The sequence below is a fragment of the Clostridium gelidum genome, from assembly GCF_019977655.1.
GTDB lineage: Bacteria > Bacillota > Clostridia > Clostridiales > Clostridiaceae > Clostridium > Clostridium gelidum.
Genome location: NZ_AP024849.1, coordinates 3295833 through 3757205, shown reverse-complemented (window position 1 = coordinate 3757205; position 461373 = coordinate 3295833). Strand labels below are relative to the sequence as shown.

Sequence of the window (461373 nt, the reverse complement as noted above, 5' to 3'; positions counted from 1 at the left end):
AGATGAGATAATAGGACTTGGATTATCTGATGAATCTTATTTGAAACAGATAGCAGGAAAATTAAAAAATGAAAAGGAGCCTTTTTATGCATTTATGACTACATTAACTAGTCATGGACCTTTTGATATGCCAGAAAATAAGAAATATTTAAATCTACCAAAAGAACTTGATGAAAATATGCTAGGTGGATATTTTCAAAGTGTAAGATATACTGATGAAGCTATAGGAAAGTTTATAGGAGAATTAGAAAAAAATAATCAATTAGATAACACTGTTATTATGATTTATGGAGATCATTGTGGTGTTCATAAATTTTATGAAGATGATATAAAAAATTCTCCTCTAGACGGAGATTGGTGGAAAGATAATCATAAAAAGATACCATATATAATATACTCCAAAGATGTGCAGCCAGGAATAATATCAAAAGCTGGTGGTCAGTCAGATTTCTTGCCAACAATATCTTATTTACTTGGAATGGATAGAAATGAATTTGACAATAGTTCTATGGGAAGAGTATTAGTAAACACGGACAGAGATGCTACTATTATAAATTCTGGTGATATTATGGGTACCCCAAAGGACGAAAAGGAAGTTGATCATTTAAAAGATACATTTAAAATTGCTGATTCTATTATTGAAAAGAATTATTTTGGAAATAACTAAATATTAAAAAGTATTGAATAATTCAAAAATAGTTATTATTAGTTGAAAGAGAGGACACTAGAAAATAGTTATCCTCTCTTTTGTGTTGTATTAAAGAAAGTTATATGAATAAAAAATATTCATGGCAACTTTGGACTTGTTATTTATTTTCATGTGCCTAACAATTAGAAATTAATTATGAGTATAACTCACCGAAATTGAATAAATGTTTATTCCAGCGGACTAAGAAAATTTCGCTGGAAGCCACTAAGTGGCTTCAACAGCTTATTTTCTAATGCCGCTTTCACAAACATTTATCCAATTTCTCTGTTTTTGTATACTCCTAAGTATAGTAAATGTTGAATATAATACCAAGCATAAGTAAAATTTCAGTTGTAGGTATCTATATAAGTTGTAGAACAAAATAAAAGGAATGCTTTATTTATTGAATAATTAAGAACTATTAATAGCATTTTATAAAAAGTATTATTTACGAGGATAAAAAAGTAGAAGTTGCACAAAATAAAATTATAAAGGAGATGTTTTATAATGCAAATAACGTTAAGCCAAAAAGAAAGAATGTTACTAGAGGATCAAAAAAGTCATGAACAAATTTGTATCGAAAAGTATTCTAATTATGCAAATCAGGCGCAAGAAAATCAATTAAAACAAATATGCAAGGCTAATGAACAAGCGGAAAGAAATCATCTTGACACTATTAATCAATTGTTAAGTGGTAATATTCCTCAAATGAATCAAAAGCAAAATCAAAATGCTACGCAAAATATGAATACTACTGTGGCAGCAGTAAGTAATATATCTGATAAGGATATGTGTTCAGATTTATTAATGACAGAAAAATATGTTTCTGGGACTTACGATACCACAATTTTTGAATTTAGAGATACTCAAGTCCGTGATGTATTAAATCATATACAAAAGGAAGAGCAAAAACATGGAGAAGCTATATTTCAGTATATGGAGAGTAAGGGAATGTATAATGTTCAATAGTCATTAAAAAGTTTAGTGAAAGCACAAAAAGAGTATGCAATTAAAAAGCAAACATCTTTTTGTGCTTTTATTTAGTGATAATATATATAGTTATTCAATTTAGATGTATTTGATGTAAATATTTCAGTAGATCTTTTGTAAGCAATTTTATAATAGAAATAATATGAAAAATAATATTGACTTTGACGTAGCGTCAAACAATAAAATGACATTTAAGGAGATGATCAAATGTCAATATTAAAAATGGAAGAGATGACTTGGAAAGAGGTTGAAAGTCTTGATAAAAAGAAATCTATTATTTTTGTTGCATTAAGTCCGATTGAAGAGCATGGGCCTCATTTACCATTGGGTACTGATTATATTTGTGCAAAGGATTTATTAAAGGAAACAGTAAATAGTCTTGAAAAACAAAATAAAGAATATAATTACATTATTCATCCATCTTTTCCTATGGGGTACAATGAGTGTGTAATGAATTATCCAGGAACTATTTCTTTTAGGTCAAGAACAATAGAAAATGTAATTGTTGATTTTGGCGAGTCAATAAGTAGGTCTGGATTTAGCAAAGTGGTAATAGTAAATCATCATCTAGATTTAGGTCATGTAAAGGCAATTGAAAATGCAAAGATTATATTAAATACAAATTATTCCCTTAAAGTTTTAGAGGTGGCAAGTAGTTTAATATATTCTGAAAGTGAAAAAAATAATAAGCAAATTTTAAATGATAGTTTAGATATGGAAAAAGAGATTCATGCTGATTTTAGAGAAACTTGCTCTATGTTATATAATCATCCTCGATTGGTTAAAGAGTGTTATAAAAATTTACAACCTGTATATATGGATATTGTAGAATTTATAAAAGGTGGTGGGAAATGTTGGAGAAAATATGGAATCAAGGAAGGATATATAGGTACTCCTGCAGAATCAAGTAAAGAACAAGGCGAAATACAATTCAAAGATATGGTTCAAAATTCAAGTGAATTAATACTAAATTTTATTATAACTAATCATATACCAGAACTCTCTAAAGAAATAAAATCTGCCATGAATTATATGGTTTTGAGGTGATTAAATATGTATTCAATTGGTCAATTAGCTTTAATATTAAAGGTATCTACAAGAACTCTTAGACACTATGATGATATAGATTTATTAAAGCCTTATAATGTTAATGAAGAAAATGGTTATAGATATTATACAAAAGAGCAAATCAGTTTAGCTAAAAACATAATAAAGCTTAAAGAATATGGACTAACTCTTGAAGAGATAAAAGAGATAATAGTTAATGGGTATGAAAATAATAATGAAATTATAAAAAAGAGATTAAATATTATTGAAGGTGAAATAACAAGATTATCAGCAATGAAGGATAATTTATGCAAAGTATTAAAAGAGAATATAATAATTAAAAATAAAGAATTTAATTGTAAAAAATATGAGGTTCAAACTGTTGAATTAGATATTATAAATGTCATAAGTAAAAGATGTACAATTAATATTAAAGATGTTGGAAATATTGTAGGTTCACTTTATGAAGATATTAATAAGAATGGGCTAAGGATAAAGAATGGACATATTGTAAAATATTTTGAAAATGAATATGATCCTGAAAATGCAGATGTTGAGGTATGTATTCCAGTAGAAAGCAGAAAAGAGGGGAAACTAAAAATTAATACCATACAAAAAGGACTATATGTAACAGCAACAGCTAATTCCATAAGTGAAAAGGGAGATGTTTATGAGAATATAATAAACTGGGTCCAATTAAATCATTACGAAATTAATGGAAATCCCCTTGAACAATATAATGTAAATTATGAAAATGGATTATTTAAAATAGATATATATTATCCTATTACTGAAACTGTGAAATAATTATGTAGAAACCATCAATTACAAAATAATATTATGTTATTTGCATAAATAAAGTCCGAAATTTAAATTCAGTTTAAAATAAAATGGTAAAATATACTTAAGAGGTGGTTCTTTTGAGTAAAATATTAGTAGTAGATGATGATAAAAATATAAATATATTAATACAGTCACTACTTAAAAATGAAAATTATGAAGTAGTTGTAGCATTTGATGGGGTAGATGCTTTGGAAAAAATAGAACACGAAAAAGTGGACATGCTTATTACAGATGTTATGATGCCAAATATGGATGGATGGGAACTTTGCAAAGAGGTACGTTCATTTAGCAATATGCCTATTTTAATGCTGACTGTATTAGGTGAAACAATTCAGAAGGTCAAAGGTTTTGGAATTGGTGCTGATGATTATTTAACTAAACCTTTTGAACCAATGGAGCTTATAGCTAGAGTAAAGGCACTTTTAAAGCGTTATCGTATAAATGAATCACAAACTATAAGTATCGGGAATATTATTATAGACAAAAATCGGTTTATTGTTGAAACAAATTCAGAAAATATTACTTTACCATTAAAGGAATTTGAACTACTATTTACCCTTGCAAGTACATCCGGAAAGACTTTCTCTAGAGAATTATTAATAGAAAATATTTGGGGATATGATTTTGATGGTAATGAGAGAACTTTAGATGTACATATTGGGAGATTACGTGATAAATTTTCTAAGGATGAGTTTGGAATTAAAATAACAACTATAAGAGGTTTGGGATATAGGCTGGAGGAAATAAATGAGGAAAATTGATATTAAAAGATTTGCTCATCATACTATAAATTTAATTGGAATAATTTCATCTATTATTATTGGATTTTTTATAATATATAAAGTTTTTAATATTAACATTAATTATTTTATTATGACATTAAATATAATAAGCTGTTTTTTAGGAATTGCAATATATTTAGTTGTTGTTTTAATCATTCATAAAGATGGTGGACATTTATCACAAAGATTTAAAATGATATTTAATGCAATTGATAAAATAGGTAATGGAGATTTTAATGTTTCTATAGAAAGTAATGGGTCTAGGCATGATCATTTAATGAGTGAATTATCAGTGAAAGTAAATAATATGGCAAAACAATTAAGCAGTATGGAAAGCATGCGTCAAGACTTTGTTTCTAATGTATCTCATGAAATACAATCTCCTCTTACTTCTATAAGGGGATTTGCTGCATTATTACAAAATGAAAATTTATCTTATGAAGAAAAGAAATCTTATTTAGAAATTATTGAAACAGAGACTAAAAGGCTCTCTAAATTAAGCGATAATTTATTAAAGCTATCATCTTTAGATTGTGGAACTAAGGAATTGCAAATTGAAACATATGATTTAGACAAGCAACTTAAAAATGTTATTTTGTCTTTAGAACCTCAATGGTCAAAAAAGAATATTGAATTTGAAATAGAATGTCCACATACCATTGTAAATGCGGATAAAGAACTTATGAGTGAAGTTTGGATTAATCTATTAAATAATGGAATTAAATTTACACCTTATGGTAGCAAAATCTATGTAACTATTGAAAATCATGATTCTAATATTGAAGTAACAATTAAAGATAGTGGTGTTGGTGTTAATGAAGAAGAACAAAAACGTATATTTGAACGCTTTTATATGGTTGATAAATCAAGAAAAAGAGAACTTGGAGGAAATGGATTAGGTCTTGCTATTACTAAGAAAATCGTTAATTTACATGGTGGAAGTATTAGAGTAGAAAGTGAAATAAATAAAGGAGCATCATTTATTGTATCAATTCAAATAGAAAAGTAAATTGAAATTATATCAAAACTGTATTTTAAGCTTATAAATTATAAGGTTAGAATACAGTTTTTTTGTTCAAATGTTTTATGTTAAAAGTATTATATTAATAAAAATTTAGGTTTCTAATTTAAATTCAGTTTACATTAGAAGATTAGAATAATTTTAAGGAAATGGTTCAAACCATTAAAATAATCAATAATTTTAAAATGACTATAAATTAGGAGGAATTTTTTATGAAAACAAATACCAAAAACATGAAACTTATGGAGGATGAAAAAGTATCTAAGGCATTACTAACACTTAGCATACCGATGATTATATGTCTGCTTGTAAATGCTTCGTATAATATTATAGATGCATATTTTGCTGGAATACTTGGAATAAACCAAATTGGTGCTATATCAATTACTTTTCCTATTACACAAGGAATTGTTGGGGTAGGTGTAGGGATTGGAGCTGGTGCTGGATCGTATATTTCACGTCTATTAGGAAACAAAGATATTGATAAAGCTAATAAAACTGCTTCTACAGCAGTATTTAGCAGTATAACAGCTGGAATAATTATTACTATTTTTACAATTATGTTTTTAGATAAAGTGTTACTAGCATTAGGTGCAACAGAAACTATTATGCCTTTTGCCAAAGAATATGGTGTTATTTGTATATCTTTTTGCATATTACCTCTTTTTAATGTAACTATGAATAATATAATGGCAGCTCAAGGAGAAGGTAAAATATCCATGACAGCAATGATAATTGGAGCAATTTCCAATATAATATTAGCTCCAATATTAATTTTTGAATTGAATTTAGGAATAAGAGGAGCTGCAATAGCTACAGTAATAGCACAAGCAATAACTTCAAGTTTTTATATTTGGTACACATTTTCAAAAAGTTATTTAAAAATATCTATTCATAATGTAAGTTTTCATAAGAATATTTTCACAGAGATCCTTAAAGTTGGAATTCCAACGATTCTATTCAACTTATTAGCAAGTGTTTCAATGGGATTAATAACTTTAAAGGCTAGTATTTATGGAACAGAGCAAGTAGCAGCTATGGGAATTGTAACACGTGTATTTGCAGTAGCAACTTATGTTATATTTGGCTATTCAAAAGGAGTGCAACCAATTGCCGGATACAACTATGGTGCAAAGAATTTTAAGCGGTTAAAAGAAATAATGAAGGTATCTACAATTCAAGCAACAGTATTTTGTATTATTGCAGCAATATTAATGTATACATACTCAAGTCAAATTATGTCTATATTTAGTAATGATTATTTGGTAAAAACTACAGGTAGCACAGCGCTTAAAGTCAATGCAATTGTATTTATAACCTTTGGTTTTCAAATGGTAATTGCAACATTTTTCCTAGCTTTTGGTAAAGGCAGAGAGGGCGGAATTCTTAGTATTTGCAGACAAGGAATTATGTTTATTCCTATAATACTCATTTTACCTAATTTAATTGGATTTAACGGAATTATATATTCACAAGCTATTGCAGATATATTAACTACTATACTAACAGTAATTTTGGCCGTAGATTTAATTAAAGAATTTAAAATTATTCCAGATGATGAAAATACATTAGATGAAGTTCAAGTTGATATTTTATGATGTTAAACAATTTTTAGAAATTAAAATAAGAGAATGTTGATAGAAGTTAAACAATAAATAGAATATGGTAGAGGGGAGGACTTTTATTATTATTAATATTATATGCAAGTCACCAGCCTATATTTGCAATATACTTGCTACACAATTGTTATCATAATTGCCTTGTGCTATTCTTTAATTGAAAGGAGGAAAATTATGAGAATTGAAATAATTGAAGAGCCTTTAGTTGATGAGATAGAAATACAAATTAAATGCAAAGAAAAAAACGAATATGTTAAGCAATTAGCTGCAACCATTTTTGAAGAACAGTTAATTATTAATGGAAGAATAGAAAATGAATTTACACAGATTTATTCAAGGGATATTTATTATTTTGAATCTGTTGATAACAAAACGTATATTTATTGTAGGGATAATGTTTATGAAAGCGATATGAAGTTATATGAGCTAGAAGAAAAATTAGAAGGAACAAAATTTACTCGTATAAATAAAGCTTGCATTATGAATATAGCTAAATTAAAGAAGGTTAAAGGTCAGATTAATGGCAGATTACTTGCAACCTTGTCCAATGGAGAAAAGCTGATTATTAATAGAAGTTATGTACAAGAAGTAAAACGCAAATTAAATATATAAGGCAAATATAGATTGGAGGAAATTATGAAAAGAAAGGATCAGTATTTTTTTGGAAGTTGCACGGCATTTACTACAGCAAATATAATAACTATTATTATGCATTTTATGGATAAACAAAGTACTATTAATGTAAATTCGGAAATCTTTCTGATTTTAATTATTATATTAATAAACATAATTCTTTATTTTATGGAAGATTTGCGAATTAAATCCCAAGTTATTCATATAACTTTTGAATTTATTATAACTTCTATAATTACTTTTTTAATTGGAATACCACTGAAAGTAATAGAAATTGCATCAATATATGATTTAGTTGAGAGTACTTTAATAATAGCACTGGTTTATGGAATAACCATATTAAGTATTTATATTTCTACTCAAAATGATGCAGAAGACATAAATAAAAAATTATTAGAAAAATAGAAAGAAGGCATTTATATGTATTTGTTTGGAGATTCATATTTTGAGACGGCTATATTTAAAGAAGTGTTTCAAATAGCATTTATATTTTATATTATGGCAGAAGTATTTATATTCAGTTTCACTTCAAAGAACAATAGAGAAAATTCACAAAAGAAAAAAAGAGATAAAGGGTCTTGTCTGATGATAATATCTGGCAGCATAGCTATAATAACATTTAATCTTCTTTGTAGAAAAAATAATTTGTTCATATTACCAATATGGATATTTTGGTTAGGCGTTATATTTATTATTACTGGAATTATATTGAGGCTATACTCAGTAGTCACACTAGGAAAATATTTTACTGTTACAGTACAAGTGAATTCAAATCAAAAAATAATTCAGACTGGCCCCTATAAATATATTAGACATCCAGCATATAGTGGAAGTATATTATCTTTAATCGGAATAGCTCTAGCATTAAGGAGCATAATTGGAATTATTGGAACTTTAATTATTATTGCAGTAATATATGGATATCGAATTAAAATTGAAGAGAAAATATTAGAAAATAACTTCAAGACAAGCTATAAGGAGTATAAGCAACATACTAAAAGAATTATCCCGTTTATATGGTGAAGCATAGTCAAATAATAATATATTAATAGAAAAAATTAATAAGAGAATAATTTACTTAATTAGAGTAAATTATTTTTTTTAGATTAAAGTAAGTTTATATTTGATTAAAAGTTTTATATTTTTGTGTATATTATAATTTCTATTAAATAAATGTTTAACTGTAATAAATCAACCTTTCGGTTGATTACACCCAATAAGACTAGAGAGTATTATAGTCCTTGAGGTGATAATTAATGGAAGCAATATTAGAAGTAAAAGATTTAAAAAAGTATTATAAGGAAAGTAAGGCTGTGGATGGACTGAGTTTTAATTTATATAAAGGAGAGATACTAGGATTTTTAGGACCTAATGGTGCAGGTAAAAGTACTACTATAAATATTCTTTCAACTATATTAAAGCATGATGATGGAGAAATTAAATTCTTTGACAGAGAAATGAAAGATAATGCTAAATGGATTAAACAGCAACTAGGAATTGTGCCACAAGAGCTTGCTATATTTGAAGAAATATCAGCATATAAAAATGTTGAATTTTTTACATCTTTATATGGAATAAGTGGTAAAAATCTAAAAAATGCTGTACTGGAAGCGTTAAAAATGGTAGGGCTAGAAGATAAAAAGGATAGTAAACCAATAACTTTTTCAGGAGGAATGAAAAGAAGACTTAACATTGCTTGTGCGATTGCCCATAAGCCTAAGATTTTAATACTGGATGAACCAACTGTAGGTATTGATCCACAATCTAGAAATCATATTTTAGAGTCAATTAAGAAATTAAGAGATAATGGAACAACTATAATTTATACAACTCATTATATGGAGGAAGTTGAAGAAATAGCTGACAGGGTAGTTATAATGGACAAAGGAACTAAAATAGCAGAGGGAACAATTATGCAACTTATGGAAAGCTATAAGAATACAAGAATTTATAAAATATCAATAGACATTTCAAAGAGACAGGAATTTAAATATGACTTTTTATATGAAATAGAAGGAATACAAAAGGTAGAGCTTAATGAGAATTGCTTAAGTGTAACAACAATTAAGGAAATAGAAAATTTAGACAAAATAATTTTAAGCTTAGTTCACAGAAATATAAAAATAAGTCATATGACTAGTGAAGAAGGAAATTTAGAAATGGTCTTCCTTAAGTTAACTGGAAGAAAATTAAGGGATTAGAGGTGTGAAAAAATGATTTTATGGAAGCTTATTAAGCAAGATTTTAGAAATCTAATTACAACACCAGTTGTTGTAACAATATGTACAATTTATCCTTGGTTATTAATTGGATTATTCGGATTTATTTTTTCAAGCCTTTATGGTAGTGAGGGGATTACAGCATATGATTATTATGGAGTTACTATGATGATATATTTGATAATTACTTCATTGACTATAACTCCAAATACTTTTATGGAAAAGAAGTTAAGACAGGGAAATGTAAGAATAGCTTATGCACCAATATCAAAAGTCACAATTTACATGTCAAAAATAATAAGCTCTTATCTTTTTATGGGAATAAGCTTTTCTCTAAATATGGTTATAATGAATTATTTTAAAATCGTTAATTTTGGAGGAGAGAATTTTATATATGTTCTTGGATTAATGATGACATTCTTATTTTTCACCGTGACAATTGGAGGTGCGGCTTGTGTCCTTATAAAAACTGAAGAATTGACTAATACAATACTTTCTAATGTAGCAAGCATATTAGCCTTTGTTTCAGGCATGTTTTTCCCAGTAGATAATTTAGGGAAAACAGTTAGCAGCATAGCTAATTTATCTCCAATAAAGTGGATATTAGATTTATCCTTTAGTGTAATATATGATAATAATTTTCAGAATTATAGCGTTATAGTTATGGGATTACTTTTATTATCAATAGCAGCTTTAATTGTTATGCATTTTAATTATAAACCTGAAGATTATATATAATTTTGGTGACTGTCACCAAACAATGGAGGAGAAAAAATATGATAAATGTTATAAAAGGAATTTTATATAGAATGGTAAATAACAAAGGTTATTTAATGATGCCAGTATTAATAACACCTATAGTTATAGCAACTGCAATATATTTTTCAAGCAGTTTTATGGTTAAAGCTAATATTGGAGTTGTAGGAGATACCGACATCAATTTTAATAGTGATGAAATTAATATTGTAAAGCTTGAAAATAAGGTACCACTTTCAGATTTAGTAAAAAATAAATATGAAGCTATCATATCTTTTGAAAATGGAAAAGCAGTTGTAGAAACAATTAAAGATGAGGAATTTAAAAATAAATTAGAAAGAATAGCAAATGGAGAAAAAGTAGCACTTGAAGCTGGTGAAAAGAGAGGGGTAGCTGCAAACATAGTTGGATATATAACCATGTTTGTAATAATACTCGGAGTAATGCTTTATAAATTCTTTTTTGATGATCAAAAAGGTATAGCTAAAAGGGTAATAAGTGCCAATATATCTTATGAACAATATGTATTTAGTCATTTTGTTTCAGTATTTTTAATGATTTTTGTTCCAACAGGAATAATTACAGTCTTATCTAAAGAAGTACTTAATTTAAATACAAGTGTAACAGCTTTAGAATTAATCTTTATTATAATGATTTTATCCTTTTTAGGTTCAGCTTTTGGATTATTAATGTCTTCAGTTACAAGAAGCGAAGAAAGTGCGACTATGCTTGGAAATATGATAAATATAATAACAACTTTACTTGCAGGAAGCTTTTTCACCATATCAAATAATTGGTTTATAAACGTAATTGGAAATATAATGCCTCAAAGACATATTTTGAATTTTACAATTGCATTAGAAAATGGCAAGGGTATCAGTTATGCAGATATAGGAATTGTAATTGTAGTCTCTTTCTTAATGATAATTTCATCCTTTTTAATCAATAAAAATAAAATAAGAAGCTATTCTTAAAGAATATGGTAAAATATACACAATAGAAAAATATTAAGGGTGATTAAATGAAAAATATTCTTTATACAAGGTTAATAAGACCAAAAAGTAAAAATGTTCTTCATAGAAATAAAAAGATACAAGACAAGCTTGAGTGTATTTTAGAAAATAAGCTAACAGTAGTAAAAGGCGGTGCTGCTGTTGGTAAAAGTACTCTTATTTCTAGTTATATTGGAGAACAGAATAATTACATGTGGCTTTCATTAGATGAAAATAGTGATGATTTATCTTATTTTTGGACTTATGTTTTGCAGGGATTGAAAAATAATATAGAAAATTTAAATTTTTATATTGATATGGTAAATCCATTAGTAAAGAGAGAGGATATTTTTGAATTAATATCATCTTTAATTAATGAACTTATTAGTGAAGAAGAATTATTTATAGTACTGGATGATTTTCATTATATAGTAGATGAGTTTCTTTTAGAAACTATTGAATATTTTATATCTAATTCATCAAGTAATATACATTTTGTTCTAATTTCAAGACATGATATTAAGATTTATTTAGGAAATATTCTTATGAAAGGGGGAGTAATTAATATAACTTCAGAGGATTTTAATCTTACTTTAGATGAGACAGAAGAGTTTATAAAAAATGCTACTAATAAGATTATTGATGGTGAAGTAATTAAAGAAATATATCAAATTACAGAAGGTTGGATAGGAGCGATTAAACTTTTATTAACAGTACTTGGCAGCAACAAAACTATAAATAATATACCAAAGGGTAATAAGCTGTTCATTGATTATATGAATAATGAAATTATAAGTAGTTTATCAAAAGAGGAAATAGATTTTCTAGTTAAAACTTCACCCTTAAGTTATGTAAATCCAAGTATTTATAGAGATATAGATAATAAAGATGGATTTGAAATAATAGATAATTTAATAGAAAAAAATATTTTAATTATTACAATAGATGAAGATAAAAAGATATTTAGATATCATAATGTATTAAGACAGCATCTTATAGAACTTTTTGATAAATACGAACCAAGTGTTAAGAATGAAATTATAGATAAACTTACATTTTCATTAATTAAGGAGAAAAGCTTTGATGAGGCAGTAAGTATTTTTATGAATTACAATAGATATGATGATGCAATAAATGTATTAGAAAAAAATGCACATAATATTGTAGCAACTAAAATTTTGAATGGATTCCCATTAGAATATTATAGTAAAAGTGTAGATTTGGCGTTTATATCTATTTTCTATAATTATTTAAATTTGGATTATGAAAGATGCGGTTTAATAATTAATTCAATAGATTATAGTAGTGGCAACAATATTGTAAATTCTATTAAATTATTTGGACTTATATTAAATAATAATTATGTAGAAGAGTGTTATTTTATCTTTCCTAAAGAAATTGATGGTAATTTAAATATACTTACTAAAACAATTTATTATATTTTAGCCTCATGGGCACTAGGCTTTGCAGGTGAATTTGTAAAATCTTTTGAAATGATGGATTTAATGAAGAAATCTAATAAAGAATTAAATAACAGTTATGTAGATTTAATTTATAAATATAATAAAGTATCTTTACTAGAGGACATGGGAAAGTTAAATGAAAGTTTAATTGGCTATAAAGAATTAAATGAGCGTGTTAGCAAGAAAAATTATAAATCGTGTTTTACAATTTTTAAGAATGTGGGATTGCCAGGAGTTTATATAAAGAAACTTATGGATAAAGAAGCGGAAGAACTTTTACTTGAAGCGCAAAAAACACTTAAAGAATACAAAGGAAGCGCTGCTTTTAATGCATTAGAGGTGAGTATTGATTATAATTTAGCAGAAGTTAAATATATTCAAGGTAATATTTATGAATGCGAAAAAATATTAAATCATATAGACAAAGAAAATAAAGATAATTATGTATATATTCAAATATTAGCACTTAAGATTAGATTGTTATTTTTTGAAAATAGGATAAAAACAGAAGAGTATGATGAATTTATAGAGATTTATAAAAGGCAGTATGAGAAATCAACTTATTCTGACATTCTAGGGATAACATATGGAATGGTTCTTTTTAAGAAAGGGAAATATGAAGAGAGTTTAAATGAATTTAATAGAATTGCATTTATATCTAGAAAGAATGGGATAGGATATTTGCTTGTATATTCTCTAGTATGGAAAGTGATACTGCTAAATAAACTTACGCCTGATAATACAAGGGAATGTTTAAATATTTTAAAGGAAGTTATATTTTATTCTAGAGATGAAGATATATTGTTTCCATATTTCAAAACCAGGGAATACCTAAAAGAAATAATACAAAAGTTTAAAGTGCAGTTATTAGAAGATAAAGATAATAAAGAATTTGTGAAGAAGCTTAGTGAAGTAGTTGGTATAAAGGATGAAAATGAAGTGTTAAGTCCTAGAGAAATAGAAGTTCTTAAAACTTTAATAGATGGATTGAGTAATAAAGAAATTGGGGAGAAACTTTTTATATCTGTTTCAACAGTAAAAACTCATATTATAAATATATATTCTAAGCTTGGAGTGAAAAATAGAGTAGAAGCAGTAAATGAGGGAAGAAAAATACTTTAACTTTTATTGATATGTGTAATTGGCTCAATAATAACAGCTTTTAGAGTATATAGTAATAAACTAAATTTAATAGAGGAGTAATAATTAGCAATGAAAATACTGACTTTAGTAATATAAAAGTCAGTATTTTTATTTTTAATGAAGTGTTTGACAATAAACTTAGGATATGATAATGTTGAAATTGAATATGAATTCAATTTCAATTTTAAAAATATGGAGGTTAGGTATGGATAAAATAGATTTACGCAAGAATATTAAAAGAAAAAAGTTATTACAAGCTGCTGCAAAAGTAATTTCAACTAAAGGATATAATGATAGCTCTATAAAAGACATTACTGAAGAAGCAAAAGTTTCAGTAGGAAGTTTTTATTCCTATTTTTCAAATAAAGAAGAAATTTTACTAGCTTTATATGATGAAATTGCTGATATGCATTTTCAAATGGCTAAGATAGTTGGTAATGATTGTGAAGTGACAGGTGCTAAAAGATTAGCATGTATTATTTCATCACTTGTTTATGTCCAAGATAAAAATCCAGAACTAGTATTAATATTATTATTAAAAACTATAAGCATTAATGAAACATTTGAAAATAAGCATAAAGAAATTATAAATTCTATAAAGAATGTTGTTATGCCTATATTTGAAATCATGAAAAAAAATAATCTAGTTGAAATTATTGATGTTGAAATAGCGACTATTTCATTTATATATTCTATTAATGGAGTTATGTTATCTTACATTATGGATGAAAATAAAAAGGATATTGAAGATGTTGCTTTTAATTTAGCAATTTATAATCTAAATGCATTTAAGATGGACTTTGATATAAAAGAAATTGAAACATATATAAGAAATTTATTTAAAGAGAATTATTTTGAAAACTTTATAAATGAGGGGAATGAATAATATGATCTTTTTAATTTCGTGGATTATAGGAATCTCTGTTGGAATAATTACAACTATATTAAATAGAGATTTAAGAACTCTGAGTGCTATTGCAGAAAACTTTCTTTTTTATCAATTAACAATAACTCTGACTTTAACAAGTTTTATAGGATTTTTAGGACATGTATTTAAATCGGATATGATTGCAGATTTTATTGGATGGCAAAAAGGAAGCTTCTTTCAAAAAGAATTAGGATATGCTGAATTAGGACAGGGAATTGCAGGACTTCTCTGTATATGGATGGGTAGAGAATTTTATTTAGCTACAATTGTTATTGTAAGTCCATTATATTTGGGAGCAACTATTGTCCATATTCAGGAAATCATAAGATCAAAGAATTTTAAACCTGGAAATGCATTTCAGGTTATTCCAGATTTACTTATTCCAGTTTCATTAATTGTACTTTATTATATGTCGAGTTTTTAAGGCACATGAAAATAAATAATAAGTCCAAAACTGCCATGGATATTTTTCATCAGGCAAGGAAGTAAAGTGCCATCATAGCGAGCCTATTATGGCATTTTGCTGACGCAGGATGATGGAAAATAGGCTGGCAGATGGACTTGTTATTTTTTTGATTGTGCCTAATATATTAAATTTAAGGAGATGTTATTATGCAAGAATATCGAACAAGAGAAATTTATGGTGATTTTTATGAAAATGAGGGCAAGCCACTAGTTGTTATTATAGGAGGGAGCAGACCCGGGCTTCCAGCTCCTTTAAGTGAAGATTTAATAAATTATTTAAAATCAAATTATAATGTTTTACTACTAGCATATTTTGGGGTGTTAGATCTTCCTAAATCTTTAGAAATGGTTCCAATGGAATACTTTATAAATGCTATTGGTTTTATCAAAGAAAAGCATAAAATAGCAGATAATCAAGTAGTTGTTATTGGTCAATCTAAAGGAGGAGAAGCTGCTTTACTGTTATCAAATTACATGGAATCAGCAATTACTATTGTTTGTGTTTCTACTTGCTATGTATTCCAAGGGTTACCAGAAAATCTTTTTAGTATGGGTATAGCAGAGCCTAAATCTTCATGGTCATTTAATAATAAGGAATTACCATATATTAAATTTGACTTTGATAAAGAAGATATAGAAGATGCAAAGAACAAACATTTTTGCAAAATTCATGAAAAGTCCATAGAAAAAAATTACAATAAAGATGCAGTAATTAATTTGGACAACTATAAAGGTAAAATATTCTTGCTTTCTGCTGAAAATGACAAGTTCTGGCCTAGCAAAAAAATGAGTAATATTCTAGTTGAAAATTGCAAGAATAAAAATAATATAAGTCATATTTCCTTAGATTTAGAGGGACATTACTTTTTGAATTATGAGCAATCAGTTAATGAAATAATTAATTATTTAAAGGAAAATGTACCATCCTTGGCTTAACATTTAAGCTGATTTCTATGCTCATAATTTGTGTATTAACAGGTAGTTCAAATTGAACTACCTGTTTTAGCGTATTAATATGTGACTTAATCACATAAAAATATGTATAAATAATTTATAATATAAAGTAGAAAAATAATTATGTTGCAAACTTGCAAATGAAATTATTAAACACATTTTAAGGGGACTGATAAAGTATGGAATATTTTCTGTTGTTTTTAGAAGGAATAATAACCTTTATATCACCTTGTATTTTGCCGCTATTACCTTTATATGTATCATATTTTGTAGGTGGAAATGAAAATGGTGCTAAAAGTAAATATAATGCATTAGTAAATTCTTTAGGTTTTGTATTAGGGTTTACAATAATATTTACACTATTAGGTACACTTGCTGGAACTTTTGGAAGTTTTATAAAAGAGCAAAGTGTTATTATCAATATTTTAGGTGGATTTATAGTAGTTTTGTTCGGCGCTAATTATATGGGAATATTTAAAATTCCATTTTTAGGAAGAAGTCTAAAGATGAATGCTGAAATAAAAACATTTAAATTTTTATCTTCAATTTTGTTTGGGATGATTTTTGCAATAGGATGGACACCCTGTGTTGGTACATTTTTAGGAACTGCGTTGATGATTGCAGTCAATTCACAAGATATTATAAAAGGTGCTTTAATGCTTTTAGTTTATAGCATAGGACTTGGCATACCCTTTGTAATATGTGCTATTTTAATAGATAAACTAAAGGAAACATTCAATTTTATAAAAAGGAATTACAAAGTTATAAATAGAATATCTGGGATAATTCTTGTGATTATAGGTATTTCAATTATGACTGGTTATTTAAATAAAGTACTTTCATTTTTAACATTTTAGGAGGTTTATATGAATAATAAAAAATCAATTTTAGCAATATTATTAATAGTAGGATTTGTAGGATTTTTAACTATTTCATACTTTGGATATAATTCTTTAAAATCAAAATATATTGAGAAAAATATAAGTAAGGAAATTGAGAAAAATGATAATGTGAAAATTGAATTTAAAGATTCTACTAAGGAATCAGATAAGCTTAAAGCAAAGGATTTTGTTGTATATGATGAAAATCTAAAGGAAGTAAACTTATCAGATTATAAAGGAACTCCTGTAGTATTAAATTTTTGGGCTAGCTGGTGTCCACCTTGTAAATCAGAAATGATTTCATTTAATGAAATGTCAAAGAAGTATAGCAAAGATAAAGTGGCCATATTAATGATAAACTTAACTGATGGTCAAAGAGAAACAATGAGCATTGCGAGTAAATATATAAAAGACAATAATTATAATATGCAGGTTTTATTTGATAATAAAATGAATGCAGCAAATATATATAATATTTCAGCTATACCAAGAACCATTTTTATTGATAAAGATGGATATATTGTTAAAGATGAGTCTGGAGCAATAACTAAAGAAGAATTAGAAAGTCAAATAAAATTGTTACTTTAATTTTCTTTTTAAATCAAATAATGAAATGTTTGCAAAATATGTTACAATTAATCCATAATAGCAATTTATTATGGATTAATTGTATTTTTAAATATTATATAAAAGAAAGGATTGCTGATTTATGGATAATTTTATAACACTTGAAAATTATTTTGGATTTAAAGCAAAAAAACAATTGAAGAAATTAAAGGAATAATTACATGAGAGAAAGGATTATGATAACAAACATTGGTACTATGCAAATTGAAACAGAGAAATTAATAGTAAAGAATTTTGATATAGGCGGGGTTGTCATGCTAAAAACAAAAAGATTATCTTTAGTTCCATTAAGCAAAGAATACTCAGAAGATTTAATTAAGCTATGGGGTGACTATGATGTAATTAAATACACTTATAGCACACTAATGAACACACAAGAGGAATGTCTTGGAAATTTAATTATGTGGCTTACATTACAGAGAGATAATTCAGGTCCTAATAAATTTGCAATCTTTTTAAATAATAATTTTATTGGGATAGCAGGATTCCCTGTAATTCATAATGATAATTTTAAATGTGGCTTCTTTTATCAGATAATTCGAGAATATTGGAATAATGGATATGGCTTTGAAGCTGCAAATGCATTACTTAATTATATTTTTGAAAAGCATCCTCAAGCAACAATTAATGCAGATGCAGTAGTTAACAATCCTGCAAGCATAAAAATATTAGCTAAACTTGGATTTTCTCAAATATGCATTGAGGAAAAAGGATTTAAAAATAATGGTATGGAATTAGATATAGTTCATTTTGGATTTAAATCAAAAAAATAATTGGAAAAATTAAATTAAGCTCGAAGGAAATTAATGATGATTTTAATATTTGTGATTTTGTAAGTTCAATTAGCAAAAATTTAGCTAAAGTAACAATAGTGGGAAGATATAAAAAAGGATGTGCTATAATGTATTTACTTCTAGCACAGCATTTTAGTTTCCGTATAATCCGCTCGTAAATTTACAATAAAATGATTTGATATTATAATAAAAATTATAATTGGAAATAATATAAGAATACAAATTACTTTTATAATGGTAAAGAGGTTACTATGGCAATAATAGCAATAGAGAATGGAGTAAGAGTTATTTCAAAAATACAATAAATGGAGGAAGAAATATGAAATTAGGTATTATGGGATCTGGAATGATTGTAAAGGATTTTTTAACAACCATTCCATATTTAAAGGATTTAGAATTAGTAGCTATTTGTGGTAGAAAAAATAGTGAAGACACAATGAATGAGTTGAAGAATAAATATAATATTAAGAATATTTTCTATAACTATGATGAATTATTAAATAGTGATTTAGATGCTATTTATATTGCATTGCCTAATAATTTACATTTTGAATTTGCAAAAAAAGCATTAGAAGCAAATAAAAATGTTATTATTGAAAAGCCAATTACATCAACATACAAAGAAGCATTAATCTTAAGCGATTTAGCTAAAGAAAAACAGTTATTTATATTTGAAGCAATTACGAATCAATATTTTCCTAATTATAAAAAAATTAAAGAGTTACTTCCGACTTTAGGGAATATTAGAATTGTTCAGTGTAACTATTCTCAATATTCTAGTAGATATAATAGTTTTAAAGAAGGGAATGTGCTACCTGCCTTTGATCCTAAATTTTCAGGTGGTGCATTAATGGATTTAAATATTTATAACATCCATTATGTAGTAGGTTTATTTGGAAAACCTAAAAATATTGAATACTACCCTAATATTGAGAGAGGGATAGATACATCTGGAATATTATTATTAGATTATGGAACATTTAAATGTATTTGTATTGGTGCAAAAGACTGCAAGGCACCTATTGCAAATAATATTCAAGGGGATGCTGGATGCATATATCAAGATACTCCAGCCAATGTTTGTAAAAGATTTGAAATATTAATGAATGATGGCACAAGTTCCAGAGTAAATGAAAATAATTATGACCATCGTATGGTTAATGAATTTATTGAATTTGCAGATATGATTAAAAATAATAATATAGAAAAATGTTATCAAATGTTAGAACATAGCTTAATAGTTAGTGAAGTCCAAACAATTGCAAGAAGCAAAAGCGGAATCATATTCCCAGCAGATATTGATGTAAAATAAATTTAATTAAAACAAATCCAAGGTTTAATGACCTTGGATTTTGTGCGTGTATTCAATTTTATCAATATACAATCATATTATTTTTATCTAAACCATTCGCTGCAAGAATAGCATTTAGTGTACCATCTGTTTTCATATCATTAAATAATTCAGTTGTACTTTCTAAAATTAAAACCTCCGTTATTAACTTCAAGCCGCCTTGCAATTTCAGTTATGATATCGGCGTCAATTCCACTGAGATCATTTGTTTTGGAATTTACAGAAAAAAATGGGGTTTCCTTTGGTGGTCCAGCAACAGTTATTGCTCCTTTTTCTTTTATTATTTCCAATCTATCTTTTTCGATTGAGTTATTTATTACTGTAGTTTCCCTAGTGCCTGCGCCGCATCCAATTATTATTCCAATAATATTTATAATAACAAATAAAGTGAATATTTTTTTCATAAATAGAAATCTCCTTCTAAATCATAAACATTGCTTATAGCTATTGCTTGGAATTGAAATATAAATTATTCGCGTTTGAAAAAAAGTTTAAACTTTAAAGAATAATATTTTACCTTTATTGAAAACGTGCATTTTTTAGAGAAATTGACCTAAGTAAAGTAGAAGTGATATAAAAACTGGCATAGATTTTAGGGACTTGCATTATGAAGATGAATATAAGAACATTTTTAAAACCTAAAACATATTATAAATTTGAAATATTATGGTCAGCAACCTTTCGTAGTTAATATTAATGAAGCCACCAAGCAAAACAATAATTGTATAGTATTTACAATAAAAAGATTAAAGAGTATTATGTTAAAAATAAAATAGAAGTTAAGTGTGATTTAAAATCATTTTTTTCTTCTAAATTTTGTTTCAAAATAGGAATAACTTTGATTTATTGAAATTTTACCTGCAGAATACAGTGTAAAAGGCACAAAACATTTTTTGAAATTGAAATGTTTTGTGCCTTTAAATTTATCATTATATAATAGAATGTTTGTTTGCATAAGAAAGGAAGAATAAGTAAATACTATAAAGGAGATAATAAAAGGAAGAAGGTATAGTTGTGACTAAAGTATTAGACCCTAAAAATGATGTTGTTTTCCAAAAGTTATTTGGAATGAAAATAAATAAAAACATATTGATTAGTTTCTTGAATTCAATATTGAATCTAAGTGGAGAGAATTCAATTAAAGAGGTGGATTTTGAAGAAAAACATCTTGATGTATCGTTGATTGCGAGTGAAAAACTCAGTATATTAGATTTACATGTAATTACTGAAAATGATATGCATGTAAATGTAGAAATACAATTAGTAAATCAGTATAATATGATTAAGAGAACAATATTTTATATGTCAAAAATGTTAATTAGTCAGCTTGAAAAAGGTGAAGATTATTCAGATTTAAATAGAACTGTAACTATTAATATACTTAATTTTAACTACTTAGAAGACGAGAATTTTATTAAGTGTTATGGATTATTTGAAAAGTATACTAAAAAACCACTAACAGATTTGATGGAGTTTATTTTTATTGAGTTGCCTAAATTTAATAGGTTAAAACAACCACATAAACTTGTGGAACCCAATAAAGAGTCTAATGAAAAACTATATAAGTGGTTAACATTTTTATCAAATCCTACTGGGAAGGAGATTGAGAACTTTATGAAAACTGATGGAGAAATTAAAGAAGCTATGGATGTACTTTATAAAATTAGTGGAGATAAAGAAGCTGTGATGCTTGCGGAGATGAGAGAGAAAGCAATGATGGATGAGCAGAGTAGATTGAATGGTGCTAGAAAAGAAGGGGTGAAAAAAGGGGTAAAAGAAGGAAAAATTGAAGTGGCAAAAAACTTTTTAAAAATGGGAATGAGTATAGAACAAATATCTATGGGTACTGGCCTTACAATAGAAGAAGTTGAAAAGTTGAAAAATAATGAAGCCATTTAACATATGAGGATGAGGTAATGTTGTTAGATTTTATAAAATATTATTAAAAGAAGAAGAGAGATTAAAGAAATTATAGCAAAGTATAATCTAGAAAAATATGATGCATTTGATTTATTAAAAAAGAGTGTAAAAATCTATGTGAAGAATGCATAAAGGTTAAGTTAACAAGCCTTTCAGAAATATATTATTTAAAATAAATGAAAGTTAGAGAAAGATGTTTAAAATTTAATATTTTATAGCAAAATAGAAGTAGGAATAATAAAACTACTGCTTTATTATTTGTGAGAAAGCAGTACATTCTAAGAAAATTAAATAATGAGAACTTACAAATTAAAATAGTAAATTTTATAGGAGATTTATATGAAAAAGATACTAAAGAAATTATTGATATTTATTGTTGTAGTAAATTTTCTTACAATAATACTTGAATGTACTATTGTAAGAGGTAATAGTAAAACTATAATAACTAATGCCTCGATTGCAAAAGATAGATTGCAGACAATAAAAGAAAAAGGAGTAATAACTGTTGCTTCTCCATTAAGCGATATCTCATATTTCTATATTGATAATAATACAAATAAGATAGCTGGTATTGAAGCTGATATAATAACTGAAATTGCAAAACGGCTTGGAATTGATAAAATAGAAACTAAGAATGTACCATTCTCAAATCTATTAGAAAAATTAAATATTGATGATAGTATAGACATTGCAGCAGGTGGAATATTTATAACTCCAGAACGTGAAAAGGTAGTAGATTTTACGGAGCCTTTGTATAAAGCTTCAGAATCTGTTGTGGTTCAAACATTTTCAAATCTTAATTTTAAGGATGATTTAAAAAATGGAGTGGTTGGAGTTGAAAAAGGAACAGTATATGTGAATTTAGCAGAAAGATGGAAGAATGATAATTTAATAAAAGATGTAGTAATTTTCGAAAATACACCTGAATTATTGGATGCTATAAATAGTAATAAGATTCAGGCAGGCTTAGTTGATTCTATTATCATAAAATATTCTTTAATAAAAGAAAAGAATATCCATTTAAGAACACTAAAAGGCTATACTCCAGAAATAACTGAAAATGTAGGAATAGCAGTGAGAAAAAATGATACAACATTATTAAATGCATTAAATGAGAAAATTAACGAGATGAAAGCAGATGGTACATTGTATGCTATTCTTATAGAGAATGGGTTAGATAAAACTAATATGGCTTAAAATCAATAATGCAAGTATATTATTTTAAATAAAAATGACTAGTTACATTGATTCAGATGGATATGCAAGAATCGATATTTGGATTAGAAATAACGGAAAGTGGTATTATCTAGATTAAAGCTGTAAAATGGTTAAAAATTGTTAAAAGTGGATTGATGGTTAATGTTATTGATTTAATTCAACTGGTACATTGTATTTTAATTGTATAACACTAGATGGATATAAAATAGATAAAACTGGTACATTGATAAAATAGAATATATTTGATTTTTTAGGGCATAGGAATAATCATATGCCCTTATTTTATGCTTGATTTGAGTTTGTACAGATTTGGTGCCGCAACTGGGATAGGGCTTGAATCCACAAATTAAATATTTTTACATTTTTTCAAATGTGACTGGATGCATTAATTTCCCTAGTAAGAGTGGACGTGAACTGTTGTTATAATTATCCCAAAGGCTTACACTTGTAATCTGACTATTGTCATAAGTTTTAAAGAAATATTCACAAGTATTTGTATTTATAAAGGCAATATATTTCGTATAATCATAAGTGTCTCGATTTGTTGTGACAACCCCTTTTGATATAGAAACACTTTCCATAATATGAAAGCATGTAATTATTGCCTCTGTCCTGTCTTTAGGTGTTTGAATATGCGTTTTTTGATATGCAGTTCTTACAAATCGTTCAGGGGACGTGTAACCTCCTGGCAACTGCATAGTTCCTCCTGCTTGACCGAAGGGTTTTAAATGAAATTTTCCCCAGTAGGCCTCACTAGTCTGTGTTGGAGATACATTCATGTAATTTCTTAAATTAGTCATATGCCAGTGAAAGTCAGGACTGTTGGCCATAATTCCGATTGGATTTTGGAATATCTCCAGGCCTTTTTCTGTTTGTTCAATGACAACACATTCTCCGCTTTTATCTGTGGCAATCCAATGTAAAGGTGCGACTGTTTGTGTTACGGGATCCGGCAGACCTATGATGTATATGTCATGCAGTATTTCTTTTAGTTCTTCTACTGATCCACACATTCCTAAAATATAATGGAGAAAATCTAAAGATGAAACAGGTTCCTTATCAGTAGATTTTATCTGCATTTCGTATTTGGCATAACCTGCAAAATATAATGTTGCTGCGGCAAATCCTCTTTCATTTACTCCATCAAAAAAACCAAGTATTCCATCACTTTTCTGTCCAATTCCTATAAAACTATAGCAATTATAAAATTTATGCAGGTTGAAAATATTATTCCATACATAATATTTGGGAACCACATAAAGCTGTGGTTCAATATTATAAGAAAAATCCATGGTCCGGCCAAAAAAGTTTTCCATCTGTTCGGATTGTAGTGTTATTGCTGTGCACATGTTAATTTCATTCCTCCTATACTTTATGAAATTTGGTTTTAATAAAAACATATCTAATACCAAGACTTAGAGATGACGGTATGTTATATACGACATCTAAGCATATGTATTTATACTATAAAAATAATTTATTTTCTAAGAAAAGAGCTATATGTTTATCAATATGCTTGGATGGGGGAGAAAATTCGATTTTTTTTATAAACTACAAAGGCAAATGGCATTACTTAAAATTAAAGCATTATTAATTACATTAAAAATAGGCTAGTTAATTCTAGCCTAATCAAACATATTATTAATTTTTTCATATTCCGTCTTATTCTTATTTTTATTACTTATATATCAATAGAATTAAAGTCTATTTCAAGATTATCATATATATTTACGTTAACTTTATCCTGGAATGTATAAGAGGTTGGGGCATCATATCAATTATCAGTTAATGTATAGACGAAGATGTTTTTCTTCATAGGATTAACAATCCAATATTCTTTTACTTTGAACTGATCATTTAATCCCACAGGAAAATCACCACTTGATACTATAATAAATATTATTCTACAAAAACGCAATATAAAAAGGAGGTTCAACCAGCCTTGACTAAGGAATAAAATTTTTAAAATAGCAAAGGATAAGTTATAGAGTAATTTATGTTAATAATGCAAGTCTATTAACCTAATATGGAGGGATAATAATGCCAAGAAAAGTAATTCGTTTAATAATATTTGTAATATTTATAACCGTATCTATGAATAATATAGCATATGCACAAATACAAACTAAATCTCAACCTTATGGACCAAAAGTATCAGAGTTACAGAACAAAGAAGACATTATTAATAGCTTAGAGCAAATTAAAACGATACGAGCAAATTTAACTATAATTAATGTAAAACCTACCACACCAGCTGAAGAATTAAAAACCATAGATACTAATTTAGAGAAATATATTGAGCAACTTAGAATTATTAGAGCAAATTTAGTAAAGCATGCTGATACATATGAAAATTCAATTTCTGATGTATTCTTTTCAGAACAAATTGTGGCTATAACTGATTGTTATATTATAAGTCTAAAACATCAACAAATCTTAGTAAGATTAATAGTAAACAATCCAGAAGAAGCATCTACGCTATTTTATTCAACTTATATGATACCAATATATTACTACATTACACAAGGTGATCAACTGGTAGCTTATACTCAAACATATATGGTGATTTCTTGATGAGTTTAGAGTGGAAATTTAATAGTATGAGCAAAAATAAATTATATCATTCATTTCTATATAGATAACCACAGTGGAACTCATACTTATGCGTATAACTCACCGAAATTGAATAAATGTTTATTCCAGCGGACTAATAAAATTTCGCTGGAAGCCACTAAATGGCAGGTTGCACCCATTACAGTTTGCTCCAAATATAAAATTTGGACAAACTATAATAGAACAACTCACCATTAAGTGGCTTCAACAGCTTATTTTCTAATGCCGCTTTCACAAACATTTATCCAATTTCTCTGTTTTTGTATACTCCTAAGTATAGTAAGTATTGAATATAATACCATGTATAAATACAACTTATGATGTATTTATCTATATTTAAATTTTCTCTTTGAGCAAATTTATTTGAATAGTTATTATTAAGATCCTCTTAATAAAGATATATGTTTAAATATGAAAAATTGTAAAGTTCTAAAAAATTTTAGAATTTAACAATTTAAGAACTTAAGAATTTCAGAATTTTAGAATTTGCTTGTAAAATGGGGGCTAAGGAGTTTTTTTGATTAGAAAAGTTAGTTGTTTTATGAGTGATATAACTATAAAAGCATTAATAGAAACAATAAAAGACCTTCCGGAAGATGATAAAGAAACCATATTATATTTAACACAAATATTCAAAGGTGAAGAAAATATTATTATTGATTATGTTAAAAATGAATTAAATAGATAAAAATTTAGAGGTAGTAAATTAATACTACCTCTTTCTTAAATATTTAGGAGCTATAGGAATAACAACTATACTGAACTTAAAAAAAAGCAATAAAAGAATAAATATATATGATATTTATTTTGCCACTTCTAGAGGTAAATAAGCGACTTTGTTTGTGAAATTTTATGTTATATAATACAGATGTAAACGATAAAAGAGAAAGGAGGAGAGACTAATATGGATAAAAAAAATGACATAAAACCTAAGTACCATATTGCACCTAAAGCAGGTTTCTTAAATGATCCTAATGGATTAGTACAATTTAAAGGAATATATCATGCTTTCTATCAATGGTTAGAAGAAGTTACGCCACAAGGAGCAAAATGCTGGAGACATTGTATTTCTAAAGACTTAGTTCACTGGGAAGACAAAGGAATAGCATTAAAGCCAGATATGTGGTATGACAAAAATGGGTGCTATTCTGGAAATGCTATTGTATTCAGTGAAAAAATTTATCTGTTTTATACTGGAAATGTTAGAAAAGAAAATGGAGATAGAGAAACTTATCAATGTTTAGCAACTTCAGAAGATGGAATTACGTTTAAAAAACATGGACCAGTTGTTTATTTACCAGAAGGATATACAGCACATTTTAGAGATCCAAAAGTTTGGAAAGATGAAGAAGAAAATATATGGTGGATGATAGTAGGAGCGCAGACAATTGAAAAGAAAGGAAATGTAGCACTTTTTTGGTCAGAAGATTTATATAATTGGAATTATAAAGGCAACTTGCTTCCAGACACGATGAACTGGGGATATATGTGTGAATGTCCAGACATGATTCGTTTGGGAGAAAAGTATATTTTAATTGTAAGCATGCAAGAGAAGAAGATAGAAAATAGCATAGAAAAAGATAGCTGTCATGCAGTATGGATGAGTGGTGAATTTTCAAAAGAAAAAGGAACATTTACACCATATAAAGAAGGAATTAGAGTAGATGAAGGCTTCGATTTTTATGCACCTCAATCATTTGTAGATGAAAATAATAGAACATTATATATGTCTTGGATGGGGGGCGGTGAATATGATTATCAAATGTCACAGCCAGCTGGAAAAGATGGATGGCTTCATAGTTTTACGTATCCAAGAGAATTTGTTTATAAAAATAATTGGTTGTATCAAAAACCAATTAAAGAATTAGAATTTCTAAGAGATGATAAAGTTGAAAAAAGTATAGAAGATGAAGAAGTAAGTTTAGAGGTTAAAGATTACTATAAGGAAATGGAATTCATGTTGAATGATCAAAATGAATTTAAATGCACTATATTAGGATCATTAAAACTATCTTATAATTCCAGTCAAAAGATATTAAACATTAAAAGATTTAATTGGCTTACAAAAGAGTTTGATGAGAAATATTTAAACATTAATGAGGATTTAAAAACGTTCAAAATATTTATTGACAATTCTTCAGTGGAAATATTTATAAACGAAGGGAAAAGAGTTATTTCTAGCAGAGTATATTTTCAAAATAATAGTATTCAAATAAAAGCCAATGGAAAATTAAAATTAAATTTATGGAGTTACAAGGGGGACAATACAAATGAGTGATAATTATGAAAAAATTGCAAAAGAAGTAATTGAAGCAGTAGGAGGAGCAGATAATATTATTTCAGCTGCTCACTGTGCTACAAGATTAAGACTTATTCTTAAAGATAGAAAGAAAGCTGATGATAAGGTAGTTGAAGGAATTGATAAAGTAAAAGGATTTTTCTTCACTTCAGGACAATATCAAATTATTTTCGGAACAGGAACTGTAAATAAAGTATTTGAACAAGTAAGTGTTCTTGGTATATCTGGTACATCAAAATCAGAGCAAAGCCAAATGGTAGCTGAACAAGGTGATAATAAATTTAAAAGAGGAATTCGTATATTTTCTGATATATTTATACCAATTATACCAGCAATGGTTGCCACAGGATTGTTTATGGGACTTAGAGGAGTTTTATTACAAGAACAAATATTATCATTATTTGGACTAACAGTAGAAAGCATTCCTAGCTCACTATTAGCATTTACTCAAATATTAACAGATACTGCTTTTGCATTCTTACCAGTTCTTATTTGCTGGTCAGCATTTAAGAAATTTGGAGGAACACCAATACTTGGAATTATGGTTGGACTTATGCTTGTAAGCCCATCGCTTCCTAATGGATGGGCAGTAGCTCAAGGAACAGCTGAACCACTTATATTATTTGGAATTAAAATGGCAGGATATCAGGCATCAGTATTACCAGCTTTTTTTGCAGGACTAATTGGTGCAAAATTAGAGATTTGGCTTAGAAAAAGAATTTCGGATACATTTGATTTAATACTTACGCCATTTTTGACATTACTTATTACCTTAATTTGTGGGTTATTAATTATTGGACCTATTGCTCATCAAATTGAAATTTCTCTTGTATACGTTGTAACATTATTATTTACTTTACCTTTTGGAATAGGTGGATTAATTTGGGGAGGGATATCTCAATTAATAGTAGTTACAGGTGTTCACCAAGCATTAAGTGTTGTTGAAATACAGATGTTAGCGCAAACAAAATGGAATCTTGTAAATCCTATTGGTTCTTGTGCAATAGCTGCACAGGCCGGAGCAGCATTTGCAGTAGGGATGAAAACTAAGTCTAAAAAAATTAAAGCTTTATCTTTTCCATCAGTAATAGCAGCACTTTTAGGAATTACAGAACCAGCTATATTTGGGGTCAATTTAAGATTTGTAAAACCTTTTATAATGGGACTTGTTGGTGGAGGCGTAGGTGGATTCTTAGCTTCATTATTTAAACTTAAGGCGACTGGCATGGGTATATCTGCCTTGCCAGGAATGCTTCTTTATTTAAATAATCAATTTCCATTATATATATTAGTAATAGTAATTTCTTTTGGAGTTGCATTTGCACTTACATTCTTATTTGGATATAAAGACAAAGAAGAAAATAAGGGAGAATAAAGAATGAAAAAAGAGGACATAAAAGAGTTATTATCTAAGATGACATTAGAAGAAAAAATAGGACAATTAACACAAATCAGAACAAGTTATTATTATAATTCTAATACTTCAGCAACAGGAACAGCTTCTAAACTTAAAATTACAAAAGATCAAAAATGGATGATAGGAACTGTTTTAGGTAAATTAGATGCAGAGATGATGTCTAAAATTCAAAAAGAATATTTAAGTAATAATCGTTTTGGAATTCCATTACTCTTTATGCAGGATATTATACATGGATTTAAGACCATATTCCCTATTCCACTAGCACTTTCATGTTCGTGGGATGAGGAATTAATAGAAAAAACTGCAAGAGTCGCAGCAAAAGAAGGAAGTTCGTCTGGATATCAAGTAACATTTTCTCCTATGGTAGATGTAGTTAGAGATCCGAGGTGGGGAAGAGTTATTGAAAGTTTTGGAGAAGATACGCTTCTTAATAGTTTATTTGGAGCAGCTATGGTTAGGGGATATCAAAATAATGATTTAAAGAATCCGGATACTCTGATTTCTTGTGTAAAACATTTTGCTGCTTATGGAGCTGCAGAAGGTGGAAGAGATTATAATACAGTGGATATTTCAGAATGTAGACTTAGAAATGAATATTTTCCACCTTATTATGAGGCTATAAAAGCTGGGGCAAAATTAATTATGTCTTCCTTTAATGTATTAAATGGGATACCAGCCACTGCTAATACATGGCTTTTACGTAAAATATTAAGAGAAGAATGGAAATATGAAGGTGTTGTTATTTCAGATTGGGGTGGAGTAAAAGAATTAATACCTCATGGTACAGCAGAAAATAGCATAGATGCAGCAAAATTATCATTAAAAGCCGGTATAGATATTGAAATGGCTACTACTGCATATTTTGAAGCCTTACCTAAACTCTGTAAAGACAAAAATATAGAAAAATTATTAGATGATGCAGTGGAAAGAGTTCTTTTATTGAAAAATGAATGTGGATTATTTGAAGATCCATATAGAGGAATTTCTTCTGAAAAAGAAAAACAAACATTGTTATGTGGTGATTTTAGAAAGATAGCAAGAGAAGCTTCTTGTAAATCTATGGTGTTATTAAAAAATTCAAAAGTACTGCCTTTATCAGAGAATAAAAATATAGCATTAATTGGGCCATATGCTAATAATCCTTCAATATTAGGACCGTGGTCTTTAGATGGAGATATTAATGATGTAATTACAATTGAACAAGGATTAAGAAATAAAAATATTAACCTTCAATCTGTAGAAACAACATCATTTAATGAAATCTCTAGAGAAAAAGTAGATGAAATAATAGAAAAAACACAAAGCGCTGATATTATTGTATTGGCTTTAGGTGAAGAAGAAGAAAAGAGTGGAGAAGCAGGAAGTGTGAGCAACATAACTCTTCCACCAGCTCAAATAAAGCTGCTGAGTTATATGAAAAAGTTGAACAAGCCTATTATAGTTATTCTTATTAATGGGCGCCCATTAGACCTTACTAATATAATAGAAGAAGCCGATGCGGTTTTAGAATGCTGGTTCCCAGGAACAGAAGGGGGAAATGCAATTGCAGATATTCTATATGGCGCTTATAATCCAAGTGGAAGACTTACTATGAGTTTCCCAAGGGCAGTAGGTCAAATACCAGTTTATTATAACAGTTTAGCTACAGGAAGACCAAAAGAATTGCTTAAGATTGAAAAAAGATATAAATCTCAATATTTAGATATTCCAAATGAGCCGTTATTCCCATTTGGATACGGGTTAGGATATTCTCAGTTTAAATATGATAATTTTAAGATAAGCAAAAATGAACTGAGCAGAAAAGAAAAAATATCATGTAGTATTGATGTTACTAATAATGGAAAATATACCGGTATAGAAACAGTACAATTGTATATGAGAGATAAGGTTGCAGATATTTCAAGACCAGTTAAACAGCTAATTAAATACAAACAAATTATAATTAATCCGAGTGAAACAAAAACAGTAGAATTTACCGTTAATGAAAAAGATCTTCGTTATTGGAATGGTGAGAATCAATATAAAAGTGACGAAGGACTATTTGAATTTACTATAGGCAAAGATTCTTCAGATGGAATTTCTTTTGAAGTAAGATTAGTTAGTTAGACTTTTAGAATTTCCCTCATTGTTATAGTGAGGGAAATTCTTTAAAAATATAATTTGGAGAATTAACAAAACTTATATTTTTAAAGTTTTATAAAAGATTTTAAGAGAAGCATAGCTAACTTATCATAGATTTGAAATTTCATTAAATGATTTAGATTCATTTATTTATCTTTAGTATATAATATATTTATGAGATTTGCGCAACAAACATGGGGACTAAGAAAAGTAATTTAAATGGAATTACAAAAAACCTATTATGTAATATTTTTGCAAAAGAATATAATAATATTATAAAAATGGAGGATTTATGAAATCAAGACAAGTAATTATGCTTAGAGACTTATTAAATCACGAATATGTACGTCCAAATGAATTTGTGGAAAAATTAAACATTGGTTTAAGGACAGTTAGAATGGAGATACATGAAATAAATGATATATTGAAACCTAAAAACATAAGAATAAACTCATCCTCAGCTAGAGGGTATTTTGTTGTTAAGGAAGAAAGAAAGCAATTTAATGAATTTCTAAATAATATGATTGTAAGTTTAAAGAAGCTGGAATTGCCAGAGACGCCAGGGGAAAGATTTTTATTTACATTTATGTACTTAACATTTATAAAGGAGCCTATTTCAGTTCAAAATATAGCGGATATTATGTATGTGTCAAAAACAGTAATGATCAAAACTATAAATGAAATTGAGGAATATTTACATAGTTTTAATGGACTTAATATTGAAAGAACAAAGAAAGGTCTTTATTTTCTTGGGAAAGAAAATAATATAAGACATATATTATCTGAAACATTAAATTATAAAACATATGGATCTATTTTAATGTACAAGGTTTTAAAATTTCAGTTTGGAGAATCTTATATCAAATTATATGAACTTTTGCAAAAGGAATTACCAACTATCTTATATAAAAATAATTTAATTCTAATTGATAAATCTGTAGAAGGATTTTTGTTGGACATATTTATACTGATATATCGTAATAAAGCTGGATTGTTCTTAAAATCAGAAGACAACAGAAAATATCCTAAAGTATTTGAAGAAATTATAAAGGAAATTGAGGAACTTCTAATTAAAAATGATATTCGAATTTCTGAGGATGATAGAAATTTTTTGAAAGAATGTCTTTTAACTAAAAGGGTATTATATGAAAATTGTGTTAAATTAGAACCAAGAAAAGAATCAGTAGAGTTAACGGAACAATTTTTATCAATAGTGGATGCAAAATATAGCAGTAATTATTTAAAAAATATAGAGTTAAAAGAAATGTTAAGTATACATATAGATAAAATGCTTTATCGTTTAGAACAAGGACATTTTGAACATAATGCTTCAGTGAGAAATGTAAAAGAATTATATAAAATACAAACAGAAATGACAACTATTTTATATAAACTAATATTTGATAAGTATGGTTATAAGATTCAAGAGGAAGAATTAGGATTTATTATACTTTATATGGGAGCTTTTGCCCAAACAAAAATAAAAGCAATAATAATAAGTGATATTGGGCAAAGTGTAGCTGCGAGTATGACAAAACAAATTAATAATTATTGTGGTGATAAAATCGAAATTATAGGAAGTTTTTCTTTGAATTATATAAGACAATTTTTTATAGATGTAGATGTGATTCTTACACCAATACGATTATTTAATGTTACACTCCCAAGCAAAACTAAAGTTATTTATATTAATTATGTATTGCAAGAGGAAAATATTAAAAGAATACAGGAATTTTTGATTAATTATGATGGAGGTGGAAATGAAGGTTAAACTCATAGCATTAGATTTAGATGGAACATTATTAAACAGCTGCGGTTATATAAGTGATAAAACTCTTCTGGTAATTAAAATGGCTATTGAAAAAGGAATACAAGTAGTTCCAGCAACTGGGAGAAGTGTTGGGCTAATATGCGAAGAAATAAAATCAATAGAGGGAATTACATATGTAATATCGTCTAATGGGGCAGCTGTAGTAAATTTAAGAGAAAATAAAGTTGTTTTTTCTAACTTTATTACTATAGACATTTTAAAGAAAATAACTGAAATAATCAAGGGGTATCCAATTGTTGTTGAATTTTATTCAGGCGGGGATGCCTATATAGATGAAGATGTTTTTGTAAATCCTACAAAATATGGGTTGACAGAAAAATGTTTAAGTCTTATGTCAAATAACCATAATCTAGTCAAGAATATTTTTTCAATAGTTGAGGACAGAGAAGAATGTGAATGGTTAGATTGTGTAGAGAAAGTAAATATTCCGTTTTTAAAAGAAGACATGAAAACTCAAGTGTTTAATAGTTTATTATGTATAAGTAATCAGATTAAAATAACATCATCTGTAGAAGACAATCTTGAGATTAATACTCATAGTGCAAACAAGGGAAATAGTTTAGAAAAATTAGCTAAATTACTTGGAATAAATTTAAAAGAAACAGCTGCTATTGGAGATAATAATAATGATATAGAAATGATCCAAATGGCTGGGATTGGTATTGCAATGGGAAATGCAAGTGAAGGCATTAAAATGAAATCGGATTTTATTACACTAGACAATGATAAAAATGGAGCTGCAGAGGCAATTTTACAAATTTTAAATGAAAATTTGTAATTCATTTTGTTTATAGATATTAAATTTATCATTGTTTAAATAATATAAAAGATCGGGAAATAAGAATTAAAGCTGTAATAGATGCGGGAAAATAGCCTTTTACAAAGGAAGGATGAAAAATATGTTTAATTTTTTAAATAAAGAAAAGTTTAAAATAGTGTCGCCAGCAGATGGAAAACTTAAATCAATAACATCTGTAATTGATGAGGTATTTTCTTCTAAAGCTTTAGGAGATGGTTTCGCAATTGAGCCAACACAAGGAATATTGTATTCACCTATAGTTGGTGAAGTATCAATGGTTTTTCCAACTTTACATGCAATAGGATTAAAAACTAAGGATGGAGTTGAAATTTTAATTCATATTGGTATTGATACAGTTAAACTTGATGGTGAAGGATTCGAAACATTTATTAGACAAGGACAAAAAGTCAAAATAGGTGATATGCTTATTAAGTTTGATATAGAAGAAATAAAAAACAAGGTTCCATCAACTGATATAATGGTTATATTTACTAATGGTGAAATCTGTGAAATCATTAATAGTGACATACAGGTTAGTGCGGGACAAGCTAACATAGTTAATATTATTAAACAAAGGAAGAACAACTAAAAATTACAATCAGAAATTATGATAAAGTTAAGGTTAATTAAGCATGGGAACTTAAGGAGTGTAAAAGATGAGTAGTAACATATTTTGTATAGGAGAACTTTTAATTGACATGGTTTGTGTTGATAATAAAGGGTTGAAAAATGGAGAAAAGTTTGAAAAAAAAGCTGGTGGAGCGCCAGCAAATGTAGCAGCCTGTATTTCTAAATTAGAAGGCAATGCTTATTTTTTAGGTCAAGTAGGTAATGATTTCTTTGGGAAGCATCTAATTGAATTACTAAAAGATTTAAATATAAATATTGAGATGGTTGTAGAGAAAGGCAGCACAACTATAGCCTTAGTTGGAATTGATGAAAATGGTGAACGTAATTTTGATTTCTTAAGAGGAAGTGATGGAGATTATTCATTTGGCAATATAAATTTATCAAAAATAATTAGTTCAGATATAATTCACTTTGGTTCAGCTACAGGATTCCTAGAAGGTGAATTAAAAAAGACATATTTTAAGTTATTAGAATATGCAAAAGCAAATAATATTTATGTATCATTTGATCCAAACTATCGTGATGCTTTAATTACTCCAGATAAACTAGAATTATTTATTGAAGATTGTATTGAATTCTTAAGGAAAAGTGATTTTACTAAATTAAGTGATGAAGAATTGTTTTTAATAACTAAAGAAAAGGATATAACAAAAGGAGTTAATAAATTACACGAATTTGGTGTTAAATTTATTGCTATTACTTTAGGCTCCAAAGGAACATATTTAAGTGTTAGTGGAGAAAATACAGTAATCCAATCTATAAAGATCAAGCAACTAGATTCAACAGGTGCTGGAGATGCATTTGTTGGAGCTGTATTAAAACAAGTAGCTGATGTTGAAGACAAACAAAATATTAGCTTTGAAGAATGGAAGAATATAATTGCATTTGCAAATAAAGTAGGAGCAATTACATGTACAAATTATGGTGCTATAGAATCAATGCCTGCGTTGAGTTATATAAGAAAATTACACAATTGAATATAAAATTTTAGAAGACAGTTTTGAATTGAACAAGTGAACATTATATAAAGATTAACACGTGTATCTGTTATTAAATATTTACATTAAGATCCCTTGATAAAAAGCTTTTTGCAGCTTAATTATTAAGGGATTTTTATATCCATTTAAAAAATCAAATAATTGCAATTTAAAAAATGTCGTACGAATTTTAAAGCTTTTTAATTATTTACCTAAAAGTAGCCAATCTAAAGAAACTTCTGAAGCTTTGGCAAGAGCTACATCTTCGTAATCAGATACAAATCTATCCCTTGATTCAATTCTTGATATGGATATTCTATCAAGTTTAAATTACTAACAATATTTGAGGAGGCGCGATATTTTAAGAAAATAATTAACTCCTATATGATGTATATAATTATCAGTGAATCAATCAGTTTCTTTATATATTGATTTATAGTAATGCATGTCGTATTATAAATACGAAATGTGTTCCATAGATTTTTTTATTTTAACGAGAGAATATGACGAGTATTAGATATGTAGCACCAACAACTAGGTTAAAAATAGAACAAGTAAGTAATAATTGTTGAACTACCAGAAGAAAGAAAAGGTAAAATAATTTTAATGGGTGAGGTATTATGCTATGGGAATATTGAAGGAGATTCGGAAATCAGAAGGGTTTACAGAAAGAGAATTAAGCATTTGTTCTTTTATTTTAAAGAATCCAGAAAAGATTGCAAATATGTCTACAAGGGAGTTGGGAATGTCAACATATACAAGTGCAGCAACCATTAGTCGTTTTGTCAAAAAGATAGGATGCGATGGATACCATGACTTTAAAATTAAATTTGTTAGTGAAATAAAATCAACCAATATAAATGATTTCGAAGAAGATAGTGATATTTCAAAAAGAGATACTATTATTTCTATTGTAAATAAGGTAAGTGAAATTCAAAGAAAAGTAATAGAAGAGACAAGGCAAGAGTTTTCTTTAGAACAAATGGTACGTATAGGAAATATATTGGAGCAGACAGAGTACATTGATTTTTATGTATATGATATAAATGTACATCTTGCGAATTATGGATGCAATCAGTTGTTTCATTGTGGAAAGATTGCAAATACGTATATTGCTACAAATGTACAACAGTTATTAGCACTCAGAAAGTCAGAAAAACATTTGGCGATTATTATAAGTCATACTGGAGAAAATTCTAGATTGATTGAATTTGCTAAATCCTTAAAAAAAAATAAAGTAAAGACAATTGTTATTACCAGTGATAAGAAGCATACTTTAGCACAGTTAGGCGATGAATTTTTGTATGTTGCGGCTACAAAAAATGTAGAAGGTTTGGAAATCATTACTTTCTCAACTTCCGTAAAATATATTTTAGATGTATTGTTTTGCATTGTTTTTATAAAGCAATTTGAAAACAATCAACAATTAAATAGAAGCTATGAAAAAATAGGAAAGAATAAATTGTGGGCATTACTACATGATATATAAAACTGGTTTAATGGCTAAAAGTTAACATAACAATCCGGCAAGAGATTTGTATAAGATATCTTGTTGGATTTTTTTTTAAAATTACAAGTTTTGTATAAGATACCTTTCAAAAGTGTTAGTGTGAAACCTTGTTTCATAAAATTATAAACTTAGAGAACTAATTATGAAACAACCAACCAATGTAAGGGGAAAGTATTTAACTAAAATGTATAATTGCTATAATGAACTTAGTTAGATGACAGCTACACTGCTGAATGCTTTTATGCCTTTTATTCTTATGGCAGGTATGCATTTATTTTTAAAACTATCAAAGATAATAATTTCTAAAATGTATGAATAATAAATTTATTTTTATTATTAAACTACAAATTTAATTTTAGGAGGAAAACAAAATGAATGAAGAGCAAATTGTAATGGATATCATTATAAATGCAGGTGAAGCTAAGGGGTATGCTTATGAAGCACTTAGTAAAGCAAAAGAAGGTAAGTTCGATGAAATTGATGATCTGTTTGAAAAAGCAGAAGAAGCACTTGGAAGGGCGCATGATATTCAGACCTCATTACTAGCAAGAGAAGCAAATGGTGAAAAGATAAATGTATCGATACTGTTTGTACATTCACAAGATCACTTAATGACATGTATGTCAGAAAAGAACTTAATTAGAGAAATAATTGAAATGAGAAGAGAAAGACAAGCGTAGTATGAGATTTGTCTTTGTGGAGAATCTGAAAACGTATAGAATTTTTTAAAATTATTAAGAGATAATAATTAATAATTATTATAGAGTAAATATATTATTTCAAGGAGGAATTATATTATGGAAGAATCAGTAAAATTTAGTGAAAAACTTATAACGATAGTAATGAAGTTCGTTAACATGAAAGGTGTTATAGCACTGAAAGATGGTATTATGTATACGCTGCCGTTAACGTTAGTAGGTTCAATTTTCTTACTATTAGCACAAATACCTTATAAACCATTTAATGATTGGGTAACTAGTTTTCTAGGAGAAAGTTGGACAGACCCCCTATGGCAAGTATTTGGATCAACTTTTTCAATAATAGCAATTATAGCATGTATGGGCATGGCATATATATATGCCAGAAATGATGGACATGAGCCATTCGCAGCAAGTGTTATGTCATTTGTAGCTTTTTTAATTATAAACAAGTCATCTCTTGTTACTGCAAAGGGAGAAACGGTGTCAGGTATTATAGACAAGAACTGGACTGGTGGGCAAGGCATGGTTACAGCTATAATTGTAGGATTAATAGTTGGTGCAATTTATTCTTGGTTCTTAGAAAAGAAATTTGTAATCAATATGCCAGCAGGTGTTCCACAAGGGGTTGCTAACCAATTTACAGCATTAATTCCAGCAGCAGTAATTTTTACTGGATCAATGATAATATATACATTCTTTAAATTTGTAATGAATACTACATTTATTGAAGTTATTTTTAAAGTTTTACAAACTCCGTTGCAAGGTGCAACAGATTCATTACCAGGTGCAATAATGGCAGGTGCATTGATACCTTTCTTCTGGTGGTTTGGTGTTCATGGTGGGGCTATAGTTGGTGGAGTTATGGGACCTTTATGGGGTGCTAATGGTCTTGCTAACCAGGCAATCCTTGATAAAGGGCAAGAATTAACAATCGCTAATGGTGCACATATCGTTACACAACAATTTGTAGATCAATTTTTAACAGTAACAGGTTCAGGATTAACAATAGGTCTTGTTATAGCAATGATATTAGTAGGAAAATCAGCACAATCAAAAACATTAGGAAAAATAGCTTTAACACCAACTCTATTTAATATTAATGAACCAGTAATATTTGGTTTTCCAATAGTTATGAATCCATTTATGTTTATCCCTTTTGTAGCTGTTCCAACAATTTCATCAATTATAACTTACTTTGCTTTTAAAATTGGTTTCTTACATCCATTCTCAGCTGTAAGTGTACCTTGGACAACGCCACCAATAATTTCTGGTTTTATTCTTCAAGGTTGGCAAGGTGCATTATGGCAACTAATTATAATTGTAATATCAGTTATTGTATATGTCCCATTCCTTAAGAAACAAGATTCAATTAACTTAAAACAAGAACAAGAAGTTGTATAGATAATAAATTATTATTAGACAGCATAATTAGAATATTATTAAAAGTATTACTCCAATCTTCAATTGAAGGTTAGAGTAATACTAAAAAACTAGTACTGTATAGTGTAAATATTATAGAAATGTTGAATATAATAAAATTTTCCCAAAATAGTTTTTTGAGTATTTTGATGATAATTTTAATAATTATAATATGAAAATTAAAAAAATAATTTAAATAGTGTAATTTAAAGGCGAGGAGAATAGATTATGAAAATTTATAAATTAACAGTAGTAGGTACAGAAGAGGATTTTTCAATCAATTATACTAGCACAAGCGATTTTATGAATTATAAAAGCTTTGAATTTGAAGGATCAGAAGAAGAAAAGTATGTACATTTTTTGGAGGATTTAAAAAAGAATGGAGGGCCTCAGCCTATAAATATTAAAGTGAAAATGAGAACTAAAACTGTTGATAGAGCACTTTCAAAAAATGAAGTTTTAAACTTGAAAAGTGCTAATGATTTTGTAAACAAATTATAAGAAAATAAGTTTCAACAACTAATTTCACTACAATTATAATAAAGTTTAATATATAGGAGGGAAATATATGATAAAGGATAGACTTAAAATTGCAACAATTGGTGGGGGGTCTAGTTATACACCAGAATTAATAGAAGGTTATATAAAAAGAAAGGATGAGCTTCCAATAAAGGAAATTTGGCTTGTTGATATTGAAGAAGGAAAAGAAAAATTAGAGATAGTTGGCAATTTAGCTAAGCGTATGGTTGAAAACGCAGGTTTAGATTGGGAAGTACATTTAACTTTAGATAGAAGAGAAGCTTTAAAGGAGGCAGATTTCGTATCAACTCAATTCCGTGTTGGATTATTGGATGCTAGAATTAAAGACGAACGTATTCCACTTAGTCATGGAATATTAGGACAAGAAACTAACGGTGCTGGTGGTATGTTTAAAGCATTTAGAACTATTCCAGTAATACTGGATATAGTTAAAGATATGAAAGAACTATGTCCAAACGCATGGCTTGTAAACTTTACAAACCCAGCAGGTATGGTAACAGAAGCTGTTCTTAAATACGGTGACTTTGAAAAGGTAGTTGGTTTATGTAATGTTCCAATAAATCATAATATGCTTGAATCTAAACTAATTGGTAAAGACGTTAATGAATTAGTTTTTCAATATGCAGGGTTAAATCATCATCACTGGCATAAAGTATTTGATAAAGAAGGAAATGAAGTGACTTCTTTAATAATGGAAGAGATGTTTAAATCAAATGAGCAAGTACTAGAAAATATTCATGAAATTCCTTTCTTTGAAGAACAAATTCGTGATTTAGGAATGTTACCATGTGGTTATCATAGATACTATTACCTAACAGATGATATGCTTAAAAATGAAATTGAAGAATTTCAAAAAAATGCAACTCGTGCGGAAACAGTTAAAAAATTAGAAACGGAGTTATTTGAATTATATAAAGATCCAAACTTAAAAGTCAAACCAGAACAATTAACTAAACGTGGTGGTACTTATTATTCAGATGCAGCTTGTGAGCTTATTGCTTCAATTTATAATGATAAGAGAACTGATATGGTAGTTACTACTAGAAATAATGGTGCGTTAGATGATCTTCCATATGATTGTGCAGTTGAAGTTAGTTCTATTATTACAGGGGCTGGTCCAATGCCCATTAACTTTGGTAAGTTTGCTCCAGCTGAGCGTGGAATGGTTCAAATAATGAAAGCTATGGAAGAAGTGACAATTGAAGCTGCTATAACTGGTGATTATGGTAAGGCACTACAAGCCTTTACGATTAATCCATTAGTACCAAGTGGAAAAATTGCAAGAACAGTACTAAATGAAATGTTAGTAGCACATAAAAAACACTTACCACAATTTGCAGAAGTAATAGAAAAAATTGAAAATGGTGAAATAAAATAGTAAATAATAAAAGGCTTCAGATGTTTAAATGATGAGTAGTTTAAAATGATACCTATAGACTGGACACATGAAAAAAAGTGTTTAGTCTGTGAACTGCACCCTGTCAAGTAGACAGATGAAAAAATAAAAAAATTATGAAGCTAAGGTCTGATTTCGATATTCAATTGGAGTCAGACCTTTTAAATTTTTCTGTAGTCTTTTTGTATTATAAAAAACTATGTATTCATCAATTGCTTGTCTCAATTCTTCATATGTATAAAATTTTTGCAAATAGTACATCTCACATTTCAGAGTTCCCCCAAAACCTTCCATTGGTCCGTTGTGGGTAGCTATATTTAAATTTTCTCTTTGAGCAAATTTATTTGAATAGTTATTATTAAGATCCTCTTAATAAAGATATATGTTTAAATATGAAAAATTGTAAAGTTCTAAAAAATTTTAGAATTTAACAATTTAAGAATTTAAGAACTTTAGAATTTGCTTGTAAAATGCGGGATAAGGGGTTTTTTGATTTGTTAGAAAATTTGTTTCATAATCTGTGAAATACCATCTTCAATATATTCCTCTTCCACATTTGAGATATTAAGTTTTAATATAGAGTCTTTTGCAATGAAGGAACGTAAATAATTATTAGTTGTTCCATCAACAATAATTGATTTGCTTTTCAGTCGCTGAATAACCTTTTCACATGATATTTGTTCATTCAATTCAATATAAGTATGGAAAGCAATATTTTTTATGGGAGTATACTGAAAGAAAGTCTGATTACACTCTTTTTGATTTTTTCCCAATGCTGATATTAAACAGTTTGCTCTTGAATAATAAGTTGCTTTCATTTTTTCCTTATGTCTTTCAAACATGCCGTTTTTAATATAGATTTCTAATGCTGCCTGAGAAAGCATAGAGCTGTCTATATCAAGAATCCGTTTGTATTGACTGAATGTTTCAATCAATTTTTCAGGGATTACGGCAATACCGATTCTTAATCCAGGGAATATGATTTTTGAATAACTCTTTAAATAGATGACATGTGTAAAATCATCATAAGAATAGATTGGATCAGATTTTGAATTTTGTTCAAAATCAGCTAAATAATCATCTTCTACAATAAATACATTATATTTTTGTGCTAGTTCTAAAATCCCCTTTTTCTCTTCTTGAGAATAGGACGTTCCCAGAGGGCTATGATACCTTGGCATGGTATAAAAAAATTTAATATTTTCTTCTCTAAATAACCTCTCTAATTCTACTAAATCGATTCCCTTACTGGTTCTTTTGATACCAATTACCGGTACTTTCAGTGTTTGTAAGGATTCGATGAATAAATGATAACCGGGTTGTTCTATAAAATGTACCCTTTGTAAAGGACATTGTTAAAAATACTGTGTAGAATCAATGAGATGATTTCTGTATTCAACAGGAGTCATCCTTTTTAAATTCCATTGATATCTATAGTTGTTATAATAAATCATGTACTGGTCTATCTCATTTTTTAGGTCTTCTAATGTTTGGCATTGTTTTATGTTTACTTCATCTTTGAAATGCCCAAAGAATGATTCCTGCGGGGCGTTGTCCCAACAGTTTCCTCGTCTAGACATAGATTGACCAAACCCACATTCTTTTACTAACTTCTGAAATTTAGGACTTGTGTAGTGTGATCCTTGATCTGAATGAATGAAAGCTTCAGGATGAAATTTTACACTTTTTGATTTCTTAAGATTGGTGATAGTATCGATAACTATATCTAATGTGAGACTATCAGATACATTATAAGCCATTATTTCATTAGTTGATGCATCTTTAATGGTCGACAAATAAGCCTTTTTGCTTTTATTTTTATAGAACAAATAGGTAATATCCGTAAGCAATACTTTGCCAGGGGTATTCTGTTTGAAATTCCTATTAAGCACATTAGGTAAGACTTTATGTTCTTTAGTTGCTTTTACCATTCGTCTATATGGATTTGCTTTTCTATAAGGACAAACTATGTCATATTTTTTCATAAGTCTGCGAATACGTTTTAGATTATATACAACTCCATATTGAGATTTCAATACCATCTTTATTTGTCTTGCACCTTTTTTATGTTTTTTGAAGTTGAATGCCTTTAAAATTATATCTTTAACTTCCAAATCATTATCGTTGCGCTTGCTGCGCAAGCATTCGGATTTTGCTGAAAAATAATTATAATATCCAGAACGTGATACACCAGCTAATGTGCATAAATAGCTTGTCATATTCTTTAATTTATATTTTTTAATTACTGATTTAATAAGAATGAAATTTTCTTTTGTTAATGAACCTATTTTCGTTTTATCACTCTCCTTTCTATCAAATCGAGTTTTTTTAATAATTCATTCTCAGCTTTCAGTAGAGTAGTTTGTACTTTAAGACGTTCATATTTTTCGTCTATAGAAAGTTCCTTATCACGAGGTCGCCCAGCTTTGCCTTTTCTTGTATCATCTAAACCATGTATACCGTTTTCCTTATAGGCAGCACGCCATTTTTTACTTATCGATTCAATTCGTCCAATCTCTAAGATACTTATCACGAAATCAGATTCTTCAAATATCTTTCGTGGAAACTTTCCTTTTTCGTATTCTGATATAAAAATTCGTCTGAATTCATCTGTATATGTAATTGATCTTTCACTAACATTTTTTACATATTTATTTCTAGATATCAATTCTATTTCTTCTTTTGTAAATAACTTATTACTCATAAAATCTACTCCTATCTCTTTGTTTTATTATACATAAAAACCCTATAAGATAGATATTTTATTTACTGTCTATCTTATAGGGTACATTTTACTATTAATATCGTTTTTTTATTATTTGGGAAAGGAATTGCAGCTAAGATGGATAATGCTTGCTGAATACCAGAGGTTATAAAAATATTTTGTTTCTTGGCAAACACCTGGTAATTGGTTAACTGTTTTTGCACCACATCGATTAAGGAAGGCAATCCCCTAGGAGTGCCATAGATAAATAAATCATTCTTATAGATGTCAATTGCTTGATTTATGCAGTGCTGAAAATCCAAATATGGAAACACCGCAGGATCGGGTGCAGAAGAGGAAAAGTCAAATACAAGTTTTTTGCCTTGTTTTAATTCATTTTTTGATATTACAACATAATATCCGCTTTTGGGAAGTGAATAAAGTACGTGTTTTCTTTCCAATTCAGTCAACGTACGAATAACAGTACTTTTATTGCAATTATAAGACTCAGATAAGCTGCGGATAGAAGGAATTCTCTCCCCTTGTTTATATTTACCGCTTTTCACCATGTTTTCAATTTCGTTTAATAATGTTAAATATTTATACATAGCACACACCTCTATTTCTGTACCGGTACACATTGAGTTTGTTTACATTGTAACATAGCACTATATAAATTAAAATAGAGATATGAAAACTATGAATATAAAAACAATTGGAGAATAATTAAGGGAGGTATATGGAAATGAAAATGCGCTATGAAAAACCGAAAGCAGAAGATTATGTTAGCTTGAGGCTTCGTTCAGGAATGGGAAAAAAGGATTTGGAAAGAAGCAGAAAAGCAATAACAAATTCTTTATTTACAGTATCTCTTTATGACAAAGAAAAATTGATAGGATTTGGAAGAATTGTAGGTGATGGAGGAATCACTTATGTGGTAAGTGATATTATGGTGGATGAACATTATAGAAGAAAAGGCTTTGCAGATCAAATAATGAAAGAAATCAATAACTACTTTGAAGAAAGTACTTTTGAAGATAGTTATATATGTTTGATAGCGAACAGTCCTGCTGATTTATTATATCATAAGTATCAATTTGAGTATTTGTCACCAAATAAGTGTGGCATGTTACGTAAACAAAGCTAAATGAGGTGAATATTAAAATGGAAAATAGCAATAAAACAAAAGCATATCTTGCGGCAGTACTGTATGCCTTTATTATAGGCTTATCCTTTTTGTTTACAAAGATGGCCTTAACTGTGACCGATCCACTTAATATTTTGGCGCATAGGTTTACAATTTCATTTTTTGCAATATTGATTCCAGTATTGTTTGGATGGATAAAATTGAAAATTACTGCAAGAGATGTGCTTTCTATTTTGCCGCTTTCCTTGTTTTATCCCGCACTATTTTTTGCTTTTCAAGTCTTTGGATTAGTCTATGTTTCTTCCTCTGAGGCGGGCATCATTCAAGCGACCCTTCCCGTTTTCACCATGATTCTGGCGGCGCTTTTTTTAAAAGAAAATATTAACCTGCTACAAAAAATATCCTTAGGGGCATCTGTATGCGGCGTGATTTATATATTTGCAATGAAAGGCATTCATTTAAAATCTGCCAGTTTTCTTGGTATTGTATTAATTATGTTATCAGCACTTGTAGCAGCATGTTATAACGTAATGGCAAAGAAAATAACCCGAAAATATAAAGTAGTGGAGATAACTTATATCATGACTGCAATTGGCTTTTTAAGCTTTAACGTATTATCAGTCGCAGATCATATTGTTAAAAACACGCTTATTACTTATTTTAAGCCGTTTTCAAGTTCAGTGTTTTTGATTTCTATATTCTATTTAGGAATACTATCGTCATTGATAACATCTCTGCTATCAAATTATACATTGTCTAAAATTGATGCATCTAAAATGAGCGTATTTAGCAATTTATCCACGCTAATAACCATATTTGCTGGGAGTATCTTCCAGCATGAAGGAATCAGATATTATCATATAATAGGAGCAATTATGATTCTTTTTGGAATCATTGGTATGAACTTTTTAGGCAGAAAGAGTAGTATTGATAATTAACATATATAAATAACTTAATTTTCTTACCGAAATGTAGGAACAAATTCTTTATAAATGTTGTATGACCATCAATCCACAGCTGGATATGAACTGTAATTAAAAGCAAATAAAAATCATGGAGGAAAAATAGATGAAAAAGGCACTTAAAATAATCGGTAAGGTATTACTATGGATTTTTGGGATTATAGTTGGATTAGTGATAATATCAGCAGTAACGCATAATATTCTGAAACCAATTGAAAAGAACAAATATAAAATAGGTCAGACGATAAATGTAGATGGTAAAAATATGCAGGCTTATGTGACTGGCACAGGAGAAAAAACAATCGTGTTACTAAGCGGCTTAGGAACCGCTTCACCAATTACAGATTTTATGCCTTTGGCAGAAAGATTAAGTGCGGATTATAAAGTTGTAATTCTTGAATATTATGGGTATGGCTTTAGCGACACGACAAAGGTGGAGCGTTCTAATGAAAATATTGTAAATGAAATAAGATCAGCACTGAAAAAATTAGAAATTAGTGGACCATATATATTGATGCCTCACTCGATATCGGGCGTATATGCTATGGACTATGCAATAAATTACCCAAATGAAGTGGAAGCAATTATTGGAATTGACGAGTCTATACCGAATCAAACAAAAATCAATAAAGATGCGTACATGTCACCCAATTTGACGTTATTTAACACATTGGGAATTCTAAGGGATATCACATACATTTCGCCAAGTGCTGATGATGGGATGAACAAAAATAATTATTATTCTGCTGAACAAGTTAAATTGAAAAAAATGGCAACAGTTTGGAATAGTGTAAATATATCTGTGATAAATGAAATGAATATGGTAGATACAAATACAAAAGAACTATATGACGTGAAATATCCCAATGATTTACCTGTTCTATCATTTTTATCACAAGATTCAGTGGACACTGATAATGAGTGGCTACCGCTTCATGAAGAAATAATTTCAAACGCTACTATACAAAAGATTGAAACTCTTAATGGAGGACACTATTTACATTGGACAAATGCTGATAAAATTGCCGAAATGACAAAAGAGTTTATTTCCACACATCTAAAATAAGCAATCTTATAGATTTCAGCTTGGTGCCGCTAGCCGGATTCAGAAATGGCATGTTCACAAATCTTGCTAGAGGCAAATGATAGATAAAAATAGGATCTGTTAACATGCAAGACCTCCTTTATATTTTAATTATTTTTTTAAGCTTCTATAAAAAATAATTAACTCTCATTTTTTTATACATTTCTATATTATGAAGCATCTTTTCATCAATTGTTATTAAATCATTTAATCCCACAGGAAAATCACTGCCTGATACTATAATAAATATTATTCTACAAAAACGCAACATAAAAAGGAGGTTCAACCAGCCTTGACTAAGGAATAAAATTTTTTAAATAGCAAAGGATAAGTTATAGAGTGAATTTATTTGAATGGTTATTAAGATCCTCTTAATAAAGATATATGTTTAAATATGAAAAATTGTAAAGTTCTAAAAAATTTTAGAATTTAACAATTTCAGAACTTTAGAACTTCAGAATTTTAGAATTTGCTTGTAAAATGGGGGCTAAGGGTGCATTACAAGAAAAAGGATATTCAAGAGAAGATTCTTTAATTTGGATTGGTAAGATCAGAGAGTTTGGTATGCAGTCAAGTTTTATTTTGGATAATAATACAGAGGATATTGAAGGCGATATAGATAATATTTTAAAAGAATTAAAGAAAATATAAATTTATATATTCAATCAAACATACTATTAATCTTCTAGTATTCCTTCTTATGTACGCATGATTTACCGTGTACAACAATATGAAACATAATGAAAATATTTAAGTAATTTAAAATGTAGCAGCATAGATGATGTTGTTGCATTTATTTTTTTGTATATTTATGATTTGAGCAGCTGGTTCATATTAGTATATATTACTTAAAATGATTTGTTTGTAAAAAAAAACCGAAATAGATTGAATAAGTAAATTTCATACATTATAATTTAAAGGGTTAGTTAAAAATGGTAAAAGATGAAGTTTCAAGGATGCAGAATCAATGAAGTAAATACTCAAAGGGGATTTTAATTGACAAGAAGATTTAGATTGAAAACATATACTAATTTTAACTTGGTCAATTCTATATATAAATTATAAGAATATGGGAGGATGAGGAATTTGGAAAAAAGTAATGAAACGGAAAAAAGTGAACCTATAACTTACAGAGAGTTAAAGATATCTACTTTTGAATTACTATACATTAAGGAGCTTAAAGTGACTGGAAATATTAATAATCACAGCACTTTAAATTTAGTTGGGATATTGCCAGAAGACAAGAAGGATGAGGATATTCATACCAGTTATAATACTCCTATTAAGGTATATGCCGTAACAGATAAGGGAGAGGAACCCATTTACTATGGAATAATTACTAAGATAAAAGTTAAAAAAAATGCAGATTATTATGAGTTACATATTGAGGCACAAAGTTATACTTATTTGATGGATATTCAAAGAAGAAATCGTTCTTTTCAAGATAAGAATATGAATATTAATGAACTCATTTATGGAATTACGAGAGCTTATGGGAAAGGGGGTTGTAATTCATATATTAGTGATGGAGCTACAGAGAGATTATGGGTGCAATATGATGAAACAGATTGGGAATTTGTTAAGCGAGTAGCATCCTATTATAATGTAGGACTTATTGTAAGTATTACGTTAGAAGGTGTTCATTATTTTGTAGATACACCAGAGTTACAAACTAAAAATATAGAAATTAATGAATATACAGCTACTAAGTTAATTCAAGATTATGATGTAATTAGGGAAAATGATTTACCTGATTCAAATGAGATAGATTATATTACGTATACAGTACAAAGTTACGAACTTTTAGATCTAGGAGATAATATTAGTTTTAAGAGTCGATCATTTTATGTATCAGAATTAACTTATGAAATAGAAGATAGTATATTACAGAATACCTATGTGCTAAAGCTTAAAGGTGGACAAAAGCAAGGCAGGTTATATGCTCAGCAGCTATGTGGAATTTCGTTGGAAGGAAATGTTATAGAAGTAACAGGAGATAAAATTAAAGTCAAGTTAGATATAGATAAAGAACAAGATCAAAGTACAGCTTATTGGTTTAACTATTCAACTTTGGCAGCATCACCAGATGGTAGCGGATGGTACTTTATGCCAGAGATTAACGATAGAGTACGAATTTATTTTCCAACCCATGATGAAAAGGATGCTTATTCTATAAGTTGCATACAACAAATTAAGGGTGATCCGGATGTAAAATATATAGCAACCATTTATGGTAAAAAAGTTATCTTTACTAAAGATAGGGTGACAATTACAGCTAATAATAATGCAACTATTGTACTTGGAAAAAGCGGAACTATCAGTATAACAGGAGATAATAGTATAAATTTGAATGCAAGTGAAACTATTACCCTTAGAGCTGAAGATAGCATTATTATATCAGGAAAAAACAATGTAGATATAAGCTGTGATAAAGGTGGAAAAGCACTTTTTGAAGGTAGTGGAAATATAGTGTTAGATGGTACAAAGGTAAGAATTAATTAGAGGTGATATTTTATGGCAATGACATATGTAGTAGATGGAGCAAAAACATTGTGTTCAAAAGGAATAGGAACAAGCATAGTAAATAAAGGCTGTGAATGGAATTTAGAGTTACATGATAAAAAAATGTTAACAATAGCAGACAATGTACCTAATAAAAATATTAAGCCTTTTCCATTATGTACAAGTCCTAAAAATCCAGCAGTTATAGCAGCTGGTATGAAGCCAGCAGCATGTAATCCAGTTATATGCAACAAATGGATAAATGGAAAAATAGATGTTATTTTAAAGGGAGAATTAGCTTTGAATAGTGAATGTTTATTAGGTTGCATATATGGTGGAATAATAAAAATTGTAGATGATGGACAAAGAAAATTATAGTGGAGGTAGTAAAAAATGACTATTAATTATGAAAATGTACAAGTAGAACTACCTTATGAAATCTTGTATATTGAAGATTTACATTTAGTAGCAGAAGTAAATGAACATCATAAAGTAAGTTTAGAGGCTCTGATAGAAGAAGAAAATGCAGAAAAGTATTTAGAGGAAAGTGTAGAAGGCAAGGAAATTAAATTATTTATTGATGAGAAAGTTATTTATGTTGGAAAAATAATAAAACTTGAAATCTCTTATAAAGGACAAGTTGCTCATTTAAAATTAAACACTATTTCCTATTCTTATGATTTAGATATTAAAAAGCATAAACAATCTTTCGTTAATTTACAAAGTACATATGAGGATGTAATTAGAGATGTTTTAAAGAAATATACTAAAACAGATTTTAAGGACAATATAACTTATGGGAAGTGCATAAAAAATTTACTTGTTCAATATGAAGAAACAGACTTTGAATTTTTAAGGCGACTAGCTACACATTTTGAGACAGTACTAGTGGTAGATGCAACTAGTGATTCAAGTAGGTTCCATTTTGGAGTAGAAGCAATTTATAAAGATGTAGAATTAGGATCTACTTTTAGGGAGATTAAAACAAGCTTTGAGAATTTTAATAAGATAAGCAGTAGTACAAAAGATGATTTATTTCAGCAAAACTTTATAGGTTGGCAAGTGAAAAGCAATGAATACATTCCATTTTGTAGTGAAATTGTTTATGAAGGTCAAAGAGTTTTTGTATCAAAAGTAGATATGAAAATTATTAAAGGAGAAATAAGTTATAACTATGAACTTAAGTTTTTAAAAGGAATAAAAACAATATATCAAATAAATTCTAAACTTAAAGGAATTAGTTTAGAAGGCATTGTTAAAAAAAGTAGAAATAATGAAATGCAGCTACATTTTTGTATTAATGATTCTTATGATGAAGCAGAAGGTAATAAGTGGTTTGCATATGGAAGAGAAGTTTCAAACTTTTATTGCATGCCAGTATTAGAAAGTAAAGTTCATATTACTTTTTTAACAGGGGATGAAAAAGATACTATTGTTACAAATGCAGTGCGTATTGCAGGATCAAATGCTAAGTATTATGGAAAAATATCAGAGCATAATAATAAATCTTATTCAACAGTAGATGGACAAGAGTTATTAATGACACCAGATATGATTCAAATTGCAGAAGATGATGGAAAAAGTATTCAAATTACCTTGCAAAAAGATGGAAATGTTAGTGTAACAGCTAAAAATATAAGTTTATCTTCAGGTGTGAATATCGAAATAGGAACAAAAGCACCTTCTGATCCTAAGAAAAATCCAATGAAGCCTTCAAGTATTAATATATCAGCTAAAAATAGTGTAATAATTACAAAAAGCGCAAATAAAAGTGTAAATACTGGGCATAGTATGCAGCTTACAGAAGAAAATCATTTAAGAGGAATTGTTAAAATGCTTTGATATGACAAGTTCATTTAAAATATAGATAAGGATAATGTTAAAAGCTACTTAAAATTAGGGATAAGCAGGGAGAATTAAATGAAATATTTTGAAATGTTAGAGGATCCAAGAATACAGTACAGATATAGAATAGAGAGTTTAGAATGGGAAGAAAAAGAAGGAAAAACTTTTGGTATAGGATATTTCAAAGGAGATGAAGAAAGTTTACCTGATTTTATAATTTATAAAAAGCATTTTTTAGCTTCATTAGAGTTGAAAAATGTAATGGAGATGTATACTGATGAATTAAAGTTTAGTTTAGTGATTTTTAATAATATAGAATTGCAGATGCAAAAAGAATATTACAGTATAGAAGCGCCATTAGTAGAAGGATTAGGAGAACAAACTACATACCATAAAGATGATTCTGTAGATAAAAAAGTACTAAGTCATAAAAAATTACAGGATTATAAAGTATTTAGATTAAAAGAACTTGAACCTACTCAGTTTTCAAGACCTCATGTTTTTGTTGATTTAGATATTGTAGAAAGTGCTTTAAGAAGAGAGTTATGGGGAATAGCTTTTGAAAAAACGCTGGTGGAGGAATAGAAATGGAATTTATGGACGAAAAAATTGCAAGTCTACAAAAGCAAGCACAAATGGCAAGGAAATATAATCAATTGAAAAAAGATGAATATGAAGAAGTAATTGAAGAGGAAGAGATAAAGGAATTAACGCAAGAAGAAGTTACTTTAGCTATAAAGGATGGAGCATTAGAGCAAAATGGAGAGAATTTAATCTTTGAAAGTAAGTCATGTTTTGAAGGAAAAGTGATTATTCCTATGCTTAAAGATTTTTTTGATGAATATGAAGAAAATGATATAAGTTATTGTTGGAATAAAAAGCAAGTATTAAGTGTTTTATTAAGTAAAACAGAATTTCAAGAGGATATTGATAATATTGATAACTTCAAAGAAAAAGCTAAAAACTTTCTCAAAGAAAAGAGTATGTACATAGAATTTTCAGATGAAGAAAAACAGGAATATAAAAATTATACAAAATATATAATTACCTCAAGAATGCCAACTGCATTAGATTATATATATCAATATATAGTGTATATTGATTTAGAAACTGAGTGTATTTCAATGTTATTTACATGCTTAGAAAAGGATAAAAAGCAATGGGAAAAAATTATTATAGGAATATCAGATCTTATTGAGATTAATGAGGGAGATAAGGAAAATAATGAATGAAGTTGAAGAAAAGTTTTTAAAAGAAGAGGCAGAACCGATTTTTAATAAATATAAAAAGGAAGTTCTCTTAAAGATTTTAGAAAATGAAGAAAGATTTAAAGGGCAAGTGTTAGAAGTTATAGAGAATATAGCTAAGAAATCAAAAGAAAAAGAAGAGTATAAAGTTAAGTACATAGATTTTTCAGTACTTCAAATTGGTATATTAGATGAAACTTATGAAGTAACAGCAATTGCTTATGATAAAAATTGGTATGCAGATGAAGGGATATGGGAAGTATTTAGCCTTGATTATATTTTTGAAGGCTTAAAAGAAATTAAAGATAAGCTATATAAAGATATTAAAAAGTATGTGTGGAAAATAAGACCTTGTAGTATTGACCAATATATTTTAAGGCAAATTCCTATATTTAATATTTATTTCACCTATTTTATTATTAATTGGTTAAAACAGTGGGATGAAGAAATAAGTTTTAGAGAAATGCCAAAATTAGAAGTATTTCAAATAACATGGGGAGATTATAAAAATTATTCACAGAAGGTGTACAACTATGATAGCACAATAAAAACTGAAGAAATGTTTAAGGAAAAAATGCAAAATGGAAAATCAGAGGATATAGTATTTTCAACATGGCCAAGCTTAAAAGCAGATAAAGCTAGAATTCAAGATAAAGATATAAGTTGCATGTCTTTAAAAGAATCAGAACTTAAAAATATCCTTTTCTCATCATGTGTAGCCTTAGGATTAAATTTTAAAAAAGCACATTTAGAAAGATGTCATTTTAGAAACTGTGATTTAGGATCAAGCGATTTTACAGAGAGCATATTAGATGAAGTCATTTTTGAAAATTGTGTTTTAAGAAATATAAGTTTTAAGGATACACAGTTCAAAAAAGTATATTTAGTTAATGGTAAAAAAGTAACCAATGTACTAAAGGAAGAAGACTTGCAATGCTCAATATGATAATATAGAAAGGAGATGAGAGATTATGCCAGTAGTACTAGTATTTATGGGCGTAGCAGCACTTGTCACTGGAATATCTGCATTAGTAGTGCATAATAGTATTTCAAAATCTACTTCAAGCTCAAATATATTAAGTGAAATTGGAGAAGCTAAAGAAAATTTAGATAAAGAAATTAAAACAAAGTTATTTTTAGGAACTGTAACTATAATAGCTTATATTGCAGAGCGAGAACAAATGAAGAAGAAGCAACAGGAAGAAATGTTACAAAGTATAGGAGGCGGAGTAGCAGCATCTACAGAATTAAGTACTGCAGCTACGATTAAAGTTGCACAAGATACTATTGCAGAGTTACAAACGGAACAAGGACAGGGAATTGGATCAACAACAAGTCAAACAACAGAAGTAAGTGGTTCAGTTGCAATAACCAATGATGGTTCAATTATTCCACCATTAATTCCGCCAGCAATAGATGATGGTCCGATTACTCCACCATTAAATCCACCAGCAATACCAGATGCAGGTCAAATTACTCCACCATTGATTCCGCCAGTAATAGATGCAGGTCAAATTACTAAGCCATTAATTCCACCACCAGATGATGGCCCAATTATTCCACCATTAATTCCGCCAGCGCTGAAGGAATTGGAGGATTATATACTTTGGGCAACATATAATGATTTACCTAATGATGGAGTATGGCCAAAATGGAATGAAGGAACAGATACTGTAGGAGAGTTTAAGAATGAGTTAGATAAACTTTTTGGACAAGAGGGGCATTTTAAAAAAGATGGTCCAAATTCAAAAGGAAGAAAGCGATATGAGTGGGTTTTACCGGATGGGACTATAGTCTGGTGGGAACGTCATCCATATGATAGAAAAAATGGTGCACCAACTAGTCATACGGAGCCACATTATCATGTTAATACAAGTTCAAACCCTCATGGGACAGGTTTTGAGGGAACAGATTAATATATGAGGAGTAATAGATATGAAAGTAGTATTTGAAGATAAACAATTTGAAGATGATGTAAGAAAAAGTATAAATAATTTAGAAGGGGATATTACTAAAGAAGAGCTAATTAACCTTACTGAACTAAGTATTGGTCATTATAGTGATGAGCCATGGGTTAGAAGTTTAGAAGGTATACAATACTGTGAGAATTTGAAAAAAATAGAGCTGATAGAAATTGGTATAAGCGATATTTCCATGCTTAAAAATCTCAAGAATTTGGAGTATCTTGACTTGACTGGCAATTATATAAAAGACATTGATGATATTAGTAATCTTAAATCAATAGAATATTTAAATCTATCATATAACCCTATTGAAAATGTAGATATAGTTGAAAGTTTACCCAATTTGAAATGTTTGAATTTATTTGAAACACCTACAAAGTTTCCTAAATTGATGTATCCTATGAAGATATTATCTATAGGTATTCCTAATAATTGTATGGATTTGAAATTTCTAATTAAGTATGAAAATGTTAAAGAGATTTTTTTACCAAAATGGATAGAAGATTTCAATATTGCTAAAAGGTATATAAAAAAAATTGATGAGATAGAGAAAATAGATTTACTCAATAGTAAAATAAAGACTTTAAATTCTTTAGAAGGGTTTACAAATTTAAAAACATTATGTTTAGTTGGAAATAGTATTGAGGATATTACAGGACTAAAATATTTAAAGGATTTAGTTGAACTTGATTTAGGTATAAATGAAATTAGGGATATTTCGTGTATTAGCCAGTTGGAAAAACTTGAAAGCTTATCATTAGATTCAAATTCAATTGAAGATATTGGTGTTTTAGAAAATCTCAAAAATTTAAAGAAATTGAGTTTAATGGAATGTAGAGTAAAAGATATTTCAGTATTGAAATACCTAGTAAATTTGGAGGAATTATATTTAGACTATAATCAAATTACAGATATAAGTAGCATTGAAAATTTATCTAAATTGAAAGTATTGTGGCTATATGGCAACAAAATAAATAATAAAGAAATTCTTAAAAAACTAAATTTGGAAGATCTTATTTATTAAAAAATATATAGTTGTATGTTGAATTGTATATATAATTAATCAGGAAATTTAGCAGTGATTTAGGATTAATATTATAGTAGACTTGAATCAATTTATATTTAGTCTTATAAATTGATTCTTTTTTGTAGAGTAATTTTAGAATTATGTTAATAAGCTGGGTTAGTATGAAAATATATGGTTATGTAGCAGTAGAGTAGCAAGAGGTTATAGTGTAAATGATCAAGTTGTTGTAGATAATGCACATTTGAATACGGATGTGGGAAATGTTCATCATTGGTTTAATGATAAGCCAAAGAAAAATAAAAAGAAAAAATAGAAAGAGGTATATATTATGTATAACATTAGACACTTTGGACTATTAGACCAAGAAAGTCAATTAGAAATTTTAGAATGTTTTATAAAGGATGATGAAGATTTATTATTTCAACATAATGGAAGAGATCCAATAAAAGAAGAAGATATAACATACGAGTATATAATATCTGAAAGAGATGATAATTTTGAGTATTTTTGCCAAGATGCATTTTTTTATTATGATAAAACAGTGAAGGAAAACATAGAAAAAATGGTGAAGAAAATATTGTTTGAAAGTATATATGGTAGAAATGATATTTATGATTTAGAGAAACGAAATGAAATAGAAGAAAAACTCTATAAAGAGTTAAAAGAAGATGATTTAGATATAGATGATGAAGTATTAGAAAAAATTAAAAATATAATATACATAGAAAATTATAATAATAACTATGATAAAGTGGAAGAAGAATTTGTATCTCAAAGAGAAGTATTTATCAATAATTCGTATGTAAATGAAGAAGGGAAAAAAAGTATTGAAGGAACAATGAAATGGTATAAACCACAAAATAAAGAAGAATATTTACATGCAATGAAGCAGGAAATTTTCTATGGATGTATAGCATTAAAAAGAGGTTCAAATTTTGAAGAACATTCATATGCTTTAGCCTATTATGAAACAGCTGAAGATTATGATTTAATGGTTTTTGAAAATAATGAGGATGACTTTAAAAATGTAGTGCTTAATAAAATAAAAGCTAAGAATTTAGAAGTTCTAAAAAATATACATAGAGTAGAGCCGTAAGATAAAGGATATGCTTGACTTATAAAGTAATTAATTATGTATTAATATCAATAAAAGACAAAACATAAGTTTATGAATAATTCTGTAGTAACTTTAAGGTACAAAGCTAATAACCAATGTTAAAACGGTAGTAATAGTTTCAAAATGAGCTGTTACTACCATTATTTTAGATCTTAAAGGGTAGAATATGATAGCAAAGTTAACAGCAAGTAAATTAGACAACAGAAGTAAATCCCAAGAAGGCGAGCTAGTACATGAGTGTATTTAACGAAAATAAGATAGTAGCAAAAGCCGCATTTAATGCGTTTGGGGGGAAAACCATCAGTTTTAAAATATTGGGACGATAAAAAAGAAAGTTCAATCAAAACTTTTAGAAAATTAGGGAAGATTAAATTTGAAAAAAGCACATTTATAAAGATGCCATTTTAGAAACTGTGATTTAGGAGCAAGTGATTTTACTGAAAGTATAGTAGATGAAGTTATTTTTGAAAACTGTGTTTTAAGAAATATAAATTTTAAGGATACACAGTTCAATCCTGGGGGACAGATGGAAGGACTATTAATATATATTTTGATTTGCTCTAATAAAAGTTAGACATGAAATAAAACGAGTATGTAAAAATAGTAGCATCATTGATTTTGTTTAATTACATGAAAAATACGATTAGTACATTATGTATTTTGTAAATGTACACTATAAATATATGAAGTATTCTTATGGTGATGCATTGAATTACATAATATACGTTTTGTGTATCAATACACATTTTATGGTATAATTATATGGTGGAAAATATACAAGGGGGAAAGATAATAGTAATCCAAAAGAAAATGAAGGTAATACAGTTGAAAATGTAAATATATCATAAAACTTAAAAAATTGTATTATCAAAATTGTAATTTATGAAAAATAAATTTGAGGGGAAAATATAATGACTAAAAAAATAACAGCGGCTTTATATATTGCAGCAACTTTAATGATGGTGTGGACTATATGGGGATTAGTGAATTTGGGACATAGAGATGCTACTGGAGTAACTATGACGGAAAAGTCTCACCCTATTACTGGTTGGAATCAAAAAGATAGTATGTGGTACTATTTGGGGAATGATGGAAAAGAGGTAACTGGATGGATAAGAGATGGAGAAAATTATTACTATCTTAAAGATGATGGAAGCATGGCAGTTGGAAAAGAAGAAATTAAGAATTCTATGTATGAATTTGATCAAAATGGTGTATTATTATGTAACTCTATTGTAGACGACGAATTATTGCCTAACAGCATTTTACCTTCAAGAGAAAAATTTGAAGAAGCTCCTAAATGCACTTGGTTTGAAGACAATGGGAATACTTATTTTAGAATGGATAAAAGTGTTGCTTCTGGACCATTGGACATAGATGGAGAGTCATATTCCTTTGATAAAAATGGAGTGATGTTAAAATGTGTTGCAGTTACTTCAACTTATGGAGCAAAGTTCCTATATGGCAATGATGGAAAGTATATAAAAGTAAATTATGGTAATTTGATGAATATGGTGCCTTATGGTGTAATTATAACAAAATCAAGTATTGATAATCGGAAAGTGTTATTAGATGATAGTAACATGATGGAAATAAGTCAAGTGAGCTCAAAAGGTGAAATAGTTGACGGGAAAGGAATTAAGGCAACAGAAGATATAACAAAACTACAAGCAGAAACAAAAGGAAAAACTTTATATTGTAAACCTAAGCAAATTGTTCAATTAGGAAATATTAAGGTAAGTGGGACTGATGCTAATGGATTATTGTTTCCGAGGCTTGTAATAATGTCTAAATCTTCTGATGAAAGCATTGCATATGCAGGTGTTGATGCAAGTTTAAAGGATGGTTATATCAATGAACTTCATCCTGAAATTCTAGTATATAAACCAGGAAATACTACTGTTACTATAGATGTTAATGGAACACAAACCACATTTGAAATTGTCGTAAGCCAATAGAAAAAAGCAACTTCAACACTTTGTATCTCAGAAGTACCCCGGGGAGAACAAAAATTTCCAAGTTCAAGTATACCATTAAATGCAGATTTAGTCGGAGCAAGTAAATCACTTTGTTCTTCACTACGGGCACAGACCCTTGTGTAATATAAAAATGAATCTATAATGATTCAAAAATTTTAAATATAGTTAAATATGTCTTATAATTAAAACTAGGGCTAATGTTTCAAATAAAAATGGAACATTAGCCCTAATTTTAGTTAAAGAAAAGTTTTTAAAAGAAGAGGCGGAACCAATTTTTAATGAATATAAAAAGGAAGTTCTCTTAAAGATTTTAGAAAATAAAGAAAGATTTAAAGGGCAAGTGTTAAAAGTTCTAGAGAATATCGGGAGTAAAGGAAAGAGAAGATGACTATAAAGTTGAACACATAGATTTTTCAGTACTTCAAATTGGAATGTTAGATGAAACTTATGAAGTAACAGCTATTGGTTATGATAAAGATTGGTATGTAAATGAAGGTATATGGGAAGTATATTTAGCATTGACTATATTTTTGAAGGCTTAAAAGAAATTAAAGATAAGCTCTATAAAGATATTAAAAAGTATGTGTGGAAAATAAGACCATGTAGTATTGACCAATATATTTTAAGACAAATTCCTATATTTAATAATTATTTCACTTATTTTCTTATTAACTGGTTAAAGCAGTGGGATGAAGAAATAAGTTTCAAAGAAATGCCGAAATCCGAAGTACTTCAAGTAACCTGGGGAGATTATAAAAATTATTCACAGAAGGTGTATTACTATGATAGTGCTGTAAAAACAGAAGAAATGTTTAAAGAAATTATGAAAAACAGGAAGATACAGTTTTCTCGATGTGGACAGGCTTAAAAGTAGATAGAGTTAAAATTGAGAATAAAGATATAAGCTGCATGGAGTTAAAGGAAAGTGAACTAAAAAACATATTTTTTTCATCTTCTATGGCAGTAGGATTGAATTTAAAAAAAGCAAATTTAAAGAATTGCTATTTCAGAAACTGTGATTTAGGAGCTAGTGATTTCACAGAAAGTAATTTAGAAGAAGTTGTTTTTGAAAACTGTATATTAAGAAATATAAGCTTTAAGGATGCACAGTTTAAAAATGTATATTTGAGTAATGGTACAAAAGTAAAAATTGTACTTAAGGAAGAAGATTTACAATGCTCAATATGATAATATAGAAAGGAGATGAGGCATTATGCCAGCAGTACTATTATTTATAGGTGTAGCAGCACTTGTAACTGGAATATCTGCATTAGCAATGCATAATAGTGTTTCAAAATCTAATAGTAAATCTACTTCAAGCATAAATATATTAAGTGAAATTAAAGAAACTAAAGAAAATTTAGATCAAGAAATTAAAACAAAGTTATTTCTTGGAACTGTAACTATAATAGCTTATATTCAATATAAAGAACAAATGAAAAAGCATCAACAGGAAGAAATATTACAAAGTATAGGCGGTGGAGTAGCAGCATCTACAGAATTAAGTACTGCAGTTACGATGAAAGTTGCACAAGATACTATTGCAGAGTTACAAACGGAACAAGGACAGGGAATTGGAACAACAACAAGTAACATCTTACTCGACGATAGGTATTTCAGGATATTCTATTAGTTATGCAACAGAGAATATACCTTTGCGTGTTGAAATAGTAGGCTCATGTGCTTCTAGTTTTGATTGCTTTGCGAATATATTGGCAAGTTGTGCCTTTAATATAATCAATACTAAATTTACATGTTATCCAGGTGCTATATTTCAAAATGTAATAAAGTTTTATATGCCTAATAGTTCAATGAAACATATTTTGTTTATGTCACCTTTTCTTTGGGAGAATAGCCTAAAAACTCTAAATCTTGAAGATAAAAAAGTAGCATGGTTACTTGCAGTTCCAATTTCTGAAGAAGAGTTCAAGTATGCAAATGATAAAGGCATTGATGTATTAGAAGAACTTTTTGAAGAAGAACAAATAGACATTTTTAATTTAAATAGGAAATCAGTACAATAATAAAAGTGATTGCAAAATATTAAAATATCGTACTGTAAAAATGATACAATGTTTAATATTGGAGGATGTTCTGCAGAAGTGGGAAAAGAAGAGGTAAAGACATAAAAATGGCTGTATTACAAGGTATCAAAACCAAGTAATACAGCCATTCTTTATTAGTTAAATATCAATAGAATTAAAGTCTATTTCAAGATTATCATATATATTTACTTTAACTTTATCTTGGAATGTATAAGAGTTTGGAGCATCATATCCATTATCAGTTAATGTATAAACGAAGATATTTTTCTTCATAGGATTAACAATCCAATATTCTTTTACTTTGAACTGCTCATATAGGTTCAACTTCTTAATGTAATCATTCCTTGGGTTAAAAGCGGATACTACTTCAACAATCATATCTGGTGAACCAGTGCAGCCCTTATCAGTTAATTTATTTTTATCGCATATAACTGATATATCAGGTTGTGATTAATAAGTTCCTTATTGTGCTTTGCACTCTTTTTATATGTGTATATTTTTACTATTTTCTATCTCTTCGTTATCATTATTTAGTATTACATCAAATGGTGCTGGGTAAACTTCACATGGACCATTATTATTTTCGATATACTGTCTTATTTTATAAGAAATATCCATTATTATTTTACAAAAACGCAACACTTAATAAAGGGGTGGCAATAAAACTTTAAGAAAGCAAAAGGAAAATTTTGCATTATGTGATTGTTGTTAAGAAATTATTCTTTTCATATTGTTTAGTATTACAAGAAACAATTTTTTCATTGTCATTAATTACATTTCTTTCGTGAGACTTAAAGGTTACAAATCTATAAAATAAAATGGATAATTCCTGTAAGTCTTCTTCTGTAAAATTATTAAATTCATCTAAAGGACATAAAGATAAAACAAACTTAAAATACTCATGGGGTTTCATTTTTATTGTTTTCCAGTTAAATGAATCAAAAAAGTATTTGTTATATATTTCATTCATTTCAAATTCATATTGATTACTTTTCTCGCCTTCAACATCAATAGTATTCTTAATATCTTTATCTATGGCTTTAAGAAGTCCTAATTTATTTGCATAAGGATTTACGCTATCACTAGTATCTAATAAGTCAGAGGCTGACATATCTAAAGCTTCTGCTATTTTTAGTAGAATATCTATTGTTGGAGTTCGCTTATTATTCTCATAATTGTAAATAGCATTTCTAGATAAATTGCACTTAATTCCAAACTCTTCTTGAGATAAATTCAATTTCTTTCTATAAAACTTTATTTTCTCTCCTAGTACCATTTATATCATCTCCTAATAATATTCTATTAGAAATTCATACAAATGTAAACAGTAAAGTTAAAAAATATTCGTTGTGGTATTGACTTCATACGGATGTATTCATATAATAAAAATATGGAAAAATAATACAAATGTGTGAAAGAGGTAAGAATGAATATTAATGTAAACAAAATGAGAATTGCTCAGGCAAGTGAATGTTTATCAGTTAATGAATTGGTCAAGAAATCAGGTCTCGGAAGATCTACGGTATCTAAGATAATTAATGGATCTTCAAATCCATCCATGAAAAGTCTTGGACTAATAGCAAAGGCATTAAATATTGAAGTAGTAGAATTATTAGTTGAAGAATAATAAAGGATAATAGTTAGGAAATATTATTAAAAACATTAGAAAGAAGGGATTTAAATGATAAGAAAATTTGTAGGGATGACAGCTAATGATCTAATAGAAATATTAAGAGAAGTACCAAGAGACACAAAAGTATGCATTGAAATGCTAGGGGAAAACTTTCCAATAAAGCAAGTTGAGTTATGTATTTATTATGATTGGAATAAGGGAAAGAAGCTGCAAGAGCATAGAGGGATTCTAATTAAATAATGAAAGAGAGGAGTAATGGTGAATTTTAAAGTTTTAAAATACTATGTGTTTACCTGTAGATTAATAGAAGTTACTCCATCTTTTGATGGTCTTGAAAAATTCAAAAAATTTTATGTGTGGGAGAGTAATAAGTATGGCAGAGGCTAAATGGGTTAAATTTGAAGTTAATATGTTTGAGGATACAAAGCTTAAGATAATTGATAGTATGGATAAACGAGATTTGATCATCTATATTTGGACAAGACTTCTTGTTTTAGCTGGGAAAGCAAATCGTGGTGGTCATTTATACGTTACTTATAATATAGCGTATACCATTAAAACTCTTGCAATAGAATTTAATAGAAGTATAGATGATGTGAAATTTGCGATTAAAGTATTAAAAAAATTAGAAATGATTGAAGTTACAGAAGATAAGACTTTCAAAATTAAGAATTGGGAAAAGCATCAAAATGTTGAGGGGATGGAAAGGCTTAGAAGTGAAAATAGCAGAAGAGTTGCAAAACATAGAGCTAAAAATAAAGAAATTAAAGTAACAAATTATAAAGAAGATAATGATAAGGTTATTCCAGTTGAAGAAGATAAAGAAAATACTTATGTTTTTAATGAAGAAGTTGTTTACGTTAACCATAATAGTATAGCTGAGACTGATAATAAAGAAATAAAAACAAAAGAATATGATGGTTCCAGTGATAATAGTAATTGTAATGTTACATGTAATGATAATAATTCAAGTTGTAACATTACTGTAATGGAACAGAAGAAGAAAGAGAATAAGAAGAAGATGGAGAAGAAGATAGAGAATGAGAGTGATTTTAATAGGGAGGATGAAGAGGAGAATAATTTAATTGAGGTTTCTGATTCATCACATTCAGCAGAGACCAATGAAAATATTGATAATCAAGCTATAGCTAATTTATTAAAGCATTATGAAAATATAACTGGAATTTGTGGTGGCCTTAATTTAGGGTCTGTTAAATTGGCTATTTCTATGCATGGATATGAAAGTGTAAAGATGGCTGTAAATAAGGCTATAGAAGTAAATAAACCTAACATGACATACATTAATGGGATACTAAAGAATTGGAGAAAAGAAGGGTATCCAAATAAAAGAGAGGAGATTAAAAATGGGTCTAGAAGCGCTGGAAAGAATAACGCAGCAGATAAAAACGAATTTACAGGATTCAAACCAAAGGAATCACGAAAACTCACAGAAGCTGAACGAAAAGGTGCAGAAGATAAGCTCATATAAGTGCGATGAATGCCAAGATACTGGTTGGATTTTAATAAGGCAGGAGCATGCTCAACCTCTTGCTGTAACTTGTGAGTGTAGAAAAATGGAAAAGTTAAAGAATGAGTGGAAGTCATGTGGAATTAATACAGAGATGTGCAAACATAAATTTTCTAATTTTGAAGTATGGAATGCAGCTTCAGAGAGAGCAAAAGATACTGCAATAGCTTATTATCAAGATTTTGCTAAAGTAAGAAGTGAACGGCGCAATAGTATTCTATTTTGTGGCCAAGTTGGAAGTGGTAAAACCCACCTCTCAGTTGCACTTGCAATAAACTTTTTGAAAAAGAAAACTAGAGTTGTATATATGCCTTATCGTGATGTAATTACTAAGATAAAGCAAAATATGCTAGATGCTGAATATTACTGTAAATTGATTTCAAACTATCAAACATGTGAGGTTCTACTTATTGATGATCTCTTCAAAGGCAAAATTAATGAGAGTGATATAAATATAGTTTTTGAAATAATTAATTACAGATATCTTAATTTTCTGCCTATCATAATAAGTAGTGAATTTTCTATTGATAGATTATTAGCCTTTGATGAAGGTGTAGGGTCACGAATATATGAAATGTCAAAAGATTATGTGGTAGAGATAAAGACGCATATTAACAATAATTATAGACTTAAATAAATGAATAATTTAGGAGGCATTTGAAATATGAAAGAATCAGGAAAACTAGATTTAAGACTGTAGAAACAAAGTTAACTATGAGATGGAAAAGAGATTTTAAATTTAATATAAACCTGTAAAAAGGAGATAATAAATGGATGGTTTGCAAATTTTTAAAGATAATCGATTTGGGGAAATAAGATGGGTAAAAGTTAATAATAAAGATTATGCCATTGGAAAAGATGTTGCAAAATGTTTAGGCTATATTAATCCAAGAGATGCAATTATAAGACATTGCAAGGGTATCGTGAAACACGACAGCTTTAAAGAAGGTGGACAATGTGTTGCATTAATACCTGAAGGTGATGTCTATAGACTAATTACTAAATCTGAATTGCTAGGTGCAGAAAAATTTGAAGCATGGATTTTTGATGAGGTATTGCCTTGTATAAGAAAAACAGGAATGTATGCAACAGATGAATTATTAGATAATCCTGATTTACTTATTGCTGCAGCTACAAAGTTAAAAGAAGAGAGAAAAGCAAGGTTAGAAGCTGAAAATAAAGTAAAAGTATTAGAACCCAAAGGGCAATTTTATGATGATGTTGCAGGGGTTAAAGGCAGCGTTGAAATGGGGCAGGTTGCAAAAGTTCTTGGAATTAGAGGGATGGGAAGAAATAATCTATTTTCATTATTAAGAGAGAAAAAGGTCTTGGATAAAAACAATATTCCTTATCAGCAATATGTAGACTTAGGGTATTTTAGAATATTGGAGCAAAAATATACAGTTCCAAGTGGAGAAATAAAGATAAATATTAAAACAATGGTTTTTCAGAATGGCATAGATTTCATAAGGAAAAGTATTAAAGAGTTGTAGTTTTAGTACATTCAAAAAAATAGAAGCTTGTCTCTTATAAATTTGAGACAAGCTTCTATATTGAAAAATTTAATACTAAGCTACATCATATTTAGTAACTTTTCTTTCAGCCAATTGAGCGCTTTCTTTTTTAGCAAGAGCACCAGTAGTTGTTATGAAAATATTCTTAGCAATGATTAAGTCCATTAAAGCATTTGCTTCATTTTTACTAATAGTAGATTTAATACCACTTACACTTAAAGTTGACTTAACACCCATTGCAGTTAAAAAAGTCATTGATAAAGTATATTCCATATAGATTCACCTCCCTTCGTTCAGTTAAGAGTTAAGAGTTAATGCCCTTTAGGGTATCCTGTGGACAAGTAACAGTTAATGAAGAGATTACTGCGTAATCTCTTTGATTTTGAGAAAATTTTTGGTTGGATGTTGTGAATTGACTAGGCTTTTACTAAGTTAGAGGATACAGTTAAAGAAGCATTTCTAGTACTTGCTTCTAAAACAGCTTTAATAGCTTCTGCAACATCATAAGCATTTTGTTCTGATACGTCATTTCTTACATTGGCAAAAGATTTCTTTGTGTATAAAGGATCCCCCGACTTATCTACCCCTTTTTGAACTTCAATACTAAGAGTAGTTCCATTTACAACTTTACTTACAGCCATGTGATTCATCTCCTTTCATTTTGTTTTCATATAGGATATATGTGTGATTTTCAATTATTACATTAATAATAAAAAAAAATTAAAAATAATTTTTTACTCAAAAAGTATAGTTCAATAAGTTGAAAGAGGTAGATATGAGAAATGAGGGTATTATTGAAGGGCAAAAGAATATAGGAGTTTGAGCGGCATGAAAATGTGGGGATTATGTCTGGAGAAGAAATTCGTATTGGGATTATTGCTTAAGAAATAAAGTGAAACTTTTTAGGTGGAGTTTTATACTCCAGCTGAAGGTAGTTGAACATGCAGTCGTTATCTATAGATTGAAGAAGAGGGAGTTTTACGGATGATAGCTATGGGATAAATGATTTGCAAAAAGAGAATATTTAAGTGATTGAAATGTAGTAACATAGATGAATGTTGTTGCATTTATTTTTTTGTGGAAGTTTGTATATTTACTAGAAATAGATAATTATTCCATAATTAAAAAATAAGGATTATAATGGGTTATATGATCTGATAAAGGATGGGAAAAGTTTATTCTTATAATGACTATAATGGAAGTAGTTCAGTCTGATTAATTATAAAAACTTAAGATATAAAGGAAGTGCAATAAATGGATAAATGTGATAATAATCAAAACGATGGCAATAAAACTATTGAAATTGAAGTAGAAGATAGGATAATTTCAAACGTAGAAAATTATGATTTAGAGATTATACAAAAGATAGTTGCAGGTATGTTTAAGAAATATAAAGAAGATTTGCCAAATAAAAAGCGTCAAAATGAGAACTTTGCGGATGAACAAAAAGAGATTATATCGAAGTTTGAAAAAGTAATAAGATGTATAAGATATCAAGTTGTAGATATGAAAGAGTTTTACAAAAACTTTGATGATAATCTAGAATTACTAGTTGAGATAAGTGAGGTCAGTTCAATTAGACAAGCTTTAAATAATTTACTGGAAGAATATTTAAAGATTTATAAAATCGAAATACTTAAAATTAAATGTATAGGAAAGAAAAATGATTCTTCTAAAGAAGAAAAGATTAGCAAATATTTCAATAGCAAAAAAATAGAAATAGATTTCAAGGGGGAATTAATAGACAATGAAAATTCTTAAGATAACTAAAGATTGTGTATATAAAATTAAAATAGAAAAATTAGATGAATTTGAGGAGTCGTTTTTTGCCGATGTATATTTTAAATCTTCAAAATCCTTAATTAATATAATAGATAGTAACAATGAAAAGAACTTGTCAGATGATGAGTTTAATAATATTATTTCTTTTGTAGGAGAAAGAGGAACTGGTAAAACCTCATCAATGATTAGTTTTAAAAATAGTTTGCAGCAATTATGTGATATAAACAGACTAAGTGAAAATCAAGAATTAAAGAAAAACTATAAAAAAATAGCTGAAAATAAATTTTATGATTTAGATACAATAGATCCTTCTGTATTTAATGGTACTGATTCTATTATTGAAATTGTTGTAGCAGAAATGTTTAAAAAGTTCAAAGCAAAAAATGAAAAACAAGATTATATAAATAAACAAGAACTTGTTAAAAAATTTGAAATAGTATATAAAGATTTAAGAACACTAAATAAAGATAAAAATACTATATATACTGAAAATCTAGATAATCTTGAAGTATTGATAGATTTATCATCAGCAATAGCATTAAGAAATGATATAGAGAAATTAGTAGATTCATATCTCAAATATATGAAAGAAGATAAAAATTTTAATGGCAAGAGTTTCTTGACTATAACAATAGATGATTTGGATATGAATATAGCTGCTGGTGAAAAAATGATTGAAGACATAAGAAAATACTTAATTATTCCTCAAGTTATAATAATGATGGCAATAAAATTTGAACAGTTGGAAGAAGTAATAAAACAAAAAAATATAAAAGATTTAGATGGTTTATCTAACTATTATAGAAATACTGATGAACTTATTAAAAATAGTAAACGAGAATATATGACAAAAGCGTTAGATGAAGAATTGAACAATAAAACAAATAAGTATTTAGAGAAGGTTATTCCATATAACAAGAGAATATATATGCCTGAGGTATATGGTAGCGATGCAGAAATAGAAGTTCACTTAGAAAATTTAGATTATAAAGAAGAGGAGTCTATTGAAATATTTGTAGGAAAAATTTTTTATGAATATTTAAGATATACTATAGTAACTAAAAGCCATTACAATGTAATAATACCAAATAATTTAAGGGAACTTGTAGATTTAATATTACTATTTTCAACGTTGGAAAAGTTGGAACCTTATAATATTGATAATAATGAAATTATAAACAAGAAAAAGATTATAAATAATTTAACATCCATGAAACAATATTTTAATAAAGTTATTGCTAATAAAATTAGTACTTTATATATCAGAGACTTTTTAAACGACCTATTACAATGCCCAATTCAAAGTATTAACAAAAAAATATTGTTATATTTAAACACAAAATTATATCTATTAAAAGAAATTGCTGATACAGAGATAGCAAAGTGCTTAGAAGAATTATACAAAATGGAAAGAAGAGTAGTTGAGGAGAGTGTTACTCTTGGGGATGTAATAACATGGATGAAATTATATGAAGATATGGGACTTTCACCTGAAGAAAAGGTATTTATTGAAATGTTAAAGACAGTATATTCAATTAGATTAATAAATGAAATATATATTGGTTCTGAGGAAATTGTACATATTATAGGAAAAGATGTAGTTGGTAAATACTTTGAGTTTACAAGTAATAAACATGACCAAAAAATTGAGATTGAAGTTAAAGTTGAAAATGGTGAAATTTTTAGAGATGTCGGGATTAAGAGACTAACTTCGCGGCAATCCTCAATACTACCAAAGCAATGGGTAGAATTTTCAAAAATAAATGAATCTTACTATTCATTATTAGAACCTCGATACAAAAATGAGGATAGATATATTTTATCTAAGCTTTACAGAGATATACATAATACTGTAGAAGAAAAGAAATTTTTAAAATTTTTCTACTTTAAACCTTTTAATATTTTAGGTGTAAAAGATAAGATTTATAAAGAGATTAATAAAGACATTGATAAAAAAGCAAATTTATCAATTTATAACGACATACTATATGTAGGTGATAGAGAATTAAAAGATTATTTATCAATAAATGATTATATTTTATTCTTAAATATGGATTTTTATATGCTGGCTTTAAATTGTATAGATAAAGTTTTAGATAAGCGAAGGTTTCGGTTAAATTACAGCTATAATCCTAAAGCAATTATAGAATTAATGTATAATACTACAGAAACAGTTTTTTCTGTAATATGTGATAAATGTAGTTATTTAAAGATAAGCAATCCAATAAAAAATATATTTGAAGATAAAGATTTTGATTTTGAATTTATAGAGGACAATATTATTACCAAAGAAGAAAATAGTAAACAAACGGAAGTAGATAAAAATATTGAAACAGATACAATTAGTCAGATGTATAAGCTACTTAATAGACTAAAAAAATACCTAAGAGAATTACAAAAAAAATATCTTGATAATAATGGAATCAAGGGAACCATATCTAGCAAATTTGAGACTACTATTAAAGAAAATTATCGTGAAGAAATTACAGAATTAAATAATAAAGTTTCTAAATTAAATGTTAGTGATAGTAATAATTTATTTGAGAATATATTGAGCTTAATAGATGAAAAGAAACAGGATAGTGATTTGGATAAAGAAAAGATAAGGGTTGATAACATAATTGACGTAAGTATAAAACAAATAGATATTATGTTAGAAAAGATAAAAGAATAGGCGGTGTAAAATGGATATATTAAAAACACCTCTAATTGCAATATTTAAAGAACAAGACCCATATAGAATACTTGAAAACTATTTTAAATTTGATGATTTTAAGGATAATAACTATACAACCTTGAATCATAATGTGTTTAAGGATTTATGTCAGCAAATAGAAGCTCAGTATTCAAAAGACGATGTGGAAAATCTTTACTACATTGTTAAAGATAATATGCAAAAAGAAGTTCAAGGACATGATTTCAATAAATCTGTATTTAATTTACTTATAAATTATTCAGAAAAGATGCTTGAAAATCAAGGAAATAATGTAAAATGTCGATATAAAGATTTGCTAAAGTGGAGAATGGTTGTCCTTAAACTAGATCAAGATTTATTTATAACTTCTTTCTTGGCTTTTAAAGATTTGTTAATACATGTGGAAAGAGAATACTTTGATTGGGACACCATAATTAAAAGCAATAATATTAGACTACATAATATGCTTTCTAAGGGAATGGCAGAAAATCATTTTCACCTTAAGGGGTCAGCTCCAAATTTTAAGCTTAGCTGGGTATCATTAATGAATGATATTAACAATAGGAAATTATGCAAGCTTGATGGTAAAAGTAATCGTCTCGAAAAAGATTTAGAAGGTACTATAATCATAGAAGATTATATAGCTATAGCAGCACTTATCAGAGCCATTTTATTTATTGAAATTAATAAGGAAGGCTATTCATCACAAAGAAAAACGATGGATATACTAAAATCTATTATAAGTTCAATGGGAGACGAGAATAAAGAGTTAATTTCATTTTATTCAAGTGATATTCAGACCGAAATAAAAACATTGAAATTTATATTTGGGTCGGATTTACGATATAAGAATAATAATGTTAAAGTAGACTATGCTCTTACAAATGATATAAAAACACAGGATGAGGCTACAATATTATTTCAAGGTGAGCGGGCTTTTATGTATAAGTGTTTTCAGAAAATTTATAAGGGTGATAAAGAATTTATGGAGAAAGCTGACTTATTTTATGCCTATATCATAATAAAAAATAAAGTAAGAGGTGAACTTATTCAGCAAAATAATAGAGTAGGGTTTGCTAACTTTGCAGATTATCACGACAGAAAAACAGGGTATTTAAAGAAAAATACTATATTAAAAGATGCAGTTGAACCATTAGCTATTTTGACATCTATAAAAAATCAAAACATTTTATCAATTGAAGCTAGAGTTATTCCATCAGAAAGCAAACAGGAAAATATAAATCTTATTAAAAATACAGACAAGCTGATATGCAATAAGATTTATAATGATAGAGATAATTTTTGGAGAAAAGAATATGAAGATTTAAATAAACCCAAAAAAGAATATTCAATATCTGAGCGCGAAATATTTGCTAGTGAAGAAGAGAAAAAAGAAGTAAAAAAATTAATTGATAATTATTTTTATGTATTTCATTTTCCTAAAATTAAGGATCCTTTAGAAAGAAAAACAGAAGAGGAATTTTACTTTTTAAACAGATGCAGACATTATAAATCTAGAAAGCAATTAAAGAAGTTTGGCACAGCTATTTATAAAATGAGAGAAGAAAATCAGGAAATAGCGAGTAGAGTACTTGGAATAGATGCATGTTCCAATGAAATGTATACTAGACCAGAGGTTTATGGACAAGTATTTAGGTTTTTAAAAGGACATTTAGCTATTAATGATTATCAAAGGCAATTTGGCAAGGGAAAAAGTATTTCTAAACTTAGGGCCACATACCATGTAGGAGAAGATTTTTTAGATGTAATTGACGGGCTGAGAGCTATAGATGAGGCTAAAACATTTTTGAATTTAACTCATGGGGATAGATTAGGTCATGCTATTGCTTTAGGAATTGATGTAGAAGGATGGTACAGAAAAAAGAGTTTTAGAATTTACTTGAGTAAGCAGGAGATATTAGACAATGTTGCTTGGTTAATAATGAAGATAAAAAGTTTTAATATTCAAAAATGCTCTGATATAATTGATAAGCTTATGGCAATTTATAATAAATACTATATAGAGATTTATACGAATAAGAGAGAAGGCATATTTAGTTATAATATTAAAGAATCTAATACTTTAGAAACTGACAAAACAGTGATACCTGTAGATACTTATATGGAAGCATGGAAATTAAGAGGTGATAATCCTGAATACTATATTGATAAGACTGTACAGTTAGGAATAAGCTATTGGGATAGATGTGCTCAAAGAAAGAGTGACAATATTATTGGTGATAACAAGGTAATAGTTGAATTATATATGAGATATCATTACGATGCAAAAGTAAAAGCTAATGGCTATAAGAATGCTGTTTTTAAAATCGAACCGTATATGATATATGCAATTAAAGAAGTTCAAAAGTGCATGCAAGTAAGCATTAGAGAATGCGGTATAGGAATTGAATGTAATCCATCATCTAATGTTTTAATAAGTAATTTTAAAAGATATGATAAGCATCCAATTTTGAATATGTATAACCTTGGATTAACAATTGATGAAAATAAAGCAGAAAAGTTGCCTCAAATGTTTGTATCAATAAATACAGATGATCAAGGTGTCTTTGATACATTACTAGAAAATGAATATGCTTTAATGGGAATTGCTTTAGAAAAAGCAAAAGATAAGGATGGTAATCCTTTATACAATCAATCTATGATTTATGATTGGCTTGATAGAGTTAGAGGAATGGGATTAGAGCAAAGTTTTAGAATAATGAATAATAGTAAAAGTAGATATTAGTACAGTCAGTTAAATAACGCATATTCCAACTATTCATATACCAAATAGGCTAATAATTAGAAGGAAAGAGTATTATATTAAATTGGAATATGCTGTGTTCATTATGGTAAGCTGATGTAACTAGATGAAAGATACTTAAATACTAAATAAGGTTTAGGATAATTAAGGGTGAACCGTATCATAAGTGAGTGATAAATTTACCCAAATTGAATTAAACAGTGGTAGAGTAGATGCATCTTGTACTACCATAAAAGTATGAGATTTATATGTTCATTTTATATTAAATTGAATTTTAGATGTATAATTATTTGATAAAAAAATTCATTATAAGAAGCAAATTTTTATAATGAATTTCTTTCATTTAAAATATATTAATTATAATAAGTGAGAATAGTAAAAAACAATAATTAATGTTGGTTATTGTTTTTAACAACTAAGGATCTAGATTCTGTAGATAAGTCTACAGCGAAATAGTCTGGAATAATTAGGTAAAGTGGGCATAGCGGCCATTTGATTATTTTCACATATTTGAATTTCATTTTTTATGTTATAAGTTTACTGAAGCGGATGCGTCAAAAGAAATATTTCTTTCGAAAGTTTTATTTCTCTCGGCTTTATAGATAAATAGAGGAAATAAAATTGTAATAGTTACAAACAGCATAAGACAGATTAAAGATATTGATATAAAGTTGGTAGTTATTTTGTTATTTATCTGCCTTAAGATAGACATGTTTAAGTTTTTAAAATATATTTTTTTATTTTTTTGTATTATATATAATAAGAAATTAGATAAACTTTGATTTTTTATTATGAATCTGTATATAAATTATAAAAGTATCATGAAATATGAATTGAAGTGTTTTTTATTTTTAAATATATATTTTAATTATAGGATTACCTTAAAGACAGCTCCTTTATGAAGATTACCAGCAGTTAACTTTCCTTTGTGGATGTCTATAATCTCTTTCGTCAATGCTAATCCTATCCCTGTATTACCATTTTTACCTTTATAGAATCGCTCAAAAACATGAGAAAGATCTTTTTCATTAATCCCATCACCATCATCACAAAAAAATATTTCTATATATTTCTTATGCTTATTACATTTTATGCTTACTTCAGATTTTGCATATTTCACTGCATTAATAAGTATATTGGTGAAAGCCTTTGATAGTTGCTTTTCATCTCCATAAATAATGGGAGATATTTCATCAAAATTAAAATTAATTTCTATACCTTTATTTTTTGCTATCATTTCAATTGACTTTGAACAATCGTATAATAATTCATTTATCGCTATAGGCTCTTTTTTGACAGTAAGCTGTCCACTATCAATCTTTGATATATATAATAATTCTTCAACTAAATCAGACATTTTATCGCTTTCATTGATAATGATTTCAATAGCTTTACTTTGGTCTTCTATTACTTTAGTTTGAATTCCTTCTGCATAGCCCTGTATAGACATAATAGGGGTTTTAAGTTCATGGGAAACGTTTTGAAAAAACTCCTTTAATTTTTTTTGAGAATTTTCTATTTGCTTTCCTATCCTGATTCCCAAAAATCCTGATAAAATAGTAAACACTAAAAGTATCACTAGAAAAACTATATTTATTGATTTAGAAAGTATACTTAATGGAGTTACTCTTGAATATAATATTAGTATATCTTCTTCTTCTTCTTTTTTAAGACCTGCATTTTCTGTTTCCTCAATATTGATTGCATTTTCATTAATGTTTGCTTCTGTACTATTATAATAAATAGTTTTTAAATGTGTTTGTGCTATATAAAAATCCTCATTATTGATAGATACAAATTGAATTTCTTCATCAGTGCGAGGATTTTGTTTACAATATTCTATTATTTTGTCTTCCATTATTTTATTTTCTGAATAAAAAGAAATGATTTTAACAAATGGCTCATAATTAAGAGTTAAAAGTATATTATTTACTGGAACTGAATCTTTAATAGATTCAGTTGTATCAAATGTTACATTACCACTCTCACTCTTATAAACGTTCATTTTTTTAGTAATTGTCTTGATAGCTTCACTTTTAATATAATTTTGCATAACTAAATTAAAAGAACTCATTAATATGACAGAGGAAAGAACTATAATTGAAATAGTAAAAATAAAGATTTGCTTCTTGGTATTTTTCATATTAAGCATCCTCCTTTCGAAGTATAAGTTTATATCCGAAGCCCCAGACAGTTTGTATTTGTACATTACTGCCTGCCACTAACATTTTTTTACGAATTCGTCGAATTGTTTCATCTGTTACACGAGTTTCTACTTCAGTATCAATTCCCCAAACTTCAGACAATAAATCGTCTCTTGAAATAGCTTTTGATGCATTTTTAATAAGATAGGACAATAGATACAGTTCAGTAAGAGTAAGTTCAAGATTTTTATCATAACAATAAATAATTTTTTCGTAATTTGAATATTTAAGATCACCGTATTCAATATTATTCTCATGTGCATCTATAGCTTCTATAGCTGCACGCTCCATTTCTACCCTTCGGAGCAAGGCTTTCACTTTCATCATTAGAATTGTTGGACGAAATGGCTTTATCAAATAATCATCACTACCCATAGAAATTCCTTTAACATAATCCATTTCACTATCTCGAGCAGTTAATACAATAATAGGTACGTTAGAAATATCCCGCAATTTTGAACAAATAGTAATTCCATCAGTTCCAGGCATCATAACATCCAAAATAATCAAGTCACATTTTGTCTCTAAAAATGTACTATAAAGTAAATCCCCATTTTCAAAATCCTTTACTTCATAGCCTGTATCTTTAAGAAATGATTTGATTAAATTACGTATATTTTCATCATCTTCTGCTATATAAATTACCTTTTGCATTATATTCTCTCCAATCAACTTAAACACAAGCTAGTCTTATTTTTTTTAGCTTGTATTTTTTATGCATATAGCTTAATCTTTGTATTGTTAAAAATTTATTTTCAATGTTATATACCTAATTTATAAGTATTAATTTAATTATAACAGCATTGTAGTGGGGGAAGCAATGTTATATAGTTTTACTTAAAAGTCCTAAATTCATAACCTTGGTTCTTTAAATATGCTATTATTCCAGGTAATGCTTTTGCTGTTTCTTCTTTACCGTATGTATCATGCATTAGCAATACTACTTTTATTTTGTTTCCAACAGTTTTTTTTACTTCTTCTGTTAATTGTGCTGCATTTTTATGTGGTCCTTCTGCATCTTTTGATAATGCATTCCAATCTATACAGTGGTAATCTTTTTCCTTCATTATTTTATCTATTTGATCAGTATTTTTCCACGACATATGTCCTCCAGGAAATCTAATGGCTCTTGTAGAAAAATCTTCTCCTAAAACCTTCTTTAAAGAAGCATTAGTTTTATTAATGTCTAACATAAAGTTATTTGTGTTAACGCTGTTATTAGGATATAAGTATTTATAATCATGCGAATATGTATGATTTCCTATAGCATGTCCTTCTGTTACTTCTTGCTTCAGTAGCTTTTTATTAGTTTCACTTTCGTCTATTGATTTTCCAAGAACAAAAAAAGTTGCTTGTACATTTTCTTTTTTAAGTGTATTTAATATTGAGGGAGTAACAGTTTCAGATGGGCCATCATCAAAAGTTAAGTAAACAACTTTTTTATTGTCAGTATCATTAGGTTTCGGTTCCTTTATCTGTTGATTTATATACTTTTCTATAGCTGCAACGTCATCAGCATTGGAAGCATTTTTTGATATATTCTTTATAGATTTTTTCTTTGAATTATCAGATTCATTAGATGCAAGTGCTTGTACAGTTTCATCCTTCGTTAAAAAACTTTTAGGTATTATAAATTGGATTAAGACTCCAATTGTAATAATTAAAATACTTAAAATGAATATTTTCTTTCTTTTTATACGAGCTCTTTTGTTTTTGTTATACCTGTAATTATTTTTCATTTTCTCATCCCCTAGTATGTTTATAGCTGTTATTATATACTAATCAATAAGTTGTACTAAATTATCCTCAGCAAATACGTTTGCTGAGGATAAGAATAAAATTTATTTATTTGATTTTGGAAATTCAGATACACTTTTATCATAATATCTCAAACAAATCACATAACCTTTATTTGAGATATTATGATAAAAATAGTATTACTAATTGGATCAACTGCTTTATCAGTGGAAGATAGTTTATTTTAAGACATAGTATAATTATTGGGTATTACCCAATGCTTTTTGTTTCTGAATTGACAATTTTTGCTTTTGTTTCTATATTGCTAACTTTTTGGCATAATTCATCAAGCTGCTTTGTCAAACTATCTACCTTTTTTTGCTCTGAATCATTTAGAGTGCTTTTCTCTGCAACAATATTATCTATTTCTACCATAATTTTATATCTAGCTTTATAGTTTTCAATTAATAATGCTTTTTCTTCTTTTGTAATTGCCTTAGGATCTTTTATAAAATCTCCATTGTTAATGCTATCAACTATAGATACATCAGTTGAAGGCACATCGTAAAGGACATAATTATTAGTGCTGCCAAATGCTTTTATTTCTATGTCACTAACTTTTTTACATAATTCATAAAGTTCCTTTGTTAAACTATCTGACTTTTTTTGTTCTGAATCATTTAATTGACTTTTACCTTTACGAATAGCATATATTTGGTCTGAAAGTTTATCTCTAGCGTTATAGTTGTCAAGTAATAATGTTTTTTCTTCTTTTGTAATTCCCTTAGCATCTTTTATCAAGTCTTCATTACTAATTAGAATTCCCTCTTCATGAGTTGAAGTTGCAATAGTAGTATCAGCGGTTGCTGTTGCTGCAAAAGCTGAATTAGCTATACCTCCAAATGCAATTAGTGCTGTTAATGCTAGTGCTGTTAATTTTGTCTTTTTCATAATTTTTCGCTCCTTTAAATTTATTTATTGAACCATTTCCTTGGTACAACTTTATTATATAGGAGCATCCATATGGAAATCCCCACAAAAGTGAACTAAAAGTGTCACAAAAGTGTCAAAAGTATTACTTTAATGAACTAACTATTACCAATAGGGAATATAATGTTAACCTTAGTACCTTTTCCAGCTTTTGAAGTTAAACTCAATCCTAATCCAAGTTTATCACAAAGACTTTTGCATAAATAAAGTCCTATGCCAGTAGACTTGCCAAATATTCTTCCGTTTTCTCCTGTAAAGCCTTTTTCAAAAACTCTATTTATATCTTTATTTATAATACCTATACCATTGTCCTCTATAGCGAGTATTATATTATTTTCATTTTTAGTAGAATATACTGTTAGCTTTCCTTTTTTTTCTTCACAGTATTTAATTGAATTTCCTATTATTTGGTTTAAGATAAATTCTATCCATTTAGCATCACTGTATACTGAATCTTGAATACCGTCTATATCGACGGATATTTTTTTGTTTATAAAATCTCTAGAGTTTTTCTTTATTGTGTTTATTACAGCAGTAGATAAAGAAATTTCTTTTATAATATAATCCTTGTTTGCATTATCAATTTTTGAATAGTAAAGAACTTGTTCTATATAGTCATCAATTTTCTTTATTTCGTAATCAATGCTATATGCATTTGCAGACAAATTTTTGGACGTAAAAGATTTGGAAAAAGTAAATGAGGAGATAAGTATGACAAAGCTTGGAGAAATGCTAGTTGAAGATGGAAGAAAAAAAGGGATACAAGAAGGAATTAAAAAAATTCATTGGATACAGCAATAAGGGCAATAGAAATAGGATTAGATAATGAAGCAATAAAAAAACTTACAGGATTAACGGAGGAAGAAATAGAAGTCCTCAGAATAACAAAGACTCATTAAAGTAATTAGATAAATTTTAAAGGATATCGTAAAAGGTATCCTTTTTCGATAAAAAAGGGTTATCACTTACAAATGATACGGTGAACCGTATCACAAATAAAGGATAGTATGTTAAACTAAGTAATTATGCTATGGCTATCAAGCATACTTCAAGGGAACAACAAAAGAAACTGTTGCATATGCTAATATCAAAAATAACTATAAGCCAAACTAGGGAAATTGAATCAATAGAGCTTAATATAAATGATAACTTAATAATGTATCTAAGTAATAGAGGAGAACCAATTCTAGATGATAATGGAGGAGGTTCTCCTTCTTATTTTGTTTATAGAAGAAAGCTGATGATAAATCCTGTGAATATAAAAATTTGCATATAATAATGAAGAAAAATACAAAAAATTCTTGACATGTGCATTAGTGTGCACATATAATAAAGGTGGTGATAAAATGGGAAACGAACATAACGCATTAGCATGTGGTAATTTTATTGAAGATAGTATTGATTTTGATTTTTATAAGGCTTTGTTTGACCCAGTAAGAAGCAAAATACTGGTGTATATTGCTAGTAGTGGAAAAAAAAGCGTTAATGAAATTGCTGAAAATTTTACACAAGACAGGTCAGTAATTTCAAGACACTTGGATTTAATGAGCCGTTATGGAATTATTAGTAAAACCAAAATAAACAGGTATGTATTTTATGAAGTGAATAGTACATTTATCCTTGATAAATTTGCAGAAACAACAGAAAACTTAAAAAGGCTTATGGAAATTACAAAATCTAAGTAGGCAATAAAAACGGCAGAAATGCCCTTTTTGTTAATCATATATGTGCATTTGTGCGCACATAAACAAAATAAAAAAATGAGGTGCTAAACTATGAGTAAAAACATTGTATTTTATTTTTCAGGTACTGGAAACAGTTTAAAAGTGGCAAAAGATATTGCAAAGGAAATGGAAAATTGCGAAATTATTTCAATGGGTAACAGTAAGCATTATGACTTACAATCAGGATACGAAACAATAGGATTTGTTTACCCAACTTATTTTAGAGGAGAACCACAAAAAGTTCGTGAATTTATATTAAACCTCAATCTAAAAAACAATCCTAATACATATTATTACGCAGTTACAACCTGCGGTAAGTATGAAGGCAACGCACTTATTCATATAAAGCATTTGTTAAAAAGAAAAAATATAACCCTACATTATGCCAAAATGCTTGATATGTTTTCTAATTATGTTGTAGCATATGATATGCGTGATACTCTTGAAGAAGAAACTAAACAATCACAAAAAGATTTTGTTCAGATTATTCAATCAATAAAGAACAAAGAAACTAATAAATTGTCTATCACAGAGCCGTTTCAAGAAATAGTTTACAGGATTTTAATTAAATTCACTCCTAATATGGATAAAAATTATAATGTTTCTCAAGACTGCATTGGCTGTGGTATCTGTAAAAAAGTATGCCCTGTAGGCAATATTGATTTAGATGATAATAATAGACCATATTTTAAACATCATTGCGAGCAATGTGTTGCATGTATTCAATATTGTCCCAATAAGGCAATAAACTACAAAAACAAGACACAAAGTAGAAGAAGATATACTCATCCAGGTATAAAATACACAGAATTAGCGAAAATGAACAAGAATGATTAGTATTTTTATGAATAAACAATGTCCATACATAGTTGAGTATAAGAATTTAGAACAGGCTGTAATTAAAGATATCTAATTCTAAATCAAAGAAATACTATAAGTTTATTTTATCCCTAGTAAGTAATTTTCTTCTCATATGGTGTAACAGTTAAAAGTGTTATCACTTACTACTGATACGGTGAATCATATCATAAGTAAGGTGATTTAAAATTCAATATTTTAGTATTTACTTTGACGCGGCGTAATGTATTATATTAGTACTTGAAGGGAGATTTGATATGGAACTGCAGACCATTAGTCAGGTATCTAAGATATTCAAAATTTCAACAAGAACATTACGATATTATGAAGAGATTGGATTAATTGAGAGCTTAAAAAAAGAAGGTTATGCATATAGAACATATGATGATGAAGTTATAAAAAGACTTAAGCAAATTATGATTTTGAGAAAGCTTAGATTATCATTAAAGGAAATTGAGCAGATACTCAAAAATAATGAAATATCATATGCTATAGAAGCCTTAAATGATAAATTGGAAGAAGTGAACTATGATATTAAAGCTCTTGATGATGTTAAGAATGCTATTTTAATGTTTATTGGTAAATTGAATGATATAAATGAAAAGAATATGCTTGAAAAGGTATTAGATGATGGAACCTTTCTTCATACTATTTCAGATATAGCAGATATAAACAAATCGTTTAATGCGAAAAAAATAGAAATGGAGGATTTGAGAATGGCTAATAATGTATTAGATGCGTTAAAAAATGTAAGAATAGTATGTTTACCACCTATGAATGTAGCTTCAATTCACGCATATGGTAAAGAACCAGAAGATATGGCAATGAGAATGTTAATTGAATTTGTAGAGGAAAGCGAATTATTAAAATATAAACCAGATGCAAAGGTTTATGGATTTAATAATCCTGGAGAACCAGATTCAGAAGGAAAATATGGGTATGAGTATTGGATTACAATACCAAAAGATTTTGAAGTACCAGTTCCATTAGAAAAAAAGAGTTTTGCTGGAGGGAAGTATGGTGCTCACTGTATTAAAATTGGAAATTTCAACGAATGGAAACAGTTAGAAAGATGGGTAAACAATAATGATGAATATGTACTTGATTATAATAGAGAACCAAGAGGAATGTGCGGATATATTGAAGAGCATATGAATGTATATGAGTATTTTACTAAAATGGATTCAAAAGAAAAAAAGTTTGAACAGATTGATTTATTAATACCATTGAAAAGAAAAAATTAAATAGAGGTTTTATATGATTTTGTAAAAGAGAGACTAGCACAATTTGGAACAATGCTATAAAACTGAACTTTAATGGAGCAACAAAAGAAACTGTTGCATATGTTAATCTCAAAATAAATATACGCAAAACTAGGGAGATTGAATCAATAGAACTTAAGTAGAGAACTCAAATCTATGATTTGATGTGAATCACTTACTCAGAGAGTGTATACGAGTCGAGTTTCCTTTATAAATGATAATTTAATAATGTACCTAAGGAGTGAAGGAGAACCAAGTCCAGATGGAGGAGGTTCTCCTTCTTATTTTTTTACAGAAGAAGGTTGTTGATAAATTCTATAAATATAAAAATTAGTATATGATAATGCTGATTATGTGGGGACTTTATATAGAAATTAAAAAAATGCTGTTTTTTGAAGATTGAATGATATTATATCACTTGAATATTCGTTGAGTTGTAAACAGTACAACACCCTTGATGGACTGTCACCAGCCTCATTCACAATTAACATAATTCCTTGGAGTTTTTAATATTTAGTAATCCAATGCCTGCGTTAAAAACTACTGTGAAAAAAGCTATCATGCCCATAGAAGCATATATTTCGGTATGTTCAACATGTGTAAATCCGTCTATAACAACACCTAGACCCATAGCCAAATAGATTATGCAAGGCTGAACCCAATACATCTTTTTTGAAGTTAAACTATTCTTGCTAAAATCTAAGTTTTTATTGGAAATAAATAGTGTGAATATTTGTGAGAAAAAATACACAACAAAAACCCATCCTATAAAATTGGATATTGGTACACCAAAATAGTTTCCTCCGTCTTTCCAAATCCAGCTAGAACTTACAGTAGAAGCTTGAGGATCAGTTACAAGATCCCACATAGTCATCAGTAAGGCTGAAGTTATTGGAATAATGAATTTGTAAATCCCTTCAATCTTTTTATTGAAGTGACTTGTTACTACGTGCGTTACTGTCCAAGATGTGTAGGAAATAGCAAAATAAGCAACCATGATAAATATAGGAACATTCCAAATACGAGGGCCCATTTCTCCTGCATAATAGTAATGTCCAAAAGGAAATCCAGTCATAATGCTTAAGCCTTCAAAGAGATTACTTACAATCCATGTAAGTATAAACCATATGCCCATGTTTTTTAGTCCATAACGTTGAGTTCCGTGAATCCATGCAAAAATAAACATAGGAATAAATATACGACCTGTTACGTTAGTAATTATATTAAACTTCATCAACAATGTTATAATTACAATTAGAGTAACAGCACACCAATTAATGTAATCTAACTTTTTATTTCCACCAATCTTAACAGCAACATTTTCATTAGTATTTAAATTTATATTTGCCATAATTATCATCTCCTTGTCCGATATTTTTAATAATCAAATTCTAAAATTTAGTTAACTTTTTTCTGAACCGATAAGCTAGGCCATTTTCTGAAATTCTTTTTATTTAATATAAGTTCACCTCCTTCAGTAATACGAAAAAACACACTAAGCAAAAATAAACAATGTGTTGAAATATAGGCTTGCATTTATTATAATTTAGGAAATAAAAAAATACACTAAGCAATAATTTAATTTATGTTCTATATTGAACATAAAAATTAAAAATGTTCAATATTATTGTTTTTTTTTGAAAGGATTAAGTATATGGATAAACGAATCCAAGACAGAAGAATTAGAAAAACCAAGAAAATATTAAGGGATACTCTCATTGAATTGATGCACGAAAAAAAATTAGAAAAAATTACAGTGAAAGATTTAACTGAACGGGCAGATCTCAATCGTGGCACTTTTTATTTGCATTATAGTGATATATATGATCTAATGGAAAAAAGTGAAAATGAAGCACTTAAAGAAATTACTCAAATTTTAAGTAAAATTAATCCAAAGGAATTTGATAAATATAATTTTGCCAATAAACAATATACTCCTCTTGTTGAACTGTTTGAATGGTTTAAAGACAATATAAGTTTTGGTAAAGCATTAATGGGTGGACATGGAAATATTTCATTTTTAGATAAAATAAACATTACTGTAAAAAGTAAACTTTGTATAAAACAAAATAAATCAGAAAAAAATACAGTAATTAATAATTATTTTGATTCCTATATTATATTTGGTTTTCTAGGAATAATTAAGCAGTGGTTTGATAGTGATGCATCAACTCCGCCGGAAGAAATGGCAACAATATTTTTGAAGATTTTCTTAAAGGAATTAAAAACATTCGAATAAAAATTGAAAATATATTTATAAGAAGTATCTAAAGGGGACTTGTTATTTCGCACAAAAGAATTTGCTATATAAGTGATAGAAAAGTGTTATCACTTTCTATTGATATGGTGAACCGTATCAGTTGTAAATGAGGTTTGTAGCCTTAGGCATTGACATGACTTACTTAAGGCTATTTTTGTCAGTGGAAATACAGTATCATAAGTAGTGAAATGTTTACAAAATGTGGTATAATTAAATGATAAATAAAATTTAATTGAATGATAATTTAGAATTTATAGAGGAAATATTATGAAGAAATGGTTTGTGAATAATATTATTAAGATATCTATCATATTTATTATAAGTTTAATAATATTTGATTATATGAATTTACCTTCTGTTTTGGGATTTGATATGCATAATATAAATTGGGGATTCTGCATGGCAATATTAAATGTTATTGTTGTTATTATTTTATATGTAATGACTTACAAAACACTAAATGAAAGAACAATTGAAAGAAGAAAGAATAAAAATGAAATTTCTATTCTTCTAATAAAGCAATGTTACCAAGAATGTATAAAGTATATGGAACTTCTAAATCAAGAAACAGTTGAAAAATATATTGTACCTAAGATAGACTTTGATAGTACTGATAATAAAATTATTAGTAATTTAAAAGATAGTCCATTTACTAATGAAAATATAATTATGGATTTAGTTAAGGATGGAGAAATAACTAAACAACGAATAGAAAAGTATTTCGAGATAAAAGGATTATTTGGTCAATATATTACTATATGAATAACTTTTTTTGATAAATCAGATTTTTACGAGCCATTAAAAAGTTGTTTGTTTGACGAGATAAATATAGAAATTAAGAACTTAACATAAATGTGAGTATAGTTGATTATATAAGAATAAAAGAAGGAGTAGTTGTGAAGTATGTTCCTTCTTCTTTTATGTTAAGAATTTGAATTAGAATACCTAAGCAAAATAAATTAACTTTTGTTGGAGATAAAGTATTTGTAAGGCAAGGTAATAACACTAAATAATTAACGAATGAAAAGAAATAGTAGCTATGAATGGATATGTTTAAATAATGAAAAAACCTCACTTAGGACAGTTACGGTGAACCATATCATAAGTGAGTGATAAATTCACTAAAATTGGATAATGTCTTGCTAAAAAAGACTTACCGGATAAAAATGTGGTAAGTCTTTTCTTAGTTGAATATAGGCAAATTAAAATTGTTTATTATTAATAGTATTTTACTTTACTATTTTTTTAATTCCTTGATATGCCCAGTAGATCACTATGATACCTATTATATATGAAATATTTACAGATAAGATAACTATATTACCTGTTAACTTCGGCAAGAATGCAAGAAATATACTGAATGTAGCAAAACCAGCTCCCAATACAAACTTTGAAAGTTTTGAAAAGTGTTTTCTTGAAAGTTCAAAACTACTCCTTCCAATGTAATCGAAAATGGCAGAAGCCACAACAATAATAATGATGAATTTTATTATTGTAACTAATTCAATTGGGTATTGATAATTAAAATTAAAACCCTCTTTTATTATTTTAGGTAAATATTCAAAAACAAAGTCTATGGTTAGAAGTATGCAAAATCCCATTATAGCAATCTTAGAGTATTCTTTAATTTTATTTATAATAGAAACTTTAGGATTCATGGCTGATATTATATTATCTGTAAATTGTTTATAATCTTCACCAATGATACTCTCTATAGGTTTATCATTTTCTTGACAATCTAAAAACATTCTTAAAATGTCGCTAATAATTTCTTCTTGACTTTCTTCAGCTATATTACTAACTCTCAAATAACAAACTATATCTGTAAATACTTCATTATCTTTGTGTGTAAGATTTTGGCTGAATTTTAAATTTTCATTTCTAAGCATTTTCAAACTATTCATAATTTTAATCTCCTTTATAATCTTGAAATATTTTATCTATACTATTTCTAAGTTCTTGCCAGTTATTATAAAAATCATTTAACTCTTCTCTGCCTAAATTGGAAAGCGTATAATATTTCCTTTTTGGACCAAATGAAGACTCCTTTTTTATAGAATCTACAAAACCATTTTTCTCGAGCCTCAAGAGAAGAGGATATATAGTACCTTCACTAACTTCATTAAGACCGTATTTTTTTAATCTTTCCGCGATTTCATATCCATAAACTTCATCATCATTTATAATTTTAAGGATACAGCCTTCTAATGTTCCCCTATAAAATTGAGATTTATCTCCCAAAATATCACCTCCTAACTATCTTGTTGAACAAGTTACCATGGCTATATTGTACTACAAGATAGTGTGAGTGTAAATAAATTCTTATTATTTTTTTAAAATCAACAAAAAGTGTGCGGAAATATATAAGATATTAAGCTAATTGACCATATAATAAGAAGCAACAATTTATATTACAGATAAAAGGAAAACGAAGAAAAAAATATAAGTAAATAATGTTTAAATTGAAGTAACAAAACAGGATTTAGTTGTATTAACATTTATACCAATAATGAGTAATAAATTAACTAAACTAGATAAAATAATTAAATCAATAAGAATCGTAAAGAAAAAAAGACAATGAATATAGATATGATATTGAATTCATGCTATATGCATTTGCAGATCAGTTTTTAGATGGTAAGGATTTAGAGAAAGTAAAGGAGGCGATAAGTATGACTAAGCTTGGAGAAATGCTAGTTGAAGATGGAATAAAAAGTGAAGAGAAATTGTAAAATAATGTTTATATATATGATATAATTGATACAGAAATATAAATTAGACAGAAATAATCTAAATGAATCATTGCATATATTAAAGGGGTATATTATGGAGGTTATTAAAGAAATCATTTCGCAAGACAAACAATATAATGCAGTAATAATAAGAAGAATTGATGGATTATTTAGCTTTGTGAGGTGAGGATGTTGCCTAAATATGTTTTTAAATATTGGTTTGAACATGGTGGTACTTGTATATGGTCAATGAATGACTATGCCAGAAATAAGTTTGGATACGCTATCGATAATGAGAAATTGCCCATTTCAAAGGCTTTAGTTGACGAACTGTACGCACTTGAAGCAGAATATCATGGTTATCTCGATTGGGATTACCCACCTTCACCATCTCCGTGGACATTAAATGAAAAGAATGATTTTAAAAATCGAGCAAATGAATTGTATCTTAAATTGAAATTAGAATTGGGTAGTGATTTTGAAATTATTAATGAAATAGATAGATGCGTAGAATAAGCACGATTTTTATTAGGAGTATTTCATTTAGAGAAGCAGCAGTTTTAAACTGTGGAGGTTTTAAATATGAGCATACCTGACGAACTTTCACTACTATCACTATTTGAATGTGAACCTAAATTTTCAGATAATAATGTACCTTATTTTTATAACGAAGCAACTTATGAGTTTAGTAATTATGCTAATGAAAGGTTTGTGGTAAGCATTTGTCCATCATATTCTGATATAAAGATACAGGTTTATTCTTCTGATAATAATGAACTTTTAACATTATTAGAATTTAAGAGTATAGATAAAATTGAAATACTTTCTGATAAAAGAGAAGAATCATAGATAATTATAAAAATTGAAAGTGGTGTAATTAAGATTAGCTTCAAACCAAGGTTTAAAGTATTTCTTAACCTTACAAATTATCCTTAATTAATAAGTTATAATAGTTTATAACATTTTTAGTATTATGTAACAGTTAAAAGTAGAATGACAAGAAGTATCTAAGGGTACTTCTTATTTATAATAAAGGGACTTGTTAGATAAGTCAGAAGGCGAAATTGTTATCATTATTATAAAAAGGGATGTGCTTGATTGCGAATCAAAAAGGTTCATTTGTAGTAGAGAGAAAGTTTTGGGTACTATAACAGGTGAATACTCATTCCACCAACCATTATGTACATTAGTCTAATAATAAGATAAAAGTTATATGGAGAAAATAAATGAAAAAGAAAACTATTAAAAGAGTGAGTGCAATAATTATATTATCCTTTATTACATTTCTAGTTAGGCCTACATACACACCAAGTATAAATGGCAATAAAAGTATTAGTAAATTAGTAGATATTAAAGTTGGTGGGCAGAGTCAAACACTATCTATAAGAGGAACTAATAAAGATAATCCTATTGTCTTGTTTTTACATGGTGGTCCAGGTTTAGCGCAAATATGTTATGCGAGAAAGTATCAGTCGAAGCTTGAAGATAATTTTTTGGTTGTAAATTGGGATCAGAGGGGTTCTGGAAAGTCATATTCTTTTTTTATGGATAAAGAGAATTTTACAAAAAATCAATTAGTAGAAGATGGTAAGGAAGTAATTGAATATTTATGTAAGACTTATGGAAAAGATAAATTGATTTTGGTAGGTCATTCATGGGGAACTGAATTGGGAATGGATGTAATAAAGAGTGATTCATCTAGAATTTCAGCATATGTAGGAGTCGGACAGGTTGTTAGTCAGAAAGAAGGAGAGAGTGTATCCTATGAATACGCTATAGATTTAGCTAAACAGAATCAAGATAGAAGTGCAGCAAATAATTTGGAAAGTATGAAGGATGCGGCGAGCAAAGATAAGATAAAGGCCACATTAGAAAAAGAGAATACTATAAAGAAATATTCACCATTTAAAAATGATATAAATATTACAAAAGAGGTCATTAAAGGATGCTTATTTTCACCAGAATCAAATGGATTAGATGCAATAAAATATGGTTGTGGAAATAAACTTTCAGCTGAAAAGTTATGGGGAACTAATAATGAGTTTAATTTATTTAATGATGTAAAAAAAGTTGATATCCCAGTTTACTTTTGTGCAGGAAGATATGATTATACTACTCCATCAGTTTTGGTAGAAAAGTATTATGAAATGCTGCAAGCACCATATAAAGAATTAATTTGGTTTGATAATTCAGCACATTTTCCTCAGTATACTGAAAATGATAAGTTTTGTGATTTATTATTGAATATGAAAAATAATTAACTGAGAAGTGATAAGTATGTTATTTTGAAAATATGTTGAATTAAAAGATAAATTATAATTTGAAAGGAAGTATAAATAATGGATTTCAGAAAGACATTTGACCGAATACCAGAAACATTTGATAAATATAGACCCCGATATTGTGATGAACTCTTTACAGAAATTATCACTGTATCTGACTTGAATTCAAGTAAAGATGTACTTGAAATTGGTCCAGGGACAGGACAAGCAACAGAGCCTATTTTAAAAACTGGCTGTAATTATAAGGCGATTGAACTTGGGGAGAACTTTACAGAATATTTGAAAAACAAATATGAAACTTATAGTAATTTTGATATTGTAAATGCTGATTTTGAAACATACAATTTTGGAAATCAAACATTTGATTTAATATATTCAGCAGCTACAATTCAATGGATACCTGAAGAAATAGCATTCTCAAAAGCATACAATATACTAAAACCTGGTGGCATTCTTGCAATGTTTATGACCCGTTCAGATGAGAAAAGTGCAAATGAAGAACTTTACAATAGAATAGACGAGGTATATAAAGAACACTTTTCTGTTAAGCAGAAATATAATTGTAAAATGAAATATGATAATGTTGTAAGTTATGGTTTTGTTAATTACAAATATCAAGACTGGAAAAAGGTAAGAACACTTAATGCTGATGAATATATTTCATATATTAGTACACATTGTGAGCATATAACTTTAGAAGAGCCTTATAAGTCTAAATATTATATGGGAGTAAGAAAGGCTATTATAGATGCTGGCAATAAAATCATTATTAATGATACTATTGCATTATATCTTGCACAAAAACCGCTATAAATTCCAATTTATATGGTAATTTTAATGAACAATTGTAACTTTTTACGTAATGAATTACATTTTGTAAGTTAATGAAATTAGAGGTGTTATACGAAAATGACTATAATAAAGGGAAGTATAGAATATATAAATGATTGTGAAGATGCATTAGTAAATTCTGAATTAGGAAAAAGATATTTTTCACAAAAAGGAAGTGCTAGAAAGGCGTTGCAGGAGGGCTTTGCTAAAGGAGAAATATATATTGCCATTGATGCTTGTGAAAGTTGTAAGGGATTTATATGGTTTATTTTAGATGGAATATTTCATTCATTCCCATATCTACATATAATTGCAGTAAAGCAAGAAAGTCGTAATGAAGGAATAGGTAAAAAACTCTTAAAGTTCTTTGAGGATAGTTGCTTTAAAGATTATAGTAAACTATTTTTAGTAGTTGCAGATTTTAATCCAGATGCAAAAATACTGTATGAAAAAATTGGGTACATTCAAGTAGGTACTATACCTAGTTTATATAGGGAAGGAATAACAGAACATTTAATGATGAAATCAAGATAAGAGAACTGATAACAATATTTTTTGCTTCAAATAAAAAAAACATTACAAAATGAATTTATAAGTAAAGGTGCTAAAATTGTTCGTCCACTCCATATGACAGATTATAATAATATGGAATTTGTGTTAGAAGATATAGACGGACGGTGGATTTCTTTTGGAATTAAACAATATGCTATTATTAACTGAAAGATAAATAGTAATTTATAGATGAGTTGGAGGTGATAACTTATGAAGAGTTTAGTTAGGCTAAGAGAATATAGTAGAGATGATGTTCAAGGAATATTCCATATTGCTGATGAATTACAAAGTGGAAAGTATAAGGACTTTTTAAATGGTAAGACAATAGTTATGTTCTTTCCAGATTCAAGCATAAGAACAAGAATTACGTTTGAAAAAGGAATATATTTATTGGGGGGGCAAACTATACTATTTCCACCTTCAGCATTGGATAAGAAAGAAAAAATTGAAGATGTCATAGGATATTTAAATAATTGGACTGATGGTTTAATTATACGCTACAAAGATATTTCTGTTATTGATGAAATAACAAGGTATGCTAATTTTTCAGTAATCAATGCTATGACAGATATAAATCATCCTTGTGAGATGTTAGCTGATATGTATGGTTTATCTAAAATAAGGGAGGACTTTACCAAAGAAAAGTATCTATTTGTAGGAGCAAACGGAAATGTTGGATTAGCATGGAAAGAAGCATCTGAACTAATGGATTTTTCATTAACACAAAGTAGTCCAAGTGGATATAAAATATCTGGTGTTAATCATATAATTGACTTAAAAAGTGCTATTGTTGGTAAAGATATTATTTGCACGGATTCGTTAGGCTCTGACATATTAAAAGATTTCTCTGAGCACCAAGTTACATTAGAAATAATGGAGAATGCAAATAAAAATGCAATATTAAATCCTTGCCCTCCCTTTTATAGAGGAGAAGAAGTTTCTAAGGATGTAATAGAAAGTAAGTATTTTGTTGGATATTCTTTCAAAAAATATCTATTAGAGATACAACAAGCAATAATAATATATAGTATGTTAAGCTAAACAAATTACAATTTGTTGATCAAATATATGTGTTATATTTATCTTAAGAAGAGCACCAATTAGTGATGAATCAGATGCTCCCATTATTCATATCATGATTGAATAATGGGAGTTTTTATTATGAAAGTTTTGCAACCAAAATCATATTGGGTTATAAAAAATAGGATATGTTTAGCGTAGTTTGTAGATATTATGTATTAAACTAATACATAATAAAATAACCATTAATAAAGTCTATAATAATATATATAGTTTTTATTAAAACACTAATGTATTGTGGTGAGAATACTTTAAGACATCTTTAACTTGAAGTTATAATATTAAGAGTTAAGTGCTAAAATGTAAGACCTAAATGGATTGTTAATTATGCAATTGAAGTTTTTACTTACAACTTCAATTGAATTAACCTTTATATCAGGAGTTTGTGGGCACAAAACTATAATAATTTTACAAAAAGAATGTGATTTTATATTAGCAATATTATAAAAAATCTTACAGTGATAATGTTTATATTTTCCATTTTCTACGTAGGTAGAAATGAATTTTACACCTTTTGGTAGAATATCTTTTAAGTGTATGTTAGTTATATCGCAATTAAGGTTATTTATAATATAAACACTATAAACTAAGTTATTTCCGCATTTAGAAACAGACTGAGTGAGTACTAAACATGGTACTTCTATTGAAATCATTGAACAGATAGACTGATATGAATGAGTATTGCTTGGCTTAACAGTTACATGATTCTTTATTAATGATAACTTTAAATAACATCTTGAATTTGCCATAAGTACCTACCTTTTAACCAATAGTAATATGGAGTTTTGTGAAGCTGTTACAAAATGTTTTTATAAAGTTGTAATGTAACAGCTTTTTATTTTAAGATAAATTTATATTAAATAGAGTTCATATATTAATATTATCCAACAACTGTTGCAACAATGGTAACGACAACAGTTGCAGAAGTTGCAATAGTACCAAGGTTACCAGAAATAAGCCTTGTTGTAGAATTATAAGAAAGTGTTGAGCCATTATCAGATGTTGCTGAAACATAGGTAAGGTTAGGGCTAAGTGTATCAGAGAATTGTACTGCTGTAGCAGATGCAGTACCGGTATTCTGAATTGTTATTGTATAAGTTATATTATTACCGATTAGTACTGTAGTAGCATCTGGTACTTTAGTAAGACTTAAGGTGGTTTCAGCAGTGTTTATACTTGTTATACTGGCATTTCCAGTGACAGCAGCTGTATTGGAACCATTAATTTTCGCCGTATTTATTATAGTAGACATTATTTTATCGCTCCTATCTTATCTAAATTTTTAGTAAAAGATATATTTTAGAATTATTATATGAAATTAATTATAAAATGTTCTATTTGTTAAACGAATTAACGTTATTTTATATAACATAATAAATAAAAATTCGGGGAGAACATAATTAAAAAAGAGTTATAAAAATCATATGAGATTATTATAAAAGATCAAATAGCCATTAGATTGTTCGCCATACTATTTAAGGAAGCAGTTACATCCTATGAAAATTGAAAGGGTTATACTTACAAAATATGTTATAATACTACTGGAAGACAAATAGTAATTTGCAGGATGTATTAGCATAATGTCTGTTGAGTTGATGCACAATGGTAATACGAAATAAGGATAAACTATAAATATTCTAAAAGGAGACTATAATGGAAATTAATTCAGTTAAAACTATTATTTCTACAAACTTCAATCAAACTGAAGATGTTATAAGAAAAGACATAGAAAATTTGCTTAAAAACTATAAAATGGAACTGAAATCTTTGAGTAAGATGATAGGAGTAGATTATGTTTGGTTGAAAGATTATATGGATGGGAAAAATAAATTATATGATTTTTTTACCAATATCGTAAATTCTGGTGAGAATAATGGAGATAGTTTGAAAAATTCCAATATTCCGAACCCTTCGCATTTATGCAACATGATTTTTATGCTATCTGAGGGGATAGTGATGGTAAATAAAGATGACCGAGTTAAAGCAGTAATAGATGTGCTAATAGATGAGTTTGAAATTAGCTATGAAACCTTAGCTATATATTCCGGACTTGAGCTAGGAGATTTGCAAAGTTTTATGAATGATACTAATTCTGTTTCTTGTGAGAAAAAATATAAGTTAGCAGTAGCAAGTCTATTTTTGCATTATTTATTTAAAAAATAGACAATTACAGATTATTTATATAATCAGCGTCTTAGCGGTATAAAGTAAAATAGACCTGAAAACTATAAATTGCTTTTCTTCACAATGAAGTAGAAAACTTTATTTGTGAAATTTTGTTATGGTTAAGTCTATGAATTATAAGAAAGCTATGATGGTAAAATTAAGAAAGGAAGTGGATTATGCTTACTATTTATGATTGGTTTGGCTATGAATTGACGAAAAAGGAGCGTTATCGGTTGATAAAAGAAGCCGGATTTGATGGCATTTTATTATGGTGGAGTGATGGTTTTGGTCGTGATTGCTTTGGTCTAGGTGATTACAAAAGTGGACCTCAAATTGTGCGAGAAGCAGGGCTTTTTATAGAAAATATCCACACACCATTCCACGCAGAAAACAACCTCTGGCTTGACAATCTTGACGGTGAAGATTTAACGAATTGCTATTTGCAATGTGTTGCAGATTGCGCCGAATTTGAAATTCCAACAATGGTGGTGCACCTGCCAAACGAAGACCATCCATATAACGCATTGGGGCTTGATAGAATCAAGAGAATCGCTGAAAAAGCAGAACAGTTTGGCGTCAATGTTGCGATGGAGAATATACGGAATTTTTCCAATTTGTCATATGTATTGGAGCAAGTAGATTCCCCTCGTATTGGATTCTGTTATGACTGTGCCCATCATTACCGCTACTACTTTGGCAATGATTTATTATCAATGTATGGTTCTCGGTTGATGGCACTACATCTACATGATAATTATGAAAACGTCGGACACCTGTTACCTTTTGACGGCACAATTGATTGGTCTATTGCAATGAAAAAAATTGCGAAAACAGATTATTCAGGTGCGACTGCAATAGAGGCCATGAATTGGAATTATAATGATTTATCGGCAGAAGAATTTTTAAAAGAAGCGTTTGAGCGAGCAAAAAGGCTGGAGGCATTACGAATCTATAATCCATAAAAAAATTAACTTACTTTAGCAGAAAAGATTTATAATATATTTTTTAATTCCGCATTATTCAGAAATGAATTTGCGGTATTTTTTATGTTTTAAATACTGTGCAATACTACAAATACGGTAAGGAGGAAATTAAATTTAAGAATAATTATGAATGCAGTTACATCCTATAAAATTGAATGGTAGTAACTATTCAGCTGTAGTCATTTAAAATTTTAATAGATATACTTTTAGGTATGGCAAATAGGGGTATCAACTTATTCTCAATACCCCTAGAAATATCTTAGTTAAACTAAGGTCGGATCGATTATATTTGAAGTAAATACTGATTTTATACAATCCAAAGTATTCAAGCTATTTTTTCGAACCGTGGATACATATCCACGAATTCTAGTAAATGCTTTTGCGCCATCTTTACTTCTAAATGTTCCAGAGATTTTTTGTTTAACCTTAGTCATTCGTAGATCACGCTCTGCAAGATTATTATCAAAAGGTATTTCAAAATCATACATAAAAGCAAGTATTTGATTTTTATAACCGCTTAATCTATTTAATAGATTAAGACTAGTACTTTTCTTTACTTTCTTTTTACTGTATGCTTTACTATTTGCTATATAATCTTCTTTGAAGCCATCTTCTAATATTTGATCATATCTTTTTTCAAAGGCTTCAATTTTATCTAAAGTTAAGGCATTGGCAGTATTCCAAGATAAATCTACTTCTTTTTTTATTTCTACTAATAGATTTTTCAAAGGCTCTGCCCATTTTTGTTTTTCTAGCTCTGATATAGCATTTAACTCTCTTAATATGTGAGCATTGCATAAAGCGTGCTCACAAGAGTATTGATGATATGTCTTCCAGCAGTCATGTACTGCTGTTCCGGTAAATTTAGGTAATATATTTATATCATCAATAGCTTCTTTACCTCGTTTTTCATGTGCTTCATAATAAGTATATTTATCATTTGAAGCAACATGTAGCCATTGGCGTTTTTTATCTATATATATTCCAGTTTCGTCATAATGTACAGCACCTTGATAATTAGTTATTGCATTTTTTATATTTTCTTCAACAAGTTCTAATTTTTCATGACAGTTATTATTAAAATTGACTATTGTACCTTGACTTAAACTTATATTAAACATATCAGAAATCAATTCAGCACCACGTTTAAACGGAATTAATTGATATTGAGTTAAATAAACAGCTATCGCTTTTACTTTATCGCCATATTGAACTGTGTTTGTTATTCCCTCAGGGAATTTACCGGTGTTTTTTCTTCTACACTTTGGACATTTTTTAACTTCTGATCTATGTTCAGTAACTTTTACTTTAGTCTCTGGTAGATCAACCACTTGTCGTACAATTATACTGTCCGGAGCTACATCCTGTAAGGATTCTCCGCAAATATCACATTTATCTACAGTGTGTACAATTATTTCATCTGGATTTTCAGTAAGCTCAAGTGTCTTTCCATCATGACCTTCTTGACCACCAGGTTTTTTGCCTGATTTAGTTCTTAAAGTTTTAGTTTTCTTTTTAAAACCATCTGTCGATGGTGGTTTGCTACTGTTATTACTATTCTTTTGAGTTTGTTTTTCTAAAGATTGAACACGCTCACCGAGAGCTTTATTTTCTTTTGAAATTTTTTCTACTTGAGAATTTAGACCTTTTATTTCATTTGTAAGTTCTTTTATAACACTCATAACTTGCGTTAATCCTTGATTATAGATTTCTATAATTTTGCCTTCGCTCACGATAGTCACCACCTTATCATTAGTTTTTTAAAAGACAATATTTATAATACCAAAAGCTAAGAATAATAGGAATAATTTTTTGAAAAATTATTTAATATATAATAAATTTATTCAATAGCTGAATAGTTACGAATGGTATTATATTTACAAAATATGTTATGATTTACTAAAAGATGAATTGTAATTTGTCTTTTAGTAGATTATTTATAAACAATGAGAAAACAAATTTTAAGTTGGAGGTTATTATGAAAAAATGGTATGATGAAGAGTACGAATGGGAAATTGAGGTAACAGGGTTTCTTCAAAGTGACCACACAGAGCGGTATTGCCGAAATGGAGAAGAAGTTGGAGATAAGTATACCTGCACCTATGGCTGTCCTGTAAATAAGGATGGACAGGGTATTTGCTCCAAAGTAATGATGATGATGTTCCCAATCATGGAGGCTGTCAGAAGTGGTGGAGATTTAGGAAATATTGGTGGCAATGGCAAATATAGCAAGGATATTGTATGTCCAGATGGTTGCGTTATGTTTAGGATGACGGCAAAGAAACTTGGAAATGAGAACTTTTATAATGGGAAGTTTTTCGATTAGCTTAAATTTTTATTGTGTTCAGTTTGGTAATAAAATGAAAATACAATTTTGGCTTTTTCCGGTTGATTATTAGGACTGTTTTTTAAACAATAGATTGAACACTTGTTAGCCAACTTGAAATAACAGATGATATTATTGGAGATAGTTGGCTTTATGAGGAAGTGCATTTGTCAGATAGTGGGAAATTTGATTTTCAAGTTCTACTTTACTCTCCTAAAGGCTTTTTAACTTCACATGAGTTTAGAGTTATTGCAGATGATATCTTGATTGAAGTCAAAAGATATTAGTTAATATTTGAAATGGCTGCTGATAATAATTTTGACTTAGACAAGGAATGGCAAAAGGAAGAAAAAGAAAGCAAGAAAAATATTTTAAATTAAAAAAATAAATTTCAATTTACGGTTGAGTAATAAAAAATAGTAATTTGTCAGGTGAATTTAATTATATAATCAGAGAGGGGTAGTAAAGTGAATATGCATTTCGAATTTTCTTGGGTAGGATTAATTATTTTTTTGTTGCCTATGATAATAAATGTATTTTATGTAATCTTTCCACCAAGGAGCAATGGTGGTGAAGGAGATACTAAAAATAAAAAATTTCCTATATTAGAGGCAATAGAACAAGGTACAAGAATTGCCTATGCAGTTATTTTGTGTATTTTAATAAGCAACAAGAGTTTGAATTATACGAATCCCTTATTGTATATAAGTAGTGTGTTTTTAATTTTATATTATATCGTATGGATTAGGTATTTCATAGGTGGACGAGACACAAAAATGCTAGGAACAAAATTTTTGTTTATTCCTATGCCTTTAGCAGTTTTTCCTGTACTATACTTCATTTTTGCATCTTTGTGGATGAACAACTATATAGCCACAGGAGTTATGTTTGTATTCGGCATTGTTCATAATATTATTTCATATCAAAATTTGTTCTCAAATTATTAGTCCTATTGTAGATTTTAATTAGTACATTGAATAAAATGAGTATAATCTTTGCTCGCTAAATTCCAATTTAGTGATCAAATATATGTGTTATATTTATCTTAAGAAGAGCACCAATTAGTGATGAATCAGATGCTCCCATTATTCATATCATGATTGAATAATGGGAGTTTTTATTATGAAAGTTTTGCAACCAAAATCATATTGGGTTATAAAAAATAGGATATGTTTAGCGTAGTTTGTAGATTTGACGTAATAAACGAAAATTCGTTCTTTGAAAATAAAATAGCGTGATATTTTATAAAATATGGTATAATTAGTCTTATGTGGATAGTAATTTGAAATATAGATTGAAAAATAGTGTTTCACGAAAAATTATTATTTATATATCTTATTGTTAAGGAAGGAGATGATATATATGAAATTGTATAAATTTGCAAATCTTAAAAACATGAGAAGGGCGGTTATGTTTTAGCCTTTCTACGGACAGGAGGATATGATGAATAATATTAAAAATGAAGTATTGGTTGTGTTGACAGAACGATGGAATGATTGGGAAGCAAGTTATGCCATTGCAGTTATTAATTCTTTTACAGATTATGAGGTGAAAACTATTGCAGTTGATGATATTCCAAAGAAATCAATGGGGGGCATTAAAGCATCTGTTGACTACAGTATAAATGATTATCAGAATTTTAATAATCTTGCTATGGTTATTCTCCCAGGTGGTTTTTCTTGGGAGGAAAATGATTATGACGAGATTGCAGAATTTGTTAAGAAGATAATGAAATTACAGACTCCTGTAGCTGCCATTTGTGGTGCAACCACTTTTTTATGTAAGCATGGGCTACTTAATAATATTAAGCATACAGGTGATAGCTTAGAATTATTTAAAAATCAAGAAGGATATACGGGAGAAGAATTTTATATTCCAGCACAATTAGTTATTGACAATGAAGTTATCACTGCAAATGAAACTGCAGCTGTTCAGTTTGCTTATGAAATTTTTAAAATATTAGAGACTGACAGTGAAGAAGAAATAGAGCAGTGGTATGATAACTTTAAAAATGGAGCAATTCGTTAGAATCAAAGTATAATCATATATACAAATTAATTTGAATATATGTCATTATTATATCACAAAATTTAATGATACATTAGAATATCGCACTATTCTTAAATCAGAATGGTGTGATATTTTTTGTTTAAAATACTGCACAATACTAATTATGGATGCAGCTGCAGATCCAGTAACTGCATTCATTGTAAAAATTACGTAGTAAATTAAAAAATGCTCTTTGAAAATTAAATAATGTTATATTTACCCAAATATGATATAATTAATGTATAAGAAGAGAATATTGGAATAGGAGTGGTATGAATTGAAATTTACATGTCCATTAATTGCAGTTAGTGATTTAGAAGCTTCCAAGAAATTTTATAAGGAAGTACTTGGTCAAGAGATTTTATTGGATCTTGGCTGGAATGTTACATTTAGTGGTATATTTGCAATACAGCTTAATTTTGCTGATATTGTATCAATAGACAAAAAAACAGTTATGAAAAGGTCACATAATTTTGAATTGTATTTTGAGGAAGATGATTTTGATGCCTTTATTGAACATTTAAAGAAATTTGAAGAAATTGAATATGTTCATCAACCTAAAAAGTATGAGTGGCAGCAGCGAGTAGTTAGAATATATGACCCTGACAAGCATATTATTGAAATTGGAGAATCAATGGCAGTCATTGCAAAACGTTATTTAAATCAAGGTTTATCCATTGAGGAAACTGCTAATATTATTCAACATCCAATTGAATTTGTAAAGAACTGTAAATAGATATGTATTGGACAAAATACACGTAAAGTCACAATAATTATTATATTAGGTATAAGCAGAAATAAAGAACAAGTTGGGATATCACATTATTCAGAATGAAAGTGTGATATTTTTTTCTGTGCAATTCTAAAAAAATGTAAGGTAATAAATCTAAGAATGAGGTTAGAATACACCAAACACAAAAGCCAGTTAATCTATATAAATGGATATTAATGAATTACGCAAAGTAAGGAGATAAAATTTTAGATACTCATGTAGGTAATGCATCAAGTTTGGTTGCGTGTCATGAAATGGGATTTGATTTTCTAGGATTTGAGTTAGATAGAAATATGTTTGTTCTGGCCAGTAAAAGATTATCTGATTCGATGAATCAATTAAATATGTTTTGTGTGATGTAGACATTATGTAGAAGATATACAAATTGCTAAATATCTATGCAGAAAGCTTAAACTAAAAAAGCAAATATTATTTAATCTTTCGTAAAGGTAATGGCGAGTTCTCCCTTACCAACTATTGCTATCATATCAGCATTATTAATAGGACCTATGTTTACAACTTCGGTTTGAGCATCAAATCTGTTATAGAATTTTTGATTACCATTTGAATCAACTATGCTTAAACTTGTAGGAATATTTGGGTTAACAAGCTTAACAGTAGCATTAAATTGGTTGATTTCAGAGATACTATAGATACCTTGAGTATAAACATTTGATGATGAGGATACTGTAAACATAATCGTAGCTATTAAAAATTTCTTGATTTTAATTTGATACACCTACTTTATTGTATATTGTGTAGATTTGACGTAGTAAATTAAAAAATGTTATTTGAAAATTGAATAGTACGGTATTTAACGTGGAAAATACAAATTTTATAAAGAATCTAAAATTTGGTATTGAGTTTAATTACTTAATATGGTATAAAAACCATGTAGTGCAATAAATCAGTTTTGAAAGGGATGATTTTATGTCATTATTTTGGGCACATACACCTGCGTTTAAAGATGATTCAGGGAATGAAATACCAAATAGTATTTCAGAAATGAGAATGGTCACAATCGAGAAGACTAAACAGTTTGTATTGATTCGTGGGGAAAGTATATCTAATCCTGTTTTACTTCTATTACATGGTGGGCCAGGCTCACCTGAAACAGGACTTTTCAGGTATTATAATTATTCGTTAGAGAAGAAATTTGTTGTTGTTTATTGGGATCAACGAGTATGCGGAAAATCTTATACAAAAAAATCTGTTGGAGAGCCTTTGTCAGTCAATATGTTTGTTGATGATGTTTGTGAGTTAGCTCAATATTTAAGATCGAACTTAAAGAAAGAAAAAATATTTTTATTAGGCCATTCATGGGGAACTCTTATAGGAACCATGGCAGCCCATAGGGTCCCAGAACTTTTCTATGCCTATGTTGGAACAGGACAAGTATCCAGCATGCCAGCTGGTGAGTTGGAATCTTATAGATTTGCAATAAATGCTGCTAAGGAGAGCAATAATAAAAAAGCGCTTAAGGAGTTAAAAGAAATAGGCGAACCAGAAAATGGGATATATAAATGTGGTATTTCAGGAATTAAAAGAGAAAGAAAATGGCTTACTTATTTTGGAGGCGCAATTTACGGAGAAAAAAGCTTTTTACCACTTTTAAAAAAATTACTCATTACTAATGAATATAACATTATTGATTTTTATCATTTTTTTAAAGGAATGAACGCTCCATCGAGAAATAAAATGTCGCAAGGTGAATTTTTAAAAATAAATCTTTTTGAAACTGTTAAAGAGTTGGAGATTCCGGTTTATTTTTTCCTTGGAAGACACGATTATCAGATTCCTTCCAGTGTAGCAGAAAAATATTTTAATTATTTGAAGGCTCCAAAGAAAACTCTTGAATGGTTTGAAGAGTCAGCACATTGCTCTTGCTTTGAAGAATCCAGCAAATTCAATAAGCTTATGGTTGAAAAGGTGCTAAAAGAAAATATAAAAAACTTAGTTTAACTAATAAATTTGCTTTTTATATAGAAATTTAACAATGAAAAGGATAATAACTTTAAATACCGTAATATTCATAAACGTTGATTTTACGTAGCAACTAATAAAATGATGTTCTTTGAAAATTGAATAATGAGGTGCTTATAAAATATGTTATAATTAATAAGAAAAAGGTAATTACAGTTAGCAGAAAGGGTGAACTTGATGAATGGATTCGACTCTAATTTTTAATATTTTAAGAAATTGAGGAGAAGAGTATGATTAAAAATTTTGATTTAAGTAAATTAAATTCAGTAATGAAAATTTGGATTGACACTAATATAGATGCCCATAATTTTATACAAAAGGAATACTGGATTAATAATTATGATTTGGTTAAACAAATGTTACCATTAGCTGATATTTATATATTTGAAGAAAATAATGTTATAAAGGGTTTTATAGGGGTTATAGAAGAAAATTATATAGCAGGACTTTTTGTGAAAAAAGAATATCAAGGAAAAGGCATAGGTCAGAAGTTAATAGATTATTGTAAGTCTAAATATTTGCTTCTTAAATTAGATGTGTTTATAAAAAACAAAAATGCAGTGAATTTTTATTATAAAAACGGTTTTAAAGTTTTGGATGAACATTTTAGTGAAGAAACGAATGAGATTGAATATACTATGTCTTTTGGTAATAAATAATTTAGATTATAACAAAATATGAAATTAAGAAAATACCGCATTATTCAGAAGAAATTAAAATGTACCCTATAAGATAGACAGTAAATAAAATATCTATCTTATAGGGTTTTTATGTATAATAAAACAAAGAGATAGGAGTAGATTTTATGAGTAATAAGTTATTTACAAAAGAAGAAATAGAATTGATATCTAGAAATAAATATGTAAAAAATGTTAGTGAAAGATCAATTACATATACAGATGAATTCAGACGAATTTTTATATCAGAATACGAAAAAGGAAAGTTTCCACGAAAGATATTTGAAGAATCTGATTTCGTGATAAGTATCTTAGAGATTGGACGAATTGAATCGATAAGTAAAAAATGGCGTGCTGCCTATAAGGAAAACGGTATACATGGTTTAGATGATACAAGAAAAGGCAAAGCTGGGCGACCTCGTGATAAGGAACTTTCTATAGACGAAAAATATGAACGTCTTAAAGTACAAACTACTCTACTGAAAGCTGAGAATGAATTATTAAAAAAACTCGATTTGATAGAAAGGAGAGTGATAAAACGAAAATAGGTTCATTAACAAAAGAAAATTTCATTCTTATTAAATCAGTAATTAAAAAATATAAATTAAAGAATATGACAAGCTATTTATGCACATTAGCTGGTGTATCACGTTCTGGATATTATAATTATTTTTCAGCAAAATCCGAATGCTTGCGCAGCAAGCGCAACGATAATGATTTGGAAGTTAAAGATATAATTTTAAAGGCATTCAACTTCAAAAAACATAAAAAAGGTGCAAGACAAATAAAGATGGTATTGAAATCTCAATATGGAGTTGTATATAATCTAAAACGTATTCGCAGACTTATGAAAAAATATGACATAGTTTGTCCTTATAGAAAAGCAAATCCATATAGACGAATGGTAAAAGCAACTAAAGAACATAAAGTCTTACCTAATGTGCTTAATAGGAATTTCAAACAGAATACCCCTGGCAAAGTATTGCTTACGGATATTACCTATTTGTTCTATAAAAATAAAAGCAAAAAGGCTTATTTGTCGACCATTAAAGATGCATCAACTAATGAAATAATGGCTTATAATGTATCTGATAGTCTCACATTAGATATAGTTATCGATACTATCACCAATCTTAAGAAATCAAAAAGTGTAAAATTTCATCCTGAAGCTTTCATTCATTCAGATCAAGGATCACACTACACAAGTCCTAAATTTCAGAAGTTAGTAAAAGAATGTGGGTTTGGTCAATCTATGTCTAGACGAGGAAACTGTTGGGACAACGCCCCGCAGGAATCATTCTTTGGGCATTTCAAAGATGAAGTAAACATAAAACAATGCCAAACATTAGAAGACCTAAAAAATGAGATAGACCAGTACATGATTTATTATAACAACTATAGATATCAATGGAATTTAAAAAGGATGACTCCTGTTGAATACAGAAATCATCTCATTGATTCTACACAGTATTTTTAACAATGTCCTTTACAAAGGGTACATTTTAAATGAATTTGCGGTATTTTTTTGTACGCAATACTAATAAGGGATGCAGATATAAATAATGTAATAGAATATATTCATTAAAAAGAAAATTTCATATTATCCATATACCCATTAGGCTAATAACTGGAAGTTGATATAGTCATTATAATTTTAGGTTGTACTAAATTACGTGAATTCCATAGTCATACGAAATCTAGCTAATAATAGTACTTTTATTGAGGAGGTAAATTATATGTAGATAGACTCAGTAAATTAAAAAATGATCTTTGATAATTGAATAATGTGATATTTACAATTTATGTTATAATTAATTCAGAATAGTAGATTAATGTAACATATGAAACATGCAAACAATTCAATAAATAGTAATTTGATGTATAGGTTATTTAATAATCTTTACGGCAAGACAAAACATAACACAAAAAGTCGGGAATAACCGCTTGAAAAGAGATAAGATATATGTACAGACAGGGGTGATGATTATGGGATGGATTGAAGGAATCGGTGAAGCTATCAACTATATTGAGGAGAATATTACTGAAGAAATCACAATAAAAAATATTGCAAAAAAAACATTTATATCGACCTTCTATTTCCAAAAAGGCTTTGCAATGCTTTGTGGTTTTACGGTCGGAGAGTATATCAGGCAACGCAGGCTTACCCTTGCCGGCAGTGAGCTTGTTTCTACTGATGAAAAAATTATTGATATTGCACTGAAATATGGCTATGCCTCACCAGATAGTTTCACAAAAGCTTTTACTCGATTTCATGGTGTGACACCTACTGCTGTTAGAAAAGATGGAGCAATGATTAAATCGTTTGCTCCGCTGAAAATTAAATTTTTATTGGAAGGCGGTTATATTATGGATTACAAAATTGTTAAAAAAGATTCATTTACTGTCATGGGCGTATCAAAGGTGTTTAAATATGATAGTGCAACTACAGAAATTCCACCGTTTTGGACAGAGCATTATCAAACAGGAAAAGGGAAAATTGTATGTGGAATGTACGGAATAAGCATAGATGAGAGCATGGGTTCAGATGAGTTTGAATATTTGATTGCAGACAATTATAATCCATCCATAGAAATACCTAATGGTTTTGTTACAAAGATTATTCCTAAATTCACGTGGGCTGTTTTTGCTTGCAAGGGCGCAATGCCGAAATCTCTGCAAGATGTAAACAAAAAGATTTTCTCAGAATGGCTGCCTAATTGCAAGGATTATGAAATTGCTGCAGGTTATAATATTGAAATGTACTCTGATATAGCTGATTATCCTCAAGGTGTTCAAGATGAAAACTACTACAGCGAAATTTGGATTCCTGTTAAGAAAAAATAACTATGTAAAAGAGCATAATTCGGAGTTCATCAAATTCCAAACTTGTAAAGTTGAGGCAGAATAATTTTAAATTCAGTTCTGTCGTATCTTTGATAAATTAGGAATTACTAAAAATAAATAGAAAATTGTAAAATCGTATTATTCAAGAGATTGAATTTGCGATTTTTTTAATGCGTCATATGTAGATAGAACTAACTCGCTAAAAGCGACGGCTGTTTTTTCTCATACTACTAATTTGAAATTTATAGTTTCATATTTAAATAAAATATGGCAAAATAAAAAGATGTTGTTGACAGCAACATCTTTTTATTTTGTAACACATCCTCTTTATATGTAAGCGTAAAAAAATTAACGGATAGATAAATGTAAGTCTCTATTGTTAAAATTAACATAGATTTTAACAATGGAGGTTTATTTACATGAATAATAATGAGAAGATAAATTGGAGAGAAATTGTTGCTACCTTTTCTTCTTACGAAGGAACGTTAGGAACTTTCTGCAATGCAAATCACATTACTAAAAGTCAATTTCATTACTATAAAAAGAAATTCAAGAATGAAGATAATAATTTACAGTTTCATGCAATTTCAATGAGAGAAGAAAAAGTAACAACTGAAGTCACCGTAGTTCCAGCTGATAGACCTAATATAATAATAGAAATAGGAGCCGCTAAAATATATGTACCGGCTAATGAAATAGCTATTTTGAGTAAGTTGCTTAAGGATTTGATTACAAATGTTTAATCTTAATAAAGTTAATACAGTTTATCTTGCATGTGGAATAACAGATTTGAGAAAAAGTATTGATGGACTAGTAGTGATTGTGCAAACGCAGCTAAAGTTGGATCCGTTTGAAAAAGCCTTGTTTGTTTTTTGCAATAGGCAAATGAATAAAATTAAGATACTTCACTTTGATGAAGGATTCTGGCTGTACTATTTCCGACTTGAAAATAGTAAATTGAAATGGTTGCTTATGGGATATGAAGTTAGAACTAAGTCTAAATTTAAGCCAATTGAAGTAAGAAATAGCTTTTAAAACAAATATCGCTGTAAACCCTTAATTTTGAACTTTTACAAGTTTCGGAATTGAGGGTTTTGTGGTAAAATACCCCTATATTTGTTGTGAGGTATAGGGATGGATATTTTAGATTTAGAAGATCAACTTGATAAAAAAACAAAATTATTGATTTCTAAAATGGAAAAAGACATTGAATCAAAAGATAAGGAAATTGATGATTTAAAAAAGGAATTGGCTTTTCTTAAAGGACAGCTCCTTAATAAAAACAGAAAAATTTTTGGACAATCTAGTGAACAAGTTGATTCAAGACAGCTCTCACTTTTTAATGATGCTGAAAAAAACAGTGATATTAAAATAGATGAGCCTTCCATTGAAGAAATTACATATACAAGAAAAAAATCATCTTCTCATTTAGGAAAGAAAGATAATCTATCCGGCCTAGATAGAGTTACAATTGAGCATAAACTTGCTGACTCTGAAACATTTTGCGATAAATGTGGGAATGATTTAATTATAATCGGTAAAAAATCAAAAGAAATTTTAAAATATAAGCCAGCAGAACTTTACATAGAAGAACATATTTCATATACATATGCTTGCAAAAATTGCGAAGCGGATGCTGATAAAGCCAATATAATTTCTGCAAAAATTCCAAATACTTTCTTATATAAAAGTATGGCTTCAAATGAATTATTAGCTCATGTTGTGAGCATGAAATATCAATATGCAATGCCATTATATAGAATGGAATCATATTTTAAGATGATGAATGTTAATCTTTCAAGACAGACATTATCCAACTGGATAATAAGTTGTGCAAATGAACTTCAGCCTGTTTTTCATTATATGAAAGAGGAACTCTTAAGAAGAAATTATATCCACGCCGATGAAACTTATGTGAAGGTTATTGAGGAAAATGGAAAAGACTCCAACTCAAAAAGGTTCATGTGGCTATATCGCTCCGGAGGCATAGAGAACCATATAATTTTATATGATTATCAGAAAACAAGATCTGGTTCTTGTGCTGAAGAATTTCTTGAAGGTTTCTCTGGATATCTTCAAACAGATGGATATGATGGCTATAATAAAGTTAAGAATATAAAAAGACTATATTGTATGGCCCATATTCGAAGAAAATTCTTTGATATAATATCAACCTTAAACCCCGAAGCTCTAAAGCAGTCTCACGCAATAGAAGGGTTTAATTATTGTGAGCGACTTTATAAAGTTGAAAAAGATCTAAGGGAACAATATATATGTAGTGATGATTATTATGGTGATCGACATGCAATAAGGCTCAAGAGATCTGCACCCATTCTTAATAAATTTCAAGAATATGTAGATAATGAAATTGTTAATGCTCTTCCTAAAAGTCCTTTAGGTAAAGCTCTTGCATATGCTCAAAAGTTGTTGCCATATATGAGAACTTTCTTGACAAATGGATGTCTTGAAATTGATAATAATGCAGCTGAAAGAGCTATAAAACCATTTGTAATTGGCAGAAAAAACTGGATGTTCTCCAAGACAGTAAAAGGCGCAAAATCAAGTGCATTACTTTATAGTATTACTGAAACGGCTAAAGCCAATGGCTTAGCAGTGGAAAAGTATTTAGTATATTTATTTGAAATGTTTGCAAATTCAGAAGTTAAGGAAATGGACATACTAGAAAAATGTATGCCATGGTCTGAAAGCATTCCAGATGAACTGCGCGTTAAGACTACCAAATAATTATTTCTATATAAAATTATACCCAACAGAGAATATAAGTTTTTCTGTTGGGTTTATTTTATCACTTAAATTATACTACCGCTACGCGTCGATTCTTTGACGCTTACCTTTATATACTTCGAAAGGAGTGTTAATGAAAATGACTGAATTACAAGTCAATTTTCATAAAGATTTAGTAATACGTGGATTTACAGAATCCACTATTAAAAATTACCTACTAGTTGTGGGTGAATTTGAAAACTTTGTAGCATTATCACCCGAGCTTTTCGAAGAAAAGCATGCGGTAAATTTTCTATATGATTGTATCACAAATAGAAAGTTAAAAGAAGATACTGTTAACTATAAAAATTCAATAATAAAATTCCTTTTTGTTGTTACATTAAATAAGGAATGGAATAATTTAAAAGTCCCACGAATGAAGAAGAGAAAAACTCTTCCGGTAGTACTTTCTAAAAGTGAGGTTAAAGAGTTTCTTGATTCTATTGATAATCTGCGTTATAAAACAATTTTCTCAGTAATTTATTCTGGTGGTTTAAGATTAAGTGAAGTTGCAAAATTAAAAGTTACGGATATCGATAGTAACGACATGAAAATAATTGTTAGAGATGGTAAAGGAAAAAAGGATAGACATACTTTATTAGCACAAAGTAATCTTATACTTTTAAGAGAATATTGGAAAATGTACAAGCCTAACAATTATTTATTTCTTGGAAGAGATGGTGTAAATCACTTAAAAAATAGAGCAATTCAACTTGCTTTTACAAAATATCTAAATAAAACTAATATTAAGAAGAAGGCTCATATTCATACTTTACGCCATTCTTTCGCTACGCATCTTTTAGATGCAGGTACGGATATAATTTATATCCAAAGATTACTGGGACATTCTAGCATAACTACAACAACAGTATATCTTCATTTAAGAGATTATAGAGTCTTAAAAATACAAAGTCCGGCTGATTTATTAGATGAATAGAAACAATCAACTACAGGATATATTAAAACTTTATGGTGAAGAGTATTTCAAAACCCATAGTGTTCCTATCTATATTAGAAAAACTTTAGCAAAAGAGAAATGGATTTTTAATCAAGAAAAACATCTTCTTCCGGTTGGGTATTTTCATATGGTTTTCACTATTCCAAATGAATTCAATACTTTAATGCTACTAAATCAAAAAGTTATGTATAATGTACTATTTAAAGCTGTTTCTGAAACTTTGCTAGAATTAGCAAAGGATAAAAAATATTTAGATGCTGACATAGGAATAACAACTATTTTACATACATGGGGACAAAATCTAATGTATCATCCACATATTCATTGTATAGTTCCTTCGGGCGGTTTAAGTAACTTAGGAAATAAGTGGACTAGTTCTAAGGATAAATTTTTTATTCCAGTAAAAGTTTTGTCTAGAAAATTTAGAGGAAAATTCTTGTTCTATTTTAAAGAAGAATTTAAAGATAAACAATTTAAGTTGAATAAAAATACAATGCAATTTAACAATAATTTGCTATATAAAGATTTTATAAATGAAATGTATTTAAAAGAATGGGTAGTTTATTCAAAAGCTCCATATAAAAATGCTTCACATGTACTGCAATATTTAGGAAGATATACTCATAGAGTTGCAATATCTAATAATAGAATAATTAATATTAAAGATACTGTAGTTACTTTTGAATGGAGAGACTATAAAGATAACAATAAGAAAAAGATTATGTCACTATCATCAAATGAATTTATTCGCAGGTTTATTACTCACATATTACCATCTGGATTTGTTAAAATACGTCATTATGGATTAAACAGCAATAGAAATTTAAATGCAAAATTAAAAAAATGTAAAATATTATTAAAAGTATATACGCAGAATGAAAATAAAGAGGTGCTGTCGACAGCGGAGCTATTTTTTAAAATTACAGGTATTAACATATGTAAATGTAAAAATTGTGATAATGGTAATTATATAAGAAAAAATAAGATTGAGCCTCGGAGCACATCGCCACCTTTAATAAAAGGAGCAATTAAATAATGTGCTTAATTATGGGGAGGGGGAATTTATACACTTTTTAAAGATATTTAATATATTTTTCATCAAAAAGTTTTAAAAATTATAAAAAAACAAAAATTCTAAGGATATGAAAATTAATGATTCTCCATAGCAAATCGCTACGCGGTTCGGCGCTTTTATCGACTTCGTTCTAGGATAGATTGCAAACCTGAGCAGTAAAATAAAGAAATTTATGCTATATTTAAAATTAACATAAATTTCTTAGTTTACTGCTATTTTTTAGTTGCTCAGCTTCGCAATCAATGCTATTCATTGGACGTAGTAACTTAGTAAGAGCTAGTTCTTTGAAAATCGAATAGTGTGATATTGACATTATAGTGTATAATTGGTATGCTATAATAAATTAATAATGTTTAATTTAAAATGAGGTGAATTACTTGAATAAGTTTTCTGTATTTGCAATTCTTAATATATTATTAATTATTATTGGAACAGGTTTGCTATTAAAAGATTTATATACATTATATAATAATGGGAAAATTATTATAAAAGTAAAAGGAAGCAAAGGCTTAACTATTTTTTGGTTGGTGTCATTAATATTTTGGTGCTTATTATCATGGTCTTACATAAAACTCTATATTCACTATGAGGAAAATAGTATTATTAATAATATTATAATAAATATATTTTGGATAGAATTATCAATCTCAAATATATTAAGGTCATTGAGAAGTTCAGAAATAAGAGAAAATGGAATATATAAATCTGGTTATTTTTACAAATGGTCTAAAATTCGGAGTTATAGTTGGGTGTTGCCAAATACAATTGAATTTAAAGTTAATACAGTTTTCAAAACTAATTCAACTCTTGAGTTTACAATAAACGAAGAATTTAAATTAAAAGTAGACGAAGTAATACAAAGAAATCTTGCTTTATAAGTATCTTATATTAATTAGCAAAAATAAATATGAAATTGAAATGTCACATTATTCAGAAGTGAAAGTGTGGCATTTTTAATGCATCATACTAATTAACGAAGCAGTTACATCCTATAAAAATTGAAAGGGTTATACTTACAAAATATGTTATAATACTACTGGAAAATAAATAGTAATTTGAAGGGTATATTAGCCATAATGTCTGTTGAGTTGATGCACAATGGTAATTATGAATCACTAAAAATAGATAGCAAATTGTAAAATCGTATTATTAAAGAAATTGAATTTACGATTTTTTTAATGCGCAATTCTTGAAAAATGAATGATTTACAAAATATGTTATAATTGAATGAAGAGATTAACACTAAGTTACTTGCTAAAAAAGTAAAAGAAGTAGTTGGTTTCGATAATAATAAATTTCTTTTAGGTGAAGCAAATATATGATGTAGAATTGAATTTTACAGGAGGAGCCAATAAAGATATAGTTAAAAATTGGAGAGCGAGATTGGAAAGAATGTTTTTCAAGGCAAGCGATAACTGGTCTTCTTTTTTTGATTATGCCTATATATTATTTCTTTTAATAATATGTGAAATTGGATATAATAGAAATAGTGTATAGTAAAAGTGAATTAATAATGAGAGAAGGTGTGCTTAAATGAAGAAGCGTATACAAATAGGAATATCTGATTTTAAAGACTTAATAGAAGGTAGTAATTACTTTGTAGATAAGAGTTTATTAATAAAAGAATTCATAGAAAATGGAGCGAAAATTATATTAACACCTAGACCTAGAAGATTTGGAAAGACTTTGAATTTGAGTATGCTTAGATACTTTTTTGATATAAGACAAAAAGAAGAAACTAAAGACTTATTTAAAGGCTTAAAAATAGAAAATGAAAGAAATATAATGAAGCTTCAAGGGGAATATCCTGTTATTTTTATTACATTTAAGAATGAAAAGTATACATCTTATGAGGATTTTAAAGATGGAATAACCTTTCTTATGTCTAGATTGTATACGGATCATGATTATCTTCTTGAAAGTGATAATTTATCTTCAATAGATAAAAAGGAATGCATAAATATAATGGAAAGAAAAGTTTCTATTGCTTCTTTGTGTAATGGTATTAGTACACTTATGGGATATATGAATAAGCATTATGGGAGAAAAGTAATGTTATTTATAGATGAATATGATGTTCCAATTCAAGAAGGATATTTACATGGATACTATGATGACATGATTGCAGTAATAAGAAATTTATTAACTTCAGCTCTCAAAGATAATCAATATGTTGAAAAATCATTTCTAACAGGTATTCTTAGAGTAGCGAAAGAAAGTATTTTCTCAGGATTAAATAATTTAGAAGTAAATACTATTTTAAAATATAATTTTAATGATAAATTTGGTTTTACAGAAAATGAAGTTCAGGAATTGGTTAATTATTACAATGCCGCAGAAAATATTGAAAGTATAAAGCATTGGTATAATGGTTATGTTTTTGGTGGTCAAGTAATATACAATCCATGGTCTTTATTAAATTATTTAAAAAACATAAGAGAAGGCTTCATGCCTTATTGGATTAATAGTAGCAGCAATGATTTGATTAAGAGATTACTAATTAAAGGCGATAAAGAAATAAAGCTTGAACTTCAAGAACTTATTTGTGGCAATTCTATAAATAAGGTTATTGATGATACTATAGTAATGTCAGAAGTTGAAGATTCAAATCAAAATATTTGGAGCTTTTTGACTATGAACGGGTATTTAAAGGCTGTGAATACAGAACTTATAAAAGGGAGATTACACTGTGAACTTAAAATTCCTAATGAAGAAGTTCATATATTTTATGAAAATCTAATTGAAAAATGGTTTCAAGATACTATGACAAATCAAAAATATGAATTGATGTTAACCATGCTTACAACTGGAGAAATAGAGATATTTTCTGGAATATTTGAGCAGTTTGTAATAAACAATTTAAGTTACTTTGATGTGTCAGGAACAGAACCAGAAAGGGTTTATCATGCTTTTGTCCTTGGAATGCTTATATCACTTTCAGAGAAATATGAGGTTAAGTCTAACAAAGAAAGTGGCTATGGAAGGTACGATGTTATGTTGATTCCAAAAGATACGTCTAAAATAGGAATTATTATGGAATTTAAAAAAATAGATGATTTTTTAAAAACTACAATAGAAGAAGCAACTATAGCTGCTTTAAAGCAAATGGAAGATATGAAATATTCTATGGAACTTGAAAGCCGCGGAATAAAACATATAATAAAGCTTGCTATTGTATTTAAGGGAAAAGAAATTAAGATTACTCAAGGAAATGTATAAAAAAGTGTGATTTGCAAACTTTTATAATTATAATTAATTATTTTTTAAAGTCTTCTATAGCTTGTATAGAAGACTTATTTAATTTTATACATTATATTGAAATTAATGATATAATTATCGCACAAATAAACTATAATTTAGTACATACTTGTAAATTATGACTACTTAACTATAGTTAGTATTAGTTTATATATATTAAAAATCTAGGGAAGTGGGGTGCATTATGCCAAAAAATGATAATATGCTAGCAATTTTATGGATGCTGAATTCAGGTACAAAAATAACTGCAAAGCAAATATCCGAAAGGTTAGAAATAAACATACGATCAGTTTATCGTTATATGGATGCATTGTGTGTTAGTGGAGTGCCAATAATATCGGAGCCTGGTCATAACGGCGGATATAGTTTGCTTAACAATTTTATCCAAGCACCTCTGTTTTTTGACCTTGAAGAGAAAAAATCACTTTTGCATGCTGCCACTTTTGCAATGGAAGCAGGATATCCTTTTATGGAAGCGCTAAATAGTGCAACATCAAAGTTAAAGATGTTCTCGAATCAAGAACAAGAAAAAGTTCTCAATCGACATTTAGTCGGATTTGAAGTAGTGAGCCGTATTTGTGATCCAGCTGTCAAACCTATATTAATGGAAATTGAGCAAGCTGCTTTTAATGAATGCTCTGTGGAAATTGAATACTGCACAGGTTATGAAGGGCATCCGAGGCTTAGGGTTGTTGACCCCTATGGAATGCTTTACTGGAACGATAAATGGTATGCTGTTGCATTTTGCCATCTTAGGAATGAAATTCGCAGCTTTAGGGTAGATAGAGTAGTAAATATTATAAGCACTAAAAATACGTTTAAGCGTCCTGAAGCTTTTTCCGCACGTGAGTTTTTTACAAAAAACTTATTATCGAATGTGGAAAGTAAAGTAGGACTTTGCACTTTAGTAATTGAGGGCAAGTCAGAAGCATTGAATGACCTTTGTGCACATTGGTTTTTAGGATATCATCTCATAGAACGAACTGAATGCAGAGCTAATTTTTTAATGGATGAAAACTCAATCCATACCTATGTTCCTCATATTCTACTTCAATATGGTAAATCAATAAATGTGCTTGAACCAAATAGTTTTAAAGATGCTATGGCAGCAATTCTTAGAGATTTGATTGTCCATTATCTTCACTGACTGAATTTGTCAGTGAAGATAATATATAATAGATCGAGATGGAGTTTGAGACCATCCTGTAACAAATAGCAACAATCAAATGAATTTGGAGGAATAGAAAATGAAGAATACAGTATATCTTTATGTATTTGATACAATGGCAGACTGGGAAATAGGTTATTTAAGCACTGAAATCAATTCGGGAAGGTACTACAAAAAGGGATTAATGCCGCTAAAAGTAGTAACTGTAGGAATTACCAAGACTCCTATTACTACAATGGGAGGCCTTACAATATTGCCAGAAATTGAACTTAAGGAGTGTAGTGATAAAGATGCTGCTGCTTTGATTCTACCTGGTGGGAATACATGGACAGAAGCAATTCATGCTCCCATTATAAGAATGGCTGAAAAATATTTAGAGAAAGGTATTGCTGTAGGAGCAATTTGTGGTGCTACAATAGGACTTGCTATGGGGGGAGTATTGAATAAGCGAGCTCATACAAGCAATGACCTAGGGTATCTTAAAATGGTCTGTCCTAGTTATGATGGAGAGAAGTATTATAAGCAGGAATGTGTAGTAACTGATGGAAGTTTGATTACTGCTTCTGGAATAGCGCCTCTTGAATTTACTTTGCATGTATTGAAAATTCTAGAGATATTCTTACCTGAAACCTTAGATGCCTGGTACAATCTTTATAAAACCCAAGAGTCAAAATATTTCTTTAAGCTTATGAACTCAATTCAATAAAAGGTGGCTTGAAGTGCGTAAGTTGGCGACTTTAGATTGTGAACTGGGCTGCTCTTTAATAGAAGATGAAATTGTAAATGACTGCTGTGTGTGTAGTCTGAAATTTATTTGTGATAAGATTGATAAGTGTTTTTGAGGCGTATATAGAAGAAACTAGGTCGGTTGTTAGCACTTTTAGATGTGAGTAGACAGGATATAAATATAGATAAGATAAATAGGGAGGAAAGAAAAGCCAAGGCTGAAAATATTTAGCCTTGGCTTTTTTGTGTCCATTCAATTTCACTATAATGTAGATTGATGTGATTATAGATTTTCTTTAAAGTAACTTTCTTTCTCTGACAGGCTGTGGAATAGCACATATTTTTATAGTAAGCATAAGTTTGAACTGTATTATTTTTATAAAATACAAAATCAATAAGCTCCTTTTCCTCATCAGTTAAATTATGAAGAGCTAATCTTAAATCGTCATAATCACACTTATCACAAAGAAAATCTTCTAAACTAATATCTGGAGAAGGCAAGTCTTTTTCAACATCGTCATGTAAACTAAGAGCATCATTTCCTTCTGTGGCACTTCTAATTTTAATTCTTTTTATTAAGTCATTCATATTATTTTTAATAGAATTAGTAGCATAAGCAACAAATCTATGTTTTTCTAAATTGTATAAGGTAATGCATTTAAATAGTGTTTCATAACATTGATTTTGAATATCGTGAATTTCATATCCATCAATAAAAGTTCTTTTAGAAATATTAAAGATTAAAGGTCTAAATTCCTCGGCTAATTTTTCTTTTGAGAATGGATCACCATTTTTAGAGTTAGTAACTAAAGACTCAATGTATTCAAAATTCATATGGACCTCCTTTAATTCAGTTAAGAGTTACACCTTATATAAAGAGCAGCTATGTACTTATAAAAAGAGTAGCTTTTCTACAATACGGAACTTTTCTGCAATTAGGAACTTAAAATTAATTTAGAGTTAAAAGTTATAGAGAGAATAAAAATAACCTCTATATATAGTATATATGTTGAAAGTACATATATCACATATGGAGGTGTATAAAAAATGAGTAATTTTATAATAGCAGTTTTGGACATACCGCTAGTGGAAATATTGGGTGTGGACCATGTAAGATGTTAGCTACAGTAGAAAATCTGGCAGTTTTTATGCCAGAACAAAATATAAGAGATTTCAGTGCCGTGATTTAAATCACATTAAAAATATAGAACAATGGTTATAATATTATCAGCTAATAAAATTTGATTAAGTAAGGAATTTATTCCTACTTAAAAGAATGTATAAGGAGGAATTAATTATGCCAAATTTTGCTACAAGTTTAGATATTAGAATCTATGAAAAAGGACATAAGAAGGATATCATTTTTAAAGCTTTTGAGGAGTTAACATTAGGTGAAACAATGGAACTTATAAATGATCATGATCCTCGTCCACTTTATCAACAGTTTATATTGAATTTTCCAGAACATTTTGAGTGGGAATACTTAGAGCAAGGGCCTGAAATGTGGAGAATTGCAATTACGAAAAAATAAGAAGCTCATCGATTTCGGATTTAGATTATATTTAAAAAGAAAAGAGGTAGTTATATGGCGGTTATAAATAAGGATTTACACCAATTTAGTAGTTATATTCAGCAGATTAATCTTACATTTCATCAATATTTGTTATTAGGTGATGAACCATTATTAGTACATACAGGTAATGTAATGCAGGCAGAAGCTTTGCTGCCACAACTTAAAGCAGCACTCAACGGCAAAGATTTAAAGTATATTTTTATTTCACATTTTGAAGCAGATGAATGTGGTGGGTTGTCAGTAATATTAGAACATTTTCCTGAGGCTTTGACAATTTGTTCTGAAGTTACAGCGCGTCAATTAAATGGTTTTGGAATTAAGGCAAAAACTATTACTAAAAAAGATGGAGAAAAGTTAACTACAGATAGTTATGAATTGGAATTCATTGATTATCCTTCAGAAATGCATCTTTGGGATGGATTATTAATAATGGAAAATAGACGTGGAATATTCTTTAGTAGTGATTTAATGTTTGCTATGGGAAAAGAAATAGATACAGTAAAAGAATCAAACTGGAGTATGGAAGTAAATAGTATTCTGCCAGAACAGGTTCCAGATTCTGATAAGTTGGAACAGTTACAACAAACTTTGCGACAATTAAAACCTAATTTTATAGCTACGGGTCATGGACCTTGTCTTAAACTACAATAGATAAAAGGATGTCTTAAAAATTTGAGGCATCCTTTTTATTTTCATGTGCCTTACCTTGAAATTATACGCCTATAACCGGTGAATGTATAATATTGGCCAACAGTCTTCTTCGAGTCTACCAAAACTCATTAACAAGAGCAGCAGCGCTATAAAATTTAACCCTTGCTGCCGGCAAGCAACGACAGATCAAGGTAGTATACATGCTAAATAAAGGGAATACCACCATTTTTGAATAAAATATAGTAACATATTTAAATTTTATTGATTGGTACTTAAATATTAGCTTGTCTATGCCTGCATTTGATGAGGGAGACATTAACTTATATAGACAGAAAAACATCATAGTAATGGAGCGGAAACTGGGAAAAGAAATATGGTAACTTAATGATTACTACATAATTTGAATAGCATTGATTGCGAAGCTGAGCAACTAAAAAACAGCAGTAAACTAAGAAATTTATGTTAATTTAAGATATAGCATAAATTTCTTTATTTTACTGCTCAGGTTTGCAATCTGTAGATATGGTGTAGTAACCAATGAAAAATGTTCTTTGAAAGTTAGAGTATAATTTTAGTAGGCAGAAACAGTAATAAAAACTGTATAAATAGTAAAAGGAGATGCGAAAGCATCTCCCAAATACATAAATTATCCATTATAATTAAGTTGCTAAGACTAAATAGAATGGAGTTATATTTATGTATGAATTAAGTTTAAATGATAAAGGAATGACTTTCAAGGAGTTAGAGAAAAGAATTTATAAATATGCTTGTGACGAAGCTTGTAATGCTTTAAAAAGTATATTAGAATTTTTAGATGAAAAACTACTTAATGAAAGAGATAGCAAGGTTTACCGTAATAAAGGTCGTAAGCAAACTTGTTTGAGGACTATTATGGGGAACGTAGAGTATTCTAGGCGCATTTATGAATTTAAACTTGAAGATGGTAAGAAAGCAACTAAGTACCTTTTGGATGAGTATTTAGGGATGGACACTTTAGGAAATGTGTCTATAAATCTCGTAGAAACTATTTTAACTAACGTGACGGAGGTTTCTTTTAGAAAGACATCTGAGAATATTAAAACTATGTGTAATCAAGATATTAGTGCTCAAGGCGTTTGGAACATAGTTCAAACACTTGGGGAAAAGATTAAAGAAATAGAAAATCGTAAAATTGAGTTAAATGACAAAGGTGCATTAAAAGGCGAAAAGGAAGTACCAGTATTGTTTCAGGAGCAAGATGGAGTTTGGCTCTATCTTCAAGGTAATGATAGACCAAAAGGGAAAAATAAAAAGAAAGAGTTAAAACTAGCAGTATCATATACTGGCTGGACTTTACGCCCAGGGAGCAAAAAAGAATATGTGGTTGTTGATAAAACTGTTTGTGCAAGCTTTAGCAATTCCAATCACTTTAAAAAGCTTGCTAGCGCAACAATTTCAGAAAAATACAATGTAGATGAAATTCAAACTAGAATATTAAACGGTGATGGAGCAAATTGGATTAAAGCAACTTGTGAGGATGAAGACATTCATTTTCAGCTAGATCCATTTCATGTAGGCCAAGCGATTATACGTAAGGTAAGTGATAAAAGAGCTCAAAAGCAATTACTAAAACTATTTAGAGAAGGTAAAATTGATGAAGGTCTAGAAACTATTGTAAATATGATGATACTTACAAACGAAAAAGATATTGCATTTAAGAAGCTTACTGAATTATATGATTACTTTGTTCACAATAGAGATGGATTAATACCGTATAAATTAAGAAGTGACATAAACATGCCTACGGCGCCGGAAGGCATGGAATACAAGAATCTAGGCACAATGGAACATAATATTTGTGATGTATTAGCTCAAAGAATGAAGGGCAGAAAAATGAGCTGGTCTATTAATGGTGCAGATAATTTATCTAAAATATTATCTGAAAAATTTAGTAATAGGTTGTTTGATACTGTAGATAAAATCTACAGAAATATTATTTCTGATGATGTTATTGATACAGTAGTTGCAAAACTACCATTAACAGTATTTCAAGCGAATAAAGAATCTAATAAGTGTAAGGCATATAAGTGCAATAGTGCACAAATTCCGTATAGCGGAGCTGCCGCAACGTTAGGTAGAAAAATAGTACGTGATTTATGTGGATTAAAATCATTTAGTGATATTAGTTATAGTTAAATATACAGTATGGGTAGGGAAATTTTAAAAATGCAATGTAAAATAATGGATAATAATTTAAATAAAATTCTTGCCAACTTTTACTTGACTCAACCTCTTTGAAAAGTGAATAATACGATTTTTACAAAATATGCTAGAATTAATGCAGAATAGTAAAATATTATGCATGGTTTTTTGTGCATTTTCTTTTCAATTTCTATGATAGATTGAATAACAATGAAGATATCACCTCTGTCGTTCCATTAGCAATAGACTCCAATTCCTTTTCTTTTTTTAAAATTAAAAGAAAGAAGAGAACGCATAGCATTATTAATTATTATAATCTTCCATCATCATTGACATGGTAAATTGGTAGGAATAAAAGTAAATAACAAAATATATACCAATATGCTTAAAAGGAGGGAAAAATACATTGTCTAAAAAGTACAAGAAGAAACCAAAAGTAAAGGAAGAACTTGATCCGATTTCTAGAATGCTGGTATTACAAGTTCATCCATATCATGTATCACCCTAGATCTCAATTGTGCAATCACTTAATATTATTTTCAATTATATCGAGTGGACTTTTAAGCACAGTGTAGCTTATTAAGTCTGCCAATTCTTCTGGAGAAAGGTTAATATCTGATTGAATCCAGTGTATTATCATGGCAAGATTACCATTAATAACACTCTCAATGATATATTCTTTTTTTAACAATTCTTTACCTTTTGCTGTCATAAGAACAGAATGAAACCTCTGGGTAAAATTATTCCTCATCGCCCTTTGGAAAGACTCTCTAAAATTGGGATGACTATGAGGACTCATAAGAATTTTGAACAATTTTTTATTTTCAACAATATAATTAAATATAGGTTTAAAATATTGAGCAAATTCGTTATCTTTTCGCGAATAATAAAAATAATTAACTTCTTTATCAAGTTTAGCAAGGGCGTCTAATTGCTCATTTTCAATTGATGTGACAAGATCCTCCAAATCCATATAGTGAAGATAAAAGGTGCCACGGTTTATTCCAGCAGATTCAGTCAAAGACTTGATGTAAATCTGTTCAAGTTGCTTTTTAGCATATAAATCCAGAAAGGCCTTTATAATTTTCTGACGAGTGCGATGCATTTTTGTAGAATCAATATTTGTATTCATTGGTACCTCCATAAATATTTTTTCGTTAATTCAACATATTCAAATTTTGTGTTCATTGATTATGAAGAATTTCGTAATATAATATAAGTATAAAACAACATAGTGTTGCTTTCAATTTAGTTTATAATAAATGGAGGTAGAAAGTTATGAATACTACAAAAAATTCACCCTATTCAGCTACTGCTTATATTGGCGAGGAATGCCTGACTGATCAAGATATTCAGAATATAGAATTGGTGAGGGCTCGCAGATCACTTGCTTTTTTGAAGAACAAAATTGGTAATGATGCAATGGTAACACTAATAGAGGAAGAACTTAACGCAGCTACCATTCAAACTGAAAAATGGGCTAACGAGTCAAATGGAGAATGGAAGTCCGGATTTGTCGTGATGGAAATGCCAGGAGTGAGTGCAGAACAATTCCATTCCTGGTTCATTGGTATGATGGAAAGAAATGAAGGGAGTGCATTAGGTGTCGCCCATCCCGATCACTATCTCAATCGCATGTTGCCAGATGGACGAGGAGAGGTGATTGAAAACTTAGGAGAATTCGAATATCCGTGGCATATGTTCTTGAATTTTACTGATATCGATTCTACAATACCAGTTCTAGCAGATAAAGACTACCCAATTGGTTTTGCTGCAATTGTAAAAAGCACAAACGGAAAAATAATTGCTTACGCATTACATGAACTGCGCGACCACAAAGACGGAATGCAGGCAAAATTAGCTATAATTTTACCTAAAGCCGCACCAGACACCCTTATACGTGGGCATTTAAATCACTTCTCTATTGAATTTAGAAATTGGTATAATGCCATGTCCGCAAAATAGAAAATAGTTGCATATTATTCATAAATTATGAATCAATAAAAATAAATAGCAAATTGTAAAATCGTATTATTCAATAGATTGAATTTGCGATTTTTTTTAATGCGTCATACTAATAAAGGACTATTTAAAGCAGAGAAAGTCCTTAAATAAAAAAGGACTCTCAAAGTTTAATAAGGGAATATTAGCTCACCTTTACCTAATATTATAACTCTATCAGTACTTCTAATAGTTTTAAGAGGATGTTGTATTGAATGTGGTTCTAGTGATATTGCTTGTTGTATTTTCTGATCAGAATCAAAGACAATAATAAATCCGTTATAATCAGATACGTTTTGAACTTTATAAGAAACATTTTCCAATAGACCTAGATTAGTTGTGCTGTAGAATCCCTCTTTAAATCTTTTCTCCTGTGCCATAGTAGTTGTTGTATTTATATTAAATGATAGAAACAAAAAAATAGAGAGTATAGAAATAAATTTTTTCATGAGCCTAACCACCTTTAAATTTATTTTTACCTAAATAAATATATTGTTATTATGTGAACTTAGAAAATAAATATTCAAATGTAGAAAGCGAGGCGTAACAATGAATATAGGATTGATGATTGCCACAGAAAGAACTAAGAATAATTTATCTACAAAAAAATTAGCAGAAGCGGTTGGTTGTAGTTCAAGAGCTATAGAATATTGGGAAAGTGGTAAAAGAAAAATAAGTCTAGAGAATGCAGATAAGATTTTTAAAGCATTAGGAAAAACACTTATTATCGGTGTTAAAAATAACGAACAATAGTGCGTAATTCTAATTCAATATGTAGATTGGATTAAGAGATAATAGTTCATAGCATGTAGATTTGGCATAGTAACTAATTAAAAAGTGTTCTTTGAAAATTGAATAATGGGATATTTACAAAATATGCTGTAGTCAATACTTAATTGTAATATTAAGGGATAAGTGGTACCATTTATAATGAGATAATGTAAGATTTCAATATATTTTAGGGGGTAATTCTATGAGTATCAATTTTAGTCCAACTGTAAATACAAATGAAATATATAAATCTACAGTTGGGAATGCACGAAAAACAGTTACAACAAACACCGGAGAAATTAAAGATTCAACATATTATGTTAGTCAAATAAAAGAGAACATACCAAACGCAGATGTTACAATTAAGTCAATGACATCAGCAGATGTTGCAGATTATTACGAAAAGTGGAAAGACGAACCAGTTTGTACAAATGCCCGAATTCCTAAAATCACAGTATCTCCAAAGGTGCTTGAAAAAATGAAAAATGATCCCAAATATGCTGAGAATATGATGGCAAAGATAAAAGATGCAGCTACACCTCAAGGATTTGAGAACGCTCAATTATATGAATATAAAGTCATTGTTAAAGATGATGGTGAAATTGAAATATTAGCATGTGCAGATTTTATGAGTGGAAAAAAGAATACTGTATCAGATGATAATGATGAAAAGAAAAAAGAAGCTAAGAAGAAACTTAAGCAATTGCAATTTAGCAGATATTTATTCGACAATAACAAGCTGGAATCAATTTCAGAAGAGAAAATTGATAAGAATGTGATTCCTTATGATAATTATCTTTCACAAAATGCTATGATATTGAAGCTTAAGAATAACTTACTATAATTGTTTATAGAAAAAAACAGAGTAAAAATAGATTATTTATATTATTTACGATGGAATATAAAGAAATATGGAGGTAAAACATGCGAGTTATTATGATTAGACATGGTCAATACGATTCCTCATTTTGCGAGGAACAAAATATAAATGGACATGGTATAGATTTAGCGCCACTTTCTTCAAACGGCATTATGCAAGCAAAATCGGTAGCAAAAAATCCAATTTTGAAAGATGCCCAAATCATTTTATCATCGCCACTTACCAGAGCTTTGCAAACAGCTTCTTATGTTGCTACTGAAACAAAGCTTGATATACTTGTCGAAGTGGAACTAAGAGAATGGCAACCTGACTTAACTTATCAAAAAGCAACAAAGTCAAATGTACATATTGCTTATGAAGATTATTTGGCTCATAGTGGGATTTATCCTCAAAATGAGCAAAAAAATTGGGAAACGGCAAAAATGGTTTTTTGCAGAGCATACAACTGCTTAAAAAATTACAATGATAAGTATAGCAAAATAATTGTTGTAGCGCATGGGGAGTTAATGCGACAATTCAAATCAACTGAATTAATGCCATATTGTGGGATGATTGAGTTTGAGTTTAACGAAATTTCACTTAAAGAATGATGTAAAAAGGAGGATGAGCGTTTGAAGAAAAAAGAATTACTAGAAAAAATAGCTCCATGTTCTTTAATGTGCCATACCTGTAGCGCTTATGAACAGGGAGTGATTTCGGTAGCAGCAAAACAATTATCAAAATATACGGAAGGTATCTGTGAATTTTATGAAAAGCATTCTCCAAATGAGGTTGAGCGATTTAAAATCTTTCAAGAAGAGCTCACAAAGTACAGTGCAGGTAAGTGTTCGGGATGTCGCGACAGAGAACATCATGGATGTAGTATAAAGGGATGCTTTATTCTTGAATGTACAAAAGAACGTGATATTGATTATTGCGGTGAATGTGCTGAATTTCCTTGTGATAAAACACAGAAAATTTTTGAAGAAGAAGTATATCTGCAATGGCTTAAAGGCAATCGGGAAATTAAAAAATGGGGGATAGAAGGTTTTTGGGAAAAAAATTGTGAAAAGCCACATTATAAGGTATATAAAGAATAATAGACAATTTCCAATTTTATAAAAAAATAAGCATAATGCTTGTTGAGCGATTGCGTAGTGTGTAGATTGGATATAATTACAAATTTTAGGAGGCAAGTCGTGAAAAGGTATATATTATTAGCAAGTATTGTAACATCAGTTTTAGTTATTAGCGGATGTACAAATAATAAGAATAGTATTGAAACTATTAATAATAAGTCCATAGTTTCTACTGAAACTACTCCAACTCAAGAAAAAGATGATTTAGAGAAGGCTAAAATAGAAGAAGAAGCTAAGAAATTAGAAGCATCATTTCAAGAAATAATTGATTTAAAGAAGCCTGATATAGAAGAAGCTAGAAATTTCGAGAAATCCATTAAAAATGGCAGTGTAATAATGATTAATAGAGATAATAGCAAAGAGCTGGAAGTATATAATATAGCGTCATTAGATAAATTTATTGATTCATTTAATAATGGTAAAGAAGGTTATGTACGTGTAATTAAAGGAGGAATCGAAAAGGATGGTACATTATTAGTTAATAAACTTGAAGAGTATGAAACTGACGGTAAAGTAATAAAAGATTTAGTATATGATGCTTATGCAGATAAAAATAAATTCGTACAAGGAAAGCCACGTTATTACCCTAAAATGGCAAAGGTAAGTACAGATGATGCAATTAGATATGCTATTCTTGAAAGTAAAGATACTCCAGACAATATGGGGGGAACTGTGATTAGTTTTTATAAAAGTAGCATAAAAAATTAACTATTAGTATGCAAATTGGTTAGTAATAAAATTAAATATGAAAAATAACAAATTAAGATGCCACATTATGAATTTGTGGTATTTTTTGCGTAATACTATTAAAGCGTGCAGGGTTAAGTGATGTAAGATTATTTTTTTCATTATAAAGAAAACTATCCATTATCCATATAATCTACGCAAAATGTAGATTTGACGCAGTAAATTTAGAAAATGTTCTTTGAAAATTGAATAATGTGGTACTAGAAAATAAATGATTATATAAGATGAAAAGTTAGAACATTTGTACAGAAATTAACATAATATATATTATAATAAAATTAGTTTATTGGGAGGGATTCAATATGATACGTTCAGGAAGTGTAGCTTTTAATCCTGGTATACCTGGATATCATCTTAATAATGGAGATGGAACTTTAAGGGCAGTAGAACAATATGTGAAATTTAAAAAGGAGTTCACAGAAGTTCCAGAAGTTGTTGCTGGAATACGAGAAGTTCAAGCTACTATTACACCAACCCTTTATTATAGAATTTATGTTCATTCAATAACAAAATCTGGATTTGTTTTAAGAGCTGAAACTTGGGATAGATCTAAGATTGATGGAATTGTGGCTGATTGGTTAGCATACGATAATGAATAAATAAAAAGCTATTTAAAAATGAATAATTAATATAGTACCGCATTATTCAGTAAAATGTACCCTTTGTAAAGGACATTGTTAAAAATACTGTGTAGAATCAATGAGATGATTTCTGTATTCAACAGGAGTCATCCTTTTTAAATTCCATTGATATCTATAGTTGTTATAATAAATCATGTACTGGTCTATCTCATTTTTTAGGTCTTCTAATGTTTGGCATTGTTTTATGTTTACTTCATCTTTGAAATGCCCAAAGAATGATTCCTGCGGGGCGTTGTCCCAACAGTTTCCTCGTCTAGACATAGATTGACCAAACCCACATTCTTTTACTAACTTCTGAAATTTAGGACTTGTGTAGTGTGATCCTTGATCTGAATGAATGAAAGCTTCAGGATGAAATTTTACACTTTTTGATTTCTTAAGATTGGTGATAGTATCGATAACTATATCTAATGTGAGACTATCAGATACATTATAAGCCATTATTTCATTAGTTGATGCATCTTTAATGGTCGACAAATAAGCCTTTTTGCTTTTATTTTTATAGAACAAATAGGTAATATCCGTAAGCAATACTTTGCCAGGGGTATTCTGTTTGAAATTCCTATTAAGCACATTAGGTAAGACTTTATGTTCTTTAGTTGCTTTTACCATTCGTCTATATGGATTTGCTTTTCTATAAGGACAAACTATGTCATATTTTTTCATAAGTCTGCGAATACGTTTTAGATTATATACAACTCCATATTGAGATTTCAATACCATCTTTATTTGTCTTGCACCTTTTTTATGTTTTTTGAAGTTGAATGCCTTTAAAATTATATCTTTAACTTCCAAATCATTATCGTTGCGCTTGCTGCGCAAGCATTCGGATTTTGCTGAAAAATAATTATAATATCCAGAACGTGATACACCAGCTAATGTGCATAAATAGCTTGTCATATTCTTTAATTTATATTTTTTAATTACTGATTTAATAAGAATGAAATTTTCTTTTGTTAATGAACCTATTTTCGTTTTATCACTCTCCTTTCTATCAAATCGAGTTTTTTTAATAATTCATTCTCAGCTTTCAGTAGAGTAGTTTGTACTTTAAGACGTTCATATTTTTCGTCTATAGAAAGTTCCTTATCACGAGGTCGCCCAGCTTTGCCTTTTCTTGTATCATCTAAACCATGTATACCGTTTTCCTTATAGGCAGCACGCCATTTTTTACTTATCGATTCAATTCGTCCAATCTCTAAGATACTTATCACGAAATCAGATTCTTCAAATATCTTTCGTGGAAACTTTCCTTTTTCGTATTCTGATATAAAAATTCGTCTGAATTCATCTGTATATGTAATTGATCTTTCACTAACATTTTTTACATATTTATTTCTAGATATCAATTCTATTTCTTCTTTTGTAAATAACTTATTACTCATAAAATCTACTCCTATCTCTTTGTTTTATTATACATAAAAACCCTATAAGATAGATATTTTATTTACTGTCTATCTTATAGGGTACATTTTACAGAAATGAATTTGCGGTATTTTTTTATATTTAAGTACTGCGCAATTCTAATATAGCAAGTAGTTTGTAGATATGACATAGCAAATTATAAAAATGTTCTTTGAAAGTTAGAGTATAATTTTAGTAGGCAGAAACAGTAATAAAAACTGTATAAATAGTAAAAGGAGATGCGAAAGCATCTCCCAAATACATAAATTATCCATTATAATTAAGTTGCTAAGACTAAATAGAATGGAGTTATATTTATGTATGAATTAAGTTTAAATGATAAAGGAATGACTTTCAAGGAGTTAGAGAAAAGAATTTATAAATATGCTTGTGACGAAGCTTGTAATGCTTTAAAAAGTATATTAGAATTTTTAGATGAAAAACTACTTAATGAAAGAGATAGCAAGGTTTACCGTAATAAAGGTCGTAAGCAAACTTGTTTGAGGACTATTATGGGGAACGTAGAGTATTCTAGGCGCATTTATGAATTTAAACTTGAAGATGGTAAGAAAGCAACTAAGTACCTTTTGGATGAGTATTTAGGGATGGACACTTTAGGAAATGTGTCTATAAATCTCGTAGAAACTATTTTAACTAACGTGACGGAGGTTTCTTTTAGAAAGACATCTGAGAATATTAAAACTATGTGTAATCAAGATATTAGTGCTCAAGGCGTTTGGAACATAGTTCAAACACTTGGGGAAAAGATTAAAGAAATAGAAAATCGTAAAATTGAGTTAAATGACAAAGGTGCATTAAAAGGCGAAAAGGAAGTACCAGTATTGTTTCAGGAGCAAGATGGAGTTTGGCTCTATCTTCAAGGTAATGATAGACCAAAAGGGAAAAATAAAAAGAAAGAGTTAAAACTAGCAGTATCATATACTGGCTGGACTTTACGCCCAGGGAGCAAAAAAGAATATGTGGTTGTTGATAAAACTGTTTGTGCAAGCTTTAGCAATTCCAATCACTTTAAAAAGCTTGCTAGCGCAACAATTTCAGAAAAATACAATGTAGATGAAATTCAAACTAGAATATTAAACGGTGATGGAGCAAATTGGATTAAAGCAACTTGTGAGGATGAAGACATTCATTTTCAGCTAGATCCATTTCATGTAGGCCAAGCGATTATACGTAAGGTAAGTGATAAAAGAGCTCAAAAGCAATTACTAAAACTATTTAGAGAAGGTAAAATTGATGAAGGTCTAGAAACTATTGTAAATATGATGATACTTACAAACGAAAAAGATATTGCATTTAAGAAGCTTACTGAATTATATGATTACTTTGTTCACAATAGAGATGGATTAATACCGTATAAATTAAGAAGTGACATAAACATGCCTACGGCGCCGGAAGGCATGGAATACAAGAATCTAGGCACAATGGAACATAATATTTGTGATGTATTAGCTCAAAGAATGAAGGGCAGAAAAATGAGCTGGTCTATTAATGGTGCAGATAATTTATCTAAAATATTATCTGAAAAATTTAGTAATAGGTTGTTTGATACTGTAGATAAAATCTACAGAAATATTATTTCTGATGATGTTATTGATACAGTAGTTGCAAAACTACCATTAACAGTATTTCAAGCGAATAAAGAATCTAATAAGTGTAAGGCATATAAGTGCAATAGTGCACAAATTCCGTATAGCGGAGCTGCCGCAACGTTAGGTAGAAAAATAGTACGTGATTTATGTGGATTAAAATCATTTAGTGATATTAGTTATAGTTAAATATACAGTATGGGTAGGGAAATTTTAAAAATGCAATGTAAAATAATGGATAATAATTTAAATAAAATTCTTGCCAACTTTTACTTGACTCAACCTCTTTGAAAACTGAATAATACGATTTTTACAAACTGTGCTATAATTAATACAGAATAGTAAATTATTGTGAAGTAACAATCGCTTATTTACAAATTGATAAACAGACGTTTTATAGTATTATATTCATAATAAAAATACAAAAGGGGGATATATGCGATGGCACGCGTAAATGCAAATGGAATACAAATTGAATATGAAATTTTTGGGGAGAAGACAAATCCCACTATAGTACTTATTGCAGGAAATGGTGCTCAGCTAAATTTTTGGGAACCAGATTTTTGTGAAATGCTTGCAAAGGAAAATTTACAAGTTATACGCTTTGACAACCGCGATGTGGGATTGTCTACAAAATTCGATGCGGCGGGTATTCCTGATATGGTAAGAATATACCAGGCAGCACAAGAGGGAAAACCAATTAAGACACCATATACATTGGAAGATATGGCTGATGATGTGGCTGGCTTATTAGATGCGTTGGATATAAAGAAGGCTTACATCTGTGGTGCTTCTATGGGAGGCATGATTGCTCAGGTTTTTGCCTATAGTCACCCTTCACGTATATATAGTTTAATTTCTATTATGTCATCTACAGGTAATCCCAATAATCCACAAATATCACCAGAAACATTGGAGATTGTTACAGCAACGCCCCCAAATGGACGAGATGCATATATTGATTATACTTTACGTATGTGGAAAAGTCTTTGGAGTAGAGGGTTTCCTTTTGAAGAAGAACGTGCAATACGGTATACTGAAGAAAGCTATGATCGTTCTTATTATCCACAAGGAGCTGTACGCCAAAATGCGGCGTTGGTCGCTAATGGAGATAGGAGACAACACCTTTCATTATTAACAGTTCCAACACTGGTGATTCATGGAACTGCAGATCCATTGTTTCCTGTTGAAGCAGGAAAAGATACAGCACGCACAATACCTAATGCTAAATTACTTTTGATTGAAGGAATGGGACATGATATGCCTAAGGGAACGTGGAAATGCATAGTTGAAGCTATTGCTAGTTTGGTAAACGACACGTCTCATTAATGTTAATGAGAAAAGATGCAACCATGTCTATTATGTGCGCAGAAAGTGGATTGATTATTATCGCAAATTCCAAGTTGTAGTTAAATTATTTCACATTATTCTTTAATGATGAATTAATAAAATTAAAGACTAAATTGTAAAATCGTATTATTCAAGAGATTGGATTTACGATTTTTTTAACACACAATACTAAGCATAAATGCACTAAATCTATATTTCTTGCAAATAATATGGTTAATATTACCTAAGTGGTAATATGAGGTATTATAATTCATAAATTATCTGTAATTTAAAAGGCAATAAACATTAAATCAAAATGTTTATCGCCTTTTCTCATGCCACTTTATTAGAATCATCACTAGATCCAGCTGCATCTATAACAACCCCAAGCTTTGTTGATATTATGGTATTGAGTTTATTAATTGATGTAGATAAGTTATTAATTTGTTTCTCTAAGCGTATTAGCAAATATGCAGCAACAGCTATAGCAAACCCATTATTGACTATAAGATTAATTAATTCATTAACTTCCATGATCATCACCTCCTAATTAGGATATATGTGAGGAAGTATATTATTTCATATTAAGGGATAAATAAATCTTTGCAATCAATAATAATATTAAAAATAAATTATTGTGTGCCACCTTGATTGATTATATGCTCATAATAATGAGCTATAGCTAAATCAACCAAAGTACTGACATAAGTATTTAAATTAGGGTGAATGCTCTTAAGTTCATTAAGTTTTCTAACAGTAGATGAACGGAGCATATAGGTTCTTTTGATAATCTAATATTATATTGGAATATAGGCAATATTATATTAGATTATCAAAATAAAGATGAATGGGGAGCAAAAGTAATCGATAATATTGCAAAAGAAATTAAATCAGAATTCCAAGATTTAAAAGGCTTTTCTCCAAGAAACTTAAAATATATGAGAAAATTTGCATTAGAGTATAAAAGTCTAGAATTTGTGCAACAGGTTGTTGCACAAATTACTTGGTCACATAATGTAGTATTAATGGATAGAATAGAAAAGCCAGATTATGCAGAAAGAGCCGTATTTGAAGCAGTTGTAAATCCTCTATTAGAAAATGGCAAGTTAAAGCGGACTTTGCCAGATAAGCCTAATAGCAAAAATCAAAAGTATATTAAATAAGATTAGGGGCTGTTGCAATATTGTAACGGCCCTTTAATCAAACATACAATTAATCTTCTCATACTCCTTCCCATTTTTCAAAGGTGGAATCTTTTAATGATGGCCTCTTAATATTCCATAACCAATCATAGTAGAAGCTACCTAAGGTTGAATTGTCACTTTTGTTAGCAAAGTTATCTTCATAAACCTTTAATTTAGATTTAGCTTCTTTTTGAGTTTTTCAATTAATATCATCTTAAAAATATGAATTTATTAGACAATAGTATCAATATAAACATATGAAAAACTTGTAAATAAATACAATTATAATATAATAGTTATATTGTATCATACAGAATAGTAATTAAAAGCGAATTGCATAGAAATCAAAGTAACATGATTAAATGGGGGCATGGTAATGGCAAAGTTAATATTATATAGTGACCAATTGATTAAAGAAAATAGGAAAATTGATGATGAACTTTTAAAAATGCTTAATAAGAAAAATCCATCGATAGCATATATACCTTCATGTTCAGACATTTCAAGAAAGTATTTTAAGCCTAAGGTGAAATATTATAATACTTTAGGAATTGAAAACATACAGTATTTTGATTTAGATTTAGAATATGATGAATTAAAAATAAAGGACATATTTAAATTTGATGCAATACATCTTTCAGGTGGTAATACGTTTTACTTCCTTCATCTTTTGAGGAAAAGAGGTCTTGTAGAACAATTACAATCGTATGTAAATAATGGTGGAATTTTGATAGGTATTAGTGCTGGAAGTATTCTCATGACTAAAACAATTGAAATAGCGGGTTATGGTGAGGACGGTGATGAAAATTTTATAGGTATTGATGATAAGTGTGCTTTAGGTTTTGTAGAATTTGAATTTATGCCTCACTGGAATGGAACAGAAGAATCATTGGATTCAGTTAGAACTTATGCAAGACTTAAGAATACGGTAGTTTATGTTTGTAAAGATGGTGATGGAATAATAGTTTATAATGATAGTGTAAGAGTAATTGGGAATGTGATTAAAATTGAATAAAACAATATATGATTTAAACTTAATATTCATAAAAGATGCAGAAGTTGCTGTAAAAAAGAAATAAAATATATTTTTATAAAAGGAAGATTTAATGATATGAATTATACACCTTTTATAGATAAAATTTATAACTTTATAGTGAAACATGTTGTTTTAACGTTGTTAATACTAGTAGTGATAGGTCTAGTCGAGTTTGAAAAATGTGGTAAAGCTATAGGCAGGTGTATTTATTATGCTACACACTAGTAAATTTTGATGTAGTAATTAATAAAAATGAATAATGCGATATTTACCAAATATTCTATAAGTGATTTACAATAGTTAAATCATGTTGATGTTTTTTGTGTAAGAATTATTGCATACTTTATAATATATATAGAACAAAATATTCAAAATATGATTGGAGAAAAGCATTGACTAGTGTATACGATGATTATGTTAACCGATTGAAAAATTATAACAACTTAATTAAAGAAGAAAACAAATCAATAAAAGTTATAGCATATTTAAGATTTTTTACCTTAATTATTGGTTTAAGTGTTACATTCTATACTTTTAGAATTAAAAGTTATTACATAAGCATAGGAGTTTTTATTCTTCAATTACTTATTTTTATTTATTTAGTCATTGAACATGATAAGGAAATTAAAAAAAGAAAATATTCTATAGCATTAAAAAATATAAATGAAAAGGAGATAAAGAAACTAAATGGACAATGGAAAAGCTTTGAGGATGATGGTAGCGAATTTAAAAATGAAGAGCATAGTTATTCTAATGATTTAGATATATTTGGAAAAGGCTCATTGTTTCAGTGGATTAATAGTAGTAAAACATTTATGGGAAGGCAAAATTTAAAAAGTAGACTTACAAATCCATTAAAAACTCCTTTGGATATAAATACAATGCAACAATCTTTGCAGGAGTTAGCTGCTGATTTAGAATGGAGACAACTATTTGAGGCAGAAGGAATGATTATTTCTAATGAGTGTATTAATCCAGAAGAGTTATATAAATGGTCGAAAGATAGAAATGAGTTATATGCTAAGACTTGGCTTATTTTATTAGTTAGATTATTGCCAGGTATAACACTTTTATTAATTATTTTGGCCTATTTTACTTCTTTAGTAAACTTTAAATTACTATGCTTTATGTCATTTGCCCAATTAGCAATTTTATTTATCGGTGCAAAAAAAAGAAGTGCAACATTTAATAATATTTATAAATATAAAAATAGTATAAATATATATTTAAGATTGTTAAGTTTAATTATAGAAAAGGATTTTAAAAGTGATTATTTAAAACAGCTAAAAAATAATTTAGTGATTTCTAAAGATGAAGATGCAGCAGCCGCAATAAAAAAATTAGCTAATATATATGATAAAATATCTGAAAGAAATAATGCATTCTTTATAATAATTAATATATTGCTGTTATGGGATTATCAATGTATGATACTATTTGAAAAATGGAGAATTAAATCAGGCAAAGACTTGAAAAAGTGGTTTGATGTTATAGGAGAATTTGAAGCACTAAATAGCATTTCAAATATTATTTATGAGAATCCAGAGTGGGTTATGCCTTTGATTTCAGATAATGATTATATAATAAAAGCTGAAAAAATCGGTCATCCACTTTTAGGTGAAAAAATGGTGTGTAACAATACTACAATTGACAAAACAAAAAATATTTTACTAATAACTGGTTCAAATATGTCTGGTAAAAGTACATTTTTAAGAACTGTAGGCATAAATTTAATATTAAGTTATATTGGAGCACCTGTATGTGCCAAAAAGTTTGAATGTTCATTAATGCAGATTTTTACTTGTATGCGAACAAGTGATAACTTAGAAAATAATATATCTTCTTTTTACGCTGAAATATTAAGAATAAAGATGATAGTCGAAGAGGTACAGGAGAATAAAAAAGTATTTTTCCTCTTAGATGAATTATTTAAGGGAACTAATTCTCTTGATAGACATGATGGTGCTATAGCATTAATAAAGCAATTAGGAGATGAAGAGGCATCAGGACTTATTTCTACCCATGACTTAGAATTGTGCGATTTACAGTACAAATACTCTAAGATTAAAAATTATCATTTTAAAGAGTATTATTTAAATAATGAATTAAAATTTGACTACAAAATTCGAGAAGGAGTATCAACTACTAGAAATGCTATACATTTACTTAAGTTAGCAGGTATAAGGATAAAATAACTGTTTAAATATGCATATGTTTATTAATTAAAACCTAATAAAATTTTCTACGTAATCTTCTTTATTGGTGTATTAATAGATGATTTAAATTCAAATTGAACTATTCATATATCAATAATTTAATCTAACAGAACCCCAAATATAAACAAAATTAAAGGCAATAAACATTAAAATAAAAATGTTTATTGCCTTTTCTCATGCCACTTTATTAGAATCATCACTAGATCCAGCTGCATCTAGAACAACCCCAAGCTTTGTTGATATTATGGTATTGAGTTTATTAATTGATGTAGATAAGTTATTAATTTGTTTCTCTAAGCGTATTAGCAAATATGCGGCAACAGCTATAGGAAACCCATTATTGACTATCAGATTAATTAATTCATTAACTTCCATGATCATCACCTCCTAATTAGGATATATGTGAGGAAGTATATTATTTCATATTAAAGGATAAATAAATTCTTGGAATCAATAATAATATTCAAAATAAATTATTGTGTGCCACCTTGATTGATTATGTGCTCATAATAATCAGCTATAGCTAAATCAACCAAAGTACTGACATAAGTATTTAAATTAGGGTGAATGCTCTTAAGTTCATTAAGTTTTCTAACAGTAGATGAACGGAGCATATAGGTTCTTTTGATATCTAAGTATTCTCCATCGATAGGTGGTGCACATCCATTAACTATTGGTGATTTTCTATTGTCTGTTAAGGTATTATTCTCATTATTTGAGAGAGTTTTTAATTGAGACATTGATGAAGTAGAAATATTGGAACTGTTTCTATCCCTTTTAGTAATATTAGCAATGTCACTATTAAAATTATCAATATCATTAGTATTAGTATCAGCATGAGCAATGGTATTATTATTGATACTAGAATTATTAAAATCTAGAGTTTTAGTAGAAGCTAATTCAGAAGCATGAATATTATTATTTGATAGAGTAATAGCTGGTTCATTAATCTTATCTGCTTTATCATCACTGAATGAAAAAAATGCAATGCACTTTCCTGTTATAATTGGTTCTTCGCTAAAAGAACATACATCAAGATCCTCTTCACAAGCGAAATCATTTTTGGGTTCTGGTGGTTTTTTCTTACCCATAAATTTATCTCCTTTACTTAGTATTCTTAAATAGGATATATGGTTTAAATTGAAATATTCTAATATTCTTCTCCATAAATATGGTGAAGAATATTTATTCTGAACAATATTTATTCTTCAGAATATGCGCCAAAAATGAGGGCTCAGAGATTATGAGTATAAAAAAGTTAGTTGCTTTTATGTGATTTTTGAGATTGAAACATATATCCATAGTAGCAGCAAGAATTTTTTAAGTTGCAAATAAATTTTGGAGTGTGTTGTTAAATGGATGAAGAAGAAAAAGGAAACCCGACTCCTATTCAGTCGCTGGGGAAGTTCGAAGAACCAAATGCAAGATGCTCACAGAGAAAGTTCATGTATCCAAATATAAAATTTGGACATTCACTTTTGGATTCTCACTTCAAATGACTACAGAATACGATGAATACTATGACAAAAAAGATATTGCCATAATGATTAGAGATTCTACTTTAGATTGTGAACTGGGTTGCTCTTTATTAGAGGAAGGGTTGTGAATGATTGTAGTAATTGTAGCCTTAAATTTATTTGTGATCAGATTGATAAGGTTGCTGAGGCGTATATAGAAGAAACTACGAATATTGTTTGTAATTTTAGTGTTGATTAGACAGAATAAATATAGACACGATAAATATGGATAAAAGAAAATCCAAGGCTACAATTAGCCTTGGAATTTTTTTAAGTTCTTGGTTGCAGGAAAGTTCCGTATTGTGGCAAAGCCAGTCTTTTTATAGGTGCATAGCTACCTTTTTTAGAAGTGAAAAGTTCTTATATGTAGCATAGCTATTTTTTTTATAGGTGAAAAGTTCTTAATTGTGCTAGCGCACTTTTTTCAGAAGTGTATATCCTATATGAGAAAACAAGAAATTTGAAAGGGAAGGTGTATAAATGAGTAATTTTATAATAGCAGTAGGACATACTGCTAGTGGGAATGTTGGTTGTGGTGTTATTGATAGGCTGGATGAGAGTAATTGCAATAGGGCTATTGGAGCTTTAGTTGCAGAATATTTACAGCAAAAAGGTCATGGTGCTTATTTGCTTAGGATTGATGAAAATAATAAATATGACTGTGAAGACTGCTACTTAAGAGCAATTCAAGCTAATCAAATAGCACAAAGTTTAGAGGTAGACCTTTATGTGGAAATTCATATTAATGCAGGGGGAGGGATAGGACCTGAGGTATGTGTTGCTGGAAAATCAGAAGTGGCTAATCAATATGCCATAAAGGTAAGTAACGCTTTAGCCAGTTCTGTAAATTTACCTAATAGAGGAGTGAAAACAAGAAGTCTTATTGTTCTTAATAAAACTGTTATGCCTGCAATTTTAGTTGAGTGTTTATTTGCTGATAGTTCTGATGCCGATGTGTATGATCCAGAAGTTATTGCAAGAGCTATTGTTTGTGGGTTAGTTGGTGCTGATGGTTCAAGTAATAATGTTTGGAAGTTTGGGTGGAATAAAAATAATATTGGATGGTGGTATTGCACAAACGAGGTTGATAAATATTATTATAATGCTGATAATGGATGGAAAGAAATTGATGGGGAGTGGTATATCTTTGATAATAGGGGATATGCACTGCAGGAGGCTTGGTATTATGATAATAGTGATGGATTTTGGTATTACTTAGATGAAAGTTGCAAGATGGTTAAGGGGAGTAAGGATAAACCTTTATGGGTTTGGATTGATGGGGATTGTTATTGCTTTAATGAGCATGGGATGATGTATTGTGATTGTGTTACGCCTGATGGTTGGACATTCGATAGGAGTGGGGCTTGGGTAAGGTGATTGCATTATTAAATTATAGTATGATAAAACACTAAGAAAATGAAAGAAAACATAATAAAACTTACCTAAAATTGACATTATCTTTATCTTACAGTGTATCATTGAATTCGAATAGTTTAATGATACATATTAAGATAAAGATAATTTTATTATAAGGGATGATATATTATGATTTATAAATATGAAAGAGTTAGTACTAAGAAACAGAGTGTAGGCAGACAAGAAATGATTCTTGATAAACTAGGAATTGTTTTTAATAAGGCCTATACAGATAAAATAAGTGGAAAAAGTATTGATAGGCCTGAATTAAACAAATTAAAATTAGAGGTCAAAGAGGGCGATATAGTATAATGTGAAAGCATAAGTAGATTAGGAAGAAATGTCGATGATCTTAGGGGCACAGGTGACTATTTCAAGAATAAAGGTGTTACAGTTTATTTTATTAAAGAGGGTATAAATACAGATGGTGACGGTTATAAATTTATATTGACTATCCTAGGGGCCGTTGCAGAAATGGAAAGAGAAAATACAGTGGAGAGAGTGCAGCAAGGTGTCGCAAGATGTATCGAGAATGGAACAACTAAAACCGGTAGATGGTTTGGGAGAGAGGAAAAGAAAGCTGAGGATTTACCAAAAGACTTTAAGAAATACTATATAAAAATGATTAATAATGAATTGAGTAAGGTAGAAAGGGCTAAGTTATTAGGAGTGGGAAGAGCAACTTTATATAGGTGGATAAAATTATATGAAGGACAATAGATTTTATTAAGGACTTTTATTTAAAGTAGATACAAAAGAGGTTTGGGATAATGAAGGGTGAACCGTATCACAAATAAAGGATAGAAAGTAAAATTGAGTAAAGTTGATATAAGTTATAAATTAATAAGAAATAAATTATGATTTAATAATTTATATAAATAATTGAGGGGAACCAAGTCCAGCGGAGGAGGCTCTCCTTTTTCTGTTTTTTTAAAAGAATGTTTAGGATAAATCCTGTGAATATAAAAATTTGTATATAATAATGTTTAAAGGATAGTATATAAGTCGATTAAGGATTTCAATTCAATATCAGATTTAAAGGGTAAGACTTCTTTTTTATTATTAAAGCGATTTATCCAACATACATTAAAGCCAAAACTTTTAGCACCAGCTACATCCCAACTATTATAGAACTTAATATAAATGATAACTTACTAATTCATCTAAATAAGGTCGGAGAACCAAATCCAGAGGGAGACGGTTCTCTTTATTCATAACCATTGAAATCGCTAAGCATTTCAATAAACTTTTCAAGCTTAGAATCATCCCATTTTGAAATACGGTCATAGAAAGCAGATTCTTTCTCTTTTAAAGCATCTATAGTCTTTTGATTCCCAAGTTTAGTTAAAGTTAATAGTACACCTCGACGATCAGCGGGAGATGGTTCACTTTTTACATAGCCCAAGCCCTTAAGTTGATTTACAAGGCGGCTGACAGAACTACGATCCATAGCTGTTGATTCCGCTAAAGCTGTAGCACTGGTTGGGCCAAATGAAAAGAGCCAACGGACAAGGAGAAAAGCAGCTGGCTGTAATGTGATATCGAAGCGTGCTGCAGTTCTGACATTAAGTCCATGTGAAGCGCTAATGAGCGCATTTAGCTGCTCGCCTAGTTTTATTTCTAAATGCGTTCTGGCAGTATCTTCATTATGAGTATAATTATCCATGGTACACCTCAATTTAACATATTTACGTATATAAAATATACTTGACATATATCAAATAAAAGCATATATTTGATATATGTCAAGTATATTTATTTAGCTAATGCATGTCAAGTAAAAGAGAGAGATAAAAATATAATTTTAAAATATAAAGTGCAGATATAGATAAAGAATATGAAAATACAATAGCTAAACTAAGGAGGAAAGTTATGAATACTAATCTAATTGTTGTCATTACTGGTGCAACTAATGGGCTTGGACAATTAGTTGCAATTGAACTAGCAAAGCAAGGTGCTCATCTTGTATTGATAGCTAGAAATAAGAAAAAAGCTGAAATGACTAAAAAAATGTTAAATGATATTGTACCAAAAGTAGAAGTGGACTTTTTTCTGGGCGATTTATCATTGATGGCAGAGGTGAAAAGAGTAGGTCAGGAGATTAAAGCTGCATATCCCCAAATTGATGTGCTTGTGAATAATGCAGGAGTACATGCATTTGAACAGAGAATAACATCTGAGGGGTTCTCTGAAATGATAGCGGTGAACTATTTAGCTCCGTGGTTATTATCTAATATATTAGAGCAATCTTTAATGAAAGCTGAAAATGCTAGGATTGTAAATGTCGCTTCAGAAGCATCACGTAATCATGGTGAACTTAAACTTCCAGAGGATTTGACCAACACAGCTACGTTTAATACTAAAGGGTCATCTTTACTTTACGGAAAAACTAAACTACTTGATATTATGTTTACTGCAGAATTATCACGTAAACTTTCAAGCACAGGAATTACTGTTAATGCACTAAATCCAGGTTTTAATGTTACTGGTCTTGGACGTGAGCTCTGGTTTGCTTCGGTACTTGAACGTATATTAAAATTTCTTCATATTGGAGATCCACAGAAAGGTGCTGACATTATTGTCCGCTTAGCTATTGATAAAGAATACAATGGTGTGACTGGTGGATATTTCAATGTTGGAACTGGAAAACCTATTATTCCTGTGTATCCAGGGGGAGATATCACTATGCAAAACAAACTATGGAATGATACTAAAGAATTATTGAAGCGAGATAGCTTTATGGAATAAATTTATGAAACTACATGTGGTATTTAGAGGATCAGCATTTGTAAAGAACTGGATATTTCTGGTGAGAGAAAATAAGAATCGCGATTGTAAGTATGATTTTACAGTGTATATTTAAGTCTGGTAATAATAAATTCAGAGTAACAATAAAAAAAGTGATATCACTTGTCAATGATACGGTGAACCGTATCATAAGTAAATGAGAACTTTTTCTTATGATATGGCTCTCAGTAGCACATTTAAATTGTTTTTTAATGCTTTATATCAAAATATCGATACAGTTAATTAAACAATTTTACTTTTTTTATTGACTCTCTCATTATGTAATAGTTTATTATTAATATAAGCTTAAGTTAAGGAGATATTATATGCTAAAGATTGGAGAATTCTCAAAGTTTACTTGTATTAGTGTTCGTATGCTTCGTCATTATGATGAAATTGGATTACTTGCTCCAGAAAAAATTGATATTAAAAATGGGTATCGCTATTATACTTTTAATCAGTTAACACTAGCCAATAATATTCAAAGCTTAAAGCAAATGGGTTTTGGAATAAGTTACATTAAAGAAATGTTAATTAATGACAATAATTTGGAAACGGTTAAGAAATATATGAATATTAAATATCTGGAACTAAAAGATGAAAAAGAAAATATTGAAAATAAATTAAAAATGTTGGAAAACTCACTATTAATATTAAATACTGGCAAGATGAAAAGGGAATATAATGTAGTAATAAAAGAATTTAAAGAAATGAACTTAGTATATTATCGTGATATTGTTCCTACATATGACGAGATGGGGAGGATGTGGGATAATTTAGAGCTTGCAGTTATTAATATGAATATTAAACTTACAAATCCATCTTATCCACTAGCAATTTTTAATGATAGAGGATATAAAGAAAGTGATGTAGATATTTCAGTGTGTTTATCTGTTTCAGAAAAATGTATGGATAAATGTGAAATTAAATTCGAAGTATTTCCATTAACAACTGCTGCAACAGTAATATTTAAAGGAAACTACCACCAAATAAAAGATGTGTCTAAATCTATTGGGATGTGGATAAGTAAAAATAGTTATGAGTTATCAGCACCTAATTTTATAATATATCATGTAAGTCCACATGACACAAATAATCCAGATGAGTATGTAACAGAAGTATGTTTCCCTATAAAAAGTGATTTTCATAAATATGCAGAATAATAAAATTAAATAATAAATTACATAGGCTACACTATATAAATAAAAGTTAGAAGGGAGCATTCAAAAATGAAGAAAGAGAAAAGAAACATGAAGCCACTGACGATAGAAAGAAAGAATTCTTTTGTTGGCTATTGTAAGGTTGAACTTGTCGATAACCACTGCGGAGTTACGTTTCCTATGTCAGTTATGTATCCTACATATGAGGGTGGAAAGATAGAAGAGCTGGGGCAATTTAGCTTGGACTTATCAATAAATGCAAAACCTAAAGAGGGCAAATTTCCATTGATACTAATATCTCATGGAAGCGGTGGGTCGCACTTACTTTATCGAACGCTTGCTCATCATTTAGCTTGTAATGGTTTTATAGTAGGAATGCCTGAGCATCCATTCAACAATCGTAATAATAATACATTGGAGGGAACTGTAGAAAATTTGGAAAATAGACCGAGACATATTTACACTGCTATTGATTGGTTTTTTGAGAGCGAGAAATTTGCAAGGTTTTTAAAAACAGATTCTATTTCTATGATAGGTCATTCTATGGGTGGATACACTTCATTAGCAGTTGCAGGAGGTATAGCAACTTCATTTCCGAATGAATCTTTGGATGGAAAGCCTAAACAGATAAATGTAGAACATGATAGAAAGATTAAATCACTTGTTCTTCTGGCTCCAGCAACGGTTTGGTTTAAGGATAAAGGAGCATTGAGTGGAGTGGATATTCCCATTTTAATGATTGCTGGCGAAAAAGACCAATATACGCCACCTTTCCATGCACAGATTGTTTTGGAAGGGGTTGCTGATAATAGTAAAATCAAGTACAAAATTATTGAAAATGCTGGACATTTCTCATTTTTGAGCCCATTTCCACAATCTATGATTAAGCCGGAGTTTATTCCATCGCAAGACCCATTTGGATTTGATAGAGAGAAGTTTCATAATGAACTCAATATTGAGATATTGGATTTCTTGATGCAAGTGAAGTAAAAAATTAATTTAATATGATTACTTTTATACTATATTTGAGAAAGATAAGTATAGTCCTGCAATTAATTTGACAAAGGAGTTTATAATATACATACAATCAAATGATAAAAGATATTATAATAAGTAAGTATCGAAGGATACATTTATCCAGCCATATTCAGAAAACAATTCAGTGGATGATATGATTTTGTGGTGTGAAGATAATGCTATTAATAATGGAACATATCAAATAGGATACATATTTGGTGGAACTTTGAATTAAAGATAATAAAATATAAAATTATTGTAGTATTAATGGAAAATTTAAATATATATTATAATGGTGAAATAAAATAAAAGGAATACTTAGGGCAATAAGAGCTTTGAGTATTCTTTTTTCTGTTTTGAGGAGGTAATGGAAATGATAAAACTGTATAAAAGAGAACAAATAGAAGAACTAAAAGAAAAATACCCAAAGGAAGTAATAGAAGAAGCAGAAGAAATAAAAATTATGGCAGGTAAAAAATAATGGAACTTAAAATTCTACTATTTTATTTTCAGAAGCAAATATAATAAATTTATGGTGCAATAATGGTGCAGTAGATTACACAATCTATAGAAAATATTAAGTCTTAACTAGAAATTAGAATTCATAAAATGGCTTAGATTCAAAGATTAGAGAATAATTAGTACTTAATTAAAAATGATTTAATCCAATCCAGAAATCGCAAGTTCCAAAGGCATCTATAGAAATATAGATGTTTTTATTATTGAATAGACAAACCATACTTATATGAAAGTGTTAAACTAAATTCTAGATATATAGAATTTACTCTTACATACGGAATTTAACTTTTCATTTTAGCCAAATATAAATAAAAAATTATGTTCTCTTTACAACAAAACGTATGTTCGCTATAATATTTTATAAGAACAAACGTTTGGAGTTGATAGCATGTTTAGTAATGACGAAAGATTAATTTTTCATATAGATGTAAATTCAGCTTATCTTTCATGGACTGCAGTTAAGCTTTTGCAGTATGGAGAGAGTCTAATTGACCTTCGCGAATTACCTTCAGTAATTGGAGGCAGTGAAGAAAATAGGCATGGAATAATACTTGCAGCTTCAATACCTGCAAAGAAATTTGGAATTAAGACAGGGGAGCCTATATATGCAGCAAGACTTAAGTGCAAAGATCTTATTGTATATCCTCCAGATTATAATTGGTTTGTTAAGAGCAGCAATGCAATGTTTGAATTACTTAATGAATATTCTCCTGAAATTCAAAGATACAGTATTGATGAATGTTTTATGGATTGCACTCATTTTAAAGAGGATTATAAAAGAATGGCAATGAGAATTAAAATGAGGATAAGTGAAGAGCTTGGTTTTAATTGTAACATTGGCATTTCTACAAATAAGTTACTAGCAAAAATGGCTAGTGATTTTAAGCCTAAGAATACTGTACATACTTTATTTAAAGATGAAATGGCTTCGAAGATGTGGAATTTGCCAGTTGGAGATTTATTTATGGTAGGGCGTGCAAGTGAAGAAAAACTCCATAAGTTTAATATTAATACAATAGGTGAATTAGCTAAGTTTGATGTAAACCTTCTTACTTGCAAATTACATTCTCATGGGAAGCTTATATATGAATATGCAAATGGAATTGATAATTCAGAAATAAGAAAGTCTAATTATCTAGAGGTTAAAGGTATAGGAAATTCAACTACAATTTCTTATGATGTTGAAACTATGGAAGAGGCATTAAAAATACTTTTATCCCTTACAGAAAGTGTCTCTATGAGACTCAGAGAAAGCAATAGTTTGTGTGGCCTTGTTGCTATTAGTATTAAGACCAGCGATTTTATGCATTACTCTCATCAAAAACCATTAGAGAATTTTACAGATTGTACTAATGTAATTTTTGAAGGAATAAAAGAAGCTTTTAAAGAAGGCTGGAAAGGTGAAAAGATAAGACAACTCGGAGTACGCGTGACTAAACTTTGCTATAATTCATATTGCCAAGAAACCTTCTTTGACTTTGAAAATACAGAAAAACAAAGGAAGCTAGATAAAACTTTAGATACACTACGAAATAAATATGGTAAGGAATGTGTTATTAGATCAACATTTTTACACTCAGGAGTAAAGCCATTAAATGGTGGTACAGGATCAGATGATTATTATCCAATGATGAGTAGCATATTGTAAGAGGAGTGTAGAAAATGAAAGTGGTTGCTAAGAAAATAGAGATGATAGCTTACTTTAAAAAAGATGGAAAGATAACTCCTATAAAATTTAGAATTGAAGAAGAGGATAAGTGCCAGGTAATAAAAATAGGGAAGATTATAAGTACTGATTTGGAGAAGTTGTGTGGAAATAAGATGTGGGTGTTTACTTGTAGTGCTGTTGTTGATGGGGTGGAGAAGATATTTGAACTGAAATATGATTTTGAGGGGTGTAGGTGGGTGCTTTTTAAGATTTAGATTAAGATTAATATAAACTGAGAAATAAACAGTGTTTGAGGAAAATGAAATATTTTGAAAAATAACAGATAAGTAACATTGAATCAGGATAAACTTATAAAACATAAATTGAGTGATGTAGTTATACTAACACTTTTTGCAATATTAAGTAACGATAATGAATGGTCTGAAATAGAGGCTTTTGGAATAAAAAAAGAAAAGTGGCTAAGAAATTATCTTGAATTAGAGAATGGTGTACCATCTGATGATACTATTAGAATAATCATCTCTAATATTGATAGTAGATATTTTCATGAAATAGTTATAAAATTTACAACCATAATGTAGACTATTTTTGTATTTTGAATTATATATCCTGAACATAAACCCTCATTTATGTTTTACCTACAATAATTTTATATTTTGCTAGTAACAAACTTATCGCATAGAAAATTTCGAGATAAGTCAAAAATAGAGTTACAACGACTATGGTACCAAGCACCTGTTAATAATAATTACGAGATAAAAAGCCCACTATGTACTGTCTTGTGATATGCTCCCTTTATGGTAGACAGTTAAAATAATAAAACTGTTTCTATAAAGGGGGTATTTTTATGTCAAGAAAAGCAAAGTATTCTTTAATTGAAAAGCTAAAAGCAATTGAAGAATATATATCAGATGAAAAAGGAGCTACTCAAATAATTCATGAACTGTCGATTGACCAATCAACATTCTACGAATGGGTTCGTAAATATAGGCATAATGGATTAGAGAGTTTAAAAGCATCATCAACAAACAAGTATTATTCTGATTCAGTAAAGATTACTGCGGTTAAAGATTATCTTGACGGAAAAGGTTCTTTGAGAAATATATGTGGTATATATAGAATCTCATCTACTTATGTTCTCAGAAATTGGATTAAGAAGTATAATAGTCATAAAACATTTAAATCTCATAATAAGCAAGGGGATAGAATTATGACTAATGGAAGAAAAACTACTTATGAAGAAAGAATTGAGATTGTTGCATTCTGTATTTCGAATAATGATGATTATCAAGCTACTGCTCATAAATTTAAGGTTTCTTATCAACAAGTTTATACATGGGTAAGAAAATACAAAGCTAATGGATATGAAGAGCTAACGGACCGTCGCGGTAAGCGTAAAGAGGCTGATGAGCTTACTGAGTCTGATAAATTATCCGCACAATTAAAACTTATTGAAGCAGAAAATAGACGTTTACAAATGGAGAATGATTTCTTAAAAAAATTGAAGGAAGTAGAAAGAAGGCGATAAACACTAGAATACTCCACGAATATAAATATATTTCTATAAAAGAATTACATGATGAAAATGGCTATTCAATAGCTGATTTATGCAATTTAGCTAGTATTGCACGATCATCTTACTACAAATGGATTAACCGTTCAGAGACTGAATTAGATAAAGAGAATTCGATAATACTAAAAGAAATTGTTAAACTTTATGAAGATGTACATGGTATCTATGGATACCGCCGGATAACAATGAATATAAATCGACGTCTTAATAAACAGTATAATCATAAACGAATTTATAGATTAATGAAGTCTATTAACATGAAATCAGTTATAAGAAAAAAGAGAAAGTCTTATTTGCAAAGTACTCCACAAATCACGGCAGAAAACAAATTAAATAGAGAATTCTATGCAACGAAACCAAATGAAAAATGGTTAACAGATGTTACTGAATTCAAGCTACTTAATGGTCAAAAGGCTTACCTCAGTGCAATATTTAATTTATCAGATAAAAGCATTATTTCTTATGTGGTCGGTCACTCAAATAACAATCAACTTGTTTTTGATACACTTGACTTAGCAGTAATTGCTAATCCGACCGCAAAGCCACTTTTTCATAGTGACAGGGGATTTCAGTATACCAATAGAACTTTTAAGGCTAAACTTGATAAAATCAATGCAACTCAAAGCATGTCACGTGTCAGTAGGTGTATCGACAACGGACCAATGGAAGGTTTTTGGGGAACTCTCAAATGTGAGATGTATTATTTGCAAAAGTTTTATACATATGAAGAATTGAGACAATCAATTGATGAGTACATAGTATTTTATAATACAAAAAGGTTACAGAAAAACTTAAAAGGTCTGACTCCAATTGAATATCGAAATCAGACCTTAGCTTCATAATTTTTTATTTTTTCATCTGTCTACTTGACAGGGTGCAGTTCATTGTACGTAGTGGGTTTAACATTATTGTAAATTAATTTTTATAGCTTGATCTTTAAACAACTCCATATGATCTACTCCAGTAAAGGTACCAATTTGTGTAATTTTTGAAAAATCCACATTTTTATTAGCGAAAGTTAGTGTTTCGGTAAATTGCCCAGTTTGTCTATCAACTGCTGTAGCGCCGCCACAGGTACCAAGGTCAAGCTCATTTCCATCCACATCGTAGAATAGAAATGCGGGATCATAAAATTGAATCCCTTCATTATGGTATTTAATCCTTATTACGTTTTTATCAAACTCTATCTTATCAACAACCCTGCTGCCAGTATTACTTGTTTTAAAAGTTATAGGAAGCTTCTGTATATCAACCTTTTCAATAATAGAGTTACCTGACTCAGTAAATTTTATTGGGACTAAGCTTATATATTTCATATTGATAGTTCCTTTTATGAATTCAAAAGAATTCGTTGCTTTACCAAAACTATTACCACTCATATCTATGTTTAATACATCTAAATTAGTATCATTATCATCAAAAATAGCAAATGTGTCAAATATATTGTCATCCGAAGTTTTTTCACTTATAACTATTTGATTTCCAAAAGGTGAAATAGACACCTTATCTATTGTAATATTATGCTTATAGTCTCCTAGATTAATAATTTTATTTATATTCGGCTTTACTGTTTTAGTTTCAACAGCAATATCAGATTTATCTACGCTCGCCTTAATTTCCCATTCTCCTTTTGTTCTAAATATTTCATCTGTAGATATTTCAAGGTCAAACTCCTCAGGTAAATCAATTTGAGATACGTTAAATCTCCTCATTACCTTTAAAACCTTATCACTCTCAAAATAAGCATCTACATCGCTATGGTTGGCTGGCTCTGCTTCTTTTCCGTTGATTTTAAGTTGTAGAAAAGGAGTGGATAAAACAGCGTCAAAAATCTTAGCCTCGTCGTCATTAGGAAACATATCTATGGAGCTTTGGCTTTCTATAGTATAAAAGATATTAATAAAATTATCATCTGTTGCTATATTATCTACTGTTAATTTTATACCTTTGTCCTCAGCTGAAATCCCTACTGATTTATTAAATTTGTCAAAACTGGTTTTATCAGTAATATACCTTGTATCGCTTTTATTGTTAAAGTAAGATAGAATCCCATTCACCATATTTTTAACTGCTGGATTTGTGCTTGCCATAACAGTAGTTCCGGATATGGCAGCTACCAATGCAGCAACTAAGGCTATTTTTATTATAGGCCTTTTATATTTTTTATTCTCAGGTAAGTTAGCAAGTATGTTATTAATGTTTTTATTTAATTTCTCTGGTATGTAACAGACATCTTCTTGAGCCTTTTTCTTCAACAGCTTATCAAAATCATCTAATTTATTCAAAACTATCACCCCTTAAATTATTTTCCATCATAGCCTTAAGCTTTGCTTTAGCTCTACTTAGTCTAGACTTTACCGTACCTTCAGAAATATTTAGAATAATACTGATATTCTTTATGCTTATATCATCATAGTAAAATAGAATGATTACACTCTTAAATTCCTCATCTAATTGATTAACATAAAACATAAGATTATCCTCAGTCTTATCTTCGTAGCTTCCTTCATAGTCAGCGAAATCATCTACAAGCTCTAATTTCTTATGTTTTTTTATTATGCTGTAGCATTCATTTACAAGTATTTTCATAATCCAAGGTTTAAAGCTATCCATTAGTTTTAGTTTATATATATTTGTATAGGCTTTAATAATTGTTTCACTTATAGCATCCTGAACATCAGCCTCGTTCTTTAATATACTTTTTGAAAGCCTATAGAGAGATACTCTATTCTCCTGTATAATCTCTACAAAAGAATCCTTGCTAAGAGTTTTAAAATTAACAATTTCTATTTTGGAATTTACTGTAGTACTAGTTTCTAATACCAAGTTTATCACCTCCGTACATATGATAGATGATTTATAGAGCAAAAAGGTTCCCGGATATTAAGAGAATAATAAATAAATTATATAATAAGATAATAGGGGTTGCCACCGAACTATACTTTAAAGATTGAAATCATCTCAAAAAAACATTATTTCCAACTGAGATATCACAATATGAACCGTTTGTTATAAGAGAAGTTCTTCATAATTGTATAGTTCATCAGGATTATATTTTGGGTGGAAAAATTAATGTTGTTGAAAGAGACGATGAACTCATATTTTCTAATTTAGGAAGTTTTATTCCACGGAGTATTGAAAATGTAATAGATAGAGATTCACCAGAGGAATATTATAGAAATCAGTTTTTAGCTAATGCCATGGTTAATTTAAATATGATTGATACAATTGGTAGTGGAATAAAGAAGCTGTTTATACTTCAAATGCAAAGATATTTCCCATTGCCAAACTATAATTTATCTGATAAAGGTAAAGTCACAGTTAAAATAATAGGAAAAATAATTGATGAAAATTATACAAAATTACTTATAAATAATACAAATTTAGAATTAAAAACAGTTATTGCATTAGATAAAGTGCAAAAGAAAGAACAGCTCACAGAGAATGAAAGAAAAATGCTTAGACAAAGAAAAAAATTAAATATTAACGAATCCAATAAAAAGGCTGTACTACAAGGTATTAAAACCAAGTAATACAGCCTTTTCTTTAAATAATTGGTGCCGCTAGCCGGATTCATAAGGAGTTTGTTTACTAATAAGTAGTAATGCTTGAAAAGCCCATGGTTACGCAGTTTTGTATATGTACAAGTAATTTCGATTTTCAGTAGTTTTTTGTGCCGTAGAGGGGAAAATTATCGCTTGTAGTTAAGTGATATCAATGCTTGAAAGAAAACTTGGAAAATGAAATTAAAAATAATAATATGCATGATATTTAAAAATAACTAAAAAAATAGTACATTATATGGGATTATATGTAAATAGTATGTGATATAATATTATTTATATATAAGTTTGAAGATGACTATTTTTATAATCTCGAAGTTATGATAAACTTAATTAGAAATTCATATGCTATATATGTTGCAATTTAAATGTTACCTGTTGATAACTGAATTTTAGAAATTCTGTAAGAAAAATTAATGTTAAAAAAGTGAGAATTTAAAAGTGAATGTTCACATTTCATGTTGGAAACATGAACTTTATTTTTGAGCTATCAACAGCAATTGTTAATTGCAATATATATACATAGTAAAGCGAGGTGACCAAGGTGCTGGAAAATTATATTGAAACGTTGATAGCAGAAGCTACAGAGATAGATTTTAAGGCAGACTTAGAAGTAAAGAAGCCTAAAAGCTGGTTAAAAAGTGTTAGTTCATTTGCTAATGGAATTGGAGGAATATTAATTTTTGGAGTAGATGATAATAAAGAAATTAAAGGATTATCAGATATTCAAAAAACTTCTGAAAGAATTACAGAGCTTATTAAGGAAAAAATTGAGCCACAGCCAGAAATAATTATGAAACCTTATAAATCAAAAGATAGAAAAGAGGTTCTTTGTGTCAAAGTATATTCTGGAATGGCAACACCATATTATTATTCTAATGATGGAAATAAGATAGCTTTTATTAGGATTGGAAATCAATCAGTAATAGCGCCACCACATATATTAAATGAATTAATATTAAAAGGACAAAATAGGACTTATGATTCTCTAATTTCAGAGTATGATATTGGAGCGTATAGTTTTACTTTGCTGGAAGCAACTCATAGAGAAAGAAATGGAGATATAATGGAGAAAAGAGACTATATTTCCTATGGACTTGTAAATCAAAAAGGAAAGCTTACTAATGCAGGAGCATTATTTTCAGATCAATGTCCTATAAGAAACTCTAGGATATTTTGCACCAGATGGAATGGTATTACTAAAGGGTCAATATTTGATGATGCAATTGATGATAAAGAGTTTAGTGGAAGTTTGATTTATCTTTTAGATAGTGCTACAAGTTTTATAAAAAATAATTCTAAAAAAAGCTGGAGAAAAACAAGTAATGGGAGAATAGAAAAGCCAGATTATGCAGAAAGAGCTGTGTTTGAGGCAGTTGTAAATGCTATTATTCATAGGGACTATCTAGTTCAGGGAAGTGAAGTTCATATTGATATGTATGATGACAGAGTATCTATATGGTCACCAGGAGGAATGTTTGATGGAACAACAATTCAAGAACATGATATATTTAATATTGAATCAAGAAGAAGAAATCCTATTATAGCCGATTTATTTAATAGACTTAGATTTATGGAACGCAGGGGAAGTGGCCTAACAAGAATAGTTGAAGAAACAAAAAAACTTGTTGGATTTTCAAAAGAATATATGCCAGAATTTGAATCGACTCAATCAGAATTTAGAACAATTTTGAAGAATGTAAATCATATTAGTGGTCAAGATAGTGGTCAAGATAGTGGTCAAGATAGTGGTCAAGATGATACGATAAAAGAAATACTTGAATTTTGCGGAGTGGCAAGAGCTAGAAATGAAATTCAAGAATTTTGTGGAATAAAAAGTCGTGATTATTTTAGAAAAAAAATCTTAAATCCTCTATTAGAAAATGGCAAGTTAAAGAGGACTTTGCCAGATAAGCCTAATAGCAAAAATCAAAAGTATATTAAAGAATAATAAAATAATTATATATGAATTAAGATTATATTATTAGGATTACAAAAGGGGTAAATTGGAGCAATATGGACTGATTGTAAAAATGTCTCAAACCTATAGAAGTTATACTTTGAGTGGGTTCTAAGAGTTAAGTTTAGGGTATCTAAAGGTGGGCATGGAATACTAGATGATGTAATAGAAAAAAGATATGCACATTGAAAAAAGATGTTATTAAAATATGTGATGAAGTTAACATTTATGATAATACAGATGAATTTATACAACTTATAAATATTAAGAGTGGAAAATTAACTTGGAAAGATAAGAGTATGCCAGAATGGACGAAAATAATATTGAAGCAGTTATAATTTAAATAACTATGGCTATTGATTAAATAATAAATTTCGTGCAATTGTAGCCAATGTTATTTAATGTCCAAAAGGAAAATATTAAGATAAGATGGATTTGTAGTTAAAATATTACAAGATGCTATAAACGTCACTATTACTAGGCTTAGAGGATTAATTGCTGGTAAATACAGCATTTGTTGCAGAAGTGGGAAACAAATAAAAAAGGCTGTACTACAAGGTGTCTAAACCAAGTAATACAGCCTTTTCTTTAAATAATTGGTGCCGCTAGCCGGACTCGAACCGGCACGGTATCGCTACCAGAGGATTTTGAGTCCACCACGTCTGCCATTCCATCACAGCGGCATGTAAACCAACAAAAACTATTCTATCATGTATAAGAAAATATTTCAATACTTATTTTTTTATACATGATGAAATAGTTTCAATACTACTTTTTTATTTAGCCACATGTAAAAAAATAATGTGTTAATGATGGGAATTGTATTTTGTATTATATAGTGAGGTAGGCTAGTTTTATAGTGAATGTTAGGTGAATATGAATTAGAATTTAGGTTGTGAAAATAATTTTACAGAAACAATTACCATGCAGAAGGATATTCGTCAATATGTTCCCTAAATAAATATTTTTATTTATTTCTAGCAGAAATTTTGAAATAAAGGTTGTGACAAGTCGAATGATTTGCTAGAATAGTAGTAGGGTAAAATGCCCCCAGCGGGTTATTTCATGCCCAACTACAATATTAAAAAGCTTAGAAATAAGATTTAATAGTTGTAATTATCTATTAATTAGGGAGGAGCAAAAATATATGATGTATTCAAAAGAAGTTGAAGAAATGTGTGTACTTGCTAAAGGTCCTAATCACGGATCAGCACCAATTCCTGAAGAAGGAAAATGGGTTCAATCTAAAGAAGTTACTGATATATCAGGTTTAACTCATGGAATAGGTTGGTGTGCGCCACAACAAGGAGCTTGTAAATTAACATTAAACGTTAAAGAAGGTATTATCCAAGAGGCGTTAGTTGAAACAATTGGATGTTCAGGAATGACTCATTCAGCTGCTATGGCTTCAGAAATATTACCAGGAAAGACAATATTAGAAGCATTAAACACAGATTTAGTTTGTGATGCTATAAACACAGCTATGAGAGAATTATTCTTACAAATCGTTTATGGAAGAACTCAAACTGCATTCTCAGAAGGTGGACTACCTATCGGAGCAGGTCTTGAAGATTTAGGTAAGGGATTAAGATCTCAAGTTGGTACTATGTACGGAACTCTTGCAAAAGGACCTAGGTACTTAGAAATGGCTGAAGGCTATGTTACAGACATCGCTATAGATGCAGATAAAGAAATCATTGGATATAAGTTTGTTAACTTAGGAAAAATGATGGAAAGCATTGGAAAAGGCATGGATGCTAATGAAGCATTAGAAAAGGCTAAGGGACAATACGGAAGAGTTGCTGAAGCTGCTGAATTAATGGATCCAAGACATAAATAATTATTTGTAAAGGAGGAAAATTTATTATGGTAATGTTTGAAAGTTATGAAAGAAGAATTGATCAAATTACTCCAGTACTTAAGAAGTACGGAATGGAAACTCTAGAAGATGCAAAGGCAGTTTGTGCAGATCTTGGAATAGATCCTTACACAATTGTTAAGGAAACACAAGCAATTGCATTTGAAAACGCTGGATGGGCTTATACTTTAGGAGCTGCTATAGCTATAAAGAAAGGCTGCAAGAAGGCTGCTGATGCTTCAGAAGCAATCGGAGAAGGATTACAAGCATTTTGTATCCCAGGTTCTGTTGCTGATGACAGAAAAGTTGGACTTGGACACGGAAACTTAGGAGCTATGCTTTTAAGAGAAGAAACTAAATGTTTCGCATTCTTAGCAGGACATGAAAGTTTTGCTGCTGCTGAAGGTGCTATTAAAATAGCAGAAGAAGCTAACAAAGTAAGAAAAGAACCATTAAGAGTTATATTAAACGGTCTTGGAAAAGATGCTGCATTCATAATCTCAAGAATTAATGGATTCACATATGTTCAAACTAAATTTGACTATTATACTGGTGAAGTTACAGTAGTTAAAGAAAAAGCTTACTCAACAGGAGCTAGAGGTAAAGTTAAGTGTTATGGTTGTGACGATGTTAGAGAAGGTGTTGCAATAATGCACAAAGAAGGCGTTGACGTATCAATCACTGGTAACTCAACTAACCCTACTAGATTCCAACATCCAGTTGCAGGAACATACAAGAAAGAATGTATCCAAGAAGGTAAGAAATACTTCTCAGTAGCATCAGGTGGTGGTACAGGAAGAACTCTTCACCCAGATAACATGGGAGCAGGTCCAGCTTCATACGGTATGACTGATACTATGGGAAGAATGCATTCAGATGCACAATTCGCAGGATCATCATCAGTTCCAGCTCATGTTGAAATGATGGGTCTTATCGGAATGGGTAACAATCCAATGGTAGGAGCTACTGTTGCAGTTGCTGTTGCTGTTCAACAAGGAATGAATAAATAGTAATATTAACAAAAAAGTTCTGAACGAAATAAAAAAGTTCTGAATAGAGAGTTCAATGTAAGGTTATTTTTAACCAAGCATTGGGCTCTTTTTTGTTTGCAAAAGTTTTTGGTAAAAGCCTCTACAGAATAAGAATAATAAGAGCATCCCCCAATCGCACTGCGTTAATTGAGAGCAAGAAGAGGCGAAGCCTCTTTAAAGCTTTGGCCGGGCAATGTCGTCAACTTAACAAGATAGTAGCAAAAATTTCCATACAAATAATAAATTATATAATGATAAATTTACAAGATATGCTATAATTAATGCATGATTGTAGATTGAAGTGTATAAAGTTATAATGAGGTGCAAATAATGAAGACTATAGTAATATATAAGTCAAAGACAGGCTTCACAAGGAAATATGCAGAATGGATTGCGGAAGATTTGTCAGCAGATACTTTTGATATATCAAAGGTGACCATCAATATACTAACCGCATATGATACCATAATTTATGGGGGGAGTTTGTATGCGATAGGAATCATTGGAGTAAAGTTAATAACACAAAACATTGACAAACTTAAAGATAAAAAGATAGTTGTTTTTGCAACTGGAGCATCGCCATCAAGAGAGGATGGAATAAATGAAATTATAGATAAAAATTTTACTCAAGAGCAACAAAAATATATTAAGTTTTTTTATTTAAGAGGTGGCTTTAATTATAGTAAACTAAATCTTTTTGATAAATTCCTTATGACATTACTGAAATGGAAAATAAAGAATAAAAAGCAGGAGGAGTTATCATCTGATGAAATAGGTATGCTTGCTATATATGATAAGCCAGTAGATTTTACAGAGAAGAAAAATATAGATAGAATAATAACTTATGTTAATACGTAAAGTTGGTACATTATGTACAAGTAAAATAAATACCAGATTTAAATATCACATTGTTTAGTGTGATATTTTTTGTTACGCACTAGGAAAATATGAAGTAGAAGCTAAATAACAAATTATATAATGATAAATTTACAATATATAATATAATTAATACATAATGGCAATTGTAATGCGACTTAACTTTATAAAAGCACATGAGATAGTAGATCAATAAAAGGAAAAAATTGATATGATGCAAAAATAATTGAGAAAACCTGCCATTGGAATAAAATTGCGGGTTTTTGTATCCTAAAAATCAGTCTCACTGAAGCTAGTGTTTTTAGTGAAGAAGCAAAATATATCATTGACTATAATAATAGGACTGCAACAAAAATTGCTATGAAAGCAGCTGTTATCTATCAGTAAAATTAAGGTAGAAACAGATTAGAAAGTTGTAAAAATGATGGATGTGAAGCAAGCATTATGCTAGACTCATAGCTTTTGTTAATATTCCATTGAGCTATATATATATGACATTTAACCATTTACTGGAATACCATAAAAGTACATAATTAAGATAGAATTTATTTTAATACTATTTCTATTATGCGAGGAGGAATTAATATGAAATTTGATCATGGTGCTTTTCAAGTATCAAATATGGATGATTCAATTGAATTCTATACAAAAAAGCTTGGTTTTAAATTTAATTTTAGGTCAATTAATGAAGCTGAAAAAGAGGAATATGCATTTCTCGAACTAGAGAATGCTCGTATTGAATTGATACAAGACTTAAAAACTACATATCAAAAACCTGAAATAAGAAAGCCATATTGTCCTCATTTTTGTATAGAAGTTCATGATATGGGAGCAGCAGTTGAAATGTTAAAAAAATATAATATGAATATTTTAAGAGGACCATTAGAGGTAGCAGGGGAAGAAACCTGGATTTACTTCTCTGACCTAGATAATAATATTTTAGAGTATATCCAATGGTATAAGAAAAAATAAGATATTTTTAATATAGGGTAGCGTACGCAAAAATGATATTTCATACGCTAAGAAAAATATAATTCCATAAATGCAAATATTTTACTCGTTAAATTTGCAAATTAAATTGTTTTTATAAATTTTAAGTTTTGAATTCTTATGTAACTATGTAATCTTTTGGCTAAAATCGTACATTCATTTTTTTGCACCCGATTTACGGTAGTAATGGTTAATTAAATAAATGCTTGTGCCGCAACAGTAAAAAATGCGAGATAATGAATTGAAATAAATATTATAAATTATGGAGGGTATTATGACTATAAGAGAGAAAATGAAAAATGGTATGTTGTATGTAGATGTTGGGGAGGGACTTGACGAGGAACGTAGAAGGTGTAAAGAATTATTATATGATTATAACAATACACATCCAAATGAAGAAATAAAAAGGAAAGATTTGCTGAAAAAATTATTGGGCGATATGGGTGAGGATATTTGGATTGAACCACCAGTACACATGGCATATGGTACAAATGTGCACATTGGCAATCATTTTTATGCTAATTTTAATCTTGTAATTGTAGATGATATTGATGTTTATATAGGTGAGCATGTAATGATAGCACCTAATGTAACAATAACACCTACAGGCCATCCCGTTGACTCAGATCTTCGCAGACCAGGTACTCAGTTTTCAATTCCAGTAAGAATTGGTAACGATGTATGGATAGGCTCAAATGCAGTAATTTTACCAGGAATCACGATTGGAGATAATTCAGTTATTGGTGCTGGAAGTGTTGTTACTCATGATATTCCTGAAAATGTAATCGCTGTAGGAAATCCATGTCGTGTATTAAGAAAGATAAATGAACGTGATAAAGAGTATTATTATAAAAACAGAAGGGTTGATTAATTTTAATGTAATTAATAATAATTCAAGTGACAGATTTCGAGTATAACCTACATTACAGTTAGATCGCAATGTTCATACATTGTAAATCAATAAAAATAAATAACAGATTGTAAAATCGCATTATTCAAGAGTTTGAATTTGCGATTTTTTTCTTGCACAATAGGATAATATGAAGTAGAAACTAAATGACAAATTATATAATGAAAAATTTACAACATATGATATAATTGATTCATAATGGTAAATTTATGCGAAACAAATATTATTGTATATGAGAAGGTGATTATGATAAATAAAGCAGTAATAATAGCAGTATCAAGTGTTACAGCAGGTGGAAAAACAACAATAATAAACGAACTCAAGAAAAAAATGAAAAGTGCTAAATCACTTCATTTTGATGATTATGATTTTGAAGGAGAAGTTGAGGATTTTCATCAATGGGTGATGAATGGAGCAGATTATAATGAATGGAACTTAGAGCCACTAAAAAAGGATATATTGAAATTCAAAGGAGATAATGAGACTCAATATATTTTATTGGATTATCCATTTGCATATAAAAATGATTTGATTAAACAATTTATAGATTATGCGATTTTTATTGACACTCCTTTAGATATAGCAATGGCAAGACGTGTGTTACGTGATATGTATAATGCTACTGGGAATGAAATCAGGGAAGATATGAGTTTTTATTTGAAATATGCGAGAATTGCATATGAAGAAATGCTAAAGACTATTCTGCCAAATTCGGATTATGTTATAGATGGCAGTATGGAGTTAGATGAAATTGTCAAACAAATTATGAATATATTAAAAATAAATTATGTGAGCAAAACGAATGAATGTAATTCATAATGTTCTACTATCATGTAGCAGGATCAATAAGTAAAATTAAATATAAAAAATTAGAATATCGTATTATTCAATAAAATGTACCCTTTGTAAAGGACATTGTTAAAAATACTGTGTAGAATCAATGAGATGATTTCTGTATTCAACAGGAGTCATCCTTTTTAAATTCCATTGATATCTATAGTTGTTATAATAAATCATGTACTGGTCTATCTCATTTTTTAGGTCTTCTAATGTTTGGCATTGTTTTATGTTTACTTCATCTTTGAAATGCCCAAAGAATGATTCCTGCGGGGCGTTGTCCCAACAGTTTCCTCGTCTAGACATAGATTGACCAAACCCACATTCTTTTACTAACTTCTGAAATTTAGGACTTGTGTAGTGTGATCCTTGATCTGAATGAATGAAAGCTTCAGGATGAAATTTTACACTTTTTGATTTCTTAAGATTGGTGATAGTATCGATAACTATATCTAATGTGAGACTATCAGATACATTATAAGCCATTATTTCATTAGTTGATGCATCTTTAATGGTCGACAAATAAGCCTTTTTGCTTTTATTTTTATAGAACAAATAGGTAATATCCGTAAGCAATACTTTGCCAGGGGTATTCTGTTTGAAATTCCTATTAAGCACATTAGGTAAGACTTTATGTTCTTTAGTTGCTTTTACCATTCGTCTATATGGATTTGCTTTTCTATAAGGACAAACTATGTCATATTTTTTCATAAGTCTGCGAATACGTTTTAGATTATATACAACTCCATATTGAGATTTCAATACCATCTTTATTTGTCTTGCACCTTTTTTATGTTTTTTGAAGTTGAATGCCTTTAAAATTATATCTTTAACTTCCAAATCATTATCGTTGCGCTTGCTGCGCAAGCATTCGGATTTTGCTGAAAAATAATTATAATATCCAGAACGTGATACACCAGCTAATGTGCATAAATAGCTTGTCATATTCTTTAATTTATATTTTTTAATTACTGATTTAATAAGAATGAAATTTTCTTTTGTTAATGAACCTATTTTCGTTTTATCACTCTCCTTTCTATCAAATCGAGTTTTTTTAATAATTCATTCTCAGCTTTCAGTAGAGTAGTTTGTACTTTAAGACGTTCATATTTTTCGTCTATAGAAAGTTCCTTATCACGAGGTCGCCCAGCTTTGCCTTTTCTTGTATCATCTAAACCATGTATACCGTTTTCCTTATAGGCAGCACGCCATTTTTTACTTATCGATTCAATTCGTCCAATCTCTAAGATACTTATCACGAAATCAGATTCTTCAAATATCTTTCGTGGAAACTTTCCTTTTTCGTATTCTGATATAAAAATTCGTCTGAATTCATCTGTATATGTAATTGATCTTTCACTAACATTTTTTACATATTTATTTCTAGATATCAATTCTATTTCTTCTTTTGTAAATAACTTATTACTCATAAAATCTACTCCTATCTCTTTGTTTTATTATACATAAAAACCCTATAAGATAGATATTTTATTTACTGTCTATCTTATAGGGTACATTTTACAATGAATTTGCGATATTTTTGCTACGCCCTAGGATAATATGAAGTAGAAACTAAATGACAAATTATATAATGATAGATTTACAAGATATGCTATAATTAATGTATGATGGTAAAATTTTGCGAAGTGTATATAAAATGGAGGATAATTTATGAAAGATTTATTTTTAGTTGAGCCTAATAAACAATATCAAAAGAGTTTTGAAAATTATGCTCTAACATACAGAAAAATAAATGATGAACATTATTTTAATAAGTATAAAAAAGCCTTAGAAAATTTCCAAGATTATTTAAACAACTTGCAGAATTATTCAAAGGGAAACGAGTTACCTCAAGGAGAGGTTGTAACTTCTACATTCTGGTTAATTGATAAAAAAGAAGTTGTAGGAGTAGTGAGAATTAGACACCAAGAGGTAGAATGTGCTGGGCATATAGGTTATGATATATCACCTGATTACAGAAATAGAGGTTATGGTTTTCAGATTTTAAAGCTGGCATTGGGAAAGGCTATAAATATAGGAATAGAAGAAGTAATTTTAACTTGTAATATAGACAATACAGCCTCAAAGAAAATTATAGAAAAGAACAATGGTAAATTATTAGGAACTATTTTTGATGAAGAGGACAATGAATATCTGTACAAATATAGTATTACAGTAGCAACTAACTAAATTTCTTTCACTTTATTCTTATATCATGTGGCAGGATCAATAAGTAAAATTAAATATAAAAAATTAGAATATCGTATTATTCAATGAATTTGCGATATTTTTGCTACGCCCTAGGAAGATATGAAGTAGAAGCTAAATAATAAATTAAATAATGATAAATTTACAAGATATGCTATAATTAATTCATAATGGTATTTAAATGCGTACTAACTACTGAATTTTAATTTACGAACAATGTTCGTTGATAATTAAACAATACGTCATTTGTATACTTTTACAAATGACAAATTTTAGTAAAGATTTAATGAAATTATCTAAAAACTATGCTATAATTATCCCTGAATTAAGGCAGAATCAAAAAATATTACAGCACTAATTGCAAGGAGGGATGTTTGGTTGAGTACTTTATATAAAACAGTAGATTCAATCTTAAGTAAATCTATATTACGGAAATATAAATTCGGCTTTGCTGGGGAGGCATATATTGATTCAAGTGAATTTGAAATAGAGTATAACATGTATTTGCCTATATTAAAAAAATATTTCAGCGTCAAAAAACCGTTTTATTGTAACAGAAATAATGCTTATTATTCAGAGGATTTAGATGAAACAATAGATTTATTAAGAGCAATACTTATAGATGCACCTAGTATTTTAAATTCTGAAATGCTATATAATAAGAAACAATTTGTTATTTTTTCGATTACACAACATATGCTTTCATGTATAGCAAAATTAATTGGTATAGTATTTTCTTATAATACTTTGAAAAATCGTTATTATGAATTACTAAAAGGCTACCTTTCAAGACTTACTGACTATTTAGTGCAGATTATATTTGATGAGGACTTTTGTGATTTCCCTAAATTATATTTTGGCTTTATTGATAATTTATTAATAGATGTGAAGGAACTTAATATTACTAGTGTCCGGGAATATTCAGAAATGGATAATATTCTTGTTATGACTACTGCCTTTTTTGCGTTATGTGACTATATAGGAGTAAATGATATAATAATCTCTCCATTGCAAGGAGCTGCTTTGATACCACCTTTTTATATTTCTATGCTAAACTATATGAATGATACAAAAAAAGATTTTAGTAAAATATCCTATGAATATGTTAGATATTCTAGATATGATACTTCTTATTTTTGTCAAGAATCTTTATCTGAACAAGTTTATCATTTAAGTACTAAGTACCCTGTTGTTTCAAAAATTATATTGATAGATGATAATACAGGCACAGCAATTACTATTAAAACAATAAAGAATGAATTGCTAAGATACTTTACAAATATAACGACATGTGTCTTAGAATATTATTGGGAAGCAAAATTATATAAAGCTGATACCTATCCTGCATTTCAACTAGATGATATTGATTTAATAACCCCTTTATGTTATAGACATTATGAAATACTTAATGAGCAAATAGACTATATAAAAAATTCAAAAGAAATTCATACTAGATATAGTCAAGGTTCATTTAATAAATTGAGTATGATTTATAATGAGATAGATTATAGTCAATATATATCAAAAAGTAGTATAGATGAATTGTGCAAATTAAGGATTTTAAACATATATGAAAGATTTAAGTATTTAGATGATATAATGGCTTATTATCATTGTAGGAATATTTAAAATATATTTTGTAAATAGAGCTTACCATTTCTTTATTTATCGAATATACATTACAAACCGAATTATTGTCCAGAATGCTGTATTATTCAAAGTTAATTTTTCAGCATTTTTTAGTTCGGAATGTTCTATTATCATGTAGCAGGATCAATAAGTAAAATTAAATATAAAAAATTAGAATATCGTATTATTCAATGAATTTGCGATATTTTTGCTACGCCCTAGGAAACTATGAAGTAGAAGCTAAATAATAAATTAAATAACAATAAATTTACAAGATATGATATAATTGATGCATAATGGTAATTAAGTACGAAGAACATATTTTTAGGAGGTATAAAAAAATGGAACGAATGCCATATGAGCGACCAACTACACATTATGATGAAAGAATTAAGCAAATAGATGAAAAAATTTGTGAATTAATAAATCAACGCAAGGACACTTCAGACAATAATCCAGGTTATCCACCTTTTGAATACATATCTAACTGGGCAGAAAAATTTAATTTATACGAGGATTTATTAAAATCAGTATTTGGTTCACTGTGGAATGAAAAATTATACATACCATTAGTTAAACCAGAGGGATTTCGAAGGAATTTACCAGTTTTAAAGTCACTTGAGATAGATGATCATCTTTTTTCTATAATGTCTATCCGTCAGTACTCAAATTCTAGCGTTGTAAATTTCAATATAGATTGGGATAATACAAGTGATACATTCGAACATCAGTCACGACATGCTAGTTTTGATTTGTTTATAAACGAACAATATGAATGTCGAATGTTAGAGGGATGTGGAGGTGGTGGTCATTTTCATTATAATTTTATTGTATCACCACCATTGCCTGATAATCTTTCAGGAATTGAATTGATTTTTAAAGAATTTAATCCGCCATTTAGAGATAAACAAATAGGTGGTAATATTGTAATCCAGTTGTAATAAGCAATTTGAAATGGTTAGTTCGTATCTTTCTTATATCATGTAGCAGGATCAATAAGTAAAATTAAATATAAAAAATTAGAATATCGTATTATTCAATGAATTTGCGGTATTTTTGCTACGCCCTAGGAAAAAATGAAGTAGAAACTAAATGACAAATTATATAATGATAGATTTACAAGATATGCTATAATTAATGTATAATGGTAAGATGTTGTGTAATACATAAGAATTACAAAATGGAGGTATTAATGTTGGAGAAGAGAATATTAGAGTCAGAAAGGTTACTTTTAAAACCTTTATCTTTTAATGAACTATTACATATTAATAACAATGAAATTGATACTGTTGAAATTCTTATTGAATTAGAAGCAATGCTTGATTTTGTTAAATTAGCAATATCAAAGAAAATAGAGAAAATGCAAAAGGTTAGTGAAGATGTTCATGAGTGGTATACATACTGGTTGATTATTGATAAGGACAATCAAAAAGGAATAGGTTTTATTGGGTTTAAAGGATTACCAGATGAAAATGGATATTCAGAAGTTGGATACAGTATTTCATCTAATTATAGAAAGAAAAGACTTATGACGGAGGCTTTAGAAACTCTAGCGAAGTGGGCTTATGGATTTCAAGATTCTAAAGGTATAGTCGCCAAAGTTCTGAAAACAAATATTGGTTCTAGTAAAGTATTAAATAATTGCAATTTTAAATTAGTTAGTTCTATTGGACAAGATGATAACTATATTCTTAAATTTAGATAAAATAAATTATTGGAATTAAGACACAATATTCTATTATCATGTAGCAGGATCAATAAGTAAAATTAAATATAAAAAATTAGAATATCGTATTATTCAATGAATTTGCGATATTTTTGCTACGCCCTAGGAAAAAAGGGTGTAGAAACTAAATAAAATTGGGAATTAAGAAGTTTAATGAAAAATTATATGAAACAGATAAGGAATAACTGTATCAATTTATGCTACAATTAATAGTGAATGATTGTAAATTGATACTTAGGAGATAAAGAATTATGAAAGATATTGTAAACTTATATGTTGATGATTTACGTGATTGTCCAGATGGTCTATTGGGTTCTACATTATATAGGAATGTATGCAATGGAGTTAGAGATATTAATACTATTACATCTAACTTTGTTGCATGGAGTAATGGTGGTGGAAAGAGAATTGAAGGATTATACAGACGTAGAAATAAAGAAGTAGATATGTTTTTAAATGCAGATTATACAGAAAATATATAATATGATATAATATATAAGGCTAAATTGCACAAATAAGCCAGTACATAATAGGGATAGCGTAGACAGAAGAAATTTTGTTTTGCTATCCCTATTTTTTCTTTTTTGCATGATAAAATTAATTGATAATATTGAGAAAGCATGGGATATTTTGTCTGAATTACTGTTATGGAAAGTTGCTAAATTATTTACATAATATGCTATTATTAGATTATAAAATGAGAAAGAGGAGTGATTGTTATGGATTGTCCAAGTTGTAAAAATAATATAGGGAAAGATAGAACAGGCGATGTAATTTGTGTTCCATCATTAAAGGGAATATGTAATATTAAAGACAACAAAACAGAAAAACAGTGTGATAAAGAAGTAACAAAAGAGGGATATTTAAGATAAAACAAATAAAGAATTTATATAGTGATGATTATTAATTAAAAGAATTGAATGTAAAAAGAACTTGGTAAAAGTACAAGCTTTGCTAGGTTCTTTTTTATGGTATATGAAAATCACATATGTTGCTGTTCAACAAGGAATGAATAAATAATAATATCAATTGTATTATTAAGATAAAGTTACCCATCTTATAAAAAACTTCCCCAACTCCACAAAAAGTTCGGGAAAAATAGATAGGGAACTTGCCCCGCTACGTAGTTTTTATCGACTACGTGGCGGGGCTTTTTTTGGATTATATGAAACATAAAATCAACCAATAATTCCAGTATTAGAGCATGAAAAGGTGCAGGATTTATCGCCTGTATCAATTCATGGTCTTATTTTTTGTGTTCAAGTGGCAGATTTAAGGGTAGATTTAAGGCATGAAAAAAACGAAGCGAAGAATTGATATACTTAGGTTTGATGATGATTACGTAATAGACTCCGTGGCGGGGGAAGCGAGAGAAAAAGAGAGAGGGGACGAGAGGGAAAATACAAAAAAATGGGAGGTGTCTGAGGCAAGGTGCTGAGCGGTGGGAGATGGTGTGAGGGATTTGGGGAGATTTTTTATGAGGGAACACTTTCAAGTACGGTTGTAAATAATGGTGCTAATAGAGAACTCCAAGATATTCAATATATGAAATTGAAAAGTTGGAAATGTTAGGACAAGATATAAATCCACTATCACCACTAGAACGCAGGAGATTAGAAAAAAGAATTGGGATCCACATTGTACAGTAGTTATTACAGATGTTCATATTAAATTGGTTAGGGATGAAATGGGTATACCTTTAGGAACTGCTCAAGAAGTACCAGTTCAAGAGCAGTCTAATGTCTCAATTCCAAACATTACCATTAATTTTACTAACCAACAGTGCGAGGAATTAAAGAAAATCCTGTTATTTGATCCGCAAAAATTACAAAATCATTTAATGTAACAGTAGGATTTGCAAGAGCTGTTGAAAGACCATTTGTGTATATAGTGACATTTTTTAAATATAGAATAGCACCATTATCTTGAGCTTTGACATTAGGAGTCTCTTCCTTTAGTTTTTCAACAAAAGTATTTCTTAAAGCAGTAATGTAGGTTAAATCAAGTTCATATTTACCTTCAATATCAGTTTGTTTAAGTAGAATTGTAGACTGAGTATCAAAATCAATATCGCACTTAATAAAGCCATAAGAAGTTAACAAAAGAACTTGTACATCAGTTCCCTTATTTTTATTAAGGGCTTCTTTGATTGTCTCTAAGGCCCATAATGTAGCTGATTTACGTGAATATGTTCCTGGTTTATCATTAGAATTTTGACTTTCCATAAAATACACCCGCTTTCAATAATATTTTACCACATTTTAAAAGGAAATGAAAAGGAGGTAAAGCAATGCCGAAAGAAATTGGAGGAGTTTTCAAAAAAGATGGTGAGGTTTTGGAAATTATTAGATATGAAATTCTAGAAGATTCTTATGTATGTCAAAAACTAAACTCAATTGGCAATCAAACTAGAACAGTTAAAGAAGAACGTAGCCTTATGAAGCATAAAAAAGCTACCAAGGACACCGACCAAAGTAGTCCAAGGTAACTAAGCAATGAATTTAAAACCATTATAGCATAGAAAGGAGATTATGAAATATGAAAAAAGACATATCAGAAGTTATTGCAGATATAATCAAAATAGCTTGTTTAAGTAAGTTAAATAAAAAGAAAGAACAAATAGAAACTGATAAAAAGGCAGGGAAAAAAAGAATGAAATGCCAGACGGATTAAATTTATAGGAGCGTGTAAAAATGAAAGAATTACAAGTATCAAAACAATTGCCAGTAATTAATACAAATTTTGAAGATGTTAAATTTGTCCTTGATGGAAACAATCAGCAAATATAAAGGATTAGTAGATTACATTAAGAGCAATATAGATAAAATTGATACTAAGTTATTAATTCATGTATCATCACCAAGCACTGTAAAACTTTATGGTCCATTAAATGCAGATAGAGAAAGACAAGCCAAAGTAAATGGGAAAAAAGACTATCTAAATTAGTATAGATAATCTTTTATTACACCATTTGTTATAAAGTGTATAGAATATTTTTACTCTTATTAAACTTCTTTTTTAATTTTATGGACATTTTGGACATCTAAATGGACCTTGGAACCAACCTTTTCTTTGTTCAATCACTTGGTAATCAGAACACTGATCACATTTCATTTCATGACATACACTAGTGTAGCCTAATATTGTAGAGACTACTATTTGATGTTGAGTATAATGATGAGTGTGTGAAGCCGCTAGTGCATTTGTACATGGAGTAAAAGTAACTGCCATTATAGCCAATGAGAAAATACCTGCAATTCTTTTTAATTTCATATATATTACCCTCCTAATTATTTATAATTTTATTCTTGGATATCCAATAAAGTAATTATAACATAATAATTATATAAATACATCCATATATTACATAAAATAGAAATAAAAAAGAGGGGATTATTTACATAATGCTAATTACGGATGCAGCTGAAGGTCCAGTAACTGCATTCATTGTAGATTTGACGTAGTAAATGAAAAAATGTTCTTTGAAAATTGAATAGTGTGATATTTACAAAATATGCTATAATTAACTAAAAGATTAATAGGAATTTAGTGAGCAGATAGACATAATAAAAAGCACAAAAAAATGGTTTTAGGTAAATTGTGGGAGGTTTGTAAATGAACAAAATGATTAAGATTAGAAATGAAGAAGAAACAGATTATGAGAAAGTTGAAGAAATCACAAGGAAAGCTTTTTGGAATTTATATATCCCGGGGTGCGGTGAACATTATTTAGTTCATGTTATGCGGTCCCACAAAGATTTTCTGCCAGAATTGGATTTTGTGATTGAAGTTGATAATCAAATCATCGGGAATATCATGTATACGAAAACAAAACTAATTGATAAGTCCGGAGAAGAAAAAGACATCCTTACTTTCGGTCCGGTTTGCATTTTGCCGGAATATCAGAGAAAGGGGTATGGAAAAAAGCTAATGGAGTATTCCTTTGAACAGGCGGTCGCACTTGGTTATGATGTGATCGTAATATTTGGAAACCCAGGTAATTATGTAAGCCGTGGTTTTAAGAGCTGTAAAAAGTACAATGTCTGTCTTGAGAATTGGACATATCCGGCGGCAATGATGGTAAAAGAACTCAAACCGGATGTCTTGGACGGAAGGAAATGGGTTTACTATCAAAGTCCTGTATTTGAGATAGACGAACAAGAAGTCGGGCGCTTTGACGAGGGTTTGGAAAGCTGGGAGAAAAAATACCAGCCAAGTCAGGAAGAATTTTATATTCACAGCCATTCTATTATACAGTAGGCTTCCTTTACTGGGATAAGGATAAATTCCAATTTGTAGAGTTACCTATAGATGTTATTATATCTAAAAATTTAATAGTAAATTAGAATATCGCACTATTCATAACTAAGAATAGATTTGCGATATTTTTTTATTTAAAATACTACGCAATTCTAATTATTATATGTAGGTAAAGAAATCGTGAAATATGCAGAAATAAGTTAATTACACTTCACAATAGAACAAACGTTCGATATAATATAAATATATCAAACGAAGGGAGTTAATAATGAGCTGTATTATAACTTATAAAGATAAAGACAATGAATGTTCTTGTAATAAATTAAAAGAATGTAGTAAATGTAATAATAAAGATAATAGGAAAACAGAAAAAGAGTGTAAAGTATCACCAAATGAATATTGTACTTGCAGAACTTGTGATAAGGCTTCAAGAGGTTAATAGTAATTTAGGTGGAATAAAAAAGGAATAAAAGAGGAATAATTATCTGAATCAGATGAGATATAATAGTATTGTGAAGAATTTAATTAAACTCCTTTCAAAGGCATCCAAGCTAACGAATGCCTTTTGTAATTTGATTTTTAGACCAGTAGAAAACAAAATATATTATGAAAGGAAGTGGAATCCATCCATGGCCTTAGAGTGTATATTACTATCTGCTGGTTTATTATTTATACTAGTGAGAGAGATTTAAGTTGTTGCACTCTATCAGGTCATAAAGTAATAACTTACGATTAATTTGTAGTATTTAGAAGGAATAAGCTGACTTTTGTGTAATTAGTTATTATGAAGGGATGGTGATAACTATGCAATCAGAATTAAAAGATGAAGAATCATTTGAAAAGGCAAGGAAAAGTGTATTAGATGAATTGGAAAATGTAAAAAGTGGAAAAATCATGGAAATAAATTCACTTAAACTTGAAGTAGCAGAACTCTATATAAAAACATCAATAAATCTTGATAGAGAAACAAATTTTGAAGAAGAAAATAATAAGATAAACATGTGCATAGAAAAAATAAGAAATGAAATAACCACAATGGATCAATACACTAGATTCGCAAAAGAGATAAAACAATACATTAATTAATAGGAATCCTAGAAATAGGGTTCTTTTTTATGCAATAAAATAGAAAGGAGATTTAGACCATGGCCAAAGAAAAAAATTAAAATTAAATGTAAGATTTAAAAAAGAAAGTGTAACAGTTTTGCTTAATTATAATATACTAGATAACTGGGTGATAAAAATAAACAAAATTAAAACAATGATAAAATGTATATTTGAATATAGGGGGAAAAAATATAAAGTTGAAGATGCAATTCCCAATTGCTTAGAAAAAGAAAAGACAATGATTTTATATAAAGATGGTAGCTATTCAGACGATGTTTATAGAGCTGGATTAATAAGAATACGATATGGCGATGAAGAAATTCCTAAATTACCAAGAGGAAGTAAAGAAATAGAATTGGTAAATATAGAAATAGAATGCAATTAAGCACTTACAAATGTAGGTGCTATTTCTATGTTCAAAATTCAAAGGAGCAGGATTATGTTGTCTTTGCTATAGAAGATTTAAGAAAGTACATGAGGAATCCAAATAAAAGGAAGCGGTGATAATAATGAAAGAAGAGAATGAAGGCGTATAGAAATGAATTAAAAGCTATGTTAGGTATTAATTTAAATGCTCTGAAGCAAATTGAAAGGCGTAAAACATTAGATAAAAACTTATTCGATTATCTAATTGTAAATCTAAATGATGAAAAAATAAAAGAAGAAATTCTTAGTAAAAAAGAGGAACAAGAAGGCAATATTCAATTCGAAATAGATGTAGATAATAAAATTGATTTGTTAGATTATATTGAAGACTTACAATTGAAAATGGGCTTTGATAATGAAGATTATTTAAATGAAGACGGTAAGAAAATTCAAGAAATATATGATCAGATTTATAAACAAACCAATAAATAGCACTTACTTAATTAAAAGGGTAGGTGCTTTTCTTATGCCTAAATATAATTAAGATTGAGAAAAGGTAGCGGGGATATTAGAATCCGATAAGACAAATATATCTGAAACAATGGATATTTTTCTTGCTGGGAATAAGATTACAGCAGAACAATATGCAGAGGTTACATATTTGATTACTCCAATAAGTACTGCATCATATGAAAATAAGAAGTAAGGATAATTTATATATCCTTATCGGACGTGGAATATGATATGCTATTTTATGGAAAGTTAGCTTGACATTGTTAAAGGAAAGTGATATTGTTTAGCTATGGAAAGTAAACTTTACATGGTAGGGAGTGTAAATGTGAAAAATCGTTTAGAGGAAATACGAAAAGAGCACGGCATAAAGCAAGAAGATTTAGCAGTTGTGCTTGAAGTATCAAGGCAAACAATCGGCTCATTGGAAAACGGAAGATACAATCCATCGATTATATTGGCATTTAAAATTGCAAAATATTTTGATATGAGTATCGAAGAAATTTTTATTTATGAGGAGGATGAAATAAAATGAAAAGAAGTATTACACATTACATTGCAATCGTATTTGGATTGTTACTGTTAGGAACAGGGTTATACCTTATTAAAATAAATATTGAAGCACAAGGAATTATGCGAGCACTACCATATGTGTGCATAGGATTGGGATGTGGTATTTTTGGTCATGGCATGGGAGAAATTATCAGTCGCAGAGTAATAAAAAATCATCCTGATATTGAGAAACAAATGAAAATTGACAAACAGGATGAACGTAATGTTGCGATTGGAAATCGTGCAAAAGCTAAGGCGTATGATATGATGATATTTGTATTCGGGGCTTTAATGCTTGCTCTCGCTTTGATGGGTATTGATATGGTAGTTGTTCTTCTTTTAGTTTTTGCGTATTTATTTGTTGTTGGATATGGTATTTATTATCGTTGCAAATTTGATAAAGAAATGTAGATAATAAGCATTATGCTTACACATTATTCTTTTGATAATATAAATAAGAAGGCAAGCTTTTATGAAAATAATCTTTTGGAACCTATTAATACAACAGGAACTAGCAATTAAGTACCGCCATTAAAGAATAATTTAAGAATCGGTATCGCAAATAGTACACATTCAGGTTATGTTGATAAAGGATATATTGAATCAATAGAAATATATGATGATGTCTTGGAATATGAAGCTAAAAAATCAGAAATATAATTAAATAAATCTTCAATTAATATGCCAGTTGGAGAAACAGATAATTTAATTGCAACAACAACACCAGCAGGAGCACAAGTAACATGAAAATCAAGTGATGAATCAATGGCAACAGTAGATGGGACGGGTAAAGTAATAGCAGTAAAAGAAGGACAAGCAACAATAACAGCTCAAATAAAAGATTCAGAAACAAAAGCTACTTGTATTGTAAAGGTAGTATCAAAAGGAATAGATCCAACAAATTCAACTGAACCAACAACAGGTGATGCTAATTTATTTATAGAATTGGTAGATGGAAATATAAAGAGTTATAATGTATCAAGTACTGAAATTACTAAATTTAAGCAATGGTATTTAGATAGAGATAATACTAAGTCAAATAAGCCATATTATGAATTTTCTAAAGGTGATTATAATATGCCTTGTTTGCTTGAAGCAATATTATATCATAGATATAATACGGTATAAGGGGGAGATGCATTGAAAAAAATTATTATAATTTTATGTGTATTCTGGATGGGATTTATATTTTATATGTCGAGTACTAATGGTGAGATTTCACATCAACAAAGTACTGAAGTAGTTAATTTAATTAAAAATACTGAAACAAAACTGCAAACTAAGGGTGAAAATGAAACAATAAATAAAAATACTATTAATCAACAACAAGTGAATGAGAATAACTTAGATTATGTAATTAGAAAAAATGCTCATGCATTTATGTATATGATATTAGCATTTTTAGTAAGTGGTTTATTCTTCATTTTTAATAAAAGAGGAAAAGATGCAATAGTTTATATATTATTTATTTGTTTGTTTTATGCTGTAACTGATGAATTTCACCAATCTTTTGTACTAGGAAGAACTTCTTTAGTTAGTGACGTTTTAGTCGATTTCGGAGGAACTTTAATAGGATTAACATTTTTTTATCTAACTTATTATAAGATATATGAAAGATATTCGATTAAGAGAAAAGAAAGTTTAAAAATATAAAAATTCAATATACAAAGTTAAGGGAGCAATACTCTCCTTTTTAGTTGTCATAGGAATATAATACGCTTTAGATTATCTATATACTCGTGAGACTAAATAAATTAACCATCGGTATTTTACGCATTAAATAGCAGGTTTGACGTCGGCACTTGCTTTCATAAGCATCCACCAATAAAAAAATCAGGGGTTCCAAATTCCTTGTTGATGCGAATCAAGATGTATATCTATCTGCACGTAAGAAGTGCTATAATAAAATTAAACATATTATTCAGTTAATAAAAATGAAAGGGGAAATTCATATGAATCAGGAACAAATGGATCGAATCCATGCTGGAAAAGGGTTTATCGCTGCGTTGGACCAGAGTGGAGGTAGTACTCCCACTGCACTTCTGCAGTATGGAATTTCGAAAGACTGCTATTCAAATGACGAAGAAATGCTCAATTTAGTACACGAAATGAGAACTCGTATTATCACGGATCCTGCATTCAATTCTAAGCACATTTTAGGTGCTATTTTATTTGAAAACACTATGGATCGTAAGGTTGGTGATCAATTTACCGCGGATTTTCTTTGGGAGAACAAGAGCGTTGTGCCTTTTTTAAAGATCGATAAAGGACTCGCTGAACTTGAAAACGGTGTTCAACTCATGAAACTGATTCCAAATTTGAAAGAACTCTTAAAACGGGCGATTGAAAAAAACATTTTTGGGACAAAAATGCGTTCAGTAATTAAAGAAGCTAATTCAGAAGGAATTCGAAAAATAGTTGAGCAACAGTTTGATATTGGCAAGAAAATATCTGAAGCTGGGTTGGTTCCAATTATAGAACCGGAGATTGATATCCACAGCGCGGATAAGGAAAAATCAGAAAAACTATTAAAATCTGAAATTTTTAATCAATTAGCTGCCCTTGACAAAGACGTCAAAGTCATGCTTAAACTTTCAATACCTACAGAAGATAACTTCTATCACGATTTAATGGATAATCCGCATGTTGTACGGGTTGTGGCTTTATCAGGAGGGTACACTCAAAGTGAAGCAAATGAAAAACTTGCGCACAATAACGGACTGATTGCTAGTTTCTCTCGCGCCTTATCACAAGGATTGACTGCCCAACAAACAGACAAAGAATTCAATCTAATGCTATCCGATTCGATTCGGACAATTTATGAAGCATCCATCAAATAATGTAGATATTTATTCTGAAAATTACTACTATCTATGACACTATAGATTTATATTTGGCAAGAAAATAATGTTTTTTTATATGAACATTATCTTCAGTCTATTAATTCGCATTTAGTAAAAATAAATAACAAATTATAATGCCGTATTATTCAATAAAATGAATTTGCGGTATTTTGCTATGTCATAGGAAATGCGAATAAATAATTATAAGTCTAATTTCTTATTTCTAAATTAAAAATATACTTGAATATTATAATATTTATTACACAAAATATATCTGAGAGGTAGGTGTGTAATGAAGAAATTTACTATTTTATTCTTAATTTTTTTATGTTTATCCTTTAATTTTTTTGAAGTTACAACTTTTGCTGTAACTCCTACCAATGTTTTGAAAGAAGGTGTTTATACATTATCTGATTTGAATATATCACTCGATAATTTTTACGATATTACAAATGTTTCGTCAAATGAAGATGCTTATGTACTTATTTTTGATGAAAATTATGTTATAATGCAATCTCTAAGATTATCACCAAGTATAAAAAGTTTTAATTTAATACCTTTGAATCCCAAATATAAACTTGTAGTACTTGGTAAAACAGAAATATATATAAATCCAAGACAAGTTAAATAGTGGAAAAGAAAAAGCTAGTATTGATTGCTGACTTTTTGTATTTATTAAAGTTATTTAGTGATATAACTTCAAAGACTATACTTTAAACATAATAAACATTCCGCCAAAACAAATAATTGAGATAAATATGGATTCTGCCATACTGGATGGGTTAATTATACAACTCAAAAAGATAAGAAAGATATTTGGTATTACTTAGATAAGACTTCATGCCAATTAGCTATTGGATGGAAAAAGGTAGATGGAAGTTGGCATTACTTTAATTCTAATGGGTAAATGCAAATTGGTTGGATTAAAGACAATGGCAAAGATTATTGTTTATATTCTTCAGGAGCTATGATAAATAATGTTGATATGTATGGATATAGATTTGATAGTAATGGAGTTGCAAGTAAAATATAAATTTTTCCAATTCGTTCAGCTAATGTTAAGGAAAGGCATTTATAATAATATTTGTGAGAGGGTTTTGATATTGTTTAAAGGGTAATATAAACAAAATTAAGGGTAGTGTGGAGATTAAGTTTTCTATGCTACCCTTATTTTTTTGTTTTAATAAATTAATTAATGAATAACTTATTTAATTTTTAGGGTATGGGAGTTAATCTTGTACCCTTTATTTTTTTGTAACAATATATTAATTAAACATTTACACGATTGACAAGCAACTGACAAAAACTAATGATAATATAAGTATATTGAAAGGATGTTTGATATTATGGTAAAAGAAAATGAGGAATTAGAAATTATGCATAAAGTCACATCAAAAGAGAAAAAAATATTTAAAAGAGCATTAGATGAAATAAAGGGATGGAACTTTAACCCTATAGCAGTAGTTACTAATGGCATAGAAGGTTACTATTTTATTTGTAAGGTAAAAACAATAATAGATAACTTGCAAATGAAAATGGCGCGAATATATATTAAAATTCAAGAAGGTAATAAACCGAGATTGTTAAGTATAGAAGAGATAGCATAATAAAAATTTTTAGAGGTAGGTTAGACGTTAATGTTTAATCTGCCTAATTTTTTATTTTGTGAAAAACTTGTCTAAATCAAAGTGTTGCACATAAAAAATATCGCAAATTCATTTTGATACATATAGTTGTCGTCTCTTCTGAATATACCTAAATTAATAGATGGTTTGCTCCAACTACTGGTTTTTATGTTTAAATTTTAATATTCACCTTTTTTCTCAGTTAATTTTAAGGTTTAAGTTGTACAATCTTTAAAGATAGAGTTTTTATATTGGTTTTAACTAGTTTGAACTCTAAATTAAGAAAGAAGGTGCTTATAAATGAATATATCAGGAATTTTTAATTCAACATATTCCAATAATGTTACTAGTACTAAACAATTACAAGACGTTGATAAAGTATCCAATACCACTAAAACTCAAAACATACAAAAACCAGATGCTATGTCAAGTGCTACTATAACAAACGGTGGAGATCATCATTTTGAAGCTAAAGCCTAAATAAAAAAAGAGATAGTATTTGTGCTTTAAAAAATACTATCTCTATGAAAATTTAGAAAAGCAGTAGCCAGGAGCAACTACTGCTTTTATTGTCATAATTAACTTTAAATAGAGATTAGCGCAGTTATAGTTTATTCAAAAAGAACATGAAAAATACATTTAAATAATAGTAATTTTTCAGGTGGATATGAAGGTTGATACTGACTTCAAATATATTAGAAAAATATATAAGAGCTGTAAAATAATAATGCTTTTAATTCTAATAATTATAACTATAATATAATATTAAGGCGGTGATTTTATGAGTGATATAAATATAAAAGCATTAATAGAAACAATAAAAGACCTTCCTGAAGAGAAGCAAGAAACAATATTATATTTGGCAGAAATATTCCCAGACGAAGAAGATACTATTACTAATTATGTTAAAAATGAATTAAATAGATAAAAAGATGCAGTCATTAATTTGGCTGCATCTTTTTTGAAAATATTTTATTAGGAGACATATGAAAAATATGCATTTAGTATATTTGACAAAACTTTCTATTAATATACAATTATGTTATAAAGAACTAAGGAGTAATTTAAAATGAGAAAGAAATTATACTATGAAATATTTATTGCTATATTGTCATTGATAGCTTGTGCAATAAATGGAAAAGGATATTAATTATGAAAAAAGAGATAAATTAGTAACAATATTATATTCATATGTAGCCATGTTCAATTTACCAGAATGTGTGCCGTTTGGATATATCAAAATACAGGAAATAAGTCCTTTATTTCCACTCATAGATGATAAGGACTTTTGGAATAAACTAAATTCAGCATTTATAGGATACTGTAATATGGATATACCAAAATTAGAAGAATACTTGACTAAATCTACAATGAAAGTTGATACAGACCTAGTTATAAATTTTTTTGAGTTAATTAAAGTAAAGAAAGGACAGTCATAAATTGCCGTTTTTTACTTTTTTAATCTATAATTTTATTATAACCTATGTACATTTCCCAAATATAGTATATAATAAAATTGTTAATTAAAACATATTGTGTAAGTAAACCCCATCATAATTTAACTGTTAAGATGGAATTTATTTTTACAATAAATAGGTTTTAGTCTATTATTTTTATTATAAATAATAGCGTAAAAGGTCTAAAAAAGAGCGTGAAAGTGTATTTTGTTTTAGTCCATGTTTAGTAATATAGAATCAGAATGTTTATTTTTATGATAAAAATAAACTCTGCAATGGTTGATTGGGGTTCCAAAATTGCAGATTCAAAATGGAGGGGCGGGGCTATAACAATGTTTGATAATGAAATCATGACACAAGGAGAAAAAATAAGGAAATACAGAATGAATATACTTGGGGCAACTCAAGATGAAATTGCTCAAGGAGTATGTACAACGACGTGGCTAAGCAAAATTGAAAATAATAAACGGAATCCAACGGAAAGCTTAGCTATAGGGATTGCTGAAAATTTTAATAAAATTGTGAAAAAGAAAGGAATAAATCTATCATTAATTACGCCAGATGAACTTATGAAAGATGAAGATGAACAAGCAAATCATATTTTCATTAATATTATGAAGGAATTAAAAGAAATTAAAGAAATTAAGGCATTTGATGAAAAGTTATTGAAAGCTGAAGAACTAATTGAAAAGTATAAAATTACAGATAATAATAAAATGGAGTTGTATAAATCGTCTGCGGATTATTACTATTATAAACATAGTTATACTAAAAGTGATTATATGTGTGATATTGGATTAAAGATAAGTATTAATTGCCAAAATAGTTTCGAGGAAGTAACTTTTTATATATATAAATCCAGAAATAATATATTTACCGATAATTACGTTAAAGCATTACAACAATTAGATTACGCAGAAAAGCTAAATCGTGATATAGGCAATTGTGAACTTTCTATAATGATACAGTTTTACAAGGCAACGACATATAAAAAGCTAGGTGAGTATGATACCGCTTTAGAATATTTTAAAATACTAAAGCAATTTAAAATTAATGATTGTAATATGTTATTAAGAGTGAAAATGAATCATGCGAATTGCTTGAATGATTATCATAAGTTTGACGAAGCAGAAAAAGAATACAAGGAAACTCTAGATATTGCTATGGAATGTGATGATAAAGATTTTATATCTATGATTTATAGAAATTTATCTGAATTATACGTTAATAAAAAAAATCACAAGTCAGCTTTAATGTATATCAAAGAATCTTTGTCATATAATTGTTGTAATGAAGACCGTGGAGAGTATCTATATTTTGCAAGCAAAATACTTCAAAATTTAAATAAAGAGTTTGAAACGTATCTTTTAGAGGCGTTAGAGATATGCGAACAAAGAGATAGAGAAAAATTAAATTTAATTGAAAAAATACTCTATGAGTTGGTGCTTATTTATATAAAAAAAGAAGATAAGGAAAATTTAATGCTAATAGCGGATAGAGCAAAAGAATTAAATATAGATTATTCTTTAATTTATTTAGAAATTGGAGCGTATTATAGAAGTCGAAATGAAGAAAAAAGTATGTATTTCTATAAGAAATCAAAAGAAAAAATAAAACAGATTAAAGGAATTTAAAAAAAATAATTTTTTTATCGCAAATTCTATTATTATGCTACAATGTTAAACCAAGTATTTGTCGACTTGATTCAGCTTTTGAAGGAGGTGAATTTTATGAAAAAAATTGTACTAGCAGTAATAGCAATGTCAATGTTATTAACAAATGTTGCGTTTGCTTCAACAAAAACTATACATACTAAGAATGCTAAAGATAGTACAGTATCTAGCGTGACACAAAACAATGTATATCATTTAGACACATACGATGCGCAGTAATAACAAGATAAGTAACAAAAAACACTATAAAACTTAATGAAAAATATGGAAATAAGTATGGAAGAACTTTAACTAAATTTAAGTAGATTTAGTTAAAGTTTTTTAAATTTGTAAAATAAAAGAAGTAAATATATAATTGAGTTCATAGGAAGCATTTAAAATAAATAAGTAAATGAGAAGATAGTATTAATAGAGAAAATTGAAATTTGTTGTTGTTTCTGTAAGAACACCAGCTTGTATGTTGAAAAAGAAATCCATAGTAACTTAAAGCTATTTTACACTACTATTATGGAAATGGAGGAATTAAAGTTGAAAAATAATGAAGCCATTTCTAAGCTTAATCAAGCTATGGAAAAAACTAGGGCAGATCTATACAAGGTTATTGAAATATATGGGCGGGGTTCTAATGAGGTGGTAATTTCCAGTCAAAAGTTAGATGAATTGATTGTTAATGCATACAAAGAACAACTCAATACAAACAATGAATAATATATATAGAAAGGTGGGGCTTGGGTGGTAATTAGGGAATCCATAGAAATATTTAGGGAAGATACTTCAATCAAAAATTTTAAAAAAGAAATTAAATTATTGGAAAGTGCTGGATATAAAGTATATGAGGAGCATGAGAACTATGTGTGTTTTTACCAAACTGCAACGGTAGTCGATTCGGATTTACTCATTAATAAAAAAATGCAAGTGAAAATATAAGAGAGTCAACAAAGAGCCACTTTTGTTCTTAAGTAAAGTAGGTGATTATAAATTAAAAAAACTTAAAATCAAACAAGAAAATCATATTACATTTGAAAAGTTTATTGATTTTCTTACATTGCTATGATAATATTAAATATACATTAAAAATTTTGCGATTGGAAGCTATGAAAAATTCTTTTTATGTGGGCACTTTGAGAATTTAGAGCTAGTTGTGCAACCGACCAATTTAAACTAATTAATTTTTTAATTAATAGTTTCAATGGGTCTTTTTTATTTACATATTAAATGAGATTAAGATGGGAAATAAGGTATGAGATTTAATAATCAGTGTATAATAAACTGAAAGAAGGAGGGCTGAAAAGTAATGAATGAGAAACAAAAAAATGTATTAGTAGTTGACGATATTGCAAGTATTAGAACTTTTATAAGACTTATTTTAGAAGCTGAAAATTACAATGTATTTGAAGCATCTAATGGTGAAGAAGGAATTGAGGTTTATAAAAAATTAGGTAATATTGATTTGATAATTACGGATATATATATGCCAAAAAAAAGTGGGTTAGAACTTGTAGTAGAACTAAGAGAAGAATATAAAGATATAAACGTAATTGTTATTTCTGATGGTGGTAAAAATAATTTTTCCAATGAATTAGGTGTTTGTGAAGCGCTTGGGGCTACTTATTTTATAGAAAAGGATTTAATTATCGATGAGTTGATTAAATTAGTAAATAAAGTATTTACTAATGTGTAGAAATTTTAATATTTGGCTGTTTTATATATAAGGCACAATCAAAAAAATAACAAGTCCATTTGCCAGCCTATTTTCCATCATGCTGCGTCGACAAATTGACCAAATAGGCCAGCTATGAGGACAATTCGTCTCCTTACCTGATGAAAAATATTCATGGCAACTTTGGACTTGTTATTTATTTTCATGTGCCTAATGAGAATAAAGAGTTTAACTAAATTGAATAGTAATTATTAAGGACTCACATTTTTTGTGAGTTCTTTTTAAATTTTAAGGTTTTCTTAAGATTTTAAGGTACTTAAATTTAACAATTTAACTGTATTATAAGTATAAAGGGAAGGTGAGGAAATGGGAAATATAATTAAAATTAATATGTATGCAGAAATGAAAAGAAAAAATAACAGTAAATTAAAATTAGAAACTGTAGAAGAAGCCATTTGGGAATACAACAGTTGGATAAAAAAGACTAACAGAGAGGATAAAATAGAGAACTATGAAAGATTTTTGCAAGCTCAATAATTATTTTTAGAGGTAGGTTAGACGTTAATGTTTAATCTACCTTTTTATTTATTGAAATTTTATATGTATACAAATAAATATTGATAAATTTGGATTAAGGTGGTAAACTAATTTTATTCTAGTCTATAACTATAGACAATGTAATTTTAAGGAGATGTTTAAGTTTGAATATTTCAAAAATACCACAATCTGAATTAAATGTCATGAAGGTGGTTTGGGCAAGTAATGATGCAATATCATCAAAAGAGGTTATTACTAAGCTACAAGAAAAAAATAGTTGGAAGAGAACAACTACATTAACTTTATTAGCCAAATTAGTTCGAAAAGAATTTTTAAGTGCAGAAAAAATTAAAATGTACACTTATTACACTGCATTAATAAGTAAAAAAGAGTATTTAGAATTTGAAACAAAATATTTTTTCACAAATATTCATGAAAATTCTTTGAAAAGTTTAATTACAGCATTGCATGAAAATAATGAAATTACTAATGAGGATTTAAATGATTTAGAAAACTGGATTAAAAATAAGGACGAATGATTGTGGAGTTAGGGGGAGACTATGATTGAAATAGTGATTGTTAATATACTAAGGACAACAATAATTAGCAGTATAGGAATTTGTTTAATATTGCTATTAAAGAAAACATTATTTAAAGAATATACTAAAAACTTTAATTATTATATTTGGCTCATAGTTATATTTAGAATGATTTTACCTTTTGAAATTCCAATATATATAGGAACTAATTCTATAATTTCTAATAACATAGAAATTAATAATTCATTTGATAATATAAAGTTAGTCAGTAATTCAGTAAGTAATATGCAATCAATTAATTATCCTCTTAATAATACTCAAGCTATTGAAACTACAAAACAATTTACAAACAATTTTAATATGTTAGAAATTCTAGGTTATTTGTGGTTAGTTATAACAATAATAATTGTAACATATAGAATTTTCACATATATAAAATTTAAAAACACTATCATAGATTTATCATTAGGTATAGGAGATAGAAAAATTAGAAAAATATATAATAGTTTACGAATTGAAATGAAAATAAATAAAAATATTCAATTAAAAGTTTCAGATTACACATGTGTGCCACTTGGAATTGGATTTTTTAAATCTTATATAGTATTGCCTAATATTCATTATGAAGAAAAAGAAGCAGAATGGATTTTAAAACATGAGCTTATGCATTATAAAAAGAAGGATATATTATATAAATTTTTAGTTATGGCTACAACTTCAATTTATTGGTTCAATCCTTTTATATATGTAATGAATAGATATATAAATATTGAATGTGAACTAGCCTGTGATGAAAGAATACTTTATAGCTGTGATTTTAAAGAAAGACAAAATTATGCGTTAACACTTATAAATTCATTAAAACATAAAGAAAGTAATTTCCTGGAAAATAATTTATCAACAAAACTTGGAAATAAGACGGTATTGGAAAGAAGGTTTGAAAGTATGTTTAATAAAAAAACTAAAAAGGGTACATTAATTGGAATACTAGCTATAATATTAGCTACTTCCTCATTTGGTATAATATCAAATAAGAATGGCTTAGATATTTTAGGAAGCAAAGAAGTAGAAGCCAGTACTGTAGAAGCTAATGAAGATTCAATTCAATCATATGAAATTGAAAACAGGGATAACAATCAAAATGAAAAGATTATAGTTAAACCTACGATTCCACAATGGTCATTGGAACAGACTACAGGTGCAAACATGGTAGATATTGATTATGCCTCAGATAATATGGTAATATTTCATGGATATTTTGGTCTTTTTGTATATGATTTAAATAAATTAGATATTGTGCGAAGTTTAGATTTGAAACCAATTCATTGTGATTATACACAAGGCGATTCATATTGTGAAGTAGAAGTGAGTAAAGATGGTAAAACTGTACAGTTACATGCTAATGATAGTGAAAAAATGTACATCTACTATGTATCTGATAATACTTTATGTGAAACAAACTATAGGCCTATGGAGAATTCTTTTCAAAGTCAACTTGTAGAGATAGGAAAAGCTATAAATAAACGTAATGGAGCATTAAGTTATTATGCAGTTCAATTTGATTCTGGGGAATATGGATATTTAACTTCTGGGGAAGGGACGCTTAAAACATTAGATTATGTGCGTGGTGATAAGATATATTCATTGTTTAAATCAGCTAAAAAGTCATATGCTAAGAGTAATGATTCGGAAAAAGTGGGAGAAATATCGCCTACAGTTGACAATAATTTAATTGATAACGAAACAATAATAAGTGAGGATTCAAAAGGTGGAGTAGTTAAATTATTACCTATGCCAGGGGCAGATTCAGACAAAGTACAAGAAATACCATTACCTGTACCTGATACTAAATCAAAAGTAGCAGTGAGCTTTTTGGATTAAAGGAAAAGTTTCATAATTATAAGAGATTTAAAACATTAGAAATTGTTAAATTATATTTGACAACTGCAGAAGTAAGTTAAAAGGACATTTGTGAAATATATGAGATTACAGGGGGGATTTAATGATAGAGAGAAAAAAAGTAGTTCGTAATATAGTCATAGTTTTTATGATAACATTATTATTTTTTATAGTCGGAACACCGAGATACCAGTCTATGAAAATTAAAAGTGAAGGTTTTTCAGATTTAGAAAATAAGTTGAAAGAAACTGTGTTTGATAATTCTGAAATAGACATAAAGAAACTAACAAATTTTGATTGGGATGAATGTTATGTATTTAATCCATACTATCCATCAAAAGAAGTTTATGAAAAGGTTGGAGTAGAATGGACAAACACAAAAACATTTATTGGATTTCTTATGATTCATGATGTGGAAAATGAAACCTCGAATGATGATCAATTTTTGATAGTATTTAAAAAAGAAAATAAGGTTGTTCTAGCAAAAATATATAGTTTAAATGAACTACCTGTTATTTTAAAGTTGGAAGACAATAAATTTACAAGTAGTAATGCAAAATTTTTAGTAACAGTTTCAAAACAATATGATGAAGGCAAAATCAAAGAGTTAGTTTTAAAAAATTAAATAAGAATTATTTTAAAGTTTCAGATATCTTTCTAGTAAATATGATACCAAGTTAAATTCAAGGCATTCAGTAATATAAAGAGTATAATTAATAACACAAAAAAGGACAACTTGTTAGGGAGTAACAAGTTGTCTTTATATTGGTTAATAGGGATAAATATTAATGAAAAATACTTTATGATATTATTATAAGGTTCAAATGTGACAGAAATATGACAATCTATAAAAAATAAAAATTTAGAGAATATAAATAGAAATTTGTATAATAAAAGAATGGCTTATTATTTTAATAAGCCATTCTAAAATGGAGATAATTATTATTTAAGGGGTAAATAATAATGTTTTAACTACTTTATAATATTATTATAATCTCTTTTTGTGACAGTATTGTGACAGATTTATAATACTAATTTAAATATTAATAAATTAATATTAGGATTTTTTTGATCTAAAATATTATGGAAAAACTTTAATCTCATTTTTTTAATCAGTCATACAATTAATTGTTAATAAATGGAAACAATAGTATAATAAGATTATTAAGGAAGTGGGAGGATATAATATATGAAAAGTAACCTGTTAAAAAGAATTGTGGTATTAACAATTATGATAACAACTTTAATAGCTGTTTTACCTATAAGTGCTAGTGCAGCTTGGAAACAAGATTCAAAAGGTTGGTGGAATACAGAAGGTGATTCATATTCTGTAGGTTGGAGACAAATTGATTCTAAATGGTGTTATTTTGACCAAAGCGGATATATGGTTCACAATACTATAATTGATGGGTACTATCTTGATTCTAAAGGAATTGCAGTTGCTACTATCAAGGGGGATATACCAATTAGAATTCCATCTAATTGGATACAAATAGATAATCTTAAAGCAATTTCTTATGCTATTGATGCTAAATCAGCTTTTATTTATGATACAACTGATACATTTGGGGGTTCAGAAAGTACTTTTATAAATGGAATGAAATATGGAATAACAAAGGTTTTATCAGAGGCAGAAGTTAGTGAAAAAAACTATAAGGGTAAAAATGCTACTTGTATCCAATATACACTTACAACTGATTCTGGAAATAAGAAAGCATATTCTGTACTTTTATTTAAAAATAATAAAGTACATTGTTTTAATGTTGTAAGTAGTCCTGAGGATTTTGATAATGCAAAACAACAATTAGAGGATATGTTAAATTTGTCATTGGAATTATAATAAAAGAATAATTGATTTTAAGGATTATCAAGCAAGGTGGTTATTAAAATTAATGTATAGAGTTATACAAAAAAATAGATTTATGGAATACTAGTAATCTTCTTTTAGGAATGATACTAGTATTTTTTTGTGGTAAGTAATAAAATTTACAAATGCAAGGACGCTTTGATAATAATAATAATAAAAATTTTTCAATTAATTGCATAAAATATTAAAAATCTGACAAAATATATTGATTTTGGTCGAAAAACAATATATAATTTATGTAAGAATACCAAATAAAAGGAGGGATTAACATGAAATTTAAAGAATTAAAATTAAACACTATTCGTGGCAAATTAGTTGTTAGCTTGGTAACAATTTGCGTAATTCCATTGATCATAAGTGGATTTGCATCATATAATCAATCAAAGACAATCCTTAATGACAAATTAACACTTACAAGTAAACAAACACTTACAGAAATAAATAGTGGGTTAATGGATTATTTTCGTGGATTTTCAAATACAGTTGCCATGACTTCTAAGAATCCTACTATCGTAAGCGTTGACTTAACTAACGATAGTGGAGTCATAATGGATATAATGAAAGGTGTAAAAGACAGCGACAAAGATATTCTAGATATTTATTATGGAACAGCTTCGGGAAAATTTTTCATATATCCTGATGCAAAAATGCCTGATGGATATGATGCAACTGCAAGAGGATGGTATAAACTTGCGTTAGAACATAAAGGACAAGTTGTAATAACACCTCCATATGTAGATGCTGGAACTGGAATGAATGTTGTTGGAATTGCACAAACAGTAGAAAAGGATGGGAAAGTAGTTGGAGTTATAGGTATAGATTGTACATTGGCTACACTTTCTGAAAGAATATCTACAAAAAAATTAGGTAATACAGGATATGTGCTTATTTCTGATGTATCAGGAAATGTTTTAGCTCACCCACAAAAAGATATTATTAATACAGATGCAGCAGCTAAGTTAAGCATTTGGGATAAAGTAAAAACAGAGAATAGTGGGTTTGTTAATTATGATGAGAATGGTGCAAAAAAATTTGGAGTATATGAAACAAATGAATTAACCGGTTGGAAGTTAGTAGCTACATTAGATGAAAGTGAATTATCTAATGATACAAAATCTATCTTACAAACAACTTTAATAATGATATTAGTAATGGGAGCAATTGCAATAGTGCTATCATTTTTATTAAGTAAGGGAATAGCTCATAATATACACATGCTAAGAGAAGTATTTGCTAAGGCTTCAAAAGGGGATTTAACAGTTTCTATAACTGCATCAACAAAAGATGAATTTAAGGATTTGGCTATATCATTTAACTCAATGATAGACAACATATCAAAACTTATGAAGAATGTTGCAAATTCATCTAATACAGTATTAGAAACTTCAACAAGTCTTGCAAGTATGTCAGAAGAGATAACAGCTTCTATAAATGAAGTTGCAAAGGCAATAGAAGATGTTTCTGCTGGGGCAACTGAACAAGTTCAAAATGCTCAAAAGGGTGCTTCTGAAATGGATGAGTTGTCAACACGATTAGATAAAATTAATATTAATTCTAATGAAATGGATAAAATTTCAAATGATACTAAAAACTTAGGATCAAAGGGATTATACATGATAGATACATTAACTGAGAAATCAAATAAAACTAAGACAGCTACGACAGAAGTTAATAATATAGTTCAAGATATGAATGAAAGTACTAAGAAAATAAATGCAATATCTGAAACAATAGCAGATATAACAGCGCAAACTAATCTTTTAGCATTAAATGCAAGTATAGAATCTGCAAGAGCTGGTGAAGCTGGAAGGGGATTTGCTGTAGTTGCAGATGAAATAAGAAAACTTGCGGAACAATCACAAACTTCAACAGAAGAAATCAAGGTAATTGTAGCAAGTATTCAAAAGAAATCATACACTGCAGTAAATGCTATTAAATCAACTGAAGCTGTAGTAAATGAACAAGAAGTAGCTGTAAATGAAACACATAAAATATTTAGTGAAATTCTAAAATCAATTGAAATAATGATTACTAAAGTAGATGAAATAAAAATATCTATTGTAGATATAGAAGAGAAAAAACAATCTACAGTGTCAGAAATTAAGAATGTTTCATTTATATCAGAACAAACAGCAGCGGCTTCAGAAGAAGTTACTGCTTCAGCAGAAGAAATAACTGCTACTATGGAAGAGCTTACAAGACATTCAAGTGAACTTCAAATATTAGCAGAGCAATTAGGAACTGAAATAAATAAATTTAAAACTAATTAAGACATAGGAAAGAAAATAACAATACAGTGGAGCAAATGTATTAATACATTTGCTCTTTCTTATTTAAAATTATTAAAGAAAAATAATAATATCTTTTATCTTTTATTTGATAATGAATCAAATACAGTTAAAGTTTTGTTGCATTTGGTCGAAAAAGGGATTATATAGTTATTAAATTTGATAAACTAAAATAAGGGAGAGATTAACTTGAAATTTAAAAACATAAAACTAAACAGTATTCGAACTAAACTAGTTATTAGTTTAGTAGCAATTTGTGTAATTCCATTAATCATAACTGGAATTGGTTCATATAATCAATCAAAGTCAATTCTTAGCAACAAGTTAACAGTTACAAGTACACAAACACTTTCGGAAATAAATAATGGATTATTTGACTATTTTCATGGATTTTCAAATATAGTTTCTATGATTTCAAAGAACCCTGGTATTGTAAATATTGACGCAGATAATAATACTGAAATTATAATGGATATATTAAAAGGTATAAAAGAAAGTGACAAAGATATATTTAGTTCGTATTATGGAACAGAGAGTGGTCTATTTGAAATATACCCTAATCAAAAAATGCCAGATGGATTTAAAGCAACAGAAAGACCTTGGTATAAACAGGCTTTAGCAAACAAGGGAAAAGTAGTTATAACTGAAACGTTTAAGGATTCTAATACTGGTACAAGTGTTGTAGCAATAGCAAAAACAGTAGAGAAAGACGGTAAAGTAATTGGCGTAATATCTATGAATGTATCATTAAATACACTTGCAGAAAGAATATCTACAAAAAAATTAGGTAATTCAGGCTATGTGTTTATTTCTGATGTATCAGGAAATGTCTTAGCTCATCCACAAAAGGAGATTGTTAATACAGATGCAGCTGCCAAGTTAAGCATTTGGGATAAAGTAAAAGTAGAGAATAGTGGGTTTGTTAATTATGAATTTAAGGGTGTAAAAAAGTTTGGAGTATATGAAACAAATGAATTAACAGGTTGGAAGTTAGTAGCTACATTAGATGAAAGTGAATTATCTAATGATACAAAGTCTATATTACAAACAACTTTCTTAATAATAGCAGTAATGGCACTTATTGCAGTATTTATGTCATTTATATTAAGCAAGGGAATAGCTCATAATATACAAAAACTAAAAGAAGTATTTGCTAGAGCTTCAGATGGAGATTTGACAGTATCTATAACTGCTTCAACAAAAGATGAATTTAAAGATTTAGCTATATCATTTAACTCAATGATAAAAAATATATCCAATCTTATGACAAATGTTACAGAGTCATCTAAGACAGTATTAGAAACATCAACAAGTCTTGCAAGTATGTCAGAAGAGATAACTGCTTCTATAAACGAAGTAGCAAAGGCAATAGAGGATGTTTCAGTAGGAGCAACTGAACAAGTTCAAAATGCTCAAAAAGGTGCTTCTGAAATGGATGAGTTATCAACACGATTAGATAAAATTAGTATTAATTCTAATGAAATGGATAAAATTTCAAATGATACTAAAAACTTAGGATCAAAGGGATTATACATGATAGATACATTAACTGAGAAATCAAATAAAACTAAGACAGCTACGACAGAAGTTAATAATATAGTTCAAGATATGAATGAAAGCACTAAGCAAATAAATGCAATATCTGAAACAATAGCAGATATAACAGCGCAAACTAATCTTTTAGCATTAAATGCAAGTATAGAATCTGCAAGAGCTGGCGAAGCTGGCAGGGGATTTGCTGTAGTTGCAGATGAAATAAGAAAACTTGCGGAACAATCACAAACTTCAACAGAAGAAATTAAGGTAATTATAGCAAGTATACAGAAGAAATCAGACACGGCCGTAAATGCTATTAAATCAACTGAAAGTATAGTAAATGAACAGGATTTAGCAGTAGGTAAAACTTATCAGATATTTAATGAAATTCTAAAATCAATTGAAATAATGATTAAAAAAGTCGATGAAGTGAAAATATCTATTGCAGACATAAATGAGAAAAAACAATCTACAGTATCAGAAATCAAGAATATTTCATTTATATCAGAACAAACAGCAGCAGCTTCAGAAGAAGTTACAGCTTCAGCAGAAGAAATAACAGCTACTATGGAAGAACTTACAAGACATTCAAGTGAACTTCAAATATTAGCAGAGCAATTAGGAACTGAAATAAATAAATTTAAAACTAATTAATATATTTATAAATGGGCAAAGGAAGGAATGCATTTGCTCATTTATAATGGAAAAGTTATATGAAATATATAAGAAGAATTAAAAGCAATTCGGATCAGATTCGAATTGCTTTTAATTCTTTTTTATCATTTACTTATTAGAACAAATATGTATCTATTTTCGGCAGGTTATAATCAAAGGTATGGGTTTTCATTGTGAGTATCTATATAGATAAACACATCATAAGTTGTATTTATACATGGCATTATATTCAATACTTACTATACTTAGGAGTATACAAAAACAGAGAAATTGGATAAATGTTTGTGAAAGCGGCATTAGAAAATAAGCTGTTGAAGCCATTTAGTGGCTTCCAGCGAAATTTTCTTAGTCCGCTGGAATAAACATTTATTCAATTTCGGTGAGTTATACGCATAAGTATGAGTTCCACTGTGGTTATATATATTGGGTTATGGTATAAAAAATCAAATATAATGATAAATTTAAATATTAGCGAAGTATTGTCCTGTCATGATGATGTTAATTAAATCTGATAAATCATCAATACTATATTCAAGGCCGGAATAAGACCATTCCACAAGAACATTGACTAGAGCGCCTGACATAAAGGCAAGGGCATATTTATGTTTAGCACTATCTGTATCAAATTTTTTCTTAATTAAAACATCTACAAGTTTAGCAATACGTTTTTTATATTGTTTATCTAAGAGATAAGTTAAGTTATTTTTAATAAGAAGTTCTAAAAATTCGGAATTGTTAGACCAAAAATCAAAATGACTCTTCAAAAAAGTTTTCATATCAAATTTATTCTCTTCAAAAAATTTCTTTCCAAAATTCACAAGCAAGCTCCCGATGTAATTTTCTAATATATCATCTTTTGAAGCATAGTTTTTATAAAATGTTTGACGAACAAGATCAGCATTTTTAGAAATATCTTGTATTGTAATTTTGGAGTATGGAGTTTGAGTCATTAATTCTAAAAGTGATTCTGTAAGCCATTTTTTTGATCTTTCTGAACTAGGGTTTGGTCTTTTATCATTATTCATTTACACATTTCCCTTTCTGTAACACTTATCGTATAAGTATTGAATTAACAATAGTAATATTATATACTCTTGTAATAAAGTTTACAAGTGTAAATAATATTACTCTGTAGTAAAGAAATATCAAATATGAGGTGACAATAATGGAACAAATAATGAGATTTTTAAAAAGTAAATGGACTGTATTAATTTTACTTGTTGTGATTGGGACAAGTATTTATATTATGTTTCCAATTTTGAGTTCATCAGCAAAGAGTTCTGATGATAAGAGTTTTAAAATACAAGGTAATTTAAAAGTTACAGAAACTAAGCTAAATTCAAAACTTGCTGGAAATGTAGCAGAAGTATTAGTTAAAGAAGGTGATGAGGTTAAAGCAGGTCAAAAAATCATAACAATTGGTTCAGAAGCGGTACAAGCTAAGAAAACACAAGCAGAAGCTGGAATAAGTCAAGCACAAAGCCAATATGAAGCGGCACAAGCTACATTAAGTTCAGCACAAGCTACTAATGAAAAGGCACAAAATGGTGCAAGAGCTCAAGAAGTTGAACAAGCAAAAGTTACATATGATTATGCTTCGAAAAATTATGACAGAATTAAAGTCCTTTATGAAGAAGGCGCGGTGCCACAATCACAGTATGATGACGTTTTTCTCAAGTATTCTCAAGCTAAAGAGCAATATGAGATGGTACAAGAAGGTGCAAGAAACGAAGATAAGTTATTAGCAAAGTCTCAGGTTTCTGCAGCACAGGCTACAGTTGAAACTGCACAAGGAAAGGTTGATCAAGCAAAAGCTGCTTTACAAGAAGTACAAACATATTTAGATGATGCAAGCATAATAGTACCAGTTGACGGTACTATTACTACTATTAATGTAAACCCGGGTGAATTAATTTCTACAGGAATGCCTCTTGCATTACTTAGCAGTAACGAAAAAGATTGGGTTGAACTTAATGTAAAAGAAACTGATTTAGGTAAAATGAAGCTTAAAGATGAGGTTTCAGTTAAAATATCTGCATATCCTGAAAAACAATTTACAGGAGTTGTAACAAAAATTAATAAGAAACCAGATTTTGCAACTAAAAGAGCAACAAGTAATAATGGGGAATTCGATGTACTTTCATATGCAGTAAAAGTAGAGTTACAAGATTTGGATGAAACCGTGTATCCGGGAATGACAGTGGAAGTTAGGTTCCCTAATAAGGTGGAAAACTAATTATGAATATATTATGGAAATGTATAGCTGAGAAATTACAATATTTAAAATTATTATTAAAAAAACAGAAGATGGTAATTATAATATTGCTTGTTGTTCCCATATTATCAAGTATAGCATTAGGTTATGAAATGGGAAACAACCGTATTGATCATATTCCAATAGTAATAATGGATAATGATAAGTCTGAATCTAGTAGAGCTGTAGCTAATTATGTAGCTGAAAATGATATATTCAATGTAACTGCCTATGCAAAATCTAATAAGGAAGTAGAAGATATGATTTATTCTGGTAAAGTCATGGCTGGAATGATTATTCCTGAAGGATTAAATGCAGATATGAGAGAAGGAAATGCACCACAGATTGTTTTATTTTATGATGGCACTAATATGGGTGTTGCAAGTGCTGCTAAAAGTGCCATGTCAGAAATTTTATTAACTATAAAATCTGGTTATATGAAAGAAATATATCAAGGGAAATTAAATGTATCCTCGTATCAAGCCTTAAAACAAGTTCAACCAATGGGTGTAACTTATAGAACTTTATATAATCCTACAAAGAATTATAGGAATTTTTTACTTCCTGGTATGTTAGTTTCAATAATACAAGTGGGACTTGCAATAGTTGGTGTGGAAAAATCCAATGACAGTGAATATGGGTTTGGTACAGTAGTAAAATGTATAGGAAAGTGGGGAACAATTGGAGCTATATCAATCATTATTTGTTTGGGAATACAGTATGTTTTTTATGATATGCCATATAAAGGAAATATATGGGCAGGTTTATTACTTACAGAGCTTTATTCTATTAGTGTAATTTCATATGGATTTGCTATAGGACTTCTTATAAAAAATAAAACACTAGCAACTCAATTAGCTTCAATTTTGGTATTACCAACTTCTATTTTAGGAGGATATTCTTTTCCAGTAATGGCTATGCCTATAACATTTCAAATACTAAGTAAAGTTATGGCATTTACATATTATGGAGATGGAATAAGGAATCTCATTTTAAAGAAGATATCATTTTCACATATAGTACCAGATGTACGAGCAATGATTATTTTTATTGGAATAGCAATGATAATATGTTTTCTAAAGTCTAGTAATAAAACTAAAACAGTATAAAAACATATCTAGTTATAGATAACCACAGTGGAACTCATACTTATGCCTACATCCGCCGAAATTGAATACATATTTATTCCGTAGGACTGTGAAAATTTCGCTGGAAGCATTCTAAATGGGAGGTTGCACCCATTATAGTTTGCTCCAAATGTAAAAGCTCACAGAGAAAGTTCGAAGAACGAAATATAAAATTTCGATTCTCACTTTTTGGACAAACTATAATGGAACAACCTCCCATTAAGAAGCTTCAGCAGCTTATTTTCAATGCCTACTTCATAAATATGTATCCAATTTCTCTGTTTGGATATGCTCCTAAGTATAGTAAATGTTGAATATAATACCAAGCATAAGTAAAATTTCAGTTGTGGGTATCTATAACTTAAAATAACGATTATATGTCAGGAGAAAAGTTATGAGAGAAAATAATAATAATTTTAATTTTGAAAAAAAGAATGTTGTTTTATTAATTTTAGCACCTATTTTAGGCATTATCCTTTTTGGATGTGTATATAGCAAGGTATACGTTGAGGAGATACCAATAGCTATATATGATATGGATAATTCTAATATTTCCAGGTCTATGATTGATAATATTCAAGATAGTACAGGAATTAATGTAGCAAGGATAGTTGACTCTCAAGATGAAATGGAAGAATTACTTCTAAATGGTGAAGTAAGTGGGGGCATTATATTTCCTGATGACTTTGGGAAAAATGTTGTTCAAAAGAATTCGCCTAATGTTTTGGCTTTAGTTGATGGAAGTAATATTGTTATTGGTAATAATGTTGTAGGGTATCTTAGTTCAGTCTTTAATACAGTAAATGCAGGGATACAGATTAACATTATGGAAGGAGGCGGAATTATTCCGTATTCAGCTCAGAAAAATATTACTACATTATCTTTTGTAGATAGGATATTATATAATCCTCAAATGGGATATTTTAAAAATATGTTTGCTGTTTTGCTATCAATTTTGATTCAACAACTATATTTATCAGCAATGGCAACTATGCTCATAGAATATAAACATAAGATTCGCGAAGTTCTTGATACACCAAAGCATATAAGAACAATAATTAGAAATGAAATAATACCACAAATACTTGAAGGTATGGCATCCATCGTGATTAGCTTTTTAGTATGCTTGCTAGTAGCCCATAGATTCTTTGGATATCAACTAAAAGGGTCTATAAGAGTAACAATATTGGTATTATTAATATTTTTAGTTAGTTTAACAGCAATGGCATTATTATTTGCAACTTTTTTTGAAAATATAACGTCATGTGTTCAAGTTATTTTGCTTTTATCTGTACCAGGAGTTTTATCATCTGGATATATTTGGCCAGAATTTGCTATGTCTCCTCATTTCATAAATATTGTTAAAGGAACATGGCCACTTTATTATTTTGATAATGCACTTAGGGATTTACTATTAAAAGGTGATTCATTGATGGTAATACAACATTATATTACTGGGGGAATTAAATTTGGAGTCTTTTGGTTTATAGTAGGTGCTATTTCTTATTATATTAGAATTGTATCTATAAAATCAGACAAACAATATGCGTTAAAATAGAAATAGGGATATGGAGTGAATTTAAATGAAGAAAAATATAAATAAAATAGTTGCAATTGGAATTGGATTAAGTATACTTAGCGGAAGTATTAGTCCAGTGTTTGCAGCAGAGAATAATTTAAGTAGTACAAATGTACAAATGTTGGATACTAGAGATAATTTTATAAACGTACAAGCAACTAATCAAAAACCAGTTCTTACATTGAAGAAAGCAATAGATGCTGCTATAAATAATAGTAATAAATTGTCATTGAAATCAAAAGAGATAAAAATGTATAGAGATAAGATGAAGCTTCAAGAAAAAATTAATGATTTTTATGATAGTATTGATCAACCAGTATATGATTTCCCTTATGATAAGCTTGAATTACAAGAAAAGCAAACTGACCAAGCTAAAGAATTTATGGAAGATCAAATAGCTAATGATATTACTAACAAATACAATGCTATTGTTTTAAAAGAAATAGACATAAACAAATCAAAAAGGGATTTAGAAATTAAAATTAAAGATCTTAATTTTATGAAAACAAAAATAGAAGTAGGAATGGCAACAGATAATCAAATGACAGATACACAAATTCAAATTAAGGATTTGCAAAATCAAATAAAAGAAAAAGAGAATACATTAAAAAACAATAAGGATTATTTTAAAGTATTGACGGAATTAAATTTAGAAGAATATTCCTTAGATGAAAATATAGAATATAAAATATTTAGAATAAATGGTTCTGTTGATGATTATATAGATAAGAAGATGGATAAATATTTTAAATATAGTGATGAAATGCTCAAACTTACGAAAGATTATTTAAATGATCTAAAGGATGATAACATAAATAAGATACCAGATAAACCAAGTGTATCAAAGCCTAAGGCAGAAGATTATGTTGCATTGGATACAACAGATTCAATAACAAAGATTGCAACAAATACTTCAGGCGGAAAAGTAATTGATGGGGCCTATGCTGCAAAATTATTGGAGTATCAGCAAGCTCAACAAAAGTATTTGACTTTGCTTAATGCTAATGGATCTTATCTAGACGGTAAATATTCTATGCAGGAGAGTGAAGTGAAATTAGATGAAGCAAAAAAGAATCTGAAAAGTGGATTGAAAGATTGCTATTCAACGTTACTTGCTTTAGAAAATAAAATAAATATAGTAAATGATCAAATCAAATCAACAAATACAAAATTAAGATTTGCAAAATCTCAAGTTGATATAGGCATGATGACTGAAAATGACTATAAAGCTCAAGTCATTAAAAGTGAGGATTTAGATACTGGATTAAGAACACTTATTAATAATTATAATAATTTAATAGACAATATTGAAAAACCATGGATAATTAGTAGTACAAAATAAAAAGAACATAGGGCAAAGGTTAAAATAAAGAGCAAATGTACAAACGCTAGGGTACATTTGCTCTTTATTTTTTGATTACGCCTAATATTCAAAAATGAGATTGTTATGTATGTTAGATTATGTCATAATCAACAGTATAAAGATCGGGTGGGGAGTGGTTCTGTGTCGAAAACTAATTTTATTAATAAATCATATAAAGATAAACTGAGAGCAACCTATACTTTGCTTATGTTCATGATTTTAATTTTGTTGAGCATTTTTGTGTATTTTCAAATGAATATTAAGGTAAAGCCAATTATTGGTGGTATAGGGGACCATGTTATTGATAGCGAAGTGCAATATTTAGGGGACAAGTTTGATGAGCAAAGCAAATTGTTAGAATTACTTTCTGGGACAGAAGCATTTAAAAATGGTGACATTTCTGTTATTAAAAAAGAGATTAATAATCAAATGCGCAAATATGGGGATTTGATAGAGTCGATTGGGTATAAATCAATAACTGGTGAAGAATATGACAATAACCAATACAATGTTAAAGCGCCTGATGGGTATGAGAAAGAATTATTAGCTGGAGATAGTTATATACTCAAATCTAAAGCCACTTTTAATGAAAAACTTGGTCAGTATATAGTATTTGTAGGCATGAAAGTTATGGATAATGATGGAAACACTAAGGGGGTACTAATTAGTAGTATTAGTGTTAAAGATGTTGTCAAAAGTTTAAGCAAAACAAAAATGGGAGAATTAAATGAAATATGGATTTTTGATTCTTCAGGTAATGGAATAGTAAATGCAAATGGAGAACAAAAACCAATGTTTGATATGGAAAGCTTTAAAAAAGATGTTAATAGTAACCAATCTACAGAACTAAGGTCTATAAATCCAAAAGATTCGTCTAGTAACTTAGTTTATTGTAAAATACCTAATACAGAAAATTTATATTTAGTGACTCATATAGAACATGGGGACTTTACAAATGCAATGAACGTTTTATTGCTTGTTTTTATATGTAGTGCTATTGTTATTTCTATTTTGATTTTTGTTGCGGCAAATAAAATGACAAGTTTTGTTACGAAGCCCTTGACTCGTATGGTGGAAATTATAGAGAGTTCTGACGGTATAAATTTTATTGAACTTCCAAATGATCTTAAGGCAAGTAAAGATGAGATAGGAATACTTGCAAATACTATTGATAAAATGGCTAATAATATTCGTAGTAATGTGCAGGCACTTAATGGTGAGATTAAAGAGCGTAAAAAAGTAGAAGAAAATTTAATTGTTTTAAATGATGAACTGGAGTGTCGTGTACAAGAGAGAACTAAGGCTTTAACTAAGGCTACAAATAATTTAACTATTTCGGAAGATAGATTCAGAATAGCTATGGAAGCTTCACATATTGGAGTATATGATATAGATTGTAATAATAATTTATTTGTGGTTAACAGAGTTTTTCTTAATTTAATTAATGCACCAGAGTACAAGAAGTGTATTATTGAAGAACGTGATTGGGTTCAATTTAATGGGAGAATTAAGGATTATATATACGAAGAAGATATATTAAATACTGAACAATTTTGTGAAGAAAATTTACCAATCATGGGAGAGGACTTTTATTCAGAGTTTAGATTAAAGGAAGATCCAAATATTTGGCTTTCGTTTATTGGACAAGCAATAAGTCAAGATCAATCTGGAAAATCTGTAAGATTTATAGGAGTATTGCAAAATATATCTGAAAGAAAAATGATTGAAGTTGAGCTTAAGGCTGCTAAGGAAGAAGCAGAAGAAGCAAGCTTAGCCAAAAGTCAATTCCTCGCAAATATGAGTCATGAAATCAGAACACCAATGAATGCAATTATGGGACTTACACACTTAATCAGCCAATCTGATTTAAATGATTATCAGGAAAATTATATTTCTAAAATAGAAAGCTCATCAAAGACATTGCTTAGAATTATTAATGATATTTTAGATTTTTCAAAAATAGAAGCTAAAAAATTAGAAATAGAAAATATTAAATTTAATTTAGATAAGGTATTTGAGAATGTATCAACTCTATATACACCTTCAGCAACTGGCAAGGGCATTGATATTAATTTCGATATAATGGAAGGTATTCCAGATGTATTAAAAGGAGACCCGCTTAGGTTGGAACAAATCCTATCTAATTTGGTTACAAATGCTATTAAGTTCACAAGTTTTGGGGAAGTGAATGTTGAAGTTAGAATTGCTGAAGAACAGGAAGATAAAATTAAGTTACATTTTAATGTTAAAGATACAGGAATAGGATTAACAAAGGAGCAAATAGAAAGATTGTTTACAGCTTTTACTCAAGCTGATAATTCTATGACAAGGAAGTATGGTGGAACAGGTCTTGGATTAACAATTACAAAGCAATTGGTGAATTTAATGAAGGGTGAAATATGGGTAGAAAGTGAATACGGTGAAGGTTCTATTTTTAAATTTATTATCGAGTTTGATAAAGTTTCAAATATAATAAGACCAAGTTATGAAAGTCATCCTGACTTACATGGAAAAAAAGTATTGGTTATAGATCATAATAAAACTTCATTAATGATACTTGAACGTATGTTACGCTCATTTTTATTTGAGGTAAAGGCTCTTAGGGATCCATTTGAAGCTATTGAATTATTAGAAAAGGAGAACTTTGATTTACTTTTTATTGATTTTAATCTGCCAGAATTATCAGGAATTGATTTATATAAAAGATTAGTAGCTAATACTGAGATTAAAGTACCTAAAACAATATTTGTAAGTGCAACTGGACGCGAGAGTTATTATAATCAAGTGAAGCAATTAGGTGTTAAAAATTTCCTTGTTAAGCCTATTAATCAATCCTTAATGTTTGATACTGTGATGGATGCTTTAAAAGGAACTACAACAAGAGAGGTTAATAGAGAATATAATCAAGAAAGTTATATAAAGTTTCAAAGTGTACTTAAAGATAAAAAAATGCTGTTGGTGGAAGATAATGATATTAATCAATTGGTTGCAAAGGATATTTTAGAGCAAGCAGGCATTCGTGTAAGTATTGCAAGTAATGGCGTGGAGGCAATAAAATATGTTAATGCCAATAAATTTGATATTGTTCTTATGGATGTGCAAATGCCAATCATGGATGGGTACAAAGCTACAGAAATTCTTAGGAAAACTTATTCGAGTTCACAGCTGCCTATTATAGCCATGACTGCTAATGCACTTAAGGGTGATCGTGAAAAGAGTATTGAGTCCGGTATGAATGATTATATTTCAAAACCAATTAATCCAGAGATTTTGTTTGAAACCCTTGGGAAATGGTTAACGGGTAATAATATGAAAAATATTAAAAATCAATTAAAAGAAGTTCCAAATGAAAAAGTTGAAGTTTTAGATTTTAATAAAACTTTAATTAGACTAGGAAACAAACAAGAGTTCTATTATGATTTACTAAATAGGTATTGTGATAATTATAATAAGCTGGTAATTGAGTTCTCTGATATGTGGACGAATAAACAATATGATGAAGCAAATCGATTTATTCATAGTCTTAAGAGCGTTACTGGGAACATAGGAGCTATGAAACTTAATAAATTTATTGTTGAGTTTGAAGAACAATATGAATCTTATGATGATGAGAATTTAAATAAAAATCTTGCAACACTTTATGCTTTAAATGAGGAGCTTTTAAATAAAATTATAAAGGTTATATCAAATGAGAATCCAGAGGAAAAACAATTAAGTTCCAATTTTGATATTTATGAAGCTTTAAACAAATTATTAGAAGCTCTCCCAAAAGCCAATGCTAAAGAAATAAAGGAAAGCATGAGTTATTTAGTAGTAAATACTGAAGATATAAGTTTTAGTGCGCAAATTAATGAAATAAAAAAACTTGTAGATCGCTATCGTTATAAAGAAGCTAAGGTTATGGTTCAAGAACTAATAAGTGTTGTAAAGGAGTCAAATAATGAATAGACAAAAAACAATAATGATAGTGGATGATACAGAAATGAATATTGATATTCTAGTAGAGGCACTTAATGAAGAATATGAATTAATCGTTGCTATTAACGGATTAGAGGCCCTTGAATTAATTGAAGAACAAAAACCTGATTTAATTCTTTTAGATATTATGATGCCAGAGATGGATGGATATGAGGTTTTAAAAAAGTTAAAGAAAAACCAAAATTTGGAGACTATACCTGTTATTTTGCTATCGGCAATTACTGATAGTGATTCGAAAAACAAGGGTTTTTCTTTAGGAGCAGTTGATTATGTTACTAAGCCTTTTGAAATTGTTGAAGTTAAAGCTAGAGTTAAGACACAACTTAGGCTTGAAGAAGCCCGTCTAATACTAGAAAGTCAGAATATTATTTTGGAAGAAAAGGTGAAAGAAAGAACTCAGTTAATTGAAAGAACTAATTCTGCTGCTATATACTGCCTAGCTGCTTTAGCTGAAACAAGAGACCCAGAGACTGGGGAGCATATAAAAAGAACACAAGAATACATAAGAGAACTGGCGTTAGAGTTACGCAAGAATGAAAAATATAAGGATATACTTACGGATGAATATATTGAGCTTCTTTATAAATCAGCACCCTTACATGATATTGGCAAAGTAGGGGTAAAAGACAGCATTCTGCTAAAGCCTGGGAAGTTGACGGCAGAAGAATTTGATGAAATGAAAAAGCACACAACTTATGGAGAAGAATCGTTAATGGTGGGTATAAAAGAATTAGGAGAAGAATCATTCTTGACCTTAGCTAAGGAAATTGCATTAACCCATCATGAAAAATGGGATGGCTCTGGATATCCAATGGGCTTGTCAAAGGAAGAAATCCCAATATCCGGTCGACTTATGGCGCTTAGTGATGTGTATGATGCACTTATAAGTAAAAGGGTTTATAAGGAGGCATTTACTCATGATGAAGCTAAAAACATCATTCTAGAGAGCCGTGGAACTCATTTTGACCCTGATATTGTTGATGCTTTTATAAAAAGAGAGGGTAAATTTATTGAAATTATGGAAAGATTTAAAGGTTGTTAGGGTTAGGCTCGTGAAAAAATATGATCGTCAGTGTGTATGCAGAATATCAGCTGTAAACTACAATACTTCAAATTATGGGAAAGTAATTAATAAGGATGTAACTCTTTTTACGTATGAAATAGATAATGTATTAATTGGATTAGCTTAAATCGAATAAAGCAAACTTTTTGATTGTTAAAGGGTTTGCTTTAACTAGTTATATCCATAAACTAAAGTTTTTACCATTAATTGCGATAAATATAATAATATATATAAATTCTTTTTTGAAGAGTTTGGTTGAAAGGGGAAATAAACAATGATTATTGGAAATGTAAATTCTTATTTTAAAAATCCATATATAAAAAATGGTAACAACAAACAGCTTCAAAAGGTACATAGTACCAACAATAGAATTGCTACAATTAATAAAAAAGATGCCACCAAAAGCCCTGAAGAGATTATGAAGCAAAAAATAAGGAATATGAAGAGTCAATTAGTAGACACTGAAAATTCAGAGCAACAGCTTAAGAATGGAATGTCAGTCTTACAACAAAAACAGGAAGGTTTAGATAATATAAATGATGTAGGAAACCAACTTAAAGAATTATCTACACAATATAAGAAATCTGATTTAAGTGAAAAAGACAAGTTAGAAATTGAAAAAAAGGCAGGGGAGTTATTAAATAATTTAGACAAACTAATGAACCAAAACAAAACAGAAGAAAACAACATTGTAGGAGATAAGGTAATTAAGCTAAATGCTTCTGATGGTAAAACGAGTACTATATTGTCTAAGGGTATTGATATAACACTTGATTTTGATAAAGAGGACAATACTAAGCCAAGTAATGCAGATAAAACAAATCCTAATAAACACTTTTCCAGCAATGTTAGTATAAAAACTCTTTTGGAAAATCCTTCTATAATTGAAAAAAGAATATTAAATCCAGTACAAAAGGTTATGGAAGATGTACATGACTCAAAATCAATCATATATCATAATTTTATAGAAGAGTATTCATTAGCAACAAGTTCAATTGACGAATTGTTTAAAGTAAAAGGAATAAGTGCACGTGAAAAAGATTCAAAAATGTTGCAACAGAAAGCAATGTATATTGCAGTTTCTGCATTATACTTTTAATATTAATATAGATAAAATGTCACTCATGTTTCAGCACATTTTGCTATGAGGTAAACATAATTCCGCGCCGGACACAAAATATACATCGAATTTTGGACTTATTATTTTCTTTCATATGCCTTATTCAAAAAGAAGTAAAGGAAAAGTTTTAAAAGACTATGAAGAGAGCTATTTTAGCTTAAAACTTTATAGTCTTTTATATTTCACTATTTATTTCAGGAATTGAGCAAGTATTATTTCCAAATCAAGAAAATGGAAGTCTTATAAATAAATATTCTACACAATATTTATTCTAGATAATAGATATTTTAAGATTTTACATAATAGTATATAATGAAAGTATGTATGAAAATTAAAATTTAAGATAGATATGTTGCAAAAATGATTCTTAATTTAAAATTTAATCCACAATTGTTAATTGCAACATATATAGTTAAGAAATGAGGTGATTTTTAGTGAAAAATAATATTAAATATTCTAAGAATGAGAAATTAGATACAAAATCTTTGAAAGATTTATTTAAAAATAAAATAGAACATATTAAAGATTTGTTTAATTATAGATTGCTAAATAAAAGAATAGATGATAATAAAAAAGAAAATTTAACATTAGAATCAGTAAGAAAACAATATGAAGAATTGAAGTCTAAAAAAGATGAGTTTGAAAAGTATGAGGATGAATTAAAAGATATGGATTATTGTTTAATAAAATCAAGTGATTTGACTTCTGCAATTAATTGTAAGAAAAGTAGTTTATCACAGAGATTTCTGAAATATACAAACATTAATTTAAGTATTAAGGCAATTAACACTTTGATGTTAATGGATAAAGAAAGTGTAATAAAAATAGAAAATGTTATAAGCAAATTAGATAGCAATGAAATATTTATAGAAAAAACATATAAAGTAAATCAATTTAATGTTGAAGAAATATGTAATTTATATATAAGTTATGAAGATAATGTATATGTAATAAAAGATATAGAACCTTATAATAAAGAAATATCTGGCACATTAAGTGAAATCTCTAATAAATATGAAGAATATCATTTGCAAGATAAAGAAATACGGGATAAATTTATAAAAGCATTTTCAGATGCTAAATATGAATTTAACATTGCAAGTCCATGGATGAATAACTATGTAGTAAATAATGAGTTGATAAGCAAAATGGAAAGCTTACTTACAAGAGGCACATCTATTAAAATAGCTTATGGAATAGAGGAAAATAGTTATAATTCTAAAATGGATAATAAAAATACAAACAGTGATAGAATAGCACAAAAATTAAAAGAGAAATTTGATATTTATGGAGATAAATTTACAATTAAAAAAGTGAATTCACACAACAAATTATTAATCTGTGATGAAAGTTATTATCTTGAGACAAGTTTTAATTTATTATCTTTTGCTGGAGAATATGACGAAAACTCAAAAGATACAAGAGGTGAAGGTGCTACTTATAGTACTAATTTAGAAGTTATAAAAGACTTAAGAAATAGATATTTTAATTTTTAATATTTGATTTGTTATTTTCTTTGAAGTGATTTATTAAAAAATAAGCAAAGGACAAATTTGAAAAGACTATGAAGAGAGCTGTTTTAGCTTAAAACTTCATAGTCTTTTATATTTCACTATTTATTAAAGAAATTGGGCAATTATTAAATTTGCTATTTATGAAGAAATAGTAATGCAGAAAAAGTCATAATATAAAGGTATTTAAAAATTAGAAGTAAAAGTGTTTTGTACCAACAGATCTTTATTCTTAATGTCACCATTTTTATATTAGGTATTACACTTATGAATTGTATTAATATGTGAAAAATAAATCTGCTTATAAAAAATTTTAAACATATAAATACATGTTTCATGTAAATTTGTGATGAATTAGAATGTGAAAATAAGGTGAAGTATTAGAAAATATAAAGACTTTATTAAAAGATTTACATATAAAGTTGATTGAATAATTAAAGTTATATTTGGAAGAATAGATTTAATAAAAAAAGACAGGAGGTGAAACTATGAAAAATAAACCATATGACAAAAAAAATAGTATCAATAGTCTTGGAAGTGATTTAACTACATCTATTCAAAATTTTCATTATGCAGGGGAAGAAATAGAAAAGGAAAATGATGAAAAAATGAACAAAGACCAAATAAATGTGAAAAATGTAAACCTAAATTCTTCAAATATTATGGGAGAGTAAATAGTTCTAATTTTAATCAGTTCACCAGTAACTAAATTAAAACATATAAGATTTATTTACAACATTATCGTTTCAGCGGATAGACTTATTAAATATTTGGATTTCACATAAAATATTAGAATAATCGTTTTATAAAGGAAAAGTATTATAAAGTAATCTAATAAAACTTATGGATGCTAAATATTCTAATATTTACATAGATTATTATTTATAATAGTGGTTAATATATTACTGCCAACAAATTTATAATTAGAGGAGGTAGATAGATATGGGCTCAAATAACAGTGGAAGTAACAGAACTTTAATACCAGAAGCAAGACAAGGGTTAAACAAATTTAAAACTGAGGTTGCTTCATCAATTGGCTTACAAAACTATGAAGGCACAGATAAAGGAAACCTTTCTTCAAGGCAAAATGGAAGCGTTGGTGGGGAAATGGTAAAGAGAATGGTAGAAAGCTACGAAAAAGGACTCTAAAAGATAACTAATTATACATGCACTAAGTTAATTCTTGGTGCATGTATAATTATGTTTAAAGCAATATTGGAAATAATTAATATTAAGTACTGTATTATTAAAAATTTATTGTTTGTGCTACCATTTCCATACTTCTTCAATTACATAATCAATTTTCCCCATAGCTTCTTGTATTGCCTTTGTTTTTTCTTCTTCAGTAGAACCAGTTCCATCTACTAATAATTCTTCAAATCGTTTTATTCCAATAAATTTCATTATATCATGTACATAATTCAATCCTTTATTCATTACTATTTTTAAGAACCATGGAATAGGGGCTCCAGAGGACTGGATATATATCATACCTCTTGGCTTATCAGTTAGTAACCCTTCAACTGTATTTTGTTCTATATGTATGGTTTTTCCTTCCATTACAATGCAATCAATATATTCCTTCAAGGGCGAAGGAAAAGACAGACTCCACATAGGAGCTGCAATTACATATAAATCTGCTTCTTTAAACTGGTCCGCTAGTTTGACCATTTTATGTACTTCCTCTTTTTGTTTCTCATTTAGCTTATTAAAGTCATCTTTTTCTATCATACAATTTCGTTTCTCAAAATATTGATATTCTAGTCTTGGGATATGACACTTATATAAATCTAATTCTTTAAGTTCAAAATCATTATGATTTTTTAAAAATTTATTTACGAGTTCTCTTCCAATTGTTTTACTTGCTGATAATTCTTCGGGTTTTGAGTTTACTGTTATATAAAGTAACTTTTTCATAATATACACCTCTTAATTGAAATTCTTAACTTTAGTATTAACGTATTGATAAATATTATTACTATAAATAAGATAAAAAACGGAAGAAGAAAATAAATGAGTACTTTAAAAACTTTATATTTAATGTACTAAATTAAAATAGAATCTTTTGTCATGGATTAAGACAAAAGATTCTCTTTTTAATGAAACAAAATATTAGTTGCTGTTGCAATCTTCACAATCATTTTCAGAAGCAGAACGATAGCATACAAAAGCATCAACTTGTCGCAAATCTATTCCGAAATAAACCCATTGTCGACCAGTCCATCTAAAGCCAGATATAGAACGTCTGTCAACATTTAATAAGAATGTCCAATAGCTTCTACCATTTCGTTGCCAAATATATGTGTATTTATAAAGACAAAAACGGATAGAATTTGAACTAACAGCTGTAGTTTGTATACCTCCACCTCCTGTACTAAAACTTTGAACTCCAGCAGAGTTTTTGCTTGGAATATAATTTGGAGGCGCAGATTTAGGTGCTCCAGGTGGAGTAAACGTTCCGCCTGGAAAATTAAAAGCAGGTGGATTAAAGTCTTTTTCAGCAGGGAAATTAAAATTAGGTGGATAATTACCTATTGGTGGAAGATTACCACCTGGTCCTGGCATAGGCAAAAGAGGTGGTCTTTGTCTTTGAAAAGATTCAAAAGGAGGAGGGGAAGTTTCATATTTTTCAAATTCAATATCGTCTTCAAAATAATCATCATTTAAATCTAGCATTTATATTTGGCTCCATATTAATTAATTATAAAATAATATATTCATAAAAGTTAAATTTGCTATACTTAGATTTAAATATTCAAAAGGAAGAAGCAAGTTCCCACGAATAAGTCTTAATGGGTTATTTTCACAAAATGATTAATTTGCTATTTAATTAAAGTAAAAAATAAATATAAATGCCATGTGGAAATATTGAAATATGTTGGTAAAAGTTGAAATTTGAAATGGGTAGTGGTATAGTAATATTATAGTAAATAATAATTTATTTGGTTATAATTTATGGATATATGGTTAAAAAAAGGAGGCTAAAAATAATGAATGAGGGGAAAAAAAACATACTAGTAACAGATGATTCTGCAAGTATCAGAAGTTTTATAAGGGGTCTTTTAGAAGAAGCAAATTATAACGTAGTTGAAGCTTGTGATGGTGAAGAAGGAATTGAGGCATATAAAAAATTAGGTAATATTGATTTAGTAATTACTGATGTATATATGCCTCAAAAAACTGGGTTAGAACTTGTGGTAGAATTACGAAAAGAGAATGAAGATTTAAGAATAATAGTTCTTTCGGATGGTGGTAAGAATAATTTTTCTAATGAGCTAGGTGTTTGTGAGGCACTTGGGGCTACTTATTTTATGAAAAAGGATTTAATTAAGGAAGAATTGATTAATCTGGTAGATAAGGTATTTGTAGAATAAATTATAAGTTTGGTTAAAAATACTATATATAGTAATGGAATTATTATCAAAGATTGATACTTTAGTTAAAAAACTAGTATGAGAATTAAAATGGATCCTATAAAAGAGACAGTTATTTGTAAAACACAAAAATAGGGCACATTTCCTAATTAAAATTTATACATATATATCAAAAAATCATGAGAAATAATAAAGGTACTAGAAAGTTAAAGAAAAACTTTCTAGTACCTTTTACTATTAATTTAAGGCACAATCAAAAAAATAACAAGTCCATTTGCCAACCTATTTTCCATCATGGGAAGCTCGATTCGCATGCGCTCACTGAGTAAGCGATTCACACCAAATCATAGATTTGGGTTCACTGCTCACGTCAGTAAAATACCATAATAGGCCCACTATGATGGTACTTTACTTCCTTGCCTGATGAAAAATATTCATGGCAACTTTGGACTTGTTATTTATTTTCATGTGCCTAATATGAAAAATAGCTAGAGATTAGAATTTAGGAATTTCTAAAATAGCACCTCTGTTACCAGATGTTACGAGGGCAGCATATCTTGCAAGATAACCAGTTGTAATTTCAGGTTTTCTTGGTTTCCAATTTGCTTTTCTTTTTGCTAATTCTTCATCACTAACTACAAAGTTAATAGTATTAGCATTAATATCAATTTGAATAATATCTCCATCGTAAACTAAAGCAATGTTACCACCAACTGCAGCTTCAGGAGATACATGTCCAATTGAAGCACCTCTACTTGCACCACTAAAACGTCCATCTGTTATAAGTGCAACACTGCTACCTAAACCTCTTCCCATAATTGCTGATGTTGGGTTAAGCATTTCTCTCATACCAGGTCCGCCCTTAGGCCCTTCGTAACGGATAACTACAACATCACCTGCAACAATTTTTCCAGTATTAATGGCATCTAAAGCGTCTTCTTCACAATTAAATACTCTTGCTGGACCTTCGTGTTTTAACATTTCAGGTGCAACTGCAGAACGTTTTACAACGCATGAGTCTGGTGCAAGATTACCTTTAAGAACAGCTATACCACCAGTTTGACTATATGGGTTTTCAACAGGTCTTATAACTTCAGGATTTTTATTTACGCAACCTTTTATGTTTTCAGCAATAGTTTTTCCTGTACATGTTATTAAATCAGTATTTAATAAGCCTAGTTTATTTATTTCGTTCATAACAGCATAAATACCACCAGCTTCATATAAATCTTCCATATAAGTATGTCCTGCAGGTGCAAGGTGGCAGAGGTTTGGTGTTTTAGCACTAATTCCATTTGCAATATCTACATTTAAATCAAAACCAACTTCATTTGCAATTGCAGGAAGATGTAACATACTGTTTGTACTACATCCAAGAGCCATATCCATAGTTAATGCATTCATAAATGCAGCTTCTGTCATAATATCTCTTGGTTTTATATTTTTCTCAAGTAACTCCATAATCTTCATACCAGCATGTTTTGCAAGCTTAATTCTCTCAGAATAAACAGCAGGAATTGTTCCATTTCCTTGAAGTCCCATACCAAGAACTTCTGTTAAACAGTTCATGCTATTTGCTGTATACATTCCAGAACAAGAACCACAAGTAGGACATGCTTTATTTTCATATTCATCTAACTTTTCTTCTGTGATTTTTCCTGCATTAAAAGCACCAACAGCCTCAAACATACTTGAAAGGCTTGTTTTACATCCATCAACTTTTCCAGCAAGCATTGGTCCACCGCTTACAAATATAGTAGGAATATTAACTCTTGCAGCTGCCATTAAAAGTCCTGGTACATTTTTATCACAGTTAGGTACCATTACTAAAGCGTCAAAAGCATGGGCTAGTGCCATAGATTCTGTGGAATCTGCAATTAACTCTCTTGTAGCTAGTGAATACTTCATTCCTACATGACCCATCGCAATTCCATCGCAAACAGCAATTGCAGGGAATACAATAGGAGTACCACCAGCCATAGAAACACCCATCTTTACAGCTTCTACAATTTTATCTAAATTCATATGACCTGGTACGATATCATTTTGTGAACTAACGATACCTATAAGAGGTCTTTCAATTTCTTCTTTTGTTAAACCTAATGCACTTAGTAATGAACGTTGAGGTGCACTCTTAGATCCTTTTGTTATTACATCACTTCTCATAGCATAATCTCCTCATTTCTATATAATAATTTCAATTTTGTATAATATAGTTGTATATTTTTATTGTACGTTGTATGATGTCTATTGTCAATATAGTATTATACTTTATTCATTATTTATATCCAAACCTCTCATGGCATGAAGAATATGAAGCTTCATTGCAGTTTTTGCTCCCTCAGCATCTCTACTTGCTAAAAATTCCATTATCATGCGATGGTCATTTAAGGTATCTTTTATTATATCTTCATTTTCATCGGATAAAATAACACCTTTATCAATGGCTTTATAAAGTATAGGCATTAATTTATCCATAAATTCATTATGAGTTGCCTTTGCAATAGATTTATGAAAAGCTTGTTCAGCTTCCGTACGATCTTCATTATTTAAAATTTTTTCTTCCTCGAGTTTCCCGTAGTAGAGTATTCTTTCAAGCTCTTTATCAGTAGCTCGTTTTGCCGCATAATAAGCAGTTTGGGGCTCGAAAATCAATCTCATCTCATACAAGTCTTTTGCATTTAATTTTGTTGTAGAAAATTCTTCTAATCCCAAATTCTCATTGAAACCTTCATGATTTTTTACATAGGTGCCTTTACCTCTCTTAATTTCAAGAATATTATGAGCAACTAAAATACGAATAGCTTCTCGCAGTGTAGTTCTACTAACTTTCATTTGGGAGGAAAGTTCGTTTTCATTTGGAAGCTTGTCTCCAATAGTAAATTTTTTATCTATAGTAATCATTGCAAGAATATCATCAGCAATTCGTTCTGATAAGCTTTTTTCTTTGCGTGGCATAAAGTAACCTCCTTTTAGGTTATGTTTATATAATATAATAAAAGAGGTTGCTTTTCAATAGAGATGTCTGATGTCTATAAGTATGAATATAACATCAAAATATATGTGACATAATTGACTTCCATTTCAGGTTCATTAAATCGTTCTTAGTATATACTTAATAAGTTTAGCAGATAATAAGTAGGTATGTTAAAAATATAGAAAGGGGAAAATAAACTTAGCTTATTTTATGCGGGTTTATTAGTGGAAGATATGTTTATACCTAAAAGAATAATATTTGAGAAAGGTTCATTAGAATATGACATGGGGAAGGATATTCTAAGTAAATTTAAAGATAAAACTGATATTGAAATCATAAATTTGACTTCAAACAAACTAAAACAATATATTCCAGGTGATGAGTTATTCTCTCAATATAGAGAAGGTAAAAAAACTTTAGTTGTTGGAACTAAGAAGAGTTTAAAGTTTCAATCATGCAAACCTTCAGCACATTATCAACTCCCATTAGTATCTGGGTGTATGGGGCAATGTGAGTACTGTTATTTAAATACTAATCTTGGGGATAAACCCTTTGTAAAAGTCCATGTGAATATTGATGATATATTAAATCAAGCTAAGAAATATATAGATGAAAGGTTGCCTGAAATAACTATATTTGAAGGGGCTGCAACATCAGATCCAATTGCAGTAGAACCTTATACCCATTCTTTAGAAAAAGCCATTACATTTTTTGGGAGTAGAAAAAATGCTAGATTTAGATTTGTAACAAAATATAATGATATAGAATCATTGCTTAATTTAGAACATAATGGTCACACCGAAATAAGGTTTAGCATAAATACTTCCTCCGTTATAAATAAATATGAGCACGTTACAGCTTCTCGTGATCAAAGAATAGAAGCAAGTATAAAGGTAGCTAAAGCAGGATATCCTATGGGATTTTTAGTTGCTCCTGTATTTGTATACCCAAGTTGGAAAGAGGAATATCATGATTTATTAATTGAATTAAGAAATAAGCTTCCAAATGATTTGAAATTCCCAGTAACTTTTGAGGTTATATCTCATCGTTATACTACAATAGCCAAAAATAGAATACTCAATATATTTCCTAAAAGTGAATTGCCTATGAATGATGAAGATCGTAAGTTTAAATATGGACAATTTGGATATGGCAAGTATGTATATCCTAAAGAAAGCTTAGATGAAATAAAGCAATTCTTCAAAAGGGATATAGAAGAACTGTTTATTCATAAAGAAGTTAAATATATTATATAACATGAGGTACATGAAGTATGTGATTTACTATTCTTTCATATGCCTAAGTATAATAGTTTAAGTAGTGATAAAAACTTTTCAGCCGATTATTGTCTGAGAAATTCATTTGGAAATAAAAAAGAATGGCTTACTTAGGGTGTAAGTCATTCTGAATACTGGATAATAATTATTTAATAAAGGGTAAATAATTATGCATTAACTACTTTACAATTATCATTATAACATTTCAATATGTCAGTATTATGACAAATTTATAAAATTAAGAGGAAATTTATAATGGAATATTCAGAAATATATTTTTGACTATTTTAATACCTTTGTATGCATTTATTTACGTCTATTTTTATTGGTTTCCATTCATTATTTACGTCTTTAATAAACTGATGAATTTCTATGTCAGTGCCGTTTGTAAGCTGAAAAAATTCAAATCTATAGTCATGTGCATCATTACCAAGTATATAAATGTTTTTAAGATACCCACTTTGTTCAGTTGGATACCTTCTTTTAATAAGTTTGCACCAATCCCCATAAACGGCATCAACATAAAACTCTGCATTATGCCTCCATCCATGATAAGCCGCACATAGAAAATCTTCACTTTTTAAGTCTATATCAGAAATTTTATATTTTCCATTTTCATTTTGTATATATGCATATCCATAATAGTATGCGAAACTTACAGTACCATTAACAGAGGGTTCTATTGTTTCTAATTCAATAAAATACTTATAAGTTCCGTTTGAAACATTCTCATCAGTTATATTGTTAAGTTTTATCAGGTTTATGTGTCCTATATTATTGAAGGAATTAAAATAAGAGCTGTGATTTATCTTATTTTTATATTCTGAAGTAAAAAAATTATATGCTATTGGGTAGGGGATTTTGGCTAATCCAATGCTACCGCAGCCTCCTTGTGAAATATTCTCTGCCTCTTGTAATATACTAAAATAATTTATTAGCGTATCTTGAGGTGAAATAAATAGCCAATCAGGTAAAACAATTTTATTGTAGTTTTCATTTGAATACTTATCAAAGAATTCAAAATTAAAGTCTCTATTGTTTAATGCTGGTAATGGGGAAGGCCTAAAATATTGTTCATTATTCAATTTTGGTGCACTCCGTAGTAAGATTTATCAATTGTATTATATTCTATTTTTAAAATAAAAGTTCTTTAAAAGAATAATGATTAAAATAGAATTGAGTAATCTTAAACAATTTATCGATTACTTTTCTCTCAATATTTTTAACCCTAGCTTAATAGCAACATATAAATGGGAATAATTAGTAAACTAGAAATAGTGGTTATAATTGTATTTACTGTAGCATACTCATAGTCAGCATTATAACGCTTAGCAACGATAGCAGTATTAGTCATAACTGGCATAGCAGCTTGAATAACAAATACTTCTTTCATAAGTAAAGGAATATTTGTAAAATTACATAGTACAAGCATTAATACTGGCGAAATCAGGAATCTGCCTAAAATTATGGCAAGCATATCCCAACTAAATTTAAATTCTCTAAAGTTAACAGAATAAATTGTTATTCCTATAAACAACATAGCTAAAGGTGTAGTTAAATTTCCAAAATACTTACAAGTATCTAAAACAAATTTTGGCAAATGAATATCAAGGAGCACAAGTATAATTCCTAGAAGAAAGCTTAGAAGTGGTGGGGACATGATTCTCTTTATTGTATCAAGTGAGAAAACATTGGCTTTACCAGATTGTCCATCTTTGCTAATTTCATATACACCTATAGTCCAGAAAAAAGTAGTATTAGCTATATAATACAATAAAACATTTGGTATGCTTTTTTCCCCAAACAAAGCCATGTTTACTGGAAGTCCGATAAATATGGAATTAGATACAAAAAACATTGATCTGAAAGTTCCAATTCTTCCTTCTTTAACTCTAATAATTTTTGAAACTACTACAGCAATTACATAACCGATTGCCATGGATGTAAATGGAGCAAATAGCCCACCGCCAAGGTTAAGTAATTTATCTTTATCAAAGCTCTCTGTAAATTGAGAAATCATAAGGCAGGGAATAGCTAGATTGCATACTAATTTTGAAAAAAGCTTAGAAGTTTTTTCATCAAACCATCCCTTATGAGATAAAAAGTACCCAGCAGAAATCATTAAAACTATACTGAATACACTTCCTAATGCATTAAAAATAATCATTGTAAATTCTCCTTTTGTATATTAAATAAATTAAAAAAATCAAATAAAAACTGTACTCTAAATGGTACATTCTATTGATAGAATATCTTTTAAATGTTTCAAGTCGTTGCCTATATGGCTGTACATAGTTTTAGCAGCTTTCTCTTCATCCCTTTTCTTAATATAATGAAATATCTCAAGATGATAATTAAAAATATCCATATTACGATCATGTTCATATACATCTATAGATCTATAAAAAAAAGTAAGTGTACTTAGATCATTACTTTGTTTTTGTAAGCGATTATTTTGACTAAAGTTTAAAATTAAATTATGGAACTGAGTATTTAGAGAGATAATAGTTTTAACTAAGTTATCATCAAAATGTTCTATATTTTTTTCTGTTTCCGATAATATGTTTTCAATCTGTTGTAATTCTTTATCAGAGGCATTACGTGTAGTTAATCTTGCAGCCTGAGATTCTAAAGCTTGACGACATTCATAAATATCTTCAATATCTTTTTTTGTTGGTTGATATACTGTGATCTTTGATTTATCGGTTAAAAAAAGTAAACCATCTTTTTCTAAAGAGCGTATGGCTTCCCTTACGGGGCTTCTGCTTATTTGAAATTCGGTAGCAAGTTTTGACTCATAAATTCTATCTCCGGGTTTTAGAAGACCATTGAAAATCATATCTTTTATAGAATTATAAGCTTGATTGTAGTAGGAGGGACCTTTTTCGATTTTATAATTATCCATTTTGCATCTCCTCAGATTAATAAAATATTTATGTATACTGTCGACAATTTTATCAAGTATAACCTATCAAAATAAATTAAGCAAGATAATTGTCTCTAGTTATCAGTATTTCAGGAGAAGATTTAATAGATTTTATAGGACAGATGAATCAAGAAACTCAGAAACGACAGGATCAGGGCTAGGGTTAGCTATTTAAAAAAGTATAGTAGAACTACATGAAGGGAGAATTTTGGCTGAAAGTAAAAATGATAAATTTGTAATCAACATAGAATTAAAATAAAAGATTTATGATAATATAAAAAGCATGAAAAGATGAATTTTACTATTATATATAAGTATATTATAATAAAATAATGATTCGAGTTATTATCAAAAAAGTGAAAACTCAAACACTAAAGTAGAATCAGAGCAAAAGCTTTAGATAATACCAAAACATTCAAGGAGGATTATTTATGAAAGAAAAGCTGAAAATTCAGCAAAACTTATTGATAGGTTCATTATTATTTGGACTATTTTTTGGGGCAGGTAACTTGATTTTTCCAGTACAAATGGGACAAGAAGCTGGAAATCATGTTTTTGCAGCGACTATTGGATTTTTAATTACAGGTGTAGGATTGCCAATACTTGGAATCATTGCATCAGCTATTTCAAAAAGTGAAAGTTTATTTGATATGGCGAGACCTATTAGTTCTCGTTATGCAAGTATATTCACCTGTTTATTATACTTAACAATTGGTCCATTATTTGCAATTCCCCGTACTGCGACAGTTGCATTTGAGGTGGGAATTCATCCTTTTATTTCTGATGAACATTTAAAACTCGGACTCATTATTTTCTCATTTATATTTTTTGTTTTTACAATTTATTTTTCACTAAAACCAGGGCAAATTTTAGACTGGGTAGGGAAATATCTTACTCCTATTTTTCTGATATTATTATCTATTTTATTAATTGCTACATTTATAAGTCCAATGGGGCAAGGAAGCGATTATCCAGCTCAAGGAAGTTATGCTACTCAGCCATTATTTACTGGTTTATTAGATGGATATAATACTATGGATGCTTTAGCTTCTGTAGCTTTTGCTATTATTATTATTTCTAATATTAAAAAGTTAGGTATTAAAGATTCTCGCTTAATTGCTATTGAAACAAGTAAATCAGGTTTAGTTAGTGTTATTGGTATGGCTATTATTTATGGTTCATTAGCTTATATGGGAGCTACAAGCTTAGGGAGCGTAACACGTGCTGATAACGGAGGAAGTATCTTATCTATGGTCAGTAATCATTATTTTGGGGTTGTTGGGAAGGTATTATTAGCAGCTATTGTTGGAATTGCATGCGTAAAAACAGCTATTGGTTTAATCACTGCCTGTTCTGAAATGTTCAGTGAGATGTTTCCGAAATCAATTTCATATAAAAAATATGCTATTATCTTTACACTTTTCTCATTTATAATCGCTAATTTCGGATTAAGCAATCTCATACAGCTATCGATACCAGTGCTTATGTTTCTTTATCCATTAGTAATTACTTTAATTTTATTGTCTTTATTAACTCCATTTATTAATAAGCAAAGTGATATTTATAAATGGACAACTGGGTTAACAATTATTGCAGCATTTTTTGATTTATGTAAATCATTACCACAATATATGCAACAAAATGTTGTGGTTACACAAATTATTAATTTTGCTCATTTATATTTACCTGGATTTGACTATGGATTTGGCTGGATATTACCAGCACTTTGTGGATTTTTTATAGGATTAATTATTTGGATGATTCGAGTAAAAAAAATACACAGATAAAAAAAGCGCGCACAGATAAAAAGAGTGCGAAGCACAATACGGAACTTATTAAGTGCAACCAATAACATGTTAAGTAGGATCATGTTAGTACTCATACTTTTTTTGAAGCAGTTAAATATGTTACTGAGGAAACTCGTGGGAATTATTTAAAAGAAATATCAAAGATAGTGACAGAAACATTACAATTTAGAATAAGAGAAGTATCATAAATGTTATGCATTTTTGATACTTCTTTTTGTTTACTGAATTTTTTACTTTCGGCTCTCATTTACTCGTCATTGTTCTAAAATAATAAAATATATAATTATACAATTTGTGCAAAATTTACTTGTTAATAAGACTTTTTGTGATATACTTAGATTATTAGTACTCAGCTGTGAAGAGGCTATTTTAATTAACTATTGTTTAACGAATAAAGCACCAACTGAATTAAATGTCACATTTAATTATTAGTTAATGGGGGGCTTTTTTTATTATAATAAACTACACGCCAACATTGTTAAATCAAAAAAATAATGTATATGTAGAGATTTTTAAAGAAATTTTATCATAATCTGGAAAAACTCACCGTATTAGTATAAATACTATATTCAAGCCCGTAACAACTACAATTAAAAAATACCATATTACTTGTAAGTATAGGCATATGTTAAAAATAGTCCAATCAGTCAATCAGTATACATGGAAGGTGGTGAATTGTACGTTACCATTAATGTGGCTAGGATGAATAGCAGTATTTTTTTGATTCTATTTTTTGGAAGAAAAGAATTATGAAAGGTATATAGATAAGTGGATTAATACAATTATATAAATTTTGAGGATGAGGTGAAGTTTAATGATTTATAATATTTTAATTGGAGGCGCTGCTGGCTTAGGTATGGAGACTGTTTCGTCTATATTGGAAAAAGTTTTAAAAAGAAAAGGATTTGAAATTTTTACAATACAAGATTATATGTCAAGAGTAAGAGGGGGCCATAATTTTTTTCAGATACGTTTTGGAAATGAGGAAATAAATTCTCATTTTGACGAACTTGATGGAATAATTGCTTTGGATAAAGAAACAATAAAAATACATATTGATAATTTAAAAGAAGACGGTTTTATTATTTGTGATGATGAAATTGATTTTGAAGATAACAGATTAATTAGACTTACTCTAAAAGGTATAGCAAAAAATATTGGTAATGCTAAAGTTTATGGAAATGTAGCATTAGGTGCTTTTATAAAACTTTTCAACCTTGATTTAAGTGGTGTTAAAGAATTATTATCCGAAAAGTTTAAACAGGAAATTGCAGAGAAAAATCTTACTGCATTTGAAGAAGGATTTAAACTTGCTCCACATAAATACGATATTAAATCAAACAAGAAGGATAATAATATTCTGATTGGCGGAAATGATGCAATTGCTCTTGGGGCGCTTGCAGCAGGATGTAAATTCTATTCAGCTTATCCTATGACGCCTTCTACAAGTATAATGAATTATCTTGCATCAAAAATGAATGAGGCAGAAATTGTAGTAGAACAGGCTGAAGATGAAATATCAGCTATAAATATGGCAATTGGAGCTTCTTATGCAGGAACCCGTGCTATGACAGGAACATCTGGAGGCGGATTTGCATTGATGGTTGAAGCAGTAGGGCTGTCTGGTATGCTTGAAGTACCTCTTGTAATAGCAGAAATACAGAGACCAGGACCTACAACAGGCTTGCCAACAAGAACGGAACAGGCTGATTTGAGATTTGTCATTGCTTCATCACCTGGAGAAATTCCTAAGATGGTCATAGCATTAAAAGAACCAGAAGATGCATTCTATCAAACAATAAGAGCCTTTAATCTAGCAGATAAATACCAAATACCTGTTATTTTACTAGGAGACCAATTTTTAGCTGATAGTATAAGAACTGTAAAACCTTTTAGTTTTGATAATATTAAAATTGAAAGACATCTATATGATGAAAAGTATTCTGATGCTAAAGAATACAAAAGGTATGAAATAACAGATACAGGTATTTCACCTAGGATAACCCCAGGTAAAATTTCGGGATTAACAGTATTAGTTGATAGTGATGAGCATGATGAATCTGGTCATATTACAGAATCGGCTGATGTAAGAAATAAAATGAATGATAAGAGACTAAGAAAAATGGAGTACTTAAAAGAAGAACTTCAAGAGCCAGTGTTCATAGGTGAAGAGAATGCAGATACTTTACTTATTGCATGGGGATCATTATATAGTCCTGTCAAGGAAGCGGTAACGTTACTTAATGGTAATGGTAAAAATAATAAGTACTGTGCCTTGGTGTTTGGTGATGTTTGGCCTTTACCTGATAAACAGCTTAAAAAATATGCCCAAGATATAAAAATAATAAATGTAGAACAAAATGCTACTGGTCAGTTGGCAGCGCTTATTAGAGAAAATACGGGAATTGTTTGCGATAGTAGTATTTTGAAATACGATGGTAGACCTATTTCATCTCAAGAAATATATAACAAGCTAAATGGAGGCGAATAATAATGAATGAAGAGACATTTTGCACATCAGAAACAGCTTGGTGTCCAGGTTGTGGAGATCATAATATTCTTGAGGCACTTAAAACAGCACTTATAACTCTTGAAAAGAAACCTCATCAAGTACTTATTGTTGGAGGGATAGGACAAGCGGCAAAAACACCACAATATATAAATACAAATGGATTTTGTGGACTTCATGGAAGAGCATTACCACCTGCAGCTGCAGCAAAAATAGTTAATAAGGAATTAACTGTAATAGTTAATTCTGGTGAAGGAGATACCTATGGTGAAGGAGGTAATCATTTTATTCATAATATTAGACGGAATGTTGATATAACACATTTTGTTCATGATAACCAAATATATGGACTAACAAAAGGGCAAGCATCTCCTACAACTGATATAGGCCATATAACTGATGTTCAGCCAAATGGATCAAATAATACACCTATGAATCCTATGTTGCTATCTATAGCACTTGGTGCTGGGTTTGTTGCAAGAGCTTTCAGTGGTGACAAGGAGCAACTCAAAGAAATCATGATTGAAGCAATTAAATATAAGGGATATGCTATTGTTGATATTTTGCAACCATGTATTAGTTTTAACAAAATAAATACATTCCAATGGTATAAAAAGAGAGTATACAACCTTGAAGAAGGTTATGATAATACCAATAAATTAAAGGCTATGGAAAGAGCCATGGAATGGGGAGATAAAATTCCACTAGGGATTTTATACAAAGAAGAAAAACCTAGTTTTCATGATAAAATTAGTTTCTTAAAAGATGGAAAACCACTCATAGATAGTGAAATTAACTTAAAGAAAATCAGTGGATTTATGAATGATTTCATTTAAATACTATTGATTTAAAATAGTAGGTTCTAACATTATAAATTTAAAAAATAACAAGTTAAAGATGCATTTATATCTTTGACTTGTTATTTTTGATGCTAGGATGTGGAGTTGAGATTTATAATAAGCCGAGTTTGAATAATAGGACAAAGTTTATGATGGTGTTATGTTTTCTACAGTAAAAGCTAATAACTTAATTAATGAGAAATATCCTTACTTATTACAGCATGCTCATAACCCTATAAATTGGTATGCATGGAGTGATGAAGCTTTCCTAAAAGCCAAAGAAGAAGATAAACCAATATTTTTATCAATAGGATGCAGTACTTGTCATTGGTGTTATGTCAAAAACTGTATAATATTAAAAGGTGGCTATTTATATATGTTTAGAGCATTATTTAATATCTATTATAAAGTGCATATACAGAGTAGTATGTGTATTTTTTGTATGTATTAAAATAAGTATAACATCACTTATATTTTTGTGATATAATACTTTTACTCGATAATATTATGTGAGGTGATACTAATGGATGATAAGATTTTAGAAATATTGATGGAACTTAAAGAAGGTCAAGAAGAAATAAAAGCAGATATAAAGAAATTAGATACTAAAATGGATAATATCCATGAAGAAATTAAGAAACAAATTTTTGACTTTGAGAAAGCTAATGCGATTAAACATACCGAATTAACAGATACATTTAGATTTGCTACTCACAAATTGAGTGAAGTTGAAAAAGATGTATTTATATTAAAAGATAAATTAGCAAAGTAAATAATCAAAACTTTAAGTGGGAGTTGTTTATTTAAATGCAATTAAATAAATTATAGAGGTTAGGGAGTTCTCCTTAGCCTTATTTTTTAATCTTTTCTTTTAAACCATTCAACAACTTCATTTTCTCGTTATCTCCATATACATCGGGATGATATTTTTTCGCAAGTTTAGTGAATCCTATCCTAAGAACCTCTTGAAAAAGTTCATATAATGTTTTAAACTTATACGTTCGATGTGAGAAATAATAAATATAATTTACAGTAACTGAGAAGAAATGGGGGAAATTGCTTTATGACCAGATCTGTAGTTAATGCATAGCAGAGGCTATTGCATAGATATTAATAATTAAAATATGAAATAACCTTTGCTCAATCCTAAAATGAAATTGTATTTAGGAGGAGCATACTAATGAGCTATATTAAAGCAACAGATGTGTTGCCACAAGAATTATTGGATTTAATTCAAAAATATGTTGAGGGTGAATACATATATATTCCTAAAAAAGAATGCAACAGAAAGCATTGGGGAGAAACTACTAGAAGTAAAGAGGAAATTTCTGCGAGAAATGCAGATATTTATAAGATATATGAAGAGGGTACTTCTGTGAAAAGTCTTTCTGAAATGTATTATTTATCCACCAAAAGTATACAGAAAATTATTTTCAGAATGAAAAAAGAAAATCAATAATAAAATGCGCCATAAAGCAAACGCTAGATGGCGCATTTTTGTTTCTGAAAAATGTATTAGGTTGATACATTGATGTAGCCAGTGATATCATTTAAATATAAGTTTAAGAAAGTGGTGAAGCCAATGGTAAAATAGCTAAATGATTCTCTAAATACTCTAAGCATATTATATGACAAAATTATAAATTAAAAGGAGATTCTAAAATGTGTACAAGTTTTGCAGTATACGGTCAAGAAAAAACTATTTATGGTATGAATTTTGATACTGATGAAATTGATTTAAAACTAAAAGTCAATAGTTATAATGATATGAACTTATTTTACTTTTCAGGCTTATTAGATAACAAATACAGGGATATCGCTGGTTTTAATAGTGAGGGTCTTTTTATCTGTACTCAAGCAGTAAAATATAGTCCAGGTTTTAAATCAAGTTGTAACGAAAATGATTGGTTTGCTTTTGATATTTTTGATGAGGCGCTAAAGAAAACAAGAAAAACATCTGAATTTTTTGAAATTCTTAATAAAAGAGTAATCTCGTATCCTAGAAATCCATTATTCCCAGATTTAGGGCTACATACTATTATCGCTGATAAAACTGGTGATGCATTTATTCTGGAAGAAGGAATTGATACAAATATAATAAGTCGGATTAATAATGATTTTATTATTATGACTAATTTTCCAAATGGGGATTTTAAGGAAGCAAATTATAATAAAGTATATGGTATAGGTGCTGATAGATATATTTGTGCTCATGAATATATTGATAATAATATTCATAGCTTTGGTATAAATGAAGCTTTTGAAGTTTTAAGAAAAACTAGTCAGGAGAATACTTTGTGTTCAATAGTATTTGAACCGTTAAAAAATGAAGTTTATATTAGTTTTAAAACAGATTTAAGTAAAAAATGGAAAATTTCTATGATCGAAAAAACAATTCAATCATTGGATGGACTTTTAAGCAACAATAAAATTTATTTTACAAATGGAGAAATATTTGTGAATGATCTTATTAGCTTATATAAGTGAAAATCATTATAATAAAGAAGATCAATTGATAAGACAAATTTTTTTCGGGTATTCAAGAAAGCGTAGGGAATCGTCGCCCATGGCGATTTCTGAATAACAGGGCATGGTCAATCGATTAACAACATTTTCACTCTTCGGGCGTGCTCATGGGTATGCGTGCCAAACCGGCTCACACTGGGCGTACGCCGCAAAAGGGAAAGGCTCTGCCGGTCCGGTTCGTCAGCTTCATGAAAACAGGACGTTATAGGACATATCGTGTTGAAGTTGTGTCTTTCGTGGCGTAAAATGATAGGTAACTCTTTTGAAAACCGTTTTAAGTCAAGTGTCACGGGGACGTATGCTTAATGAGTTTCAAACTTTAATGAGTAATCCTCTATTGACTTGGGAAGAACAAAATGAACTATACAAGACGATAATTGAGTATATAGACTATAAGTATGTTGGAAATAGGTTGACGATTGAGATTAAGTTCAAATAAAAATTAGTAACTATGTGGCTTACATAGTTTCTTTTTGTTTGGGTATAATAAGGTTATATCTTATTTTAAGGAGGTGATGTCCTATGACAACTAACAAGATGCCCAATAGACTAATACAAGAAAAAAGTCCTTATCTTCTTCAACACGCATATAATCCAATAAATTGGTATGCTTGGAGTGATGAAGCTTTTGCTAAAGCTAAAGAAGAGGATAAACCTATATTTTTAAGTATTGGTTATTCTACTTGTCATTGGTGTCATGTAATGGCGCATGAATCTTTTGAAGATACAGAAGTAGCAAAGATTATGAATGATAATTTTATAGCAATAAAGGTGGACAGGGAAGAAAGACCAGATGTAGATAGTGTTTATATGACTGTTTGTCAGGCGTTAACAAATCATGGCGGATGGCCTCTTACAATAATTATGACACCAGATCAAAAACCATTTTTTGCAGGGACTTATTTTCCAAAGCAACCTAAATATAATATGCCAGGGATTATAGATATTTTAAATTCCATAATTACTCATTGGAAGGATAATAAAGATAAGTTGATTTCATCTAGTGAAAGCATTTTATCAGAACTTAGCAAATATTATGTAGGTGAGAGTAATGATATTAAACTAAATTCTAAAATCTTAGAAAATGGATATAATCAGCTGGTTAATGTTTTTGATAAGAAAAATGGAGGTTTTGGAAGTGCACCTAAATTCCCAACACCTCATAAGCTTATGTTTTTACTTAGATATTATAAATCAAATAATGATATTAAAGCTTTAGAAATGGTAGAAAATACTTTGGATTGCATGTATAAAGGTGGATTATTTGACCATATAGGGTTTGGATTTTCTAGATATTCTACTGATAATAAATGGTTAGTGCCACATTTCGAAAAAATGCTTTATGATAATGCATTATTAATTATTGCATATCTTGAAGGTTATGAAGTTACTAAAAATGAACTATATAAAAATGTAGCAATAAAAGCATTAGAATATATATTTAGAGAACTCACAAATGAAAATGGTGGATTCTATTGTGCAGAAGATGCTGATAGTGAAGGTGAAGAAGGAAAGTATTATGTATTTAATCCAGCAGAGATTTTGGAAGTTTTAGGTAATGAGGAAGATGGAACATATTTTAATGACTACTTTGACATAACTAATGAGGGGAATTTTGAGGGTAAAAGTATTTTGAACTTAATAAATAATAGTGAATATAATAAGGATAATGACAGAATAAGAGATTTAAGTGAAAAAGTACTTGAATATAGATTTAAAAGAATGAAATTACATAAAGATGATAAGATTTTAACATCTTGGAATGGTTTAATGATAGCAGCTCTTGGAAAGGCATATAAGGTAGTTGAAGATGAAAGATATTTTGAGTATGCTAAAAAGGCAGTAAATTTTATTTTTGATAATTTAATTGATGAAAATAAGAGATTACTTGCGAGATTCAGAGATGAAGAATCTCGCCATAAGGCATATTTAGATGACTATGCATTTCTTTGCTTTGGGCTTATAGAACTTTATGAAAGTAGCTTTGATATAACTTTTTTAAAGAAAGCTATTGAGCTAAATAAAGATATGATAAACTTCTTTTGGGATAAGGAGAAGAATGGTTTTTTCCTTTATGGAGAAGATAGTGAACAATTAATAGCTAAACCTAAAGAACTTTTTGATGGAGCAATGCCATCAGGAAATTCTGTTGCAGCTTATAACTTAATAAAACTTTCAAGAATTACTGGAGATACATATTTAGAAGAAATGGCAGAAAAGCAACTTAATTTTATATCAGGAGCTTTATTTAGTGAAGAGATAAATCATTCTTTCTTCTTAATTGCAGCATCCTTTGCATTAAATAATTCAAAAGAATTAGTGTGTGTTATTAAGGATAAAAGTGATGAAGAGAAAATCAAAGATTTACTAAGTGAAAAACAAACATTTAATTTAACAGTAATAATTAAGAATGATGATAATAAAAAGGAAGTAGAAGAGTTAATCCCCTTTATTAAAGACTATGATTTTGTAAATGATAAATCTACATATTATTTATGTGAAGGAAAATCCTGTTTAGCTCCGACTAATGACATTGAGGAATTAAGAAAATTATTATAAAATGTGAACTTAATCTTTAAAAAAATTGACACATGAATACAGCTAAGTACTTAAAGAAAAACGATGTATATAATTGGTTAATCCATATTGTCCAATTATATACATCATTACCATATTATCTGAAATCCTGCTATGTTATCATCAATCTGTATTCAAATAAGAGAGTCTAGCACTCTTATTTTTTAATGCCATAACCACCATATATAGTTTTAATGTCAGTTAGCGAAATTACAGCATTTATATCTGAATTTTGTATTAATTTTAATATGTGGGATTTATTTTTTCTTTTAACATGTAATATAAGCATTTTTTTATCTTCTTTTAGCCCTTCTGCATCAATAATGGTAACTCCTATATTTTCTGTTCTCAATATTTCAGCTAATGCTTCTCCATCTTTTTCAGATACAATTGCATTTATTGTAATTAATCCTAAGGCTAGTTTTTCTTCTAAAATACAGCCTATATAGTTTCCACAAGCAAATCCCAATGCATAAATCACCACTTTAAAAGGATTTTCAGTTATTCCAATAAGCACAGCACTAGCTACATATAACCATATAATTGCTTCAACAAAACCAATGATAGAGCCATAAAGTTTTTCACCTCTAGTTATGAGTACTACTCTAACTGTGGATAAGGAAACCTCGATTATTTTAGCAAAAAAAATAAGGATGTAACCCAACATATGTAGTTCACCTCCATTAAAATATTTGTTGATTCTATGTACTCCTGTAATATAATCCTTTTAAAGTGTTTTTGCAAGTCATATTCTTGAAAATTACAGGTATTAGACATATTGATGAGTTAATAAAATTACTATAAAATTTGAGTTTAGCTTCGAAAAATTTTTAATATATGAATAGGATATAAATATGGGTATTTACTTAAATTAAAAAAATGAGGTATATAAATGGCTAAAAAAATCATTTATATACCTCAATTCCATTCAAATAGAAAATCTAAATTACTTGTTCTTAATTAAAGGGAAAGATACAGTGAAATTAGTACCTTCAGATTCAGAGCTTCTAACAGTTATTTTTCCATGATGCGTTTCCACAATGCTTTTTGCAATAGAAAGCCCTAAACCATAACCATCTTTTTTTCTTGCTCTTGATTCATCAACACGATAAAAGCGCTCAAAAATATTGAGAATTTGCTCTTTAGGAATAGGTTCCCCTGTATTATTAATGGATAAACTCGCATTATCTACATTTATTATTAAAGTTACATTAATAATATCTGTTTCATTAGAGTATTTTATTGCATTATCAATTAGAATAATAATTAGTTGTTTTAATCTACTATTATCACCATGTATAAAAACATCAGAGGCAATGCAGCTATCTATTGTTTTTTCTTGTTCAAATGCAACAGATTCAAATGGTAGCACACAGCTCCATACGGTATCACTAAAGTTTATTTTAGAAAAAATGACTTCATTTTTATTAGCATCTGTTTTTGCTAGAAAAAGTAAATCATTTACTAAGGTTGTCATTCTTTCAGCTTCAGTTTTTATATAATTAATCCATTTTAGCTGATTGGTTATAGTATCATCTTTATGAGATAATACTATATCAGTATTTGCAAGAATAACTGTAAGTGGTGTTTTTAATTCATGAGAAGCATCTGCTACAAATTGACGTTGTTGTTCTAAGGATTTTTTAATAGGTTTAACTGCCCAGCTGGCTAAATATAAACTAACTATAAAAAATGCTGTTAAGCTTCCAATTCCAACTAAAATGAATGTTTTCAGTAGTGATTTCAAGGTATTTATTTCTAAACTTCTATCAGCAAATGCAATCTTCATTCCATTTTGATTAACATGTTTTAAAAATCTAAAACTTTCAGTTTGTATCAATCCAGTTGTATTGCTATCATCTAAAGTAGAATATACTAGAGTTATTAAGGTATCCATATCTACTTTATCCATATTATTATAATATACATTAGTTATATTATTGTTTTTATCTAATTGAACTGCAAAAGAAAGAATTTGAGGTTGTGGTGGAGTATTAGTATTTTGATCCTTTACATCCATTTGGTTTTTATGTATTTCATTTTCCTGTTCAATAGTTTTTTGAAGCATATCATTACTTTCTCTTGTAAGTCTATTGTTAGTTGAAATATAAACTGCACCAAAAGTAAATGAAAGTATGATAACTATTGATATCATATTAATGAAAACAAATTTTTTCTTTAACTTACTAATCATTTTTTATTATCCCCTAGATGATATCCAATCTTTCGTACGGTCTCTATTGTAACGGTTGAACCTAAAAAGAAGAATTTCTTTCTTAAAAAAGATATATAAACTTCTACATTATTATCTTCAGCATCAGAATCAGAGCCCCAGACTTTTAGAATTAAATCTTCTTTAGTAACAATACTACTCGGATTAGACATTAACAATCTTAATATTTCAAATTCTTTTAAGCCTAATCGTATAGATTTAGCACCGCAAAAAAGAGTACTTACAGATTGATTTAACATTAAATCTCCAAAATTAAGCTCATTTAATATAACTTCGCCTTGTCTTCTAGATAAAGCTCTAACCCTAGCAAGCAATTCTTCTGGTGAAAAAGGTTTTGTTAAATAATCATCAGCGCCACAATCTAGTCCTGTTACTTTATCTGTAATTTCATCTTTGGCAGTTAATAAAATTACAGGTGTTTTTTCTTTATTTTCACGCATCTTACGAACTATATCAAATCCGTTCATTTTTGGTAACATAACATCTAATATAATTACATCATATATACCACTCATTGCATAATCATATCCTGATTCTCCATCATTAACTATATCAGCAATATATTTATTTTGAGTCATAATCTGTCCTAAAGCTTCAGCTAATCTTATTTCATCATCTACTATAAGAATTCTCATATGTGTTTCCTCATTTCTTCTACATTAATTATATGTAATATAAGTTTAGCATAGTTTCCTTAAATTAAGCTGAAATATTTCTTTAAGACTAATTTAAGGTTTAGGTATTAGAATACAGATATAAACAAAAAACAAACATTAGCGAATTTGGTTAATAATATTATATTTGAAATCAAAATGTATAATTATCAATTAAGTTTATAAATAAGAAAGAAGGAATTAATTATGATAAGAAAAAAATATAATAAAATTATAGCAATGCTAGTTGCAACCTTTTTAATTGGAAGTACATTTGTAGGATGTACAAATAAGTCTGCAAGTGCAGAAACTTCAACTACAAGTGTTTCAGCAGAACAAACCAAAGATACTACAATACTAGGAAAAGTAAAAGCAATAGATGGAAGCAAAGTAACTATTTCTTTAGGTGAAGAAGTTACTACAAGTACTTCAGAAACAACAACTGGAAATACTCAAGGGCAAACATCTACTCCACCAGCAAAACCAGATGGAGATACATCAGCTAGTGGAACTGAACAAACATCTGAGAGTGGAACAAGCACTGGAAATCCTCCAGCAGTACCACAAGGCGGAGGAGCTCCTGGAATGGGAAACAGCAGTTCAACTTCATTTAAGTTAAATGGAGAAGAAAAAACTATTGATATAACAAAGGATGGAATTATATCAGTTACAAAGGGAAACAAAACCATAACTGGTACTCTAGCTGATATAACTATTGGAGAAATCTTAAGTATTAGTTATGATAGCACGGGAAATGTTTCAGGTATTACTGTAAAATCTAACAATACCACTTACACAGGAGGTTCTGAAACTGGAAAAACTACATTAACTGGAGCATACTGCGCAAATGGCGAAACAAAAACTTCTGCAAATGAAAAAATCAGTACAACTACTGCGGATCAAAATGCTGTTTTAGCTAGTAATGGTGGTGAAATAAAAATTTCTGGAGCAACTATTAATAAATCTGGAGATACTGCATCAGAAGATGAATGTAATTTTTATGGTGTAAATAGTGGTGTGGTTGCAGCAGGAGCTAGTAATATTACAATTAGTGATAGTACAATTAATACTGATTCAGAAGGATCAAATGCTATTTTTTCAACAGGTGATGGTTCTGTAATAAATGTTTCAAATGTAACTATTAATACAACTAAAAATTCTTCAAGAGGATTAGATGCAACTTATAATGGTACTATTATTGCTAAAGATGTGAATATATCCACTCAAGGAGCACACTGTGCAGCACTCGCAACAGATAGAGGTGAAGGAACAATTCATGTAACAGGTGGAACAATGAATACAGCAGGAGAAGGGTCTCCAGCAATATATTCTACAGGTAATATCACAGCTAAAGACGCAACACTTAAGGCTACAGGTTCAGAAGCTGCTGTAGTTGAAGGCAAAAATTCTATTACATTATATGATTGTGATATTTCAGGTGAAAAAACTAATGGAGTTATGCTTTATCAAAGTATGTCAGGTGACTCAGGTGTTGGAACAAGTTACTTTAATATGACAGGTGGTACCCTTTCATCTTCAGCGGGATCACTATTCTTTATTACAAATACTGATTCACAAATAAATTTAAAAGGAGCTACATTAAAAAATAGTACTGGAGTATTATTAAATGCAGCAGCAACAACAAGATGGGGAAACAGCGGTTCTAATGGTGGAAATGTTACATTAAATGCTGATAACCAAACTCTTGAAGGAACTATTACTTGTGATAATATTAGTACAGTAGCTTTAAATTTAACAAATAAATCTTCATTAACAAGTACAATTAATGAAAATAATAAAGCAAAATCTGTTACATTATCTTTAGATAAAGATTCTACATGGACAGTAAATGGAACATCTTATTTAACAGCATTAACAGATGAAGATACAGAATTATCAAATATTAAGGATAATGGAAATACAATTTACTATGATTCATCTAATAGTGCAAATAGCTGGTTAAATGGAAAAACTATTACTTTAAGTGGTGGTGGAACATTAAAGCCTATTCAATAATCTATAGTTAATACTAAAATAGGGGTTGTCTTAAAGTGATTCTAAAATCATTTTTAAGGCAACCCCTGTTTTTTATTATTTTCCAATTGAGACTTTACTTTATAAAGTTTAAAAAATTTTTGAAAGTTTAGATTCAGATTCTTTAGGTGCTAAAATTAAATTACTTATACAGCTTTCATTTTTTATGGAGATCATCTTTACTTTCAATGCTTGCTGTTTTGTTGCAATCCATCGAAGGGTATAAAAATAATCAGCATTACTAATAAGACCATTGCTCATCAACGTATTAACAGCCGTACTCAAATCGCCTAGCTCGTTTGAATCAACATTAGAGCCATAGTCACGCAATATTTTTGGCATATTAATGGTTGAATCTTTATTTATAAATTCATCGGGATTTCCCAATATGTCTATATCAAATATGTCATTTAAACCATGTGAGCCTGCAATTGCCTTTAAGACATCTCCCTTGTTTTTATTAGGTAATTTATCTATTAATTCATTGCCAGTAGTTATTTTAATATCTGATGGATTTATTTTTTCATTTGTTGTATTAGGGGTAGTAGACTTATTGATTACTTTATTAAGTGTTTCTGAAAAAGAAGGTCCATTATTCGTATTTGATTTTTTGGAATTGAGTTTATAATTTATGGACTTATCTTCATTTATTTTTATTATCATATTTATGCTTCCTTTCAATAAATAGTATTATATTGGATTTATTTGTGAATTCATTTAAATTATTTTCTATAAAATGGTTTTTATATTATTAACTTGATATCAATATATAAAAATATGGATAGTATTTTATATTTAGGAATTTAATCAAAATTTATATATGCCTAATATACCAATTGATGGTATTATAAAATCAAGAAATTAATAAGTAAATAGCGGATTCAAGCAGTAATGATTCAGGAAGTTCATGTTCATCTTTTGGAGGCTATGGCGGAGCTAAGTGTATAGCAGCATATGCCTATATGATAATTATAAACAGGTCAATTATGGATGTATACTTAAAACGGAAAAATAATAAGCAATGTATTAATCCATAGAGTATAAATATTATAAACCTAAACTTAAAATAAAATAGTAAAAATTAAGCATAATTTAAGTTTTTATACAATGAAAGTTTAGTATAATGAGTCAAAGGGGAGGCTTAAATTAATGATAAATATAAACAATATAACTAAAAGTTACAATGGAACTTACAAAGCAGTAGATAATTTAAATTTAGAAATAAAAGATGGAGAGATTTTTGGATTACTAGGGCCTAATGGCGCAGGAAAAACTACAACTATTAAAATGATAACAGGAATAATATCACCAACTAGTGGAAACATAGAAATTAATAGTATTGATATTAATAAAGATCCAATAAAGGCTAAAGAGCAATTTGGATATGTTCCAGATAGTCCTGATATGTTTTTAAGATTAACAGGAATAGAATATTTAAATTTTATGGCAGATGTTTATGGAGTTTCTAAAGAAGATAGAACAGAAAGAATAAAAGAAATGTCAAAAAGATTTGGAATGGAGTCTGCCATAGGAGATAAAATACAAGCATATTCCCATGGAATGAGACAAAAAATTATATTAATAGGAGTTATGGTACATAAACCAAAGGTATGGATTTTAGATGAACCAATGACTGGGTTAGATCCAAAAGCAGCATTTACATTAAAAGAAATGATGAGAGAGCATGCTGATGCAGGGAATACTGTAGTTTTTTCTACTCATGTGTTAGAAGTTGCAGAAAAAATATGTGATAAGGTAGCTATAATTAATAAAGGGCAATTAATATTTAATGGAACTCTAAAAAGTATGAAAGATGAATTTAAGGAAAATGAATCATTGGAAGAAATGTTCTTGGAGATGACTGAAAATGAGTAGGCTTAGGATAATAACAAAATATTTTATAAAAAATGCCCTTAATGAAATGTTTGCTAGTAGTAAGATGAAGCCTGTTTTTTTAGTACTATTAATGATTTTTGGAGTTAGTATGCTTTCTATGCCAGGTGCAGTAATGATAGGAACAGGATATGGAGTATTTCATTCCATGGGACAAGAAGGTATGCTATTATCATTTATTTTATCTATTGGTGCAACTGTTTGTTTTTTCTTTGGAATATATACAATAATGAATGTTTTTTATTTTTCAGATGATATAGAAATATTGCTACCACTTCCGTTTAAAAGCAGTGAAATAGTGTTTGGTAAATTTATAGCGGTATTAATTAATATGTATATATACACTGCAATGTTAGTCTTGCCACTTATAACCTATGGAATTGTATCCCATGCAAATATAGTATATTACCTGTATGCAATAATTGTACTTATAATAACACCAATACTTCCAATGATATTTGCGTCACTTATCTGTATGGTGCTTATGAGATTTACGAGTATATCAAAACATAAAGATGGATTTAGAATGTTTACTGGCTGTGCAGCCTTAATTATAATTGTCGCCTTTAATTATTTTAATTCTGGTTCGGGAAAAAATATGACAAACGAACAAACAATTTCAAAGCTTTCTGAAGGTAATAATAGTATGATGGATATGATGACAGGTATTTTTATTACCAATAAGGTTTCATCATATGGATTACTATATAATAATGAAATTAAAGGATTGTTATTTATACTTTTAGCTTTAATTTTAAGCATAGTAATATTTACGATATATTATTATATTGGAGGGAAATTATATCTAAAAGGTGTAATTGGAAGTTCCGAGTCTTATAGCAAAAGAGAAAACATCGTAGAAAATGGAAAGGCAGATAAACTTATAAAAATAAATTCACCACTAAAAGCTTTAGTAAGTAGAGATATTAAGATTATGTTTAGAACACCTACATTTTTTATTAATTGTGTAGCTATGATATTTTATATGCCTGCAATACTTGGTGTGGCAATGTTGTCAAATGGAAATGTTGTACATATAAGAAAGCTGTTAAATAATAATACAAGTATTTATGGATTTGTTATAGTTGGCGCATTTATGTTTGCATCCATGTGTATAATGACAGGAGGAGCTAGTGCGACAGCACTTTCAAGAGAAGGTAGAGATTTTATTGTATCAAAGTATATTCCTGTTTCTTATAAAACTCAATTATATTCAAAGATTATATCATCTTTATGTATAAATGAATTTGGAACAGTAATAGTAGCGTTAATATTAATACTTTTAGGCGTAAGTCCAATGTTATTTATCATATCAATAATAGTATCAATAGGAGCAATATTAGTAATATCTCTACTCGGAATATTTATAGATTTTAAATCTCCAAAACTAGAGTGGGATAATGAAAAATCAATGTTTAAGAAAAATTATATGCCACTTCTAATTATGTTTATTATATTTGTATTATCAGCAATTCTTATAGGACTAAACATATTTATAAAGAATTATATGATAATATTTGCTATTTGCATGGGAGTGGTGCTTATTGGAAGTTATATTTTTTATAGACTTTTAGTAAGGCTTGCGTATAAAGTATATAACGAAAATTAGTAATAAATATACCCTTTATTTTTTATTTTAAAATAAAGGGTATATTTATATGGAATTTTATTATCTCTAAATATTAAGGTATTATATCTGTACTAATTATTTTATTGTAGAAGTAGATAAATTCAATCTATAAGTACCATATTTCATAATATTATCAAGTAATAAATTAATTTCGTCCATATTAGAACAGATGACTTTAAGCAAATAACATCCATCACCACTAATTCTATGGGCTTCTTCTATAATTACGTTTGATTTTATAAATTTTATTAATTGTTCATGTTTTGTGGTTTTCATAAAAATAGTAATATATGCTGTAATAGTTTTGCCAAGTAAGGCATCATTAGTGCAGATAGTATATTGAGTTATAAGACCTAAATCTTGAAGGCGTATAATTCTATTGGATACTCCTTGAGGAGTTAAATGTATACTCTCACCTATTGTCTTAAGTGAAATTTTAGAATTAATTTTTAACATATCTATGATCTTTAAATCTAATTCATCAAACATAAAGTAAAAAATCCTTTCATTTTTAAAGCAAAACTAAGTGTTTCCTTTCACATTTCAACCTTAATTTAAGATATCATTATTATAACAAAAGGAATTAAATTAATAAATGTAGAGGTGGAATAAAAATGAAAAAAGCATTACTTGTAATTGATGTACAAAACGAATATTTTACTGGAAAATTAAAGGTAACTTATCCAAGCAATAGTTTGGACAATATACTGAAAGTTATGGATTATGCAAAAGCAAATAATATGGTAATTATACTGGTTCAACATACAGCTGTTTCTGGAGAAACTTTTGTTAAGGATTCAAAGGAATGGGAGATGCATTCTGAAATTCTAAAAAAGTATTACGATTATCATATTGAAAAAACTAAACCAAGTAGTTTTTATAATACTAATTTAGAAGAAATTTTGAAAAAAGAAAATATAGAAGGAGTAGTTATTTCAGGATATATGACTCAAATGTGTTGCGATACTACAGCAAGAGAAGCATTCCATAAAGACTATGCAGTTGAGTTCTTATCAGATGCTACAGGGACTATAGATGTAAGTAATAAAATAGGAACTATAAGCAGTAAGGATCTTCATAACGCTACACTAATTGCTCAAAGCTTAAGATTTAGTAATGTATTAAGCATTAATGAATGGATGAATAATAAATAGTAAATATATCTTGTATAAACGTATTAGTCTTATTATAATAAATCATATAGAATAATTTTCATAATTAAGATAGAATTACATGAAAATTTGTATAACTAAAATACAATTAGACAATAATTACATTGGGGACAATATGAATAAAATAGCATTACATGTTATAGATTTGTAAGATTAGAAGAAGTGCTGGATTTTATAAAATTAATACCTAACATGAATAATTAAATAAAAGAGGGGGTACATAGATGGAGGATATTGTTAAAGATAAAATAAGAGCATATTGTGAGAAGATCAGCATGAAAATGGATAAGTTGTCTATAAATATTATAGAACAAGGATATGTAGCAACAGATGGTAATACTTCAATTATGTTTGATAAAGAAGGTAATGTTTCATCTTTGCCTATGTACCATGCATACGGGAAACCTATGGCAAAACTTATGGGTAAGGTATCATTAATATATTTGTATATTATTTTGGCTGGTGTAATATTAGCAATAATTTATGAAGTAATGAATTAATATGATAGTAGCAAATTAACATACGGTTAAAAAAATAAATCAAAAGTAATATAAGCTACATATATTACTTTAAATTAATAAATAGGAAGCTAAATATGAAATTTTTATCTAGACTTTTTAGGAATATGAAAAATATGAGAGCAGATAATGTAAAGCAAAATTTTAATCCTACAAATTATGTGAATTCAAATAATTTCTCAAGTGAAACTGACTATTTTATTTGGGTAGATCTTAAAAATTTCAAAGTGAATATTTTTAATGGAAGTACAAATAATTGGACTTTAGTTCATAGTTATTTATGTACCATAGGGAAAAAAACTACACCAACACCAAAGGGAACTTATACAATTGGAATAAAAGGTCTTTATTTTGGAGTTAATAAAGGATATAAATGTTGGTACTATACTCAGTTTAAAGGAAACTATTTGTTTCATTCAATAATATATAATTTAGATGGATCTATTAGAGATGGAAGACTTAAAATGGCGTTATCTGATGGATGCATACGATTAACTAAAATAAATGCTAAATGGATTTGGGACAATATACCCAGAGGAACTAAAGTAGTCATAAAATAAAATATCAGAAAATTCAAAAAACATATTGCAATTGTTTATATTGTAAGATATAATAAAGACAAGATAAAGATTTAAATTTATCTTAGTGGACTGACACTTCAATCCGGCAGAAGCGTATACCTGAAGAGGTATACAGTTGGTGACGGGCAACGTAAAAATCCCGGAAGCAATGTACGACGTATGGGCGTACCCAGTTGGCGGACAACGTAAAAATCAGTTACTACTAAGAAAGAGCTAGTGTATTTATACACTGGCTCTTTCTTATTTATAACTAAAAATTAGATTAATTATAGAATATTTAAAAATATTGCCATTATGATAAATTATTGGTATTATTATAGGATTTGTGATTCAAAATAAAATATACTTTATTGGCACAGTATTTTTAATAATAGGTGTATTTTTAAATACATTAAGTTTTTAGATAAACATACCATGGTGGATATACTTATTAGTTGGAGAAACAGCATTAATATTTTTTGCTAGTAAAAATGAGTTTAATAAAGGCAAGATACAAGAGAAAAAAGAAAATGTAATAAGTAAACTGTTGAAAAAAATTAAGACATGGTAGAGATTATGAAAAAGCTATATTTAAGGTGAAAATTAAATATATTATGTTTATGTAACAAACAAAAATGCAATGTAAAAAGTTAAGGATAAATAATAAAGAGCAAAAATGTACATTTGCTCTTTATTTTGTTTTTGAAATTTAATAAATGATAAAAAAGAATGAATTAATATTAAGTTAAAAAATAATTCAGAAAATTCAAAAAACATATTGCAATTTTATATGAAGCAATATATAATATAGATAAGATAAAGATTCAAATTTATCTTAGTGGACTGACACTTCAATCCGGCAGAAGCGTATATCTCAAGAGATATGCAGTTGGTGACGGGCAACGTAAAAATCCCGGAAGCAATGTACGACGTATGGGCGTACCCAGTTGGCGGACAACGTAAAAATCAGTTACTAAGTAAGAGCAAATGTATTTAATGCATTTGCTCTTTTCTTACGAAAAATTTCAAAAACTATTGGAAAAATAATAAATTGTTATATAATAAAGAGAATAAATCTATAGTTAAGGCACATGAAATAAAATAACAAATCCAAAGCTGGCATGAATATTTTTCATCAGACAAGGAGGCGAAGTGCCATCATAGCTGGTCTATTCTGGCATTTTGCCGATGCAGAATGATGGAAAATATGCTGACAGATGGACTTGTTATTTTTTTGATTGTGCCGAATAATGGAAGAGTTATAAATTTATTAAATAATTTAAATGAAAGGGGAGCTTTTAGACGATTTAAAGATAAGGTTATGAGACTTAATCTAAAAAATAAAGACTGGAGTTAGGATTCAATGAAAAAATTTAAAAAAGTTTATATAGAGATAACTAACACATGTAATTTAAGTTGCAATTTTTGTCCTAAAACATCTAGAAAGCTTAAGTTTATGGATAAGGAATCCTTTGAACATATTGTGAAAGACATAAGACCTTATACAGATCATGTTTATTTTCATTTAATGGGAGAGCCATTTTTAAATAAGGAACTTGAACATTTCTTAGAAATAAGCAAAGAAAATCAATTGAAAGTTAATATAACTACTAACGGAACTTTAATAAGTGAAGTTAAAGATATATTAATTAATGCACAAGCGTTAAGACAAGTGAATATTTCACTGCATAGTTTTGAAGCTAATGAGGAACAAATTGATTTCAATGAATACATAAATAACATAATTAGTTTTGTTAAAGAAGCAACTGAAAAAACTAATATAATTTGTTCTTTGAGATTATGGAATTTAGATACAAGATATAGTGCTAGTAATAATATGAATATTGATATATTTGAATTACTTGAACAAGAATTTGAATTAAACTGTGATTTAAAGGAATGTCTAAAAGAGAAAAATAGTTTTAAATTAAAAAATAATGTATATATTAGCATGGGTGAAAAATTTAAATGGCCATCTTTAAAAGAAGAAGAATTAGGGGAAAGGGCTTTTTGTTATGGACTTAGAGATCAAATAGGCATATTAGTTGATGGAACAGTTGTGCCATGCTGTTTAGATAGTGAAGGAACTATTCCTCTTGGTAATATATTTTACAACACTCTAGAGGAAATTTTGAATTCTAAAAGAGCTAAAGAAATATATGATGGCTTTTCAGGAAGAAAAGCAGTAGAAGAACTATGTAAAAGATGTGGATTTATAAATAGAGTAAGATAAAGTATACACTTAAGCATAGTAAGTGTTTGGGAATATTTATAGACTAAAGTGAAATAGAAATGGATGTGGTAAAAATGGAAGTAGCAATTAAATCAGTAGGAGTTTTTTTAGTATTATATTTTTCATATTATTTTGCATTAAGATTTATTCAGTCAGTTTTTTTAGGTGCTATAGGAAGTATAAATTCTAGTTTATCTAAGTTTATATATGGATTAAGTACACCAGCTCATGAAGCAGCACATTTATTAGTTGCTGTGTTATGTTTGGCGAAAATAGAAAAAGTACAGCTTTTTCCAAAGGGAAACAGACCAGGGTTTGTTGAATCTAGAGTGGGAAGTAGAATCCCATTTTTAATAAGCATAAAGGAATTTTTTATAGCAATAGCACCAGCACTAGTAAACATACCTTTATTTATATTTATAGAAAGCAAATTTGTATTAAAAAGTGAAATGTCAGAAATATCAAGGATATTAGATCCAAGAACTATATTTACTAAAGAAGGAATAATCACAATTATATTATTTTTAGTACTAATAAGTGGGATAGCACCAAGTCACCAAGATTTTAAAGGAATGATTAAAGGTCTTATAATTTTTAGTATTGTTATATTTGGACTATCTTTTGCAACTGCATTTATTTCAGATATGAAATGGGTAAATATTAATCCGATTTTAACTGTTTTATTATATTATTTTGAAATTATAATGGGAGTTTTAATAATAAACGCAATTATAAATTATAAAAATTGTATAAGAATTACTTGGGCTATAATAATAAATGCATTAAAACATACTTTTAAAAAAAGTTAAGGTATAGTTACGGAACTTATGCGTATTCTCGCAGAAGTAAGGGGGCATGCATTTGTTCCAATTACTGAAGACTTTGATGGGTGCTTCTAAGACCATAAGTTGCATCCAAAAAGCTTGCTTCAAAGACAAGCTTTGAACAAGCTTTTTTGAACAACTTATAATGTTTTAGTTATAAGTCTCTATATTTTTTTGAATACTTATAATAAATAATTAGTCCTAAAGTGCAAATACTAAAATTATAAACTTTATTTATGAATTTTCATTGGAATTATAGAAAAATATGTATATATATTAGAAAAATGTCAATACTCCTTAATAAGGAGTGATTATTATGATGAATAAAAAGAAATTATTTATTTCAATGACAATAACATTAGCACTTATATTTTCTATAACTTATTATTTGTCAGATAAATATATAGCTAATCAAAATGCTAAAAATAACCCTGTCATATCAAATGATATAAAGAAAAGCAGTGGACTTAGTGATAACACAAAAATATATTTATTTGCAGGAGAAAATAAAGAAAAAGAATCAACCATAGCAGAGCTTAAAAAAGAGTTGAATATAGATGGAAATTTAACAGTACCAGAATTATCAAAAGCATTAAAAGATAAAGGATATGTCTTAGAATTAGAATCTAATGGTGAAATGACATATAAAAGAGATATTTCAAAATGTGTCAAACCTAATAAATATTATATTGGTGAGAAGGCTGGATTTTTAGCTATATATAAAACTGATAAGGACGGAACATTATTAATTGAAAATAGTAAGGATATCTATTCTAATAATAAAAAAGTAGAAAATTTAAGAGAATCAGATAAAAACAAAATTAGAAATTTTGAATTTGAATATAATTCAAAAGATGACGCAGAAGAAAGTTTATCTGAATTTTTATCTTAGAAGAGCTAGTCAAATAAATATTTTGTGAGTAAAGATTATAGATAAAATCTAAAATTAATAAAATGGTATGTGAGTAATCAGTTGCTCACATACCTATTTTTTCGAATATGATTAAGTCGTTAATAAAGTTAGAGTATAATTTTAGTAGGCAGAAACAGTAATAAAAACTGTATAAATAGTAAAAGGAGATGCGAAAGCATCTCCCAAATACATAAATTATCCATTATAATTAAGTTGCTAAGACTAAATAGAATGGAGTTATATTTATGTATGAATTAAGTTTAAATGATAAAGGAATGACTTTCAAGGAGTTAGAGAAAAGAATTTATAAATATGCTTGTGACGAAGCTTGTAATGCTTTAAAAAGTATATTAGAATTTTTAGATGAAAAACTACTTAATGAAAGAGATAGCAAGGTTTACCGTAATAAAGGTCGTAAGCAAACTTGTTTGAGGACTATTATGGGGAACGTAGAGTATTCTAGGCGCATTTATGAATTTAAACTTGAAGATGGTAAGAAAGCAACTAAGTACCTTTTGGATGAGTATTTAGGGATGGACACTTTAGGAAATGTGTCTATAAATCTCGTAGAAACTATTTTAACTAACGTGACGGAGGTTTCTTTTAGAAAGACATCTGAGAATATTAAAACTATGTGTAATCAAGATATTAGTGCTCAAGGCGTTTGGAACATAGTTCAAACACTTGGGGAAAAGATTAAAGAAATAGAAAATCGTAAAATTGAGTTAAATGACAAAGGTGCATTAAAAGGCGAAAAGGAAGTACCAGTATTGTTTCAGGAGCAAGATGGAGTTTGGCTCTATCTTCAAGGTAATGATAGACCAAAAGGGAAAAATAAAAAGAAAGAGTTAAAACTAGCAGTATCATATACTGGCTGGACTTTACGCCCAGGGAGCAAAAAAGAATATGTGGTTGTTGATAAAACTGTTTGTGCAAGCTTTAGCAATTCCAATCACTTTAAAAAGCTTGCTAGCGCAACAATTTCAGAAAAATACAATGTAGATGAAATTCAAACTAGAATATTAAACGGTGATGGAGCAAATTGGATTAAAGCAACTTGTGAGGATGAAGACATTCATTTTCAGCTAGATCCATTTCATGTAGGCCAAGCGATTATACGTAAGGTAAGTGATAAAAGAGCTCAAAAGCAATTACTAAAACTATTTAGAGAAGGTAAAATTGATGAAGGTCTAGAAACTATTGTAAATATGATGATACTTACAAACGAAAAAGATATTGCATTTAAGAAGCTTACTGAATTATATGATTACTTTGTTCACAATAGAGATGGATTAATACCGTATAAATTAAGAAGTGACATAAACATGCCTACGGCGCCGGAAGGCATGGAATACAAGAATCTAGGCACAATGGAACATAATATTTGTGATGTATTAGCTCAAAGAATGAAGGGCAGAAAAATGAGCTGGTCTATTAATGGTGCAGATAATTTATCTAAAATATTATCTGAAAAATTTAGTAATAGGTTGTTTGATACTGTAGATAAAATCTACAGAAATATTATTTCTGATGATGTTATTGATACAGTAGTTGCAAAACTACCATTAACAGTATTTCAAGCGAATAAAGAATCTAATAAGTGTAAGGCATATAAGTGCAATAGTGCACAAATTCCGTATAGCGGAGCTGCCGCAACGTTAGGTAGAAAAATAGTACGTGATTTATGTGGATTAAAATCATTTAGTGATATTAGTTATAGTTAAATATACAGTATGGGTAGGGAAATTTTAAAAATGCAATGTAAAATAATGGATAATAATTTAAATAAAATTCTTGCCAACTTTTACTTGACTCAACCGTTAATAAATACATTATTGAAAGATTTCAATTAAAATGATAAAGTATAAGTTGGGTTTTATTAATGTAGAAATTTGTTTTAAAAGAGTATACTAAATTAAAGTATTAATTTAGTATAGTTTATTTATATACAAAAGCTGGAGGAACAATAGATGTATGAATATATTAAGGGGAAATATGTAGGTATAAATAAAGATTATATAATATTAGAGAATAATGGTATTGGTTATAAAATATTTACATCAGGTGCTACAATGTCACAGATACCAAAAGCAGGCGATGAAATTATGCTTTATCTTGAACAAATAGTAAGAGAAGATTTCATAGGTCTTTATGGATTTGATTCTAAAGATGAATTAGAAATGTTTAAATTACTTTTAACAGTTGGTGGAGTTGGTCCTAAGGCAGCATTATCATTATTATCTATAAGCCGAGTTAATAATCTTAAATATGCCATATTGACTAATGATGAAAAACATATTTGCAGAGGTGTTGGTATAGGTAAAAAAACAGCGGCTAGAATTATTTTAGAGCTTAAAGATAAATTAAAACCAGATGAATTATTGGATAATGCTCAAAACATAGATAACTTTGGAAATGAAAATATTATGGCAGTTTCAGAAGCTTTAAGTGCATTGATTGCACTAGGATATAGTGAAAAAGAAGCAGATACTGTGCTTAAGAAGGCTGACATAAATGAAAGTGTTGAAAATATAATTAAGAATGCTTTAAAAGCACTAATGGGATAAAATATGGTAGGTTAAAAAATATGCATAAACATTTAATTAAAATATTTGAATACAATTAATTTATGAAGAATAGGGGGTGTTATTATGGAAAGAATAGTTAATCCATCAGAATTTGAAGAAGATTTTAATTCTGAACTTAGTCTAAGGCCTCAAAAAATAAATGAATATATAGGACAAGATAAGGTTAAAGAGAGATTAGATATATTTATAAAGGCTGCGAGAAATAGAAAAGAAGCATTAGATCATTCACTTTTGTATGGTCCACCAGGACTTGGGAAAACTACTTTAGCTAATATTATTGCAAGAGAAATGGGCGGGGATTTGAAAATAACTTCAGGTCCTGCAATAGAAAGAGCTGGAGATTTAGCAGCTATTTTAACCACATTAAAGGACTATGATGTTTTATTTATTGATGAAATTCATAGGTTAAATAGAAATGTTGAAGAAATTTTGTATCCTGCCATGGAAGATTATGCATTAGATATAATTATAGGTAAGGGCGCTGCTGCAAAGTCTATAAGAATTGATCTTCCTAAATTCACGCTTATAGGAGCAACAACCAGAATTGGAATGCTTACATCACCACTTAGAGATAGATTTGGAGTACTGTGTGCTATGGAATACTACACCGATGCAGAACTTAAGGAAATAGTAGTCAGGAGTGCTACTGTGTTTGGATGTAAAATTACTGAAGAAGGAGCTCTTGAAATTGCAAAAAGATCTAGAGGAACACCAAGAATTGCTAATAGATTATTAAAGAGAGTTAGAGATTATTCCGAAGTAAAAGCTAATAAATTAGTATCTTTAAAGGAAGCAAGAGAAGCTTTAGAATTACTAGAAGTAGATGATAAGGGATTTGATAAGGTTGATAATAAAATATTAGAAGCTATTGTTGATAATTTTAATGGAGGTCCTGTTGGAATTGAAACACTTTCTTATTTTATAGGAGAAGAATTGGGAACTATAGAAGATGTCTATGAACCGTATTTACTTCAAAAGGGATTCATTATAAGGACTCCAAGAGGAAGAATTGCAAGTGAAAAAGCGTATAAACATCTTGGAAGAGTAAAAAAGTCAGAAAATAAAGATAATAAAGTGCAAAGAAATTTTTTTGAAGATTAAAGAAATTATTTGTTGAAATATTGGTGCGAAAATTATAATATAGTAAAATGCAAAGAATTTATAGTAATAAGGCACAATCAAAAAAATAACAAGTCCATTTGCCAGCATATTTTCCATTATGCTGCGTCGGCAAATTGACCTAATAGGCCCACTATGAGGGCAATTCGTCTCCTTGCCTGATGAAAAATATTCATGGCAACTTTGGACTTGTTATTTATTTTCATGTGCCTAAGGCACTTTTTAGTTAGGAGAAGATAAATAGATGAACGTAAAAGATTTTGATTTTTATTTGCCAAAGGAGTTAATAGCTCAACACCCTCTAGAACAAAGGGATTCATCAAGACTTATGGTTTTAGATAAGGAAACTGGAGAAATTAATCATAAGAGATTTCATGATATTGTAGGATATTTAAATGAAGGAGATACTTTAGTATTAAATAATACAAGAGTAATGCCAGCAAGATTACTTGGTGAAAAAGAAGACACTCACGGGAAAATAGAATTTCTTTTGCTTAAGAGAATTGAAAAAGATAAGTGGGAATGCTTAGCAAAACCAGGTAAATCAGCAAAAGTAGGCAGAAGGTTTACTTTTGGAGATGGAAAATTAAAAGCCGAAGTAGTAGAAGTTAAAGAGGATGGAAATAGAATTATTGAATTTTTCTATGATGGAATATTTGAGGAAGTATTAGATGCACTTGGTGAAATGCCATTGCCTCCATATATTCATGAAAGATTAGAAGATAGAGAAAGATATCAAACAGTTTATTCAAAGGAAAATGGTTCAGCTGCAGCACCAACTGCAGGGCTTCATTTTACACAAGAATTATTGAAAGAAATAAAAGATAAGGGAATAAATATTGTTTATTTAACTTTGCATGTTGGACTTGGAACTTTTAGACCTGTAAAGGTTGAGTCTTTAGAAGAACATGAGATGCATTCTGAATTTTATATGATTTCAAAGGAAAGTGCAGATATAATAAATGAAACTAAAAAAAGAGGTAATGCTGTTATTTCTGTTGGAACAACATCAACAAGAACATTAGAGACCATTGGTGATGAAAATGGATTTGTTAAAGAACAAAGTGGATGGACTAATATTTTCATATATCCAGGATATAAATTTAAAGTAGTAGATAATTTAATTACAAACTTCCATTTGCCTGAGTCAACACTTATAATGCTTGTTTCAACATTGGCTGGAAGAGAAAATGTTATGAATGCATATAAAGAAGCTGTAAATGAAAAATATAGATTCTTCTCATTTGGAGATGCTATGTTTATCAAATAAAAATTAACAATTTACAATTGACGATGTACAATTAAGGAACAAGTTCCTTAGGAACTTGAAAAGAATATTTTTAGAAATTACGAAGTAATTTCAACATTAATTGCTAATTGTAAACTGTGCATTGCAAAGAATCATTGGTGAGGTGACATAATCAAATGTTTCAATTATATAAGGGTATTTAGATATTTTCTTAATATACCTAAAAAATTATAATTAAGAGGTGGAACTTTTGAGTAAAAAATATACGTTATTAAAAAAAGATGGAAAAGCAAGAAGAGGACAGTTTGAAACGCCCCATGGAACTATACAAACTCCTGTATTTATGAATGTTGGAACACTAGCTGTTATAAAAGGTGCAGTATCTAGCATGGACTTAAAGGAAATAGGATGCCAAGTTGAACTTTCAAATACATATCATCTTCACTTAAGACCAAGTGATAAGGTGGTTAATAAACTTGGAGGAATACATAAATTCATGAATTGGGATAGACCTATTCTTACAGATTCAGGTGGATTTCAAGTATTTTCACTTGCAAAGATGAGAAAGATTAAAGAGGAAGGTGTATACTTTAATTCCCACATAGATGGAAGAAAAATATTTATGGGACCAGAAGAATCAATGCAAATTCAAAGCAATTTAGCATCAACTATTGCAATGGCTTTTGATGAATGTGTTGAAAATCCAGCGACAAGAGAATATGTTGAAAGGTCAGTAGATAGAACTACAAGATGGCTTGAAAGATGTAAAATAGAAATGGATAGATTGAACTCTCTTGAGGGTACAATAAATAAAGAACAAATGTTATTTGGTATTAATCAAGGTGGAGTTTATGAAGATATAAGGATAAAACATGCTAAACAAATAACTAAGATGGACCTAGATGGATATGCTATAGGGGGACTCGCTGTTGGAGAAACTCATGAAGAAATGTATAGAATAATAGATGCTGTTGTACCTCACCTTCCAGAGGATAAACCAATATATTTAATGGGAGTTGGAACTCCAAGTAATATATTAGAAGCAGTAGACAGAGGAATAGATTTCTTTGATTGTGTACTTCCAGCTAGAAATGGTAGACATGGGAATGTATTTTGCAGCGAGGGCAAGCTTAATATCATGAATGCAAAATTTGAACTTGATACAAGACCAATAGATGAAGGGTGTACGTGTCCAACGTGTAAGAACTACACAAGAGCTTATATAAGACATCTGTTTAAGGCTAAAGAAATGCTTGCCATGAGATTATGTGTATTACACAATTTATATTTCTACAATAAATTAATGGCAGATATAAGAGATGCTATTGATGGAGCATACTTTAAGAAATTTAAGGAAGAAAAATTAAAATCATGGGAAGGTAGAAATTAAAAGATTTCAATGTTTAATTGTCAATACTAAAATATTAGTAAATAGATATTTGTAAAATCTTACGAAGTTTATTTGCTAGAATAAAGTGATAGCTTGCAATAAAGCATTGTCTATGTTGACATTGAACTTAAAGAAATGTAAACTACATATCATACAATAAAGAAATATTTTAAAATAAAGATTTTGGAGGAGAAAATATGGATAATATATTACCATTACTTATGCAAGTAGTTCCTTTTATACTTGTTTTTGTAGTTTTTTATTTTTTACTTATATTACCTGAAAAGAAAAGAAAAAAGAAATATCAGGGTATGATTGATGAGTTAAAGGTAAATGATGAAGTTGTAACAAGAGGCGGAATCTTAGGAAAGATATCGCATATGGATGAAAAAACTGTTACGATTGAAACAAGTACTGCTAAAACTAGAATTAAGCTTGATAAGAGTGGAATATCTCAAAAAGTAAAAGAAGATTAATCATAATACCCTTTAATACATCATAAAATGAAGTATTGGGGGGTGTTATTTTAATGGAAAATAGTAAATACTTTAAATCAGTAGTAAAAGGTACTTTAGGAACTATAATTCTTAGCTTTATAGGGATTTCGCTTTTATCTTTATTAATGACTAAACTAGTATTTAGTAAAGGTATTTTTAACATGATATATGTAATAATATCTTTATGTAGCATAAGTTTAGGTGCAATAATAGGCGCAAGAAAAAATGAAGCAAAAGGATGGTTTGTAGGTTTTGGAGTAGCGCTTGGATACTACGTAGTATTATTTATATTATCTAGTAGTTTTAGTGGTGAAATAACCTTTAAGCTTTTTGATTTGACTAAACTTGTCATAGCATTAAGCGTAGGTACTCTTGCTGGAATGCTAGGAATAAATTTATAAGATAGTTTTACGGGAAATTAGCATTATTAGGATTAAAAGAAATTGTATCTAATTTAAGATGGTTTTTAGTTGGATTTTACAGGGATTTTTAGTTGGATACATGGATAAATAAAAGACTTTATTAAGAAATTATAGTGTGCTATAATGAACAATGTGTCAACATATAAGTATAATAATATTTAAAATTAAGAATAAATAATACTTTGAAAAAAGAGTTTTATATTCTTAATTTTAAGTATTTAGGTATTTTACATAACAATATAAAAAGTTGACCAAATTAGCAGTCGAAATTTTCTTATGAGGAATATATAAAATACTAATTAAGGAAAAGACATAATGTACAGAGGGGGATTAACATGAAAAAGAAAAGCAAAAGTACAGCATTATTTATATTAATTATTGCTGTAATTGGAGTGTTAGCTTTTGCAGGATTTAAGGGATTTGTCATAGGCGGATATGAATTTAAATCCTTTGATAAAGTAATAACTAGAGGACTTGATTTACAAGGTGGAGTTTCTGTTCTTATGGAAATTCAACAAGACAAAGTAACTCAAGAAGAATTACAAAGTACTAAAGAACATTTATCTCTAAGAGTAAACAAACTTGGTGTAGCAGAAACAATTGTTACAACTGAAGGCGACAAAAAGATTAGAGTAGATGTACCAGGACTAACTAATTCTAAAGAAATAGTAGATAGCCTAGTTAAATCTGGTAATTTGAGTTTTAAAGGACCAGATGGAACAGAAATTTTAACAGGATCAGATGTTAAAAAAGCAATAGCTCAACCGAATCAACAAGAAGGTGGCTATGAAATTGCGTTAGAGTTTAATGACGAAGGTACAAAAAAATTTGCAGAAGCTACTGGAAAATTAATAGGGCAACAAATTTCAATTTATCTTGATGATGAAGTGATACAACAAGCTAATGTAAAAATGCAAATTAATGAAGGAAGAGCACAGATTAGTGGAGGAAAGCAAACATTTGAAGAATGTAAAACTACTGCAGGATTAATTAATTCAGGAGCTCTTCCACTTCCAGTAAAAGAAGTTTCAATTGATAATGTTGGAGCAGAACTTGGTACTACAGCATTTCCAGATTCTATTAAAGCTGGAGCAATAGGAGTAGGATTAGTATTCTTATTTATGTTATTCCATTATAGAATCCAAGGTTTAATGGCAAATATAGCTTTAACATTATATATAACACTTACACTTTTTGTGTTTGTAGAAGTAGGAATAACATTGACCCTTCCAGGTATAGCAGCATTCTTGCTTACTATTGGTGTGGCGGTTGATGCGAATATATTGATTTTTGAAAGAACTAAAGAAGAGTTAAAGAAAGGATTTACTATTAAATCAGCAGTTAAAAAAGGGCAAGAAAATGCGTTATCTTCAATAGTAGATTCAAATATGACAACTTTACTTGCAGCACTTATATTATATTTTGTAGGATCAGGATCTGTTAAAGGTTTTGCAATTACACTTATGATAGGTATAATTATAAGTTTATTTACAGGTCTCGTAATAACTAAAGTGCTTGTAAAGTTAGCAGTTGAATGCGGTTTGATAAATAAATTATCACATTTTGGAGTTAAAATGAACAAGGGGGATGAAAAACATGCTTAAGATAATGGAAAAAACAAAAATATGGTTTTCAATTTCCCTAATCATTATTGTAATTGGAATGGGATTTATATGTTTTAGAGGATTAAACTTTGGAATAGATTTTAAAGGTGGTACAGAAGTAGTAATTCAATTAAATGAAAATATTAATAAAGAAGATGTGGATGTAATAGTTAAAAACTATGCACCAGATGCTTCTACAAATACAACTGATAAGTATGAATATAACATAAAGTCAGCAGATCTTGATAGTGATAAACTATCATCAATTATGACTGATTTAAAAGCTAAGTATAAGTTAGATGATGCAGCAATGCTTAAACAAAATGAAATAGGTGCATCAGTAGGAAAAGAATTAACAAAGAATTCAATTACATCATTGCTTGCTGCTTTCATAGTAATGCTTATATATATAGCTGTAAGATTTGAGTTTAAATTTGGATTAGCAGCTTTAGCTGCAACGGTACATGATATATTAATAACTGTTTGTGTTTATGCAATATTTTATGTCCCCGTAAATACACCATTTATTGCAGCAATACTAACAATAGTAGGTTATTCTATGAATGATACAATAGTAATTTTTGACAGAATAAGAGAAAATTCTAAAAAAATGAGAAGATCAAAATCAATTGAAATAGCTGACGTAAGTTTAACAGAAACGATAACACGGTCAATATATACATCGCTAGCAACAGTGGTTACAATAATTGCTTTGAATGTATTAGTACCATCAGTTAGAACATTTACATTTCCTTTAATAGTAGGAATTATAAGTGGAGCATATTCTTCAATATGTATAGCTTCACCAATATGGGTATATTTAAAAGATAAGGTTGGAAACAAAAAACAAAAACTACAAAAAGCTTAATTACTGGAAAATAAGAAAAAACCTCCAGAACTAGATGGAGGTTTTTTCATTTGTTAATCACATGAAAAAAATAGTTAGTCAAAGATGCGATGTATATTTTGCATCAGACAGGAGGTGTGTTTACCTCATAGTTGGCTATTAGCTGAACACGCCGACACAGTATGATGCGAAATAGGCTAGCATACTGACTGGCTGTTTTTTAGAATGTGCCTTAACAAAATAATTGTATAAATGATTATAATCATTTATAATAAAGGTGTTTTCTAATTTTATGGAGGAATAAGCCATGCGTAAATTCTGGGAGAGTATATATTGTCCGAATTATATTACTGGATATAACCCATTTATTCTTAAAGGTATGAACAAAGCAATAGAGAGATTAGCTTTAGCTGTAAATAATAGACAAAAGATTGTTGTCTATGGTACATATAATGTGGATGGAATTTGTGCAGTATCATCATTGATTCTAGTTTTAAAATATTTAAATGCTGATGTTGAGTATTTAATATATGATAGACAAGAAAAAGATGCTGAAATAAATTCTATAGACATAAAAGATAATGTGGATTTTTTAGGTGCTGAACTTTTAATAACTTTAGGCGTAGGATTAAAGTCTCAAGAAGAAGTGAATTTATGCAAAGAACTTGGCATAGATTTAATTGTTGTTGAAAATGAGGAAAGTGGTTGTGTCAATGATTACATTTACATTAATCCAAATCAAAAGGGTTGTCAGTATAGGTATAAAAATTTATCTACAAGTGGATTAGCTTTTAAATTAATGCAAGCTATCGCGATTTATTACAATATGAAAAGTATAAATAAGTATTTAGATTTAATACTTATTGGTATACAGTGGTCAAAGGTATCGACTAAAGGTGAAAATGGAGTATTAATTAAAGAAGGAAATAAATTCTTGATGAATACCAATAATAATGGGTTAAGATCAATAATAGAATTTAATAATATAGAAGAATTTAACAATGATGGCATAAATAGAATGATAGAATTTATAATCCCTCCTGTAGGTGCAGTTGGAATTATGGATAATGCTCGAATTGTTTTAGAGCTCTTAACAACAAATGATAAAGACCGAGCAAATCAAATCATTAAATATTTATATAGTTTAAAGAGGAATAATCCTTTGAAATGTATTTAATAAGTGAATTAACGCATTATTAATTTTATTGCTAAAATGCCTAATCACAAATTGCGACTACAATTCGGGATATTCAAAAAATAACAAGCAGTGTGCTAGTGTATATTTTGAATATCCCATAAAATAAATTCTATGGAGGAATTAAAATGAATTTAAAAGAAAGAATCCGAGTAATCGAAAATTTTCCTAAAGAAGGAATTAGTTTTAAAGATATAACGACATTAATATCTGATGGCGAAGCGTTAAAGGAAACTATTGATCAATTTGTAGCGTATTTAAAAGACAAAAAAGTTGATTTAATAGTTGGGCCAGAAGCAAGAGGTTTTATTTTTGGGGTTCCTGTAGCATATGCTTTAGGGATTGGATTTATTCCAGTAAGAAAGCCAGGAAAATTACCTGGGGAAGTTATTTCAGTTAATTATGGATTAGAATATGGGGAAGACCAACTTCAAATTCACAAAGATGCTATTAAACCTGGACAAAGAGTTGCTATTGTTGATGACTTGCTTGCAACAGGAGGCACTGTAGAAGGTGTTGCAAAGTTAATAGAAGAAGCTGGTGGCGAGGTTGTTTCATTGGATTTCTTGATAGAATTAACAGAACTTAATGGAAAAGATAAACTAAAGGGCTACGATGTATTATCATTAGTAAAATATGATGTTTAACTTTTAAAAAATAATTTTTTGTAATTAAGTTTTCATATATTTTATGAAAACTTAATTTGCTAGATGTGTATTTCTTTTAGTGCCTTCTTGAAAATAATTCTAAAATAATATATAATTATTAGAAACTAGGCTGGTTATTAAACCAGCCTTTGAATTTAGGCGCATTCAAAAAATAACAGATACATATGCCTTATTTTTTAACGAATTAATATAGAAGGAGCGCAGTCCTTATGGTTGATAAATTATTCAAAATAATCCATAACAATTGTAATAATGTTGATATTGATATGGTGAAAAAAGCATATCATTTTGCACAGGAAGCTCATAAGGAACAAAAAAGAGAATCAGGGGAACCTTATATCATTCATCCAATAGCAGTAGCGGAGATTTTAGCTGAATTAGGTATGGACACAAATACTATTGTAGCTGGATTACTGCATGATGTAATAGAAGATACAGATTTTTCTTATGATGAAACAGTCGAAATGTTTAATGCTGAAATAGCTAATCTTGTAGAAGGTGTTACTAAGCTTACTAAACTTGGGGAAATGGAATATAAAACTAAAGAGGAACAGCAAGCAGATAATGTTAGGAAAATGCTACTTGCTATGGCAAAGGATATTAGAGTAATAATAATAAAATTAGCAGATAGACTACATAATATGAGAACTCTTAAATTTATGCCAGCTAAAAAACAAAAAAACAAAGCAAAAGAAACATTAGATATTTATGCTCCTTTAGCGCATAGACTTGGTATGTCTAAAATTAAATGGGAACTTGAAGATTTATGTTTTAGATATTTGCATGAAGAAGAATACTATGCTTTAGTAGATAGTATTGCGGAAAAAAGAGTTGAAAGAGAATCGTATATAGAAGATGTAGTAAAAGATTTAAATGAAAAGCTTGAAGTATCAGGAATAAGATCAGATATTGATGGAAGGCCAAAGCATTTTTATAGTATTTATAAAAAAATGGTAAATAAGAATAAGAGCATAGAGGAAATTTTTGATTTAACAGCTATAAGAGTTTTAGTTGATTCAGTTAAAGATTGCTATGGAGTACTTGGAATAGTTCATACTATATATAGACCGATTCCAGGACGATTTAAGGATTATATTGCCATGCCTAAACCAAATATGTATCAATCACTACATACGACTGTAATTGGACCACAAGGCAAGACCTTTGAAATTCAAATAAGAACTTTTGAGATGCATAAAACCGCTGAATATGGAATTGCAGCTCATTGGAAATATAAAGAAGGCGATACAGCAAATCCAGAGCAAGATAAACAAAAAGATTTTGATATGAAGCTTGTGTGGCTTAGAGATATGTTAGAATGGCAAAAAGAAACATCAGATGCGGAAGAATTTATAGAAGGTTTCAAAATAGATTTGTTTTCAGATGAGGTGTTTGTATTTACGCCTAAAGGTGTGGTAATAAACTTATGTAGTAAGGCTACACCTATAGATTTTGCTTATAGAATACATACGGATGTTGGGAATAAGTGTGTAGGAGCTAAGGTTAATGGCAAAATAGTACCTCTTGATTATACCCTTAAAACTGGAGAAATTGTTGAAATATTAACTTCGTCTAATGCAAAAGGTCCTAATATGGATTGGTTAAATATTGCAAAAAGCAATCAATCAAAAAGTAAAATAAAGCTTTGGTTTAAAAAAGCTAAAAAAGAAGAAAACATAGTAAAAGGTAAGGAACTTCTTGAAAAAGAATTAAAGAAGCAAACAGTTAATTATTCAGAAATTGCTAAAGGCGAAATTTATGATAAATTAATGAAACGATATAATATCCATTCAATGGATGATTTATATGCTTTAATTGGTGTTGGCGGATTTTCTGTTTCAACTCTTATTTCAAGACTTAAAGAAGATAATGGACTAATAAATAAAGATAAAGAGAGAGAAAATAAAGAAATTTTAAATAAGGCAATTGAAGAACAAATTGCAAAAGCAGCAAGAAAACCGGAACCAAATGGTTATGGAATAACTGTTAAGGGTGAAAGCAATCTAATGGTTAGATTTGCTAAATGTTGTAGTCCTGTTCCTGGTGATGATATTTTGGGATACATTACTAAAGGTAGAGGTGTATCAGTACATAGAAAAGATTGTAGTAATTTACAAAACCTTATAGATACAGATGGTGAAAGAGTTGTAGAAGTTAACTGGGGATTAGCACAAGGCACCGCTTATTTTGCAGAAATTCAAGTTCAAGCAGATGATAGAGAAGGACTACTCGCAGATATAATGAGTGTTATAACAGAACTTAAGTTGCAATTAAGTGCAGTAAATGCCAATTTAGCAAAAGAAGGTTCTGCATTAATCAATGTAAAATTAAAGATTACATCAGTAGATAGTCTAAAAGACTTAATGAAAAGAATAAAAAGATTAAAAGGTGTAGCAGAGGTATATAGAGTTAATAGTTAAATTAGGAATATGATTTTTAGGATGGTGAGATAACATGAGAGCAGTGGTTCAAAGAGTGACCTCATCTAGCGTTTTAGTTAATGAAAATGTAATTGGGGAAATCGGAATAGGTTTTAATGTATTAATAGGAATATCTAAAGATGACACTTTAGAGGATTTAAATTATATAAAGGATAAGATTATTAATTTAAGAGTGTTTCATGATGAAAATGATAAAATGAATTTATCACTATTAGATGTTAAAGGTGAAATGCTCGTTATATCTCAATTTACTTTATATGGAGATTGTAGAAAAGGTAGAAGACCCAACTTTATGGAAGCTCAAGGTGGTATTGATGCAAAGAAGCTTTATGAAGAATTTCTAAAGCTTCTTAAAACGTCTGATTTGAAAGTAGAGAGCGGCGAATTTGGTGCAGATATGAAAGTTAATATTAATAATGATGGTCCTGTTACAATATTATTAGATAGTAAAAGGACATTTTAAGGAGGCGTTAAAATTGATTATAAAAACTATTATGGCAGGCATGTATGAAGAAAATTGTTATTTAATAATGGATGAAGATTCTAAAGAACTTGCAATTGTAGATCCAGGCGGACAGCCAAACAAAATTGAAAAAGAAATTAGACTTTTAGATGCAAATCCAAAGTTTATTCTTTTAACTCATGGACATATGGATCATGTAGGTGGGGTAGTTGAATTAGCTAATAAATTTAATATTCCATTTTATATAAATGAAATAGAAGAAAAATATATAAAAAATGATAATTCTGTATTTGGATCATTACCTAAAGCTTCGGGATATTTAAACGAAGGTGATACTTTAAATTTAGGTGATAATGTAATAAAAATAATAGAAACACCAGGACATACAGCAGGAGGGATTTGTTTCTTAATAGGAGATAAACTTTTTACAGGAGATACTCTTTTCCAAGGCTCTGTTGGAAGAAGTGATTTTCCAGGAGGAGACGGCACTCAGCTTGTAAAGAATATAAAAGAAAAATTACTCCCACTAGGAGATAATATTGAAGTTTATGCAGGACACGGACCAGCATCAACTATAGGTTATGAGAAAAGAAGAAACCCATATTTATAATTAACAATGGACAATTGTCAATTATGGTGCAAATATCTGTGATATTTGTTTTGATTATATTTTTAAGAAATTTTCTTTAGAAGATTTCATCATTAATTGTTAATTGTACATTGTTAATTGTCAATTGATTTAAGGAGCAATAATGGAAATTAAGGTTAATTTAAATAATTTAAAGTTTAGATATGAGGTATATCAATTATTTAATGTGTATTATCCAATGAAGGAAATAAAATTTTTAGAAAAAGAAGAAGCAGATTATATTTTTTATATTGATGAGGAAATTTTAAGATTTGAATATAAAGATTATTGCAAAGAAGAATCTTTAGGAGAAGATATTAAAAATTCTCTTAGAAGGTTTCTTTTTCTGTGTCTAAAGGATATAACACATGATGTATATCCTTGGGGGATTTTAATTGGAATTAGACCTTCTAAAATAGCATTGAAATTGATTAAAGAAGGAAATACTGAAGAAGAAGTTATAGAAATATTTAGAGAAAGATATTTAGCTCACACAGATAAAGCAAAATTATGTATAGATGTGGCAAAGGCTGAAGAAAAAATAGTCAATAGAGATAAGAATAATATTGCAATTTATATTGGAATGGCATTTTGTCCAACTAAATGTCTTTATTGTTCGTTTACATCTAATCCTATAGGTGTTCATAAAAAAATGGTAATGCCATATTTAGAAGCATTGATAAAGGAAATAAGAGGTATAAGTGAATATATTAAGGAGAAAAATCTTAACATTGAATCTGTATATTTTGGTGGAGGCACTCCAACGGCAGTTAATGATAAAGAATTCATGATGCTAATGAATGAAATCTATGACAATTTTATTAAATATAATAATGTTGAAGAATTTACCGTTGAATGTGGAAGACCAGATACTTTAACCTATAATAAATTACAAACTATGAAAGATTGTAAAGTAAACAGAATAAGTATTAATCCCCAAACTATGAATGATAAAACTTTGAACTTAATAGGAAGAACTCATTCTTCAGAGGATATTAAAGAAAAGTTTAAGATGGCAAGAGAACTTGGTTTTGATGATATTAATATGGATATAATAATAGGTCTTCCGGGTGAAGATCATGAGGATATGATACATACTAAAAATGAATTAATAAAATTAAAACCAGACAGTATTACAGTACATGGATTAGCACTTAAAAGGGGTTCTAGAATGTATGAAGAGTTTATTCTAAAAAAAGGAATGCAAATGACACCTCAAGAAGAAATTATAAAAATGTACGAAGAAAGCAGGAATTTAGCAGAAAGTTTGGGACTTTTACCATATTATATGTATAGACAAAAAAATATGGTTGGAAATTTGGAGAATTTGGGGTATGCTAAAGAAGGCAAAGAATGTATTTATAACATTCAAATGATTGAAGAAAGACAAACAACAATTGCACTAGGCGCAGCTGCTGTAAGTAAAGTAATATTTCTAGAAGAAGATAGACTTGAGAGATTCCCTAATTTAAAGGATCTTCACGAGTACATATCAAGAATTGACGAAATGATTGAAAGAAAGAAAAATTTACTGGATACTTTATATTAGTAACTAGTGACTTTATGCATAAAAAGGAGGAGATAAAATGGCAATGGAAATCCAAGCACCTAAAGGTACGAAAGATATGTTACCACAAGATGCATACAAGTGGCAGTACATAGAAAGCGTATTTAGAGATATTGCTAAGACTTATGGAATTAGAGAAGTTAGAACCCCAATGTTCGAACATACAGACTTATTTTTAAGAGGAGTTGGAGATACAACTGATATAGTTCAAAAAGAAATGTATACTTTTAATGACAAAGGTGATAGAAGTATAACATTAAAGCCAGAAGGAACGGCTTCTGTAGTTAGAGCTTTTATAGAAAATAGATTATTTAATGAAGCACAACCTACAAAGTTATATTATATAACACCAGCTTTTAGATATGAAAATGTTCAAAAAGGAAGGCTTAGACAATTCCATCAATGTGGATTAGAAGTTTTCGGATCTAAAGAACCTTCAATGGATGCAGAAGTTATAGCAGTAGCTATGGATACCTTGAAAAAATTAGGATTAAAGAGCTTAAGCTTAAATATAAATAATTTAGGTTGTCCAAATTGTAGACCAAAGTATAATGAAGCTTTAAAGAAATTTTTGGCGGAAAATCATGATGGTCTTTGTGATCTTTGCAAAACAAGATTTGAAAAGAATCCTATGAGAATTTTAGATTGTAAGGAAAAGAAGTGTCATGAAATCACAAAGAATGCACCAATAATTTTAGATTATATGTGCGAAGAATGTGATACTCATTTTACAAAGGTTAAAGAATATTTAGATATGTTAGAAATTTCTTATGAAATAGATCCAGGTATAGTAAGGGGATTAGATTATTATACAAAAACTATATTTGAAATATTAACTTCAGATTTCACTGTTTGTGGTGGAGGAAGATATGATAAACTAATAGAAGAGCTTGGTGGACCTGATATGCCAGCAGTTGGCTTTGCTATAGGAATTGAAAGATTAATTATGACTTTAGAAAAAGAAGGTATAGAAATACCTAATGAAAATTTATTTGATTTATATATTGGAGCTAGAGGTGAGGAAGGAAGTAAATGTGCTTTCAAATTAGCTAGTAGCTTAAGAACCTTAGGGGTTAAATGTGAAACAAATCATATGGGTAGAAGTATTAAGGCTGAAATGAAATTTGCAAATAAATTAGGTGCTGCTTTTACTACTATCTTAGGTGAAGATGAATTAACAAGCAAAAAAGTTAATTTAAAGAGAATGAGTGATGGTGAAATCTTTGAGGCTTCATTAGATAATATAGAGGTAATTGCAAAAATAGTTAGATAAGAATATGTTAGGAGGAAATTTAGTAATGGGTGAATCTTTAAATGGATTAAAGCGTACAATGATGTGTGGAGAACCTAGAGAAGAACATGTAGGTGAAAAAATTACTTTAATGGGATGGGTTCAAAGAAACAGAAAACTTGGAGGACTTGAATTTATCGATTTAAGAGATAAAACAGGTATAATGCAAGTAGTTTTCGGTGAAGAAATCAATGGAGAAGCTTTTGAAAAAGCAAAAGCAGTTAGGCCTGAATATTGCGTAGCAGTAATAGGTGAAGTTGTTAAAAGAGAAAGCATTAATGAAAACATGCCAACTGGTTTTGTTGAATTAAAATGCGAAACTATAAAGATTCTTTCAGAATCAGAAACTCCACCAATATATATTAAAGAAAACTTAGATGCAGCAGAAAGCATTAGATTAAAATATAGATATTTAGATTTAAGAAGACCAGATATGCAAAAAATATTCATGATTAGAAGTAAAACAACAAAAGCTGTTCGTGATTATTTAGAAGCTAATGGATTTTTAGATGTGGAAACTCCAATATTAAATAGAAGTACACCAGAAGGAGCTAGAGATTATATAGTACCTTCAAGAAATTATCCAGGAATGTTTTATGCTCTTCCCCAATCACCACAATTATTTAAGCAATTATTAATGGTATCTGGATTTGATAAGTACTACCAAATAGCTAAATGCTTTAGAGATGAAGATTTAAGAGCTAATAGACAACCAGAATTTACTCAAATAGATATGGAATTAAGTTTTGTTGAGCAAGAGGACATAATGGCAGTAAATGAAGGGTTAATTGCTCATGTATTTAAAGAAGTTGCAAATGTTGATGTTAAATTACCAATTAAGAGAATGACATTTAAAGATGCAATGGAGAAATATGGATCAGATAAACCAGATGTAAGATTTGGTATGGAAATAACTAATATAACAGATGAAGTTCGTGATTTAGAATTACCAATGTTTAAGGATGCTATAGAAAATGGCGGATCTGTAAGAGCTTTATGCTTAAAATGTGGAGCAGAACTTGGAAGAAAGCCTTTAGATAAATTAGGTGAATTTGTTAAGACCTATAGAGCTAAGGGACTTGCTTGGATTCAATTTAAGGAAGATGGAGTTAAATCATCAATAGCTAAATTCTTAACTGATGACGTTACAAATTCTATACTAAAAACTATGAATGCAGAAGCTGGAGATGCGGTACTTATAGTAGCTGATAAAAATTCAGTAGTATTCCAAAGCTTAGGAGCTTTAAGATTAGAATTATCTAAACAATTTGATTTAATAAAAGATAAAAATGAATTTAACTTTACATGGGTTACTGAATTCCCATTATTTGAATATAGTGAAGAAGAAGGAAGATATATGGCTTGTCACCACCCATTTACAGCACCAATGGATGAAGATTTAGATTTTATTGAATCTGATCCAGGAATTGTACGTTCTAAGGCTTATGACTTAGTATTAAATGGAGAAGAATTAGGTGGAGGATCTATAAGAATTCATGATATGCAGCTTCAAGAAAGAATGCTTAAGGCACTTGGATTTACGCAAGAAGATGCATGGAAAAACTTTGGATTCTTATTACAAGCATTAAAATTTGGACCACCACCACATGGAGGTTTAGCATTTGGATTAGATAGAATGATAATGTTCTTAGCTGGAACAGAAAACATAAGAGATGTTATTGCATTTCCTAAAAATCAAAATGCATATTGCTATTTAAGCGAAGCTCCAAATGTAACTGATGAAAAACAATTAATTGAACTTGGAATTGGAATACTTCCAAAGGAAGATAAAAAAGAAGATAACAACTAAATATAATAATTAATGACTGTGCTTAATAAAGATATATTAGGCACAGTCATTTTAATATAGTTTTGTGATTAATTTAATTGTAATATAAATAAGGATTTGGGATGGTCTTTTTATGACTTATATTGTTGATTTTGTTTTAAATATGATATAATACAATTAAGATATTAATTGAAATATTATAGGAGGTGATTTTATGGTAATTTCAAATATAAATAACAATCAAAGTACAAAAAACTTGCAAATGGAAATGCTTAAAATATCAACAGCAAAAAAAATTAATTCAGCAGCAGATGATGCTGCAGGCCTTTCAATATCAGAAAAATTATTATCACAATCAAATGGATATTCAGCAGCTAATAGAAATGCACAAGATGCACAAAGTGCAAGTAAGGTGGCTGAAGGTGGCTTAAGTGGAATTGATGATAACCTTCAAAGAATTAGAGAATTAGCTGTTCAATCAGCGAATGGAACTTATTCAGATGATGACAAAGCTTCAATGCAAGACGAAATTGAACAACTAAAATATTCAATAAAAGACCAAGCTAAGGGCACAGAATTTAATACTATTAAAATGTTAGATAATACTTCTGATATAAATTTAGCAACTAATCCTTCAGGAACTGGAATGTCGATGAAAATGGTTGACACTTCATTAGAAACACTAGGAATAGCAGATTTTGATGTTACTAAGAATTTTAACATAAATAGTATAGATGATGCTATATCTAAAGTAACAAATTCAAGGACAAATTTTGGAACAACAAGTAACAGATTGGACAGTGTTGTAAGTAGTAATGATATTACTAACCATAATCTTATAGCTTCCATGAGCCAAATAACTGACACAGACTTTGGAAAAACATCTAGTGACTATAGTACACAAAGTGCATTAAATCAATATAGTTATATGGCAATGCAAGCAAATATGCAACAAAATGCAGTATCAGCACAAGTATAGAAAAAAATTATAAGTTTATAATAATAAAATAGTTTTTATATTGCTGAATCTTATATTTATAAGGTTCAGTTTTTTTATTTAATATTGTTATTATTTAAGAAATGGGTCTATTGTTAATAAACAGTATCTGAACCATAAACTATTAACTATTTTTATAATATGTTATAATTAACAGTATTTATAACTAGGGGGAATGAAGAATGTTAGGAACAATAGTTAATGCATTAGCGATAATAGGCGGATGCTTAATAGGACTAATTGTAAAAGGAAGGCTGACTGAAAAAATCAGTTCGACCATAATGAATGGATTGGCATTATGTGTATTATACATAGGAATATCTGGGGCACTTAAAGGAAAGGATACGCTACAAATGATAATTTGTATAGCATTAGGTGCATTAATTGGAGAAATAATTGATATCGATAAAAGGCTAAATAATTTAGGTGATATGATAGAAAAAAAAATAAACAGTAAAAGAAAAGGGACGTCTAGTGAAAAGATTTCTATATCAGAAGGTTTTGTAACATCTAGCTTACTATTTTGCGTTGGTGCAATGGCAGTAGTGGGATCCTTAGAAAGTGGACTTCAAGGAAATCACACAACTCTTTTTGCTAAATCTGTTTTAGATGGAGTATCTTCAATAATCTTTGCATCATCTCTCGGTATTGGTGTAATATTGTCTTCAATTTCAGTTTTTATTTATCAAGGAAGCATAACACTTCTTGCAGGTGGGCTTTCAGCAATACTTACTGATACAATAATTAGTAATATGTCTGCAGTGGGTAGTCTTTTAATTGTAGGACTTGGATTTAATATGCTTGGAATAAGTAAAATTAAAGTTGCTAATTTACTGCCAGCTATATTTATACCAATTGTATTTGGATTGTTTTAGGAATAGAAAAGAATATAATAAGTCAAAGATTCAAGAATATCGATTTGTTATTTATTTGAATATACTTTAGTGGGGTGAAAATATGAAAATACCTATGTATCAAGTAGATGCTTTCACAGATGAAATATTTAAAGGAAATCCAGCAGCTATATGTATTTTAGAGGAATGGATAGATGATAAACTAATGCAAAATATTGCAATGGAGAATAATTTATCTGAAACTGCTTTTTGTATAGTTAAAGAAGATATAAGTGAACTTAGATGGTTTACACCAGAAGAAGAAATAGATTTGTGTGGACATGCAACTCTTGCTACTGCTTTTATAATATTTGAGATTTTAAACTATCCTAGTAATAAAATAAAATTTTCAACTCAAAGTGGGATATTAGAGGTAGAAAAAGATGACGAGTATATAATCATGGAATTTCCAGCAAGGCCGGGAATAAAAACACAAATAACACAGCAATTAATTAAAGGCTTAGGAAAAGAGCCTAAAGAAGTTTATGAGTCTAGAGACTTAATGGTAGTATATGATAATGAACAAGATATAAAGGATTTAAAGCCTAATATGGAAGAATTAAAATTAATTGATACTTTTGGAATTATAGTAACATCAAGAGGAAAAGAAGTTGATTTTGTTTCAAGATATTTTGCACCTTTATGCGGAGTAAGTGAAGACCCAGTTACCGGATCAGCTCATTGTACACTTGTTCCATATTGGTCAAAGATTCTTGGTAAGAAAAATTTAGTTGCACAGCAATTATCTCAAAGAGGCGGTATACTGAAGTGTGAGGATACAATAAACAAAGTCAAAATATCTGGAAAGGCTAAAATGTTCTTTAAAGGAGAAATTTATTTAGCTTAAACAAATTAAGCATGAATATAAATAAAATAAGGTAAGCATTTACTAAAAATCTTTAGTGAATGCTTACCTTATTTTTATTTGTTCAAGCATATTTATCATAAGATTATTAAAAAATTAATAGAAATATAAAAAATAGAATAAGGAGGATGAGTAAACATATGATAGATATTCACTCTCATATATTACCCAAAATAGATGATGGAGCAGAAAACATAAATATAACATTAGAAATGATAAAAAATGCAGTTAATGATGGAATTGAAAAAATAGTAGCAACTCCACATTATTATATTGGATATGGAACAACTCCAATTACAGAAGTAAAAGATTATATAAATAAATTAAATTATTTTATAGAGGAAAAGAATTTAAAAATACAAATTTATAGTGGACAAGAAGTGTATTTAAATGAACATACAATACATGATTATTTAGAAGGTAAGATTGGTACTATTAATGATTCAAAATATATGCTCATTGAATGTCCTATGAATGAATTTAATGACTACATATTTGATATAATATATGAACTTAAAATTAGAGGGATTATACCCATAATTGCACATCCAGAAAGATATTTTTTTGTTATAGAAAATCGTTTATATATTAATAAATTCATTGAATATGGATGTTTATTTCAAGTAAATTCTGGGAGTATACAAGGACTATTTGGAAGAAAAGTAAAGTTAGCAGCTGAATTACTATTAAATAATGGAATTTATAACTTTATTGGCTCAGATGCACATAATAATACAAATAGAACGACAGGATTATCAAAAGCAATTAATTTATCCAATAAAATAAATACTGAAAGTGAAAAAATTTTCATTGAAAGTTCAAATAAGTTACTTAAAAATAAAAATATAATATTTTGCGGGCAAAAAATTAAAGAAAATAAATTTAAATTTCACTTTTTTAGCTAAATAGTATTAGCGCATTATTAAATAAAAAAATCATTTGATTAGTTAAATTAAAACATTTATTTCAGGAATAAAACTAAAAAAAAGTCATAGTATATTTTATATAGGGATCGAATGAAATAAAGAATTAATGTTAATAAGGGGGACCAATGTGCAAAACCCAATGTTAAAAGAACGAATGCAACATAGAAAGATATATGAGTTTATAAAGAGAGTTGCAGATATAGTTTGTTCTTTAATAGCACTACTAGTTTTGATGCCAATACTAGTAGTAGTTGCAATGCTTGTAAAAATCGAATCAGAAGGGCCTATAATTTTTTCGCAAGAGAGGGTAGGAAAGTATGGTAAAACATTTAAAATGTACAAATTTAGATCTATGGTAATTAACGCAGAGCAGATTAAAAAACAGTTAGCTAATAAAAATGAAAGAACTGGCCCGATGTTTAAAATAAATAATGATCCTAGAATAACCAACGTAGGAAGGTTTATTAGAAGGACAAGTATAGATGAATTGCCACAGCTAGTTAATATTTTAAAAGGCGAAATGAGTATCGTAGGGCCAAGACCATCCCTTCCAAATGAAGTTAAAGAATTTGAAGAATGGATGTTGAAAAGATTAAATGTTAAGCCGGGACTAACTTGCTATTGGCAAGTAGCAGGAAGAAACGACATTGAATTTGAAGAGTGGATGAAATTAGATGTTAAATATGTAAAAGAAAGAAATATTATAATTGATGTAAAATTAATATTTAAAACATTTTTTGTTTTGTTTGGAGATAAAAATGCAAGTTAAAGAAGAGTAATATACTAATACTAAAAACTTAAATATCTTGTTAATTGATTATGAGATATTTAAGTTTTTATATAAATGTTTGTTTGGGTTGAAGAAATGTATGTAGATTTAGAGAAAGAGCAATTACCTTTCTTATAAATAAGATTAAAAAAATAGGCTAATTGTGAAATATGATAAATGGAATACTATGTTTTATAAGTGCATAGTTTATATTATAGTGCGTTTAATTAACTTGGAGAGGTAAAAGATATATAACATCCTTTTGTAAGATTTTAAGAAAAACAAGTTTGGATGTTAATATACATTCAAACTAACAAATAAACAAAGGGGTGATCATATTTGCATTTTCAAAAAGATGAAGCTTGGTATGTATTATTTGTCAATACAAATCAAGAAGAAAAAGTAAGAAAAATCCTTGAAAAAGAAATGGGAGATAAATATAAATTCATCATTCCAACAAGAGAACTTAGAGAAAGAAAAAATGGAAAATGGCATAATGTAAAAAGAAAATTATTCCCAGGATACGTCTTAATAAAAGCTATGATGAATGCAGAAATTTATTACAAAATAAAAAGAGCACCTGGAATAATCAAATTGCTTAGAGATGAAGAGGAAGTTTTAACAGTAGAAGAAAAAGAACTAAAAGTATTAAAAATACTTATAGATAACAATGAGAATAACATAGGAATTTCTAAGTTATATAAAGAAAATGATGAGATAAGAATAATTGCAGGACCTTTATTAGGATTAGAAGGTCAAATAATAAAAATAGATTCTAGAAAAGGTAGAGCTAAAGTGAATCTTAGCTTTATGAATGAAGAAAGAATAGTAGAACTTGGTATTGAATTAGTGGATAAAATCTGAAATTGACTTTGGGTGTTTCGGCCCCTTAGAAAGATTAAGATGTCATAGTTGAATGCTTGGTAGCATAACTGGTGTTATGTGAATGGGCGAAGCTATGCCCTAGTGAGAATAATAGTATTAACTTAAACTTTGCAGAATAAAAATAACTATAACCCATTATATACTAAGGTTAATAAAACTTTAAATAGCAATAAAATTTAAATTTATGCTACTTTTTTCGATTCTAATTTTTGTGAAAGATATTTAGGTAGTTTTATAATAAAAGCATCAATAAAACTATCCATTTGTGCATCAGTTAAAAATAATAATTCTTGTAAAGTTTACTGCAGAATATCAAAAATAATTTTTAAAGCTTATGAAAATTGTATATCTTGAAGCACATCAAAATTAAGAAAAAATAGTTCTCCCATGGTACATGAATCTATAATATTCAAGTATTGTTTTAGTGCTAAGTTCGATGTCAGTGCATAAGAATGCATGTAGTGCTCTATCTTTCTTAAATGCATTTTCAGGCTAGCAAAATAAACTACTGCATTATATATACCATTAAAGTTTCTTTCGTAACGATAAAACTAATATTTGGAATTGCTTACTGTAAAAAGGCAAACATCATTATTTTCAATATATTGAATGAAATACTTAACTTGAATATTAACACCTTTTGGATAGATAACTCTGTTAGTTTTTTATGCATCAATAAGATGGTAACCTTTTTTGAAATAGGCAAGCATACTGGTTTATTATTTTTTTGATTGTGCCTTATTAGTAAACCATGAATTACAAAGACTGTAGCTGCGCCTTTAGGCGAAGGAAGTTTTGCCACTATTTCACAAATCATTTCTATTCTGCTTTTTCACCTTTTTTATAACGCTCAATAGAGTAGGGCAACACTTTTTTGCCATTAGAAAGTATAGTAGTAAGTAATTGATGTTCCCAAAATTTCTTTATGTTTTAATTGAGGGTAATATTTATGAAATTTAAATTACCAACAGTAATAATAACAATATCTACAATACTTTTATTTATTGTTAGCGTTTCTTAATTTATGAGAACACAAAAACTGAGAAAATTAGCATGCCCTTTAATTGTAAGTTATTTTTTTTGTAGGAATGCCTATTATATGTGAGTTTATATATAATGGAGTTCTATATAAGGACTTAATAATAACCAACAAAGAAAAGAACTCATTGCATTAAAAAATATAATGTTGATTTCGTAGATAGTGTCACAATAGTGATATACTAGGTTTTATATAAGTTAAAATAAAATTTACTAAATATTATTTTGGGAAGGTGTTATATTATGCTTAAGGAAATATTAAAAAAAATATATTTCAAAATATCAAAAATTTTCTGTACAAATTATTTTTTAGGATATATCGATATAGACAGAGAAGTGTTTCTTAATACTGTTGATCCTGTAAGATATTCAAGTATGATGTTAGCAATAAGAACAATAGAAAAAGAAAATATCATGGGTTGTTTTGCTGAAGTTGGAGTTTATAGAGGTAAAACAAGTAAAATTATTCATGCACTTGCACCAGAAAAGAAATATTATTTGTTTGATACATTTGAAGGATTTCCAAATGAAGATTTACAGGGATTTCAAAAAAATGATAATAGATTTAAAGATACAAGTTTAGGATATGTAAAAAAATATATAGGCGATTTAAATAATATTAATTTTAAAGTTGGATATTTTCCTGAAACTACAAAAGGGGTTGAAGATGAAGTCTTTAGCTTTGTAATTTTAGATGTTGACCTTTATAAACCTACATTGAACGGCTTGAATTTCTTTTATAACCATATGGAAAATGGCGGATATATATTTATTCATGATTATAATTCTTCAGAAAGTAAGTATGCTGTTTCAAGAGCAGTACACGAATTTTTAAAAGATAAAACAGAGAAGGTTTTTGAGATACCTGACGCTTGTGGAACAGCTGTAATAAGAAAATTATAATTATATATTCACAATAGTATTTATTGAATTTTTTGTAATAATTAATAGATTGTTCAGATATGATAAACAAAAGGATATAAAGTTCTTTAAACATATAAATATAGTATGGATACATTTTTTTATACCATTGATTACAATTTTCTGCATAGACCTTTTCATTTAATCTAAATACGCGCCCTTCTTCTAGTATGTACAAGCAAAAATAAATAACTTATTAAAATAGTGCATTATTTTAGAAATGAATTCTCAATTTTTTTCTGCACAATAATATTTTATGGGGATTTTCTATATTTAAACACTGAAAATCGTTGAATTTTCAAAAGTTTAAGTCACATTTTTCATGTGAGAAGTTTGAGTATTAATAATAAGGAGCAAGAAAAATAATGATTATAACCAAAACACCTTTTAGAATGTCTTTTTTTGGTGGTGGGACAGATTTTCAGGGATTTTTTAATGAACATGGAGGAGCAGTTATTTCCACTACTTTTGATAAATATTGTTATGTAAATGTTCGGCATCTACCAAGATTTTTTGATTATTCTACTGAACTTTGTTATTCAAAAATAGAACGTTTAAAAGCTATAGAAAGTATTGAACATCCAGCAATAAGGGAAGCAATGAAGTTTTTAGATATGCATGAGATTCGGCTTAATTATGAAGCAGATCTTCCTGCACGTTCTGGATTAGGTACAAGCAGCTCGTTTGCAGTTGGAATGCTAAATGCGTTTTATGGATTAAAAGGAAAGTATGCAGATAAGAAAAAGCTTGCTGATGAAGCAATATATTTAGAAAGGATACTTTGCAAAGAGAATGGAGGTATTCAGGATCAGATAGCGGCTTCTTTTGGTGGACTAAACAGAATTAATTTTAGTGCAGATGGATATACAGTTAATCCTATTATTATTTCAACTGAAAGAAAAGAACAATTAAATGATAATTTGATGCTTTTTTTTACTGGATTTTCAAGATTTTCTTCTGATATATCTAAAGTTCAACAAAGTACTATGAAGGAAAAGACAAAACAATTGCTTGAAATGTTGAGTCTAGTAGATGATGCAGAAAAAATTTTAACTTCAAAAAGTGATTTAAATGAGTTTGGAAAAATTCTTGATTATACATGGAAACTAAAACGTGGAATTACTAGTAAAATTTCAAATGATTCCATTGATGCTATATATACAAAGGCTAGAAAGGCAGGAGCAATTGGTGGAAAGTTACTTGGAGCTGGTGGTGGCGGATTTTTATTATTTTATGTTGAACCTGATAAGAGGACATTAGTAAAAGAAGCTATGAAAGATATATTATATGTTCCATTTAAATTTGAAGATGGTGGGACTAGAATTATCTATTATACATCAGAATCTTATGAGTCAAAGGTGCAGTAAGAGAAAAGTTGCATCAAGATGATTAAATGAATTTGATTAGAAAAAAGTTTATAGGAATAATAGAAGATTTGAGGATATATATTATGAAAATAGTTATTATGGCTGGTGGAAAAGGGACAAGAATTGCTTCAGTTAATTCAGAAGTTCCAAAGCCAATGATTCATATTTTAGATAAACCAATTCTTGAATATCAGATTGAGTGTTTAAGAGAGCAGGGCTTTACAGAAATAATTTTAGTTATTGGGTATCTTGGACATATTATAAAAAATTACTTTGGGGATGGCAGCAAGATATCACCAGTGACAGGAAAGCAATTTGGTGTTCAGATTAAATATGTAGAAGAAAAAGAACCACTTGGAACAGCTGGATCTTTATTATTTCTAAAGGATGAACTCATTGAAGATTTCTTGGTATTAAATGGAGATATTATTTTTGATATTGACATAAATAGATTTTATAAATTTCACAAAGATAATGGTGAAGTAGCAACTATATTTACTCATCCCAATAGTCATCCGTATGATAGTGGAATTATTGTAGCTGATAAAAATGGAAAAGTGACTAATTGGCGTCATAAAGAAGATGAAAGACTTTGGTATAAGAATTGTGTTAATGCTGGAATTCATATGTTTTCTCCAGAGATTCTTAATGTATTTAAAGAACTAAAAAAAATTGATTTAGATAGAGAAGTTTTAAAACCACTAATTGCATCTGGAAAACTATTTGCTTATAGTTCGCCAGAATATGTAAAAGATATGGGAACTCCAGATCGACTCTATGCTGTGATTGAAGATATTAAAACAGGCAAAGTAAAAGCTAAGAATCTTTTACATAAACAGAAAGCTATATTTTTAGATAGAGATGGTACTATCAATAAGTATGTTGGATTTTTAAAAAATATTAATGATTTTGAACTAATTGATGGCGTGGGTGAAGCAATTAAAAGAATTAATGAAAGCGGATATCTTACTATTGTAGTTACCAAAACCTGTAATAGCAAGAGGAGATGTTAGCCTTGAAGAACTTCAAGAAATCCATAATAAAATGGAAACACTTTTAGGGGAAAAAGAGGCTTATGTAGATGGTATCTTTTTTTGTCCTCATCATCCTGATAAAGGATTTAAAGGCGAAAGAACTGAATATAAAGTTGAGTGTGATTGCAGAAAACCAAAGCCTGGCTTGATATTAAAAGCTGCTGAAAAATATAATGTCGATTTATCATATTCTTGGATGCTTGGTGATGGGAAGAATGACATAAAAGCAGGGTTAAATGCTGGTTGTAATGTTGCCTTACTAGGTGAAGATAATAATACAATATATAAACACTTTAAGAATTTAAGTCAATTTATATATGATATTTTGAAATAGATATATAGTAATTAGAAATATATGGTTGGAGATGTATAATGAGAATTTTAGAAGAAAAATTAAATAAGCACATCGAATTACTAATAAAAAGATATGAAGTATTACAGTCAATTAAAGAGCAAATAGCTAATGCATATTTTATATTAGAAGACTCATTTAAAAATGGAGGCAAGCTTTTAATTGCTGGTAATGGAGGTAGTGCAGCTGATGCAGAGCATATTACTGGTGAATTAATGAAAAGTTTTAAGAAGAAGAGAAAAGTCTCTGCTGAGTTTGCTAAAAAGCTCATAGAAATTGATAGCAAAGGTGGTGAAGAATTAGCTGTAAAATTGCAGGAGGGATTACCTACTATAGCTTTAAGTAATCATGCAGCTCTCACTACAGCCTATCTTAATGATGTAGATGGGCTTCTTTGTTTTGCTCAACAAGTCAATGGATATGGGAAAAATATAGATATTTTTCTTGGCATTTCCACATCAGGTAATTCTAATAATATTCTTTATGCAGCAATTACTGCTAAAGCTAAAGGAATGAAAGTTATTGGGCTAACAGGTAGAGATGGTGGAAGACTTAAAGATGTTTCTGATGTATCAATAATAGTGCCTGAAAATGAGACATATATAATTCAGGAATTACATCTTCCTATTTATCATTGTTGGTGTCTAATGTTGGAAGATAGATTTTTTTGTAATTAAGATAAACTTAAATGTAATTTAATTTATTAGATGGATTGGAGAGAAGAGAAATATGACAATTTTAGTAACTGGTGCTGGAGGTATGGTTGGTTCACATATGGTTGAATTCTTATATGAGCAAGGTGTGGAGGTAGTTGGTACTTATTATAAACCAACAGTAGATTTAAAAGAAATTAATCAAAAAATAAAATTGATAGAATGCGATGTTAGATATTGCCAAAGTGTAGAAAAAGTAATTTCTGAATTCCAACCTACACAAATTTATCATTTAGCAGCTCAGAGCTATCCTACCGTTTCGTGGGAAAGACCATACGAAACAATTGATACAAATATAGGGGGGACTATTGCGATATTTGAGGCTATTAAAAAAGTTCGTTTGGTTCAACCACAATATGATCCGGTTGTAGTTGTAGCATGCTCAAGTGCAGAATACGGTGCGACTTTGGAAGAATTGAAAGAACCAAAGGTAAAAGAGACAGCAGAATTAAAACCACTACATCCATATGGTGTAAGCAAAGTTGGACAGGACTTACTGGCATACCAGTATTATGTAAATTATGGCATCAGAACTATTAGGGCAAGAATATTCAATACTACAGGTACAAGAAAAGTAAATGATGTTACTTCTGATTTTACTATGAGGGCCATTTCTCAAGAAAAAGCTGGCACAAAGCATCCTATATTACATGTTGGCAATATTGAAACACAGCGTGCAATTATGGATTTTAAAGATCTTTTAAAGGGACTTACGCTTCTTGCTGAAAAAGGCACATATGGGGAGGTTTATAATATCTCATCAGAAAGAATATATCCAATAAAAGAGATTATTGATATTATTGAAAATCAGATGAGGGTGAAGTTTGAACTAAATGTTGATCAAAAACTTATTAGACCAACAGATGAAAAGATTATTGTTGGTGATGTTACTAAACTAAAAAGAGATACTGGATGGAAACAAACTATTACATTAGAACAGACTGTTTCTGAAATGCTTGATTATTGGAGAATGAAATTGGTTTAATTGGGGGTGGGGGATGAGAATTGCTATAGTAACTGATTGGCTAGTGTCAATGGGTGGTGCAGAAAGAACACTTATAAATTTATTGGAGTTATATCCTGATGCAACAATATATACGACAGTTTGCAATAAGGAAGTTTTGGAAGAACCATTAAAGAGTGCAAATATTATAACATCATCTCTTCAAAAGAGAAAAACGATAAAAAATCATAGAAAACTTTTTCCGTTTATGCCTACAGCGATAGAGTCTTTTGATCTTAATGGATATGATATGGTAATAAGTTGGAGTTCATGTGTTGCTAAAGGGGTTATTACGAATCCATCAACATTGCATGTGTGTTATTGCCATTCACCAATGCGTTATGCTTGGGAATTTTCTTATGAATATGCTGCAAAAATGGCCGGAAAAAATAAATTTGTCAATAAAATATTAAATTATTTTCTTACATTTATTAGAGTGTGGGATTATGCTTCTTCAGCAAGAGTAGATTATTTTATGACTAATTCTCATAATGTTGCTAAAAGAATATATAAACATTATCGACGCAAAGCAGAAGTAATTCATTCACCTGTAATTTGTGATTTTTTTAAGCCTATGGATGAAAATGGAGACTATTATTTAGTTGTTTCAAGATTACAGGAATATAAAAGAGCTGATATAGCTATAGATGCTTGTAATAAATTGGGATTGCCTCTAATAGTTGTTGGAACAGGTCCTTTTGAACAAAAGTTAAAATCAATGGCTGGACTAACGGTAAAAATGGTTGGATGTGTTTCGGATAACGAATTAAGAGAATACTATGCAAAATGTAAAGCATTCTTGTTTCCGGGAGAGGAAGATTATGGGATGGCTCCTTTGGAAGCTATGTCTTGTGGACGGCCTGCTATTGCATATGGAAAAGGTGGCGCTTTGGAGACGATTGTTGAGGGGAAGACAGGATTGTTTTTTGAAGAACAAACAACAGAATCTTTAATTAGTGCAATTAAAAAATTTGAAACAATTAAATTTAATAAAGAAGAAATTAGGGCACATGCTTTGAAATTTGATGAATCAGTTTTTAAATTACAAATTAAAGATTTTGTAGAACGTAAATATAAAGAATTTCAAGAAGAAAATTTGAGATTATAAATAATGATAACTAGATAAGAATAAAGTGAATTAATTTTTAAAGAACAGTTCATTGAGTTATTTAAATAAGCAGTTTTAGAATTTAATGAAATGCCATTTGATAAAAAAGAAATTATTGTCCATGAGAAAAAATTTTAGTAAGTACATAAGAAAAAAGTATGAGAAATTATGTAGAAAATAAGTATAATAAATTTGTTTTTAGTGAACAACCAAAAGTCAGGATTATTTTTTATAGAATAATATTTAAGCAGGTAAAAAAATGAAAAAAGTTATTATAAATGGACGTTTTTTAACTAGGAAAGTGACTGGCGTTGAAAGATATGCTAGAGAAATTACATTAGAGTTAGATAAATTGTCTAAACCAGGACAATATTTAATAGCAGTTCCTAAAAATGCTGTGCATATTCCCAATTTTCAAAATATTAAAGTTGTGAAAATTGGAAGTCTTACGAATAGATTATGGGAACATATATCATTTTCGATATATGTGATACGACAAAAAGCAATTTCTTTAAATTTATGTAATGCTGCACCTTTTTTAAATCCAGGTATTGTATGTGTGCATGATATTAAGCCAATTGTTGTTCCTCAATATTTTAGTAAAAAATTTTTATTATTATATAAAATGTTGTTTTTTAATGTTTTTCATAGAGCAAAAATTGTAATTACTGTATCTGAATTTTCAAAATCAGAAATTTTAAAATTCTATAATTATGACTCAAATAAAGTATATGTGATTCCTTCAGCTTGGCAGCATTTTAAAAAGATTAATTTTGATGAAAGAGTATTAAAAAAATACCAACTCAAAAAAAATGAATACTATTTTTCAATGTCAAGCCTAGAACCTAATAAAAATTTTAAATGGATTATTAAACAGGCAATAAACAATTCTACATCAGAATTTGTTATAGCTGGTTCTGTTAATAATAATGTATTTGCAAATAATGATTTTATAGAAAAACCAGCGAATGTTAAATTTTTGGGATATATTGGTGATGAAGAAGCAAAAACTTTAATGCGTGATTGTAAGGCTTTTCTATTTCCGACATTTTATGAAGGCTTTGGATTACCACCACTAGAGGCTATGAGCGTTGGAGCTAAAGCTATTGTTTCCAATACTAAATGTATGCATGAAGTATATGGTGATACAGTTTTTTATATAGATCCATACAATTATAATATTGATTTAGCTGCTTTACTAAAGAATAATGTTGAAGATTCTGGGTTGATTATGAAAAAATATAGTTTTGAAAAATCAGCACAAATGCTAAAAAAGTTATTATTAGATTTATAGTTAAAATTTATTAATAAGTGTTTATCATTAACTACACATATTTTGGCATATTCTTATATGTAGCAATAGTTCAACAATTTTTTTAAAAAGGTGGTTTTAAATCTGCTAAAAAATATTTTAGATTAGCAAAATGTAAATTATATAAACGGTTGTAGTATTCAGCTACTGACTATATAAAATCAATAGATAGGAGCATAAAATGCCTATAATATATATAATTGTAATAAATTATAATGGATATAAAGATACCATTGAATGTGTAGAAAGCTTAAAAAAAATAAATTATAAAAATTACAAAATCATAATAGTTGATAATGCTTCGACTAATAATTCTATTATGTATATAAAACAATCGTTAAAAGATTGTTTTATAATTGAACTTAAAGAGAATTTAGGATTTGCTAGTGGAAATAATGCAGGAATAGAATATGCAATTAAAAATGGAGGAGAATATGTATTACTTTTAAATAATGATACTATAGTAGAATCTAATTTTTTGGAAAACATGATTGAATCATTTTCCGATAATAGAGATATAGGGATTGTTGGAAGCAAAATAATGTATTATTTCAATAAAAATATTATATGGTATGGTGGAGGAAATTTTAATTGGTTTAAGTTTATACCAACTCATTATGGGATGAGAGAACTTGATAAAGGCCAGTGTGATGAACAACTAGAAATGGATTTTATGACAGGATGCTGTATGTTGATAAAAAAAGAAGTATTTGAAAAAGTTGGATTACTTTCAGAAGAATATTTTATGTATTTTGAAGATGCGGATTTTTGTATAAAAGTAAAAGAGGCAGGATACAAGATATGGTACAATCCGAAAGCAGTAATATATCATAAAGTGGGATCATCAGGAGGTGGAGAAGAGTCAGATTTCTTAATAAAGTGGAGTACTAGAAATAGAATACTTTTTATGAAGAAATATAAAAATAAAGTAAATAAACTTAACTTTTTATTTACAAATATTTTCTTCTATAGTACACGAATTATAAGATACATTGAATATAGAGTAAGAGGGAAAAATGATAAAGGAAGAGCTATCATTGAAGGAATTAAACTTAGTAGTAGAAATTGTTTATAAAAATATTAAATGAGAGAATTAAATGGAATATAAAAATTAGAAAAACAAAATCGGGCAGAAATAATTAAAAATTTATTAGTAGAAATAAAAAAGAACTAGATTCTATTTGCAATACAGCCAATGCTCTAGCCTTAGCTAAAATTGAAACTTTTGAAAAAAGATATGATCAAATGCTAAAAGATGGTTTCAATGAAGATTACACTACAAATTGTGTATCATATTCTAAAAATAAAGCCCAAAATAGCATTAGATGCAATCTATTAAATAGATTAAGTGGTTATAAAAATCAAGTACTTACGTTTATGTATGACTTTGATACACTTTTTGATAATAATCTTGCAGAATGTGATTTTAGAATGACTAAGGTTAAACAAAAAATCTCTAGAACATTTAAAAGTGAATATGGTGCAAAAACATTTTCTAAAATTCGTGGATATATATCCACAGTTCAAAAAAATAGATTAAACACTGAGATTGTATAAAATCAATCTTTACTTCAAATCATATTGATCCGACATTAGTGTCACTAAGAGATTTGAGGGGTATTAATTATAAGTTGATACCTCTATTTATAATATCTAAATTACATTCTCAAAATAAGTAATGCATCATAGCTGAACAATTATAAAAATACAATATTACCCTATATAATGAAATTTATAAGAAAAGAGGTTCTTTATGGATTATAATTCTTTCTATGAAATTTTGAATCAAAACATCATAATGTATATGTATATAATGATTCCTATAGCGTTAATATACTTTATTGCAGTAAAAAGACAACTTTACAATGTCTATGATCCACTTTTTTTATTTATTTTATATTCAATTGGAGCTACAACTACTAATATTTTTCTATATAAATTGAATTATATAAAAACTGATTTAATTGTTCAATATGTCTTAACAGAAATAGCATTTGTAGTAGGCCTTAATATTTTTAAGAAAATAAACTTAGAGAAAATTCAAGCAATTATTATATATAAAAAAGAAGATTTTGAACTTCAAAAAGTAGTGTTTATAATTACTTCTATAATATATATTATAGCGCAACTATATGTATATATAAAAATAGGAATACCAATGTTTTATGATCAAACAGAAAAGTCATTAATTGACATGCAATTAGAAGCAGGAAAATTTACTATAATATTGACAGGATGTTTACCAATATTAATTTATTGTGGAATAAGCAACATAATGAATTCTAAAAAATCAAAAATACAATATAAGATATATAATATATCAATATTAATCTTTGTTGTAATAAGCTTAGTTTTGAGTGGATGGAAAAGTAATTTTATTATTATTGTATTTATAGGTTTCTATTATTCAATATATATGTATAGATTTTTAGAAGACCCTAAACTAGTTATAAGAAAAATTCATAAAATGAGTATTAAGATATTGGGTTTGGCATTTATTAGTGCTATTTTAATAACTGCTTATAGATATACAAATTGTAATTATAATGAAGCATTAGATTATATATTTCATAGATTTGCAATATCAGGAGATATTTTTATTTATTCTTATGTAAATGATAGTATTTTAAATCAAGTTGATAGTGGAAATTTCATAACCAACTTATTTGGAAATTTAGTATTCTTTAAACATTGGATTAATGCCTATTCTACAGATGCAGTAAAAGCAAATTTAGGATTACAGGTATTTAAAATTTTTAAAAATGTAAATTATGTATCAGGACCAAATCCTAGACATAATTTTTTTGGAATGATTTATTTTGGAACAGTAGGATCTATATTTTATTCTTTTTTTATAGGAGTTATTATAGGATTTGTTAGAAATAAATTATATTATAAATTACCAGCTAATATTTTTGGAGGAATAATATATTCATCTATAGCGTACTACATAATATATGCACATATTGATTTATTATCGTTATGTTTAGGTCCGATAGATGCTTTTTTAATAATATTCATAACAATTTATATATTATCACATATTATATTAAAAACATCGAAGCAGTAGTTATTACAAAATAAGTGATAATAAAATTATGTGAATCAATATTAAAAAAATTAAAAAGTCCTTTCTGTAAATATGGATGTTAAAAACTATAACAATGAAACTTTAACAGAAGCTATACAAATAAACTTCAAGAAACTGTTCTTTCATACAACTTCAACAATTGGTTCGGAAATATTTGATTAGATAAAACATCAATGAAATCTATGACAATTGAAACTATTCGTATAAAGATAATTAAGATTGCAGCTAAAATAACACAAGGTGGACGTTACTTAAAGTTTAATTTATGTAGCAGTTGCCCATATAAATATGAATTTTGGATGATACTAAATAAAATTCAATGATTGCCTTTATTGGTGTGATTTGTTCTTTACTGTAAAAATATGGGTATATTGTGTTTCTAAAATAACACAAGCGGCTAGTCTACCATTTTTTGCAAATGTAAATACATGTATTGCTGGTTTTTCAATGAATTTGCGTAAATAGAAGAAAGTTTTAATATAAAAATTGAATAAACTCAAATTCCATGTAAGTTTTTACAATAATAACCATAGAATTTGAGTTCATGAATAATTTGGTTTACTATTGCTTTAATTCTATTAGTTATCTTTACAGAAGTTATATATAAAATTTGTATTATAAAAATACTCGACTTAGAAGACTATAAATATAATTTAACACGAAACATATTAGTACAAAACAAAAATTGGAGTTGTAGAAATTATGGAAGAATACCCATTAGTAAGTACAATAATTTTAACTTATAAAAATTTTAAATATATTTATGAAGCAATAGATTCTGTTTTAAAGCAGGATTATAAAAATATTGAATTAATTATCAATGATGATGGATCAGACAATTTTAATAAGGATAAATTATTTGAATATATATATATAAATAAAAACGATAATATAAAAAATGTGATAATAAATCAGAATGACCAAAATATAGGTACAGTAAGAAATTATAATACAGCAATCAAATTAAGTAGTGGGGAATATTTTATAGGTGTAGCATCGGATGATGTTTTTTATGACAATAGCACAATAACTAAAATTATTGAATATTTTAAAAAAACAAATGCTTTAATTATAACAACCAAAAGATATTTATATGATGAAAAAATGAAAAAATTACTACAAGTCTTACCTAAAAAGAAAGAAATAAAAATGATAAAAAGCTTAAATTGTAATGATCTTTTTAAAGAATTAAGTAAGAAAAATTTTATATCTGGAGCAAGTACACCTTTTTCAAAAAAAATGATTCAAAAATATGGGTATTTTGATGAGGAATATACATTGTTAGAAGATTATCCAACTTATCTTAAGTTACTTAAAAATAATTGCAAAATACACTTTTTTGAAATACCTATTATAAGGTATAGGACAGAGGGGATTAGTAATAATAATATAATAAACCCTACACTTAAACAAGATTTGTATAAAGTAATTAAAAAAGAAATATTACCTAATAGAAATATAATTGGAAATTTTGTATATCGAATAAAAAAATTTGAATATAATAGAGAAATTCAATTAAGACAATATGATTTTTATGAAAAATCATTATTTTATTTCAAAAATCTAGATATAATAGCGTATAAGGTAATTCAAAAGTTTAATAATTATTTAAATACTAAAAACTTTTAAACAGAAGAAAACGCAACATAAGGAAAAATTACAACGAAATTTAAATTAAACAAGTAACTCATTAGGTAGAAAAAGAATTTTAAAGAAAAGGTACAATTTTTATCGTAACATTTAAAATTAATATAAGTGTCATAACTATGCCAAATGTAAGTTACTTATGCAAATAGAACATTTTAGAATATTTGTTTAAAATGGATTGTAGAGTAGAGTGTTTATATTGATATTTTGGAAATCTATTTTGTTTTTACACAATTTGCATATATTTAAACAAAACAACGATGATTAATAATTTTTTTGAAAGTATTTAATTTCTGATAGCAAGATTTATTATATAAAGTTTATTTTAAGCTAAAGTTAGAACAAGCTATCTATATAATATCAACTTAGCAAAATTAAATTAAATGAGGAGGAGAATAAATGACTGAAATAGTTTATGATATAGAATGTAATACTATAGAAAATAATAGTAATCCACTAGCAAAGGCAAATTTTCAAAAACATCTTTTTTTTGATACTGATGAGTTTCATGAATATCATAAGAAATTTGCAGAAAAAGTTTATAAAGTTGTATTTAAAAAAAAGGGTAAGGCCGTAGGAGAATGTTACTTAGGAATTGGACAAAAAACGTTAATTGCTCCGTACTCGTCTCCATTTTCTATGATTTATCCACAAATTAAGTGGAAAAATAGTGAGATATGCAATATAGTAGGGAGTTTAAAGGAAATTACTAAGCATCTATTATGTAAATCTATAATATTTACATTGCCACCAGATATATATAATAAAGAAGTAATAAATGCTACAGCAGCCGCATTTTTTCATAATAATTTTTATGTGAAGTATATAGATATAAATAATTATTTTGATTTGGATGATTTTATTAATTTGGACCATTTTGTTAAGAATTTAGTTCATAGTTCAAGAAAAAATTATAAAAGAGCAATAGAAAGTAATTTACAATTTGAGGAGATATCATTAAATAATTTTGATTTAGTATACAATATTATTAGAATTAACCGAGAAGAAAGGGGATATCCATTAAAAATGTCATTAATGCAGATGAAGGATATAATTTCCATGAAAGAGAGTACTTGTAGGTGCTTTTGTATAAAATTAAATGAGAATTATATTGCAGCAGCAATCATTTTTGATGTAAATGAATATATTAGCCAAGTTATATATTGGGGTGATATTAGGGAATACACAAACATGAGACCAATGGGATTATTACCTATAAAACTTGTTGAACATTATAAAAGTTTAGGTAAAAAATATTTGGATATTGGCCCATCCAGTGAAAATGGAATAATTAACGAAGGGCTTGCAGATTTTAAGAAATCCGTTGGTTGTAGAAATAACTTAAAAATATGTTTTAAGTATGATTTATAAAAAATTAGATTGATAAGGGATGAGTCTATGAAAAGTAGAAAAAAGCTATTAGAGTTTATAGATGAATATATATATTCTTTTTTGAAAGACAGTATAAATATAATGCCATTAAGATTTGTTAAATTAATAGCTATGTATTATAGTGATGCAAGAATAAGAAAAATGTATTTTAGAAAACTAGGAGTTTACATGGGGGACAATACATATGCAAATTTAGGCATGAAAATTATTATGGAAGGAGAAAAAGAAAATGATATGGTGTATATCGGAAATAATGTTTCTATAGGACCTAATTTATTGTTAATAGCAAGTTCATCTCCAAATAATTCAAAAGAATTAAAAGAAATTAGTTATGTTAGAGAAAAATTACTAAAGAATCAAAAAATAACTATAGATGATGAGGTTTGGATTGGCGCTAATGTAACCATACTTCCAGGAGTTCATGTAGGGAAATGCTCTATAATAGGAGCTGGTAGTGTTGTTATAAGTAATATAGAACCTTATTCAATTTATGCAGGTGTTCCAGCAAAAAAAATCAGAGAGATTGGTACTATGTCAAGAAAAAGTACAAATTAAAATGAGAAACTTAATCCCCATAATTCACAATAAATTAGCATGCTAATTTATTGGAACCTTTTTCAATTCTGGCGTATAATTTTTCAAATTGATCCGGAGATATATAGTTGCAGTGGCTATGAATACGAACTGTATTATAAAAGTCTTCAATATATTCAAATACAAGCATATAAGCATGTGCATAATTTTTTATTTTGAATCTGTTAAGCCATTCACGCTTGATAATAGCATGAAATGATTCTATAAAGGAATTATCCCATTGATAAGCTTTTGGGGAATAGCTTAATTTCACTTTATTTGTGATATTTCAATATTCTTTTGAGACATACTGGCTGCACGGTCGCTATGCAAAATAAGTGGTTCAGTGATATTTCTAGATGTTTTTGCTTTATTCATTGTATCAACAGCACATAATACTTCTAAAGTACTTGATAAAGTTCAAAATATATTTTTCTAGAGTACAAGTCAATAAGAAGTTAAGTAAACAAAACCGTCTATAGTCCATATATAAGTTATATTAGTACACCATACTGCATTAGGTTTAGAAGGATTAAACTGTTCATTAAGGATACTTAAGTTCACTGCTGAAATCAGAATCTTTTGTTGTAATAGTATATGTTTTAATATATTGATCTTTAATGCACATTTCACGCATGTATTTGCCTACGGTACGCTAGAAAAATTTTTCGCCATTTTTCTGTAGTTCTTTGGTAATTTTAGGAGCACCATAATTTTGATGTGATGTATCATAAATTTCCTGTATCTGCAATTTAACAGGTTCTTTACGTTTAATTTGATTGGATTAGAATCTGTTTAACTAAGAATTATACACCGAACGTGAAACGCCTAATTTATTAAGCATTCAGCTAACAGAAACCTGGTGTTTTTTTGGATAGTATCATTAGATTTTTGATTGACTTCAAGGTAAATTGCTTCTGTTATTTTCCCAGAATGCCTATAGCTTTTTTAGCACATCAAGTGCATCTTGTGTATCTTTTAGTTCACTCTTGAGACTTGTAATTTCCTTTTGTTCATCACTGGAATAATTCCCAGACCCCCGTACTACTATTTCTTCATTGTCACGAAATTCTTTAAGCCGTTTAGTTAAAGTGCTTTGTCCAATATCAAGATTATTTGCACAACCTTTGGCACCAAGTTCTTTATGGCTTTCATAATAATGTACTGCATCTTCTTTAGATTGTTTACTATGTTGTTTTGTCATAATAAAGTTCCCACATTTTTTTCTTATTTCTATTTTATTATATTTTTTATTTGGAACTTTCTCAATTAAACTTGTACTATTTATATACTAACACCAGATACACTAAATATTAATAAAAATATATTTAATTTCTAGGAGGAATTATGGTAAAGAATAATTATGTAATTTGTCCAGATGAGTATTTATTACCAATGTATAGAATAAGCACATTTTCTACTAAAGATATAATATTTAATATACATTTAAATAAATCTAAAATTATAGATGAATATTTCAAATCTAGGTTTATTAATATGAAATATTGTTATACAGAAAATGGAAGAAAAGCGATAAATTTAGCTTTGTCTAAATTAAATTTAAATTGCAAAGATAATATAGCAATAATAACAACTTCAAATAATTTTTATGTAAGTGGTTGCGTAACTAAAGAAATAGAAAAGATTTGCAAATGGAAAAGACAAATAGAACCAAATACAAAAGCAATATTTGTTATTCATGAATTTGGATTTCCTTATGAAAAGCTAACAAAATTAAAAGAATATAATATTCCAATTATTGAGGATTGTGCGTATGCATTTAATTCTAATAACAGTGAAGAAAGTGTTGGAATGGTGGGGGATTTTGTTATATATAGTTTTCCTAAATTTTTTCCAATACAAATAGGTGGTTTATTAGTTCATAAAAATAATTATAATATAGAATCGAAAATTGATGAAATAGAAAAAGAATATATTCAAAAGGTTTTATCTTATTATGTTGAAGATATTGATAATTGGTCTCTTCAAAGAGTAAAAAATTATCAATATTTAGAGAAGAAATTTAGTCAAATAAATTTAGAATATAGATTTAAATTGAAGAAAAATTATATACCTGGAGTTTTTATGTTTAAGGTAGATAATAAAATCGAACCCAATAATTTAAAAAAGTTTATATGGAATCATGGAATACAATGTAGTGTTTTTTATAAAGAAAATACTATGTTTATACCTATTCATAATAGGCTTAATACTGATGAGTTAGACTATTTTTATGAAGTTATAAAATATTATATATATAATTTATAAAGGTATGAAGGAGATGAAAAAATGTATAATGTATCGATGTTAAAATTCATAGATATAAAGGATAAGTATGGTCATCTAACACCAATAGAATCTAAAATTGATATTCCTTTTGAAATAAAAAGAATTTATTGTATAACCAGAGTAGATCAGGGAATAACAAGGGGATTTCATTCTCATAGAAAACTTCATCAAGTACTTATTTGTATTAATGGATCTGTAAAAATCAGGACTAAAAATCCTATTGAGGAGGAAGTTATTGAATTAAATGATCCATCAGTTGGATTGTATTTGGGAAATTATGTATGGAGAGAGATGTTTGATTTTAGTGAAGGAAGTGTATTATTAGTTATTGCTTCAGAATATTATGATGAAAATGACTATATAAGAAACTATGACTTTTATTTGGAAGAAGCGAAAAAGAGATTTTAAAAGGATGTGTAAAATATGAATATACCATTTGTAAGTTTTGAACCTATGCATAGGGAAATTGAAAGTGACATATTAGATAAATTTAAAGAAGTTTATAAAAAAAATTGGTTTATACAAGGTGAAGAAGTAAAAAAATTTGAAGAAGAATTTGCAGAATTTTGCGATTCAAAGCATTGTATTGGTTGCGGAAATGGTCTAGATGCACTTTATTTAATATTAAAAGGATATGATATAGGAGAAGGTGATGAAGTAATAGTTCCATCTAACACATATATTGCAACTGCTCTTGCAGTATCATATACAGGAGCTACACCAATTTTTGTTGAGCCAGATTTATTATCATATAATATCGACTCTGAATTAATAGGGAAAGTTATAACAACTAAAACAAAAGCAATAATGGCAGTTCATTTGTATGGACAACCTGCAGATATGGACAAGATAAATAGCATTGCTAAAAAGTATAATTTGAAAGTTATAGAAGATTCAGCACAATCACATGGGGCATTATATAAAGGTAAAAAGACAGGTAGTTTAGGAGATGCAGCCGGATTTAGTTTTTATCCAGCAAAGAATTTAGGGGCACTTGGAGATAGTGGAGCTGTAGTTACAAATGACAAAGTCTTAGCAGATAAAATAAGAACAATAGCAAACTATGGATCCGATAAAAAATATCATCATATATATAAAGGTACAAATTCAAGGCTTGATGAAGTTCAAGCAGCATTTTTAAGAATTAAATTGAGAAATCTTCAAAAATGGAATGAAAATAGAGTAAAAACAGCACAAAAATATATTGAGGGTATTAATAATATTAATATAATAAAACCAGTAGAAATGGATTATGCAAAACATGTATGGCATATATTCGCTGTTAGAACAGAAAAAAGAGATGAATTTGCAAAATATTTAAATGATAATGGAATAGGTGCTAATATACATTATCCAACACCAATGCACATGCAAGAGGCTTATAAAGAGTTGAATATTACAGAAGGTAGTTTATCTATAGCTGAAAAGATATCTAAAGAGGTAATAAGTTTACCTATGTGGTATGGGATGGATGATGAAGCGATTGAATATGTTATTACTAAAATTAATGAATGGTAAATATTAAAAGATAGATATGTGATTAATGCTTTAATTAAGTTAATGAATATCCTGTGATTATTCATTAATTAATTTTATAATTTTTTAAATTGTAGCAAATATTCTGTATGAATATTTTGAAAACTTTTTAAGAGGAAAAGCAAATTTAAGTAATGGAGACAATAAATGAGCAAAAGTAGAACAAAACTTTTTATTGAAAATTTTTTAGTATATGGACTTGGTAGTATTATAGCAAAAATTGCACCAATTATAATGCTACCAATTGTAACAAGGCTTATGCCAGACACCACATATTATGGGTTAAGCGATTTATCTAATATAACAGTATCTTTTGGCTCAGCTATAGCTATTATGGGGATGTATGATGCTATGTTTAGAATGTTTTTTGAAAAGGAAGATGTAGAATATAGGAAGGAAGTATGTTCTAGCGCATTGAATTTTGTTTTAATTAGTGGAATAATAATATGTTTATTGTTATTTATATTTAAATCCTATTTTACATCATGGATTTTTAATGATGTAAAATATGTTAATTTGCTTAATTTTACATCTTTTAGCATTTTGATTACTACATTAAGTGGAATAGTAACAGCACCAACAAGGATGCAAAATAAAAGAAAAATATTCTTAATAACTAATACTATATCTCCTATTTTAGGTTATAGCATTTCTATACCTATGCTAATTCATAAGAATTATTTATATGCATTACCATCTGCCACTTTAATTTCATCAGCTATAATGCTTATAATTTTTTATGTTTTAAATAGAAAGTGGTTTAATTTTGAGAAAGTAAATATTTCTCTGATAAAAGAAATGTTAAAAATAGGTGCACCACTGATGCCAGGATTTATCATGTATTGGGTATTTACATCATGTGATAGACTTATGATTTCAAAACAAATTGGAAATGATTTTGTTGGAATATATGGTATAGGTTCTAGAGTAGCTTCTATAAGTCAATTTATATATACGGCTTTTGCAGCTGGATGGCAGTATTTTGCATTTTCAACAATGAAAGATAGGGATCAAGTAGAATTAACTTCAAAGATATTTGAGAATTTAGCTTTAGTGTCATTTTCAACTTTCGTAATAATTGTCCCATTTACTCATTTTGTATTCAATTTATTGTTTAAAGGAAACTATGTAAATGGATATATAACTTTTCCTTATTTATTCTTATCTCCGTTACTATTGATGTTATATCAAACGATTGTAAATCAATTTTTAGTTATTAAAAAGACATGGCCATCAACATTAATTCTTTTTGCAGGAGCGGCTACCAATGTTATTTTAAATTATTTTTTGATATATGTTATTGGAATAGAAGGATCTGCATTAGCAACTTTAATTGGTTATGCAGTAAGCGTAATAATTGCATGTATAGTTTTATCAAAAATGAAACTTGTAATATTATCTAAGAGGATGAAATTAATGAGCATAGTACTTATATTGTTTATAATACTGTGGAGGTTGATTTCACCAATAAATATAATACCTGCAATTCTTATTTCGATTCCAACGCTAATTATATTCTTTTATTTATATAGAAATGAGATTGTTGGAGCATATAAAAAAGGGAAAGATTTTTTTAAACGTAAAGATTTAACCGAAAGGTAATTGCTAAAATTAGGGGAGTATTAAAATTAATCTAAAATAGTTTAGTATTATAATTAAAGGAGTGACAGGGATTATTATATCTGGAGGATCCGGTACAAGATTATATCCAGTAACAAAAGCAATGTCAAAACAAATGGCATCAATATATGATAATTTATTATCCGATGTCAGTTTTAATGATTGCAGTCATAAGAGATATTTTAATTATATCAACTCCAAGAGATATCATTAATTTTAAAGATGGACAAGATTTAGGATTAAATATTGAATATGCAGTTCAAGAAAATCCCAATGGTCTTGCAGAAGCATTTATTATTGGAGAAGAATTTATTGATAAAGATAATGTAGTTATGGTACTTGGGGATAATATTTTTTATCGTAAAAGCTTTTCGGAACATTTGCGAAAAGCAGCTAATCTAAAAAGTGGAGCATATATATTTGGATACTATGTTCAAAATCCAAAAGATTTTTGGGGAGTTGAATTTTATGATAAAGGAAATGTTATTTCTTTAGAAGAAAAGTATGAAAAGCCTAAATCTAAATATGTAGTTCAAGGTCATATTAGCATGAAAAATAAGAATTTGCAAAAAAGGACACAGAAAACAAGCTATTTAAAAAACAAGATAACAGACTTATATTATTAAAATTGTAGAAAGGCTTGCTATAACATTTCAACAGTAATGTAGCCCAATAATTAACACGAATAAATCCTGAAATAAGGCATTATAGCAAATCCTTATTCTTGAAAAATTCGGAAAGAGCTAAATATTTACGTGGTTTAAAATACGCCATTAATTACAGCTTTAAAAAAAGCGATGGCAATAAGGTAAATATATTATTATGATACTTTTTTAATTGTATCAATAGTTGTAATTAAATAAAAGTAATAGAAACCGCAACACCATTTTTCATTACTATTTGTGTCGCCGGAGGTAGCGGCGAAATGGAGGCTTTTATGATAATTCAGTAGTTAAAAAAGTTAAGGTTTTACACATTGATTTTTAGTAATGTTAGATGATACATAATTATAATTTTATAAAGTTTTGTGATCTTGGGTATGCAACGAGTGTTTGAATATAAATATTGATGGAATATAAATGAAATCTTATCCGAAAAGGATAAGTTACACAATAATTTAAAGAAGTTTTTAGAAGAAATGAAGAATAAAATTTTATTGAGATAGGGGTAAATTATTAATGAGAAAAGCTTTTGTGAGAGGATGTTACGGATACCGCAATTTGGGGGACGATTATATATTGTATTCGATGCTAGATATATTAAAGAATACAATATATAGGGAAGTTCATATAGAAGTATATGATAAAGAAAAAGAGTACAATGAATTAAAAAGAAAATTTCCTGAGATGAAGATTAATTTTGTTGAATTTCCTGAAAATAAAATAAAAAAGTTTTTAAAACGATTAACAATCATTAAGGATAGTGATTGTTATATTATTGGTGGTGGAGGGCTATTTACAGGAAAGGGGGTATTAAGTTTATTAACAATAAATTTTGAATTATTAATTTCAAAAATATATAGAACCCATAGAGCTTTGTATGGCGTGGAAGTTAATTCACTTTGTATTACCAAAATACAAAGATATATTTGGAATTTAAATTTGAGCTTATTTGATTATATATCAGTACGAAATAAAGAATCAAAAGACATGTTGATTAAATGTAAAAATGTAAAAATTGAGGCAACTGCTGATATGACATTTGGATTGGAAACTGATGATGAGTCAAAACAAAATATTGATAATATTTTAAAAAATTATAATATTAAGAAAAAATATATTTTATGGGGATTAGCTATGCCATTTAATGATGCTGAGTTAAGATCTGAACATTTTAGAAATAGATATAATGATTTGTGTAATACAATTGTTAAGATAGCCAATAATTATGCAGATAATTACATTAATGTATTTTTACCTTTTCTTTACGAGAATGATATTAGATTTATTAATGATGTTGTTAAAAAAATCAAAGGAGAATATGTAGTGCTTGACACTAAAAATAATTCAATTTCATTATCAATAAGAAGATTATTTTTCAAAAAAAGTGAATTAAATATATGTATGAGATTTCATAGTGTTGCATTTAGTATATATAATAGTTCGAAATTTATTGCAATATCTTACTCACCAAAGACAACGAGACTACTAAAAGAATTAGGTTTAGATAATTATATCGAATATGGAATCAGGTCCTCTCAGTTTTTTTTCAAAGAATTTGATTTAAATATTAGATATTTATTAGAATTAATTAATAAGGAATTTGATAAAAAATCTGATTATGACCATATGTATTGCATAGAAAAAGCTGAAAAAAGCAAGAAAAATTTTATTAAATGGTTAAATGATACCACAATAATGTAGATAATATATTGTATACCACCATCACTGCAAACTAAATTTAACTAACTTTATAATGTGTGAACCAAGAAAAGTGTGCTAGATTTTTAGTTTTAAATTTTATATAAATTAAATTTTGTATTAATTTGATAAAGGAGTGTGATAGAGTGAAAGGAATAATTTTAGCTGGAGGGTCAGGTACAAGATTATACCCAGTAACTAAAGCAATGTCAAAACAAATGGTTCCAATATATGATAAACCAATGATTTATTATCCAATGTCAGTTTTGATGTTATCTGGAATAAGAGATATTTTAATTATATCAACACCAAGAGATATAATTAATTTTAAGGAACTATTTAAAGATGGACAAGACTTAGGATTATATATTGAGTATGCAGTCCAAGAAAATCCTAATGGTCTTGCAGAAGCATTTATTATTGGAGAAGAATTTATTGGTGAGGATAATGTAGCTATGGTTCTTGGAGATAATATTTTCTACGGTCAAAGCTTTTCAGAGCATTTAAGACAAGCTGCCAGCTTGGAAAATGGAGCATATATATTTGGATATTATGTTCAAAATCCAAAGGATTTTGGTGTAGTTGAATTTGATGATAAGGGAAATGTTATTTCACTAGAAGAAAAGCCAAAAAAACCTAAATCTAAATATGCAGTTCCAGGTCTGTATTTTTACGATAACTCAGTAGTTAAAAAAGCTAAGGAATTAATACCTTCTTCAAGAGGAGAACTTGAAATAACAGATTTAAACAAATCCTATATGCAAGAAGGAACATTAAAAGTTCAATTACTAGGTAGAGGAATGGCTTGGCTAGACACAGGAACTCATACATCTATGATTAAAGCTTCTAATTTCGTTGAAGCGGTTCAAAGTACTCAAGGAACATATATAGCATGTCTTGAAGAAATTTCTTATAGACAAGGATGGATAACTTCTAAGCAAGTTATTGAACTTGCTAAATCACTAATGAAAAATGGATATGGAAAATATCTAATGGATATAGTAGAAGAAACTGAAACAAAAAATTTGAATGTGCCTTGTAGTGAATAAGAAATTTGAGAGGTAAAAATATGGTTAACTTTAATCTTAATAAGTCTAAAATAGATGGAATTTATATAATAGAGCCTAAGGTTTTTGGTGATAGTAGAGGTTATTTTATGGAAACTTATAATAAAGAACAATTTGCAGAAGTGGGACTTAATATGACTTTTGTGCAAGATAATGAATCAAAGTCTAGTAAAGGAGTACTCAGAGGGCTTCATTTTCAAAAGAAACATAGTCAAGGAAAACTTGTTAGAGTAACTAAAGGAGAGGTTTTTGATGTTGCAGTTGATTTAAGAACTGGCTCAAAAACTTATGGACAGTGGGAAGGTGTTATTTTAAACAAAGAAAACAAAAAACAATTTTATATTCCCAAAGGTTTTGCACATGGATTTTTAGTGATTTCAGATGAGGCAGTATTTAATTATAAATGTACAGATTTTTATGCACCAGAATATGATGGTGGAGTTATGTGGAATGATCCAGATATAAATATAAAATGGCCATTAGAAGGTATAGAAAATATACTTTTATCTGAAAAGGATAAAAAGCATCTCAATCTGAAAGAATTAGATTTAAGTAAATATCCAGATTTCAACATATATCCTAAAGAGGTGTAGCTAAAGTATGAAGATATTAATAACAGGATCAAAAGGTCAATTGGGTAACGAACTTCAGGAGATAATAAAAAGCGGAAGAGCTGAAATAGATAAAGTCTCAGATATTATAAAAGAATCTGAGGTTATTGCATTAGATGTAGATGAATTAGATATAACAAATTTAGAGCAGGTTAAAAAGAAAATGAATAATTTAAAACCAGATGTGGTAATTAACTGTGCAGCAGCTACAAATGTTGACGGCTGTGAGAGCAATGAAGATTTTGCTTTTAAAGTTAATTCAATTGGACCTAGAAATTTAGCTATAGCTAGCGCAGAAATAGGAGCAAAATTAGCACAAGTATCAACTGATTATATATTTAGTGGAGCTTCAGATAAACCATTAACTGAATATGATTTAACAGGTCCATATAGTGTATATGGAAAAACTAAGCTTTTAGGAGAAAATTATGTAAGAGAATTTTCTTCAAAATACTTTATAGTAAGAACAGCTTGGCTTTATGGATATATAGGTAATAATTTTGTTTATACTATGAGAAAACTTGGAAAAGATAGACAAATGATAACTGTTGTAAATGATCAAAGGGGTAACCCTACTTATGCGAATGATTTAGCTTATCATATATTAAAACTTATACAGACAGAAGAATATGGAGTATATCATTGTACTGGTAAGGGAGAATGCACTTGGTATGAATTTGCAAAGATGATAATTGAATTGTCAGGTGAAAAATGTGAAGTTAAACCTTGTACATCAGAAGAGTATAAAACGCCAGCAAAAAGACCAGAATATTCATCACTTGATAATATGATGCTTAGAAATACTATCGGTGATGAAATGAGAGACTGGAAAGATGCGATAAAATCATTTATAGGGAAACTAGATAAATAGAGTAAGGGGTTGTAATAATGAAGACATATTTAGTTACAGGCGGTGCTGGATTTATAGGATCAAACTTTGTTTTATACATGTTAAACAAATATCAAGATATTAAAATAATTAATTTAGATAAGCTGACTTATGCAGGAAATTTAGAAAATCTTAAATCAATTAAAAATGATAAGAGACATACATTTGTTCAAGGAGATATTTGTGATAAGGAATTAGTTTCAAGTCTTTTTGAAGCTAATGATATAAATTATGTTGTTAATTTTGCAGCGGAATCACATGTTGATAGAAGCATAAAAGAACCAGAAATATTTGCTAAGACAAATGTACTTGGAACTGTTAATATGCTTAATTGCGCAAAAAAATCATGGGAAACAGACGAAGGATTTAAAGAAGGAGTTAAATTTCTTCATGTTTCAACAGACGAAGTTTATGGATCATTAGGTTCAGAAGGATTTTTTATGGAAACAACACCAATAGATCCACATAGTCCATATTCATCAAGTAAAGCTAGTTCTGATTTGATGGTTAAAGCTTATTATGATACGTATAAAATGCCTATAAATATAACAAGATGTTCAAATAACTATGGTCCATTCCAATTTCCAGAGAAATTAATTCCATTATTAATAAATAACTGCCTACAACATAAGGATTTACCTGTATATGGCGATGGTATGAATATAAGAGACTGGTTATTTGTAGAAGATCATGCAAAAGCAATTGATATGGTTATTAATGGCGGTAGACTTGGAGAAGTTTACAACGTTGGTGGACATAACGAAAGAACTAATATACAAATAGTTAAAACAGTTATATCTTATATAAATGAAAATGTAGATAAAGATGTAACAGAGAATTTAATAAAATATGTTGAGGATAGAAAAGGCCATGACAGAAGATATGGAATAGCTCCAGATAAGATAAAAGAAGAGCTGGGATGGTATCCTGAAACTACTTTTGAAATTGGAATAAAGAAGACTATAAAGTGGTATTTGGATAATCAAGACTGGATGAAAAATGTTACTTCTGGTGATTACCAAAAGTATTATGAAAAGATGTACAAGTAGTTAAAGTTCAGCTTACACAAAAGTCTCACCCAATTCATATAGTACAATAGAGGGGGTGATGCTTATGTGTATAAAATTAAATAAATCAAAGATTCAATTTGCTATTCTAATTATATTTTGTATTGCTATTTTGACTGCGCCTATTTTAGCTATAAAAGTTAAGCTTGTAAAGGATATTGTACTTGCTTTATTTAATAACAAGGGCAATGCAATTGTATATTTACAATTCTGTGGAGCATTTTTAGGTACTATAGTAGCTATTACTGGAGTATTTATAGGAGCTGGGTATAAAAAATGTAAAGAAAAAGAATTACATGGTGGATGCATAAAATTACCTTGTAAATAAATATAAAATTAAGTTGGAATAATGCCTAAATCAAATGAACTGAGGTATATCAAGAAAACAAGATATACTGTTTAGTTATTTTTTGAATATGTATAAACTAAGAGGAGCAAGCTTTTTCATAAACTAAAAGCTTGCTTTTTTCATGTGTAAAAAGTTAAAATATTTGGAGATTAAATGTAAGCTGAATCTAAAATTGTAATAAAAATGAATAATTAGTAACGAATAATTGAAAAGTCAGAATTGATACTATAAATTTTAAATGATATATTCCAATATACTTCTAAAGTAGAAAATATGTAAATATACATATCATATAAGACATTATGGTATGCATTTATTTATATGTACATTAAAAGAACATGAATATTAAAAGGTGATAATTCTGTAGAAAGAATGGGTTAAGGAAAAGCGTAAATAATTGGCTAAATAAAATGCATTAAAAATAAGACTATTCCAATAATGTGATTACTATAAAAATTGGGAGGAATTTAATGGAAGAAATCGAATTCAAAATTCAAGACATATTCGAAATATTGAAAAGGCAATGGAAACTTATAGGAGCAATAGCAGCTGGGGTAAGTATAATTGCTGCGTTAGTAAGCTTTTTTGTTATTACGCCTATTTATCAAGTTGACTCAAAAGTTTTTATAGGTAAAGAGGAAAATAGCATTAAAGATTATGATAATAATGATGTACAAATGTATCAGAAATTATTAAAAACATATTCAGAAGTAATAAAAACTAAGGATTTAATTCAAAGTGCAATTAGTAAAAATAATTTAGATATAACATCTGAAGAAGTGATTAAAAATTTAAAAATCACTCCAATGACAGATACGCAAATATTAGAGATAAGTTATGAAAATAAAGATAAAACATTAGCTAAAGAAGTTTTAGTAGTAGTTATAGACGAATTTATGAGAGAGTCTAAAGAAATTATACCAAATGGAAATGTACAAGTTATAGAAAGTGCTGAATTACCACAAAATCCAATAAGCCCAAATAAAGGGACGAATATAGCAATAGCTTTTTTAGTAGGGATTATGATAGGAGTTTCAATAGCCTTCTTAAGGGAATATGTAGATGATACATTAAAAACCAAAGAGCAAACTGAAAAAGTAATGGAACTTCCTGTAATAGGGATGATACCTTGTGAAGAAAAGAACTAAAAGGGGGAAAATAAAATGTTTATAGTTGAAGATAAACCAAACTCAATAGAAGCAGAATCATATAGAACATTAAGAACAAATATACAATATTCTTCAATTGATAAAGAGATTAAAAGTATTGTTGTTACAAGTGCTAATCCTCAAGATGGGAAGTCAACAATATCAGGAAATTTAGCATTATCATTTGCACAGAATGGAAAAAAAGTAATAATTATTGATTGTGATTTAAGAAGACCGTCTATTCATAGAAATTTTTATTTATCAAATTCATATGGACTTTCAGAAGTGTTAATAGGTAAGGAAACACTAGATAAGGCAATTCAAGAATATAAGACCAATCTTCATGTACTAACGAGTGGAAAGATACCTCCGAATTCAATAGAAATGATTAGTTCAATTTCAATGAATAATTTATTAGAAGAGCTTAAAATAGAATATGACATATTAATAATAGATAGCCCGCCTTTAGGAGCATTTAGTGATGGACAAATTTTATCAACTAAGGTAGATGGGACTATTCTTGTAGTAAAAGCTGGAGAAAGCAAAATAGAAGCTGTAAAAGAGGCAAAAAATCTTCTGAATAAAGTTGGAGCTAATATAATAGGAGTAGTTATAAATAAAGTAAATGATGATAAAAAGAAAAATTATTACTATTATGAAACTGATAAAAAAAGGGAGATTACAGAATTAGAGAAAAATGAAATTGAAGATAAGGTAAATATTAATTGATATTAATATATGAGGAATTAAAAAGATGAATGAAGAAATTATAAATTTTGAAAAATTAGCGGGTATATTAATAAAAAGATGGAAATTGATATGTATGATAACATTAACTGCAACTATTTTCTCAATAATTATAAGTTTTTTTATAATTATACCTAAATATCAGACTAGCACTAAGGTGTTTATAGGAAAAGAAGATTCAAAAACTCAAGATAAAGATAAAAACTACAATGGAAATGATGTGGACATGTATCAAAAGCTATTAAAAACATATGCAGAAGTGATTCAAACCACTGATTTGATAGAAAAAGCAGTTGATGTGGAAAGATTAGGTTTAAAATCACAAGATATACTCAAAAATTTAAAAGTTACTCCAACAACAGATACTCAAATTTTACAAATTGAGTATACAAATACAGATAGAGTTTTAGCTAGAAATATATTAGATTCAGTTACAAATGAATTTGTAGCAGAATCTACAGAACTTATAGCAAATGGTAATGTGAAAATAATAGAAAGGGTTAAAATTCCAGTTAATCCAATAAGTCCGAATAAAAAAATAAATATAACTATTGCATTTTTACTTGGATTTATAATTAGCACTATATTAAGTTTTTTATTAGAATCTATAGATAATACTTTTAAAAATAAAGAACAAATGGAGGCGGAATTAAGATTACCCGTATTAGGTGTTATTCCTGATTTTCTTAAGCAATAAAGGGGGATAAATATGCTATTAGATAAAAGAGGTAAACATGAAAAAAAGAAAAAAGTATCTGACAAGTCTAAAAATAAAAAATATGAAAAAAGAATAAAAGTATCTAATAATAGACAGAAAATTATGTTTACTGTAGAGGATAACCCAAAATCAATAGTAGCAGAAGCCTATAAAACTTTAAGAACTAATATACAATACTCTTCCTTTGATGAGGAGATAAAATCTATAGTTGTGACAAGTTCAGAAATGACAGAAGGAAAATCAACAGTTGCAAAAAATATTGCTTTAACATTTGCTCAAAGTGAAAAAAAGGTTATTCTCATAGATTGCGATTTAAGAAAGCCATCAGTACATGATAATTTTAAAGCTCCAAATTTAGTAGGGCTTTCAGAAGTTTTACTTGGATTAGCAATACTCGAAGAATCTGTACAAAAGCACAATGATAATTTGTATTTCTTGACTTCAGGAAAAATTCCACCAAATCCATCAGAAATGTTAGCATCATTAGCTATGATAAAACTTATTGAAAAATTAAAAGAAGAATATGACATAGTAGTATTAGATACTCCACCGCTTAATGTAGTTACAGATGCTCAAATACTTTCAGTAAAAGTTGATGGAACTATTTTAGTTGTAAGAGCTGCAATAACAAAAAAGGATGTAGTAATTGAAGCAAAAAATCTTTTGGATAAAGTAGGAGCAAACATAATTGGAACTGTATTGTATGCAGTAAAAAACACAAAAAGCAAATACTACTAGAATAATGAAAGTGATGATTAATATTAGGAGGCATAATGTGAAATTAGAAAATGTTACAGATTTAATTAGATGTAAAGAAACTAATATTAGTGAAAAAAATAAGAAAGTATGCATTTTTGGGCAAGGATTTGTTGGATTACCTTTAGCTTTAAGTTTAGCACTTAGAGGTTGCAAAACTATAGGGGTTGATATAAATAAAAATCTTGTCAATGATACGAACAACGGTGTAACTCATCATGCAGAGAATTTTAATGGAATTGCAATACAACAAATACTTAAAGAAGAATTAAAAGAAGAAAGGTATAAAGCTACAATTGATGGAGCTTCAGCTGTAAGAGAGTGTAATAATATAATAGTAACAGTAGGCATTCCTATTAAAGAGGGAAAGTATATAATAGATTATTTAGAAAATGTATGTATAACAATAGGAAAAAACTTAAAGAAAGAAGATTTAATAGTAATAAGAAGTACAGTAATACCAGGAACTACTGAAGAAGTTATAGTACCTATTTTAGAAAAGGAATCTGGACTTAAGGCAGGTGAAGATTTTTATCTAGCATATTCTTCTGAAAGAATTGCTGAAGGTAAAGCCTTTGATGAATTTGCTAATATGCCAACCTTGGTTGCAGGTATAAATAAAAAAAGTTGTGAAATAGCAGCAGAACTTTTGAAAATAGTATGTAAGGCTGAAGTAATTAAAGCCTCATGTATAAAAGTAGTAGAGACATCAAAGGTTTTTGAAAATGTTCAAAGAGATGTTAACATTGCTATGGCTCAAGAGTTTGCAAGATTTACGGAAGGCTTAGGGATAGATATATTCGAGGTAGTTAAGCTTGCCAATACTCATAAAAGAGTGAATTTACTTACACCTGGACCAGGAGTTGGTGGTTATTGTATACCAAATGCTTATTTTTATATTGAACCAAAAGCTGAAGAGATGGATATTGATATGAGATTATTAAAAATTTCAAGAGAAGAAAATGCAGCATTACCTGAATTTATAGTAAATAAAGTTGATGAGCTTTTAAGTAATATAGGTAAGAAAATCATTGATACAAAGATAGCAGTTTTAGGTCTTGCTATGAAGGATTATTCCAATGATGATAGGATAAGTCCAGCAGTAGAGATTTGTAAACTATTAATTAAGCGAGGAGCTGAGGTTAAGGCATTTGATCCAGTAGTGGTAAATGAACATGATTTTAAGGTAAATACTCAAGATGAAGCAATAAAAGATGCTGAAGCAGTATTAGTCCTTACAAAACAACATCAAATAGAATTAGATGATTTTGAACATATGAGTAAGATGTTAAAATCTAAAGCAGTATTTATTGACACAAAGGCGATAGTTAATCAAGCGGAAGCTAGAAAGTATGGAATAAGTGTTTGGAGAATATAGAGGATGAGAGAATATAGGTATATATTTCATGTTCATACTGAGTATTCACCTGATAGTGATGTTAATTTAAATAAGTTATATATGAGTTTAAAGAAAAATAATATATTTGGAATAGCAATAACTGATCATAATACAATAGAAGGTGCAGTTAAATTTAAGAAAATATATGGACAAGATATAGATGTTATAATAGGCGAAGAAATAATGACAACTGAAGGAGAAATAATCGGATTATTTTTAAATGAAAATATTGAAAAAGGGTTAACTTCAAGGGAAACAATAAAAAAGATAAGAGATCAAAATGGATTAATATATGTGCCACATCCTTTTGATAAGAAAAGGCAAAAGACTTGCTTAAGTGAAGATATTATAAGCGAATATTCTAATTATATCGATATTATAGAAGTGTTTAATGGAAGATGTATAGGGAAATACGATATAGATCAAGCTGTCTTATTAAATAATAGACTTAATAAACTAGGCATAGTAGGCAGCGATGCCCATAGTTATTATGAACTTAAATTTAATCATATGATTTTAAATAACAGAGTAACAAAAGAGAATATAAAAAGTGAACTTATGAATTTAAAAGTTTCAAATAAAAAAAGTAATAAAATTATACACCAATATACAAAGTTCATCAAAATAAAGAAATTAATATTGAAAGGTAAATATGATGAAGTGTGTAACCTTATATATAGAAAATGTAAAAAAAGATTGTTTCAAATTAGCAGGCGAAATTGAAAAGACTAATTTTAAACCAGACTGTGTTATTTATATAAAATCAGGTGGATATCTAGTTGGTAAGGAATTAGCTGATTATTTTGACATTCAGTTAAGAGGAATTAGAATTTCAAGAGAAGGAAACCGTGTTAAATTAAAGTTAAGCTTTATATTAAACAAACTGCCTCAATTTGTTAGGGTAGCTTTACGGGTATTAGAGTTTAAATCTGGCATTCATAAAATGAAGAGTAATAGATTTGTTACAGAAGTGGACAATAACTTAATAAAGGGTAAAAATGTACTATTAGTTGATGATTCCATAGATACAGGCAATACAATTATTACTGCAATAGATTTTTTGAAAAAATCTTATGGAAATAATATAAATATGAAGGTAGCTGGATTAAATAAGTTTAGGTTAAGTGAAGAATTGGTTCATACAGATTATTATATTCATGAAGATAGTCTCATAATTTGTCCTTGGTCTAAGGATTCTAAGGAATATGTGGAATTCAATAAGGTGTACAATTTTGGTGGTAATAATGTGTGAAGTTAGTGTAATAATACCATATTATAATAGTAAAGAAACTGTAATTAGAGCTTTAGAATCTGTTATTAATCAAACTTATAAGGATTTAGAAATTATATTAATTGATGATGGCTCAATAGATGATTCACATAACATAGTAGATGAGTTTATTAAGTCTAACTTAAAATATAAAATAATGAATTTGTATCAAAAGAATTCTGGACCATCTAAAGCAAGGAATGAGGGGATTAAAAATTCTAAAGGAGAATATATAGCATTTTTAGATTCAGATGATGAATGGTGCCCTGAAAAATTAAATGAACAGCTTCATATTATAAAAAAATATAATGCTGATTTGGTTGGATGTAATTATAATATTATGTTAAAAAATAATGAAATCCGAAAGTTTATAACAAAAGAAAAAGTTAAAAGAGTTTCTTTTATACAATGTCTCTTTAAACATTATTTTAATATGTCTACTGCTGTAGTAAGGAAAAATGTGATTTTAGCTGTAGGATTATTTCCAGAAAATCAAAGATATATGGAGGATGCTTATGTCTTTAAGCTTATTAACAGAAAATATGATTGTTACGTATTAGAAAAAAAATTAGTCAACTTCTATAAATACTTATATGGGGATAGTGGATTATCATCTTGTTTAAGAGAGATGGAGAAACATGAAATATTAAATTTCAAACAATTTAGAAAAGAAAATTATAAATATGAGAAAAAAATAAATTTATTTTTATTTGTAGTAATAATAGCCTTTTCTTATTTCAAATATGTAAGAAGAGTATTAATTGTAAAATTAAGAAGAAAGGTGAAAAGATGAAAAAAATTATATTTTCTGAAGCACATGAAATAGATAGTGTCTTTAAATTAGGAGATCATCATTATGCACAATTATTTTCACAAAATAATTTCAATGTTTTATGGTTAAATCCTATATATAACTATATGACATTTATTAAAGATAGAAAATCATATAATAGCAGAAAAAGATTTCATGGTAAAAAACTTGTTACTTATAAAAAAAACTTTTTTGTTTATTCGCCATATAGTTTATTTTTATATGGTAATTATCCATTATTTAAAAATAAGATTTTTAGTAAATTAAGCATAAATTGTACTATACCGAGCATAGAAAAAGTTATTAGAAATAATAATTTTACAGATGTAGATATTCTATGGATTTCCAATCCTAAATACTATTATTTAGCAAAAAGAATTAAGTATAAAAAGTTATTTTATAGATGTGCAGATGATTTATCTAAATTTCCAGCAACTTGTAGCAGTATGGTGGAATTAGAAAATAAAATTATTAAGGAAGCCGACAAGGTATTTGTTACTTCTCATGACTTAATTAATAGAAAGAAAAATATGAGAAAAGATTTTATATATTTGCCTAATGGAGTGCAGCTTGAAAATTTTCAAAGAAAAAAATATAAATTACCAAATGAGTTCGAAAATACAAGCGTTAAAAAAGTTATTTACATTGGAGCTATTGATAGTTGGTTTGACGTTAGCATCATAAAGTATTGTGCTGAAAAGCTCCATAATATAAATTTTTATTTGATAGGTAATTATATAATTGATTTATCTATTTTAAAAGAAATAAAGAATGTTTTTATTTTAGGAAAACGAGCATATGAAGATATTCCTAATTATTTGTATTATAGCGATATAGGAATAATACCTTTTAAGGTAAACAGTCTTACAGATTCAATATCACCAATAAAACTTTATGAATATATGAGTGTAGGTCTTAATGTAGTTTGCTCAAATTTAAAGGAGATGAAATATATAAATAGTCCAGCATATATTGCCAAAAACAATGATGAATTCTGCACCTGTATTGAGAAGGCCATTAAAAATAGAGATAAAGAAATAGATAGAAATATCCAGTTCGCAAAACAAAATACTTGGAAGAAAAGATTTGAAGAAATTCAAAAATATATAGGGGAATAATCTAATATATGGTTAATAGTTCAAAAAAGCATGGAGAGAAATATCTATTTTTTATAAGCGCAACAATAATAATTTTTTTATTTATACTTTTATATAAAGCATTGGTAAATAATAAGTTAATTATTGGGTTAGAAATCAGTGTATTTTTAACTTTTATTATATTTTATTTATATATTTTGTATAAAAACAGTAACGCATTTTTTATAGATATTAGATTAAACTTCATATTAGGATATCTTTTTTATAATCTTTATACTCCAATAGTTTATTGTTTTAGACAATCAGAAATTTTAGATTATGGAAGCAGTGATAAGGGATGGATGTTTAATTCTTATGATGTAGAAAAATCTTTATTTATATCTATTTTATTTTTATGTGGATTATTATTGGCTTTAACATTTGTTGAAAATAAGAAAACTAAAGTAAATGTTGATAATAAAAATTCAATTAATAACTCAAGTAGTAAAATAAATTTCTATTTATGGTTAATTCTTTTTATTATTTCTTTTTCATGGTATTTATATCCATATGCCAAAATGGGATTTCAAGTTATGAACTATGATAGATGGAATAGATATGCATTTGTATTTAAAAAATTAACAGAACAATTAGGTATTATAAATACAGCATTTGATTTTTTATTCAATAATTATTTGATTTTAATTTCTATATTTATGATGTTCCAAAATGTTATTAAGAACAAGAATAAATTGCGAAGATTACTGTTTATATTTATAGCTATAATGTACTCAGTATTTATTTTATTTATTGACCTTAGAAGGAGGGAAGTATTAATTGTTATATTAATGTGCATAAGTTACTACTTCTTTCAAATTATATATACTCTGGATAAGGAAAAGGTTAAAAATATAATAAAAAAAGTGACATTTTCTTTATTAATTATATTGTTTTTTTTTATATCATATCAACAGTATAGGGAGTATTTTAAATATGGATTTACCCAAGGAATATCCTCCATGGTTCATATGAAAGAAAAACAAGCAGGAGAATATAAAGAATCAGATATATATAGTAATGAATTTGGAATGGTATATCTAACTAATTTATCAAGTGCTAAATATACACCAGAATTATTTGGTGGGAAAAGTTATGCAGAAGCATTAATAAAAACAATACCATTTATATCTAAGGCTTCTTATGAATGGTTAGAATATGATGAGGATAAAGAAATAATTGATGTATGGTTAAGTACTATATATACTAAATGGTTTTCAAATGGTGGGGGACTTGGTTATTCACCAGCTAGTGAAGCTTTTTTAAACTTTCATTATTTAGGATGTCTAATTATAGGGCTTACTATAGGGCTATTACTCAATTTATTATATAAAAAATTATACAATAATAAGTACATTGTAATTTATAGTCTTTTATTTTCATTAGCATTTATGTTTAGTAGAACTAGTTTTTTTGGATTTACTCGTGAGTTTTTTTGGCTAATTTTTTATTATGTATTTTATAGTAGCATTATTAAACTTATTAGTTATCCTTATGTTAAACTTCAAGGTTAAAGAAGGTTTATATGAAAAATAGAAAATTAGAAAAATTAAAAAATATGACAGTAAAAATAATATTAAAAAAAGTATTAAGAAAAATAAATAAAAAAATTTATTATAGTTATAGAAAGGTAAGGATTAAGAATAATAAAATTACATTAAGAAATTCTCTTTTTTATGATTTCACTCCAAACTGCAAATTTTTATATGATATAGGTAAAAAAGAACACTATATATTAGAATTGAATAATTTATTAGCAAATGATTCAATAATTATATTGGCTAATAAAATATGTAATCATGAATTTAATCTCCTTGGTTCTAGTGATAAATATTTAGGAAAAGAAATACATTGGAATGATGATTTTAAAACAGGGTTTAAGTGGGAGAATAAGTTTTATAAAGATATAAAAATAGTTGATTTATATAATAATGCAGATGTTAAGCTGCCATGGGAACTTTCAAGATTTCAGCATATATTTACCATTGGAAAAGCTTATTGGATAACTAATGATAAAAAGTATGCTTTGGAATTTAAAGCAGAAGTAGAAGATTGGATTGAAAAAAATCCAGTTGAAATGTCTGTAAATTGGACATGTACTATGGATGTGGCTATAAGAGCAGTGAATTTAATTTGTGGTTACTTCTTCTTTCAAAAGTCGAGTTGCATTGATTATAAGTTTTGGAGTGAATTTAATAAGTCATTATACCTTCATGGTAGATTTATATATATAAATCTTGAAAATGAAGGACAGTATAACACTAATCACTACCTAGCAGATTTAGCTGGATTAATATGGCTTGGAATATATTTTCAGAATTTCAGTGTACAAGATAATGAAAAGAAAAATAACCCTAAAGATTGGCTTGAATTTGGGATTTTAGAGTTTGAAAAAGAAATGAAGAAAGAAGTTAATGAAGATGGAACAGATTATGAAGCATCTACATCTTATCATAGACTTGTAACAGAAATATTTTTAATTACAACTGGATTGTGTAATAAAAACAATATAAATTTCTCAAAAGAATATATTAAAAAACTTGAAAAAATGTGTGAATTTATAATGGATATAACAAAATCTAATGGTCTTTCTCCTATAATAGGTGATGCTGATGATGGAAGACTGTTGGTATTATCTAATTATGAAGAATGGAATAAAAGAGATTTTAATCATGTTTTGGGAATTTCAGGAGAGTATTTTAATAGAGACGATTTTAGGGCTATGGGGAATGAATATAAGGAAGATGCCCTATGGATAATGGGGTATTACAAATTCAAAAACAAAGTAATACATCTAAAATCAAAAGCATATTCTAATGGAGGGTACTACATATTAAAAAATAAGAGGACTTATTGCATCATCAGATGTGGAGAATTGTCTTGTAGAGGCGAAGGAGGTCATAGTCATAATGACCAACTTAGTTTTGAACTAAATGTAGATGGAGAAGACTTTATAATAGATCCAGGAACCTATGTCTACACATCTGATTATAAAATGAGAAATATGTTCAGAAGTACTAGAATGCATAGCACTCTTTGCATTGATAATTTAGAACAGAATGATTTTGATGAATGTGATTTATTTAATATGAGAGAACAGAGTTTTGGGAAATGTAAATTGTTTAATGATACAACATTTTGTGGTGAACACTATGGGTACAAAGAAAAGTATGGTCTGCTGCACGAAAGAAAAATTAATTTGTTAAATGATAAGTTGGTTATTGAGGATAATATTATAGGAAGAAAAGCTTGCAATATGGTGTGTTTGAATTTCATATTGGATAGTGGTGTAGAAATTAATGAAAAAGATAATGGTATAGAACTAAATAAAATGGAGAAGAGAATATTCTTAGAGTTTAATAATAAATATTCAATTTGTGATGCCTTTGTTTCTTATGGGTATGGACAAAGATTACACAGCAAGAAGATAGAGATTGAAATAAATGATATTAAGAATATTACAAAAATAATTTATAGTTAAGGAGTATGATATTTGAAACAGGTATTAATAAAACAAGGACAATCAATAGTGTCACAAATACCAGCACCAGTGGTTTCAGATAATGGTGTTTTGGTTAAAGTATTATATTCTTGTATAAGTGCAGGAACAGAAATCATAGGAGTCACAGAATCAGGAGAGTCTATTATGAAAAAAGCAATGAAGCAACCTGAAAAAGTAAAAAAGGCATTAAACATGTTAAAAACTCAAGGACTTGACTCTGTTATTGGCAAGATAAAGGAAATGGATTCACCCAAGGTTATAGGTTATAGTGCATCAGGTATAGTCATAGGACTTGGCAAAAATGTACTTGATTTAAAAATAGGGGAGAAAGTTGCTTGCGCAGGTGCTGGATTTGCTAACCATGCAGAATTTATAGATGTTCCACGAAGTCTTGTTATGAGAGTTCCAGAAAGTTTAACGATGGATTTAGCATCAACAGTAACCAGTGGAGGAATAGCAATGCAAGGAGTAAGAAGGGCAGATTTAAGGCTTGGCGAAATAGTGGCTGTAATTGGTATGGGAATATTAGGTCAGCTTTCAGCTCAGATGTTGAAGGCTTCAGGATGCAAGGTTATAGGTATTGATATAGATGAAAGAAGATTAAATATTGCAAAAGAAACTTCTTGTGATTATGTAATTAATTCATCTACAGATGATGTGATAAAAGAAGTAGAAAAAATTACAGAAAGTTATGGAGTAGATGCTACAATAATTACTGCATCAGCTAATTCAAATGAAGTTTTATCAGAATCTTTCAATATATGTAGAAGAAAGGGAAAGGTTGTTCTTGTAGGTGTAGTGGGAAATGAATATAAAAGAGATGACATGTATAAGAAGGAACTTGATTTTGTGATCTCAACATCATATGGACCAGGAAGATATGATCCGTCTTATGAGGAAAAATGCATTGATTATCCATATGCTTATGTTAGATGGACAGAAAATAGGAATATGGAAGCATACTTAAGGCTTGTAGCAGATAATAAAATAGACTTAAAATTATTAATTGAAAAAATATATGAAATTGATAGGGTTTCAGAGGCATATGAAGATTTAAGAAATTCACTAAACAAGCCTCTTATAGTGTTGTTAAAATACAATGAAGAACAGCAAGAAGTAAAAAGGACAATTCGTATAGAAGGTGAGCATTTTAAGAAAAATGGAAAAATTAATCTGGCAATAATAGGTGCAGGTGGTTTTGCTAAAAGTATGCATTTGCCAAACCTTAAAAAATTAAATGATATTTATAATATATATGCCATAATGAGCAGAACAGGAACCAATGCGAAAGCTATAGCAGATCAATATGGCGCTAAATATGCAACTACCGATTATAATGAAATATTAAATGATCCTAAAGTTGATATGGTTTTGATTTGCACAAGGCATAATCTTCATGGAGATATGTCAATTGAAGCTATGAAAAAAGGAAAAGCAGTATTTGTTGAAAAGCCAATGGCATTGAATAAAGAAGAAATGGAGAAAGTTTTGAAAACAATAGAAGAGACAAAAGTACCTTATATGGTTGGTTTTAATAGAAGGTTTTCAAAATATGCACGTGAAGTTAAAAAGTATATTAAGGACAGGATTAATCCAATGATAATAAATTATCAAATGAATGTAGGCTGTATTCCTCTTGACCACTGGGTACATACAGAGGAAGGTGGGGGAAGAATTATAGGAGAATGCTGCCATATATTTGATTTATTTAATTATTTTACAGAATCCAAGGTAGTAAGCATCTCAGTGGACAGCATAAATCCAAGGGGTAAGAATATTTCTCAAAGAGACAATATGGTTGTAATAATAAAGTATGAAGATGGCTCACTATGTACATTAACTTATACATCAATTGGAAATAAGAGCTATCCAAAAGAATTTTGTCAAATCTACTGTGATGGTAAAATAATAACTATTGATGACTACAAAAGAATTAATGGTTATGGAGTAAAACCATCAAATCTTCAACATAAATCTTCAGAAAAAGGACAGTTTGAAGAACTTAAAGAATTTGCCAAAGCTATGAAGAGTGAAGGGAGATACAATATACCACTATGGCAATTGCAGCAAGCAAGTGAAATAAGTTATTTAGTGGACAGGGAGGTAATGAAGTAGATGAGAGTAAAAGAAAAAATAAAATCTAACGATAAACTATATTCATCAATTTATATAATAAGAAATAGGATTCCTAAAAAGGTAATGTATAGTCATAAGTATTTTGAAGTTATAGATTTATTGAAAAGGCAAGATAATCATATAGAAATTGAAGATATTTTAAATGATAAGTTATCAAACATATTAAAAAATGCAATTAAAAATGTACCTTATTATAGAAGCTTAAATTTGAATATAAAATCTAATGATATTAATAAAGATAATGTAAAAGAAATATTGAATATGTTTCCTTACCTTAATAAAAAAACAATAATGGATAATAACGAAGCATTTATTTCAGATTTGTATAATAGAAAAGGTTTAATTTATAAAACAAATGGTGGATCTACAGGACAATTTCTAGGAACTTGGTCAAGTAAGGAAGAAAATCAAATAGAAAAAGCATTCTTTGACTATAAGTGGAGCAAAACCGGATATAAATCATATTCTAAAATTGTCAGAATGAGTTGTGAAGGAATAAAAAAAGAATTTGAAAATCCATGCTCATATGTTGGTGATAAGATGCGAATATCCTTAAATCATCTAAATGTAAAATGGATAGAGGAAATTTATAATAGAATAAAAGAATTTAAACCAGAATTCTTTCATGCATATCCAATAAGTTTTCAATATTTACTTCAGTATATGGAATTAAATAATCTAAGAATTGATGGTGTTAAAGGAATATTTTTGGCTTCAGAAATTGTTACAGAATATGTATTAAGTTTATGTACTTCATTATTTAATGAGGTACCTATAATTTTTCATTATGGATTAACGGAAAGAAGTAACTTGGCCTGGGGAATATTTGAGAATAATAAAATATCATACAAGTGTGAGAATGTATATAGTTATAGCGAAAATTCTATTACTGAAGATGGTATCTGCGAAATAGTGGGTACATCTTATTGGAATGATGCCATGCCACTTATTAGATATAAGACTCAAGATATAGGAATAATAGAAAAAGGAATTATAACAAATTTAGATGGTAGAAATCAGGAATTGTTAATTACAAAACAAGGACAAAAAGTACATGGACTTACTATAATTAAAGATGATTTTTGTTGGAAATATGTAGAACATTTCCAAGTAATACAAAATGAACCTGGAAAGATTGAATTTCATATAAAACCTAAAAGCAGTTTTAACAGTGATATAGAAGAAAAAATGTTAAATTTACTAAAGGCTAAAGGTGGAGAAAAGTTTGATATTGTAATAATATGCAAGGATGAAATACCAAAAACAAAGTCAGGAAAGACTAGATTAATTATAAATAATATTAGATAAATGGACTTAATATATAGTTTATAAGCAATAAGCAAAAAATAAAGGGAGTATTAAATGAAGGTTAATATAATTGGTCCTTTTCCTCCTCCTTATGGTGGAATTTCAGTTCATGTTAAACGAATGATGCTTTTTTTAATTAATAATAATGTAGAAGTTACTATTTATAATGAATCAAAAGATTGTAATAAGAGTTGTAAAAATATACAACAGATAGGAAAATACAAAAAATTTATTTTTAAAGTACCTTTCTTAAAATGTGATATTATACATTTTCATACTATAAATAGAAATATCAGAATCTTGATGGGCTTTTTTAAAATATTTAATAAGAAACTTGTTTTAACAATCCATGGTGAAAGTTTGCATGATCAACTGCAACAATCAAATTGGATATATAGAAGATTATTATTATTTAGTATAAAAAAAATTAATAAGATTGTTTGTGTAAATTCAAATACAATAAATGAATTGATAGATTTGGGAGTTAAAAGTAAAAACCTAAGTTATATCCCAGCATTTATAAGTCCAATAGAAAGTGATCAGGATTTTAATAATATTCCTCAAAAAGTATGGGATTTTATAGAAGACTCAAAATTCTTAATAAGTGCAAATGGATGGGTAAGATTTTATGATAATGAGGATTTATATGGAATCGATATGCTTATTGAGCTTATTAAAAAATTAAAAGATAGAGGATATAATGTAAGTTTATTAATAGGATTGTTAGGGACTGAACTTGAAAACCATGAGGAAAAATCATATTATAAAGAGTTAAAAAACAAAATAAGTGAATATAACATTCAAAATTATATAATGATTTTTGAAGTAAAGGATACAGAATTTTATCCTTTACTTCAAAAAAGTAAATTGTTTTTACGACCAACCAATACTGATGGTGATTCAGTATCTATACGAGAAGCTTTATATTATAAAATTCCTACAATAGCAAGTGATGTTGTGAAAAGACCTGAAGGAACAATTTTATTTAAAACAAGAGATGCTGATGATTTATATAAAAAGGTAACTAATGTGATTGAAAATAATTTTTATTATAAACAAAAGATCAATAATATTAAAATTGAAGATAATGCAAAAAAACTTTTAAGAGTTTATAAAGAATTGGTTAAGGGCTAATCTGAGTAGATGTAATTAGGAGATGATATTTTGAAAGTATTAGTAACAGGTGGGGCAGGTTTTATTGGTTCAAGTATTGTTGATATGTTAATTGATAAAAATTATGAAGTTTGTATCATAGATAATATGTCACATGGTAAAAAAGAAAATGTAAATAATAAAGCAACATTTTACAATATGGATATTAGGAATTCTAAAATAATTAACATATTTTTAAAAGAAAAGCCAGATTATGTAATACATGAAGCAGCACAGATATCTATAAACAATTCCATAAAAAAACCGTTAGAAGATGCTGAAATAAATATTTTAGGTACAATTAATATTTTAGAAGCATGTAAAAGTGTTGGTGTTAAAAAGATTATTTATCCAGCATCTGCAGCTATTTTTGGAGAACCAAAGTATTTACCTATAGATGAAAAACATCCTTTAGATATGATATCTCCATATGGGGTGTCTAAACATACAGTTGAGCATTATTTAAGTGTGTATAAAGAGCTTTATGGTATAGAATATGTGTGTTTAAGATATTCAAATGTTTATGGACCAAGGCAAGATTCATCTGGTGAAGGCGGGGTGGTTGCAATATTTTGCGATAAAATTATGAAAAATGAAACACCAATTATATATGGAGATGGGGAACAAATTAGAGATTTTGTTTATGTTAATGATGTAGCAAGAGTAAATGTACTAGCTTTAGAATTAAATAAATCAGGAATATATAATGTTTGTACAAATACAAAAACGTCAATAAATAAATTATTTAAGTGTATGAAAAATAACTTTGCTGTAGATATAAAACCTGTATGTGTAGAGGAAAGAACAGGAGATATAAGGGATAGTTATATGTCTTATAATAAGATATATGATGAATTTGGGTGGAAGCCTGAATTTAATTTAGAAGAAGGTATAAGGAATATTAAGGAGTATATGGATAATAATGTGTAAGAATACTAGTTTTCATATGATTAAAATGAATATCTTTGAAAATAGGTAGGTAATAAGGCACAATCAAAAAAATATTGAAATATATATTAAGCCTTAGATGTAGGAAGGTGAAAAATGCAGATAAAAATAATCTCAACAACTAATGAATTTTTAAAATTAAAAGAAGACTGGGAGAGGCTTCAATCTCAGGATAAGGATGTAACATATTATAGTACATTCGAATATAATTGGACATGGTGGGATATATATAGGAATGATAAAAATAAGAAATTATTTATATTGGTAGTAGAAGCAAATAAGATTGTAATTGGAATTGCTCCTTTAATTATAGAAAAAGTAAATAAAAAAATATTATCATACAGAAATATTAGATTTTTAGGCAAAGGTGATTATCTTGGAATAATAATAGACAGAACTTCTAATATAAAATATGGAAATATCATAAATGAAATATTTAAGTTTATAGAATCAAAAAATCAATATTTTGAGAGAATTATATTAACGCATATCAAGAATGACTCAAGATTAGCAGCATATATACTAAGAAATAAACGATACAACAAATATTTCAAGTATTTGATTGAATGTCCAATTTTGAAATATAAAAAATTTAATACCTATGATGTATATAAGAAAGAATTTGTTACTAGAAATGACAAAAGATATAGAAATGTATTACAAAGAGAAGTAGGATATAATTTCAAAGTAGTATTTAATAATAAGGAAGAAGTTTATGAAAAAATATCAGAGCTTCATATAAGAGAACAAGAGTACTTATTAAAAAATAAAGGAAGAAAAGAAAGAAAAAGTTCTTACAGTGATATATTTTTTTCGAAATTTATAAGGAAACTATACAATAATAATTCTAAGGTTATAACATTTAAAATTGAAGATCTTAATGGAGATCTTTTAATATATACTACATGTTACTTATACAAAAGAGTTTTGCATGCATGGAATTCAGCATACAATCCTAAATATGAAAAGTATCATTTGGGTAAAATAATTAACTTAGAGATGATAAAATATATTTTTGAAAATAATATAGCTGATATTTTGGATTTTGGAGCTGGTAGGTATCCTTGGAAATTTGAGTGGACAGATGATTTTATATTTAATTATCAGTTAGACATGTGGAATGAAAAAACTATAAAGGGAAAATTGCTAAAAAAATATATGATATTAAGAAAAATAAAATTTATTTGGAGACAAAATGGATAATAAAAAATTTATGTTAAATTCTTTTTTTTATTTTCTGACATCAATTTTAACACAAGCTATTAATTTAATATTAATACCAATATATACAAGGAATATGACATCATCTGAGTTTGGTCAATATAATTTAATAAGTTCATTGCAAAGCTTATTAAGCATATTTATAATACTTGGAATATTTTCAGGTGTTTGCAGATTTTTCAATGAAGTTGAAGACAAAAATAAGCTTAAAAATGTAGCATTAACATTTTCAATATTATGGGGACTTTTATGTTACTTTATATTTGGATATTTATTAAGTAGTAGAATTGCTAGTATTGCTTTTAGGAATGATATATTAGGCAATTGTTATGTTAAATATATAATTATAAATTCTATATTATTATGTTTGATATCCATTTATACAAGTTATTATTCAATGTTATATAAGGTAAAGAAAGTTTGTATAACTAATATATTACAAGTGTTTTTAACATTATGCTTTACGTATTATTATTTAGTTGTAACACAATATGGTATTCTAGGAGTTTATAAAGCACAGCTCATTTCTTTTTGTATAGTGTTCACTATATTATTTATTTTAGATATAAAAAATTATAAAGTTATTTTATCAAAAAAAGATTTGAAAAAAATGCTCAGTTATGGTCTTGGGCTTACTCCAGGTGAAATATCAGCATGGGTTCTAAATCTAATTGATAGATATTTTATAAAAGGAATGATTAATTTAAGTGCAGTAGCAGTATATTCTATGGGTTATAAAATAGGAATGTTAATAGAACCATTGTTTTTAAGACCATTTAAATCTTCATTTACACCATTTAAATTTCAAGCTTATAAAGAAAGTGATGGAAAATTAAGAATTAAAAAAATGTTTACTTACTTTAATTTTGCATGTTGGTTTATTATTTTAGGATTATCAATTTTTTCTGATATTGCAATAAAAATATTGTCTACAGAAGAATATAATCAATCTTATAAAATAGTTGTATTTATTGCATTTTCATATTATTTATGGGGCATGGCAGAATTTTATGCATTAGGACTTCATATAGCAAATAAAACGTTTATAAATTCGTTAATTTCGATTATATCAGCTGGACTTAATATTGTATTAAACTATTTATTAATTCCTAGAATTGGGATATATGGTGCTGCAATTTCAACATGTATAGCATATTTAATTGCTAATGTTCTATATTATATTATGGGACGAAAATATTATAACCTTGGTATAAATTTATTAGAATCTTATAAATGTGGTTGTATATTTTTAGTGTTATATTCTATTTATATTATATATAAAGTTACCATTAATAATATATTCTTAGAATTATTTTTAAATGTAATTATATGTATAGTATATGTTGTTTTAAGCATAAAGCTTAAAGTTATTTCTTATAACAATATAAAAAAATTAATTAATATTGCTAAGGAAAAACTTGCCTTGAATAATAGTGAAAGGATATAGGTGACATTAGTGAATATTTCAATTTGCAAGTGGTACAATAATGCAGCATCGCCTGTTCTTTTTTTTATTGATGATTTCGCAAATGTATGGGTTGATACAAATGGAAATGGAATTGTTGATTTAGAAGAAGACTGGGGATATTGGAAAAATCATAAAAATTCATCATTTAGATTTTTGAATGAAGTTGTGTTAAACGATTTTCCAAATATAAAAACTACATTTTTTACTCCTGTTGGTGCTCGAGTAGGAATGATAGAAAATCCTCAAGTTAAAACAGTTTCAAAAATGATAAATTGTGATGAAGAAACTAAGGCTTTTTTTAAGAGTATTAATGATAAAGAGAATTTTGAGATAGCATACCATGGAACAACTCATGGTAAAGTGGGGAAAACAAGTAGTGATTTTAAACAAGAGTGGAAACTTTTTAAAAGCATTGATGAGGCAGTAGATACTATAAATAAAGGAAAAGAAATATATAAAACTGTTTTTGGATATTATCCAAAGGGTGGGAAATATTGTGGATATGAAGCTAATGAATTTAGTGATGAAAGTATAGCTAGAACAGATTTTTTATGGTGGTGTAGATATTATAATAGAGGATTGCTCAATGATAAAAATCACTATATTTATAGTGATGACTTTAATACAGTAACCAGTTTTGATATAAAAGTCTTTGGAAAAAATGAAGTGATTGATATTCCATCAACCGTAAATGGTGGATTACTAACAGGGATTTTTAATCCTAATAAAAAAACATTAAAAGGAATTGCAAAGATTATATTAAAAAATTACTTATTAAAAAAGAAGCTTAATGAAATAGAGTTTCTATTAAAAAACAATTTAGTGATCAGCATACAGGAGCATATTTCTCCAGCAAGAGATGATGGAAGAAGACAATTACCTAACATATTTGATGATAAAGAAAGTTTGAAATTTATATTTAATTATTTAAAGGATAAAAATGTTTGGTATTGTACAGGGACAGAGGTTGCTGAATATTATATTTTAAGAAATAATATAAAATTTATAGGAATTAATGATAATGGATTCGCCATAGAGTATATTGGTAAAAGAAATCTTGAAAAGATGATTATAAGCATCAAAATAGATAGAAATAATATTATGATTATTGAACCTAATTCTGAAATAGTATTTGGAGATAATGGAGTGTTTAATATTCATGTACAAGATGGTTTGTATAAATTTGTTGAAAACTCTTTATAAAGCAAAATGCCATACATAAATATAGGAAGCAAAAGAATTCAATTATAAGTATGGCATTCATTTATAAAAACTTTTAAATAGCTATTTAGGCATAATCAAAAAAATTAATCTGTTGAAAATATAAATTGATGTATTTTCTTGGTAGTTAATTCTTTGTCAAATACATAATAGTAAATTCCATCTATAAGTTTTCCGCTACTATCTTCATCTTTTGGAAATCTATCCTGCAATATGGTTAAAGATTTAGAAGAATTTAAATTTACAGCGAAGGTAAGCAATTCTGATTTTTTTAAGTTAGTATAAATGAGAGGAAAAATTTTATCGTCAAGAGAGGGATATTCTGTTAATGGAATAGTTGCACACTTTTCTATAAGGTTACTTAATAATGTTCTCTGTCTCTGACTCCTCTCAAAATCTCCACCATCTGTATATCGTATTCTGCAATAAGCTAATGATTGTGTTCCATCTACAAGTTGATTTCCTGAAGTTACAATATTAGGAGAATTAGTGTGATTAAGTTCATTTAAATTGTATATATAGTTATTTATATATTTTAATTCTTCACTTGTTATTTTTAATTGTATTCCGCCAAAGGTATCTATTATTTGAGGTAATGATGAAAAGTTTACAACAATAACTTTATCTAAGTTTAAATTGAAATTTTGATTAATTGTCTGAAGAGCAAGCTGCGAACCACCAAAAGCATAAGCATGGTTTATTTTATCTTTCTTATTTATGGTAGGAATGGTTACATAAGAATCTCTTATAATGGAGCTTATTTTTAACTTGTTATTCTGATTATCGATTGTTAATATCATAATACAATCTGAACGGCCTGCAGTTCCTTCGGTTTCATCTATTCCTAATAGAGCTATATTTGTTATATTAGTGTCTTTGATAATAGTATTATTTGTTTTGGAAAGAGTCTCATTAATATTATTTTCACTATTATCTGCTTTAAGGTCAAAATTATTTTTATTAATATCTACCTTGTTTATTTTGGACAAATTTTCATTTGTTGTAATTAATAATCCTAGAAGAGTTAAACATAGTATAAATGTTATATAAAAAAATATTTTTTTGTAAGGCATTTTTTTCTTTTTTGAATGTTTATTTCTATGTTTATGCCATTTATGTTTACTTCTAGATATTGTTATTGAATGTTTACTATTTGCATACAATTAAAAGCCTCCTTAGTGATAATCAAAATAATATATGCTAGGATCAAATGAAATATATTAATATATGGTGAAAAAATTATATTTGGAATAATTTACATGAGGATTTGAATATAAATAGAATATGGTAAAATCTTTTTGCCATTTGAAATCATAGTAGTAATCTATTGATGTCCCATACTTATTTATTTATAACATTTTCCAATATATCCTTTTATAAATTTCTAAATATGCTTTAATACAGGGGTAGAGAAGTATAAGAAAGAGCCTAAATACATAAGACACTGTCTATATTAGAACTTCGAGTGATATAATAATTATTAACCAAAGTACAATAAAGGAAAGTGGGTATAAGGATGGTAAAATTAATTTTAGGATATAGTTTTATAGTATTTATTATATTATGGTTCTTTCATGGAGCACATAAGAAATGGTGACAACTTAATATCTGGAAAATACACCCATTATAGGTATTGAGTGTTCCTTATATGTATAAGTACAACTAAATTCAGCCATAGTGAGAAAACTTTACCTAAAAAATTAACGTTATATTGAATAATGGGATAAAGCATGAATAACATATAAAAGGTGGCATAACAAAATTTATAAAATCATCTTCAAAATTATTTGAAGATGATTTATTTTTTCAAATATTAAATAAAAACATATAGCCAAAAATTAAGATAACAATTATACTTAGAAAGTATACTATTATTTATAATAGTTGTAACTTAAGGGGGGCATAAGATGAAAAAAGTAAAAATAGCACTACTAGGATTGGGGAATGTTGGTCGTGGTGTTTGGATGATTTTAAATTCCAATAAAGAAGAAATTATGAAGAGATGCGGATATGAAGTAGAAGTGGCAAAGGTTCTTGTAAGAGATAGGAATAAGCCAAGAGGTGTAGAAATTCCAGATGAACTTATAACTACAGATTTTAATGATATTTTAAACGATGATACTATTAAAATTGTTGTTGAAGTTATGGGAGGAATTGAGCCAGCTAGAGACTATATGATTAAATGTATGGATAAGAAAAAGCATATAGTAACTGCAAATAAAATGTTGCTTGCAACTGGTGGCGATGAGCTTTTTGAAAAGGCTGATGAAAAGGGAATAATGTTTAATTATGAAGCAAGTGTAGCTGGAGGAATTCCAATTATAAAGGGAATAGATGAAAGTCTTACTGCTAATAAAATAGAAACTCTTTATGGTATCGTAAATGGTACAACTAATTATATTTTAGGTAAAATGGAACTTGAAGATGCTGATTTTTCAGATGCTTTAAAGGAAGCTCAAGAAAAGGGTTATGCAGAAGCTGATCCTACATCAGATATTGAAGGCTTTGATGCTCAATATAAATTAGCAATACTTGCATCATTAGCTTTTGGATCAAAAATAGATGTGAAAAATGTATATAGAGAAGGTATAACTAAAATTGAAGCAGTTGATATGAAGTATGCTAAAGAATTTAAAATGGGAATTAAATTACTTGCAATTGCAAAAGAAATTAATGGTAAGATAGAACTTAGAGTTCATCCTACAATGATTCCTAAGAAACATCCACTTGCAAATGTTTATGATTCATATAATGCAGTATTTATAAAAGGAAATGCAGTTGGAGATGTAATGTTTTATGGAAGAGGAGCAGGAGATCTTCCAACAGGTAGTGCTGTAGTAAGTGATATTGTTTCTATAGTAAGAAGTAATGTTGATACAGAAAATCCTAATCCAGTAGTAAAGAACAACCTATGGAAAAGAGAAATTTTAGATATGGGTGATGTTGAAAGTAAATTCTACATCAGAGCTACAGTATTAGATGAATCAGGAGTTCTAGGAGAAATAACAGCAATACTTGGAAGACACAATGTAAGCATTCGTTCAGTTATACAAAAGGGCGATGAAGAAGAGGGTCAAGTAACAATTGTATTAGTTACTCATAGAACAAATGAAGCTCAAGTAAACAGTGCAATTAAAGAAATTACTAATTTAAAATCAGTTGACAAAATAGATAATATAATAAGAATAGAAGATTTTAAATAAAGTACATAGTTTAGATTTATCTACACGTGTAATTATGTATATATATTATAGGAAACACCATCTTTTGTAATAAAAGGATGGTGTTTTATGTTGGAATAAAAATTAAACATTGGTAAAGGTGTGACTCTAAATGAGGCTTTGAGTTGTTAAAAAGGGGTGATTGTTTTGGCTGGTAAAATAAAAAATGATTTATGAGATTATTGAGGAAAGATTTAATGGTAATCCTGTAATTAAAGAAATGACTAGAGCAATAATATCTAAGGGATTTAATTGAAAAAGATTAAGTTGAAATTCTCTAATATATATAAATAAGGTAATATAAGTAATTTTATATACATTAAATAAAATATTAACAAAGTATGCTTATTAATATTTTATTTAAATGAAAAATATAATAAAGTATTAACTAAGTAATTACCATTAAGACATTATAAATTCTTAATTAAAAGAAAATTAACTAGATAAAATTTATTAACTTTGAATTGTTATATTATTAACATAACTTGACTATATTCGACAAATATGTGATACTAAAAACAACAAGAAAACATTTACACTGGAAATGAGAAATAAAATTTAAAAATGTAGGCTGTAGAGAAATAGAGAATAGAGCCACATAAAACTAAATTTACTTATGGTAATTTATTATTACTAAGTAAATTTGAATCTTATATTTTAATCACTATAAGGAATATATTGATTAAATATAAAGAAGTTTTATGTGGCTATTATTATGGCCAAATTTAAGGTATAAGCTTGCAGTGTAATGTTTTCTAAGGAAAATTAACATTAAGAGAATAAATTTAGAAAGTGGGTGAAAATTGCTTAAAAACTTATTTAATTATATTAAATAAGTTAGAAAATGAATCAATATTGTAAAGTTTGAAAGGGGATAATATTATGACAATATTTTTTGCAGAACTAGTTGGTACTTTAATACTTATTCTTTTAGGTGATGGTGTTGTTGCGAACGTTGTCTTGAAGAATTCAAAGGGGAACGGATCAGGATGGATTGTAATCACAACGGGATGGGCTTTGGCAGTAGCAATTCCAGCTCTCATTTTTGGAAGTTATAGTGGAGCTCATTTTAATCCAGCATTAACAATTGCACTTGCAGTTATAGGAAAGGTAGCTTGGAGTCAAGTTCCAATATATTTCGCAGGACAATTTTTAGGAGCATTTCTAGGAGCAGTTTTAGTATTCATTTTCAATTATGATCAATTTAAATCTACTGATAATAAAGGGGACAAGCTTGCAGTATTTTGCACAGGTCCAGCTGTAAGAAATACAACAATTAACTTTATATGTGAGGTTATAGGAACATTTGTATTGGTCTTTGGAATTTTAGGAATGGGAGCTCAGAATTTAACTAATGGAATGGGTACATTATTTGTAGGGTTATTAATTTGGGCAATTGGTTTAAGTTTAGGTGGAACAACAGGATATGCAATTAATCCAGCTAGAGATTTAGCTCCAAGAATTGCACATGCAATATTGCCTATACCAAATAAGGGAGATTCAGATTGGGGATATGCATGGATTCCAGTTATTGCACCAATCATAGGAGCTGTTTTAGGGGCAGTATGTTTCACAATGTTTTCATAGTAAATAAAATAATAGTGTAAACTTAATAATATAAAAGTTAAATCCAAAATATAAGAAATAGTAATTAAAATATTTAATCAATTAAAAATTAAAGTTGACACTAAAAGATAAATATGTAATACTGAGAAAAAAAGAAAACAGTTACATAGGAGTATGCATGAATATTAAAGAGTTATTAGAAGAAAATCCAATTATAGCCGCAGTAAAGAATGAAGAACAATTAGAACTAGCAGTAAATTCATCTGCACAAATAATATTTGTTTTATTTGGAGATGTGATGAATATCAAAAAAACAAGTGAAATTATTGCATCTAACAATAAAATGGGAATAATTCATATAGACTTAGTTGAAGGTTTCACAAACAAGGAAGTGGTTATAAGATTTATAAAAGAAGAAACTAGATTTGATGGTATAATTAGTACAAAACCTCAAGTTGTCAAACTTGCTAAAAAATATAATTTAGTAGCAGTTCAAAGAGTTTTTATTTTTGACACACTTTCATTAAATACTGTTAAAAACCACATGATATCAGAATGCGATGCAATAGAAGTGTTACCGGGGATAATTCCAAAGGTACTTGGAATAATTTCAAAGTATTCCAATAAACCAGTAGTTGCTGGGGGACTTATTGAAACGAAGGAAGAGGTAATGCAAGCATTGAGTTCAGGGGCAACATGTATATCTACAACTAAAAAAGAAATTTGGGATATGTAGGCTATAGAGAATTAGAGAATAGAGCCACATAAAACTAAATTTACTTAGGAAAACTTTATGAGTACTAAGTGAATTTAAAACTTATACTAAGCGCAATGTATGTATATTATTGTTTAAGGTATGGGCAGTGTTTTATGTGGCTATAATTGTGGCCAAAATTACTAAAATATATACAAAAATTAATATTTTTGAGATAAATTCGTTATCCAAAATTAATTTGTATAAGTATCTATAAGAGTATTATTTTCAAATGAAATATTAATGTATTAAATGTTAAAATGGCATAAATTAAGAAAGAGGTGTACAGTATGAAAAAATATATAATAGCTTTAGATCAAGGAACAACAAGTTCAAGGGCAATAATTTTTGATAAGGAACAAAACATATTAGATGTAAGTCAAAAGGAATTTACTCAAATTTATCCTAATGCAGGATGGGTTGAACATAATCCGTTAGAAATATGGGCAAGCCAATATGGAGTTTTGCAAGAAGTAATGGCAAAAACTAATATAACTCAAGAAGAAATAGCAGCTATAGGTATTACTAACCAAAGAGAAACAACAATAGTTTGGGATAGAAATACTGGAGAACCTGTATATAATGCCATAGTATGGCAATGCAGAAGAACAGCAGCTATAGTAGAAGAACTTAAAAAAGATATAAAATTTAACGATTACGTAAGAGAGAATACAGGCTTACTATTGGATGCATATTTTTCAGGAACTAAAATAAAATGGATTTTAGATAATGTTGAAGGTGCACGTGAAAGAGCAGAAAAAGGTGAATTAGTATTTGGTACAGTAGATACCTGGTTAGTATGGAAACTTACAAATGGTAAGGTACATGTAACTGATTATACAAATGCATCTAGAACAATGCTTTATAATATAAAAGAATTAAAATGGGATGAAAGAATACTAGAAAAACTTAATATTCCAAAGTCAATGTTACCAGAAGTGAAAAATTCATCTGAAGTTTATGGATATACCAATCTTGGTGGTACAGGTGGCGTTAGAGTTCCAATAGCAGGTATGGCAGGAGATCAACAATGTGCATTATTTGGACAAACTTGCTTTGAAGCTGGTAGTGTAAAAAATACTTATGGAACAGGCTGTTTCTTACTTATGAATACAGGAGAAAAAATGATTCAAAGTAAAAATGGATTATTAACAACTATTGCAATTGGAATAGACAATAAAGTTCAATATGCATTAGAAGGTTCAGTATTTGTTGGTGGTGCTGTTATTCAATGGATTAGAGATGAACTTAAATTAGTTACTGATGCAGCGGATACAGAGTATTTTGCGAGTAAGGTAAAGGATAATGGTGGCGTATATGTTGTTCCTGCATTTACTGGACTTGGTGCTCCATACTGGGATATGTATGCGAGAGGAGCTATCTTCGGTTTAACAAGAGGTGCTAATAGTAATCATATAATTAGAGCAGCACTTGAATCTATTGCATATCAATCAAAAGATCTTATAGATGCAATGCAAGAAGATTCAGGTTGTAAACTTAAAAGTATTAGAGTTGATGGTGGAGCTAGTAGAAATAATCTATTAATGCAATTCCAAGCAGACATTACAGGAACAGAAGTTATAAGACCTATAATAACTGAAACAACAGCTCTTGGTGCTGCATATTTAGCGGGACTAGCTGTAGGCTTCTGGGAGTCAAAAGAAGAGATTGCTAAGGCGTGGTCTGTAAGCCAAGCTTATACACCAAATTTAGATGAAGCTAAGAAGGAAAAATTATATAAAGGTTGGAAAAAAGCAGTAGAAAGAGCAAAAGGTTGGGAAGAGGAGTAAATACTAAGATACTGTAAAAATAGTAATAAGTACTGGACAAGTATACGTTTGTAAGGTATACTATAAATATAAATTGAATATAAAGTGCTTAGAGAATTTAGAGTCAAGCATAAAAACTATGGTGAATTATCACCATGTTTTTAGCTTGGCTTTTTTTGTGCAAATAAGGAGGATGTAACATGTATGATGTAGCAATAATTGGAGCAGGTGTGGTTGGAAGTTCTATTTTTAGAGAACTAACAAAGTACAATTTGAAAGTAGTTGTTTTAGAGAAAGAAAGAGATGTATCAATGGGGTCTAGTAAAGCTAATTCAGCAATAGTTCATGCTGGGTATGATCCTAAAGAAGGTACACTTGCGGCGAAGTACAATGTGCTCGGAAATGAAATGTTTGAAGGGTTATGTAAAGAATTAAGTGTTCCTTTCAAAAGAAATGGATCATTAATCATAGCTTTTGATGAAGAGGATTTGAATACAGTAAAAGCTCTTTATGAAAATGGGACTAAGCTTGGAGTAAAGAATTTAAAGGTTTTAAGTAAAGACGAGGTTTTAAAATTGGAACCAAATCTTAATGAAGAAATTAAAGGAGCGTTATATGCACCAACTGGTGGTATAGTTGGACCATTTGAATATACAATTGCTTTAGTTGAAAATGGAGTATTAAATGGTGGAGAAATTCTATTAAAAAAAGAAGTTGTTTCAATTGAAAAAAATGAAAGTTTCAAAATTGCAACTAGTGATGGACGAGTTGTAGAAGCTAAATTTGTTATAAATGCAGCTGGACTTTATGCAGATAAGATCCATAATTTAATTTGCACAGAAAGTTTTAAGATACTTCCAAGAAGTGGTGAGTATTATGTAATGGATAAAAATCAAGGGAAAGTGGTTAGCCATACAATATTCCAATGTCCATCCAAGCTTGGGAAAGGGGTTTTAGTTACTCCAACAGTTCATGGGAATTTACTTGTAGGACCTGATGCTAGAGATATAGAAGACAAAGAGGATTTAGGAACTTTAGCAAATGGATTAGATGCAATACGAGAAGCTTCAATGCGTACAACTAAGAAGATTAATTTTAGAGAAGGTATAAGAAATTTTGCTGGTCTTCGCGCTGTTTCAGATACAGATGACTTTATAATAGAAGAAAATGATGAAATTAAAGGATTTATTGATGTAGCAGGAATGAAATCACCAGGATTATCTTCAGCACCAGCTATAGCATTGGGAGTAGTAGATATATTACATAAAGCAGGATGTATATTAGAAAAGAAAGAAAATTTCATAGCAAAGAGAGAACAAATTCATTTTATGGAGTTACAGGCAAAAGAAAAGGCTGAAGTTATAAAGAAAAATCCTCAGTATGGAAGAATGGTATGCAGATGTGAAAGCATAACAGAAGGTGAAATTGTAGATGCAATAAAAAGAAGCTTTGAAGTTCTTTCATTAGATGGTGTTAAGAGAAGATGTAGACCAGGAATGGGCAGATGCCAAGGTGGCTTCTGTGGACCAAAAGTTCAGGAGATAATTGCAAGGGAATATAATGTTCCACTTGAAAGTGTTGTCTTAGAAAAAGATAATTCTTATATTCTAACAGGTAAATCGAAGTAGAAGGAAGAGGGATAGTTATGAGTTATGAATTAATAGTAGTAGGTGGAGGGCCAGCTGGCCTTGCAGCAGCATATGAAGCATATAATAATGGAATAAAAAAGATATTAATTTTAGAAAGAGATAAGGAACTAGGCGGAATATTAAATCAATGTATTCATAATGGTTTTGGACTTCATACATTTAAAGAAGAACTTACGGGGCCTGAATACGCTAGTAGATTTATTGATATGATTGAAGATACTAACGTTGAAGTTAAACTTGATACAATGGTTTTAGAAATAGGAAAAGACAAAACAGTTTATGCAATAAATACAGAAGAAGGATATATGGAGCTTAAAGCTAAGGCTATAATTCTTGCAATGGGTTGTAGAGAAAGAACTAGAGGCGCTATTAACATACCGGGTGATAGACCAGCAGGAGTATTTAGTGCAGGTGCCGCTCAAAGATATATCAATGTAGAAGGATATATGCCGGGTAAGGAAGTTATTATACTTGGATCAGGAGATATTGGACTTATAATGGCAAGAAGAATGACTCTTGAAGGTGCTAAAGTTAAAGCCGTTGTTGAACTTTGTCCATACTCAAATGGATTAAATAGAAATATAGTTCAATGTCTAAATGATTATGATATACCATTATATTTATCACATACAATAGTAAATATAGTTGGAAAAGAAAGACTTGAAAAAGTTGTAATAGCACAAGTAGATGAAAATAAGAGACCTATTAAAGGAACTGAAAAGGAATTTGATGTAGATACATTATTATTATCTGTTGGATTAATTCCTGAAAATGAATTATCATCTAATGCTGGAATTGAAAGTGATAGAAGAACTAATGGTTTAATTGTCACTGAAAGCATGGAAACATCAGTAGATGGAATATTTGCATGTGGTAATGTAGTTCATGTTCATGATTTAGTTGATTTTGTAACTCAAGAATCAAAACATGCAGGTTCTTCAGTAGCAAAGTATATCAAAGGTGAACTTAAGAAAGATAAATATGTAAATATAATAAATGGTCAAAATGTAAATTATACAGTTCCACAAAGACTTAACGTAGATGATGTTCCTGATAAATTGACTGTATTTATGAGAGTAAATAATATATATCATGATAAAGCATTAGTTGTAAGAAGTGGTGACGAAGTTATAGCTAAATTTAAGAGAGCTCATTTAGCACCATCAGAAATGGAAAAAGTAGTTTTAAGCAAGGTGTTATTAGATAAAGTTAAAGGTGATATAACAATATCATTAGAGGATGGTGAATAAGATGGAAAAAGAATTAATTTGTATATGTTGCCCTAAGGGATGTCATTTGAAAGTAGATGCAGAAGCTAAAAACGTTACTGGTAATGGTTGTCCTAGAGGTATAGAATATGGAATAAATGAAGTTACAAATCCAGTGAGAGTAATAACTTCAACAGTTAAGGTTAATAATGGAGAATTAGCAGTAGCATCTGTAAAAACAAATAAGCCAATTCCAAAGGGACTTAATTTTAAGTGCATGGAGGAAATTAATAAGGTGGCAATGAGTGCTCCAGTTAAAATTGGAGATGTTGTAATAGAAAATGTTTTGGGAACTGGTGTGGATGTTGTTGTTACTAGAAATGTAAAAAGAATTTAATTAGGGGTCTTAAGATAGTGAACCATAAATATTGTGAAGAATATATATTCTTCACAATATTTATGGTTCACTATATTTATTATAAACAAGAACTTTAGGTAAAAATAATAGAAATAATATAGGGAAAATAAAGATTAATTTGTAAAATTTGTAGTATAATAAGGATAGGCTATCTATGGAGTATTCTTATTATTTTTTAGGAAAAAGTAAGTAAGTAGTGCTTGGGAGATGCTCATAATGAGCATAACACTCAGTTTGCTAAATTCCAATTTAAGGTTGGACAATATAAATAGTAATTTGAAGGAGGATTTTATGAAACGTATATTAGTTACAGGTGGAACTATATTTGTCAGTAGATATGTAGCAAAATATTTTGAAGCTAAAGATTATAAAGTTTATGTTTTAAACAGAGACACTAAACAGCAAATAGAAAATGTTAATTTAATATGTGCAGATAGAAATAATTTAAAAGATTCCCTAGGGAAATATTCTTTTGATGCCATAATCGATGTATGTGGATATAATCAAAAAGATATTAGAAATATATTAGATTCAGTAGGAGAATTTAAAGACTATATATTTATTAGTTCGTCTGCAGTTTATCCAGAAACAAATGAGCAACCATTTTCTGAGAATCAAAGTATTGGTTTGAATTCAATCTGGGGTAAATATGGAACTGATAAGGTTGAATCCGAAGAATATTTACTTTCAAGAGTTCCTAATGCATATATTTTAAGACCTCCTTATTTATATGGACCAATGCAAAATGTATATAGAGAGCCATTTATATTTGAATGTGCTTTAAAAAACAGAAAATTTTATATTCCTAACGATGGAAATATGAAATTGCAATTTTTCCATGTAAATGATTTATGTAGAGTTATTGAAAAAATTTTAGAAGACCATCCTAAGGAACACATATTCAATGTTGGAAATACAGAAGTAGTAGATATAAATACATTTGTTGAACTATGTTATAGAGTAGTAGGAACTCCTTTAGAAAAAGTATACATAACTAACCATGATAATCAAAGAGACTATTTTAGTTTTTATAATTATGAATACATCTTGGATGTTTCAAGACAGAATGAGCTATTACCAGAACAAAAGAGTTTATTTGAAGGACTAAAGGAGTCTTATGAATGGTTTAAGGATAATTCTAATGAAGTTGTAAAAAAAGAGTATATTAAATTTATTCAACAAAATTTTGAGTAACTAATTGTAGTGATAATTCAAATTTAATGAGATGGATAAATTCCAATTTTAAGTTAAGTATTATAAATAGTAATTTGTAGGAGTGATTATAGTATGGAAGATTTTCCTAGTTTTATGAAAAAAGAGATGAATAAAGTACCATCAGAACAACAAAATACGTCAGATATTGATGGGTATTATTTTGAAGGAAAAGACGGTAGTCAAATGGCATTTTGGACGTATTATTCTGATAGAGAATCAAAAGAACAAACACATGAATTTGATGAATATACTGTTTGTGTTGCTGGACAATATACAGAAATATTTGATGGTATAGAACATGTTTTAAATCCTGGTGATGAACTTTTAGTGCCTAATGGAATACCACATCATGGTAAATGTATTGTGCAGGTACTAGGACAATTCATGCATTTGGGGGAAAAAGAATTCAGAATGATTGATAGATAAATAATAAATTTATGAAGGAGATATTGAAAATGACTACATACGAAAAAAGTTTAAATGTTTTAGAAGAGATGTTTGCAAAAGATTATCAATTCGCTTTAGCAACATCGAATGATAATATTCCATCTGTTAGGTTTGTAGATACCTTTTATGATAATGGTGCTTTTTATATTGTTTCTTATGCAAAATCACAGAAAGTAAAAGACATTGAAAAAAATTCTGAAATATCAATGTGCAATAAACTTTATCGATTTAGTGGAACTGCCTGTAATATCGGACATCCATTATCAGAAGAAAATCATGCAATTAGAGAAAAATTGATAAAGGTATTTGAACCTTGGTATTTTGCACACAATAACGAAAATGATGAAAACATGTGTTATGTAAAAATAGAATTGAAACAAGGTTCCTTTTATAAAGACGGAACTGGATATAAAGTTGATTTTCAAAATAAAAAAGCTGAGGAATTTCCATTTACATTTGATGTTGTAATAATTGATTAATTTACAAATTTGGGATTTGTTGAGATAAATAAGGTGTAAAGTGATCTACATCCACTTAGGAAGTGAAATAATGATAATTGAAACAGAAATGCTAACTCTTAGTCCAATAAAAGAAATAGATTATGAAGATATTTGTGAATATGGTTGTGATGAAGAAATTGGACAATATATGATTTATTGGCCAAAGACAAAGGAAGAAATAAGAGCGTTCATTAATGATTGTATATCTTCAATGAGTTTAGAAAGTCCAACATGGTATGAATTTGTGATACGATTAAATAAAACTTCAAAAGTTATTGGAAATATTAGTTTGATAATCAAGGATTCAGAAGCAGAGATAGGGTGGATTTCAAACAAAAAGTATTGGAATAATGGCTATATGAGTGAAGCTGTTAATGCAGTTATTAATAATGCATTTGATAATTTATCTATATGTAAAATAGTAGCAACCTGCACAGATAAAAATATTGGGTCATACAGAGTTATGGATAAATGTAATATGAAAAGATTAAGCTTGGAAAAGAATCATAAAGCAATGCGAAAGGGAATTGAAGCAGTTTATGATAAATTAACATATATTATTGATAAATACTGAATATGAGTTATAGATTAGGATTTTCATTATAGTATTAGTATCTTAACAATTAATAAAAAGTTCCAATTATTCATAAAATGGTTCTTGATTAAGAATAAGCCACTGGAATTTAGAGGAGATATTATGTCTTTCAAGATGTAATATCTTTTTTAAATTTCTCTTAAAGTTATATAAATATGAAAAAATTGCAGTATTTTAATAGAAAAAAATTTATTAAATTTACTGCAATTTTATTAAGTAAAACATATATCTTAAATGTAGGCATTTAAAAATAACAAATTAGTATGTTTTCATATGCCTAAAATAATTTAAGAGGAATGATAAATATGAGAGAAAGAAAATATGTAAAATTTAGAGTTGATATGTATGATGGTACAAAATTTAAAATAATAGATATGAAACCTGAAAGAGATCTTGTTCACTATATTTGGACTAGATTTGTAACTTTAGCTGGAAAGGTTAATTTAGAAGGGGATTTATATCTTTCAAAAAACATTCCATATACAATAGAAACTTTAGCAATAGAATTTAATAGAGATACGGATCAAATTAAATTAGCATTAGATGTTTTAATAGAATTAGAAATGATTGAAATTACTGAAAATAATATTTATAGAGTGAAAAATTTTGCAAAGCATCAAAATATTAAGATCAAGGAAAAAATTAATTCTAAGGATAAAGAGGACAAGATAAATAACAAAAAAGTTCAGGTAAAAGAAAATTTAAAAAATGAAATATATTATAATAAAGATAAAGAATTTGAAAATAAAATAAGTCGAAATGAAGCAGAAAATGATACAAATGATGAGATGGGTAATTTAGAAATTACGCATAAAGATATTAACAAAATTTATGACAGTCTTAGTGGACAGAAGATTAATAATAATTCACAGGATAATATTTCTATACTTTTAGAGAAGAAAAAAAGTAAGAAGGCAAATAAGATCAATTGCCTTAATTTTGAAGAAGAAATTAAAGATAATGTAGTATTTTATTTTAGGGATGGAGATGAAAAAGGACTATTGAGTGAAGGGGAGAATGTTATAGAGGCGTGGTCATTTTGATTCATTAATGGTTTCATTATTTTTTAGAGTAAAAATGTATTTCTATTTAATTGTAAGGTAAGAAAAAGCTAAAGTTTCCACAAAACATATATGGTATTTAAAAACTTATTATGATATAATAAAAACTACAAAATAGAAATTATGATGGGAGAATAAAATGAATAATAAAAGTAGTGTTATTAAATTAATAAAAATATTGTTAGGAGCATATATAGGTATAGCAGTTCTATTATTAGTAACTAGCAGCTTAGTGCTAGATCTCAGCTTAAATGCAATGATTCTAGTAGTAATATTTGTAGTATGTACATTAGGTTATGGTATATTTATAAAAAATAAAAAATTTATAATAACAGCAGCAATAGTTGCTATATTGTATATTATAGCTATTATTGCATGTAGCCCATTAATAAGCTATAGTGCTCATAGAAATTTAATAGGCAATATAGAAGAAGTAGATTTTTCAAGTCAAATAGAATATATGGATATAAATCAATTACCTACTATAGACAAGGAACTTGCTAATAAACTTGCTGATAAAAAATTAGGCGAAATTACAAGCCTTGGAAGTCAAGTTACTGTTGGAGAATTGAACATGCAAAGTGTAAATGGACAATTATGTTATGTAGGACCACTTGAATATTCATCTTTTCTTAAATGGGTTACGAATAGGGAAGGTACAATAGGATATGTTAAGGTGAGTGCTACAAATCAAAATGATGTTGAATTAGTCACTACCCTTGATGGAAAAGATATTAGAATTAAATATTTAAATTCAGCGTATCTTTTCAGTGATTTAGATAGAGCTGCTTATTTTAGAGATATGAAAGCAGGGCATACAGATTATACCTTTGAGTTAGATGATACTGGAAGACCTTATTGGGTAGTTACAAGATATGATACTGGAGTTGGAATTAGCGAAACAAAGGCTACGGGTGCATTAGTAATGGATGCCCAAACAGGAGAGTCTAATGTATATGATATAAACAATTTACCAAGCTGGGTAGATAGAATACAACCAATGAACTATATTAATAGATATATAAATAAGTGGGGAGAATTAGTTCATGGAGTTTTAAATTTCACAGATAAAGATAAACTAAAGACGACTGGTGGAATGAATATTATCTATGACAAGAATATTTGTTATTATTATACAGGTATAACTTCAGTGGGTAGTGATGAATCCCTTGTAGGATTTACTTTAACTAATACTAGAACTGGAGAAACTAAAATGTATAAAACTGCTGGTGCAACAGAAGAAGCAAGTATGAAATCAGCGGAAGGGAAGGTTCAACAATACGGATATAAAGCAACCTTCCCATATTTAATAAACATACAAAATGAGCCAACATATTTTATGACATTAAAGGATTCTAATGGATTAGTTAAGCAATATGCTATGGTAAATGTTAAAAATTATAATACTGTAGGTGTAGGAGATACTCTTCAAGCTACTTTAAATAAATATCTTGAAGGATTGACTAATTCAAATATTTCTCTTGAAAGTGGAAATAAAGAAGAAATGCTAACAGGTGAAGTTGAAAGAATAGGATTGGTCATTAAAGAAGGAACAAGTATTTATGACATTAAACTTAAAAATAATGAAAATATTTTCAGCGTTTCAACCGAAACATCTAGAGCTGTGGCATTAACTAAACCTGGAGATTCTGTAGAAATGAAATTTATTAAGGTTGGAGATAGTAAATACATTATAATAAATTCATTTGTTAATTTACCAGTTGAAAATTTAGTAGAGAAAAAAGGGGAATAATAAAAAAATAATTAAAGTTTAATATTGTAATTTAAAAATGGATATGATATACTAAGAATGTTCCTAAGGGAATAAAAAAATATATCAAAGATTTAATTAGATTAAAATTTCTCCTTATGAGAAAGTATTAGTTAAGTAAGTCTTTAATTTGGAGGAATTGTAATGGAAGATAAAACATTAGTATGTAAAGATTGTGGAAATGAATTTGTATTTACAACTGGAGAACAAGAATTCTACAAAGAAAAAGGATTTGAAAACGAACCAGTAAGATGTCCTGATTGTAGAAGAGCTAGAAAGCAACAAAATAACAGAAGATAGTTTCTGTTTGAAAAAAGAGCTATAAGAGTTTACTCTTATAGCTCTTTATAATTAAAAAAGAACTCTATTAAAGTATATAGTATAGAGTTCTTTTTGCGTACATTTTAATAACTGTTATTGTATTTCTTTTCACGTGTCTAATTTATATAATCATTTTGAAAGTATAGTTTTGATCTTGATATGAGTATAAAAATTAAACCTATTAAATAATATATAACAAAGTTAGTATTATTTAATAGGTTTATTAGACACTCGAAAAATATATAATATTAATAATTTACATTTAATTAAGATTTAAATTCAAGAAATCTATAGCTTCAGTTTCACTAATGTCTTTAATAAAAGAAACTTCCTGAACTAAAAATTTATGAGCAGTGTTAAAAAGTTGTTTTTCACTAGCATTTAAAGACTTTTCTTTGTTCATAAGTATTAAATCATAAACTACTTCAGCACTATCCTTAAGAGAACCAGATTTTATTTTAGTCATATTATTTTGATATCTTTCTTTAGCTGATATACTTTCTAAACTATTAATTTTGTTAGTAAGATCAAATAATATATCTTCTAAAGTAGAATTATCAGTGATTTTACGCAAATTTGAATTTGATATTTTATCACTTGGAATCATTATTTCGAGATTATTTGATAGAATTTTAACTATTATGTACTCTCTATTCTCACCAGAAAAAATTTTATCTTCGATTCTATCAATAATACCTATACCTTGCATTGGGTAAACAACTTTATCTCCAATTAAAAACAAAAAAATACACCTCCATAATTATTTATACCCTCAAGGAGTACATCGTCTCATGTCTAGCTATTTAAAAACTATTATCTCTTTAGATAATATCTAAGAACATTAGTCACTCACATTAAGAGTAAGCTAGAAACCTTGTGAGTGTATCTATATTATACCATAATAAGTTCAAAAATCAAAATTTTAATATATCATATATTTAATATAGTGTCAATAATATTTTATGAAATATATATTAAATCAATTTAAGTATATTGGTATAGCCTAGTACCTAGTAAAGAATCGTCATAAGAGAAATATATATAAATTAAAGTTAATAATAGACACATTGTGAGGAAATATTATAAGGAAATGAAGAGCAAGAAAAAGAATTAAAAGAAACATTGAAAAAATTCGGAAATATATAAGTAATATAAAAACTTGATAATAAAAATTGTTTGATGTAAAATTAAGGAAATGATTACAATAAGAGGAGGTTGCTAATATGAAGGGCAAGAAAAGAAGAGAATTAAGGAAAAGATCTATAAAAAGTGATAGGAAGATAAATCAAAAAAATAAAAATTTGATTATAGATAAAATTTTATCCTATAATCCTATGATCCTTAAAGGCATTGAGGAATATAAGGATGCAAATAAGGATTTTACACTTCTAATATTTCTTTGCGCTTTGTTAATTAATTTTCCATTAATTTCAGTACCTTGTTGCATACTATCTATGATTTTCCTTATGAAAATGTTGCAATTTATAAGATATAAAAGCATATATAATATAGTAATAAAATTAGCAAAAGATTTATCCTTTAAGGGAATATATGATAGAGAAAAAACTGAGGATATGATAGACGATTTTAAAATTAAATATGGAGAAGATATTATTGAATATGAGGAATTAGCAAAAATGTTAGATGAGTATGACACTTTCGTAACTAAAATTGAATATGTTTTAAATAATATTAATATAAAAGAAGAAAGAAGCATTAACAATGAAGATGTTTTCAGAAAAAATGGAGGAATATCATTTCTTAATAAAGATAATAATATAACTTGTAGAGATATTAAAGGTAATCAACATAATAGCAGTGAAGTGAAGACTTATTATAAAGATATCAATGAAAAATTTGCTGTGCTTTACAAAAATAAAGATGGAAACATAAAAAAAATTCATAAAGCTATAGAATTTTTTGATGATGAAGATGATAAAACCTATAATAATCAAGATGCAGTTATATTAAATAATATAAATAGAGACAATAAAAAGCTTACAATATATTTATATAAGAAATCATCAAATTTACAAAAAAATGCATTATAAAGTACCATTTTATAATTAATAATTCTAACAAAAAAATAATTTGAAGAAAATAGTTATATGGACAACTCCTATTAATATTTAGCATATGCAAATGCTAAATATTAATAGGAGTTGTCTTTTTCTTTATTTTATAATAAAATCTAATAGGCATAGAAGTAAGAGTTTATCAAAAATTATTATATTTATGAATATATTAAGTTATTATGGAGGAAAATATGCAAGATGTAATGGTAATAGGTATAGCTGGTGGAAGTGGATCTGGAAAGACTACGTTATCAAAAAGGATAAAAGAAGTTTTTAATACTGAAGTGGTGATTCTTTGTCATGATTATTATTATAAATCCAATGAAGGAATTGCTTTAGAAGAGCGTAAAAAACTTAATTACGATCATCCTAATTCTTTTGACACAGATCTTTTAATTGATCAGCTTAAAAGGCTAAAAGAAGGAAATACAATATATCACCCTGTTTATTCTTTTGTTGAACATACAAGATTAAATGAGACTGTTGAAGTGAAGCCAACAAAGGTAATAATTATTGAAGGGATATTAATATTTGAAAATAAAGAACTCTGCGATTTAATGGATATCAAGGTTTTTGTAGATACAGATGCAGATGTAAGAATAATAAGAAGGTTACTTAGAGATGTGCAGGAACGCGGAAGAGATTTAGATTCTGTAGTAAATCAATACTTAAGTACAGTAAAACCCATGCATGAAGAATTTGTTGATCCGAGTAAAAGAAGGGCAGACATAATAATTCCAGAAGGTGGAGAAAATGAAGTTGCTTTAAGCATGCTCTTAGAAAAAATTAAAAGTTTATTAATCTAAAACTAATAATATATAACGTACTGGGATTTAGAAAATTTAAAGTTTTACATATATTCTGCTAAAATAAAGGAATTTTATTGTTTTAGTTACTAAAAACTTGGCTGTGGATTTCTGGCATTAAAAATGGGACAACTATTGAATTTAATATTTCTTTTGTATCTTTTCCATCATAGCTCCACCTAAATATGTGAATTTTAAAAGAAGCTTTTTTATTTTAATTTGTTAAATAGTAGCAAATTGACTATTGTATAAGGTACTGTAGAAACCATTTTGTGATAGCAATTCATCATGATTACCGTGTTCTATGATTTGGCCATCTTTTAATACTAATATTATATCTGCTTGCCTTATGGTAGATAGTCTATGTGCTATTATAAAACTGGTACGTCCAAGCATAATTTTGTTAAAAGCTTCTTGTATATTTATTTCAGTTCGTGTATCAATACTACTTGTGGCTTCATCTAAAATAAGCATAGGTGGATTTACAAGCATAACTCTTGCAATGCAAAGTAATTGTTTTTGACCAACAGAGATTTTTGCATAAATGATGATGCAAGAACTACAATTTTATGAGCAAGAGCAAGAGCAGGTCTTGGAATTGGCATAGTACCTAAATCAGCTATTAATTTTGAATTCATGGATAATATTAAATATAAATTAATAAATAATGATACCTTAAGAACTCAAATTTCTGCTATTTGGATAAAAGAGAGATATTTATCCTTGGCCGCAAAAAGATTTTTAGAGTTTTTTAAATAGGAGTTGGAAAATACAAAATAAAATGTTAATATAAATTAAGTAAATAATATTTAAGTTTAAAAGGGGACTATTACGGATGAGAAAAGTAGAAGCAATAATTTTTGATATGGATGGAGTATTAATTGATTCAGAAAGAAGATCTTTTGAATGTTTTCAAGAAGTTTTTAAAGAATATAATTATAAAATGGATGAAAAGTTTTATTTGAGATTAATAGGAAGAAATGTTAAGAGCATAAAAGTAATAATGGAAGAAGAGTATGGAACTGATTTTCCATTTGACACTATATATAAGAAGAAGGCTAATTTAGCAGGAGAAATTACTGATAGAGATGGAGTAATAATTAAACCGGGAGTTCATGAAATATTGGATTATTTGAATAAAGAAAATTATAAAATAGCAGTGGCTACTTCAACAAGAAGAGAAAGAGCACTTCAATTATTAGAACAGGCAAAAATAAAGGACAAGGTTAATTATATAATTTGTGGAGATCAAGTTGAAAATTCTAAGCCAGATCCAGAAATATTCTTAAAAGCAGCAAAAGGATTGGATGTAAATCCTGAAAAATGCATAGTTATAGAAGATTCAGATGCAGGAATAACAGCAGCCCATGCAGCTAAGATGATAGGCATACATGTTCCTGATATGAAATTTCTAGATGATGATACTAAGGAATTGGCGTTTAAGATATGTAATAATTTAATAGATGTAAAGAACTATTTAAAAGAAACTAAAGAAAACTAGAAGTGTTAATTATAATAAAGTTAGGTACATGAAAGCATTAGATAGGGAATAGTGTCTGTTAATTTCTTTCATCAGCCTTAAAATAAAAATAGGAATGCCTCAGAATTTGAGGCATTCCTATTTTTTATTGATAAATCATTTTAGGTTGAATTAACTTTGGCTTATATCCATTATCTATTAGTGCTTTCATAATTGATTCTTTATGGTCATGACCAAAAGTTTCCATAGTAATTTCAAGTTCAACTGCATTATTACGATTAATGCTAACAAATTGATTATGATCAAGCTTAATTATATTACCTTGAGCTTCCGCAATTACCTTAGATACATTTGTAAGTTCTCCTGGCTTGTCTGGAAGTAAAACGGAAAGTGTACAAATACGTTCTCTTTCAATTAAACCATGTTGTACTAAAGAAGCAAAAGTAATTACATCCATATTACCACCACTTATAATAGATACAACTTTTTTATCCTTAACTTCTAAGTGCTTAAGGGCCGCAACAGTTAATAATCCTGAATTTTCAGCAAGCATCTTATGATTTTCTAGCATATCTAAAAATGCACCGATTAATTCATGATCCTCAATTGTAATAATATCATCAATATTTTTTTGTATGTATGGGAACAGTTTAGAACCTGGAGTTTTAACAGCAGTACCATCAGCTATAGTATTAACATCTGGAAGAGTGACAACTTTTCCTGCTTTTAATGAGGCTTGCATACAATTTGCACCTGCTGGTTCTACACCAATAACTTTAATATTTGGATTAAGAAGCTTTGCTAAGGTAGAAACACCAGTAGCAAGTCCACCTCCACCAATTGGAACTAAAATAATATCAACAGTTGGAAGTTCTTTTATTATTTCCATTGCAATAGAGCCTTGGCCAGTTGCAACATCTAAATCGTCAAAAGGATGGATAAAAGTATAACCTTTTTCTGCAGCTAGTTCTAATGCATAATTGCAGGCTTCATCATAAACATCACCATGTAATATAACTTCTGCACCATATGCCTTTGTACGGTTTATCTTCATAAGTGGAGTAGTAGTCGGCATAACTACTATTGCTTTTGCATTATATTCTTTTGCTGCATAGGCAACTCCTTGTGCATGATTACCAGCGGAAGCTGTTATAAGTCCCTTGTTTCTTTCTTCGCAAGTAAGAGTACTAATTTTGTAGTAAGCTCCTCTAATTTTATACGCCCCTGTTTTTTGCATGTTCTCAGGCTTCAAATAAACTTTATTGCCTGTCATATCTGAATAATAATCACTGTAAACTAATTTCGTTTTTAATATTACTTTTTGCACAATCTCATATGCTTCCTCGAATTTATCTAATGTCATCATTTTAATAACCCCTTCTGTATGTATAATAAATATATAAATATCAATAGTTTTATGATAACATTTTAGAAATTTATGTCAAGGTACACTTTGCCTCAATAGTTTTGCCTTTAAACTTTTGAATTATAACTGAAAAAATTTAATTTCAAAAGGTAATTAATATTGGTAAAGAGTAAAAAATAGTAAGGTTATAGTAATTTTTATGAATAAAATAATTAGAAGATTTAGACAATAAATAAAGGAAGAAGCACAATTTTAATAAGTACTTCTTCCTTTATTTATTTAATTAGTGACCTTTGTGTTTTTCAAGCTTTTTCTTTTTCTTTAAATAAAGTCTTCTTTCTTCTTCTTGCTCTTTTTGTTCTTTGGATTTTTTCTTACGTTGTAGCTTACCTTCTTCATGTTGCAGTTTGATAGCTATTTGAGCTTTAGTCCATATTCCTTTTGCAGCTGTTTCTTTTTGAATCTTTCTTTGTAATCTTTTTGGATTTTGCTTTTTTTCAGTGAAAGTATTTTTATCAGATGAAATTGGATTACTAAAATTTAATGAATAGAATTTGTTCAATATAAGTTCATAAGTTTCTTCTTCTTTAGGCTCTGGCCCAAAAGTGAATTTACATACCTTGTATTCATCATTTTGGGTAACTTCAAAGATACCAATCCAAAAGGGATCGTTAAAAAGAACTGTTAAATTAATTTGTGATATCATAATTAAATCCTCCTGTAGATATAAATTCTTAGAGAATGGACAACCCAGGAGGGCAGGTTACTGCTATATTATTATATAGGTTCTGACTACCAGCAGAAACTGTGTTTTTATCTCTTAAGTAATACTATAAACTAAAATTGATTTGATTAAAAGGGTCTTATAAAAAAGCTTTGTAGCTATTCTATAAGTTCGAGGAAACATAAAGAGTTATAAATTGTAAAAAATATCAAACATAAATTAGTTAAAACTGCAAATTTGGCAAAAATCACATGTATGTGTATTCATTTTAACTTAAATAGTCCCAATAAAGTGAAAACTATGATAGAATATAATATAATATGTCAAATTGGAGTGATTGCTAAATATATGACAGAATAAGGAGCTTTAAGTATGAGAAAAAAGTTGAGAATCTGCTGCATACCAATTATATTTTATTTATCCACCCGGATATCAAGTTATCTTAATTCGTCGAATGACTTTGGAGACTTATCAATTTCAAACTCAATTCAGCAGATAAGTAGAAATAATCTAAATGAAAAAAGAGCTTATCCGGCATATGATACAATAATGAAAGAAGATGGAATGCCTCATTATAGAGTGCTCTTTTGGCTTCCTAAAGAGGCTACGAAGTTTGTTCCTTATGCCGATAGTGGAGTGAATACAGATGTTTCTTCTCATGGATCTGTAGAAAAATGGTCAGTGGAAGAAACTAAAATTACTAATGAGCGAGAAAAGTTGGTATTTATTTTTGTTCCGAAAACGTTTGTTTATTTATATGGAGATGGCTTCGAAAAAGTTATACACTTAAAATATAGTTAGTACATAATCTGATTAAAAATGTATAATTAACAATTAACGGTGAAGGATAAAAAGCTTGCTGAGAAAGTTATACTAGCTAAATACAAGATTTGGATATTCACTTTTCTTTTAGAATTATTAAAACTATTAATTTAATAATGTAGAAGTTTAATTATAACGTATATATTATAAACTTCTGTGTACTTTTAAAAGGGGCTGTTGCATTTTGCAACAGCCCCTTTTAAAATCAATTGTTATAATTCTGTCATTAAACTATTTTAGTTGTCCAATCCTCACAATTCCAAGTTTCAGTTATTATATCTCTATAAAACTCAGGTTCATGGGATACTATAAGGATTGTGCCTTTATATTCTTGTAATGCTCTTTTTAACTCATCTTTTGCATCTACATCTAAATGGTTTGTAGGTTCGTCTAGGATTAATATGTTTGTTTCATTGTTTAGAATTTTGCAAAGCCTAACTTTTGCAGCTTCTCCACCTGATAAAACTCTTATTTGAGAGTCAATCTGTTTACTTGTTAATCCACATTTAGCAAGAGCACCTCTTATTTGGGATTGAGTATATCCGGGAAATTCTTGCCAAGCCTCTTCTATACATGTATTTTTATTATTTTTTCTATCTTCTTGCTCAAAATATCCTATGTATTGATAATCACCAAGGTTAACCTGTCCACTAAGCGGTTTAACTGTTCCAAGTAAACTTTTTAGAAGTGTTGATTTACCAAGTCCATTAGCTCCGACTAGTGCTATTTTTTGACCTTTTTCCATGTATAAGTTAAGTGGCTTTGTAAGAGGTGTGTCATATCCTATAACTAAATCATGAGTTTCAAATATGATTTTACTTGGAGCTCTAGCAGTTTTAAAAGTAAATTCTGGTTTTGGCTTTTCCTTTGAAATTTCTATGATATCCATCTTATCTAACTTCTTTTGCCTAGATTTAGCCATGTTAGCAGTAGCAGCATTAGCTTTATTTCTAGCAACAAAATCTTCAAGTCTTGAAATTTCCTTTTGTTGTTTTTCAAAAGCAGCTTCTAATTTTTCTTTATTAATTGCATGTATTCTTTCAAATTCAGCATAATCTCCAACATATCTTGTGAGTTTTCTTTCGTCTACGCTATATATTAAATTTACTATTGAATTTAAAAACGGAATATCATGTGAAATTAATATAAATGCATTTTCATAAGATTGAAGATATCTTTTAAGCCATTCTACATGCTCTTCATCAAGATAATTAGTAGGCTCATCTAAAAGTAAAATATCTGGAGATTCAAGAAGTAGTTTACCTAAAAGAATCTTAGTCCTTTGTCCACCAGATAAATCATTAACATCCTTATCAAGGCCTAAATCTGAAAGCCCAAGTCCTTTGGCAACTTCTTCAACCTTTGGGTCAATTACATAAAATCCATTGTGATCAAGCAAATCTTGGATTATAGCTGTTCTATCTAACATTTTATTTAATTCATCTTCAGTGCAATCACCCATTTTTTCATATAGAGAATTCATTTCTGCTTCTAAATCAAAAAGATATTTAAATGCATCCCTTAAAACATCTCGCATGCTTTGTCCTTTAGTTAAAACAGCATGTTGATCCATATAACCAACTCTAACATTATTTGACCAGATAACACTACCTTCATCAGGCATAAGTTTTCCAGTTACTATATTCATAAATGTTGATTTACCTTCACCATTTGCTCCAATAAGACCAACGTGTTCTCCTTTTAATAATCTAAATGAAACATCTTCAAAAATAGCTCTATCTCCAAAGCCATGATTCATATTCTTAACAGTAAGTACGCTCATTAATTGCCTCCTAAAATTTAAAATAAATTAACAATTAACAGTGGACAATTGACAATGAAGGAACAAACTTTTTTATCAAAAAGAATTTCATCCACAATTGTAAATTGTAAAATGTAAATTGTACATTTTTTAGTTTAAATGATGGAAAGCTAATAGTCAAAGTAAATTTCTAAAAATTTAATCACATTCAAAAGGATTTAGTCTAATATGGTAAATTATATAGAAGTGACCAGTGGAAGGGGAAGGTTGTAGTTTGATTAATCATATTCAAAGAAAAAATTAAAAAAGTTAAATTTTTATTAATAATAGTCCTATTTTTGGGCAAACTTATTAATGTAAATAAAAGGACTTATAAATCTAAATATTTATCTTAATTTAAGAACATAGTTTTAATGAAAGGAGATATTGTAATGGGAAATTTAACTAATGAAATAAGAGAAAAAGCTGAAAAGATGGGGTGTGAAATGAAGGGGTTAGCACAAGATATGGGAAGTGAAATGAGGGATATGGGAGAAATTATGAAGGTGAAAGCAGAGAGATTAAGTGATGAGATAAAAAAAAGAATGATGAGATAAATTATAAAGGTTAGTAAATTTAATTGATTTACTAACTTTTTATAATTTACGCATATGAATAAATTATTTATTAAGTTTATCTAAAAGTAACACAAAAAAATAGAAATCATATTATATAGTTGACACAGGGTTAAAGGGTAAGCAAACTACCTCTATCTATTAATTTTCCTTTTCTTAGTGCAATGGGCAAGACATCATGCTTAAAAAGAAATTTTTTTATTTCAGATCCCCACTTGTAACTATCTAAATCACCAAAGAAAGCCATCTTATTATTTGAGATCATACCACCAACCCCACCTATAAAACCATAATTTAATGAAGGTAGTAATATATCTCCAGGAGGAAGCAAAAGAATATCAAAGTCATATTCTTTCAAAGATTCAAAAATTCCTTTGTCACTTGTGATTAATGCATTGTCTCTGACAGGCAGAATCGAACACTTGGTGTATCCTTGAGAAACATTAACATGTACTTTTGAATTTTGAGATTTTAAAAGTTCTTCATCGCTGTATTTTAAATTGTGAATAAAATAATTTTCTAAAATTAAAGAATTTAAAATAATATCACAAGGATATGTATTGGACAATGAATTTTTTGAAATAATATAGTGTATGTTATTTGATTTAAGAATTTCTTTGAAACATTTTGAAATATCTTTTTGAACAATAATTTGAGAGTGTGATTTATTTTTTAGTATATTTAGCTGAATATCAGGATGACCATTTATAGCTTCATAAACTTTGTTACACTTAGGGACTAATATTGGATTCACATTTAATATTGAAAGGTTTAGTAATTCTTCTTTAGTAACTCTATAATCAACGAAACAATGCATATATATCTCCTTTGAAATGTATAATTGATAATTTATATTCAATATTTAAAGTATTGTTTTGAATTATAGATTATATTTTGAACTTAAAATTATAACCTGTCAATTAAGTATTAATAATCTAAGGCAGATTCAAAAAAATAAAATATAAATTTTGCATAGCTATAAAAATTTTATACATACTAATATTAAGAAGGGAGTGAAATCCATGCTTATTTTAAAATTAGCTTATAATGAAGATTTAAACTTTTTCAATGAATTACAAGAGCTAAGAGAATTACTAAAGAAAAAAGATATATTAGTAGGATTTGTTGAAAGTATAGAAAAGAAAACTCATGTGATTGAGATAATTTGTGAAGAAAATTGTTATAATGAAAAAGTAGAAGAGATTATTAATTTATATATTAGTAATATTTTATATAAAATAGTTATAGATAATTATAGAAAAAAAGAAATTTTTGAATTTATAACTGACAATTATTTTTTCTTAAAACAACGTGAAATATTAGAAGTGGAAGATGAAATAGTAAAAGTATTAAAATATGAAGAAGCAACTAAAAATGAAGACTCTATATATTGTTTAAATAGAATAAATTCAATGGTAGAGAAAATAAAAGATTGTATACGCGAAAAACAAGAGATTAATATAGATGGTTTTATAACTTTTAGAATGAAAAAACTTAGAGGAGACATAGAGAGTATTATAGACAAAGTGGTAGAAAGATATATGGTGGAAAAAGAGTATAAAGAATTTGTGAAATTATTAAAGTACTTTGTAGAGATACAAGAATGTAAAATAGAAGAAATAAATATAATAATAGAAGAAAATAACAACTATATAATAAAAAATGGGGATGGGAAAGACTTATATTATGATTTTTTAAAGGAAATTACAGCAGAACAAGGCAGATTAGAATTAAATATGGAAGATGTATTAATAAGTGGTCTTATAACAAGTGCGCCTAAAAATATAATCATATATGGAAAAGAAAAGTGTACTAATAAAGAATTTTTAGATACAATAGAAAATGTATTCGGCAATAAAGTAACTTTTCATGAATGTTATAGTAATATTAACGATAAAAAAATAATAACAAAAAATGTTGACATGTATTAAACGTGATGATATACTAATACATGTTAAGAAGAAACAGCCGTTTCTCACCCTACAGTGTTTATAAACTACTAGTATGGGTATTTGATGAAGAGTTATTATTGAGTATTTGATAATATGAGACGGCAGTGATGCCGTCTTTTTATTATGTATAGAGTTTTTCGGAGGTGAAAAATATTAATAAAGATTTTTCTATGAATGATCAGATTAGAGAAAAAGAAATTAGACTAATAGGAAGCAATGGGGAACCATTAGGTGTTGTCCAAACGATCGAAGCAAAAAGACTTGCTGAAGAAAAAGATATGGATCTAGTTATGATGTCTCCTACTGCGAAGCCACCAGTTTGTAGGATTATGGACTATGGTAAGTATGTATATGAGCAATCTAAAAAAGAAAAAGATGCTAAGAAAAAGCAAAAAATCGTAAGTCTTAAAGAAGTAAGATGTAGTTTAACTATTGAGGAACATGACATTGATATAAAAGCAAAAAATGCAAGGAAGTTCCTATTAGAAGGGGATAAAGTTAAAATCACTGTTAGATTTAGAGGTAGAGAAATGGAACTTTCCCATATGGGACAAAAGATTCTTGATAACTTTGCAGCTAAATTAGAAGATGTCTGCCTAGTAGAAAAAAGACCTAAAAGAGAAGGCAGAAACATGACAATGGTTATAGGCCCTAAAAAGGTATAACTTGAGAGGAGGATTTAATCATGCCAAAAATGAAAACTCATAAAGGTGCAGCAAAAAGATTTAGAATAACAGGTACAGGAAAATTAAAAAGAGGTAAGGCATTTAGAAGCCATATCTTAACAAAGAAGAGCTCAAAAACTAAGAGACATCTTAGAAAAGCTGGATATGTTTCAAAATCACAATTAAAAGTAATGAAGAAATTATTACCATACCTATAATATAGAATTAATACAGGAGGTTTAAGTAATGGCAAGAGTAAAAAGAGCGAAAAATGCCCGTAAAAACCATAAAAAAGTTTTAAAACTTGCAAAAGGATACTACGGTGGAAAAAGTAGGTTATATAAAACTGCAAATGAATCAGTAATAAGAGCAATGAGAAATGCTTATGTTGGAAGAAAGAATAAGAAGAGAGACTTTAGAAGCATATGGATCGCAAGAATTAACGCAGCTACAAGAATTAACGATCTTTCATATTCAAAATTCATGAATGGAATCAAATTAGCTGGAATAGATATCAACAGAAAAATGTTATCTGAAATAGCTATAAATGATCCTAAAGCGTTTGCAGAATTAGTAGAAGTTGCTAAAAAACAAATAAACGCTTAATACATAAAATGCGACTTAGGTCGCATTTTTTTTGTATACATAATAAGTTTGATATGTTGTGAAATAATTTTTTGAGTTTTCATTTATCAAATAATTTGATAATATAAGAATGTTATAAAGTTATAACTTAACAATGTATGAATCATTATAAAAACATGGTGGGATTAATTAACCTTTGAGGTGAATGTATGGAACGAAATTTAATAAAAAAATCAAAACTTAATGCAGTTCAAATTCTTGCAATAGGATTTGTATTACTTATTTTAACTGGAGGACTTATACTTAGTTTGCCGGTTTCGTCAGCTAATGGAGAATACACAAATTATTTAGATTCAGTTTTTACAGCAACTTCAGCAGTATGTGTTACAGGACTTGTTACAATAGACACAGGTACTCATTGGAGCATTTTTGGCAAAATAGTAATAATGCTTTTAATTGAAACTGGCGGGCTTGGTTTTATGTCACTTGCCACTTTTGTAGCAATATTGCTAGGGAAAAAAATAACACTTAGAGATAGACTTATTATGCAAGAAGCTATGAATGCTTTTAACATACAAGGACTTGTGAAAATGGTTCAATATGTTTTAGGATTTGCAGTTGGTATTCAATTTATTGGAGCATTACTACTATCAACACAATTTATACCAGAGTTTGGATGGAAAAAAGGCATTTTTTACAGTATATTTCATGCAGTATCTTCTTTTTGTAATGCAGGTTTTGATTTGTTTGGAAATTTTCAGAGTGTAGTTAGTTATTATAATAATCCAGTTGTTTTATTGACTATAGCTGGACTTATAATTTTGGGGGGACTTGGATTTACTGTTTTAATTGAAATGTTTAACTTTAGGAAAAGAAAAAGATTATCAACTAATTCAAAAGTTGTATTATTAATTACTACTAGCTTAGTTGTTTTAGGAACTGTGTTTATATTTATTGTAGAATATAAAAATCCGCAAACAATTGGGAATATGAATATTAATGATAAAATATTGAATTCTTTTTTTGCATCTGTTAGTCCAAGAACAGCAGGATTTAATAGTGTTTCAACTGATGGAATGACTATGTCAGGAAAACTTATGACAATAATATTAATGTTTATCGGGGGTTCGTCAGGTTCAACAGCTGGTGGGCTTAAAACAGCTACTTTTGGAATACTTATTTTTACTGTAATTTCTGTACTGAAAGGTAGAGAAGAAACAGAGGCTTTTGGAAGAAGATTTTCAAAGGAAACAGTGTACAAAGCGTTTACTTTATTTTCTGTTTGTATGATGATAGTAATAACTGTAACTATGATACTTAGTATAACAGAGCCGGATAAACTTTTTATAAACTTGCTTTATGAAGCTACATCAGCATTTGGAACAGTAGGATTAAGTACAGGGGTAACCCAACACATATGTTCAGCAAGCAAAATAGTGCTTATACTTACAATGTATTTTGGTAGGGTTGGTCCGCTAACAGTAATTTTAGCTGTGATTAATAAAAGGAAAAAAAGTGGAATTAGATACCCAGAAACAAAAATATTAATTGGATAGGGGAAATTAAGATGGCAAAAAAACAATTTGTTATACTTGGACTTGGTAGATTTGGAGCTTCAATAGCTACAACTGTATATAATTTAGGCCATGATGTATTAGCAATAGATAAGGATGAAGATAGAATTCAAGAAATTGCAGATAATGTTACTCATGCTGTACAAATGGATGCAACTGATGAAAATTCATTAAAAACTTTAGGCATTAGAAATTTTGATGTAGCAGTAGTAACTATTGGGAATAATATTCAAGCTAGCATAATGGCAACTCTATTAGTTAAAGAAATGGGCGTTAAATATATAATAGCAAAAGGTAATAGTGACATGCATGCTAAAGTTTTATATAAAATTGGTGCAGATAGAGTGATTTTGCCTGAGCATGATATGGGAGTAAGGGTAGCTCATAACTTAGTATCTTCAAATATATTAGATTATATAGAATTATCTGCAGAACACAGTATGGTAGAAATTGAAGCATTAAGCGAGTGGAATAATAAATCAATAAAAGATATAAAAATAAGAGGAAAATATGGTATAAATGTGGTAGCAGTAAAAAATGGGAATAGCATAAAGGTATCTCCTTCAGCAGAATATGTAATAAAAGATAAAGATGTTTTAGTAGCTCTTGGTACTAGTGAGGATCTAAGCAAGTTTGAAAGTATGCTAGGCAAAAAAAGTAAATAGTTTTGAGGTGTAAGACTTTGGTATGTATTGAAAGCAAAGAAAATAATTTATTTAAGCAGACAAAAAAGCTTAAAGAAAGAAAAAACAGAAGTAAAAGTAGTAAATATATGATTGAAGGATTTAGATTAGTTCAAGAAGCATTCAAAGCAAAAGTAGATATAGACTATTTAATTGTTACAGAAGATGCTTTGGGAAAGATTGATCAATTTTTACTAGATTATATAACGGAAGATATAAAAATTTATAAAATAAATGAAAGTTTATTTAAAGAGCTTGTTTCGACAGAAAATCCACAGGGGATACTTGCAGTCATAAATATGAATATAATACCAGTAAATGCTAATGGAGAGTTTTATTTACTTTGCGATAAGTTGCAAGATCCAGGCAATTTAGGTACTGTAATTAGAACAGCACATGCAGCTGGAGTGAAAGGAATAATTTTAACTAAAGGAACAGTTGACATATATAATGAAAAAACAATTAGGTCAACAATGGGTTCAATATTCTATATTCCGATTCAATATGATGATGATAATTTATCTTTAGTTAAAAACTTAAAAGAAGATGGATTTAATTTAGTTGTAACTTCACTTGATACAGATAAGGATTTTTTTGAGGAAGATTTACGAGGCAAGGTGATCTTAACAGTTGGAAATGAAGGTAATGGGGTTAGCAATGAGGTCTTGGATTTAGCAGATACAAAAGTTAAAATACCAATGCCGGGAAATGCTGAATCTTTAAATGTGGCTATAGCAACATCTGTTATAATGTACGAAAAAGTAAGACAAGATAGGTTATGGGACAGTGAATAAGTTTAATATATGTTAATTTATAGATGAAAATGAAATAAACTATTGAATTTTTTATTGTTTATTTGTATAATTAGGTTGTATTAATTAAATAATTAAAAACTGTGAATGAGAAAGTAGATATTAGAAAAGTTTTAAGGGAGAGAAGGTCATAGATTGCAAGCCTTCTTAAATAATATAATATTGAAGTTCGCTCAGGAGTTCTAGCTGTGAAAATTTTAGTAGTAGCTAGCGGCAAAAGAAGTCGTTAATATTAATTGAGTTGGGTAGCTTTTTATTAAAAGCTCCAATTAGGGTGGTAACGCGGATAATTCGTCCCTTTTTATGGGGGATGATTTTTTTATGCAAAAAATTAAACAATGTAAATATTTATGTGTTGAATGCGCAATTTAAAGAAAGTTTACATTGTAATTGTTGAAAGGAGATTTTTATTATGAAAGAGAAATTAAAAGAATTACAAGAACTTGCAGTAAAACAAATTGAAACAGCTATGAAAAGTACTGAATTAGAAGAAATCAGAGTTAAGTTCTTAGGAAAAAAAGGTGAACTTACTACAATATTAAGAAGTATGGGAGGATTATCGCCTGAGGAAAGGCCACTTATCGGAAAATTGGTTAACGAAGCTAAGGCTCTAGTAGAAGAAAAATTAGATGCAACTATAAAAAATATAAAAGATAAAGAAAGAAATGCAAAGCTTTCAAGTGAAACTATAGATATTTCACTTCCAGGAAAGAAAAAAGTTATAGGAAAAAGACATCCTTTAGATTTAACACTTCAAAGCATGGAAGAAATATTTATTTCAATGGGATTTACAATTGAGGATGGTCCTGAAGTAGAACTTGATTATTACAATTTTGAAGCGCTAAATATTCCTAAAAATCATCCTGCAAGAAGTGAGCAAGATACTTTATATATTAATGATAATATAGTACTCAGAACTCAAACTTCACCAGTTCAAATTAGAACTATGAAAAATCAAAAACCACCAATAAAGATGATATCTCCAGGTAAGGTTTATAGATCAGATTCAGTAGATGCTACTCATTCGCCTATATTTTATCAAATGGAAGGAATGGTTATTGATAAAGGAGTCACTTTTGCAGATTTAAAAGGAACTTTAGAATTGTTTGCAAAAAAAATGTTTGGTGACAAAGTTCAAACTAAATTCAGGCCACATCATTTTCCATTCACAGAGCCATCAGCTGAAATGGATGCAACTTGTTTTGTTTGCGGTGGAGAAGGATGTAGAGTATGTAAAGGCAGTGGATGGATAGAACTTCTTGGATGCGGAATGGTTCATCCCGATGTACTTAGAAATTGTGGTATTGACCCAGAGGTTTATAGCGGATTTGCTTTCGGATTTGGTGTTGATAGAATGGTAATGCTAAATTATGGAATAGATGATATAAGATTATTATATGAAAGTGATGTTAGATTTTTAGATCAATTCTAGAAATGATACACATAACCACCCAAAGGTAAAATTAAGGAGGAAAAAACATGAAAGTACCATATAGTTGGCTTAAAGATTATGTTGAAATAAATGTAAGTCCTAAAGAATTAGGAGATAAATTAACCTTAACTGGTTCACAACTTGAAGAACTTATAACTCAAGGAGATGTAATTGAAAAAGTAGTTACAGGAAAAATTGTGCAAATAGTAAAACATCCAGATGCAGAAAAATTAAGCATCTGTCAAGTTAATATAGGAAGCGAAGAAATACAAATAGTTACCGCTGCAACAAATATGAAAGAGCAAGATATAGTACCAGTTGCACTTCATGGCTCAACTTTAGCTGATGGAACTAAAATAAAAAAAGGAAAGCTTAGAGGAGAAGTATCGCAGGGTATGTTCTGTTCAGAAGAAGAACTTGGAACAGCTGGAGATGAACCAGTTCATGGATTGCTGATTTTACCTTCTGATACAGTACTTGGGGCAGATATTAAAGATGTTCTAGGGCTTAATAAAGCAATTTTAGATTTTGAAATAACTTCAAATAGACCTGATTGTTTAAGTATTGTTGGTATGGCAAGAGAAACTGCAGCAGCACTTAGAATAACATATAAAATGCCAAACGTAGAGTATAAAGTTTTAAATCCTGCGAACATTAATGATGAATTAAAAGTTGAAGTTAAGGATGAACTTTGTTCTAGATTTATGGCAAGAGGAATAAAAAATGTTGAAATAAAGTCATCACCAGGTTGGATACAAGAAAGATTACTTGAAGCAGGTATTAGACCTATAAATAACATAGTTGATATTACAAACTTTGTTATGTTAGAAATTGGTCAGCCAATGCATGCTTATGATAAAAGAGAAATTTCATCTAACAAGATTGTGGTCGAAAGATCAAAGGTTGATGAAAAATTTACAACATTAGATGAAACTGAAAGAGTTTTAGACAATTCTATGCTTTGCATAAAAGACAGCGATACAATTATTGGTCTTGCTGGAATAATGGGTGGATTAAATTCAGAAATAAAGGAAGATACTATAGAAGTTATATTTGAATGTGCAAACTTTGATGGAACTAATATTAGAGTAAACTCTAAAAAATTAAACTTAAGAAGTGAAGCTTCAAGCAGATTTGAAAAAGATATTGACCCTAATTTAGCTGAAATTGCAATTAACAGAGCTTGCGCTTTGATTTGTGAATTAGAGGCTGGAGAAGTTATGGAAGGAACTATAGATGTTTACAACAATAAAAAAGAAGCAGGAACAGTAATTGTTGATTCTAATTGGGTAAATTCTTTCCTTGGTACTGACATTTCTAAAGAAGAAATGAAAAGATGTTTAGATAGTGTTGATTTATTTACAAAAATTGATGGAGAAAATTTAGTTGTAACAGCCTCAACTTTTAGAGTTGATATTGCAATTAGAGAAGATATAGCTGAAGAAATTGCAAGGATTTATGGATATGAAAATATTCCTGCAACAATATTCACTGCATCTACTGGTAGAGAACCAAGATACAGAAAAGGCATTTTAGATAATAGAGTAGTATTACTTGCAACAGGTAGTGGATTAAACCAATCTATAAGTTACTCATTTGTATCACCAAAGGTATTTGATAAAATTATTTTACCTGAAGATAGTGAACTTAGAAATGTAGTTAAAATAAGAAATCCATTAGGTGAAGATTATAGTGTAATGAGAACAACAACACTTCCTTCAATGATGGAAAGTTTAGGGAGAAATTATTCTAGAAACAATTCTTATGTTAGATTATTCGAAATGGGAAAAGTATATATAAAGAATGAAGATGATACTAAGCTTCCAACAGAAAAGAACATTATAACTATTGGTATGTATGGAGACTGTGATTATTTAGATCTTAAGGGTGCCGTAGAAAATATAGTAGATGGTCTTGGAATAAAAAATGCCAAGTATGAAAGAGAAAGTGAAAATGTAAGCTATCATCCAGGGAAAACAGCTAAACTTGTTATAGGGAAAAATGTAGCTGGAACTTTAGGCGAAGTTCATTTAGAAGTTTGTGAAAATTATGGACTTGATGTACCATGTTTTGTAGCACAATTAGATTTAGATGCACTATATGAAAGTTCTAATATGGATAAGAAGTATAAACCATTACCTAAATTCCCAGCAGTAACAAGAGATATTGCATTACTTGTTGAAGATGCTATTTTAGTTCAAGAAATTGATGAAACAATACGCAAAGCTGGTGGAAATATAGTTGAAAAAGTAGAACTATTTGATATATATAAAGGAAAACAAATACCAGATGGTAAGAAGAGCATAGCGTATGCAATTGCTTATAGAGATGAAAATAAGACATTAACAGATAACGAAGTTAATAAAGTCCATGAAAAAATACTAAGATCTCTTGAATACAAACTTGGAGCTACATTAAGAGATTAGGTACAATCAAAAAAATAACAAGTCCATTTGCCAGACTATTTTCATCATGCTACGTCGACAAATTGATCTAATAGGCCTGCTATGAGGGCAATTTGTCTCCTTGCCTGATGAAAAATATTCATGGCAACTTTGGAATTGTTATTTATTTTCATGTGCCTTAAAACTATCTTAATAAACTGCCTTAGAATAAATTTTATTTATTCTAAGGCAGTTTATTTTTGTTTTTAAGAATCTATTACGTTTAAGGTATTGAAGAAAAAAATTCAGATTATATATATATATTCCATTAAAACATAAATTAAAAGTGAATAAATATTAAAAAAATATTTATTTTAGGGAGGAAATACTATATTTTTATAGAATAATATAGATAAAGTGGTGCACAGTGGTGCAAAGTGGGTTATAATAGAGTGAAAAGTATGAAATCTATCAAAGTGGGAGCTGAGAATATTGTTCATTGGAGAATACCAACACGGTCTAGATCCTAAAAATAGAATAATTGTTCCAGCGAAACTTAGAGATGGTCTTGGTAATACGTTTGTTATTACAAAGGGTCTTGATGGATGTCTTTACGCTTATCCACTTGAAGAATGGAAAGTACTAGAAGAAAAAATGAAAACTTTGCCTTTAACAAACAAGGATGCAAGATCTTTTGTAAGGTTCTTTTTTTCAGGTGCTTGTGAAATTGAATTGGACAAGCAAGGAAGAGGATTGATTCCACAAAATTTAAAGGAATATGCAGGGATAGAAAAGGACATAGTAAGTATTGGAGTATTGTCTAGAGTAGAAATATGGAGCAAAGAAAAGTGGAATGAATACAATGAGTCAAATATGGATTTTGATTCAATTGCAGAAAAAATGAATGATTTAGGAATATAAGGAGTTTTGATTATGGAATTTAAACATGTATCAGTATTATTAAATGAATGTATAGACGCATTAGATATAAAAGAAAATGGGATTTATGTTGATTGTACTTTAGGCGGTGCAGGACATTCATCTCATATTGCATCGCATTTATCTAAAGATGGAACATTAATTGGAATAGATCAAGATCAAGATGCTTTGAAAGCTGCTAAAGAGAGGCTTAAAGAGTTTGAAAATGTAAAATATGTTCACAATAATTTTTACAATATAGATAGTATTTTGAATGAATTAGATATTGAGAAAGTTGATGGAATTTTAATGGATCTTGGGGTTTCGTCATATCAACTTGATGAAGCTTCAAGAGGCTTTAGTTATATGCATGATGCACCATTAGATATGAGAATGGATAGAGATAGTGATTTTTCAGCTTATGAAATTATAAATAATTACAGCGAAGAAAAATTATATAAAATAATAAAAGATTATGGTGAAGAAAGATTTGCTAAAAGAATTGCCAATATTATAATCAATAGAAGAGCAGAAAAGCCTATTGAAACAACATTTGAACTTGTAGATATTATTAAAGCTGCTATTCCTGCAAGGCTGAGAAGAGATGGACCTCACCCAGCAAAAAGAACTTTTCAAGCTATTAGAATAGAAGTTAATTCGGAACTTAAAATATTAAATAGAACTATAGAAGATGGAATAAATAGATTAAATAAGGGCGGAAGAATGGCTATTATAACATTCCATTCTTTAGAAGATAGAATAGTAAAACTTAAATTTAGAGAATTAGAAAATCCATGTATTTGTCCAAAAGGATTTCCGATTTGTGCTTGTGGAAAATCACCAGTGGTTAAGACTATGCCTAAAAAGGGAATAATACCAACTGAAAAAGAAATTGAAGAAAATCCAAGAAGTAGAAGTGCTAAACTTAGGATAATTGAGAAATTATGATTTTTTCATTAGGGGAAACATTGTGCACGTTTAGGGGATAAGTTTAACTAAGAGTCAAATGTGGAATATACTTCATATGAATGGAGTTTAACTTAATATTAAGTTATAAATAAGTTGGGATGTGAATAAATTGGTGGAAAGAGAATATGATTATATAAAGGGTAGTACAGTATCAGCACCAGAAAGAAAAAGTAGCGTACGTAGACCAAATAAGAAGTATAAACAAATACAAAGGCGAAAAAATATACAAAATAAAAATATTATATTAAGAAAAATAAGAAAGAACGATAGAAAGTATGTCTTTACTGTGGCAGTAGTTATATTTAGTCTGGGATTAATTACCATTACTGGAGATATCAAAGTCTACAATATGCAAAATGGAGTTAGTAATTTAAATGCTCAAATTACTCAAACACAAGAAGAAAATGAAGCGTTAAAAGTAAAATTGGTAAAATCTTCTTCTTTAAAGAATATTCAAGAAAAAGCTACAAGTAAGTTAGCTATGTCTATTCCTAATAAAGAAGAAACAGTGAGAATTGACTTTTCACAAAACTATTTTGAAAACATAAAATCTAATAGCTCTAACAATAGTTCTAACAATAGTACTAAGGGAAGTAATTTGTTCTCTAAATTGATGGATTTAGTAAAATAGTTATGTAAGGTACAATCAAAAAAATAACAAGTCTATTTGCCATCCTATTTTCCATTATAAAGAAAGCTCGACTCATATAACGCTCTTCTTGAGTAAGTGATTCACACCCAAATCATAGACTTTTTGGGTTCACAGCTCACGTCGGCAAATTGACCTAATAGGCCTGCTATGAGGGCAATTCGTCTCTTTGCCTGTTGAAAAATATTCAGGGCAACTTTGGACTTGTTATTTATTTTCATGTGCCTAAAAGAAAGTGCATGGGGGAAATGGATATTGAAAAAGAAAAATTATAAAGATAAGGCAAAAATGCGTCAAAGGATTAGTATGGCAGCCGCTTCGTTGACTGTTGTTTTTGCGATATTGACCATTAGGCTTTCTTATATAATGATAGTTAAGAAAGCTGATTATGCTGCGAGAGCAGAAGAACAATGGACAAGTGAAGTAAAGATTGATGCTATAAGAGGAAGAGTTTTAGATAGAAATGGAAAAGAACTTGCTGTATCTGCCAATGTTTATAGAGTTGACTTTGACTTAAATTCTATTAGATCATATTTAGAAAGAGATTTAAGTCAAATACCAGCAAAAGAAATTGAAAAAATGAAAAGTGTCGGAATACCTATGCCAAGAGGTGATGAGGACTTAACTACTTCTGATATAGCACCTTTAATTGCAACAGCATTAAATTTGGATGTAGAAATGATTAAAGGTAAACTTGAAACTAAACTTCCAAGTGGTGCAAAAGCAGGGTCAGCTACAGTTGTTAGAAGAATAGAAAAAGAACAAGCAGATAAGGTAAAAGCACTCAATATAAGCGGAATTATAGTTTCACCAGATACAAAGAGATATTATCCTAATAATAATTTCTTAGCACATGTACTAGGAACTACTAATCCAGATAATAAAGGTTTAACTGGAATAGAACTTCAATATAATTCATATTTATCAGGAGTTCCTGGTATGAAGATTGCAGAGCTTGATAAAAACAATAGGGATTTGCCTTATACAATATCTCAGTTTACATCACCGGTAAATGGTAAAGATATTACCCTTACTATTGATGAGAAAATTCAATATTTTGCTGAAAAGGCAGCAAAGCAAGCTTATGATGATACTAAAGCTAAAGCGGTATCAATATTGGTTATGGATCCTAAAACTGGAGAAGTTTTAGCCATGGTTAATAAACCTGATTTTGATCCTAATAGTCCATATCAAGGAGTAGAATCTTTTGATGGAGAAAATTATAGTGATAAACTGCAAAAAATGTGGAGAAATAGATTGGTTAATGATACTTTTGAACCGGGATCAATATTTAAAGTAGTAACAGCGATTACAGGATTAGAAGAAAATGTTGTTAATAAGGATACACAATTCAATGACCCAGGATCAATATCTGTTGGTGGTATTAATCCAAAGTGCTGGAAAGCAGGAGGACATGGACTTCAAAATTTCCCGGAGATTATTCAAAATTCATGTAATGTAGCATTTGTACAATTAGGACAAAAGATTGGTAAAGAAAAATTATGTGCTTCTATGAATAAATTTGGATTTGGAAAAGTTAGTGGGATAGATTTGCCAGGAGAAGCCCCTGGAATTGTAAAACCAGTTGGTAAAGTATCTGATGCAGACCTTGCAACAATATCTTTTGGTCAGACAAATACAGTTAATTCAGTTCAATATATGACTGCGTTTAATGCTGTAGCTAATGGAGGAACTTTAATTCAACCTCATGTTATGAAGGAAGTTACTCATGATGATGCAAATAATGTTAATATAGTTGATGAAACTTTTAAGCCAAAAACTACTACAGTGGCAAGCACTGAAAAAACCGCAGAGCTTAGAACATACCTTGAACGTGTTGTTACTGGAGGTTCTGGAACAGGAACTTTTATAGAAGGATATCATATTGGAGGTAAAACAGGTACTGCACAAAAGGTTATTAATGGTAGATATCAAGAAGGAGCATATATTTCATCGTTTGTTGGAATGGCACCAGTCTCTGATCCTAAAGTTACTATTATGATAACTATTGATGAACCAAGCAACGGTGTATATTATGCAGCACAAGTAGCGGTACCACCAGCAAAAACATTGTTTACAGATATTTTTAATTACCTTGATAGTGAATTTTCAAATGAAAATCTAGGTCAAATTACTAGAGATGTTGTAATTCCAGAAATTAGAGGGATGAAAATTGCAGATGCTAAAAAAGCATTAAAAGATTCAAAATTAGATTTTAATATGAATGGAGATGGAGAGTCAGTAATAGAGATGACACCATATCCAGGATATTCAGTAAAAGAAGGTTCGAAAATAAATCTTTACACAAGTGGTGATGCGACTTATAATAATAATGTCGTAATGCCAGATGTTAGAGGATATTCAAAAGAAGATGCTAATTTGCTTCTGAAAAATCTTGGAATGGTAGCTGTTTTTGATGGAAGTGGGATGGTATCAGGACAAGATATTTCACAAGGCGAAGTTATAACTAAAGGGACAACCATTAAATTAACATTAAGTTCAGATTATAAAGATTAAAAGGAACTAATTGAGAGATTTTGAGTTTGTTTAAGTTAAGATAGTCATATTTGTAAAAAGTTTTATACAAATTAGATAAATGATGAAATACTAGCGTGTGGGAATGCTCACATGCTATATTTTTTAGTGGAGGAACAGGCATTGAGAAAGAGAAAGTATATAAATAAAGCAAAAATGCGTCAGAGAATGATAGTTACAGCTTTTTCATTAACGGTTATTTTTTCAATATTAATAATTAGGCTATCTTATATAATGATAGTTAAAAGAGCAGATTATGCAGGAAAAGCAGAAGAACAATGGACAAGTGAATTGAAAATAGATGCTAAAAGAGGAAGAATTCTAGATAGATACGGAAATGAACTTGCTGTGTCTGCTAATGTTTACAGGATAGATTTCGATTTAAAATCGTTAAGTGCATATTTGAAAAGACCATTAAAATCCATTCCAATCAAAGAAATTGATCATATGAAAAGTGTAGGCATTCCAGTGCCTACAGGAGATGGTGGGCTAAAAACTGATGATATTGCGCCTGTAATTGCCAAGGTATTAGATATGGATGTATCAGAAATAGAAAAAAAACTTCCAAGTGGAGCAGATGCAGGATATGTTACTGTGGCACGGAAAATAGAAAAAGATGTAGCAGATAAAATAAAAGAATTTAATATAAATGGAGTTGTAGTTTCACCAGATACAAAAAGATATTATCCCAATAATAACTTTTTATCACAGGCTCTAGGAAGTACTGATTCTGACGGTAAAGGCTTAACTGGATTAGAACTTCAATATAATTCATATTTATCAGGAATTCCTGGAATGAAAATTGCAGAACTTGATAAAAATAATAGGGACTTGCCCTATACAAGTTCACAGTACACATCCTCTATAAATGGTAAAGATGTTACTACTACTATTGATGAAAATATTCAAAATATTGCTGAGAATATAGCTAAGCGGTGTTATGAAAATAATAAAGCTAAAGCAGTTTCAATACTAATAATGGATCCTAAAACAGGAGAAGTATTAGCTATGGTTAACAAACCGGATTTTGATCCTAATAATCCACGTGATGGTGCAGAAAAATTTGATGGAAAAGATAATAATGAAAAAATACAAAAAATGTGGAGGAATAGATTAGTAAATGATACCTTTGAACCAGGATCTATATTTAAAGTAATTACTGCTATATCAGGTCTAGAAAATAATATTGTTAATAAAGATACACAATTTGTAGATAATGGATCAATATCAATAGGAGGGATTACGGTAAAGGACGCGGAACAACAAAATAGACTTCAAAATTTACTTCAAATTATTCAAAATTCATCAAATGTAGGGTTTGTAGAATTAGGGAAAATGATTGGTAAAGAAAAGTTATGTGAATCTATTGATAAATTCGGATTTGGAAAGGTAAGTGGAATTGATTTGCCAGGTGAGGCGCCTGGAATTGTAAAACCAGTTAATAAAGTTTCAATTGCAGACCTTGCAACAATATCATTTGGTCAAACTAACACATTAAATTCGGTTCAATATATGGCTGCATTTGATGCTATTGCCAATGGAGGAACACTTATTCAGCCACATATAATGAAAGAAGTGACTCATAATGACGAAAATAATGTCAATATTGTAGATGAAGTTTTTAAACCTAAAACTTCTATTGTAGCAAGTCCGGAAAAGACAGCAGAACTTAGAACTTATCTTGAAGGAGTTGTAACAGGGGGATCAGGAACAGGGACTTTTATTGAAGGATATCATATAGGTGGCAAAACTGGTACAGCTGAAAAGGTTGTTGACGGCAAATATGGAGAAGGCAAGTATATATCTTCATTCGTTGGAATGGCTCCATCTAGTGATCCAAAAGTTACTATTATGATAACTGTTGATGAACCTAGAAATGGTGAGTATTATGCAGCACAAGTAGCAGTACCATATGCTAAATCATTATTTACTGATATTTTTAACTATCTAAATAGCAAGTTTTCTGATGAAAATAGTAAAAAAATTACTAAAGATGTTGTTATTCCAGAAGTTAGGAATATGAAAGTTGCAGATGCTAAGAAAATATTAAAAGATGCAAGATTAGATTGTAATATAGATGGAGATGGAGAAAAAGTAGTAAATATGACTCCATATCCAGGTTCCTCAGTAAAGGAAGATTCCAAAATAACTCTTTACACAAGTAGTGATGCGACTTATAATAATGATGTTGTAATGCCAAATGTTAGGGGATATTCAAAAGAAGATGCAACTTATTTGTTAAAAAGTATTGGAATAGTATCTACATTTGATGGGAATGGAGCGGTTTCAGAACAGGATATTGATCAAGGGGAAGTTATAAGTAAAGGAACAACTGTTAAATTGACTTTAAGCTCAGATTATAAAGATTAAAGATATGTAGAACAGACACTTTGATCTTTTGAGAAATTCAATGGGTTTCCACGTTAACTGTTAAAGTTATTATATTAATTGAAAAAACTATGTTAGGAGAAAAATATATGAATTTAGTAAATATTTTAAATGGAATAGATTATGAAGTTATTCAAGGTGAAATTGATGTAGAAATTAATAAAATAAATTATGATAGTCGGAAAGTTAAAGAACTTGATATTTTTGTTTGTATCAAGGGATATGCAACTGATGGACATAAATATATTGATAAAGCTATTGAAAATGGAGCTAAAGTAGTAGTAATTCAAGACGATGTAGAAATTAATGAAAAAAAAATTACTATTATTAAGAGTAGAGATACGAGAAAAGCACTAGCACTAATGGGAGCGAATTTATATGAAAACCCTAGCAGTAAAATGAAGATAATTGGTATAACAGGAACTAATGGAAAAACTACAACTGCATTTATGATAAAGGATATCTTAGAAGCTAATAATAAAAAAGTTGGTTTGATTGGAACTATTGCAAATTATATAGGAAACGAAAAGATTCATACTGAAAGAACAACTCCAGAATCTCTAGAGTTACAAGAATTATTTTGTGAGATGATAGATAAAGGCGTAGAATATTGTGTTATGGAGGTATCTTCTCATTCATTAGAGTTAGATAGAGTTTATGGGGTCAAATTTGAGATTGGCATTTTCACAAATTTGACCAGAGATCATTTAGATTTTCATAAGACATTTGAGAATTACTATAAAGCAAAATTCAAATTATTTGATAGGTCTAGAATAAAAATTATTAATATTGACGATAATTATGGAAAACAAGTAATTAGTGATTTAAATGCTTTAAAAACAGATGATATATACTCATTTTCAGTAAAAGAACATTCGGATTTTAAGGCACTTGATGAAGAAATGGGAAGCAGAGATATTAAATTCAAACTTAATCTTGGGAAAAATGAGCAGTTTATTTTGAATATACCAGGTGAATATAATATTTATAATTCATTAGGTGCAATTGCAGCATGCTTTAAACTTGGAATTCCAAATGACGCAATAAAAAATGGAATAGAAAAAGTAATTGTCCCAGGAAGATGTGAAAGAGTAGCAAGTGAATATAAGCTACCATATGAAATTATAATAGATTATGCTCATACTCCAGATGGACTTGATAATATATTAAAAACGGCTAAAGCATTTACAAATGGAAAGCTAATATCAGTATTTGGCTGTGGTGGAGATAGAGATAAAGTGAAAAGACCACAAATGGGTAAGATATCAACCGATATTGCAGATGTTACTATAATAACATCTGATAATCCAAGAAGTGAAGAACCAATGGATATTATAAAAGATATTGAAGCTTCACTAAATAAAGATAAATATATAGTAATAGAAAATAGAAAAGAAGCTATAAAAAAGGCTATAAATATTGCAAACAAAGGCGATGTAATAGTTATTGCTGGTAAAGGGCATGAGACTTATCAAATTTTAAAGAATAAAACTATACATTTTGATGAAAGAGAAGTTGTCAAGGAAATACTTGATTCAATTAACAATGAACAATTTACAGTTAACATTTATGGAACAAATCCTTTCAGGATTTGAAAAAAATAATATAAATAAAAAATGCAAGGAATTTTTATAAATATAATAATTCAATTTCCGAAGGAAATTGTACTACAATTGTTAATTGTTAATTGTTAATTGTCAATTGAAAAGAAGGGGTAGATGAAGTTGGATTTAAGTTTATCAGAAATAGTTGAAGCAATAAGTGGAGAAATCTTAGTTAATAATAATGAAGGGAATTTTAATAAGATTTCTACAGATACAAGAAAAATTGAAAAAGATAATTTGTTTATTGCATTAACTGGAGAAAATTTTAATGGAAATGATTATGTGTGTAATGCTATAGAAAAAGGTGCATCTATAATAATCATTGATGAAGTGAAATTTAAAGTTGAAGAATTAAATGATAGGGTAACTATCATTAAAGTTAAAAATACTAAAAGCGCCCTAGGAGACCTAGCTAGGTTTTACAGAAAAAAGATTGGAATAAAGGTTGTTGGAATAACAGGTTCTACTGGTAAAACTTCAACTAAGGATTTAGTAGCTGCATTTTTAAGTGGGAAATACAAAGTATTTAAAACACAAGGTAATTTTAATAATGAAATTGGATTGCCGCTTATGATCTTTGAGCTTTCAAAAGAGTATGATATAGCAGTCCTAGAAATGGGAACTAGCAACTTTGGTGAAATTAATAGACTAGCAAGTATTGCATTACCAGATGTTGCAGCAATAACTAATATTGGAGTAGCACATATAGAATATTTAAAGAGTAGAGAAAATATACTTAAAGAGAAGATGTGTATAACTGATTATTTTGATGATGAAAACTCCTTAATAATAAACTGTGAAAATGATATGTTAAAAACAGTTAAGGAAGGTGATAAATTTAACATAGAAAAAATAGGTTATGATGAAAAATATGATCTTTATGCTAAAAATATAGATTTAACCTGTGAAACTACATCCTTTGATGCAGTTAGTAGAAATAAGGATAGTTATAGATTTAATTTAAATATGGTTGGAGAACATAATGTATTAAATGCACTTGTAGGAATACAAATAGCAAAAAAAATTGGGCTTACATTTGAAGAAATGGAAAAAGGTCTTGAGAATTTTAATGCAACATCAATGAGACTTGAATTTGTAAATAGAAATAATTTTACAATTATAAATGATTCATATAATGCTAATCCTGATTCTATGAAAGCAGCACTTAAAGTACTTGAAAATTATTCTGGTATACGAAAGATAGCAGTGCTTGGAACTATGGGGGAACTTGGAGATTATGCAAAAGAAGCTCATACTGAAGTTGGACGATTTGCAAAAGGAAAAATAGACATTTTGTTAACTACAGGAGACTTTAAAAAGTACTATGAAGAAGGATTCAAAGAAGGAACAATGGTATTTGAAACAAAACAAGAGTTAATGGAAACTTTAGCAAGTATGATAAAAGAAAAGGATACTATTTTAGTTAAAGCATCAAGAAGTGAAAAATTTGAAGAAATAGTTAAATATATAGAAAAAATAAAATAGAACGAAGGAGGTGACTTGCCTTAATTTGGTATCTTTTTTTAGATGCCTTGGGCGACACTAGATGGGGGAAACAATAAATTTATTAATTAACTCAAAAATTTTAGCACCACTAATAATGGGATTTGTATTTTCAATAATACTTGGACCGATAGTTATACCATTATTACACAAATTGAAGTTTGGGCAAAACATTAGAAAAGATGGACCTAAAAGCCATCAAAAGAAATCTGGAACTCCAACAATGGGTGGACTTATATTTTTCATTTCTGTAGCTACTACTATATTAATTATGGGACATAAGCTTATGGATAAAGAAATGATAATTTTATATGCATTTTTAGCATTTGGATTTATTGGATTTTTAGATGATATGTTAAAGATAATCCACAAAGATAATTTGGGATTAAAATCAGCACAAAAAATGATATTATTAATTTTATTTTCATTAGCTTTTGCTTGGTATGGATATAAATATATAGGAACAGATATCTTAATCCCATTTGTAAGCAATGGATTTAGAGTAGAGTTAGGTATGTTATACATACCATTTATAGTTATTTTTTATGCTGCTGTAACAAATGCAGTAAATTTAACAGATGGAATAGATGGGCTTGCAACTTCAGTTACGGTGATAGTGCTAACTTTCTTTGGGATTGTTGGTTTTAGAACAGAAAATTATGAAGTGGCAATTTTTGCAATAGCATTGGCTGGTGCATTACTTGGGTTCTTGAAATTCAATGCTTTCCCTGCAAAGATATTTATGGGCGATACAGGATCTTTAGCTCTTGGTGGAGTTATAGGAACATTAGCATTAATGCTTAAGATGGAGCTATTTGTAATTATAGTTGGAGGTATTTATCTAATTGAAACTTTATCTGTTATAATTCAAGTTACTTCATTTAAATTAACCGGCAAAAGAGTATTTAAAATGTCGCCTATACATCATCATTTTGAACAAGTGGGTTGGAGTGAAGTAAAGATAGTAACAGTATTTTCTACTATTACAGCAATTTTATGTATTATAGGATTTATAGCAATTTAAGTTAAGTAGGTTTGGAGGATTTATGTATGAAAGTCATTAGGTCCAAGAGAAAAAGAAAAATGGGTGAAATAGATTATGGGATATTTTATTCTGTAGCATTACTTTTAACTATAGGAGTAGTTATGGTATATTCTGCAAGTTCTTATTACTCAATGTTTATGTTTCAGGACAGTATGTTATTTTTGAAAAAACAGTTAATATCAGCAGTTATAGGAGTTGTAGTAATGGCAATTGCGATGTGTTTTGATTATCATAAGCTAAAGAAATACACATTAGCAATAATGATAGCTTGTATACCTTTATTATTAGCAGTGTTCCTTTTTAAAGGTACCAATGGAGCACAAAGATGGATTGTAATTGGACCTCTTAGTTTACAGCCATCTGAAATAGCAAAATATGTAGTAGTACTTTTTTTAGCTGTTGGCCTTGAAAATAAAGGGGAAGGTGTAAAAAAATTCACAACTGGAATACTACCTTATTTAGGTGTAGCCGGATTTTATGCAGCTATAGTACTGGCGGAGAAAAACTTAAGTATCGCAGGTGTTATAATGATTGTTACATTTATTGTACTTTTTGCAGCTGGAGGTAAAATAAAACACTTATTTGGAATTGTTGCCCCTGTCATGTTTGCAGCAGCTACTTTTTTCACACTATCATCAAGTTATAGAAGTGATAGATTGCTTAATTTTATCGATCCATGGAAAGATCCAGCAGATAAAGGATATCAATTAATACAATCATTTTATGCATTAGGTTCTGGAGGAGTTACAGGTCTTGGTCTTGGTCAATCAAGACAAAAAACATTATATATGCCAGAACCACATAATGATTTTATTTTTTCAATAATAGGCGAAGAATTAGGCCTTATAGGGTGTATATGTATAATAACTCTTTTTGTAATATTTATTTGGAGAGGAATTAATGTAGCTATGAAAGCAAGGGATACTTATGGTACTTTTCTTGCTATAGGAATCACTTCTATTATAGCAGTTCAATCTTTAATAAATATTGCAGTTGTAACAGGCTCAATGCCAGTTACAGGAGTACCACTCCCCTTTATTAGTTATGGAGGATCGGCACTTGTAATTAATATGGCAGCAGTAGGGATACTTTTAAACATATCACGGCAAATTGAAGGTAAAGAAGAGATTAAAGAAATATAAAATAGGGTAGATGAAATAAGGTAGACTAGCTGATTTACTTGTTATTTCTTGAATATGCATAAATGCAGGACAAAGAACTAAATTATAATTTCTTTGTCCTGTATTTTATTTGGGTATAAATACAAATGAAATTGAAAATTTGGAATAAAAATAATAGTTTAAGTTTTAGTAATGATAAAATTCTATGTAAAAATTGATGAAAGTATTTTCATAAAGTGGTATTATTAATTTAGAGTAATATTATTTTAAAATTCATGTTATTATATAAGTGACATGTAAAGAATAGGGATGTATATGATAAAAACAAAAAATAATAAATTTATTTTAAAAGCAAAACGTAGAAGAAAAGTGAGAAGAATATTTATAACAATTATAATTTTGATTATTGGAGGAATAATTTTTGCAACTAAATCAAATATCTTTATTATTAAAAAGGTTGCAGTACTCGGAAGCCCGACCATGAGTGGAGAGGATGTAAAAAAAAGAACAGAGAATTTAATTGGTCAGAATATTTTCTATATAAATGAAAATAATATAATAAACGAAGCTAAGAAAAATCCGTATGTAAAAAATGTTGAAATTAGCAAAACGTATCCAAAACAAGTTAATATTAAAATTTCAGAAAAGCTTGGAATATATTATGTGGATAAAGATGGCTATAAATATATTTTAGATAGTGAATCAAATTTGCTAGAAAAAACAGATAATGTTGAAAATAGAAGTTTGGTAAATGTTATAGGAATAAACTTGAAAGATGTTGAATTAGGTAATAAAACATTAGACAATAGCAGGATGTTAGAATTTTTGGATGTTTTTTATCAAATTATAAAAAATAATCCGACTAATTATAATATAAATGTTATTGATGTAACGGATTTGATGAATATAAAGGTGTATATTGGTAATGTGGAAGGAAGACTTGGAAATGACGAAAATATACCAGATAAAATGAATAAGCTACTACATATAATTGAAAATCCAAGTATTGGGATTGTTAAAGGGTATGTGGATGTAGGATTTAATGGTGCGCCTATATATTATAAAGAATGAAAGGTAAGGTAGGAATGAAGATATCTAGATCTCAAATATTTGTAGCCATTGTTTGTGCACTGTTAGGCTTTTTATTAGCATATCAATTTAAGGTTTTATCTAATAAAAATACTGCATCAAACATTAGCACTTATGATAAAAATGACATGATTTCAGAAATTGAAAATTTAAAGAAGCAAAAAGAAGAGCTGGTAACAACAAATTCGAAAGTATCAGACGAACTTAAAAAAATGGAAGAAACAGCAGCCAAAGATGGTGATTTAGGCACAGATATAAAAAGTCAACTTGATAATGCTAGAATGCATCTAGGTGTAGTCGATGTTAAAGGACCAGGAATAACACTTACGATAACACCTAAAACTTCTCTATTTACATCTAATTCAAGTAATAATAGTGGAGACTTAGGTGAAGATGAATTAGTACACATAGTCAATTTACTTTGGTTTTCTGGAGCAGAGGCTATAAATATAAATGATATTAGAATAACTCCACAAACAGGCATTAAGACGGCAGGAAATGGAGTTGCACTAGGATCTGCCGGGAAAGTATATCCTAGAGATAAAATTGTAATTAAAGCAATTGGGGATAAAGGGAGACTTAATGTAGGAATCTCATTTCCAGGATCTTTAGATTATAAAGCTCTTCTTTACTATAACAATGAAATTAAAGTTGAAGATGATATAGTTATAGGAAAGACAACACAATCATTAAAAAGCGAATTTATTAAATTGGTGAAGGAATAGGAGAGAGTTAGTTTGATAGCAGTAATAGGACTATTAATTGGAATAATACTTGGATTTGTACTGGATGTTAACATATCAGATAAACTGTCACCATACATGTCTGTAGCTATACTTGCATGTTTAGATTCAGTTTTTGGAGCAATTAGAGGAAATCTTTCAAAGAATTTTCAAGCCGATATATTTATATCGGGATTCTTTGGTAATGCATTACTTGCAGCAGGGCTTGCATATTTAGGAGATAAGCTTGGAATACCTATATATATAGCAGCAGTAATAGTATTTGGAGGCAGAATATTTGATAATTTTGCAATTATAAGAAGACTTTTATTAGAAGAGTTTAAAATTAGGAAGAGAAACTTATCTAAAAAAAATTCAATAGAAAAAGAAAATAATGATATTAAATAAAGAGGTGATGTGATGAAAAATAATAAAAGTTTTTTCTTTGTTTTCATTGCAACCATAATACTCGGAGCTTTAATATCAATGAATTTTAATTTTGAAGGGATTCAATCTTATAATCTAAATGCAGCGGAGTATCAAAATGCAGTTGAAGAACGAGCTACTTTATATAAGGAAATAGGAAATTTAAAAGAAGATACTATTGAAAAGAAAAATAAAATTTATAACTATGAAAATAATTATACAAAAAATGATAAGATTCTTGAAGATATGAAAGCTCAAATTACTGATTATGAAATGTTTATTGGATTAAATAAAATAGAAGGATCAGGAATTGTATTAAATATAAATGATGGAAAGACTAATGCACGTGAAGAAAATACAGATGAAATAAACAATAAGCTTTTGCATGATAATGATATGGCATTAATATTAAATGAGCTTCGAATGGCTGGAGCAGAAGCTATTAGTGTTAATAATCATAGAATTGTTCCGTGGTCTGGTGTAACATGCAACTGGGCATTTATGTTGTTTGATGATGACGAAATGGAATATGCTCCTTTTAATATTTATGTTATAGGAGATCCTGAAAAATTAAAGGCAGCTCTTTTAGAAGATGGAAGTCATGTTCGGGAACTTATGTTTAGAAAGCTTTATGTGAACATAGAAAAAATAGATAAAATAATCATGCCACCAACAACATCAAATGCAAATGTTGAATTTATGAAGAGATATGAGAGCAAAAAATAAAATTAAATTTATTTTTTTAAAGGGAATTTCAAAGTTATATAGAATATAAACTAAGTGAAGTATAGAAAGGAATAGTTTAAAGGTGTTAAATTATGGGGATTAAGCAAAACATAGAAGAACTAAAATATAAAATTCAAGAAGATGTAAAGCTGTTAGCTGTTTCAAAAACAAAACCGTTAGAAGCACTAGAAGAAGCATATATAGCAGGTGTGAGAGATTTTGGAGAAAATAAAGTTCAAGAATTGGTAAAAAAATCAGAAAACTTTCATGATGATGTCAGATGGCATTTTATAGGACAGCTTCAAAGTAATAAAGTTAAGTATTTAGTAGACAATGTTTATTTGATACATTCTTTAGCTAGTATTAGTTTATTAAATGAAATAGAAAAGGCTTTTGGAAAAGCCGATAAAGTGGCGAATGTATTAATTCAAATCAATATTGGAAGAGAAGATAGCAAAAGTGGAATTTTAGAAGAAAATTTATATGAATTTATAGAATTAATTGAAAAATGCAACCATATTTCTGTAAAGGGAATAATGGTTATTATTCCAATAGGAAATGATGATAGTAATAGAGCTTATTTCAAAAAAACAAAAAAAATATTTGAAGAGCTTAAAGAAAAAAACTATAATAATATCCATATGAACATATTATCTATGGGAATGACTCATGATTATATGACAGCTATAGAAGAAGGTTCTAACTTAGTTAGAATAGGAACAGGAATATTTGGAGAAAGAAATTATAATACAGGAGGGGTAAAAAATGAGTAAGATTTTATCAAAGGTTAAAGCTTTATTAGGGTTTGAGGACTATGAAGAGTACGAGGATTATGAGGATGAAGAATATGAAAATGAGATGAGAGCAGATGAAGAAATAGAACCAGTTATTACAAATAAGAAAAATAGCAAAGTTGTAAACATCCATACATCTTCTAATGCAAAGGTAACAATTACTAAACCAGTTGACTACGAAGAGGCAACTGAAATTTGTGAGGCACTTAAAAACAGAAGAATAGTTTTAGTAAATACAACAGTTTTAGAATTGAAGATTGCACAAAGATTATTAGATTTTATAAGTGGTTCTTGCTATGCTTTAGGCGGAGAATTACAACAAATAGAAAAAGGTGTATATATTCTTTCACCTTCAAATGTTGAAGTAACAAATGAGCTTAAGAATGAGCTTAGTACAAAGGCAGTATTTAATTGGTCAAAATAGGAGGAGTAAAGTATGACATATAGTATAGTCACAGTTTTGAGTGGGTTATTTAGCTTATTAGAACTAGCTATATTCATAGAGTGTATAGCTTCATGGATTCCACAAATTCAAGGCAATAAGTATATGAATATAATACACAATTTTATTTATCCAATTTTAGAACCGCTAAAAAGGTTACAAGATAAATTAATTCCAGGATTACCAATGGATTTTTCACCAATAATTGCACTGGTTATTCTTAATATGCTTAAGAGAATTGTATTTGGAAGTCTTTTTTAAGTATGAAAGAAAAAATAAACAGGTATTTTACTGATCAGGATAGAGCTGATGCTTTAAACCTTTATGAAAGATATTTGATATCTAAAGATAAAGATATGCCTATGTTTGGGAAAAATTTTTATACACCAAACATATGGTCGTGGTTTGAAAAAAATTTGTGTAGCAATGATTTCAAAGTTGAAACTAATGGAATTTTTGAAGATGCTGAAAGAAGGATGGTTTCTTTTAATAATGCATATAAAAATCCATTTCCTATGAAATTAATAAAGATTAAAAATACATCGAAATTTTTAAACCTTACCCATAGAGATTTTTTAGGCGGAATCTTATCTCTTGGTATCGAGAGAAATAAAATTGGTGATTTATTAGTGGATAAAAATACTTGTTATGTTCCAGTATATGAAGAAATAGAAAATTTTATTATATATAACATAGATAAAATTTCTAAAGTTATTTGCAAGGCAGAAGTAATTGATAATTTTGAACTTATTCCTAAAGTTAATTTTAAAGAAGAAATTATTTTAGTTTCTTCTTTAAGAATTGATGGAGTTGTTTCTAGAATTATAAATGTATCTAGATCAAATGCCACAGAAATGATAGAACAAGGCAAGGTTCTTATAAATTACGTTAAGATAAAAGATAAAAGTTATGAACTTAAAGGTGAAGAAAGAATTACCATAAGAGGTTTTGGAAAATTTATTTTAGGTGATTCTATTGGGAATAGCAAAAGTGGAAGAATAAAAATGATAATTAAAAAATATACATAGTTGAGGTGAAGGTATGAAATTAACTCCAATGGATATAAACAATAAGGAATTTAAAAAAGGACTACGAGGATACAATGCCGATGAAGTTGACGAATTTTTAGATGAAGTAGTAGATAATTATGAAGAACTTTATAAAGAAAATGGAAACTTAAAAGAGAAACTTGCCAATTTAAACGAAAAAGTAGAGCATTATTCAAAAATTGAAACTACTATACAAAACACTTTGATATTAGCACAAAATGCGGCAGAACAAGCAAAAAATTCTGCTCAAAAAGAAGCAGAATTAATGGTGAAAAATGCAAATGAAACTGCACAAAAACTTACAGATAAAGCTCATAATGATGTTATACAAATAAATGACGAACATGAAAAAGTTAAACAAGAATTTATTAAATTTAGAGCAAAATATAGAAACTTTATGAATACACAAATAGAAACATTTGATGATTTAGAAAAAGACTTTGTTAAAAATTACAATGTTTCAGATCCAATTGATGATGATGATGCAGTTCAAGAGGAAATAATAGAAAAAGAAATACATATTGCAGTAGATGCAATAGATGAGAAAGAAGAAGACGAAGAAAAGACTCAAAAATTACAAGAAAGCAATTTATTAAATGATGAATTGAATGAAATAAAAAGTTTTTTTGTTCAAGGTGAATAAACCATATTAAAAAACCACTTAAGTTTTAAGTGGTTTTTTTATTACATTTAATTATTGTGGAGTTTCTGAATTATTAAGTTTAGTATTTAATATTACTATATCAACTCGTCTATTTGACGATTTTCCAGCATCAGTAGCATTACTTTTAATTGGTCGATATTCTCCATATCCTACAGATGATAATCTGTCTGCACGAACACTTCCTTGAGTAATTAAAAATTGAACTACATTTGCCGCTCTTACTGATGAAAGTTGCCAATTGGAAGGAAAGTAATCTGTGTTAATTGCAACGTTATCCGTATGCCCCTCAACACGTATGTAATTATCGAGTCCATTTAAAACTTTTGATATAGACTTTAATTTACCTTGCCAGTCAGTTTTAATATTAGCTTCACCACTATTAAAAAATACACTATCATTAAAGCTTATTAATAGTCCTCTTTCTTGAATTGTTGTAGTAACACTTCCTTTCAATTCTGAATTATTTACAAGTTCATCTACTTTCTTTTTAATATCCTCTAGTTTTTCGGTTTCAGCTAAAGCATCTAATGTTTCTTGATCCACTACTTTAGGGGGAGCATTGGTATCATCAGATACTGCTATAATATTTTCTCCATTCCCAGAATTAAACCCTACTTTTAATGACTTTGCAAGAGCTGTAGCTTTGCTACTATCGACAGTAGACATTGCATACATCATTAGAAAGAAAATCATAAGTAAGGTTATAAAATCTAAGTAAGAAAGCATCCATCTCTCAGAATTATCTTTTTCTTTTTTTATTCTCTTCATTATATATACCTCTTTTAATTATCTTCTAATAATTTGGCTTGTTCATCAGTTAAGTAACCAACAAGCTTACTTACTAAAGTATTTGGATTAACTCCTTCTTGAATGAGAAGGACAGCTTCAATAATCATTTCTTTTTCAATAATTTCGGCCTTATTAATTTCTTTTAATTTACTAGCAATAGGAAGCCAAAAGAGATTTGCAGTACCAAGTCCGTATAATGTTGCTACAAAGGCAGAAGCAATTTCTCCACCCATTGCAGATGGATCAGCTAAATTAGCTAGTACAATAACTAAACTTGTTACAGTTCCTACAATACCCATAGTAGGTGCATAGCCACCAGCTGCTGAAAACATCTCAATACAATCATCATGTCTTGAGGCAAGTTGTTCCAATTTAGTATTTAAAATACTTTTAACAGATGCTGGTTCTATACCATCAACAACCATTTGTAGTCCTTTTTTTATAAACGGATCTAAATCTGCACCAGTCAATTCCGATTCTAGACTTAAAAGCCCATCTCTTCTAGTTTTAAGTGAAACATCTTTGAAATATATGATATGTTGTTGTAAATCAAACTCTTTCTTTTTAAAGGCTAGTGCTATTACTTTCGGCATCTTTTTTAATGTTTTTGAAGGAAAAGAAACTGCAGTTGCGCCAAGTGTTCCTCCTATAACTATTATTCCAGAAGTTAATTTTAGTAGTGCAAGTATTTGACCATGTGCTAATAAATAACCTACTATTATAGATCCAAAGGCTACTACTAGACCTAAAAGTGACAAAATGTCCATAAATAATGCTCCCCCCATATATGTCTTAATTAAAATTAATAGTTTACGCTGTCAATTATGTAAACTTAATAGACAATAACAAATTATATACAAATATAAAATAATGATAACATATTAAAAAAAAATTGTAAAACCGTTATATATGATGGTTAAGGGTTAAATATATTGCTTTTTCTTATTGATTATCATCACTATTAAGCATACTTTTAATTGTCTGATGAAAAATTTACAGAGTATCATTAACTTGTCATTTCATTTCATATGCCTTATAATGTTGAAATAACACGTTTTAAAGAAGGAGACATTGATTTATGGATAAAAATATTTTTACAGTTGATGAAAAGGATCAGGGAACAAGAATTGATAAATATTTGTCTGAAGTTTTTGTTGATAAATCAAGATCTTTTATTCAAGGACTTATTGAAAAGGATAGTATTAAGGTTAATGGTAAAGTTCCTAAAAGCAATTATAAATTAAAGGCTTTTGATGAAATTGAAGTAATATTTAAAGAACCAGAAGTATTAAAGGTAGATGCAGAAGAAATACCTTTACACATATTATATGAAGATAAAGATTTAATAGTTGTTAATAAAGTCCAAGGGATGGTTGTACATCCTGCACCAGGTAACTATAATGGAACATTAGTTAATGCTTTACTTTTTCATTGCAAAGATTTATCTAGTATAAATGGGGTTATAAGACCTGGAATAGTTCATAGAATTGATAAGGATACATCTGGCATTTTAGTCGTTGCTAAAAATGACGAATCTCACAACAAACTTTCAGAACAATTGAAAGATCACTCTATGAAAAGGGAATATTATGCCTTAATTGAAGGAAGACTTAAAAACGAGAAGGGTACTATTGATAAACCACTTGCAAGAAATAAAAGAGATAGATTAAAGATGGGAATTGTAGATGATGGAAAGAGAGCTGTAACACATTATGAAGTTATTGAAAGATATAATGGTTATACCTTAATAAAATGTATATTAGAAACTGGTAGGACACACCAAATAAGAGTTCATATGGCATCAATTGGTTTCCCATTAGTTGGAGATCCTCTTTATGGCTTTAAAAAACAAAGATTTAAGTTAAAAGGGCAAGTGTTACATGCTAAGACTTTAGGATTTATTCATCCAACAGAAAATAAATATGTTGAATTCACTACAGAATTACCAGAGTATTTTATTGGTTTGATAGATAAATTAAGAAATGAGATTAGATGATTAGATTAATAGATTGTTGTAGTATAATATATGTGATTTTATAAGAATATATAGATATCCAAATTGAAATCTAGACTTATACTTAGAATTTGTTTATCTATAATTAAGGAATACTTAGTTTAAAAGCGGAGGGATAACATGAAATTGAAAGCAGTTCTATTGGATGAGAAGGCTATAGATAGAACATTAATAAGAGTTTCTCATGAAATAATAGAAAGAAATAAAGGGGTAGAGGATTTAGTTTTGCTTGGAATTAAAACTAGAGGATATCCACTTGCAAAGAGAATTGCAAATTATATTAAAGGAATTGAAGGGAAAGAAGTTCCAGTTGGTTCTGTAGATATAACTTTATATAGAGATGATTTAGATATTTCAAAGGAAAATTTAGAAATTAGAAATATAGATTTGGGACTTGAAATAAAAGACAAGAAAATAGTTATAATAGATGATGTTTTATACACTGGTAGAACAGTTAGAGCTGCAATAGATGCTATTATAGATGTAAATAGACCTACAGTTATTCAATTAGCAGTTCTTATAGATAGAGGTCACAAGGAATTACCTATTAGAGCTGATTATGTAGGAAAGAATATTCCTACTTCAAAAAGTGAAGCTATAGAAGTTTATTTAAAAGAAACTGATGGAGAAGATTGTGTTAAAATATATGATTCAAATGATACTGAGTAAAATAAAAGAGTGAATTTGAACAAAGGAGAATATAAAATTATGTATGATTTAATTGCAACAAGTACATTTGGAATAGAGAGTATAACAGCAAAAGAATTAAGAACACTTGGATATGAAAATTTAAAAATTGAAAATGGAAAGGTAACTTTTGAAGGCGATGAAATGGATATAGCTATAGCTAATATTCATTTAAGAACTGCAGATAGAGTTCTTATAAAAATGGCTGAATTTGAAGCGAAATCTTTTGAAGAACTATTCCAAGGAACAAAAAAAGTAGATTGGAGCAAACTAATCCCGAAAGATGGGGTTATGCATGTTGTTGGGAAAAGTATTAAATCAACACTTCATAGCGTTCCAGATTGTCAATCTATAGTTAAAAAAGCTGTTATCACTAGTATGAGTGAAAGCTATAAAATAGAGCAATTTAGTGAAAGTGGTCCTGTTTATAAAATAGAAGTGGCAATTTTAAAAGATATAGTTACACTAACAATAGATACAACAGGTCCAGGATTGCATAAGCGAGGTTATAGAGTGCTTTCTGGAATTGCGCCTATAAAAGAAACATTAGCTGCATCAATGGTTTTACTTTCAAGATGGAGAGATGATTTTGAACTCATAGATCCATTTTGTGGATCAGGAACAATATTAATTGAAGCTGCTATGATAGCTCAAAACATTGCACCAGGAGTAAATAGAAGTTTTATATGTGAAACATGGCCATCTATGAATGAAGATGATTTCAATTCTGTTAGAGAAGGCGCTAAAAAATCTCAAAAAGATAAAGATTTAAAAATAATAGGATATGATATAGATTATAATGTTATTAAATTTGCTATGTCAAATGCTGAAAGGGCTGGAGTAAAGAAATATATAGAATTTCAAAAAAGAGATTTCTTTGATTTTTCTACTTCTAGAAAACATGGATTTATAATTTCTAATCCTCCATATGGAGAAAGACTTGGAGAAGAAGAAATATTAGATATTCTTTATAGACATATGGGGAAGGTAAAGACAAAGTTAGAAAGTTGGGATTTCAATGTATTAACTTCACTTGAGAATTTTGAAAAAGTATTTGGAGTAAAGTCAACTAAAAACAGAAAATTATATAATGGTAAAATACTGTGTCATTATTATCAATATTTTGATAATGATAAGATTAAGAATTTTGGAGACACATTAATAAATGAATTAATGGATTAATCATGTGAAGAAAAAGATATTTATCAGAAAATAGGGTATCAACTTTAGTTTGAAAAAACTAAAGTTGATACCCTATTTCTAAATGAAATTAATCTTTAGGCACATGGATTTATTATTTTTTTGATTGTGCCGCATATAGATTATTAAAATCATTTGGGTCTATTATTAAAGATTTATTAGCATGATAAATAACCATACCAGGTTTTGATCCATTTATTTTTTTCAATTCTTTTACTTTTGTATAATCTATAGGCAATTTGGAAGAATTTTTTCCTTTACTGTAAAAGCCAGCAATTATTGCAGCTTCTTCAAGGGTTTTCTCTGGAACATCAAAAGAACATACAATAACATGTGAACCTGGAATATCTTTTGCATGTAACCAAAGATGATTTTTGTTTGCAAATTTTAAACTTAAATAATCATTTTGCAAGTTGTTTTTTCCAACATAGATATCAATTCCATCACTGGAAACAAAATGATGAGGTTTAGAAGTTTTTGCTTTTTTAGATGATTTATTATTTTTTCTAAATTTTATATATTTAGTTTCAATCAATTCATTTTTTATTTCATCAATTTCGTCATAACTTTCAGCATTTATTATATTAGTGAGAACAGAATTTAAATAATCTGTTTCTTCAATGTTTTTTTCGATCTGAACGTTAGCATATTCTTCTGAGACCTTGAGTTTATTATATTTTTTGTAATAACGCTGAACATTTTCAGCAGGAGTTTTGGTTTTATCCAAAGCTATGCTAACATATTCTTCTTCATTTTCATTATAAAAATTTAATAAAGTACATTCACTCTCTCCCTTCTTTATACTATAGATATAAGAAGTTAGAAGATCTCCTTTTATTCTTGAAGAATCTTTTTCAGCGCAGTCTTTTAGAGTTTCATTAAGTATTTTTGATTTTTTATTACATCTTTCAATGTTTGTATGAATAAGCTTTTGTAAATCAGTAGATTTATTTTGAAGTCTGTCTTGTTTATCTTTCTTTTCATAAAAAGCATCCAATAAAGTGTGAGGATCATTATATGGAAGGAATAAAAAATCTTCTTCTAAAGAAGTGAGTTTTAATGAATAAAAGTCCTTTAACATGCCAAATTTGTTTGTATATATGGTATAAGATAGATTTTTATGTAAATTATCCGTAAATTTCTTAAAATTTTCATAAATTTCTTGTCTTGTAGGTGAATTATTACACTTAATAATGTTATAATATAAATCGCTAGATAATAATTTACTTATTCCTGTAAAACAATTGGAATAAAAACTAGCATCAAAAATAATAGAATTTTTGCTTATAAAGGAATTTAATTCTTCATAAGTAGTATAATAAGGATTTAATTTAGTAGATGATGGAGGATAAACATAATTCACTCCAGGGTATAATACTCTAAAACTATTTATATCAGGTGTAATGTGTTTTATTGATTCCATGACTTTATTGTCTCTATTTCTAACTAAAGTTATATTAGAGTGACGGGACATGATTTCAACAATAAGGGAATATACACTATCAAAACCTAGTTCATCTCTATTTTCAATTTCTATTATTAAAATTCTATCACCATCTTTTTGGGTAATGCTTGTAATCCTACCTCCTAATATGTATTTTCTAAGAACCATTAAATACATAGGAGCTTTTATAGGATTTGGTTTAGCTGAAGAAGTTAAATGAATTCTAGCAAACCTAGGAGATGCAGAAATTAAAAGTTTTATGTTGCTACGGTCTTTTCGCATAGTTAAAATAATTTCATCTTTTTCAGGTTGATTTATTTTATCTATCCTGCAATTTAATATTGATTTTTGTAAATCATTGACTAAACTATGTAAGTAGATACCATCTAATGCCATTTTTTTGTCATCCTTTCTTAGTGTAACTAAGAGTAGTATAACATTATACTTATATAATTATCAATTATTAGCAAAATGAAAAAATAGAAGCATATAATCATGTAACTAAATAAAAAATAATAAACTACGTGTTGGGAGGAATTTAAATGGATTTTTATAAAATGCAAGGTGCGGGAAATGATTTTGTATTTATTGAAGATTTTAATTATAATATTAAAGATGAATGTGAACTAGCTAAGAAACTTTGTGATAGACATTTTGGGATTGGAGCTGATGGTTTAGTTATTGTGAGGAAATCAGAAGCAGCTAATGCTAAGATGGTTATAATAAATGCAGATGGTTCAAGAGCTAATATGTGTGGAAATGCTATAAGATGTTTTGGAAAGTATGTTTATGAACATAAAATAACAAGTGGAAATAAATTTTCAGTTGAAACTGGCGATGGAATTAAGGAAATTGAAATAATATTAGAAAGCAATAAAGTTAAATATGTAAGAGTATATATGGGAAATCCATCTTATGATGGTGGTGATATACCTTTAAATAATATAGAAAGTCTTATACAGCAGGAAATTAAGGTAAATAACAATACTTATAATATTACTACAGTACTCATGGGAGTACCTCATACAATTATTTTTGAAAAAGATAGAGAATACAATGTAGTAGAAGAAGGTTCTAAAATAGAAAAACTTGAGTTATTTAAAGAAGGAAGTAATGTCAATTTTGTAAAGGTAATTGATGAAACGCATATAAGAGTTAATACCTGGGAGAGAGGTGCAGGTTTTACGCTAGCTTGTGGAACTGGATGTTCAGCAGCTGTTGTTGTAGCTAAAAAATTAGGACTTGTAGATAAAAACAAAGAAATTTTTGTTTTGGCACCAGGTGGTGAATTAATCATAGAGGTTTTAGGGGAAGATGTATATATGAAAGGACCTGCAGAAGTATCTTTTGAAGGTAAGACTTCTTTGTAAAGTTAAACTTTTAGTACTAGGTACTCCTTGAGGGTATGTAAATTAGTGAAGAAGAGGGAGAGAAATGAAAGTATTAAAAAGAAAGTGCTTAAGTATTTTAGCTTTCATTGTGCTTCCTCTGTTTATATTAGGATGTTCACCTAAAAAGGAAAAACTACCTAATGTAGCAGAGGAGATAACATTGAATTCAGGAGCTGTATTAAAAAGTGAAGAAGGAGCTTATAAGTTATACAATTATGACAATGGAAAATATGAACAAATAAAAAGTAACAATATTGTATTAGCTTATGATAAAAATAGTTCGAGTTATATAGCTACAAAAGAGGGTAAGCCTTATGTAGTGAGTAACGGAAATAAATTTAATATAAAGGATATAGATTATAGTGATCTTAAATTATCTAAAGATGCAGGATTTATATCATATTTTATAGAAGATAATGGTCTTAAGCTAAAAATATTTGATGCTGCTTTAAATAAGGAAATAGAAATGAAATCTAATGTTTCAATATCGGGAACTTTATATGATTGGTATGATGTTAATACTTTGGTGTATTATGGAGTCAGTAATGACGGGGTGAATGGATTATTCACATATAATATAAAAGAAAATAAAGAAGAGTTACTTTATAAAATTAAAGAAGGATATTTAGCATTTATAAAGGGAACTATAAACAATGTGGTGTTTGTACAGTTAACATTAGAAAACAATAAAAAGCTACTCATGATAGATAAGAAAACAAAGGATGTTAAGCTTTTAACAGATAATATAGAAGAACTTTCAGATATTATTATTAATAATGAAAAAATATATTTTACTGGAAAAATTTCTAATAATGTCAGTTCAGTGTATGAATTAAAAAATAATAAAGCCAAAAGATTAGTTTTTGATTTTCCTGCTATTGTTAAAACTGAAAAGGGACTAACAATAGATGAAAATGGAAATATTTTATTTGTAGGATCTAATAATGTAAATGCTAATGAAGAACAAATTTACACATATACTCAAGATGGAAGCATAAGTGCTGTATCTAAAGACTCAGTAGATTATGTATTTTTAGATTATAGAAGTTAATATACAAACTGTACTTTAGGAGATATCCCACCGAAATAAGGGTCATGCATTTGCTGCGGTTACTAAAGATTTTGATGTAACAACTCCGCAAAAGCAAGCCCCCTTATTTCTAGTTAGGGATATATAGTATAATTATGATTCTAAATTCAAGTTTCTATATAATAAAATAGAATGCAGGTAAAGTACTAATTTATAGTTAATTCGAATAGGGGATAATCTTATGCAATAGATTATCCTCTATTTTTATTTTTGCTACAATATATTATAAGATATAGTTTGGCGTAAGAAAATGTTTAGCATAAAGCGCGTGAAAGAAAGGAATAAGTCAAAGATGCGATGTATTTTGGATGTGTCTAAAGGAATTAAACTTATTATTAAGTTTAATTAAAATATAAATATATTATATGTTAATTAAATACTTCGGTGAAAGGAATAGTTGTGAAATATTTATAAATAAAGTATAATATTAAGATAATTTGAAAAATTAAGTCGAATAGTTATTATTAGAATGTTGAATGTATTTAATTGTTATAATTTAAAAAACAAATAAAATACAATTATGATTGGGGAATAATTATGTTAAGGTCAATTAAAGAAAAATATCAATCACTATTAGAGAATAGCAATAATAAATTTAAGTATGAAAGTATCAAAATATGTTTGGTATATTTAATATGTGGGTTTAGTTGGGTCTACTTTTCGGATAGAATTGCAAATTTACTTTTTGATAAAAAAAATATTTTGCTAATAGTTAATACATATAAAGGCTTAATATATATTATTGTAACTTCAAGTATTCTCTATTTATTAATAAATAACTTTTTGAAAAAAATTTCTCATACAGAAAAACAACTTAAAGATAGTTATAAGGAACTTGAAGCATATGCACAGCAATTAGCTGCACATGAAGAAGAGTTAAGAGCTCAATATAAGCAGATATATGAAGATGAAAAACAATTGAGTAAAAGTGAAGAAAAAAGTAGAGCAATTATTCAAGCAATACCAGATGCATTATTTATCATTAACTCTGAAGGCGTTTTTATAGACTGTGAAGATAACGATAAGAGTATACTTATAATGCCAAAGGAATGTTTTATTGGTAAAACCATAGCTGAAGTTATGCCTAAGGAAGTAGAAGAACTAGCTTATGAAAACTTGAAATTAGTTTTTGAAAGTGGCAATTTACATAGTTTTGAGTATGAATTGATTAATAAAGGTATATTAGGATATTATGAAATTAGAATGGTTAAAAATGGAATAAATCAAATTTTAGCTATATTAAGGGATATCACGATGCAGAAAGAATTAGAGAATAGTTTAGAATATTTAAGTTATAATGATGAACTGACAGGGTTGAAAAACAGAAGATTTTATGAAGAAGAGTTAAAGAGGATAGCTGTAAAAGAAAACCTTCCGTTAACTGTTGTTTTAGGTGATGTAAATGGATTAAAGCTAATTAATGATTCTTTTGGTCATGCTGTAGGAGATGAACTTATTAGGAAAGTAGCACAAATAATAAAAAAAGGATGTCGAGCTGAAGATATTGTTGCTAGACTATCAGGTGATGAATTTATTATTTTATTACCAAATACAGATGCTGATAAAACAGAGAAAATTATTAAGAATATAAATAAATTAGCACAAAAAGAAAAAATACAGAATATAGACATATCAATATCCTTTGGTTACGAAACTAAAAAGTTAGAGGAAGAAGATAATCAGGAAGTATTTAGAAAAGCTGAAGACTATATGTACAAGAGAAAACTTTTTGAAAGTTCATGCATGAGAGGAAAAACAGTTAATACTATAATTAATACTCTTAATGAAAAAAATAAAAGAGAAGAACAACATTCAGTTAGAGTTTCAGAATTATGCAAAAGTATGGGGGAAAGCCTTGAATTAACTGAAAGAAAAATTTATGAGCTTAAGACTGCAGGATTGTTACATGATATAGGGAAGATAGCTATAGAAGAAAATATTTTAAATAAACCTGGTAAACTTACAGATGATGAATTTAAAGAAATTAAGCGTCATCCTGAAATAGGGTATAGAATACTAAGTACAGTAAATGAACTGTCAGAAATTGCAGAATATATACTTTTACATCATGAAATGTGGAATGGAAATGGATATCCTAAAGGGTTAAAAGGAACGGATATACCAATTGAATCAAGAATTATAGCTATAGCAGATGCATATGATGCTATGACGAGTGAAAGAAGTTATCGTAAGCCTTTATCAGAAGCTTTTGCAATAGAAGAATTACAAAGAAATGCAGGTATTCAGTTTGATTTAGAACTAGTAAAAGTGTTTGTAGAAAAGGTATTAAATAGCAAAAATAAACAAATAGGTTAGTTATAACAAGGTGCCACTTTTTTAGTGCACCTTGTTTTTTCGACTCCATATACCAATTACAATACCACATTATTCAGTTATGTATTGTGGAGAATTTTTTAATTTAGATATACATGTTGCAATTTTAATTGCGCATCTGGTACACATATGGAACTTGAAATATGAATATATATTTACTATTTTGCTTGATTAATAAAATCAAAAAAATATTTAGTTTGAAATTTAATTCATTAGTAAGGGCTATATAGCATAATATAAATTATAGTAATTTATAGGAGTGTTAAATATTAAGGATTTAAAGGATACAGAAACTGAAAAAAATCTCTATAAAACTTTTGCGGTTGAATCTAGAACTAATAACATTTATATAATGTTCGCTGAAATGGCTAAGAATCAAGGTTATATGTGGATAGCCGATATTTTTAAAAAAATTGCAGATAATGAATTAGCTCATGCAAGAGTAGCTTATAAAAAATTCTTATGCAAAATAAAAGGAACTGAAGATAACTTAAGCTTTAGTGTAGATAGAGAAGATAGTGTTGCTGAACTTTACAAGGAATATGAAAAAACTGCGAGAGCAGAAGGTTTAGATGAAATAGCCAGTTTTTATAAAGAATTAAGTGAAGCAGAAGAATCTCATGAAGCAATATATAAGGATCTATTTAAGAGATTTAAAAATGGTATATTCTCATCAGAACAGCCAATTAATTGGGTATGTATGAATTGCGGATACATACATGAAGGGAAGACAGCACCTAATAGCTGCCCTTGTTGTGGTTTCCCAAAAGCTTATTTCATGCCTAAATGTAATCCGGAATTATAAGAAACATATGTTTAAAGGTATATATGTTTCTATAAAAATATTTTAAAAGAAATACATGAAAATAGAAAAATAGTTAAATATTTATAAGAAAAATCAAGGGTTAAGTTGTTTTGTAGAATTTTGAATTTATCTCTAATGGTCATGAGTGGGAATTTATTTTGATATGTGATTTAAGATTAAACTTGGGAAAAGACAATTCCTTCCCAAGTTGTAAATAAAGGATACACTTTTTTAATAAATTATATTGAAGTACTTTTACGTCTTGTTGTTTTAAATTTTAAGCTACCATTCTCCATAGCTAGAATATTTAATAAGATATCTTTTTAGCATCTCGATTTTTCCCACCAGCCAAATGCAACTATTGCCTTATGAGGTTTAGGACTTGATGATTTTATAACTACCACATAGCTCCCACCAGGAGACTCTATAAATTTTCCATCTTCTTCACCTACTAAGGTTGTATTAGGTGGTACTATCCTTTCATATACATTAACTCCATTTTGAGGAACTAAAGTGGTGGATTTTACAAATCGAATATTTACCTTATTTTTTGGAAGTGACTTTAAAGCAGTATTGGTTGGAGAAATCTTATGGGATACACTCCCTTTTTCAGGAAAACTAGTATTGAGCCATATTTCAGCAGTTAAATAGTCATCTGAGAAATTTGAAATAGTAAATACATTTGCATATAAATTAACACCTGAATTACACGGGTTTACTAAACCAGCCCAAGCATTTAATCCATTGTCTACCAATAAAGTTTCTGTTTGACCTACAAAGTATTTTCCTTCCATTGATTTAAATAAAGGAACCGGAATACTAACTACCTCTTGTGGTTTGATATATTTTCTGTCTACGATATAATTACTGTTTTTCTGTAACATAAATCACAGCTCCTAAGAATTATTTTATTATAGACCTTAATACAACTTGTCTTTCCACATATAATATTCAGTAAATGTTGAAATGTTCAATTCTAGTTTGACATGCCTAAAATTGCACCTGAAATAAAAGGTATTAACCAAATCATCCATACAATAATACTAAATTTGTGAAAATTAGCTTTAGTTTTTTTATCATTTTTAATTAAAACGAATGTTGCCCAAAGTGCATGTAAAAGCATTAAAATTATTGCCAATAAACCTGTTATGCCATGGAAATTAAATTGAAAACCACCTTTGGCAATTTTGCCCATAATTGTTGTGCCTAAAGTGTCAAATATTAACCCTAAGTAAAACATTAATAGATGCCATCTTTTTAATTCTTCTTGATTTTTTTCACTCCATACACCAATAGTATAAAATATAAGTGCTGATGTAATAAAGATAATTGCATAAATCAACATAATAATACCTCCTAACATATAGATAAACACAGTGGAACTCATACTTATGCCTACAGCCGCCGAAATTGAATACATAATTTATTCCGTAGGACTGTAAAAATTTCGCTGGAAGCATTCTAAATGGGAGGTTGCACCCATTATAGTTTGCTCCAAATGTAAAATTTGGACAAACTGTAATGGAACAACCTTCCATTAAGAAGCTTCAGCACCTTATTTTCAATGCCTACTTCACAAATATGTATCCAATTTCTTTGTTTGGATATGCTCCTAAGTATAGTAAATATTGAATATAATACCAAGCATAAGTAAATTTCAGTTGTGGGTATCTATATGATTTTTTGTGAAAAATATATAGTGAATAATACTATTATTAGTTTGTGTAACCCTTAATATTCTTATAGAATTAAAAAAGAAATAACTAAGTTATAATACCACATTATTCAGTGATGATATTGATGTAGATTTTTATTGTAATAGATTTAACTAAATTCAGATAAAGTTGCATTAATAAATATAATAAGAGAACTTATTTTATTTATCAAAACTATTTAGTGTGAAAAGAGCATAAAAATGAGATGTTTTGAACATTTAAGCACACAATTATATGATATAAGAAATAGAATATTAGAAGAAGCTCTTAAGATATAAAATTGAAGTTAGGAAGCTTAATATTAATACTTGATGAAGGAAGTTAAGCAATGTATTTAATTAAAATATATCTTAGTAATAGTGTGATAATTGATTTTAATTGTGAAGACTATAAGATAACAATAAGCAGTACAACAGGTGCAGTATCAGGATATTGTTTTCAAAACGCAACTAAAAGCATTGGATTTTTAAATAAAGCAGAAATTATAGCAATTACAGGGGAAAAAATATAATTGTAATACTTCACATTATGATTTATAAATCAATGACAGATAACTACAAGCGTTTTATTCAGGCTAACATGGTTTCAAATGCAGAGCACAATACATTAAGCAAAAAGTGTTTATAGTTAAATAGGAAAAAATTAAAATATTTATATATATTCCTAGGAAACTTTATTTATAGAAATATATGTTTAGATGTATATGTATTTCTATAAAAGTATTTTAAAAGAAACCTATAAAAATAGGAAAATAGTTAAATATTTATAGTAAAAATCAAGGGCTGAGGGTTTAGATATAATTTTGACTTTTATTTTTGTAATTAAATTTATGTATAGTTGTTAAAGCAAAAAACTTTCCAGAAGGGGGGTACTATATTATTTTTAATTAGATATTTTTCGGTTTGATGTATAGATCCTTGCTTTAAGTATGTAGAAAAAATTATTTTTACTAAGTTTACTTCTTCAAGTTCTTTAACTAAAAATGAGATAGCTTTTTCATTTCCATTCTCATCAAAACAAGATTCTCTTTTTCTTGAATAACCAAGTGAAGGAGAACCGCCCAACCATTGACAATTCTTTGCAAGCTCTATCCATATTATCTCTAACACGTTCTGCTATTGTCTCACGCTCTAATTGAGCAAATGCAGAGGCAATATAAATCATAGCACGTCACATTGGAATGGTTGTATCAAATTGTTCTCTAATACTTACAAAGTCAACTCCGTAGGATTGTAATTCATCAAGAGTAGAGGAGAAGTCAGCAACATTTCTTGATATACGATCCAACCTATAGCATATTAATATATCGAATTTTTCCTTCTTTATATCATTTAATAAATTCTGAAATTCAGGTCTATTAGTATTTTTACCACTAAAGCCTTCATCTTCATAAATAGAGTATTAAATTTCTTTATTTTTATTTAGGTTTTCTATGTAGTCTTTACACAATTGAATCTGATTTACTATGCTATCACCTTTACCTGTGAGTTTAGATTTTCTTGAGTAAATAGCAATTTTCATATAATCACTCCTAAGAATATAATACTGTTATTTATATTTATTGGTATTATTATAGCATAAATCTGGAATGAAATGCGAATGCATGTTCTTTAATTTGTTTTAAAAAGTAAATTAAAAAGAATATAGCATCCAAAGATTAAGTAGCAAAAGTGTAAAATAAATTGACTCTTACCTCAGAGGAGGGTGTATATTAATATTTATAGAAAATGTATTGGTATAAGCTAAACATTTAAATAGAAAAATGGATTTGAAAAGGAGAGAAATCGATGAATTTAAAAATACAATACAATTGCCTTGATATAGATTGGAATTATGTATCGATGATATTAAAAAAAGTAGGAATGAGTTATTTTGAAGGAGAAGTACATAAGAAAGCATTTGAGAATAGCCATACTGTTGTATTTGCTTTTGACAATGATAATTTAATAGGTTTTCGTGCTATTTCCGATGGAGTGTACCAAGCAGCAATCTATGATGTAGCAGTATTACCTGAATATCAAGGTAAAAAGATAGGTGCAACAATTGTTGATAACATTTTAAAATGTGTTCCTACATGTAATGTTATATTATATGCTTCACCTGGAAAAGAAAAATTTTATGAAAAATTGAATTTTAGAAAAATGAAAACAGGAATGGCATTATTTCTAAATACAGAAAAAATGCAGATAAAAGGTTTTATAGAATAGAAGTAAAAAAGCATGATATACAAATAATTAGAATACTATATTATTACACAAATGAATTTGTGGTATTTTGTTAACTGAATAGATCAGTATTACATATTAAGGAGAAGAAATGAATATTCGTAAGCAAAAGTGTAAAGAAGAGGAAGAATTAAACAAAAAGAAAGAACGAAAGGTTTATATTGTTTATGTCTTATAGGTTCATTCATGCTATTATTTACTACATTTTTTGGAACAGTAAGAGCAATGAAGCAATCAGTATTTACTATTTTTATAAATAACTCCTCAGAGGGGTTTCCGTATGTAATAATAATTGTAGTTATAACTATTGTTTTTTATGTAATCGTACGTTTTTTTGATTCTAGAAAAAACAAATAAATATTAGTTTATCTAAAAATAGAAGCTGATTTTATATGATTTCATCAATACAGTTCATAATATTGCTTCAAATAAATGAATACTAAATGAAATATTCTTAATTCATATATCTGTAAAAATAAATAGCAAATTGAAATATCACATTATTCAGAAATGAATTTGTGGTATTTTTGTTATTTTATAGAATTAATTTGGCAAAACATGTTATAATGTGAAGAAGAAAAAATGGGAAAGAGATTAAAGTAAATTAGTTAAAATATTGATTAGAGGAAGATAATAATGAGTGATTTATCAAACATATTGTCAAAAGAGTTTTTTGAATTTCCGTTAGTTAATGAGACAGAAGATAATTTTAAAAAGTTTATATCAATAAATTTGGATACTTATATAGAGATTATTGGTACTCTAACTGATAAGGATAAAAAGCGTATTTTAAACAAAGTTATATTTTTAAGCAATAGTATTAAAGATTCTTTAGCAGAATATTATAATGGTCTTCCTCATAAAGCATTTGCTAAATTGGCTAAGGGTATGGATTCAGTTAAATCAGAACTTAAAAATGTAAGCCAATACTATAAATTAACTAATAAAAACTTTTATAGAGCAAGATTGAGTGAAAAAGAATTAAAAAGAGAAGAAATGTTTCATATACCTTATGAGAAAAGAAAACTAATAAGCAATCAAAGATATAGTATTGCAGGTTTCCCGTGCCTTTACTTGGGGTTAACACCATATACTTGTTGGGAAGAGTTAGACAGGCCGGTGCCAAATAATTTTACAGTTTCAATGGTTAGATTAGATGAAAAAGTAAAAATACTGAATTTTGCTATTTTGCCATGTGAGGTAAATAAAGGTACAAATTATTATGCTAGAACACATTTTGAAGAAAAACTTATAGAATCCAATTACAGGAATGTTTTGAAAAGTTATATAAAATGTTTACCAATAATCATGGCATGCTCTGTAAAGGTAAAAGATAGAAAAGCTCCATTTAGAGAGGAGTATATAATTTCACAAATGATCACTCAATGGGTAAGACTTCAAGGAGATATTGATGGAATACAGTACTATTCAACTAAAACTGCTACATATTCAAGAAGAAATAGTAATTTATATAAAAATATTGTTATACCAACTAAGGAAACAGGCTCAGATAAAGGATATTGTAGAAGATTAAGTGAGTTAATAACTATAACGGATTCTGTTCATTGCATGGGAATAGATTTATTTTCAGAAGATTATAATATTGATTTTAGCAGAATAAATGATAAGAGTAATGGATTAATTGATGGAAATTATGTAAAAGAAATTAAAATAAAAAAAGGCGTTAAGTATGCTTATGGGGAAAAAGCAACAGCTCATTATTCTAGCTCTGGCTTTATGGAGATAGTTAATAGATTGATAGATAAGGAATTAGGAAATATAAGAAACTGAAATAATTAAAATCGATATAATATAAATGGAGATAATTTTATATGTGGGGAGAACTATATGGAAAATGCTAAAGATTATGAGAAAAGAATAGTTGTATTTATGGATATACTTGGATTTAAAGAGCACATTAAAGCAACAGAAGAGGAAAAAAATAAAAAAAAGATATTTAGGGTTATGAATTACATAAAAAATGTAGAATCAGATAATTACAAAGAGACCATTAGTTTAGCTGATATAGGAAGAGAAGTAACAGTATTTTCTGATTCTATAGTCATTTCTTACCTAGCAGACGTGCAAAGTTGTGTATATTATATTCTTATTGATATAATACATATTCAATTAGAACTTGCAGTAGAAGGTATAATAGTAAGAGGTGGGATTGCATTAGGAGAATTGTATCATAAACAAAATATAATATTTGGTCCTGCAATGTTAAAAGCATATAAGTTAGAATCAAAATACGCAATTTATCCTAGAATAATATTTACTGAAGATTTAATTAAATATGGAATAGAACATCATATTAGTGCAAATTCACCAGAGCAAGAATTAGAATATCTGCTAAAAATTATAGATGAAGATAAGGATGGATATTATTACACTAATTTTCTACTTCAGTATGGAGAACTTGATGAACTTGAATACTATTATAAAATACTTGATGTACTAAGAAAATTAATCGTAGAAACTATTAATAATAGTTCAGATAAGAATGTAATAAAAAAATATAAATGGCTAAAAAAATATTATAATAGAAGTATAAAAAAGTCATTAAATAATAAAGGGATTACGAAATATAAAATAAAGTAGAACGTAATACAAGGCATTTATTTGAGAAGCATACTAATGAAGATTATTTTATTTATGCATATATTTCTCCTACAAATTTATATGATAGAGATAAGGATGAAATAGAAAAGTATAAAATACTTGATAAGGAATAATATAATGGCATAATTAATTGGTGGAGCATTCTGTTTCTTGGATCTACAGGACAAACAATAATAGCACCTGGAATAGTTTCCTAAAAGGATATTTAAAAAAATAATCGATAACTTTTGGATCGTTAATCAGGAAATAAAATATTATTTATTAGACAGCACCAATATCACAAAAGAGTATATAGAAGAATTGTAATAAATTAATGAGTGTTTCGATGTTTTTAGAAAAGAGTTTAAATAACTGTTAAATTAAATGCAAAAATAAATGTATATTATAAAATAAAAGGAATACTTGAAATAAACAAATGAAATTTTAAGTATTCTTTTTTCTATTTTTAGTCCTAATAAAACAACCGTGACTTGATAAATTAATAAGTTAACATCAATTATTATTAAATTTCATAATCTACACCGGAACATAATAACTACTAGCCAACTGCCCAAACGAAAACACATTAAAAAACACATTATCTATGGCTACGTCATCAATTAGAAATTCCGCAACAAAACTATTAGCTTCATATTCAGACTTAATGTTACTTATATAATTATTTTTCATTTATAAAAAAGCATGAGGATTTTGGATGCAAAACAACATGTCCAATTTCATGTGTCAAAACAAGGCATTTTTCAAATTCAGATAAAGCTGAATTAATAAAAATGAATTTGTTTTTTTATGTATTTTTACATATCCCATATATTACCTAAAGGTTGAGTGATTATAGTTATATTAATAATCCTGCTAATCCATGAGGAGATGAAGTATTATATTTTAGTGTGACATACTCAAAAATGCACCTGAAATAAAAGATATTAACCAAATAAACCATACAGTAATACTAAATTTATGAAAAATAGATTTAAGTTTTTTATCATTCCTAATTAAAATTATAGTTGCAAAAACTACATTTAAAAGCATTAGAATTATTGATAATAAACCTATTAGACCATGAAAATTAAATTGAAAACCACCTTTAGTAAGTTTACTCATAAATACCGTTCCTAAAATATCAAATGCTAATCCTAAGTAAAATACAAATAGATGCCAATTTTTTAATTCACCTTGCTTTTTTCCACTCCATACACCAATCGTATAAAATAAAAGTGATGACGTAATAGATATAATTGCATATCTTAACATAATAAGTCCTCCTAATATGTAAAATCTATATAAAAAATGTTATAAAGACTATTGATTGATAATTAATTTAATCATAAAAAATAATTAATTACAATACATAACCATATAAAATATGGATGGCTGTGTACTTACTGCCACTATGTAAAATGAATGGCAACGATAATATATAGCGCACTCTAATTTTCAATTAAAAGAAAATATTTAAAAAATGTGAATAGTAATTATGATTTAAGTCTAGAATTTAGTCATATTAAGTTAAAGGATATTTAAAAATTTAGAACACGATAAGGTGGGATTGAAATTAGAGAATATGAAATTAAAGATGTTGATTTAAAAACTGCAAAGAATCTAAAGAAAGAAATATGTGAAAAATATAAAGTTATTCCAATAAAAGAAAAACTAGACGAAGTTGTAGTTTTGACATATGAGGTAAATGAAGAAGCTTTAGAATATTTAAGATTTATATATAACAAAAATATAATTATAAAAGAAATAGAAGAAAAAAATTATGAAACTTTAAAGAACATAATTTTTGGAATGGAAGACAAAAGCTTAGAAGATGTTTTAATATTTAATGCAATAAAGGATAAGGCTAGTGATATTCACTTAGAGCCACAAAAGAATTGTGTGTATGTACGGTATAGAATAAATGGAACTTTAGTTTTGGTTCATAAAATAGACTTAAGTGAATATATAAGTCTTGCATCAAAAATAAAACTTAAAGCAAATATGGATATAACAGAGAAGAGAAGGCCTCAAGATGGCAAAATAATTGTTGAATATAATGGCTTGAAGTACGATTTAAGAGTATCATCTATCCCCTTAGTATATGGTGAGAAACTAGTCATAAGAATATTATATTGCGATAATTTTGATTATAAACTTGAGGACTTGGGCTTTTCACAGGAACAGATAAAACTTATTAGAAAAATAATATCATTAAATAATGGTTTGGTTTTGGTAAATGGACCAACTGGTTCGTGTATGAAAGTGCAACAAAAGGGGATCATCATAAACCCATTTTAAGAAACTCTGAAGAGTTTTTTTTTACTTTCACCTGAGCCGATAGGGTGTATAGTCAATACTTCAGTATCATTATTATAATCTATTTTTTCAATTAAGTAATTAATAATCCTTCTTTGATTTTCAACAGGTTCATTTTTGATGTTTATACATTTATCTAATAGAGCACTTATAAAATTAACATCATAATCTTCAGTAGAACTATTTTCTATATTTGTGTTTATAGATTTTATATCTTTTTCTAATTCAGCAATCTCAATTTTTAGAGTTCTTATTTTATTAATAAAAATATCCATTAGGTCATCAGCTATAGCTAATTTTTCAATTAGGCCATTTAATTGTTTAGTCTTAGTTAAGATCTGTTTTTCTATATTAGATTTTTTAATTTTATCTTCTTTAACTTTATTACTTTCAGTTCGTACCTTGCGGATTCTATCAAGAAAAGTTTTCTTATTTTTAGCCATTTCAATTAAACTATCCAATACACAGTCTTCTAATTTTTCTCCAATTAAGTTTTTGCTACTACAAAGTGTTCCACTGCTACGTCTTTTTAAGTTGCATTTATAATAAATTTTCTTTAATCCAGTATCTTTATCTCTATGCCCTTGTACTATACCCATAGTACTTTCACAAGAGCTGCATACTAGTTTGCCAGTAAGTATTGCATTATTAGTTTTTCCACTGTTAGGAGCCAAGAATTTGTTCGTCTTAAGTTGCTTTTGAACTTCTAACCATGTATCAGGTTCTATAAAGCCTATACATCTTTTACTTACGGACGCAATCCATTCAGATTTATCTTTGTAAGGATTTGATTTCTTACCATCTCTAATGCTTGTGGAAGTTCTGTTATATTGTAAAATTCCATGAATTCCATCAGGAGTACCATAAACATTAATATCATCATCTGCAAGATATTTTAGAACATCATCCGAACTTTTAACGTAAAGAGGATTTTTCAAAACCTTATGTATAGTGGTTAAAGCAAAATACTTTCCAGACGAGGGTACTATATTATTTTTCATTAGATATTTTTCAGTTTGATGTATAGATCCTTGCTTTAAGTATGTTTCAAAAATTATTTTTACTAAATTTATTTCGTCAGGTTCTTGAACTAAAAATGAGATAGCTTTTTCATTTCCATTATCATCAAAACAAGATTCTCTTTTTCTAGAATATCCAAGTGGAGGAGGACCTCCTAACCATTGACCATTCTTTGCAAGCTCTATCATATTATCTCTAACACGTTCTGCAATTGTTTCACGCTCTAATTGAGCAAATACACTAGCTATATATATCATTGCTCTTCCCATTGGACTAGTTGTGTCAAATTGCTCTCTAATACTTACAAAGTCAACTCCATAGGATTGTAATTCATCAAGAGTATTGGAGAAATCAGCTACGTTACGAGATATACGATCCAACCTATAGCATATTAATATATCAAACTTTTCTTTTTTTATATCATTTAATAATTTTTGAAATTCAGGTCTATTAGTATTTTTACCACTGAAACCTTCATCTTCATAAATAGCGTATTCAATTTCTTTATTTTTATTTAGATTTTCTATGTAGTCTTTACACATTTGAATTTGATTTCCAATGCTATCACCTTTGCCTGTGAGTTTAGATTTTCTTGAGTAAATAGCAACTTTCATATAATCACTCCTAAGAATATAATACTTTTACCTATATTTATTGGTAATATTATAGCATAAATTTAGAATAAAATACGAATGTATGTTTGTAAAAATTTATGTTTATTTGAATTGGCAGAATATAATTTGTAGTTATATTATGCAAAATATAAATTATAAATTATTGTAATAATATGATATAATTAACTATTAAATTGAAAATATTGAGAGGGAGAGAAGAAATATGAAGAATATATTGCATTTAGTACTTAAGTTTCCTAATATAACTTCAATAATGGTAAATGAGAAGAAAACAGATACAATTACAGAACATAGAAATTTATGCGAATTAAATAATAGACTTATTTGGGGGCAAGACTCGGACAAGAAAATAAGTGGACTAGCTGAAAAAAATAGAAACAGGATTAAACAACAAATAAATGATGGTATTAATACCTATGCATTTTTTTTAGCGGATAAGAAAGGTGAAAAAGAATTATATGTTGGTAAAATGTTAAATGTCTACGATAAAGGAGAAGTAAAACAAAATAGTGATTTGATTAATTACATTCCAAGTTATTATTCTTATAAAGTTGGAACCGCTGAAGATAAGAATAATTTATTTGTTGATGTTAAAACATTTCTTAAAATAAATAAAAAGTACTTAAGTGATATAACAATTGAAAGTAATAAAAAAAACATTATGGAAATTAAAAATAATACTCCAGTTTTTCTAGTAAATATTGATGATAAATTAGATAGTCTTTTGAATGAATTACTTATTGATAAAGAGATGAAGTTTCAAAACGAAGTAGAATTGGAGGAGGTACCTGACTCAATAACAGTAACTGATGAACCAAAGGAAAAGCCAAAGAAATCAAATGGAAGTGATGCTAGTTATTACAGAAGGAATCCAAGGATATCAAAGACAGCAATTGTTGATGTGAAATATCAATGTGAAGTTGATAAAGATCATAAGCATTTTATTTCTAAGTTTACATCCCAAAACTATGTAGAAGCACATCATCTAATTCCAATGGAATATCAAGAAAAATTTGATTGCAGTATTGATATTGAAGCTAACGTTGTCTCTTTATGTGTATGTTGTCATAAAAAGCTTCATCATGGAAAGTATGAAGAGATAAAGCCATTAATTGAAAGACTCTATGATGAGAGAATTAATAGACTTAATAAATGCAATATAAATTTGGCAAAAGAAAAATTACTAACTTATTATCAAAAATAAATCTTTTGGAATCTTGTACAGTTATCATAGATATGGAGAATAATTAAATTAACATAAGATGCACTTTAGTAAAAATGACTTAAAGGAGAGTAACAATGAATAGTGTAATTTTACAACCGACAGGAAATAAAGATGCGAAAACCCATTTTGAAGAAACAATAAATAGTTATGTAGAATTAGGAAAATTAAAAAAGTATTTAGATAAGAATGATATTCAAAAGCTAAAATCAATTTATCCAGATGAAAAGATTTATATATGGGGAGTGACTCCAGGGGAAAAGCAAGTTAACGTAAACAAATGGAACAAAATAAAACAAGGTGATGTTACACTATTCTCAGCTGATAAGAAAATTTTTGCCTCAGCGGTCACAACATATAAAGTTCATAACAAGCAATTAGCTGGTTATCTATGGGGGACAAATAATAAGGGACAGACATGGGAATATATTTATTTTATAGATGAACTTGCTAGAATTGATATTTCTTATGAGGAATTTAATAAAGTGGTCGGATATAAGTCAAAAAATATAATTCAAGGATTTGGTGTGCTGAACCAAGAGAAAAGTCAAAAACTAATGGAATACTTTGAGATAGATAGTGATGTTTATGGAGAAGCAATTAACTATGATGAATATAAATCTGAAATAGAAAAGCTAATCAGCAAAGAAAGTCTTGATAATAAAAGTACAGGAACAAGTAGAAAAGAGCAGTCATTTTTAAGAAAATATCTATTTAAAGGTAAGAAAATTTGCAAATGTGGAATATGTGGTAAAGAATTACCAATAGAATTGTTAGTTACAGCTCACATAAAACAAAGGTCTAAATGTACTTTGGAGGAAAGATTAGATGTTAAAAACATTGTTATGCCAATGTGTAAATTGGGATGTGATGATTTATATGAACATGGCTATTTACTTGTAGAGCAAGGTATTATTATGCGTAATGAGGAAAAAGTATTTACAAAAGATATTGATAATTGTATAAGCAGTTTTGAAAATAGTAAATGTTCTTATTGGAATGAAAATACAGAAAAATATTTTACTGCTCATAATGATAAATTTTTAAGAAAATAAGGGAGAAAAGAATGGATAATATAAAACTTTTACAAAATAAAGTTAAAATGTTTTGCGAAGAAAGAGAATGGGATGAATTTCATAATCCTAAAGATTTAGCTATAGGTATTTCAACTGAGGCCAATGAATTATTAGATATTTTTAGATTTAAAACTGAAAAACAGATGGATGAAGATTTTGAAAAAATGAGACCTGCAGTTGAAGAGGAATTAGCAGATGTTCTTTTCTTTGTTTTAAGGTTTGCTCAGAAAAATAATATTGATTTACAAGAAGCACTTAATAAAAAGTTAGATAAGAATGCTCAAAAATACCCAATTGAAAAGGCAAAGGGTAACAATAAGAAATATGATCAACTGTAAGAAATATTTTAGATAAGTATTAAATTAATAGATAAGCTTAAGTTTATATTTTGTTAATTGAGAAGTAATTGGGGTGAAATTATGAATTGTTGTGAAAAATGCTTTAATAATAAGGATATAATTAAATTTATAAAATCTAATAAAACAAAAGGAAAGTGTGCCTTTTGCAATAGTACTAAAGTATATATTTGTAGCACTGATAATGTAGGAAGTTTTATTCGTGAAGGATTCAACAGAGCGTATGAACATTTAGAAGGTTTAACAGGCGCAATGTGGGATTGTGATGAACATGAATATATAGGGAAAGATGGAGATGATGCAGGAAGATCATTGCATGAAATTTTATTTTGGACTGAGCAAATATTTTCTGAAAAATACGATGCGGATACTGTTAAAATATTATTAGAGACATTAATGGAATCAAGTGGGCCGTCAATGAGAGAAATACGACAAGGTGAAATAGATTATTTAAGCGATGTTTATGATGCGTGTTTTGTATTGAAAAATGACTTATATGGAGAAGAAAGTACAAATGAACATATAGCTTGGGAGATATTTAAATATAAATGTAAATACTATAATAGGTATTTTGATGTTTCTAAAAATCAATCTTCAAGGAAAAAACTTTTAAATCAACTTAAGAATATTTTTAAACACATGAAATGTTACTTAGATTTAGAAACAACCTTATATAGATCACGTCCTTATGAAATTATAGAGTTAGAGCAGTTTAATAAAATAGATTTTTATAGGGAAGTTGCACCAGCACCAGCAGCTTTATCAATAAATAATCGAATGAGTCCTAAAGGAATATCTTATACTTATTTAGCTGATAATATTAAAACTTCAATACAGGAAATAAGGCTTGAATCAGGGCAACATTGTATCATTGGAGAATTTCATCCTAGAAAAAAGATAAATATATTGGATTTATCAGTTAGTCCGAAATTTACTTATAGGAGTATATTTAGTAAAAAGTATAATCATGATTTGAATTGGATAGAGGAATTTATAAATAGTTTCGCAAACGAGATAAGTAAACCAATATCAGAGAAAGATAAAGAAATAGAATATATTGCAACTCAAATATTAGCAGAATATATAAGAATGTTAGGCTATGAAGGAATTAAATATGAGAGTAGTCTTATTAAAGGAACGTATAATTATGCTTTGTTTTGTGGACCTAACACGGAATTATGCAGTGAGATGTATAGTTATCAATATAATCAATATATAGGTGAAGAATTAGTTTACTTTACAGATTGGTTGAAATTAGATTCTTTTTCATATCAAAGATTTGATGGGATGAAATTAGATATGGTTAAATATATAAATAATATTAATGATATTAAAGATAAATCACTTATTCCCAATGGTATATATGCATCTGAAACATTTTATAATGTTTCAGAAATAAAAAATAGATTGAATGAGTTGAGTGAATATATAAAATTAAATTATGATGCGTATATAGATAATAGTATTGCAAAAGATTTTAGTTTAGAAGATAGCGTAATTAAAATAGTTAATGATTATGATAATTCTAAATATAGAGGATCATATAGTATTGATGTTACTAAAGGATTTCATTATTTGGATGTATACTTATGTGTAGAGGAGATGCAGAAAAATACTAAATTCTATTTTAGGCATAAACAAGAAGATGAAATGTGGAATAAATTACTCGTTACTAAAATAAATTAAAACATTATACCTAGAAAATTTATATGTATGATACCACATTATTCAGAATGAATTTGTGGTATTATTGTTATTTTGTAGTACACTGGTAAAATATGTTATAATAAAAATATACTTATAGTGAAAGTAGTGAAAGTTTTTCTTAAATTTACGATTTAGATTGGTGTGTGAATAAATATGGATAATAAATCAAAAGAACTTTTAGTTGGTTTGTTAAAAGCAGGGATATCGGATATACCGCTTGTAGGGGGGCTTCTAAATGAGGTTTGTTTTGAAATTAGGGGTAGAATTGCTCAGAAGAGGGTAAATGACTTTACTAATAGTTTTATAGCGTATATTAGTGAATTAGGATTAAATATTGATGAAAATGTAATGACGTCAGAGGAGTTTAATGATATATATATATCAATACTTAAACACGTTATTGAAACTAAATGTGAGCATAAGCTTAAAATATTTAGGGAGATTTTAAAATCTAATACTATAAATCCATGTGAATCTAATTTTAAAGAAACTTTTTTAGAATTAGTAAAGAAACTTGATTATATTGAAATTGAGATCTTGAAAATATATAAAGATACTGGAGTGGAAGGAAATATAGGAGTTCCAGAAGGTAATGATATTTTTGTAAGTTCAAGAAAAAGTAGATCATGTAAAGAAGTTATAACAGAGAATATTAAGGAAAGTAATGCAGAATTAACAGCTCTTGAAATCGAGGGAAAATATGAGTTTTATATCTGTGACTTAATTTCAAAGTCTTTGCTTATTGATACAAAGACCACAGGAAATATTTATGGTGATTTAAAGAAAGATGCATTTACAATGCTATATATAACATACTTTGGTAAAGAATTTATGAAATTTATTCAAGCTGATATTTAGATATATTCTAGAGTATTAATGGTTTTTTAGAAAAATGTTATTTGTTAGTACCAAATTATTCAGAAATGAATTTGTGATATCTTTGTCGTTTTTACAACTTATGTGGTAAAATACTCTATAAGAAGAACATATTTGAATTTTTAGGTAATAAATTATTATTTAAAATATAATTTATTAGAAAGTTTAACATTCTTCTAGGCTGTGATACATAATAAGCTATTATATCTTCTATAAATAACTTATTATATAATAAAATTATTGATTTATAAGGATTGGAGAGTGAATACAAAATGAGTATTGCTATATATGTTTGTGGACAAATTGCTTCGGGAAAAACTACTATTTCTGAGCAGTTATCAAAAGAATTAAATTTACCACTTTTTAAAGTTGATGATATTAGAAAAAGTTTTAATAATGATAAGGACGTTTGGAAGGAATTAATTACTGAACTAAAAGTAAATCAAAGCTACATTTTCGAATCAACAGGCTTAAGCAAGCGTATGGAACAACTAATTATAAATGATATAAAACTTAATAGAAGCTTTTTCATCATCAAATTAATCTGTTCTAAAGAAAAAGCGTTGGAGAGAGCAAAAAATCGAAACGTTACTTTTCCAAAATGGGAATATTCGTTTACATTAGAAGAAAGTATAGAGTGGGTTGATAATGAAATAAAAAAACTTGATGCGGATATAGAAATAAATACAGATAATACGGAAAGTAGAGATGTAGTCCAAAGTATAATTCAAAGGTTAAAGGATCAAAAATTAATTTGATTTTAGGAGCAGATACTATGAATGAAATAAATATTGTTATGGATAATGGCATAAATGTGTTCCTGAACACATTGAGCCAAAAACAGATTGAAATAGAAGTATATTATAAATACAGTTCACTATTTAAAGAAATTATAAATGATATTTATCTAAATTATCCAACTAAACAATCTATTCTTAACACATTAGTGGAAGTGTGTTTAAACTTTGAACATTCTATATTTTGTGTTGTTAATGGATTTTATGAAAACTCAATGGACTCTCTTAGAAAATCTATAGAATTAGTTGTTTTTGGAATATATTTTGATAAACATCCTGGTTTATATACTACATGGTTAAGTGGGAGAAGTGAATTTGGATTTAAACAAAAACTTAATGAAATTTATACCTTTTCAGAATTGGGAAGATGGGCAAATTTAAGTTTTTTTAATAGCTTGAATGATGATATATATAGATTATTTCAAGAATTAAGCTCATATACACACTCTAATCCAACTAAGTGGCAACAATCTCAAAGATATACAAATCATTTAGAATTTTTATCAGATAGCTTCGATATATGGTTCAATGACTATAAAATAGTTATAGAGTATTCAACAACATTATTACTTCTATATTTGCCTGAGATAGTTAATCAAGCTAGCTCGGTCTTAATAGACCATGCAAGATTTGAAGATATAATGAATAATATATTATAATGGGGGACAAACAATTATGATTTCATCTATGTGGAAAGATAAAATTGAATGGCATTTAAAGATGGCATCTGAAGCAAAGACTAAAAGAGATAAAAGAGATTTAGCGTATAGAACTTCGATTGTTGGAGAAAATGTAATTAATATATTAAGGTTTTCAATAGATGGAAAAGCTGAATCAACATTTTTTATGATAGTTTCATCAATAAAAAGATACATGGCCTTAGGAATATTATCAAAAGATTATATGCCTATTTTGAGTGAAAGTTATGAATATTACAAGTTAGATACATATATTAATACATCTTCGAATAGTTTTAGTTTTCATAGGATGGAGATTTTGCATTGTGAAATTTGTAATCTAGTAAAAGAGGTAGAAAGTTACTTGAAAAAAGAGGGGAAAATGTAAAAAATGCACAATTTAAATTTAGAAGAGCTAATGTCTAGTTTTTTTGAATTAGAGGCGAATTTAGAAAAAAGACAGATTCAATTTAATGATCCATATACGTTATTTCTGAGACTAAGTGCTAATTGGTATAAAATCAGAACGATGTGTGATGAATTAACATATAGCGAAGTACTAAGGATATATAATCAACTGCTTCAATGTGAAAATTTAATTGAATCAATTATTCTTATTGGTTCAGTCTCAAGTGGAAACTACTCTAAAGAAAGTGATATTGATATTGTAGTTATTCTTAGAAGAAATAAAAAAATAAATGAGCTGAGATATGTGAGTGTATTTAAAGATATAAACATAGTTTATCAAACTAAAAGTGAGTTTTTAAGTCACTATAGAAGTGGCTATGAATTTTATGTATGGTGTGTTAAATATGGTGTTCTATTATTTGATAAGGGATACTTTAACTCATTATATAGATATCCACAAGGGATGGTGAATAAGGATGAAATAATACATAAAAGAACATATATAAATAGTATTATTATTAAAACCTATGAAGCATTGACAAATAACGACAGAGATTTAGGAATAAAGTTTATTAAAAAAATGGTAATACAATCAGCAAGAATAATACTAATATCAAAAGATATTGTTGCTAGGAGCAGAGGTGAAATAGGGAAACAATTGTTAAATACAGGAGCAGAATTTTATGAGTTATATATGATTTTAGATAAGTTGAAGTTTATGAATAATTATGAATTAACGGAATATGCTAATAAAATTTTCCAATTCATAAATAATTACATTGAAGATTATTATAAAACCAAATAGAACTGAATTTTAATGATTAATAATATTATATATTCTAAATTGAAAAAGAACCTTAATTGCTAATAGAATAGTAACTTAAGGTTCTTTATTATTTAATTTCAATTTCACAATATCAACCGGAACATAATAATTCATAGCCAGCTATTCTAAAGAAAAACCATCCAATTCAAGCTGATCCGCAGCCACATCAACAATCAAAAACTCGGCAACAAACACATTGCTAAAATAATATATCAACTATTTTATGTAATTTTGTTTTAAAAATAATGCTAAAATTTTCTTTCTCCACTGATGAGTTTTGAAGATTTTTAGTTGATTGATTCAAATTACTATTATTATTTTCTGAATTCTCATTTTGATATTCTAAGTTATACCTAAATTTAGCTTTATAAAGAAATGTTTTTAATGCTTTATAAGAATCCTTTTCATCAGAAATTTTGTTTGGAAAATCAATAATTGAAGTTAAGAATGTATAAATTGAACCAATGATAAAAGAACTCATTAAAATAAAAGGTATCAATTGGTTATTATTTGTGATAAATTTGGTTGTAAGTGCACTACTAGCGGATACAATAAAAGCAAGAATAGAATTAGTTATTAATGTTTTTTTTGAATTGTAGCTAGGATCTCCATGTAAAATATCTTCCTGATTTTTTACATAAGTTATTAATAGATTAAAGTTTTCATCACTTAAAGAACCTATATTATTATTCAGTAAGTAGTTATAAAAAATATCTAATCTAACTTGATCGTATTTATTAAAATCTAATGAATGTATAGCATTGTAAGTTGCTATATATTCATTAGTTTTTTTGTTTATTTTTCTGTTAAAGAAAAAAGCATTTAATATAAATGAAACAACTAAAGAAGTACAAATCAAAGAAGTGAGATCTAAAGATTTTATATTTAACAACTTAATTACGATAACTAGCATAGATGACCCAATAAGAGTATAAATTATTAAAGTTTTTAATGTAATGCTATTTGGTTTTTTTATTTTATAATAAGAAGAGGTACTTTTAAAATAATCGACAATAGAATCTAAATTAGTATAATTCATTACTTACTCCTTATAATAGTTAGTATTAAACTTCAATTTCATAATTTCCACAGGAACATAATAACTACTAGCCAACTGTTCAAAAGAAAACCCATCCAAATCTAACTTATCTATTGCCATATCATCAATCAAAAATTCAGCCGCAAACATATTAGCTTCATATTCAGATTTAATGTTACTTATATAATTATTTTCATTTATGAAAAAGCATGAAGATTTTGGATGCAAAACAGCATGTCCAATTTCATGTGCCAAAACAAAGCGTTTTTCAAATTCAGATAAAGCTGAATTAATAAAAATGACTTTGTTTTTTTTCATATATTTGTACATACCCCATACGTTGCCTAAAGGCTGAGTAATTATAGTTATATTAAGACATTCTGCTAATTCATAAGGGGATGAAGTATTATATTTCTTCTTTAGTTTATTAATAATTTTTTTTATATAATCCCCTGTCAAATTAATCCCCACCTACTTCTTAAATTTCTTTGGTGTATATTTATCCTTATTGTTAACCTTTATTTTTTCAAGAGCTATTTGCATAGCAAGTTCTAAATAATCAAAATCTTTATCTTCAAGTTCTACGCCATTATAATATTTTGTTCCATCCTTTTGTTCTCTGTAGTCATCCATTATGTTTTTTAAATCTTTTTGGATGTCATTCTTATCTTTTTTAGTTAATTCGGTCTCAGAATTTGATGATTGTAAATCATTTTTGCCTAAGATGTAATCAGTAGATTTATCGAAAATTTCTGAAAGTTTCCTGATAGTATCATCTGTCAAAGGTATTTTACTAGTTTCATATTTTGAAATCGCAGAACGCTTAACACATAATTTTTCTCCTAATTCGTCTTGTGTCCAACCTTTAGATAGTCTAAGTTCTTTAATTCTGTTCATAATTAACACCTCAAAATAATTATATAATATCCTAATAGGAAATTATATGAGTGTTCCTAATTGGAAATATTTTTTTGAAATAATATTGACAATTTCCTAATAGGAACATATAATTAAAGTATCCTAACAGGAACGGGGGTGAAAAAGAAATGTATGCTAATTTAAGAGTAACAAGAAACACAAATTCAATTTCAGTTAAGCAAATGTGCAATCTATTAGGATTAAAAACCAAAGCAGCATATTATAAAAAAGAAATGGGGAACGTTAATTTTACATTGATAGAAGCAAAGAAGATTTCCGATTTTTTTAATATGCCAATTGAAGAGATTTTTTTTAAACAAATATGTTCCTAATAGGAACTAAAATGATTATTATTTTTAATTTCATTCATTATTTAAATTATAAGTTTGAAAGTAGGTGAAATAAATGTCTAGAAAAGCAACTAAAGCTATTGATAATGTATTTTATCAAGCACGAATGGAAGCATCAAAGTTTAATGATTGTTTAAACAGTAGGGAAGGTGCATCAGAAAAGATAGGAATAGATCGTACAAGACTAGCACGTATAGAGCTTGGAAGTTTGAATCCATATCCTGAAGAAGTACTTTTAATTTCAGATACTTACAATACTCCTGAATTAAACAATTATTATTGTTCGAATTTATGTCCATTAGGAAAACAAACAATACCACAAATTAAAATTTGTAAAATTGAAAGATTAACGATTCAAATACTTTCAGTTTTAAATGGTACAAGCATACACAAAATAAAAGATTCACTAATTGATATAACAGAAGATGGTCAAATAACTAAAGATGAGGTTCCAAGATTAAAAGAAATAATAGATACCTTAGATGAAATATCAGCTAAGTCACAAGCATTAAAGCTATGGGCTGAAAAACATTTAATAATTAATTGTAGGAGGGATACTTAATGAAAGCAGTTTGGATTTTTAAAAATGAAGAACATGAAAAAGAAATTCAAGGAAAACTAATGGACATGCTTGTAGAAGATGCAATAAATATTTATCCAAGTGATCAAATTAATGCACTTGTTAAGTTTGGAAAGGCAGGACTTTTAAATTTAGAGTAGGAGTGAGAATATGTTTTATTTATTTTTAGATTTACTTAAATTACAAACAACTAAAGATGAATTTACTGAGATTATAAAAATGACAGATGATGATATCAAATTTAATAGAGTACATTTTGGAAAGACAACTAATTTGAAAGAATACATTAGAATCTGTGCTTTATGTGCAAAGACATTTTCAAGAACAGTTACAACCAATATGCAAAACACCTTAGATGCATTAGATAGAGTAGTAAACGCAACGCTTGAAAGAGGTGATAGGGGAACTAATAAATCATTAAGAGAAATCATAGAAGAAGAAGTTCAAAAAGTAAAAGAGCAAGGAGGATATTATGAAAAACATATTAATTAAAAAATTAATTCTTAAGAATTTTAAAGGTATTAAGGAATTAGTAATTGATTTTGAAAAAATAACAAATATCTTAGGAGAAAACGCAACAGGAAAAACAACAGTCTTTGATAGCTTCTGTTGGCTACTCTTCGGAAAAGATAGTAAGGATAGAAAAGACTTTGAAATAAAAACATTAGGTCCTGATGGAGAAGCGCTACATGGGTTAGAGCATAGCGTAATTGGAATATTAGATGTAAATGGTGAAGAAATAACACTTCAAAGAATTTTTACAGAGAAATGGACAAAGAAAAAAGGACTTGCAGATAAAGTTTTCTCAGGTCATGAAACAACTTATTATATCAACCAAGTCCCAGCTAAACAAAAAGAATATAACGAAAAGGTTACTAATATCTTGGCGGATAATACCTTTAAGTTACTATCTAATCCACTCTATTTTAACAGTATAGAGTGGAAAAAGCAAAGGGAGATATTATTAGAGATCATAGGAGACATTGATCAAGATAATGTAATTAACTATAAAAAAGAATTAAAGCCACTTGAACAATTATTATCGAATAATACTCCAATAGAAGATTTTAGAAAGAAAGTAAAGGATCAAATTTCTAAATATAGCAAAGATAAAGAATCAATTCCTTTTAGGATTGATGAATGTAATAATTCCATAGTTGAAGAAGATTTTAAAATCTTAGAGGACAGAAAAGTAATAATTCAAAATGGAATTAATGCATTATCCAAACAAATAGCTGCAGGTGATAATAGTTCTGAAAATATGAAATTAGAAAAAGAACTATCAGACTTAAAACTTAAATACAATTCTAAATTAGTAGAAGCTAAAGAAAATTCAAATAAACCATTAGATGAATTTAATATACAGATTTCAGATAAAAAGTATGAAATAAATGATTTAGAGCATCAGATTCAAATTCTAAATAGAGATAAGTTTGATACTGAGGAAGCAATTAAAGCAGCTTATGGAATAAGAACAAACTATATAGAAAAGCAAAAATCATTGAGAGATATATGGCATAAAGAAAATAATGTGATATTTGAATTTGATGAAAATGAGAAATTCTGTCCGACATGTCATAGAGAATATGAAATTGAACAGCTAGAAGAAATCAGAACCAATGCTCAAGGATATTTTGAAGAATCAAAAAACAATAAGCGTAATTCAATAAATAAGCAAGGTAAAGAGCTTGGAGAAAAAATAAACCAACTTGAGACTTCAATTAAAGAAAATAGTGAAAATCTAATAGGCTACGAAGAGAAATTAAGTGAATATAACTCCAAAATGGAGCTGCTTAAATCAGAGCTAGAACAATTAGAGAAGGATAAACAAAGCTTAAATATTAATAATACAATAACTTTTACTGGCGAACAGGAATTAACTAATTCTATTAATGAAATTAAAGGTAAAATAGCAAACTTTAAATTAACTGACAATACAGAGTTGGCTAATAGAAAGCTCAATTTAGAAAGAGAATTAGAAAATATAAGTAAGCAGCTAGGAAAAAAAGATAATAATGAAACTTTAAGAAAAAGAATTCAAGATCTTCAAGAAGAAGAAAGAACTTTGGCAAATGAAATTGCAAAGCTTGAAGGATACGACTTCCTGTGTGAGGAGTTCATAAGAACAAAAGTTGGATTATTAGAAGAGAGAATAAATTCTAAATTCAAAACAGTAAGATTTAAATTATTTAAACAACAAATAAATGGCGGAATTGACGAATGTTGTGAGGCTTTAATAGATGGAGTTCCATTTAGTAATGCAAATACTGCAAGTCAAATAAATGCAGGAATAGAGATTATTAATACCCTTTCAGAATTTTATGAAGTAAATGCTCCAATATTTATAGATAACAGGGAAAGCATTAATCAAATAGTACCAACAGATAGTCAAATAATTAATTTGATAGTAAGTAAAGATAAGGAGCTAAAAGTGGAGTGTAAAGAAAAGCAGGAGGTTGCTTGATGAATATATCAAAAAATATAAAAGAGATTAGAAAGTTAAAGGATATTACTCAAAAAGAACTTGCTGAAAAAATTAATGTTGATGTTAGGACAATCCAAAATTATGAAAGTAGTAGGAGAGAACCAAATACAAAAGCTATTAATACAATTGCAAATGCCATTGGTGTTCCGATTGTAGCATTAACAGATGATAATTATTTTAAACGTCAGGAATTGCTTCAAAAACTCAAAGAGTTGATAGATAAACAAGGAATAGTTGGAACTGATATTAACAGAATCATAAATTCTTTATTAAACATGGAGGGGAAATAGTAATGAATGATAGGTTATTAGAAATATTAAATTATTTATCTGATTTCAGTTCTGAGAAATCTAAATGCTTTGGTACACCAGAGCAGCGTAAAGAGCATGAAGAAAAAGCTACTGAAATATATAAGATTCTAGTAGATGAAATAGTTGATTTGTTTGTGGACTCAAGGGTTATAGAAGAAACTTCAAAAATAAGCGAAGAAAATAAGATAAATGAAAATAGTTTTAAAGAATTTTATAGAAGTTTCTCAGAGGATCCAAAAGTAAAGGTAACAGTTGTACATGAACTAGTAAAGCCCAAATGGGGACTTCAAGAAGTATGTATGGATGATGTTATGTATGCATTAGGCTATAACATTGGGTCTGCAGATATTAATAAAGTACTAAAGGAAGCAAGATTTTATATTAAGGAGGAAAAATAAATGGCTGAAACCGGATTAACGTTAAGTAAAGAAGATGCATTTAATAATGTGATGGCTAAAATAGCAGGACTTGAAAAGAATAATGGTATTAAACTACCTAAAAATTACTCGGCGGAGAATGCAATTAATTCAGCATGGTTAATGCTCCAGGAGGTTGTAGATAAAGAAAAGAAACCAGCCTTGGATGTTTGCACAAAAAATTCAACAGTTGAAGCTCTATATAATATGGTATTGCAAGGATTAAGCCCATCAAAAAGGCAATGCTATTTCATAGTACATGGTAGTAAGTTAACCCTTATGAAAAGTTATATGGGAAGTATAGTAGCGACTAAAAGGATTAACGGAATAAAAGATGTAAAAGCTTTTATATTATACGAAGGAGATATCTTTGAAACAATATTTAATAATGAGACTTATACGATTGAATTTAACTACCAACCCAAATTTGAAAATATAAATTCAAATAAGATAAAAGGAGCATTTGCATTAATAATAGGTGATGATAATAAGATTTTGCATACAGAAATGATGACAATGGAACAAATAAAAAAATCATGGGCAATGGGGCCAGCATATAAAAGTGGAAAATCAAGTACACATACTGACTTCGCAGAAGAAATGGCCAAGAAAAGCGTAATAAATAGAGCTTGCAAGAGATTCTACAATACATCAGATGATAGTGATTTATTACTAGATAGCTTAAATAATACTGATGAAGATTATGATGAGGCAGATATTATTGAAAATGTAAAAGACCAGGTACATGAAGAAATCAAAGCTAATGCGAATCAAGAAATCATAGATGTTGATATTGAACCAATAAAACAAATTAATGAAAATACCATTAAGAATCCAATTCAAGAAAATCCTAAATCAGAAAAAGCTGAACAGCAGTTAATGTGTGAATTCTAATGATTAAGGTATTAGCATCAGGAAGCACAGGCAATTGTTATATTATCCAAGCAGGGGATGACATTCTCTTGCTTGAGTGTGGAATAAACATCAAAGACATTAAGCAAGGATTGGATTTTGATTTAAGTAAGGTAAAAGGGTGTTTAGTTACCCATGAACATAAAGATCATTGTAAATCTATAAATAATATATTAGCAGCAGGTATTGATGTTTATATGAGTCAAGGAACAGCTAAAGGAATGGAGTTTCTAGATGAGAGATATAGTTATAGATTCAATTATTTAAGGCATAAGGTACCTAAGAATATAGCTGGATTTACAATAATTCCATTTAATGTTCAGCATGATGTAAATGAGCCATTAGGATTTTTAATATATCATCCCACAATAGGAAAGATAGTATTTGCAACAGATACGTATAGTTTATTAAATATAACATTCAAAAATGTAGACCACATCTTAATAGAATGTAATTACTTCGAAGGTGTGCTTCAAACATTGCCAGTGAGTAGAGCAATAAGACTTATAAAATCACATATGAGTTTAGAAAACTTAATAGAAACGCTAAAATCGTGGGAATTAGGTAATACAAAGGATATAACACTAATTCATATAAGCAATGATAATGGAGAGCCTGAAAGGTTTCAACAAGAAATAGAGACACTTACAGGAATTAAAACATATGTAGCAGAACCAGGATTAATAGTTGGGAGGTAAGATCTTTGAGTGATAATAAAAAATATTACTATTTAAAACTTAAAGAAGATTTTTTTGAATCTGATGAAATAAAAATAATAGAAAGTTTGCCTAATGGATATCTCTATTCAAATATACTCTTAAAACTATATTTAAAGGCATTAAAACGTGAGGGAAAGCTTATGGTTACAGATATTATTCCATATACTTTGGAAACCTTAGCGAAAGTGTTAGGACATAATATTGATACTGTAAGAACTGCAATAAATACTTTCAAGGAATTTAATCTTATAGAAATGTTAGATAATGGCGCAATATATTTAACAGAAATACAAAACTTGATAGGTCAAAGTAGTTCAGAAGGGGATAGGAAAAGAAATTATAGAAAGAAAATTGAAGAAGAAAAAAATCTATTAAATGGAGGACAAATGTCCCAACAACAGAAACAAATTAAGGGACAAATGTCCCAAGATAATATACAAATGTCCGGACAAATGTCCCAAATAAATAATAGTGAAATAGTAAGAATTGATGATCAAAAATGGGACAAAAGTCCGGACAAATGTCCCGAAGAAAATCAAGAACCTTGTAAAAATGCGGAGTTAGATATTGACAAAGGACAAATGTCCGGACAAACGTCCACCAGAGATAGAGATAGAGATAGAGATAGAGATAGAGATAGAGATAAAGAGCTAGAGATAGAGATAGAACCAAAGGGGGAACAAGTCCCATCATCTCCTCTTTCTTTTCCTTCCCCAATTCATGAATTAATATTTAAAAGTTTTAGTGAGGTGACATATAAAACTTGGTTTGCAAATACAAAGATTGAATCTAAAGACGATTTGTTGATAATAACTGCAGCTACTGATTTGCAAATGGGGGTAATTAAAAAATATGCTCCTAAGTTGCAAATAATAACTGGAAAACAGATTGATGCTAAAACTTTAGATGGCTAGGAGGAGATTATGAATAAACAACATAGTGACATTCTCCAAGGGCAACTGAGCATATTTGATATAGAGCTTAAGGAAGCTGAAAAGCCTAAGGAGGTTATATTCCCAAAAAGAAAAAATTCAAAGAATCAGGGAGAAAGCTTCAGCAATATTATTAATTTATATAAAGCTAGTGCTACAAGAATAGTTAAACAAGTATGTGGAGCATTACTAGTAGAAGTTGAGGATAAGACATTATATTTTAATTCAGCAGGTATAAATGAATTGGAGTTAAAAAAGGATATGGAGCTAATGCCTGCAGATGAAATCTTAGTTGTAAATCAAGATAAAGAAGTTAACGACCTGCAGCTTAAAAAATTAAAGGACATGCATGTTGAAAAATATATTAAGCGTAAAGGTGATGCAAATATTATAATTCCATTTCCTGGGAAATTAATTATTATTAATCCAAGAGGATGGGTTCTGGAATATTTACAAAAACCTATATATCACGAAGATGAGCTTTTTGTTACAGAAATGGCTAAAGAAAATACAGATTTGGCCAATAAAATCATTGAAATGGATATAAATATCACAAAAAGCATGAACAAAAGCTTTGGATCAGAGACCGATGAGGATGAAGAAGCAGTAAAGCTTGAAGTTGGTGATAGGGTTGAATTTAATTATGATGGTCCCCAGGTAGGAAATATTTCTAGTATTTATAACAAGGGTGAAACTGTGAATGTAGTTTGGGACAATAAACATACAGCATTTTATTATAAGAAAGTTAGAAAAATAGGGGTGATATAAATGACACCGCGAGAATGGGCTGGAAAAACAGTTAAGGATTTAGAGGTCAAAAGAAAACTTAAATTAGAAGGTGAAAGACAAGCTAAGAGTTACAGTTTTGAAAATATAGAAAAGGTTAAAAAGAGGTGTAATAGTAGATGAAAGATTTGAGCTATTTAAATGAATATAGAGTCAAACTTAAAGATAACTTTATTGGAGATGAACATAATGGAGTATTTAAGTTAAGAGTATCAGGAAGTCCAGTATGCATAATAGCAAGTGATGGAATGGGTTGGGAACACATATCAGTATCCCATAATAATAGAATACCTAGCTGGGAAACAATGAATAAAGTTAAAGAAATGTTTTTTGAAGATGATGAAGTTGTTATGCAGCTGCATCCGAGCAAAGAAGATTATATAAATAATTTTAATTATTGCTTACATTTATGGAGGCCTATAGGCAAGGAAATACCTACTCCACCTAAAATTTTAGTTTAGAAAGTGAGAATTATTAAATGGGTATTGGATTAGAGATGCATAAGATCTTCCAAGAATACTATGCATTATCAAGTAATGAATACGGAAAAACAATTGTTGGATATGAACCACTTGATGAAAATATAGAACTTCCTAAAGATTCAGACAGGAATACAGCTATTAAAGTTTCATTTAAGAATAGAAGTTGGATAAGAGTTTACAGAATAAGAAATGAAGTTGAGTGGTATTAAAAACTAAAATATTGCAGGATTAACGAACAGAGATTACAAATTGTTAAGGTTGAAACTGCGGGTTTAAATGGGAATAAATACTCAGGTGTATAAGGGATAAGTAGTGGAGAATGTGTAGATTTGACGTAGTAAAGTGAGGTGAAAGAATGTTACAGATACTAGAACTTTTTGGAGGCATAGGAAGTCCACGAATTGCTCTTAGGAACCTTGGAATAGATGTTAAGGCAATAGATTATGTTGAAATAGATGAAAAGGCAGTAAGAAGCTATAATGCAATGTTTAAGAATGAGTTAAAACATAAAACACAAGATGTAAGAGGTTATAATCTTAAGCCGGACATCCTTATACATGGAAGCCCATGCCAAGATTTCAGCGTTGCCGGAAAACAAAAAGGAGCAGATGAAGGAAGTGAAACACGTTCAAGCCTTATGTGGGAAACAATAAATATAATTAAGCAGATGGGTATATGGAAGCCTAAAGTGGTCATTTGGGAAAATGTTAAAAATGTTCTATCAAAGCATATGATAAAAAACTTTAATAAGTACCTGGAGGAAATGCAAAAGATGGGATATACAAATAACTTTGAGGTATTAAATGCAAAAGATTTTGGATTACCACAAAATAGAAATAGAGTTTTTACTATAAGCTGCTTAGACGGAACATTCTTTAATTTTGGGACATTAGAAAGAAAACCAATGAGAAATATAAAAGAATTCCTACAACCTAACAGCGAGGTAGATGATAGATATACTATTAAATCTCCAAGTATGAAAAGTAGAATTATGAAGACAGATAGTAATACTTTTACAGGAATATTAACAATTATAGATCAATATGTAGAATGCATTACAACTAAGCAAGACAGATGCCCTAATAGTGGAATTATACCACTAGATAATGGAGAGTATAGACTATTAACGGAACTGGAATGTTGGAGGTTACAAGGTTATTCAGATAAAGATTTCTACAATGCATTAGAAGCTAATACAGGAATGGAAGGCAAGAAAAATAGTGCATTATATTATCAATCAGGCAATTCAATTCCAGTACCGTTTTTTGAAAGTATATTTAAGCAATTACTTAGTGCGTAATACTTAGAAAAATAAAATAATGTTCTTTGAAAATTGAATAATGCGGTAGAAAAATTATGGTACAATAGAATTGATTTATTTGTCAAATAGGGGGGGATATATGATTCAGTGGTTTTTATCAGATCCAATAATGATGTTAATAACATTATTATTAATTATTAATACAGCATTTTTCATTTTGCGTATGTGCGAGATAAAATTGAACTTACTAATAGCTCAAAAAATTTATAAAGTATTAGAAAATAAAAAATATTTAAAATATCATGGAAAAGCATATGCATTATTTAAAATATTGAAATCTCTGAATGACATTAAAATATACAGTAAATTTCAAGGGTTATCAACAATATTAATAACTTTATCGGGTTGCATAATTTCTATAGAACTTATATATGGAATTATCCATATAGTTATATATGCTGTTAGCGAAAAAATAAATTTAGGTGAAAATGCATGTAACTATTTAAGTTTAACTGTTTTTTTGATGTGTATAGCATATTATCCAGAAAAAGTTGTATTAATGATACAATCTTGTACACTTAAAATTTTTAGGATAACATTAATTAAAATGTCTGAGCTGATAGATGATGTTAACAAAAGTATAATTATATACAAGAAAGCTGTTATATTACTAAGACCCAAGTTATGGATGTATTTTATCTCAATTTTTATGACTGTTCTGAATTCATTAGAAAAAATATCTGGAATGAAAATTTTAAATTATTCTTTATGGTTACAAATAAAACCAATTGTTATAGAAGCAGTTTTTACAATGATAGTAATTGATCGTTTCGTAAATTTATTTAAAAGTGAGTATAAAAAAATTAAATTTGAGGTAAAAGAAATTTCCAATACTGATAGACAATCAGAAATCATTTAAGTGAAATAAAATATTAATATTCAGGATGAAATAATTGATGCCGCATTATTCAATAAAATGAATTTGCGGTATTTTTTATGCTTAAAATACTACACAATACTAAGAAATTATGAAGAAAGAAGGCTAGAATATATGGATAATTATGAAGCTATGTCATATGCAGTAATGGCACTTGATGAATTAATTAAAGAGAATAAGGAGATCTCTCCACAAAAACTTAAGGCTAGAATGACTTATCTTATGGATATGAATTCAGAGTCAGAAATATATAAGAAAGCTCATGAAAAAGGTTTGATGTAGAAACTATTAATTTTATACAAGCAGCAGAATGGTTTTTGGAAGAGCTAAGGATGATTTGAATGAAAAAAGATATTAAATTAAAAAAATAAATTAAAAAAGAGAGCTTTCGCTCCCCTACAACCATATTCATTATATTTTATTTTAAAAGGATTATCAATATATTTAAGGAGGGGCGAAAGCAATGCATGAAGATATAAAACAAAGATTAAGAAACTATAAAAAGATATTAGCTAAGAAGAATGAATATGAACTTAAGATAAAGGAACTTGAAGAAGGTATTGGGATTACAGAAGCTCCACAAGGAGAAGCTACAGGAAAGACTTATAAAATTAGTAGTGTAGCAGAAAACCAAGCGGTAGAGCTTGTGGAGAAAAAGGCAATTTTAGAAAAAATGATTATGAATAATCAAAGAGAATGTGACCACATAGAAAATGCTTTAGAAGCTTTAAGGGAATGGGAGAGACAAGCCATAGAATTAAGATTCATTGAGGAACGAAGAATTGAAAGTGCATGTTATATAATGAATAGAGCTAAAAAGACAATAGAAAAATATATTTCAGATGGTTTAAAGACAATGACAGATATACTGGAAGATGATATTGTCTAAGGGTATCCAAAAACTATCTGAAAATTACTGCAAAAAACGGATTTAAACTGCTTTATAATATAAGGTGTTAACAATTCAACAAAGCATATTATAGAATATGTGTTGGACAAGGTTATTAACCTGTAACCACTCATAAATCCTCAATACCCATTTTATAAAGCTAGCAGAACAAATATCAAGAGTATATAAATGTTTTGTTAGCTTTTTGTATAAGAGCAAAGAGGAATAATTATATTAAATTTATATTTTAATGTCAGAAAATCAGATTTAATAACGAATAGTATAGTGAGTGTGAGTGTGAGTGTGAAAAAACAATAAACATATACCCCTTAACATGTAATTGGATAACACTCCTAATATAAAATACCCTGTAATGTTGAAGTCCTAGGTTTAAACTTGTGACATATGTAGACGATACGGGGTATTTTAAACGTAATAGTTTTTCATAATTTATGCATTGAATATATTAATGTGTATTTGTGTTTGGGAGAAGATAATGTGAGTAATTTAGAATATGTTGAAAAAGCAGTTTATGAAATGAGACAAGAGTTATATGTAATAATAGATAAAAAAGAAAATTTATTAGATATAGAAGTAATTAATGCAAGTCAAAAACTTGATGAAGCTTTGGCTGAGTATAATAATTTACTTAACAAAGTAGAGAAATAGTACATAAAGTAGAGAGTCAGTACATAAAGTAGAGAAGTAGGACATAAAGTTGAGGTTTGAGGGATTCTTTTATATTTATTTTAAAAGAAAATGAAGCATTGTGTATCTACTGGTTTATTTGTAATACTGCATTAAATTTTATATGGGGTGAAGCATATGAGTAATGACGTAAATATAATATTAGAAAAAATAAAGGAAACACCAGTAATACATTCTGGTAAAGAATCAATAGTAACGTTATCTAGCAATGATGTGAAATTTAGTGTTGAGAGCTTTAATGAAGCTATTGAGTACATGTGGGAACATAACTTGGTTAAAATATTAAAAGTAGAACGTATAAGTATCTACATAGTAAAGATATATGTAGATGTTGCTGTGTAAAATTTTTAGAACTCTAAAATTAGGGTTCTTTTTTCATGCAATAAAATAGCCTAAATTTTAAATTCGAATAGAAAGGAGATTTACACATGAGTAAGAGAATGGAAATAAAACTAAATATGAAATTTAACAAAGGAATAGTGGAGTGTGCTAAGTCTCCAGATTTATGTACAGGTTGTAAAGAAGAATGTGAAAAGATGGAATTATATTATTATCAATTTAATGATAGAGATATAAAGGAATGTTTTAAGAATAATGAAAGAAAAATGTAATAGTTAAGTACATAATTATTATGGAATATTATTAGCTTATGGGATAAAATGTAAATACGGGTAAGGAGTAAATTTACATTCAAAGGAGTTGTAAGATATGTTATATCTATATTCAATATCAATAGTATTAAGCTGCATATCCTTGATATTACTTTTAATTAGGGCATTGGTAAATAAGAATAATATAAACTTTAGAAGTAATAAGTGTAATTGGAAGCTATTTATAAGTTTAATAATTATAAGTATTCTGCCAATAATAAATATATTTTTTATGTTTTCAAGTGTATATATTTCAATATTAATGAAAAATGAGAAATTTATACAATTAATGAATGAATAGCTTTAGAAAAATCTAAGGCTATTTTTATTGTGTTTGTATAGAATATGAGTGGAGCGAGGTGGTGACAATGAGAGATGGCTAGACAAAGAAGTCCTGCAAGAGATGAAGCAAAGAAATTATATTTAGATTCTAAAGGCAAAATGAAATTAGTTGATATAGCAGCTAGTTTAAATATAAAAGATTCTCAGGTCAGAAAGTGGAAATCACAGGATGAATGGGAACGAGAATTAAAAGGAGCGTTACCAAAAACCAATAGTAACGTTACTAATCAAAAAGTAACTAAAAAGAATAGTAATAAAGAGCCTATTGCAGATGAAGTTAAAGAGGTATTAGAGAATACTGAACTTACTGATAAGCAAAGGCTTTTTTGTTTATATTTTATTAAGAATCATAATCAAACCCTTTCTGCAATTAAAGCGGGATATGTACCAGAAAGAGCACATATAACAGGTAGCGAGTTAGTAAGAAATAGTAAGGTTGCAGCTGAATTAAGAAGGCTTAAAGGGAAAATAACAGAAGAATTGTATCTTGATGCTATGGATGTACTCAATATGTATATAAAGATAGCCTTTGTGGATCCAACAGAATATTTAGCATTTGGGCAAAAAGAAGTTCCAGTAATGACTATGTATGGACCATTAGTAGATAAAGAAACTAAAGAAACAGTAATGAAAACTGTAAATTACGTTGACTTTAAAGAAAGCTCTATGATTGATGGTACTGTAATCAGCGAAGTGAAGCAAGGCAAAGATGGTGTATCTATTAAGTTTGAAGATAGAATGAAAGCATTAGATAAGCTATCAGAGTACTTTGATTTATTCCCTGATAAATTTAAGAGGCAAATCGAAGAAGAAAAAGTTAAAATGGCCAAAGAAAAGATTGATTTTGAAAAGAATAAAACTCTTAAGAATGATGAACCAATACAAATAGTGATAAGAAGAAAAGAGCGTGAGGATTAATGGAAATTGAAAGAGAAATCAATCCTCATTTTGAAGATTACTTATTTGATTGGGACTATAAATTTTATTTTTTAGTTGGTGGTTATGGATCAAGTAAATCTTATAATACTGCATTTAAAATAATTCTTAAGTTATTAGATGAGAAGAGAACAGCGTTAGTAGTTAGAGAGGTTTATGATACTATCAGAGATTCGTGCTTTTCATTATTTGATGAAATAATAACTGAAATGGAGCTTGATGATAGAATACGTTGTGTTGTATCTCCAATGCAAATAAGATTTCCTAATGGTTCAAAGATAATATTTAAAGGAATGGATAAGCCAGCTAAATTAAAATCTATTAATAACGTTTCTATTGTGTGGATTGAAGAATGTTCAGAGGTAAAATATGCTGGATTTAAAGAGTTATTAGGTAGATTGAGGCACCCATTTTTAAAACTTCATATGATACTTACCACTAATCCAGTATCAAAGAACAACTGGTGTTATAAGCATTTCTTTATAGACAAAAAGAAAAAACTATTTATCTTAGATGATAAGGAATTATATAAAAAAAGGACAATTATAATAAATAATACATATTATCATCATAGTTTAGCCGATGATAATTATTTTTTGCCTAAATCTTATATAGAGCAGCTAGATGATTTAAAAACATTTGATATTGATTTATATAGAATTGCTAGAAGAGGGCAATTTGGGGTTAATGGTAGAAAAGTATTACCACAATTTGAACGCAGACCTCACTATGAAGTATTAGATATGATGCATAAAATTAAGAAACCATTGCACAAGGTCGGAATGGATTTTGGATTTGAAACTTCATATAATGCCATTGTTAGGCTTGTTATAGATGATGAAAATAAGATTCTGTATATATATTGGCAATATTATAAAAACCAAATGACAGATGATAAAACTGCAATAGAGATAGCAGAATTTAAAAATACACAGGAATTAATTAGAGCAGATAGTGCAGAACCTAAGACAATTAAGTTCTACCAACAAGAGGGATTTAATATGAGAGGTGCTAAAAAGTTCCCAGGTTCAAGATTGCAAAATACCAAGAAAGTTAAGAGATTTAAAAAGATAATTTGTTCTGAAGATTGCCAAGATGTTATTGATGAATTAGAAGATTTAACATATGCGATTGATAAGGATGGAGAGTTAATTGAAGATGAATTTGCAACAGATCCACATACATTTAGTGCTATCTGGTATGGACTTGATGGATATGAAGTATCTGACTTAAAAGAGCATAAATATGATGATTCAGTATATGAAAAAGGTAAGGGTGTTGCTAATAAAACTAGTGATCCTTATAAGAGAGGAGGTACAGTATTCTAATGTATTTTGATTATGATAATAGCAATGGTAACAGTATAAAAAATACATTGCTTAATCTGCCTGATGCAGAAAGGCATGAAAGAGAATTAATTAGAAAAGATTATATATTCTATAAAGGTAAGTGCATAGTTCCAATAGATAAAGTTGGAGAAGATAAAGCATTACTTGGTCAGAATTGGGAAATCAATGATAATTGTGATTATAAACCTACCCAAGATATAAGGAATAAGATTAAACCATTATTAAGAAAACAGGCTAGATGGATGTTTGGTGTTGAACCAACAATCAAACTTAAATCAGATGATAAAGAAGATAAGGATCAATGCGAAGAACTTAGAAAATTTATTGAAGATGTATTAGATGATAATTCTTTCTGGCCAACAACTAAAAAAGCATTTCTAGAAGCTACAATTAAAAAGAGAGTTCTACTTAGAGTAGAAGCTAACCCTAATTCTCCATTGGTCATTAAATATGAATCAATAGAGAATTTTTATTATAGGGAGAAAAACAGAAAGCTCTTATATGTTGTATTTTTCGAAGAAGATGAAGAGAATGTATATAGAGAAGCGGATACAGAAAAAATTTATTATATTCATACTTATTACTACAAATTTACTGAAAAGAAGGAACGTCAAGCATGGTATAAGAAAGAAACTTATTTTAATGCAGAATTACAAAAAGATTTAACAATAGAACAGGATACTGGATTTATTAATATTCCATGTTGGTTAATAAAGAATAGTGGAGAATTAAATGATTCATTTGGTGAATCTGATGTAGAAGAATTAATGGATACTCAAACTCAATATAATAAAACTATTTCAGATGTTAGAGATGCATTAAGATTTCAAATGTTTGGTGCTGAATCTATTATTGATGGGAATATGGATGATGTGAGTAAACTTACTGTAGCTCCTAATGCAGTACATGCTATTAGAACTAGAGATGAATTAGCTGAAAGTGGTAAACAAGCTTCAATGCAAAGACTAGAATATAATATGGGAAACAGTGCTGCTATTGAAGCTTATTTAGATAGAGCAGATGCTGATATGAATGTTACTATGGATATGCCACAATTAAAAGATTTAAATAATATTCCATCAGCTAAAGCCATGGGGTATTTATATAATGATTTAATTGCAAGATGTGATGATAAGTGGAATGATTGGACTCCAGCTTTTATTGGATTATTTGAATTTATTAAAGAGGTTGGTTCAATTTGTTATCCAGGTTTATATAACAAGGCATGGAATCAATTAAAATATAGCACCTTACTTGAACATAATTATCCATTACCTTCAGATACAGAGGAAAAGAAAACAACTGCAATGAATGAAGTTGATCATGGAGTAAGATCACATCAATCTTATATTAAAGATTTCTCTGAATCTGAGAATGCAGAAGACGAATGGAATGAAATACTACAAGAAAAAACTGCATTAACAGCAGCTGAAAATGAACAATTTAATACTGAATAAATTTATGGTATAGTATCCCCAAATAAGGTGGTGATTAGTTGAATGAGTATTTAAAATTGGTTGAAGAAGCTCAAAAGAAGAGGTTAGATTTAACTCATAAACAAACTTATAGAATAAGGAAACTATATAGAGAGATAGCACGAGAACTTGAGAAAAAAATCAAGCAAGTATCTAAAAATAGTTTAACTGAAAGGTGGTTAAAGGATTATCAAAAGCAGTTCAAAAATGATATAAAAGAATTAAATAAAATACTAAGGCTGGATATAGAGGAATCTATGCTAAAAAGCGCTCGATATTCCGCTAGCATCCAAATTGATTTTTTTAATTTAATTGATATGAAGTATGGATTAAATACTAAAGAGTCTTTTTCTAATATGTTCTCTAAAATTCCCAAAGAAGCATTAAAAGAACTTATTAATGGAGATTTTTATAAAGATGGAAAAGGACTTTCAAAGAGACTTTGGTTTAATGAAAAAAAAGCTAATGCAGAATTTGACTACATACTTCAAAAAGGGTTGACGGAAAAAAAGAGTATATATGATTTAGCTAAGGATTTATCAAATTATGTTAATCCTGATGTTGAAAAGAATTGGGACTTTAAAAGAATTTATCCAAGTGTAGGTAATAAAAAAATAGAATATAATTCTTTTAGGCTTGCTGTAACTTCGATATCACATGCTTATCAATTAGGCTTACAAAGATCCTGCAAAGCTAATCCTTTTGTAGAAGGTATACAATGGCACACAAGCAACTCACATAGAGGGCCATGTGCATTATGCCAAAGCAGAGAAGGTGAAATATATACTCCAGATACATTACCTTTGGATCACCCAAATGGAATATGTTATTTTACACCTGTTATAACTAAATCTATGGAAGACATAGGCACAGAGCTACATGAGTGGTTATATGGAGATAATAATTCTAAATTGGATAATTGGTATCAAGAATATGGAAAAGAATTTGTTTAATAAGTCTTAGAGATAAGGCTTTTTATTTTCGCCTTTTATGATTATACATAAGGCGTTAAAGAATGGATTAATTAGTCTATGGCGCAGATACAACTTGACTAACAAGTATATTCGATATTAAGGAGGAAAAATAACAATGGCAAAGTTAAAGGAAATTATCGGAGAGGAACTATTTAAGCAGCTTCCAGCAGATAAGCAAAAGGAATATGAGGCTAAGGATTATGAAGATGTTTCTAATGGTGCTTATGTTCCTAAAAAACGATTTGATGACGTTAATGTTGAGGCTAAAGATTATAAAAAGCAAGTTGGAGAAAGAGATACTCAAATTAACAGCTTAAAAGAGGAATTTAAAGATACTGCAGGATTAAAAGAAAAACTTGAAATTCTTGAGAAAGATAATAAGACTCAAAAGGAAACTCATGAGAAACAATTATCTGCAATTGCTTTCGATAATGCTTTAGAAAAAGGTTTAGGAGCTTATAGCATTAAAGACAAAGTATCCATTATGGCACATATTGATAAAACTAAGCTAAAAGTTGATGGAGATAATGTCATAGGTCTTAAGGAACAAATGGAACCACTTCAAAAGTCACACGATTTCTTATTTGAAAAAGAGATTAATGGAACAGGTGTATTTAATACTGGTGGAAATAATGAACAACATAAAGATCCAGTAGGTAAAGAAGATATTGCAGTAATTTTGGGAAAACAACAAGCAGAAAACATGAAAGGAAATAGTGGCTTTGATAAATTTATAGCCAAATAAGAGGAGGAATAAAAAATGAAACAAACTTCAAAAACTATTTATGGTGAACAAAGTAACATAATGCTTGACACAAGTGAGTATGACACATTGCCATTGAAAATTAAAAAACTAGACGTAAAAGACTTACTAGATGTCAATGAGGTATTAAAGGCAGGAATATTACTTACTAAAGATGGCAAAAAAGTTACAACAACATCCACTACAACAGATGCACATTGTATTTTAAAGAATGATCTAGATTTTAAAGGATCTATGTCACCAGACAGCAATCCAGATAATGCATGTGAAGTAGGTTCAGTATTAATAAGAGGAAATGTTATTGAGTCTGCAATTAAACTTAATGTCACAAATAAAGAAATAGAAAAAGTTGCATTAAAGCATATTTATTTTGGAGAATAAGGAGGAAAACAATATGATAGATTTAAAAGACTATGTAAATCCAGTTAAAATCGCAATGTATGTAAAACAATTACCTGTTGAAGACACACTTGATAAAACACTATTTCCTAACAAAAAGGTTGATGGCACAGAATTTGAAATGGCAAAAGGTGCTAAGAAGAAAGCCATAGCATTAAGACAATCTGCTTTTGATACTAGAGCTAAGTTAAGAAGTTTAAATGCTAAAGTAGATACTAATACTAAAGAAATTCCATTCTTTAAAGAAGGTATTACAGTAAATGAAAAAGATAAAAGAAAATTAATGGATTTAAAAGCAGCAGGTTCAGACGATAGAGCAAATTTTGTATTAAATGAAATATATAAAGGTCATGCAGAATTGGTTGAAGCAGCAGAAATAGTAGCAAAAGGAATGAGAGCGCAAGTTATCCAAAATGGTACTATTGTATATTCAAGTAATCCAGCAGACGGAAACGTCATTGTTGATTATGGAGTACCAAGCAATCATAAAATTACATTAACAGGCACTGATAAATGGACAGATCCTTCAGCTGATATTTATGATGATATCGTAGCTTATAAAAAAATATTAACTGATGAACATTATGCAGCACCAAATACAATGCTAATGACAGAAGTGACATTCATGAATACTATTATGAAAAATACTACTATTACTAATGATATTAAGAACAGTAATTTAAATACTACAAGAATTTTAGCTGAATCTGATTATTTAACTTTCTTAAAAGAAAGATTAAAAATGTCAGTTGTATTTGAAGAAACTGTAACATATTGCCCATATAAGGGTGCATCAGAAGTTCCATATTATGATGATTATAAAGTTACATTTATTAATTCTACTAACTTAGGAGATACTTTGTATGGTGTAACACCAGAAGAATATGATCTTTCAACTAGAAACAACAAATATCCTACAGTCATTTATGATAATAGAATTGCAATTAGCACAGAGGAAATATTTGACCCTTGTACAACAAACACTAAAGTATCAGTAATGCCTATTGTAAGTTTTGATAAAGCAGACGAAGTATTTTTTGCGACAGTTGGTTAAGTTAATCTAGAGTAGCCTTAATTGTAGCTACTCTATAATTATATATAAGATAAAGAGAGGATGATGTAAATTATGGCAACAAAAAATTTAGATAAAGCATCAACAGAAGAAAAAACTTTCAAAGCAACAGCAAAACAGTTTATAAAATATGGTGGAGAACATTTAAAAGCTGGAGATAAATTTCAAGTTAAAGAATCAGATGTAAAAGAATTAAATCAATATGCTGAAATAGAAATTTTGGAAGAAAAGGAAAATCAAAATCCTGATGGAGAAGGTGGCCAACAAGGAGGGAATGGGGGTGAATAGTCATGTATGAACCTTTAGAAATATTAAAATTTAATCTTCAGGAAAGAGAATACCCATATTTCTTAGATTCTGAATTGCAATTATTGATGGAAACCAACAATAATGATGTTGCTAAAGCTAGTTATAAAGGTTGCTTATTAAAAGCATCAGCAGACGATGCCATGGAAGTATCCGGAATAAAGCTTAAATCAAATAGAGAATATTGGTTAACACTTTCTGAAACTTTTAAAACTGAGATAACTCCAATCGTTACAACGGTGAACACTGGTTATGTGACAAGTCGAAAGAGAGTTGATGGATGCTAAATGGGTGGAATTAATAGATCTAAAATAAGCTTAACAATATATAATCAGCTTGAAAAAAAGGGGTTATTAAAAAGTATAACCGTCTTAAGGGATGGAAAAAGCGCCTTTAAAGAAAAATATAGCGATCTATATGTTTGTACAATAAATGCTTATTATCATAAAAATGATTTTAAGTTAACATTAGAAAATGGTGATGCTGCCACAGTTAATCGAGGTAATGAAGATAAATTATTAGTTACCTTTGGTGATGAAAGCAAGAAGATCAAGCAAGATGATTATTTCACTTTGAGTAATGTTAAGTACAAAATAATAGATTTAGGGAATGTTGAAGATATAACTTTTGACATGTCTTTGGAACGGGTGTGATCGAATGAGACTAGATATTGAAGGTGTATTAACTGGATTGGCAGAGCTAGGCACAAGATCCACGGTGGCAATGAAACTATATGGAGATGCCGCCGGAAAAAAAATTGAAACTCATGCAAAAAATAATGCTCCATGGACGGATCGAACTGGATTGAGTAGAAAAACAATTCAAGGCGGCAGCCAAATGGAAGGTAATAAGTGTGTAGTATATGTTGCGGGGAATACCCAACAAATGCCGTTCTTGGAATTATGTCATGATAAAAGATATGCGACATTGCAACCGGCGATCGATGCACTTTCTCCGGAGATCTTAAGAGGAATGAATAATCTATTGGGGAGGTAATTAGATGGGTGCTTTTAGTTATGTTGCGCCAGGTGATACATTGGAAACATCATTGATCAATGATACTGTACCGGAAACCTTATGGCAAAAGATCTATTTGAATTTTACAAAGCTTGGTTATGAAGTATATTCGCCAGGTCAAAAGCGAGATAAATGCCAAAAAAGTTATGTGGTAATTAAAGAGAATGGTGTTGTTGCTATGGTTGGAAATGTGGCCGGATACAAACTATTTGACATTATAATTTATCACCCTATGGATACTTATTCAACTATGGAGCCGTATGTGGAAAATATAAAAGAGGCAATAAAGTTAATTGATGAGTTGCGACCTACTGGTAATGAAACGCCTCCGATAATTGATAGTGAGGTTCAAGGATACACCACAAGTGTAACTTATCAACAATTTAAAAGATTAAGGAGGAATTAAGATGGCATTAGGAAAATCATTGGTTAATGTAGTTAAGTGTCTTGTTACTAATGAAAAGACAAAAGAAGTTTTTGACATTGGTGATACAGCCAGTGATATTGACGTTGAGCCGATATTAAGTGCTGGTAAGAGGGATATATTAAGAGTTAAAAACAAGATTCTTGGAATTAATGAAACTGAGGATATTGTGATTGGTTATAAATTAAAGTTAAAAGATAATACTTTTAACATTGATGTAATTGCACTAGTTGATGGGGGTACGATCTCCGGATCTCATTACATATCAATACCAGCCGGACAAGTAGTTGAAAAAGATCTATTTACTTTAACTGTGTATACTGAGGAAAAAGATTATAGCAGAACAACCGGTTATACTGTTTTTACTTGGAAACATTGCAAAGGTAAAGTACCAAAGTACAAGATCAAAGACGGTGACTTTATCGTTCCGGAATTTGAGGCTGAATCGATCCCGTTTAGAGGTGAAACGGCCGTTGATATTGATAGTGTTACGACATTGCCTGGAACCGTTACACCCTAGTACCCCACCGGCAGATGGTGGGAGTGTAAGCGGGATACCTGGAGTAGTTGGTGGAACTGTAACAGATAGCAACTCAGATGTAGGTGTTAGTATTACTACCAATATAAAATGGACATTTGCAAAGGCTATTAATCAAGATGAGGTGGAACATACAAACTTCATGGTAACTAAAGTATCTGATTCGAGTGCCGTCGAGGGTACATTAACTATAGATGATACTAAAAAGATCGTAACATTTATACCTAATGGAATAGCTACAAACACAACATATGCTGCTATAGCGGAACCAGTATTGTTATTGGATGGCAGTGGATCAACAACGGCTATAAGTGTTAAATTTACAACTTTATAAATGAGAGGAAGATTTTAAAATGAATGTAACAAACTTAGAACAATTAAAAATAATGGCTGAATGTGATATTATTGAGTTACCAAGATTTAAAGATGATATTCCATTTGTAGTGAAAGTTAAAAGAACATCATTACTTGGATTAATTAGAAAAGGTGTTATTCCTAATACTCTTTTAAGTGCTGCTGAAGAACTATTCTACGGTAAAAAGGCTAGTAAAGGTGTTGATCTTGATCAGTTAACTAACGTAATGTTTGTAATGGCTGAAAATGCACTTGTGGAACCATCAATTGAGGATCTTAAAAGCGTAGATTTAGAGTTAACGGATGAACAATTAGTTGCACTATTTAATTACACTCAAGAGGGGTTAAAGGCGGTACAGAAGTTTCGTACAGAGTCCACGGATAATGTCAGTGCTGACAATGTCGAAACACTTCAAACAGATGCCGAGTCAAATAATAAATCTAACTAATGAATATGAGGCATTTTGTTTTGATGAAGCATGTTCATATATATTAAATGAACTTGGTAAAGAAGATGCAAAAGAACCTAAGTTTGATGTTGATGTTCCAAATAACAATGATGATCTAATCGACTTTTTTAAATTTAACAATAATCAATAAGGATGTGATTGAACATGGCTACAGTTAAATACAAAGTAGTTAAATGTGATGAATGTGACCACTCATTTAAATTAAAACCCAAAATATTAAAAACTGAGATAGTTGGCGAGAGTGTTGAAAGATCTTATTTTTGTTGTCCTAAGTGTACACATAAATTTATAGTTATGTACCAGGATCAAGAATTTAAAAATAATTTAAATGAAATGGAGCAGATCAGATCAAAAGCATCTGAATTAAGAGTTAATGATTTGCGATATGTGCGATTATTAAATGAATATACTCGATTACAACAAAGAAATTTGGAATTATCAAAACAATATAAGAAAATTTATGGATCATAGAAATATGATCTTTTATTTTGCTCAAAAAAGGGGGTGAGATAATAAATGTCAATAAATGTTGGAACAGCTATAGCCTACTTGGAAATGGATATGTCAAGCTTTAAAAATTCTATAGCAAGTGCGGGAGCAGATCTTAAGAATTTTGCAAGTGAGGGCGGTTTACAAAACGTAACAAATGCCATGAATAGTGTGGGTAGTGAGTTGACAAAAAAAGTTACACTACCTATAGCCGGTATAGGTGCTGCTGCTGCTAATGCGTCAATGGATTTTGAGGCCCAAATGTCAAAAGTCAATGCAATTAGTGGTGCCACCGGTGAAGAAATGAGTAAGCTTAAAGACCAAGCAATTCAACTAGGGGCGGACACAAATTTTAGTGCATCCGGTGCGGCTGAGGGTATGGAACTATTCGCTTCAAGTGGATTTAAAGTTAATGATATTATGAAAGCTATGCCTGGAATACTGGATACCGCAGCTGCCGGAGGCGTAACTATTGCACAAGCCGTAGATGTTGCTGCAAGTTCTTTAAATGGGTTTGGTATGAGTGCCGATCAAGTTGGTCATATAGGTGACGTACTCGCAAAACTTGCGGGTGATACTAACGCCGAAATACTGGATACGGGTGAGGCGATGAAGTACATCGCTCCTGTATCTAAGGCATTGGGTGTTAGCTTTGAAGATACCGCAGCATCAATTGGACTTCTCTCTAATTCTGGAATTAAGGGAACTCAAGCTGGAACTGTGTTAAGAGGTGCGTTGACTAATCTTGCAAAACCAACCGATACTGCCGCAGCATTAATGGACAATTTAGGCATGAAATTTTTTGATGCTAACGGAAAAATGCTACCAATGACAGATATTTTAACAGTTTTAAGGGATAAAACCGCAGATTTAACACAACAAGAAAAGGCAGCAGCCTTTGCCCAAATATTTGGAAAAGAGGCAATGTCCGGAATGTTGGCCATGGTAGATCAAGGGCCGGATAAATTCGATGAATTAAGTAAGTCATTAACTAATTGTGATGGTTCATCGAAGAAAATGGCGGGTACAATGCAAGACAACTTAAAAGGATCTATTGAAGCAATGAAAGGATCTATTGAAACCGCAGCTATAAAAATAGGTGATGTATTAGCACCTATGATTAGAAGTTGTGCGACTTGGATTGCCGATCTAGTTAATAAATTTAGTGCGTTACCCAAACCAATGCAAGAGTTTATTGTTAAAGTTGCCCTAGTTGCAGCAGCAATAGGCCCGGTGTTAATCATAGTGGCAAAGTTAATCGAAAGTGTACGAACAGTAATGAGCGTATTCAATGGTCTTAAAACCGCAGCAAGTGTATTTTCAATGTTACCGGCCATAATAAACCCGCCAGTATTAATAATCATAGGGATTATAGCATTAATAGCAGCCATAGTATATGTAGTTATAAAGAATTGGGATAGTTTGAAAGTTTATTTTCAAGCTTTTTTTGATTTCTGTAAAAACTTATTTAATAAATTATGGGAGTTTTTCAAATGGGTGTTTGGTGGTATAGCCGATTTAGCCGAATCAATAGGAAACACAATTGGTTCAATGATAACCAAGATAGGTGAATTTTTTAAGAATGGCATTGAGGGTTGGAAAGCAATATGGACAGATCTAATATCTTTCTTTAAAGGTGTTGGTGGTTGGATTGTTGATGGCTTAGTTGGTGGACTTGAAAAAGGATGGGACAAAATATTTGAAGTATGCGGAAAAATAGTACGTGGTATAAAAAGTGTTTTCACTAATGATAGTGATGGACTAGGTATTCATTCACCATCTAGAGTTTTCAATGAATATGGTATGAACATTGGTGATGGGTTAGTTGGTGGTGTTGATAAGAAAGAGGAATTAATTACTTCTAGATTCGCAAACCTAGCTACTAAAATACGAGGGTTGGGGAACGTTGAGCCCAACTTTGATGGGTTGAATAATACTGATCTAGCCGGTGCGGGTAGTGGATCAAAAACTATGCTTTCTGCACTAGGTGGCAATTCAAAGCAGATGAGTTATTCACCTAATATAACAATGCATGTATCTATTGCTGATACTGGTGAAAAAGGTACTGCACAACTTACAGACGAGGTTAAGAGTATGGGCAAAGCTGCTTTCAAGAATACTATAGTCGATGAGTTTATGAGTGATGCATTAAGATTATAAAGGAGTGATAATTGATGGCAAAAGCATATGGAGTTACCGAGGATTATTTAGATGGACTCACTCTAAAATATGAGGATGGTTCGGAGGTTGTGGCGGTAATAACTAATTACACTCCGGCATTACCATCTTTTAAGCTTATAAAAAATAAACCACTAAAGGGCAATACTAGATTTCAAAATATCAAGGGTAAAAATGACACTAAAATAAAATTTAGTGTTGTTTTTGATATATCCACACATGGTAAAGATTCTTATAAAAAATTTCTAGCACACGCCGGAGTAGATCTATTTACCTTTATTGATGAATGGAATTATACATATACCGGTAGAATCCAAGAAAGTATGTCCTTGGATATGCCCATAGAGGGTGATATATATTACATTGGTGTTGACATGTTTTGTAATTGCGAGGTAAGCGGTTTATGATGAATGATTATAAAGTATTAAATCAACGTAAAAATGGTAATAAAACAATATCATCACCAAATGATATTTCACAATATATTCTTAATATTAATGTTGATCGAAGATCTGGCACAAATATAAATGAATGTAAGCTAACTTGTGATGGTATACCGTATATTAATGGTGTTCCACTAGTTAGAAAATCTATAACAAATAGCAGAAATGTGATCACCGATCCAATGGATAAAATGCAGATTTTAATTAATGGTAAAATTCAATTCACTGGTTGGTTAGTTAACTATAAAATTTCAAGTGATAATCAGCAAGTGGAATTAACTTTACATGACAATGGAATCATACTGAAAAGGGGATTAAATGCCCACCCGATGCCCAAAGTAACATACAAAGAAGTTTACAACACAACAGTAATTGCAATGTTAGCGGGAATTGTAGGGGTTACGGTCAATTTAGATCCTAAAGTGATTGAAAAGGCCGTGTTATTAAAAGAGTATACCATTGAAAATGGTCAAAATATATATGATGCCATAGTAGAACTATGTAAGAGTTTAGATGCCGTTATTATGGCCCAAAAAGACGGAACTATGATTGTAAAACCGGTATATTTAGAGTATACAAGTGGATTTGATTTTAAATATGATGAGGTTGAACATATCACCGCAGCATCTACAACTATATCCACATCGATGTTAAAACCCACAATTTTAGTTAAAAACGAAAGTGATGAAAAAGCGAAAAAATCTTGGGTTTTTACCGATAAGGAAATGTTAAATTATTTGAACAGTTGGGACGATGTAGAGGTTATTGATTCAGATCTAGCAATAAATAAAGATGTGGCCCGAAACATGGCCCATGAAAGAATTTGTACAATGTGGCGAAGTGCCACAACGCAAGACATTGTTGCCGCTGACGGTAATATCGATATGGACGTAGACAAGGTTATTCAAACCACTATAGATGATGATACCGATGTTTATAGGGTAATTGGAATGACCACTGTATTTAATGAAGATGAGGGGTTTATAGACCAGTTAACACTGGAATGTATTCATCCTCATAATGTTGAGTTCTTGGGCGATATGATCGATTGCAAAGGCATGAGGGATGCAATCGTGGCCCAAGCCATAAAATATGTAAATGTTCCATTTCACCCCGACATGTATTATAGGACAGATGAGGGAGAATGGGGCATGAAGGACGAGGCATTAATAACACACACGTTAATTGATGTTGGTATAAAAGGGCCGGAAACATTGACCACATCTCAACCCACTATTAAAAACGAGTGGTGTTATTCCATTACAAAAGATCAGTTGCAAGCGGGGGATATTGTGACATGGCCCAACGATCAAAAAGAAATGGGATTTTACATTGGAAATAATAAAATAATTGAGGTGTGGGGTAGTGTCATAAGTAATATGACACCAACGGCCATGAAATATAAGGGATATTTTGTAAAAGTTATTTTAATGGATGATGCTTTTGGAGTTGTTAATCCGGAGTGTTGGAGATTGAAGGAGTTGGAATCTTGTGGGTAATTATTTTAAAGACTTTATGCAACCAGTTAAAACTATATTCGATAGATTGGATCAACAAAAGAATAAAAGGGTAATTATAAACGGTAACGATGGATCAAGAAGTGGTACTGACGTAGTACTACCGTTTTATCCGGATTTACCGGAATATCCTTGTAAGCTTATTCGTGGAGCAGATGGTAAGGTTACAGAGATTCAATATGGTGAAGATCCAAGAGGCTATATTTGGCGGCAGATCCTTCACCGGTATCCAGATGGTAAAGTTGATTATATAAAACAGGAGAATCCCGATGGTTCCTTTGACATAGTACTCACAAGGAATATTGACAATAAGGTTGAAATAATAAATATAGATTAAAGGCAGGTGATAAATTATGGGTCTTCCCAGTTATGTAGTTAATTTTGACGAGCTCTCTGACTTAATTAAAGATTACTTGCAAAATGGTATTAATGTGGATGTAGGAGCTATAACCTTTTCTACTGCTGAATTAGAAAGCTTATTAACTGATATTAGGGGCAAAATACAAGGAGTAGATTATAACTCACTGATAACTGCCCTTAATGCACTAGGGGTAAAACTAGATGGTTTAAGTGGTAATTTAGGTATAAGTGGCACACAAAAAATCTATGGTAAGATGTTAGAAATACCAGCTACTACTGGATCGCATACTTTGTTTTTTCAGTGCCATCATCGGGTAGAATTACAGGCATAACCTATAGTTTGAGTGCTTGGAATTATGAGGATAATTGGGATTTAAAGGCCGGAGGTATTCAACTATTTACTACTGTAAGAACAAAAGAATATGGAGAGCATAAATTTTTTAATGTGTTTTACCCTGTAAGTGGTGGCCAATCCATCAGTTTAATATTTCATAATGATAGTGGGGCTAGTAAAGTATTATGGGTAGATTTTAACATATTGGAGAACTCATAATGAGAAAAGAGGGTTTACCCAAATATATAGTTAACTTTGATGAATTAGCCCATGAATTAAAAGTAGACTTATTGAATTTAATAAATAGTAAGCTAAATAGTGAATACCCCCAGCTTAATACAGATAATCTTGAATCACTGTTAGGTGATATAAGAAAACTACTGCCTTATGAAATTTATAGGGGATTAAAAAATAATATAGATAGTTTCATTTATAGTAACATTGAGGGCATACAGAAAGTAGAAGGTAGAATAATAGATGTGCCCCCTTTAATTATGAAAACTACAGAAATTTTTCAATTTGAGAAAGATGTATTTATCACAGGATTACACATAAATCAGACGGGTTGGAAAATAAATGATACCTATAGTTTAGAGGTTATGAGAAAAAAGTTAATAACCAATGCTCCTACTAAAGAAGTGGGTGAGCATAAATACTTTAATACATTTCATAAAGTATTATCTAATATTCCCATATATTTTAACCTAGATAATAAGAGTGGTAATAGTAGACAAGTCATATTAGACCTAGAGTATATAGAGGGGTTAGAATCTACTATTATAGATACCCCAATTACTCCTACTATAAATGACATCAAAAATGATTGGGATATAGCTGTGGTAATGAATTGGGAATCAGGCTCTTTAGCCGATATAGACCTACATGGTTTTATTGGCAATAAACATATATACTTCTCAAAAAATAGTATGGAAGGTTTTTACCTGAACTTTGATTTTCAATCCCATGTGGATAATACTAACCCTGAAATTATTTCAATAAAGGGATTTAAAGGTCAGCACTTAGACATTTATGCTAATAACTATAATGGTATACCCCTAACCCAAGATATAAGTATAAAAATTTATAATAAAAAATCCTATGGTACTACACTGCTTAAAAACATTGATTTTAAATTAGACAATAATGGTTACTTAAATGGTATTTGTTCCATTGATTTAAATACCCAGGTCATAACAAACTTAGTCAACCAAATAAAAACAATAAATGGAGGGATTTAATATGTCAGAGAATTTTTATTATGTAGAAGGTAACTCAAGTGTTAAGAATCTGGTTAAAAACATAGTAACCGAAATAACACAAAATGCAGGAATATACAAATGGGATTTAGTATACCCAGCAACATCTGATTTAATAGGAACTAGTACTAGCTCAGTTATTAATCTTATTTCTGATGGGAGTACAACCACAAAAACAGATACAACTATTGATATATCAAGAAGTAATGATAAATGTATCTTGAAGGCTACTACTACTTATGGAAAAACATTCTATGTAAAAATAGATAGAGTTAACGGTGATTTAAATGCAAGTGAGAAGAAAGCTGTAATATCTTTTAATACTCGAAAAACCAATGGTGTAGGAAATTATAGTGGTGGTATCATGCACCCTACTGATGCTCAAATACTAGAAATGATGTCCAATGTATATGATGAGGAAAATGCTACCTATAAATATAATTGTGGTGGCTATAATGATTATATCAGTGCTAAAGGTAAAACTAATGCTCTTAATAATATAAGATTACAAATAGCCACAAGTTTGAATAGTGATAGTACTGATTTAGATATAACTACTGCAATACAACAAGAATATAATTATAGATTAGCTTGGTATAGGGAAGTACAATCAGGTATTAAAGATTTTTTACCAATACAATATTGGATCAATGTGACCAAGGACAGCATAAATTTAGTATTAAGAGGGGATCCCTCAGCCGATGTATTCCCATATAAGAATTACTTAACAAGCTATGCTTATATAGGGGCACTTAAACCAGTTGAGGATTCTGCTACCACTGATGATGTGAATAATTTTGGTATAACTACCAGCTCAGATATACAGCCTCATTATGCAATTCCTTATGGTGATAGAACGGCAACTGGAGTAACTGATTTTTGTATGATAGCTACCAAGATAGGTATGCCATATCAACCACACTATCCTGCATTTTATGCCACTAATCCATTCATGGATAAGTGCAATGTAGAAGGAAGTCGTTGGAATCATAAGAAGCATCAATTTTCAGATATTACCCTTGTGCATCCAGTAGATATGGAAAGGGGTAAGATGATTAATGTACTAGCTGGGGATGCCAGTTCAATATATGATATGGATAAATTAGCCTATAAGAAAGATACAGTTGATGAAGAATACTATAAGAAGTTTAAAATAACTGCCCCATATCATTTTTTAAATAACAGTGCCAATATCAACTATGGGATAGCCATTAGATGTTATAAAACTGTAGAATAGAGGTGTTATAAATGCCATTGCATAACTTAGTTCCATTGTGTAGTTTTAAATATGTAGGGGATACTCTTTCTGGTGCCACCTTCAATTATGATACTTTGAGTGGTTTAACTAAAAGTGAAAACAAAATCCTTTATAAAACTAATGACCCTATTATTAATAAAAACAATAATAAATTATTAACCAACCTTTTCAAGAATATTGCAATAATCACTAAAAATAAGAACTTGGAAAAAGAAAAATCAACCTTGATTAAATGTGAATTAAAAATGGTATCCAGTTATATTAGAAAAATTAATATTGGGGAAAATAAGGATTTAAGAGTTCTCAATTATAATGAATTATGTTTGGCAAGTGATAAGAATCTATCTCAGCAAAATATAAGAGAGTTAAATCAGCAGAGTCTAAAAGAAATAGCACTATGTGATTTAAGAAATATAGAATCTCAAATGTCTAAAGAATTGAATAAAGATAATCCAATTATTTATAAAGTAGAAAGCCATGAATTATCCATTGAGGATATTATACAAGTATACTTATCAGGTAATTTAAATTTAGAAATGCAAAATATCAAGGAGTTTAATGTTGCCAACTATAATACCTTAGAAATTAATAAAAGGGTGATAAATAAACAACTAGGTTACTCTATTCAAGGTATGGAAATTATGGGTATGAATAAAACTTCAAATGGCAAATATGTTTATAAACCCAAATCCATAATAATAGGATTAAATGATAATAGTGGTTATCAACTAAGTAGTACTGGCCAGAAGTTATCTAAGGAAGTAATCACCAAATACTATTATAAAACAAAAAATATTAGTTTAGAGTTAAATGATATCACTAAGTTGCTTTATAGAATTGAACTAAAACAGCTAAATAAGGATAGCAGTCAGAAAGATTATAATAGGATGTCCCCATCCCCCATAAATAAAGATGCTAGTCAGAGAGGATTTTATAAATTACTATCACATAACATATCAAAGGATGAGAGTAAAAACTACTTAGATAGAATACACTTATCATTTATATTTAAAGATAATAGTAAGAGGTACTTTTATAAACAGGGGTCATACTTGGTATCAAAAAATAAAAATAGATACTTTTATAAAGAGACTTTAGTTTCGCTATTGAAAAAATCAGAAAGCTATCTAGATAGAGTAGTATCATTTGATTTATATAAGAATTTTGAAAAACAACTGGGCAGGATATCTTTATTCCATTTATTTAATAGCAAAGAACATTATTTAAAAAATATGAATGACAGAATTATTTATACCCAAAAGGAAAAGGGTCTACTTGACTTAGGATTAATAAACCTATCAAAATCATATAATCAATATCTAAATGATTTTGACATGGTGGGTATATATAAGGAATCAAATTATGGTTTCATTGATGTGGTTAATAGATGGTGGTGGCTAAACCCATCTGCTCCAAAAGATAGTTTGATTGTACCCAATAAAGATTATGCAGAAATGATTGATTTATTAGAAAATCCAAATTTTGAATATTTAAGATATAATCATCATCCAATTGAATGGGGTCAAAAGTGGGGAATAGATTATGACATACCACCAAGAGCCATAAGTGTGGAAATAATGTTGGATTTAGTAAATATAATAACCATGATATGGCATAAAAATGTTCAAGGATGGTTATGTTGCACAGGTAAAGAAGGTATTCAGTTCTTAATGGAATTAATTTATGATTGGTATTCTATGAATAATTCTAACCCAAACTCTGATTATCATAGAGCATATAGATGGATTAGATGGGAGGCTGAGAAAGTATATTTCCTAAAGACTTCTAGTGGCCTACAATCAATTGGTATATTGGTTACAAATCTAATAGCTTACATGAAAAATCATCACTTTAACTTAACTCCCCTGTGGTCAAATGTTAAGGCCATGGATGAAGAAAGAAATTTCAACCACATAGCAAAAAATGGTGACTTGATGCAAGAGTTAGATAAGATTAAAGGCAATAGACATTATTTAATGGAGACCCAAAATTTTGAAAGAAAAAATATATTTAGGAGGTAAAGTTAAAATGAAGATAGGCGTAATAGATTTTCAAAATCCAAGACAAAAAATGTGGGGTATACTAAAAACCAATATTCTAACTAGTTTACCCTATGGCCAGTCAACCGATGATTCTGGTAATATTATCTCCTCATATTCTACTAACTCTTATACAGATGCGCTAGATCAAGTTCATGATTTAATAGCTCAGGGTACTGCAAGTTCTAATATTCAAATAGTAGAATTTGTGCCATATGATTACACTATACAACCTAGAGTATAGGGGTTGATAACATGAAACTTATAAAAGTTAAAAATGGTTTATTAGAGGCTGAGAATTTTTTCCTGGCCTCACCTTTTAGTGATTTTGCTGGCTCTAATAATATAACAAGGGATACCGGTACAGGTAAACTAAGCTTAATTTCTGATAACAAAATTGAAAGGTATTTCCCTTATAATGAATTTGTAATTGAGATGGAAAAAGAAAAATTTAATTCCATGAACCCCGGTGACTACTCAACAATTTATTTGGGCAATAAAGATTATACCTTTGGAATTAGAGATAAGTTATTTGGTGAGCAAAAGAGATATTGGAAGATACTAAAGCAAGATAATTATATCCAAGCCTACGTAAGTGATGATGGCATAAGCTATACTAATATAGGGGGCATGGAATTTTCAGAGGATATATTAAAACAAGGTTTTGCCAAATATAATAATGGTCCTTTTATATTGAACAGCTATAACGTTTATGATAATCCATATATAACTTTACAAAACTTTCCAGAAAATACTACTTGTGAGTTATATGATTCACATGATAAGTTATTAAAAATCAGATTATTTGACAATAATCTAGAATGTAAAATATACCTGGATAACAATAATATTGAGGGTTATCTTATATTTAAAGATGTCAATAATGTGATAATCTATACCACTGATAATATAACTCTTGGCTATGGTGATATATGGGTGGTAAGCCCCTACAATTTTGAAATAATTTATCTTGGAAATGTGGTTACTAATATTAACCCTTCTTTATTACAAGATTTAAATGAAGCAATAGTTATAAAGAATATTGGCAGTACAGATTATACAGGTATTGTTATAGGTACTCAAACAAACTCAAATGATCTAATACAGCTTAGTTTAGATGGTGTAGTTTATACCAATACATTAACATTAAATATTTTACAAAATGAAGAGAAAACCCTACTTATAAAAATAGTAAAAAATGCAGATAACCATAATTTTCAAGTTAGAGATTTTCAACTAATGATTAATGAATAGGAGGTAAAGTATATGAGTGAGTTTTTTAGTGTAACTTTAGATAAAGATATACTACTTGATGATACCTCTATTAGCTTGGGAATGGGGTGGTCTAGTAGTAAAATACTGGATGAGATAATAAACCACATGCAAAAAATAATCAATGATGGTTTAACTGGTGAAGAAACAACCTGGTCAAGTGAGCAAATCCTAGAACAGATATTAAATAATAGAATTACAAAATTTGAAGAACTATCCGATGTAGATGTAATAAATAGGAAAGACAAACAGATGGTAATGTATTCAGGGGATACTCAAAAATTTACTACCATAGACTTTGAGACCATAGGGGATGCAGCTGGTTTAAGTTTAAAACAAGTAAGTAAGATGGGTATTATAGGAAGTCCATCAGTTCCTTATATTGTGGATATACCTATTAGTAATATAGGATTTAAAGTTTCTAAGGTAAATGTACTTAAATTTCAACTAGGAGATCAAAATGTAATTAAAACAGAGAATGCTTTTACCAATAGTGAAAGCAATGATTTTATAGCCGATGATATGATTGTGTTTGACGGGACTGCACATTTAAAAACAGATTTTCCTTCCACCATGACTTCTGAAAGTGATATTGACACTTATAAAGTTTTTAGCATCCCAATAGACAAAAGTAATTTTAAATCCATAACTAGTCTAAATGTGTCAGCAAGTGGTGCTGATGAGCTATTAAATATCAAAGCAATGCCAAATGATAGATTGTTAATATCTAAAGGTGACATGAACTTATCTAATGCTAGTAATATAGATGGTTTTACTTTAACTGCCACAGGTAGTAATGTAAGGATAATTTGTAGTGTGGATGGGGGTATCACTTGGAAAACATTTAATACCAGCTATTGGGATAATATCCCTCTTACCCCCAATGATGTAAAAGCCAATGGTATGACTCTTGCTAATTTTAATTCTATTAGCAGTAATTACTGGAACTTATTAATAACCACAAGTAAAATAAGGTTTGCTTATTTATTACAAGATGATAATTCAATAGATGATTTAAAACTACAATATGATGGCCAAGGATTATGGTTAGAAGCCAAGAATACCGAATACGATGTGATCTATGATTCCAATAGTTTAATGCAGGTTAAGCTATATATTGGTGGAGATATAAAAATCAATTACTAAAGGATGTGATACAATGGCAAGTCCATTAGGGTTAACAATAAAAACAAATTTAGAAAGTATGGGAGTAGGAGATTGTATCCCTTGTAGATATACCGCATTAACAAGTGGAGCAGCCGGATACTTTTCAGAATTAGGAACTTGCGTTGCTAATGAAATACCAGTGACTGGAACGGCTACACCAGATGGGTTGTTTTATCTAATTAAAACAGCAAAAGGAACATTAATAGCTGATAGAGTAATACAAACTAGTATAAGCTGGAGTATATTGAATACCGCTAAGTATATAGAAGGAAATCCTATGAAAGAAACAAATGCCCTACCTGTTATGACAAGTAATACAAATCCCATAGGAAAAGTAACAGCAAGTAGTATATATAGTTCTGACTATGATAGTTACTTAGCCTTTAATGGTTCAATAGATGAGTATGGGTGGATAAGTAAGGCAGCTGCCACAATATCTAGTAAACAGTGGCTACAATATGAGTTTTCAATGCCTATTAGTATTTATTCTTATGAAATGGTAGCCAGGAAAAATAATGATGCACCAAAAGATTGGACTTTCGAAGGAAGTAATGATGGGACTAACTGGGTTATATTAGATACTCAAACTAATCAAATAAATTGGTCTACTACCATATACGAGAAAAGAAGTTATAAGTTTACCAATATACAGGATTATAAAATTTATAAAATAAATATTTCAAGTCAAAATGGCTATGCTGGCTATGTTGGGATTGATGAATTATATATGTATAAGAAGGATACCCAATATAAAAAATTCAGGTCATTATCAAGTGGATGCGCCTATTTAGATGTAAGTGGTAATTCATCATTAACAAATAAATCACTTGGAGCATGGCCACCAACTAATGAATGGGATAAATATATAATAAACTCAGATCTTAAGGGTAAGGTAACCAAAGGCGATGATAATATATGGCACTACAAGATAAATAATAGTTGGTGCAAAGATACCCCTCTAAATGGGGGATGGAATAGTGGACTACAAACCGCTACTGCTGCCAATAGTACTAGAATTAATAGAGGTAATGCATTTAGCTCTACATGGCCAGACTTAAATTTGAGTACAAGCACAGTCATAGGAAGTACACTAGGATTTAGGCCAGTATTAAATTATGTGGAATCAGATATAGCAAGTGAGGTGATTTATTAATGGCAACTATAGGACAAACTTTACCAGCACCTGAAACTGGATGGAGTAGGTATGATGATTTAGACAGTAGAATTGGTTTTTTACCCATTAATGCATGGAGTCTATCATATGGAAGTTATTATAATGATAATATTCATTTAACAGGGAGTACTAATGTTGGAGCATATGTTATCTTTAAATTTAAAGGAACCAAATTAAGAATAATAGGGTCATCATCACTCTCTTATTCGAGTGATTGTAAAATTACTATAGACGGAATACAATATAGCTTTTCAACAAGTTATGCCCCCACATTCAAATGTTTAGTATTTCAAATACTAAATTTAACTAATAATATTCATACAATTAGAATAGATCAAGGTACAAATGGGACTTATCAAAGGCTTTATATTGATGCTATAGACATAGATTCAACTGGAGATTTAGTACACCCCCTACTAAATGGGGTTCATAGCATTGGTGATATAAAGAATATAGGAGATTGTATTCTATGTAGATACACAGCATTAACAAGTGGTCAAGTTGGTGTATTTAGTGAATTAGGAACAACAGTCGCACCTCTAATTCCAGTAGCAAGCTCAGCAACACCTAGTGGTTCTTTTTATTGGGTATATGTTGGTAAAGATTACCTAGGACGTAAAAAGTTCATAGCAGATAGAAATATTCAGCATAGTATTAGTTGGGACATTTTAAATAGTGCTGGGGTATGTAGTGAAAATTTAATTGATATGGGATTAGGTTCTGGTATTAAATCAACTATAAGATTATTGACAGGGGGTATTTCTGCAACCGATCCTGATAATGAATGGGATAAGATTATAGTTGGTTCAACATTAGGTGGGACTATAACTGCTGGGGATAATAGTGCATGGAATTGGTTTAACCTGGGGTCTTGGTCAAGTACCACATATTCAGCAAATACTAGTAGGGGAGTAAGAGGGTCTGGTACTATAGGGGCAATCACTAGTTCACTCTCAACATTAATAAATGTTAATACAGGGTTTAGGCCAGTATTATTGGTTGAAACTTTGGCAACAGATAAATTTCTAATTAAAAAAGGTTCAAATTATTATTCTATTAATCCAAAATGTTATGATGAGTTAATACATGCATTTACACCCCTAATCCTGGAGGGTGGTCCTGAGCCCCACAAATCTGATATTGATAATTTTGGCTTTGACAATGTAGGTTCACTAATTACTAGCATGACTAAAGGGGGTGATACCTTTATACCAATAAATAAGCTTAATCCCTTTGATTTAAAAGTATACAAAATTACTTGAGGACTTTCAGGAGGTCTTTTTTTATTGTCTAATTATAGTAAATTAAAAGTACATTATATTTTAAACTGTAAAAATTTACTAATATTCTTATATATAAAAGAATTTGTATTACGGTTTATGTTGGATTTTATTGGAATAAGAATTAATATAAATATTGAACATGTTCACAAATTGTTAAATATAAGGGAGCAATGATAAATGAAAAATTACTTTAAAAAGTTTAGTATAATGTTTGTAATGTCTATATTATTAATGTTAGGTTGTGCCACTAGTGCTTTTGCTACAGATGATGGAGTAGTTGGGACTAGTAATCTAAATAATACTATTGAAAATAGTGCTAAGGTTGGATATCAATTAACAGCTCCTGAAAAAGGTTGGAAAAGATATGATGACAAAAATGCATATGTAAAATATTCTTATGATACTAGTAATGGAGACCCTAATACAAGAATAAGTTGTTATAAGGGTACATATAGTTGCGTTTTAGGAGAAGAAGTCTATGCAAAATTTGCATTTAAAGGTAGTAAACTTAGAATAACTGGAAATAGATATTCTTCTAGAAGTGACAAAGTGGTAATGGAAATAGATGGAATTAAATATCGATATAGTTGTCATGGTGATAAATTAGATATTCAAAATATTGAGTTTGAAAAATTGGATTTAGAAAATAAAATACATAATGTAAAGATATCTACAGATTCAGAAACAACCACAGTAGCTAATGGTATTAAACAATTTGACATAGATGCAATAGATATTAATGATAATGGATATCTATTAGATTGGCAGAATGAATCAATCTCATTAAATAAATCTACAGATGACTTACAAGTAGGGCAAACAGATACTCTAGTTGCAACAACAACTCCGGCAGCGGTAGGAGTATCATGGAAATCAAGCGATGAATCAATTGTAACAATAGATTCAAATGGTAAAGTTACAGGTATAAAAGAAGGGCAAGCGACAATTACAGCTACTACAACTGATGGAAGTAACTTAAGTGCTACATGTGCTATAAATATAACTAAAGAAATTAAGCCAACGAATCCATCTGAATCAGACAATAAAACAGGAGCAATATTAATAATTAATTTAAATGATGGAGAAACAAAAATTTTTGATGTTTCAATCTCAGAAATAGATAAATTTAAATCATGGTATAACACAAAATCAGAGTATGAGAATAAACTGACATACGAATTTAATAAAACAGTTAATTCTAATATTTCAGTGGAAGAAAATGTTGTACATGATAAGATAACATCTTATGAAATAAGAAAATACTAACAAGAATGTTCATATAAGAAGTTAAAATAAGTACTGAGTGCGTTCATAATTTATGAATAAGGGAGAAATGATAAATGAAAAATTACTTTAAAAAGTTTAGTATAATGTTTGTAATGTTATTAGTTGTTATAGGTGTTGGAGTAATTCAAAATGGAACTATGGCTAATGCAGCTACAGTTGGACAACAATTAACTCAAGCAGAAGATGGTTGGAGAAGATTCGATGATTCAGACAGTAAAATAATATATGGTTCACAAATGAAGGCAGGTCCATTTGATAGTGCATATCAAAAAACAGTCCACGAAAATGGAAGCTTTGGTGGAAATATTGATTCAAAAACTACTATAAAGTTTTACGGTACTAAATTTAGAATTATTTCAAGAAAATATAGAAGTGGAATAAGTCCTCAATCATCTAAAAATGTTTCAATAAATCTAGATGGGACATTAATTGATAGTTACAATATGCTAAATTCAAAAGATGAATATGCATCTCAATGTATAATGTATGAAAAAATAGGATTATCTTTAGGAATTCATACTATAATTCTAAATCCTGAAGATAAATTAGAATGTGAGATTGATGCAATAGATATAGATTCTACAGGTTATTTAGTAGATCCTAATAAATCAATATCATTAGATAAATCATCTTTGTCATTAATCGTAAGTGATTCACAAAATTTAACTGCAACAACAACACCATCTGCTGTAGGAGTAACATGGATATCAAGTGATGAATCAATTGCGACAGTAGATTCAAGTGGTAAAGTAACAGCAATAAAAGAAGGACAAGCAACGATAACTGCACAAATTATAGGTTCAGAAACAAAAGCTACTTGTGAGGTTGCTGTAACTAAAAGTGAAACTACTGATCCAGCCACTCCAACAGAACCAACAACAGGTGATGCTAATTTATTTATAGAATTAGTAGATGGACAGATAAAGAGTTATAATTTATCAAGTACTGAAATTACTAAATTTAAGCAATGGTATTTAGATAGAGATAATACTAAGTCAAATAAGCCATATTATGAATTTTCTAAAGGTGATTATAAAGACTATGTAATTCATGAGAAAATTGATTGGTTTGAAGTAAGATAAACTTAATATAGTTTATACAAGGCACTTGCAGAAATGTAGGTGTCTTTTAATGCTACACCATAGGAAGAATAGGCGCAAAAAGCAGATTAGTAGGCATAAAAGGAAAACAGATATGATTTTATTAATAATATACCTTTTAGGCATAAAAATAGATGTTTAAAGACATTACTATTTACTTAGATTGAAAACTATGTAAATATTTAAGTTATAGTAGCTGAATAGTTACTAAATAAATCTAGATGAGGTGATCTTTATGTTAAAAAAAGTCATATCTGCTTCTCTAACGTTAGCTTTACTTTTATGTGTTAATTTACCAGTAAAAGCTAGTGAGATATCAAACAATATGAAAACCAAAACAGTAAATCAAGCTATTGAGTCTATAAAAGACGGACAAGCTAAAGATTTGCAAAAAAATTTGGAAAAGAAAACAAAGTCTTCACATACAATTTATTCATTATCAGCTCAGCCTTTTTATGTAGCGCTATATAGTGATGGAAATAATTCAACTATATATTCTAGGAATCAAGCTGGTACTATAGCTCAAGATTACTTTCCTTTAATTATAGAGACATATCAAAAAGGTGCAGGAATAATTAATGAAGTTAAAGTTGATGGCAGAGATATAAGCCAAGTGTATACTGAATCTGATTTTTATAACACTACTGAAAGTACACCTGCATTTTTTGTAGTAGAAAAAGATCCAACTGATTCAAGTAACTCAGCATGGTACACTTATGTTGCTGTTTCAACTTTAAGTAAAGGCACACATACTGTTCAAATTTATTCTACTATTAATGGTAAAAATCTCTCTGATTCAATTAGAGTCACTGTTTCATAATTCATTATTAAATTTCAAATATCTGATAATGTAAAAAATAATATAACTATATTGAGTTATAAAGTAATGGAGGATACAACGTTATGAAAAGAAAATTAATGACAAAAATTATATCAAGTTTTTTAGTTGCAGGAACACTACTATTTATGGCACCTAGTTCTAAAGCATCAGCTGATATAATGTTTAATATGATATCTAGAGCTGCCAAGACATGTTCATCAATACAGATGGAACAGCAGAAGATTTTGAGTAGAGGTTCAATGGTAACACCATCTAGACCTAGCATTCCAACTCCAATTTCAATTCCACAAATACAACAAAAGAAGAATTTAGCAACCTTTGCGATTGATTCATATATTGAACATAGTACTGATCATAAACAAAGTGAAGAAATAGTTCATAGAAGTAATTTACCAATAACTATACTTACTTGGATGAGTGGTTATGGAAATGTCACAGGAGTATCAATAGATGGAGTTGCATTGGATTCTGCTTTAGTTGGTAAAGCTGCATATGATAATGTAGATATTGATACTAGATGTATGGAATTTATAACTTTAGATGATTCAACAATTAGCGCATTAAATAATGGAAAGCATAAAGTTGTAGTAAGCTGTACAGGCCTAAGTGGTTCAAGTTTCGTCACTTTTACAGATGACTTTACATTTGATTTAGAAAATTAACTTATTTTGTAAAAGGCGATTCAGATTTAAATTCAACAGATCTGAATTGCTTTTTTATTGTTTAGCTAGCTTTTAATTATTGGCAGTAAAATACTATTTTTATTAAGTTTATTTATGTCTGTAGCTATATTATTTACACTGTATAGAAAAAATATTTATTAAAAAGTATTGCTTTTTAGACTCTCATCCAAAGTATGTGGTATTTCTTAAAAAGAAAATCTTTTATAGGTTCCATAGCTATTGATATATAAGGAGTTGTGGCATTCGTAAATTATCTAATTTAAATTATGACCACATACTTTGGATGAGAACCAAAAATATAAAAGGCAAATTTCTTTTAATAATTAATGACCATGAAAAAGTTAGAGAATGGTATAAAGATTTTAACATTATAGAAAGAAAAGTAAATTACTCTGTCAGCAAAGATAAAAAAGGCAGAGGAAAGTATGGTGAGTTAATAATAATCAATTATTAATGTAAAAACAGTACGCAATAATATTTGTAACTATGCGTAAAGCCTTGTAAAAATAGGCTCACACATATTTTTTACAAATGGAAAAAAGGGCGAAGAATTAAAGCAAAAATAATAAGCAATAGATCAGCACCATTAAGGTGCTTTTTTATTGCTTATTTTTATAAAATGAAATGAGGTAGGCGAAATATGAATGAAGAATTAATAAAGGATAAATTAGAAACACATGAAAAAAGAATTAATAATCATAGTGAAAGGATTGATAAGTTAGAGCAAGATGGGAGAGAGCTCAAAACAGAACTTAAGAACTTATGTGAAAATCTAAAATCACTGACAAATATGATGAAGTGGTTTATAACTGCAATGGGAGGGGCTTTAATAAGCTTCTTTTTTTATGCAGTTCAAACAGGAATATTAAATAAATAAAAAAGGTGGAATGTAAAAATGAAAGAATTATTAATTAGTCAAATTGCCCCAATATTAAATACTGCAATTATTGCAATATTGATAGTAGTGATTAAAACAGTTGGAAAGCCAGCAATAGAATTATTTGCTGCAAAGAAAAAGGAAGCTGAATTGAAGATAATTGCTAGTGGTCACGAATCAGATTTAAAAAAATCATTGGAAGTATGGAACATAGTAGATGATAAATGGAGAATAACTAAAAATGCAGTAGCTCTATTTAAATCAAAAGAAGCATTATTTGAACAATTATTATTACAACGGATACCTGGTTTAACTCAACAAAATATTAATGATTTAAGAGATACTATCTCAGGTGAAGTTAATAAGGGTAAAGCAGTATTGACACAAGATACAATAGTTCAACAGCTAGCAGATTTGCAACAAACTAATGCAACTTTACAAGCAGAAAATCAAAACTTAAAAACAACAATAAATCAGATAAGTAGTGCTATAGAACCGGTAGTAATAAATAATATCACAGCAAGTGATGTTGCTACAGGAGCTACTGTATAATCATATATTTTCTCAAAAATTTAACCAGGAATAATGAGTGATAAAAATAAGAATTAAAGCTAATAATATAGCCATTCTTATTTTTATCATTTTTAATTTTAAAGAAAGAAGTGATAAAAATGAAAGATTTTATAATAGCAATAGGTCATACTGCAAGTGGTAATGCAGGTTGTGGTGCAGTTGATAAGTTAGATGAAAGTGATTGCAATAGAGCAGTTGGCCCATTAGTTCAAAAGTATATGGAGCAATCAGGGAAAACTACTTCTCTTTTAAGAATAGATGTAGCTAATTCGTATAACTGTGCAGATTGCTATACTAGAGCATCTCAAGCAAATGATATAGGCGCAGAATGGTATGTAGAAATCCATTTTAATAGTGGGAAAGGTGGGGTAGGAGATGGAACTGAGGTTTGTATTTCTAATCAATCAGCAGAAGTTATTACTATGGCTGCACAAGTATCATCAAGTATATCAAATGCTTTAGGGATACAAGATAGAGGTGTCAGAACAGAAAACTTAATAGTTCTTAAAAGAACTTCAATGAAAGCAATTCTTGTAGAGTGTATGTTTGTTGATTGCGGTGATGCAACTGTATATAATGCAGATACAATTGCGTTAGCTATAGCTGAAGGACTATTAGGCTCAACTATAAGCAATACTCCTGATTTAGGATGGAATAAGTCTAAAGATGGCACCAAGTGGTGGTACTGCACGGACACAGAAAATCAATATTACTATAAATCGGAATGGAAATTAATTGATAGTTATTGGTACTTATTTAATGATAATGGATTCTGCCATACTGGATGGGTTAATTATACAACTCAAAAAGATAAGAAAGATATTTGGTATTACTTAGATAAGACTTCATGCCAATTAGCTATTGGATGGAAAAAAGTTGATGGAAGTTGGTATTTCTTTAATACTGATGGTGAAATGCAAATTGGTTGGATTAAGGATAATGGGAAAGATTATTGTCTATATTCTTCAGGAGCAATGATTTCTAGTATAGATATGTATGGATATAGATTTGCTAGTGATGGAGTTGCAACTAAATTAAGTTAGATTTAAAGGGTATGGGAGTTAATCCTGTACCCTTTATTTTTTTGTAATAATATATTAAGAAAAGTTTAACATAATTGACGAATAGATGACAAAAAATAATGATAATATATTTATTGGAAAGGATAGGATGTGATGATAAAAGAAAGTGGAGAATTAAGAATAAGAACTACAGTTGCAGTGGAAGATAAACAAATATTAAGAATAGCCTTAGATGGAATAAATGGATTGACTTTTTATCCTATAGCAGTGATTAAGAAAGGGGACGAAGATTACTATTTTATATGCAAAGTGAAAACGATAATAAAAAATTTGGGGATAAAAATGGTGAAAGTATATATTAAAGTTCAAGATAAGAAGGGGCCTATATTATTAGGAGTAGAAGAAATAGTATAAAACTAGAATATATTTTAGTTACGTTATAATACATTCAGCTAATGTTAAGGAAGCTTAGTTATAATAAAAATTGCTAAAAGTTTTTTTATTAGTTTTTTGTAGTAGGCAAGAGAAATCTTGTTTGCTACTCCCCTTATTTGTATCGAGAAATAATTAATAATTTAAGGTTTTCTTAAGAGTTTTAAATATTTTAATTTAATAATTTAATTGTATTATAAGTATTAAAGGAAGGTGAAAAAATGGGAAATATAATCAAAATTAATATGTATGTAGAAAGAAAGCGCATAAATGGTAAGATAATAAATATAAAGAAGTTAGAAGAAAATATTTCGGATTATAGTAGATGGTTAAAAAATACCAATAGAGAGGATAAAATAGAGAACTATGAAAGATTTTTACAAGCTCAATAATTATTTTTAGAGGTAGGTTAGACGTTAAAGTTTAATCTACCTCATTTTTTATTTGTTGAAAAATAATAAATAAATATTATTAAATAATATAGATTATCGTATAATAGTATGTTATTATAAAGATATCCAAAAGATATCCCAAATCCCCTTGCTCCTCATAATTTAATATAAAAAAAGATGCAGTCATTAATTTGGCTGCATTTTTTTGTATTAAATATTAGGAGACATATGAAATTTGTACATTTAGTATATTTGACAAATAATAAAGGGATTTAGAGAAATATGTAGAAATATTTAACAGTATATAAAAATAAAGGGGGAATTGAGTAATGAAAAAATTTAAAAGAATTATTGCGAGTTTTGTTACAGTATTAACATTATTAGCAATAGCTCCAGTAACAGCTCATGCAGAATGGAAAAGTGATTCTAAAGGCTGGTGGAATACAGAAGGAAGTTCATATTCTACTGGTTGGAAACAAATTGATGGAAATTGGTATTACTTTTCTTCAGATGGCTATATGGCTCATGATACAACAATTGATGGCTATTATTTAAGTAGCGGTGGAGCATGGACAACTAATATACCTAATACAACAACTTCATATACTGGTGGAAATAATAGTGGATCAACTGCAAGTACTGCAGGAGATACACAAAGTCAAACAGCATATTTATCAGCAACAGGTAGCAAATATCATTCTAAACCTGATTGTGGGAATATGAACGCAAGCAAAGCAACAAAAACTACTGTAGCAGAAGCTGAAAAAGAAGGGTTTGGACGTTGCAGTAAGTGCTGGTAAGGAAATAGTTTTAAGAGGTAGTATAGGTGATCATTAATACTACCTCTATTTTAGTTGAATTATCATGTTTTCGTTAATATTATTGACAAAGATTTCTATTAATATACAATTATTAATAATAGAGAGGGGAGTATAATAATGAGGAAAAATAAAAGATTATTGAGTTTATTGCTAGTTATACTGTTTGCATTATTCATGATTTCATGTGGCAAAGTACCACAAGCTAGTAGTGTAAATAATGCAGCTGCAGCAACAGATACATCAGTAATAACAGAAACTGCAAAAGTATCAGGAGAAATGAAAATTCATTATATTGATGTTGGGCAAGGAGATAGTGAGTTAATTCAAGTAGAAGGTAAGAATATTTTAATAGATGCAGGAACTAGTGATAAAAAAGCTTTGAATTATCTTAAATCTATTGGAGTTACTACATTAGATTATGTAATTGCAACACATCCTCATGAAGATCATATAGGCAGTATGGATGATGTTATCAATGAATTCAATATTGGGACTTTTTATTCTCCTAAAGCTATAACTACAACAAAAACTTTTGAAAATATGATAAATGCTTTAAAAAGTAAAAATTTAAAATTAACTGTACCAAAAGTAGGGGATGTACTTACTATAGGGAATGCTACATTAACATTTTTAGCACCAAACAGTGATAAATATGAAGATTTAAATAATTACTCTATAGTTTGTAAGTTAAAGTATGGAAACAACTCATTCTTGTTTGATGGAGATGCTGAAGCTTTATCTGAAGGTGAAATACTAGCAAAACAACTTGATATTCAAGCGGACGTATTAAAAGTTGGACATCATGGAAGTATAAGCTCTACAAGCCAAGCTTTCTTAGATAAAGTTAATCCTAAATATGCAATAATAAGTGATGCCAAAGGTAATGATTATGGACATCCACATCAAAAGACATTGGACAAACTTAATAGTAAGCAGATTAAGACTTTCAGAACTGATTTAAATGGAACTATTATAGCTACTTCAAATGGTACAGATATAACATTTAATGTTAATCCAATTGATAATAGCGTTAATGTAGCAGGCGATAAAACTGAAGCAGCAACAAAAAACTCTAGTACTGTTGCACCTGTTGTGGCAGATAGTAATTTAAAAACTAATACTACTAGCGCAAATCAAAATGAAGAAATGGTTTGGGTTGCTAATAAAACTGCTAAAGTATATCATAGCACCAAAACTTGTAGCAATATGAAAAATCCAACTCAAATGTCACTAGCTGATGCTCAAGCTAAAGGACTAACTCCATGTTCTAAATGTCATTAATTAATATATATCAAAACTAGGAGATGAATTTCTTCTAGTTTTTTTATGTTGATATTTACAAAATAATCTAAAAGTAGTAATATATAAACAAACATAAGTTCGCGCGAATAAACATTCGATGTATGGAGGGCTACTATGTGTCTTTTTAATGAAGCAAAATGTCTTTTCTATACTAATGAAAATAAATGTAATATAAAAACAAATGAATATGAGTGTACAGTTGTATGCCAAAGTAGTTATGCAAGTTTTGGAATATATGAAGTTGGATTTCAATTTTTACTTGATCTGAAGATTTTAAAGGAAGCATTAATAAACCATAAAACTATTGAAGAGGAAGGTGTATATATAGATTTTAAACAAAAAAATATATTACCAGAAAAGTGCAATATTAAGATAGATGCAACAACAAATAGAATAAAGCTTTGTGTATTGAATATAGATGCTTTTCTTGAAATCAAATCTGAGTACTTAAAGAAAATATTAGACATAAGATAGTGGGGTGATCAAATGCTAACCGAGAAACAAAAAGAAATATTTAATATTATTAAGAACTATATTGAAAAGAAGAGTATACCACCAACAGTTAAAGAAATATGTGAACTTGCAGGAATATCTTCAACATCTACAATACAGGGATATATAAATAGATTAGAAAAAGAAGGATATATATTGAAAGAAAAGGGATGTAGTAGAAGTATAAGAATACAAAAAATAAGTTAGGGAGGTACTTATGGTAAAAGAAGTAGAAAATGATTTTTCTGAAATACAGTCTTATTTTAGAGAACATATGAAATGCGAGAATAGTGAAAAAAATTTAATTAATGCAGTAGATAGATATTTACAACAGAATTATCATGAATTATATAATAAAAATAATTTAGAAGTAATATTTAAAAAAGCTAGAGAAGATAAAAATGTGGAAGTAAAAATGTTTAATACCATAAGTAAATTTATTCTTAACTAGAATTGATATTATCTAACAAAATATTATAAAAATTATAATTTGTGTTAAAATGAAAGTGAAAATTTAGAGTTTTCTTAGAAACTGCCCAATAACGTAATACGATAGTTTATATCAATATTTGTTATTGGGTAAAGTACATTAAAACTTATTGATATAGTAAAAATTCTAATCCCCGATATAGGAGATGTTACATATGATAAGAATTTATTTATCTAGAGTATTAGGGGAGAAAAGATGGAGTCAAGCTGATTTAGCTAGAAAAACTGGAATAAGACCTAATACTATATCTGAGCTTTATAATGAATTAGTTGAGAGAGTTAATTTAGAACATCTTGATAAAATATGTGAAGTTTTAGAATGTGATCTTACAGATATATTAAAATATGAACCAAATAACAAGAGCACTGATTGATTTTAGTGCTCTTGTTTCGCGAGGAGGGAAGAATATTTTTATATTTGGATTAATATTAGGATATGTTTTAAATGAATGTTAATTTAAAATGGTAATTTGCGTGCAATTTAAAAAAAAGAATTTTATAATAAAATCAGATTAAAAAATGTACATAATGAGTAGTATTACGCAACAAAAAAATCGCAAATTCAATCTATTGAATAATACGATTTTACAATTTGCTATTTATTTTTATTGATTCATAATTTATGAATAATATGCAACTATTTTCTATTTTACGGACATGGCATTATACCAATTTCTAAATTCAATAGAGAAGTGATTTAAATGCCCACGTATAAGGGTGTCTGGTGCGGCTTTAGGTAAAATTATAGCTAATTTTGCCTGCATTCCGTCTTTGTGGTCGCGCAGTTCATGTAATGCGTAAGCAATTATTTTTCCGTTTGTGCTTTTTACAATTGCAGCAAAACCAATTGGGTAGTCTTTATCTGCTAGAACTGGTATTGTAGAATCGATAGCAGTAAAATTCAAGAACATATGCCACGGATATTCGAATTCTCCTAAGTTTTCAATCACCTCACCTCGTCCATCTGGCAACATGCGATTGAGATAGTGATCGGGATGGGCGACACCTAATGCACTCCCTTCATTTCTTTCCATCATACCAATGAACCAGGAATGGAATTGTTCTGCACTCACTCCTGGCATTTCCATCACGACAAATCCGGACTTCCATTCTCCATTTGACTCGTTAGCCCATTTTTCAGTTTGAATGGTAGCTGCGTTAAGTTCTTCCTCTATTAGGGTTACCATTGCATCATTACCAATTTTGTTCTTCAAAAAAGCAAGTGATCTGCGAGCCCTCACTAATTCTATATTCTGAATATCTTGATCAGTCAGGCATTCCTCGCCAATATAAGCAGTAGCTGAATAGGGTGAATTTTTTGTAGTATTCATAACTTTCTACCTCCATTTATTATAAACTAAATTGAAAGCAACACTATGTTGTTTTATACTTATATTATATTACGAAATTCTTCATAATCAATGAACACTAAATTTGAATATGTTGAATTAACGAAAAAATATTTATGGAGGTACCAATGAATACAAATATTGATTCTACAAAAATGCATCGCACTCGTCAGAAAATTATAAAGGCCTTTCTGGATTTATATGCTAAAAAGCAACTTGAACAGATTTATATCAAGTCTTTGACTGAATCTGCTGGAATAAACCGTGGCACCTTTTATCTTCACTATATGGATTTGGAGGATCTTGTCACATCAATTGAAAATGAGCAATTAGACGCCCTTGCTAAACTTGATAAAGAAGTTAATTATTTTTATTATTCGCGAAAAGATAACGAATTTGCTCAATATTTTAAACCTATATTTAATTATATTGTTGAAAATAAAAAATTGTTCAAAATTCTTATGAGTCCTCATAGTCATCCCAATTTTAGAGAGTCTTTCCAAAGGGCGATGAGGAATAATTTTACCCAGAGGTTTCATTCTGTTCTTATGACAGCAAAAGGTAAAGAATTGTTAAAAAAAGAATATATCATTGAGAGTGTTATTAATGGTAATCTTGCCATGATAATACACTGGATTCAATCAGATATTAACCTTTCTCCAGAAGAATTGGCAGACTTAATAAGCTACACTGTGCTTAAAAGTCCACTCGATATAATTGAAAATAATATTAAGTGATTGCACAATTGAGATCTAGGGTGATACATGATATGGATGAACTTGTAATACCAGCATTCTAGAAATCGGATCAAGTTCTTCCTTTACTTTTGGTTTCTTCTTGTACTTTTTAGACAATGTATTTTTCCCTCCTTTTAAGCATATTGGTATATATTTTGTTATTTACTTTTATTCCTACCAATTTACCATGTCAATGATGATGGAAGATTATAATAATTAATAAGGCTATGCGTTCTCTTCTTTCTTTTAATTTTAAAAAAAGAAAAGGAATTGGAGTCTATTGCTAATGGAACGACAGAGGTGATATCTTCATTGTTATTCAATCTATCATAGAAATTGAAAAGAAAATGCACAAAAGCCCAGTGTGGAAAACAAAAAACCATGCATAATATTTTACTATTCTGCATTAATTCTAGCATATTTTGTAAAAATCGTATTATTCAATTTTCAAAGAGCATTTTTATAATTTACTACGTCATATCTACATAGTAGGTCCCTATAAAATAAAATTTCTTATATAAAAATCAACATTGTTTTAAAATACAGTCTAATAAAAAACTTCTTCATGTATATTATTGCTATAAGTTGAAGATAATACTCATAGAGGATATATAATTCAATCATATTAAATTTTGTCTTCATTATATATAATATTTAATCAAAATAATTTTTAGGAAGATTAAATATTTTTATGATTAAGGTTTTAGAAGTTATGTTAGGTTTAAATAGTTCTCTTTCCCACTGTGAAACAGTAATGTCTATTTTACCTATCTTTTTGGCAAATTCCATTTGCGATAACCCATTAAGATATCTAATTTTACGAATTTTATTTGCAATTGTATCTTCAGGCAAATTTTCAATTAAAAATTCTCTGTAACTGATAGTATATGAAGCAAATACTTCTTTAAATGTTGCGCTTTTATAAATGGTGGAACTGGATCTGGTAAAAGTACAACTTTATATACTATGTTAAAGGAAATTGATTCAAAATCCTTGAATATTACGACTCTTGAAGATCCCGTTGAAATTGTTATGGAGAATATTAACCAAATGAGTTTAAATAATAAATTAGACATAACCTTTTCAAATGGACTTAGAAGCATTTTAAGGCAAGATCCTGATGTTATTATGATTGGGGAGATAAGAGATGAAGAAACAGCAGACATGGCTGTAAAGGCTTCAATTACAGGTCATAAGGTGTATAGCACAATTCATTGTAAGTCAGCAAGAGAAGTTTACTTACGATTAGAGAGCATGGGAATTAAACCTTATTTATTAAGTGATGCATTAGTTGGCATAATATCACAAAGATTGATAAAAACTTTGTGTAATAAATGCAAAGAGATAGATTATAAAAATTCAATTAATGAAAGAACAATATATAAGAAATGTGGATGTAAAGTTTGTAACTTTTCTGGTTATGCAGGTAGACAAATTGTAAGTGCTGTTTATTTTTTGCAAGATAAAAACAAGAAAAATATAGAGGAATTATATGAAGACAGTACATATTTATCAAATAAGAATATGAAATATGACTTAGAAAACTTGTTATTTAAAGGGCAAATATCTAACAATGATTATTTGGAGTTTATTGAGGGAGAAAGACTAAATGAATAGTAGTAATATTAGAAATAAAATCAATGTAAAATCTAAATTAAACTTTGATATGAGTAAAGTACTTGAGAGTTTTAGTTTTCACAATATAACATTAGGACTACAATTTAAATCTAAAGTAAATGAAGAACAATTATTATTAATTGCAAGTAATTTAGCACAAATTTATAAGGATGGAATACCGATAACTACAGCATTAGAATTAGTTGCGGATACTTTGCCGAATAAAACATATAGAAAGAGTATGTTGAAAGTTTTGGTGCTTATAAAGCAAGGGAAAAGTTTATCGGAAGGATTTTCACAATTTAAAGAATTATATCCTGAATTTTTTATAGGAATAATTTCTATAGGTGAAAACACTGGTAAATTATATGAGGTATTAAAAGGATTAAATATTTATTACGAGAAATCGCTCTTTATTAAAAAGGAAATTAAAAATGCAAGTGCTTATCCAATATTTATATTAGTATCAATGATAATATTAATTATATTTTTAGTAAACAAAGTGATTCCTAGCTTTTGTGAAATTTATAAGTCTATGAATATTGAGTTACCTGCAAACTGTAAACTTTTATATGATATAAATAGTACTTTAAAAAACAATCCATTACTTACAACTATAACTATGATTTCATGGGGATTAATATCGATAATACTTATAAAGTGTCTTTTTAAGAAAATTAATATTGAGAGGTTTACAAAAATAAATATAGTAAAATCTTTTTTTGAGTATATTATGGTTTTACTTTTTTCAATAATAACTAGTACAGGAATAAATATTTCACAGGCTCTTGAATATTGTGAAAATAGCATGAGTTATCCGTATTTAAGAAAGAAGATAAAAGAAATAAATATAAGCATTTTAAAGGGAAGTACACTTACAGAAGCATTGGAAAAAAGTAGACTATTCTCAAAATATACATTGGCAATTATAAAAATAAGAGAAGAAAGTGGAACTATAGAAGAAGGCTTTAAAGAGCTATCCAATAGTTTAGAATATAAATTGTTCGAACAAATAAAGAAATATCTTGGATTCATAAGTCCAACTTTTGTAGTCATAATGGCTATTTTTATTGTTCTATTTTTGCTAGGATTTGTACTTCCATTATTTAATAACTTAAAAAGTGGAATGAGATAATGAAGAACTATGGATTTACATTAATAGAAACGGTAGTCAGTATATTTATACTAAGTATTTTACTTAGTGTAGGCTTATCACTAAGTAAATTAGGAAGTACTTTATCACATGATATGGAAAATACAGAATGTGTTTATGAAATACAAAATATACTTTCCTATGGAAAAGCAGTTTGCATGGAGAAAAATAAATATGGAAAAATAACTGTAAAGTATAGAGAAAATGAAATCCGTTTTATAGAAGGAGAGGACAATATAGAAAAGATAATAAAATTGCCTGAAGAAATAAAAATAATTAATAATGATATAAGTGTATTTATAACTCCGAGTGGAAAAATAGCACAAGGTAATACAATAAAACTTATAGATAAATATGGGCAGAGACAAGAGATAACAATTGGTGTTGGAGTAGATTTAATTGTTATTAAAGATGGTGATTTTTTATGAAGAAGCAAGGAAGCATTTTGATTGAGGTTGTAGCTTCAATTATGATTTTGACATTAACTACTACCTTTATTATAAGTGCAAGCATACAAAATACAGATGTCTTAAAAGAAAGAATTTTACTCGAGGAAGTTAATAGAGATTTATATAATTTAACCAATGAATTTAAATATAATATGTCTAAAAAAGAAATTGAAGAATTATTAAGCCATGAGAAAGTAGGATTTAAATATGATAGTGATTTCTCAAAAAGATTACTTGATACGAGTATTACAGAGCTTGAACGTGGAGGCGATATTGAGGTAATTAATCTTGGAGAAGATAGTATAGGATTAAAATTAAAGATTCAAGCAAATATTAAAATCGAAAAAAGCGAAGTAAACATAGAAAATGAATTCACTAAAAGTTGGTGGATGGATGAGATTTAAAAAGTATATTACTTCAAAGAAAAAAAGAGGATTTACGATTATTGAATCTTTAGTATATATTTTTTTGACAACAATGATCTTAGCAGATGGAATAAATTTATTTGTGTTAATGTATAAGTCCTATATAGAAGCAACAAAGCTAACTATTAAATATAACAACTATCAAAATTTCTATATAAATTTAGATAATATTATACCTGATATAGGACTTGAAAACATAGTAGTAGATGATAGATATATTTTATTTTTAATGGATAATAAATCAGGTAAGTCAGACATAGTGATTAAATCTTATAATGGGGACATTGTTGCAAAATATACTGAATCTGGTCCGATACCTACTATGATTCAAAATATAAATTATCTTGAAGTTAAGAAGAAAGGAAAACTAATTTATTTAATAATACATGATAAAGAGGGAAAGGAATTTATTAAATGTATTTAAAGAAGAAAGCTACAGTTTTAATAAGTACAGTAATAATACTATCTTTAATGAGTATGCTTGGATGTTTTTTGTATAAGATGATGAGAAATAATAATGAAATAGCCACTCTATATAACTTTGATAAAGATATATATGATTTAGATAAAGATGAAGAAGTAATTCTTAATAAGTTTATGAAAGAACTTAATGAAAAAAGAGCAGAGGAGTTAAGGGATGATAAAGAGGATACATTTCCAAAAGAGGTTGATAATAAGATAGAAGATAATAGCTTTAAGTATGATAAAGACTATGATAAAATTTTTTTAACAACTAATAAAGATAAGAAAAAGAAAAGAAGAAGAGAAATAACATATATTCTTAGAAATGAAAAAATAATTCTAGTTCCAACATATAAATTTGAAAATAATTCAGAATAAAAATGTATTTTCGCTTAAGGAGAAAATTAAAAATGAAAAAATCTATAGTTATTATAAAGAAAAACTCATTTATTTATAATGAAGAAGAATATGATTTTGATAAAGTTAATGAGATAAATAATTTGTTAAAATCTAATATAAAAATAGTAATACTCGAAGAAGAACTTTATGTAAAACAGTTTGAAAGTGAGCTCAAAAGAAGCAAAATGTATGATTTTATAGAGTATAAGATCAATAATGATTTTCCACAAAATGGAGATATATTATATAATTTTGAGAAAAGTAATAATTCGATTTTTATATATTATATAAAGGGTGCTAAAAGAATAGAGAAGATATCTGAAAGAGCAAAAAATATAGAAGTTAAACCAATTCAAATTATAGTTAAAGAAGTAATGATGAAAATTCTAAAGAATAATATTTTTAATTGTAAAGTTCTTATAAAATTCAATGAACATTATTATTACATATCATTTAAAGGAGGATTATTTTATTACAATTATATAGAAAAAGATAAAGAAATAGTTTTGGATAAAATAGTTCAAAATAATGATTTTGGAGAAATGTACGTTGATACTTCACTTGGAGATTTAGCGCTTACAAATAAATTCAACATAATAAAAATCAATATAGGAGAGTTAATCAATGAAAAAATATATGAAAAACAAAGATTTCATTCCAGAAAAATTTTATGACAAAATAGAAGTAAATAAAAATAAAACAGAAAATAGGATATTTACACTATTTCTAATAATAAATTTACTTTTGATTCCATTTACAACTAAAAGTATGAGTGAAATTAAGGAAAAGCCTATAGATAATAAAAGTGCTATATATGATAGTAGACCAAATAAAATCAATTCAAATGACATAAAAATATGGATAGAAAACATGCTTAAAGATGAAGTTGAAGAGGCATATATAGCTAATAATAATGGTGAAGTTGTTGTAAATGATATAGATAAAATTGATGAGCTTAGTTTAAATAGTTTAATAAAGATTAGTGATGTAAATCTAAATAGCAATGGAAAATATAAGCTAGGAGTAAGCTTAAATGAATAAATTGTATAAATATATAGTTATAATAGTAATGATTGTATTGGCTATTGTACAAGTTTTTTATATAATTAAAATTGATAAAGGAAAAAATATCAAAGTATACAACAATGCACAAAAGATTATATATAATCATAAAACTTTAAAAGAATTTAATGAGGAGTTAAATTGTTTGAAAGAAAAGACCATTTTATCTGCAAATGAGATTAATGAAAAATGGTATGTAAAAATAAAAATAGAAGGCAATAAGGAAGAGCTATTAAATGAAATATCAAAATTAGAAAATTATAATATAAGTGATTACATTATAAATAAAAATAAAGATGAAAACTCAATTGTATTAGAAATAAGCGTTAAAGATGTTGTCTAAAATACGAGAAATATAAATTTTTACTGAAAAATAATCAGAAGTAATTGCAATTTTTATATTCTTTTGATAAAATATGAGTGTTATGTCAACGATTAAGTATTAAACTTAATATTCGAGGTTGAAGTTACATTGTAATTATATTATAAATTTGGAGGGATATTTAATGATATCAGCAGGAGATATAAGAAAAGGAACAACATTTGAGTACAATAATTCAGTATTTACAGTAATAGAATTTTTACATGTTAAACCAGGAAAAGGAGCAGCATTTGTAAGAACTAAACTTAGAAATGTAATTTCAGGAGGAGTTACAGATAACACATTTAATCCAACTGAAAAATTACAAGAAGCTGTAATTGAAAGAAAAGAAATGCAATATCTTTATTCAGATGGAGAATTATACTACTTCATGGATCAAGAAACATTTGAACAAATTCCTTTAAACCAAGACAAAGTTGAAGAAGCAATAAAATTCTTAAAGGAAAATATGTTCGCAACAATTAAATTCTTTAAGAATGAAGCATTCTCAGTAGAAGCACCAAACTTTGTTGAATTACTTATTACACAATCTGACCCAGGTGCTAAAGGAAATTCAACTAGTAATACATTAAAACCAGCAACTGTTGAAACAGGTGCAGTAGTATATGTTCCTATGTTCGTTAATGAAGGTGATGTTATAAGAATAGACACAAGAACTGGCGATTACATGGAAAGAGTATAAAACTTATACATAAGTTTTAAACTAAAATTCAGGTGGGGATCAAACCCCACCTGAATTAAGTTTAACTTTATATTTGAGCACCTTCAAAAATAGTCATAAATATAGAATATATATTGGAGTGATTTTTTTGGATATCCAAAAAGCGCATAGTTTTACCAAGTAAAGAAAAGGATGTGAAAAGATATGGAAGAGCTTAGAAATGAGATTGAAAACTTGAAAAATAATTTATCAAAAATTGAAAATGAAGAATATAAACAATGTTTTGATGGTGTGTTTTCAATTTTAGAAATTATGAACCAAAAAATTGAAGAGTTAACTATAAATCAAGAAACAATTGAAGAAAATATTAAATTTATGGATGATGATTTAACAAATATTCAAGATGAATTATTTGAAGAATTATCTATAGATGAATTAAATGATATGGAAGATGAGTATACAGAGATTATTTGTCCTCATTGCGATAAACCTATTTTTATGGAACAATCTACCCTAAGCAAGAATGATGAAATTCCATGTCCTTATTGTAATAAAAATATTAAAGGAATTTAACAAAAATGGTTTATGAAAAATTAAATTAGGTACATGAAATAAAATAACAATCTAATAATACAAAAGTTATCAAGGACTATCTTAAAGTTAGAATTAAGATAGTCCTTTTTATTTTACATATTTTAATCTGTTTCAGTAATATTTTAACTTAACATTACATATTAATTAAATAAGAGAACGAGAGAGGAGGCTATGAGGATTTTGAAAGGTGAAGAGGAGATTTTAGGAATTTTTCCACTTGAAATAGAAAATTTGCTCAAGGATAGATTCCTCAGAGAACAAATATATGAAGTGAGAATTAAGATTGGAAAACCAATTTTAGTTTATTCGAAGCATGGAGAAAGTATTATAAATTATATTCCTACAAAAGAGGATGTAAAAAGTATGATACAAAAAATTTCTAATTATTCATTATATGCGTATGAAGAAGATATACGTCAAGGTTTTATAACAATTAAAGGTGGACATAGAATAGGTATAGCTGGTGAATGCGTTATGGAAAGGGGGGAAGTTAAGACTATTAGAAATATTTCATCTATAAATATAAGAATTTGTAGAGAAATTATAGGATGTTCAGATAAAGTCATGAAATACATTGTTTCAGGTAGTAGAGTTTATAACACTATAATAATTTCACCACCTAAATGTGGGAAGACAACAATTTTAAGAGATATATCAAGAAATATATCAAATGGGATGGCCAAACTTGGGATTAGTGGAAGAAAAGTTGTAGTAATAGATGAAAGAAGTGAAATAGGAGCTTGTCATTTTGGAATTCCTCAAAGTGATTTAGGTATAAGAACGGATGTTTTAGATAATTGCTTAAAAAGAGAGGGTCTTATTATGGCAATTAGAAGTCTTTCACCAGAAGTTTTGATTTGTGATGAAATTGGAACTAAAGGTGATATTGAGGCGCTTATGATGGCTTTCAACTCCGGAGTAAATATAATTACTACAATTCATGGTTTCACAATTGAAGATTTATATAAGAGAAAGGTTTTTTGTGATTTGCTTGATAATGAAATTATAGAGAGAGCAATAATTTTAAGCAATAGACATGGTGTTGGAACAATTGAAAATGTACATAGTCTAAAAGGTGGTGAAAACATATGCTTAAATTAATTTTTATAATAGGCATATTTATCATAAGCACTTATATAGGCTTTGCATATGGAGAAACTTTTAGAAGAAGACAAGATGAGCTTAAAGAGATATTAAAAGCTTTAACTATTCTTGAAAATGATATTGTATATGGGACAACTCCTCTACCAGAAGCTTTAGAAAATCTTTCTTATAAGTTAGGTGAGCCCTTAAACAAATTCGTAAAAGCTATTACAAAAAGGCTTATAAAAGGAGATGTGGAAAGTGTATATGAGGGTGCTACTTTAGAGTTTGCATTAGTAGAAAATGAATTTTATTTATATGATGAGGATAAAAAAATAATGTCAGATTTTTTTAAGTCTCTTGGAGAATCAGGAGTTTATGGGCAAGGAAAAATATTCTGCTTAGCAATTGAAAGTATAAAAATGAATTTAAAGGATGCTGATGAAATTGCAAAGAAAAACATAAAATTATATAGATATCTTGGAGTATGTTTTGGAGCGATGATAATGATATTTATAATATAAAGAATTTTAGATTTAACTGTTAATTGTTAATTGAATTTAGATTGGGGGAAGATAAATGCATGATATAAGTATTCTTTTTAAAATTGGAGGAGCTGGAATACTTTTAGTAGTTTTAGATAAGGTATTAACTAGTAGTGGAAAAGGTGAAATTGCAGCTATTACAAACATTGCAGGAGTTGTAATAATTCTGCTTATGATAGTTTCCCTTATAGGAGATTTATTTAGCACTGTTAAGACAATGTTTATAATGTAGGTGTAGTTATGTTAATAGTAAAAATTGTAGGAATAGCATTTATAACATTATTTATCATGTTATTACTTAAGCAATCTAAAAATGAATTAAATACGCTTCTTACTTTAACTGCATGCACTTTAATTCTTCTTATTATGGTAGAACCACTTAAAGAAATAATTAACTTTTTAAGAGAAATTGCTGATAAAGCTAATATTGATACAGTTTATATGGGGATTGTACTAAAAATTTTAGCAATAGCATATATTGCATCATTTTCTAGTGCATTGTGTAAGGATGCAAATGCGGACAGTCTAGCAGCTCAAATAGAGCTTTCAGGTAAAATAATGATTTTAGTACTTGCTATTCCAATACTAATGGCTGTACTAAATTCTATATTACAAATAATGTAGGTGTTTATTATGAAGATGATAAAAAGAGTTACGGTAATATTAATGATAAGTCTTACAATTAATATGATTATATCAATAATTCCAGGGTGTGTATTTTTAAAATTGGATAAAGTTTATGCCATGGAAATAAATAATAAAAACAATATAGATATAAGTGGTAATACAGAAAATAATGTAAAAAGCAAAGAACCTTTGAAAAATGAAGTCAATATAGATGACATAGGTGGAAGTGCAAAGGATGAAATTAATGATTTATATAAATATATAAATAAAATGAAAACAGATGTAGAACTTATGGATAATTTAGATCCAGTAGAATATATAAAAACATATATTGCTGAAGGTAAAGGTAATATTTCTTTTGATACAATTGTAAAGGCAATTTTAAGCATTGTATTCAAAGAGGTGAAAAGTGTTTTAAAACTTATGATATCAATAGTTACAATATCAATAATATGTTCACTTTTAAAAAATCTTCAAGATGCATTTTCAGATGAAAGCATCTCGCAAGTTGCTTTTTTTGCTTGCTACGCCTTAATCATAATGGTACTATCAAAAAGTTTTATAATTTCTATTTCAGTTGCAAAAGAAGTAATAACTAACATCTCAGATTTTATGAGTGCTCTTCTTCCAATACTTATAACTATGATTTCTCTTGCAGGAGGAATTACATCAGCTGCAACACTAGATCCAATTGTACTTGGGGCAGTTGTATTTATACCAAAAGTGTATTCAAATATTGTAATTCCAATGATACTAATGAGTTTTGTATTAGAATTTGCAAATAATCTATCTATAGACCATAAAATAACAAATTTATGTAAATTATTAAAACAAGTTATTATATGGTTTCAGGGAATCATAGTAACAATCTTTATAGGACTTTTAACAATTCGTGGAATTACTTCAACAACCATTGATGCAGTAACACTTAAAACAGCGAAATTTGCTATAGATAATTTTATTCCAATAGTCGGAAAAACATTTTCAGATGCAATCACATCGGTAGCTGGATACTCACTTATAATAAAAAACGCAATAAGCTCCATAGGATTAGTTGTAATTATTATAATTCTGCTACATCCACTGATTAAACTTATACTAATTACATTTATATATAAATTATCAGCAGCATTGATTGAACCAATAAGTGATTCAAGGATAACAAAATCATTAGAAGCAGCAGGAAATTCAATGGTGCTAATAACATCATGTGTTTTAACTGTAAGTATAATATTTTTTATATTAATTGCTATCATGGCATCATCTGGAAGGTTTATTGTTGGAGGATAGGAGAACATTATGTTTATAGAAGCTTTAAAGAATATTGTAATAACTCTTGTGACTATTCTTATATTTATAAGTGCAGTAGAACTTATAGCACCAAGCAATAAAATGAAAAAATATATTCAGTTTATTTTAGGATTAATATTAGTTACTGTGATTTTAAATCCAATTATACAATTTATATCAAGTGGAGAAAAAAGTGTTACAGATGGAATTCAAAGCTATGAACAGGTATTTTCTCAAAATGAAAATAAAGTTAATAAAGGTAACACAACAAATATTTTTAAAAATGATCAAGATAAAGTAGATGTTAGAAAAAAAACATTTATGAATAACTTCAATAAAAATTGTGATAATTTACTTAAAAATAAGTATAAAGACAAGACATTTAAAAGTGAAATAGATTGTGATGTAGATTTCGTAAACATAACTTTAAATGTAAAAAAACTAAAGATAGGTGTAGGTGAAAATAAAATAAATAAGATAAAAAAGATAGTGATTAACAAAGAGCTAGAAACTACTACAAAGGAAGAAAATAAAGAATATACAGAAATGGTTAATTTTATATCCAGTGAATTGAATGTTCCAAATGAGAAAATCGAAGTATATAAATTAGATGAATAGGAGGTATAAATTATGGACAAAAATAAAATAATAAAAGAGATAAAAAAGATATTAGCTCAAAAACAACTTAAAAATTTAATTGCTGTATGTATAGTTCTAGGATTTGTTTTAATTGCTATGAATGTACTACTACCAAGTAGTAAAACTTTAAGTAATAATAAAGTTGCAGCAGGCGTTACAGTAGGAAATGCAGAAAACTCTCCAGTTACTAAGGAAACAGATGAAAAAAATTATGAAGAACAGCAAAAAACAGATTTAAAAAATATATTAAAAAAAATGAATGGAGTTGGTGATGTTGAAGTAATGATGTCTTTTGAAAATGGAGATAAAAAAGTACCGGCTTATGATAAAAATTCGCAAAAATCAACTACTGAAGAAACTGATAATCAAGGCGGAAAACGAGTAAATAATCAAAATACAGATGGGGAGAACATTGTAATGACTACATCTGATGGAAACAATGAGCCATTTATATTAACCACATATAAACCGAAAATTATTGGAGTCATAATACTCGCGGAAGGTGCTGCAAATAGCAAAACAAAATATGAAATTGAACAAGCAGTATCGAAACTATATAACTTAAGTTTAGATAAGGTTAATGTATATAGTATGAAGAAGTAGCATATAATTTTATAAAAAAGGATTGGGGGAATATTATTATGACAAAGAAACAATGTGGTATTATTTTTACATTGTTAGCATTAATATTATGTGTAGGAGTGCTAG

Annotated in this window: 488 protein-coding genes, 1 tRNA gene, 11 pseudogenes, 1 riboswitch and 1 other annotated feature (2 of these 502 running past the window's edge); of the genes and pseudogenes, 427 read left to right on the top strand and 73 right to left on the bottom strand. The window is 28.6% G+C overall.

Annotated features, from left to right (window positions below):
* The 21 genes from psyc5s11_RS17315 to psyc5s11_RS17210 all read left to right on the top strand — a co-directional run.
* A protein-coding gene (locus psyc5s11_RS17315) for an LTA synthase family protein (RefSeq protein ID WP_224033732.1) crosses the window boundary here: on the top strand, positions 1-667 show its end. 1148 nt of this gene lie to the left of the window's left edge; the window shows 667 of its 1815 coding nt (coding positions 1149-1815); its start codon lies off the left edge, out of view; it ends in the stop codon at positions 665-667.
* 528 nt (positions 668-1195) lie between these two features.
* Complete coding sequence (locus tag psyc5s11_RS17310; RefSeq protein WP_224033731.1) at positions 1196-1657, top strand: spore coat protein; 462 nt, start codon at positions 1196-1198, stop codon at positions 1655-1657.
* A gap of 228 nt (positions 1658-1885) precedes the next feature.
* Positions 1886-2725: a creatininase family protein gene (locus psyc5s11_RS17305; protein WP_224033730.1), complete on the top strand. Its 840-nt coding sequence runs from the start codon at positions 1886-1888 to the stop codon at positions 2723-2725.
* Between the two features lie 6 nt (positions 2726-2731).
* Complete coding sequence (locus psyc5s11_RS17300; protein ID WP_224033729.1) at positions 2732-3532, top strand: MerR family transcriptional regulator; 801 nt, start codon at positions 2732-2734, stop codon at positions 3530-3532.
* Between the two features lie 113 nt (positions 3533-3645).
* Positions 3646-4329: a response regulator transcription factor gene (locus tag psyc5s11_RS17295; protein ID WP_224033728.1), complete on the top strand. Its 684-nt coding sequence runs from the start codon at positions 3646-3648 to the stop codon at positions 4327-4329.
* The gene (locus psyc5s11_RS17290) at positions 4316-5359 is read left to right on the top strand and encodes a sensor histidine kinase (RefSeq protein ID WP_224033727.1); all 1044 of its coding nucleotides are present in this window, start codon (positions 4316-4318) and stop codon (positions 5357-5359) included. Before psyc5s11_RS17295 ends, psyc5s11_RS17290 begins: the two co-directional genes overlap by 14 nt.
* A 224-nt stretch (positions 5360-5583) precedes the next feature.
* Positions 5584-6969: an MATE family efflux transporter gene (locus tag psyc5s11_RS17285; RefSeq protein ID WP_224033726.1), complete on the top strand. Its 1386-nt coding sequence runs from the start codon at positions 5584-5586 to the stop codon at positions 6967-6969.
* Between the two features lie 195 nt (positions 6970-7164).
* Positions 7165-7602 (top strand): LytTR family DNA-binding domain-containing protein, encoded by a 438-nt coding sequence (locus psyc5s11_RS17280; RefSeq protein WP_224033725.1) that lies wholly within the window; start codon positions 7165-7167, stop codon positions 7600-7602.
* Positions 7603-7626: 24 nt separating this feature from the next.
* On the top strand, positions 7627-8028 hold the full coding sequence (locus tag psyc5s11_RS17270; protein ID WP_258712350.1) for a DUF3021 family protein: 402 nt from the start codon (positions 7627-7629) through the stop codon (positions 8026-8028).
* Between the two features lie 15 nt (positions 8029-8043).
* Positions 8044-8646, top strand: coding sequence for a methyltransferase family protein (locus psyc5s11_RS17265; protein ID WP_224033723.1), 603 nt, complete (start codon positions 8044-8046; stop codon positions 8644-8646).
* Between the two features lie 233 nt (positions 8647-8879).
* Positions 8880-9824, top strand: a complete 945-nt coding sequence (locus psyc5s11_RS17260) for an ABC transporter ATP-binding protein (RefSeq protein ID WP_224033722.1) — start codon at positions 8880-8882, stop codon at positions 9822-9824.
* A 12-nt stretch (positions 9825-9836) separates the two neighbouring features.
* Positions 9837-10580 carry an ABC transporter permease gene (locus tag psyc5s11_RS17255; RefSeq protein ID WP_224033721.1) on the top strand — a complete coding sequence of 248 codons (744 nt, stop codon included), beginning with the start codon at positions 9837-9839 and terminating at the stop codon, positions 10578-10580.
* 38 nt (positions 10581-10618) lie between these two features.
* Complete coding sequence (locus psyc5s11_RS17250; protein WP_224033720.1) at positions 10619-11572, top strand: ABC transporter permease; 954 nt, start codon at positions 10619-10621, stop codon at positions 11570-11572.
* Positions 11573-11619: 47 nt separating this feature from the next.
* Positions 11620-14175: a LuxR C-terminal-related transcriptional regulator gene (locus psyc5s11_RS28115; RefSeq protein ID WP_311196375.1), complete on the top strand. Its 2556-nt coding sequence runs from the start codon at positions 11620-11622 to the stop codon at positions 14173-14175.
* Positions 14176-14401: 226 nt separating this feature from the next.
* Positions 14402-15082, top strand: a complete 681-nt coding sequence (locus psyc5s11_RS17240) for a TetR/AcrR family transcriptional regulator (RefSeq protein ID WP_224033719.1) — start codon at positions 14402-14404, stop codon at positions 15080-15082.
* Position 15083: 1 nt separating this feature from the next.
* Positions 15084-15548 carry a DUF6790 family protein gene (locus psyc5s11_RS17235; RefSeq protein WP_224033718.1) on the top strand — a complete coding sequence of 155 codons (465 nt, stop codon included), beginning with the start codon at positions 15084-15086 and terminating at the stop codon, positions 15546-15548.
* Positions 15549-15736: 188 nt separating this feature from the next.
* On the top strand, positions 15737-16525 hold the full coding sequence (locus psyc5s11_RS17230) for an acyl-CoA thioester hydrolase/BAAT C-terminal domain-containing protein (protein WP_224033717.1): 789 nt from the start codon (positions 15737-15739) through the stop codon (positions 16523-16525).
* A 197-nt stretch (positions 16526-16722) separates the two neighbouring features.
* Positions 16723-17400: a cytochrome c biogenesis CcdA family protein gene (locus tag psyc5s11_RS17225; RefSeq protein ID WP_224033716.1), complete on the top strand. Its 678-nt coding sequence runs from the start codon at positions 16723-16725 to the stop codon at positions 17398-17400.
* Positions 17401-17409: 9 nt separating this feature from the next.
* The gene (locus psyc5s11_RS17220; RefSeq protein ID WP_224033715.1) at positions 17410-18012 is read left to right on the top strand and encodes a TlpA family protein disulfide reductase; all 603 of its coding nucleotides are present in this window, start codon (positions 17410-17412) and stop codon (positions 18010-18012) included.
* Positions 18013-18212: 200 nt separating this feature from the next.
* Positions 18213-18824 carry a GNAT family N-acetyltransferase gene (locus tag psyc5s11_RS17215; RefSeq protein WP_224033714.1) on the top strand — a complete coding sequence of 204 codons (612 nt, stop codon included), beginning with the start codon at positions 18213-18215 and terminating at the stop codon, positions 18822-18824.
* A gap of 340 nt (positions 18825-19164) precedes the next feature.
* A complete protein-coding gene (locus psyc5s11_RS17210; protein ID WP_224033713.1) occupies positions 19165-20157 on the top strand; it encodes a Gfo/Idh/MocA family protein in 993 nt (330 codons plus the stop codon).
* A gap of 149 nt (positions 20158-20306) precedes the next feature.
* Here the strand turns inward: psyc5s11_RS17210 and psyc5s11_RS17205 are convergent, their stop codons facing one another.
* Complete coding sequence (locus psyc5s11_RS17205; protein ID WP_224033712.1) at positions 20307-20600, bottom strand: type 2 periplasmic-binding domain-containing protein; 294 nt, start codon at positions 20598-20600, stop codon at positions 20307-20309.
* A gap of 610 nt (positions 20601-21210) precedes the next feature.
* Here psyc5s11_RS17205 and psyc5s11_RS17200 point away from each other — a divergent pair.
* From psyc5s11_RS17200 to psyc5s11_RS28240, 3 genes are all read left to right on the top strand, one after another.
* Positions 21211-22095, top strand: coding sequence for an Rpn family recombination-promoting nuclease/putative transposase (locus psyc5s11_RS17200; protein ID WP_224033711.1), 885 nt, complete (start codon positions 21211-21213; stop codon positions 22093-22095).
* Between the two features lie 360 nt (positions 22096-22455).
* A complete protein-coding gene (locus psyc5s11_RS17195) occupies positions 22456-23313 on the top strand; it encodes an ABC transporter substrate-binding protein (RefSeq protein WP_224033710.1) in 858 nt (285 codons plus the stop codon).
* A gap of 34 nt (positions 23314-23347) precedes the next feature.
* Positions 23348-23431: a hypothetical protein gene (locus psyc5s11_RS28240; protein WP_224038214.1), complete on the top strand. Its 84-nt coding sequence runs from the start codon at positions 23348-23350 to the stop codon at positions 23429-23431.
* Positions 23432-23690: 259 nt separating this feature from the next.
* Here the strand turns inward: psyc5s11_RS28240 and psyc5s11_RS17185 are convergent, their stop codons facing one another.
* Positions 23691-24683: a linear amide C-N hydrolase gene (locus psyc5s11_RS17185; RefSeq protein ID WP_224033709.1), complete on the bottom strand. Its 993-nt coding sequence runs from the start codon at positions 24681-24683 to the stop codon at positions 23691-23693.
* 691 nt (positions 24684-25374) lie between these two features.
* Here psyc5s11_RS17185 and psyc5s11_RS17180 point away from each other — a divergent pair.
* The 14 genes from psyc5s11_RS17180 (at position 25375) to psyc5s11_RS17115 (ending at position 41572) form a co-directional block, all read left to right on the top strand.
* On the top strand, positions 25375-25908 hold the full coding sequence (locus psyc5s11_RS17180) for a hypothetical protein (RefSeq protein WP_224033708.1): 534 nt from the start codon (positions 25375-25377) through the stop codon (positions 25906-25908).
* Between the two features lie 580 nt (positions 25909-26488).
* Complete coding sequence (locus psyc5s11_RS17175; RefSeq protein WP_224033707.1) at positions 26489-26635, top strand: hypothetical protein; 147 nt, start codon at positions 26489-26491, stop codon at positions 26633-26635.
* A 216-nt stretch (positions 26636-26851) separates the two neighbouring features.
* The gene (locus psyc5s11_RS17170; RefSeq protein WP_224033706.1) at positions 26852-28225 is read left to right on the top strand and encodes a glycoside hydrolase family 32 protein; all 1374 of its coding nucleotides are present in this window, start codon (positions 26852-26854) and stop codon (positions 28223-28225) included.
* Positions 28218-29621 (top strand): sucrose-specific PTS transporter subunit IIBC, encoded by a 1404-nt coding sequence (locus tag psyc5s11_RS17165; protein ID WP_224033705.1) that lies wholly within the window; start codon positions 28218-28220, stop codon positions 29619-29621. Before psyc5s11_RS17170 ends, psyc5s11_RS17165 begins: the two co-directional genes overlap by 8 nt.
* A gap of 3 nt (positions 29622-29624) precedes the next feature.
* Positions 29625-31772 carry a glycoside hydrolase family 3 N-terminal domain-containing protein gene (locus psyc5s11_RS17160; protein ID WP_224033704.1) on the top strand — a complete coding sequence of 716 codons (2148 nt, stop codon included), beginning with the start codon at positions 29625-29627 and terminating at the stop codon, positions 31770-31772.
* A 307-nt stretch (positions 31773-32079) separates the two neighbouring features.
* Positions 32080-33558, top strand: coding sequence for a BglG family transcription antiterminator (locus tag psyc5s11_RS17155; RefSeq protein WP_224033703.1), 1479 nt, complete (start codon positions 32080-32082; stop codon positions 33556-33558).
* Positions 33548-34396 (top strand): Cof-type HAD-IIB family hydrolase, encoded by an 849-nt coding sequence (locus psyc5s11_RS17150; RefSeq protein ID WP_224033702.1) that lies wholly within the window; start codon positions 33548-33550, stop codon positions 34394-34396. The genes psyc5s11_RS17155 and psyc5s11_RS17150 overlap by 11 nt, the downstream gene beginning before the upstream one ends.
* Before the next feature lie 121 nt (positions 34397-34517).
* A complete protein-coding gene (locus tag psyc5s11_RS17145) occupies positions 34518-35006 on the top strand; it encodes a PTS sugar transporter subunit IIA (protein ID WP_224033701.1) in 489 nt (162 codons plus the stop codon).
* Between the two features lie 67 nt (positions 35007-35073).
* Positions 35074-36024, top strand: coding sequence for a carbohydrate kinase family protein (locus psyc5s11_RS17140; RefSeq protein WP_224033700.1), 951 nt, complete (start codon positions 35074-35076; stop codon positions 36022-36024).
* 625 nt (positions 36025-36649) lie between these two features.
* The gene (locus psyc5s11_RS17135) at positions 36650-37513 is read left to right on the top strand and encodes a MurR/RpiR family transcriptional regulator (RefSeq protein ID WP_224033699.1); all 864 of its coding nucleotides are present in this window, start codon (positions 36650-36652) and stop codon (positions 37511-37513) included.
* Positions 37514-37905: 392 nt separating this feature from the next.
* The gene (locus tag psyc5s11_RS17130; protein ID WP_224033698.1) at positions 37906-38214 is read left to right on the top strand and encodes a PTS lactose/cellobiose transporter subunit IIA; all 309 of its coding nucleotides are present in this window, start codon (positions 37906-37908) and stop codon (positions 38212-38214) included.
* A gap of 117 nt (positions 38215-38331) precedes the next feature.
* Positions 38332-39636, top strand: coding sequence for a PTS sugar transporter subunit IIC (locus psyc5s11_RS17125; RefSeq protein ID WP_224033697.1), 1305 nt, complete (start codon positions 38332-38334; stop codon positions 39634-39636).
* A gap of 246 nt (positions 39637-39882) precedes the next feature.
* Complete coding sequence (locus psyc5s11_RS17120; protein ID WP_224033696.1) at positions 39883-40155, top strand: hypothetical protein; 273 nt, start codon at positions 39883-39885, stop codon at positions 40153-40155.
* A 67-nt stretch (positions 40156-40222) separates the two neighbouring features.
* A complete protein-coding gene (locus psyc5s11_RS17115; RefSeq protein WP_224033695.1) occupies positions 40223-41572 on the top strand; it encodes a 6-phospho-beta-glucosidase in 1350 nt (449 codons plus the stop codon).
* Positions 41573-41704: 132 nt separating this feature from the next.
* On the opposite strand, the gene psyc5s11_RS17110 is transcribed toward psyc5s11_RS17115, so the two are convergent.
* The 4 genes from psyc5s11_RS17110 to psyc5s11_RS17095 form a co-directional block, all read right to left on the bottom strand.
* The gene (locus tag psyc5s11_RS17110; RefSeq protein WP_375542015.1) at positions 41705-41905 is read right to left on the bottom strand and encodes an IS3 family transposase; all 201 of its coding nucleotides are present in this window, start codon (positions 41903-41905) and stop codon (positions 41705-41707) included.
* A gap of 182 nt (positions 41906-42087) precedes the next feature.
* Positions 42088-42918 carry an aminotransferase-like domain-containing protein gene (locus psyc5s11_RS17105; RefSeq protein ID WP_224038213.1) on the bottom strand — a complete coding sequence of 277 codons (831 nt, stop codon included), beginning with the start codon at positions 42916-42918 and terminating at the stop codon, positions 42088-42090.
* Between the two features lie 27 nt (positions 42919-42945).
* Positions 42946-44294 (bottom strand): IS3 family transposase gene (locus psyc5s11_RS17100; protein ID WP_375541960.1). Its coding sequence is split into 2 segments (ribosomal slippage): positions 42946-43907 and positions 43907-44294, totalling 1350 coding nucleotides; the frame shifts between segments, so codons are not numbered across the junction.
* A gap of 74 nt (positions 44295-44368) precedes the next feature.
* The gene (locus psyc5s11_RS17095) at positions 44369-44902 is read right to left on the bottom strand and encodes a GntR family transcriptional regulator (protein WP_224033694.1); all 534 of its coding nucleotides are present in this window, start codon (positions 44900-44902) and stop codon (positions 44369-44371) included.
* 137 nt (positions 44903-45039) lie between these two features.
* Here psyc5s11_RS17095 and psyc5s11_RS17090 point away from each other — a divergent pair, with 137 nt between their 5' ends.
* The 19 genes and pseudogenes from psyc5s11_RS17090 (at position 45040) to psyc5s11_RS17000 (ending at position 61192) form a co-directional block, all read left to right on the top strand.
* Positions 45040-45441, top strand: coding sequence for a GNAT family N-acetyltransferase (locus tag psyc5s11_RS17090; RefSeq protein ID WP_224033693.1), 402 nt, complete (start codon positions 45040-45042; stop codon positions 45439-45441).
* Between the two features lie 17 nt (positions 45442-45458).
* Positions 45459-46379: a DMT family transporter gene (locus psyc5s11_RS17085; protein WP_224033692.1), complete on the top strand. Its 921-nt coding sequence runs from the start codon at positions 45459-45461 to the stop codon at positions 46377-46379.
* A 130-nt stretch (positions 46380-46509) separates the two neighbouring features.
* A complete protein-coding gene (locus psyc5s11_RS17080) occupies positions 46510-47469 on the top strand; it encodes an alpha/beta fold hydrolase (RefSeq protein WP_224033691.1) in 960 nt (319 codons plus the stop codon).
* 498 nt (positions 47470-47967) lie between these two features.
* Positions 47968-48138 carry a hypothetical protein gene (locus tag psyc5s11_RS17075; protein ID WP_224033690.1) on the top strand — a complete coding sequence of 57 codons (171 nt, stop codon included), beginning with the start codon at positions 47968-47970 and terminating at the stop codon, positions 48136-48138.
* Positions 48139-48573: 435 nt separating this feature from the next.
* Positions 48574-49989: a phage baseplate assembly protein V gene (locus psyc5s11_RS17070; protein ID WP_224033689.1), complete on the top strand. Its 1416-nt coding sequence runs from the start codon at positions 48574-48576 to the stop codon at positions 49987-49989.
* Between the two features lie 12 nt (positions 49990-50001).
* Positions 50002-50367: a DUF4280 domain-containing protein gene (locus psyc5s11_RS17065; RefSeq protein WP_224033688.1), complete on the top strand. Its 366-nt coding sequence runs from the start codon at positions 50002-50004 to the stop codon at positions 50365-50367.
* Positions 50368-50382: 15 nt separating this feature from the next.
* Positions 50383-51831: a phage late control D family protein gene (locus psyc5s11_RS17060; RefSeq protein WP_224033687.1), complete on the top strand. Its 1449-nt coding sequence runs from the start codon at positions 50383-50385 to the stop codon at positions 51829-51831.
* Positions 51832-51909: 78 nt separating this feature from the next.
* Positions 51910-52419: a hypothetical protein gene (locus tag psyc5s11_RS17055; protein ID WP_224033686.1), complete on the top strand. Its 510-nt coding sequence runs from the start codon at positions 51910-51912 to the stop codon at positions 52417-52419.
* 2 nt (positions 52420-52421) lie between these two features.
* Positions 52422-53066, top strand: coding sequence for a hypothetical protein (locus psyc5s11_RS17050; protein ID WP_224033685.1), 645 nt, complete (start codon positions 52422-52424; stop codon positions 53064-53066).
* Positions 53059-54027 (top strand): pentapeptide repeat-containing protein, encoded by a 969-nt coding sequence (locus psyc5s11_RS17045; protein WP_224033684.1) that lies wholly within the window; start codon positions 53059-53061, stop codon positions 54025-54027. Before psyc5s11_RS17050 ends, psyc5s11_RS17045 begins: the two co-directional genes overlap by 8 nt.
* A 25-nt stretch (positions 54028-54052) precedes the next feature.
* Positions 54053-54997: a hypothetical protein gene (locus tag psyc5s11_RS17040; RefSeq protein WP_224033683.1), complete on the top strand. Its 945-nt coding sequence runs from the start codon at positions 54053-54055 to the stop codon at positions 54995-54997.
* A gap of 19 nt (positions 54998-55016) precedes the next feature.
* Positions 55017-56069 (top strand): leucine-rich repeat domain-containing protein, encoded by a 1053-nt coding sequence (locus psyc5s11_RS17035; RefSeq protein ID WP_224033682.1) that lies wholly within the window; start codon positions 55017-55019, stop codon positions 56067-56069.
* Between the two features lie 331 nt (positions 56070-56400).
* The gene (locus psyc5s11_RS17030; RefSeq protein WP_224033681.1) at positions 56401-57168 is read left to right on the top strand and encodes a hypothetical protein; all 768 of its coding nucleotides are present in this window, start codon (positions 56401-56403) and stop codon (positions 57166-57168) included.
* A 430-nt stretch (positions 57169-57598) separates the two neighbouring features.
* A pseudogene (locus tag psyc5s11_RS17025) lies at positions 57599-57763 on the top strand (hypothetical protein); the annotation flags it as partial.
* Between the two features lie 337 nt (positions 57764-58100).
* Positions 58101-59147: an N-acetylmuramoyl-L-alanine amidase family protein gene (locus psyc5s11_RS17020; RefSeq protein WP_224033680.1), complete on the top strand. Its 1047-nt coding sequence runs from the start codon at positions 58101-58103 to the stop codon at positions 59145-59147.
* Positions 59148-59667: 520 nt separating this feature from the next.
* Positions 59668-60036 carry a hypothetical protein gene (locus psyc5s11_RS17015; protein ID WP_224033679.1) on the top strand — a complete coding sequence of 123 codons (369 nt, stop codon included), beginning with the start codon at positions 59668-59670 and terminating at the stop codon, positions 60034-60036.
* A complete protein-coding gene (locus tag psyc5s11_RS17010) occupies positions 60021-60356 on the top strand; it encodes a pentapeptide repeat-containing protein (RefSeq protein ID WP_224033678.1) in 336 nt (111 codons plus the stop codon). Before psyc5s11_RS17015 ends, psyc5s11_RS17010 begins: the two co-directional genes overlap by 16 nt.
* Before the next feature lie 25 nt (positions 60357-60381).
* Complete coding sequence (locus psyc5s11_RS17005) at positions 60382-60801, top strand: hypothetical protein (RefSeq protein WP_224033677.1); 420 nt, start codon at positions 60382-60384, stop codon at positions 60799-60801.
* Positions 60743-61192: a suppressor of fused domain protein gene (locus psyc5s11_RS17000; protein WP_258712347.1), complete on the top strand. Its 450-nt coding sequence runs from the start codon at positions 60743-60745 to the stop codon at positions 61190-61192. The genes psyc5s11_RS17005 and psyc5s11_RS17000 overlap by 59 nt, the downstream gene beginning before the upstream one ends.
* A 159-nt stretch (positions 61193-61351) precedes the next feature.
* Here the strand turns inward: psyc5s11_RS17000 and psyc5s11_RS16995 are convergent, their stop codons facing one another.
* Both psyc5s11_RS16995 and psyc5s11_RS16990 read right to left on the bottom strand, forming a co-directional pair.
* On the bottom strand, positions 61352-61651 hold the full coding sequence (locus psyc5s11_RS16995) for a Uma2 family endonuclease (RefSeq protein WP_224038212.1): 300 nt from the start codon (positions 61649-61651) through the stop codon (positions 61352-61354).
* Between the two features lie 256 nt (positions 61652-61907).
* The gene (locus psyc5s11_RS16990) at positions 61908-62489 is read right to left on the bottom strand and encodes a helix-turn-helix domain-containing protein (RefSeq protein WP_224033675.1); all 582 of its coding nucleotides are present in this window, start codon (positions 62487-62489) and stop codon (positions 61908-61910) included.
* Positions 62490-62639: 150 nt separating this feature from the next.
* On the opposite strand from psyc5s11_RS16990, the gene psyc5s11_RS16985 reads away from it, so the two are divergent.
* The 6 genes from psyc5s11_RS16985 to psyc5s11_RS16965 all read left to right on the top strand — a co-directional run bounded on the left by psyc5s11_RS16985 (position 62640) and on the right by psyc5s11_RS16965 (position 65867).
* Complete coding sequence (locus tag psyc5s11_RS16985; protein WP_224033674.1) at positions 62640-62840, top strand: helix-turn-helix domain-containing protein; 201 nt, start codon at positions 62640-62642, stop codon at positions 62838-62840.
* 54 nt (positions 62841-62894) lie between these two features.
* The gene (locus tag psyc5s11_RS16980) at positions 62895-63086 is read left to right on the top strand and encodes a hypothetical protein (RefSeq protein WP_224033673.1); all 192 of its coding nucleotides are present in this window, start codon (positions 62895-62897) and stop codon (positions 63084-63086) included.
* A gap of 15 nt (positions 63087-63101) precedes the next feature.
* Positions 63102-63233, top strand: a complete 132-nt coding sequence (locus tag psyc5s11_RS27915; RefSeq protein WP_258712346.1) for a hypothetical protein — start codon at positions 63102-63104, stop codon at positions 63231-63233.
* Complete coding sequence (locus psyc5s11_RS16975) at positions 63220-64335, top strand: phage replisome organizer N-terminal domain-containing protein (protein WP_224033672.1); 1116 nt, start codon at positions 63220-63222, stop codon at positions 64333-64335. Before psyc5s11_RS27915 ends, psyc5s11_RS16975 begins: the two co-directional genes overlap by 14 nt.
* A gap of 85 nt (positions 64336-64420) precedes the next feature.
* Positions 64421-65011: an ATP-binding protein gene (locus psyc5s11_RS16970; RefSeq protein WP_311196454.1), complete on the top strand. Its 591-nt coding sequence runs from the start codon at positions 64421-64423 to the stop codon at positions 65009-65011.
* Between the two features lie 133 nt (positions 65012-65144).
* Positions 65145-65867: a phage antirepressor KilAC domain-containing protein gene (locus psyc5s11_RS16965; RefSeq protein ID WP_224033671.1), complete on the top strand. Its 723-nt coding sequence runs from the start codon at positions 65145-65147 to the stop codon at positions 65865-65867.
* Between the two features lie 75 nt (positions 65868-65942).
* On the opposite strand, the gene psyc5s11_RS16960 is transcribed toward psyc5s11_RS16965, so the two are convergent.
* Complete coding sequence (locus psyc5s11_RS16960; RefSeq protein WP_224033670.1) at positions 65943-66161, bottom strand: DUF2922 domain-containing protein; 219 nt, start codon at positions 66159-66161, stop codon at positions 65943-65945.
* 143 nt (positions 66162-66304) lie between these two features.
* Positions 66305-66529: a DUF1659 domain-containing protein gene (locus psyc5s11_RS16955; RefSeq protein ID WP_224033669.1), complete on the bottom strand. Its 225-nt coding sequence runs from the start codon at positions 66527-66529 to the stop codon at positions 66305-66307.
* Between the two features lie 613 nt (positions 66530-67142).
* Here psyc5s11_RS16955 and psyc5s11_RS16950 point away from each other — a divergent pair.
* Genes psyc5s11_RS16950 through psyc5s11_RS16940 form a run of 3 tightly spaced genes read left to right on the top strand, consistent with a single transcriptional unit; the run spans position 67143 to position 73111 of the window.
* Entirely contained in the window at positions 67143-67649 is a 507-nt protein-coding gene (locus psyc5s11_RS16950; RefSeq protein ID WP_224033668.1) for a hypothetical protein, read from the top strand.
* The gene (locus psyc5s11_RS16945; protein WP_224033667.1) at positions 67636-70344 is read left to right on the top strand and encodes a hypothetical protein; all 2709 of its coding nucleotides are present in this window, start codon (positions 67636-67638) and stop codon (positions 70342-70344) included. The genes psyc5s11_RS16950 and psyc5s11_RS16945 overlap by 14 nt, the downstream gene beginning before the upstream one ends.
* Before the next feature lie 10 nt (positions 70345-70354).
* Positions 70355-73111 (top strand): hypothetical protein, encoded by a 2757-nt coding sequence (locus psyc5s11_RS16940; RefSeq protein ID WP_224033666.1) that lies wholly within the window; start codon positions 70355-70357, stop codon positions 73109-73111.
* A gap of 886 nt (positions 73112-73997) precedes the next feature.
* Here psyc5s11_RS16940 and psyc5s11_RS16935 read toward each other — a convergent pair.
* The 5 genes from psyc5s11_RS16935 to psyc5s11_RS16915 form a co-directional block, all read right to left on the bottom strand.
* A complete protein-coding gene (locus psyc5s11_RS16935) occupies positions 73998-75272 on the bottom strand; it encodes a sensor histidine kinase (protein ID WP_224033665.1) in 1275 nt (424 codons plus the stop codon).
* Position 75273: 1 nt separating this feature from the next.
* A complete protein-coding gene (locus tag psyc5s11_RS16930; RefSeq protein WP_224033664.1) occupies positions 75274-75987 on the bottom strand; it encodes a response regulator transcription factor in 714 nt (237 codons plus the stop codon).
* Positions 75988-76166: 179 nt separating this feature from the next.
* A complete protein-coding gene (locus tag psyc5s11_RS16925; RefSeq protein ID WP_224033663.1) occupies positions 76167-77072 on the bottom strand; it encodes a polysaccharide deacetylase family protein in 906 nt (301 codons plus the stop codon).
* 268 nt (positions 77073-77340) lie between these two features.
* On the bottom strand, positions 77341-78021 hold the full coding sequence (locus tag psyc5s11_RS16920) for a hypothetical protein (RefSeq protein ID WP_224033662.1): 681 nt from the start codon (positions 78019-78021) through the stop codon (positions 77341-77343).
* A gap of 137 nt (positions 78022-78158) precedes the next feature.
* Positions 78159-78725 (bottom strand): ATP-binding protein, encoded by a 567-nt coding sequence (locus tag psyc5s11_RS16915; protein WP_311196374.1) that lies wholly within the window; start codon positions 78723-78725, stop codon positions 78159-78161.
* Positions 78726-79090: 365 nt separating this feature from the next.
* On the opposite strand from psyc5s11_RS16915, the gene psyc5s11_RS16910 reads away from it, so the two are divergent.
* From psyc5s11_RS16910 to psyc5s11_RS16895, 4 genes are all read left to right on the top strand, one after another.
* Entirely contained in the window at positions 79091-79336 is a 246-nt protein-coding gene (locus psyc5s11_RS16910; RefSeq protein ID WP_224033661.1) for a hypothetical protein, read from the top strand.
* Positions 79337-79406: 70 nt separating this feature from the next.
* Positions 79407-79745 carry an ArsR/SmtB family transcription factor gene (locus psyc5s11_RS16905; RefSeq protein ID WP_224033660.1) on the top strand — a complete coding sequence of 113 codons (339 nt, stop codon included), beginning with the start codon at positions 79407-79409 and terminating at the stop codon, positions 79743-79745.
* A 90-nt stretch (positions 79746-79835) separates the two neighbouring features.
* Positions 79836-80621, top strand: a complete 786-nt coding sequence (locus tag psyc5s11_RS16900; protein ID WP_224033659.1) for an EFR1 family ferrodoxin — start codon at positions 79836-79838, stop codon at positions 80619-80621.
* Positions 80622-80899: 278 nt separating this feature from the next.
* The gene (locus tag psyc5s11_RS16895; RefSeq protein WP_224033658.1) at positions 80900-81886 is read left to right on the top strand and encodes an effector binding domain-containing protein; all 987 of its coding nucleotides are present in this window, start codon (positions 80900-80902) and stop codon (positions 81884-81886) included.
* A 502-nt stretch (positions 81887-82388) separates the two neighbouring features.
* Here the strand turns inward: psyc5s11_RS16895 and psyc5s11_RS16890 are convergent.
* Positions 82389-83255, bottom strand: coding sequence for a carotenoid biosynthesis protein (locus tag psyc5s11_RS16890; RefSeq protein WP_224033657.1), 867 nt, complete (start codon positions 83253-83255; stop codon positions 82389-82391).
* A gap of 303 nt (positions 83256-83558) precedes the next feature.
* Between psyc5s11_RS16890 and psyc5s11_RS16885 the strand changes: the two genes are divergently transcribed.
* Positions 83559-84143 (top strand): TetR/AcrR family transcriptional regulator, encoded by a 585-nt coding sequence (locus psyc5s11_RS16885; RefSeq protein WP_224033656.1) that lies wholly within the window; start codon positions 83559-83561, stop codon positions 84141-84143.
* Between the two features lie 288 nt (positions 84144-84431).
* Positions 84432-84926, top strand: a complete 495-nt coding sequence (locus psyc5s11_RS16880) for a hypothetical protein (protein WP_224033655.1) — start codon at positions 84432-84434, stop codon at positions 84924-84926.
* Positions 84927-85393: 467 nt separating this feature from the next.
* On the opposite strand, the gene psyc5s11_RS16875 is transcribed toward psyc5s11_RS16880, so the two are convergent.
* Together psyc5s11_RS16875 and psyc5s11_RS16870 are read right to left on the bottom strand one after the other, a co-directional pair.
* Positions 85394-86068 (bottom strand): hypothetical protein, encoded by a 675-nt coding sequence (locus tag psyc5s11_RS16875; protein ID WP_224033654.1) that lies wholly within the window; start codon positions 86066-86068, stop codon positions 85394-85396.
* 4 nt (positions 86069-86072) lie between these two features.
* On the bottom strand, positions 86073-86405 hold the full coding sequence (locus psyc5s11_RS16870) for a PadR family transcriptional regulator (RefSeq protein ID WP_224033653.1): 333 nt from the start codon (positions 86403-86405) through the stop codon (positions 86073-86075).
* Positions 86406-86767: 362 nt separating this feature from the next.
* On the opposite strand from psyc5s11_RS16870, the gene psyc5s11_RS27910 reads away from it, so the two are divergent.
* The 8 genes from psyc5s11_RS27910 (at position 86768) to psyc5s11_RS16835 (ending at position 91602) form a co-directional block, all read left to right on the top strand.
* Entirely contained in the window at positions 86768-86896 is a 129-nt protein-coding gene (locus psyc5s11_RS27910) for a hypothetical protein (protein ID WP_258712342.1), read from the top strand.
* A gap of 183 nt (positions 86897-87079) precedes the next feature.
* Positions 87080-87412, top strand: coding sequence for a hypothetical protein (locus tag psyc5s11_RS16865; RefSeq protein ID WP_224033652.1), 333 nt, complete (start codon positions 87080-87082; stop codon positions 87410-87412).
* A gap of 66 nt (positions 87413-87478) precedes the next feature.
* Positions 87479-87745, top strand: a complete 267-nt coding sequence (locus tag psyc5s11_RS16860) for a hypothetical protein (protein ID WP_224033651.1) — start codon at positions 87479-87481, stop codon at positions 87743-87745.
* 377 nt (positions 87746-88122) lie between these two features.
* On the top strand, positions 88123-89157 hold the full coding sequence (locus tag psyc5s11_RS16855; RefSeq protein WP_224033650.1) for an alpha/beta fold hydrolase: 1035 nt from the start codon (positions 88123-88125) through the stop codon (positions 89155-89157).
* Positions 89158-89235: 78 nt separating this feature from the next.
* Entirely contained in the window at positions 89236-89991 is a 756-nt protein-coding gene (locus psyc5s11_RS16850) for a class I SAM-dependent methyltransferase (protein ID WP_224033649.1), read from the top strand.
* A 96-nt stretch (positions 89992-90087) separates the two neighbouring features.
* Positions 90088-90543, top strand: a complete 456-nt coding sequence (locus psyc5s11_RS16845) for a GNAT family N-acetyltransferase (RefSeq protein ID WP_224033648.1) — start codon at positions 90088-90090, stop codon at positions 90541-90543.
* Positions 90544-90564: 21 nt separating this feature from the next.
* The gene (locus tag psyc5s11_RS16840) at positions 90565-90729 is read left to right on the top strand and encodes a hypothetical protein (protein ID WP_224033647.1); all 165 of its coding nucleotides are present in this window, start codon (positions 90565-90567) and stop codon (positions 90727-90729) included.
* 42 nt (positions 90730-90771) lie between these two features.
* Positions 90772-91602, top strand: coding sequence for an ornithine carbamoyltransferase (locus psyc5s11_RS16835; protein ID WP_224033646.1), 831 nt, complete (start codon positions 90772-90774; stop codon positions 91600-91602).
* A 320-nt stretch (positions 91603-91922) separates the two neighbouring features.
* Here psyc5s11_RS16835 and psyc5s11_RS16830 read toward each other — a convergent pair whose 3' ends face one another.
* Together psyc5s11_RS16830 and psyc5s11_RS16825 are read right to left on the bottom strand one after the other, a co-directional pair.
* On the bottom strand, positions 91923-92390 hold the full coding sequence (locus psyc5s11_RS16830) for a DUF11 domain-containing protein (protein ID WP_224033645.1): 468 nt from the start codon (positions 92388-92390) through the stop codon (positions 91923-91925).
* Between the two features lie 131 nt (positions 92391-92521).
* On the bottom strand, positions 92522-92893 hold the full coding sequence (locus psyc5s11_RS16825) for a DUF7619 domain-containing protein (RefSeq protein ID WP_224033644.1): 372 nt from the start codon (positions 92891-92893) through the stop codon (positions 92522-92524).
* A gap of 401 nt (positions 92894-93294) precedes the next feature.
* Between psyc5s11_RS16825 and psyc5s11_RS16820 the strand changes: the two genes are divergently transcribed.
* Together psyc5s11_RS16820 and psyc5s11_RS16815 are read left to right on the top strand one after the other, a co-directional pair.
* Positions 93295-93804, top strand: coding sequence for an HTH domain-containing protein (locus tag psyc5s11_RS16820; RefSeq protein ID WP_224033643.1), 510 nt, complete (start codon positions 93295-93297; stop codon positions 93802-93804).
* A gap of 179 nt (positions 93805-93983) precedes the next feature.
* Entirely contained in the window at positions 93984-94769 is a 786-nt protein-coding gene (locus psyc5s11_RS16815; protein WP_224033642.1) for a sugar phosphate isomerase/epimerase family protein, read from the top strand.
* Positions 94770-95053: 284 nt separating this feature from the next.
* Here the strand turns inward: psyc5s11_RS16815 and tnpC (psyc5s11_RS16810) are convergent, their stop codons facing one another.
* Positions 95054-96523: an IS66 family transposase gene (tnpC, locus tag psyc5s11_RS16810; RefSeq protein ID WP_224033641.1), complete on the bottom strand. Its 1470-nt coding sequence runs from the start codon at positions 96521-96523 to the stop codon at positions 95054-95056.
* 245 nt (positions 96524-96768) lie between these two features.
* On the opposite strand from tnpC (psyc5s11_RS16810), the gene psyc5s11_RS16805 reads away from it, so the two are divergent.
* From psyc5s11_RS16805 to psyc5s11_RS16795, 3 genes are all read left to right on the top strand, one after another.
* A complete protein-coding gene (locus tag psyc5s11_RS16805; RefSeq protein ID WP_224033640.1) occupies positions 96769-97116 on the top strand; it encodes a TIGR04076 family protein in 348 nt (115 codons plus the stop codon).
* 1443 nt (positions 97117-98559) lie between these two features.
* Positions 98560-99144 (top strand): type 1 glutamine amidotransferase family protein, encoded by a 585-nt coding sequence (locus psyc5s11_RS16800; RefSeq protein WP_224033639.1) that lies wholly within the window; start codon positions 98560-98562, stop codon positions 99142-99144.
* Between the two features lie 298 nt (positions 99145-99442).
* A complete protein-coding gene (locus psyc5s11_RS16795) occupies positions 99443-99901 on the top strand; it encodes a VOC family protein (protein WP_224033638.1) in 459 nt (152 codons plus the stop codon).
* 469 nt (positions 99902-100370) lie between these two features.
* Here the strand turns inward: psyc5s11_RS16795 and psyc5s11_RS16790 are convergent, their stop codons facing one another.
* Positions 100371-100634, bottom strand: a complete 264-nt coding sequence (locus psyc5s11_RS16790) for a hypothetical protein (RefSeq protein ID WP_224033637.1) — start codon at positions 100632-100634, stop codon at positions 100371-100373.
* Between the two features lie 233 nt (positions 100635-100867).
* Here psyc5s11_RS16790 and psyc5s11_RS16785 point away from each other — a divergent pair, with 233 nt between their 5' ends.
* From psyc5s11_RS16785 to psyc5s11_RS16720, 14 genes are all read left to right on the top strand, one after another.
* Positions 100868-101899 (top strand): alpha/beta fold hydrolase, encoded by a 1032-nt coding sequence (locus tag psyc5s11_RS16785; RefSeq protein ID WP_224033636.1) that lies wholly within the window; start codon positions 100868-100870, stop codon positions 101897-101899.
* A 251-nt stretch (positions 101900-102150) separates the two neighbouring features.
* Complete coding sequence (locus psyc5s11_RS16780; protein WP_224033635.1) at positions 102151-102579, top strand: N-acetyltransferase; 429 nt, start codon at positions 102151-102153, stop codon at positions 102577-102579.
* Between the two features lie 146 nt (positions 102580-102725).
* Positions 102726-104074 (top strand): IS3 family transposase gene (locus psyc5s11_RS16775; RefSeq protein ID WP_375541960.1). Its coding sequence is split into 2 segments (ribosomal slippage): positions 102726-103113 and positions 103113-104074, totalling 1350 coding nucleotides; the frame shifts between segments, so codons are not numbered across the junction.
* Between the two features lie 509 nt (positions 104075-104583).
* Positions 104584-105441 (top strand): AraC family transcriptional regulator, encoded by an 858-nt coding sequence (locus psyc5s11_RS16770; RefSeq protein ID WP_224033634.1) that lies wholly within the window; start codon positions 104584-104586, stop codon positions 105439-105441.
* Positions 105442-105860: 419 nt separating this feature from the next.
* Entirely contained in the window at positions 105861-106184 is a 324-nt protein-coding gene (gene tnpA / locus psyc5s11_RS16765; protein WP_224033074.1) for an IS66 family insertion sequence element accessory protein TnpA, read from the top strand.
* On the top strand, positions 106177-106476 hold the full coding sequence (gene tnpB / locus psyc5s11_RS16760) for an IS66 family insertion sequence element accessory protein TnpB (RefSeq protein WP_224033633.1): 300 nt from the start codon (positions 106177-106179) through the stop codon (positions 106474-106476). The genes tnpA and tnpB overlap by 8 nt, the downstream gene beginning before the upstream one ends.
* Positions 106477-106575: 99 nt before the next feature.
* On the top strand, positions 106576-108186 hold the full coding sequence (gene tnpC / locus psyc5s11_RS16755) for an IS66 family transposase (protein ID WP_224033632.1): 1611 nt from the start codon (positions 106576-106578) through the stop codon (positions 108184-108186).
* A gap of 139 nt (positions 108187-108325) precedes the next feature.
* Positions 108326-109162: a tyrosine-type recombinase/integrase gene (locus psyc5s11_RS16750; RefSeq protein WP_224033631.1), complete on the top strand. Its 837-nt coding sequence runs from the start codon at positions 108326-108328 to the stop codon at positions 109160-109162.
* The gene (locus psyc5s11_RS16745) at positions 109155-110219 is read left to right on the top strand and encodes an IS91 family transposase (protein WP_224033630.1); all 1065 of its coding nucleotides are present in this window, start codon (positions 109155-109157) and stop codon (positions 110217-110219) included. The genes psyc5s11_RS16750 and psyc5s11_RS16745 overlap by 8 nt, the downstream gene beginning before the upstream one ends.
* 416 nt (positions 110220-110635) lie before the next feature.
* Positions 110636-111136 (top strand): DUF5673 domain-containing protein, encoded by a 501-nt coding sequence (locus psyc5s11_RS16740; protein WP_224033629.1) that lies wholly within the window; start codon positions 110636-110638, stop codon positions 111134-111136.
* A 427-nt stretch (positions 111137-111563) separates the two neighbouring features.
* On the top strand, positions 111564-111755 hold the full coding sequence (locus psyc5s11_RS16735) for a hypothetical protein (RefSeq protein WP_224033628.1): 192 nt from the start codon (positions 111564-111566) through the stop codon (positions 111753-111755).
* A gap of 36 nt (positions 111756-111791) precedes the next feature.
* On the top strand, positions 111792-113477 hold the full coding sequence (locus tag psyc5s11_RS16730; protein WP_224033627.1) for an AAA family ATPase: 1686 nt from the start codon (positions 111792-111794) through the stop codon (positions 113475-113477).
* Positions 113478-113700: 223 nt separating this feature from the next.
* Positions 113701-114663 carry a helix-turn-helix transcriptional regulator gene (locus psyc5s11_RS16725; protein WP_224033626.1) on the top strand — a complete coding sequence of 321 codons (963 nt, stop codon included), beginning with the start codon at positions 113701-113703 and terminating at the stop codon, positions 114661-114663.
* 100 nt (positions 114664-114763) lie between these two features.
* On the top strand, positions 114764-115390 hold the full coding sequence (locus tag psyc5s11_RS16720; RefSeq protein ID WP_224033625.1) for a type 1 glutamine amidotransferase family protein: 627 nt from the start codon (positions 114764-114766) through the stop codon (positions 115388-115390).
* 248 nt (positions 115391-115638) lie between these two features.
* Here the strand turns inward: psyc5s11_RS16720 and psyc5s11_RS16715 are convergent, their stop codons facing one another.
* The gene (locus psyc5s11_RS16715) at positions 115639-116244 is read right to left on the bottom strand and encodes a sigma-70 family RNA polymerase sigma factor (RefSeq protein ID WP_224033624.1); all 606 of its coding nucleotides are present in this window, start codon (positions 116242-116244) and stop codon (positions 115639-115641) included.
* Positions 116245-116707: 463 nt separating this feature from the next.
* Here psyc5s11_RS16715 and psyc5s11_RS16710 point away from each other — a divergent pair, with 463 nt between their 5' ends.
* From psyc5s11_RS16710 to psyc5s11_RS16700, 3 genes are all read left to right on the top strand, one after another.
* Positions 116708-116941: a DUF2249 domain-containing protein gene (locus psyc5s11_RS16710; protein WP_224033623.1), complete on the top strand. Its 234-nt coding sequence runs from the start codon at positions 116708-116710 to the stop codon at positions 116939-116941.
* Positions 116942-116995: 54 nt separating this feature from the next.
* Complete coding sequence (locus psyc5s11_RS16705; protein WP_224033622.1) at positions 116996-117634, top strand: oxygen-binding di-iron domain-containing protein; 639 nt, start codon at positions 116996-116998, stop codon at positions 117632-117634.
* A gap of 696 nt (positions 117635-118330) precedes the next feature.
* On the top strand, positions 118331-119809 hold the full coding sequence (locus tag psyc5s11_RS16700) for an ISLre2 family transposase (RefSeq protein ID WP_224033258.1): 1479 nt from the start codon (positions 118331-118333) through the stop codon (positions 119807-119809).
* A 529-nt stretch (positions 119810-120338) separates the two neighbouring features.
* Here psyc5s11_RS16700 and psyc5s11_RS16695 read toward each other — a convergent pair.
* Positions 120339-120947 (bottom strand): TetR/AcrR family transcriptional regulator, encoded by a 609-nt coding sequence (locus psyc5s11_RS16695; protein ID WP_224033299.1) that lies wholly within the window; start codon positions 120945-120947, stop codon positions 120339-120341.
* A 146-nt stretch (positions 120948-121093) separates the two neighbouring features.
* On the opposite strand from psyc5s11_RS16695, the gene psyc5s11_RS16690 reads away from it, so the two are divergent.
* Complete coding sequence (locus psyc5s11_RS16690) at positions 121094-121780, top strand: hypothetical protein (RefSeq protein WP_224033621.1); 687 nt, start codon at positions 121094-121096, stop codon at positions 121778-121780.
* 167 nt (positions 121781-121947) lie between these two features.
* Here the strand turns inward: psyc5s11_RS16690 and psyc5s11_RS16685 are convergent, their stop codons facing one another.
* Entirely contained in the window at positions 121948-122265 is a 318-nt protein-coding gene (locus psyc5s11_RS16685; protein WP_224033620.1) for a hypothetical protein, read from the bottom strand.
* A 100-nt stretch (positions 122266-122365) separates the two neighbouring features.
* Between psyc5s11_RS16685 and psyc5s11_RS16680 the strand changes: the two genes are divergently transcribed.
* The 6 genes from psyc5s11_RS16680 (at position 122366) to psyc5s11_RS16655 (ending at position 125931) form a co-directional block, all read left to right on the top strand.
* Positions 122366-122569 (top strand): helix-turn-helix transcriptional regulator, encoded by a 204-nt coding sequence (locus psyc5s11_RS16680; RefSeq protein ID WP_224033619.1) that lies wholly within the window; start codon positions 122366-122368, stop codon positions 122567-122569.
* A gap of 220 nt (positions 122570-122789) precedes the next feature.
* Positions 122790-123431 carry a DUF6033 family protein gene (locus psyc5s11_RS16675; protein ID WP_224033618.1) on the top strand — a complete coding sequence of 214 codons (642 nt, stop codon included), beginning with the start codon at positions 122790-122792 and terminating at the stop codon, positions 123429-123431.
* A gap of 80 nt (positions 123432-123511) precedes the next feature.
* Complete coding sequence (locus tag psyc5s11_RS16670) at positions 123512-124057, top strand: histidine phosphatase family protein (protein ID WP_224033617.1); 546 nt, start codon at positions 123512-123514, stop codon at positions 124055-124057.
* A 21-nt stretch (positions 124058-124078) separates the two neighbouring features.
* Positions 124079-124546, top strand: a complete 468-nt coding sequence (locus psyc5s11_RS16665) for a DUF3795 domain-containing protein (RefSeq protein ID WP_224033616.1) — start codon at positions 124079-124081, stop codon at positions 124544-124546.
* A 99-nt stretch (positions 124547-124645) separates the two neighbouring features.
* Positions 124646-125293: a DUF4362 domain-containing protein gene (locus psyc5s11_RS16660; protein ID WP_224033615.1), complete on the top strand. Its 648-nt coding sequence runs from the start codon at positions 124646-124648 to the stop codon at positions 125291-125293.
* A 341-nt stretch (positions 125294-125634) separates the two neighbouring features.
* Positions 125635-125931 (top strand): H-type lectin domain-containing protein, encoded by a 297-nt coding sequence (locus psyc5s11_RS16655; RefSeq protein WP_224033614.1) that lies wholly within the window; start codon positions 125635-125637, stop codon positions 125929-125931.
* 78 nt (positions 125932-126009) lie between these two features.
* Here psyc5s11_RS16655 and psyc5s11_RS16650 read toward each other — a convergent pair.
* Positions 126010-127358 (bottom strand): IS3 family transposase gene (locus psyc5s11_RS16650; RefSeq protein ID WP_375541960.1). Its coding sequence is split into 2 segments (ribosomal slippage): positions 126010-126971 and positions 126971-127358, totalling 1350 coding nucleotides; the frame shifts between segments, so codons are not numbered across the junction.
* 336 nt (positions 127359-127694) lie between these two features.
* Here psyc5s11_RS16650 and psyc5s11_RS16645 point away from each other — a divergent pair.
* Together psyc5s11_RS16645 and psyc5s11_RS16640 are read left to right on the top strand one after the other, a co-directional pair.
* The gene (locus psyc5s11_RS16645; RefSeq protein ID WP_224033258.1) at positions 127695-129173 is read left to right on the top strand and encodes an ISLre2 family transposase; all 1479 of its coding nucleotides are present in this window, start codon (positions 127695-127697) and stop codon (positions 129171-129173) included.
* A gap of 252 nt (positions 129174-129425) precedes the next feature.
* Positions 129426-130313: an alpha/beta fold hydrolase gene (locus psyc5s11_RS16640; protein WP_224033613.1), complete on the top strand. Its 888-nt coding sequence runs from the start codon at positions 129426-129428 to the stop codon at positions 130311-130313.
* Between the two features lie 333 nt (positions 130314-130646).
* On the opposite strand, the gene psyc5s11_RS16635 is transcribed toward psyc5s11_RS16640, so the two are convergent.
* Positions 130647-130847: a YvrJ family protein gene (locus psyc5s11_RS16635; RefSeq protein ID WP_224033612.1), complete on the bottom strand. Its 201-nt coding sequence runs from the start codon at positions 130845-130847 to the stop codon at positions 130647-130649.
* Between the two features lie 239 nt (positions 130848-131086).
* Between psyc5s11_RS16635 and psyc5s11_RS16630 the strand changes: the two genes are divergently transcribed.
* The 3 genes from psyc5s11_RS16630 (at position 131087) to psyc5s11_RS16620 (ending at position 134728) form a co-directional block, all read left to right on the top strand.
* Positions 131087-131476, top strand: coding sequence for a DUF1016 N-terminal domain-containing protein (locus psyc5s11_RS16630; protein WP_311196453.1), 390 nt, complete (start codon positions 131087-131089; stop codon positions 131474-131476).
* Positions 131477-131873: 397 nt separating this feature from the next.
* Positions 131874-132512 carry a Type 1 glutamine amidotransferase-like domain-containing protein gene (locus psyc5s11_RS16625; protein WP_224033611.1) on the top strand — a complete coding sequence of 213 codons (639 nt, stop codon included), beginning with the start codon at positions 131874-131876 and terminating at the stop codon, positions 132510-132512.
* 413 nt (positions 132513-132925) lie between these two features.
* Complete coding sequence (locus psyc5s11_RS16620; RefSeq protein WP_224033610.1) at positions 132926-134728, top strand: MutS family DNA mismatch repair protein; 1803 nt, start codon at positions 132926-132928, stop codon at positions 134726-134728.
* Between the two features lie 195 nt (positions 134729-134923).
* Here psyc5s11_RS16620 and psyc5s11_RS16615 read toward each other — a convergent pair whose 3' ends face one another.
* Together psyc5s11_RS16615 and psyc5s11_RS16610 are read right to left on the bottom strand one after the other, a co-directional pair.
* Positions 134924-135124, bottom strand: a complete 201-nt coding sequence (locus psyc5s11_RS16615; protein ID WP_224033609.1) for a YvrJ family protein — start codon at positions 135122-135124, stop codon at positions 134924-134926.
* Between the two features lie 98 nt (positions 135125-135222).
* Entirely contained in the window at positions 135223-135840 is a 618-nt protein-coding gene (locus psyc5s11_RS16610) for a hypothetical protein (protein WP_224033608.1), read from the bottom strand.
* A gap of 264 nt (positions 135841-136104) precedes the next feature.
* On the opposite strand from psyc5s11_RS16610, the gene psyc5s11_RS16605 reads away from it, so the two are divergent.
* From psyc5s11_RS16605 to psyc5s11_RS16590, 3 genes and pseudogenes are all read left to right on the top strand, one after another.
* Complete coding sequence (locus psyc5s11_RS16605) at positions 136105-136248, top strand: hypothetical protein (RefSeq protein ID WP_224033607.1); 144 nt, start codon at positions 136105-136107, stop codon at positions 136246-136248.
* Between the two features lie 498 nt (positions 136249-136746).
* Positions 136747-137643: an N-acetylmuramoyl-L-alanine amidase gene (locus psyc5s11_RS16595; RefSeq protein ID WP_224033606.1), complete on the top strand. Its 897-nt coding sequence runs from the start codon at positions 136747-136749 to the stop codon at positions 137641-137643.
* Between the two features lie 168 nt (positions 137644-137811).
* Positions 137812-138402 (top strand): annotated as a pseudogene (locus psyc5s11_RS16590) (recombinase family protein).
* Between the two features lie 487 nt (positions 138403-138889).
* Here psyc5s11_RS16590 and psyc5s11_RS16585 read toward each other — a convergent pair.
* On the bottom strand, positions 138890-139348 hold the full coding sequence (locus psyc5s11_RS16585; protein ID WP_224033605.1) for a MarR family winged helix-turn-helix transcriptional regulator: 459 nt from the start codon (positions 139346-139348) through the stop codon (positions 138890-138892).
* 206 nt (positions 139349-139554) lie between these two features.
* On the opposite strand from psyc5s11_RS16585, the gene psyc5s11_RS16580 reads away from it, so the two are divergent.
* The 8 genes from psyc5s11_RS16580 (at position 139555) to psyc5s11_RS16545 (ending at position 147249) form a co-directional block, all read left to right on the top strand.
* On the top strand, positions 139555-140430 hold the full coding sequence (locus psyc5s11_RS16580; RefSeq protein WP_224033604.1) for an SDR family NAD(P)-dependent oxidoreductase: 876 nt from the start codon (positions 139555-139557) through the stop codon (positions 140428-140430).
* A gap of 365 nt (positions 140431-140795) precedes the next feature.
* Positions 140796-141632, top strand: a complete 837-nt coding sequence (locus psyc5s11_RS16575) for a MerR family transcriptional regulator (protein ID WP_224033603.1) — start codon at positions 140796-140798, stop codon at positions 141630-141632.
* A gap of 66 nt (positions 141633-141698) precedes the next feature.
* Entirely contained in the window at positions 141699-142619 is a 921-nt protein-coding gene (locus tag psyc5s11_RS16570; protein WP_224033602.1) for an alpha/beta hydrolase family protein, read from the top strand.
* Positions 142620-143553: 934 nt separating this feature from the next.
* A complete protein-coding gene (locus tag psyc5s11_RS16565; protein ID WP_224033601.1) occupies positions 143554-144813 on the top strand; it encodes a Y-family DNA polymerase in 1260 nt (419 codons plus the stop codon).
* Between the two features lie 14 nt (positions 144814-144827).
* Positions 144828-145088 (top strand): hypothetical protein, encoded by a 261-nt coding sequence (locus tag psyc5s11_RS16560; protein ID WP_224033600.1) that lies wholly within the window; start codon positions 144828-144830, stop codon positions 145086-145088.
* A gap of 78 nt (positions 145089-145166) precedes the next feature.
* The gene (locus tag psyc5s11_RS16555) at positions 145167-145415 is read left to right on the top strand and encodes a transposase family protein (protein ID WP_224033599.1); all 249 of its coding nucleotides are present in this window, start codon (positions 145167-145169) and stop codon (positions 145413-145415) included.
* A gap of 266 nt (positions 145416-145681) precedes the next feature.
* Positions 145682-146362 carry a helix-turn-helix domain-containing protein gene (locus tag psyc5s11_RS16550; RefSeq protein ID WP_224033598.1) on the top strand — a complete coding sequence of 227 codons (681 nt, stop codon included), beginning with the start codon at positions 145682-145684 and terminating at the stop codon, positions 146360-146362.
* Positions 146335-147249, top strand: a complete 915-nt coding sequence (locus psyc5s11_RS16545; RefSeq protein WP_311196452.1) for an IS3 family transposase — start codon at positions 146335-146337, stop codon at positions 147247-147249. The genes psyc5s11_RS16550 and psyc5s11_RS16545 overlap by 28 nt, the downstream gene beginning before the upstream one ends.
* Positions 147250-147312: 63 nt before the next feature.
* Here the strand turns inward: psyc5s11_RS16545 and psyc5s11_RS16540 are convergent, their stop codons facing one another.
* The gene (locus tag psyc5s11_RS16540) at positions 147313-148692 is read right to left on the bottom strand and encodes a DUF4179 domain-containing protein (protein ID WP_224033597.1); all 1380 of its coding nucleotides are present in this window, start codon (positions 148690-148692) and stop codon (positions 147313-147315) included.
* Entirely contained in the window at positions 148685-149233 is a 549-nt protein-coding gene (locus psyc5s11_RS16535) for a sigma-70 family RNA polymerase sigma factor (protein WP_224033596.1), read from the bottom strand. Before psyc5s11_RS16535 ends, psyc5s11_RS16540 begins: the two co-directional genes overlap by 8 nt.
* A 230-nt stretch (positions 149234-149463) precedes the next feature.
* Between psyc5s11_RS16535 and psyc5s11_RS16530 the strand changes: the two genes are divergently transcribed.
* The 3 genes from psyc5s11_RS16530 (at position 149464) to psyc5s11_RS16520 (ending at position 152268) form a co-directional block, all read left to right on the top strand.
* Entirely contained in the window at positions 149464-149940 is a 477-nt protein-coding gene (locus psyc5s11_RS16530) for an ATP-binding protein (protein WP_224033595.1), read from the top strand.
* 565 nt (positions 149941-150505) lie between these two features.
* Positions 150506-151921: an ATP-binding protein gene (locus tag psyc5s11_RS16525; RefSeq protein WP_224033594.1), complete on the top strand. Its 1416-nt coding sequence runs from the start codon at positions 150506-150508 to the stop codon at positions 151919-151921.
* Between the two features lie 194 nt (positions 151922-152115).
* On the top strand, positions 152116-152268 hold the full coding sequence (locus psyc5s11_RS16520) for a hypothetical protein (RefSeq protein ID WP_224033593.1): 153 nt from the start codon (positions 152116-152118) through the stop codon (positions 152266-152268).
* Between the two features lie 259 nt (positions 152269-152527).
* Here psyc5s11_RS16520 and psyc5s11_RS16515 read toward each other — a convergent pair.
* Positions 152528-152613, bottom strand: a tRNA-Leu gene (locus psyc5s11_RS16515).
* A gap of 464 nt (positions 152614-153077) precedes the next feature.
* On the opposite strand from psyc5s11_RS16515, the gene psyc5s11_RS16510 reads away from it, so the two are divergent.
* The 6 genes from psyc5s11_RS16510 (at position 153078) to psyc5s11_RS16485 (ending at position 158414) form a co-directional block, all read left to right on the top strand.
* Positions 153078-153770 (top strand): iron-sulfur cluster assembly scaffold protein, encoded by a 693-nt coding sequence (locus psyc5s11_RS16510; protein ID WP_224033592.1) that lies wholly within the window; start codon positions 153078-153080, stop codon positions 153768-153770.
* Between the two features lie 26 nt (positions 153771-153796).
* On the top strand, positions 153797-154798 hold the full coding sequence (locus tag psyc5s11_RS16505; protein ID WP_224033591.1) for a GGGtGRT protein: 1002 nt from the start codon (positions 153797-153799) through the stop codon (positions 154796-154798).
* Between the two features lie 351 nt (positions 154799-155149).
* Positions 155150-155677 (top strand): flavodoxin domain-containing protein, encoded by a 528-nt coding sequence (locus psyc5s11_RS16500; protein WP_224033590.1) that lies wholly within the window; start codon positions 155150-155152, stop codon positions 155675-155677.
* 603 nt (positions 155678-156280) lie between these two features.
* A complete protein-coding gene (locus tag psyc5s11_RS16495; protein ID WP_224033589.1) occupies positions 156281-156667 on the top strand; it encodes a VOC family protein in 387 nt (128 codons plus the stop codon).
* Positions 156668-156959: 292 nt separating this feature from the next.
* Entirely contained in the window at positions 156960-157556 is a 597-nt protein-coding gene (locus tag psyc5s11_RS16490; RefSeq protein WP_224033588.1) for a maltose acetyltransferase domain-containing protein, read from the top strand.
* Positions 157557-157841: 285 nt separating this feature from the next.
* Entirely contained in the window at positions 157842-158414 is a 573-nt protein-coding gene (locus tag psyc5s11_RS16485) for a nucleoside/nucleotide kinase family protein (protein WP_224033587.1), read from the top strand.
* A 99-nt stretch (positions 158415-158513) separates the two neighbouring features.
* Here the strand turns inward: psyc5s11_RS16485 and psyc5s11_RS16480 are convergent.
* Positions 158514-159862 (bottom strand): IS3 family transposase gene (locus tag psyc5s11_RS16480; protein ID WP_375541960.1). Its coding sequence is split into 2 segments (ribosomal slippage): positions 158514-159475 and positions 159475-159862, totalling 1350 coding nucleotides; the frame shifts between segments, so codons are not numbered across the junction.
* A gap of 241 nt (positions 159863-160103) precedes the next feature.
* On the opposite strand from psyc5s11_RS16480, the gene psyc5s11_RS16475 reads away from it, so the two are divergent.
* The 7 genes and pseudogenes from psyc5s11_RS16475 (at position 160104) to psyc5s11_RS16445 (ending at position 165433) form a co-directional block, all read left to right on the top strand.
* Positions 160104-160622 carry a GNAT family N-acetyltransferase gene (locus psyc5s11_RS16475; RefSeq protein ID WP_224033585.1) on the top strand — a complete coding sequence of 173 codons (519 nt, stop codon included), beginning with the start codon at positions 160104-160106 and terminating at the stop codon, positions 160620-160622.
* 396 nt (positions 160623-161018) lie between these two features.
* Entirely contained in the window at positions 161019-162269 is a 1251-nt protein-coding gene (locus tag psyc5s11_RS16470) for a hypothetical protein (protein ID WP_224033584.1), read from the top strand.
* 341 nt (positions 162270-162610) lie between these two features.
* Positions 162611-163210, top strand: coding sequence for a hypothetical protein (locus psyc5s11_RS16465; RefSeq protein ID WP_224033583.1), 600 nt, complete (start codon positions 162611-162613; stop codon positions 163208-163210).
* A 251-nt stretch (positions 163211-163461) separates the two neighbouring features.
* A complete protein-coding gene (locus psyc5s11_RS16460; protein WP_224033582.1) occupies positions 163462-163974 on the top strand; it encodes a GNAT family N-acetyltransferase in 513 nt (170 codons plus the stop codon).
* Positions 163975-164297: 323 nt separating this feature from the next.
* Positions 164298-164477 (top strand): annotated as a pseudogene (locus tag psyc5s11_RS16455) (glycoside hydrolase family protein); the annotation flags it as partial.
* A gap of 237 nt (positions 164478-164714) precedes the next feature.
* Positions 164715-164867 (top strand): hypothetical protein, encoded by a 153-nt coding sequence (locus psyc5s11_RS16450; protein ID WP_224033581.1) that lies wholly within the window; start codon positions 164715-164717, stop codon positions 164865-164867.
* Positions 164868-165286: 419 nt separating this feature from the next.
* Entirely contained in the window at positions 165287-165433 is a 147-nt protein-coding gene (locus psyc5s11_RS16445) for a hypothetical protein (RefSeq protein WP_224033580.1), read from the top strand.
* 334 nt (positions 165434-165767) lie between these two features.
* Here the strand turns inward: psyc5s11_RS16445 and psyc5s11_RS16440 are convergent, their stop codons facing one another.
* Positions 165768-166220: a hypothetical protein gene (locus tag psyc5s11_RS16440; RefSeq protein WP_224033579.1), complete on the bottom strand. Its 453-nt coding sequence runs from the start codon at positions 166218-166220 to the stop codon at positions 165768-165770.
* A 65-nt stretch (positions 166221-166285) separates the two neighbouring features.
* On the opposite strand from psyc5s11_RS16440, the gene psyc5s11_RS16435 reads away from it, so the two are divergent.
* The 3 genes from psyc5s11_RS16435 (at position 166286) to psyc5s11_RS16430 (ending at position 166941) form a co-directional block, all read left to right on the top strand.
* Positions 166286-166483, top strand: coding sequence for a hypothetical protein (locus psyc5s11_RS16435; RefSeq protein ID WP_224033578.1), 198 nt, complete (start codon positions 166286-166288; stop codon positions 166481-166483).
* 50 nt (positions 166484-166533) lie between these two features.
* Complete coding sequence (locus psyc5s11_RS27905; protein ID WP_258712340.1) at positions 166534-166668, top strand: hypothetical protein; 135 nt, start codon at positions 166534-166536, stop codon at positions 166666-166668.
* Positions 166669-166761: 93 nt separating this feature from the next.
* A complete protein-coding gene (locus psyc5s11_RS16430; protein WP_224033577.1) occupies positions 166762-166941 on the top strand; it encodes a hypothetical protein in 180 nt (59 codons plus the stop codon).
* A gap of 78 nt (positions 166942-167019) precedes the next feature.
* On the opposite strand, the gene psyc5s11_RS16425 is transcribed toward psyc5s11_RS16430, so the two are convergent.
* Entirely contained in the window at positions 167020-167268 is a 249-nt protein-coding gene (locus psyc5s11_RS16425) for a hypothetical protein (protein ID WP_224033576.1), read from the bottom strand.
* Between the two features lie 342 nt (positions 167269-167610).
* On the opposite strand from psyc5s11_RS16425, the gene psyc5s11_RS16420 reads away from it, so the two are divergent.
* The 29 genes and pseudogenes from psyc5s11_RS16420 (at position 167611) to psyc5s11_RS16280 (ending at position 189368) form a co-directional block, all read left to right on the top strand.
* On the top strand, positions 167611-168255 hold the full coding sequence (locus tag psyc5s11_RS16420) for a GNAT family N-acetyltransferase (RefSeq protein ID WP_375541959.1): 645 nt from the start codon (positions 167611-167613) through the stop codon (positions 168253-168255).
* A 268-nt stretch (positions 168256-168523) separates the two neighbouring features.
* Positions 168524-168694 (top strand): hypothetical protein, encoded by a 171-nt coding sequence (locus tag psyc5s11_RS16415; RefSeq protein ID WP_224033575.1) that lies wholly within the window; start codon positions 168524-168526, stop codon positions 168692-168694.
* Between the two features lie 365 nt (positions 168695-169059).
* Positions 169060-169341 (top strand): hypothetical protein, encoded by a 282-nt coding sequence (locus tag psyc5s11_RS16410; RefSeq protein ID WP_224033574.1) that lies wholly within the window; start codon positions 169060-169062, stop codon positions 169339-169341.
* Positions 169342-169516: 175 nt separating this feature from the next.
* Entirely contained in the window at positions 169517-169747 is a 231-nt protein-coding gene (locus tag psyc5s11_RS16405) for a hypothetical protein (protein ID WP_224033573.1), read from the top strand.
* Between the two features lie 137 nt (positions 169748-169884).
* Positions 169885-170220: a hypothetical protein gene (locus psyc5s11_RS16400; protein ID WP_224033572.1), complete on the top strand. Its 336-nt coding sequence runs from the start codon at positions 169885-169887 to the stop codon at positions 170218-170220.
* Positions 170221-170566: 346 nt separating this feature from the next.
* Positions 170567-170773, top strand: a complete 207-nt coding sequence (locus tag psyc5s11_RS16395) for a helix-turn-helix transcriptional regulator (RefSeq protein ID WP_224033571.1) — start codon at positions 170567-170569, stop codon at positions 170771-170773.
* Positions 170770-171201 (top strand): DUF6442 family protein, encoded by a 432-nt coding sequence (locus psyc5s11_RS16390; protein ID WP_224033570.1) that lies wholly within the window; start codon positions 170770-170772, stop codon positions 171199-171201. Before psyc5s11_RS16395 ends, psyc5s11_RS16390 begins: the two co-directional genes overlap by 4 nt.
* Positions 171202-171552: 351 nt before the next feature.
* Positions 171553-171918, top strand: a pseudogene (locus psyc5s11_RS16385) (Ig-like domain-containing protein); the annotation flags it as partial.
* A gap of 12 nt (positions 171919-171930) precedes the next feature.
* Positions 171931-172443 (top strand): VanZ family protein, encoded by a 513-nt coding sequence (locus psyc5s11_RS16380; RefSeq protein WP_224033568.1) that lies wholly within the window; start codon positions 171931-171933, stop codon positions 172441-172443.
* Positions 172444-172742: 299 nt separating this feature from the next.
* Positions 172743-173630, top strand: a complete 888-nt coding sequence (locus psyc5s11_RS16375; RefSeq protein WP_224033567.1) for a fructose bisphosphate aldolase — start codon at positions 172743-172745, stop codon at positions 173628-173630.
* 295 nt (positions 173631-173925) lie between these two features.
* On the top strand, positions 173926-174264 hold the full coding sequence (locus tag psyc5s11_RS16370) for a hypothetical protein (RefSeq protein ID WP_224033566.1): 339 nt from the start codon (positions 173926-173928) through the stop codon (positions 174262-174264).
* Between the two features lie 183 nt (positions 174265-174447).
* On the top strand, positions 174448-174540 hold the full coding sequence (locus psyc5s11_RS28110) for a hypothetical protein (RefSeq protein ID WP_311196451.1): 93 nt from the start codon (positions 174448-174450) through the stop codon (positions 174538-174540).
* Positions 174541-174666: a hypothetical protein gene (locus tag psyc5s11_RS16360; RefSeq protein WP_224033565.1), complete on the top strand. Its 126-nt coding sequence runs from the start codon at positions 174541-174543 to the stop codon at positions 174664-174666. It abuts the gene before it with no gap.
* A 313-nt stretch (positions 174667-174979) separates the two neighbouring features.
* Positions 174980-175240 (top strand): hypothetical protein, encoded by a 261-nt coding sequence (locus tag psyc5s11_RS16355; RefSeq protein WP_224033564.1) that lies wholly within the window; start codon positions 174980-174982, stop codon positions 175238-175240.
* Positions 175241-175558: 318 nt separating this feature from the next.
* A complete protein-coding gene (locus psyc5s11_RS16350; RefSeq protein WP_224033563.1) occupies positions 175559-175738 on the top strand; it encodes a hypothetical protein in 180 nt (59 codons plus the stop codon).
* Positions 175739-176039: 301 nt separating this feature from the next.
* Complete coding sequence (locus psyc5s11_RS16345) at positions 176040-176186, top strand: hypothetical protein (RefSeq protein ID WP_224033562.1); 147 nt, start codon at positions 176040-176042, stop codon at positions 176184-176186.
* Positions 176187-176391: 205 nt separating this feature from the next.
* A complete protein-coding gene (locus tag psyc5s11_RS16340; RefSeq protein WP_224033561.1) occupies positions 176392-176697 on the top strand; it encodes a hypothetical protein in 306 nt (101 codons plus the stop codon).
* A gap of 350 nt (positions 176698-177047) precedes the next feature.
* Positions 177048-178349: a helix-turn-helix domain-containing protein gene (locus psyc5s11_RS16335; RefSeq protein ID WP_224038206.1), complete on the top strand. Its 1302-nt coding sequence runs from the start codon at positions 177048-177050 to the stop codon at positions 178347-178349.
* Positions 178350-178445: 96 nt separating this feature from the next.
* Positions 178446-178607: a hypothetical protein gene (locus psyc5s11_RS16330; RefSeq protein WP_224033560.1), complete on the top strand. Its 162-nt coding sequence runs from the start codon at positions 178446-178448 to the stop codon at positions 178605-178607.
* A gap of 288 nt (positions 178608-178895) precedes the next feature.
* Positions 178896-179096 (top strand): aspartyl-phosphate phosphatase Spo0E family protein, encoded by a 201-nt coding sequence (locus psyc5s11_RS16325; RefSeq protein WP_375541958.1) that lies wholly within the window; start codon positions 178896-178898, stop codon positions 179094-179096.
* Positions 179097-179120: 24 nt separating this feature from the next.
* Positions 179121-179315: a hypothetical protein gene (locus psyc5s11_RS16320; protein ID WP_224033559.1), complete on the top strand. Its 195-nt coding sequence runs from the start codon at positions 179121-179123 to the stop codon at positions 179313-179315.
* Between the two features lie 151 nt (positions 179316-179466).
* Positions 179467-179550, top strand: a riboswitch (cyclic di-GMP riboswitch).
* A gap of 132 nt (positions 179551-179682) precedes the next feature.
* On the top strand, positions 179683-180069 hold the full coding sequence (locus psyc5s11_RS16315) for a response regulator (RefSeq protein ID WP_224033558.1): 387 nt from the start codon (positions 179683-179685) through the stop codon (positions 180067-180069).
* A 345-nt stretch (positions 180070-180414) separates the two neighbouring features.
* Positions 180415-180585, top strand: a complete 171-nt coding sequence (locus psyc5s11_RS16310; protein ID WP_224033557.1) for a hypothetical protein — start codon at positions 180415-180417, stop codon at positions 180583-180585.
* Positions 180586-180749: 164 nt separating this feature from the next.
* Positions 180750-181124 (top strand): BlaI/MecI/CopY family transcriptional regulator, encoded by a 375-nt coding sequence (locus psyc5s11_RS16305; protein ID WP_224033556.1) that lies wholly within the window; start codon positions 180750-180752, stop codon positions 181122-181124.
* A 21-nt stretch (positions 181125-181145) separates the two neighbouring features.
* Entirely contained in the window at positions 181146-183005 is a 1860-nt protein-coding gene (locus psyc5s11_RS16300; RefSeq protein ID WP_224033555.1) for a M56 family metallopeptidase, read from the top strand.
* 121 nt (positions 183006-183126) lie between these two features.
* Positions 183127-183648, top strand: a complete 522-nt coding sequence (locus psyc5s11_RS16295) for a hypothetical protein (RefSeq protein WP_224033554.1) — start codon at positions 183127-183129, stop codon at positions 183646-183648.
* Between the two features lie 564 nt (positions 183649-184212).
* Positions 184213-184863 carry a hypothetical protein gene (locus psyc5s11_RS16290; RefSeq protein ID WP_224033553.1) on the top strand — a complete coding sequence of 217 codons (651 nt, stop codon included), beginning with the start codon at positions 184213-184215 and terminating at the stop codon, positions 184861-184863.
* A 296-nt stretch (positions 184864-185159) separates the two neighbouring features.
* A complete protein-coding gene (locus psyc5s11_RS16285) occupies positions 185160-187160 on the top strand; it encodes a methyl-accepting chemotaxis protein (protein ID WP_224033552.1) in 2001 nt (666 codons plus the stop codon).
* A 207-nt stretch (positions 187161-187367) separates the two neighbouring features.
* A complete protein-coding gene (locus psyc5s11_RS16280; RefSeq protein WP_224033551.1) occupies positions 187368-189368 on the top strand; it encodes a methyl-accepting chemotaxis protein in 2001 nt (666 codons plus the stop codon).
* Between the two features lie 482 nt (positions 189369-189850).
* Here the strand turns inward: psyc5s11_RS16280 and psyc5s11_RS16275 are convergent, their stop codons facing one another.
* On the bottom strand, positions 189851-190414 hold the full coding sequence (locus psyc5s11_RS16275; protein ID WP_224033550.1) for a TetR/AcrR family transcriptional regulator: 564 nt from the start codon (positions 190412-190414) through the stop codon (positions 189851-189853).
* A 140-nt stretch (positions 190415-190554) separates the two neighbouring features.
* Between psyc5s11_RS16275 and psyc5s11_RS16270 the strand changes: the two genes are divergently transcribed.
* From psyc5s11_RS16270 to psyc5s11_RS16220, 11 genes are all read left to right on the top strand, one after another.
* Entirely contained in the window at positions 190555-191625 is a 1071-nt protein-coding gene (locus tag psyc5s11_RS16270; protein WP_224033549.1) for an HlyD family secretion protein, read from the top strand.
* A gap of 2 nt (positions 191626-191627) precedes the next feature.
* Complete coding sequence (locus tag psyc5s11_RS16265; RefSeq protein ID WP_224033548.1) at positions 191628-192752, top strand: ABC transporter permease; 1125 nt, start codon at positions 191628-191630, stop codon at positions 192750-192752.
* Between the two features lie 412 nt (positions 192753-193164).
* Positions 193165-194328 (top strand): ABC transporter permease, encoded by a 1164-nt coding sequence (locus tag psyc5s11_RS16260; RefSeq protein WP_224033547.1) that lies wholly within the window; start codon positions 193165-193167, stop codon positions 194326-194328.
* A 25-nt stretch (positions 194329-194353) separates the two neighbouring features.
* Positions 194354-195691: a hypothetical protein gene (locus psyc5s11_RS16255; protein WP_224033546.1), complete on the top strand. Its 1338-nt coding sequence runs from the start codon at positions 194354-194356 to the stop codon at positions 195689-195691.
* A 162-nt stretch (positions 195692-195853) separates the two neighbouring features.
* On the top strand, positions 195854-199660 hold the full coding sequence (locus psyc5s11_RS16250) for a response regulator (RefSeq protein ID WP_224033545.1): 3807 nt from the start codon (positions 195854-195856) through the stop codon (positions 199658-199660).
* Entirely contained in the window at positions 199653-200732 is a 1080-nt protein-coding gene (locus psyc5s11_RS16245; RefSeq protein WP_224033544.1) for an HD-GYP domain-containing protein, read from the top strand. The genes psyc5s11_RS16250 and psyc5s11_RS16245 overlap by 8 nt, the downstream gene beginning before the upstream one ends.
* Positions 200701-200880, top strand: coding sequence for a hypothetical protein (locus psyc5s11_RS16240; protein WP_224033543.1), 180 nt, complete (start codon positions 200701-200703; stop codon positions 200878-200880). Before psyc5s11_RS16245 ends, psyc5s11_RS16240 begins: the two co-directional genes overlap by 32 nt.
* 147 nt (positions 200881-201027) lie before the next feature.
* Complete coding sequence (locus psyc5s11_RS16235; protein WP_224033542.1) at positions 201028-201852, top strand: hypothetical protein; 825 nt, start codon at positions 201028-201030, stop codon at positions 201850-201852.
* Positions 201853-202307: 455 nt separating this feature from the next.
* A complete protein-coding gene (locus tag psyc5s11_RS16230; protein ID WP_224033541.1) occupies positions 202308-203369 on the top strand; it encodes a phospholipase D-like domain-containing protein in 1062 nt (353 codons plus the stop codon).
* 503 nt (positions 203370-203872) lie between these two features.
* Positions 203873-204058: a hypothetical protein gene (locus psyc5s11_RS16225; RefSeq protein ID WP_224033540.1), complete on the top strand. Its 186-nt coding sequence runs from the start codon at positions 203873-203875 to the stop codon at positions 204056-204058.
* A 268-nt stretch (positions 204059-204326) separates the two neighbouring features.
* Complete coding sequence (locus psyc5s11_RS16220) at positions 204327-204533, top strand: alpha/beta-type small acid-soluble spore protein (RefSeq protein ID WP_224033539.1); 207 nt, start codon at positions 204327-204329, stop codon at positions 204531-204533.
* Between the two features lie 117 nt (positions 204534-204650).
* Here the strand turns inward: psyc5s11_RS16220 and psyc5s11_RS16215 are convergent, their stop codons facing one another.
* Positions 204651-205301 (bottom strand): FMN-dependent NADH-azoreductase, encoded by a 651-nt coding sequence (locus tag psyc5s11_RS16215; RefSeq protein WP_224033538.1) that lies wholly within the window; start codon positions 205299-205301, stop codon positions 204651-204653.
* Positions 205302-205496: 195 nt separating this feature from the next.
* Positions 205497-206060, bottom strand: a complete 564-nt coding sequence (locus psyc5s11_RS16210; RefSeq protein ID WP_224033537.1) for a hypothetical protein — start codon at positions 206058-206060, stop codon at positions 205497-205499.
* Positions 206061-206374: 314 nt separating this feature from the next.
* On the opposite strand from psyc5s11_RS16210, the gene psyc5s11_RS16205 reads away from it, so the two are divergent.
* The gene (locus psyc5s11_RS16205) at positions 206375-206758 is read left to right on the top strand and encodes a response regulator (protein WP_224033536.1); all 384 of its coding nucleotides are present in this window, start codon (positions 206375-206377) and stop codon (positions 206756-206758) included.
* 495 nt (positions 206759-207253) lie between these two features.
* Here the strand turns inward: psyc5s11_RS16205 and ilvD are convergent, their stop codons facing one another.
* Positions 207254-208924, bottom strand: coding sequence for a dihydroxy-acid dehydratase (gene ilvD / locus psyc5s11_RS16200; RefSeq protein ID WP_224033535.1), 1671 nt, complete (start codon positions 208922-208924; stop codon positions 207254-207256).
* A gap of 105 nt (positions 208925-209029) precedes the next feature.
* Positions 209030-209716: a FadR/GntR family transcriptional regulator gene (locus psyc5s11_RS16195; protein ID WP_224033534.1), complete on the bottom strand. Its 687-nt coding sequence runs from the start codon at positions 209714-209716 to the stop codon at positions 209030-209032.
* 252 nt (positions 209717-209968) lie between these two features.
* Between psyc5s11_RS16195 and splB the strand changes: the two genes are divergently transcribed.
* Positions 209969-210991, top strand: coding sequence for a spore photoproduct lyase (gene splB, locus psyc5s11_RS16190; RefSeq protein WP_224038204.1), 1023 nt, complete (start codon positions 209969-209971; stop codon positions 210989-210991).
* A 308-nt stretch (positions 210992-211299) separates the two neighbouring features.
* Here splB and psyc5s11_RS16185 read toward each other — a convergent pair whose 3' ends face one another.
* The 3 genes from psyc5s11_RS16185 to psyc5s11_RS16175 all read right to left on the bottom strand — a co-directional run bounded on the left by psyc5s11_RS16185 (position 211300) and on the right by psyc5s11_RS16175 (position 213917).
* Positions 211300-212097: a hypothetical protein gene (locus tag psyc5s11_RS16185; RefSeq protein ID WP_224033533.1), complete on the bottom strand. Its 798-nt coding sequence runs from the start codon at positions 212095-212097 to the stop codon at positions 211300-211302.
* Positions 212098-212240: 143 nt separating this feature from the next.
* Entirely contained in the window at positions 212241-213179 is a 939-nt protein-coding gene (locus psyc5s11_RS16180) for an AEC family transporter (RefSeq protein WP_224033532.1), read from the bottom strand.
* Positions 213180-213236: 57 nt separating this feature from the next.
* Entirely contained in the window at positions 213237-213917 is a 681-nt protein-coding gene (locus tag psyc5s11_RS16175; RefSeq protein ID WP_224033531.1) for a GntR family transcriptional regulator, read from the bottom strand.
* Positions 213918-214369: 452 nt separating this feature from the next.
* Here psyc5s11_RS16175 and brnQ point away from each other — a divergent pair, with 452 nt between their 5' ends.
* From brnQ to psyc5s11_RS16135, 8 genes and pseudogenes are all read left to right on the top strand, one after another.
* Positions 214370-215725 (top strand): branched-chain amino acid transport system II carrier protein, encoded by a 1356-nt coding sequence (gene brnQ, locus psyc5s11_RS16170; protein WP_224033530.1) that lies wholly within the window; start codon positions 214370-214372, stop codon positions 215723-215725.
* An 835-nt stretch (positions 215726-216560) separates the two neighbouring features.
* A complete protein-coding gene (locus psyc5s11_RS16165; protein WP_224033529.1) occupies positions 216561-218237 on the top strand; it encodes a 2-oxoacid:acceptor oxidoreductase subunit alpha in 1677 nt (558 codons plus the stop codon).
* A 2-nt stretch (positions 218238-218239) separates the two neighbouring features.
* Positions 218240-219091 carry a thiamine pyrophosphate-dependent enzyme gene (locus psyc5s11_RS16160; RefSeq protein WP_224033528.1) on the top strand — a complete coding sequence of 284 codons (852 nt, stop codon included), beginning with the start codon at positions 218240-218242 and terminating at the stop codon, positions 219089-219091.
* A 163-nt stretch (positions 219092-219254) separates the two neighbouring features.
* A pseudogene (locus tag psyc5s11_RS28235) lies at positions 219255-219434 on the top strand (DUF255 domain-containing protein); the annotation flags it as partial.
* Between the two features lie 183 nt (positions 219435-219617).
* Entirely contained in the window at positions 219618-219866 is a 249-nt protein-coding gene (locus psyc5s11_RS16150; protein ID WP_224033526.1) for a hypothetical protein, read from the top strand.
* 408 nt (positions 219867-220274) lie between these two features.
* Complete coding sequence (locus psyc5s11_RS16145; protein WP_224033525.1) at positions 220275-220553, top strand: CD3324 family protein; 279 nt, start codon at positions 220275-220277, stop codon at positions 220551-220553.
* 203 nt (positions 220554-220756) lie between these two features.
* Complete coding sequence (locus psyc5s11_RS16140; protein ID WP_224033524.1) at positions 220757-221581, top strand: C45 family peptidase; 825 nt, start codon at positions 220757-220759, stop codon at positions 221579-221581.
* Between the two features lie 561 nt (positions 221582-222142).
* Positions 222143-224179 carry a thioredoxin domain-containing protein gene (locus psyc5s11_RS16135; protein WP_224033523.1) on the top strand — a complete coding sequence of 679 codons (2037 nt, stop codon included), beginning with the start codon at positions 222143-222145 and terminating at the stop codon, positions 224177-224179.
* Positions 224180-224354: 175 nt separating this feature from the next.
* On the opposite strand, the gene psyc5s11_RS16130 is transcribed toward psyc5s11_RS16135, so the two are convergent.
* The 3 genes from psyc5s11_RS16130 to psyc5s11_RS16120 all read right to left on the bottom strand — a co-directional run bounded on the left by psyc5s11_RS16130 (position 224355) and on the right by psyc5s11_RS16120 (position 227065).
* Entirely contained in the window at positions 224355-224864 is a 510-nt protein-coding gene (locus tag psyc5s11_RS16130) for a DUF2179 domain-containing protein (RefSeq protein WP_224033522.1), read from the bottom strand.
* Positions 224865-225143: 279 nt separating this feature from the next.
* Positions 225144-226391 carry a sensor histidine kinase gene (locus psyc5s11_RS16125; RefSeq protein ID WP_224033521.1) on the bottom strand — a complete coding sequence of 416 codons (1248 nt, stop codon included), beginning with the start codon at positions 226389-226391 and terminating at the stop codon, positions 225144-225146.
* Positions 226388-227065 carry a response regulator transcription factor gene (locus psyc5s11_RS16120; RefSeq protein ID WP_224033520.1) on the bottom strand — a complete coding sequence of 226 codons (678 nt, stop codon included), beginning with the start codon at positions 227063-227065 and terminating at the stop codon, positions 226388-226390. The genes psyc5s11_RS16125 and psyc5s11_RS16120 overlap by 4 nt, the downstream gene beginning before the upstream one ends.
* Before the next feature lie 225 nt (positions 227066-227290).
* Here psyc5s11_RS16120 and psyc5s11_RS16115 point away from each other — a divergent pair, with 225 nt between their 5' ends.
* A complete protein-coding gene (locus psyc5s11_RS16115) occupies positions 227291-229099 on the top strand; it encodes a hypothetical protein (protein WP_224033519.1) in 1809 nt (602 codons plus the stop codon).
* Between the two features lie 108 nt (positions 229100-229207).
* Here psyc5s11_RS16115 and psyc5s11_RS16110 read toward each other — a convergent pair whose 3' ends face one another.
* Positions 229208-229780, bottom strand: a complete 573-nt coding sequence (locus psyc5s11_RS16110; protein WP_224033518.1) for a hypothetical protein — start codon at positions 229778-229780, stop codon at positions 229208-229210.
* Between the two features lie 486 nt (positions 229781-230266).
* Here psyc5s11_RS16110 and psyc5s11_RS16105 point away from each other — a divergent pair, with 486 nt between their 5' ends.
* Positions 230267-230992 carry an ABC transporter ATP-binding protein gene (locus psyc5s11_RS16105; protein ID WP_224033517.1) on the top strand — a complete coding sequence of 242 codons (726 nt, stop codon included), beginning with the start codon at positions 230267-230269 and terminating at the stop codon, positions 230990-230992.
* Positions 230985-232619 (top strand): putative ABC transporter permease subunit, encoded by a 1635-nt coding sequence (locus psyc5s11_RS16100; protein WP_224033516.1) that lies wholly within the window; start codon positions 230985-230987, stop codon positions 232617-232619. Before psyc5s11_RS16105 ends, psyc5s11_RS16100 begins: the two co-directional genes overlap by 8 nt.
* A gap of 96 nt (positions 232620-232715) precedes the next feature.
* Here psyc5s11_RS16100 and psyc5s11_RS16095 read toward each other — a convergent pair whose 3' ends face one another.
* Positions 232716-233129: an Lrp/AsnC family transcriptional regulator gene (locus psyc5s11_RS16095; protein WP_224033515.1), complete on the bottom strand. Its 414-nt coding sequence runs from the start codon at positions 233127-233129 to the stop codon at positions 232716-232718.
* 125 nt (positions 233130-233254) lie between these two features.
* On the opposite strand from psyc5s11_RS16095, the gene psyc5s11_RS16090 reads away from it, so the two are divergent.
* The 45 genes from psyc5s11_RS16090 (at position 233255) to psyc5s11_RS15875 (ending at position 279486) form a co-directional block, all read left to right on the top strand.
* Complete coding sequence (locus tag psyc5s11_RS16090) at positions 233255-233794, top strand: cysteine hydrolase family protein (protein ID WP_224033514.1); 540 nt, start codon at positions 233255-233257, stop codon at positions 233792-233794.
* Positions 233795-234036: 242 nt separating this feature from the next.
* A complete protein-coding gene (locus tag psyc5s11_RS16085; protein WP_224033513.1) occupies positions 234037-234312 on the top strand; it encodes a hypothetical protein in 276 nt (91 codons plus the stop codon).
* 134 nt (positions 234313-234446) lie between these two features.
* A complete protein-coding gene (locus tag psyc5s11_RS16080; protein ID WP_375542014.1) occupies positions 234447-234890 on the top strand; it encodes a L,D-transpeptidase in 444 nt (147 codons plus the stop codon).
* Between the two features lie 1195 nt (positions 234891-236085).
* A complete protein-coding gene (locus psyc5s11_RS16075) occupies positions 236086-236247 on the top strand; it encodes a hypothetical protein (RefSeq protein WP_224033512.1) in 162 nt (53 codons plus the stop codon).
* A gap of 6 nt (positions 236248-236253) precedes the next feature.
* Positions 236254-237123 (top strand): radical SAM/SPASM domain-containing protein, encoded by an 870-nt coding sequence (locus psyc5s11_RS16070; RefSeq protein ID WP_224033511.1) that lies wholly within the window; start codon positions 236254-236256, stop codon positions 237121-237123.
* A gap of 59 nt (positions 237124-237182) precedes the next feature.
* The gene (locus tag psyc5s11_RS16065) at positions 237183-237932 is read left to right on the top strand and encodes a hypothetical protein (protein ID WP_224033510.1); all 750 of its coding nucleotides are present in this window, start codon (positions 237183-237185) and stop codon (positions 237930-237932) included.
* A gap of 331 nt (positions 237933-238263) precedes the next feature.
* On the top strand, positions 238264-238839 hold the full coding sequence (locus psyc5s11_RS16060) for a hypothetical protein (RefSeq protein WP_224033509.1): 576 nt from the start codon (positions 238264-238266) through the stop codon (positions 238837-238839).
* A 266-nt stretch (positions 238840-239105) separates the two neighbouring features.
* The gene (locus psyc5s11_RS16055; protein WP_224033258.1) at positions 239106-240584 is read left to right on the top strand and encodes an ISLre2 family transposase; all 1479 of its coding nucleotides are present in this window, start codon (positions 239106-239108) and stop codon (positions 240582-240584) included.
* 246 nt (positions 240585-240830) lie between these two features.
* On the top strand, positions 240831-241427 hold the full coding sequence (gene ruvA / locus psyc5s11_RS16050) for a Holliday junction branch migration protein RuvA (RefSeq protein ID WP_224033508.1): 597 nt from the start codon (positions 240831-240833) through the stop codon (positions 241425-241427).
* 84 nt (positions 241428-241511) lie between these two features.
* Positions 241512-242549, top strand: coding sequence for a Holliday junction branch migration DNA helicase RuvB (gene ruvB / locus psyc5s11_RS16045; protein WP_224033507.1), 1038 nt, complete (start codon positions 241512-241514; stop codon positions 242547-242549).
* 262 nt (positions 242550-242811) lie between these two features.
* Positions 242812-243837 carry a tRNA preQ1(34) S-adenosylmethionine ribosyltransferase-isomerase QueA gene (queA, locus tag psyc5s11_RS16040; RefSeq protein WP_224033506.1) on the top strand — a complete coding sequence of 342 codons (1026 nt, stop codon included), beginning with the start codon at positions 242812-242814 and terminating at the stop codon, positions 243835-243837.
* A gap of 229 nt (positions 243838-244066) precedes the next feature.
* Positions 244067-245206, top strand: a complete 1140-nt coding sequence (gene tgt, locus psyc5s11_RS16035) for a tRNA guanosine(34) transglycosylase Tgt (protein WP_224033505.1) — start codon at positions 244067-244069, stop codon at positions 245204-245206.
* Positions 245207-245403: 197 nt separating this feature from the next.
* Positions 245404-245682 (top strand): preprotein translocase subunit YajC, encoded by a 279-nt coding sequence (yajC, locus tag psyc5s11_RS16030; protein WP_224033504.1) that lies wholly within the window; start codon positions 245404-245406, stop codon positions 245680-245682.
* Positions 245683-245735: 53 nt separating this feature from the next.
* Positions 245736-246104 carry a TIGR04086 family membrane protein gene (locus psyc5s11_RS16025; protein WP_224033503.1) on the top strand — a complete coding sequence of 123 codons (369 nt, stop codon included), beginning with the start codon at positions 245736-245738 and terminating at the stop codon, positions 246102-246104.
* A 356-nt stretch (positions 246105-246460) separates the two neighbouring features.
* Positions 246461-247729, top strand: a complete 1269-nt coding sequence (secD, locus tag psyc5s11_RS16020) for a protein translocase subunit SecD (RefSeq protein ID WP_224033502.1) — start codon at positions 246461-246463, stop codon at positions 247727-247729.
* Complete coding sequence (gene secF, locus psyc5s11_RS16015; RefSeq protein ID WP_224033501.1) at positions 247722-248597, top strand: protein translocase subunit SecF; 876 nt, start codon at positions 247722-247724, stop codon at positions 248595-248597. The genes secD and secF overlap by 8 nt, the downstream gene beginning before the upstream one ends.
* A gap of 286 nt (positions 248598-248883) precedes the next feature.
* Positions 248884-249753, top strand: coding sequence for a DHH family phosphoesterase (locus tag psyc5s11_RS16010; RefSeq protein ID WP_224033500.1), 870 nt, complete (start codon positions 248884-248886; stop codon positions 249751-249753).
* Between the two features lie 146 nt (positions 249754-249899).
* Positions 249900-250418 (top strand): adenine phosphoribosyltransferase, encoded by a 519-nt coding sequence (locus psyc5s11_RS16005; RefSeq protein WP_224033499.1) that lies wholly within the window; start codon positions 249900-249902, stop codon positions 250416-250418.
* A gap of 230 nt (positions 250419-250648) precedes the next feature.
* On the top strand, positions 250649-252859 hold the full coding sequence (locus tag psyc5s11_RS16000) for a RelA/SpoT family protein (RefSeq protein WP_224033498.1): 2211 nt from the start codon (positions 250649-250651) through the stop codon (positions 252857-252859).
* Positions 252860-252893: 34 nt separating this feature from the next.
* Positions 252894-253343, top strand: a complete 450-nt coding sequence (gene dtd / locus psyc5s11_RS15995; protein ID WP_224033497.1) for a D-aminoacyl-tRNA deacylase — start codon at positions 252894-252896, stop codon at positions 253341-253343.
* Between the two features lie 13 nt (positions 253344-253356).
* Entirely contained in the window at positions 253357-253953 is a 597-nt protein-coding gene (locus psyc5s11_RS15990; RefSeq protein WP_224033496.1) for an MBL fold metallo-hydrolase, read from the top strand.
* 142 nt (positions 253954-254095) lie between these two features.
* Positions 254096-255520, top strand: a complete 1425-nt coding sequence (locus psyc5s11_RS15985) for a coproporphyrinogen III oxidase (protein ID WP_224033495.1) — start codon at positions 254096-254098, stop codon at positions 255518-255520.
* 37 nt (positions 255521-255557) lie between these two features.
* Complete coding sequence (hisS, locus tag psyc5s11_RS15980) at positions 255558-256811, top strand: histidine--tRNA ligase (RefSeq protein WP_224033494.1); 1254 nt, start codon at positions 255558-255560, stop codon at positions 256809-256811.
* Positions 256812-256836: 25 nt separating this feature from the next.
* Positions 256837-258639 carry an aspartate--tRNA ligase gene (gene aspS, locus psyc5s11_RS15975; RefSeq protein ID WP_224033493.1) on the top strand — a complete coding sequence of 601 codons (1803 nt, stop codon included), beginning with the start codon at positions 256837-256839 and terminating at the stop codon, positions 258637-258639.
* A gap of 193 nt (positions 258640-258832) precedes the next feature.
* On the top strand, positions 258833-259597 hold the full coding sequence (locus psyc5s11_RS15970) for a flagellin (protein ID WP_224033492.1): 765 nt from the start codon (positions 258833-258835) through the stop codon (positions 259595-259597).
* Between the two features lie 200 nt (positions 259598-259797).
* Positions 259798-260490 carry a DUF554 domain-containing protein gene (locus psyc5s11_RS15965; protein ID WP_224033491.1) on the top strand — a complete coding sequence of 231 codons (693 nt, stop codon included), beginning with the start codon at positions 259798-259800 and terminating at the stop codon, positions 260488-260490.
* 82 nt (positions 260491-260572) lie between these two features.
* Positions 260573-261355, top strand: coding sequence for a PhzF family phenazine biosynthesis protein (locus psyc5s11_RS15960; RefSeq protein WP_224033490.1), 783 nt, complete (start codon positions 260573-260575; stop codon positions 261353-261355).
* A 158-nt stretch (positions 261356-261513) separates the two neighbouring features.
* Positions 261514-262278 (top strand): tyrosine-protein phosphatase, encoded by a 765-nt coding sequence (locus psyc5s11_RS15955; RefSeq protein ID WP_224033489.1) that lies wholly within the window; start codon positions 261514-261516, stop codon positions 262276-262278.
* Between the two features lie 160 nt (positions 262279-262438).
* Entirely contained in the window at positions 262439-263068 is a 630-nt protein-coding gene (locus psyc5s11_RS15950) for a sugar transferase (protein WP_375542013.1), read from the top strand.
* Positions 263069-263407: 339 nt separating this feature from the next.
* Complete coding sequence (gene loaP / locus psyc5s11_RS15945; protein WP_224033487.1) at positions 263408-263932, top strand: antiterminator LoaP; 525 nt, start codon at positions 263408-263410, stop codon at positions 263930-263932.
* Positions 263933-265234: 1302 nt separating this feature from the next.
* Positions 265235-265894, top strand: a complete 660-nt coding sequence (locus psyc5s11_RS15940; RefSeq protein ID WP_224033486.1) for a TylF/MycF/NovP-related O-methyltransferase — start codon at positions 265235-265237, stop codon at positions 265892-265894.
* Positions 265895-266277: 383 nt separating this feature from the next.
* Complete coding sequence (locus psyc5s11_RS15935; RefSeq protein WP_224033485.1) at positions 266278-267279, top strand: GHMP family kinase ATP-binding protein; 1002 nt, start codon at positions 266278-266280, stop codon at positions 267277-267279.
* A gap of 83 nt (positions 267280-267362) precedes the next feature.
* Entirely contained in the window at positions 267363-268292 is a 930-nt protein-coding gene (locus tag psyc5s11_RS15930; protein WP_311196373.1) for a sugar phosphate nucleotidyltransferase, read from the top strand.
* 31 nt (positions 268293-268323) lie between these two features.
* Positions 268324-268647 carry an HAD-IIIA family hydrolase gene (locus psyc5s11_RS28105; RefSeq protein ID WP_311196372.1) on the top strand — a complete coding sequence of 108 codons (324 nt, stop codon included), beginning with the start codon at positions 268324-268326 and terminating at the stop codon, positions 268645-268647.
* A 38-nt stretch (positions 268648-268685) separates the two neighbouring features.
* Entirely contained in the window at positions 268686-269342 is a 657-nt protein-coding gene (locus psyc5s11_RS15925; RefSeq protein ID WP_224033484.1) for a D-sedoheptulose-7-phosphate isomerase, read from the top strand.
* Between the two features lie 52 nt (positions 269343-269394).
* Positions 269395-270363 (top strand): GDP-mannose 4,6-dehydratase, encoded by a 969-nt coding sequence (locus psyc5s11_RS15920; protein WP_224033483.1) that lies wholly within the window; start codon positions 269395-269397, stop codon positions 270361-270363.
* Positions 270364-270376: 13 nt separating this feature from the next.
* A complete protein-coding gene (locus psyc5s11_RS15915; protein ID WP_224033482.1) occupies positions 270377-271489 on the top strand; it encodes a glycosyltransferase in 1113 nt (370 codons plus the stop codon).
* A 259-nt stretch (positions 271490-271748) separates the two neighbouring features.
* A complete protein-coding gene (locus tag psyc5s11_RS15910) occupies positions 271749-272783 on the top strand; it encodes a glycosyltransferase family 4 protein (protein ID WP_224033481.1) in 1035 nt (344 codons plus the stop codon).
* A gap of 199 nt (positions 272784-272982) precedes the next feature.
* A complete protein-coding gene (locus tag psyc5s11_RS15905) occupies positions 272983-273876 on the top strand; it encodes a glycosyltransferase family 2 protein (RefSeq protein ID WP_224033480.1) in 894 nt (297 codons plus the stop codon).
* A 170-nt stretch (positions 273877-274046) separates the two neighbouring features.
* On the top strand, positions 274047-274358 hold the full coding sequence (locus psyc5s11_RS15900) for an IS66 family transposase (protein ID WP_258712336.1): 312 nt from the start codon (positions 274047-274049) through the stop codon (positions 274356-274358).
* A 196-nt stretch (positions 274359-274554) separates the two neighbouring features.
* On the top strand, positions 274555-275871 hold the full coding sequence (locus psyc5s11_RS15895; RefSeq protein ID WP_224033479.1) for an O-antigen polymerase: 1317 nt from the start codon (positions 274555-274557) through the stop codon (positions 275869-275871).
* 194 nt (positions 275872-276065) lie between these two features.
* A complete protein-coding gene (locus tag psyc5s11_RS15890) occupies positions 276066-276215 on the top strand; it encodes a transposase (RefSeq protein ID WP_224033478.1) in 150 nt (49 codons plus the stop codon).
* A gap of 379 nt (positions 276216-276594) precedes the next feature.
* Positions 276595-277521, top strand: coding sequence for a glycosyltransferase (locus tag psyc5s11_RS15885; RefSeq protein WP_224033477.1), 927 nt, complete (start codon positions 276595-276597; stop codon positions 277519-277521).
* 417 nt (positions 277522-277938) lie between these two features.
* The gene (locus psyc5s11_RS15880) at positions 277939-278910 is read left to right on the top strand and encodes a hypothetical protein (RefSeq protein ID WP_224033476.1); all 972 of its coding nucleotides are present in this window, start codon (positions 277939-277941) and stop codon (positions 278908-278910) included.
* Between the two features lie 27 nt (positions 278911-278937).
* Complete coding sequence (locus psyc5s11_RS15875; RefSeq protein ID WP_224033475.1) at positions 278938-279486, top strand: acyltransferase; 549 nt, start codon at positions 278938-278940, stop codon at positions 279484-279486.
* 34 nt (positions 279487-279520) lie between these two features.
* On the opposite strand, the gene psyc5s11_RS15870 is transcribed toward psyc5s11_RS15875, so the two are convergent.
* The 3 genes from psyc5s11_RS15870 to psyc5s11_RS15860 form a co-directional block, all read right to left on the bottom strand.
* A complete protein-coding gene (locus psyc5s11_RS15870; RefSeq protein ID WP_224033474.1) occupies positions 279521-279778 on the bottom strand; it encodes an integrase core domain-containing protein in 258 nt (85 codons plus the stop codon).
* 381 nt (positions 279779-280159) lie between these two features.
* Entirely contained in the window at positions 280160-280279 is a 120-nt protein-coding gene (locus psyc5s11_RS15865) for a transposase (RefSeq protein WP_375542012.1), read from the bottom strand.
* A 162-nt stretch (positions 280280-280441) separates the two neighbouring features.
* Positions 280442-280708, bottom strand: coding sequence for a transposase (locus psyc5s11_RS15860; RefSeq protein WP_224033472.1), 267 nt, complete (start codon positions 280706-280708; stop codon positions 280442-280444).
* A 143-nt stretch (positions 280709-280851) separates the two neighbouring features.
* Between psyc5s11_RS15860 and psyc5s11_RS15855 the strand changes: the two genes are divergently transcribed.
* From psyc5s11_RS15855 to psyc5s11_RS15715, 29 genes and pseudogenes are all read left to right on the top strand, one after another.
* Positions 280852-281772 carry a DegT/DnrJ/EryC1/StrS family aminotransferase gene (locus psyc5s11_RS15855; protein WP_224033471.1) on the top strand — a complete coding sequence of 307 codons (921 nt, stop codon included), beginning with the start codon at positions 280852-280854 and terminating at the stop codon, positions 281770-281772.
* Positions 281773-281793: 21 nt separating this feature from the next.
* Positions 281794-282201: a sugar 3,4-ketoisomerase gene (locus tag psyc5s11_RS15850; protein WP_224033470.1), complete on the top strand. Its 408-nt coding sequence runs from the start codon at positions 281794-281796 to the stop codon at positions 282199-282201.
* Positions 282202-282216: 15 nt separating this feature from the next.
* Positions 282217-283311, top strand: coding sequence for a DegT/DnrJ/EryC1/StrS family aminotransferase (locus psyc5s11_RS15845; RefSeq protein ID WP_224033469.1), 1095 nt, complete (start codon positions 282217-282219; stop codon positions 283309-283311).
* 165 nt (positions 283312-283476) lie between these two features.
* Positions 283477-284931, top strand: a complete 1455-nt coding sequence (locus tag psyc5s11_RS15840; RefSeq protein WP_224033468.1) for an oligosaccharide flippase family protein — start codon at positions 283477-283479, stop codon at positions 284929-284931.
* 121 nt (positions 284932-285052) lie between these two features.
* Positions 285053-285575, top strand: a pseudogene (locus psyc5s11_RS15835) (sugar phosphate nucleotidyltransferase).
* A gap of 552 nt (positions 285576-286127) precedes the next feature.
* A complete protein-coding gene (locus tag psyc5s11_RS15830; protein WP_224033467.1) occupies positions 286128-287312 on the top strand; it encodes a polysaccharide pyruvyl transferase family protein in 1185 nt (394 codons plus the stop codon).
* Positions 287313-287455: 143 nt separating this feature from the next.
* On the top strand, positions 287456-288358 hold the full coding sequence (gene rfbA / locus psyc5s11_RS15825; protein WP_224033466.1) for a glucose-1-phosphate thymidylyltransferase RfbA: 903 nt from the start codon (positions 287456-287458) through the stop codon (positions 288356-288358).
* 20 nt (positions 288359-288378) lie between these two features.
* Positions 288379-288969, top strand: coding sequence for a dTDP-4-dehydrorhamnose 3,5-epimerase (gene rfbC, locus psyc5s11_RS15820; RefSeq protein WP_224033465.1), 591 nt, complete (start codon positions 288379-288381; stop codon positions 288967-288969).
* A 7-nt stretch (positions 288970-288976) separates the two neighbouring features.
* Positions 288977-289858 carry a dTDP-4-dehydrorhamnose reductase gene (gene rfbD, locus psyc5s11_RS15815; RefSeq protein ID WP_224033464.1) on the top strand — a complete coding sequence of 294 codons (882 nt, stop codon included), beginning with the start codon at positions 288977-288979 and terminating at the stop codon, positions 289856-289858.
* 17 nt (positions 289859-289875) lie between these two features.
* The gene (rfbB, locus tag psyc5s11_RS15810; RefSeq protein ID WP_224033463.1) at positions 289876-290925 is read left to right on the top strand and encodes a dTDP-glucose 4,6-dehydratase; all 1050 of its coding nucleotides are present in this window, start codon (positions 289876-289878) and stop codon (positions 290923-290925) included.
* A gap of 64 nt (positions 290926-290989) precedes the next feature.
* Positions 290990-291271 (top strand): hypothetical protein, encoded by a 282-nt coding sequence (locus tag psyc5s11_RS15805; RefSeq protein WP_224033462.1) that lies wholly within the window; start codon positions 290990-290992, stop codon positions 291269-291271.
* A gap of 491 nt (positions 291272-291762) precedes the next feature.
* The gene (locus tag psyc5s11_RS15800) at positions 291763-292440 is read left to right on the top strand and encodes a YveK family protein (protein ID WP_224033461.1); all 678 of its coding nucleotides are present in this window, start codon (positions 291763-291765) and stop codon (positions 292438-292440) included.
* A gap of 15 nt (positions 292441-292455) precedes the next feature.
* Positions 292456-293169 carry a CpsD/CapB family tyrosine-protein kinase gene (locus tag psyc5s11_RS15795; protein WP_224033460.1) on the top strand — a complete coding sequence of 238 codons (714 nt, stop codon included), beginning with the start codon at positions 292456-292458 and terminating at the stop codon, positions 293167-293169.
* 25 nt (positions 293170-293194) lie between these two features.
* Entirely contained in the window at positions 293195-293884 is a 690-nt protein-coding gene (locus psyc5s11_RS15790; RefSeq protein ID WP_224033459.1) for a YveK family protein, read from the top strand.
* A 123-nt stretch (positions 293885-294007) separates the two neighbouring features.
* Complete coding sequence (locus tag psyc5s11_RS15785) at positions 294008-294643, top strand: CpsD/CapB family tyrosine-protein kinase (protein ID WP_224038201.1); 636 nt, start codon at positions 294008-294010, stop codon at positions 294641-294643.
* A 37-nt stretch (positions 294644-294680) separates the two neighbouring features.
* A complete protein-coding gene (locus psyc5s11_RS15780) occupies positions 294681-296039 on the top strand; it encodes a nucleotide sugar dehydrogenase (RefSeq protein WP_224033458.1) in 1359 nt (452 codons plus the stop codon).
* 3 nt (positions 296040-296042) lie between these two features.
* The gene (locus tag psyc5s11_RS15775) at positions 296043-296783 is read left to right on the top strand and encodes a PHP domain-containing protein (protein WP_224033457.1); all 741 of its coding nucleotides are present in this window, start codon (positions 296043-296045) and stop codon (positions 296781-296783) included.
* Positions 296713-297312, top strand: coding sequence for a phosphoribosyltransferase (locus psyc5s11_RS15770; protein ID WP_224033456.1), 600 nt, complete (start codon positions 296713-296715; stop codon positions 297310-297312). Before psyc5s11_RS15775 ends, psyc5s11_RS15770 begins: the two co-directional genes overlap by 71 nt.
* Positions 297305-298123: a glycosyltransferase family 2 protein gene (locus psyc5s11_RS15765; RefSeq protein ID WP_224033455.1), complete on the top strand. Its 819-nt coding sequence runs from the start codon at positions 297305-297307 to the stop codon at positions 298121-298123. The genes psyc5s11_RS15770 and psyc5s11_RS15765 overlap by 8 nt, the downstream gene beginning before the upstream one ends.
* Positions 298120-299259, top strand: coding sequence for a glycosyltransferase (locus psyc5s11_RS15760; RefSeq protein WP_224033454.1), 1140 nt, complete (start codon positions 298120-298122; stop codon positions 299257-299259). The genes psyc5s11_RS15765 and psyc5s11_RS15760 overlap by 4 nt, the downstream gene beginning before the upstream one ends.
* Before the next feature lie 8 nt (positions 299260-299267).
* On the top strand, positions 299268-300788 hold the full coding sequence (gene wzy / locus psyc5s11_RS15755) for an O-antigen polysaccharide polymerase Wzy (protein WP_224033453.1): 1521 nt from the start codon (positions 299268-299270) through the stop codon (positions 300786-300788).
* Positions 300789-300799: 11 nt separating this feature from the next.
* Entirely contained in the window at positions 300800-302755 is a 1956-nt protein-coding gene (locus tag psyc5s11_RS15750) for an alginate lyase family protein (RefSeq protein WP_224033452.1), read from the top strand.
* A gap of 12 nt (positions 302756-302767) precedes the next feature.
* Entirely contained in the window at positions 302768-304891 is a 2124-nt protein-coding gene (locus tag psyc5s11_RS15745; protein ID WP_224033451.1) for a bi-domain-containing oxidoreductase, read from the top strand.
* The gene (locus psyc5s11_RS15740) at positions 304892-306220 is read left to right on the top strand and encodes a hypothetical protein (protein WP_224033450.1); all 1329 of its coding nucleotides are present in this window, start codon (positions 304892-304894) and stop codon (positions 306218-306220) included.
* A gap of 54 nt (positions 306221-306274) precedes the next feature.
* Positions 306275-307354 (top strand): glycosyltransferase family 4 protein, encoded by a 1080-nt coding sequence (locus psyc5s11_RS15735; RefSeq protein WP_224033449.1) that lies wholly within the window; start codon positions 306275-306277, stop codon positions 307352-307354.
* A gap of 30 nt (positions 307355-307384) precedes the next feature.
* Positions 307385-308302 (top strand): NAD-dependent epimerase/dehydratase family protein, encoded by a 918-nt coding sequence (locus tag psyc5s11_RS15730; RefSeq protein WP_224033448.1) that lies wholly within the window; start codon positions 307385-307387, stop codon positions 308300-308302.
* A gap of 114 nt (positions 308303-308416) precedes the next feature.
* The gene (locus psyc5s11_RS15725; protein WP_224033447.1) at positions 308417-309523 is read left to right on the top strand and encodes a GNAT family N-acetyltransferase; all 1107 of its coding nucleotides are present in this window, start codon (positions 308417-308419) and stop codon (positions 309521-309523) included.
* Positions 309516-310988, top strand: coding sequence for an oligosaccharide flippase family protein (locus psyc5s11_RS15720; RefSeq protein ID WP_224033446.1), 1473 nt, complete (start codon positions 309516-309518; stop codon positions 310986-310988). Before psyc5s11_RS15725 ends, psyc5s11_RS15720 begins: the two co-directional genes overlap by 8 nt.
* Positions 310989-310997: 9 nt before the next feature.
* A complete protein-coding gene (locus psyc5s11_RS15715; protein WP_224033445.1) occupies positions 310998-312212 on the top strand; it encodes a hypothetical protein in 1215 nt (404 codons plus the stop codon).
* Between the two features lie 104 nt (positions 312213-312316).
* Here the strand turns inward: psyc5s11_RS15715 and psyc5s11_RS15710 are convergent, their stop codons facing one another.
* Complete coding sequence (locus tag psyc5s11_RS15710) at positions 312317-313393, bottom strand: LCP family protein (RefSeq protein WP_224033444.1); 1077 nt, start codon at positions 313391-313393, stop codon at positions 312317-312319.
* A 744-nt stretch (positions 313394-314137) separates the two neighbouring features.
* Here psyc5s11_RS15710 and psyc5s11_RS15705 point away from each other — a divergent pair.
* From psyc5s11_RS15705 to psyc5s11_RS15640, 14 genes are all read left to right on the top strand, one after another.
* On the top strand, positions 314138-315433 hold the full coding sequence (locus psyc5s11_RS15705) for a homoserine dehydrogenase (protein ID WP_224033443.1): 1296 nt from the start codon (positions 314138-314140) through the stop codon (positions 315431-315433).
* A 900-nt stretch (positions 315434-316333) separates the two neighbouring features.
* On the top strand, positions 316334-317038 hold the full coding sequence (locus psyc5s11_RS15700; RefSeq protein WP_224033442.1) for an MIP/aquaporin family protein: 705 nt from the start codon (positions 316334-316336) through the stop codon (positions 317036-317038).
* 157 nt (positions 317039-317195) lie between these two features.
* Positions 317196-317753 (top strand): glycerol-3-phosphate responsive antiterminator, encoded by a 558-nt coding sequence (locus tag psyc5s11_RS15695; protein WP_224033441.1) that lies wholly within the window; start codon positions 317196-317198, stop codon positions 317751-317753.
* Between the two features lie 308 nt (positions 317754-318061).
* Positions 318062-319561: a glycerol kinase GlpK gene (glpK, locus tag psyc5s11_RS15690; RefSeq protein ID WP_224033440.1), complete on the top strand. Its 1500-nt coding sequence runs from the start codon at positions 318062-318064 to the stop codon at positions 319559-319561.
* A gap of 179 nt (positions 319562-319740) precedes the next feature.
* On the top strand, positions 319741-321168 hold the full coding sequence (locus psyc5s11_RS15685; protein WP_224033439.1) for an NAD(P)/FAD-dependent oxidoreductase: 1428 nt from the start codon (positions 319741-319743) through the stop codon (positions 321166-321168).
* Positions 321169-321185: 17 nt separating this feature from the next.
* Positions 321186-322439, top strand: coding sequence for an NAD(P)/FAD-dependent oxidoreductase (locus psyc5s11_RS15680; RefSeq protein ID WP_224033438.1), 1254 nt, complete (start codon positions 321186-321188; stop codon positions 322437-322439).
* 1 nt (position 322440) lies between these two features.
* Positions 322441-322794, top strand: coding sequence for a DUF1667 domain-containing protein (locus psyc5s11_RS15675; RefSeq protein WP_224033437.1), 354 nt, complete (start codon positions 322441-322443; stop codon positions 322792-322794).
* 312 nt (positions 322795-323106) lie between these two features.
* A complete protein-coding gene (locus psyc5s11_RS15670; protein ID WP_224033436.1) occupies positions 323107-324009 on the top strand; it encodes an NAD-dependent epimerase/dehydratase family protein in 903 nt (300 codons plus the stop codon).
* 93 nt (positions 324010-324102) lie between these two features.
* The gene (locus tag psyc5s11_RS15665) at positions 324103-324456 is read left to right on the top strand and encodes a cupin domain-containing protein (RefSeq protein WP_311196370.1); all 354 of its coding nucleotides are present in this window, start codon (positions 324103-324105) and stop codon (positions 324454-324456) included.
* Positions 324457-324485: 29 nt separating this feature from the next.
* Positions 324486-324956 carry a pyridoxamine 5'-phosphate oxidase family protein gene (locus psyc5s11_RS15660; protein WP_224033435.1) on the top strand — a complete coding sequence of 157 codons (471 nt, stop codon included), beginning with the start codon at positions 324486-324488 and terminating at the stop codon, positions 324954-324956.
* A 70-nt stretch (positions 324957-325026) separates the two neighbouring features.
* Entirely contained in the window at positions 325027-325551 is a 525-nt protein-coding gene (locus psyc5s11_RS15655; protein WP_224033434.1) for a GNAT family N-acetyltransferase, read from the top strand.
* 326 nt (positions 325552-325877) lie between these two features.
* Positions 325878-326615 carry a phage replisome organizer N-terminal domain-containing protein gene (locus psyc5s11_RS15650; protein ID WP_224033433.1) on the top strand — a complete coding sequence of 246 codons (738 nt, stop codon included), beginning with the start codon at positions 325878-325880 and terminating at the stop codon, positions 326613-326615.
* Between the two features lie 157 nt (positions 326616-326772).
* Positions 326773-328386, top strand: a complete 1614-nt coding sequence (locus tag psyc5s11_RS15645; protein ID WP_224033432.1) for a cell shape-determining protein — start codon at positions 326773-326775, stop codon at positions 328384-328386.
* Positions 328387-328548: 162 nt separating this feature from the next.
* Entirely contained in the window at positions 328549-328704 is a 156-nt protein-coding gene (locus tag psyc5s11_RS15640; protein WP_158337274.1) for a zinc-ribbon domain-containing protein, read from the top strand.
* A gap of 283 nt (positions 328705-328987) precedes the next feature.
* Here psyc5s11_RS15640 and psyc5s11_RS15635 read toward each other — a convergent pair whose 3' ends face one another.
* Complete coding sequence (locus psyc5s11_RS15635; RefSeq protein WP_224033431.1) at positions 328988-329467, bottom strand: CarD family transcriptional regulator; 480 nt, start codon at positions 329465-329467, stop codon at positions 328988-328990.
* Positions 329468-329948: 481 nt separating this feature from the next.
* Here psyc5s11_RS15635 and psyc5s11_RS15630 point away from each other — a divergent pair, with 481 nt between their 5' ends.
* Both psyc5s11_RS15630 and udk read left to right on the top strand, forming a co-directional pair.
* A complete protein-coding gene (locus psyc5s11_RS15630; protein WP_224033430.1) occupies positions 329949-330776 on the top strand; it encodes a hypothetical protein in 828 nt (275 codons plus the stop codon).
* A 215-nt stretch (positions 330777-330991) separates the two neighbouring features.
* Positions 330992-331606 carry a uridine kinase gene (udk, locus tag psyc5s11_RS15625; protein WP_224033429.1) on the top strand — a complete coding sequence of 205 codons (615 nt, stop codon included), beginning with the start codon at positions 330992-330994 and terminating at the stop codon, positions 331604-331606.
* A 222-nt stretch (positions 331607-331828) separates the two neighbouring features.
* Here udk and psyc5s11_RS15620 read toward each other — a convergent pair.
* Positions 331829-332140, bottom strand: a pseudogene (locus psyc5s11_RS15620) (ATP-binding cassette domain-containing protein); the annotation flags it as partial.
* A gap of 57 nt (positions 332141-332197) precedes the next feature.
* Here psyc5s11_RS15620 and psyc5s11_RS28230 point away from each other — a divergent pair.
* Positions 332198-332365, top strand: a pseudogene (locus psyc5s11_RS28230) (LysR family transcriptional regulator substrate-binding protein); the annotation flags it as partial.
* A gap of 76 nt (positions 332366-332441) precedes the next feature.
* Positions 332442-333107: an HAD family hydrolase gene (locus psyc5s11_RS15610; protein ID WP_224033428.1), complete on the top strand. Its 666-nt coding sequence runs from the start codon at positions 332442-332444 to the stop codon at positions 333105-333107.
* Between the two features lie 124 nt (positions 333108-333231).
* On the opposite strand, the gene ilvA is transcribed toward psyc5s11_RS15610, so the two are convergent.
* A complete protein-coding gene (ilvA, locus tag psyc5s11_RS15605) occupies positions 333232-334452 on the bottom strand; it encodes a threonine ammonia-lyase (RefSeq protein WP_224033427.1) in 1221 nt (406 codons plus the stop codon).
* Positions 334453-334735: 283 nt separating this feature from the next.
* Positions 334736-335158, bottom strand: a complete 423-nt coding sequence (locus tag psyc5s11_RS15600) for a YjdF family protein (RefSeq protein ID WP_224033426.1) — start codon at positions 335156-335158, stop codon at positions 334736-334738.
* 390 nt (positions 335159-335548) lie between these two features.
* On the opposite strand from psyc5s11_RS15600, the gene psyc5s11_RS15595 reads away from it, so the two are divergent.
* Positions 335549-335977, top strand: coding sequence for a hypothetical protein (locus psyc5s11_RS15595; RefSeq protein WP_224033425.1), 429 nt, complete (start codon positions 335549-335551; stop codon positions 335975-335977).
* A 247-nt stretch (positions 335978-336224) separates the two neighbouring features.
* On the opposite strand, the gene psyc5s11_RS15590 is transcribed toward psyc5s11_RS15595, so the two are convergent.
* Positions 336225-337781, bottom strand: coding sequence for an ABC-F family ATP-binding cassette domain-containing protein (locus psyc5s11_RS15590; RefSeq protein ID WP_224033424.1), 1557 nt, complete (start codon positions 337779-337781; stop codon positions 336225-336227).
* A gap of 410 nt (positions 337782-338191) precedes the next feature.
* Between psyc5s11_RS15590 and psyc5s11_RS15585 the strand changes: the two genes are divergently transcribed.
* Complete coding sequence (locus tag psyc5s11_RS15585) at positions 338192-338356, top strand: hypothetical protein (RefSeq protein ID WP_224033423.1); 165 nt, start codon at positions 338192-338194, stop codon at positions 338354-338356.
* Positions 338357-338486: 130 nt separating this feature from the next.
* Here psyc5s11_RS15585 and psyc5s11_RS15580 read toward each other — a convergent pair whose 3' ends face one another.
* Positions 338487-339191 carry a DUF6873 family GME fold protein gene (locus tag psyc5s11_RS15580; RefSeq protein WP_224038199.1) on the bottom strand — a complete coding sequence of 235 codons (705 nt, stop codon included), beginning with the start codon at positions 339189-339191 and terminating at the stop codon, positions 338487-338489.
* A gap of 205 nt (positions 339192-339396) precedes the next feature.
* On the opposite strand from psyc5s11_RS15580, the gene ytxC reads away from it, so the two are divergent.
* The 27 genes and pseudogenes from ytxC (at position 339397) to psyc5s11_RS15445 (ending at position 367084) form a co-directional block, all read left to right on the top strand.
* Positions 339397-340305 (top strand): putative sporulation protein YtxC, encoded by a 909-nt coding sequence (ytxC, locus tag psyc5s11_RS15575; protein ID WP_224033422.1) that lies wholly within the window; start codon positions 339397-339399, stop codon positions 340303-340305.
* A gap of 164 nt (positions 340306-340469) precedes the next feature.
* Positions 340470-340991 (top strand): translation initiation factor IF-3, encoded by a 522-nt coding sequence (gene infC / locus psyc5s11_RS15570; protein WP_224033421.1) that lies wholly within the window; start codon positions 340470-340472, stop codon positions 340989-340991.
* A gap of 20 nt (positions 340992-341011) precedes the next feature.
* The gene (gene rpmI, locus psyc5s11_RS15565) at positions 341012-341209 is read left to right on the top strand and encodes a 50S ribosomal protein L35 (protein WP_224033420.1); all 198 of its coding nucleotides are present in this window, start codon (positions 341012-341014) and stop codon (positions 341207-341209) included.
* 28 nt (positions 341210-341237) lie between these two features.
* A complete protein-coding gene (gene rplT / locus psyc5s11_RS15560; protein WP_224033419.1) occupies positions 341238-341597 on the top strand; it encodes a 50S ribosomal protein L20 in 360 nt (119 codons plus the stop codon).
* 188 nt (positions 341598-341785) lie between these two features.
* Complete coding sequence (locus psyc5s11_RS15555) at positions 341786-343132, top strand: TrkH family potassium uptake protein (RefSeq protein ID WP_224033418.1); 1347 nt, start codon at positions 341786-341788, stop codon at positions 343130-343132.
* Between the two features lie 11 nt (positions 343133-343143).
* Positions 343144-343815 (top strand): potassium channel family protein, encoded by a 672-nt coding sequence (locus psyc5s11_RS15550; RefSeq protein WP_224033417.1) that lies wholly within the window; start codon positions 343144-343146, stop codon positions 343813-343815.
* A 17-nt stretch (positions 343816-343832) separates the two neighbouring features.
* Positions 343833-344627, top strand: coding sequence for a TrmH family RNA methyltransferase (locus tag psyc5s11_RS15545; protein ID WP_224033416.1), 795 nt, complete (start codon positions 343833-343835; stop codon positions 344625-344627).
* A 92-nt stretch (positions 344628-344719) separates the two neighbouring features.
* Positions 344720-344947 (top strand) — a binding site (T-box leader).
* A gap of 185 nt (positions 344948-345132) precedes the next feature.
* A pseudogene (gene pheS / locus psyc5s11_RS15540) lies at positions 345133-346077 on the top strand (phenylalanine--tRNA ligase subunit alpha); the annotation flags it as partial.
* Between the two features lie 47 nt (positions 346078-346124).
* Positions 346125-348503: a phenylalanine--tRNA ligase subunit beta gene (pheT, locus tag psyc5s11_RS15535; protein WP_224033414.1), complete on the top strand. Its 2379-nt coding sequence runs from the start codon at positions 346125-346127 to the stop codon at positions 348501-348503.
* 450 nt (positions 348504-348953) lie between these two features.
* Positions 348954-349382 carry a division/cell wall cluster transcriptional repressor MraZ gene (mraZ, locus tag psyc5s11_RS15530; RefSeq protein WP_224033413.1) on the top strand — a complete coding sequence of 143 codons (429 nt, stop codon included), beginning with the start codon at positions 348954-348956 and terminating at the stop codon, positions 349380-349382.
* 12 nt (positions 349383-349394) lie between these two features.
* The gene (gene rsmH, locus psyc5s11_RS15525) at positions 349395-350327 is read left to right on the top strand and encodes a 16S rRNA (cytosine(1402)-N(4))-methyltransferase RsmH (RefSeq protein WP_224033412.1); all 933 of its coding nucleotides are present in this window, start codon (positions 349395-349397) and stop codon (positions 350325-350327) included.
* Between the two features lie 121 nt (positions 350328-350448).
* A complete protein-coding gene (locus psyc5s11_RS15520; RefSeq protein ID WP_224033411.1) occupies positions 350449-350979 on the top strand; it encodes an FtsB/FtsL family cell division protein in 531 nt (176 codons plus the stop codon).
* A 273-nt stretch (positions 350980-351252) separates the two neighbouring features.
* Positions 351253-353514 carry a stage V sporulation protein D gene (locus psyc5s11_RS15515; RefSeq protein WP_224033410.1) on the top strand — a complete coding sequence of 754 codons (2262 nt, stop codon included), beginning with the start codon at positions 351253-351255 and terminating at the stop codon, positions 353512-353514.
* Between the two features lie 111 nt (positions 353515-353625).
* Positions 353626-355902, top strand: coding sequence for a stage V sporulation protein D (locus psyc5s11_RS15510; RefSeq protein ID WP_375541957.1), 2277 nt, complete (start codon positions 353626-353628; stop codon positions 355900-355902).
* Positions 355903-356009: 107 nt separating this feature from the next.
* Positions 356010-357515: a UDP-N-acetylmuramoyl-L-alanyl-D-glutamate--2,6-diaminopimelate ligase gene (locus tag psyc5s11_RS15505; RefSeq protein WP_224033408.1), complete on the top strand. Its 1506-nt coding sequence runs from the start codon at positions 356010-356012 to the stop codon at positions 357513-357515.
* Between the two features lie 129 nt (positions 357516-357644).
* Positions 357645-359009, top strand: coding sequence for a UDP-N-acetylmuramoyl-tripeptide--D-alanyl-D-alanine ligase (locus tag psyc5s11_RS15500; RefSeq protein ID WP_224038198.1), 1365 nt, complete (start codon positions 357645-357647; stop codon positions 359007-359009).
* Positions 359010-359070: 61 nt separating this feature from the next.
* On the top strand, positions 359071-360051 hold the full coding sequence (gene mraY, locus psyc5s11_RS15495; protein WP_224033407.1) for a phospho-N-acetylmuramoyl-pentapeptide-transferase: 981 nt from the start codon (positions 359071-359073) through the stop codon (positions 360049-360051).
* A 26-nt stretch (positions 360052-360077) separates the two neighbouring features.
* On the top strand, positions 360078-361214 hold the full coding sequence (gene spoVE / locus psyc5s11_RS15490; RefSeq protein ID WP_224033406.1) for a stage V sporulation protein E: 1137 nt from the start codon (positions 360078-360080) through the stop codon (positions 361212-361214).
* 294 nt (positions 361215-361508) lie between these two features.
* Positions 361509-362264: a cell division protein FtsQ/DivIB gene (locus psyc5s11_RS15485; RefSeq protein WP_224033405.1), complete on the top strand. Its 756-nt coding sequence runs from the start codon at positions 361509-361511 to the stop codon at positions 362262-362264.
* A 14-nt stretch (positions 362265-362278) separates the two neighbouring features.
* Complete coding sequence (locus psyc5s11_RS15480) at positions 362279-363007, top strand: DUF881 domain-containing protein (protein WP_224038197.1); 729 nt, start codon at positions 362279-362281, stop codon at positions 363005-363007.
* 12 nt (positions 363008-363019) lie between these two features.
* Positions 363020-363412: a small basic family protein gene (locus psyc5s11_RS15475; protein WP_224033404.1), complete on the top strand. Its 393-nt coding sequence runs from the start codon at positions 363020-363022 to the stop codon at positions 363410-363412.
* A gap of 12 nt (positions 363413-363424) precedes the next feature.
* Entirely contained in the window at positions 363425-364156 is a 732-nt protein-coding gene (locus psyc5s11_RS15470) for a DUF881 domain-containing protein (RefSeq protein WP_224033403.1), read from the top strand.
* Between the two features lie 92 nt (positions 364157-364248).
* The gene (locus psyc5s11_RS15465; RefSeq protein ID WP_224033402.1) at positions 364249-364929 is read left to right on the top strand and encodes a YggS family pyridoxal phosphate-dependent enzyme; all 681 of its coding nucleotides are present in this window, start codon (positions 364249-364251) and stop codon (positions 364927-364929) included.
* Positions 364922-365374: a cell division protein SepF gene (locus psyc5s11_RS15460; RefSeq protein WP_224033401.1), complete on the top strand. Its 453-nt coding sequence runs from the start codon at positions 364922-364924 to the stop codon at positions 365372-365374. Before psyc5s11_RS15465 ends, psyc5s11_RS15460 begins: the two co-directional genes overlap by 8 nt.
* 12 nt (positions 365375-365386) lie before the next feature.
* Positions 365387-365653 carry a YggT family protein gene (locus psyc5s11_RS15455; RefSeq protein WP_224033400.1) on the top strand — a complete coding sequence of 89 codons (267 nt, stop codon included), beginning with the start codon at positions 365387-365389 and terminating at the stop codon, positions 365651-365653.
* Positions 365654-365655: 2 nt separating this feature from the next.
* A complete protein-coding gene (locus psyc5s11_RS15450; protein ID WP_224033399.1) occupies positions 365656-366420 on the top strand; it encodes a YlmH family RNA-binding protein in 765 nt (254 codons plus the stop codon).
* A 13-nt stretch (positions 366421-366433) separates the two neighbouring features.
* On the top strand, positions 366434-367084 hold the full coding sequence (locus psyc5s11_RS15445) for a DivIVA domain-containing protein (RefSeq protein ID WP_224033398.1): 651 nt from the start codon (positions 366434-366436) through the stop codon (positions 367082-367084).
* Positions 367085-367135: 51 nt separating this feature from the next.
* On the opposite strand, the gene psyc5s11_RS15440 is transcribed toward psyc5s11_RS15445, so the two are convergent.
* The gene (locus tag psyc5s11_RS15440; protein WP_224033397.1) at positions 367136-367873 is read right to left on the bottom strand and encodes an OmpA family protein; all 738 of its coding nucleotides are present in this window, start codon (positions 367871-367873) and stop codon (positions 367136-367138) included.
* Between the two features lie 14 nt (positions 367874-367887).
* Complete coding sequence (locus psyc5s11_RS15435) at positions 367888-368661, bottom strand: flagellar motor protein (RefSeq protein ID WP_224033396.1); 774 nt, start codon at positions 368659-368661, stop codon at positions 367888-367890.
* Between the two features lie 311 nt (positions 368662-368972).
* Between psyc5s11_RS15435 and psyc5s11_RS15430 the strand changes: the two genes are divergently transcribed.
* From psyc5s11_RS15430 to psyc5s11_RS15420, 3 genes are all read left to right on the top strand, one after another.
* Positions 368973-369890, top strand: a complete 918-nt coding sequence (locus psyc5s11_RS15430) for an RluA family pseudouridine synthase (RefSeq protein WP_224033395.1) — start codon at positions 368973-368975, stop codon at positions 369888-369890.
* Positions 369891-370028: 138 nt separating this feature from the next.
* Positions 370029-370577: a bifunctional pyr operon transcriptional regulator/uracil phosphoribosyltransferase PyrR gene (gene pyrR / locus psyc5s11_RS15425; RefSeq protein WP_224033394.1), complete on the top strand. Its 549-nt coding sequence runs from the start codon at positions 370029-370031 to the stop codon at positions 370575-370577.
* A gap of 39 nt (positions 370578-370616) precedes the next feature.
* Positions 370617-371777 (top strand): THUMP domain-containing class I SAM-dependent RNA methyltransferase, encoded by a 1161-nt coding sequence (locus psyc5s11_RS15420; RefSeq protein ID WP_224033393.1) that lies wholly within the window; start codon positions 370617-370619, stop codon positions 371775-371777.
* A 112-nt stretch (positions 371778-371889) separates the two neighbouring features.
* Here psyc5s11_RS15420 and psyc5s11_RS15415 read toward each other — a convergent pair whose 3' ends face one another.
* The gene (locus tag psyc5s11_RS15415; RefSeq protein WP_224033392.1) at positions 371890-373635 is read right to left on the bottom strand and encodes an Rqc2 family fibronectin-binding protein; all 1746 of its coding nucleotides are present in this window, start codon (positions 373633-373635) and stop codon (positions 371890-371892) included.
* A 146-nt stretch (positions 373636-373781) separates the two neighbouring features.
* Between psyc5s11_RS15415 and dapF the strand changes: the two genes are divergently transcribed.
* The 4 genes from dapF to psyc5s11_RS15395 all read left to right on the top strand — a co-directional run bounded on the left by dapF (position 373782) and on the right by psyc5s11_RS15395 (position 378859).
* On the top strand, positions 373782-374609 hold the full coding sequence (dapF, locus tag psyc5s11_RS15410) for a diaminopimelate epimerase (RefSeq protein ID WP_224033391.1): 828 nt from the start codon (positions 373782-373784) through the stop codon (positions 374607-374609).
* 64 nt (positions 374610-374673) lie between these two features.
* Positions 374674-375681: a hypothetical protein gene (locus psyc5s11_RS15405; protein ID WP_224033390.1), complete on the top strand. Its 1008-nt coding sequence runs from the start codon at positions 374674-374676 to the stop codon at positions 375679-375681.
* 576 nt (positions 375682-376257) lie between these two features.
* The gene (locus psyc5s11_RS15400) at positions 376258-378036 is read left to right on the top strand and encodes an HD domain-containing phosphohydrolase (protein WP_224033389.1); all 1779 of its coding nucleotides are present in this window, start codon (positions 376258-376260) and stop codon (positions 378034-378036) included.
* Positions 378037-378313: 277 nt separating this feature from the next.
* Positions 378314-378859: a rubrerythrin family protein gene (locus psyc5s11_RS15395; protein ID WP_224033388.1), complete on the top strand. Its 546-nt coding sequence runs from the start codon at positions 378314-378316 to the stop codon at positions 378857-378859.
* Between the two features lie 323 nt (positions 378860-379182).
* Here psyc5s11_RS15395 and psyc5s11_RS15390 read toward each other — a convergent pair whose 3' ends face one another.
* The gene (locus psyc5s11_RS15390) at positions 379183-379743 is read right to left on the bottom strand and encodes a DUF6143 family protein (RefSeq protein WP_224033387.1); all 561 of its coding nucleotides are present in this window, start codon (positions 379741-379743) and stop codon (positions 379183-379185) included.
* A 92-nt stretch (positions 379744-379835) separates the two neighbouring features.
* Positions 379836-380204, bottom strand: a complete 369-nt coding sequence (locus psyc5s11_RS15385) for an HsmA family protein (protein ID WP_224033386.1) — start codon at positions 380202-380204, stop codon at positions 379836-379838.
* Positions 380205-380902: 698 nt separating this feature from the next.
* On the opposite strand from psyc5s11_RS15385, the gene psyc5s11_RS15380 reads away from it, so the two are divergent.
* On the top strand, positions 380903-381085 hold the full coding sequence (locus psyc5s11_RS15380) for a hypothetical protein (RefSeq protein ID WP_224033385.1): 183 nt from the start codon (positions 380903-380905) through the stop codon (positions 381083-381085).
* A 361-nt stretch (positions 381086-381446) separates the two neighbouring features.
* Here the strand turns inward: psyc5s11_RS15380 and psyc5s11_RS28225 are convergent.
* Positions 381447-382095: pseudogene (locus psyc5s11_RS28225) on the bottom strand (recombinase family protein); the annotation flags it as partial.
* Positions 382096-382361: 266 nt separating this feature from the next.
* Between psyc5s11_RS28225 and psyc5s11_RS15370 the strand changes: the two are divergent.
* From psyc5s11_RS15370 to psyc5s11_RS15360, 3 genes are all read left to right on the top strand, one after another.
* A complete protein-coding gene (locus tag psyc5s11_RS15370) occupies positions 382362-382781 on the top strand; it encodes a GNAT family N-acetyltransferase (protein WP_224033384.1) in 420 nt (139 codons plus the stop codon).
* Positions 382782-383435: 654 nt separating this feature from the next.
* Positions 383436-384590 carry an RES domain-containing protein gene (locus psyc5s11_RS15365; RefSeq protein WP_224033383.1) on the top strand — a complete coding sequence of 385 codons (1155 nt, stop codon included), beginning with the start codon at positions 383436-383438 and terminating at the stop codon, positions 384588-384590.
* Positions 384591-384647: 57 nt separating this feature from the next.
* Positions 384648-385400, top strand: a complete 753-nt coding sequence (locus psyc5s11_RS15360; protein ID WP_224033382.1) for a hypothetical protein — start codon at positions 384648-384650, stop codon at positions 385398-385400.
* Between the two features lie 679 nt (positions 385401-386079).
* Here psyc5s11_RS15360 and psyc5s11_RS28220 read toward each other — a convergent pair.
* A complete protein-coding gene (locus tag psyc5s11_RS28220) occupies positions 386080-386193 on the bottom strand; it encodes an ImmA/IrrE family metallo-endopeptidase (protein WP_375542011.1) in 114 nt (37 codons plus the stop codon).
* 110 nt (positions 386194-386303) lie between these two features.
* Entirely contained in the window at positions 386304-386672 is a 369-nt protein-coding gene (locus psyc5s11_RS15350) for an HsmA family protein (protein ID WP_224033381.1), read from the bottom strand.
* Between the two features lie 417 nt (positions 386673-387089).
* Between psyc5s11_RS15350 and psyc5s11_RS15345 the strand changes: the two genes are divergently transcribed.
* Positions 387090-387698 carry a GspE/PulE family protein gene (locus psyc5s11_RS15345; protein ID WP_311196368.1) on the top strand — a complete coding sequence of 203 codons (609 nt, stop codon included), beginning with the start codon at positions 387090-387092 and terminating at the stop codon, positions 387696-387698.
* On the opposite strand, the gene psyc5s11_RS15340 is transcribed toward psyc5s11_RS15345, so the two are convergent.
* Positions 387695-389350 carry a recombinase family protein gene (locus psyc5s11_RS15340; protein WP_224033380.1) on the bottom strand — a complete coding sequence of 552 codons (1656 nt, stop codon included), beginning with the start codon at positions 389348-389350 and terminating at the stop codon, positions 387695-387697. The genes psyc5s11_RS15345 and psyc5s11_RS15340 overlap by 4 nt on opposite strands.
* 223 nt (positions 389351-389573) lie before the next feature.
* Here psyc5s11_RS15340 and psyc5s11_RS15335 point away from each other — a divergent pair, with 223 nt between their 5' ends.
* From psyc5s11_RS15335 to psyc5s11_RS15295, 9 genes are all read left to right on the top strand, one after another.
* A complete protein-coding gene (locus tag psyc5s11_RS15335) occupies positions 389574-390575 on the top strand; it encodes an HNH endonuclease (protein ID WP_224033379.1) in 1002 nt (333 codons plus the stop codon).
* Positions 390576-390670: 95 nt separating this feature from the next.
* Positions 390671-391648 carry a hypothetical protein gene (locus tag psyc5s11_RS15330; RefSeq protein WP_224033378.1) on the top strand — a complete coding sequence of 326 codons (978 nt, stop codon included), beginning with the start codon at positions 390671-390673 and terminating at the stop codon, positions 391646-391648.
* An 11-nt stretch (positions 391649-391659) separates the two neighbouring features.
* Positions 391660-392007 carry a nucleotide pyrophosphohydrolase gene (locus psyc5s11_RS15325; RefSeq protein WP_224033377.1) on the top strand — a complete coding sequence of 116 codons (348 nt, stop codon included), beginning with the start codon at positions 391660-391662 and terminating at the stop codon, positions 392005-392007.
* An 81-nt stretch (positions 392008-392088) separates the two neighbouring features.
* Complete coding sequence (locus tag psyc5s11_RS15320; protein WP_224033376.1) at positions 392089-393711, top strand: RES domain-containing protein; 1623 nt, start codon at positions 392089-392091, stop codon at positions 393709-393711.
* A 174-nt stretch (positions 393712-393885) separates the two neighbouring features.
* Positions 393886-394590 (top strand): hypothetical protein, encoded by a 705-nt coding sequence (locus tag psyc5s11_RS15315; RefSeq protein WP_224033375.1) that lies wholly within the window; start codon positions 393886-393888, stop codon positions 394588-394590.
* A gap of 290 nt (positions 394591-394880) precedes the next feature.
* Positions 394881-395366, top strand: coding sequence for a P-loop NTPase family protein (locus tag psyc5s11_RS15310; protein ID WP_224033374.1), 486 nt, complete (start codon positions 394881-394883; stop codon positions 395364-395366).
* Positions 395367-395383: 17 nt separating this feature from the next.
* Positions 395384-396064: a hypothetical protein gene (locus psyc5s11_RS15305; RefSeq protein ID WP_224033373.1), complete on the top strand. Its 681-nt coding sequence runs from the start codon at positions 395384-395386 to the stop codon at positions 396062-396064.
* A 16-nt stretch (positions 396065-396080) separates the two neighbouring features.
* Positions 396081-396470: a hypothetical protein gene (locus tag psyc5s11_RS15300; protein WP_224033372.1), complete on the top strand. Its 390-nt coding sequence runs from the start codon at positions 396081-396083 to the stop codon at positions 396468-396470.
* Between the two features lie 3 nt (positions 396471-396473).
* Positions 396474-397295, top strand: coding sequence for a nucleotidyltransferase domain-containing protein (locus tag psyc5s11_RS15295; protein ID WP_224033371.1), 822 nt, complete (start codon positions 396474-396476; stop codon positions 397293-397295).
* 220 nt (positions 397296-397515) lie between these two features.
* Here psyc5s11_RS15295 and psyc5s11_RS15290 read toward each other — a convergent pair whose 3' ends face one another.
* From psyc5s11_RS15290 to psyc5s11_RS15280, 3 genes are read right to left on the bottom strand one after another with little or no spacing between them, the layout of a single operon-like run.
* Positions 397516-398355 carry a hypothetical protein gene (locus tag psyc5s11_RS15290; protein ID WP_224033370.1) on the bottom strand — a complete coding sequence of 280 codons (840 nt, stop codon included), beginning with the start codon at positions 398353-398355 and terminating at the stop codon, positions 397516-397518.
* A 3-nt stretch (positions 398356-398358) separates the two neighbouring features.
* On the bottom strand, positions 398359-398814 hold the full coding sequence (locus psyc5s11_RS15285; protein ID WP_224033369.1) for an ImmA/IrrE family metallo-endopeptidase: 456 nt from the start codon (positions 398812-398814) through the stop codon (positions 398359-398361).
* A gap of 12 nt (positions 398815-398826) precedes the next feature.
* Entirely contained in the window at positions 398827-399252 is a 426-nt protein-coding gene (locus psyc5s11_RS15280; protein WP_224033368.1) for a helix-turn-helix domain-containing protein, read from the bottom strand.
* A 149-nt stretch (positions 399253-399401) separates the two neighbouring features.
* On the opposite strand from psyc5s11_RS15280, the gene psyc5s11_RS15275 reads away from it, so the two are divergent.
* The 68 genes from psyc5s11_RS15275 to psyc5s11_RS14940 all read left to right on the top strand — a co-directional run bounded on the left by psyc5s11_RS15275 (position 399402) and on the right by psyc5s11_RS14940 (position 447565).
* On the top strand, positions 399402-399605 hold the full coding sequence (locus tag psyc5s11_RS15275) for a helix-turn-helix transcriptional regulator (protein ID WP_224033367.1): 204 nt from the start codon (positions 399402-399404) through the stop codon (positions 399603-399605).
* A 73-nt stretch (positions 399606-399678) separates the two neighbouring features.
* Positions 399679-400185: a helix-turn-helix domain-containing protein gene (locus psyc5s11_RS15270; RefSeq protein ID WP_224033366.1), complete on the top strand. Its 507-nt coding sequence runs from the start codon at positions 399679-399681 to the stop codon at positions 400183-400185.
* On the top strand, positions 400185-400343 hold the full coding sequence (locus psyc5s11_RS15265; protein WP_224033365.1) for a hypothetical protein: 159 nt from the start codon (positions 400185-400187) through the stop codon (positions 400341-400343). Before psyc5s11_RS15270 ends, psyc5s11_RS15265 begins: the two co-directional genes overlap by 1 nt.
* Positions 400344-400353: 10 nt before the next feature.
* Complete coding sequence (locus psyc5s11_RS15260; RefSeq protein WP_224033364.1) at positions 400354-400695, top strand: hypothetical protein; 342 nt, start codon at positions 400354-400356, stop codon at positions 400693-400695.
* Positions 400676-402667: an AAA family ATPase gene (locus tag psyc5s11_RS15255; RefSeq protein ID WP_224033363.1), complete on the top strand. Its 1992-nt coding sequence runs from the start codon at positions 400676-400678 to the stop codon at positions 402665-402667. The genes psyc5s11_RS15260 and psyc5s11_RS15255 overlap by 20 nt, the downstream gene beginning before the upstream one ends.
* Positions 402667-402978 (top strand): helix-turn-helix domain-containing protein, encoded by a 312-nt coding sequence (locus psyc5s11_RS15250; RefSeq protein ID WP_224033362.1) that lies wholly within the window; start codon positions 402667-402669, stop codon positions 402976-402978. The genes psyc5s11_RS15255 and psyc5s11_RS15250 overlap by 1 nt, the downstream gene beginning before the upstream one ends.
* A 2-nt stretch (positions 402979-402980) precedes the next feature.
* On the top strand, positions 402981-403397 hold the full coding sequence (locus tag psyc5s11_RS15245) for a hypothetical protein (protein WP_224033361.1): 417 nt from the start codon (positions 402981-402983) through the stop codon (positions 403395-403397).
* Positions 403398-404309, top strand: a complete 912-nt coding sequence (locus psyc5s11_RS15240) for a RecT family recombinase (protein WP_224033360.1) — start codon at positions 403398-403400, stop codon at positions 404307-404309.
* Positions 404309-405025, top strand: a complete 717-nt coding sequence (locus psyc5s11_RS15235) for an MBL fold metallo-hydrolase (RefSeq protein WP_224033359.1) — start codon at positions 404309-404311, stop codon at positions 405023-405025. Before psyc5s11_RS15240 ends, psyc5s11_RS15235 begins: the two co-directional genes overlap by 1 nt.
* 5 nt (positions 405026-405030) lie before the next feature.
* Positions 405031-405960 carry a phage replisome organizer N-terminal domain-containing protein gene (locus tag psyc5s11_RS15230; protein WP_224033358.1) on the top strand — a complete coding sequence of 310 codons (930 nt, stop codon included), beginning with the start codon at positions 405031-405033 and terminating at the stop codon, positions 405958-405960.
* Positions 405961-405969: 9 nt separating this feature from the next.
* Positions 405970-406746 carry a hypothetical protein gene (locus psyc5s11_RS15225; protein WP_224033357.1) on the top strand — a complete coding sequence of 259 codons (777 nt, stop codon included), beginning with the start codon at positions 405970-405972 and terminating at the stop codon, positions 406744-406746.
* A complete protein-coding gene (locus psyc5s11_RS15220; RefSeq protein WP_224033356.1) occupies positions 406747-406887 on the top strand; it encodes a transcriptional regulator in 141 nt (46 codons plus the stop codon).
* Positions 406884-407225 (top strand): DUF7694 domain-containing protein, encoded by a 342-nt coding sequence (locus psyc5s11_RS15215; RefSeq protein ID WP_224033355.1) that lies wholly within the window; start codon positions 406884-406886, stop codon positions 407223-407225. The genes psyc5s11_RS15220 and psyc5s11_RS15215 overlap by 4 nt, the downstream gene beginning before the upstream one ends.
* 17 nt (positions 407226-407242) lie before the next feature.
* Positions 407243-407455, top strand: a complete 213-nt coding sequence (locus psyc5s11_RS15210) for a hypothetical protein (protein ID WP_224033354.1) — start codon at positions 407243-407245, stop codon at positions 407453-407455.
* Between the two features lie 146 nt (positions 407456-407601).
* Complete coding sequence (locus psyc5s11_RS15205) at positions 407602-408546, top strand: DNA cytosine methyltransferase (protein WP_224033353.1); 945 nt, start codon at positions 407602-407604, stop codon at positions 408544-408546.
* Positions 408547-408646: 100 nt separating this feature from the next.
* Entirely contained in the window at positions 408647-409426 is a 780-nt protein-coding gene (locus tag psyc5s11_RS15200; RefSeq protein ID WP_224033352.1) for a hypothetical protein, read from the top strand.
* Between the two features lie 132 nt (positions 409427-409558).
* Entirely contained in the window at positions 409559-409726 is a 168-nt protein-coding gene (locus psyc5s11_RS15195) for a hypothetical protein (RefSeq protein WP_224033351.1), read from the top strand.
* Positions 409727-409907: 181 nt separating this feature from the next.
* A complete protein-coding gene (locus tag psyc5s11_RS15190) occupies positions 409908-410333 on the top strand; it encodes an RNA polymerase sigma factor (protein WP_224033350.1) in 426 nt (141 codons plus the stop codon).
* A 498-nt stretch (positions 410334-410831) separates the two neighbouring features.
* Positions 410832-411002 carry an aspartyl-phosphate phosphatase Spo0E family protein gene (locus tag psyc5s11_RS15185; RefSeq protein ID WP_224033349.1) on the top strand — a complete coding sequence of 57 codons (171 nt, stop codon included), beginning with the start codon at positions 410832-410834 and terminating at the stop codon, positions 411000-411002.
* Positions 411003-411158: 156 nt separating this feature from the next.
* A complete protein-coding gene (locus psyc5s11_RS15180; protein WP_224033348.1) occupies positions 411159-411383 on the top strand; it encodes a hypothetical protein in 225 nt (74 codons plus the stop codon).
* 86 nt (positions 411384-411469) lie between these two features.
* On the top strand, positions 411470-411652 hold the full coding sequence (locus tag psyc5s11_RS15175) for a hypothetical protein (protein WP_224033347.1): 183 nt from the start codon (positions 411470-411472) through the stop codon (positions 411650-411652).
* Positions 411653-412066: 414 nt separating this feature from the next.
* Positions 412067-412951 (top strand): terminase small subunit, encoded by an 885-nt coding sequence (locus tag psyc5s11_RS15170; RefSeq protein WP_224033346.1) that lies wholly within the window; start codon positions 412067-412069, stop codon positions 412949-412951.
* On the top strand, positions 412951-414297 hold the full coding sequence (locus psyc5s11_RS15165) for a PBSX family phage terminase large subunit (protein ID WP_224033345.1): 1347 nt from the start codon (positions 412951-412953) through the stop codon (positions 414295-414297). The genes psyc5s11_RS15170 and psyc5s11_RS15165 overlap by 1 nt, the downstream gene beginning before the upstream one ends.
* Positions 414297-415775 carry a phage portal protein gene (locus psyc5s11_RS15160; protein WP_224033344.1) on the top strand — a complete coding sequence of 493 codons (1479 nt, stop codon included), beginning with the start codon at positions 414297-414299 and terminating at the stop codon, positions 415773-415775. The genes psyc5s11_RS15165 and psyc5s11_RS15160 overlap by 1 nt, the downstream gene beginning before the upstream one ends.
* 38 nt (positions 415776-415813) lie before the next feature.
* Positions 415814-416746 carry a hypothetical protein gene (locus psyc5s11_RS15155; RefSeq protein ID WP_224033343.1) on the top strand — a complete coding sequence of 311 codons (933 nt, stop codon included), beginning with the start codon at positions 415814-415816 and terminating at the stop codon, positions 416744-416746.
* 136 nt (positions 416747-416882) lie between these two features.
* Positions 416883-417512: a phage scaffolding protein gene (locus psyc5s11_RS15150; RefSeq protein ID WP_224033342.1), complete on the top strand. Its 630-nt coding sequence runs from the start codon at positions 416883-416885 to the stop codon at positions 417510-417512.
* Positions 417513-417527: 15 nt separating this feature from the next.
* Positions 417528-417911: a hypothetical protein gene (locus psyc5s11_RS15145; RefSeq protein WP_224033341.1), complete on the top strand. Its 384-nt coding sequence runs from the start codon at positions 417528-417530 to the stop codon at positions 417909-417911.
* A gap of 13 nt (positions 417912-417924) precedes the next feature.
* Complete coding sequence (locus tag psyc5s11_RS15140; RefSeq protein WP_224033340.1) at positions 417925-418983, top strand: major capsid protein; 1059 nt, start codon at positions 417925-417927, stop codon at positions 418981-418983.
* Positions 418984-419055: 72 nt separating this feature from the next.
* Complete coding sequence (locus tag psyc5s11_RS15135) at positions 419056-419289, top strand: DUF7210 family protein (protein WP_224033339.1); 234 nt, start codon at positions 419056-419058, stop codon at positions 419287-419289.
* A 2-nt stretch (positions 419290-419291) separates the two neighbouring features.
* Entirely contained in the window at positions 419292-419594 is a 303-nt protein-coding gene (locus tag psyc5s11_RS15130; RefSeq protein ID WP_224033338.1) for a hypothetical protein, read from the top strand.
* Positions 419595-419960, top strand: coding sequence for a hypothetical protein (locus psyc5s11_RS15125; protein ID WP_224033337.1), 366 nt, complete (start codon positions 419595-419597; stop codon positions 419958-419960).
* A gap of 4 nt (positions 419961-419964) precedes the next feature.
* A complete protein-coding gene (locus tag psyc5s11_RS15120) occupies positions 419965-420303 on the top strand; it encodes a hypothetical protein (protein WP_224033336.1) in 339 nt (112 codons plus the stop codon).
* Positions 420304-420307: 4 nt separating this feature from the next.
* Positions 420308-420730 carry a hypothetical protein gene (locus psyc5s11_RS15115; protein WP_224033335.1) on the top strand — a complete coding sequence of 141 codons (423 nt, stop codon included), beginning with the start codon at positions 420308-420310 and terminating at the stop codon, positions 420728-420730.
* 1 nt (position 420731) lies between these two features.
* Positions 420732-421268 (top strand): hypothetical protein, encoded by a 537-nt coding sequence (locus tag psyc5s11_RS15110; RefSeq protein WP_224033334.1) that lies wholly within the window; start codon positions 420732-420734, stop codon positions 421266-421268.
* A complete protein-coding gene (locus tag psyc5s11_RS15105; RefSeq protein ID WP_224033333.1) occupies positions 421222-421620 on the top strand; it encodes an Ig-like domain-containing protein in 399 nt (132 codons plus the stop codon). Before psyc5s11_RS15110 ends, psyc5s11_RS15105 begins: the two co-directional genes overlap by 47 nt.
* Positions 421621-421639: 19 nt before the next feature.
* Positions 421640-422089 carry an esterase gene (locus psyc5s11_RS15100; protein WP_224033332.1) on the top strand — a complete coding sequence of 150 codons (450 nt, stop codon included), beginning with the start codon at positions 421640-421642 and terminating at the stop codon, positions 422087-422089.
* Positions 422061-422240: a hypothetical protein gene (locus psyc5s11_RS15095; RefSeq protein WP_224033331.1), complete on the top strand. Its 180-nt coding sequence runs from the start codon at positions 422061-422063 to the stop codon at positions 422238-422240. The genes psyc5s11_RS15100 and psyc5s11_RS15095 overlap by 29 nt, the downstream gene beginning before the upstream one ends.
* A gap of 14 nt (positions 422241-422254) precedes the next feature.
* A complete protein-coding gene (locus psyc5s11_RS15090) occupies positions 422255-422581 on the top strand; it encodes a hypothetical protein (protein ID WP_224033330.1) in 327 nt (108 codons plus the stop codon).
* 45 nt (positions 422582-422626) lie between these two features.
* The gene (locus psyc5s11_RS15085) at positions 422627-424759 is read left to right on the top strand and encodes a phage tail tape measure protein (RefSeq protein WP_224033329.1); all 2133 of its coding nucleotides are present in this window, start codon (positions 422627-422629) and stop codon (positions 424757-424759) included.
* Positions 424760-424773: 14 nt separating this feature from the next.
* A complete protein-coding gene (locus tag psyc5s11_RS15080; RefSeq protein WP_224033328.1) occupies positions 424774-425184 on the top strand; it encodes a hypothetical protein in 411 nt (136 codons plus the stop codon).
* Positions 425181-426719: an NlpC/P60 family protein gene (locus tag psyc5s11_RS15075; RefSeq protein WP_224033327.1), complete on the top strand. Its 1539-nt coding sequence runs from the start codon at positions 425181-425183 to the stop codon at positions 426717-426719. The genes psyc5s11_RS15080 and psyc5s11_RS15075 overlap by 4 nt, the downstream gene beginning before the upstream one ends.
* Positions 426712-427074 carry a hypothetical protein gene (locus psyc5s11_RS15070; RefSeq protein WP_224033326.1) on the top strand — a complete coding sequence of 121 codons (363 nt, stop codon included), beginning with the start codon at positions 426712-426714 and terminating at the stop codon, positions 427072-427074. The genes psyc5s11_RS15075 and psyc5s11_RS15070 overlap by 8 nt, the downstream gene beginning before the upstream one ends.
* Positions 427075-427090: 16 nt before the next feature.
* Positions 427091-427429 carry a hypothetical protein gene (locus psyc5s11_RS15065; RefSeq protein WP_224033325.1) on the top strand — a complete coding sequence of 113 codons (339 nt, stop codon included), beginning with the start codon at positions 427091-427093 and terminating at the stop codon, positions 427427-427429.
* Positions 427430-427437: 8 nt separating this feature from the next.
* The gene (locus tag psyc5s11_RS15060) at positions 427438-427650 is read left to right on the top strand and encodes a hypothetical protein (RefSeq protein ID WP_224033324.1); all 213 of its coding nucleotides are present in this window, start codon (positions 427438-427440) and stop codon (positions 427648-427650) included.
* A complete protein-coding gene (locus psyc5s11_RS15055; RefSeq protein ID WP_224033323.1) occupies positions 427650-428669 on the top strand; it encodes a hypothetical protein in 1020 nt (339 codons plus the stop codon). The genes psyc5s11_RS15060 and psyc5s11_RS15055 overlap by 1 nt, the downstream gene beginning before the upstream one ends.
* A gap of 1 nt (position 428670) precedes the next feature.
* Positions 428671-429924, top strand: a complete 1254-nt coding sequence (locus psyc5s11_RS15050; RefSeq protein WP_224033322.1) for a hypothetical protein — start codon at positions 428671-428673, stop codon at positions 429922-429924.
* Positions 429925-429935: 11 nt separating this feature from the next.
* Positions 429936-431966 (top strand): hypothetical protein, encoded by a 2031-nt coding sequence (locus psyc5s11_RS15045; RefSeq protein ID WP_224033321.1) that lies wholly within the window; start codon positions 429936-429938, stop codon positions 431964-431966.
* Between the two features lie 7 nt (positions 431967-431973).
* A complete protein-coding gene (locus tag psyc5s11_RS15040) occupies positions 431974-432228 on the top strand; it encodes a hypothetical protein (protein WP_224033320.1) in 255 nt (84 codons plus the stop codon).
* Between the two features lie 11 nt (positions 432229-432239).
* Positions 432240-433238, top strand: coding sequence for a hypothetical protein (locus tag psyc5s11_RS15035; RefSeq protein WP_224033319.1), 999 nt, complete (start codon positions 432240-432242; stop codon positions 433236-433238).
* Between the two features lie 12 nt (positions 433239-433250).
* Complete coding sequence (locus psyc5s11_RS15030; RefSeq protein ID WP_224033318.1) at positions 433251-434402, top strand: signal peptidase II; 1152 nt, start codon at positions 433251-433253, stop codon at positions 434400-434402.
* Between the two features lie 13 nt (positions 434403-434415).
* Positions 434416-435576, top strand: a complete 1161-nt coding sequence (locus psyc5s11_RS15025; RefSeq protein ID WP_224033317.1) for a discoidin domain-containing protein — start codon at positions 434416-434418, stop codon at positions 435574-435576.
* Entirely contained in the window at positions 435576-436859 is a 1284-nt protein-coding gene (locus psyc5s11_RS15020) for a hypothetical protein (RefSeq protein WP_224033316.1), read from the top strand. Before psyc5s11_RS15025 ends, psyc5s11_RS15020 begins: the two co-directional genes overlap by 1 nt.
* A 198-nt stretch (positions 436860-437057) precedes the next feature.
* Positions 437058-438146, top strand: a complete 1089-nt coding sequence (locus psyc5s11_RS15015; RefSeq protein WP_224033315.1) for an Ig-like domain-containing protein — start codon at positions 437058-437060, stop codon at positions 438144-438146.
* Between the two features lie 74 nt (positions 438147-438220).
* The gene (locus psyc5s11_RS15010) at positions 438221-439249 is read left to right on the top strand and encodes an Ig-like domain-containing protein (RefSeq protein ID WP_224033314.1); all 1029 of its coding nucleotides are present in this window, start codon (positions 438221-438223) and stop codon (positions 439247-439249) included.
* 253 nt (positions 439250-439502) lie between these two features.
* Positions 439503-440087 carry a hypothetical protein gene (locus psyc5s11_RS15005; protein WP_224033313.1) on the top strand — a complete coding sequence of 195 codons (585 nt, stop codon included), beginning with the start codon at positions 439503-439505 and terminating at the stop codon, positions 440085-440087.
* Between the two features lie 83 nt (positions 440088-440170).
* Positions 440171-440770: a hypothetical protein gene (locus psyc5s11_RS15000; protein ID WP_224033312.1), complete on the top strand. Its 600-nt coding sequence runs from the start codon at positions 440171-440173 to the stop codon at positions 440768-440770.
* Positions 440771-441074: 304 nt separating this feature from the next.
* Entirely contained in the window at positions 441075-441245 is a 171-nt protein-coding gene (locus psyc5s11_RS14995) for a hypothetical protein (RefSeq protein WP_375541955.1), read from the top strand.
* Positions 441246-441431: 186 nt separating this feature from the next.
* On the top strand, positions 441432-441668 hold the full coding sequence (locus psyc5s11_RS14990) for a hemolysin XhlA family protein (RefSeq protein WP_224033311.1): 237 nt from the start codon (positions 441432-441434) through the stop codon (positions 441666-441668).
* 18 nt (positions 441669-441686) lie between these two features.
* The gene (locus psyc5s11_RS14985) at positions 441687-442220 is read left to right on the top strand and encodes a cobalt ABC transporter permease (RefSeq protein WP_224033310.1); all 534 of its coding nucleotides are present in this window, start codon (positions 441687-441689) and stop codon (positions 442218-442220) included.
* A gap of 119 nt (positions 442221-442339) precedes the next feature.
* On the top strand, positions 442340-443284 hold the full coding sequence (locus psyc5s11_RS14980) for an N-acetylmuramoyl-L-alanine amidase (RefSeq protein WP_224033309.1): 945 nt from the start codon (positions 442340-442342) through the stop codon (positions 443282-443284).
* A 132-nt stretch (positions 443285-443416) separates the two neighbouring features.
* Positions 443417-443677 (top strand): hypothetical protein, encoded by a 261-nt coding sequence (locus psyc5s11_RS14975; protein ID WP_224033308.1) that lies wholly within the window; start codon positions 443417-443419, stop codon positions 443675-443677.
* Positions 443678-443916: 239 nt separating this feature from the next.
* Entirely contained in the window at positions 443917-444087 is a 171-nt protein-coding gene (locus psyc5s11_RS14970; RefSeq protein ID WP_224033307.1) for a hypothetical protein, read from the top strand.
* Between the two features lie 329 nt (positions 444088-444416).
* A complete protein-coding gene (locus psyc5s11_RS14965; RefSeq protein ID WP_224033306.1) occupies positions 444417-444887 on the top strand; it encodes a cell wall-binding protein in 471 nt (156 codons plus the stop codon).
* A 138-nt stretch (positions 444888-445025) separates the two neighbouring features.
* Positions 445026-446189 carry a ComEC/Rec2 family competence protein gene (locus tag psyc5s11_RS14960; protein ID WP_224033305.1) on the top strand — a complete coding sequence of 388 codons (1164 nt, stop codon included), beginning with the start codon at positions 445026-445028 and terminating at the stop codon, positions 446187-446189.
* Between the two features lie 135 nt (positions 446190-446324).
* A complete protein-coding gene (locus psyc5s11_RS14955) occupies positions 446325-446684 on the top strand; it encodes a hypothetical protein (RefSeq protein WP_224033304.1) in 360 nt (119 codons plus the stop codon).
* A 12-nt stretch (positions 446685-446696) separates the two neighbouring features.
* A complete protein-coding gene (locus psyc5s11_RS14950; protein WP_224033303.1) occupies positions 446697-446909 on the top strand; it encodes a LexA family protein in 213 nt (70 codons plus the stop codon).
* Positions 446910-446919: 10 nt separating this feature from the next.
* Complete coding sequence (locus psyc5s11_RS14945; RefSeq protein WP_224033302.1) at positions 446920-447153, top strand: hypothetical protein; 234 nt, start codon at positions 446920-446922, stop codon at positions 447151-447153.
* A gap of 193 nt (positions 447154-447346) precedes the next feature.
* A complete protein-coding gene (locus psyc5s11_RS14940; RefSeq protein WP_224033301.1) occupies positions 447347-447565 on the top strand; it encodes a helix-turn-helix domain-containing protein in 219 nt (72 codons plus the stop codon).
* A gap of 270 nt (positions 447566-447835) precedes the next feature.
* On the opposite strand, the gene psyc5s11_RS14935 is transcribed toward psyc5s11_RS14940, so the two are convergent.
* Positions 447836-448522 (bottom strand): hypothetical protein, encoded by a 687-nt coding sequence (locus tag psyc5s11_RS14935; protein ID WP_224033300.1) that lies wholly within the window; start codon positions 448520-448522, stop codon positions 447836-447838.
* Positions 448523-448668: 146 nt separating this feature from the next.
* Here psyc5s11_RS14935 and psyc5s11_RS14930 point away from each other — a divergent pair, with 146 nt between their 5' ends.
* Positions 448669-449277, top strand: a complete 609-nt coding sequence (locus tag psyc5s11_RS14930; protein WP_224033299.1) for a TetR/AcrR family transcriptional regulator — start codon at positions 448669-448671, stop codon at positions 449275-449277.
* Between the two features lie 654 nt (positions 449278-449931).
* On the opposite strand, the gene psyc5s11_RS14925 is transcribed toward psyc5s11_RS14930, so the two are convergent.
* The gene (locus psyc5s11_RS14925) at positions 449932-450066 is read right to left on the bottom strand and encodes a hypothetical protein (protein ID WP_375541954.1); all 135 of its coding nucleotides are present in this window, start codon (positions 450064-450066) and stop codon (positions 449932-449934) included.
* A 132-nt stretch (positions 450067-450198) separates the two neighbouring features.
* Here psyc5s11_RS14925 and psyc5s11_RS14920 point away from each other — a divergent pair.
* The 19 genes and pseudogenes from psyc5s11_RS14920 to psyc5s11_RS14830 form a co-directional block, all read left to right on the top strand.
* A pseudogene (locus tag psyc5s11_RS14920) lies at positions 450199-450894 on the top strand (GspE/PulE family protein); the annotation flags it as partial.
* The gene (locus psyc5s11_RS14915; protein WP_224033297.1) at positions 450887-452029 is read left to right on the top strand and encodes a type II secretion system F family protein; all 1143 of its coding nucleotides are present in this window, start codon (positions 450887-450889) and stop codon (positions 452027-452029) included. The pseudogene psyc5s11_RS14920 and the gene psyc5s11_RS14915, both read left to right, overlap by 8 nt.
* On the top strand, positions 452029-452475 hold the full coding sequence (locus psyc5s11_RS14910) for a prepilin-type N-terminal cleavage/methylation domain-containing protein (RefSeq protein ID WP_224033296.1): 447 nt from the start codon (positions 452029-452031) through the stop codon (positions 452473-452475). Before psyc5s11_RS14915 ends, psyc5s11_RS14910 begins: the two co-directional genes overlap by 1 nt.
* A complete protein-coding gene (locus psyc5s11_RS14905; RefSeq protein WP_224033295.1) occupies positions 452472-452900 on the top strand; it encodes a hypothetical protein in 429 nt (142 codons plus the stop codon). The genes psyc5s11_RS14910 and psyc5s11_RS14905 overlap by 4 nt, the downstream gene beginning before the upstream one ends.
* A complete protein-coding gene (locus psyc5s11_RS14900; RefSeq protein WP_224033294.1) occupies positions 452863-453345 on the top strand; it encodes a ComGF family competence protein in 483 nt (160 codons plus the stop codon). Before psyc5s11_RS14905 ends, psyc5s11_RS14900 begins: the two co-directional genes overlap by 38 nt.
* Positions 453336-453761: a hypothetical protein gene (locus psyc5s11_RS14895; RefSeq protein WP_224033293.1), complete on the top strand. Its 426-nt coding sequence runs from the start codon at positions 453336-453338 to the stop codon at positions 453759-453761. Before psyc5s11_RS14900 ends, psyc5s11_RS14895 begins: the two co-directional genes overlap by 10 nt.
* A 32-nt stretch (positions 453762-453793) precedes the next feature.
* On the top strand, positions 453794-454456 hold the full coding sequence (locus psyc5s11_RS14890; RefSeq protein WP_224033292.1) for a hypothetical protein: 663 nt from the start codon (positions 453794-453796) through the stop codon (positions 454454-454456).
* Positions 454407-454823 (top strand): hypothetical protein, encoded by a 417-nt coding sequence (locus tag psyc5s11_RS14885; RefSeq protein ID WP_224033291.1) that lies wholly within the window; start codon positions 454407-454409, stop codon positions 454821-454823. Before psyc5s11_RS14890 ends, psyc5s11_RS14885 begins: the two co-directional genes overlap by 50 nt.
* The gene (locus tag psyc5s11_RS14880; protein WP_224033290.1) at positions 454816-455187 is read left to right on the top strand and encodes a hypothetical protein; all 372 of its coding nucleotides are present in this window, start codon (positions 454816-454818) and stop codon (positions 455185-455187) included. The genes psyc5s11_RS14885 and psyc5s11_RS14880 overlap by 8 nt, the downstream gene beginning before the upstream one ends.
* A 163-nt stretch (positions 455188-455350) precedes the next feature.
* Positions 455351-455908 (top strand): elongation factor P, encoded by a 558-nt coding sequence (gene efp / locus psyc5s11_RS14875; RefSeq protein ID WP_224033289.1) that lies wholly within the window; start codon positions 455351-455353, stop codon positions 455906-455908.
* A gap of 183 nt (positions 455909-456091) precedes the next feature.
* Positions 456092-456460 (top strand): CD1247 N-terminal domain-containing protein, encoded by a 369-nt coding sequence (locus tag psyc5s11_RS14870; protein ID WP_224033288.1) that lies wholly within the window; start codon positions 456092-456094, stop codon positions 456458-456460.
* Positions 456461-456652: 192 nt separating this feature from the next.
* Positions 456653-457582 carry a stage III sporulation protein AA gene (gene spoIIIAA / locus psyc5s11_RS14865; protein WP_375541952.1) on the top strand — a complete coding sequence of 310 codons (930 nt, stop codon included), beginning with the start codon at positions 456653-456655 and terminating at the stop codon, positions 457580-457582.
* On the top strand, positions 457570-458088 hold the full coding sequence (gene spoIIIAB / locus psyc5s11_RS14860; protein WP_224033286.1) for a stage III sporulation protein SpoIIIAB: 519 nt from the start codon (positions 457570-457572) through the stop codon (positions 458086-458088). Before spoIIIAA ends, spoIIIAB begins: the two co-directional genes overlap by 13 nt.
* 55 nt (positions 458089-458143) lie before the next feature.
* Positions 458144-458341: a stage III sporulation protein AC gene (gene spoIIIAC, locus psyc5s11_RS14855; RefSeq protein WP_224033285.1), complete on the top strand. Its 198-nt coding sequence runs from the start codon at positions 458144-458146 to the stop codon at positions 458339-458341.
* A gap of 8 nt (positions 458342-458349) precedes the next feature.
* Complete coding sequence (spoIIIAD, locus tag psyc5s11_RS14850; protein WP_224033284.1) at positions 458350-458733, top strand: stage III sporulation protein AD; 384 nt, start codon at positions 458350-458352, stop codon at positions 458731-458733.
* A gap of 9 nt (positions 458734-458742) precedes the next feature.
* Entirely contained in the window at positions 458743-460026 is a 1284-nt protein-coding gene (gene spoIIIAE, locus psyc5s11_RS14845) for a stage III sporulation protein AE (RefSeq protein ID WP_224033283.1), read from the top strand.
* A 9-nt stretch (positions 460027-460035) separates the two neighbouring features.
* Complete coding sequence (gene spoIIIAF / locus psyc5s11_RS14840) at positions 460036-460644, top strand: stage III sporulation protein AF (RefSeq protein ID WP_224033282.1); 609 nt, start codon at positions 460036-460038, stop codon at positions 460642-460644.
* Between the two features lie 12 nt (positions 460645-460656).
* Positions 460657-461268 (top strand): stage III sporulation protein AG, encoded by a 612-nt coding sequence (gene spoIIIAG, locus psyc5s11_RS14835; protein ID WP_224033281.1) that lies wholly within the window; start codon positions 460657-460659, stop codon positions 461266-461268.
* Positions 461269-461306: 38 nt separating this feature from the next.
* Positions 461307-461373, top strand: partial view of a SpoIIIAH-like family protein gene (locus tag psyc5s11_RS14830; RefSeq protein ID WP_224033280.1) — the 5' portion only. Its footprint extends 446 nt past the window's final position; the window shows 67 of its 513 coding nt (coding positions 1-67); it begins with the start codon at positions 461307-461309; its stop codon lies beyond the right edge, outside the window.

Coding starts and splice junctions, on each gene's coding strand:
- psyc5s11_RS16430 (WP_224033577.1), top strand. CDS start 166,762: ATGGAAACAATCAGCAAATATAAAGGATTAGTAGATTACATTAAGAGC.
- psyc5s11_RS15280 (WP_224033368.1), bottom strand. CDS start 399,252: ATGAACAGAATTAAAGAACTTAGACTATCTAAAGGTTGGACACAAGAC.
- psyc5s11_RS28105 (WP_311196372.1), top strand. CDS start 268,324: ATGGAAACACTTTTAGGGGAAAAAGAGGCTTATGTAGATGGTATCTTT.
- psyc5s11_RS15290 (WP_224033370.1), bottom strand. CDS start 398,355: ATGAATTATACTAATTTAGATTCTATTGTCGATTATTTTAAAAGTACC.
- psyc5s11_RS15505 (WP_224033408.1), top strand. CDS start 356,010: ATGAATTTAGTAAATATTTTAAATGGAATAGATTATGAAGTTATTCAA.
- psyc5s11_RS16055 (WP_224033258.1), top strand. CDS start 239,106: ATGTATGAATTAAGTTTAAATGATAAAGGAATGACTTTCAAGGAGTTA.
- psyc5s11_RS16375 (WP_224033567.1), top strand. CDS start 172,743: ATGAATCAGGAACAAATGGATCGAATCCATGCTGGAAAAGGGTTTATC.
- psyc5s11_RS16595 (WP_224033606.1), top strand. CDS start 136,747: ATGAGTAATTTTATAATAGCAGTAGGACATACTGCTAGTGGGAATGTT.
- psyc5s11_RS15295 (WP_224033371.1), top strand. CDS start 396,474: ATGCACAATTTAAATTTAGAAGAGCTAATGTCTAGTTTTTTTGAATTA.
- psyc5s11_RS14990 (WP_224033311.1), top strand. CDS start 441,432: ATGAATGAAGAATTAATAAAGGATAAATTAGAAACACATGAAAAAAGA.
- psyc5s11_RS15695 (WP_224033441.1), top strand. CDS start 317,196: ATGAATATTAAAGAGTTATTAGAAGAAAATCCAATTATAGCCGCAGTA.
- psyc5s11_RS16835 (WP_224033646.1), top strand. CDS start 90,772: ATGAAGAGTTTAGTTAGGCTAAGAGAATATAGTAGAGATGATGTTCAA.
- psyc5s11_RS15665 (WP_311196370.1), top strand. CDS start 324,103: ATGGAAGATTTTCCTAGTTTTATGAAAAAAGAGATGAATAAAGTACCA.
- psyc5s11_RS16715 (WP_224033624.1), bottom strand. CDS start 116,244: ATGAATTTTGAATACATTGAGTCTTTAGTTACTAACTCTAAAAATGGT.
- psyc5s11_RS16485 (WP_224033587.1), top strand. CDS start 157,842: ATGATAAATAAAGCAGTAATAATAGCAGTATCAAGTGTTACAGCAGGT.
- psyc5s11_RS14885 (WP_224033291.1), top strand. CDS start 454,407: ATGAAAAAATATATGAAAAACAAAGATTTCATTCCAGAAAAATTTTAT.
- psyc5s11_RS16605 (WP_224033607.1), top strand. CDS start 136,105: ATGGATGAAGAAGAAAAAGGAAACCCGACTCCTATTCAGTCGCTGGGG.
- psyc5s11_RS15010 (WP_224033314.1), top strand. CDS start 438,221: ATGAAAAATTACTTTAAAAAGTTTAGTATAATGTTTGTAATGTTATTA.
- psyc5s11_RS16325 (WP_375541958.1), top strand. CDS start 178,896: ATGGAAATGGAGGAATTAAAGTTGAAAAATAATGAAGCCATTTCTAAG.
- psyc5s11_RS15240 (WP_224033360.1), top strand. CDS start 403,398: ATGGCTGAAACCGGATTAACGTTAAGTAAAGAAGATGCATTTAATAAT.
- psyc5s11_RS15685 (WP_224033439.1), top strand. CDS start 319,741: ATGTATGATGTAGCAATAATTGGAGCAGGTGTGGTTGGAAGTTCTATT.
- psyc5s11_RS16410 (WP_224033574.1), top strand. CDS start 169,060: ATGCAATCAGAATTAAAAGATGAAGAATCATTTGAAAAGGCAAGGAAA.
- psyc5s11_RS16980 (WP_224033673.1), top strand. CDS start 62,895: ATGATAAGAAAATTTGTAGGGATGACAGCTAATGATCTAATAGAAATA.
- psyc5s11_RS15610 (WP_224033428.1), top strand. CDS start 332,442: ATGAGAAAAGTAGAAGCAATAATTTTTGATATGGATGGAGTATTAATT.
- psyc5s11_RS15000 (WP_224033312.1), top strand. CDS start 440,171: ATGAAAAGAAAATTAATGACAAAAATTATATCAAGTTTTTTAGTTGCA.
- psyc5s11_RS16000 (WP_224033498.1), top strand. CDS start 250,649: ATGGTTGATAAATTATTCAAAATAATCCATAACAATTGTAATAATGTT.
- psyc5s11_RS15265 (WP_224033365.1), top strand. CDS start 400,185: ATGAAAGCAGTTTGGATTTTTAAAAATGAAGAACATGAAAAAGAAATT.
- psyc5s11_RS16315 (WP_224033558.1), top strand. CDS start 179,683: ATGAATGAGAAACAAAAAAATGTATTAGTAGTTGACGATATTGCAAGT.
- psyc5s11_RS17015 (WP_224033679.1), top strand. CDS start 59,668: ATGGGAAGTATATTTAGCATTGACTATATTTTTGAAGGCTTAAAAGAA.
- psyc5s11_RS16670 (WP_224033617.1), top strand. CDS start 123,512: ATGCGAGTTATTATGATTAGACATGGTCAATACGATTCCTCATTTTGC.
- spoIIIAC (WP_224033285.1), top strand. CDS start 458,144: ATGCATGATATAAGTATTCTTTTTAAAATTGGAGGAGCTGGAATACTT.
- psyc5s11_RS15910 (WP_224033481.1), top strand. CDS start 271,749: ATGAAAAAAGTTATTATAAATGGACGTTTTTTAACTAGGAAAGTGACT.
- psyc5s11_RS15725 (WP_224033447.1), top strand. CDS start 308,417: ATGCAGATAAAAATAATCTCAACAACTAATGAATTTTTAAAATTAAAA.
- secD (WP_224033502.1), top strand. CDS start 246,461: ATGAAAAAGAAAAGCAAAAGTACAGCATTATTTATATTAATTATTGCT.
- psyc5s11_RS16675 (WP_224033618.1), top strand. CDS start 122,790: ATGAGTATCAATTTTAGTCCAACTGTAAATACAAATGAAATATATAAA.
- psyc5s11_RS16960 (WP_224033670.1), bottom strand. CDS start 66,161: ATGGAATATACTTTATCAATGACTTTTTTAACTGCAATGGGTGTTAAG.
- psyc5s11_RS15030 (WP_224033318.1), top strand. CDS start 433,251: ATGAGTGAGTTTTTTAGTGTAACTTTAGATAAAGATATACTACTTGAT.
- psyc5s11_RS15035 (WP_224033319.1), top strand. CDS start 432,240: ATGAAACTTATAAAAGTTAAAAATGGTTTATTAGAGGCTGAGAATTTT.
- psyc5s11_RS15915 (WP_224033482.1), top strand. CDS start 270,377: ATGAGAATTGCTATAGTAACTGATTGGCTAGTGTCAATGGGTGGTGCA.
- psyc5s11_RS16440 (WP_224033579.1), bottom strand. CDS start 166,220: ATGGAAAGTCAAAATTCTAATGATAAACCAGGAACATATTCACGTAAA.
- psyc5s11_RS15840 (WP_224033468.1), top strand. CDS start 283,477: ATGAGCAAAAGTAGAACAAAACTTTTTATTGAAAATTTTTTAGTATAT.
- psyc5s11_RS16205 (WP_224033536.1), top strand. CDS start 206,375: ATGAATGAGGGGAAAAAAAACATACTAGTAACAGATGATTCTGCAAGT.
- psyc5s11_RS14945 (WP_224033302.1), top strand. CDS start 446,920: ATGGTAAAAGAAGTAGAAAATGATTTTTCTGAAATACAGTCTTATTTT.
- psyc5s11_RS16885 (WP_224033656.1), top strand. CDS start 83,559: ATGGATAAACGAATCCAAGACAGAAGAATTAGAAAAACCAAGAAAATA.
- tnpB (WP_224033633.1), top strand. CDS start 106,177: ATGTTTAATCTTAATAAAGTTAATACAGTTTATCTTGCATGTGGAATA.
- psyc5s11_RS17310 (WP_224033731.1), top strand. CDS start 1,196: ATGCAAATAACGTTAAGCCAAAAAGAAAGAATGTTACTAGAGGATCAA.
- psyc5s11_RS16575 (WP_224033603.1), top strand. CDS start 140,796: ATGCTAAAGATTGGAGAATTCTCAAAGTTTACTTGTATTAGTGTTCGT.
- psyc5s11_RS14900 (WP_224033294.1), top strand. CDS start 452,863: ATGAATTCACTAAAAGTTGGTGGATGGATGAGATTTAAAAAGTATATT.
- psyc5s11_RS15640 (WP_158337274.1), top strand. CDS start 328,549: ATGGAAGATAAAACATTAGTATGTAAAGATTGTGGAAATGAATTTGTA.
- ruvA (WP_224033508.1), top strand. CDS start 240,831: ATGTATGAATATATTAAGGGGAAATATGTAGGTATAAATAAAGATTAT.
- psyc5s11_RS15360 (WP_224033382.1), top strand. CDS start 384,648: ATGGAAAATGCTAAAGATTATGAGAAAAGAATAGTTGTATTTATGGAT.
- psyc5s11_RS14965 (WP_224033306.1), top strand. CDS start 444,417: ATGAAAAAATTTAAAAGAATTATTGCGAGTTTTGTTACAGTATTAACA.
- psyc5s11_RS16405 (WP_224033573.1), top strand. CDS start 169,517: ATGATAAAATGTATATTTGAATATAGGGGGAAAAAATATAAAGTTGAA.
- psyc5s11_RS15180 (WP_224033348.1), top strand. CDS start 411,159: ATGAGTAATGACGTAAATATAATATTAGAAAAAATAAAGGAAACACCA.
- psyc5s11_RS16115 (WP_224033519.1), top strand. CDS start 227,291: ATGATAAGAAAAAAATATAATAAAATTATAGCAATGCTAGTTGCAACC.
- psyc5s11_RS16215 (WP_224033538.1), bottom strand. CDS start 205,301: ATGAAAAAGTTACTTTATATAACAGTAAACTCAAAACCCGAAGAATTA.
- psyc5s11_RS15705 (WP_224033443.1), top strand. CDS start 314,138: ATGAAAAAAGTAAAAATAGCACTACTAGGATTGGGGAATGTTGGTCGT.
- psyc5s11_RS17085 (WP_224033692.1), top strand. CDS start 45,459: ATGGAAAATAGCAATAAAACAAAAGCATATCTTGCGGCAGTACTGTAT.
- psyc5s11_RS15440 (WP_224033397.1), bottom strand. CDS start 367,873: ATGAAGAGAATAAAAAAAGAAAAAGATAATTCTGAGAGATGGATGCTT.
- pheT (WP_224033414.1), top strand. CDS start 346,125: ATGAAAGTACCATATAGTTGGCTTAAAGATTATGTTGAAATAAATGTA.
- psyc5s11_RS16725 (WP_224033626.1), top strand. CDS start 113,701: ATGCCAAAAAATGATAATATGCTAGCAATTTTATGGATGCTGAATTCA.
- splB (WP_224038204.1), top strand. CDS start 209,969: ATGTTTATACCTAAAAGAATAATATTTGAGAAAGGTTCATTAGAATAT.
- psyc5s11_RS16345 (WP_224033562.1), top strand. CDS start 176,040: ATGAGTGATATAAATATAAAAGCATTAATAGAAACAATAAAAGACCTT.
- psyc5s11_RS16570 (WP_224033602.1), top strand. CDS start 141,699: ATGAAGAAAGAGAAAAGAAACATGAAGCCACTGACGATAGAAAGAAAG.
- psyc5s11_RS15225 (WP_224033357.1), top strand. CDS start 405,970: ATGAATAAACAACATAGTGACATTCTCCAAGGGCAACTGAGCATATTT.
- psyc5s11_RS16255 (WP_224033546.1), top strand. CDS start 194,354: ATGAAGAAAAATATAAATAAAATAGTTGCAATTGGAATTGGATTAAGT.
- psyc5s11_RS17090 (WP_224033693.1), top strand. CDS start 45,040: ATGAAAATGCGCTATGAAAAACCGAAAGCAGAAGATTATGTTAGCTTG.
- psyc5s11_RS16950 (WP_224033668.1), top strand. CDS start 67,143: ATGGATAAATGTGATAATAATCAAAACGATGGCAATAAAACTATTGAA.
- psyc5s11_RS15510 (WP_375541957.1), top strand. CDS start 353,626: ATGCTATATTTTTTAGTGGAGGAACAGGCATTGAGAAAGAGAAAGTAT.
- psyc5s11_RS16195 (WP_224033534.1), bottom strand. CDS start 209,716: ATGCCACGCAAAGAAAAAAGCTTATCAGAACGAATTGCTGATGATATT.
- psyc5s11_RS16875 (WP_224033654.1), bottom strand. CDS start 86,068: ATGAATAGTTTGAAAATGCTTAGAAATGAAAATTTAAAATTCAGCCAA.
- psyc5s11_RS16610 (WP_224033608.1), bottom strand. CDS start 135,840: ATGGGTAAGAAAAAACCACCAGAACCCAAAAATGATTTCGCTTGTGAA.
- psyc5s11_RS16930 (WP_224033664.1), bottom strand. CDS start 75,987: ATGCAAAAGGTAATTTATATAGCAGAAGATGATGAAAATATACGTAAT.
- ytxC (WP_224033422.1), top strand. CDS start 339,397: ATGCTTATTTTAAAATTAGCTTATAATGAAGATTTAAACTTTTTCAAT.
- psyc5s11_RS16165 (WP_224033529.1), top strand. CDS start 216,561: ATGATTTATAATATTTTAATTGGAGGCGCTGCTGGCTTAGGTATGGAG.
- rpmI (WP_224033420.1), top strand. CDS start 341,012: ATGCCAAAAATGAAAACTCATAAAGGTGCAGCAAAAAGATTTAGAATA.
- psyc5s11_RS15655 (WP_224033434.1), top strand. CDS start 325,027: ATGATAATTGAAACAGAAATGCTAACTCTTAGTCCAATAAAAGAAATA.
- psyc5s11_RS15415 (WP_224033392.1), bottom strand. CDS start 373,635: ATGGCATTAGATGGTATCTACTTACATAGTTTAGTCAATGATTTACAA.
- psyc5s11_RS15255 (WP_224033363.1), top strand. CDS start 400,676: ATGAAAAACATATTAATTAAAAAATTAATTCTTAAGAATTTTAAAGGT.
- psyc5s11_RS16090 (WP_224033514.1), top strand. CDS start 233,255: ATGAAAAAAGCATTACTTGTAATTGATGTACAAAACGAATATTTTACT.
- psyc5s11_RS15795 (WP_224033460.1), top strand. CDS start 292,456: ATGTTTATAGTTGAAGATAAACCAAACTCAATAGAAGCAGAATCATAT.
- psyc5s11_RS16310 (WP_224033557.1), top strand. CDS start 180,415: ATGGGAAATATAATTAAAATTAATATGTATGCAGAAATGAAAAGAAAA.
- psyc5s11_RS16860 (WP_224033651.1), top strand. CDS start 87,479: ATGAGCATACCTGACGAACTTTCACTACTATCACTATTTGAATGTGAA.
- psyc5s11_RS16580 (WP_224033604.1), top strand. CDS start 139,555: ATGAATACTAATCTAATTGTTGTCATTACTGGTGCAACTAATGGGCTT.
- psyc5s11_RS16750 (WP_224033631.1), top strand. CDS start 108,326: ATGACTGAATTACAAGTCAATTTTCATAAAGATTTAGTAATACGTGGA.
- psyc5s11_RS15760 (WP_224033454.1), top strand. CDS start 298,120: ATGAAAAAAATTATATTTTCTGAAGCACATGAAATAGATAGTGTCTTT.
- psyc5s11_RS16225 (WP_224033540.1), top strand. CDS start 203,873: ATGAAAAATAAACCATATGACAAAAAAAATAGTATCAATAGTCTTGGA.
- psyc5s11_RS15330 (WP_224033378.1), top strand. CDS start 390,671: ATGAATAGTGTAATTTTACAACCGACAGGAAATAAAGATGCGAAAACC.
- psyc5s11_RS15315 (WP_224033375.1), top strand. CDS start 393,886: ATGGATAATAAATCAAAAGAACTTTTAGTTGGTTTGTTAAAAGCAGGG.
- psyc5s11_RS17155 (WP_224033703.1), top strand. CDS start 32,080: ATGAAATCAAGACAAGTAATTATGCTTAGAGACTTATTAAATCACGAA.
- psyc5s11_RS16695 (WP_224033299.1), bottom strand. CDS start 120,947: ATGAATACAAATATTGATTCTACAAAAATGCATCGCACTCGTCAGAAA.
- psyc5s11_RS16585 (WP_224033605.1), bottom strand. CDS start 139,348: ATGGATAATTATACTCATAATGAAGATACTGCCAGAACGCATTTAGAA.
- psyc5s11_RS17260 (WP_224033722.1), top strand. CDS start 8,880: ATGGAAGCAATATTAGAAGTAAAAGATTTAAAAAAGTATTATAAGGAA.
- psyc5s11_RS16805 (WP_224033640.1), top strand. CDS start 96,769: ATGAAAAAATGGTATGATGAAGAGTACGAATGGGAAATTGAGGTAACA.
- psyc5s11_RS15430 (WP_224033395.1), top strand. CDS start 368,973: ATGGATAAAAATATTTTTACAGTTGATGAAAAGGATCAGGGAACAAGA.
- psyc5s11_RS15890 (WP_224033478.1), top strand. CDS start 276,066: ATGAAATCTATGACAATTGAAACTATTCGTATAAAGATAATTAAGATT.
- psyc5s11_RS16160 (WP_224033528.1), top strand. CDS start 218,240: ATGAATGAAGAGACATTTTGCACATCAGAAACAGCTTGGTGTCCAGGT.
- psyc5s11_RS15195 (WP_224033351.1), top strand. CDS start 409,559: ATGGATAATTATGAAGCTATGTCATATGCAGTAATGGCACTTGATGAA.
- glpK (WP_224033440.1), top strand. CDS start 318,062: ATGAAAAAATATATAATAGCTTTAGATCAAGGAACAACAAGTTCAAGG.
- psyc5s11_RS16105 (WP_224033517.1), top strand. CDS start 230,267: ATGATAAATATAAACAATATAACTAAAAGTTACAATGGAACTTACAAA.
- psyc5s11_RS16010 (WP_224033500.1), top strand. CDS start 248,884: ATGCGTAAATTCTGGGAGAGTATATATTGTCCGAATTATATTACTGGA.
- psyc5s11_RS15085 (WP_224033329.1), top strand. CDS start 422,627: ATGTCAATAAATGTTGGAACAGCTATAGCCTACTTGGAAATGGATATG.
- psyc5s11_RS16880 (WP_224033655.1), top strand. CDS start 84,432: ATGAAGAAATGGTTTGTGAATAATATTATTAAGATATCTATCATATTT.
- psyc5s11_RS16705 (WP_224033622.1), top strand. CDS start 116,996: ATGGCGGTTATAAATAAGGATTTACACCAATTTAGTAGTTATATTCAG.
- yajC (WP_224033504.1), top strand. CDS start 245,404: ATGGATAATATATTACCATTACTTATGCAAGTAGTTCCTTTTATACTT.
- psyc5s11_RS17180 (WP_224033708.1), top strand. CDS start 25,375: ATGCCAAGAAAAGTAATTCGTTTAATAATATTTGTAATATTTATAACC.
- psyc5s11_RS14935 (WP_224033300.1), bottom strand. CDS start 448,522: ATGAATACTACAAAAAATTCACCCTATTCAGCTACTGCTTATATTGGC.
- psyc5s11_RS28115 (WP_311196375.1), top strand. CDS start 11,620: ATGAAAAATATTCTTTATACAAGGTTAATAAGACCAAAAAGTAAAAAT.
- ilvA (WP_224033427.1), bottom strand. CDS start 334,452: ATGATGACATTAGATAAATTCGAGGAAGCATATGAGATTGTGCAAAAA.
- psyc5s11_RS16360 (WP_224033565.1), top strand. CDS start 174,541: ATGCAAATTGGTTGGATTAAAGACAATGGCAAAGATTATTGTTTATAT.
- psyc5s11_RS16125 (WP_224033521.1), bottom strand. CDS start 226,391: ATGATTAGTAAGTTAAAGAAAAAATTTGTTTTCATTAATATGATATCA.
- psyc5s11_RS15905 (WP_224033480.1), top strand. CDS start 272,983: ATGCCTATAATATATATAATTGTAATAAATTATAATGGATATAAAGAT.
- tnpA (WP_224033074.1), top strand. CDS start 105,861: ATGAATAATAATGAGAAGATAAATTGGAGAGAAATTGTTGCTACCTTT.
- psyc5s11_RS16910 (WP_224033661.1), top strand. CDS start 79,091: ATGGCTATCAAGCATACTTCAAGGGAACAACAAAAGAAACTGTTGCAT.
- psyc5s11_RS15020 (WP_224033316.1), top strand. CDS start 435,576: ATGGCAACTATAGGACAAACTTTACCAGCACCTGAAACTGGATGGAGT.
- psyc5s11_RS15210 (WP_224033354.1), top strand. CDS start 407,243: ATGGGTATTGGATTAGAGATGCATAAGATCTTCCAAGAATACTATGCA.
- psyc5s11_RS16095 (WP_224033515.1), bottom strand. CDS start 233,129: ATGTTTGATGAATTAGATTTAAAGATCATAGATATGTTAAAAATTAAT.
- psyc5s11_RS15720 (WP_224033446.1), top strand. CDS start 309,516: ATGGATAATAAAAAATTTATGTTAAATTCTTTTTTTTATTTTCTGACA.
- psyc5s11_RS16645 (WP_224033258.1), top strand. CDS start 127,695: ATGTATGAATTAAGTTTAAATGATAAAGGAATGACTTTCAAGGAGTTA.
- psyc5s11_RS16920 (WP_224033662.1), bottom strand. CDS start 78,021: ATGAAAAAGACAAAATTAACAGCACTAGCATTAACAGCACTAATTGCA.
- psyc5s11_RS16890 (WP_224033657.1), bottom strand. CDS start 83,255: ATGGCAAATATAAATTTAAATACTAATGAAAATGTTGCTGTTAAGATT.
- psyc5s11_RS15245 (WP_224033361.1), top strand. CDS start 402,981: ATGAATGATAGGTTATTAGAAATATTAAATTATTTATCTGATTTCAGT.
- psyc5s11_RS16785 (WP_224033636.1), top strand. CDS start 100,868: ATGTCATTATTTTGGGCACATACACCTGCGTTTAAAGATGATTCAGGG.
- psyc5s11_RS17150 (WP_224033702.1), top strand. CDS start 33,548: ATGAAGGTTAAACTCATAGCATTAGATTTAGATGGAACATTATTAAAC.
- psyc5s11_RS14890 (WP_224033292.1), top strand. CDS start 453,794: ATGAAAAAATCTATAGTTATTATAAAGAAAAACTCATTTATTTATAAT.
- psyc5s11_RS15340 (WP_224033380.1), bottom strand. CDS start 389,350: ATGAAAGTTGCTATTTACTCAAGAAAATCTAAACTCACAGGCAAAGGT.
- psyc5s11_RS16800 (WP_224033639.1), top strand. CDS start 98,560: ATGAATAATATTAAAAATGAAGTATTGGTTGTGTTGACAGAACGATGG.
- psyc5s11_RS15335 (WP_224033379.1), top strand. CDS start 389,574: ATGAAGAATATATTGCATTTAGTACTTAAGTTTCCTAATATAACTTCA.
- psyc5s11_RS16550 (WP_224033598.1), top strand. CDS start 145,682: ATGTCAAGAAAAGCAAAGTATTCTTTAATTGAAAAGCTAAAAGCAATT.
- psyc5s11_RS14950 (WP_224033303.1), top strand. CDS start 446,697: ATGCTAACCGAGAAACAAAAAGAAATATTTAATATTATTAAGAACTAT.
- psyc5s11_RS15785 (WP_224038201.1), top strand. CDS start 294,008: ATGTTTACTGTAGAGGATAACCCAAAATCAATAGTAGCAGAAGCCTAT.
- psyc5s11_RS17240 (WP_224033719.1), top strand. CDS start 14,402: ATGGATAAAATAGATTTACGCAAGAATATTAAAAGAAAAAAGTTATTA.
- psyc5s11_RS15040 (WP_224033320.1), top strand. CDS start 431,974: ATGAAGATAGGCGTAATAGATTTTCAAAATCCAAGACAAAAAATGTGG.
- psyc5s11_RS16080 (WP_375542014.1), top strand. CDS start 234,447: ATGAGAGCAGATAATGTAAAGCAAAATTTTAATCCTACAAATTATGTG.
- psyc5s11_RS15775 (WP_224033457.1), top strand. CDS start 296,043: ATGAGAGAATATAGGTATATATTTCATGTTCATACTGAGTATTCACCT.
- psyc5s11_RS15935 (WP_224033485.1), top strand. CDS start 266,278: ATGATTATAACCAAAACACCTTTTAGAATGTCTTTTTTTGGTGGTGGG.
- psyc5s11_RS27915 (WP_258712346.1), top strand. CDS start 63,102: ATGGTGAATTTTAAAGTTTTAAAATACTATGTGTTTACCTGTAGATTA.
- psyc5s11_RS15365 (WP_224033383.1), top strand. CDS start 383,436: ATGAGTGATTTATCAAACATATTGTCAAAAGAGTTTTTTGAATTTCCG.
- spoIIIAF (WP_224033282.1), top strand. CDS start 460,036: ATGTTTATAGAAGCTTTAAAGAATATTGTAATAACTCTTGTGACTATT.
- psyc5s11_RS16265 (WP_224033548.1), top strand. CDS start 191,628: ATGAATATATTATGGAAATGTATAGCTGAGAAATTACAATATTTAAAA.
- psyc5s11_RS16350 (WP_224033563.1), top strand. CDS start 175,559: ATGAATATATCAGGAATTTTTAATTCAACATATTCCAATAATGTTACT.
- psyc5s11_RS15005 (WP_224033313.1), top strand. CDS start 439,503: ATGTTAAAAAAAGTCATATCTGCTTCTCTAACGTTAGCTTTACTTTTA.
- psyc5s11_RS14930 (WP_224033299.1), top strand. CDS start 448,669: ATGAATACAAATATTGATTCTACAAAAATGCATCGCACTCGTCAGAAA.
- psyc5s11_RS17010 (WP_224033678.1), top strand. CDS start 60,021: ATGTGGACAGGCTTAAAAGTAGATAGAGTTAAAATTGAGAATAAAGAT.
- psyc5s11_RS16815 (WP_224033642.1), top strand. CDS start 93,984: ATGCTTACTATTTATGATTGGTTTGGCTATGAATTGACGAAAAAGGAG.
- psyc5s11_RS15660 (WP_224033435.1), top strand. CDS start 324,486: ATGACTACATACGAAAAAAGTTTAAATGTTTTAGAAGAGATGTTTGCA.
- psyc5s11_RS15125 (WP_224033337.1), top strand. CDS start 419,595: ATGGGTGGAATTAATAGATCTAAAATAAGCTTAACAATATATAATCAG.
- psyc5s11_RS16340 (WP_224033561.1), top strand. CDS start 176,392: ATGGAAAAGGATATTAATTATGAAAAAAGAGATAAATTAGTAACAATA.
- psyc5s11_RS15790 (WP_224033459.1), top strand. CDS start 293,195: ATGAATGAAGAAATTATAAATTTTGAAAAATTAGCGGGTATATTAATA.
- psyc5s11_RS15200 (WP_224033352.1), top strand. CDS start 408,647: ATGATTCAGTGGTTTTTATCAGATCCAATAATGATGTTAATAACATTA.
- secF (WP_224033501.1), top strand. CDS start 247,722: ATGCTTAAGATAATGGAAAAAACAAAAATATGGTTTTCAATTTCCCTA.
- psyc5s11_RS15135 (WP_224033339.1), top strand. CDS start 419,056: ATGGCAACAAAAAATTTAGATAAAGCATCAACAGAAGAAAAAACTTTC.
- psyc5s11_RS16390 (WP_224033570.1), top strand. CDS start 170,770: ATGAAAAGAAGTATTACACATTACATTGCAATCGTATTTGGATTGTTA.
- psyc5s11_RS16690 (WP_224033621.1), top strand. CDS start 121,094: ATGAATACTACAAAAAATTCACCCTATTCAGCTACTGCTTATATTGGC.
- psyc5s11_RS17220 (WP_224033715.1), top strand. CDS start 17,410: ATGAATAATAAAAAATCAATTTTAGCAATATTATTAATAGTAGGATTT.
- psyc5s11_RS16110 (WP_224033518.1), bottom strand. CDS start 229,780: ATGATAATAAAAATAAATGAAGATAAGTCCATAAATTATAAACTCAAT.
- psyc5s11_RS16780 (WP_224033635.1), top strand. CDS start 102,151: ATGATTAAAAATTTTGATTTAAGTAAATTAAATTCAGTAATGAAAATT.
- psyc5s11_RS15220 (WP_224033356.1), top strand. CDS start 406,747: ATGACACCGCGAGAATGGGCTGGAAAAACAGTTAAGGATTTAGAGGTC.
- psyc5s11_RS17175 (WP_224033707.1), top strand. CDS start 26,489: ATGAGTGATATAACTATAAAAGCATTAATAGAAACAATAAAAGACCTT.
- dapF (WP_224033391.1), top strand. CDS start 373,782: ATGGATTTTTATAAAATGCAAGGTGCGGGAAATGATTTTGTATTTATT.
- psyc5s11_RS17160 (WP_224033704.1), top strand. CDS start 29,625: ATGAAAAAAGAGGACATAAAAGAGTTATTATCTAAGATGACATTAGAA.
- psyc5s11_RS16270 (WP_224033549.1), top strand. CDS start 190,555: ATGGAACAAATAATGAGATTTTTAAAAAGTAAATGGACTGTATTAATT.
- spoIIIAD (WP_224033284.1), top strand. CDS start 458,350: ATGTTAATAGTAAAAATTGTAGGAATAGCATTTATAACATTATTTATC.
- psyc5s11_RS17115 (WP_224033695.1), top strand. CDS start 40,223: ATGATAAAGGATAGACTTAAAATTGCAACAATTGGTGGGGGGTCTAGT.
- psyc5s11_RS15150 (WP_224033342.1), top strand. CDS start 416,883: ATGGCAAAGTTAAAGGAAATTATCGGAGAGGAACTATTTAAGCAGCTT.
- psyc5s11_RS15855 (WP_224033471.1), top strand. CDS start 280,852: ATGGTAAAGAATAATTATGTAATTTGTCCAGATGAGTATTTATTACCA.
- psyc5s11_RS16355 (WP_224033564.1), top strand. CDS start 174,980: ATGGTAAAAGAAAATGAGGAATTAGAAATTATGCATAAAGTCACATCA.
- psyc5s11_RS14880 (WP_224033290.1), top strand. CDS start 454,816: ATGAATAAATTGTATAAATATATAGTTATAATAGTAATGATTGTATTG.
- psyc5s11_RS15095 (WP_224033331.1), top strand. CDS start 422,061: ATGCCGAGTCAAATAATAAATCTAACTAATGAATATGAGGCATTTTGT.
- psyc5s11_RS15260 (WP_224033364.1), top strand. CDS start 400,354: ATGTTTTATTTATTTTTAGATTTACTTAAATTACAAACAACTAAAGAT.
- rplT (WP_224033419.1), top strand. CDS start 341,238: ATGGCAAGAGTAAAAAGAGCGAAAAATGCCCGTAAAAACCATAAAAAA.
- psyc5s11_RS15170 (WP_224033346.1), top strand. CDS start 412,067: ATGGCTAGACAAAGAAGTCCTGCAAGAGATGAAGCAAAGAAATTATAT.
- psyc5s11_RS15460 (WP_224033401.1), top strand. CDS start 364,922: ATGAGTAAGATTTTATCAAAGGTTAAAGCTTTATTAGGGTTTGAGGAC.
- psyc5s11_RS16420 (WP_375541959.1), top strand. CDS start 167,611: ATGAACAAAATGATTAAGATTAGAAATGAAGAAGAAACAGATTATGAG.
- psyc5s11_RS14925 (WP_375541954.1), bottom strand. CDS start 450,066: ATGGAATTTGCCAAAAAGATAGGTAAAATAGACATTACTGTTTCACAG.
- psyc5s11_RS16495 (WP_224033589.1), top strand. CDS start 156,281: ATGAAATTTGATCATGGTGCTTTTCAAGTATCAAATATGGATGATTCA.
- psyc5s11_RS17170 (WP_224033706.1), top strand. CDS start 26,852: ATGGATAAAAAAAATGACATAAAACCTAAGTACCATATTGCACCTAAA.
- psyc5s11_RS17035 (WP_224033682.1), top strand. CDS start 55,017: ATGAAAGTAGTATTTGAAGATAAACAATTTGAAGATGATGTAAGAAAA.
- psyc5s11_RS14915 (WP_224033297.1), top strand. CDS start 450,887: ATGAATAGTAGTAATATTAGAAATAAAATCAATGTAAAATCTAAATTA.
- psyc5s11_RS15925 (WP_224033484.1), top strand. CDS start 268,686: ATGAGAATTTTAGAAGAAAAATTAAATAAGCACATCGAATTACTAATA.
- psyc5s11_RS14980 (WP_224033309.1), top strand. CDS start 442,340: ATGAAAGATTTTATAATAGCAATAGGTCATACTGCAAGTGGTAATGCA.
- psyc5s11_RS16145 (WP_224033525.1), top strand. CDS start 220,275: ATGAGCTATATTAAAGCAACAGATGTGTTGCCACAAGAATTATTGGAT.
- queA (WP_224033506.1), top strand. CDS start 242,812: ATGAACGTAAAAGATTTTGATTTTTATTTGCCAAAGGAGTTAATAGCT.
- psyc5s11_RS15955 (WP_224033489.1), top strand. CDS start 261,514: ATGATAGATATTCACTCTCATATATTACCCAAAATAGATGATGGAGCA.
- psyc5s11_RS15445 (WP_224033398.1), top strand. CDS start 366,434: ATGAAATTAACTCCAATGGATATAAACAATAAGGAATTTAAAAAAGGA.
- psyc5s11_RS17305 (WP_224033730.1), top strand. CDS start 1,886: ATGTCAATATTAAAAATGGAAGAGATGACTTGGAAAGAGGTTGAAAGT.
- psyc5s11_RS16425 (WP_224033576.1), bottom strand. CDS start 167,268: ATGAAATTAAAAAGAATTGCAGGTATTTTCTCATTGGCTATAATGGCA.
- psyc5s11_RS15130 (WP_224033338.1), top strand. CDS start 419,292: ATGTATGAACCTTTAGAAATATTAAAATTTAATCTTCAGGAAAGAGAA.
- psyc5s11_RS16290 (WP_224033553.1), top strand. CDS start 184,213: ATGAAAAGTAACCTGTTAAAAAGAATTGTGGTATTAACAATTATGATA.
- psyc5s11_RS15555 (WP_224033418.1), top strand. CDS start 341,786: ATGGAACGAAATTTAATAAAAAAATCAAAACTTAATGCAGTTCAAATT.
- psyc5s11_RS14895 (WP_224033293.1), top strand. CDS start 453,336: ATGTATTTAAAGAAGAAAGCTACAGTTTTAATAAGTACAGTAATAATA.
- psyc5s11_RS17290 (WP_224033727.1), top strand. CDS start 4,316: ATGAGGAAAATTGATATTAAAAGATTTGCTCATCATACTATAAATTTA.
- psyc5s11_RS16005 (WP_224033499.1), top strand. CDS start 249,900: ATGAATTTAAAAGAAAGAATCCGAGTAATCGAAAATTTTCCTAAAGAA.
- psyc5s11_RS16120 (WP_224033520.1), bottom strand. CDS start 227,065: ATGAGAATTCTTATAGTAGATGATGAAATAAGATTAGCTGAAGCTTTA.
- psyc5s11_RS15885 (WP_224033477.1), top strand. CDS start 276,595: ATGGAAGAATACCCATTAGTAAGTACAATAATTTTAACTTATAAAAAT.
- psyc5s11_RS15650 (WP_224033433.1), top strand. CDS start 325,878: ATGAGAGAAAGAAAATATGTAAAATTTAGAGTTGATATGTATGATGGT.
- rfbD (WP_224033464.1), top strand. CDS start 288,977: ATGAAGATATTAATAACAGGATCAAAAGGTCAATTGGGTAACGAACTT.
- psyc5s11_RS16730 (WP_224033627.1), top strand. CDS start 111,792: ATGAAGAAGCGTATACAAATAGGAATATCTGATTTTAAAGACTTAATA.
- psyc5s11_RS14975 (WP_224033308.1), top strand. CDS start 443,417: ATGATAAAAGAAAGTGGAGAATTAAGAATAAGAACTACAGTTGCAGTG.
- psyc5s11_RS16180 (WP_224033532.1), bottom strand. CDS start 213,179: ATGATTATTTTTAATGCATTAGGAAGTGTATTCAGTATAGTTTTAATG.
- psyc5s11_RS14985 (WP_224033310.1), top strand. CDS start 441,687: ATGAAAGAATTATTAATTAGTCAAATTGCCCCAATATTAAATACTGCA.
- psyc5s11_RS27905 (WP_258712340.1), top strand. CDS start 166,534: ATGAAAAAAGACATATCAGAAGTTATTGCAGATATAATCAAAATAGCT.
- psyc5s11_RS16220 (WP_224033539.1), top strand. CDS start 204,327: ATGGGCTCAAATAACAGTGGAAGTAACAGAACTTTAATACCAGAAGCA.
- psyc5s11_RS15765 (WP_224033455.1), top strand. CDS start 297,305: ATGTGTGAAGTTAGTGTAATAATACCATATTATAATAGTAAAGAAACT.
- psyc5s11_RS16085 (WP_224033513.1), top strand. CDS start 234,037: ATGGAGGATATTGTTAAAGATAAAATAAGAGCATATTGTGAGAAGATC.
- psyc5s11_RS17095 (WP_224033694.1), bottom strand. CDS start 44,902: ATGTATAAATATTTAACATTATTAAACGAAATTGAAAACATGGTGAAA.
- psyc5s11_RS16790 (WP_224033637.1), bottom strand. CDS start 100,634: ATGTTTACAGTATCCTCATCATCAAATGTTTATACTCAAGGTATCTAT.
- psyc5s11_RS16175 (WP_224033531.1), bottom strand. CDS start 213,917: ATGGATAATTATAAAATCGAAAAAGGTCCCTCCTACTACAATCAAGCT.
- psyc5s11_RS16070 (WP_224033511.1), top strand. CDS start 236,254: ATGAAAAAATTTAAAAAAGTTTATATAGAGATAACTAACACATGTAAT.
- psyc5s11_RS15860 (WP_224033472.1), bottom strand. CDS start 280,708: ATGACAAAACAACATAGTAAACAATCTAAAGAAGATGCAGTACATTAT.
- psyc5s11_RS15670 (WP_224033436.1), top strand. CDS start 323,107: ATGAAACGTATATTAGTTACAGGTGGAACTATATTTGTCAGTAGATAT.
- psyc5s11_RS16565 (WP_224033601.1), top strand. CDS start 143,554: ATGTTTAGTAATGACGAAAGATTAATTTTTCATATAGATGTAAATTCA.
- psyc5s11_RS15895 (WP_224033479.1), top strand. CDS start 274,555: ATGGATTATAATTCTTTCTATGAAATTTTGAATCAAAACATCATAATG.
- psyc5s11_RS16965 (WP_224033671.1), top strand. CDS start 65,145: ATGGATGGTTTGCAAATTTTTAAAGATAATCGATTTGGGGAAATAAGA.
- psyc5s11_RS15140 (WP_224033340.1), top strand. CDS start 417,925: ATGATAGATTTAAAAGACTATGTAAATCCAGTTAAAATCGCAATGTAT.
- psyc5s11_RS16505 (WP_224033591.1), top strand. CDS start 153,797: ATGGTAATGTTTGAAAGTTATGAAAGAAGAATTGATCAAATTACTCCA.
- psyc5s11_RS16635 (WP_224033612.1), bottom strand. CDS start 130,847: ATGGAAGTTAATGAATTAATTAATCTTATAGTCAATAATGGGTTTGCT.
- psyc5s11_RS15940 (WP_224033486.1), top strand. CDS start 265,235: ATGCTTAAGGAAATATTAAAAAAAATATATTTCAAAATATCAAAAATT.
- psyc5s11_RS16655 (WP_224033614.1), top strand. CDS start 125,635: ATGATACGTTCAGGAAGTGTAGCTTTTAATCCTGGTATACCTGGATAT.
- psyc5s11_RS15385 (WP_224033386.1), bottom strand. CDS start 380,204: ATGTTGATTTATGCAATTATCTTTATTACATCAGCACTTATATTTTAT.
- psyc5s11_RS17050 (WP_224033685.1), top strand. CDS start 52,422: ATGGAATTTATGGACGAAAAAATTGCAAGTCTACAAAAGCAAGCACAA.
- psyc5s11_RS16150 (WP_224033526.1), top strand. CDS start 219,618: ATGGATGATAAGATTTTAGAAATATTGATGGAACTTAAAGAAGGTCAA.
- psyc5s11_RS16830 (WP_224033645.1), bottom strand. CDS start 92,390: ATGGCAAATTCAAGATGTTATTTAAAGTTATCATTAATAAAGAATCAT.
- psyc5s11_RS17005 (WP_224033677.1), top strand. CDS start 60,382: ATGCCAGCAGTACTATTATTTATAGGTGTAGCAGCACTTGTAACTGGA.
- psyc5s11_RS16985 (WP_224033674.1), top strand. CDS start 62,640: ATGAATATTAATGTAAACAAAATGAGAATTGCTCAGGCAAGTGAATGT.
- psyc5s11_RS17045 (WP_224033684.1), top strand. CDS start 53,059: ATGAATGAAGTTGAAGAAAAGTTTTTAAAAGAAGAGGCAGAACCGATT.
- psyc5s11_RS15770 (WP_224033456.1), top strand. CDS start 296,713: ATGATGAAGTGTGTAACCTTATATATAGAAAATGTAAAAAAAGATTGT.
- psyc5s11_RS14910 (WP_224033296.1), top strand. CDS start 452,029: ATGAAGAACTATGGATTTACATTAATAGAAACGGTAGTCAGTATATTT.
- psyc5s11_RS17255 (WP_224033721.1), top strand. CDS start 9,837: ATGATTTTATGGAAGCTTATTAAGCAAGATTTTAGAAATCTAATTACA.
- psyc5s11_RS15025 (WP_224033317.1), top strand. CDS start 434,416: ATGGCAAGTCCATTAGGGTTAACAATAAAAACAAATTTAGAAAGTATG.
- psyc5s11_RS16745 (WP_224033630.1), top strand. CDS start 109,155: ATGAATAGAAACAATCAACTACAGGATATATTAAAACTTTATGGTGAA.
- psyc5s11_RS16955 (WP_224033669.1), bottom strand. CDS start 66,529: ATGGCTGTAAGTAAAGTTGTAAATGGAACTACTCTTAGTATTGAAGTT.
- psyc5s11_RS16720 (WP_224033625.1), top strand. CDS start 114,764: ATGAAGAATACAGTATATCTTTATGTATTTGATACAATGGCAGACTGG.
- psyc5s11_RS15015 (WP_224033315.1), top strand. CDS start 437,058: ATGAAAAATTACTTTAAAAAGTTTAGTATAATGTTTGTAATGTCTATA.
- psyc5s11_RS16100 (WP_224033516.1), top strand. CDS start 230,985: ATGAGTAGGCTTAGGATAATAACAAAATATTTTATAAAAAATGCCCTT.
- psyc5s11_RS15160 (WP_224033344.1), top strand. CDS start 414,297: ATGTATTTTGATTATGATAATAGCAATGGTAACAGTATAAAAAATACA.
- psyc5s11_RS15800 (WP_224033461.1), top strand. CDS start 291,763: ATGGAAGAAATCGAATTCAAAATTCAAGACATATTCGAAATATTGAAA.
- psyc5s11_RS15455 (WP_224033400.1), top strand. CDS start 365,387: ATGACATATAGTATAGTCACAGTTTTGAGTGGGTTATTTAGCTTATTA.
- spoIIIAB (WP_224033286.1), top strand. CDS start 457,570: ATGCTTAAATTAATTTTTATAATAGGCATATTTATCATAAGCACTTAT.
- psyc5s11_RS15850 (WP_224033470.1), top strand. CDS start 281,794: ATGTATAATGTATCGATGTTAAAATTCATAGATATAAAGGATAAGTAT.
- psyc5s11_RS14955 (WP_224033304.1), top strand. CDS start 446,325: ATGTGTCTTTTTAATGAAGCAAAATGTCTTTTCTATACTAATGAAAAT.
- psyc5s11_RS16510 (WP_224033592.1), top strand. CDS start 153,078: ATGATGTATTCAAAAGAAGTTGAAGAAATGTGTGTACTTGCTAAAGGT.
- psyc5s11_RS15310 (WP_224033374.1), top strand. CDS start 394,881: ATGAGTATTGCTATATATGTTTGTGGACAAATTGCTTCGGGAAAAACT.
- psyc5s11_RS17065 (WP_224033688.1), top strand. CDS start 50,002: ATGGCAATGACATATGTAGTAGATGGAGCAAAAACATTGTGTTCAAAA.
- psyc5s11_RS14870 (WP_224033288.1), top strand. CDS start 456,092: ATGGAAGAGCTTAGAAATGAGATTGAAAACTTGAAAAATAATTTATCA.
- psyc5s11_RS14960 (WP_224033305.1), top strand. CDS start 445,026: ATGAGGAAAAATAAAAGATTATTGAGTTTATTGCTAGTTATACTGTTT.
- psyc5s11_RS17270 (WP_258712350.1), top strand. CDS start 7,627: ATGAAAAGAAAGGATCAGTATTTTTTTGGAAGTTGCACGGCATTTACT.
- psyc5s11_RS15845 (WP_224033469.1), top strand. CDS start 282,217: ATGAATATACCATTTGTAAGTTTTGAACCTATGCATAGGGAAATTGAA.
- rfbB (WP_224033463.1), top strand. CDS start 289,876: ATGAAGACATATTTAGTTACAGGCGGTGCTGGATTTATAGGATCAAAC.
- psyc5s11_RS15065 (WP_224033325.1), top strand. CDS start 427,091: ATGGGTCTTCCCAGTTATGTAGTTAATTTTGACGAGCTCTCTGACTTA.
- psyc5s11_RS15055 (WP_224033323.1), top strand. CDS start 427,650: ATGAGAAAAGAGGGTTTACCCAAATATATAGTTAACTTTGATGAATTA.
- psyc5s11_RS16500 (WP_224033590.1), top strand. CDS start 155,150: ATGAAGACTATAGTAATATATAAGTCAAAGACAGGCTTCACAAGGAAA.
- psyc5s11_RS17145 (WP_224033701.1), top strand. CDS start 34,518: ATGTTTAATTTTTTAAATAAAGAAAAGTTTAAAATAGTGTCGCCAGCA.
- psyc5s11_RS16130 (WP_224033522.1), bottom strand. CDS start 224,864: ATGTTGGGTTACATCCTTATTTTTTTTGCTAAAATAATCGAGGTTTCC.
- psyc5s11_RS15270 (WP_224033366.1), top strand. CDS start 399,679: ATGTCTAGAAAAGCAACTAAAGCTATTGATAATGTATTTTATCAAGCA.
- rfbC (WP_224033465.1), top strand. CDS start 288,379: ATGGTTAACTTTAATCTTAATAAGTCTAAAATAGATGGAATTTATATA.
- psyc5s11_RS15115 (WP_224033335.1), top strand. CDS start 420,308: ATGGGTGCTTTTAGTTATGTTGCGCCAGGTGATACATTGGAAACATCA.
- psyc5s11_RS16450 (WP_224033581.1), top strand. CDS start 164,715: ATGGATTGTCCAAGTTGTAAAAATAATATAGGGAAAGATAGAACAGGC.
- psyc5s11_RS17215 (WP_224033714.1), top strand. CDS start 18,213: ATGAGAGAAAGGATTATGATAACAAACATTGGTACTATGCAAATTGAA.
- tnpC (WP_224033632.1), top strand. CDS start 106,576: ATGGATATTTTAGATTTAGAAGATCAACTTGATAAAAAAACAAAATTA.
- psyc5s11_RS15805 (WP_224033462.1), top strand. CDS start 290,990: ATGTGTATAAAATTAAATAAATCAAAGATTCAATTTGCTATTCTAATT.
- psyc5s11_RS17205 (WP_224033712.1), bottom strand. CDS start 20,600: ATGAAAAAAATATTCACTTTATTTGTTATTATAAATATTATTGGAATA.
- dtd (WP_224033497.1), top strand. CDS start 252,894: ATGAGAGCAGTGGTTCAAAGAGTGACCTCATCTAGCGTTTTAGTTAAT.
- psyc5s11_RS15120 (WP_224033336.1), top strand. CDS start 419,965: ATGAGACTAGATATTGAAGGTGTATTAACTGGATTGGCAGAGCTAGGC.
- psyc5s11_RS17055 (WP_224033686.1), top strand. CDS start 51,910: ATGAAATATTTTGAAATGTTAGAGGATCCAAGAATACAGTACAGATAT.
- psyc5s11_RS16260 (WP_224033547.1), top strand. CDS start 193,165: ATGAGAGAAAATAATAATAATTTTAATTTTGAAAAAAAGAATGTTGTT.
- psyc5s11_RS16490 (WP_224033588.1), top strand. CDS start 156,960: ATGACTATAAGAGAGAAAATGAAAAATGGTATGTTGTATGTAGATGTT.
- psyc5s11_RS16710 (WP_224033623.1), top strand. CDS start 116,708: ATGCCAAATTTTGCTACAAGTTTAGATATTAGAATCTATGAAAAAGGA.
- psyc5s11_RS17135 (WP_224033699.1), top strand. CDS start 36,650: ATGGGAATATTGAAGGAGATTCGGAAATCAGAAGGGTTTACAGAAAGA.
- psyc5s11_RS15350 (WP_224033381.1), bottom strand. CDS start 386,672: ATGTTAAGATATGCAATTATATCTATTACGTCATCACTTTTATTTTAT.
- psyc5s11_RS28240 (WP_224038214.1), top strand. CDS start 23,348: ATGACTAGTTACATTGATTCAGATGGATATGCAAGAATCGATATTTGG.
- psyc5s11_RS17195 (WP_224033710.1), top strand. CDS start 22,456: ATGAAAAAGATACTAAAGAAATTATTGATATTTATTGTTGTAGTAAAT.
- psyc5s11_RS15405 (WP_224033390.1), top strand. CDS start 374,674: ATGAAAGTATTAAAAAGAAAGTGCTTAAGTATTTTAGCTTTCATTGTG.
- psyc5s11_RS15300 (WP_224033372.1), top strand. CDS start 396,081: ATGATTTCATCTATGTGGAAAGATAAAATTGAATGGCATTTAAAGATG.
- psyc5s11_RS17120 (WP_224033696.1), top strand. CDS start 39,883: ATGAAAATTTATAAATTAACAGTAGTAGGTACAGAAGAGGATTTTTCA.
- psyc5s11_RS16925 (WP_224033663.1), bottom strand. CDS start 77,072: ATGAAAAATAATTACAGGTATAACAAAAACAAAAGAGCTCGTATAAAA.
- psyc5s11_RS16855 (WP_224033650.1), top strand. CDS start 88,123: ATGAAAAAGAAAACTATTAAAAGAGTGAGTGCAATAATTATATTATCC.
- psyc5s11_RS16940 (WP_224033666.1), top strand. CDS start 70,355: ATGGATATATTAAAAACACCTCTAATTGCAATATTTAAAGAACAAGAC.
- psyc5s11_RS16275 (WP_224033550.1), bottom strand. CDS start 190,414: ATGAATAATGATAAAAGACCAAACCCTAGTTCAGAAAGATCAAAAAAA.
- psyc5s11_RS17185 (WP_224033709.1), bottom strand. CDS start 24,683: ATGTGCACAGCAATAACACTACAATCCGAACAGATGGAAAACTTTTTT.
- psyc5s11_RS16895 (WP_224033658.1), top strand. CDS start 80,900: ATGGAACTGCAGACCATTAGTCAGGTATCTAAGATATTCAAAATTTCA.
- psyc5s11_RS16770 (WP_224033634.1), top strand. CDS start 104,584: ATGGGATGGATTGAAGGAATCGGTGAAGCTATCAACTATATTGAGGAG.
- psyc5s11_RS17080 (WP_224033691.1), top strand. CDS start 46,510: ATGAAAAAGGCACTTAAAATAATCGGTAAGGTATTACTATGGATTTTT.
- psyc5s11_RS15165 (WP_224033345.1), top strand. CDS start 412,951: ATGGAAATTGAAAGAGAAATCAATCCTCATTTTGAAGATTACTTATTT.
- psyc5s11_RS15090 (WP_224033330.1), top strand. CDS start 422,255: ATGGCTACAGTTAAATACAAAGTAGTTAAATGTGATGAATGTGACCAC.
- ruvB (WP_224033507.1), top strand. CDS start 241,512: ATGGAAAGAATAGTTAATCCATCAGAATTTGAAGAAGATTTTAATTCT.
- psyc5s11_RS16135 (WP_224033523.1), top strand. CDS start 222,143: ATGACAACTAACAAGATGCCCAATAGACTAATACAAGAAAAAAGTCCT.
- psyc5s11_RS16700 (WP_224033258.1), top strand. CDS start 118,331: ATGTATGAATTAAGTTTAAATGATAAAGGAATGACTTTCAAGGAGTTA.
- psyc5s11_RS14970 (WP_224033307.1), top strand. CDS start 443,917: ATGGGAAATATAATCAAAATTAATATGTATGTAGAAAGAAAGCGCATA.
- psyc5s11_RS16370 (WP_224033566.1), top strand. CDS start 173,926: ATGAAGAAATTTACTATTTTATTCTTAATTTTTTTATGTTTATCCTTT.
- psyc5s11_RS15420 (WP_224033393.1), top strand. CDS start 370,617: ATGTATGATTTAATTGCAACAAGTACATTTGGAATAGAGAGTATAACA.
- psyc5s11_RS15075 (WP_224033327.1), top strand. CDS start 425,181: ATGATGAATGATTATAAAGTATTAAATCAACGTAAAAATGGTAATAAA.
- psyc5s11_RS15740 (WP_224033450.1), top strand. CDS start 304,892: ATGAGAGTAAAAGAAAAAATAAAATCTAACGATAAACTATATTCATCA.
- psyc5s11_RS16140 (WP_224033524.1), top strand. CDS start 220,757: ATGTGTACAAGTTTTGCAGTATACGGTCAAGAAAAAACTATTTATGGT.
- psyc5s11_RS15400 (WP_224033389.1), top strand. CDS start 376,258: ATGTTAAGGTCAATTAAAGAAAAATATCAATCACTATTAGAGAATAGC.
- psyc5s11_RS15965 (WP_224033491.1), top strand. CDS start 259,798: ATGTTAGGAACAATAGTTAATGCATTAGCGATAATAGGCGGATGCTTA.
- psyc5s11_RS15960 (WP_224033490.1), top strand. CDS start 260,573: ATGAAAATACCTATGTATCAAGTAGATGCTTTCACAGATGAAATATTT.
- psyc5s11_RS16285 (WP_224033552.1), top strand. CDS start 185,160: ATGAAATTTAAAGAATTAAAATTAAACACTATTCGTGGCAAATTAGTT.
- spoIIIAA (WP_375541952.1), top strand. CDS start 456,653: ATGAGGATTTTGAAAGGTGAAGAGGAGATTTTAGGAATTTTTCCACTT.
- psyc5s11_RS15450 (WP_224033399.1), top strand. CDS start 365,656: ATGAAAGAAAAAATAAACAGGTATTTTACTGATCAGGATAGAGCTGAT.
- psyc5s11_RS17300 (WP_224033729.1), top strand. CDS start 2,732: ATGTATTCAATTGGTCAATTAGCTTTAATATTAAAGGTATCTACAAGA.
- psyc5s11_RS15680 (WP_224033438.1), top strand. CDS start 321,186: ATGAGTTATGAATTAATAGTAGTAGGTGGAGGGCCAGCTGGCCTTGCA.
- psyc5s11_RS15050 (WP_224033322.1), top strand. CDS start 428,671: ATGTCAGAGAATTTTTATTATGTAGAAGGTAACTCAAGTGTTAAGAAT.
- psyc5s11_RS16025 (WP_224033503.1), top strand. CDS start 245,736: ATGGAAAATAGTAAATACTTTAAATCAGTAGTAAAAGGTACTTTAGGA.
- spoVE (WP_224033406.1), top strand. CDS start 360,078: ATGAAAGTCATTAGGTCCAAGAGAAAAAGAAAAATGGGTGAAATAGAT.
- spoIIIAE (WP_224033283.1), top strand. CDS start 458,743: ATGAAGATGATAAAAAGAGTTACGGTAATATTAATGATAAGTCTTACA.
- psyc5s11_RS14940 (WP_224033301.1), top strand. CDS start 447,347: ATGATAAGAATTTATTTATCTAGAGTATTAGGGGAGAAAAGATGGAGT.
- psyc5s11_RS16065 (WP_224033510.1), top strand. CDS start 237,183: ATGGATGTGGTAAAAATGGAAGTAGCAATTAAATCAGTAGGAGTTTTT.
- psyc5s11_RS17285 (WP_224033726.1), top strand. CDS start 5,584: ATGAAAACAAATACCAAAAACATGAAACTTATGGAGGATGAAAAAGTA.
- psyc5s11_RS17125 (WP_224033697.1), top strand. CDS start 38,332: ATGGAAGAATCAGTAAAATTTAGTGAAAAACTTATAACGATAGTAATG.
- psyc5s11_RS16990 (WP_224033675.1), bottom strand. CDS start 62,489: ATGGTACTAGGAGAGAAAATAAAGTTTTATAGAAAGAAATTGAATTTA.
- psyc5s11_RS16400 (WP_224033572.1), top strand. CDS start 169,885: ATGAAGGCGTATAGAAATGAATTAAAAGCTATGTTAGGTATTAATTTA.
- psyc5s11_RS15435 (WP_224033396.1), bottom strand. CDS start 368,661: ATGGACATTTTGTCACTTTTAGGTCTAGTAGTAGCCTTTGGATCTATA.
- psyc5s11_RS15370 (WP_224033384.1), top strand. CDS start 382,362: ATGAATTTAAAAATACAATACAATTGCCTTGATATAGATTGGAATTAT.
- psyc5s11_RS15580 (WP_224038199.1), bottom strand. CDS start 339,191: ATGCATTGTTTCGTTGATTATAGAGTTACTAAAGAAGAATTACTAAAC.
- psyc5s11_RS15735 (WP_224033449.1), top strand. CDS start 306,275: ATGAAGGTTAATATAATTGGTCCTTTTCCTCCTCCTTATGGTGGAATT.
- psyc5s11_RS15590 (WP_224033424.1), bottom strand. CDS start 337,781: ATGAGCGTACTTACTGTTAAGAATATGAATCATGGCTTTGGAGATAGA.
- aspS (WP_224033493.1), top strand. CDS start 256,837: ATGGGTGAATCTTTAAATGGATTAAAGCGTACAATGATGTGTGGAGAA.
- psyc5s11_RS15320 (WP_224033376.1), top strand. CDS start 392,089: ATGAATTGTTGTGAAAAATGCTTTAATAATAAGGATATAATTAAATTT.
- udk (WP_224033429.1), top strand. CDS start 330,992: ATGCAAGATGTAATGGTAATAGGTATAGCTGGTGGAAGTGGATCTGGA.
- psyc5s11_RS15550 (WP_224033417.1), top strand. CDS start 343,144: ATGGCAAAAAAACAATTTGTTATACTTGGACTTGGTAGATTTGGAGCT.
- psyc5s11_RS15970 (WP_224033492.1), top strand. CDS start 258,833: ATGGTAATTTCAAATATAAATAACAATCAAAGTACAAAAAACTTGCAA.
- psyc5s11_RS16945 (WP_224033667.1), top strand. CDS start 67,636: ATGAAAATTCTTAAGATAACTAAAGATTGTGTATATAAAATTAAAATA.
- psyc5s11_RS15750 (WP_224033452.1), top strand. CDS start 300,800: ATGAAAAATAGAAAATTAGAAAAATTAAAAAATATGACAGTAAAAATA.
- psyc5s11_RS16335 (WP_224038206.1), top strand. CDS start 177,048: ATGTTTGATAATGAAATCATGACACAAGGAGAAAAAATAAGGAAATAC.
- psyc5s11_RS16445 (WP_224033580.1), top strand. CDS start 165,287: ATGAAAAAAACGAAGCGAAGAATTGATATACTTAGGTTTGATGATGAT.
- psyc5s11_RS16475 (WP_224033585.1), top strand. CDS start 160,104: ATGAAAGATTTATTTTTAGTTGAGCCTAATAAACAATATCAAAAGAGT.
- psyc5s11_RS16615 (WP_224033609.1), bottom strand. CDS start 135,124: ATGGAAGTTAATGAATTAATTAATCTGATAGTCAATAATGGGTTTCCT.
- psyc5s11_RS16235 (WP_224033542.1), top strand. CDS start 201,028: ATGATTATTGGAAATGTAAATTCTTATTTTAAAAATCCATATATAAAA.
- psyc5s11_RS16640 (WP_224033613.1), top strand. CDS start 129,426: ATGGCACGCGTAAATGCAAATGGAATACAAATTGAATATGAAATTTTT.
- ilvD (WP_224033535.1), bottom strand. CDS start 208,924: ATGAGAAGTGATGTAATAACAAAAGGATCTAAGAGTGCACCTCAACGT.
- hisS (WP_224033494.1), top strand. CDS start 255,558: ATGGCAATGGAAATCCAAGCACCTAAAGGTACGAAAGATATGTTACCA.
- psyc5s11_RS16295 (WP_224033554.1), top strand. CDS start 183,127: ATGATAGAGAGAAAAAAAGTAGTTCGTAATATAGTCATAGTTTTTATG.
- psyc5s11_RS15080 (WP_224033328.1), top strand. CDS start 424,774: ATGGCAAAAGCATATGGAGTTACCGAGGATTATTTAGATGGACTCACT.
- psyc5s11_RS17280 (WP_224033725.1), top strand. CDS start 7,165: ATGAGAATTGAAATAATTGAAGAGCCTTTAGTTGATGAGATAGAAATA.
- psyc5s11_RS16850 (WP_224033649.1), top strand. CDS start 89,236: ATGGATTTCAGAAAGACATTTGACCGAATACCAGAAACATTTGATAAA.
- psyc5s11_RS16465 (WP_224033583.1), top strand. CDS start 162,611: ATGGAACGAATGCCATATGAGCGACCAACTACACATTATGATGAAAGA.
- psyc5s11_RS15100 (WP_224033332.1), top strand. CDS start 421,640: ATGAATGTAACAAACTTAGAACAATTAAAAATAATGGCTGAATGTGAT.
- brnQ (WP_224033530.1), top strand. CDS start 214,370: ATGAAAGAAAAGCTGAAAATTCAGCAAAACTTATTGATAGGTTCATTA.
- psyc5s11_RS15325 (WP_224033377.1), top strand. CDS start 391,660: ATGGATAATATAAAACTTTTACAAAATAAAGTTAAAATGTTTTGCGAA.
- psyc5s11_RS15480 (WP_224038197.1), top strand. CDS start 362,279: ATGAAGATATCTAGATCTCAAATATTTGTAGCCATTGTTTGTGCACTG.
- psyc5s11_RS17060 (WP_224033687.1), top strand. CDS start 50,383: ATGACTATTAATTATGAAAATGTACAAGTAGAACTACCTTATGAAATC.
- psyc5s11_RS16970 (WP_311196454.1), top strand. CDS start 64,421: ATGGAAAAGTTAAAGAATGAGTGGAAGTCATGTGGAATTAATACAGAG.
- psyc5s11_RS15190 (WP_224033350.1), top strand. CDS start 409,908: ATGCATGAAGATATAAAACAAAGATTAAGAAACTATAAAAAGATATTA.
- psyc5s11_RS15175 (WP_224033347.1), top strand. CDS start 411,470: ATGAGTAAGAGAATGGAAATAAAACTAAATATGAAATTTAACAAAGGA.
- rsmH (WP_224033412.1), top strand. CDS start 349,395: ATGGAATTTAAACATGTATCAGTATTATTAAATGAATGTATAGACGCA.
- psyc5s11_RS17265 (WP_224033723.1), top strand. CDS start 8,044: ATGTATTTGTTTGGAGATTCATATTTTGAGACGGCTATATTTAAAGAA.
- psyc5s11_RS17225 (WP_224033716.1), top strand. CDS start 16,723: ATGGAATATTTTCTGTTGTTTTTAGAAGGAATAATAACCTTTATATCA.
- psyc5s11_RS15250 (WP_224033362.1), top strand. CDS start 402,667: ATGAATATATCAAAAAATATAAAAGAGATTAGAAAGTTAAAGGATATT.
- psyc5s11_RS17030 (WP_224033681.1), top strand. CDS start 56,401: ATGTATAACATTAGACACTTTGGACTATTAGACCAAGAAAGTCAATTA.
- psyc5s11_RS15880 (WP_224033476.1), top strand. CDS start 277,939: ATGACTGAAATAGTTTATGATATAGAATGTAATACTATAGAAAATAAT.
- psyc5s11_RS15930 (WP_311196373.1), top strand. CDS start 267,363: ATGAAAATAGTTATTATGGCTGGTGGAAAAGGGACAAGAATTGCTTCA.
- psyc5s11_RS15045 (WP_224033321.1), top strand. CDS start 429,936: ATGCCATTGCATAACTTAGTTCCATTGTGTAGTTTTAAATATGTAGGG.
- psyc5s11_RS16680 (WP_224033619.1), top strand. CDS start 122,366: ATGAATATAGGATTGATGATTGCCACAGAAAGAACTAAGAATAATTTA.
- psyc5s11_RS15700 (WP_224033442.1), top strand. CDS start 316,334: ATGACAATATTTTTTGCAGAACTAGTTGGTACTTTAATACTTATTCTT.
- psyc5s11_RS15830 (WP_224033467.1), top strand. CDS start 286,128: ATGAGAAAAGCTTTTGTGAGAGGATGTTACGGATACCGCAATTTGGGG.
- spoIIIAG (WP_224033281.1), top strand. CDS start 460,657: ATGGACAAAAATAAAATAATAAAAGAGATAAAAAAGATATTAGCTCAA.
- psyc5s11_RS15235 (WP_224033359.1), top strand. CDS start 404,309: ATGATTAAGGTATTAGCATCAGGAAGCACAGGCAATTGTTATATTATC.
- psyc5s11_RS17075 (WP_224033690.1), top strand. CDS start 47,968: ATGGGGGCTAAGGGTGCATTACAAGAAAAAGGATATTCAAGAGAAGAT.
- psyc5s11_RS15595 (WP_224033425.1), top strand. CDS start 335,549: ATGAGAAAAAAGTTGAGAATCTGCTGCATACCAATTATATTTTATTTA.
- psyc5s11_RS15900 (WP_258712336.1), top strand. CDS start 274,047: ATGCTAAAAGATGGTTTCAATGAAGATTACACTACAAATTGTGTATCA.
- psyc5s11_RS16075 (WP_224033512.1), top strand. CDS start 236,086: ATGATGGAAAATATGCTGACAGATGGACTTGTTATTTTTTTGATTGTG.
- psyc5s11_RS15585 (WP_224033423.1), top strand. CDS start 338,192: ATGGGAAATTTAACTAATGAAATAAGAGAAAAAGCTGAAAAGATGGGG.
- psyc5s11_RS16460 (WP_224033582.1), top strand. CDS start 163,462: ATGTTGGAGAAGAGAATATTAGAGTCAGAAAGGTTACTTTTAAAACCT.
- psyc5s11_RS16935 (WP_224033665.1), bottom strand. CDS start 75,272: ATGAAAAATACCAAGAAGCAAATCTTTATTTTTACTATTTCAATTATA.
- psyc5s11_RS16905 (WP_224033660.1), top strand. CDS start 79,407: ATGGGAAACGAACATAACGCATTAGCATGTGGTAATTTTATTGAAGAT.
- pyrR (WP_224033394.1), top strand. CDS start 370,029: ATGAAATTGAAAGCAGTTCTATTGGATGAGAAGGCTATAGATAGAACA.
- psyc5s11_RS16300 (WP_224033555.1), top strand. CDS start 181,146: ATGATTGAAATAGTGATTGTTAATATACTAAGGACAACAATAATTAGC.
- psyc5s11_RS16435 (WP_224033578.1), top strand. CDS start 166,286: ATGCCGAAAGAAATTGGAGGAGTTTTCAAAAAAGATGGTGAGGTTTTG.
- psyc5s11_RS15305 (WP_224033373.1), top strand. CDS start 395,384: ATGAATGAAATAAATATTGTTATGGATAATGGCATAAATGTGTTCCTG.
- wzy (WP_224033453.1), top strand. CDS start 299,268: ATGGTTAATAGTTCAAAAAAGCATGGAGAGAAATATCTATTTTTTATA.
- psyc5s11_RS15470 (WP_224033403.1), top strand. CDS start 363,425: ATGAAAAATAATAAAAGTTTTTTCTTTGTTTTCATTGCAACCATAATA.
- psyc5s11_RS17130 (WP_224033698.1), top strand. CDS start 37,906: ATGAATGAAGAGCAAATTGTAATGGATATCATTATAAATGCAGGTGAA.
- psyc5s11_RS17210 (WP_224033713.1), top strand. CDS start 19,165: ATGAAATTAGGTATTATGGGATCTGGAATGATTGTAAAGGATTTTTTA.
- psyc5s11_RS16210 (WP_224033537.1), bottom strand. CDS start 206,060: ATGCTAGATTTAAATGATGATTATTTTGAAGACGATATTGAATTTGAA.
- psyc5s11_RS15390 (WP_224033387.1), bottom strand. CDS start 379,743: ATGTTACAGAAAAACAGTAATTATATCGTAGACAGAAAATATATCAAA.
- psyc5s11_RS15675 (WP_224033437.1), top strand. CDS start 322,441: ATGGAAAAAGAATTAATTTGTATATGTTGCCCTAAGGGATGTCATTTG.
- psyc5s11_RS27910 (WP_258712342.1), top strand. CDS start 86,768: ATGCTATATGCATTTGCAGATCAGTTTTTAGATGGTAAGGATTTAGAG.
- efp (WP_224033289.1), top strand. CDS start 455,351: ATGATATCAGCAGGAGATATAAGAAAAGGAACAACATTTGAGTACAAT.
- psyc5s11_RS15145 (WP_224033341.1), top strand. CDS start 417,528: ATGAAACAAACTTCAAAAACTATTTATGGTGAACAAAGTAACATAATG.
- psyc5s11_RS14995 (WP_375541955.1), top strand. CDS start 441,075: ATGAGAACCAAAAATATAAAAGGCAAATTTCTTTTAATAATTAATGAC.
- psyc5s11_RS14905 (WP_224033295.1), top strand. CDS start 452,472: ATGAAGAAGCAAGGAAGCATTTTGATTGAGGTTGTAGCTTCAATTATG.
- psyc5s11_RS15110 (WP_224033334.1), top strand. CDS start 420,732: ATGGCATTAGGAAAATCATTGGTTAATGTAGTTAAGTGTCTTGTTACT.
- psyc5s11_RS16820 (WP_224033643.1), top strand. CDS start 93,295: ATGGAAATTAATTCAGTTAAAACTATTATTTCTACAAACTTCAATCAA.
- psyc5s11_RS15920 (WP_224033483.1), top strand. CDS start 269,395: ATGACAATTTTAGTAACTGGTGCTGGAGGTATGGTTGGTTCACATATG.
- psyc5s11_RS16825 (WP_224033644.1), bottom strand. CDS start 92,893: ATGTCTACTATAATAAATACGGCGAAAATTAATGGTTCCAATACAGCT.
- mraY (WP_224033407.1), top strand. CDS start 359,071: ATGGGGGAAACAATAAATTTATTAATTAACTCAAAAATTTTAGCACCA.
- psyc5s11_RS17140 (WP_224033700.1), top strand. CDS start 35,074: ATGAGTAGTAACATATTTTGTATAGGAGAACTTTTAATTGACATGGTT.
- psyc5s11_RS16975 (WP_224033672.1), top strand. CDS start 63,220: ATGGCAGAGGCTAAATGGGTTAAATTTGAAGTTAATATGTTTGAGGAT.
- psyc5s11_RS15465 (WP_224033402.1), top strand. CDS start 364,249: ATGGGGATTAAGCAAAACATAGAAGAACTAAAATATAAAATTCAAGAA.
- psyc5s11_RS16330 (WP_224033560.1), top strand. CDS start 178,446: ATGAAAAAAATTGTACTAGCAGTAATAGCAATGTCAATGTTATTAACA.
- psyc5s11_RS16845 (WP_224033648.1), top strand. CDS start 90,088: ATGACTATAATAAAGGGAAGTATAGAATATATAAATGATTGTGAAGAT.
- psyc5s11_RS17040 (WP_224033683.1), top strand. CDS start 54,053: ATGCCAGTAGTACTAGTATTTATGGGCGTAGCAGCACTTGTCACTGGA.
- psyc5s11_RS15985 (WP_224033495.1), top strand. CDS start 254,096: ATGGAAATTAAGGTTAATTTAAATAATTTAAAGTTTAGATATGAGGTA.
- psyc5s11_RS15600 (WP_224033426.1), bottom strand. CDS start 335,158: ATGATATCACAAATTAATTTAACAGTTCTTTTTAACGATCCCTTTTGG.
- psyc5s11_RS15875 (WP_224033475.1), top strand. CDS start 278,938: ATGAAAAGTAGAAAAAAGCTATTAGAGTTTATAGATGAATATATATAT.
- psyc5s11_RS17020 (WP_224033680.1), top strand. CDS start 58,101: ATGACTAAAAAAATAACAGCGGCTTTATATATTGCAGCAACTTTAATG.
- psyc5s11_RS15215 (WP_224033355.1), top strand. CDS start 406,884: ATGAAAGATTTGAGCTATTTAAATGAATATAGAGTCAAACTTAAAGAT.
- psyc5s11_RS15485 (WP_224033405.1), top strand. CDS start 361,509: ATGATAAAAACAAAAAATAATAAATTTATTTTAAAAGCAAAACGTAGA.
- psyc5s11_RS15205 (WP_224033353.1), top strand. CDS start 407,602: ATGTTACAGATACTAGAACTTTTTGGAGGCATAGGAAGTCCACGAATT.
- psyc5s11_RS16900 (WP_224033659.1), top strand. CDS start 79,836: ATGAGTAAAAACATTGTATTTTATTTTTCAGGTACTGGAAACAGTTTA.
- psyc5s11_RS16060 (WP_224033509.1), top strand. CDS start 238,264: ATGATGAATAAAAAGAAATTATTTATTTCAATGACAATAACATTAGCA.
- psyc5s11_RS15380 (WP_224033385.1), top strand. CDS start 380,903: ATGTATTTAATTAAAATATATCTTAGTAATAGTGTGATAATTGATTTT.
- psyc5s11_RS16560 (WP_224033600.1), top strand. CDS start 144,828: ATGAAAGTGGTTGCTAAGAAAATAGAGATGATAGCTTACTTTAAAAAA.
- psyc5s11_RS16415 (WP_224033575.1), top strand. CDS start 168,524: ATGAGCTGTATTATAACTTATAAAGATAAAGACAATGAATGTTCTTGT.
- psyc5s11_RS16685 (WP_224033620.1), bottom strand. CDS start 122,265: ATGAAAAAATTTATTTCTATACTCTCTATTTTTTTGTTTCTATCATTT.
- psyc5s11_RS17250 (WP_224033720.1), top strand. CDS start 10,619: ATGATAAATGTTATAAAAGGAATTTTATATAGAATGGTAAATAACAAA.
- psyc5s11_RS15950 (WP_375542013.1), top strand. CDS start 262,439: ATGTTAAAAGAACGAATGCAACATAGAAAGATATATGAGTTTATAAAG.
- psyc5s11_RS15275 (WP_224033367.1), top strand. CDS start 399,402: ATGTATGCTAATTTAAGAGTAACAAGAAACACAAATTCAATTTCAGTT.
- psyc5s11_RS15630 (WP_224033430.1), top strand. CDS start 329,949: ATGAAGGGCAAGAAAAGAAGAGAATTAAGGAAAAGATCTATAAAAAGT.
- psyc5s11_RS16625 (WP_224033611.1), top strand. CDS start 131,874: ATGGCAAAGTTAATATTATATAGTGACCAATTGATTAAAGAAAATAGG.
- psyc5s11_RS15645 (WP_224033432.1), top strand. CDS start 326,773: ATGAATAATAAAAGTAGTGTTATTAAATTAATAAAAATATTGTTAGGA.
- psyc5s11_RS17235 (WP_224033718.1), top strand. CDS start 15,084: ATGATCTTTTTAATTTCGTGGATTATAGGAATCTCTGTTGGAATAATT.
- psyc5s11_RS17230 (WP_224033717.1), top strand. CDS start 15,737: ATGCAAGAATATCGAACAAGAGAAATTTATGGTGATTTTTATGAAAAT.
- psyc5s11_RS16245 (WP_224033544.1), top strand. CDS start 199,653: ATGAATAGACAAAAAACAATAATGATAGTGGATGATACAGAAATGAAT.
- psyc5s11_RS17165 (WP_224033705.1), top strand. CDS start 28,218: ATGAGTGATAATTATGAAAAAATTGCAAAAGAAGTAATTGAAGCAGTA.